This window comes from Planctomicrobium stercoris (assembly GCF_051465655.1).
Classification (GTDB): Bacteria; Planctomycetota; Planctomycetia; order Planctomycetales; family Planctomycetaceae; genus Planctomicrobium.
In genome coordinates, this window is sequence record NZ_CP195791.1 from 4267695 (window position 1) to 4729067 (window position 461373).

A 461373-nucleotide genomic window follows, 5' to 3' on the forward strand; every position below is an offset into this window, starting at 1 on the left:
CGTCGCGGCCCACAACCACCTTCGGAGTGGCTGTCCCGAGCAGTTCCTTCAGACTCTGGGCGAGGTAGCGACCGGTGAACCAGGCGAGTTCTTCGTTGATCTGGTTAGGATAAAGGCCTCGGACGTCCGCCGAACGCAGAAACAAGGACGGGTCGAACACATCAATTCCTTCAGATCAAATTCAGTCGGTTGCTGGTGAACAGGTCAGTTGGGGAGTATGGTGCCAATTTGGAATTCCGTCAAATTCTGAGTCTCATTGCCCCCCGTTTTCACACGCACAAGAACTTCCCATGCTGGCAAAACGAATCATCCCCTGTCTGGACGTCTTCGCGGGACGCGTGGTGAAAGGGGTCAATTTTCTGAATCTGAGGGACGCTGGAGACCCGGTCGACGTCGCTGCCCGGTACGAAGCGGAAGGGGCTGATGAACTGGTTTTTCTGGACATTACTGCCAGTCATGAGCAACGGGACATCATTCTCGACGTCGTTTCCCGCACCAGCGAAGTCTGCTTCATGCCGCTGACCGTCGGGGGGGGCATCCGCACGCTGGAAGACATCCGTAAACTGCTCAATGCCGGATGCGACAAGGTCTCGATCAACAGCGCCGCTGTCAAAGACCCGGAATTCATCCGTGAAGCGGCCTTGCGGTTCGGCAGCCAGTGCATTGTGGTCAACATCGACCCGAAACGAGTGATCGTCGACGAGGCGTCCCGGGCGGAAGCGGCCGCGTTTTCAGTGCGGGAGGACCTGCGAGTGGTCCCTCGCCCGGTTCCGGTCTCAGGGCCGTACGCTAAAAAGTTTGCGAGTCTCGATCCTCGGCCGGAAAGCGTTTACTGGGATGTGCACGTCAACGGAGGCCGCAAGCGCACCGGGCTGGATGCTGTCGCCTGGGCACTGGAGATTGAGAAACTCGGCGCGGGCGAAATCGTGCTGACCAGCATGGACGCCGACGGCACCAAGGACGGCTACGACCTGGAGATCACCGCAGCGATTTCGTCCGCCGTGCAGATTCCGGTCGTGGCCAGCGGCGGAGCCGGGAATCCTCAACATCTGTGTGACGCCGTCACCACTGGCGGCGCCAGCGCCGTACTCGCGGCGAGTATCTTCCACTACGGGGAATACACCATCACGCAGGCCAAAGAATACATGGCGGCCCAGGGAGTGACCGTTCGAAGTCCCGTCGCAGCGAGTTGAGCCGGCTCCGACTTCATTCCTTACTTCCAAGTTCTCCGAGCAGTCTTCGTGAGAGGTCAGAGGTCGGGGAACAGAGGTCAGCAAATCGCTTGTTTTCCAGTGTTTGTCCTGCCCCCCAACCCCTGTCCCCTGACCTCTTGTTTCGATCCGATCAGACTTGGAACGACTGTCATTTGATTTCGAAGCGAACTCTCCCGACAATTGCAGTCAGGCAAAAGCGGAACCCGGCTACATTTTGTGAGGATTCAACGTGCCCACAATTCAACACGCGTCACAGGTCCTGGATCGGCACTATCTGGAGATGCGCTGCGGCATTCTCGATCTGGCAGCAGCGCTTGACCGGATTTCGCGTTCCGATCAGGCGGACGTGGTCAAAGACGATCCGCGACTGGCTCGCATTCAGGAAGCATTGAAGATCGTCGCCAGCTCCGGAACCGATCGAGCCGAACGCATTCAGCTCCTCTTCAGCGACCAGTACGTCGAAGGCTGGAACCGGAAGTAACCACGACCGCCGGTCCCATACCCGTCCTTGTCATTCCGGCTTTTTCGCGCGTGGCTTTTTCGCCTTCTTGATGCGTTTGGGCTTCTTTCTGGACTTCGTCAACTTGAACGTGACGTCCCCCTGCTTTGCCTCATCTTCGTCGGTCCCTTTGCCGCGGAAGTAGACCTTGATGGGGACTTCCTTGAACGGCAACTCGTCTCGCAGGCGGGCGACGAGGTAACGCTTCCAGTTCTTGTCGAAGAGATCCGGATCGTTGCACTTGAGCACGATGACCGGCGGTTCCGTCGAGACCTGGGTGGCGAAGTAGATCTTGCCCCGCTTGTTGCTCTTGAAGCGAGGCGCATTCTGGGCACAGGCTTCCAGCACAATCCGGTTCAACTGGCCTGTCGTGACCCGCTCACGCGACTGCTTGTAGATCGACTGGCACAGGTTGATCAGCTGCTTGATGTTCTTGCTTTCCTTCGCGGTAATGAACGCGACAGGAACGTGTTTCAGGCTGCCGAACGTCTTGAGCAGGTACTCCGACCACTTTTCGCTGGTCATCCCCTTCTCAAGTCCGAGATCCCATTTATTCACGACGAAAATACAGGCCTTGTTCCGCTCGAGAATCTCGTCCACCAGCTTCTTGTCGACCCGGGAGATGCGTTCGGTGGAGTCAAAGAACATCAGCACGACATCGGCGCGGCGAATACTTTTTTGCGCCCGGACCAGACCATAATACTCAATGTCGTTCGCCAGACTTTTGCGTTTGCGAACTCCGGGGGTGTCGATCGCGACGAATGATTTTCCATCGAGAAAAAAGCGGATGTCGACGCTGTCCCGCGTTGTCCCGGCAATCTCGCTGACGATCATTCGCTCGGTTTCGGCCAGTGCGTTGATGAACGTACTCTTGCCGACGTTCCGGCGACCGACAATCGCCAGCTTCAATTCCGGCTCTTCAGACTGGATTCCGCCGCGTTCCGCCTCGTCGGTGGCGGCCTCCGGGAGCATCTCGACCACCAGATCCATCAGCTCCTTGCGGTGACGGCTCCCCTTCACGCTGGTCTGCAGCATGGGACCTTCCGCGATCCCTTCAAACTCATGCATCTCCAGATCGGTCTTCACCGAGTCGCACTTGTTGACGACGACGATCTTGGGAACCTGCACTTTTCGCAGCCGGTCCGAAACAACCCGGTCCAGCGGAGTGAGACCGGCACGACCGTCGACGACAAACAGAATCAGGTCTGCTTCGTCGATTGCGTATTGAATCTGCTTCTCGATGTCTTCGGAAAGATCATCGGAATCGACAATCCCGATCCCTCCGGTGTCAACGAGTTCGAAGTACCGTTCACCGTGGTGCATCAGGTATTCGACCCGGTCACGCGTCACACCCGCTGTGGGATCGACGACCGAGACGAGTTTTCCCGCCTGCCAGTTCATGATCGAGCTTTTGCCGACGTTCGGACGGCCGACGATCGCAACTTTGGGAATGGGCATGACGCACTGCGTTTCAAAGCAATTTGGACAGGTCAGCGGGAGAACAGCCTCCCCCGCCATCGCCCCGAGAAAGATCTCGTTGGATCATCACAGGGTGGAAAAGCCTGCCATCTTATCGTCTGGACCTGAGAATTTGCAGTGCTTGTGCACGGTCCATGGAATTTTGTTCCCGGCTGCGGACTGCAGTTGCCGCTCCGCTCCGATTCTTTCTCAGAATTTGCAGGGCCTGCCGATCCTGATCCGCTGGTGAAAGCCCCCCGAACCGCTCCTCGCCGACTTTCAGGAGTGCGTGATCCATCTCCGCAGCGTCATGAATCCAGACTCGTGCTTCCATCGAAGAAGCACTGGCTCCGGCTCCGAAACGCGTCGCTGTCGGGAAAAATCCGGATCGGGACGCGAATTCGCCAGCACTGCTCACCCCTCCCAGTAGCACTCCTCCCCGGTCGGGAACGGAAACGGCGGTCTGCACTCCGAAGCCGCTGACGACAGGCTGTTGGACCGTGACCGCCCCCGACTGAGCCCATGCACTTTGGGCTCCCAGAACAGCACCAAAAGCCAGAATCTGCAATGCTTTCAGCACGACAGTTCTCCCCCGGGACGCGGCATTTCTTCGCAATGACATAATCCTACCAGCATTTGTGAGTTGATCCAAACTTGAATCTCAGACTGACTCTAACTGCTGACAATCTCGATTCTTAGAAATGCGACATTTTTGACAGAATGAATTGTCGAAAAGATCCCTCTCTCTATACTGGAATCAGACCCGGTGGGAAAAAGCCATGCCCAGAGACAATCCAGACCACGAATTCCTGACGATCCTGCATCGGCACGAGCCGGTCTGCGTCCAGGAATTGTGCGAGAAGACCGGCGTGACGGCAACCGCCGTCCGCCAGCGATTGATGCGGCTGCAATCCGAGGGCCTGATCCGCCGTCAGGTGACTCGCCAGGAACGGGGGCGGCCCCATCACGAGTATGCCCTCACTCCCGAAGGGCTCCGGGTGCTGGGGAACGATCAGGGCGAAATGGCGGTATTGCTCTGGCGGGAAGTGATGAGAATTGAGCAACCGGAAGTCAAATCACAGGTTCTCTCCGGCCTGAAGAGAGCCTTGGTCGAACGGTTCGGAGTACAGGCCAGCGGAAATCTCTCCCAGCGGATGGAGGGGATGTGCCTGAATCTGGCTGGGTTCGGTTTCGATGTCGATTCCATCCAGGACTCTGATTTCCATGAAGAAGAAGGGAAGAGCACCCGCCGGCTGCCGGTCCTGCGGGAGCACAACTGCCCCTATCACGAGATCGCCCAGGAAGACCCTTCTTTCTGCGAATTTGAAAGGTCGGTCTTCTCGGAAATCCTGCAGGCGCCGGTCGAGTTGTCAGCGTGTCGACTGGACGGGAATCGCTGTTGCGAGTTTCAGGTGGGAGGTGCGGTCCAGTAGTGAGTGCGGAGTGAAGTCGGTGGTTTTCGTCGGAATCACCCTTCACAGAAAGAATGATCTTCGGCGTTAAGCAGGCGGTGCGATGGACTTTCGGATCAGGAAGAACCAGAATCGCCTGCAGACGGCAGTGCAAGCTGCTCTCACGAGTTTGTCAGGTTCCTGGCTGTTTCAGATTCCCAGTCCTCAGATCGGCTTCGAGATTCAAGGAGAATCAGACAATGACATGGATTGACGGACGGTTCGAAGAGAATGTCATTACGACAACACTGGAACAGGCAATGAACTGGGCACAGCAATCGAGCGTCTGGCCGATGACGTTCGGTCTGGCTTGCTGTGCGATTGAAATGATGGCCACCGGCGCGAGTCGATACGATGTGGATCGGTTCGGAGCTGGGGCGTTCCGGGCAACGCCTCGTCAGGCAGACCTGATGATCGTGGCGGGAACAGTGACATACAAGATGGCAAGCCGGGTCCGGCGACTCTGGGAACAGATGCCGGATCCGAAATACGTGATCGCCATGGGCGCCTGCACGGTCGGTGGAGGCCCTTATTTCAAATATGGCTATCACGTGGTGAAAGGGGTCGACCTGGTGGTTCCCGTGGACGTGTATGTTCCCGGTTGTCCACCTCGTCCCGAAGCACTCCTCGAAGGAATCATGCGGATCCAGGACAAGATCCGTGCACGCAAGTTAACCAAAGGAAGCAAAGAGATTTTGCCGGTGCCGCACCACTCCGGCTACGTGAAGGAACCAGAAATCGTTCTGGCCTGAAACTCATCCCATGCCAACACAAACCTTCCCCATCACTGCCGAACAGTTTATGGAGATGCACTTCGATGTCCCCGTCGAACTGGTGCGTGGAGAAGTTGTGTATCCCTATGGGGACGACGGCATGACTCGACCAGGATGGCAACATAGTGTCGTTTGTCAGAACGTCGGTGCATTGCTCTGGAACTGGTGCCGTTCCGGACAATACGGGCGGGTCATGAGCAATGACACCGGAATTTTAACAGAACGGAATCCAGACACACTGCGAGGTCCGGACCTGTTCTTCGTATCGACTGCGAAGTTGTCCTCAGGTCCGATCCCTTCCGGTGTTCCCGGGATCATTCCTGACGTGTGCATTGAAGTGTTATCGCCAAATGACCGCTGGCAGCAGGTCAGACATAAAATCACTGAATATCTGGACTGCGGTGTTCCCGAAGTCTGGGTGCTGGAAGTGGAAAGAAAAACGCTGCATGTTTTCCTGGATAACGACTCTCCTCGAGCACTGAACCTCGGGAGCACAGTGACCTCCGATGTCCTCCTAGGATTCTCCTGTCTTGTGGACGACCTGTTCGAATCCACCTGAATCGACCCGTATTTCAAGTTAGAGAATTGATTTCATGAGTCTGCTGAAGATTGAAAATCTGCATGTCAATGTGGGAGAGACGGAGATCCTCAAGGGGGTGAACCTCGAAATCCGCCAGGGGGAAATCCACGCATTGATGGGCCCCAACGGTTCCGGCAAGAGCACGCTCGCCTACACGCTGGTCGGACATCCCAAGTACGAGATCACCGAAGGCTCCATCAGCATCGGCGGGGTCGATATCGGCGAACTGGATCCGAGTGAACGGGCCCGTCTGGGACTGTTTCTGGCCTTCCAGTACCCGGTCACCATCCCGGGAGTGAAGGTTGCCGACTTCCTTCGTCACGCCATCTCGAACATTCGCAACCCGGAGCGAAAAGAAGGGGGCGAACTGATCTCCATGCGGGAGTTCCGCACGGAACTTCGCAAGACAATGCAGGAACTCAACATCGATGCCGAGTTCGCCCGCCGTTACCTCAACGAGGGCTTCTCCGGCGGCGAAAAGAAACGCATGGAAATCCTGCAGCTCGCCATGCTCAAGCCCAAGTTCGCAATTCTGGATGAAACGGATTCGGGACTGGACAGCGATGCCGTTCGCGTCGTCAGCGAGAGTCTGCAGAAACTCTCAGGACCGCACATGGGCGTGCTCATCATCACGCATCACGAGCGGCTGCTGGAGTTCAACGTTCCCCAGCACACACACGTTATGCTGGCCGGTCGAATTGTGGAATCGGGCGATGCCCAGCTGGCCCACGAACTGCACGAACGGGGATATGCCGGAGTGCGCGAGCGTCATCCACAGGCCGCAGCTGAGGAAAAAGAATCCGAAAGCAAGGGAGCTGTCGCCTCCGTATAGTCGAACTTCCGTTCGATGTCGTCCGGATCCGAATGTTGTTTCTGATCACCTGACAAGTTTCAACGCCAAGACATGTCCACCATCACCCTGCTCACAGCCGATGAATTCGACAGCATGTCGTTCGACATGCCTGTGGAGTTGATCCGTGGCGAGGTTGTCGAAATGACGAACCCAGGCGGGCGACACGGTGCAATCTGTTTCCGACTGGCTGGAATTCTTCACGACTGGCTGAAGACGGCTGTCGATTACGTTGCCCTGACAAATGACACGGGCGTCCTTCTCGAGCGGAACCCCGATACCGTTCGAGGCCCGGATCTGATGGTGTTTCATCAATCCCGGCTGCCACAGGGAAGGATTCCGACGGGACATTTCAGGGTCGCGCCCGATGTCGCCATTGAAGTCGTCTCCCCGTCAGATCGTATCCCGGACATTCTGCAAAAGGTTTCACTGTTTCTGCGTGCTGGCGTTGGAGAAGTCTGGGTGATTTATCCGGACCGACAGCACGTCCACATTTACAAGTCCGATGATGAGCCGACGATCCTGGATGTCGATCACCAGCTGACGTCACCACTGCTCCCGGGCTTCACCTGCACTGTTCACGATCTGTTTCGTGGCATTGCCACCTGAACAATTTCCTGATTCCTCGACCTGCCATCCCGACTTTCCATCGGAGAGAGCCATCAACATGTCAACGACTGAAATCCTGAATCCAACCAAAGCGGAAAGCCCGGTTGGCGAATATCAATACGGGTTCCATGACCCGACCGACAAATACTCCTTCATGTCCCGCAAGGGGCTGGACCGGGAGATCGTCGCCCAGATTTCCGAAATGAAAGGCGAACCCGCGTGGATGCGGGACTTCCGCCTGAAGTCGTTCGAGATCTTCGAATCCAAGCCGATGCCCAACTGGGGCGGCGATATGTCCGGAATCGACTTCCAGAACATCTATTACTACGTCAAAGCCAGCGACAAGCAGGAAAAGTCGTGGGAAGAAGTTCCCGAAGACATCCGCAACACCTACGAACGGCTCGGGATTCCCGCTGCGGAACGGCAGTATCTGGCCGGAGTGAAAGCGCAGTACGAGTCGGAAGTGGTCTACGGGTCATTGCAGGAAGACCTCGCCAATCAGGGAGTCCTCTTCACCGACACCGACTCCGCACTCAAGCTGCATCCGGAGATTTTCCGGGAGCACTTCGGCACCATCATTCCGCCCAGCGACAATAAATTTGCCGCTCTGAACTCGGCAGTCTGGTCGGGGGGATCGTTCATTTACGTTCCGCCCGGCGTGCACATCGACTTCCCGCTGCAGGCGTATTTCCGGATCAACACCCAGAACATGGGACAGTTCGAACGGACGCTCATCATCGTCGATGAAGGGGCGAGCGTGCATTACGTTGAAGGCTGTACTGCTCCCACCTACAGCAGCGACTCCCTGCACTCCGCCGTGGTGGAAATCATCGTGAAGCGGAAAGGCCGATGCCGGTACACGACGATCCAGAACTGGTCCAACAACGTCTATAATCTCGTGACCAAGCGCGCTGTCGCTTACGGGGATGCATTGATGGAGTGGATCGATGGCAACCTGGGTTCCAAGCTCACGATGAAGTATCCTGCAATCTATCTGATGGAGCCGGGTGCACGTGGTGAAACCCTTTCGATCGCATTCGCCGGCGAAGGCCAGCATCAGGATGCCGGTGCGAAAATGGTGCACTGTGCTCCCAACACCAGCAGCCGCATCATTTCCAAATCACTGAGCAAATCGGGCGGCCGGGCCAGCTACAGGGGTCTCGTGAAAGTGCAGAACGGCGCGACCGGCTGCAAGAGCAACGTGGTCTGTGACGCACTCATTCTCGATTCCGACAGCCGTTCGGATACGTACCCGTACATCGAAGTCGAAGAAGATGACGTGGCAATGGAGCACGAAGCTTCCGTGTCGAAGATCGCCGAAGAACAGCTGCTGTATCTGATGAGCCGTGGACTGACCGAGGCCGAGTCGAGCGCCATGATCGTCACCGGCTTCATCGAGCCGCTGGTCAAAGAGCTGCCGATGGAGTACGCGGTCGAGATGAATCGGCTGATTGAGCTGCAGATGGAAGGCAGCGTCGGATAAACTCCGTCGATGGAAACCAAAAATAAGCCCCACACTTCATGTGTGGGGCTTATTGTTTCCGCGACAAGCTGCGCCCGTTCTTATTTGCACTTGAGCGTAATATCGCGCACCCAGATGGTGCCGAGCGTGTTTCCGATGATGAAGCCGAGCCGGTTCTTGCGGCGCACGGTGTCGGAGACCCGGAACGTGTATTCGAACGGGATGTATTCTTCGGTCAGATGGATCTCTTCGTGCAGACCGATGCCGTGCCAGTCGTCTTCATCAATCGTCGCGGTCAGCAGCACGCTGCGGGGGACAGAAGCTTTGATCTTTCCCGAAACGACATAGCTTTCGCCGTCATGCAGGTCGAGGTCCCCCTGAAACACCTGCAGGTGGGATGGAACAGCGTCGACGTTCATGACGACGAACTGCACGCTGTCCTGATCCCCCATGATCATCCCTTTGCCCCCTTCGATCTCGTCGATTCGCCAGGCTGCCGGCTGATGGGCCGCATGCAGCAGGTTCCGGGACCGTTGCTTTTCACCGCCGATCAGGAGTGGACAGGCGACGAGGAAGAGCAGTGCCGTCGAAACGAGGGAACGCATGTCTTCGGGACTCCAAAGAACACTGGGCAGGCAAGTGGGGCTGGGGAAATTCGCGAGGAACCGGAAAGTGGGCCTTCGCCGTGGATTTCCGGAACCTAAAGCTATACAGCGCCACGGAACGCGTTGTCAAACGGGGATTTCGCGCGGCGGTTCAGTATTTTGAAATTCGATGTTCAGGTTTCCCGTCCCCGCCCAGCTTCTGTCCCCTGTCCCCTGTCCCCTGTCCCCTGTCCCCTGTCCCCTGTCCCCTGTCCCCTGTCCCCTAGACCCTGTCCCCTAGACCCTAGACCCTAGTAACTTCCCGAGAAGCCGCTGGAGCCGTCGATCGTGATTTTCCGTTTCACCGGGACGAATTCGATCAGCCGGGCTGCCGACGGACTGACGGTCTCTCCGGCGCTCGCCTGATAGTAGAGTCGGGCTTCTTTCCCCAGACCTCGCAGGGTGAATTGTCCGCGGCGTTCGTCGAACGTCAGCTCGTCAGCCACCGCCCGGAAGACCTGTCCTTCCAGCTCCGTTCCCCCGGTGGCGAAGACTTCGTAGGACTTCTCCACCTGACTGGAGAACTGCTTCTGGATGATCCGCATCTGGTCACATTTCATCCAGACCGCGTTTGCAGCTTCAGGAGTCGATTCGGAAAGCTGCTCGCGTTGAAAGCGGGTTTGTGCGCGCTCGACCGGAGCGGTGAGCACTTCCACCCGTTCTTTCAACGTGGCGTCGTTGCGGTTCATATTTCCGTCGATCGTCCCTGCGAACTGAACGTTGGAGTACCGCCAGCGTGCGTCCGCCTGTTTCGCGGGGGCGTTGGCCTGCGGATTTTCACCGGGGGAGAATTTGACGGCATCCCCCAGGCTCCAGGAGTCAATAACCCCAGGTCCGTCTCCTTTGAAGTCGCCGCTGGTCAGGTTGACGTGGAACCCCGCAAGCTTCGACCGTCGTACAGCAGCAAGCCGGTTCTGCTGATATTCGACGCTTTCCACAACCACGTTGTGACGTGCTGCAACTTCAGAGATCGTCACATCCGTCTGGGACTCCGGGGATTCTATGAAAGAGATTCGCTGATTCAGAGTGGCTGTCAGGTCTTCGCAAAGTAACCGGGACACGCTTTGCTGTTCGCCGGGAACCGCAGCGGTCACTTTCCCCCAGAACCGGGCATCCAGGCCATCGAAGGTCATCCCTTCCTGCCAGACGATGTCCAGCTTCGTTGCGGATGCGGCAGTTCCTCCACTTGCGTTGAGATTCTGTGGAATCGGCACGCTCAGGCCGCCAGCGCAAGGCACGTCGACCCGGTTTTCATGACGGGCCATGGTGATCTGATTTCCCCAGAGAGCAGCTTGTCCGATGCCGATGCTTGCGTTCTGAACGCTCTCACCCTGCGGGCCGATCTCTCCGCGCACGGTGAGGATCTGCTGCACTCCACCTTGATTCTGCACGACGAGCGATGATCCCTTGAGAACGAGAGGACCATCGATCGATTGATTTCCAACTGTCGTCGCGCGACCCGGATCATGCTGGATGACGATATTCCCCGCCCCCGTCACCTGTCGCACGTCGATCAGCGCCTTTCCGGAATCGTGAACGACCTCCAGGTTCAGAGCATCAGCAGAGACGATCCAGGGTTGGTCGGCTTCATTGGCGCTGGAATTTCCATTCGATGACGTTGAGTTCTTCAGGGGATTGTCGATCAATCCCGGATGAATCACGACATCGATCAGATTCGAACGTTCCACTTTCAACAGCTGTGAATCGAGCCGGACATGATTCTCCGCGCGAGCACGTTTGAGCGGCAGGGCGCTTGCGAGGAAGTTGCGGTCGGCCGATTGAGGTTGGGAAGCTCCTTGAGATTCCTTCTGAATGCGGTCCAGGTCGACCCACAGGTGAATCACGTCGGCACCCAGACCGAACTGACCGGGCACTCCCAGCAACGCCTGCTCTTCGATTCGCACGTGATGAACACGTGCCTGCGGGTCCGGACGCACCTGCACCTTCGACCCCCAGCGAGCCATCATCGGAGGAGCATCCGGGCGACTCTGTCGGACGTCCATCTGCCCGGCACCGCGACACTCGAGGTACTCGATCTGATTGTCTTCCGAATGCTGCAAACCGATCTGCGGACAGACGAACTTCACTTCGCCCCGGTGAATGACCACTTGCTGCTGATCGATGAAGACGGCTCTTCGTCTTGAGGCGTCGTACGTCAGGTCCTGCATGACAGCGGCGAGCTGCTGTTCATCGGACGTGACTTTCAGCCGGCTCCCGCGTCCGTTATCCGAGCCTTGAGCCCGCATGCTGCGAAAGACCAGACCGTCGAACGCTTTGGCGGGACTGGTTTCGCTGACAGGATCCGCAGGCGACGTGGAATCGAACTGAAGCTGCATCCACGCGCACTCGATTGTATCCTTGCGAGCCGTTCTGGCAGGGTCTGCGATGTGCACAACCCGGACCTGATCATCGAGCGTCGCTTCCCGCTTCAGCACGTCATACAGAAACGACCCTGCGCTGGTGATCTTCGCCTGTCGATCTTCACCCTGTTGTTGAAACGTCATGTCGAGAACAACATTTCGGCGAAGCAGGATCTGAGCAAGCCCGCCCACGCGTGGCATGTCTTTGCCCAGGATCGATTCCTGAGAGGGAGTGAACGCCAGCTGGAGCTGGTCGGCCGTTCCGGAGATTCGACGCTGATCCTGTTCCGTTGGACCGTAGGAAAACGCGATGGCATGGTCGCTGTAGAGCTGTGAAGAATCCTCTTCGAATTTGAAGTTCTGACCGTCAATCGTCAGGCCATCCGGGCCGTCGATATGCACGGGGCCTTCCAGCGAGGCCCAGACGATTCGTCCCGGATTCACGCTCGAGAGGGCGATTGCAGCATCGAAGAAGGAATTCTGAAATTTGATCTGGGCCCGGTCGGCCAGGACACGAAACGGCTTGGATCCCGGTCGCTTGGGGTCTTGCCAGTAGATCGCGACAGGCGAAATCTGAATGGAGTTCCCTGCACCGGGGACCCGTTCGTACTCGTTGAAGTACAGGTAGGCATGTTCCGCCATCTGCCATGTCTGCTGGGCACGGTGAGTCCATGTGAACTCCGGGAACACCTGCGCAGCTTGCTGCTCGAAGGCAGCTGGACCGCGCAGATCAGACTCCATCGGATCGACCAGCGGACGATCAATCTCCTTCATCTCGGTCAGCGGGATCAGAACCGCAGAGTAAACGCGATACGCCGCAGCCAGCGTTGTGACCGTAATGAATGTCACCAGGAATCGACGCATTTGCAAATTCCTGATGGTGAGGGGAAGGGTTGAAGGTTGATCGGTGGATGGTTCAAGGTTGAGCCGTCGAAATGCAGTTCCAAAGCCACATCAACCTTTAAACTTTCAACCATCAACCACGAAAAACAGGGACTCAGCGGTCACAATCACTCACCCGAATCGGTCGGCAGCCAGCCGATCACGTCGGTGATGTCGATCAGTCCCAGAGGCCGACGCTGATCATCCACCACCGGGAGTTCGCTGATTTTCCGTTCGGCCAGTAAGTCGATGACGTCCGCCAGGACCGCTGTCGAGCGGACGGTCAATGGATTTGAGGTCATGACATTGACGATCGGCTCATCCAGCCCTTTGTCGTTACGGGCCTCGAGGAGTCTGGCCAGATCGCTGTCGGTGAAGATCCCTGCCAGAGAATCTTCCTCATCAACCAGCAGAACCGCACCCGATCGACGCCCGGGTCGGGCGGCCATCGTGAAGACTTCGCGCACCGTGGACGTGGCAGGGGCAATTCGCAGTTGATCCCGGGGGCGCATCACTTCCACGACCGGCTTCAATTTCTGTCCGAGACTTCCACCGGGATGAAAGCGAGCGAAGTTTTGAGGCCCGAACCCGCGCGCCTGACTCACCACCAGGGCCAGCGCGTCACCGACCGCCAGCATCGCCGTCGTGCTGGTGCTGGGTGCCAGTCCCCACGGACAGGCCTCGCGCAGCCGACCGATCTCCACCACCACATCGGATTTGCAGGCAAGTGAATTCTGATCCGTCGCTGTAATGGAGATGACTTTCACCCCCATCGATTTCACGGTGGAGAGGATCGAGAGGAGTTCTTCCGTTTCCCCACTGTTCGAGAGTGCCAGCAAGATGTCGTCAGCGTGCAGACAGCCCAGGTCGCCGTGGACCGCTTCGCCGGGATGCAGAAAATGGGCTCGTGTTCCGGTCGAGGAAAGTGTGGCAGCAATCTTCTGGCCGATGAGCCCCGCCTTCCCCATGCCGCAGACAATCACGCTGCCCGAGCAATCGAGGACCGACTGCACCGCCAGACAGAAGCCGCTGTCGAGTCGTTTCACAACTTCCAGCAGCGCTTCAGCTTCCTGACGGACAATCTCGCGTCCGGCGCGGAGTCTTTCAAATTGCGAAAACGGTATCAGACGCTCGGCAGCACTCACTGGATGCATCCTGCAGGAGTTGACGAGGAAATTTTGGGTCGCAGATCCATCCGCGAACGGGGCGGGAGTGTACCTCTGGTTTTGAAAAAACGTCAACGCGAATCAACGTTTCCGGCATGCGGGACGCCCCCTTCCGGCAACGTTCTCCGGAGCAATTCCGTCAGCTCGAAGTAGAAACCTGCCGAATTTGCGGTCAACGCGGGCGATCAACAAACGCGTGGCTGCAAACCACGATGAATTCAACAGTTAAGCCACTACACCAAGTCCCAGCCGCCTCACCGCTGGTGGAACTGCACGTCTCGTACAACGGGTGCTTCCGGGTCCAGGGTCAGCTCGTGGAACTGAAATTCGATATTCCCGAGGATCGCTTCTGGAGAATCGAAATACTGGCTGAGGAATTTTCGGCATTCTTGCGAAAGCGAAATCGACGCCGGACGGGACTGGTAGCGGGAGGCGATCAGCATCCCATATCGACCCGCTGCCGGGACCACCGCAGAGTACTTCCCCTCTGAGTCGGCGACTTCGAATCGCCCTCCCCAGACCGTGGCGGCACTCTCCAGCAGATGCTGGTCCTCTTCCGAGGCTCCGACCCGAAACCCGAGGCCGTCCACCTTCGAAGTCCCCCGGCGTTCCAACGGAAGCACCAGGATGCGGGCCCCGCGATCCGGCTTCTGCTCGTTGGCCACTCCGGCGTAGGTGACCTGCCCCCTCACCTCAGCGATGGCAACATGTGGCCGGGGAGCAGGAGATTCTTCACTGCCCGCTTCGCGGATTCCGTTCACTTCGCTGACCGGATCGGAGACGGCACTTGTTGAAGGATGACTTTTGCTTCGAAGTGCCAGACCGATCAGGATCCCGCACAGCAGCGATAATGCGACAGCACCGAACATCGACGCGGGGCGGAATCGCGGATCGACAGGCTTTGGCTCGACAACCGCGCTCTCCGAGACCGGCTGTTCCACCAGTTCTGCCAGTGCATCCTCCAGCGATCCCGAGATTTCCGGGGAATCTTCCACGTGGGCCACCGGAATCGCGAGGATCGAGTCTCCCGTCTCCGGTCTTGTGACCACTTCCACGGGAAAGACTGAAGTCCCGCGGGCCGGAGCAAAGACAGCAACCGGGACCGGCAACGGCGACTCAGACACCTCCTGAGTGGCCAGGTTCGCCAAAGCTCCCAGCGCGGTCAGCAGTTCCTGATCGTTGTAGTTCAAGCTGGGCGGCGGAAGGGGATTCACAGTCCCGTCCAGCTCCGGCACCCGCAGAGTGTGTCCACAGGTCGGACAGTCAGTGACGCTTCCGGCTTTACTCTCGGAAATCCCCAGAAACTGTTCGCAGTGAGGGCAACGGAACTTGATGGGCATGGAGTGACAGAAAATCGGGGTCAGCTGGAAGGTCGTACTCGGCCCGCGGTGAAAGTCTCTGCTTTCAAGTGTGGCGACCTGTCCGCGATTCGCACAGGGTTCGAGCGAAAGATTCTGGACTTTCGCCGCGACACTCCTCCGCTCTCGACGTCAAAACTCCGAAACAACATCTCCAGCAGCCGGAGTCGAAAGAGCCTTGAGCACATCTGGGGAAATGTCGGAGTTGATCCACCGGGCGGAGCCGTCAACCAGCAGAAAACCGACAAAGCCCTGCCCGGGAATTCCACCGAATGTGTCTGATCGTGAATGAAATCCGAGCCCCGGATCGCGCCAGTTGATCGGATCACCCCACGGGCGATGACCGGTGTTCACCTCTCCGAGTAACAGGGTCGTGCTGACACCGTCTGTAATGTCTGAGAATTTCAACGCGACCGGAATCCCGAGCAAGTGTGAATTCCATGCGTAATGACTGGCAGCCATGCCCTCGACTGAATCCGGCCCCAGCGCCGGATTCAGAAAGACCGGAAGTCTGGTACGGAACGCCTGGTCGTTAACGGGATCGGTCCAGGGTCTGGTGAGGTCGACCTGCGGTCGCACCGTGGATTGTGATCTCCCTTTGTCCAAATCGAGATGTGGCAGCAACAACGTTTCCCAGCTGTGGAGTGCCCGACCGCTTTCGTCGAATAAGGCGCCCTGTGGCAAACGCCCGTCCGCCTCAGAAATTTCATGGACGGCCCGTCCCATGATTTTGAGATTTTGACGGGATATCATGTGATCAAAAAACGGGTTTCTGAGCATGCGTTCCGATCCGCTCATCATCCACCCCAGTTGGTGTACGATCCCCACTGCAGAGATCCCGGCGGCAAACATCAGAATCACCATTCCGAGGATGCTGGCGGTCCATCGCCACGGCCAACGCTTCAGCGTCGTGTTGACAACCAACCGCCGGAGAAATAGCTGTAAGCCGACAAGAAGCAGGGAAACGAGGACGGCTGCTGAGACGACGCTCGAGCCGGAAAACTTCATTCGGGAGAGATTGGAGAACAGGAATGAAACCCATCCAACGGCCAGATGCCACGGGATCTGCAGAATGAAGAAAAAGGCGAACACTCCGAAGAACAGATAGACCGCAATAAAAGTCCACAGCAGGAATTTGCGTCGCCGAGTCATCACACTCCCCCTTCCGGGACGAGAGTGCTGTCTGAATCGTTTGACGCCGTCGTCACCGGTTTGATGATGCCGTCCGTGCTGAGGACCAGCGGAGGGGCACCATCGTAGATCTGGTATTCGAAGACGAGCGGACTCGGAGCATCGCCCATCTTCAGTCCGCCATGATATCCATAGCGGACCTCCGCAGTGCCGGGTTGCTTCCAAAGCTCTGATGCAATTCCGCTGCTCTCAATCGAATCAGGGAAATGACCGTCATGCGACGCGGCGTAGGTCCAGAGCAATGATCGCAACACTTCCAGATGCCACTGCCGTCCCTTCAACAGCGAGTCCGATTCTCTCCGCGAGTGCGGTTCATCCAGAGTGTAAACGATGCCCGTTTTCTTCCAGGCACCGGGCGTCAGGAGTTCACGCGCTCCTGAAATCATTGTGAGCACCAGCAGGAACAGCAGTGACCACAGGAACGTCGCACTCAACGCTGTGAGGTAAGAGATCCTCGGAAGCCGGGTGAAATCGAGCGTCAGTCGATTCCACAGCCAGCGTACGCCAGCCACACACAGCAAGAAGATCAGCAGGAAGAAGGAAATCGAATCCCACCGCAGCTTGGCGATGTCCGACAGCTCGATATTCGGCATGCCAGCGATGAGTTGAGCAGGGAAGTGCATGTGCGGCCCGCCAGGTCACGTCAGAGACAGCGCGAAGTGATCACCAGGAACTGAGATCCATGATCAGGATAGCAACAGCACTCCTGCGGCGGAAAGCCGGTTGTTGGCTCTCTGCAATCACTGGGCTTTCCGACATTCAACGACTGCTGTTCTCCGGCAGGGCGGATTTCCAGCCCCTGTGCAGCTTCGCCGCCATTGTTGTTTGGGCCGCTGCGTGATCGGGATCGTCCGCGAGGTTCTTGGTTTCCCAGGGGTCATTCTTCAAATCGAACAGTGCGGTTCCCGAGAATTCGCCGCTGTATTCGATGTAGCTATACTCCCGGTCCCGGACCATCTCTCCCCGGTCCCGCGATCCTCCTGACATGAAGACAGCCGATTTCCATTCTCGCTCCGGATCAGCCAGCAATGGAACGAAGCTCGTCCCCTCCAGATTCCCAGGCGGGGACAGTTTTGCCAGCTCTGCGATGGTCGGAAACAGATCGACCAGCTCCACAAACTGGTGGCTGACCACTCCGTTCCCAGCAGCTCCGGGAACGCGCACGACCAACGGAACCCGGCGGGTCGGTTCCAGCATGGTGTACTTGGACCAGAAGCCATGATCGCCAAGATGAAAACCGTGATCGGAGAACACGATCACGATTGTATTCTCGCTCAATCCCGTTCGGTCCAGAGCATCGAAGACCAGACCAAGATTTTCGTCGATGAAACTGACGCACGCATAATAGGCAGCAATCGTCGCCCGGGTTTCCGCTGCGGTCGGCTGCCTCTCACGGTGGATATCCGGATTCACCCCTTGCGAACGCGCGACGTAGTGTTGCGGCAGGTTCCGAAAACTCTCCGGAGGAGCGGGTGGCGTGGGAATCTGATCGGGGTCGTAACGACGAACGTACTCTTCCGGAACGACCAGCGGCGTATGCGGCCGTGACTGCGAAAGGGTCATGAAGAAGCGTGTTTTGTCACGGGAATACTGCTTCAGCAACTCCACCGCAGTAGCGGCCATTCGATAGTCAATTTCTTCCTCCCGACTGAGCCCCGATGCCCCGTAGCGATCCGAGTTCTTTCGCTTCCACGTAACGTATTCCGGATCCAGACGGGGTTTATCCGGACGTCCATCGACATTCGGAACGGGAGGAAACGTGAGGACCGGGGCTGGCCCGTTCCACCCTTCCGGCCGTTCGGTATGCTCAATCCGATCAAACGTCCTTATCCGGTCTTCAGCGTAATCAGTCGTGTGAAACAGCTTGCCGATCTGAGCGGTCGTGAAGCCTCCCCCTTTCATGAACTCCGGTAGCGTCGGGATCTCTGCGGGCAGAACCTCATCCATGACATCCTGATTGGTGAACACCTTCGTCGTCCCCGGCCTCAATCCTGTCAAAAACGACGTCCGAGAAGGGTTGCAACTGACCGCCTGGCAATACGCAGAATCGAATCTCACTGCGGACTCCGCGAACCGATCGAGGTTCGGAGTCCGGCAGATCGAATTCCCATAGCATCCCCACGTTCCTGCATTGCAGTCTTCAATGTTGATGAAGAGCACGTTCATCCCGGAAGTGTCCGGGAGGTCGGCGGCTGCCAGGCTGTGCGTGGAAAGAAATCCGGACAGCAATAGCGTGCAGACAATCCATCCCGTGCACGGAACAGCCGATGCCAAGTTCCCTGTAAAAACTGTTGACTGTCTGTCGGTCTGAGTTGTGGGCATGATCGCTCGCTGAGTCGCTGGGGGGATCGGTTCCCGTCGTAGAGCACTCACTCCACGTTGTTTCGCTGATTGGGCGGAACCCAGCGGGGAGGCTGAAGTGTCCTGTTCCACGCTGCATACTGTTCCAGCAGACTGCTAGCGATCTCCTTATGAGAGCTCGCCAGATCTGTTGTTTCACCGGGATCGTTGGCGAGGTTGTAGAGATGGGGCTCATCTTCATCCCGGCCTCGAACGAGCTTCCAGTCCCCACGGCGAATCGCCATCTGCTTGCCGAATCGCCAGTACAGAACGTCATGAGGAGCACCGGGATTCTCACCGCTGAGATACGGAAGCAGATCGACTCCATCCAGGGCGTCGGCGGGCGCGGGAGGATGTCCAGCAGCGCACAGGATCGTGGGGAGCAGATCAAGCTGAATGATCGGCAAGTCATACTTCGTGCCGGGAGAGATGTGTCCCGGCCAGCGGATCACAAACGGGATGCGAATTCCCCCTTCCCATGTCGTTGCTTTCCGGCCTCGAAATGGAGCGTTCGACGAACCTGTCGAAGGAGGAGCCCCGTTGTCGCTCAGGAAGATGACAATCGTCTCGTTTTCCAGATTCAACTCAGACAGTCTGTCCAGTACCCGACCGACGCCCTCATCCATGGCCGTCAGCCGTGTTGCCAGATTTCGCCGCCGCTCATCCTCGATCGACGAGAATTTCGGAAAGTATTTCGGATGAGGATCCTGCGGGGTGTGAACGGCATTGAAAGAGAGGAACAGAAAGAACGGATGCTGCTGATTCCGTTCGATGTATTCGACAGCTTCCCGGGTAAAAGCATCCGTCAGGTATTCATGCTCGTCGACGGGCTCCTCTCCCCGGTAAATGGGGAGGGCGTCGGGGGTTCCCGGGAGATACGGATGCTGACCTTCCAGAAATCCGAAGAACTCCTGAAACCCGCGTCGTTGCGGCAGGAAGTGCGGCGCGGAACCGAGGTGCCACTTCCCGATGATTGACGTCGCGTAACCCAGCTCCTGCAGGCGATCAGCGATCGTCTTCTCTTCCACCGGAAGTCCGAACACATCGGGAATGGGTGGTGGACCGGAATTGAATTCGTGTCCATACCGCTGCTGATAGCGTCCCGTCAGCATCCCCGCTCGAGACGGACTGCAGTAAGGTCCCGAGACGTACCCGTTGGAAAACTGCACCCCCTGATTCGCCAGCCGATCGAGATGCGGAGTGGGAATATCCTGACATCCATGGAATCCGACATCCGCAAAGCCAAGATCATCGGCGAGCAGAATGATGACGTTGGGCCGATTTGGTTGAGTTGCCGTAGCGGTGTTCCGGGTTAAACCGAGAATCAGCAGACTGGCAGCCAGTCGAAGGGTGACTGGGACGTTCATGGCATGGAGGCCTTTCATTCAAAGAGCAGCGGCGAGAAGTGATGAGCGTCACTCCAGCTTTCCCAGTTTCTGTTTCGCCTCGAGCGGAACACCCATGCGGGCCGCCCAGTCGAGCCATCTGGCGGACATGGCGGCAACACGTTCCGGGTGGCTGGCGGACAGATCATTGGTTTCCGTGCGGTCTTCCTGAATTTCGTACAGCTCCCACCTCATTTGATTCCGGTCCCAGCACAGCTTCCACTGGCCTTCACGGATTGCCCGATTTCCAGCGAATCCCCAGAACAGGGTGTCATGAACCTCTGTGTTCTCCCCCGTCAGTAGAGCCCTGAGGCTGACCCCTTCAATCGGCAGCTTGCCCGTTTCCTGCTCGTTCTGATTCACATCAATACCCGCCAGATCGGCGAATGTCGGAAGCAGATCAATCAGATGCCCAACCTGATGACAGAGGGTTCCGGCGGGAACCTGCCCCGGCCAGCGGACGATAAACGGGGTCGAGATCCCCCCTTCGTGCATCCAGGTTTTGAATCTGCGAAACGGGGTATTCTGGGCATACGCCCAGCCAGGCCCGCAACCGGTATAGCTGTCGACCCCGCCGGGAATCGCCTGATTGGCTTCCCCTCCCGGAGAGCCGGCGCAGCCGCCGTTGTCCGCCAGAAAGAGAACAACGGTGTTTTCAGCAAGTCCGTGCTCTTCCAGCTTCGAAAGAATCCGTCCGACTCCCTGATCCATCCGGTCGATCATCGCAGCGTAAACCGCCATGAGATGATCCTGATAATCCTGATTGGAAACGACGTCCCAGGCTGGCGCTTCCGGTTCACGTTCCGGAGATTTCCATCGGGGGTCAATCACCCCCTGCTCGATCTGCCGCGCCAGTCGTGCTTCTCGCACCTGATCCCACCCAGCACGATAGCGCCCCCGATACTTTTCAATCAGTTCCGGCGGGGCATGCAATGGATAATGTGGAGCGGTATAGGCCACGTGGAGAAACAGCGGTTGTTTCCGTTGAACAGCTTCATCAATACTTCTGCAGGCGGCATCGGTGAACGCATCCGTGGTGTAGAAGTCCTTCGGGAACTCCGTAATACGCCGGTCGTTTTCGCCAAACCATCGAACCCTGCCTCCTTTAAAATCGGGATCAGCCCGCGATGGATCATGGTAATTGCAGCAGCCGTCGAGAAGACCGTAGTACGTGTTGAAACCTCGATCGCTGGGCCGGTATGGAGCTTCGCTCCCCAGGTGCCATTTGCCCGCCAGAGCCGAAAAGTATCCTCCTTCAGCCAGCACTTCTGGAATGGTCCGCATCTGCGGCAACAGCAGCTTGTCCCCCTGCCGCGGGTAAACACCGGTCATCAGCGACGCCCGGGAGATCGTACATTTGGCGTTGTTATAGAACTGCGTAAAACGCATCCCCTCCGCAGCCAGCCGGTCGATATTCGGAGTATCAATTTCACTCCCATAGCAGCCGACATCAGAGAAGCCCATGTCGTCACACATGATGACGACGATATTCGGCTGCTCAGCCGCCAGGGCGGGAAGAGTGGCGAACACCCAGAGGAAAACAACCAGTAATCTTGGCATCGGAACATGTCTCCTCTTTGAGGTCGACTGCTGACCTGCGGAAGGTTTTTCCAAGAGCGTGCTTTGAATTTCAACGGAATCCAGATTCGGGAGGGCGACGATCCTGCGGAGCCGCAATCAAGTTTACGCGATCTGACGTCCGTGGCTCTTCAGGAGCCTCGTCCTCCCACTTTTCAAACACGCTCGAGGTGAACCGGATCGATGGAAGTCGGTCCGGCGCACCTTCAGTGACCTGTCTGCCGTCAAGGAGAGACAAGGACGATCGACTCAGGCTGAAGTCGGCCACGTTTTGTGACTTCGACTTCAATCCCGGATGTGTTGGCATCCATGTAACGCTTGGGAACGATGTATTTGAGTCGCACTTTCTTTTCATCCGCCGCCGTGGAGTTTTCGTCCAGCTTGGGACCGCCAATCTGTTCGGCCGCATAGACCCCCACCCGGTATTTCCCGACCGCCAGACCATCCCCTTCGACCATCGTCCAGGGCTTGATCTCCCCGTTCTTATCCGAGAGACACAGACAGACTCTCGCGAAGTCGTCTTTCGAGCTGGTGATCGGCTGGAAGATGACCGTGGCACCTGCTACGGGCTTTCCATCCAGAGTGACCGTGCTTTTGACACGATGCAGCGGCGGCACGCCGTCATCATACGAGCAGCCTGCGGAAACGATCGTGGCCAATACCGTCCACGCCAGAAAACGCCCGCTGATCGAGGGACGTACTTTTCCTGACACTTGATTGCTCCTCGTGGTCATCGGATTTCAGTCATTTCAATTCGTGGCCAATGCGTAGCGATGGCCAATCCCAGTAATTTTGATTCTCATCTTCAAATGAGGCTCACTCACAGAAGCGGGCGGCGTGGGGATGCGTTTAAGACAGACGTTGAACGACGGGTCACCACTCCACCGCCTCGCTTTCCGGAGAGAGAGCCGTGACCAGTCCGGTCTATCATGTGCAGACGATTGAGGACGTTCGCAGGAATGTTCGCAATCATCGCCTGTGAAACTGGTCTGTCTTTTAGGAGACAGCTTTCGAGCATCTTTCAAAATCAGTTCAGTGATCCAATGTATCAGCTGTCAGAGCACGAAGCGTGAGCGAGTACACTCTTGACATGTCGCGACTCGAAGCACTTGCTCACGCGGCGTGCTCTGAAAAATCAAACTGAAGTTCTAGAACTCACCCACTACGAAACCGTCGTCCGCGTATGCCAGGTTGTTCCACGTGTATCCTTCACCCGGATCCAGGGCGGCACTCGTCTGTGGCGGGAGCGGGTTCTTGGCAATGGAGTTACTGACGGATCGCACAGCCCCGTCGGCCAGGAGAATGTGAACGGTCCCCACGTGTGCAGAAGTCGCGGAACCGCGGGTTATTCCCAGCGAAGTGTCCTCGCTCCAGCAGTTATCTCCGCCGATGCCTGTCCCCTGCGGACGGAACGGAAAGTTCGGTGACGTCCGGGTGTTGTAAGACTGCTGAGTTCCGCATGCCGTTCCCATCGACCAGACCGAACCGATGCTCATTCGTTCCCCGCTGTTGACCAGACTTTTCTCGGCAGCCAGCATCGTGACGGAGGTGCCGTCAGTGAAATCGCGGATCCGCTTGCCTGTGGTTCGCAGCGCCCCGCGGGCGAAGACTTCCTGATTGAGAGGGTAGTTCCCCTTGGCTGCGTATTTGAAGAAGGGATTCAGGTTGTCACCGGGATCCGAAGGGCACATCATGACGCTCAGGACGGTTGTCGCGTGCCGGTCCAGTGCATCGGTGTTCTGGCGATAGTCATCGTTGACGGCAGCTGAAAAACGGACGTTCGTCCCGGTGTCCAGTGTCTGATACAGCGGAGCCTGATCGAGGTACGGGAGCAGTCGCACGTAAGCGGAGAATTCGCCGTTGGCACCCGACAGTGGAGAGCCGGGTTGCGTTCCCAGGATCGGAAACTGATTGTGTGCTTCATGGTAATTGTGCATCGCCAGCCCGACCTGCTTCAGATTGTTTTTGCACTGCGATCTTCGGGCGGCTTCTCGAGCCTGCTGCACCGCAGGCAGCAGCAGAGAAATCAAAACTGCGATGATGGCGATGACCACCAGGAGTTCAATGAGAGTAAAGCCATGCTTGACGTGACTTGTCTGCGTTCTGCGCACTGTTCCAACCTTGGTTTGAGGGTCAACTAAGCTGGAAGCCCCGACATTCAGTCATCGCGACGCACTTGCCTGAAGCCCCGACCGTCGATTCGCAAACACTCGTAACACAGGTTCAACACAGGGGCCCGCAGAACTCAACAGCACCATACGGCGGGGAGCTCTGCCTGAGAGAGAATGGTCAAAAGCTTGCGAGACGCCGGAAAGAGGCTGACTCAGCAAATGGCAGCAATGAATGTTTCGCCGGAGGGCCTCCGTGGGTTCTGGAGATCGCCTCTGAGGTCTGCAGTCGGCAAAAAGTTCGAGCGGAGTCGAATAATTACCAACCTAGTAGTGCATGTCAATATAGATCGCACAACTCCTAACATTTTTTTGAAGATGACAATATTCTCAGGCAGATCGCCCTGAAAAAGAGAACAAGCTGCCGACAATCGCTGCCACAAACTCCGAAATCAAAAGAGTTAGCGTACACAGAAGACGTCAGAACGCCGGCGGGAAAATCAACGACCAATTCAATGGAAATCAACCGACGAGCGATTCCCTTGTGACTGAGACGACCACACCTGGACGGTCAGCGTCCATTAACGCCGAAGCCAATTTCAACCGTTAATGTGAAGGTCACCGCGCACGCTCAGCTTGCCGGCTTCGTCCATTCGCAGCGAAATGCTGTTCTCATGACAGCAGACCGGACACGTTTCCAGTACTTCCTGCGTCGTCCCTGCGGAGAGATCGACCGGGAAGGAAAACTCTTCCCGGCACGAATCACAGATGTACCGGGCGTCTTCCACGAGAGCGGTTCGATGCGGAAGTTCCGCATGTCCGTCCGACTCGGGGTTCGAGTGCGAAGGCTTGTCGATCAGACGAATGCGGCGGAGATGGCGGCCCCCTTCAAAGGGCGTTTCCAGCCAGGTTTCTACCATAGCGATCACATCTTCGAAGTCCACCATGCGCTGGCCGATCGAGAGCATGTTGGCGTCATTGTGTTCGCGCCCCAGCCGAGCGGATTCCACATTCCAGCACAGGACACAGCGGATGCCCGGCACCCGGTTCGCGACAATCGCTTCCCCGTTGCCGCTTCCTCCGAAGATGATCCCGCGATCGCACTCTCCCGAGGCGACTGCTTCAGCCGCAGGCCGGATGAACAGCGGGTAGTCGACCGGCGGGGCTTCTGCATTCGGGCCGAAGTCGGTCACAACGTGTCCACTCTCGATCAACAGCAGCTGCACGCGCTGTTTGTAATCGAATCCTGCATGGTCACTGGCAAGTGCGATCTTCATCGACAACCCTCGTAAGCTCCGCCCCCGCAGGACGCGGTCACGTGTTTCAATTGTTCGATTCCTACTTCTCCAGACTATCGAATTCCGGCGAAGAGGAGAGTAAAAAATCCGGGTTCCCGGAAATGTTGTCGGGAAATCAATGATCCTCCCCACGACCTTCCGGTCGCATGACGATATCAGTTCCGTCCGGGCTGGAAAACTCCCGCCGGAAGCGCTGCGATGGACTTCCCTCGAAATTTTTAAACCGTCGTAGAACGCTCTGAAGATTTCTTCATCCAGTGCAGTGCCAGCCTCAGATTGGCCTGTGTCCAGAGCAGCGGCGTGATGTCGTTGGGGATCCATTGCCCATGCTCGAGGAAATACGATTCCGGAGAGCGATACGCGGGAAAGCGGGAGTGCTCATCGGTCAGCTGCTTCAACGAGCGGCGCAGGTGAGCGACCTGTCGTTCGAGGTCACGGGGATCTCCCGACTCCAGATAGTTTCGTCCGTGGATGATCGAGATGATCGGGTCGAAGATGCACCATTGCGCTTCTTCCCCGGGTTTCAGAAGGCTGTCCCGGGCGCTCATGTCATCGCTGAAGTCGGTGGTCCGGACCTCGGGAGAGAGGAGATCCCGGTAATTCGCGCACCAGTAGGAATCCCCGAGATAACGACGGATTCCAATCGGACCCGCCAGATGTTCCACCGTCTGCTCAACAATCTGTGAAGTCAGTTCGTCGTCGATGATCGACAGCGGATATGCCAGGAACAGCAAGGCGGAATCGTATTTGCGGTTCTGTGACGGGTCAGGCTGAATACACTCTGCCGGCAGGATCTCCAGCAGGGCGCGGCGCCCCTGGGCGATCAGGTCATTCAGAAGCACGGGATCGATCGGCACGGAGGGGTGATCTGCCAGATAGGCCCGCAGTTCCGTCAGTCCAGCGACGACGGGACCGATGCTGCTCGCTTCAATCTTCCGTGTTTCTTCCCAGTGACCGCTGTCTTCATCTTGCCAGAATTGAATGGCTGCAAAGTACCGGGCGAAGAGATGAAACAGTTCAAGCTGCTCCGGCGTCGGATGCAGATCACCCGCACGAATCAGTCTGCAGGAGAGCCACAGCACATAGCCCAGCGCATCGTTCTGGGCATGTGCCCAGCGGACATCGATCTCGGACAGAGTCTCGCCGTCGAACCGGATATGCGGGCGGTTCATCGGCTCGGAAGGATCCACCTTGCCGGTGATGATGTCCAGGAATTTCTGCTGATGCTTCAGGTAAAACGCAAGCAGCGCCTGAGTCGCCCGGATCGCCATCTCCTTTTCGCCCGTCACCCACAGTGCATGAGCGATATGGCAGTTGTCCCGGGTCCAGATGTACTGATAGCCGGTCAACCGGAATTCGGGATTCTCCGCTGCTGCTGCCGAAAAGAGCCCCGTGGAAATCGTCGGAAACCGGAATGCTCCACGCTCGGTCAGAAAAGAAACGATGCCATCAATTTCACGCGCACTGGGGCGGTCGCTGAGCCAATGTTCGGGTGACATTCCATGTCGGGGGTGGGTCATCTCGTGAGATCCGTCAGAGACTTGATGAGCTGCTGCGAGCGCGTTAGACCAGTTTGGTCCATCATGTGCAGGCAATTCAGGATTTTCACCGCATGAAAGTCCATATGATCGCCTGCGAACGTAACAGATTATTTGCAAAACCGCTCTAGATGAGGCAGAACTGATTCGTCCAGGCAAAGACTGTTGTTTCGGATTTTGCGTTTACCGATTTTTCTGAATTCTGCGTTCGATCAGTTTCTCCAGCAGACCGACGCCCGCCTTGATGCCAATCTGCTTGCCAAAGTCGGCCAGCCCAGAACCATCGATGCGCGGGTCATCCAGAGTTCCGGTGACTCCCAACGAAATCGGTTGAGAGGCCAGAGCCTGCAGGACCGGACGGTCTCCAGCAACCCATTTTTCGGGCATTGCGAGTTGAAGCTGAAGGGCGAGTGTCTGATCCAGTCCCACGGAACCGGACGTTGCGAGCCGCACCTCACCGACATTCGCGCCGAAGTTGTCGTGATAGACTCGACCTTGATAGAGCTTGAACCGGACATCCTCCTGCTTCATCGCCAGCACAGCCTTTTGAGTCAGGTCAACTCCTCCCCGATTCAACATCTGCTGCAGGACGGACACCTGCTCGATCATCTGCAGGGCCAGCGGCCCAGGCCGGACAGTTGCATCGCGCAGCGCGAGCGTCCCTCCCAGCTCTCCCTGTTCGATATGCCCGACGGGAATCTGCCCCTCACTCAGGATCAGGCTGATTCTTCCATTGGCACTCGTGGCATTCGCCATCGTCGGTGAAATGTACAGCAACCAGTCACGACAGACTTCTTCAGTCAATGAAACGTTTTCCAGCATGACACCTGCGGGGAAGCGCAGCACGGCCGGGTCGCTCCGCAGATCCAGAGTCGGCAGAGTGAGCAGTCTTCCTCCGTTGACCGGCACGTTCAGATTTTCCGCACGGACCTGGCCATCGTGATAGCTCACCTTCATCTGTCCCTTCTGGGAGAGCAGTCCGTAAGCGGCAGCCTTGTCCCATGAAGCGACCAGCGAATAGGTCAGCGGCTGAGAAGTCCCGTCGGCGGCCGGCAGGAGCGACCCGTTAATGGTGATCTGCGAGAACTTCATCCCTTCGATCTGAATCTGCTCTCGAACTTCCGCAGGCAGCAGATCCAGCAAAGCGTTGCCGGGGGTCTGCACTTCCGCCTGAACCTGAAGAATCTGCTGGCTGGAGATTTCCTTCACCGAGCCCTGCAACTGGACTGCGGCCTGATCCGCTGCCAGCTGCAACCGGGGAACGATCAGGCTGTCTTCCGGCAGAGAAAACCGGCTCTGCAACTCGAGGTTCACTGCGGGGAGGCCTCCCGGCGCGAACGCCACTTGGCCGTTCTGCAATTCGGGAGCGTTTTCATTCATGCGTGCGGTCGCTGCGAGTTCCCACCCCGAACGATTGTCTCGTTGAAAGGAGATCTGCCACTGCCCGGAACATTCCGTCAGTCCGTGAGACGGCCCCAGATACTTCTGCAGCCACGGATTGGCAGCCACGAGAGCAACACGGTCGCCGGAGCCTGTCAGTTCGAGAACTTCGGTCTGGTCTTCGTTCCTGTCGCGAGACCATTCCCCCTGCAGGTTCAATTCACCCAACCCGTTCTCACGAGCCGGGACATGGGCACGCACGACCTGGGCCTCTTTGGAATCGGTGGTGTATTTGTAGTCGGCAGAGACGTTCGACCAGGTGTCGACTGTCTCACGTGCGGCATTCTGAAAATCAATCGAGCTGTTCGTGATCGTCAGTTCGATGGGATAGGGCGACCGTGGAACAGAGAACTTCTGCACGGCGTTGGTCAGTTCCGAGAGATCCAGTTGCCCTTCGACCGGCTCCGGTTCGGGAACAACGACGGTTAAGTGCATCCCGTCCAGCTGAAGTTTGAGCGGGGCCGATTTCTGCGTGAGGAAATCCCAGAAGCTGCGTTGAGTGGTCAGCGAGTTGACGTTGGCAATCGGATGCCCGTCCGGCGTTTTCAGGGTCACATTCTTGAGCTGGACGGGTCCCTGCCAGCCAAAGGTTGCTTCTCCGACTGCGACTGTCCCGGCCGGTTGCCCTGAAACCCAGGCCAGCGTTTCGGGATTTTGCAGCATCATCCCGGCGATCTGAGGAAGAAAAAACAGACCGGCCGCGGCCACAATGAACAGTCCGAGGAACAGGCGTCCCAGGCCGGACTTGCGTTTGATCACCTGGGTCTCGGCCACATCCGGCTCTCGCAGGACTTTCGTCATCACTTCCTCCCTGTCTGAAAATCTCTCGCGAATCGAACGTACAACGGGCGTCCCCTTCAAAGCACTCGAAGGAAACCCGCTTCGTCTCGCGAAAGCGATCATCTGCATTCTCCGTAATCAGCAGATGGTATGCCGCCCGCGGCAATTCGACCATGCGAATTTCGCCGGGAGGCTATAACTTGTTGTGATGTGGTGTGTTGAGGGAAGTGGGAGCAGTTCCCTCAACATCAGATGCGTCCGACCGCCATTCAGCCTGCCGTTGGTGATCGAGGCCTTTCACAAGCCGGGTTGAAGCGATTCACAGACCGATCAGCTCTGCAGGAGTTGCTGGAGAATGTTGTCGTGCGGATAGGGGTGGCCTTTGTGCTGCCGGAAGCCCTCTCCGTACTGCGCATCAATGACGGAACCTCGCGCCCGGCTCCAGCGGCGGCAGGAGTCGATGTACTCATCCATGCCATGCTGCCGCTGCAGCCATTCCCGCTGACTCTTGTGAGAGGCGAGCATCTCGAGTTTCAGTTCGATCTTTTCAGTGATGTCGACGACAAAATCACAGGGGGAAGGATTTCCGAACCAGTCGACCCCTTCCACCGGATCCATGTAGTACAGAGCAGGAATCCGCTTGATGAGCGGAGCAGGATCCGGCTGTCCCGTGTAGTAGTTCGGCACTGCTGCGCAGAAGCAGGCGTCCCGGACGAGGCGGCTGGTCATCTCGTGGTCGCTCATGTAATCGACAGGGGGAGCAGTCAGCACGATATCAGGCTGTGCTTTTCGCAGAGCTTCGGTCACACGCTTGCGATTCTCGTCGTTCACGTCGATGCACAGGTCGCGGAACTCCAGGCACATGCATTCCACCCCCAGCAGGCGGGCGGAATCCTGGGCCTCCTGACGTCGGACCTCTGCGATTTCCTCAGGTCCCAGCTCAGCACTCCCCTTGTCACCGGGAGTCATGTTCGCCATCACGACGGTGTGGCCCTTGTCCTTCAGGAGTGCCAGCGTTCCGACGCACTGCAGTTCCAGATCGTCCGGATGCGCGTGAATGGCCAGAATGCGAAGGGGGCCGGAAGCCGAAAAGGAAGACATAAAAAGTTACTTTCCTAAGCGAATGCGTACCTGTGAAGACCTGTCAGATGTCACAGTATTTCGATTCCTGCCACTTACGTCGAGTCATTCCGGCAGACAAACCCGAACAGGTCAATTTTCATACCGAATGAAATTCCGACCGTCGAACAACTTTTGCGTCAACCAGCGATCACTCCCCGCAACTGAATGCCGTAAACCGGGGTGATCTACGGATTCGGGAGTCGACGCCGCGCTCCCTTCGGGTATGATTCCAGCACACAGTTTTCTCATTTTTGCGACCGTCATTCATGTCCGAAGCCTCGCTGCAGCAATTTCACTCCCACCCCCGGAAGTACGAACAGAACAAGTTCGTCTATCCGGTGGTGTCGCGGCGCAGCAAGGGGATCTCCATCGGAGTGAACCTGAATCCGGACAAGATCTGCAACTTCGACTGCATTTACTGCCAGGTCGACCGCCGCAGCGAAGCCGAAACGCGGTTTGTGGAGATGGACCGACTTGTCGCCGAAATTGATCACATGCTCGAGTTTGTCGCATCGGGCGAGATCTATCAGGACCCGAAGTTTGGAAGCCTTCCGCAGCATCTCCGCAGGCTCAATGACATTGCCTTCTCAGGGGACGGTGAACCAACGACGTTCAAGAACTTCGATCAGATCATTCAGACTGTCGCAGACCTGAAGCAGTCGCATCAGCTGCCGGACGTCAAGATGGTGCTGATCACTAACGCGAGCATGTTTCATCGTCCCAATGTTCAGCGGGGCCTTGAAATTCTCGATGCCCATAACGGAGAGATCTGGGCGAAGCTCGATGCCGGAACTGAAGCCTACTATCAACTCATCGAACGGACGAAGATCCCCTTCCAACGGATCCTCGACAACCTGCTCTCCGCCGCCCGAGTGAGACCGCTGGTCATCCAGACCCTGTTCATGCGTGTGGCGGGCGACCCGCCGACCACAGAAGAGATCGATGCATATCTGGCCCGGCTGAACGAGATCCAGCAGGCGGGCGGGAAGCTGAAGCTGGTGCAGATCTACACCGTGGCCCGACCGCCGGCCGAAAGTTTCGTCACCCCGCTGACAAATGCAGAGGTCGATGCCATCGTCCAGCGGGTGATCACGGAAACCGGCATTCCCGCCGAACCATATTACTCCTGACGATCACGCTTGGTGAAGTCGATGAAGTCGGTGCTGGCGGTCAGCGATCCCGCATGGACGTTCAGAAAGCAGGCGGTCGACTTCTCCGGAATGTTCGCGGTCACGGTCGTAACCCCATCTTTCGAAGTCAGAGTGGCCGGGATCGAATGCCATTCTCGCGTTCCCGTGTATCCGGTTTCGGAAGTCAAGAAAAGTTCAGCTGAGTCCAGCGGTTGCTTGCTCCTGAAGACCGTCGAAATACGCCGCCCCTCTTCGACGACAGTCGAAACTTCTTCGCCCCATAAACCTCCAGTTTTGACCACTTCCCGGGCGAAGGCATAACTTTCTTCGGGAATCCAGCCGGCAGTGTGAGAGTGCCCCATGTCCGGCAGGACCGCCACCATACGCTGCCCCGGCGCGGCCTTGTACGTCGCACTCTGACAGGTGAGCGGAAAATGACCGTCCTTCAGCCAGGTCAACCAGAGCACCGGCAGCCGGGCATTCGACATCCGGACCATCGGGTCCCAGACTTCGCGATACAACTGATTCGTCCCCAGGGCTTCGCCCCATTGATTCTCGGCATCAAACAGGTGGCCACAGCCGTAGATGGGAATCGCGAATGCGAACTTAGGGTCGATCCCGATCACAGTGCTGGTGACAACCCCACCCCAGGAAATGCCGCAGACTCCAATCTTCTCAGGGTCGACTCCCGGCTGTGAAGCTAAGAGGAGCCGGGCGAGAATCGTGTCCGCCACAGCGTGATAGATCCACTGATCCTGGAGCGGCTCTGCACCATCAACGAAGATGCCTCCTCGCGCGGGTCCGGACCATTCATTTCGAGGCTGCTGACTGGGTGGCGAGCCTTCGTGGATTTTTCCATCCACTTGTCCTTCGACCGCGATGCTGATGGCAGCGAAGCCATGTTGATTCCATCGCTTCACCCATTCCAGATAGGCCGTTCCCCCACCCCCGTGAATCAGGACGACACCAGGGACTTTCTGACCCGCAGGGACTTCAGGCACTCCCAGCCAGGCAAAAACCCGCGTGGGCTGTCCGCGATAAGGGAGGGCGTCATAGGAAACGGCACGAATTCCTTCACTTCCGGAGATTTCAGTGAGCTCTCGCATGGCGGGGGCGATGCTGAGCTTTCCTAACTCCAGCACTGCAGCACGTGCCTTCTCAAAGTCTTCGGCATCTGAAGACCGTGCCAGGCAAATCAGAACTGCAATTGCAGCCAAACTTCTGATGACCATTCGCCGCACCCCTCGCCCGATCCCATAAACAGTAATTCATGGAATCATTTCAGTGAGTCCCACCGATGGTTGCAAGCCTTTGGAAAGACCCGGGGATCGCGAAACTCTTCCACGTGAATGCGAAGATCTCATGACATCCGAATCACTGGAGGGGCGAAAATTCACCGGATCTTTGCGCAAATTGCACTGGCGTTGACGCAAGCAGAAAAGAATCCACTTCAATACTTGTTGATTGGACGCAAGTTCCAGCAAGGCATCGACATCCGCTTGCCTTCGAGGGATGCAAATTTTGCGCAAGAAGGTTGCAAGGCGTTTTCTTGATGTAACCCAGCCCGATCTTGGCAAGCTCTTTCCCTACCTCTACTTACAGGCACTGCGTCATCTTGAAAAGGGGCACGCGGCATGGACGTTGCTATTCCAGCGGACTTCGAAGCGGCTCGATGAGTTTTGAATCCAGGAATGAGAGTGCAATGAAAAAGGGATTTCTGATCGACATGGACGGCGTGATCTACCGTGGAAGCCAGATCCTTCCCGGTGCCGATCGATTCATCAACATGCTCCGCGATCGCGATCTGCCGTTTTTGTTCCTCACGAACAACAGCCAACGAACCCGACGGGACGTCGCGACCAAGCTGCAGCGAATGGGGATCGACGCCTATGAAGAAGACATCTACACCTGTGCCATGGCAACCGCATCGTTCCTGGCCCGTCAGAAGCCGAACGGCACCGCGTATGTGATCGGCGAAGGGGGACTGCTTCAGGCCCTGCACGAACATGGATATTCCATCGTCGATCACGATCCCGATTATGTGGTCGTCGGCGAAGGCCGCACGCTGACTCTGGAGATGATGGAGACTGCAGTCCGCCTCATCATGAAGGGGGCGAAGCTCGTGGCAACGAACCTCGATCCGAACTGCCCCACGCAGAACGGCGTCCGGCCCGGCTGCGGTGCTTTCATCGCCATGCTGGAATCCGCCACGGGAACCAAAGCCTTCAGCGCCGGGAAGCCCAGCCCGGTCATGATGGCTGCTGCGGTCGAAACCCTGGGAGTCGCCCCCTCCGATGTCGTGATGATCGGAGACACGATGGAGACCGACATCTGCGGCGGAGTTCAGATGGGCTATGAAACCGTCCTGCTGTTGACCGGCAGCACCAGCCTGACCGACCTCGATCAGTACGCGTTTCAGCCTGACTATGTCGTCGACAACATCGGCGACCTGTGCGGTCACCCGATGTTCTACGAAGGAGCCGACACGGTGATCTTCGAACCGTCGCCCGCTTAACGACTCGATGAATGTCCAACTCCAGACTGTTGAGCTGCGGACTTCACGCCTGCAGCTCAACAGTCTTTTCACCAGGCAGTCCAGCCGCCGTCGATCACCAGATTCTGTCCGGTGAGGTAGCTGGAAGCGTCACTTGCCAGAAAGACAACCGCACCTTTGAGCTCTTCCGGTGATCCCATCCGCCGCATGGGGGACTTGGCAGAGAGCCGATCGACAAGATCCCGCGGCGCTTTCTCTGAAGGAAAAGGGCCGGGGCTCAGGCAGTTGACCCGGATTCCATCCCCCGCCCAGTAAACCGCCAGATGACGATTCATCTGCAGCACCCCCCCTTTGAGGGCGTGATACGCTACCGGACTGGCGGCGCAGATCCCCTCATAGGTCTCCGGATAAGACCCCACGAGCCCGTACATTGATCCCAGCAGGATGAGACTCCCGGTCCCTTTCCGCTGCACAACCTGATCCCGAAACAGACGCGAGAGCAGGAAGTACCCAGCCAGATTGTCGAGTTGCCGCCGGAACTGTTCCGCGGAGATGGTGCTCCAGTCGTTGGCGACCGGCTCGTGCCCGTTGTTGATCAGAATATCGATCGCTCCCGCCTGCTGAAGTGCGCTGTCGAAGCCGGCTTGCAGGGAGGCTTCCTCCATGTGGTCGAGCTCCACCGCAAAATGATTCACACCAGGAGCGGCCGGCAGCTGCGCAGCAAGAGCCTCCCCTTTCTCGAGACTTCGGCTGCTCACCACAATACGGGCCCCAGCTTCCGCGAGCGCCATGGCCATCGCTGTTCCGAGATGCCCCGTTGCTCCTGTGACAAATGCCGTTTTGCCTTGAAGACTGAACAGATCCCAGACAGTTTTCTCCGGCATGGTCAACTCGAATTCAGATCGGGTGGGGAAACAAAATTGCCGCTTGAGAGGTGATTCCGCATTCTACTCCGCAGAAAAGCCCAACCGTGACGGTCTCTCCAGTTGTAGGCACCTCATCGTACCACTTGATAAATTGCCGTCAATGGACGTGCCGCTTCCCTCACAACGGGTCACGAGCAGGCAGCCTCACTCGGGAACGTCATCCGACTTTGAGCATGGCACGCACTGCCGTCGCGAGGCGCTGCATCCCTTGATCGATCCCCGCCGACGTCTGCACCCCGAAGCTCAGCCGCATCTGATTGTGTCGGCGTGAAGGGCCTGCTTCCGCATAACAGATCTCGCCCGGGACATACATCACCCCTTCCGCGACAGCGGCCCGGAACAGGTCACTTTCAAAGCCGGTGGCGATCGACTCAGGCAGCGTCATCCAGACATACAGTCCGCCATGCGGATGATGCCACGTGACCCCGGGAAGATCCCCGAAATAGTTCTGGGCCGCTGCGAGCATGGCATCCCGCTTCGTCTGATACCCCAGCCGCACCTGCTGCAGATGCGGCTCGTACATTCCCTGCTGTAAAACAGTCGCGATGAGATGCTGGGCGAAGTTCGATGACCCGAAGTCCTCATTCCCTTTGCGATCGCACAGCGGACCGATCAGCTCGGTTGGAACAATTCCAAAGCCCACCCGGATCCCAGGCGAAAACGTCTTGGAGAACGTCTGCGTATAAATCACCTGCTGACGGGTTTCATCCAGCGACCAGACGCTGGGGAACTCGTCTCCGTCATACCGCAGTTCTCGATAGGCAGCATCTTCCAGAATGAGGATGCGATGATCGTGCGACCAGCGTCTGGCAATGTCGACCAGTTGCTGGCGACGTTCCAGACTCAGGCACGTCCCCCCCGGGTTGTCGTAATAGCTCACGACGTAAATCATCTTCACACGTGGAAGTTCACCCGCAGCGTGCAGCTGCTGCAGAGTTTCCTCGAGCACGTCCGTGCGCATGCCGTCCTGATCGCTTGGAATCGTGATGGCTCGCGCGCCGACACCTTCAAGGTTCCCGGCAAAGACGAAGTAAGTCGGTCCTGCGACCAGGCAGATGTCTCCGGGATCGAACAGAACTTCACAGACGAGCGAAAGAAGCTGCTGCGAACCGGTCGTCAGCAGAAGCTGGTCCGCATCGACTCCCAGTGCCCCGGTATCAACATGCTCGAGCCGTGCAAGATGCTCCAGCAGCATCCGGCGAAGCCGCAGATAACCGGGAGTGGTCCCGTACTGCAATGCCCCTTTGCCAGCGGCCGGTGAAGCGAAGATGGCAGCCGCCGCCTGCAGCACTTCTCCCAGTGGAAGTGTCTCGGGATCGACGAGGCCGGCCGCCAGGGAAATGACCTGCGGATTCTCAACTCCCTGCTGCATCAGGAAGCTGATCGCCAGATCCTTCGTATACGCCCGCCGCTGACTGAAATGAATGTCTGGCATGACGGCACGTTCCTGCTGACGGTGAATTCACTCGAACGACCGGCCCGGCAGCGTTGTTCAGCCTGTCCCGCCGCTCTCAGCCTTTTCTTCGCGGGAGAACAGCGTCGCTTTGAAGTATTCGCGGTTCAGCCGGGCGATGTGACTGACAGAAATCCCGGCGGGGCAGGCTGCTTCACACTCATAGGTGTTCGTGCAGGCTCCGAACCGCTCGGTATCCATCTGGGCCACCATCTTCAACACACGGCTCGCCCGCTCCGGCTTTCCTTGCGGAAGCTGTGCCAGATGAGAAACCTTCGCTGAAGTGAACAGCATAGCCGACGCGTTCTTGCACGCTGCCACGCAGGCGCCGCAGCCGATGCAGGCGGCAGCATCCATCGCGTTTTCCTGATCGTGACGGGGAACCGGCAGGCAGTTGCCGTCCTGGGCCTGCCCGGTATTGACGGAGACGTATCCCCCCGCCTGAACAATGCGGTCGAAAGCGGATCGATCGACCACCAGATCCTTGATGACCGGAAACGCGACCGCCCGCCACGGTTCAATCAGAATGGTATCGCCATCCTGGAAGCGGCGCATGTGCAGCTGGCAGGTGGTGGTCTCGTTATCGGGTCCATGCGCCTGCCCGTTGATCATCACGCCGCAGGCTCCGCAGATCCCTTCGCGACAGTCATGGTCGAAGGCCACGGGCTCCTGACCATCTTCGATCAGCTGCTCGTTGAGAATGTCGAGCATTTCGAGGAAGGACATGTCCGGGGAAATGCCATGCAGCTTGTATTCGCGGAAACCCCCTTTGTCTTGGGGGCCGCTTTGTCGCCAGACCTTCAGGGTCAGACTGAGCTTTTTCTTGGGCGAACTGATCATGGCGGACGAGGGATACGTGTCTAGGGTCTAGGGACGGAAGTTGACGAGTGGCTTCACTCAACGCTCATCGCTCAACTCTCAACGCTATTTGTAGCTGCGGGCACTCATGTGGATGGTTTCGAATGTCAGGGGTTCGGCATGACGAACGGGCGTCGTCGTCGGTCCCTGATATTCCCAGGCTGCGACGTGAGCGAATCGTTCATCATCGCGCCGGGCTTCCCCTTCTTCGGTCTGATGTTCTTCGCGGAAGTGTCCCCCGCAGGACTCTTCCCGCATGAAGGCGTCGCGGGCCAGCAGTTCACCAAACTCGAGGAAGTCGGCCACGCGGCCAGCCTGCTCCACCTGCTGATTGAATTCCGCTCCGCTTCCGGGCACATGCACTTTGGTCCAGAACTCTTCACGCAGAGCACGGATATCGTCAATCGCCTTCTGCAGCCCGGCGGCGTTCCGAGCCATTCCGCACTGATTCCACATGATCTCGCCCAGAGCCCGATGGAAGCTCTGCACGCTGCGATTGCCGTTGATGCTCAGCATCTTGTCGATGCGTCCCTGAGCTTCCGCTTTCACGACATCGAACTGTGGGTGAGCAGTGGTGACCGGCTTGAGCGGCCGCGAGGCCAGGTGATGTCCCAGCGTATACGGAATCACGAAGTAACCGTCGGCGAGCCCCTGCATCAGGGCACTGGCCCCCAGACGGTTGGCACCGTGGTCGGAGAAGTTCGCTTCACCAAGAACAAACAGTCCGGGGACGGTGCTTTCCAGATGGTAGTCGACCCAGAGTCCGCCCATCGTATAGTGCACGGCGGGGTAAATCCGCATCGGCACCTTGTACGGGTTTTCGTCCGTGATCTTTTCATACATGTGGAACAGGTTGCCGTACTTGCTCCGGATCTTGTCCTCACCCTGTTCTTCAATCGCCCGCTTGAAGTCCAGAAACACGGCCTTGCCAGTTTCGTTGACTCCGTATCCGGCATCGCAGCGTTCCTTGGCGGCGCGGCTGGCGACGTCGCGGGGGACCATGTTCCCGAACGCGGGGTAACGGCGTTCGAGGTAATAGTCGCGATCCTCTTCGGGAATCTCGTGAGGAGGACGCGTATCGTGTTCTTTCTTCGGAACCCACACCCGGCCGTCGTTTCGCAGACTCTCGCTCATGAGAGTCAGCTTCGACTGGTAATCCCCCTTCACTGGAATACAGGTGGGGTGAATCTGCGTGAAGCAGGGGTTCGCAAAGAAGGCGCCTCGCTTGTAGCACCGCCAGGCTGCGGTGACGTTGCAGCCTTTCGCGTTCGTCGAAAGGTAGTATGCGTTTCCATAACCGCCGGTGCAGAGAAGGACCGCATGGGCAGCATGCGACTCGATTTCCCCGGTCACGAGGTTCCGGCAGACGATCCCGCGGGCAACGCCGTCGATGGTCACCAGGTCGAGCATTTCCCGGCGGGCGAACATCTTTGCCTTGCCTGTTGAGACCTGTCGCATCAGGCCGCTGTACGCTCCGAGCAGGAGCTGCTGACCGGTCTGGCCACGGCAGTAGAATGTTCGCGAGACCTGTGCTCCGCCGAAGGTTCGATTCGCCAGCAGGCCGCCGTATTCGCGTGCGAACGGCACCCCCTGAGCGACACACTGGTCGATGATGTTCGCACTCACCTGGGCGAGGCGATACACATTCGCTTCGCGGGCACGGAAGTCGCCCCCTTTGATCGTGTCGTAGAACAGACGATAAACGGAGTCGCCGTCGTTGGGATAGTTCTTCGCAGCGTTGATTCCCCCCTGAGCCGCGATACTGTGAGCCCGGCGGGCGGAATCCTGGAAGCAGAACACCTTGACGTTGTAGCCCAGTTCCGCGAGCGACGCAGCGGCCGAAGCCCCCGCCAGCCCGGAGCCGACAACGATAATGTCGTACTTCCGCTTGTTATTGGGAGCGACCAGCTTCAGATCGTTCTTGCAGCGGTCCCACTTTTCGGCCAATGGACCGTCGGGAACACGGGATTGTAAACGCCCCTGATTCACCTGGCTCCGGTCACCGTCACTCATTGCTGCTGTCCTGACTTCTACGAAAACTCTGCAACCGACAGTGTGAAAAAATTGACGTCGAGCGAAATCAGTTCACGCTGATTTTCGCAGTCCTGCTCGGCGGGTCTGCCGCAGGGGAAACTGACTTAAATCCTGCCCCAGCTGCCGATCCAGGCCACCACCGGAAAACTGCCGAATCCGATGGCCACGACCAGCCCGAACAGCCATGACACGCAGCGAACAGTGGGGGTGTACTTGGGGTGATTCCAGCCCAGTGACTGTAATGAACTCTGCAATCCGTGGGACACATGGTACCCCAGGAACAGCGAACCGATCAGGTAAATGCTGCCGCGAACCAGATTCGAAACAATGATTCTGGCCTTCGCAAACGGCTCGTGCCCTTCCAGCGCGGACCGCCAGCCGATCTCGAACTTGAAATCGCTCAGGTGAACCGCGAGGAAGCAGAGAATTACCAGACCGGTGATGAACATCGTCTTGTCCGGCGTCGGAACGGACTCGGCCAGGACGCGATCACGTCGCTTGGACTGCTGCATCGCATACCGGTTCACACGGGCGTCGCGATTCTGGAACTGCAGCCAGATTCCGTACCCAATGTGAAGTGCAAATGCCGTATACAGCAGCACTTCCGCCAGAATCAGAAACTCCGGATTGTCGTGGAGTTTATGAGCGTATTCGTTGTAGGTCTCTTCCCCGACGTACAGGAGAAGATTTCCGACCAGATGAACAACAAGAAAGAAGCACAGAAACAGCCCGGTGGCTCCCATCAGATACTTCTTACCGACTGATGAGAACAGGAAGGCCTTGAGCCAGTTCAATTTCGGCTCCTTCAATTGGCTGAGGATCAGCTGCGGGACATCCCCGGGATAGGCGGTTGCCTGCCAGGATGGACGCGTGTCCGAACGGAATGCTTAAGTTGTCTGGAATTATAGGGAACCGGGATTTCGCTGCAATCGGCCAAAGGACTTCGTTACGGCGGCGTCTCAGCCTTGGAATTCATGCGGTCAAACCGTTCCCAAAATTCGGAAGGGGTTGCCAGAGTCTGTGCCCCGTCAAAAGACGTATCGAGTTGCCGCAAGGATTTCATGTTTCGAATGACATCCATTCCCCGCGTGATTTTCTCCGGTGTGAAGACCAGACGCGTCAACGCCAGCCCCTGCAACGGTGTCAGGTCCGTCACCTCTGTGTCGGCAATATTGAGCCTTTCAAGTGACGTCATTTTCGAGATCGGCGACAAATCCGTCACCGCCGTTTTTTGAACGTCGAGGCTTTTCAGCGGGATTTCGCTGATGACGGTCAGGTCGGCCAGCCCGGTTCCCCGCAGCCACAATGTGCCGATCTTCATCGACGCCAGTGGGGAGAAGTCCTCCACCAGCGTGTCACACAGATTCAATTCTTCGAACGTTTTCCCCGCCAGCGGTGACAGATCACGCACCGGGCAGTGACTGAGCCACAGCTTCTTGATGGACAGATCTTTCAGCGGCGAAATCTCTGAAACCTGGGCTTTCTCCAGATACAGCTCCTGCAGATTCCCCAACGTGGAAACCGGTCCGACATCGGCTACCAGTGACTCAGAGGCATCCAGCAGAACCAGCGGCATGCCCGCAATCGGAGAGAGATCGGATACGGGAGCCTGAATCAGCACCAGTTTCTTCAGCGGCATCCCTTGAATCGGGCCCAGATCACTGATCTTTGTCAGGGAAAGATCCAGTTCCTTAAGAGGTTGGCCCCGCAATCCTTCCAGTGTGGTGGCACCACTCCCGGCGAGCGAGGCTGCTGTATAAGCGGCCCCTGACCGCTGAAACTGCGCGATCTGATTCGCCCCCAGATTCTTCCGCATTTCCTCCGCGGGAATCATGGGAGTTGCAGCGAGAGGAACTTCGTGGCTCCTGACGGCTGGCGAAACCGCGATCGATTCCGCCTCCTCCGACGGCTTCTGGCTGCAGCCGGCACAGAGTGCAACGATGACACACAGTGCCACTCGGTCCGCGATGTTCACTTTCCGGTTTCCCGCTTCAAGACACCTGTCTGGAGTTCCTTGACGACTTCCGCGAGAACCGAGGGGTCCCGCTTCTCCATCACGTGACTCACTCGGCTGGCCGGGATTTTCAACCGTTCCATCGTTTCCCCTGCCGAAGTCCACAGCTTTTCCAACTGTTTGCTGGCCGGCTTTGCGAGATAGATGCTGGTGACCAGTTCGGCGAGCCGCTGATCATCGATCTGATCACGGTTATCGTAATACCGGGAAACAATTTTCTGCTGATGAGGAGTGAGGTCTTTCGCCATAGTCGCATCAAATTCATTAAAGTTTCGAACAACCTGCCACCCGGAGTCAGTGTCGGAACAGCGACCTCGGGCGACCTTCGAATATCGACTTTCGCGATGATTCGCGGAAGCGGAAGTTCGGGTTTTTCACCGATTCAGGCCTGTTTTTCCGCGTAAGTCAAAGGCAGGGCCTGAATCTCCAGCCCCTCGATTTCCTGAAGGGTTCTTCCTGCAATTCCCTGCAGATCTCCATACATTCCAGCGGTCGATTCGATGGCAGCATGAATCTGTTCCTCCCGCTTCGCCCACTGCTTGGTGAGAAACTTCCGCTCTTTGTTGAGATCGTCCTGCATCACTTCGAACTTCTCGACAATCGCCGAGACGCGATGGCGGAACTTGGGGCCGGTCAGGTACTGATAGACGAGTTCCATCTTCGTCTGCTGACCCTCACTCGCCTGTCGGGCTTTGGAAATCTCGATCAATGCGTGTCGCAGGGCGATGGCAACGGGAATCGCACAGCAGGGACTCGTCACCCAGATTCCATCGATGCAGTTAAAGGAATTCGCCTCGACTCCCTTCGGAAGGGCGTGCGTGACGATGAGGGCAATTTCCGCCTTGGCGGAACGCTGATCATCACGCAACTTGGAGAGCCAGCCGTCGCTCCAGTTCTTCGTCCGTTTCGATTCCCACAACAATGCACCGCAACACTGGCCGGTCGAGGTGAAGACCCGCTGCAGCATATCTCCTCCGTGCTCTCCCTTGGCCACGGGCTCAATAGAATCGAGCGGAAACGCTGCGGCCACGCGGGCTTCCAGATCAAGTTCGAGCACTTCCCCCTGAAGCTGCTGAGACCCTTGTTCAGCTTTCCGCTTCAGGTCCTCGATCGTCTTCTGCATCCCCTCAATCTGATGCTGCTTTTCGGCGACTTTCAGCTTCAGTTCTTCTTCAGCTTCACGCTTGGCCTGATCCCGAGTCGACGTCAATGACGCCTGAACACGCTTCTCGATGGTCAGTTCCATTTCCCGCTGTGCGTCTTCCAGCTCGCGTTTCTGACGCATGAGATCAGCTTGGGTTTTCTGAGCTTCTGCCAGCTTCTCATCGCGAGTTCGCAGAATCGCCTGCAGTTCCTTGAGCTCGTTCGCCTTCTGCTCAAGATCAGCCCCCAGCATCGATTTCGCCCGTTTGGCTTCTTCCGCTGCGATCTGAGCACGCTCAGCCTTCAGCTTGGCCGCAACCTGTTCATCGATCGCTTCGCGAGCTTTGGCAATCGCCGCCTGTTGCTCCCGCAACGCATTCTCCCGGCGAAGAACTTCTGCATCCTTCTGAGCCATCTGCTGTTCGAACTGCCGACGAGTTGCCTCTAAAAGCGGTGCTGCCAGGGACTCGGTCAGTTTGACTTCGTGTCGACAATTCGGGCAGGTGATCGTGGGATCGATCATGGAGTCAGCTCCTCAGGCAATAGAAGAAACGGCGTTGAGCAGCACCGGGAGGCTTCCATCCACCCTGCTACTGAACGGATGTATTGTGCCGAAAGTTTGGCGGATCGCAATCGAGTCCCGACAAGATTCCGGAAAGTCTTCCGTTTCATTCGCACAGAAATCCGCACGTCTTGACCGCCAGACGGGCGTTGCCGGAGTCCCCGTCTGGGGGCATCGGGAGCGAGCAGCGATGATGACGCCGGTGGAAATGATCACGCGGCGTCAAGTCCGGACGTGAGAGACAGAACCCGCGGAAGTGCGGTCATGTCGCTTGAATCGTGTCAGCAGCAGCGTCAGAATGCGGTTCTCAAAATCACATCAGCCATCAATCGTCTGTCAGCGCGTCAACTCACGACACATCGAAAGATGAAGCGCCGGTCCGGGGGCTACCTGCTCACAGCGATTGCCAGAGCCATTCAGCTTGGGGAAAGAGTCAATGGAAATTCTACCTGGCCAGACAGTCGGCATTGACCTGGGAACGACCTATTCCTCTATCGCGCAGCTGAATGCGCAGGGGAATCCGGTGTCGCTGCCGAATGCGGACGGCAAGACGATCACCCCGTCGGTGGTGATTCTGGGCGAAGATCGCAAGATGATCGTCGGACCGTCCTTCGAACGGATGTCTCTGGAGAATCCACGAAACATCGTGGAAGCGATCAAACGACAGATGGGAAACAAAGATTTCGCCATCGTCCACAACGGCCAGAAGTTCACGCCGGAACTGATCTCGGCCATGATTCTGAAGAAGCTGAAGAAGGATGCGGAACGGGTGGTGGGCGAAATCACCAACGCGGTGATCACCGTTCCTTACTACTTCAACGACGTCCGCCGCAAAGCAACTCAGGACGCCGGCAAGATCGCCAACCTGAACGTCATCGACATCATTAACGAGCCGACCGCCGCCACACTGGCATACGCCTGGCAGAAAGGGCAGCTCGGCCGCCCGGACGCCTTCAAAGGTGAAAAGACCATCATGGTCTACGACCTTGGAGGGGGAACCTTCGACGTCACCGTTGTCCGTTATAACGCCACGAATTTCCGCGTGCTCGCGACTGACGGAGACGTGATGCTGGGAGGTCTCGACTGGAGCCGCCGGATCGTGGACTTCCTCGCGGAGCAGTTCCACAAGAAGTTCGGCGACGATCCTCGCGAAGACCCCGAAACCCTGATGCAGATTACTCAGGAATGCGAGCAGGCGAAGCGCGACCTGAGTGCACGCTCACAGGTTTCGGTGAACGTCTATTACAAGGGGAAGAACCTGACCACCGCCCTGAGCCGCGGCGACTTCGAACGGCTCACCGGTGACCTGATGCAGCGAACCCGCGACACCACCGAACTGGTGATGGCGCAGGCCGGCGTTGCTCCTGGAGAACTCGATGAACTGGTTCTCGTCGGCGGTTCCACACACATGCCCGTGGTGGAGACCATGCTTCGTGAAGTGACCGGCAAGGTCCCCTCGCGAGAAGTCAATCCGGAAGAAGCAGTCGCACAGGGAGCTGCGATTCATGCAGCCATCCTGGAAGCGCGAGCTTCTGGCGGAGGCGGACGCATGGGGCAGGCTGTGCTCACCCGGCTGCGGGCAGTCACCGCAACCGACGTGAACTCGCATTCGCTGGGTGTGAAGATCACCGATCCGAATAACCGGTCCCGGAAGATCAATCACATCATGATCCCCAAGAACACGACGATCCCGTTCGAAGTGTCGCAGAAGTTCGTCACCAACACGCCCAATCAGCAGCGAATTCACATCTCGGTGCTGGAAGGGGATGCGATGGATCCGGACGCCTGCACAACGATCGGAGATTTCCGGATCATGGGTCTGCCGCCGAATCTCCCCGCAGGTTCCCCGGTCGAAGTGACCTACCAGTACGACAAGAACGGCCGGATCCATGCCCGCGCGCGGGAGCTGACTTCCAAGATCGAAGCCAAAACCGAAATCGTCCGGGACTCCGGTCTCACCGACGACAACGTGCACGCCTTCGAAGTGCTGGCAACCGAATACTCGGTCGAATAAATCTCAAGCACGAAACTCGAAATTCGAAACAAATTCGAAAGTACGAAGTTCGAAGCATCAAACTTGTCCTCATGTCTGACTGTTTCTAATTTCGTGCTTTGAGTTTGTTTCGAGCTTGTTACTTCGGATTTCGGATTTTCTGACACATCAGCAGGCAAATCGCTCATGGATTTCTACAAGGAATGGTTGGGAATTCCGGAAGGGCCGCGGCCGCCTGATCACTATGAACTGTTGCGGGTCGTGCGATTCGAAGACGATACCGACAAGATCCGCGCGCACTACAAAAAGCTCAACGCGCACGTCCGAAAGTATGCAACCGGTCAATACTCCGTGCAGTCTCAGGATCTGCTCAACGAGATGGCCAAGGCCATGCTGTGCCTGACGGACGGTGAGCGGAAGCGTGATTACGATGAGTCGCTCGGGCGTGAACTCCCGCCGGAGAAAGACGATTTCGGCCGCCAGCCGATTCTGGATGTTCTCTGCCGACAGAGTGAAATCAGCCGCGATCAGAAGCGGGAAGTCGAAGACTTTGCCGAGCGCCGGGGGCTCTCGCATCGCGATGCCGTCGTGCAGATGAAACTGGTTCCGCCGGAGAAAGCCGCACGGGCACTCGCTGTCCAGCTGGGATACTCGTACATCGACCTTGAAGACATGCTGCCGGAGGATGACATCCTCGATCAGGTGCCACGGCAACTGGTCAAACAGCATTCGTTCATCCCGCTGTTCGTGGATGATGGCCAGCTGCTCATCGCGAGTGTCGACCAGATTGAACACGAACTCGAAGAGGAACTCCGCCTGCGTTACAACGCTCCGGTCCGAACGGTGATCGCAGCCCCGCGCGCGATCAATCAGGCTGTCGCCAAGTACTACGCCCCCGGTGTCCGGGACGAGGCCAAAGTCTCGACAGCTGTCACCAAGACTGCCGGCAAGGCCGCTCCGAAGTCCTCCGGCAAAGCAGCCGCACCCGCGAAGTCGGGGGCTGGGAAAGCCGCCAAGCAGACGCAGCAGTCCTTTGCGGATCTGTCTCCAGCGGAACAGGAGAAGCGGAAGCAGCTGGGCCTGATCTTCATGTGCTGGGGGGTCATTTTGCCGATGTTCCCTCAGATCCTGAAGTCCTTCAGCCCGGTGCTGGCAGCCCAGGTCCCGATCGGTTTTTATCCCAACGTTGCCATTGCTCTGGTCATTGGCGCCGGAGTCAGCTGGTGGGTGACGCAGAAGTACTGGAAGTGAGTGAAAATTCGAAATCCGCTTTTTGAAATTCAGAACAATTTCAAAGCACCAAATGCAGTCTGATGAAACAGGCCGAGGCGTTTGGTATTTTGAGTTTGCAGAATTTCGATCTGTTTCGGATTTCGAATTTGATACTTCGAATCTTCCAGCGCGAGCCGTCTCGTGACCGATGCAACACTCCTGGTCATCCAAGGACCTGAACAGGGACGCAAATATGATCTGACCCCTGAGCCGATGCATCTGGGGCGCGGCGGTCAGAACGAAATCCGCATTCTGGACACCGAAGTTTCGCGGCGGCATGCGCTCATCTCCCGCAGCCAGGGGACCTGGCAGATCTCGGACCTGAAGAGCTCCAACGGAACCTACGTCAACGGGCAGTCCGTCACGGCGGCCAGCATTCGATCCGGGGACCAGATTCAGATCGGCAGAACCATTCTGCTCTTCACGAATGAGCCGCAGCAGTCCGATCGCACGGTGGTGGAACGGATCAATCTGGTGGCGAGTTCAGCCCTCGACGACCAGTCACGCATTGTCGGTCAGGCACGCCCCCCCGAACAGGCGAACTTCGGGGGATGGACTCAGGCGGGAGCCAATCTTCAGCTGCTGTATCAGATCACCGAAGAAGTGGTCCGCCCGACAACGTCGCTGGATGATCTGCTCAAGCGGATTCTCGATCTGACACTGGAAGCAGTCGGTGCGGATCGCGGGTGCATGCTGGTCGCCAACTCGAAGAACGACCGCATTGAACCCCGGGTGGTCGGGCATCGCAGCGGTGTGAATGTCGATGAGCGGATGCCCATTTCCACCAGCATCGTCGAGTACGTGATTCACAACGGCCAGGGGGTGCGAACCTCGGACGCCCAGCACGACAGCCGCTTCGACACCGGGCAAAGCATCATGCGGGCGGGGATCCGCGAGGCAATGTGTGTGCCGATGCGCGGCCGGTTCGAATTGATGGGAGTCATCTATGTCGACACGACCCGGTCTTCACTTTCCCCCAACACCAATCCCGACGGCAACCGGTTCAGCGATCAACTGCTCAGACTGCTGCTCGCCATCGGCCGACAATCGGCACTCGCGATCGAGAATTCCCGGTATCAGGATGCGTTGGTGACCTCCGAGAGACTGGCTGCGGTCGGGCAGACCATCGCCATCATGAGCCATCACATCAAGAACATTCTGCAGGGAGTGCGTGGCGGCGGATATCTGATCGACACCGGACTGAAGCAGAACAACGAAGAGATGATCCGCAAAGGCTGGGGTGTCGTCGATCGCAATCAGGAGCGAATCTATAACCTCGTCATGGACATGCTGACGTTCAGCAAAGAACGTGAACCGCAGCTGAAGATGTCCAGGCTCAGGGAGGTCCTCAACGATGTGACGGAACTGATGCAGTCCCGCTGCACGGAGCGCGGAATCGAGCTGACACTCAAAGAGGTGACGCCGGTCCCGAAGACGCAGTTCGATCCCGAAGGGCTGCATCGCGCAGTACTGAACATGCTCACCAATGCTGTGGACGCTCTGGATGAGCGCGAGCATCCGCGAATTGAAGTTCGTTACGGAGCAGACCGCGCCCATGAGCAGGTCTGGGTCGAGATTGAAGACAACGGCCGCGGGATTGAAGACGGGGAACTCTCCCGGTTGTTTCAGTTGTTCGAATCGAGCAAGGGCCTGAAAGGGACCGGGCTGGGGCTCGCGGTCAGTCAGAAGATTCTGCAGGAACACGGCGGGACGATCACGGTGAAGACGCGAGCGAACGTAGGGACATGCTTCCGGCTGGAGTGGCCCCTGATCATTGATGAAGGGGAAAGCGCCGACAACATCAATGCTTTGCCGTGACGGCTGCTGCACCGCTGCCACCTTCCTCAGAAAAAATCGTTATATCACGCCCGAATTCCCGGATGTGCTGAAGATTTTCCGGGAGACCTCGCTTGCGGCTTCTGGGTTGCGACAGGTACCGTCAAAGGACCAAATAGAGCGGTGAACGGGCCTGCACAAGCTGTCGGCCCCCCCCTTTAGCACGAATTGACTCTCCTGTCAGGAATGCCGACATGAAACCAGTCGCCTGTCTCGCCATCGCCTGCATGTTGGGAATCACCTCGGGGACCGTCCGTGCTCAGGCTCAAGAAGCGAAGGTCCGGCCCCCCGCTTACCTGACTCCCGAAGAAGCTGGTACCGATTATCTGCTGCAGGGGGAGTATCGAGGCTGGCAACGGAGTCTTGGCTCCGATCGGAGCAGTCGCTCAGTCGGGCTGCAGATCGTCGCGATGGGAGATGAAACCTTCCTGGCCGCGAAGTACTACGGAGGCCTCCCCGGAGCCGGATGGCGAAAGGGACAGCGTTTCGAGTATCAGGGAAACACCGTCGACAACATCGTTCGACTGAACGGACCGGATTACACCATCGAAGCCGACGGGCAGACAGCGGTGATCTTTTCCAAAGACGGCGGACGCGTCGGTGAACTGAAAAAAGTCGATCGAGTCAGCCCCACCCTCGGAGCCCGTCCTCCCGAGGGGGCCGTCATCCTCTTTTCAGGTGAACCGACAGATCAGTTCGTCACCCCCAGGATCACCGAAAATGGCCTGTTGCGGGAAGGGACACAGACCGCACAGTCATTCGGTGATATGCGGTTGCATGCGGAATTCCAGCTTCCCTTCAAGCCGCTGGGACGCGGGCAGGATCGTGGCAACAGCGGGTTCTACCTGCAGGGTCGCTACGAAGTGCAGGTGCTCGATTCCTTCGGTCGTGAGGGAATCGAAAACGATTGCGGTGCCATTTACAAGACCCGTCGGCCGGATGTGAATATGTGCTATCCGCCCCTCGCGTGGCAGACCTACGACATCGACTTCACGATGCCGAAGTTCGACGCCGACGGAAAAAAGATTTCGGACATGCAGATCACCATCTGGCACAACGGTGTTCTGGTGCATGACCACGCGGTCATCCCGAACAAAACCGGAAACGGGATCGAAGAAGGACCGCAGATGCTGCCGACGAAGCTGCAGGCTCACAACAATCCTGTCCACTTTCGAAACATCTGGCTGATTCCGAAGACGGAAAAAACCATCGCCTCGGCCGACTGGGTAAAACTCCCTCTTTCCGGCCCCCCGACGCCGTTGAACGCTTATGCTCCTCCGGGACTGCTTAATGTCAGTCCCGCCGGACTCGTGACGGTTCAGGTTTCTCGCTGACCATCTGGCAAGGTTCGTCTTCGACAGCATTCCAGAATTTCCGGCACGAAATTTGTCCTGATCTGACCGTGATTGCCAAACGGATTCGTCAGCAAGTCAGGTTCAACGATGCTCGGGCAGATCACGAGTCAGACTGGATTCTGGATTCTCGTTCTTGTCGCAGGACTGATCTCCATCGCGATCGGCGCCCGCATTTTCGACCAGCAGCGACGGCATGAATGGGCACGAGCCGCCAGACGGCTTCGCCTGAGGTTCACTCAAGACGAACAGGGGCCGTCTCTTTCCGGGACAATTCGCGGACGGCAGGTGCAGCTGAAGGTGGTTCCTGAGAGCTCAGATGCGGGGGGCGGTGTGGTTGTTGCCCGCGCTGCTGCACCGGTTCAAAGTGCCCCGAAAACAATGTCAGCGGAAGCTGTGCTGGGGGTGGTCGGGAGTGTCGCCCATCATTCAGACGACCGGTTTCTGACCGGCGATGCAGACTTCGACGAGAACGTGGACGTTCAGGGAGAGAACAAGACCCAGCTGCAGCAGTTCTGGTCGGCCTCCCGTCGGAAAGCCTTTCTCGACCTGATCAATCAACAGGAGTTTGACAGACTCGCCCTGGAAGAGGGAGAGCTGCGAATTGAATTGCGGGGAGCAACCAGCGACCGTCGCCAGGTGGAAGCATTGATCCGTCGACTGGTTGATTCCGCCGAGCAGCTCGATCGGCCGAACGATGCGGGAGTCTTGTGAAGTGCGGAATTCGCCTGACGGATGTAAGAGAGTCCGCTGCTGAAGGAGCTTTCGATTGTCGAAACATGTCCCTGTGGCTGTCATCTGGAACCCATCGAAGCATTCGACCGCAATGGCCGAACAGGTCCTGCCGCTGCTGCTCGAAGTGCCGAACGTTTCAGTTCATCGCCCGGAATCTCCGGAAGCGGCGCATGAACTGATTCAGTTTCTGTCTGAGACTCCGGGGATGATTGTCGCTGCCGGTGGGGATGGAACCGTCCGCGCGACGGTCGATTCCATGATGAGCGTGAAATCGCAGCGGACTCTCGGCGTGCTCCCCCTGGGAACAGGGAATGATCTGGCCCGAAGCCTGTCGATTCCCTTTGACGCCGCTGGCGCCGTCGACGTTCTGACTTCAGGCAGAGTCCATTCGCTGGACGTGATGGAATTTCAGACCGATCGTCAGCGAGGCTGGAGCGCCAATATGATCACCGGAGGTAATACGGGGCGTTATCTGGAAGTGATGACGGATGAGGTCAAACAGCGTTGGGGAGTGCTCTGCTACCTGCGCGGGGTTGTTGACGTCATTCAGAATCTGGAAGCCTTCGAAATCTCGCTGACACTGGATGACGGGCCCGCAGAGAAATTGTCGGTCCTGAATGTTTTTCTCGCCAACGGACGAACCTCAGGGGGCGGGCTGATCGTCTCTCCGGATGCAGCCGTCGATGATGGCCTGATCGATGTCATGCTGGTGCTGGATGGTGACCCGGGAGAAATCGCCGGACTGACAGCCAATTATCTGCTCGCGGATTTTCAGCAGCACGATCTCATCGTCATCCGCCGCGCGAGGCAAGTGCTAATCGAATCTGCTCCGCCGTTTCTGCTCTCCGCGGACGGCGATTCCATCGGGGCGACGCCGCTGCAGGTTCAGTTGTACCCTCAATCTCTGAATGTACTGGTGGGCCCGGAATTCAACGCGTTTGCCCGGTCGGTCTCTTGACCGCCACTCTCTGAAGATTTTAGGTGAACATCTATTCACACAAAAACGAATGCAGTGTAATCTCTCGCAGCGGTGTACAAACCATCACATTTCTTGACGCCGCGTGCTGACTTGAGTGAAAGTCGAGGTTTTGCCCGATTTTCGGCATTTTCTTTGCATTTCACTCAAGGTAGCGGGGAGACAACGACCTTTAGTTCACGGATTCGAATCGAGGTGGATAATGCTGGTGCTGACCCGTAAGAAGCAGGAATCAATTCGCATTGGAAACGACATCGAAGTCGTGGTTCTGGAAGTGGCGAAGAACAGGGTGCGACTAGGCTTCAAATGCCCTGCGCATATCTCCATTACCCGCGAAGAGTTAAATCAGATGCAGAAAGAAATCGCCATCGACCTGCCCGTCGCGGAGTCGGTCGATCAGACACTGGTTTGCGCTTAGTCCACGAGTTATTTCCTTCGCCGCCCCGCGATTCAGAACGTGTGCCTGAACGCAGTAGCGGGTGTGCGGTTTCGCACACCGTCCCCCGCGAAATTGACCTGAGCGGTGGATGATTGCAAGGCGATCATTCTACCAGCGTGGCTCAAATCCGAGCAGACTGATCGGTGCGCGACCACACATCGCCGCCGATCAAGCATCCGTCGGTTCTTTGGACAGCGTATAAATCAACCCCGCATAAGGACCGATGGTCACCTCCGCAGCAAAGGGTGCCCCGTCGGGGAGCACGATATCTGTTGCCAGCGTGTCTCCATAGTCGTCGGAGTAGATTTTCGAATCTCCGTTAAATCGAAGCTTCCAGTTGCCGGGAACAGGGAACGTCAGCTGGATGCTGCGTGGTTCGCGGCAGAAGTTAGCGACCACCACGACATCCCCCGGCATGCACTCGCCGTTAAAGGTCCGCAGGTAGGCCATCACCTTCGCCTGGTCGTCCTGATAGAGAACACTGACATGCGAACCGGTCAAGCCGCGTGAACCATCGTTCCAGTTCAATCTGAGTCGAATCAGGTCACGGAACATACGCACTACGCCGTGAAAATCCTCACGTTTGTCCCAGTCGAGCGGGACCGTGTCCTGGAACCAGCCCTCTTCGAGAAACTCCTGTCCCTGGAAGAGCATGGGCACGCCGGGAGCCGTCAGCACCAGCAAAGCTCCCAGCGTCGAACGCTTCTGAGCGAACCAGTGATCCGGGGCGTCCGGCATGATCTCCGACGGAATCCGGGCCTTGCCGTTGGCAACCTCATCATGAGACTCGGTGTACACAACTCGCTGAAACGGATCGCCGTTGTACCCCGCCGACAATGAATGTTTCACCGCCTCAAGGCTGCGCCCCTCATCCGTGGGATTCGTCAGGACGTCTCGAACCGGATGAACGAACTGGGCGTCCCACTGTGTGTGAAAACTGGCTCCCCCCTGTTCCGCGGGCTGTGTCAACGAGGGATCATTCTGGAGATCTTCGGCGATGACGATCTTGCCGGGGAACTCATTGCGAATGGTTTCGTTGATCCACTGGGTCAGGCTCCAGCCGTCTGGGAGCACGCCCCCCTCATCACCGACGCCCCGCACCGTGCGGATGTAAAGCGTCATGTCATACCGCAGACCGTCCGCACGATAGTCCTTCAGCCACATCATGGCATTATCAAACAGATACTGCCGGACTTCTCCCCGGCCGTAGTCCGGGCGGGTGTTTCCCCAGGGGGTCTCGGACTTCCAGTCGTTGTAGAAGTAGATCCCCCCAAGTCCTTGCTCGCTCCAGCCATCGAACTGCCAGACACTCAGATCGCTGGGCCCCAGATGGTTGTAGACCACATCCAGAATGACAGCGATCCCCTTCCGGTGAGCTTCGCGAACGAACCGCTTCAGCCCCTGCGGACCGCCATAGGCAGACTCCACAGCGAACAGATGGGCGGGGTTGTACCCCCAAGAGAAGTCCCCCGCGAATTCCGCAACGGGCATCAGTTCAACACAATTGACGCCAAGTCTTTTGAGGTGCCCCAGACGCTCGATCGCCGCATCGAACGTCGCCGGAATTTCTTCCCCGTCACGTTCGCCAAATGTCCCGATGTGCATTTCGTAAACCACCAGCTCATTGAGCAGCGGCATTTTGAAGTCATCGTCTTCCCAGTCGAAGGAGGGGTCTGTGACGACACCGTTCCCGGCTGAGTTGGTCACTTCACGTGCATGAGGATCGACCCGCGAGAGTTCCTGCTTTCCGTTTCGAATGAAGAAGCGGTACTCGGCCCCCGCCTCAACTCCCGGAATATCAAGGAACCAGTTCCCGTTCTCTTCCTGTTCCATGGGATGTGCCTGCGGGTCCCAGTCGTTGAACGTCCCGATGACAGACACACTTTCCGCATGCGGAGCCCAGACTCGAAAGGCTGTCCCTTGATCATGCAACAGGGCGCCCATTTTCTGTGTTTCCTGACGCGACTGGACATCGATGGCCATCAAAGCACTCCATGGGGGAAATGGGGAGATCCGGTCGGGGTGAATGCAATCGCTGGACCGAACAGGACAGGGAGCCGGTTTTGCCCGAATATCCACGACTTTGCACATCCGGCGGTCAGAGGTGATGGTCGAGGAGCCAGCAGGGCGTCTCCTGTCCGCGCAATGGAGCGAACATGCTTCGCTCCCGATGTTACGGGATTGTGGCCTGTCAGGAACCTCCTCGCTCTTTCTGTTCAATTGTCAGAGCCCATTCTCAACCTTTACAGTGAGGCGATGACAGACGAACTTTCTCCTCGACCTCCCCGAAGACCACGGTACCGGGGAAAGAATCCACGCAGCTTTGCCGAGAAGTACAAGGAACGCTCTCCGGAGCGGTATCCAGACGACGTTGCCAAGGTGCTGGCGTCGGGAAAAACGCCGGCCGGTTCACATCGCCCGATCATGGTGCAGGAGATTCTGGACTGTCTGAATCCGCAGCCGGGCGAACTCGCTGTCGACTGCACACTGGGATATGGCGGTCACTCCCGGGAGTTGCTGAAAGCCATTCAACCGGGCGGCCGACTGATTGGTCTGGATGTCGATGCTGTCGAACTTGCCAGAACTGAAGCTCGACTCCGGCAGAGCGGCTGTCCGGAAGAGTCACTCATCGTCCGCTGCATCAATTTCGCTGGTCTTTCAAAAGTTCTCGGAGAGATCTCTCCTGCCGGCGCGGACATGATTCTCGCTGACTTGGGGATTTCCTCCATGCAGATCGACAATCCCTCACGGGGATTCACCTTCAAAGCGGATGGACCGCTCGACATGCGGATGAACCAGTCGCGGGGAATGCCCGCTTCTGAGCTGCTGGGGAAATGGAGCGCCGCGGACCTGACAGAGATCCTCTCCGAGAATGCGGACGAGCCGTTCGCGGAAGAACTGGCGTCGAAGATTCTCGAGGCGCACGCGCGAACTCCGCTGCAATCGACACATCAGCTGGCGGCGTTGATCCGTTCGCTTTACGCCCCGTTTGCCCGCGGACAGGCCGATGCGATTGACGGGGCCGTTCGCCGCGTGTTTCAGGCATTGCGAATTGCCGTGAACGATGAGTTCGGTGTGCTGGATGCACTGCTCCGGCAGCTTCCGTACTGCCTGCGACCGGGCGGGCGCGTCGCTTTTCTGACGTTTCACTCCGGGGAAGACCGGCGCGTGAAACTTCACTTCAAAGAGGGGCTGCGAAGCGGCATCTATCGCGGGATCAGTGAAGAAGTGATTCAGGCGACCCCGGAAGAGCGTCGGAGCAATCCCCGTTCAACATCGGCCAAACTCCGATACGCTGTGCGCAGCTCCGAGGAATGAAGTCACTCAGTACTTCCAAGTTCTCCGAGCAATCATCGTGAGAGGTCAGAGGTCGGGGAATAGAGGTCAGAAAATCGCTTGTTTTCCAGTGCTTTCTGACCGCCGACCTCTGTCCCCTGACCTCTTATTTCAATTCGATCAGACTTGGAACTACTGTCACTGAAGCTGCGACGTTATTTCAACCATTTCGCTGAATCGATCGCAGTGCCTTTGTGATCCAGCGGTCCAGCTGATTGGCGAAGGCCTGCCGGTCTTTCGCACCATACAGGCTCGGGCCACCCGTGATCTGTCCCCCAGCTCGCAGTTCATCCAGCAGGTGCCGCATGGCAAGGCGTTCGCCGATGGTGCTGGCATCGTAGACACGTCCGCGGGGATCGAGAGCCTCTCCCCCTTTGGCGACGACATCCGCCGCCAGAGGAATATCCGCTGTGATCACGAGATCCCCCGGCTGCATCAACTCCACAATCCGTTGATCCGCGACATTGGCCCCCGCCGGCACAAGCACGGTATCAATGAACGGGGAACGGGGTGGATGCATCGGCTGATTCGCGACCAGCGTCATTTTTACGCTGCGCCGATCTGCCGTCCGAAACAGAAGCTGTTTCACGTCTCCCGGGCAGGCGTCGGCATCAATCCAGATCTGCATGTCGGGCGGGGTCCAAAACTCTTCAGGAGGCTTCGATCAAAGATCGCGCGGTGAGTCGGGATTCGACTCACCGCCCAACGACGGCAATTACTTTCCCTCATCCGCAGGAAGCGGCACCTGTTCACTGCTCATCAGGTAGCCGATCAGGTCACGCACCTGCTCGGGAGAAAGATTCTGAAGCTGGCCTTCGGGCATCAGAGAAACGGCTGTCGTTTTCATTTCGTCGATCTGCTGTCGATCGAGCGTGAGTGTTTCCTGGGCCGACTGCAGCGTCAGCGTCCGTTCGTTCAGTTCACTGATCACGCCGTTGATGACACGTCCATCATCCAGAACGACGACCACAGTCCGGAAGCTGGCCCCCACGCTGGCACTGGGATCAATGATGTTCTCCAGCAGGTAGTCGAGGTTCTTACGATTCGAACCGGTGATGTCCGGGCCGAGTCGACGTCCAGCTCCAAAGAGCACGTGACAATTGGCACAACTCTTCTGGAAGATCGCCCGTCCTGCGGAAAGGTTGGCATGCGCGAGGACATCAGTGGTCAGTTGCGACTTGTAGTTGTCAACCAGCACACGTTTCTCCGCAGCACTCACTCGCACATCACCCCAGAGTTCCGTCAGTTCTTTAGTTAGTTCTTCGTTCTCGAACGAAGCGATCTGCCGGGCGTGAAATGCGGAGAGTTCCGAAGGCTGAACATGTCCCGCGCGAACCGCCGCCAGCAGGGCCTTGGCAGAGGCAGGCCGGGACGTGAGCGTCAGGATCATCTCCGAACGCTCGGCAGGCTTGAACCCGCCAGCCATGCTCAGGATCTTTTCGGGAATCTCTTTCTCATCATACTGCGAGAGTCCACGCAGGGCTTCGACTCTCAGATTCTGATCACCGACCAGTTCCAGAAGAGTGGGAGCATAGTTTGCCGGCTTGCTGAGGAGGAGCGACCGCAGGGCAGCGCGTCTGGTTTCCGGGGGGAGCGATCCATCGGTGACAATCGCCCGCATTTCATCAATGGCACGACCGTCTCCAAAGATGACATTCAGACTCTGCACCTGCTGCCGGGTTTCTTCCGACTCTGACTTCGCAAACTTGTCAGCCAGCTGCGTCCAGCCTTCCGGAGCAGCAGCCTTCTGCCAGCCGTTCAAGGCCTGCGACATGCCGCTGATCACACTTTCGGGGAACTGGCACTTTCCACTGTTCACGAGTTCCACCAGCTGTTCAATGGACTTGGGATTTCTCTCAATCTCCAGCGTGAGTCGGCGGGCAACCAGCTCGCTCAGCTGCGGCATCTGGCTGACCTGAATCAATGCGATCGCCCGGGAGGCATCACGTGGGACAGCGGGTTCAATTCCGTACCAGACCATGAGCGGCAACATCCGGTCATGGGCATACTCACTGCGAGCAGCCAACGCATCCGCCACCTGCCAACGCAGATCGACCGGAAGTTTCTGAAGTGAAGAGGCCAGATGCAGCTGGACCAGTCCTGATGGATCTGTTTTGGCCAGTTCGACCAGCGTTTTGAGCAGCACTGCGGAAGGAGCACGGCCGTCCCAGGTTTCCTGATCGACGAGGAATTTCAGGACAGCGACCCGTTCGTACTCATTCTTCGAAGCCAGATGATCAATCCACCATGAGTCCGAAGTTCCGCCGACGGCCGCAATGGTTTCCAGCAATCGGATGCGAGGAATTTCCGCATCGGTTTTCGACAATGTCTCCTTCAAGTCATCCCGCAGTGCAGCGAGTTCATCGGAAGAGAGTCCCTGTGCGGCACGGTGGGCGAGAATCACTCGCGACTGCCGAGCCCACCAGGTGTTCGGATGGGACTGCAGCGCGATCAATTCTTTCGACGTCAGTTTGGAAAGATCGAACTCCGGCAGATGAGCCGGTTTCTCATGAACGAGTTTGTAAATACGGCCGCTGGTGCGGTGCACGCCGTCGTGATCATGACACTCTCCGGTGTCGCTCCAGTCGGCAATGAACACTCCCCCATCCGGACCGGTCAACAGCTCCATTCCCCGGAACCAGTGGTCTGCAAGGAAGCACATGTCCGGACCATGGGTCGCGGTATATCCGGCTCCCTGACGCTGCAGGATGTCCGAGTTGATTCGCATTCCGTGAAGATTCAGAGTGTACACACGATTGCGGTATTCCGCAGGCCAGTTGTCTCCCTGATAGATCATGAGTCCAATGTGGGCATGTCCACCCCCAGCGGCGCTGGTGCTGTCGGTGACCCCTTTCCGGACGTCGCTCCATGATTCACCCGTATCCCAGTGAACGTGATCCGCCACCTGCGGAAGCAGCTTGTAGGAATGCGGATTGATGTCGAGTCCGAACATGCGTTCGGTGTGTGCTCCGGGAATGACGTGCCAGAGATGCCCGATGACGGTGTTGATCACGAAGATTTCACCATGCTCATCGAAGTCGAATCCCCACGAGTTTGTCATCCCGTGCATGACCGCTTCGGCGACATCACGCGTGGGGTGATACCGCCACACGCCGGTATCGATCTTGAATCGCTGTGAGTCGCTGGCTCCCGGCTTGCCGACGTTGGCGGGAGCGAGAATTCCCGAACGTCCGTAAAGCCATCCATCCGGCCCCCATTTCAAACCGTTGGCCGGGGTATGCCCTATGATCCCCTCTTGAAATCCGTCCAGGATGATCCGCGGTGCGCTGTCCGGAACGTCGTCCCGGTTCTCATCGGGAATGAAGACAAGATGCGGCAGACAGATTGCCCAGACCCCTCCGAAGCCGACTTCGATGCTCGTGAGCAGTCGGGCGTCGTCCCAGAAGACAGTCCGTTTATCGTGCTGACCGTCGCCATCCGTGTCTTCCAGAATGACGATGCGGTCTCGTTGCTGTGGATCGAAGCCTCCAGCTCCGCCGCCGGCCCAGCTGTAGTTCTCCGCAACCCAGAGCCGGCCGCGATCATCGATCGTCATGGCGATCGGGTTCTGGACCTTCGGTTCGGCTGCAACAACCGTCAGCTCGAAACCGGGAGGGAGTTTGACGCTCTTGACCACCTCAGCCGGATCCATCGGCGTAGTCGTCGCCTTCTCCGTATTGACCGGGGTCGGAAAGTCGTCAGCGGGAAGTGTTGTGACAGAGACGAAACTGGCAACGCAGATGGCCACAAAGGACCATTTCTTCAACACCATGATGGACGCCTGGGATGGGAGGAAGTCAAAGGAGGATTCAACCGGCTGGTGCGACCGCCAGGGACGCATCAGCGGATTCTAATCAACTTCTCGACATCCTGTAGAGCGACTGGAGAGGTCAGTTCGACCAGATTTCTGACGTTCCTGAAGTCGCTTGAGCCAGACACTCACCAATCCCAGACGTGTCACGAGCCATCAACGCATTTCGGCATCTTTACAGAGTGGTCCATTCCGGAGCCGGCTGAATCTCGGCAGCGGGCTGCCCACCGCAATCCTTGCGACCGCTTCCTTCCAGGCGGGAAATCGCTTTGACCGACATGTCATGGTCACAGGCGATCTGGCAGCTCAGGCGGACTCCCGACAGGCCTTTCGCCTGCAGCAGGTTCTTCTCAGCCACCGTGATCTGATCGGGTTCGCCGGCGAGAAATTCCACACGGCATGTGGTGCAGCGAGCCTGTCCGCCGCAGGCGTGAAGCTGATCAATGCCGGCATCTTCCGTCAATGCCAGTACAAGCCGCTTCCCGGCTGCCACTTCGAATTCACCCACTCCATCAACTGTCAGTTTCGGCATCGTCGATCCTTAAAATACGAAAGGTGTCCAGTGGGGATTATTTCGCGCGCAACTCCCCTCAACAAGCAGCAGGGACAAATCGAGACGGAATCTCAGAGTCTCTTCCGCCACCGACAGCGTCATGAAATCGGGTCCGCCAACCTCTGGCGGGATTGCCTGCACGCAGGACGTCCGACATGATGCAGGTCCCGAATTCAATATGTAAGGATGAATCCTCTTGGCTGAACCGCTCCACACTTCCGCTCAGGATGTTCACAATCCGCTGCGTCTGCATGCGGAGCAGCAATATGCCGTTGAACTGGCAGCCCTGCAGAAAGCAGACGATCGCCAGAAGCCGCCGGGCTGGCTGCTCTCTCCCTGGGCGGTCAAAACCTATCTCCTCGGCGGGACTCTGGCCGACGGGACGGTGATCACGCCAAAGTATGTCGGCCAGCCGCGACTTATCGAGATCGCGGTCGCCACCCTGGCAACGGACCGGGCCCTGCTGCTTTATGGAGTCCCCGGGACAGCCAAAACCTGGGTCTCTGAGCATCTCGCAGCGGCCATCTCCGGGACGTCCACTTTGTTGATTCAGGGAACCGCCGGGACAGACGAATCTGCGCTGCGATACGGCTGGAACTATGCACGACTGCTGGCGGAAGGCCCCTCGTCAGCTGCCCTTGTCGAAAGCCCGATGCTGAATGGGCTGCGAACGGGACGGATTGTCCGGGTTGAAGAGCTGACCCGCATCCCGACGGAAGTGCAGGACTCCCTCATCACAATTCTGTCCGAAAAGACACTCCCCGTCCCGGAACTGAATACCGAAGTCCAGGCAATCAAGGGGTTCAATGTCATCGCCACCGCGAACAATCGGGATCAGGGGGTCAATGAACTCTCGAGCGCCCTGCTGCGGCGGTTCAACATTGTCGTCCTTCCCCTTCCCGACTCTCTGGAAGACGAAGTCACCATCGTTCACAGCCGCGCCGAACAGCTGGGCCGGGCACTGGAACTTCCTGCGGAAAAGCCGGCTCTCGAGGAAGTCCGGCGTGTCGTCACGATCTTCCGCGAACTGCGCAGCGGGCAGACCGTCGACGGCAAGACCCGATTGAAGTCCCCCAGCGGAACACTCTCGACCGCCGAAGCAATCTCGGTCGTCTCCAATGGAATGGCAATGGCTGCCTACTACGGAGACGGGACCATCAATGCCAGTGACCTCATCTCGGGACTGATGGGAGCTGTGGTGAAAGATCCCGTGCAGGATCGAATCGTCTGGCAGGAATATCTGCAGACGATCGTGAAAGAACGCGATGGTTGGAAAGATCTGTACCGGGCGAGCAAGGATTTGTAGGCGAAGAAATTTTAACCACGGAAGACACGGAACTCACGGAAGAGTGACGTCTTCAGTTTGAAAGCCGATTCAGATTTCAAAGCAGACTTGAGAACAGATCGAATCATGTCGTTCGTGATTTTTTTAGTGTTCGTGAATCCCCACACACATGAAGTGTGTGGCTAAATCCCCTGTCCCCTGTCCCCTCTTCCCTGTCCCCTCCCCCCATGATCCACGTTTTCGGAATCCGGCATCATGGACCCGGCTGTGCCCGCAGCCTGCTGGGGGCGCTGGATGAGTTGCATCCGGACGTGCTGGTAATTGAAGCGCCGGGGGATTTGGAATCGGCTTTGGGGCTGGCGGGGAACGTAGCGATGTCGCCCCCCGTCGCGATGCTCATTTATCCTCGTGATGAACCTGCCAAGTCCGTGATTTATCCGCTGGCGGTTTTTTCACCGGAATGGCAGGCACTCCGCTGGGCGGCGCAGCATCAACGACCAGTCCGGGCGATGGACCTGCCGATGTCGCATCACATGGCACTGGACGCCCAGATGCAGTCGGACGCTGAGAACCTGAATGCTCCTCCGGTTCCGGTGTGGAGGGCAGATCCGCTGGCGATTCTCTCAGAAGCAGCGGGGCATCATGACCCTGAGCTCTGGTGGGAAGAACAGATTGAACGTCGCAGTGACGCCACTGGAGTCTTCGAGGCGATTCTTGAGGCGATGCGGGCAGTGCGTGACGAGTTTCCTGAAGCGAGTGAAAAGGACTTGCTGCGGGAAGCGTATATGCGGAAGACGATTCGCAGCGTCGTCAAAGAAGGCTTTCAGAAGATTGCGGTGATCTGCGGGGCGTGGCACGGTCCGTTTCTCGATCAGCTCGCGATTGACGGCAAACGTGGCGGCTGCCGGGTCAGAGATGACAGTGCGCGTCTCAAAGGACTCCCGAAGGTGAAGACCGTGGCCACGTGGATTCCGTGGACGCATGCCCGGCTTGCCTATCGCAGCGGCTATGGTGCGGGAGTGCATGCTCCCGGCTGGTACGCTCATCTGTGGGAATCGGATACCGAGGCAGCCACCCGCTGGGTGGTCAACGCTGCACGATTGCTGCGGGAGCGGGATCTGGGAGCATCATCCGCCAGCGTGATCGAAGCCCGTCGACTGGCCGATGCACTGGCAGCACTGCGGGAGCTGCGGACTCCCGGATTGCAGGAGTTGAACGACGCCATCCTCACGGTGCTCTGTCATGGGGAAGAGACTCCGCTCTCGCTGATCCGCAAGAAGCTGGAGATGGGGGATCGGCTTGGAAGTGTTCCGCGAGAAATTCCGTCAGTCCCGTTGGCGGAAGATGTCGAGAAGCTGCAGAAGTCATTGCGACTCAAACCGAACGTGCAGCCTCGCCTGCTGGACCTCGACCTCAGAAATGATCACGCCCGCAGACAGAGTCAGTTTCTCTATCGACTCGGAATCCTGGGGATTCGCTGGGGAGAGTTTCAGTCGTCTGGGGGAAGTCTGTCGACGTTCCACGAGGTCTGGAAACTCGAATGGCAACCCGAGTTTGCTATCACACTGATTGAAGCAAACATCTGGGGGAACACGCTCGAAGCCGCAGCGACGGCCAGACTCATTCATCGTGCGGAGCGATCCGGTTCCCTGCAGGAGATGTCCACGGATCTCGATGCCGCGATCCACGCAGAACTCTCTGCCGTGTTCCCCGTGCTCATTCAGAAAATCCAGTCGACAGCCGCGGTCAATACCGACGTTCTGCAGTTAATGGAAGCACTCCCTTCTCTGGCACAGGTCGTCCGTTACGGGAACGTGCGAGGATCCGATACCGCGCAGCTGCAACCGGTGCTCGCTGAGATGGTCGCGCGGGTCTGCGTGGGCCTTCCGAGTGCCTGTGCGGCGGTGGATGATGACCTCGCTGCCAGACTGATCACTGGCATGACCAAGACCGAGCAGGCTCTCGATCTGATGCAGGTTCAGGAGCTGACCGACGAGTTTCGTGGACGGCTGCAGCAACTCGCTCGCGGCGATGATCATGGATTGATCCGGGGCTGGGCGACCCGCAGCCTGCTGGAGGCCCAGTTGCTCGATGGTCAGGAACTGGAAGAACTCACCTCTCACGCCTTGAGTGCCGTGAACGAAACACCGCAGGCGGCTGCCTGGATTCAAGGGTTCCTGCAGGGAAGCGGACTCCTGCTGATTCATCAGGAGACTGTGTGGCGAGTCATGGACCGCTGGCTGGCTGGGCTTCAGGAGACGGTCTTCATCGAGATGCTTCCGGTGTTACGGCGGGCGTTCTCCAGCTTCTCGCACGCGGAACGTCGACAGATGGGAGAAACGGTCAAACAGTTTCAGGGTGAAAGTCAGGCGAAAAGAATTCCGGTCCTCGAAGGTGACAACCGTTTGATCGATCATCCCCGTGCAGCCAAGGTCCTGCCCGTCCTCGCCCGGATCCTGGGGGTCCATCATGAGTGAGTCGAAACCGGATGACCGACTGCGACGCTGGCGACTGGTCCTTGGCAGCGAACCCCGACCGCAGTCCGCCTCGACAGAAGGACTCGACGTCGAGCTGGAAGGAGAGGACCAGCAGATCGATCAGGTGCTGCGCGCGCTGTACGACTCCGATCGAAAGGCGGGGCTGGGAAGTTCTTCCCCGAAGGTGAATCGCTGGCTGGGCGACATTCGTCGCTTCTTTCCCGCATCCGTCGTGCGCATGATGCAGAAGGATGCGTTGGAACGCCTGAAACTGCACGAGATGCTCCTGCAGCCGGAAACGCTGGAGACAGTCGAGGCGGACGTCCAGCTGGTCGGAACGCTTCTGACCCTGAAAAATGTCATTCCGGAAAAGACTCGCGAGACTGCGCGGATGGTCGTGCGAAAAGTGGTACGCGATGTGGAGAAGCGACTGCGTCAACAGCTGACAAGTGCGGTCCGCGGGGCACTTGATCGAGTCACTCGCAGCCAGCGGCCTCGCCCTCAGGAGATCGACTGGAACAGGACGATCCGCAAGAACCTGAAGCACTACCTTCCGGAGTTCAAGACACTCATCCCGGAACGGCTGGTGGGGCATGGCCGCCGTCAGGGGGCACTGCGTGACGTGGTCCTGTGTGTTGACCAGAGTGGATCGATGGCGACATCGGTGGTGTACGCCGGAATCTTCGGCGCGGTTCTTGCCTCACTGAAGTCGCTGCGGACACAGATGATCGTCTTTGATACGGAAGTCGTTGACCTCACCGAGCACCTGCAGGACCCGGTCGACCTGCTGTTCGCAGCCCAGCTGGGAGGAGGGACCGATATCAATCGAGCGATCAGTTACTGCCATCGCAGAATCCAACGCCCCGCCCAGACCACGCTCATTCTCATTTCCGATCTGTTTGAAGGGGGAGAGCAGGATCAGCTGATTCGAAGAATCGCCCAGCTGACCATCTCAGGAGTGACAGTCATCTGTCTGCTCGCGCTGAATGATGAAGGGACTCCCAGCTACAACCAGAATCTGGCGATGGAACTTTCGTCCCTGGCGGTGCCATCGTTCGCGTGTACTCCGGACCTGTTCCCTGAGTTGATGGCAGCCGCCTTGCGGAAACAGGACCTCTCCCAGTGGGCCGCCCGACATGACGTTGTCGTGCGAGGTACAGCAACACATGTCGATATGACGGTGTCTGAAGAATCGTCAAACATGCTTCAAAGCGAAATCTGACTCCCAGAGCAGTTTGCTCTACCGTGTGCCCGAGCAGGGCGGTTTTCGATCGAGGAAACGCGGTTCGCCGCGTGGCGGAACGGGACACCGCAGAAACGGAAATGGTCTCTCTCTCGCAGCTTCCGCAGCATGTGGTCAAGCGAGTCTCGCGGGACCCTGTCACCATCCTGACGGGAGCGAACCTGCATTTCGGAATGGTGTCTTTCTCAACATTGGTGATGACAGTAGAGGGAAAAGTTTTCATCGTTTGACTGTCGATTTCCCGTCGTACACAATTTTGAGTGCAACCTGCCTGAACAGTTCCGGGACGACTCCCTTTACCTTCCCTCCCTGCAGTCCTGACCCGGAATGACGTGACCCGACGCCCGCCGTCGGGGAACGATCAAAGACCTCCCGCCTTGAAAGCCATTCCCATGACTGAATCCGCGCCGCTGCTTGAGACCTGCCAATGTCTCACGCCCTGCCTGTTCGCAGATCTGTGTCACATCGGTCACAAGCTGTTCGACGCTGGTACTGCCAGCGTCCTCATGCGATCACTGCCGGTGCTGCTGTGCGCACTGACCGCGATGGGAGGATGGCTGTACCTGCAGACGGTCAAACTGCTTCCGTGGGTCAACCTGTTTGTGTTGTTGACCGGTCTGGTTCTGCTCGTTCTGGGCCCGGCGAACGCAGTGAGTCTGTCGGATCAGTCGGTGTCACTGCTGCTGGCATCAGGAGCGTTACTGCTGGCACTGGCCGGTGTCGGACGAATGGCAATCCGCCGAAATGAGGCCCGAGAATTCCTCAGGCGGCAGCTGTGGGATCGATTTTCTGAACGACTGGAAGCGGAGTCCGCCCCGGCAACGGGAAGCCTCCGGAGCACTCTGCGTTAAGATCTACGACTGCAACGGAAAGACCTCCACATCGACCCCCGGAGAGTACGCGATATGATCCGGGGGACGACCGGGAACTGCGAATCCATCACATTCGATCATTCGGGTATCGAACGTGTGAACCTCGGCGGATTGAACCGGGTAAGGGGTGTGAAAGACCCGGCCGGTCAGGATCTTTTGATCAGGCCGCTGGGCAAACAGCAGGTAACGTTCAAGGAGAAAGAACTCGAGAGTCCCCGGCACAGCCGTCGCACACGATCCCTGCGGAGTGTATGAAAAGTTGGAAACGCGTTTCTCAGAATCGGAGAAGCGTCGACACTGATAGTCGACTTTTCCGTCTGGCCCGGTGGCTGCTGTCATGCGAGCCCAGACATATGGCAAATGGAATAGCCATCGCGCCCCCTGAACGGCAGGGAGTCGGTTCGCAGAGAGTGACGTGAACCAGACACCCGGTGTTCCCTCTTCGTTCACAGCATATGTCCGGACATTCAGCTCCAGAAAGTTGGAGAGATACGGGACAGACGGAAGCCACGTCGGCCGGACATTCCTCATCAAAAACGGGACAACTGCAACCCAGGCCGAGTTGTCGAAGAGATCGACGTGCAGACCCGGTGGCAGAATGCTTTGCACCACAGCGGGGTCGAATCGCCAGTGCAGGAAGAGCAACTGCTTCCACGATTGATGCATGACGGCACGTCCTTCCGGACGCTGACGCTGTGCCAATCGCTGCGAGAGTTCAACGTCGGGAAAAGACATCGGCATCGCTTTCAGACTGATCACGCTTCGTGACACAAGACAACGTTCACAAAACCGTAACACAAGTCACGGAATTCACAGCTGTCGGTCTACTTCGAACAATCAATCGTTGAGATTCTTCCTTAGTAGAACCTCTTTCGTCCGGACTTCCAGCAGACGGGCTCAACTCCCTCCTTGCCGAACCGAAGTGCGTTGACTATTGTTGAAACAAGTTTGGATGCGAAATCACGAATCGCCTCAGCAGCAGTCGTCTTCCGGCGCCGCTTGTCAGTCCGCTGATGAATTCTCCGGCCCGGGACGTGTATCAGAAACAGCCTGCGTGCAGTTTCTGACATGCTCAGCTGCAAGCGAATTCGCCCGCCGATATTCCCTGATCTCCACCGAAGAGTGACGAATGAAATCGTTTTTCTCGAACCTCTGCTGTGCCGTTGCGGCCGCTGGTCTTCTGGCAACAACCCACAGCAGTCATGCTGGAAGTGACTGGCCCTACTGGGTGGGACCGAATGGGACAGGGGTCTCGAACGAAGTGGACCTGCCCGATCGCTGGGATCCCAAAGGGGGCGAAGGAAGCCAGCTCCTCTGGTCGACGGAAATCGGCAGCCGGTCGACCCCCACGCTGCTGAACGGTCGCCTGTATCTGCTCAGCAACAGCTATCACGACGAGATCAAGAAGACCGGCGAGAAGGTCGTCTGTCTGGATGCCAATACCGGCGAAACGAAATGGGAATACGCCTTCAACGTCTTTCTGTCGGACGTCCCCATCGAGCGGGTCGGCTGGTCCAGCGTCGTCTGTGATCCAGAAACCGGCAACGTCTACGCACAGGGTGTCTGCGGTTACTTCTGCTGCCTGAACGGAGAAACCGGCGAGCTGATCTGGGATCACTCAATGTCGGAAGAATTTGGCTTTCTGACCACCTACGGCGGAAGAACGAACTATCCCACCGTCTTCGAAGGGAACGTCATCATCAGTGCTGTGGTGATTGGCTGGGGTGATCAGGCCAAGCCGAATCATCGTTTCCTCGCCATGGACAAAACCAACGGCATGCCCGTCTGGTACGAAGGGACCCGACCACTTCCCGAAGACACGACATACAGTTCACCAGTCATTGGAGTGATCGACGGTGAGCTACAGATGGTCTGCTCCGCTGGCGACGGCGGAATCCACAGCTTCCAGCCGAGAACCGGCAAACGGCTCTGGAGCTATTACCTTTCCGCACACGGAATCAACACGACCCCGCTGATCTACGGGAACCGGGTCTATTGCGGACATTCCGAAGAGAATCTGGACTCCACAGAGATGGGAGCCATCGTCTGCATCGATCCCACCCAGCGCGGTGATATCACCAAGACCGGCGCGATCTGGAAGAAGACCGAGTATTCCGTCGGACGTTCCTCGCCGCAGATCATTGACGGTCGACTCTACTTCGTCAACGACGCTGCCAAGCTCTACTGCCTGAACCCCGAGAACGGCGATCAGATCGGTGAACCGGTTCGTCTGGGAACGATGATGCGGGCAAACATGCTGTATGCCGACGGCAAGCTGTACGTGAATGAAGTGAACGGCCGCGGATACATTCTGAAGCCGACTCCCGAGGGAGCGGAAATGCTCTTCAAATACCGATTCCCCAGCGGGGAAGAGTGCCATGGCTCACCGATCGCTGCCAATGGAAAAGTCTACCTGCCGACGACGGGCAAGATTTACTGCATTGGCAACGCCGAACATGCCAGCGAGCCGACGGCCCTGCCGGAAGTTGCCAGCGAAACCCACACGGCCCTGGATGAAAAGCCGGCGCTGGTGCAGGTCGTTCCGGTCGAGTCGCTGCTTCGTCCGGGGACCCGTCAGACTTTCCATGCACGGCTCTACAACAGCAAAGGCCAGTACCTGAGAAATGCCCGGCCGGATGAGCTGGAGTTCAAACTGGTCGGCCCCGGCGATATTGATGCAGCGGGTGTCTATTCCATCCCTGCCACCCAGACGAAACATCAGGCCGCTTCACTGTCGGTGAAGTTTGGCGAGCTCGAAGGAAAGGCCCGCTTGCGGATCATTCCGGATCTGAACTGGTCCTTCGACTTCAACGACGGCGTTGTGCCCGTGACGTGGGTCGGATGTGCTTATCGACACATTGTTCTTGACTGGGAACTGCTTGAGAAGCTCCGCGAGGCAGATCCGGTTGCCGGAGACCTGTACATCTACTTCATGACAGAGTTCGTCAACTTCGGACCAAAACGTGACTTTGATGACTCCACCCCGCAGCAGCGCTGGAAGAACTTCCTGCTCTTCTTCAACCTCGCAGAAGGGGAAGAAAAGCCCAAGACGATCGAAGCTGCCAAGGCGAAGTTTGATGCTTCGCTGCAGAAACTGGTGGATGAACATGTGCTCGCCAGTTTCGAGTGGTCCAACTGGGATCGCAAGACCGGCCGCGGCGACGAAACCGTTCCCGAACCGAAGCTGTCGATCGTTCAGGGAGATCGCAAAGTCGACGGCAATGGCGTCCTCTGCAAGTTGACCACCATCCCCAAAGGGACCCGCAGCCAGGGATGGATGGGACAACCAGACCTTCACGACTACACCATTCAGGCTGACGTTCTCAGCTACTCACGACAGGGCAAACTCCCGGATGCAGGCTTGATCGGCCAGCGTTACACACTCGACCTGATGGGAGCTTCACAGCAGCTGCAACTGAGAACATGGACCCCGCAGCTCAACCGTTTCTCTGCCGAAAGTGCACTGGAATGGAAGCCCAACGTCTGGTACACGCTGAAACTGAAAGCCGAGAACAAGGACGGCAAGGCGGTTCTCAGCGGAAAGATCTGGCCGCGCGGCGAGACTGAACCGGAGCAATGGACGATCACCGCAGAGGACCTTGCCCCCAACACCATCGGCAGTCCCGGACTCTTCGGGAACACCAAAGATGGTGAGTTCTTCTACGACAACCTGACCGTGATACGGAACACTCAGGAATAACCCCGGTTCAATCAGAGTCCCGGCAAATCCGGGAATTCTGCTTCAACATGCATCATTGAGATTGAGGATTCGCATGATTCGCCGATGCACATTTGCCGTTGCGATGTTCAGCGCCATGTCAGCCGGATGGAACCTGCCTGCTGCGGATGAAGCAGATGGCCCCACGCAACAGGCTCTCGCCGAAATCGCAAAGATGAACGTGAAGCCGGGAGACTGGCCACAGTGGGGCGGATGGTCCCACAAGAACAACACGCCCGAAGCGAAAAACCTTCCTTCGGAGTGGAACGTCGATGACGGGGAGAACATTCTGTGGTCTTCTCCGCTGGGGTCACAAAGCTACGGGAACCCCGTTGTGGCCAACGGCCATGTTTACGTTGGCTCCAACAATCACCACTCGTACATCTCGCGGTTCCCCAAAGCGGTGGACCTGGGGGTCCTGCTCTGCTTCGACGAAAAGACCGGAAAGTTTCTCTGGCAGCACTCGAATCCCAAGTTGCCCACGGGTCGCGTCCATGACTGGCCGGATCAGGGCATCTGTGCCGCACCGTATGTCGACGGTGATCGTCTGTGGTACGTGACGAGCCGGGGCGAAGTCTGCTGCCTCGACACCGAGGGCTTCCTCGACGGCGAGAATGACGGACCGTTCAAAGCCGAAGACAACGAAAACGAAAACGAAGCAGACATCATCTGGAAGTACGACATGATGGCACTGCTGGGTGTCTCCCAGCACAACATGTGCAGCTGCTCCATCGCCTGCGTGGGTGATGTGCTCTTCGTCAACACGTCAAACGGCGTGGACGAATCGCACATCAATATTCCCGCGCCCAACGCCGCCAGCTTCCTGGCCATGAACCGCGACACAGGCAAAGTGCTGTGGACCGATAAATCCCCGGGGCTCAACGTGCTGCACGGGCAGTGGTCTTCTCCCAGTTACGGAGTCTTCGACGGGCAGCCGCAGGTCCTCTTTGGTGGCGGTGACGGTTGGCTATACAGCTTCGACCCCGAAGGGGACGGTGCCGGCAATTCGAAGCTTCTCTGGAAGTTCGACTGCAATCCCAAGGAATCCAAGTATTCGGTGAGCGGTCGCAGCGAACGCAATCACCTCATCGGAACTCCGGTGATCTACAACGGCCTTGTCTATATCGGCGTCGGTGAGGATCCTGAACACGGAGAAGGGAACGGCCATCTCTGGTGCATCGATCCCACGAAGCGTGGCGACGTCAGCGCATGGCTGGCTGTGGACAAAGATGGTCAACCGGTCGTTGACAAGAAGGATGGAACCCGCCGTCTTCAGGCGATCAACCCAGCCAACGGCGAGAAGTCGATTGAGAATCCCAATTCTGCCGTCGTCTGGCATTACACCGGTGATGACACCAACGGCAACGGGGAAATTGATTTCGAAGAAGAGATGCACCGCACTTGCGGAACAGCCGTGATCAAGGATGACATCCTGTACATCGCGGACTTCTCCGGAATTTTCCACTGCCTGGATGCCAAAACCGGAAAGTCGCACTGGAACTATGACATGTTCTCCGCAGCCTGGGGATCGCCGTTGATCGCTGATGGGAAAGTCTATATCGGCGACGAAGACGGTGACATTGCGGTCTTTGAACACAGCGACAAAATGAAATTGATCGCAGAAAACTCCTGCAATAACTCCGTCTACAGTACGCCGATCGTCGCCAACGGCGTGCTGTACATCGCCAACAAGTCGACCCTGTTCGCCATCGGAACCAAGGCGGAAGGGGATGACGAGGATTCCAAGTAAGGGAGTCCCCTGCGCTCCACAACGAACTGTCATCTGCGACCTGACGAGTCCGGCAGATCACTTCCTATTAACATCAGACGACGACAATGCCTATTTTCGAATATCACTGCCCTGAATGCGGCACAGACTGTGAAGTTTTCATTCGCGGTGGAGAGTCCCCCGCTTGTCCGACCTGTTCGAGCACGCAGCTTGAGAAATTGATGAGCGCTCCTGCCGGTCATGTCGCCGGTGGAAGCCGGTCTCTGCCGATGCTGGGATCATCCTGCCCTCCGTCGAGTGCCCCTCCTTGCCATCCAGGCTGCTGCCGGATTCCGCAGTCGTAACGGCGATTCTCTTCGACATGCAAAACGGGAAAGCGACAGGTTTTAACCTGTCGCTTTCGTTTCTTATGGATGGCCGTCTTCAGACTTAGAAGATCACCGCATTGAAGTTGAATCCGAAGAAGTTCAGTGCAGCGTTGGCGAATCCTTGTCCAGGTTTGAAGTTCAGCATGACAAGGTCGTCGGGTTGCACGAGAATCCGTTCCTTTTCATCGACCATCGCTCTTGCGAGGTCAACGCGAATCGAAATCTGAGATCCGTCCGGAAGTTTGCGAAGAATGACAGCCCGCGTCGGTTTGATGGCCCAACCAGGACCTCCGCTCTGGAGGGCGGATCCACTCTGTCCGAGAGGACCGCCAACCGAATTGACCGAGAGTGCAATCGCTTCGATGATGTCCAGGTCCTCATCACGGGGCATGGTGATCTTCGCACCGCCCAGCAGACCGCCTGTGTAGAAGTAGTCATACCGACGGGGAATGTAGAGAACGTCCCCGGCGTTCAGAATCACATCCTTAGGGCTGAACGGGAGCGGTTCGCCCGGGTATGCATACAGCGGGATGCGAATGACGCTGGGACCGCAATTATCGCCATGTGCGTACCGATCAATCGCGTTGTCGAGCTGAACAGGGTCGATGTTTCCGGACCCGGCGAGAGCACAGTTCCGCATGACCCAGACTTCACGGATACCGTCTGTTCCGGGCATCCCGCCAGTGGCGGCCATCGCATGCAGAACATCGTTTTCAAAGGCAGGCAGGTCCAGGACCTCCCCGGAACCACGATGAATCTGATCCACAACGCCCGGCGGGGTGAGCGCCGCGACTGGATTGGGAGTATCCTGACGAATCACGACCACACGGTGAACGCGGGAAGTGATCAACGACACCTGAACGCGTTCGCGGCCGGCAGCAATCACGGCCAGATTCCGATAGACGTCCTTGATCTTGTCGGAGACCTCTTCGATTGTCATCCCGTTGACGGGGACACGTCCAGCCAGTGGAAGCTCCAGGGATCCATCGGCTTCGATTGTCATCGGCAGTCCGGTGGAAGGATGCACGATGCTGCCGCCGGGCGGATAGTAACGTTGATTCAACGTCTGGTACTGCGACAAAACCGGGGTTTCATCCACAGACGGGGGCAGCACACCGTAAACAAAGATCGCAAGAGTGTCTCCGGGCCCCACCCGATAAGCCTGCGGAATTTCCTGTCCCAGAGCGGACAGCAGGATCGGGACCTGAGCCTCTTTAATGCATCCGAACAGATGCGGATCGATTCGACTTGCCGGGACCGAGTGGCAGGCTCCCGTGATCGAATGGCACCCGGAACCAGCCAGGGCCCCGAAAATGAGGACGCTGCAAAGGTTCGTCCAGCGAATCCAGTTTCGAAAAATTTCGAGAGTCATTATGGAATCCTTTCCCTGGCGATCGATCCGTCGCACCCTGACGATTGGCAGGGGAAGTTGAATGTGAAGCGTTCTTGCCCCGGACCGGCAGGTCCGCAATGGAGGCCTGCTTACTGCACCGGCATAGGTCTTTCGGGGACGGGAGGCAGTTGCTTGCCTTCCGGCAACATGGGAAGCTCCGCACCCGTTCCAGGATTCATCGGAGAGGCGCTGTTCTCCTGCGGCGTCGGCATCAGGCCCGGACTGTCACTGGGCGGAGCCAAAGCCGGCTCAGAAGTGGTTGATCCACTTTCCGCTGGGGAGTAGGGCGGATACTGACAGACCGGAGGAGGTGCCCAGACTTTCAAATAGTGAGTGTCCGGCTGACATGAAGCAATCATCGCCCCATCCTGGAATCCGGTATACCACTCATTTCGCTTCTGGTCGCAATGACAGAGAATCTGTGAAGGGCTCCAGTAACAGTGCGGAGCGAACATCGGGGGCTGGCCGTCTCCTCCCGTGGTCACATCCAGGTAACCCGCTTTCCAGCCGGCCTTGTAATCGTGCCCGCAGGCATCTTCGCTGTGCCACCAGAATTTCAGGTAAGCCAATTCGGTGCGAAGTCGCTGCGTGTGTTCGTAGTGGCTATCCACCAGGCTTGCACATCCTGCCATCGACAGCAGAGCAAGCAGCATGGTTGAATAGCGTTTTAAGACTGCAAATGGCATCACGAAGAACTCCTCTACGTCCTTGGGGGAATCCCGTTTCAGACATCGGATTCGTCCGTCTGTGATCATTAAGCGTGTTGGAAGGACGCCGCCCGACAGATTCGATTTTGGTACACAAACCGTGTACGACCGCTATAACCAGCAAAATCTACGCAAACCTCCCAGAGTCAAATTAAGCAAATCCGAAAACGATGATGCAACGCAAGGCATGAAAACGTATTGATTTACAATCAGCTCCCAACTCCTGGAACGGGCGAATTTGAGTTTGGTCGGCGAATGAAGTTGCGGCAGAAATTGACTGTAGGAGAGTGGCCGAAATTGCCGACGCTTCAGGCTGTTCGGATGAGCAAGGTTGGATCGACTGCCGACACAGGAAGTCGTTACGCTGAAATCCGACTGGCTCTGGGTGTTGGATTCGTCAGCAGATCTGCCACAATTCACCATCTCCTGAAAGACAAACGATGCTGCATTGCGTGATCATGGCGGGCGGGACTGGAACCCGGTTCTGGCCTATCAGTCTGCGAACCAAACCGAAGCAGTTTTTGTCGCTGGCGGGGGATACGTCCCTGATCCAGTCGACCTTCGACCTCGTGCAGCCATGGATCTCTCCAGAACAGACATGGGTCGTCACGAATCGGCAGTTCGTCGATGAGACGCAGCAACATCTCTCACTCATCTCGAAGGAACACATTCTCGCTGAACCATGCGGGCGTAACACAGCCCCCTGCGTGGGCCTGGCCGCCTTGTGCCTGCTGGCAGTCGATCCCGATGCCGTGATGCTGGTGATGTCCTCGGACCACGTCATCAGCCCGGCGGAATCGTTTCGAAAGGATGTGGAACTGGCACAAGAGCTTGTTCAGCAGGATCGCACGCGTCTGGTTCTGTTCGGTGTTCCGCCGACGTACCCTGCTACGGGGTTCGGATATATCGAGCGCGGCAACGTCCTGACTCCCGGAGCGTTCCAGGTTCAGGCGTTCCATGAGAAGCCCGATCGAGTCAGAGCAGAAAGTTACCTGCGTAACGGCAGGTTCCTGTGGAACTGCGGCATCTTTCTGTGGCGTGCTGATGAGTTGCTGAAGCTGCTGGCTCAGTATGAGCCGGAAATGATGGAGCGACTGGAAACACTACGTCCGCATGTCGGTCAGCCGAGCTGGGAAGGCGAACTTGCTGCGGTTTTTCCGCAATTGAAATCGATTTCGATCGACTATGCGGTGCTGGAACGGGAGAAGAATCTCGCGGTGGTGGAAGCCTCATTCGCCTGGGACGACGTCGGCAGCTGGGAAGCGATGACCCTCCTGCTTCCATCAGACGATTCCGGGAACACCGTATTCGGTCAGCACGTGGGAATTGAAACCTCAGGCTGCATTATCCGCTCTTCGGCAGATCATCTCATTGCCACGATCGGTCTGGAAAACTGCGTGGTGGTTCATACGCCTCGGGCAACGCTGGTGGCTCGAAGAGATGATGAGAACGGAATTCGGCGTCTGATCTCAGCGATTACGGAACAGGGTCTGGACTCATATCTGTGATATGATGGCTCTCAACGGATGCCATTCAGCCTCTCCCCGTCTTGCTGATCAGTCTCAAAACAACGATGTTGCGGGGGCTCCAACGAGTCGCATGCGAATCAAGTCTTTCGCCAACTTATTGGTATTGACTTTCTTATTTTGTAATGCCTGTGCTAGACTCCGCGTGATTGTATAGCCTGCGTCGCTCTGAGGGGCTGCCCTCTACGCAGGTGGTGACCAAAAGCAACAAGCAAGTCAGGTTAGAGAGCAATGGAATCGAAACTGTATGTGGGCAACTTGTCCTACAACACCACTGAGGAAGATCTCCGGGATCTGTTCAGTCAGGCTGGAGACGTGAAGTCCATTTCGTTGATCAAGGATCGCGAGACAGGCCGCTCCAAAGGGTTCGCTTTCGTCGAGATGTCCACCTCGGACGACGCTCAGAAAGCAATTGACCAGCTGCACGGGCAGCAGTTCCAGACACGCACGCTGACGGTGAACATCGCTCGTCCCCGTGAAGAACGTCCCCGCGGATTTGGCGGAGGCGGTGGGGGTGGAGGTCGTGGCGGCCGCGATGGCGGTCGTGACGGCGGCGGACGCGGCGGACGCGACTGGTAAGTTTCGTATCACTGCTCTCTGATCAAACTTGCTTCACTTCGAAGACTGTCAGCGCCTTGCGTTGCCTCAGTTGTCTCGAAGTCTCTACAGCGTTCGATACATTTCAGAAAGAGGACGACAGCCAACGGGGCCGTCGTCCTCTTTCTGTATCCATTCATCCAGCCGACGTGCGTGGGAATCTCGCTGATTCTCGTTCACTCTTCAGGGGCCATCGATCCCACTCCCCCGATCCAGAAGCTCGGAAGCCGGGCACGCAGGCTGTTTCAACTCGCGCTTCGCGAAACCAGAATCAGAAGCTGAAGCAAGAGCACAATCCCCAAGGGGGCGAAGACAAGGATCCAGGCCAGTTTCATCGCCGTTTCGAACCACTGACCTTGAAACGCCCTGACCATGGTCTTCTCTGCCGGGGCGCGAACGCCAGAGTCGGAAAGCATGTTGAGAATGCGTTGCTCTCGCTGCTGGTCGAGCCCCGAATCGGTTGGCGTACTCTTTTCAATCAGCAACACCGGCGACGTGGAAGACCAGCGACGGGCAATCGAAGTCACCTTCTCCTGCCCGGATGGCGTCAGCTGATCGTGCCCCAAACGAAAATCATTGGACGAAATCACAAAGTTTGCCGCGGCTGAATGCCGGTACTCTCGATCGCGCGGATCGAGGATCCCCCCCAGCGTCAGAAGCGCCACGATTCCAAACATGGTCCACAGCAGGACACCGCATCCAATCGCGGTCATCTGAGTTTTGAACTGACTCCGTTCGGAGATCTCTTCAAAATGCAGATCGATCGTCCGGCGTCTCAGAAGAGACCGCCTGGCAGTTGCACCCACCTCAGCCAGCTGGATGACTTCCGTCCAGCTCTGAGGGGCACTGTCTCCTTCCATCGCGCTGATCCAGTTGCGGAGCTGCGATGCGGCATCTTCGACTTTCGTGTTCTGAATGGAAAGCGGGCGACTTAAGCCGTCGACTTCCAGTACCGGAAGATGATCTCCCTGGCAGCGGACCTGAATTTGTCCCCGCTGTCCGATCAACTTCAAGGTCCAGCTCTCTTCGTGATTCTCCTTGCGCAGCGACCACCGCACTTCCTTCACGGCTGCTGTTCCCATCAGCACAGTCACCTCGGCCGGATCTTCCGCGGTTCCGGAAATCTGCATGGTGACGTTCTGCGGGAGACCTGCCAGATCACGGATCCATTTCAGATCGCTGAGCAACTTCTGGTCAACAACACGCGAGGTGGAGCTGTGATCAATGCGCCGGCCATCGAGGATTCTCGTAAACTCGATCTTCCACAGCGGACCTTTCTCCGAAGCAGAAAATTCCTGCAGTGCACTCTGCGAGGCAGCCTGAACTCCCGACTGGAACAGGGGCGAGATCCTGTCCGGATGCTCCTGCCAGATCGGCATCAAGTCGAACAGCTTCCGGGGGCCGTCCGCGGACTCAGCGACAATCAGCAGCGGAACACCCTGATTCGCAAGTTGCTTCGCGGCTGCGAGGATCTCGGGCGACATCCCCGCCACGATCACTCCATCGGGGGAGGTGAGAAGTAATTCGTCCCAGTGCTCCGGGAATGAAGCCGCAGGAAACAGCGGTCGCAGGTCGTCGCGAATCTGCCGGTCGGATGACCAGATCGAGACCAGGTCGACTCCGGGCGTGGAACGAAGAGCGTCCAGGACTGGAAGCGGGCTCGATTCACTAATCAGGACGGCCAGTTGCATAGATGTGTGCTTCGAAAAGCGTCGTGCCGGGGGAGATCCTTCAACGAACCAGTCAATCTTCATACATTAGAGCAGCTTGCACGGCAGGTTGCAGGCGAGTGTCGAGGTGTCGCTCGAATGGCGGCCGAAGAGAAACAGGCCCTGTCATTTTCAGTATTGCTTCCACTGCGTATCGGATGCCCATGCCACTGACATTCCGCAACCTCGGTTCGACGACCCTTCCCGTGGATGTGGCCTCTTTGCGGATCGACGAGATCCTCCCCATGGCGGCGAGCGAGATTTCCGGGCGAAGCATCTGGCATGGGAATCAACAGGTTCCCTGCAGCGACCTCTTTCAGGTCAGCGGTTCCGGCGATGACGGCGTTGTGCATTTCGAGGGAGACTGCTCACGGGTCAAATCCATCGGGGCGGGAATGCGAAGCGGAATCGTCCATGTGCATAGCAATGCCGGGGCTCATCTGGGGACCGGGATGCTGGGCGGAGAGATCCGCGTCGACGGCAATTCGGGCGACTGGACGGGCGCCGAGATGCGGAATGGTCGGGTCTTCATCACCGGCAACGCGGGGGATCAACTCGGGGGCGCCTATCGGGGCTCAAAGAGAGGGATGGCGGGGGGCGAGATCTTTGTTCTAGGAAGTGCTGGGAACGAAGTTGGAGCCCGGCAGCGCCGCGGGGTCATCGCGGTCGCAGGAAACGTCGGCGACGGATGCGGCTTCGGCATGATCGCGGGCACCATCATCGTTGGGGGTACGAGCGGGCCTCGCTGTGGAGCTGGAATGAAACGGGGTTCGATCGTTCTGCTCCGGGCAGAAACAGACCCACCGAATTCGACGACGTTCCAGTACGCCACGACCAGTCGACCTACATTTCTGCAGCTGTACTTCCGTCACATCCATGCTGCCGGTTTTCCGGTGGATCCAGAAGCGATCACATCACGGTACCGGATGTATCGGGGTGATTCGCTGGAACTGGGGCTCGGGGAAGTTTTTTGCCGGGACTGCTGACATTCCGATGTTGATCGGCGATCAACGTCGAAGCAGACTTGATACAAAAAAACGCCCCCTGACTCAGGGGGCGTTTTCATTCTTCGTATCGATATCAGTCAGCTGCCGAGGGCAGAGCCTGCTGACAATTATTGGCCGGGACGCTCGGCATCCTGCGTGGGGATTCCCTGCTCAACGGCCATGTTGATCGTGCTTGTCCGATTGCGAGTCAGGTAGTCGGTCATGATGAACGTAAACATGAGCGCCAGCCAGAACACGCTCGCACCGGCGAAGACCCGGATCAACGGGAATTCGTCTTTGAGGTGCATGAAAATGGCGACGATCAGAAATGTCTTGAAGCCTGCCACCGCCATGGCGATCGGGAACGCCAGCGGACCAGTCTTCACATGGGCCACGCCAACTGTCACTCCCACGAGCACCAGCAGCGAAACGTAGATCGTCACATACAAACTGACGTGTGATTTGGCGTGTGAGCCGGCCATCCTTCAGGTCCGATCAATCAGATAAAGCAGTGGGAACAGAAACACCCAGACGATATCGACAAAGTGCCAGTAAAGTCCGGTCATTTCAATAGGGGTGTAATACTCCGACGTGAACTTACCCATTCCCGCCTGAATCCAGAGTGTCGCAAGCAATCCAAAACCAATCACCATGTGCAGGGCGTGAAAGCCTGTCATGACGAAGTAGAACGAGAAGAACAGCTCATACGGTCCGGTGTTGACGAAGCGGGGAACAGCCGGGGTTGCATGATCTGCACCCGCCGGTGCGGCATGGTGTTCATCATGGGATTCCCATTTGAAGTTCGCCCCGGGGACGTGATGGTGGTCGAACTTCTCTTTGTATTCGACCGCTTTAATTCCCAGGAACACGGCTCCCAGGAGGATCGTCAGGGCAATCCAGTTCTGAATCGCCTTGCGGTTCCCTTTGTGGCCTGCATCCACAGCCATGGCCATGGTCAAGCTGCTGGTGAGCAGAACAGCGGTGTTAATTGCACCCAGTCCGAGTCCCAGAGTCCGGCTGGCGGCATCCCATTCGGGATAGTACCAGTGACGGTAGACGGTGTATCCGGCGAACATGCCGCCGAAGAACAGAACTTCCGTCACCAGAAAAGCCCACATTCCGAGAGCTGCGGCGGTCCGCTGCTGTTGCAGGTCGTCGAACTGGTGTTTCAGGAATGGGGAAGCAGATGCGTGGGAAGTCATGCTCAATTGATTCTGAAAATAAAAGTTTCCGACTCCGCTGTCAGTTCATTCATCACAAACAGCCAGCGGGAGTGTCTGGATCTCTCCCAGTTAATGATGGTCGCTATGGGAGCCTACCGGGGTCGTCTCGCCAATACGATTCTGCATTTCCGGAATCAACGGGTCCTGCTCATCCTTCTCCGGGTCGTAGTCATACGCCGGACGGGTGACAACAGGGGTGTGATCGAAGTTGAATGTCGGCGGAGGAGATTCCGATTCCCACTCCAGTCCGTGTGCATGCCACGGGTTCGGGCCAGCTTTCTTGCCGAATTTCAGCGACCAGATCAGGTATCCCAGCGGCAGCAGATAGCCGATTCCCAGAATCGACGCCCCTGCGGTCGACAGGACGTTGAGCACCTGGAACTCTTCCGGGTATGCGTGGTAACGCCGGGGCATTCCCAGGTAACCCAGCACAAACTGCGGGAAGAATGTCAGGTTGAATCCGAAGAAAATCAGGATCGCGGAGATGCGTCCCCAGCCTTCGGGGTACATACGACCGGTCATCTTCGGCCACCAGAAATGGATCCCGCCCAGGTAACCCATCACTGCTCCCCCCACCATGATGTAGTGGAAGTGAGCGACCACGAAGTAGGTGTCGTGCACATGCACGTCGACTGCCAGTGTCGCCAGGAACAAGCCGGTCAGTCCACCGATCGTGAACAGTCCAATGAATCCCAGTGCGTACAGCATGGGAGTGTTCCAGATCACCGACCCCTTGTAGATCGTGGCGGTCCAGTTGAAGACCTTGATCGAGCTGGGCACAGCCACGAGCATACTCAGGAACGAAAACACGAAGCCTGCGTACATCGACTGTCCGCTGACGAACATGTGATGCCCCCAGACCAGGAAGCCCAGCACCGCAATCGCCAGACTCGAGAAGGCGATGAACGAGTATCCGAAAACTCGCTTGCGGGCGAAGCAGGCAACCAGTTCACTGATCACTCCCATCGACGGCAGCAACATGATGTACACGGCCGGATGTGAGTAGAACCAGAACAGATGCTGGAACAGCAGGGGGTCGCCTCCCAGACGCGGATCGAAAATTCCCACGTGGAAGACGCGTTCAATTCCGACCAGACAGACGGTGATCGCCAGCACCGGAGTTCCCAGAATGATGATCAAGCTGGTGGCGTAGTTTGCCCAGACGAACAGTGGAAGCCGGAACCAGGTGAGCCCCGGAGCCCGCATCGTGTGCGTGGTGACAATGAAGTTCAGCGCGGTCAGGATCGAGGAGAATCCGACCACAAACACGCCCAGTGCCGCAGCCAGCACAGCGGTGTTCCCGTACGTACTGGAATATGGGGTGTAAAACGTCCATCCGGTGTCGACCCCTCCGGTCAGGATCGCCCAGACCGAGAAGATCCCGCCGATCATGTAGATGTACCAGCTGGCAAGGTTCAGCTTTGGAAACGCGAGGTCACGGGCTCCAAGCATCATCGGCAGCAGGAAGTTCCCGAGCACCGCCGGCACCGACGGGATCAGGAAAAAGAACACCATGATGATGCCGTGCAGTGTGAACAGCTTGTTGTAAGTTTCCGGAATCACGAGATCCCCCTTGGGGGTCATGAGTTCCAGACGGAACAGAACTGCTGTCGCTCCTCCGAGGAAGAAGAACAGAGTGATGCTGATCAGATAGAGGATCGCCACACGCTTATGGTCGGTGGTGAAGAACCACGACCAGATGTTGTAGTCGGCGTTGAGATAGTTACGTTTCACGGGATCGAACTTCCAATCTCACTCTTCTGATTGACATTCAAATACGAATGGTCTTCGAATTCAGAATGATCTTTATTCGGCTTTGGGTGGAACTGCCTCGGGTTTCTCCCCGGCAGGTTTCAATGTTTTGATGTAGGCGATAATCGCCATGGCGTCTGCTTCAGAAATCTGTCCCTGGAAGTTCGGCATCACTGCCTGGAACCCTGCCAGGATCTGCTTGTGTGGATTCAGGATGGAGTCACGCAGGTACTGCTCGTTGGCAGTGACCGATCCGCCGCCTGCCAGCGGACGCAGTTTCCCGAACACACCTTCCAGAGAAGGACCGTTGCCGGTTCCCTCTTTCTTGTGACAGGTGTCACAGCGGAATCGCTCAAACAGCTTCTGCCCAACCACTGCCGGAGGATCACCGGACTCACCCGCCAGCCAGCGAGCGTAATCAGGTTGTTCCAGCACGGTGACCGTACCGACCATCCCCGAATGTTCTGTTCCGCAATACTCGGCACAGAACAGGTGATAGGTTCCGGCGCGGGTCGGAGTGAACCACAACTGCGAGTAGTAGGCAGGCAGCACGTCCTGCTTCACCCGGAAGGCCGGAATGAAGAAGCTGTGAATCACGTCTTCGCTGATCATGCGCAGACGGACCGGCTGTCCGACGGGAACGTGCAGGGAATTGATTTCTGCCCGGCCACCCGGATGCTGCGTCTTCCACATCCACTGTTTGCCGACCACTTCAATGTCGAGGGTGTCCTCAGGGGGCGTGTGCATGTCGTAGAAAATGGTCGCTCCCCATGCGAAGAAGATCATGGAGAAGACGAGCGGAATACTGCCCCAGACCAGCTCGGTATAACCGTGGGCCGCCTGATTTTCCCGATTCACTTTCGAACCGCGGCGATAGTAAATGCCGAAGCCGATGATCATCACGCAGATCACCAGCGTGGCAATGACTGACACGCCCAGCATGAAGAAGTACAGCGCATCCACGTCCCCCGAAAAATTCGACGCGGAGTACGGGAGCCACTGGAAGGAAGGTTTATTCATGATGGGCTCCTTCCAGGGGAGCAGAGACAGACATCGAGTTGCGATCCCGTTTGAGCATCCAGCCGACACTGCATGCCAGGATAAGGACAGTGATCACTCCGCTGGCACGCAGGAGATTCAACACCGCCACGCCATATTTGCCTTCGCGAGGATCATATTTGAAACAGAACAGCATCACGTGTTCGGCAAAACTTCCCACTTTCCCCTGTGAAGACTCCACCACCGCCAGACGCAGGTCTTTCGGGGCGAACTCCACTCCATACAGATAGCGGGAAACCATGCCGTCTGGCGTGCAGACCACAATTCCGGATGCGTGAGCATATTGACCGGTAATTTCATCATACTTGGTGCGGAACCCGATGGTTCGGCACAGGGCGTCGATCGATTCCTGATCCCCTGTCAGGAAGTGCCAACCATCCTCGGATCCCGGACTGTCGTACTGAGCCAGGTACTGTTTCCGTTTCCGGGAAGCCAGCTCACTGGTTTCCTTTGGATCGATACTGAAAGTGACAATCTCGAAGTCCTTTTCGGCCTTCATGTCGATCGTCATGTCCAGTGCCCGAAGACAACGGACCAGACCATTCAGTTCCAGTCCACACAGCATCGGACACTTGTAGTACACCGGCATCAGGATGACCGGCTTACCGCCGAAGTACGAACTCAGCGGCACTTCGTTGCCGTCTTCGTCCGTAAACTTCAGGTCCTGCGGAACGATCTCGCCCAGATTCTGGTCGAATCCGATTTCCGACGGGGGTCCCTGCGCGAGCGCAGCAGACGAGATCAGTGCGCACACGGCCAGCATCGCGAACATCTGCACGCAGATGCGACGGCGAACTTCAGGGATTAGGAAACGCGAGATCATTCTGCCTTTCCATATTGCTGGACGATCAGAGCCATTGCCCGATCAACTGGAATCCGTGCGATGTTCTGTTTCTGATCAACCCAGCTGTAGTTATTCAACAAAGCGGCTTGCTCAATCTCATACTTCTTCCGCTGTTCCCGCTGATTGGGATCGAGCGGAGCCATGCGGCTGATCAGACTGAGCTGTTCCTGAGCGTCAATCGGGTGGACGGTCGGTGCACCGGTGCTCATCGCGAGCTGAAATGCCCGCATCAAGCCCAGTGAGACGACGACCAGCGTGGCCAGTCCGATGGCACTTGCCCACAGAACGCCGGTCTTCACCAGCATCCGGTCTTCAATCGGTTCACCGGGAACCTGCGGAGGATGTTCACTCATGTCGACTCTCCTGCAGCCAGTTCAACCGCACGATGGGCAGCGGGATCATGGTCATCCGCAATCTGCACATCCGGAAGACGGTCGAAGGCACGCTGAAACAGTACAAGCCAGATTCCGCCAATCGCCAGAACTCCCAGAACCGCTGAAATGACAGCCGGAGCCGTGGCAACTGGAATCGAAGGCAACAATGTCCAGGCGACGTCGAGGAAGCACATCACCAGCAGCAGACCAGCGATCTGCGACTGTCGGCGAGGGGCTCGTTTCACACCACGGGACAACAGCAGCAGGAACGGAAGAACGAAGTGCAGCCCAAAGAGGACGAACGAAATCGGCATCCAGAACGGGGTCCGGCGATCCATGTACCAGACCACTTCACCGGCAATATCTCCGGTCCAGATCAAGATATACTGAGAGAAGGACAGGTAGGTCCACAGCAGGTTGAATGCCTGGAGCAGGTTGCCGATATCGTGCACCCGGTCAAGCTGCTGGACGGTCGGGTTGACCATCCGGCTGTTGTGAGCGATCGCACAGACGGCGAGAGCGGACACACCGCAGTTCAGAATCCGGATCAGTGGATACATGGACGATGCCCACGCTGGCGAAAGAGCCATCATGAAGTCAATCGCCACGATACTGAAGCTCACAAAGAAGACGATGATCCCCAGTGCGGCCCGTCCCTGTGGAACTTCCGCGTTCGGGTCATGTCCTTCACGTTTGTAACGGGCATTCAGCCACAGTCCCATGATGACCCACAACACGCAGGTCACGGCAAAACGGATCCCCACGGCGATGGGGTCCAGCCAGATCTTCTGGTGAGGGTTCAAGCTCTCCCAGCGTGCTCCGGTGGCAGCCCATGGAAAGACCATGGAGGCTCCCAGGGCCAGAACCCAACACGCAATCAATGCGTATGGAAGGGTGCTGATTCCGGCATGCAGTGATCTTCCGATCGCCTGACCCCAGCGTCCGCCGCTGGTGCCGTGAATCAGTCCGATGGCCAGACAGCCTGCGGAAATGCTCATCCAGAAGGTTGCAGCGACCAGGTATCCGGACCAGAAAGCTGGTGGATTGATCACGCCGAGCACGGCACAGGAAATGCCCGCCACAACGGACATCCCCAGCCACATTCCCATGCGGGATCTGGCCGGCCGAGAGTCAATTTGTGGGGTTGAGAGGGTCATGCGTGTGTCGCGTCAAAATGTTATTTGAGGTGCTCAAGATCAGCTGCAGGCAACTGAGTCGTATTGGCGTTCTGGCTCAACTGCAATGCACGGATGTAGGCAACAATTGCCCAGCGATCGTCTGCATCGATGCGATTGCCAAAACGGGGCATGCGTCCCAGGCCATCTTTGATGGTGACAAACAGGTGCCCATCCGGGGCATTTCTTAAACGGTCAATGTGGTAGCTGGGAGGAGCGGGAAATCCACGCTGAACAACCAGTCCATCTCCTTGTCCTGCCGGGCCGTGACAGGCCTTGCAGAAAATGTCGAATCGGCTTTGTCCCCGCTTCAGAAGTTCTTCAGTCACAAGAACTGGAATCTTCGCAACGAGCTGATCGCCATCCCGACCGGAGGTGACAGGGGTCACTTCCCAGCTGGCTCCGCGGGCGATCGTTCCCGGAACGGGTGTCCGGTTACCGGGAGTTTCGAACTCGAACTTGGCCGGCTCCATGACGTCAACGCGAGGCTGGTTGGCCATCTCCTGAGCACACCCCTGTGCGAGGAGCAGCATCACCATCACCGTCAGCCCGGCGGGAGCGAGTGAGAACGAGTTGACGGTTTTGTGTGTGGTCATTTGTCAGTCGTCGATGAAGACATCGCTTCGATTTTCTTCGCAGCTGGACCGTGATGATGGTCCAGCTGATGAGTGTATTCCACCCGGGTGAATCTCAAGACTCTATTCGGACGCCGGGACTTCAATCACTTCCTTGGCGTGCAGTTCATGCAGAAGCTTGGCTGTCTCTTCCAGATCGAACAACGGGTCGTTCGACTGCACTCCGATGAAGTATCCGTCGGTACTGGCTCGGGCGAACTGCGGCACGGCAAACAGCGGATGATGCGGTCTGGGCAGGCCGTTGAGGGCCAGCATTCCGAACACTGCTGTCAGCGATGCCAGGAGAATCGTGCACTCGAAGGTCACCGGGATGAAGGCTGGCCAGCTGTTGTATGGCCGTCCCCCGATGTTCAATGGATAGGCAATCGCTGCGATCCAGTACTGCATGGCATATCCGCCGATGCAACCCAGAATTCCGCCGCACAGCACCAGATAAGGGAGCCGTGTATGCTGGTAGTTGAGTGCTTCCGAAACCCCTTCGACCGGGAAGGCCGAATAGGCTTCCACTCGGCGATAGCCCTTCTGGGTCAGAACCCGGGCAGCTTCAATCAGCGAATCGGTGTCCGCGAACTCCGCGAGCAGGCCGTGTACTTCACGAGGGTCGACTTTCATTCTTCACCCCCTTCATGATGCACGAGTTCCCGCATTTCGAAGATGGAAATCATCGGCAGAACCCGGATGAAAATGAACAACAGGGAGATGAACAGTCCGACTGTTCCCAGGTACGTGGACCAGTCCCAGAACGTCGGGTAGTACATTTCCCACGACGACGGCAGGAAGTCCCGGTGCAGACTTGTGACCACGATCACAAACCGCTCCAGCCACATTCCGATGTTGATGATGATCGCCACCACAAACAGGACGTACGGGTTGAGCCGAGCCCATTTGAACCACAGAACCTGCGGAATCAGAATGTTGCAGAGGATCAGCATCCAGTATGACCAGGCATACGGTCCGAACATGCGGTTCGTCATCATGTATTCTTCGTAGTTATGAGCACTGTAGAACGCGATGAAGTGTTCCACGAGGTAGCCATAACCGACCACCAGACCTGCAGCCAGCATCACCTTCGCCATGTTGTCGAAGTGCCAGTCGGTCAGGAAGCCCTTGAGCGAGTAGGCATATCGCAGCGGAATGGCGATGGTCAGCACCATGGCGAAACCGGAGTAAATCGCCCCGGCCACGAAGTACGGCGGGAAAATCGTCGCGTGCCAGCCGGGGATCTGTGCCACGGCGAAGTCGAAGCTCACGATGGTATGCACTGAGACCACCAGCGGAGTCGCCAGACCTGCCAGCAGCAGATAGGCGATCGTGTAACGCTTCCAGTGACGGGACGATCCGCGCCAACCCATCGCCAGAAAGCCGTAGGTAATCTGTGCGAATCGATTTTGAGTCCGGTCTCGCAGCGTCGCGAGGTCAGGAATCAGTCCGATGTACCAGAACAGCAGTGACACCGTTGCATAGGTACTCACCGCAAAGCAGTCCCAGACCAGCGGGCTGCGGAACTGCGGCCACACACCCATGGTGCTCGGATACGGAAACAGCCAGTAGAAGTACTGTGGTCGTCCCAGGTGAATCAGTGGAAACACACCGGCACAGGCCACGGCGAACAGCGTCATCGCTTCCGCGAAACGGTTGATGGAGGTTCGCCATTCCTGACGGAACAGAAGCAGCACTGCGGAAATCAAAGTTCCAGCGTGGCCGATCCCGATCCACCACACGAAGTTGATGATCGCGAAGCCCCAGGCGACGGGAATATTGATCCCCCAGATCCCCACACCCTTGATGAACAGCCAGGTCACGCTGACCATCAGCAGCATCAGCAGTGCGAAGCCGATTCCAAAGCCGACATACCAGCCCGGAGGAACGCCCCCTTTGAGGACGATCGAGCTGATCTGATCGGTCACCGAGCGAATCTCATGCTGAGTTTTCGCGTGCGGTGTGTCATGTGCCGGATATTGCGGCGAAGGAGTGTCGTTGCTCATGCATGCTCCTTCACGGGAATCAACGCGGGATTCGGATTGGATACCGCCGCATGATAGGTCGTGCGGGGCCGTGTATTGAGTTCAGAAAGCATACCGTAGTTGAGTGGATGCTCTTTGGTCTTGGAGACGACACTGTCCGGATCGGCGATGTTTCCGAAGCTGATGGCCTGAGCCGGGCAGGCCGACTGACAGGCTGTCACAACTTCACCGTCGCGGATTTCGCGATTCTCCATCTTCGAATTGATGCGGACGCTGTTGATCCGCTGCACGCAGTAGGTGCATTTCTCCATCACACCCCGGCTGCGAACCGAGACATTCGGATTTTCATGCAGCTGCAGCACGGGCAACAGCTTTTCTTCCGTGTGATAGTCCAGGAAGTTGAATCGCCGAACCTTGTACGGACAGTTGTTCGAGCAGTAGCGGGTTCCGATGCAGCGATTGTAGGTCATCTCGTTGAGACCCTGATCGCTGTGAGTCGTCGCCCCGACCGGGCAGACCGGTTCGCACGGTGCGTGCTCGCAGTGCATGCACATCACCGGCTGATGGAAGACTTTCGGCTGTTCGTCCGGTTTCCCTTCGAAGTAGCTGTCGATTCGCAACCAGTGCATTTCACGGCCGCGAGCCACCTGATCAGCTCCGACGATCGGAACGTTGTTTTCAGACTGACAGGCCACCACACAGGCATTGCAGCCGGTGCAGGCGCCCAGGTTGATCGTGAGTCCCCATTGAGGACCGATCTCCGGCATGTCCGGATAGAAGGTCGGCTGATCCGAGCCGGGAACCTTCAAATGCGGATGATTCGGTTCGTCAACCTGCCCATCATCATGATCGTGATCATGGTCATGAGCCGGTGCGTGATGATGATTTCCCTGCACGAACGACGGGTGACTTGGGTTCTTCTGGAACTCCTGGAGAGTTCCGTGTCGAAGCAGATCCCGTCCGAGAAGTTCGTGGTGATGCTGAGTCACCGCGAGGTCAGCACGCTTGCCGGACACCGCCCGGACGCTGGCGGAAGTGAGCCACGGCTGCAGTGACGGGCGAATGACGTTGACGTTCACACCCACGGCTGCGACCCCGTGAACGGCTCGTCCCTGTCCGAGCGGCAGAGTAATGACTTTTTCTGGCATTCCCGGCTGAATGTAGACGGGAATCTGAACCGAAGTTCCGCCTCGCGAAATCTCGATGATGTCGCGGGTCTTGATCTTCAGCTCTTCAGCGGTTTTCGGGCTGATCCAGGCTGCACTTCCCCATGTCAATTTGGAAATCGGCTGGGGGAGTTCCTGCAACCAGCCATTCGTGGAGAATCGGCCGTCGAAGACGCACGGGTCAGTGCGGAAGACGATGGAGAATTCCCCAGTCGCTGGAACCAGATCGACCTGAGTGTTGAGGGTCTCGAGTGCAGCTGCGTTGAACGCGACTGCGACCGGAGCAACAGCGGTATCGCGAACCAGACCATCGTGCAGAGCACGGTTCCAGTTCGTGGAGTTGCCGGTGCCGAATCGCTCGAGCCAGTACCCGCGAACGGTGTCGTAGGTTCCGACCGCTGTCTGATTCAGCAGGATGTTGATGATTTCGTGCGGCGAACGTCCCAGGTACATCGGCCGGATGAGCGGCTGGACGATACTGATCGTTCCGTCGTCCGACTGGGTATCGCTCCACTCTTCGAAGAAGTGTGTCGCTGGTAGGTGCCATTCACACAGTTGTGCGGTCGCATCGATATGCAGACCGTAATGAACGGCGACGGGGACCTTCTTGCGAGACAATCGGCTGGCAAATTCCAGGTCGGCGGGTGCCGAGTAGACCGGATCGACACCGAGAATCATCAAGGTTTCGACCTGATCAGCATCGATGTCCCGGACCAGATCCGCAAGCGTGCCCGGAGTCACTCCTTCAATCTGTCCCAGCGGAGGAGAGAAGGTGACCGTCTTACCGAGACTTCCCAGAGCGTTGTTGATCGCGTGTCCCAGCACCTGCAGAGCGACAGGCTGCGTCGCTCCAACCATAACGAGGCCGCGTTCGCCAGCCCCCTTCAGGTCCGCAGTGAGAACATCAACCCACTTCTTGTACTTCTCAGGCAACTTGGAAGAGAGATTGCCCAGCGCCGGGGTATTGACTCCCAGACCTTGAGCGACTCCCGCAAGGATGGCAGCCACTTCTTCCGGAGGAAGCCGCAGCCAATGATCGGCTTTGCTTCCGGTAATCGTGGGGGTCGTTTCCGCCACGTACAACCGGTTCATCTTTGCCTGGCCGTTGGCATCGACCTTACGGCGGGCTGAGAATTCTCGAGCGAGGCGAACTCGCGATGGGCCTTCCCCAAGGAAATCATCACCGAGCGACAGAATGATGTCTGCATCGGCGAGCTGATATCGAGGCTGAAGCTTCGTACCGAAGGCCTGTTCGGCTGCCTGAGCCACTTCCGGGGTGGCAGCGGGCTCGTACTGATACCATTTCGCCTGCGGCATCGATTCGAGCAGGCTTTGAATCTGTGCTCGCAGCGAAGGAGAAAGAATTTCGCCCGTCAGCAGGGAAAGACCAGCACCCTGTTTCTGGCGGTGAATCTCGATGCGTGGCAGGAATTCCGCGAGAAACTCGGGCCAGTCGCTGATACGGTTATTTCGCTGAACGACGCGGGAACGGTGGGGATCGTACAGATCCAGAACGCTCGCCTGAGCGAAGATGTCGGTGGCCCCAAGGCTCGCCGGGTGATCCGGGTTTCCTTCCACCTTGGTCGGGCGACCTTCGTGGCTTTCCACGAGAATCCCGATGGCACCCCCCAGCTGCGGCATGGCTGTCGCGTAGTGCTGAGCTTTGCCGGGGATCATTCCCTCGGGAGTTTCCACGTAGGGAAGGATGGTTTCCTTGGGTTGACGGACGTCACACCCTGTGAGACCTGCCAGGGCAAACGAAGCCCCCATAGTCTTCAGGAAGTTACGACGGGAAGGCTCGTCCAACCACCATTCAGCGCCTTCTGCGTACTCGCGCTGAACTCGCGAGAGGAATTCCGGATCTGCGGAATACTCTTCGAGCGTTCGCCAGACAGGCTGGCGAGCGGTTGTCGATTCGGGCGGCTGTGTGGCCAACGGCTTCACTTTGATCCCTGCTTCGTAGAGTCCGACTGCGGACCACAACTCACGTTAACTCGGTTCGCACCGCGAACTCGACACTGTAATTCAATGCCCGACTATCGATGGCAGACCGAACAGTTCGTCTCGCTGCGGATGTGATGAGCAGCCACCAGCTCGGCTCCCGTGGGAGTTTCATCAGTCGGCTTCCACCCCATCTTGAAGACGTCTTCCGTCGGACGCACATTTCCATCCGGGTGACGATGACATTCCAGACACCATTCCATGTGGAGCGTGTTCTGCCGCCACATCAACGGCATTTCGTCCACTCGTCCGTGGCACCGCTCGCAGGCGATCCCCTTGCTCACGTGAATCCCGTGATGGAAGTACACGTAATCCGGCGAGTCGTGAACCCGGGTCCATTCCAGAGGCTTGTTTTCCCGGAAGCTCTCCCGAACCGGGGCGAGCATCTCGCTCTCAGCCCAGAGCTGAGAATGGCAATTCATGCACACTTCCGTTGAAGGAATCCCAGCAAAGGCTTCCGTTTCAACAGACCGATGACAGTAACGGCAATCCAACCCCACATCACCCACATGGTGCAGGTGACTGAACGGAACCGGCTGTGAACGAATCACGCCAGCCTCGGTCATGTAAGGAGATCGGACCAGCAACCACGCGAGTCCAATGACTCCAGCCGCGAGGAAGGCTGCCCCGAAAATGCTCACGCGAGCAAAGGTATTCATGCTCGGATGAAAGACCTGTGGCATCTGCTCTTCTGGCTGAATTCAAGGGGGTGAAAGTTCTTGCGACATGCGCAGCGATTGAGCGGAGAATACGAAAACTCTCAGCAAGCGGAAGAGTGCATCTGTTTATTTCAAGAATTGGGATCGGAGATCCTCGATCTGAGAATCTCGAACGAATTCGGATTCTGTATAATACTTGCCCCGTCCCGTTTGCACTGGATTTTTTACTGGTTTTTGGAGTCCCCAGAGAGCAGGTGACCTCCAAGCGAGCCGCGACAGGTATTTCGGGCTTTCTTGAGACGGCTCGGAGATTCCCCTTGCGACCGGTGCAGCGTTCCCAGTTTTCCGAAATGGAGTGGCCCCGTCATCCCTGATAAAGATGCGCCCGCGTCGGCGGCAACCCGGAAAGCCCCCGGGATTTGTGCTTCGTTCCGAGTGTCTGGAAGATGCAGGCCGATCCGTCACCCAGGGCCAGGCTGACCCCCGCCAGATAGAAAACCCAGATCCGGTAGCGTTCTTCCCCAATGAGGTCGATCGCGGCCTGCTCCTGCCGACTCAGTCTCTGGGCCCAGTGCTGGCAGGTGAGGGCGTAATGATCCCGCCAACCCTCGACATCGTGCACTTCGAACCCGCTGGACTCCATCATCTCGATCATGTGGCCCAGGTTGTCGAGTTCTCCTCCGGGGAAAATGTACCGGGCCAGCAGCTTCTGCTCGGCATTCATGGTGCGGAACCGTTTACGACTCTTCTTCGCCCTGCGGGTAATTCCATGACACAGAAACATCCCCCGGTCCGGCAGAACCCGGCTGACGGTCTGCATGTACTTCCGCATATTGTTGATCCCGACATGCTCGACCATCCCGACGCTCGCGACCTTGTCCCACGTCCCTTCCAGGTCGGCGTAGTCCCGGATTTCGACAGTCACCCGGTCCTGTAAACCGAGCCGGCGAATCTTCTCCTGAGCATACTCCAGCTGCCGTTCCGACAACGTGATTCCATGGGCCTGCACCCCGTGATGCTTCGCAGCGTGACAGACGAGCGCTCCCCATCCACATCCAATGTCCAGAAACCGCTCGCCGGGCTGAAGCCGCAGTTTCCGGCAGATCATCTCCAGCTTGTCGATCTGGGCCTGCTCCAGCGAGTTGTTCCAGTCCGTAAAATACCCGCAGGAATAGACCATCTCGGGGTCCAGAAAGAGCTCATAGAATTCATTGCTCAGGTCATAATGAAACTGAATGAAGTCCTTGTTTTCCGCCTGCTTCCGCTTCAGGCCACTGGCATCCCCTTCATAACGGTGCTCGACTTCCGTTGACTCCCCCGGGGCGAACAGGAATGGAAGCAGTGACTTGATCACGACCGATTTCTTGATCTGCCGGATCTTCTGCCGGGATTTCTCTGTCCGCATGCGGGTCAGGAACGTGTAGATATCCGTTCCCTGAAAATCGATGTGCTTCAGGGCGTAATGCCTGAGCAGGTTGTCGGCGGTCGGCCGTCGCAGCAGCGAGGCGATCACCCCTGGGCTGCTGATCGCAATGTTCAGGGAGGGATCGACATTCGCTCCCAGCGGAACGGAGGTCCCGTCCCACAAGCGGATTGAGAAAGGGGCGTCCAGATGCTCCGCGAGATGAGCGAGAAGCTTCTGTAACGCGGCTGCCTGCCGCTGCTGTCGTGAATCTGAATCAGACATGAGACCTCTGCCCAACTTGAACCCGTGACGAAACGTCGGCACTAATAGGTGTTTATGGAAAACCGGTCAATTGCAATGCTTTGAGAGGAGAAGTGGGGAGTTGGTGGTGGGGAGTGGATAGCGAATACAATCTTTAATGCGTGCCCCCTGCCCCCTGTCCTCTGTTCGCTGCCCCCATGCCTGAATTACCCGAAGTTGAAACGATGGTCCGCGGAGTCCGGCCTGTGTTCGAAGGAGCACGGCTCAGGGATGTCGCGCTGGCTGATTGCCGATGCCGACCGATTCTGATTCAACCGGAATTCTCCTTCATACAGGCGGCCTGTGCTGGAAGCAGAGTTCAGGCCGTTCGACGGCGGGCCAAACGGATCGTCATCGAGCTCGACAACGACTTCGCCTTTGTCATTGAACCTCGCATGACCGGACTCATGCTGGTGGAATCTCCCCCGAGCGTGGAACACCTGCGGTTCGAATGGAAGCTCCAGCGAGGTCGCACTCATCAGTCGGTCTGGTTCTGGGACCGCAGGGGACTCGGGACATTGCGACTGCTGACTTCAGAACAGCTGAACGAAACCCTGGGAGCTGATCGCCTGGGCATCGATGCTCTCGAGATGACCGTTGCCGACTGGCAGTCGCGTCTGGAGGGGACCGACCGCCCCATCAAGGTGGCGCTGCTTGACCAGAAGCTGGTCGCGGGAATTGGAAATCTCTACGCCAGTGAAATCCTGCACCGCTCGGGGATCCATCCCGAGACGATCGCTTCCCGGATTTCACTCAAACGAATCGAACGGATGCATCTGGCGATGCTGGAGATTCTGCATGAGGCCATTCGGTATGAAGGGTCGACGCTGGGGGACGGAACGTATCGAAACGCCCTCAACAAAGACGGCAGCTACCAGAACAAACACCGCGTGTACGGCAAGCAGGGAGAACTCTGCCTGACCTGCTCACAGGGTTCAATCCGGAGGATCGTTCAGGCCCAGCGGAGTACGTTCTTCTGCCCGAGATGCCAGAAGAAATAGAATTGAGATCACCGTTCGCGATGGCCGCACTCGGAGAGTGCGGCGTACAGCGTCCCTAGCACTCTCCAAGTGCGAGAACTCACAGCGTCCCATCAACAAAGCCGTTACCCCTCTTTGGAAAACTCTACCGGATGTCGCGGCGATACCTCGGCGAGCCTCGAAAGTCCGGCGATTCGCGCCCCGACTCCGTTTGAATTTCCGCCTGCGGGAAATTCAGGGTGTAACGTTTAGCACCAGCGGGCTTCACCGGGAAGCTCCACTTCGCTCAGGAAAGCTCGAATACCTGCGAGTGCTCTGCATTCGCGACTCGATCAACCTTTCTGAGCAGGTTACATCTTCAGAGGCGGATGATGCGTTTTACGGTTTGCACGATTGTTCTTTTCAGTCTGATCGGAACTTTCGGCATGTTGAGCGGCAAAGCGGTTGCTGCTGAGAATGAACCTGTTCCGGATGCTGCAAGTGTTGCGGTCCCGAACCTGAATGGGGAATGGTCCGGTTCGTGGACCAGCTGCGGAACGGGCCACAAGGGTCCGCTGCGAGCGACATTCTGCCAGGTGGATGCCTGTCATTATGAAGTGCGGTTCAAAGGCCGGTTCTGCAAGGTGATCCCGTTCCACTACAAGACCATTCTCACCGTGACAGCGACTGAAGATGGCCGCGTCTGGTTGCGGGGAAGTGAACGTCTGGGGCTCCTGTTGGGAACTTTCAGCATGAACGGCTGGGCGACATCAAATCAGTTTGTCTCGAGTTACACCTCGAAAGATGATCAAGGTCAATTTTCACTGAGACGGTGCCAGCCATGATTACAGCGATTGTCACCTGCTGGATTGCAGCTCTCTGGCGTTCTGTCAGCCGATCGCGAAGCGAGAACTCCGGAAACTCCGAAGGGCAATAGCCCTCGGACAGCACGTCAGCAACAGTGACAATCTCTTAAGCCCGTCCAGCGAGAAACCGAATCGCACTGCAGATTCCCATGGTCACTTCGGCCATACGCGAGTAATCGAGCGTCTCGGGCGTATCCGACGCCTGATGGTAATGAGGATTCCGCAGGAAACTGGTGTCGGTGAGCATCAACGCGGGATATCCCTGATCCCAGAAGTTCGAATGGTCGGAGAGTCGGATCTCTCGGATCTTCTCCGGCAGGACGATTGTGAACAGGGGGAATTTTACCGCACGCTTAAAGCCCAGACGAAACTTCAACAGCAGCCACCACGATCGGGGATTCGCCACCGCTGCCAGGAAATCGCCTCGCTTGGGGAACAGCCAGTGGAGCCTGCGCGGAATGCCCGGCGGCAACTTCTGGCTCCCCGGCTCAGTTGTGTAATAGCCCAGCATTTCCAGACACAGCATCCCGATCAGCTGTTCGTTTCCCATTCGACAACGCCGGGAATGAACCTGACTCCCCATCTGCTCTGAGTGGAAATAAGGTTGCTCTTCGCAGGGGAAGAAGACCAAGCGAACCGTACTCCCGAATTTCTCATGAGCGAGTAGCCGGGCAATCTCCAGCAGTGCGGCGACTGCAGACGCGTTGTCGTCCGCTCCGGGCGTGACCGGAATGGTGTCGTAGTGAGCACCGACAATGAGCACGCGGTCGGGATGACGAGTCCCCTTCAGTTCGACAATCAGATTCGAAACCGATTGCTCACCGACCGGATACGTCTCTTCAGTCAGCTGATAACCAGCACTGGAAAGTTCGGTTGCAATCAACTCGTGCGTGGCCTGCAAGGACGCTGGATCGCCGAGATGTCGAGACCCGATCTGACCTGCAAGTCGATCGACATGCAGCTTCAATCGTCTTTCGACTTCGGCAAGTTCATTCACGAGAGCACTCTGTTCTCGTCAGCACCGTAATCAGAGACGTTTAGCCACACACTTGATGTGTGTGGCCAAACGCTTTCTACATTCGAACACTGCAATCAATTCAACGATTGAATCTGCAGCGACGCATTGAGCACGGTATCAATACGGGATACCGAGTCCTGCAGATGAGCCCGGGAGTAGTCATCCAGCGTCAGTTCTTTGTCGTCCAGCAACGCCTGAGCCTGATCCCGCAAGGTCTTCAGATGCATCCGGGTCAGCGTCCGGGCGTCGCTCGGTGCTGAGGAGAACTGTGCGACGATGCTTCCCAGTCGGCGGATCGCCTGCCGCTGCAGGTTGCGTCGGAAGCTGGAGACCAGTGGCTTGCGGTTGTCGAATTGTGCTTCGGCCGGCTTGGCCTTCCACTCCGAAAACAGACCGTCGTTGATCAGCGACAGGTGCTCGGCCAGCGTGTAGGCATCTTCACCCGGCTCCACTTTGAATTCATTGTCCAGAATCCGGCCCAGGGTGATGGAACTCAGCACCCGGGCGAGGATGTCATCCTGCCGGCTGAGCATCTCATCGTGAATCGGATAGTCCAGGCGGAATGGCTGGCTCATCCCCCAGTGACTCCACCGGGAGACCGCCAGGTAGTTCAATTCTTTGCGATTGACCTCCGGTGCTGCAAATGCGGACTCGACCAGCAGCTTCATCGCCTCCCGCTGTTGTGCAGCAGGGACCGGTGTCAGAGGAGCACGCCCTTCCTTCTCACCGCGATGGTCGCGGCTCAGAGTAATTCCCCCCGGGAATTTGGCGGCGGTTCCGGCAGCCTTCCAGTATTCATCGAAGAGCAGCTGAAACGCCTGACGGGCTCGCTGATACCCTTCGCCCGGCTTCACAGTGCGCTCCATCACGTCCGGCAGCGCCTTGGTCGTCAACTCCATCTGGCGACGTGCGAACGCGAGCGGATCCTGTCCCAGATCGAACAACGCGGAATGTGGATCCGGGTCGATCGATCGTGTGTCTTCATCGGTTGAGAACGCCAGCGCAGGTTCGCTGGAGCGGGCTGCAATTTTCTTCAGCTCATCCTTTTCATTTCCGGTGATCGGCTTGTAGCCGTACTCAATGGCCCAGTAGTCGTATGGGCCGATGGTCTGCGAGTAGTACAGCCCCTGTGTCGCTTTATCCGGGGAAATATTGGGCGGGGCATAGTCCATCACGCTGGCGACGGTCCCTTCCGCCTTCCCGGTTTCGCGATCATTGATCTGATCCAGCGTTTTCCAGGTACTTGCTTTGAAGTTATGACGCAGTCCGAGCGTGTGCCCGACTTCATGCATCACCACTTCCTTCAGGCCTTCGTGAACAAACTCGCGAGGCAGGGTGCCGTCTTCAGAGACACCGGCAGCGGAGAAGTATGCAGCGGCAAAGCCGTTGTAACGCTGCATCTCCTGACAGTACGAACAGGCAGCGGAATGCCGATGTCCGAAGGGGAAAGCTGTCTGTGGTTCATGGGGATGAAACAACGTCGTTTCGGGAGTTGCGGGAACTTCACTGCGGAACGATTCCCAGCGTTCGCTCCAGCTGTCGAGAAACGAAGCGTCGAAGATGATGTCCGCGTCCAGAATCTGCCCGGTGCGGGGGTCGACGCGTGAGGGCCCCATGGCAAAGCGGGCGTTCGCCGTCATCCAGCGAAACGTGTTGTAGTGAATGTTCTCCGGATCGAAATTCGGATCGGCCGGCTGCTGATCCACTTTGATTGCTCCGGCAAACCCGAGCTTTTCAAACGCCTTATTCCATTCCAGAATTCCCGCTTCGACGGTCGGACGCAGGTACACGGGCACCGTGTTCTCGATATAGAACCGGATCGGCTCTTTGGGCGGGGAAATCTCAATGTTCGGATCGAGCTTCTGCAGGTTCCAGCGATTGATGTAACGGACGAAGTGATCCGGGTCTTCCCGGTCCGAGAAATCTTTGATCGCGGTGACGAAGTATCCGACACGATCGTCCGCTGCGCGAGGCTTGTAGCCGTTCGATCCCACGGGAGGGAGCACGCTGACGCTGTAGTGGATGAGGACCTGAACTCCTTTGGAGTTAGGGACGGTCTCAATCGGCATGCTTCCCGAATAGACCGCGTTCAGTTGCAGCTCGAGGTTATCCGGAAAGACTTTGACGTTCGAGAGAGTTGATCGATCCTGGGCAAATCGGAATCCCGGGCCGATTTCGCTCCCCACCTGCAACTCGTCGTTCATGAAGACCTGCGTCATGTCGACCAGACTTCCCCCGCTGGGGGATTTGGTCAGAATCGGCAGCGAATACAGAATGCTGTCGCTGTAGGCGAGTTCGACGGCGCTGGCCTCGGGGCTGTTGGGCTTGGCACGGAAGCGGACGTTCCGTTGCATGATGAAGAGCTTCTCATCGGTCTTTTTAAAGGACCAGATCGCGTCGTCACCGAACCCCCAGGACATTCCTCCCAGCACCATTCCCCGGCTGATGCCGCGGGCGATGGAGGGCAGGATGAAGTATTCTTTCTTCAGAGCCTCATTGGAAAAGTCCACGAGCATCTGCTGATCGTTGTAGTAGACCGTCCACATCCCCTCGATCTTTTTCTTCTTCTCGATCAGCTGATCGAACTTTGATTTCGGGGCGGCTGCGTTATCCGCGGCAGCAGCTTCCTGCGCGAAGGCACGACTGGAAATGGCCAGCATCCCGAATGCAAGGAAAGCCAGAATGAAACGACGACGCATTGAAAACTCCGGGTGGCGAGGGAAAGTTCCCGATCTTACCAAATCTGCCTAATCAGAAAAACTTAACCGATGTTTGGCCCGTGACCGTCGACACTGACGCCAGGTTTCAGAAAAACCGGGTGACAATACAGCGGCTGCAACGTCTGTTCGAAAACGTTGACGAACGGCAACTCCCCGCAAATCGGGCATAACCCGTCTGGCTCGTCGAACACGAACCAGAGTCGCCCCTCCAAGCTGCGAGAGGTTCGCACGCAAAGTGGAATTCGCAGACTCTGGATTGTAGGCCTGACGAAGCTGCGCCAGACAGGGGATTTTGGAAAAGATTCCCGGTCAAATGAAGAACTCGAAACGGCCATTCAGCCGCACTCGGAGAGTGCGGCGTACATTGTCCCTCGCACTCTCCGAGTGCGAGAACCCATAGCGTTCCACTCAAAACCGCGTCCGCCACTCTGGAAAACGTTACCGGCGATACCTCATTGATCCTCGAAAGTCAGGTGATTCCCGGGCCGACTCACTTTGAATTTTCGCTTGCGGGAAACGCCCTGAATAAGGACGGCAGCTACCAGAACAAGCACATCGAGGTGCGACAGCGCTGCAGGTTTGCCGCACTCGGAGAGTGCGGCGTACAGTGATCGAGCGAAATCCCCAATGTATGTCGCACTCTCCGAGTGCGACAACTTTTACCCCCGCGGAGTCGACAGCGTGACGTTCAGGGTCACTTCCTGCCCGGCCCGCAGCACGACCACCTTCACCTGCTCCCCGGGCTTGTAGTTTCGCAGGGCGAGGTCGAAGTCATCCAGCCCCCCGACCCGATTTTCGCCAATCCGGATGATCACATCTCCCCCCTTCAGGCCAGCTTTATCAGCCGGACTGTCGGGCGAGACCCCTTGAATGGCATAGCCGTCCGCTTCTTTGCCGAAATCCGGAATACTCCCGAAGTACGGGCGGCTGCCGGTCCGCTCCAGAGTGGCGGTCCCTTTGACTTTGATGAAATCCGGGCGAGTGTCCGCCACAGCGGTCTCCAGAACGATCGTCTCTAGAAACCCGATGACCCGCTCCATGTCGGCAGCGTTGATTTTCTCCCAGTCGTCGCTGGGACGGTGGTAGTCGCTGTGTGTGCCGGTGAAGAGATGCAGGACCGGAATGTCCTTCCCGTAGAAACTGGAATGGTCACTGGGGCCGAACCCCTCCGGCTTCTTGGAAACATCCAGTCCGCCTGCTGTGGCCAGCGAGTCGACAAGCGGATCCCATCGACCCGACGTCCCCGTCCCGAAGACGACGAGTTTGTTTTCTTCCATGCGACCGATCATGTCCATGTTGAACATCGCAACGGTCTGCTCCAGCGGAAACAACGGAGAGTCGACATAGTTCACCGACCCCAGCAGGCCCCGCTCTTCCCCGGTAAATGCGATGAACACAATGCGTCGGGGAAGAGGCCGATCCCGTTTTGCCAGTCGACGGGCCAGTTCCAGCAAGCCGGCGGTTCCGGAAGCGTTGTCGTCAGCTCCGTTATGAATCTCCTTCACATCGTTTCCGGAAGCGAGCGACCCTTCCGCTCCGCGTCCGAGATGGTCGAAGTGCGCGCCGACCACGATCGTTTCCTGGCTGAGCGGTCCTTCCCCTTCCAGCACTCCAATCACATTCTTGACCGGGACTTTGACGATGTTGACCGTTGCTTCGCCCGAGGCTGTCCATCCTGCCAGCGGACGGCTCATCGGCCGATTGGATTCGTCAATCTGCGTTTCGATTTCAGCCAGATTATTGCCCGTCGCACTCAGCAGCATCTGATTGCAGACCTCCTGAGTGATCTGAAAACAGGGGATCGATTTCCCCGACCGGGATCCGCCGTACCCGAACGCCATCAGCGGATCGGCGACATGCTCGGAGTGAATCGACTGCACCTGCTTGAGATGATCCAGAGCGTGACGTAGTTCGTTGAGAAAATCGTCCGCCTTCGCACCGACCTCTGTCATCTTCTGGGCAACTTCGATCACCTGCTGCCGGGCTTTCTCCACCTGCTCGCTGAGTTCCTGCTTCTTGGTCGTTCCGGTCATGGGGTCGTTGACGATCAGCACCGCCACAGCACCGCGTGTAAACGCCTGACTGACTTTGGTCGTCAGGGCGGCGTGCCTGGAAATTCCATGACCAACGGCGAAGGGGCCGTGAGGATCGTTCTGCAGCGGATTCCTCCGCATGATGATGACGACCTTGTCCTTGATGTCGACACCGGCGAAGTCGCTGTACTCGACATCCGGAGCATCGATGCCATATCCCACGAAAACCACCGGGGCATCGAATTTCCCGGACCCGCCGAAGGCACAGGTCCGGAAGTCCTGATCGTATTTCAGCTCGATGGTCTTGCCGTCCGGCCCGTGCAGCGTGAGCAGGTTCGGCTCACCGAGCCGGGCTCCGTCATTGATCTCAAACTCCTGATACGGATCCCCCTGATCCGCTGTGACAATCAACCCAGCCTTCTCGAACTGCTCGGCGATGTACGCAGCTGCCTTGTTGAGCCCCTCTGTCCCGACTCCGCGTCCTTCGAATTCATCCGACGCCAGAATTTTGACATCTTCCAGCATCTGTCGGGCAGAGGGCGACAGCTCCTCGGCGATGGCATGACCGGCGAAGAGGAACAGCAATGCGGAAAGCAGCAGACTTGTACTGATCAGATTCGAAGATCGCTTCATCGGGGGGAAATGCAGCATGATTGTGATGGCGGTTCTTATGAAGGCACTGGAGCTCGCGGAAGCATTGCGGGAGACGGATCAATTGTAGCCTGAACGGCTGTCAGAATGAACCTCCCCGTCCCCCTAACCGCTTTTGAGCTATCGGGTTCCTCCCCGTTCGAAATCGGTCTGGATCCGAAAATCGAGTTTCCGCTAGATTCCTGCGGACGAAGTGACGGGCGTCATTGAGTTCAGCAGCCGTGCCGCAACGGTTCCGGGTGCTGGGAAAATGGATTTTTTCATGTTTTGGCAAGGATTTAGCCCCTCGGTGCGATGGAGTATCGCGCTCGGCCTGGCTGCACCTGTCCTTTCGTTGACAGGCTGCGCGAATATGAATCACGCCCAGTCGGGAGCGGTCATGGGGACCGCTCTGGGAACTGTGGCCGGTGCTGCGATCGGTGGTGAAAGTGGCCATGCTGCAGGCGGGGCCCTCATTGGAGCACTCACCGGAGCGATGGCCGGGACCGTGATCGGCGACGCGGGTGATGCCCGTGAAGAGCGGGACATGGCCCTTGCTCAGCGGGACGGGGCGATACTTCAGGCCCAGTACGTCACCCAACAACAGCAGCAACAGCAGGCTCTGAACAACTTCGATCTGATCCGTCTCTCGCAAAGCGGCGTCGGCGACGATGTGATCGTGAACATGATCAATACGCGTGGCGGGCAGTTCAACCTCAATACGGAATCGATCATCTCACTGAAGTCGAATGGTGTGAGTGATCGTGTGATCCTGGCAGCACAGACTGCTCCGGCCGTTGGAACTCCAGCCCCTAGCGTCGTTGCTCCGGCACCGCAACCGGGCGTCGTGGTTCTACAGCCTCAACCGACCGTGATTGTGGAGCCCGCTCCGCCGGTCATGTGGGGATGGGGATATCACCACCATCCTTACCGGGGGCCTCGACATCGACACGGTCACGGAAGTCACGTCGACCTGTTCTTCGGGTTCTGACCGTCCAGCAGAGATCCGACAGCAGACGTTATTCGAAGTCGATCGTCCCGCCGATCAACGTGGCGGAGAGGTCCTGTGATGCATCTGCCGCCGGTGCGACGTTTTTCCCGACTCCAAGATAGGCGAGAAACTCATCCACCTCGTGGAACACTTTGACCCCCAGCACTGTCTCAAGCTGCCGCAGTGCATTGCGATGTTCGACGCGGTCAGGAGCGGCCACGAGTTTTGAACAGGTCGCCAGATTGTGGAACCCGGCCCGGGTCTTGAGGTCATACAGCAGGTAATGGATTTTGACGTTCGTCCAGACGCCGATCACACCCACCGGCATCGTCTTCCGGTCAGTCTCTTCCACCAGCGCGCTAAGAGTCTCAGCGAGCGGAGTGTCTTCAAAATCATTGATCCCGGTCGCGTCCACAATGGCGGATCGCCCTCGGTCTCGACTGAAAGCTTCCACAGCATCGACGAACTTCGCTCCCGGAGTTCCCATGATGCAATGCGGGCCGAAGAATTCCAATTCCGGTTGCTGACGCGGATCGTCCGGGTCGTGCCAGTCCCGAATATGCACAACGCGAACATGCTCGGCTGCCGCACAGGCAGAAAGGGCTTTCACCAGCGGTCCCTGCCCCGGGTCGGGACCAACAATCCGCAGTGACTCCTCCCGTCCGATATGCAGTTTGTTCGGCGGAACCTGGCCGGCAGGAATGGGGGCGATGAAATCATTCTGCAGGCATTCGCAGATCAGCAGCGACCGCGAGATATTGCCTGACATGGTCGTGGCGTCGATGAGACTGGAGTGTGTCACGCGACCGGTGGGCCGGGAGGATGTTCCCTCAAGAAGTGTCGTCGGATCGTCACGTTTGAGTCGTCGTTCCGGGCGGGCTGCCGCCAGGGTGGTGGCCCGAAACGGATTGGAGGTCGCGGGGAGCCGGCTGAGCAGTTGCCGACCGGACGAGATACGATCGCCCACCTGTTTCGAGGTCAGGTCGACCAGCAGCCGAATTGTCGACTCGCTGACACCGTGCTGCTGCAGCCGTTCGACTGGCAAAGGGCGTTCGCAGATATTCCGCATCGTGGTGGAAAGAGTCTCACCATCAAATGGACGTTCGCCGGTGAGAAGATGAAAAGCGGTTCCCCCCAGCGAGAAGAAGTCGGACGCCGGGCCCACGCTCATCGGGTCGCGGAACTGCTCAGGGCTCATGAACGAAGGAGTCCCCATTACGCCGACGGGGGATGCTGGGCCCTGCGGAGAACTGACTTTCGCAATCCCCAGATCCGTCAACTTCATGCGGCCGTCTTCGCCCCGCAGCAGCAGGTTGGAAGGCTTGATGTCGCGATGGACGACATCGATTTTATGCAGGGAGATCAACGTGATCGCGAGGTCCCGCAGCAGGCTGAGGACTTCCGATTCGTTCATCGGTCCGGCACTGGCGACGATTTCATCCAGATTGCGGCCCGCCACATACTCCATGATGAGATAGGCGCCCGCAGGGATCTGATCGAAGTCAAAGACCCGCACCAGTCCTGGTTCGTCGATTGCTGCGCAGATGCGGGCTTCCTGCAGGAACCGGGAACTCGCGTCAGCGCCGCCGGCAATGGATGACTTCAGCAACTTCACAGCGACGGGAATGTCCAGTACGGAATGCCATCCGGCGTAGACCACGCCCATTCCGCCGCTTCCCAGCTCCCGGATCAGGCGGACCTTCCCGATCATGGGAGATCCATTTTGGACGGGGAGATTCTGAATCCAGTCGGACATCCGACGGTCCTCGGGGCGCTGGGTGTTATTCCGCGGCTGTCGGCGAGTAGTCAACAAGGTTCATGTAGACGGACGTCGGACGCGATGCGGTCAGGGCCCCATCCTTCTCCGAGGCGGCGAAGGCAGCCTTCCATTCCAGGTCGGCCCGGAACGCGTCCCAGCTGTGATCAGCGGTCTCGCGGTTGGGGGATTCCAGCACGTAAATCAGCGTGTCTGCCGACCGGGGAGCATCGGCGGGTGTCCAGTATCCGTATGCCCGCAATCCATGCTTCTGAAACAGCTTGTCCGTATGCTCCCGGAACCGCTTATGGAGAGCGTTCAGCTTTCCTGGAGGAGCTGTGTAGGTTCTCAGCTCGTAGATTTTCCCGGGATGGGGCAGGCCGACAGCTGGTGAATAGTCGGTCAGGTTGAGATAGATCGACTCGGGTGGCTTTGCCAGAATCTTGCCGTACTTCGCTTCGCTGTCGGCAGCGACCTGCTTCCACTCCGGATCGGCGCGAAAGGCCTCCCAGGAGGCCTTGGCGGCATCTCGACTGGGATATTCCAGCAGATAGATGAGAGTCGTCTCGGCGGTCGGCCCTTCGGCGGGCTTCCAGTACGCCAGATTCTTGATGCCATGCTTCTCGAAGAGGCGCATGGTGTGTTCACGAAAACGCTCTTCCAGCGCCCCGAGTTTTCCGGGTTCGCAGGTGTAGATGCGAAGTTCGTAAACGGGTCCCGCGGGTTCAGCTGCAATCAATGGCATGGCACACCCGATCACGAGGAGCGCAACACAAAGTCGGGGCAGCATGGCAGCACCCTCCTGATCCCAAGGCCGTTTCAACCGGGTTCAAGTCCATTGACGCGGACAGCAACCAACCTCGTCCGCGACGCAAATAACGCTGACTACTCGAGAACGACCAGCGGGCTGACCCGGGCCATCTTCTCTCGCACCAGATTCTTGTCGGCGTCGGTCTTCGCAGCAGCGAACTTCGCTTTCAGCTTCTTGATTTTGACCTTGCGCGTGCGGGAACGAGCGATTTCGCGTGATCTTTCGATGCGACCCATGTCTTTGGCAACCAATCTGTTATGAAAAAATTCCGAATCCGTTCCGGAGTTTGTGAACTTCAAAGAGTATCGGGAAAATTCCAGCAGGTCAACGGAGTGACCGCTTGCTCCCGTTGGAAGGAGACAGGAGTCGAACTCGGGCTTTCAAGCCGCGACAACGTAGATCACACTCTCCGAGTGCGGAAATTTCGACCGCGCGTTGCACTCGCCACACTCCCCTGAGGCAGGGGCTAGCGGGAAGCGGGAATGATCGTCGGCCAGCTGGATTGATCACCCGCTGCGGTGTTCCCGTTCTGAGGTTCCGGCTGCCTGCGTGCGGAAGGTCGATACTCCGCGGGGACGACCACATCTCCTTGCGGTCGCTGCGGATTCGGATTCGGGCGAGACAGCCCGTTTTGGCCGGGCATCTGAGTGCCCGCGCTGTACTGCCTATTGTCGTATCGATTGAAGTCAGACTGCACGGAGTTCAGGTCGCCGTTGGAGCCGTTCATGCTCGCCGAATTCGGTCCCTGGTACATGATGCGGGGTTGGTCGCCCGCCTGTCGGACGTCTCCTGGACCGGTGACAGGAGCGTTCGGCCACTGTTCCGGAACGTGTCCCCGACCGTTGGCAGTCGGAGCATTGGGGGTGTACATCATCCCCTGCTGGGATGGATTGGTGTACTGCGATCCGGCGGAAGGCGAAAGCGGTGTATTGATCGGACCCTGATTCCAGATCTGCTGGACAGCCATGTTCGCTTCACGGCCTGCCACCCACCGCTGGGTCTCATAGTCCTGCAGGGACTGATTCAGGTCGGATGGGATGTTGCTGTTTTCAAGAGTACGAGTGTCGTAACGAGACGCGGTCCCGAACTGATCCACGGAATAGGTGGGGGTGATCTGCGGAGGAGTCTGGCCTTGAGTGGTCGGCGGGGACGGCACCGGATTCGGGTACGGTTGGAAGGCGTTGTTCAGATTCTGAGCGGGACCGCCGTCCGGCATCCACCGCATCGGCCCGGGAGTATTGTACGTCATCGACCCCGGCGGGTTCATCACCGGTGTCTGGGTTGCCTGATTCTGCTGCACGACCGGGAACATCCCTCCCGGCCCGACTCCCATTCCCATGCGGGCCGCTGCGCGGCTGGCTTCCTGATAGTTTCCGCCCTGCGCCATCTGCGGCGGACCCTGCTGGGGCACGCCTGGCTGCAGATGACCGGGAATTGAACCGCTTTGGAATGTGGATGGGTTGTTCGCTGGCATTCCGAACTGGCCGGATGGCCCCTGCGGAGGCATCGCCCCAAACCCGTTCGGCTGGGTTCCGTATTGATTGCCCGGATTCCCTTGGAATCCCTGCATTGTGGGATTCGGATTTGTCTGCCCATTGGCCAGAACAATTTCCGGCGGCTGGCCGGCAGGGACCTGCTGATAAGCGTGATTGACGAGGCGGCTGTCCGCGTCGGCGGGATGTGAGTCGACGGCTTGTGCCGCTGTCTGCTGAATTCCGTTCCAGGGTTCCTGAATCGAATTAGGTACCCGCTGGGGGAACTGCTGACGCGGAGCCTGTTCAACCTGAGGATATTGCGGCTGATTGCCGTATGGAGACGGATTTCCATAGGCAGCGGGGCCTGCGGACTGCTGCTGTGGATCACCGTACTGGGGGGAGTATGCCTGCTGCTGAGGAGGGTATTGCCCCCCTGCCATCTGCATGCCCCGATCCTGTGGCATCTCGTCGAAATACGGACCGTTTTGCGAAACGCCGTTGGCCTGAGGCTGATAGTTCTGCGGCCGATCCGTCCGCTGATTCATCCCGGGAGAAGGATACAGCTCCATCGAAGAAAAGCTGTTGGCGACTGCCGTTTCCTGGCGCCAGCTCTGTTGATTTTCAGCACCCGGCAAGCGAGTCATCTGTCCGGTCTGCTCATCGAGCAGGAGCGGGCCCCCCTGGTGATTCGCAATGGCTTCGTTGTCGATGTCCTGCATCTGCTGCCGTAACATCGCTTCCTGAGCCAGCCGTCTTTGAGCATGATTCGGGGGCAGGTTTCCTCGCGAATTCGCATTCGCCTGTCGCTTCGCCTGCTCTTCGTAGGCCTGATGTCGCTGTTGAATGTCGGCCGCCAGTCGTTCTCCCTTGGACTTGCCGGGGACGATGCGGTCAAACAGGGTGGGATTCGTCTTGACAAGCGGCTCCAGTGGCGGCTTCTGTGTGCTGGGCGAATTCTCCGCCAACGCCGCCTGCACGCCGTCTGGCGAGTAGACCTTGGCATAGGTCTCGGTCGCCAGCTGAGTCTTTCCCTGCCGCGCGTACGCGTCCCCCAGATGCTTCAGGGCATTGGTATTATTGGGATTCGCCTGCACCGCCCGCAACGAATATTGCTCGCTTTCCGACAGACGGTTCTGCAGCAGATAGGAATATCCCATGTCGCCGAGAATGTCTGAGTTGGTCGGATTCTGAATCAGTGCCTGTTGGTAATGTCGTTCTGCTTCCGAGTAGTTCTTTTCCAGGTCGGCGATGATGGCCAGCCCGTGGTGGGCACTGGAACTCTGCGGAGCCATGGATAACGCGGATTCGAAATGCGAACGGGCCGTCATCAGCCGGAGCGTCGCCTTGTCGCGATACCATTCGGAGACTTCGACCTGCCCCAGGCGAATATGTTCCTCAACGCTTTTGGTCGGCTGGTTCTGGGCAACCTGAGCGTTCAATCCCGGGGACGACTTTTCAATGCGGGAAGCGAGCTGTTCCGAAGCAGCTGCGTTGGCAATTTCGTCCTTATGAGACCAGTTCGTGAGCCGATCGGTCGCCTGGCAGCCGGCGCTGAACATCATGCAGCAGGCTGTGAATTTCATGAATCCATTCATGGGCGACCTTTGCGATTCCTTGGCGGGAACGCAGGGAAACGAAACGGGCAACATCCTGTCGTCCTTCGCAAACTGGCGGGATTTCTGGAAGCTGCCAAGGGAGGTGGTTTAGGGAAGCAGCTGAGGATGGGAATTCACCAGTCATCCCGATCGTCGAGACTCTCGGGAGATCGGCGAATTTCTATTGAATGGAAGTAGGTGCGTCGAGGCGAACTCACCTTGCAGCACAGTCCCCAAGAACGGAATTGCAAAATCTGCCGAATCACCGTCCCGTTCAGGGGCAAATGGGGTCGCAGATGTCAAAGCAGGCAATCTGCAGGAGCGAATCTCACGACAGTGTGACGTTCCGGCGGCGATCAACACAGCTTTCGAACGACAAATCTCCCTGAATCGCCGCCAGACTCCCCTGAGACAAGGGCTACGGGTTGAGGCGGACGCACGTCAGCTTGCCGGTCGCGTTCCGGGCGACGATCTTCGAATCCGTGAACGCCGGTGGAGTCCAGCATTTCCCCGTGAGCAGCGGCAGTTTCGCGACGATTTCCAGCTTGTCCGGGTTGGCTTCGACAATATTCAGCTCTCCGGATTCCGACAGGACCAGCAGCTGCTTTCCGACAGCAATCAGCGAGGCGGATCCAAAACCACGCTCCAACCAGCGCAGCTTGCCTGTATTCGCATCCAGACAGACCAGCTTGCAGTCCCGGTCGGCGTCTCCGTCGTTGGCGTAGACAAAGCCGTCAATCAGCACCCCGGGGCTCATCTGGGTTTTCAGGTCCCGGCTGCGCCAGACTTCATTGGGGGTATTGTCCTGAATGTCGATCAGCGACGCCCCTTTGCCGTACCCGGATGTGACCACAATGCGATGCTCATCCAGCACCAGCGGGTCTGCAGCGTTGATGCCGTAGCGGGTGATCCACGGCTGCCGCCAGACGACTTCGCCAGTCTCCGGATTCACAGCATTCAGCGTCTTTTCAGATTCGATCAGCAGGACCGGGCCGGTGGCGGTGGTCATTAACAGTGGGGACGTGTATCCCGAAACTTCTTCGGAATCCGAAGCCCAGATCACTTCTCCCGTGGCTGCGTTCAGACAAAGGCCGTGGCTGCCGGCGTTGAAATAGAGTCGTTCCCCCACGACCAGCGCAGACCCGGAGTATCCCCAGGTCGGCACGTTTTTCCGCAGATCTTCAGGCACCTGAACATGCCAGCGAATCTCGCCCGTGGCAAGATCGAAGCAATGAACCTCACCCAGGCGGCTGATGACGTACACGTTCCCGCCCTCGACTGTCGGAGTCGCTGTGGGGCCTCCTTCAAAGAGATTCGGGTCCAGCGGGGCAGGGTAGGTCTGCTTCCACAACACGCTGCCGTCTTCGAGACTCAGGCACCAGACGGTGTCCTGATTGTCTGCATTCCCGACCGTCAGAACCCGTCCCTGACTGATCGCGATTGAGGAAAAACCGGTCTGAACATCCGCCTGCCAGAGCTCTTCCAGAGTGGTCGAAGCGGTATAGGGAACGGCACTTGGCACCTGACCGTTCCGATGCGGGCCACGCCACTGGGGCCAGTCCTCGGAGCGCGAGAACTGAGCCGACAACGTCACACCAGCGAAGGAGAGCCAGAAGAGAAAGAGAGCACGGTAGCGCATGAACTTCATTTCCGGGCCCGGATCAAATTGCGGACGACTCTGGGGCGATCTGAAATCAACATGAACAGGGGTGTCAGCCACTTCTTTCGGCCTGACAGGGGAAAGATTGGCAGAAATTCGAACAAATGGAAACACATCTTCCCGCTGGCTGAGGCTCTCAATCGGGAGTCGATGCAGGCTGAGGTTTCGGGACTGAATCCGGGACGACCACCGGGGCCTGTGCGGATTCTGGTGCGATAGGGGATGAGGAAGGGGATGCCTCTTTCGCGTCTCCTTTGATTTTGAATTCACGGACGAGAGCGGCCCGTCGCTGGGCCACCTCCTCGTCAAACTGCGACAGTGCATCCACTGCCTTATCCCGGGAGGTGACCAGCCCGATGATCAGGTACTGCGTGATCGCCAGAAAGAAGAAAATCCAGCCGGACGTTCCCGGGAAGATCACCGCGAGAATGGCGAAGACCGGAGAGGAACGGTTCAGGTGCATGCAGATCAGGCCCCGCAGGAGCGGCCACGCCTGACGGTGGATATTCTCGATCAGACCGACGTTGGGAATCCACCGCAGAGCCTTCGGCCCCGGATGGATGACAGAGAACAGTTGCTGGTCCGGCATCGATTCAATCACGCCGATCGCCAGCAGGATCCGGCCCGCTGCGAAATACCAGTTGGAGTTCAGATCGATTTCAATCTGCTTCTGCGAGAACCAGAAGGCGATCTGTTCTTCCACATTCTTCGTCGCCAGAAACAGCACCAGCGAGGCGCGTGTCCACTGCTCCAGATCCTTCTCGAACTCTTCATCCCATTCCTGGTTCGGCCGCAGCTTGGCACGCATGAACCGCAGCAGGGGAATCGCAATCAGTCCCACGATGAAGCGAGCTGTCGGACGCAGGATCGGCGCCAGCAGCTGACTTAACCAGTTCGAGGGATAGGACACGGAAATTTTCCTCAGAAATCAGCAGCCAGCGTTCAGATGGAACAGTTCCGCCTTCCGGGCAAGATGCCAGTTCAACGGTCCGGTTCATCTGCACATCCCAACGTTTGAAATCGCACTTTCAATCAAACTTTGCGAAGGAATTTTCTGTTTTCCGATTCGCTATTCAGGCAGAAACCCGTGCTCCCGCAGTTCCTGGATATTCCCGGGAGCACTCTCCACCATCCGTTCGGTGGTGTATTTCAAAACCGCCAGCCCCCCCAGCTTATGCGGTGCCGTCAGGATCGCCACCCGATCCTCATCCTCTGCGTCGAGCTGCCGATTCAAGCGGCTGACTGCTTCCTCCACACTGTCACTGACCCAGTCGATTTCCTGGGATTCATTTTCCAGACGGAGATTTGAAAACGCAGCTGTGCGGGAGATCAGAAAATCGATCATCCCCCCCATTTCCCCTTCTTCGAAGAAGTTCTGAAACTCCGGGGCCGCGTTATAAGGGGTCATGATCAGCGGACGGGTCACCTTCACCGTCCCGCGACTGATCTGCACTGGGTCAGTCGGTCTGGCCGCTTCCACGACCAGATAATAGTGCAGATCCGAAGAGCCAAACGTGAAGAGCGTATAGGGAACCGGGCGTGCGATCACCACGGACTCCCACAGCTCACGAAAACGCCGTTCCTGTTCGAAATTTGAGAAGTTCATACAGAATAGTTGAGCCGATTCCGGCAGAAGTCACAAGCAAGTTCCGTGCGAAGTCCCGGGCAAAGAATCGGCAGCAAAATGGCGTTCGAACCGAGCTTTCTGCCAGGCCCGGGACTCCAATGAGGGCCCTGCCAGGGGAAATTCGGCGGTCGCGGGGCTTATCGCTGCCGAGGGAGCCGACGCAGCGTGAAATTCCAGCAAGTGGTGTTCACACCAAACGCAGAACGACATACGCTGATCGCCTTGACGATCCCTGATCTCCAACCTTCTCCAGACCTATGCAACTTCTCGCTCAGTTGACACAGACCCCTTCCGTTCCCGGCCGCGAAGACCGCGTTCGCGAAGTCATTCAGAAATACATTACGAACGCCAAACTGTTCGACGACATCCATGTCGATGCCATGGGCTCGCTGCACGCGGTTCGTCGCGCCCGCCCGAAGAAGGGAAAAGCTGCCGAGAAACCGCTGAAAGTCATGCTCGCTGCTCACATGGATCAGATCGGATTCCTGGTCAGTTTCATCAGCGAAGACGGCTACCTGCGCATCACTCCGGTGGGTGGATTCGACAATCGCAACCTGTTCTCGCGCAGGGTCACGGTCTGTACCCGCTCCGGAGACCTGACAGGAATTCTGAACGCGGCCGGTCGTCCCGTGCACATCGCCAGTGAAGACGAGAAACGGAAGATTCCCGAAATCACCGACTTCTATGTCGATCTCGGCCTGCCCGGAAATGAAGTCAAAGAGAAAGTCCGGCTCGGAGATATGGTCGTCATCGACGGACCGTTCGCCGAGCTCGGAAACTCGGTTACGTCGCAGTGCCTGGATAACCGGGTCGGCTGCTGGGCGGTGATCCGTGCCATCGAAAAACTGAAGAATCACGCGTGCGAAATTCATGCTGTCTGGACAGTGCAGGAAGAAGTCGGCCTGCGCGGTGCGGGACCTGCCGCTTTCGCTGTTGAGCCGGATATCGGCATCTCCTGCGACACCACTCTGTGCTGTAAAACACCCGGCGTGCCGGAAGAACAGCGAGTCACCCTGCCGGGCGAAGGAGTCTGTCTGAAGGTCATGGACGGTTCCACCATCCCGGACATGAAGCTGCTGGAAGAGGTTGAAGAACTCGCTGCCCGAAAAGGGATCAAGTGCCAGCGCGGAGTCCTCACGCGCGGCGGACAGGACGGCGCAATGATTCAGCGTTCCCGCAGCGGGGTACGGACGGTCGTCTTCGCCTGCCCGATCAAATACATCCATACCGTCAATGAGATGGCCCACAAGACCGACCTGGAATCGTATCCGGCGCTCCTGGCCGCTTATCTGGAAACGCTTTGAAACGATTTCGAGACCGTCAAAGGTTGAGATTTTCAGCGGACCGCTAGGCAGGAGGTCAGGGTCAGCTATAAAGAAGTGAACTTCTCGGGCGTTCGTCGGTTGAACTGACGAACGCTCTCAAACTGTGAGGACGAGTTCACTTTCACCGCGGGTCCGACATGCACATTTTTGTCACAGGTTCCACTGGACTGATTGGCCGGGAACTGGTTTCAACGCTGGAAGCGAGTGGCCATCAGGTGACTCGGTTAGTCCGCGGGGTGCCGGCCAATGAACGGGAACGGTCCTGGGAAACAGGGGGAAGGCGACTCAGCGCGACTGTCCTCGAAGGTTGCGACGTGCTGGTGCATCTGGCTGGCGAAAGTATCGCCAGCGGGCGATGGACACAGCACAAGAAGGACCGGATCTATCACAGCCGTGTCGATTCCACAGCGATCCTCTCGGATGCGATGACCCGACTGCCGATCATGCCCAAAGCCTTCATTGTCGCTTCGGCCATCGGTTATTACGGAGATCGCGGCGAGTCCGTTCTGACGGAATCGAGCCCGCCGGGTGTCGGATTTCTGGCTGACGTCTGCAAGGCCTGGGAGTCGGCAGCGGACCCGGTTCGCGAGCAGACGCGGGTCGTGCATGTCCGCACCAGTATGGTGCTGAGCGAAAAAGGGGGAGCGATCAAGCCGATGCTGCTTCCATTCAAAATGGGAGTCGGGGGAGTCATCGGCAGCGGCGAGCAGTACTGGAGCTGGATCACCCTTGAGGACATCGTCCGGCTCTTCCAGTTCGCGATTGAGAACGAAAACCTCAGAGGCCCGATCAATGGCGCCACGCCCAATCCGGTCACCAATCGCGAATTCACGACAACACTTGGTGAGCGGCTTCACCGACCGACGGTCCTTCCCATGCCCGGCTTCATAGCTCGCATTGCACTGGGAGAAATGGCCAACGACCTGATTCTCGCCAGCACGCGAGTCGTTCCGGAAGTCCCTGTGCAGCAGGGATTTCAATTCCGCCAGCCAGAACTGAAAGCAGCCCTCGCCTCTCTCCCGCTTTGATTTCAGCGGGTAGCTTTTGACTCCCCCGATCGAACCGCTGCGTTGCGGCAGATGTTGTGAGTCCCAGAAAAGAACAGTGATCGCCGATCCGCCTCTCTTGTTTATGTACACAAAATTTAGTATTCTTTGTACTCATTCTAGCATCAGAGTGCGCTGCACCACCTTTTCCCCCCTCAAGGAGCCCCCCGCCAGATGCGTTCCAGCCTGAAGTTCCCCCCGTTCGTCCCGACAGCTCTTGCAACTGCGTTTGCCCTGCTGCTGACCGCTTTCACCGTTTCTGCCGGCCCGGTGCAACTGCACCCCCGCGGAGTAAAACTCCCCACCGACCAGCAGGGTCCGTTTGTGACCACTGCAGATGGCGGCGTCCTCTGCATCAGCGGGCAGGCAGCCCACCACAGTCTCGATGAAGGAAAAACGTGGAGCTCCGTGCCGCTCTTCAAAGATGCATCGAAGTACGGAGTCTCCGGGGAGAGAGCACTGCTTCGCACTCGTGACGGCGTCATCATCTCCGCCTGGATGAACATGAAGGAACGGAGCACAGCTCCGGGAGGACGCTGGGGAGGACCGCAGGCCGATTACGACCAGTGGATTCTCCCCACCTATGTCGCCCGCAGCCTGGACGATGGCAAAACATGGGAAGAACCCCAATTGCTGCATCGTCCCTGGTGCGGCTGCATTCACTCCCTGATTCAACTGAAGTCCGGCCGGATTGTGCTGGTCGGGCAGACAATCATTCCGGAATGGCGTCACGCCACCATCACCTTCTATTCAGACGACGATGGGAAGACCTGGCAGGCGAGCAACATCCTTGATTATGGAGTTGGCCGACACGACCACGCCGGGTCCTGCGAGGCGACGATTCTCGAACGTCAAGACGGTTCGATTTACATGCTCCTGCGGACTGAGTCCGGCTATTTCTTTGAAGCAACCTCGTCCGATCAGGGAAAAACCTGGGAAAACCTTCAGAAGTCCGGCGTTCGTTCCGTGACCTGCTGCGGCCAGTTGGGACGGTTGTCAGACGGCCGGGCGTTCCTGCTGTGGAATCACCCGATCCGCAGCAATCCCGAAGATGGCCATAGCCGGTATGAATTGTCGATCGCCTTCTCCAGCGACGATGGAAAAACGTGGCATGATCGTACTGTCATTGCCTCGCGCTATCCGGAAGCGGGCGATCCCCCCTACATCAACCGGGCTTCGTACCCCTATCTCTACGAGCGCAAGCCGGGCGAACTCTGGATCACGACGATGCAAGGAGACATCCGCCTGAAGATTTCCTCAGACGAAATCGCCAAAGGAGAGTTCGCACTGCCGGAAACAATCGTGTTTCTGGGAGACTCCACCACCGCTCGGCGTCCCGGAGCGGTGAAAGAAGTGACCGCAGAGCGGATCGCAGCTGAGTTGAAGAAGAGTCACCCGAAACTGCTGGTTTCCGCTTCGGAAGTGGCGTCGGCCCAGTCTTCCAACGCCGTTCGGGCGACTGGCTTTTCCGGGATGATCCTGAACAGCGGAGTTCCCGGCAGTAACACGAATGAAGGGCTGAAACGACTCAAGGACCAGCTTCCTTCAATGAAGCCCCGTCTGGTCGTCGTGCAATTCGGCATCAACGATGCGTGTGTTGACGTCTGGCAGAACCCTCCTGCAACCGCCCCCCGCGTCGACCTCGAGAAGTTCAAATCCAATCTCCGGGAGATGGTCCAGCTTTCCCGTAAGAGCGGGGCCGATGTTATCCTCATGACCGCCAACCCGGTTCGCTGGAGCCCGAAGTTTCTGGAGCTCTACGGAAAGCCTCCCTACGATCCCAAAGCGGAAGACGGCTTCGAGTCGCTGTGGCTGACGAAGTACAACGACGCCGTGAAAGGGGTCGCACAGGAGCTGGATGTCCCCTTGGTCGACATCCACGCCGCTTACCTGAACCATGCCCGTGAGCATCAGGTGAAGGTCGACACCCTATTGCTGGACGGAGTTCACCCCAACGACGATGGACACGCGGTGACGACAGCCGCCCTTTCGCCCGTCGTTCAGCAGGTTCTTTCGAAGTAGACAGCAGCGCTGATTCCAGCGTGCTCATTCCGCTTTGAACCCGGGGTGAGCACGCAATGGAGACCACCGATTTTTGCCTGACTTTTCGTCTCATCGGGAGGAGGTCGGCTCCCTGCGATGGGTCGCCATTCAATCGTTAAAACTCTGCTGTCCCTTAGAACAGTTATGATCGGCGAAAGCTTTGTATCGGCTGTTCTCATTCTTTCGCCCGCTGGCAACGCACTCGCCGTTCCCCAAGTCTTTTCTCTGAATGTTCTTGACGCTGGACTGCCGGAAGACGATTCTAAAGACCGTGTATTCCCGGACCTTTCTGCGCGCATCCGGGACGAATGCACGACGCAAGTGATTCGCAGTCATCGTGGAGCATCTGACATGGTCCTGAAAGTCCCCACCCGCCACTCGGCTCGTTCAAAGCAACGTTCACGGAAATCTTTGTGGCTGGGTCTGCTGGGTGGCGCAGCTCTCTTTTCCAGCTCGAATGCCGTGACAGTTCTGGCTGCCGAAGCGGTCGTGGCTGACGTCGCAAAGGACGTTGAAGGGCTGTTGAACTCCGGTGAATTCGGGGCTGCCGCTGATCTGGCGGGAACCGCTACCGGCATCACACGTGACCAGCTCATGGAACGCGTGATCTTCTCGCAGATCGGTGCCGGTGAATCGGCCGAAACCAAGGCAGTCCTTCAGCAGCTGAGCAACGATCAGGCTCGTGTCAGTGCTGCCGGACAGATTGCCCGCAAGCAGATGACCAGCGGGGGAGCCGACTTTACCGAGTTGATTTATCTGATTCAGAACGAAGTTGAAGGCCCGTGGTTCGACGTCGACGGCGAAGGGGGCACGATGACCCCATTCACCAGCGGGATCAAAGTCGACCCCAATGGCATTCTCACCCGCGAACTGCGTGAAGACCGTACTGGCCGCCTGACCAATGTCGAGCAGCAGGCTCGTGTCGCGGCCCTCAACGAAGACATGGCCAGCCCTTCCACGTTGCGGCTGGTCTCTCTGACTCGACTGGAAAAAGAAGTCGCCCGCCGGCTGGACGAAGGGAAGCCGGTCGTCGAATCGATGAAGTACCTCGCGGGTCTTTCGCAGGTTCAGTACATCTTCGTTTATCCCGAACAGGGTGAAATCGTCATTGGAGGTCCCGCTGCCGGATGGAGCTATGACGGACGCGGAATGCCGGTGTCTCAGTCTTCCGGTCGCCCGAGCCTGCAGCTGGAAGATCTGGTGACGGTGCTGCGAACCTTCAGCCCCGCAGGTCAGGCAGTCTTCGGCTGCTCGATCGACCCGCAGCAGGAAAACCTGAAGAAGGTCATGGAATACGTCAGTGAATCCCAGTCGAAAGGGCCGCTGAGCCCCGCTGGTGTTCGCAGCTGGTCGAACAAAATCGGGAACATCCTCGGTGCTCAGGACATCACCGTGTTCGGAGTTCCTGGCAACAGCCGCATTGCCCGCGTGATGGTCGAAGCGGACTACCGCATGAAGTTGATCGGCATCGGCAAACTCGAAGGAGGATCGCAGATCCCGGATTACTTCGAACTGCTCGCGAAAGATCCTGCTCTGGCTTCCGGCAGCCTGGATGCACTCCGCTGGTGGATGACAATGCAGTACGAATCGGTCCAGCACTCCCCGGATCTGACCGCGTTTGAAATTCGCGGGTCGGGTGTGAAATGCCTGTCGGAGAATCAGTTCCTCACCGCCAATGGTGAGCGGGTCGCAACCGGCAAAGCAGAGCCGGTGAACCAGAAGTTCGCAGCCAACTTTACCAAGCACTATCAGGAACTGGCTGCCAAAGATCCGGTCTTCGCCGATCTGCAGGGAATTTTTGACCTGGCGCTAGTGGCTGCGGTCGTGCAGCAGAATCAGCTCGACCAGCGAGCCAACTGGGATCGCGGAGCGTTTGCTGCCAATGGGGAATATCAGCCGCTGGCTTATGCAACTCCTAAACAGACCGATTCCGTCGTGAACCATCACGTCTACAACGGGAAGGACGTCGTCTTGCAGGTCGCCGGTGGTGTCCGGGCAGATCTGGCTTCAATCGCCAAAGACCCGTCACTCAATCAGGAATCTCCGCAGGTGGGAACGGTTGCCCAGTCCGCTCGTGCTCCGGAACTTCCGATCGGCCGCTGGTGGTGGGACGCCAAGTAGCATTGAGATCACAATCTGAATTTCGTCCGCCGCGTGCCCTCACGCGGCGGATTGCATTTGGTCTATCGAAAAGGACGCTCAGCAGTTATACGAATGAGCAGTCTGCTTCAGGTCGGACGCATTGCAGACGGAATTTGTCCGAGCTTTCCTGAGAAGGACGTTGAACGAAAGGGAACCCCATGGAGGGGAGTGCTCAGCGATTTCGAACTGCGGCGTTGACACTCGCCAGCGTCTTCTGCGTCACCGCTTGCGTGTTCGCACAGGAATACCGCACCGTCGCTGTGCCGGTCAGTTCTCCGACTGCGAACGCCGTTGCTGCTCCGTCGAACTTCAGTGAGATTCTTCGAACCTTGCTGCTGGAAAGCATGCGATCGGAGTACGTGGATGACCGTGACTGGCGTGGGACCGTGGAACGCTTCGACGGCTTCCGGTATCAGGGTCTGCGAATCTCCAAGCGGGAACGTGAAGTTCCGCATGGAATCTGGCGTCGCTACAAGGTGAATCTCATTCAGCCTGAAAAGACCTTTGACGTTCAGGTCGCGCAGCTCGACACCGACGCGGAGGGCAATATTCCGTTTTCGATTCTCATCAACCTGCGGGCCCGCTGCGAAGCGACGTTCGTCTGGTGGACGTACGGAGTGAAGGGGGTCAACGGGACGGCTGAATCGGATGCGACGCTGCAGTTGAAACTCATTCTGAACACGTCACCCAAAATTGGCTTCGGTCTGAACAGTCCGCTCCCCCGTCTGGAACTGCGTCCGAAAGTCATGCAGGTGGAGTTGAAACTGAAAGACCTCGACATGCGGAAGCTGGGGGTCTTTCAGGGAGATCTTGTCAAAGTTCTGGGGGACGGATCGACCAAAGCGGTCGAGGCTCTTGTCCAGCAGCAGGAAGGAAAGATCAAGAAGAAGCTGCAGCAGAGCCTGGACGAAGCAGCGCCGTGAGGCTGGCGCATACAGGATTCGTCACGAATCCGGAGGCTGACACCCTCCGGCTCGCCTTTTCGAATCCTGCATCGTTGAACGATATCACGTCTTACCAGCCCAGAACGCTGGCGAAAATCAAAGGAGCGACAATCGTGGCATCAGACTCCACGATGAAGCGCGGGGTGTCCCCACCGAGTTTGCCCCAGGTGATTTTCTCGTTGGGAACGGCTCCGGAGTAGCTGCCGTAGCTCGTCGTGGAATCGCTGATCTGACAGAAATATCCCCACAGCGGAACGTTCTCCCGCTGCAGGTCCTGATGCAGCATCGGCACGACACAGATGGGGAAGTCTCCCGCGATCCCGCCGCCGATCTGGAACATCCCGAGTGAGTGCTTGCGGGTCCGTTCGGTATAGAAATCGGCCAGCCAGGTCATGTACTCAATCCCCGTCCGGACGGTGTGAACGTTCTTCACGTCACCACGGATCACGGCAGCGGCGTACATGTTCCCCAGCGTTGCATCTTCCCAGCCGGGAACAATGATCGGCAGATTCTTTTCTGCCGCGGCGAGCATCCAGGAATTCTTGGGATCGATCTGGTAGTGCTCTTCGTACTTGCCGCTCAGCAGAACCTGATAAAGGAATTCGTGGGGGAAGAATCGCTGGCCTTCGCGATCGGCTTTCATCCAGACTTCCAGCATGGCCGCTTCGATGCGGCGCATGGCTTCCCCTTCGGGAATGCATGTGTCGGTTACCCGGTTCAGATGACGGTTGAGCAGCTCCACTTCCTGTTCGGTGGAGAGTGTCCGGTAGTCGGGCACCCGGACATAAAAATCGTGGGCAACGAGATTGAAGACGTCTTCTTCGAGATTGGCACCCGTGCAGGAAATCAGGTGGACTTTGTCCTGCCGGATCATCTCTGCCAGCGACAGGCCAAGCTCGGCCGTGCTCATGGCCCCGGCCATGGAAATCATCATGTGCCCGCCGGCGTCGATGTGTGCGGAATACGCATCAGCTGCATCGATCAGGGCAGCAGCGTTGAAATGGCGGTAGTGATGATGGATGAAGGTGGAAACCGGTCCACGGGTCGCGTTTTTCTTGGGCATGATATCGTCAGTCCAAAAGCTGGATTTTGGAAGGGGTCAGCAAGGGTTGCCTGGGAGACACAAGGTCATGGAGAAGATTGGACGGCGATCAAGAATGGTTGCCGATCCCAGGAAGAATTCACGCTGGCACTGCTGCAAAATCGAAGCGACGGAACTTTTGATTTCAATTCGTTTGCCTTTCCTCGTCGTTCGGACGTCTTTGACAGTTGGACCATGGACATTCCGGATCCGCAGTTCCGGAGTTGACCATGGCGATCCGGGAAAAATGTGCGATCACGTCGCGGGGTCAGCGGGCAGTTCAATCGCAACCCCGCGTTTTCTCAGTCCGGCATACCCGGAACTAAAATCTCTCGAGGATCTCACGTACCCTTGGACCCGTCCTGAGGCGGGTCGATAGCTGCATTAGAGATTGCCGGAGCGTTTGCTGCCACCCTGTGGAACAAATCTCTTCGAAACGGTCCGTGATTTCTGCGGGAAGTCGACGTAAAACCACCACTTTTTCAGACTTTTTCCCAAAAAACGCTCTTCATCCCTCAAGATCACAATTCTCGATGATCCCTCATCGGCCGAAAATGGCGCCAGGCGTCACGGAATCGACACCTCCAGCGGCGGATCCGGGAACACTTTGTCGATTTTCACAGACGCGGTCATCTCGAGATAATCGCCTGAGCTCCCGCTGAACATCCCGGAAACGGGCATGACCCCGCGTGGGTGGTTGCTCACCCCGGCTGCGACATGCTTTGTTGACACCGGCTCGCCCAGTGTCGGATCGTACCCGCGCCACCCCAGCGCCGGGAGATAGATCTCGACCCAGGCATGCATGGCGGCCCGCCCCGCCTCGCTCGCTGGACAATCCAGATACCCGCTGACAAAACGAGCAGCGAACCCCAGAACCCGGCTCGCCTCCATCATGAGCGTCGCCAGGTCCCGGCAGGAACCATTCATTTTCTGCAGCGTGACCACGGGGGTCTGAACCCCCTTTTCCATCCGCCGTCGATACTTCATCTGCTGGTGAATCAATTCTCCCAGCCGGAAAACCGTTGCCTCCGCCTCCTCTGAGACCAATGGAGGATCGAGTTGTTCGAGCCAGTCCCGGACGGCATCCAGATCGTCGGGGTAGGTGAGGGACTGATACGCTGCCGCGATTGTCGTCTCCAGGGTGTCGTAGACAACGGGAAACGGGACAGGGGGAGTCTCCCGCGGCTGTGACACCGGAAAGGGCTTGCGACGAAGGACAATCGCTTCGCTGCTGATCTTCAATTCCGTCGTCGGCTCCAGAAAGTCGACAACGAGAATCGAATTGCCGAAGACGTCGCTGGCCCAGGCAGCGTGATGTGCCGGAGTCATTGTCACATCCATACTCTCCACCCGCAGCTCGTGCCCTTCACGAGGACGCAACACCAATCGGTGACGACCGAGTGTGACGGGACGGGCATATCGATACGAAGTTTCGTGGAGAATTCTAAGGCGTGCCATCGGTGTACATCCTTCAAACTGATTCAGTGCAGACCGTGCCCCTTGCCGCCAGCTGTTGCTCCCCTGCGATTGCAGTGCGGCAGGGGATGCTTGCAAGTCGGGGTCCAGTCCCGCGACTCCTCCTCCCCTTATTCCAGGGAGACCCCTTTGCGGTACAGCTGCTTCCAGGTCATCGGTTGAAACTTCTGACCGGGAACGAGTTGGCAGTCGACGTCCATGGCTTTGCAGGAGACACTTCCGAAGACACTGGCGACGGCAGCATCGGCAGCGTCCCGTCCGTTGGCGATCCGAACCAGTCCATTCAGAGCCGCCAGATGAGTGGCATCAAAGATCATCCACCGTCCGCCCAGGTAGGCTTCAAAACAGGCGTGGAAGTCCTGCGGAACCAGTTCATACGCGTAGCCGGTGAAGTATCTGGCGGGAATGTTCAACGCCCGGCAGAGAGCAATTCCCAGGTGGGCGAAGTCCCGGCAGACCCCCGTGCGCTGTGTCACGGTGTCATAGGCTGAGGTCTGCGAGTTCGTCGTTCCTGCCACATATTCCACGTTGTCATGAATCCATTCCGTGATCCGGATGACTTTTTCATAGGGTTCCGGGATCTTTCCGAACAGGTCCCACGCAAGCCGGCCCAGGCGGTCTGACTGGCAGTAGCGGCTCGGGAAGAGGTGAGGAATCGCGTCGTGTTCCAGGTCGGCGATCGGAACGCTGTCGATCTCCCGGGCGGGCAGGAGATCGAACTCGCAGTCCACGGTCGCCTGATAATCGACCTGAAGAGTCTTGGCCTTTCCCGTTTCCAGGCGGAGGAACCGATTGTCATCAACCCGAATCTCCTCGAACTCGAGAGGAGGGTCGAAGACCAGAGATTCCTCGAGAATGACCTGCGATTCGGTGTTCTGCGGCTGGATACTGAAAATGATTGTCGATGGAAATTTTGCTTCGTACTCAAGGTGCGATGAGACTTGAAATTGCATGAATTGAGCCCGTGACTGGGGAAGAAACGAAGAGAGCGCCATTTCGATTCTCGCACCCCCTCACCGGTTGTAAACGAATTTTTGAAAATCACGGGAGGAGTGACGTCCTTTCCCTCGCTCCCAAACTATCGTTGAACGACCGTCAATCTCGAAAGACGTACACGCAGGCCCCCCGGGACTCTTCATTGAATTTCCTGCCGGGTGTGGTTGAATGACGTGACGGGCGGACAGACACAGGCCGTCACCGTCTACAACATGAGCAAGGAGCACTCGCATTTTCACTTCGCGCCGTCACTGGATTGCTGCTCCTCTTGCCCGCAGTCGCCGCGGAAATCTGCGGGTTCTTGTGGGGATGGTCCTCGGAATTGTGACTCTTGGAGTGGGCGCGGTCTTCCTGATCAAATTTCAGCCGACCCGGGAGATCCTGCGTCGGCTGGCTGGAAAGGCCCCGAAGATTCAGGATGTCGCTCCCGCCCAGGACGACTGGCAGCCTGTCCCCAACACTCCTCCGGGTCCCGAAGACTGGCGGGGATGGAGAGGAAATGATTTCACGAATATCGTCGCCGACTGGTCAGGGCCGCTCGAATGGAGTGACACGCAGGGACTGCTGTGGAAGACGAAGCTTCCCGGAAAAGGAAACTCGACTCCCATCGTCGTGAACGGTCAGATCTACCTGACGACTGCGGACGAAGAACGCAGACTCTGGCTGGTGCAGCTGGATTTTCAGACCGGTCAGGAAGTTCGCCGAACCGAAATCTTTCACGGGGATTTTCCTTCCACGCACGAGAGAACTTCGAACGCAGCCTCCACGCCCGCCTGTGACGGGGAACGAATTTTCGTAGTCTGGGCAGACCCGTCCAAGGTCCACCTGACGGCGTTCGATCTGGAAGGAAAACGGCTCTGGTCGAAGGAGATGGGCGAATACGGAGCGGGCTGGGGTTATGCCGCCTCTCCGCTGTGTGCGGATGGTCTTGTTCTGGTCAGTATGGACAACCCTCAACAGGGGTTCTTGACCGCGGTCCGGGCCGACAGCGGCGACGTCTTCTGGCGACGCATTCGACCGGACGCGGATGACAGCAGTTACAGTTCCCCAGCACTGATGACCGACGGAGACAAGAAGCTGGTCGTGATGAACGGTCTGGATCATGTGCAGGCGTTCGATCTTGTCACCGGGAAAACCGTCTGGGAGTGCGAAGGCCCGACGACGACCTGTGCCACAACTCCGGTCTTCAATGACAAACTCTGCGTCGTCAGCGGCGGGTATCCCAACTCAACGCTGCTGGCGATTTCGACCGGCGGTGAAAGTCAGACGCCTCACATCGACTGGAAAGTGACGCGGTCCAGCGAAGTCCCTTACGTTCCTACGCCGCTCCTGTACAACAATCACGTATTCGTGATTCAGGATGACGGTCTCGCGATTTCCCGGGATGCCACGACCGGAAAGATCGAGTGGAAACGTCGGCTGGGGGGCAAGTTCTCTGCCTCACCGTTGCTGCTGAAAGACGCCATCCTGTGCATTGATGAAGTTGGAACCTGTTCTCTCCTCAACAGCACGAGCGGCGAAATCATTCAGCAGAATTCCCTGCCGCACGGGTGCTTCGCCAGTCCTGTCCCGATCGGAAACAAACTGTTGATTCGCACGACAGAGGACCTGTACTGCGTTGGCCAGCCCTGAACTTTCGCAGGTTCTGTTCCAGTTTCCGCGGCACAATGGGTTCTCTGATTGAGCAGCTCGCAAACTGCCCGCGCACCAGCCATGTGTCCAGTTCACCAAGATCGGCAGAAGCTGTGACCTCATCAAGAATTGCGAATTGCCAGCCCCGTCGAATTTTGCTTGGGCGTAAAATTTGCAGACTCATCATCAGCCGAAAAGGAATCCCTGCCATATGAAATGAGGAGAGGAGACGATGGCTTCCTTGCTGAAACGCCTGCTGCTCAAACCTGCCATTCCGTTCGCCGTTGTTGCCAAGGGGAAGGATCGCGAATGGGGTCAGATGATTGGCGAGGCGGAGGCGAGCCGGATCCAGGCAGCTCAGCGAAGTCTGATGGAGCTCCCATTCTTCCTCGTCCACAAACCGTGGTGGATGCCTTTTCGAGTCTACCTCCGTCTGGCAGAGCGGGTTGCTCAGAATCATTTTCACAACCCCATGGTGCGGGTCTTTCCGCGAATCCAGGAACGCCTGAAGGGAATGGCGATAGGCGCAGGGGTCCGTCTGGAAACGTTGTGCCTGTTTCAGATGCTGGAAGCTGCCTGTAATCAGCATACAGACCGATCAGGGATGTCGGCGCCGCCGGCCGGGGGCTGCACAGCCATTGCACTCGGACCGGGCCGGGTCAAAGAGAAAGAACCTGTGATCCTGCACAATCTGGATCAGGTCGAACAGGCAGCCTCGTGCCTGACCATTCGTCGCAGCCGCGCCGAAGGGGAACTCAGCAGCATCTGTCTCACATTGTCTCCGCTGTGCGGGGTGGTCGATGGAATCAATGAGGCGGGACTGAGTATCTCGTACAACTACGCTGCTGCTGTGGAAACGGCTGCCCACGGAACGCCGTTGTCGCTGGCCATCTCCGACGCCCTCGCGAGCTGCCGATCCGTTCCGCAGGCGATTCAGCGAATCGTTCAGCATCCACGCAATCACGGTGCGATGCTTATGCTGGGAGACGCGAGCGGCTGCCTCGCGCGGTTGGAACTCTCCGGTCGTTTCTATCATCTGGAGTGGCTCGCCGATCCCGCAGGGGTGCTCTTTCACACCAATCAGTATCGTTCAGAGAAGATGGAGGAACGTCAGGTCCGCGCGGACGCCGTCTATCGGGACACCTGTCCTGCTCCGCTGCGCGGGGTCCGCATTCGAGAATCCTCGGAAGAGCGCGAACGCGCTTTGAAGGGACAACTGCAGGAAATTGATCGAGTCGGTATCGACGAAGCGCTGGAACTTCTGCATGATCATGGACGAATCAGTTGCGGGGGAGCCAACACGATCTGCATGCATGGGGATTACTGGTCGACGGTCGCCAGCGTGGAGTTGCTGCCACGCTCACGAGTATTCCGCGTTGGCTATGGTCCCGCGTGTCAGGCGGTCTATCGTGACTTCACCTTTTAAAATCAGGACCTGAGCACGCTGGAGAGTTGAATGCGAAATGAGTTCGCGCCGTTCATTCTTCTTTTCGTCGGTTCCACCTTATTCGCAGCGGATCCCACTCCGCAGCCGCTGACCGTCTGCTGTAACGAGCAGCTGGACTACGCTCCTGAGATTCTCAAGGAATTCACCCAGCAGACGGGCATTGAAGTCCGTCTGCTGCAGGAATCTCCCACCGAGAAAAAGATCGGTCTGATCGATCAGTTTCTTGCAGACATGCCGCCAGCGGACTGCGACGTCATCTGGGATCATGACATGCTCGGGATGATGGAGCTGGCTGAGAAGGGGGTGCTTCTCCCCTATCGGAGTCCCAACCTGGACCGCATCAATGACCAGTATCGTGACGCCCATGGAAAATGGATCGGTTTCTCCGGTCGCATGCGGATCTGGCTGGTGAACGAAACCAAAATGCCAGCCCGGCATGATGCCATCCTCAGCCGGTTCCTGGGGAATGACCTGACGAAATTTGCCACCGCCACGCCGCTTCACGGCTCCCCATTAACGCACATGAGCATCCTGTGGCAGCACAACGGCGATGCCGTCGTCAAGGAATGGCACCAGACTCTGAGGAAGAAAGGGATGAAGACCGCTGCTGATGAAAACGCAGTTCGAAATCTGATCACTTCCGGGGAGTGTGATTTTGGATGGACGGACAGCGATCAGTATTTTCGAGCCAAGGCAGACGGTTTTCCTGTCGACATGATTCCCGTTCGGGTCGAAAGCGAAACGATCTGCCTGCCGAACACGGTCGCCATTCTGAAAGGGACAAAGCATCTCGCAGCCGCCCAGAAGCTGGTTGACTATCTCACCTCGGAACAGACCGAAATGAAACTGGCGGCAAGCATCTCTCATCTGATCCCGCTGGGGGATGTTGACGAGCAAAAGCTTCCGGAGGAGGTCCGCAAGCTGAGAGGATGGTCTGCGGAAGCGATGGACATTCGCCGCTGTCACGATGCCCGGGAATTCTGCCTGGACTGGCTCGAACTGCTTCCGCCAGCCCGCTAGACCAGTTTGGATGATCATGTGCAGGCGATTCAGGATTTTCACCGCATGAAATTCCATGTTATCGCCTGCAGAACATAATAGATTATTGGCAAAACCGCTCTAGCAGTTTCAAATTCGGATTTCAGGGTGGTACAGGGATTGCATGGGGTCACCTGCACAGCAGCGGGAGCACGCCTTGAACATCCTGATGATCACGAATGTCTTTACGCCTCAGATCGGAGGGGTGACGCGCAGCGTCCAGCAGTTCTGCGAGGAATATCGCCGACAGGGACATCGCACCCTGATTATTGCTCCCGAATATGAGCAGACGCCGGACGGGGAAACGGATGTGATCCGGATTCCCGCCATCCCCAACTTTTATCAGAAGCAGTATTCCCTGCCGCTTCCTGCGTTCTCCATGCTGCTCCCGGATGTGCGCGACTTCTCTCCGGACATCGTGCACGTTCATCATCCATTTCTACTGGGCAGCACCGGACAACTGCTGGCGGCGGATCGCGGCGTTCCCCTCGTCTACACCCATCACACCCGCTACTCCGTTTACATCGAAACCAAGACCGACTGGCCACGCTCCGTGGAAGAGGGCATCGTCGAGCTGATCGTCGGGTTCTGCGAACTGTGCGACGGTGTTGTCGCGCCGAGTGAAGGAATTCGAGACCTGCTTCAGCAACGGGGGATCACAAACCGGATTCAGGTGATCCCCACCGGCGTGGATGTTCGCCGCTTCAAACGGGCAGACCGATCGGAACTGCGTCGACAGCTGTCGCTGCCGGAGAGCCGGAAGATCGTCGGACACGTCGGCCGTCTTGCTCCGGAGAAGAACACTCCCTTTCTGGCGAAAGCCGTCGCTGCCTTTCTCAAAAAGTCACCGCAGGCAGAGTTTGTCGTTGTGGGAGACGGTCCAGACCGAGTCTCAATGCTGAAAGTCCTAAAGGGGGAAGGGGTCGCTGATCGTTCCCACTTCCTCGGCTTTCTGGAAGGTGAGGATCTGGTCAATGCCTACGCGGGATTCGACGTGTTTGCGTTCAGCTCGCATTCTGAAACTCAGGGAATGGTCCTGGCGGAGGCGATGGCTGCCGGCGTCCCGGTTGTTGCCGTCGATGCGACCGGAGTGAGAGACATGATCATCGACGGAGAGAACGGCCGGATCATTCCGACTGACGACGTTGGCGGTTTTGTCGCTGCACTGCAGGAAGTTTTGGAATCGCCGACCGACCGTTTCCGCGAGGGAGCGATTCGCAGTGCTGAAGAAGCGTCTCAGGAGAACTGCGCTCGCAACATGCTCGACTTCTATGCCGAGCTGATTCGACATCCACGGCAGCGGTCACTTTCCGACTGGGAGCGACTGCAGCAGCGCTGGGAAGCAAGCTGGCAACTCTGGCAAGTTCGCGCCCGTGCGGTCGCAGCGGCAGCACGGGAATCATTGACGTCAGTTTCAGGTGAGTCAGACAAAGCATCTGACTGAAGCCCCAGTGTCCCGTAGGCGATCAAGAAACCTGTCAACAGCGAGCCAACTGAAGATGCACTCGTGCTGGTGAAGCGAGTGTATGTCGAGGACACGTTGGGAGACTCTTTGAGCTGAGTGTGTTGGGACCGACAGTCCGGGGTGGACGGTCACTGTTCTTTGAACTTGCTTGAAGTTGTCATCAGTAAAAAAAGAGACCCTGCCGTGCGACAGGGTCTTTTTTCGAGAAATGAAACTCGGACAGTGACTCACATTAGAGCGGTTTGCCAATAATCTATTACGTTCCGCAGGCGATAACATGGACTTTCATGCGGTGAAAATCCTGAATCGCCTGCACATGATAGACCAAACTGGTCTAGAAGTTGAAGTTCAGCGAGGCTGTCAGCTGTTGAGCCCACCAGGAATTGTACTGCCGTTCGATCTGAGGATAGAGCGGGAAGCCCTGCCATTTGATCGTATCTGCCGGTCGGGAGACAGCTCCCACCCACAGCACCGTATAACCGAGCCGGAAGGAGGAATTGTCGAGGACCGAGATCTCTCGCAGTCCGGGGATCACATCGATGAAGTCGAAGTCCGCAAAGATCGACTGCTGGAACGTGGGAGAGACGTGGGTGCTGTTCGTCGAGCTGCGGAAGCTGGAATCCTGGGCCAGGATTCGCGGGGTCGTGTATCCGCGGAAGCGAACGTCGGCCAGTGGGTCACCGATCTGGTTTCCGGACATGTTGATCTGTTCGTTGTTCACAGCCAGACCCAGGATCGATTCACCCCACATGTTGAACCCGTTCTTGCGTGTGTCTCCCAGGTCGAACCGCAGTCCGATTTCTGGACCCGCAAGGTTGGATTGCACTTTGTTGTTCAAGGTAGCTGTGTACTGATCGTACGCATAGACCAGAGCGGAGGTCGCAGGATGAATTCCACCCGCTGGTGTTGACGTCCCGCCGCCGGTCCCGCCAGTGCCCCCGCCGGTTCCACCACCAGTTCCGCCGCCACCGGTTCCGACATTGGCGTAGGTGTAGTTGAAGCCGCTGTCGACCCCTTTGAAGTAGAAGCCTTCATTGATGTACAGGTATCGGGCTCCCCACAGAGGACGCAGCATGACGCCGTCATTCTTGTAGAGGGGCTGCTGATAGATGCTCATGTTCGCACCGCCGGCCGAGGTCGACATCTTGATGCTGTAGAGCAAGTCGTACTTGGCGGTACTTCCGTCACCAAACTCTGCAGCACCTGGAAGCGGTTCACCGTTATCGAGCGGAATATTTCCGTTCAGGGTGGTGATCAATCCACCTCCCAGCAACTGGACCAGTGTCTGATTCAGGGGAATGCCGTTGATCTGATCCTGGCCACGTCGGAAATCTGAATTCGCAGTCGCGGCACCCCAGCCGGTCAATTTGATCCCGGTTTCATCTTCGTTGTAGTAGGCCAGTTCTCCCTGCAAACCTGGAGCCATCTCAGGCGATCCGATACGGGCCGCAGTGAAGATGGGATAGAGAGTATCCGTTGCATTGTCGACAAGTGAGGTCGTCGTCGTCGCTAACAGTGGATATGGAAAGACCGTGTCATTGAGAATGTAGAAGCCCTGCACGCTGGGGGTGAAGTTCGTGAGAATCGGCATGCCTGCGTAACTGCCGTTTGCTGGAGTGCCCAGCGGGAGTCCAGGGCCACCGTAGTTGCCGCGGCGGGCATATGGCGAACCGATCAAGGCTTCGCCTGCATCACGGAACTGAATGGCCATTCCGCTGACTGTGGCAGAGAAGTCCCGCCGTCGGTACAGCATTTCCTTGAACCAGAGTCCCCCCTGATTGTAGGTCGAAGTCTGACCGACATTGGCAGGATCGAAAGGGCTGATGGCCGGCCAAGGCTGGAAGTTCTCCGGAACACCTGCCGGATACAATGTATTGGGATCGGCAGGTCCACCCATCGCATAGGGCGATGGATAGTACCCTCCAGGAGAGGCTCCGTAATCACCGGGATATCCCTGATAATCCGGACTCGGCATCCCATATATGGATGCACCCTCTGTATATGGAGACTGTCCCGAACAGGGAGTCCGGGTCGCCAGCAGCATTGCTGTACAGGTGACCGCTGTTATCCAGGGCTGAATCCGCATCAGTACGTCCTTGACTGGTTGGCCAAACCGCGACTCACGGTTGGCCTGGCGACGAGACAGGAATCCTAAATTCCTACCGGCCCACTTCCGGCGCATTCACAATGGACGATGTGGACACGCAGGAACGGACCTGAAACTGTTATCGGTCTACGGATTGGAGAAACTGTACCGATTGTGCGACCTATGCCGTTTTTTCCCTGTGTAACGTTTGTGCGGGAATTGCCGGTTATTCACTTGCTCTCATGGGGCCTGCTGCCCCCCTTATTCTGCGCGGAAGTTGTTTTTGAAGAACCACTTATAGACCAACAGACAACATCTCAGCCGGCTCCAGGCATCAAGAACTTCTGGGATTTCCGGGTCTGTGAGGACACTCTGAGGAGCGCACGAATTGCCGGAGGAGGCTCGGTCAGCAGAAGCTGCCGGTGCAAACTGGGGGAGAGTGGCAAGAAATTCCGCCCTGCGATGTTCATTTCTGCAGAAGCGACACGCTGCCTGATGGGCTCGCCTGCCCGTGTCTCCCGTCTCCGTCCGGCGAAGGGGAGTTCGCGAATCCGCACGCTGAATTCGCATCACCGCGCAAACATCGTTAGCATTCAAACACCGCAACCTTTTCGTGTTCGCCAACCCAGAGGAATCCCTTGGCTCCCGAAAAACGTGACTTCGATGAGTTTCTGGAAAAGTTCAAGCGTCATCGCGAACTGATGATTGATGAACTCCATAAGGTCGTGGTGGGTCAGGATGCGGTCATCGAGCAGATCCTGGCCGCCATCTTCACCGGAGGACACTGCCTGCTGGTGGGGGTGCCCGGTCTGGCGAAGACGTTACTGGTCAGTACGATTGCCCGGATCCTGGATGTCGACTTCAAACGAATCCAGTTTACGCCGGACCTGATGCCGTCGGACATCACCGGGACGCACGTTCTGGAAGAAACCGAGTCGGGCCGCCGCGAGTTCCGCTTCGTTCAGGGACCGGTCTTCACCAACATCCTGCTCGCGGACGAAATCAACAGAACCCCGCCGAAAACGCAGGCAGCCCTGCTCCAGGCGATGCAGGAACGCGAAGTCACCGCCGGCCAGGAAACCTTCAACCTTCCTGACCCGTTTTTCGTCATCGCCACGCAGAACCCGATTGAGCAGGAAGGGACCTACCCGTTACCCGAAGCGCAGCTGGACCGCTTCATGTTCAACGTGAAAGTGGACTACCCGAACCTGGATGAAGAGGAACGGATCCTGGCCGCGACCACACGCGGGGAGCGTCCCGAGGTTCGTAAGGTCCTGAGTGCAAAATCAATTCAGTATCTGCAGAAGCAGATCAATCAGATTGAAATCGCTCCGATTATCATTACTTATGTCACCCGTCTGGTGCGGGCGACACGTCCGCACGATTCGGGCTCGCCGAAGTTTGTGCGTGAACTGATCGACTGGGGTGCGGGGCCTCGGGCTGGGCAATACCTGATTCACGGGGCTCGCGCCATGGCTGCCATGGACGGTCGACCGACGATTTCATTCGAGGATGTACGCCGCATCGCGGTCCCTGTTCTCCGCCACCGGATTTCCCCGAACTTCCAAGCTCAGGCGGAAGGATTTGACACAGATTCCATCGTGCGGCGATTGATGGAAGAGGTTCCGGAGCCAGCCATTCCGAAGTATCAGTCCTGACAATTCGGGAAGCGGAATTGCAGGAAAATACTTTTCCCTCTTCCCTATCCTCTGCCCCCTTTGCGGTCCCCCTGAACTCGCATTGACCGATTTTGGAGGATGGATACAATCGGGTCATGTGGAAGTGTCGGTAATATCCGCACATCCGGAAGGATCGATAGTCTTGGCGAACTCTTCAGGATGAATGAAGTGAGCCTGTCGGCTTTCGTTTTCATGCAGGGACGCCTTGAGTGCTCGGCCCGATCAGTGGCTGAAGGGAGAATTGGAGCACGATGAAAACAGTCTTTACCACCGGTGAAGCAGCGAAGATCTGTAAAGTTAGTCAGCAGACCATCATTCGCTGCTTTGACTCCGGACAACTCAAAGGATTTCGAGTTCCGGGATCGCGATTTCGTCGCATCCCCCGCGATGTCCTGTACAAGTTCATGAAGGATAACGGCATCCCGACCGATGCCCTCGAAAGCGGGAAACGCAAAGCGTTGATCGTCGACGACGACCGGGATCTGGTCGAATTGCTGCGGGACTCACTGGAAGCAGACGGACGCTTCGACGTCCGAACCGTGAACAACGGCTTCGACGCCGGGATGATGGTCAAGGAATACCGTCCTGACACCATTATCCTCGACGTGATGCTGCCGGACATCAACGGCAAAGAAGTCTGTCAGCGCGTCCGCAGCGACTCGACGCTCGACGACGTCAAAATCATCTGCATCTCCGGAATGGTCGAAGCAGAGAAGGTTCAGGAACTTCGCGATGCCGGCGCCAACGACTTCATTCAGAAACCGTTCGAAGTCGAGACGCTGATTCAACGCATCTGTCGGCAGCTGGATATGGAAGCCACTGCCTGAAGTGGATCTGATCCCCACGGGTGACCTGGTGCGGGCTCACCCGCTGCAGCGGACTTCATCGAGTGTGTGCATGTTCGAACAGTGCGCGGAGAACGCCGGAATCCAGCCCGATTCCGGCGTTGACCATTTACTGTCCGGTGCCGAGCCCTGGCGCGGGGCAGACGCTGTCGCAGTGCATCTGGCTGCAGCCTGTGCTTCGAAATACTCGTTGAATCTCTGCGCCCTTTGCTGGCAGGATCCGGTCCTTCATCAGACGGCCCTGGTGCTCCATCCGGCGGAGTCTCCTTCTGCAGGCAGGCAGATCCGGCTGAATGGGCTTCGATCTGTCGAAGAGCTTTCCGGTCTGCTGCCTGAAGAATCGGAGAGAATCACCCAGCTGACATGGGTCCCCATGTGCGTTGGCGAGGCGGGAGTTCCGCCACTTCGCCCCATGCTGGGACTGCCGACCGGATGTTCCCTCGAACAACTTGACTCTGACTGGATGAACGCGTCGCTGACACTGCTCCAGTGGGGAGCCCGTTTCGATGCTGAATTGCAAACCCGGAAACTCGCGTCACTCGCGGAATATGCTGCCGGAGCGGGACACGAGATCAATAATCCACTCGGGAGCATCATTGGCCGCGCTTCGCAGCTGCTGAAGAATGAAACGGATGCGGAGAATCGCCGGGCTCTGGAAACGATCGGAGCGCAGGCTTATCGCATCGGGGACATGATTGGCGACACGATGCTGTTTGCGAATCCACCGGCGATGAAGCGACAGACGCTGAACCTGACTGAAGTCATCAGAGAGATCGCAGCAAAGTTTCGAAACGAGATTGAAGAGCATTCGATTCAATTTGAGGAATCCGTCCCGGAATCGCTTCACCTGTCTGCAGATGCTCATCACCTGCGGATCGTTGTTTCGGAGCTGTTTCGCAATTCCATCCGGGCGTTGCAGTGCGTTCCAGATGGATCAAACCATCGACTGCGGGTGAGCGGCGTCGCCCAATCTCGCCACTCGCAACCCGGCGTCTTTCTGGAAATCACGGACAACGGAACCGGTTTGACTGCCGAACAGCTCCGACATTGCTTCGACCCATTTTATTCCGGACGGCAGGCTGGACGAGGTCTTGGATTCGGGCTTTCGAAATGCTGGCGGATTGTCCGTATGCATGGGGGAGAGATCGACCTGAGTTCCGAAGCCGGTGAAACTCACGTTCGGATCTGGTGGCCCGCTGAGACCACTTGATGTAGGGTCCGCTGTGCGGACCGTAGCAGAGCGTGGAATGGTCCGCACAGCGGACCCTACGGAAATGACATCTTCCCGAGGGGGAGTTCACTCACGTTGCAAAGCGTAATGATATCTCGATATACTGATGGGGCGTCGTCACTCCACACCCTCCCCGCCTCAGGAGTTTCCAGTGCCTGCCACGCTCAAAATCAGCCGTCGTGGATTTCTCGCTTCCACTTCTGCGACTCTCGCTCTTCGGCCATGGTCACGAGTCCTCGGGGCCAACTCGGACATCCGCGTTGTCGTCATCGGCTGCAACAACATCGGTAAAACTCATCTGAACGGGTTCCCGCAGATCGCCGGCGTCCGAGTCGTCGGCATCTGTGACGTCGACTCACAGGTTCTCGGGGCCGAGGCGACGAAATTCGAGAAAGAGCACGGTCCGGTCAAAAAGTACGAAGACCTGCGGACAGTCTACGATGACCCGAACGTGGACGCTGTTGTGCTGGCTGTCCCCAATCACTGGCACGCACTGGGAACCATCTGGGCCTGTCAGGCAGGCAAAGACGTTTACGTCGAGAAGCCCTGTTCCCAGAACATCTGGGAAGCAGGCCAGATGATGAAAGCGGCCGAGAAATACAACCGGATTGTTCAAGTCGGAATCCAGCGCCGCAGCATCGAGGACACCCAGAACTGGCTGAGGGAAATTCGCGAAGGGGCATTGGGGAAGATTCAATGCGTGCGGGCACTCTACTATTCCCGTCGTCAGTCCATCGGCAAAGTCAACGAGCCTCAGACTCCGCCCCAGCATGTCAATCATGATCTCTGGTCGGGCCCGGCTCCCACGCCCATCTGGCGGGAAAAGTATCACTACGACTGGCACTGGTTCTGGGAACTCGGGAACGGTGAGTTAGGAAATAACGGCCCGCACGTGCTGGACCTGGCACGTACCGCACTGGGCATCGAGGAATTCCCCGGGAAGGTCTGGAGCGCAGGGGGGCGATATGCCTGGGATGACAATGGAGTCACGCCCAACTCGCACATCGTTCATTACGGGTATGAGCCGACTCCCATCATCATGGAGATCCGCAATCTCCCGGAGAAAGCCAAGACGAACGAAAACACAGCCTACCGCGGCCTGAGTGTCGGAATCATCGTGGAAGGCGAGGACGGTACCTACATCGGTTTCGACGGCGGAAAGCACTTCGATCGCGAGGGGAAACTCGTCCGGCAGATTCCCGCAAACTCCGGTCCCGATGGCGGCAGACAGAAGCACCGCGAGAACTTCATCAAAGCGGTTCGATCACGCAACGAAGGAGAACTCAACTGCAATTTGAAGCAGGGGCATCTCTCCTCGAGCCTGTGCCATCTGGGAAATATCGCCCAGCGACTGGGAGAACCTATTCCGGTTCCACAAGCGATCGAACGTCTGCAGTCAGATCCGCAGTTCGGAGAGACCGGGACACGCCTGCTGACTCACCTGCAGGCGAACGACTTGCCGGTGGAGACGCTCAAGATGGACGTCGGTGGCCCGCTCGCCTTCGACCCGGTCACGGAGACATTTCCTCAGAGCCCGGAAGCGAACGCACAATTGAAGCGAACCTATCGAGCCCCGTACATCATTCATGACGATGTCTGAGGCGACCGGTTGCGACGTTTCAGTACGCTCCGTCACCCATCACAGCGATGTCACACTCTTTCCGTCCCGTCGGCGTCGGGCATCCTGGACCGGCGAGACGAATCGATACTTGGTTTGCCGGAACGATCGTTACCGGTGATAGCCCAGCGAGACCATCACGTCATAGAGTTCTTCAAAGGTGATGAAACGACGGCGGTGGAGCAGCTTGTAAGAGTCCACAGCCCGGGCGAGTTCATCCACTTCCGGACGAGCGGAGTCGCGGGAGTCCGAAAACTGGCGGCGTTCACGAATCGGGGTCCCGCCCGCCTGAGACGACTGCTGCCGACGATCCACGAACGGGGTATTTTCCACAACCGAATTCTGCATTTTAATAGGCCTCCAGAGAAGACAGCACGCTTTTTCAACCTTAGTTCATCTGAGCGAATGCGAGGCCGATCCCGACCCGGGGAACGATTTTTCGCATCAATTGATTCCAAATGTGACGACAAGTCCATTTGTGATGGTTGAAGGAAGCCCCGGCCCTCGCGATGATCACAGGAAAGGGACATGCCGAAGCACCACTTGCTCAATCCTGCTGCAGTGGTGTATTCACATACTCCCTGCGGACTTCCAGTTGCGACCAAGTACAAGATGGAACTTTGATGTCAACCAAGACCACGATTCTCGGCAGCGGCGCCATGGCGACCGCAATTGCCATCCTGCTGGCAGAGCACGTCGGACAGGATGTGGCCATCTGGACTCGCAACGAAGAAACCGCAGAACGCCTGCGCCAGCAGCGGGTGAACGACCGACTGCTCCCGGGGGCCCGGATTCCGGACCAGGTCCAGATCACTCACGACATTCACGCTGCCATCGAAGGGGCCGAATTTCTGGTTGCTGCCATTCCTTCACAATACCTGCGCAGCACATTGGAAACGCTGTCGGACACACTGACCGGCAATCGTCCGGTGATCAGCGTCATCAAAGGACTCGAGAACGAAACGTTCCTGCGACCCAGCCAGATCATCTCCGAAACCATCGGCAGTCGGGCTGTCGTTTCACTGACTGGTCCCAGCCACGCTGAAGAAATTTCCCAGCGTCTCCCTGCCAGTGTGGTTGCTGCCAGCGGCGATGTCGCCCTTGCACGAAGAGTGCAGTCGATGCTGTCGACCGACCGCTTCCGCATCTACACCAATCAGGACCTGATCGGGGCAGAACTGGCAGGAGCGTTGAAGAACATTATCGGGATCGCTGCCGGAATCTCCGATGGCCTGGGCTATGGGGACAACGCCAAGTCCGCACTGATGACCCGCGGGATTGTGGAAATCAGCCGGTTCGGAATCGCTCTGGGGGCGGAGCCGGAGACCTTTGCCGGACTCGCGGGAATTGGCGACCTGATCACCACCTGCACCAGCCGTCACGGCCGCAATCGCATGGTCGGTGAACGCCTTGGTAAAGGAGAAACGCTCGACCAGATTCTCGAGTCGATGGATTCCGTGGCTGAAGGGGTGAGTACGACCCGCGCCGTCTTCCACCTCGCTGAGCAGAAGGGCATCGACATGCCCATCACCGAACAGGTCTACGGCGTTCTCTTCGAAGGGATCTCCCCTCAGGTTGCAACTGACCGGTTGATGAACCGTCCCACGCGGGGGGAATGAGTGGGTATTAAGTAGTGGGTAGTGGGTGGGTGTTAGGAGGAAAAGAGTGAGCCTTTCCTCTTACTCAGCCGGGCGCTTCAAAATTCCTGCTGCGATGGTTCCTCCGAAGCCGAGAGAGACCTTCAACAGGTGTTGCTGCGGTATTGAAGCGGATCTCTGGCCGAATTTCAGGACGCCTGTCATTTCCTCTTCGGGATCCTGATGATTCACGGTCGGAGGAAGCTTCTGCTCTGCGAGACTCAGCACGCAGATCGCAGTTTCGACAGCGCCTGCCGCCCCCATCAGATGGCCGATGGCCCCTTTGATCCCAAATGCGGGGACAGATTCCGTCCTTTGATTGAAGACCTGCTGCAGGGCTCGGCCTTCCGCTTCGTCATTGAGCACGGTGGCAGTGGCATGCAGACTCACGCTGTCGACGTCCGCAGCGGACAGTGAGCAGCGTTTCAGCAGGTCCTGAATCGTTTTTGCGACGACGGTTCCGGCCTGATCGATGCGGGTCAGCCCGGCAGGATCACTTCGCAGGATGCCGTCGACCCATTCCGCGAGGATAGGGGCCTTGCGAGCGGTTGCGTGATCCCAGTCTTCCAGCACCAGCATTCCAGCCCCCTCACCGACGGCAAAACCGCTCCGCTGCCGGTCGAAGGGTCGACATGCTCCGGCGGGATGGGCCCCGGGTTTCGCCAATACCCCCAGGCGGCGGTACGACGCCAGCAGTCCAGGATGCAGAGAAGCATCGGTGCTCCCGGCGATGGCGACCGGGCACAGGCCATCACGAATGAGATTGGCTGCCTGAATCACACTGACCAGTCCCGTGGCACAGGCAGCGACCGGACAGATGATCCCCGCTTCACAGTGCAGGTCTCTGGCGACCGCTGCTGCCGCTGCACTGGGAAAGAGGAAATCGAACGGCGAATCCTCTTGGCCGACGTCGTCGCCCTTTCGCTTCTGATGATCGAAATGTTCGAGATCAATCTTGCTGGTGCCGATCACGCAGGCTGCATTCCGAAGCATCTCGCTGGAGAGGCCGGCATGTGAAACCGCTTCGGAGGCTGCTTTGCGCGCGAAAGACACCATGCGGTCCGGGCCCGGATGTTGCCACGGGACTCTCCCGCCGAAGGCTCTCTGCGCTGAGGGTACCGGAGGGAACGTCGAATCGGAATCGAGCCAAGATACCGCCCGGCGGCCAGCCAGAATCCCTTGCCAGGTTTCCGTTCGCGTGGCTCCCAGGGGAGTCACCAACCCCACGCCGGTAATTGCAACGCGGCGGGAGTGCGTCGCGGGAAAGATGTCCGTCATTGCCGTCAGGTTCGATTACTTTTCCGGCAGACGACGAACAGGACCAGTCCAATCATGGCTGCGGTGATTGCCCACTCGATGTACATCGGATTGGATGGCACCGGCGCAGGCGCGGCCGGGACTTCCTGCGCGAGAACCGTCGTTGTTCCGACCCCGAGCCCGAGTGCAGTCATGCTTCCGATGGCTCGGACTCGCAAAGTTATCGGAAGGAACAATGTTCTCATGGATGTCACGATCGAGGAAATGAGAGGCCCGTGTCGACTGCTTCGCCGATTGTCGTGAATTTCCACGACAATGAGAAGTGAACCGGGCAATTAGAAAAACTCCTCAGCAGACGTCCTCCCGAAACGCTCAGCGGGCGGTCCAGCCGCCATCGACCGCCAGCAGGCTTCCGGTAACAAAACTGCTGGCATCGCTCGCCAGATAAATGGCGGCTCCCTGAATCTCCTCAAGCCGGCCCCAGCGTTCCAGCGCCACTGCTCCAATGATGAATTTCTTCGCCTCTTCCGAATCCGCGATCGGGACGTTCATATCGGTCAGAAACGGTCCCGGACAGATGGCATTGCAGGTGATTCCGAACGGAGCCAGTTCCAGCGCCATGGCCCGGGTCATCTGGACTACCGCCCCCTTGCTCGCGGTGTAAGGGGTGCGGTTCGCAAGTCCCACCATCCCCAGCGTGCTGGCCAGATGGATAATTCGCCCGGACCCCGCCTGCTTCATCCCCTTGACGACCGCCCGGCTGCACAGCCAGGGGCCCTCTACGTTAATCCGCTGGACTTCCTGAAACTGCTCCAGCGTCAGTTCTTCCATCGGTCCCCGAATGTTGATGCCGGCATTATTGATCAGAATGTCGATCTTGCCGAATTCCTGCTCTGCAAGATTCACCATCCCGTCCACCTGCCCCGGATCGGTGACGTCGGCTGCCATTCCCAGAGCGCGATGGCCGAAGTCCCGGGCGATTTCCTCAGCTGCCGCCTGAGCTTCATCCGCGTGTCGGCTTGTCAGGAGGACATCGGCTCCCGCGCTTGCGAGCCCTGCTGCCATGGCCAGCCCGAGTCCTTTTGATCCCCCTGTGATGATGGCAGACTTGCCAGTCAGATCGAACAGCCGAATTCCGGGAAGCATCGCATGTCCTTCATCAATGGTCAGGAGGGGAACACAGAAAATTTCGGCATTCCGTTTCTCAGGGCTCGGCAAACTCCGCGGAGTCATTCGACACATGCCCTTGCAGTGACCAAAATACGATATCCGCTCCTGACATTCGAATGCACCGGCTTTTGTGAAACCACGCGTCCCACTTTCAGCATCTTCTCCCGGTGTGCCCGTCTGGGTGCAGTGGACCGCGTATGCCATTGTCTGCAGCATCGCGTGCCTTGCTGAGGGACTCCGCTGGAGCAACCCGCAATCCCGTCTGGATGCGTTGACGGGCTGGCTGTCAGGACCGAATGCGGACTGGCTGCCCTTCCTCCCGTTGTTGCTGACCGCCCCCATCTGGATGGGCATCCCAGGCGGACGCGGCACGGCGAGAAAGCCGAGTGCGTGGCGAGTCTGGTTGCAGGAGTCGGCCGGGACGTCGAAACATCTGACGGGAACATGGATCGCAGCTATCGGGGTGTTCCTGCTTGCCTTCGCTGTCAGTCGAATGGCAGCGGGAACTTTTCAAGGGGCTCCTCCTGCTTATCACGATGAATACAGCTACCTGTTTCAGGCAGAGACTTATCTGCAAGGTCACTGGACCGTTCCGAGCGATCCTTCGCATCCGGAATGGTTTGACCAGATGCATGTGCTGAACGAAGGCCGATTCGCCAGCCGGTACTTTCCCGGCGTCGGCTTCTGGATGATGCCCTTTGTTGCACTGGGTGATCCCTGGCTGGGGTATCAACTGGCACAGGGGATCGCAGCCCTGCTGGTCTTCTGGATCGGGCGGGAGCTCTCGTCGAATGGGGTCGGCCTGCTCGCAGGAGTTTTGTTCGCCCTCTCCCCCGGGATGATTCTCTTCAGCACGCTGCTGCTGGCACATCATCCCACGCTGGTGGGGTTGCTGCTCTTTGCGTGGTCGTTCCTCCGCTGGCTGCGACGGGGAGGCCGCTGGATGCTGCTGCTGGCAGGCTGCGGCCTGTCTTACGCCATGCTCTGCCGTCCGATGACCGCTGCCGGCTTCGGGCTGCCGTTTGGAATCTGCTTCGCAGCGTGGTGGCTCGGTGTCGGGAGCCGAACTCGACCGCTGACCGAACCGCGGCCAGTCCGAGGACTCGGAGTCCGTTCCGTCGATGCCCTGATCCTGGCTGCTCCACTTCTGCTCGGGTTTCTGGTGCAGTCCATTTCGAATCATGCAATCACCGGTTCGTGGCGCACGACTCCGTATCAGCAATACACGGATATCTACACCCCCCGGCACCGTTACGGGTTCAATAACGTCATTGAAGGAGAGAAGCAGCTGGGCCCCAAGGTGCTCGACAACTACGATCGATGGGCCGAGAACCTGACTCCCGGTCTGGCAGCGAAGAATGTCTGGACTCGACTCGAAGCAAGCCTGCGCTGGTCTCTCGGAATCGTTCCGCTGCTGCTGGGAGGGATCGTCTGCCTGCTGACTCCGCGAATGGGGGACCGCCGCTGGCTGCTGGCGTGGCTTTCGATACTCAGTCTGCATCTCGTTCACATCCCCTACTGGTTTTCCGGGATCATGGGTTGGCACTATGTGCTGGAATCCGCCCCGCTGTGGATTCTGATTTTCGCGGAGGGGACCCACCGACTGATTCAATCCTGGCGTGACGTTCAGCTTCCGGGCTTAATCCTCTGGTGGCGACTCCTGATTGCGACCGCCGTTACCGTCAACACGATCACTTTTGTCCCGGTCTGGCCCGGGCGAGTCGAACAGGGGGTGGCCGAACTCTCATTTCCCAGACGCCGCTATCAGGCATTTCGACAGCAGATCGAAGTACTGCGTGGCGGTCGAAATGCTGTGGTCTTCGTGATCCCGGATGATTCGGATCGACACATGGATTACGTGACCAACTCTCCGGGGCTCGACGGCCCGGTTGTCGTCGTCCGGATGCGAGATCGCAGTCAGCTCCACGCAGCAGCTGCAAACTTCCCGGACCGCGTCCCCCTTGTGTTCGATGCCGCCCAGCGACAACTGACCAGACTCAAGCCTGAAGAGAATTCCTCAAAGCCAACACCGTCATCCCATTGAAGAATGCAGGGCGTATATCGCTCTGCCAGCAGATGAAATCTCACCATGCGAGTCGGCATCTTTTCCGATACACACGACCACCTCGACAACATCCGGCGAGCCGTGGCGTTGTTCAACGATCGGAAGTGTGACTGCGTTCTCTTCGCGGGTGATCTGGTATCGACGTTCGCCATACCGCCGCTGCGACATCTGAAGTGCCCGCTGTATGGTTGCTTCGGGGATAATGAAGGGAATCGCACTGGAATTCTCGGTGGATTCCGGATCATCGGGCAGATCCGGGAGGCGCCGGCCGCTTACGAACTTGCTGACGGCACCCGCATTGTGATCGTCCATATGGAACGACAACTCACCGGTTTTCGCGATGCGTTTGATATTGCCGTCTACGGTCATACGCACCGCCCCTCGGTCTCGCGGGATGATCAAGGCCGACTCTTCATCAATCCCGGTGAGACCTCAGGATGGACCTACGGGAATCCCACAGTCGCGCTGCTGGAGACGAGCGATCAGTCCGTGGAGATCATTCCCATTGATACTTCGGTTCCCCTTCCAGCATGGAACGAAGCCCGTCGCATCCAACTGAGTGAATAATCAAGGGCTGGGACTGATAATTCGCCAGACCGCGCGGGCCAGCTGATCCTGTCCCTGCTGGGTCAAATGAATCGAATCCGAAGTCGTCGCCTCCGAGAGAATGACGTCTGCAAGGACCGATTTCGGGATCAACTTCACGCCGTACTTGCCCGCAAGATTTCTCTGCACCTGACCAAACCGGTTTCCCAGTGGAGGAAGCGGCAGTTCGAAGAGATAGATTTCCCGATCCGCTCCAGCGATGTCCTGAATCAGTCCTTCCAGTTCTGATTGAAATTCTGCAACAGACGTCGTCCCCAGAACATCATTCCCTCCCAGTTCGATCAGCACGATGCCCGGTGGAACCGGCTGCTGCCGGATGCGATCTCTCGCGGAGGACACCGTCGCCCCCATGCGGGAGAAATCGACAACCTCCACACCGTGCTCCTGAGCGAGTAACCCCGGCCATGGCACCGTCTCGTCCCCGACACCGGCTGTGATGGAATCCGCGATGACCACCAGTCTCTGCGGAGCACTGGTCGATGGAGCTGGGAGCTGATGCCAGCTGAGTTCCCATCCGGCCGCGAGAATCCAGCTTCCATAGTAAGTCACGTCGAATAGCGATGGCAGACGACGACGCTTCCCCGGCACTTCGGCTTCAGCCTGCGAGACCTGAGGGATGGACGTCCGGGTCAACGCGAACCACGCCAGAGTGACGATTGCCAGTCCGACGGATGCCGGAACGGGCAACGGAGTGGCTGAGAGGAATATCAGGATCGTCCCGAGCAGAACGAACAAGAACGAAAACCGGGAAGCACCGGAGCGGCCGCACTGCTTCAACAGACCAGCAATCAGGAAGCAGGCTGCCCCGCTGAAGAACGCGTTTCCACTCACGAAATGATGAAGAAGCTGCGTGCGCACGCAAGACCTCGCAGAGGAAGACGGTAGACCTGCTGACATAGTAGCAAACGCCCCAGACCGGATCCTGACTGAAATGTAATCAACACTGCCATTGACAGGAAAAAGTGTGGTCAGGAATACTCCCACTCGAAAAACGAAAACTTTAATAGTTCGCGGCGGGCACTTTCAGACCCAGCAATTTGAAGCGTCAACTTCGCCTCCGGATCGGACTCGATCCACGGGAGTCGGCCCCCATTCCGTCTCTTCAGAAGCACAACCTGGATTTTTCATGGCACTTCGCGAGCACTTCGAATCGAGTGGAAACTGGCTGTTTCAACGACGGAGTTTTCTCCCATTTCTCCTCTTCCTGCTGCTCATTCCTGCCCTGCCTGAAATTCATCGACCATGGGGAAGTGCCCACCTGCAGCGGGTTTGGGAACTGATCGCATTCGCCGTGTCGCTTTCGGGGCTCATGATCCGCTGCCTGGTGGGAGGGCTTGTTCCCGCAAAGACTTCGGGGCGGAATACTGCCGGCCAGGTTGCGGAGACGTTGAACACGACGGGGGTCTATTCGGTCGTCCGCCATCCCCTTTACCTGGGGAATTTTCTGATGTGGCTGGGGATCAGCCTGTTCTGCTTCGTCCCGTGGATGACCGTGACGTTCGTCCTCTGCTTCTGGCTTTACTATGAACGGATCATGTTCGCTGAGGAGGAATATCTCCGAAGCAGGTTCGGCGCAGCGTTTGAGACATGGGCGGAAAAGACACCTGCGTTCATTCCGCGAATTTCGCAGTGGAAGTCGTCAAACCTTCCGTTCTCTTTCAGGACGATGCTGCGGAAGGAGTACACTGGCCTGTTCGGAATCGCTGTCGCGTTCCTGTGCATGGATCAGTTCGAACAGTGGATCATGACCCGGCAGTTTTCAAGTGAACCGCACTGGCCGGTCATTGGCTTGCTCTCGTTGATCCTCTATACGGTCCTCATGTTCCTCAAGAAGAAAACGACCCTCCTCAAGGTCGCCGGCCGGTGAAAGCGGTCAGCAGTCAGCAGTCAGCAGTCAGCAGTCAGCATCAAGCTTTCCTACCTCCTACCTCCTACCTCCTACCTCCTACCTCCTACCTCCTACCTCCTACCTCCTACCTCCTACCTCCTACCTCCTACCTCCTACCCACTCCCCCTCCTCAATAACTCGACCCTAGCCGTGGGAACTTCTTCGAAGCATCGTCCAGAACGAGAACCCAGTCGTTGTTCCGGCCGGAATGAGGGGGGACGAAGAGCTGTTCCCCGGCCTTGGGAAAGACGCCGATCTTCTGCGAGGAATTCTGGCGAGGATTGAACCAGGACGCTGCGATCTCCGTCCCTGAGAGCTTATCGAGCTTGATCGTGATGGGACTTCCCAGCGGAAGGTAGACCATCGCGAAAGACCCGTCGATCGCCATGGCAGCGTGGGCTTTGTGGTCATCGTTGCAATCGTCTTTGGCAATGAGCCCGGGCGCGAATCGCATCTGCCAGTAGGGCCTGGCTGTGAACAGATTCTTCAGGTAATTCATCTGCACCGCGCCGGGATGATTGAGAGCTTCCGTCCACGGGGTTCGGGCAGCGGAAATCGGCATGCGGTCCGGCTGCCAGAACTGCCAGATATTGTGATTCCCGTATGCGTGCCCGCAGGCACCCGCCAGGATCGATTCGTAGGCCGCTTTCCGCACGTCCCATTCGTCGAACCAGACAAGGGTGATGCCCGGCTGGGTCCGCTTGTCCCAGTTTTCCCCTTTCACCGGGTGATCCTCGTAACAGGGCTCGCCGTCGAGCGTCGGTTTCGGCGGAGTCCGGTTTAGGTTTTTCTGGGCGTCAATGGAGTTGGGACGCACCGGCCGGGTATGTCCCGACTGAATCATGTTGAAGTCCAGCCATGGGTCAGCGTGAAACAGCTGAGCCGAGTTGCTGGTCCCCTGCGGGTGGAAAGTCTTCAGATGGGCCCCGCCATCCCCTTTGTCGAGGCCCCGTGCCATCGCCCGGATGATCTCCACTTGAACTTCGTTTTCAGGATCGCGATCGCCTCCGAGAATCCAGATGACCGGCTTCTTGCAGTATCGTCGTCCGAGCCATTCCCCGTAAATTTCCGCATTCGCAGGAGTGAAGATCTCCGGCCCGGTCCCGGACCGCTTGGCCCATTTATCTCCCCACGTCGGGAGCAGGGCGACGAACAGACCGCGTTCGGCGGCTATGTCGATGACGTCGTCGACGTGATCCCAGTAGTCGTTGTGATCACCCGGCTTCAGCTCGGGCCGGGCAGGATCATTGTCGGCCAACGGGCGATGTCCGTACGCATTGGGGGCGTTCAGCCCGTCCAACTCAGCGAGCAGACAGGCCTGAATCACGTTGAAGCCTTTGGCCTTCCGATCATCCAGATACCGAACCGCTTCTTCCCGGTTGAGCCGATGAAACAGCTCCCAGGCAGTATCGGCGAGATAGAAGAACGGCTGCCCGTCCATGTCGGTCAGATACTGGCCGTCGTCGCTGACTTTCAGCCTCTGATCCGGATTGACGGGGGCGGGACTTGCTGGGTCAGCGGCTGAAGCTGGGGCTGCGTCCGGAGTCTGGGCGAACGCCGAAACAACTCCCAGAGTGAGAACTGCCACCAGGCCCAGCAGGCAGTGATACCCAGGCAACGAACGAATCTTCACAGCACACCTCTGCATCAATCTTTTTGGCACCGATTCCGGAAGGACCTGCATTGTGGCAGATTGACACCGGTTCACGAAAGACTGCGCAGCGGCAACTTTTTCAAGGTTTCAAATTGTTTCCGAACTCTCGAGAACGATCCCCGGAACGGATGGTCGATCATCGCCGTCTTCTCCCCAAATGAAGGCCGAGGCCGCTGGAACCGAACGGAAAGGACGATGAGATGCATAGAGCCGCACATCGGCAGCGTGCGGCTCGGTCAAGAGAACGAACTCAATGGCTTCTGACGAATCACGCGGGCCAGTATTGAGCGAGCTTTTTGCGGAGGAAAGCGACACTTCGTTCCAGCTGGTCGAACCCGTCAACGCCGTCTTCAATGCTGATCCAGCTGTCGAAGCCGACCCCCTTGAGGGTGGAGAAGATGGCGTCGTAGTCGTTCATCCCTTTTCCGATCTCACCGTGCCGCAGACGGCTGGCGTAACCGACGCTGTCTTCTTCTTTCCGGAGATCTTCGATCGTTCCGCTGGCGAGGTAGCGGTCGCTGGCGTGCATGGTGACGACGCGATGTTTCACCTTCTCCAGCAGCACCAGCGGATCTTCACCAGCAAGGATGGTGTTGCTGGGGTCGTAGTTCACGCCGAAGTTCGGATCATCCAGGCGGGAGACGAGGTCGCAAAAGACGTCTGTGTACTGGGCAAACTCCGGAAACTTCCAGTAGTTGTCCTTGTAATGGTTCTCCAGGATCAGGGTGACGCCCGCAGCCTTGGCAGCCGGAAGACAGGCTTCAATGCATTCGACCGCGTACCCGATGCCCGCTTCGCGGGACACTTCGGGACGTCTTTGTCCGGAGAGGACGCGACAGTACTGACCCCCCAGTGCTGCCGTCATCTCAATCCAGAACTTCTCGTCTTCGACCTGCTTCTTGCGAAACTCGGGATCGGGATGGGTGAAGTCCGGCGAGGCACACATCATCGGCATCGTTAGGCCGTGATCCTCAGCGATCTTGCGGGCCTCCGGCCAGTACGAGGCATCCTGCAGATCGAGAATGCCGGTGTACATTTCCAGCCCGTCGATTTCGAGCTTGGAAGCGAGTTCAATCCACTCCCGCAACGTCATCTTGCCTGTCAGGACAAGATCATCCATGTACATCTTGGGAAACGCAGCCAGCTTGGGCATCGAGACGCTTTCAGAAAGGAAGTCCGGGGGTGAGAATCAGATTTCAGGTGGGCCAACAGTCAATTTATGTTCGTTTAAGGTTTAAGGTTTAAGGTTGATGGTTTAGTAGCACCACTTCTTCCAACCTTAAACCTTCAACCATAAACCATTCATCACACCGAGAGTGACGGCTTCAGCACCGCTTTGGCGATGCTGCCCGAGTGCATGGTTTCGAACGCTTCGTGCCAGTTCTCCAGCGACCACGTTCCCCCCATCACCGGATCCAGATTCAGAAGTCCCGTGTCGAGCAATCGCAGGACGCGCTCCCAGATCGGCCAGTTGTGACTGAAGCTTCCCTGCAGTCGGACATTCTTCTGGACCAGCGGATCAAGCGAGAAGTTGAGGGGATCCCGTCCCCAGCCCACTTTGCTGATCCAACCGGCAGGACGAACGACATCAATTGCAGTTTTCAGTGTGGCTGAGACCCCGGCGGCATCGATCACTCCGTCGGCTCCCAGACCGTCGGCAGCGTAGGCCCAGTCGCGGCAGTCACCGATGATCGGCTCGCATCCGTAGCGTTTGACCGCTTCAAAACGGGCACGGTCCCGCTCCAGCCCGACAACACCGACGATCGCCCCCTGCAGCTTGGCCATGGCAGCACAGAGCAGGCCGATCGGTCCGGGCCCCAGCACAAGGATGCGGTCCCCCGGCTTGATGTCCCCGTTCGCCACCACAGCACTGTAAGCGACAGCACAGGGCTCGGTCAGGCAGGCAACTTCCAATGCCAGGGTATCAGGCACCTTGTGGAGGCAGCGGGCAGGAACCTTGACGAACTTCGTCATAGCCCCGTCAGTCCCGTATCCGAATCCCTTGCGGGTCGGGTCAAGGTTGTAGAGTCCCTGTCGTGACATCGAATTGAACGGATCGATGATGGCAGCGGTTTCGCTGACGACCCGGTCCCCGGTCTTCCACGGACCAGCACGTTCACCCACTTCGACAATCTGGCCCCCGAATTCGTGTCCCAGAATGACGGGATACGCCACGGGCCAGCTGTGATCGGCGGTCCATTGATGCAGGTCGCTCCCGCAGACACCGACTGCAGCAACCTCGAGCAGCACGTCCTCGGCCCCGATCACGGGAACATCCACTTCACGGAGTTCCACGGCCCCCCGTTGATTGGCGAAATTCACAACTGCAGGCTGCTTGGCGCGAACGACTGACACTGGATTCACTCCTGAGGAACGAAAGGGGGGCGGCAAGGGCAAGAACGGGTGAACATATTTCGCAGGATGCGAAGCTTGCAAGCCAGTTATATACGAATTCCAAAGACTGGATTGAATACCGATTTCACCGGCCAATGAGGTCACAGAACGCGACCTCAGAATCAACTGATGATTACTCGTGCCTCAGCGCTTCGATCGGGTCCAGCTTGGCCGCGGCCTGGGCTGGATAGACCCCGAAGACCAGACCGGTCAAAACGGAAAATCCGAAGGCGACCGGCAGACTCCAGATGGCAATCCGGGGAGTCATCCCCAGAAACATCCGCCCCATGTCGGACAGATTCGAAGTCGACGCCGACTCGAGAATGTAGTTGGTCACCACGTACTTGATGCCGCTGAAGGCGACCGGGGTGCACAGACCCAGCGCCATCCCGATCAGACCTCCGGTTCCCGAAAGCACAATCGTTTCCAGAAGAAACTGCTGGGTAATATCGTGACGACGGGCTCCCAGCGCACGGCGGATCCCGATTTCCCGGGTCCGCTCCGTGACGGTCGCCAGCATGATGTTCATAATGCCGATCCCCCCCACCAGAAGGCTGATCCCGGCGATCGAACCAAGCACAACGTTGAAAATATTCCGCAGCTGATCCGCCTGCTTCTTCAATTCCAACGGCACGACGACCGAATAATCCCGCTTGATTCCATGTGTTCGCTGCAACGTCTCCTGCACCACTTCCGCGGTTGGAATCACGTCTTCAACGTCTGTGACCTTCAGCGTGATCTGGTCAAAGACCACCGATTCCGCCGACATCGACCCCGAGGTCGTCTTCATGATCAGATCGTTGGTGTTGATCCGTGATTGAAACGTCGACAGCGGAATGTAAACGTCTCGGTTGTAGTCCTGCCCGGACATGCTTCCGCCGATGGCAGCAGATGCTGTCCGCTCGCGGGTAATCCCCACCACCTGATATGCCCGGCCCCGGATCTGGATCGACTTGCCGAGTGCCTGTTCTCTTGGAAACAGCAGCCTCGCTGTCTCGTTCGCCAGAACGACATTATTCGCCCGAGTCCATTCGTCCTGTTCAGAAAGGAATCGCCCCGACAGCAGAGTCAGATGATTCATCTCAGCGTAATCCGGAGTGCATCCGACCACACGTGCGTTGATGGTCCACTCCAGGTTTCTGACGTCTATCACCACTTCGCGCACCGGAACCATCCCGGAAATTGTGGGCAGGGTTCGTTTCAGAATGTTGTGGTCTTCCCGGGTCAAACCGTAGCGCAAGACCCGGCTGTTCGCGCTTCCCGTGGCCGCTTCATCGGGCGGCTTGACGCTGCGCACGATGATGTTGGTCGCCCCCAGCCTCAGAATCTGCTCCTGAGCCTGCTGACTGGCCCCTTCTCCGATCGCGAGCATCGCAATCACCGAAAAGACCCCGAACACAATTCCCAGCATCGTCAAGCCGGAGCGCAGCTTGTGCAGCAGCAGGCTCTTCATGGCAAGTCGGACGGTGCGGAGAAATCGGGACATGAGCGGCGGAGGTCAGAGGTCAAGGGGCAGAGGTCAGGAGGACGGGGCGGTTGGTTGGGGGGGATTTATTTGTCATTTGTCATTTGTCATTTGTCATTTGTCATTTGTCATTTGTCATTGGGGATTGGGGATTGGGGATTGGGGATTGGGGATTGGGGATTGGGGATTGGGGATTGGGGATTGGGGATTGGGGATGACGTCCAGTCCACCGAGTTAGCGACTCTGGACTCTGGACTCTCGTCACAATGACAAATGACAATTGACAAATCCCCAATGACAAATCCCCAATGACAAATCCCTTTCACCCCCGAAATACTCCGTGTCCGGCGATGACTCCGTCTTTCATAAAAATCTGGCGTTTGGTCTGCTCCGCGACCTCAGGTTCATGCGTCACCATGATGATCGTACGGCCTTCAGCATTCAGATCCTTCAGCATCCCCATGATCTCCTCACCGGTTTTGGAGTCGAGGTTTCCGGTCGGTTCATCCGCCATGATGATCGCTGGGTCGTTGATCAAAGCACGGGCGATGGCCACGCGTTGCTGCTGTCCTCCTGAGAGCTGATAAGGACGGTGATCCAGACGCTGGCCCAACCCCACCCGTTCCGCGACGGCTGCACACCGCTCTCGATCGACCGCTGTAATGGGAGGGTATCCCGGGCGGTAAAGCAGGGGGACTTCAATATTCTCAAGAACCGTGTACTGAGGAATGAGATTGAACGACTGAAAGATGAAGCCGATCAGCGAATTCCTCGCCGAAGAAAGTTCATCGTCGTTTAACTTCGAAACATCCTGTCCGCTCAGGTAATACTCTCCCTTGGTGGGGCGGTCGAGCGCTCCCAGCAGGTTGAGCAGCGTACTCTTTCCGCTGCCGGACGAGCCCATGATCGAGATGAAATCCCCTTTGGGAATCTCGAGTGAGACGCCGCGCAGAGCTTTGACCGTAACGGCTCCCAGGTCGTAGTACTTGTGCAGATCGACGAGTTTGGCAGCCAGTTCCATATCGAGATTGTTCACTTCACCAGAGAGAAGGCTTGATTCGCAGACTGAACAGAGCACGCTGCGTCAGCAAGTGCATTTCATTATGTCCCAGGACGGCCGGCTGCCAGCTCCGCCGGCGTCACCTTGCCGTCGCCATCCTTGTCCATCCGCGCGAACCGTTCCGCATCCGGCACCTCATCAGCGGTCAGGACTCCGTCGCTGTTCTTATCAAGTCGAGCGAACAGAGCGGCTGGATTCATGGCGGCATTTCCTCCGGGAGGTGCAGCCGGCTTCTCTTCAGCCGCCGCCCCCGGGACAACAGGAATTCCCGGGGCACTGGGGACGCTCGGGGCTTCTTTCTCCTGTGTGGAGTGCAGATCCGCTTCAATTCGGGCGATCTCGTCGGCGAACTGGCTGCGAGGATTCATCACGACCCGATCCCCTTCCTGCAGCCCATCCAGCACCTCCAGATGAGACTGATTGGCCTGCCCGATCTTCACAACCTGCGGTGCTGCCTTTCCGTTACGATAAACAAAGACCAGCTGCTTGTTGGCGACTGTCACGACCGCCTGCATGGGCACCTGCAGGACGCTGGGACGGTTATCCACCAGCAGTTCAACCTGGGATGTCAGTCCCGGTCGCAGTTTGCGAACCTTGTCGACGTCATCCATGAGGACGATTTCCGTCGGATACTCACGCAGGTCGAAATTCGGCCAGCTGCCTGACATGGGAACGGAAGAGACGTGCGAGACTTCTCCGTTGAAGATCTCATCCGGGTACGCATCCACCCGGATTCGGGCCTTCAAGCCTTTTCGAACCGCTCCGATCAGGGATTCGTGCACCCGACAGTCGACCTTCATCTGTGTAACATCAGGCAGATTGATAATCGCCTGACGCTCGCGGACGGTGGCACCTGCCTCAATCAGAATGGGTTCGGAACGTCGGCTGCCATTGGAACCGTTGGTGGCATACACCACTTCGCCCGCCTGTGTGGCTCGCAGAGTGCACGCCTCAATCTGCTTTCGCAGTCGATCCAGTTTCTCCCGTTCGACATCGTAGGTGAGCTGGGCTGCCTCCGCCTGCTTTTCGCACTGGGTGCGTGCGGATTCCGCTTTCAGTTCCACGCGTTTGACTTCGCGCTTGGACTCTTCGGCGTTTGCCTTCATTTCGGCGATGGTTCGTTCCTTGGTGAAATTTTCCAGCACCGCCAGCAGTTCCACGGCCCCCTGCACCTTCAGATTAGCCTGCTTGACCGCGATCCGGGAAGCCTCAAGTTCATTCTGACTGGCGTACCCCTTCTTGACCTGGCTGGCGGTGAACGCCTGGGTCTCTTCAGCGCGGGCCAGTTCTTCCTGAGCGATGGCCACGTTCCCTTCCAGCGCGTGTTGCTGCTGGTCGTAATCGCCTCCTTCGGAGACGTATTTTTTCAGATCCAGTTCAGCGATCAGCGACTTCAATGCCGCGGCGGCGATGTCGCTTTCGTTCTGATTCTTCTGGATCTCCAAAGTTTCCTTGGCTGCCGTCAGTGCAGCGGAAGCCTGCGTCGTCACGATCTCCTGCTGCTTGAAATTTTCGCGCAGCACGGAGGCATCGAGTTCGCAGAGGACATCCCCCACTTCAGCCCATGTCCCTTCCGGAACGATGCTGATAATGGTGGTGGTCCCTTCGACCAGACTGGAGAGCGTGGCATTTCTGCGACTATCGAGAAACCCCTGCATGCTCATGCTGACCAGAAACGGTCCGGATCTGACCGTTTCCAGCATGAGGTGCTTTGGCGCCTCGCGGGCGGCTGTTGAGGTTGTCAGGGATTGCCACCAGCCCGGGCTCAGCAGACCCCCGGCCCAAGCGGCTCCGCCCAGCCCCAGCAGCAGGAGGCACGAGAGGATCCACATCGATACTCGGCCCGAGCGGTTCTTCCGGACTTTCATCAGCTTGTCCATTCTCCTGGTTCAGGTAGAAGGGGTCGACCCACAGGCCGTTCTCCCCAATCTCCATAATACCCATGTCCCGATAAATGTTAAGGCGATTCCGCTCGTAGTTCATATACGTCGAGACCAGATTGTTCTGGGCATTCAGAATATTGTTCAACGCGGAAATCAGGTTATTTCCCGCCAGACCGTTCCCCGACGAGCGGCTGGCCCCCCCGGCAGCTCCGGCCACCGTCCGGCTGTCGGGCGGCGCATTACTCTGTTCGACAGCAGAATCGTACTGCAAAGCCGCAATCCGGACCGCCCGTCGGGACGTCTCCAGATTCTGACGCAGGACGAAGAGCTGACGCCAGGCATTTCTCACCTGCTGTTTCACCACATCTTCCGCCAGCATGTACTCGCGTCGCTGACGTTGATAGTTGATCAGCGAAATCCGGTAGGCATTTCGTTCATCAATCTGATCCAGGGGTGCTGTGAACGAGAAACCCGCCCGCAGCCGGCTCTGGTCTCCGCGGAAGTCAAACGGATTGTTGCTGTTCGACGTCCCGACATCCGCTTCCGCGACGATATTGACGGACGAAAGCAGTGCATTCGCGGCGATTTCCACTTTTCGCCGGGCATCCATCACCCGCGCCCGTTCGTTCATCAGGTCGACCCGATTGTCGATGGCGATCTCGACAGCCCTTTGCAGAGCCAGTTCAAACGGCTGCACTTCGATCAATTCGACCCGCATGCTGATCTGGATGACAGTCAGGTTCTGAGTCAGTCGCACAAGTCGCTCACGGAACTTGTAGAGTTCCCGATAGGCGGCCATGGAGATGAGAGGATCTTCTTCTCTGACCCCTAATCCCCGCGCCGTTTCGAGGATATCTTCTCGCAGATCCTGAAGTTCCTCTCGGGCTCCTCCCAGCAGAATCTCCGCCCGCTCCAGATCGGATCGAAGTACGATGCCGTCTTCCTCACTGATTTCCCGAAGGCGACGCGGCAGTTCCAGTCTGGCCCGACGCATGTCCTCGATGACAACGTCCATCCCGTTTCGCCGCGTCTTGTCCACCAGACTGAGAAGCACGACGTAAGCACGTTTGAGTGCCTCGAAGTCCGGAGATTCATCATCAAGATCGGCCCAGTGGTCGACCAGATCCTTTGCTGCCTCTTCAAGATCAGACAGCCCCGGATCAATGAGTTCGAACTGCTTCAGCAGCGAGTCTTCGATCGAAAACACCATGTCCGTCCGCAGCCCCAGTAAAATCTTGAAACTGTCCAGGTCATCCTGAAGCGTCCGTTCCAGAGTTCTCAGCTGATTGGTATTGGTCGCCAGACTCGACTGCAGGTTGAGGACGTCCAGTGTTGCCACGTCTGTCTGCAGAGTGTCGATGAGCCTGTTCACTGAATGTTGAAACCCCGGATCCGGGCTGAGGTTCCGCAAAGCCTGAACTTCGGCTTCCGTGACTTCCAGCTCGGAGATCCAGCGAATTCGCTTGAGTGCCTGATCAAACCGCAATTTGCCAGCCAGCGGAGGCGGAAGATCGGCGGGCAACGGCGTGTTGGCAGGCCACTCCTGAAGGTCTTCACTGGCAAACCGTTTATTGCGGGCCGATTGAGAAAGCAGCTTCTCGATCTGCTCCTCAAGCCTGCCGATATTTCCTTTCAGGTTCCGGATCTGCTGCACTTCGTACAGCAGCTGCAGGAATCCGGTTCCACCACCGACGACGCTGGTAAAGATCTGCTGGCGGAGTCTCGCAAGGACGCGTGCCTGATACAGCAATCCGCGCTCTGACTGGGTCAGACCTTCCAGTCCCACTTTGCGACCTGCGCCGAACAGCAGCGGCTGCACCAGTGAGAATGACAGATTCGACATCGACTGAGTCTGATTCCCACCCCCGAACAGCCAGATAGTGTTGTTCGCGAATTCGACCGCCCATTGCGTTCCGGCCGGCAGCAACTGACTGACTCCCCCCGCAGCACCCGCTACGACTGTGTCACCAGGACCGTGAGGAACAAAGGTGGCTGTGGAGGCAGCCACCGGTTCAATCCCGGCTGCATTCAGATACCGCACCCCGAACTGGAAACGTTGAAACGTGACAGCCAGCGCGGCCAGATACATGTTCTCGATTTCGAACTGATAATCCCGATTGTTGATCTGCGCCAGTTCCACTGCCTGGGGAAGCGTGACGTTTTTCAATTCCGGGAGAGGGCCCATCAATTCCCCCGTGAGAGGGTCGACGTTATCCGTGCTGATGCCGAAGTTCGCGAGCCATTGCGGGTTTTCGACGGTCATCACATCGCCGAATTTGTGCCAGCCTTTGTACCCCTGCCAGCCGTCCACCCACCGCATGTAAACCGCAGCAGCGCTGTCATCAGGCGGGAGCGGCTCTTCATCAGGATCGTACGGGTCGTAGAACCGGCTTGCTGGATTCGGCGTGACGTCGATCCGCGGCAGAACCCAGCGAGGATCGTTCAGTTTCTCAGTAATCGCCAGATACGAATCACGATCCGCCTGATCTCGCCAGAACGTTCGCGAGCATCCGCAGAACCCGGCCGACAGAAGGAGTGCGAGTGCCAGAAGTCTGTTTTGAAGTGAGGGAAACATCAGGCTGCCCTCCGTATCGGGGGCGAAGTCGCCTCGAGCGACTGAAGACAGCGACTCAGTTCAGTGAACATCGTGGCCGCCGGGCTGTGCCCCCGCGACTGGAGTGCACCATGAATCTCGGCTTCGAGGTTCGCATGCAGGTGTTCGATCACGTTGCATCGTTCTCTCCCCGCTACGGTCAGAGTGAGGACCGACTTTCTCCGGTCCAGCGGAGACCGTTCCCGCTCGAGCAGTCCTTCCGAACGCATCCGTTCGATCAGGCCGCAGAGACTGGATTCCGACAGACCCAACTCATTGGCAAGATCGGTCTGGGTGAACCGCTGTGAAGCACCTGTCAGTGCGAGGAGCACGGCTGCCCGGGACTCGGTCAGATCAATCTGTCCGTACCGCTCGGCCAGCTGCCGTCGCAGTTGCCTCGACAACTGGTTCACCTGAGTGATCCAGCCCGAAGCCAATTCCTGGGAAAGTGAAACTGCATCCATGCAGGCGATCCGAATCTTCCGCATTTCAGGCAGGTTGCCCCATCTGCACACTTGTACAACGGGCAATCTGCATGTCATTCCATACAAAATGATTCGGATTCGAATGATTCAGGGCTGAAATGAATCGAGCGACTTTACCGGTTGCAGTGGATTTTCGGACGAATTCTCACATCGCACCGGCGAAATCTGCCGGTGCGTTGCCACGGTGGTCGATCGGCAGTCAGTCGAGATGCCCGCACAATCGCTTTTATCGATTCAATCCTCCAAACTTTCGCACTCTTCGCCCCTTTCCTGGACTTTTTCGCATCCTCAGCCCGCCTGATCAGAAATCTGAGCGCATTGTTAGGGCGATGGATTGTCAACATTGGTGACCCCCATCCGCGCTCGAGGTCTGGTCATCCCGCTGGAGGCATTTGACTCAGACACCAGGGCCGGAAAGTCGCCAACAAGTCCGTGTTGCTGAAGCGGAGCTTTCTGCATGACGGCATGGTACCCCTCCCAAGACTGAATGGAGAAAGACGGAATGATTGATGATGCGATTTCTACGCCCGAGCTTCGGGCAAGTCGGCGGTTCAAGGATCGCCGGCTCGGATCGCCGCGAGCGGCTGACGACCGAAGCCTGCCCAGCCACCGAAAACCGAATCAGCGAACGGAGAAAGGTCGAGCGTCGTCGCCAGATTGACCCGACTACCTGCGAACGCGACTACAAGCCAGACGAAATTGAATTCATGCGGGCCATGGACGACTACAAACGCCGCAGCGGCCGCCAGTTCCCCACCTGGAGCGAAGTTCTCGAAGTGATTCGCGACCTTGGCTACCGCAAAGTGGCTGCTCCGACGACCACGTTCGACTCCGCAGCGAAGTAAAAAGTTGCTCTTCCCGGGGCAACCAGCCCGCGAACAAGCTTCGCGGGCTTTTTTATTGTCCCGGGTAGGTCCGCGAATCTCCGGAGAATGGAAGGAACCGCGAATTTGGCGAATATTGCGAATCGAATCGCCATAGTCATCCCGATCCTCAATTCGGCTTTCCCAGCCATTTCCGGTGCAGACACATTGAGATGGAGCCGGGAAAGAATTCGCTGGATTCGTGTCATTCGCGGTTCTAAAAAACCTCCGTGTCTCTGCGTCTCCGTGGTGAATCGTATTTCTCCGGCGTTTTGTGCCACGAAAAGTCGGCTTGGCTCCACTCGAGTTGAACTCCCGAAGTGTGCAGCCAAACATTTTCGAAGTCGTTAAGATGTTCCCCGAGTATTCCGCTGCCGGGTCGTGCTGCGGAAGGGACTCAGGGGTTTTCCGACTTTGAGCTTCGACATGCATCAGCCCGCGTATCAGGATTTCTGCGAACTCGCCACTCAGGCACCGCTTGTCCCTGTGTATCGAATGATCTACAGCGACACGCTGACACCGGTTTCCGCGTACTGCAAGGCTGGCTGGACCCGGGACCGGTTCCTGTTTGAAAGCGTCATTGGCGGAGAAAAGGTCGGGCGGTACAGCTTCATGGGCGGCGATCCGTTTCTCCGGATCGAAGCTTACGGAAACGAAGTCGTCATCACCGAAAACAATCAGCAGACCCGGAAGACGGTCGCTGATCCTCTCGACGAACTCGATTCACTTCTGCAGAAGTATCGATCAGTTCACTTGCCGGATGTCCCCCGATTTGTGGGAGGAGCGGTCGGCTACGCCGGGTACGACGTGGTCCGATATACAGAGAAACTCGAGAATGCTCCCGAAGATGATCGCCATCTCCCGGACCTGTCGTTCGCCTTTCATGATGCGATGATCATCTTTGATCACATTCGCAAGACAACGTTAGTGGTCGTGCATGCCCGCACGGACGGCACCGACCCGCAACAGGCGTACGAGCGCGCCTGTGCCCGCGTGGATGTGCTCTGCCAGCAACTGCAGGACCGTGATGCTGGGCTGTCGATGCCCGATGTTGAACTGGGAATCACAGACTTTCCGCAATGGACGTCCGACTTTACAAAGGCGGAATTCGAACAGGCAGTCAGTTCGGCTCAGGAATACATTCGTGCGGGAGATATCTTTCAGGTGGTGCTCAGCCAGCGTCTTGAAGTGCAGACGCCTGCTTCCCCGATGGACGTCTATCGTGCGCTGCGGGTCGTGAATCCCAGTCCGTTCATGTTCCTGCTGCAGACACCGCATGCCACGCTGGTCGGAAGTTCTCCGGAAATCATGGTCCGGGTCGAGGACGGAATCACCACCATTCGCCCACTGGCAGGGACCCGTCAGCGGGGACGCAATGAGCAGGAAGATGCAGCTCTGGCAGCGGAACTCCTGGCCGACCCCAAAGAACGCGCCGAACATGTCATGCTGATCGATCTGGCGAGAAATGACGTCGGCCGCATCGCGGAATACGGCTCGGTGAAATTGAGCGATCTGATGGTGGTCGAGCGATACAGCCACGTGATGCACATCACTTCGAACGTGACCGGACAGCTGCAACCGGGACTGACGGCCCTGGCCGCTCTGCGTGCAGGTCTGCCTGCGGGAACGGTCTCGGGTGCCCCCAAAGTCCGCGCGATGCAGATCATCGATGAATTCGAGAAGCACCGCCGAGGTCCTTACGCAGGAGCGGTCGGATATCTCGACTTCACTGGCAACATGGATACCTGTATCGCGCTGCGGACGCTCGTGATGATGAACGGCAAAGCGTACGTGCAGGTGGGAGCAGGGATCGTCGCGGACAGTGTCCCTGCCAGCGAGTATCAGGAAACCCTGAACAAAGCACGCGGACAGCTGAAGGCCATTGCACTGGCCGAGACGATCTCACGAGCCGAGCGGTAGTGCCTGTCTGCTCGTAGGACTGACACCTGAAAACGGGACAGCCGCACTTGGACAATGTCCATTCGTGCGGCCGTTGAGATTTCTGCAGCAGGCAATGTGCCTGGGTGTGTGGCAATGAACGACGGGGTTGCTCGCTCGAAAGCGACATTGAGCGATCCACCTCACCGGCTCAGTTCGCTTCAGGCTTTGCTATTTTTCTGACCCACAAACCGGCCGCCGCTGATGAACATTCCGTTATCACACGGATTGCACCACTGGAGCATGACCCGGTATTCGAATTCGCGGGTGTCGCTCGCCATGCGAACGGTGACTTCTTCGGGTGTCACATAGCCCTTGTGCAGCAGGCCGATTCCGAAGCGGCTGATTTCTCGCGTCACTGCGGAGACCGTGTTGCCACGGCCGGTGGTGATTTCGGCGGGGACAGCCAGCTCCAGACGTTCGGCACTGCGATTGTGGTTGATCTCGGATCTGCCGATGCTTTCGAGCACTTCACGCAGGTCAGTCGGAGTGGGACGGCTCCAGGGATCGGCCATGAGAACCTCTTGTCAGATGTCAGTTTGTGAGTTGTCAGTAGAAAGACAGGGATCAGTAGAAAACAGTCTGGACTCATGACGGATCGCCGCGCGAATGCCCGCACTTTGGATCGCGATTCGATGTTCCTGTGATAAGACTGTAGGTCATAAAACGTGACAAGCGGGCAGATTTCGGATTTGACGTGACACGCAGATCTCTCACGGCCGCTAGATCCCGCAAATTCGAAACAGTTCGTTTTCAATCAGCAGCAGGCTACGACGCCGAAAGAACCGGGAATTCACAGCGACCAGCCGGCCCCGATCACCCCGAAATCTCAATAAAAAAAGCCCCCGACAGGTCTGTCGGAGGCTTTTGGAAGTGTCATTCCTGACTGTGGATTCTGGACGAATCACAGACCTGTCTAGAGCGAACCTCACGAACGTGCGGCGTTCCGGCGGCGATAAACACAGCTTTCGAACGACAAATCACCCTGAATCGCCGCCACACTCCCCTGTGACAGGGGCTACGCAGCCCGTTTGAACTGCAGCGGCAATGCTGCAGGATCTTCGGGGGCTGGAGAATTCAGCATTTCCAAGGCTGCCGGACTTGCCGGAACCGCGACGGGCGGAAGGTCCTGCATTCCCAGGCTGCGATCCGAGTACCCACGGGATTCAGACCGTGCGAATCGAACTCCGACAAAGGCGGCAATCCCTGCCCCCGCCAGTCCCAGCAGAGACCACATGACTCGCCATTTTGCCGCGGCCTTGGCCTTTTTGCTCTGGCTGGCGGTGGCTGCTTTCCCTTTCGCCTGGGAAAGTTCATCCCAAGTCATGGAACTCTGTTCCGCCAACTGCATCTGGCTGTCGACCGGGGTCGGAGGAGCCATCAGGAGTGGACGCTGACGGTCGAGCGTTGCCGCTGCCAGATCGGTTCCCGACCCTGTCTGATACGAGTTCGCTCTGCCGTGGCCGTCGAACGGATCCAGCAGACTGGGGGCTCCTTCTTCGGAAACAGTATGGGCGATCGCAAACTGAACTCCCGGATCGCTGGAGCTTCCCGAATGCTTGCGAGTCTCGGGAAGCGGGTCCAGTGTCGGTGCGGGATTCAAGGCAGTTGACGGTGCTGACAAAGCAGGACGTGTCTGGTCCGGTTGAGAGAGCTCACGCGGGGCTGTCGTCTGGCTCTTGACCCGGTCGCTGTTCCAGGGCCGGATCTCCGGAAGAGCCTCAGCAGCGAACGTCGGCGTTGACTGCGTGACTGCCGTTGCCGGTTTGGTCACCTGCGGCTGAGGCGACCGTGTTGCGAGCGCAGGTCGCTGATCGATGTTGTCGGGCAGCGGCTCCCAGGTCGCGAAGACGTCATCCGGGAAGGCCGATGTGGATTTGGCCACAACGGGAGCTTCCGGTTTCGGATTCTGTTTCGGCTCTTCGCGGGTTGCAGCGGCGACTTCGGTTGCAGCCAGGTACGCATCGTCGGAAGTGTTCGACGTCCGCCAGATCTTGGCAGCCATCGCCTTTGCGAATTCGTGGGGATTCTCTTCCCCCTCCGCGAAGGTGATCTGATTCTCGCTGGCAATTCTCTCCGCCAGCAGTGCACTCCGGTAGGCAGCGTGGAACTCCCCGCGAAGGCTGCTTGTATGAGCATCCGAGAGCAGTGCTTGAACGCGAAGTTTCTGCTGGCGTGCAACTGGACTTTCGGCCGGCTTCAGCGAATTCGGAGTGTCCGCCGAAGGCTTCTGCTGCAGTTTGAATGCAGTCCCTTCGGTTGCCGGGGCCGGTTTCGCATTCAGGCTGACTTTCCCGGTGGAATCCCCTGCAGCGGGCTGTCGGGTCATCCAGGGTTCTTCCTGAGCGGGCATTTCGCGAGCGACACCCGCTTCTTTGGCAGGAGCAGCGGCCCTGGCAGGCAGGCTGGCCTCTGACTTGTTGGGCAGAGCAGCTTTGGCGGCTGCGGCCGTGGAAGTGGCAGCAGCCTGCTTTTCCCAGTCCGAGGGTTCCGGCTTGCCGGCGAACTCTTTCTCGAACCAGTTGTCCGCAGAGTACGGATCCTTCTCGGCCGGCTTCTCAGTTCCCTTCTCGGAATTCTCCGTCGGGGCATCGGCAGCTGGGGTCGATGAAGATGCGAGTCGTGCTTTGCCGCTCGCAGGAGCAGTTGCTTTCTCCGAAGGCTTGAGCTCCGGTTGATCAGCAAACGGATCCTTCACAGCCGGCTCATCCGATTTCGGACTGAGAAAACTCCAGAAGGATTTCTTCTTTTCCGGGGATTCGCTGCCGGTCTGCAGAATGGGAGAGTCTTCCTGGGGAACCTCTCCGCCGGCTGCGACGACCTTGCTCCCCTCATCCGGACGATCCGGGAGTTTGGCGCTGGCGAGCTCGACCTTCTGCTTGGCAAGGTCCTGCTCCGCCCGCAGAGCAGCCTTACCGGCTTCTCCTGCGAGATCGGGATGAGTTGGATTATTCAGGCAGCCGGCAAATTGCATGCTGGATGCCCAACTGACGGCCATCGCGACACTCATTGCGCGGTGACGCCATCGAAGAGATTTTGGGCGCATCACGAATTTCCCCCTAGGTGATGACGATAGAAGCATCGGTTCTATCGACGTGCTGGATTCTGATGCATGAGTCGATTTGCAGGAAAACGCCATATCTAACGATTGAATCGGCAAAGAACGCCCGTCGTGAACTGTCCAGTGAAATGCCGCCCGAATCCGCAGCCACCGCTCCGGGGTGAGCTACTTTCTTAGAAGTTGTCGTCTTCCTGAGCCTGTGATCCTGGATTGGCAGGGGAGCACAAATCGTCCGAACGTCCTTCTTTGAAACGAGTTCGACACTTCGCATCTCCCCAGATGCAGTCTCGAAGCCAATCGATTTCTCAAGGGGAGTTGACGCGGGAATCCACATGAGACCGACGAACCGCAGCACGAAATGACTGTTCTGGAACCGATTCCGAAATCGACGCCCTCCCCTCCTTGCCCCCCGGAGACAGCTGTCCCCGGTTTTCTGGGGACGGACGGGATGCGGTACAGCGTCGTCGAGAGCCGTCTTCCTGAGGAACTCAGTCAGATCGAAGAACAGTGGCAGACGCTGAGCTCCAGAAGCGCCGACCCGAACCCGTTCTACGAACCCTGGTTCCTGATTCCGGCCCTCCGCCACCTGGGGAACTCGCAACGTTGGCACTTCCTGCAGATTTATCGAACCGAAGCCAAAAAACCGGGCGTGCCTGAACTGTGCGGTTTCTTTCCGTTTGTGGAATCGCGCGGCCCCCTCGGACTGTCTCAGTGGAGTCTCTGGAAGAACCAGTTCTGCTTCCTGACCAGCCCCCTGGTCGACCGGAATTGCACTTCCAATGTTCTCCGGACCACCCTGAATTTCATTCGCGATTCGCAATCCCGGCCGGTCTCCCTCGAATTGCCGCTGGTGACCGGCGAAGGACCGCTCAATCACGGCATCACCGAGGTTCTTCGCGAAAACCTGTGTACAACGTTCCTTCCGGATCAGTATCTGCGGGCCGCTGCGAACTGCCACGGCAACACGGAAGAGTATTTCAAGAACGCACTGGGGGGACACCACGTTCGCGAATACCGTCGCAAACGCCGTAAGCTGGAAGCACTCGGACAACTGGAGTATCGCCAGATTCAAGAACGTCGGGCAGTTGACTGCTGGATTGACTGGTTCCTCGATCTTGAGGCACAGGGCTGGAAAGCCCGCGCAGGCACCGCCATCAAACAGCATCCCGAGGAATCGACCTTCTTCCGCGAAATGATCCAACGAGGTTTCGCTGCCGGAAGAGTCCGGCTGGAAGGCCTGTTTCTCAACGGTGAGCCGATCGCACTCAAGTGCATTCTTCTGTCCCCTCCCGTCGCCTTTGCATTCAAAATTGCGTTCGATGAAACACATCACAGTTGTTCGCCGGGCGTTCAGCTGGAATTCGACAGCCTGCAGCATCTGGCTGCGGATGAAGAGATCACGTGGAGCGATTCCTGTGCGGTTCCCGGACATCAGATGATCGACCGCCTTTGGACAGAGCGTCGTCTCGTCCGAAGGATGATCCTTTCAACCGGCACCAGTACGGGAGATCTTGCAATCGGCGCTCTCCCGTTCCTGCGATCTTTGAACCGGGTTCGGAAACGCTGGGTGGAGAAGTTCTCCAGTACCTTTCTGAAGACCGGAAGCATTGAAAGCGGAGAGCGACCGGCCAGCTGATTCAGTTGATTCAGACAGTTCAAATTTTCAGAGCATGCTGCGAAGTCGAGAGAACTTCTCCGTACAGCATGAAAATGCACTCGCTGACGCGTCGTGCTCCGACAGACAATAAAACCACAATCCAATTTGCGAAGGCATTTCGATGTCAGCACCACCAGTCACCCGCTCATCGACTTCTCAGTCCGCAGCTTCCGCATCGGCTGCGAGCTCCCGACATCTCGAGATTCAGCCGGTCGAGTTCGAGAACTGCTTCAGCAAGAAGCCGTTTCTGATTCAGCACAATTTGTGCACTCATCCGCTGTTCAGCATGGAACGGATTCTGGAACTGTCACGCCGACTCCCCGAATCCTGCATTGAGTACAATGCGGGCAATCTTCCCGTCAGCATCGACCCGGCACTGACGCCGCGGAACGGCCTTTCGGTCGAAGAAACCATTCGCCGCATTGAAGAATGCCGCTCATGGATGGTGCTGAAGTACGTTGAGAACGATCCGGAATACGCCCAGCTGCTCAACGAATGCCTCGAAGAGATTCGTCCTTATTCAGAACCAATCGCACCGGGGATGATGCAGCCGCAGGCGTTCGTGTTCGTCAGTTCGCCGGGATCGGTCACCCCGTTTCATATCGACCCGGAACACAATTTCCTGCTGCAGATTCGCGGAAGCAAGGAAGTGCGTATGCTGGACGGAACCGATTCGAACATCGTTTCGGAAGAAGATCTGGAAGGGTTCTATTCGGACCGCGGCCGCAATCTGAAGCTGAAGAAATCAGCGGAAGAGACCGGCTGGACCTATCAGCTTCAGTCCGGACAGGGACTCCACTTCCCCGTGACCTTTCCACACTGGGTCCGAAACGGCAACTCGGTCTCCATCTCCTTCAGCATCACCTTTCGAACCCCCGATCTCGATCGTAGACGAGCCCTGTATCAGGCGAACGCCAATCTGCGAGCACGCGGGTGGAAACCCTGGCCGGTCGGCAAGAACTCGCTGCGTGACAGCCTCATCTACACCGGATTCCGGCTTCAGCGCAAGCTCGGCCAGATCCTGCACAAGCCGGAGAAACACGCTTGCAGCGACCGCAAGTGCGGGATGTAAACCTGAAGCTGGAAAAGATTTGAAACGCCGAGGGCGCCGAGATCGCAAAGAAGAAAAGACGAGAAAGTTGGTCTTAGAACTTGTTTGCAAGTGAAGGAAGACCGCCTGAATTCTCTTTTTTGATTCTCAGCGGGCTCTGCGATCTCTGCGTTTCAAAATTCTTCTGAACCCAGGCGAAGCAGGCTACTGAGCGCCGGTGATGTCTTTGCGCAGACCTTTTGCATCCCGCAGGTACAGGTGAGTCATCTCAGCCTGCGACCGGTCGGTGTTGACGTGCAGAAGAACACGAATCACGCGTGGCATCCCATGCGGGACGGCAATCTCCGAAGCGCACAAAAGCGGAACCTGACTCATCCCCAGTTCCCGGGCCGCTTCCGCAGGAAATGATGCGTTCAGGTCCGGTGTTGTCGTGAAAATCGCCGAGACAATCTCGGAGAAATCCTGCAGCGAATTGACTGCAATGATCTGCTCCAGAAGTTCCCGCGTGGCAGCGAGAATTTCCTTCGGACAGTTTTCTGTAACGGTGATTGCGCCTCGTACACCGCGAACCGGCATTGCGTTTCCGACCAGATGGAGATGAAAGAAAGACTGAATACGACTCGGTCGGAATTGTAGCGAATGACCCGCCGGGGTTCATCCGAAGAGAGACATCTCCGATCGGATTTGCTGTTGTGTCATCCGAGTCGAGGAAATTCAATTAAATTTTACCACGGAGGCACGGAGACACAGAGGAATTGGATATGAAGAGGGACGAGGAGTGAACGGCTGAAATGGAAACGTTTTGAAGACATGGAAAAACTGCTTGCGTTTCATCTCTCTGCAGTTGCTGCATTCATGAATAGCTCTCCGTGTCACCGTGTCTCCGTGGTTTCTACTCAACCACGCGACCGTCAAGAAAGCGTTTCAGTTGCCAACCGCCTGAGAACTGGGATCAAGGTTCGTCCGCGGTGTATCCGCTCCGGCGAAGGTCTCGACCAGATCTTTCACCGCGACCGGCCGGGGGGCAATGAGCAGTTCGCCCGCTGCGAATCCGGCTGTCAGTCCCAACAGGCGTGCCTGGCTTTCAACCAGCTGATAGGCACGTTGCTTCGACTCCGGAAACTGCGAGGCATACGCACGAATCGCGTTCAGCTTGATGTCGAGTGCATTCGAGATATCGACAATCATCGTTCCCGCTGCATCTGCGGGTGTCGAACTGCTGAACCCCAGCGGGTACCAGAGCAGCTGCCTGATGGTGTGAACCGGAAGCCCGTCAAACTCCCCATCCCACTTGGTGAGCCGCGAGTAAAAGACGGCAGCGTCCGTGATCTGCATCGCCTGCCAGTGATCCGGTGATGCCAGCGGAGTCTTGTCGGCAATTCCCAGCACGATCTTCGGACGGTAAAGACGAAAAATCTTCGCCAGTGCCACACGGGCTTCATACGTGTCGAACAGTTTCCGATTGGGTAAATCCAGCGTTTTGCGGTACTGGACCCCCAGGATCTCGGCGGCCTTGCGGGCCTCTTCCAACCGATGTTCCGGCCCGGGAGACCCGGGAGTCGGTTCCCCATCCGTCAGGTCGACGATCCCGACCCGGTAACCTTGCTGGACCAGCGTCGCCAGCGTCCCCCCCACCGCCACTTCGACATCATCAGGATGTGCGCCGACAGCAATGACATCCAACGGTTCGGGCAAGGCTGTCACAGGGGACATTTCAAAGTGCTTTCTTGAATGGTCAGAAATTGAGATTGGAGAAGTTTTCGCAGAGTTATGTAACGATTGAAATGCCAGTTGACCTTGTTGCCCCTAAGAATCCAAAATGTCGCAGTGTTCGGAACTCGTCAAGTGGAAGGAGTCGACTCATGCACCGAATCCGATTGTCAGCTGCAGCTCTGACTCTCTGTTCAACGCTCTTCACAACTGCTCTGAAGGCGGATCCGCCAGCACCCGCTGCCACAAAACCGGTCACTGCGACCGGGACGCTCGAGCCGGGGATCATGGCCATCGGCGGGGAGACGACCGGCACCCTGTTGAAGCTGCCGAATCGGGTTTACGAACTCGAATTCCGTGAAAATTCAGAGCTTCAGGAACAGGCGGAGAAACTCAACGGGAAAGAGGTCACCGTCACCGGCCCGCTCCGGCTGGTGAGAGGGGTCGAACGAAAGGACCGCTGGGTGATCACCGTCGATCAGCTGGCCCCCCGGGATCAGAAGACGACCGACGCTGCAGCGAGCTTGTTTCCCTATCGAGCTGAGTTTTCCAAGCCGGGCACGCGGGTCAACTTCCACCCACTTTTTGATGAACTCACCATTCCAGTCTGGTCGGAATCAGGAATCGACCATGGGACGATCTTTCGAACTTCAGAGCGTTGGCCGGAGAAGGTCGAACTCCATCTTCATTTGAAAGGGTTGGAGCTCTGTGAAGTCACCGCTGGAAAGTCGGTTCTAGGGTGGTCTGTCGCCAGCACGGGGGATTCCGAACGTCGGACCTGGCAACACAAGGACGGACAGGAAGTGAAGCTCGAGGAGGGGAATCCGCTGTATTCGCCGATAGAAGGACATCCTTCATCTTATGAACGCCCTACCCGAAATGGCCAATTCGTGATTCACCTGCCGCCAGCTCTCCTCCAGGACAACCCGGAATCCTTCGAACTGAAATTCATCGATTTCTACCGCTGAATCTCTTCCGGCCGAGAATTCGCTGCTCCGGTCCAGCGAACGTTGTGGGCGGACGGTTGTCCCCTATAATGCCCGCTTCACTCTCCCGGGAGAGGGTGGTGGCACACGCATTTCTGCCTGTGCGGATGCTCGACCAGCCCCAGAGCACGCAGCTGTAAAGTAAATCGTCTAAAGGATATCCGTTCCGTGTTACGCACTCGAACCTGTGGTGAGCTTCGTTCTGAACTTGTTGGCCAGACGGCGACGTTGTGCGGATGGGTGGACAAGTACCGAGACCACGGCGGGGTCGTCTTCATCGACCTGCGCGACCGTTACGGCATCACCCAGATCGCTTTTCGTATGGACGAATCCAGCGAAGTCCAGCTGCAGGCGAGCGGTCTGCGACACGAAGACGTCATTCAGGTGACGGGGGAAGTGGTCGCCCGGGGTGAAGAAAACAAGAACCCGAAACTGGCCACCGGAGATGTGGAACTCCGCGCTGCCACCCTGACGATTCTCAACAAGAGCAAGACCCCGCCGTTCGAGCCTCGTAGCGAGAACGTCGCCAACGAAGAACTCCGGCTCCAGTACCGGTTCATTGACCTGCGTCGCCCCGCGCTGCAGGAAAAAATGATCCTGCGCCACAAGCTCACCAAGGCGGTCCGGGACTACTTCGATGAAAACGGGTTCCTGGAAATCGAAACCCCCATCATGGGTCGCAGCACACCTGAAGGGGCTCGCGACTACCTCGTTCCCAGCCGCGTTCATGAAGGGGCGTTCTACGCCCTGCCGCAGTCGCCACAGCTGTTCAAGCAGATTCTGATGGTCGCGGGTTACGACCGGTACATGCAGATTGCCCGGTGCTTCCGCGATGAAGACCTGCGGGCCGACCGCCAGCCGGAGTTCACCCAGATCGACCTCGAAATGGCGTTCGTCGAACAGGAAGACATCCTCACGATGGTCGACGGACTCGTCGGTCGCATGGTGCAGGAACTGCAAGGCAAGCAGATCAAGCTTCCGCTCCCGCGCTACACCCATGCGGAAGTGATGCGGGATTACGGCAGCGACAAGCCCGACCTTCGATTCGGAATGAAGATCAAAGAGATCTCCGACCTCGTGGCTGAAAGCGACTTCGGCGTGTTCAAGTCCACCGTTCAGGGGGGCGGACACGTGCGAGGGATCTGCGTCAAAGGCTGTGCGGATAAATACAGCCGCCGGATTCTCGACAACGATTTCAAAAATCTTGTCGCCGATTTCGGCGCCAAGGGGATGGCCTACTTCAAAGTCGCCGGGGGCAAACTGGAATCGTCGATCGCCAAGTTCTTCTCCGAAGACCAGCAGCGTGCGATTGTCGAACGGATGGAAGCTGAAGACGGCGACCTGCTCCTCTACATCGCCGACTCCTACAAAGTCTCGTCCGCATCTCTGGCGGCATTGCGAAACTTCCTGGGTCGCGACCTCAAGCTGTACGATCCGAGCGAAATCAACTGCGCCTGGGTTCTCGACTTCCCGCTGGTGACCTGGAACGAAGAAGAGAACCGCTGGGATGCGGAGCATCACCCGTTCTGCGCCGTTCATCCCGATGACGTGCAATACCTCACAACCGATCCCGGCCGGGTCCGGGCCCAGTCCTACGACCTGGTCTGTAACGGTTACGAATCGGCCAGCGGCAGCGTCCGAATTCATGATCCGAAAATCCAGCAGACCATTTTCGATCTGCTGAAAATCACTCCCGAAGAAGCCGAAAACCGATTCGGATTCCTGCTGCAGGCACTTCGTTATGGAGCTCCTCCGCACGCGGGAATTGCCCTGGGACTCGACCGCTGGGTGATGATGTTCACACAAAGCGACAACATCCGCGACGTGATCGCATTCCCGAAAACGCAGAAGGCAGCCGACCTGATGCTGGGCGCCCCCAGCACCGTGGACGACCGCCAGCTCCGCGATCTGCACATCAAGGTGGATGTGCCGAAGTAGCGTTGAGGCCGTCCGTTGGAGAACTACAAACGTTTAGCTGCACACTTGAAGTGTGCAGCTAAACGTGATTCGACAGACTTCCCTCGGGATTTCAACTGTACTGAAACACCCATGTCTGGAATTGAATTGTCGGTTTTGCGTTTCTTGAGATCGTTCACACGGGTTCGTGGCTGCCGGTAACTTCAGCGATGATCTCAAACGATCGGAATCTCTTCTCCGAATCGAAGATGTCCGAAACGATCATGAGTTCATCCGCTCCGGTGCGTTCGATGAGGGCGTTCATTCCCGCGCGAACGGTGTCCGGGCCCCCGATGATGCTGCAGGCCAGCATTTGACTTGCCTGGAATTTGGCCTGCGGGGACCAGTAGTTCTCAATGTCGTCGATCGGCGGTCGCAGCAGCGATGGCTGGTTTTGGACGAGATCGGCAAACGACATCTGCTGCGAGGTCGCCAGATGCCGAGCCTCCTCATCCGACTCGGCAGCAATGATATTCACGCCGACAATGGCATAAGACGTTTCCTGCTGAAGCGACGGCTTGAATCTCTCCCGATAGATACGGAGTGCCTGATCCAGTGCCTGTGGAGCGAAATGGGAAGCGAAGCCGTATGGCAACCCCAGTTCGGCTGCAAGCTGCGCCCCGAAGAGACTCGATCCAAGAATCCAGAGCGGAACTTTCGTCCCCGACCCGGGAATGGCTTCGATCCGCTGACCCGGCTCAGGCGGGTCGAGAAACGCCTGCAACTCAAGCACATCCTGCGGAAAGTTCTCCGCGTTACGGGGATCTCTGCGCAGCGCCCGCAGCGTCGCCTGATCGGTTCCCGGAGCCCGTCCCAGTCCCAGGTCGATGCGATCCGGAAAGAGCGTTGCCAGCGTGCCGAACTGCTCCGCGATAATGTACGGAGCATGATTGGGAAGCATGATCCCGCCCGCTCCGACCCGAATCGTCTTCGTGCCCGCTGCGACATGAGCGATGACGATCGACGTCGCTGCGGTGGAGACGGAGCGGATGTTATGGTGCTCAGCGACCCAGAAGCGGCGGTATCCAAGACGCTCCGCATGCTGGGCGAGACGGCGGGCTTCATCCAGAGGAGCACGCCGGTCATTCCCTTCGCGGATTCGCCCGAGTTCGAGGACTGAAATAGGGATCATGTTCGACTGCTTTCATGTTTCCACTGCAGATTGATTCATCTTTTCGGAATTGTAGACGGGATTTCAGCAATGCCCACGTCTTTGTCCTGACAACGAACAATAGTGCGATGGCAGTGAAATCTGCAGATCCAGGTGCCTGAATGGAACAGGGAAGGATCACAACGGCTGGTCTTTTCCGACTGGATAGGGATGCTGGCGGTCGCTGAACGCTGCGAAATCCCGCTGATTTTCTTTGACTTCACCCTCAAAAATGCTAGGGATGGGGGGTGCGTTGAGAACGCAAATCTAACGACAAGTCCGCACAGGCCATGCACCGGCTACGCCGCGTGGTGCCCGATGGCAGGTTCGCGCGCGGTACCGAAACAAAACAGGAAAGAGACAATCGTGTCCAATGCAATGATGAAGTTTCCAACGGATCTGGCGCCGTTGAAGAAGGAATGGGGCTGGTTGATGGGGCTGGGTGTCGGACTGGTCGTCCTGGGGACTCTGGCCATCTCCATGCCGCTGATCGCCACGATTGAAGTGATCGAAGTGCTGGGAATCCTGATGGCGATGGCGGGATTCGCCCAGATCATCGGAGCGTTTCACGCCGCCCAGTGGCGCGGATTCGTTGTGCAGATTGCATTGGGAATCCTGTATCTGGTGACCAGTTTTCTGGTCCTCGTGAATCCTGTTGAAGGAGCTGCCGGCCTGACACTGGTGATGGCTGCATTCTTCCTGACAGGGGGACTCTTCCGGATCGTCATTGCGATGAGTGAGCGTTTTCCCGGTTGGGGCTGGGTGCTACTCAACGGCTTCGTCACGATGCTGATGGGACTGATTATCTGGCGTCAATTCCCGGTCTCTGCCTTGTGGGTGATCGGTCTGCTGGTCGGAATTGAACTGCTGTTCTGCGGCTGGGCGTGGATCATGCTGGCCATCGCTGCCAAGACGTACGTTGAGCGTACCGACGTCGCCTGAGAATCGGTAATTGATGAAATGAAGCCGGGGCGTGGCTGCGAAAACAACTGCAGCCACGCCCCTGTTCTTGGTCACCCGCGCACGAACAATCGTATCGCAGGCGACAACATATTCGGTCTATAACGGTTGTATGGACGCGATGGATCAGACGAGGCCCCTCGGTCTCTCACAAAATCCTGCATTCAGGAAAATGTCCGTTTCCGGAGTAATTTCCCGCATCTGCCAGAATTTAACCTAAAGTTTTGAAAGATGTCCAAAGCGGAGATTGGAAAAGTGGATAACCCGAATTTCACTCGAGAAATGCAAATGCGAGCATTGAACTCCAGGTTCGTACTGGTCGGAATCTGCGCCTGGATCAGTTGCTGCCTGCTCGTCGCCGGCTGGATGCCCGAACTGAGCGGAAACCTGCACGCGGTCTGGCTGATCAGCGGACTGCTGGGACTGGTTTCCGCAGTGGGTCTGGCTGAAACGATCAAATCCGATGTACGCGTCCAGGAAGAACTTCTGAATGAGTACATGCACGCTGCCATGACGGATGGATTGACTGGCCTGGCGAATCGTCAGGCCCTCGACCGCACGCTCACATCGCTGTTGCGCGAGCCCCCCCACCGTCGCGGTTCCATCGCCATGATCATGATCGATATCGATCACTTCAAGGCCTTCAATGATCAGTACGGTCATCAGGCAGGTGATGCGGTCCTGCGGGTGGTCTCCCGTAAAATGCAGGACTTCTTCGGCAACAAAGCCATGGTGGCCCGCTACGGCGGTGAAGAGTTCGGAATCGTCCTGCCCAACTGCAGGCTGAGCGATGCCGATCGACTGGCTGAAGCATGCCGACTCACGATCAAAGAGACCGGATGTGAATTCCGGGAACGTCGCTTCAGCGTCACGATCAGCTGCGGAGTGACGGAAGCCAATTCATCCGACACACCGGATTCGCTCACCCAGCGTGCTGACATGGCGCTGTATACCGCCAAGAAGATGGGGCGTGACATGATCTGGATTGCAGACCCGAACTCCTCCGGTTCGAATATTCAGGTGGTTGCTCCCCAGATGGTGGCCCCGGAGTTTCCCAAGATCCAGATCCCGCTGCTTCACCCGGAGCAGGCCTCTTACTGAAACTGCTCCGGCAGACATTCACGGAACGGGACAACGGGAGCGAATTTTCGCCGCCCGTTTCAGGCATTTGCCAGCTCGGGTTCTTCCCGCTCGTGGCCATCCGCATCTCCTTCTCTCGAAAGTGAACTCAGCCACTTGGTAGTTTCTTTTCCCAGGGCGGCTCCCACTTCTTCTTCATCGCCGACGACCACACTGGCGCCTGCGGATTCATATTCAAGTGTGTACCGATGATGCCGCGACCTCACAATGATGTGAGCATGCGGGGCAAGTCGACGGACTTCATTCAGAATCCGGAAAGAACCATCGTGATCGGGAATCGTGATGACCACAGCCTTCGTGGTGGCGACATGGACATGCTCGAGGATTTCTGCCTGAGCAGCGTCCCCCCGGTGAGCTTCAAACCCCATCTCCATGGCCCTCGTCAGACAGCGTTGACTCAGATCGACCACATGCACAATTTCCGGACGCCCCAGAAAGGGCTCGGCAGCCATCTGCCCCGAGGGGCCAAAGCCGATGATCAGCACATCAGGCCGTTCGGCTTCTCCATTCGAATCTCCCTTGTGAGGGTGAATCGGCGAACCGGTCAGGCGCGCCAGGCGAATCCCCAGATTGACCGCCTGAGGAACGAGGTATGGGCTGAGGAACAGTGTCGCAATGGTGGCTGACACCATCAATTCGTATGTCTCTTCCGACAGCACCCCGTTCTGCTGACCGATACTTCCGAGCACGAACGCAAACTCTCCAATCTGCGCCAGGCAGATTCCGGTCGCTGCTGCCACATGGGCTGGCTGGCCGAGATTCCTGAGGATTCCCCAGATGATTCCCATCTTTCCGACCACGATCAGCAGGGTCACCCCGAGCACGAGTGGAAGGTTCTGAGCAAACCAGATCGGGTCCCCCATCATCCCGGCAGCCCCGAAGAACAACGTGAGAAGCACGGTCCGCAAAGAGGAAACGTCAGCGCGAATCTGCGATGCGAACTGGGAGCTTCCCAGGAACATTCCCGCAATGAAGGCTCCCAGCGAAGGGGAGACACCGGCCTTGGCAGCCAGACACGCCGATCCCAGTCCAACCACAATGGCCAGAACCATCGTCAGTTCGCGGTTGCGTTCGAGCGTCAGTGTCCCGAACACCCGCACCGCGATCTGATTCAACCCGATGTACAGGCCCACAATCAGGCCCGCTGCCGTCAACAGAATTCGCCCGACATCCCATGCGACTTCCGTCGTGGTTCCTCCCTGAGAGAGGAGCGTCATGAGAATCGCCAGGGGAACGACCGCAACATCCTGCACCAGCAGGACTGCCAGGGTATTTCGCCCGTGCGGGGTCTCGACTTCCGCCCGCTCCATCATCACACGAAGCACACATGCGGTACTGCTGAGCGAAACCATCGCTCCGATAGCGATCGCTTCTTTCGGCGAGGACGTGAACGGCATGGCGACGGCAGCGGCGAACAGGGTCGTCAAAATGACCTGAAGCGCTCCCGCCAGCAGGGCCCGCGCTCCCAGAGAGCGAAGCCTTTGAAAGGAAAACTCCAGCCCCAGGCTGAAGAGGAGCAATGCGACTCCCAGTTCAGAAATCTGCTCGATCGCGTGCTCAGCGTGGATGATGTGCAGACTGCCCGGACCGCCCATGAGCATCCCGGCCAGCAGGTAACCGACCATCGGACTCTGTCCGAATCGCGCAAACAGTCCTCCGACGACAATACATCCTCCCAGCAAAAGGACGATGTCAAAGAGCAGGCCCCAGGTTTCCATAATGCACTTTCACTTCCAGATTGGGCGGCCTTGAGGATGGATCTTTGTTGCAACCGGATCCGAGCAAATCTCGAGTTGATCTCCATCTGGGCTGTTTCGAATGGGGGTCCGGCCCCAAAAGATAGCGGCCGGACCCCTGAAATAACGAAATCCTGAATTCACCGCCAGAGAAATTCAGGCAATCGTCCCCGGCTGTTCACCGAGATCCAAAGGACTTTCGCCCGACAGACCGGCTTTCCAGAAGATCCAGGCGGGGAATGACAACTGCTTTTCGTACCTCCGAATGGCCTCCAGCAGCTGGGCCGCTTCCGCAGTCGTTGGATTTTCGAGTTCTCTCAGAGTCGACAATGCCCCCGAGAGATTTCCCATCAGCGCCAGTGCTGTTGCGAAGTTCACGCGGTAAATTTCAGGAACGTTTTCGCGGAAGTTCGTGCTTCCTTGAGCGATGAACGCGCTTCGCAACGTGCGGACCGCATCATCCGGCTTTCCGAGTCGCATCTGGCAGACGGCGATGGCATTGCGGATGGCGGGTCCACCGGATCCCCGACCGGAAGCGAGCTGCAGCGCCTCCTGCACACGACCGGCGTTCAGCAATTCCTGAACTTTCGGCAGCGGCTCCGGAAGCGATCGGGTCTCTCGAGTGGGAGGAGTGGTGTCGGCTTGAACTGCGGGTTTCTGGTTCATCAGGAAGTCCTTGAACTGGCGCGCGGCTTCGCCGGGCACCATTGTGAGTGGATGACAGAAGAGACCCTGGCTGCAGTCGGTGGCCGATCCGCGAGCTTTCGTCGCAGAACGCCGGAACAGCGAGGGTCGGGTAGAAATATGCCTGTCGAGGACTTCTAAACGACAAGCGGTGAATTGCGCCAGGAGGGCGCACTGAGAACAACCTGCAACATGGCCAGCACCTGCCGCTGCTTCAGTTCGAGCTGGCATTGAGGCGTTTGATCATGCAGGGCGATTGTCCCGCGAAACAGTTCAAATCGAACCGGATTGCGATTCCCTTCCACAATCGCGGTGACCGCCTCGTGATCGCTCCAGCGGGGAGACGGCGACGGATGGGGCGTGGAATGGTCAGAAGCGTCCCGCGCAGCAGGACTCGCCACAGTGACAGATCGAGGGCTCGGACCCGCACAGCAAGCAAGGATCAGAAGAATCAAGATCAGTCGACGCAGCATCGGCATGAACTGAAAATATCAGAAGGGACGCCGCAGGTCGATCTCGCATTTCTGCGAAACCTCTCTGCGACGTCCCCCCGTCGTGCCTCTTCTCGCTTCAATTATTTGGCAGGCTCAGCAGGCTTCGGGGCGGCAGCCAAGGCAATGACTCCGATGGCCACGCGGTCGCCGGAATCGCCCGAGGGCTGACTCTTCAGGTCGTCTTCACCGGCATGCACCACCAGTGATCGGCCGAGGATGTGGTGCAGACTCAGGCCATGTGCAGTGATCTTCACCTTTGCCACACCCTGATCATTCGCTTCCACATTCCCGAGATCTCCCGCGTGGTGCGCAGCACTCTCGGGCCCCCCGTGCTCATGCCCATCCGGGTTGTAGTGCGGTCCCGCTGCGAGACCTTTCTCGTCACTCAGGTCGCCGAATTCGTGGACGTGAAATCCGTGCTTCCCCGGAGTGAGACCGGTGATTTCTCCCGTGATCTGCACACCGGCGGTCGTCGCAGTCAGTTTCAAAGTTCCTTGAACCTTGCTGCCGCTTTTCGGGACGAGGACTGCCACAGCGTTGTGGAAATGTCCGTGATCGGCAGCATCACCATGATCGTGAGCAGGTTTTGCGAGCTTCGGTTCTACTGCGAGCAGAACCCCCGCGAAGAGCAGAACTCCGGCAGTTGAAACAATGGAAGTGAATTTGGTCCTCATGATCTTTTCCCCTCGAACAGGTTCCTGTCGCCCAGAACGAACCGCCCTCGCCCGCGACACTTCGCCAGGCATTACGACTGACCGACGGCTCGCAGAAAATTCAACGCTGGTGCCGGGAGCCTGAAGCTCCGCGGCTCACTCTCATGAGCGCAGAAGATGTGAATGCTGCAAGGAGCATTTTCAGGAAAAGCGATTATTTTTCGCCGGGGGCAACGACCATGATGCTCGTGGCGAGATGCTGACGAATCTGGTGCTGCAAAGAGCTCTTAGGAAGAGTCTGAATGAATTTTTCAATCTCTTTCCGGCCGCGCGAGACAAGTCCGATCAGACAGACTGGTTCACCGGGAGCGGTGACAGGCAGCGTTGTCATCCCCAGCACAATGCCGGTCTGAGGGGAGTAGATCCGTTCGCCGTCACTCCCCACGAGGCTGTTGACGGTGGCGATTGGAGTTCCTTTGCTGACGAGATCCCCGGGGGCGACGTGGAAATGAAGGAAGCCTGCACTGTCGGAGCGGATCCAGGTGGTGTCTTTGACGATCGCCCGATACGGCGGTTCGCGACGTTCCCCTTTGATCATTCCCAGATGTGTCAGTACGTTGAAGATCCCCCGCAGCGCGTACTCGATGACGCGTGATTCGACCTTCCAGACTTCGCCCGCTTCCAGGATCAGAGTGGGGCAACCGGCATCGCAGGCGGCCCGTCGCAGGCAGCCCGCAGGCCCCTTTTCGTCGACAGTCACTTCGCAGCCAAACACTTCCGCCAGCCGCTTCACCTGAGGATTACTCAGGTCTGCACGCAGGTTCGGGAAGTTGGTTCGTCGCACGGCGGCAGTATGCAGATCGATCCCGTAGTCGGATCGTTCAATGATTTCATCCAGGACCAGACGGGCGAGCCGCCCCGCCAGGCTCCCTTTGGCACTTCCGGGAAAAGAGCGATTCAGATCCCGTCGGTCGGGCAGGTACCGGGAATGCTGCTCGAAGCCGAGCATATTGACGACCGGCACAAGAATGAGACTGCCCGCCAAGAGCTTCAGACGCGGATTGAGAATCAGCTGCCGGATCGTTCCAGTGCCGTTGATTTCATCTCCATGAACCGCGGCGGAAATGAAAACGACAGGCCCATCCTTGAGTCCCCTTCGGACATGAACGGGAATTGTGACGGTCTGTCCGCTGTAGCTGGCCCCAATGGCCAGTTCGATATTTTTCTGCTCGCCGGGGGCGACCTGAATGTCATTCCAGAGGTCGACTGTCCGACGGCGTTCCCGTTTGATTTTCATCCTGAAAGGCGATCTATCCCGAAAACGAAAAGACTCCTTTGCCGCTGTGAGCGAACTAGTTGTACTCCAGCACTGCCACCACGAAAACCCCAAAGCTCCATCTGTTCCACGAGTCTGGAATCCCGGTGAAAATCAGGCGGCTTCACTCATGAAACCGCATGATGTCGGATCAATCACCTGAACGAGTAAATGAACTGTCCGGTCAGTGGCCCCCTGCTGCGCCAGGATGAGTTCCCTGGCCCGTTCCCCCATGGCTGTTGCCGCTGCCGGATCCTGCAGCATCCGGTGCACGAATTCCTGCAGCTCATCTGCGCTATTGACCGTGACGGCGGCCTGACGGGCGTGTAACAGTTCGACAATCTGTTTGAAGTTCCACGTATTCGGGCCGAAGCAGACGGCAGCACCAAAGGCCGCCGGTTCGAGCATGTTCTGCCCGCCCCGACTGGTGAAGCTTCCTCCGACGAACGCCACATCGGCAAGCCCCCAGCACGCCCCCAGTTCCCCAACGGTGTCCAGCAGGCCGACCGGCGGAATTTCACTTGACGGGGTCAGGACTTGTCCCGTGGACCGCTGCAACACGGGAAATCCGTGGCGGGTGATCAGCTCAGCGACTTCACGCCCCCGCTCCGGGTGCCGGGGGACCAGGATCATTCGCAATTCCGGATACGACTTCCGAAGCGACGAGTAGGCTTCAAGGGCGTAAGCTTCTTCAGGAGCCTGAGTGCTCCCCGCCACAAAAACAGGGGCGTCCTCATTGATTCCCATCCACTTCGCCAGTTCGAGAGTTCTGGGGTGATGGGGATTCGTCATCACCCCATCAAATTTGATGGACCCTGTCACCAGCGTGGTCGATTCGCTGGCTCCGAGTTTCACAAACCGCTCGTGATACTCCTCCGTCTGCGTGGCGATGATTCTGAAACAGCGCAGCAGGCGCCGAACGAGCGGGCGAATACGTGAATATCCGCGAAAACTGCGGGCGCTCAGGCGTCCATTGATCAGGACGAGAGGAATCCCGCGGGCCGCAGCAGCAAGGATAAAGTTGGGCCACAGTTCCAGTTCGACCAGGACGATCAGATCCGGTTTGACTCGCTCGAGCGCGTTGCGGACGCTCCAGCTGAAGTCGAGCGGGAAGAAGGCGACATCACATTCCGGGAACTTCTCTTTCGCGACGGCATGACCGGTTTCGGTGGTCGTCGAAATGAAGATCCGGGTTTCCGGTCGGGCCCGCTGCAGTCGTTCCACGATCTGTCGAAGCTGAAGGACTTCACCGACGCTGACAGCATGCAGCCAGACCCGTTTCGCCCCGCCCGCATCGGAGACCGGAAGCCGTCCCAGCAGCTTCTGTCCCCAACCGGATTTGTACTTGCCCGTACGCACGCGTTTCCACGCGACCATCGGCAGCGCGAGGATCACGAGCAGGCAGTAACAGCAATTCAATCCCAGCGAAAGCACGACCGTCCCTGATCGATGTTGTTTGAAATCAATTTCAGTAAGACCAGCGAAGTGAAGATCTTACTTCAAATTGACCCTTTAAGAACAGAGGAAAAACTGTGTGTAAAATCCGTGCACTTGCTCACGCTTCGTGCTCTGGGGATTTCTAAAAATATTCCTGTGTTGTCGGCTTCACGACGATATCCGGGACATGGGCTCGCGGGGGGAGCTGAGCGATCGCGACGACCATGGATGCAATGTCCGCAGGCTGAAGAATCCGGGCCCGATGTTCTGCGGAAACGGGCACGGGACGCAGGTCCAGAATCGGCGTCTCCACTTCACCCGGATAGACATTGGTGACGCGAATTCCGTTCTGACGTTCTTCCAGTCCAACGCACGTTCCCAGTGCTGTCATCGCGAATTTCGAAGCGTTGTAGGCGACGCCCCCCAGCGGGCCGGACCGAAGCCCAGCGACCGATGAAATATTGATGATCAGGCCGTCCTTGCGTTCCCGCATCTGCGGAAGCACAGCGTACATGGTATTGAAGGCCCCGGTCGCGTTGATCTGCAGGAGTTTGTCCCAGTCGGCCGGGTCAATCACGGACATCTGACGTTTGACGATGTTCGAACCGGCACTGTTCAGGAGAATGTCGATCCGCCCGAGTGTCTCTGTCGCCCATTTCACCAGTTCAAATGCCTGCTCCCTGTCCGCGACGTCGGCTGCGAAAACTTCAATCTTCTGTCCGGACGGAGCTTTTTCAGCAACTGCTTTCAGCTTGCCTTCATGACGACCGGCAATTGCAACCCGGCAGCCGGCAGCTGCCAATGCCAATGCACATGCCTCGCCGATTCCTGAGCCTCCGCCAGTCACCAGCACTGTTTTTCCGGTCAAATCCATGTCTCCGCGTCCTTTTGCACTTTTGCACTGAATCTTATCCTACGATAGGAGCGTCACTGTATCAAAGCTCCTTGCCGGCCCATAGAGTTGAGTGGAACGGAACAAAATCCCGACCATTCCTGCACCTGACCTCTCCCCCCACATTCTCGCGTCCGCTCATGTCCATCGAATTCGCCACCCATGTTGTTCAGCAGCTTGTCCATGCGGGATACACCGCTTACTGGGCAGGGGGCTGCGTGCGAGACACGCTGCTAGGGAAGAATCCTCAGGACTACGATGTGGCCACGAGTGCCACTCCGGAACAGGTTCGTCAGGTCTTCGGTCCGCGTCGGTCCCTGCCGGTGGGTGAAAGTTTTGGAGTGATCATCGTCCTGGGGCCGAAGGGTTCCGGGCATTCCGTGGAAGTTGCCACGTTTCGCCGCGAGGGAAACTACCTCGATGGCCGCCGCCCGACGTCTGTGGAATTCTGTTCCGCACGTGAGGACGCCAGCCGCCGCGACTTCACCATCAACGGCATGTTTTTCGATCCCATCTCGAACACCGTGCATGATTACGTCGGGGGCGAAGCCGATCTCCGCGCGAAAGTCATCCGGGCCATCGGCGATGCACGGGCCCGCATGACGGAAGATAAGCTCCGCATGCTTCGGGCGGTTCGTTTTACAGCCGCGCTGGAGTTTTCGCTGGAGGAAGAGACCGCACAGGCGATCCGGGAGATGTCGTCAGAAGTCCGGGTCGTGAGCGCGGAGCGAATTGCACAGGAGCTGCGAAAAATGCTCGCGGGTCGACAACGTTCGCAGGCCATGCAGCTATTCGCCGAGCTGGGCCTGATGGAAGTTCTCCTCCCCGAAGTTCATCAGTCGACATCTTCAAATGCGGAAAGGTGGTCGGAGCGGCTGCAGGTTCTTGACCAGCTGGGCGAGTCGGAATTTTCGCTGGCGTTTGCATGTCTGCTACGCGACGTCCCGGCACCGACGCAGCATTCGGTCCACGACTCCGAGATGTACGGGACCGTCTATCGCGTCTGCCGCCGACTTCGTCTTTCCAACGATGAGACCGACCGAATCTGCTGGCTCAACGAACAACAGGTGCCCCTGGATCAGCTGCCGGAGAGATCATTGGCTCAGATCAAACGGCTGGTGGTTCACCCGGGTTTTCGGGAGTTACTTCAACTCGAACAGACAATCGCGCAGGTGACAGGGAAACCTGATTCCCCGTACCAGTGGATCGATGACTTTCTCGCGCGGACTCCTGTTGAAGAGATCAACCCACCGCAACTGGTGACAGGTAAAGACCTGCTTTCGCTGGGCCTGACGTCGGGACCCAACTTCAAGAACTGGTTGACCGCCATCCGTGACGCTCAACTCAATAACGCCATCTCAACGCGCGAGGAAGCGATCGAGATGGCGAAACAACTGGCGTCGCAAGGATGACGGAAGTCGCCTCGCTGATCGTGCTATTCCGCTGCCAGTGAACCCAGCGGGGGCTTCGGATCCAGTGGTCGACTTACGAGGACGATCCAGATCGCTTCCCAGATCATCATGAGGGCCAGTCCGATCAGCAACGCTGCAATCCACGGGACGGGGTTGGCAGTGATGCCACCCTGAAAGTGCTTGAGAATCATGCTGACCAGAGCCCAGATGCTCATCACCGACATCAGGACCATTGGAATACCGGTTACAAACCAGACCCAGGTGGCCTGTCGCGTTCGCCACAGCCACACCGTCACTCCCAGCAGCGTAATCGCAGCCAGCAGCTGATTGCTCGCCCCGAACAATTCCCAGAAAGTTCGCCAGACCGGAATCCGTCGTCCGGCTGCATCCGTGGAAGTTTGGAAGACGAAAAACATCGGAGCGCCGGTTGTGATCATCGTCCCCAGCCAGCGCCCTGCGCGTCCCTGCAGGCCGGTCAGCTCCTGAATGATGAACCTTCCCAGGCGGGTGCAGACGTCCAGCGTATCGTACACAAACGTTGAAAATGCCATGAGCGCGAACGAGACGCCAATCGCTGACGGAACGTGGATTGTCTCAAGGAAACTTCCGATCCCCAGGGCGTAGATGAAATTCGGTTGGGGATTCTTGACGAGTGCGTGGTCGGAGGAGAGAGCCATCACGCAGCAGAGTGAAACAATCGCCACCATCGCCTCCAGAAGCATGCTTCCGTAACCGATGCTCTTGGCGTCCATTTCAGTCCGGAGCTGTTTGGACGTCGTCCCGGATGCAATCAGCGAATGAAACCCGGAACAGGCCCCGCAGGCGATCGTGATAAACAGCATCGGTGCCAGCGTGTCTCCCTTCAGGCTCGTCCAGCCGGAAAACGCGGGAAGCTCCACTGGCTTTCCCCCCATGATCAGACCGACTGCACCGGCCCCTAACGCGATAAAGAGGAAGTAACCACCCAGTTCACCCCGCGGCTGCAGCAACAGCCACAGCGGAGCGACGGAAGCCACCGCACAATACAAGAGCAGCGCTATATCCCAGATCACATGGGCCGTTCCGTCCGCCTGGGCGTCGGAGATCCCTGGGGAATAGGACTTCACCATGGCAGCCACATCAAAGGGAAGGTGCTGCCCGGCGATGATCGCGACTCCAATCAGCGGGAGGAAGATGAGGGTCGCCCAGCCGTTGGTCAGGCCGGTGTATTTCATGAGCAGGCCCATGATGATGGGGAGTACCAGATACATCAGCGAGGAGGAAGCGATTCCCGAGCCGGTCACGACATCGCCATTCTCCAGCTTCTGCAGCCCGATAAACGACGCAGCGGTGATGTCGGTGAATGCGACGATGATGTAAACGAGCGCGAGCCAGATAAACGTCAGAAACAACAGGAATGCCCGCTGACTCATGTGTTCGCGGACCACCTCAGCGATCGACTTCCCCTGATGACGGACAGAAGCGACCAGGGACGTGAAATCGTGGACACCGCCAATGAAGATCGATCCGAAGAGAATCCACAACAGTGCCGGAACCCACCCGAACGCCGCACCGGCGAGAATCGGCCCCACAATCGGCCCGGCGGCTGCAATGGCCGAGAAATGCTGATTCAACAAAGGGCCGGCATTGAGAGGGGCGTAGTCGACATCATCCCGCAGCGTGTGTGCGGGAGTGGGTCGCTGAGGATCCAGCTGCAGCAGCTTTACCAACAGCGAGCCATAGGTTCGATATGCGGTCAGCAGAATCACCGCTGACACCACAACAACTAATACCATCATACCTGGAGTGCCCTTCAAATCGCGCTGGAGCCTGGCGAGCGGGTGACAGCACATCGCTCAGCCCGGCAATCAGTGTACAGAACTGATCAATGAACACCAATTCCAGCTTTCGCAGGTTAACAGAACCTTGCAGTTCTTACGGAAGTCTTGCGTCGATCTCGATAATTTCTGACAGTCCGGTCACTCATTCCTCAACCGTTCTCCGATCTCCCGGAATTCGTTATGTCCTCACCAGAGATTCCTTCAACACCGGGTGAGGCAATTGATGACGGGCACGGTCGCATCTTCCCCTGCCCTCGCTGTGGTGCAGATCTCGTTTTTCATATCGGCGAACAGGGAATGAAATGCACCTTCTGCGGTTCGACCCAGACCATCAATCTGGATCCGACCAGCTCCGTTCAAGAACAGGATTTTCATGCCACGCTGGAGAAACTGAAGTCCCAGAAGAGTTCAGAAGAGCCGCAGGCAGAGCGTAACGAAGTCCGCTGCGAATCGTGCGGCGCGGACGTGCTGTTTGAAGGGACATTGACGAGCACGAAGTGCCCCTACTGCGGGTCACCGATTCAACGGGAAAAGATTCATCGCGGTGGCTTCCGGATCCCGGTGGAAGGTGTCCTCGCGTTCCGCGTCACGGAAGACCGCGCGAACATGATTTTTTCCAGGTGGGTCCGGACACGCTGGTTCGCCCCCAATGACTTCAAGCATGCCGGCAGAGACAAAAATCTGAATGGAGTCTATCTGCCGTGCTGGACGTTCGATGCCCTCACCTTCACACAGTACGACGGGAAACGGGGAGATCACGACACGGTCACCTCCGGCGTCGGCAAAGATCGAAAGAGTGAAACGCACACCCGCTGGACGCCGGTGTCGGGGAAGTTTCAGAAATTCTTTGACGACGTGTTGATCCACGCCGCGACCGGCTTACCGAAAAAGCACCTCCACCTGTTGTCGCCCTGGCCGCTGGAGAAGTTAGTCCCGTTCAGTCCGGAATACCTGGCCGGCTTTTTCGCCCGAACCTATGACATCGATCTGGATTCGGGGTTCGAGCAGGCGCGCGTCCAGATGGAGGACCGCCTGCGGGTCATCTGTCATCAGAAGATCGGCGGAGATGAACAGAAATTGCTCCGAATGGATTGCCGCTACGACGCGATCACGTTCAAACATCTGTTGCTGCCGGTCTGGATGCTGGCTTTCCGGCATCGCGATCGCAGCTACCGGGTCTTCGTGAACGCGGTCACGGGGATGGTGACTGGGGAACGCCCCTACAGCTGGCCGAAGGTGATCGCTGCAACACTGGCTGGAATCGCCGTTGCCATCGGAACAGTCCTTTTATTTCAGCGATAACAGTGCAAATATCAAAGAAGTCCCACTTGAATAGCACTCGTCCGCTGAAAATATTGTTTCGAGCTGACGCGCGGGCTGAGTCCCCTTTCTTCCCGCTGTCGACCTGAAATTTCCCGGCCGGCCCCCATCATCACTTCAGGGTTCGCCCTGCCTGGACAACGTCGATTTCCGAAAAGATGTCGTGAGTCACGGGGCGCACACTTCCCATTTTCGTGCGCTCTAGAGATGATGCATGAAAGGTCGCCGTGCAGACACACAATGAAGAGTTCCACTTCGCATCCGTTATGCCGCTCTCGACGGGTCGCGATGATGACCGGCGACTGGGCAAGGTTGCACTTTTTGACTGCAGAATTGCTCAGGCATCCTCTCCCTCAACGATTCCTTCCCCACCCTGGTTGAGATTTCAGCGAACCTGCCATGAAGCCCGCATTTGAAAAACTCCTCCCCCCCACGGGGCAATCGTTCCGCTGCTTCAAACGGGAAACCATCACCACAGCAGCCCGATGGCACCGGCACCCGGAAATTGAACTCACGTATGTCGAACATGGGTCAGGCACCCGGATTATCGGCGACAATATTTCCAGCTACGGCAATCATGACCTCGTGCTGATCGGCGCGGATCTTCCCCACACCTGGCACTCGGACGATTTCGAAGGAAGCCAGATCGACCTGCACCCTGCCGTGGTCGTGCAGTTCCGCCGTGACTTCCTCGGAGAGAAGTTCTTTGACGCTCCGGAGTTCGCCGGGGTGCGAGAGATGTTCGAGAAGGCGTCCCGGGGAATTCAGTTCGATGAACAGACCGCCGAACGCATTGGGCGTGGCCTGACGAATCTTGTTCAGGCGGGACCCGCACTCAAACTGGTCGATCTGCTCAAATGCCTCGTGGAGCTCTCTGAGATTTCCACCTGGACTCCACTGGCAAGCGTCGGATTTTCCACCCCTCCCAACGACAACCTGCAGACCCGGACAGAGGAAATCTGCTCGTTCATCGGAGAGAACTATCGGGATCCGAATCTGACACATCAGGCACTGGCAGAACAGGCGGGTATGAACGCCAGCGCCTTCAGCCGGTTCTTCCGCGCAACGACCGGGAAGACGGCCATGAGCTACATCTCCGAAATGCGAGTAAGCCTTGCCTGCCGTCTGCTGGCGGATACCGACATGAGTATTGCTGAGATTCTCGAATATGCGGGCTTCAGCAATACGTCCAACTTCAATCGCCAGTTTCAGCGGCTGCAGAACATGTCTCCCCGGGAGTACCGGAAACGCCATCGAGCGATCGCACGGGTCGCGCGATCGCTCGATGAGGCTTGATCAGTGGGCCGGAATGACCGGGGCCGCTGTCACTTCTTCAGGTCGAAATCCTTGGTATTTTTCCCTGCGACAACATCCACAGTCAGCGTGGATTTCGTGTTGTACTGATCCGGGATGGACTCCACGGTTTCGTCCATCATGGTTCCCGCAGGAGCGGGTGAACCGACGGGAATCTGCTTGCCGGTCTTCTTTTCCGCCCGGATTTCGACCTTATTCTTCCCGACCATCGGGCCCAGCGTCGGGGGAATTTCGTACTTCCCGGCGGTGATCGTTCCCCCGGCCGTAGGTCCGTTTTCGGCCAGGAATCGGATCGTCCCGTTTTCCACCGGGGCTCCGTCCAGCGAGACGTTGCCGGTGATCGAAGCCCGATTGTCCCCACCACCCCCGCAACCGACGGCGAAACAGATGGCAGCAATGCCAAAGAGTCCGATAGACTTGTGCCCTCTCAAACGAGTACGCGACATCTTCGTTCCTTATGAATGTTTGAAAACTCAGTGCGTGCAGATGTAATCACGCTGACGTAAGGATCCACACCTTGCAGAGATCGTGGGTTCGCGCAAGGGCACTGCGTGCACTCCTAGAATTCGCCCAGCGCATTTCCATCCGACAACCAGGCCAGGTTCTGCCACGTGGCGAGATTGATATTGTTGCTGAAGAAGCGGACCGAACCATCTCCCAGCAGTCCGTGGACACCACCCGTGTGACGGCTGCGGGGGCTGGCAAAGTTGTCACCATCCGGAGATGGCTCACACGGGAGATTCTGCATTGGCTGGTTGGCCCCGTTCGACGCAGTGCAGCCGCCGTAGGGATATTCGAGAATTCGGTCCCCTGCGGAACTGTTCGGAGTATTTGTCACGTGCAGATACTGGGACCCGGCGCGAGCCGTGTAAAACCAGCCTCGCCAGTCGTTCGCGACTCCCGCTGGGTTCGTGTCCGCATTTCCCGTGAGATACTCAGACATCACCAGAGTGTTGCTCGAGCCATCCAGCATATCCCGGATTCTTGAGACGCGATTGACGCCGAAGGTGGCTCGTCGGGCTCCAGTGTTGGCACGAGTTTCGTAATCCCTCACGCCGGTGAAAATGCCCATGTAGTTCGTGAGAGGCATCGCGACGGTCAAAGCCGCAACACCTGTGTCCTTCTTGTTTCCACCCATTCCGTCGGACGGGCAAAGGTATGCTGGGATCACGCTACGGTCTTCAGCCGGCCACGCAGCAACTCCCCCGCCACCGTAAGGTGCCGGCCGGGACCAGTTGGCAGCCAATCGGTTGTACAAAGGTGCCTGATCCACGTAAGGGAGGATGAAGTGCAAAAGGTAGGTCCACTCCGGGGGAGTCAGTGAGCCCGGAGGAAAAGAACCAACTGAATCGTGATAGTTATGCAGGGCCAGCCCGAGCTGGTGAAGGTTGTTCTTGCACTGAGAGCGCCGGGCCGCTTCGCGGGCCTGCTGAACAGCCGGTAAAAGTAAGGCGATCAGAACCGCAATAATGGCAATGACCACCAAGAGTTCGATCAGTGTAAACCCGCGAGATTTCTTGGTAGACAGCGGCATGGAGCCTCCCTGGCAGAATTGACGGGATATGGAAGGATTGAAAGTCGGAGAACCCGAGTGAGCTGAATGCCCACGATTCATGTCGAATCATCTGACAATACACGCGTTGTTTCAGGTGTCAACAGGTAACTTATCTCTTATACGAAGATTTTTTCAGAACGCTTCCAATTCATTCCCCGCTGCCGCAGAGGCGGTGGTGACTACTTATTCCGTAAACCTTACCCATATTGTGACAAACGAAAGTCGCAAGGGCGATGAGGGTCATTGTTCACGTCGGATCGGGTGCAAAAAGACGTCGATCCTCGTTCGGACCCTTTTGCGGCAAAACTACACGGATAGCGTGTTTCTACGCAACATTCGAACCCGAAATTCGAGTTACTCGCCTGCGAACGATTTGTCGTCGACAGAACGAAAAGGAGCCCGGGAATTCGACGAATCGGGACGATTCGCTACGCAGCGGTTTTAATTTCCCCGTTATCACGGACGTCATCAAACCGGACGGAAATACGTTTCGAGACCCCCGCCTGCTCCATCGTGACACCGTAAAGAACATCAGCCACGGTCATCGTCCGCTTGCGATGGGTGATCACGACAAACTGCGTCATCTGCACGAACTCTTTAATGACCGTGACATAACGATCGACGTTCGCTTCGTCGAGCGCCGCATCCACTTCGTCCAGGATGCAATAGGGACTCGGCTTGCTGCGGAACATTGCAAAGAGCAGACCGACTGCGGTCATCGTCTTTTCGCCCCCGCTCAGCAGGGACATCGATCGCAGCTCTTTTCCTGGCGGTCTCGCCACGATTTCAATTCCACATTCCAGCACATCTTCCGGATCCTCCAGAAGGATGTCCGCATCTCCCCCGCCGAACAACTTACGGAACAGCTCGCGGAAGTGGCCGCGAATCGTCTCGAATGTCTCGATGAAGATCCGCTGACTTTCCTGATTGATTCTCCGGATGATGTCCTCGAGCGAAGCTTTCGCCTCCTGCAAGTCCTTCAACTGATTCGAAAGAGTGGAGAATCGAGTCTCAAGCGCTTCCAGATTCTCCAGGGCATCGGTGTTGACGTTCCCCATCATCTTCAGCTTGCGACGCAGCCGATCGACTCGGGCCTCCAGTTCTTCCCGCACCTCTTCGAATGTAGGCAACGGCGTATTTCTCGACTGCGAAAGCTCTTCCCCGGAAGGCTCTTCCAACGGCGATGCATCAGATTCAAGATCCCCTTCCGGATGTGCATCCGCTGTTTCCGAGATCACGGCCTGCTCACCTGCGGTGCCGTAACGTTCCTCGAGGAAATTCCGATAGGCCGAAACACCGGATTCGACGAGCGATTCCAATGTCACCTGATATTCTTCCTGAATTCGGTCAGCGAGGGTCTTCAGCTGCATCCGCTGCTTCTCGATTTCGAACTCGAGTGCATGCTGCCTGTCGAGGATTTTGCGTCGTGACTGGTAGCGCTGTTCTTCTTCCTTGGCCATCCGGGATCGTGCGGCCCGCAGACGATCTCGCTCCACGTAGAATTCGCGAGCTTCGGATTTCGTCTGTTCGATCTTCAGCGTGACAGCCGCGATTCCGCTTTCTGCCCGCAGGACTTCAAAGTCGGATTTGCTCCGGATTCGACGCAGTTCCGCCGTGCGCTGAACCATGTCTTCGAGTTGCTGCTGACGTTGCTGCTGGTCTCGCGTCAGACGGGTCTGTGTCTGCCGGAGCCCGCGTTGACGTTCTTCGTGCTGAGCCAGTTCCATCTGCTCGGTCCGAATGTCGAGCTGCGTCTGATCGAGAAGTTGCTGCACTTCGAGGATGCGGGCCTCGTCTGCTTCGATCGCCGCCCGGATTTCGTTGATTGCAATCTCCGCAGCTGCCAGCCGCTCCTGAACCGAGTCCGACTCCTGAGCGATTCCGACGGCCCGCTGATCCAATTTCTCGAGCACACCCTGCTGATCGGCGAACTCCTTTTCGAGACGCTGGACTTCCCGGGCCTGTCCGGACAGTTGCGTGGCATGTTCCGTGACAGCATGAGAGAGACTCTTCAACTCCCCTTCGAGCTGACCGACCTCACCCGTACGGGTCTCATGCTTCTCGCTGAGAATCGACAACCGTTGCGTGGCGGTCTCGATGTTCCGGTGCAGCTGATGGATCTCGTTCTTGAGCTGCTTCAACTCGCTCTTGCGTGAGACGATGGAAGTTTCATGAGGCATCCGTCCGACGTGCAACTGCTGGGCACTGGTCAGCACCTCACCCTGCAGCGTCACGAACCGGACGTTTGAGGGAACGGATGCGATCAGTTCGCGAGCTCGATCCAGCGTTTCCACAATCCAGGTATCGCTGAGGACACGCGCCGCCAGTCCGCCCGCCCGTTCCCGTTCCTGGACCAGTCGATCGGCACGACCATAAACGCCCGGGGTTCCGGTCAGGTCGATGCTGCTTTCGTTCGCATGAAACGCGGAAAACTCGCTGGATCCGGTGTCGGTCGCCGGGTCCTGCAGAGGTGTGATCGAGACGAAGCCGACTCGACCTTCGATCGGAGGGGCACCGCGATTCAGATAGTCCAGCAGCGGTCCCAGATCACTCACCGCGATGTACTGAGCCCGTTCGCCCAGCGCCGCGTCGATGATCGGGGCCAGGTCCATCGGCACTTCAATCAGATCACGGACACTTCCCAGGATCCGGTTCCACGGTGGGTAGTGCGATGTCGCGGCGCGGCGAAGAATTTCCCGCACCCCGATCGCGATCCCTTCCTGCTTCTGCTCGAGCTCTTCGAGCACTGCCAGACGAGCCTCGGCGGCACTTCGCCGTTCCCGCATCGTGCGGAGTTGCTGTTCGGTTTCTTCCCGCTGCTGGACCGTTCGCCACTGGGCTTGTTGGACTTCCGTCAGAAGTGACTGACGCGTCTGCAAAGCTTCTTCCGCTTCTTTCAGCAGCGCAGCTTTGGCCTGATGTGCCAGAAGACTCGTCGCGAGTTCGTTTTGCAGATGCTCCAGTCGCTCGGTCGCCTGGGCCCGATTCTGCGCGACCCCTTCGGCCTGTGACTGCAACGTCACCAACCGTTCTCCAAGCTGATGCCTCTGCTTCTGCAGTGCAGAGAGTTCTCTTCGCTGTTCTTCAGTTCTGTTGCGTTGTTCCTGCGCGGCGGTCCGCAGTGCGGAGAGTTGGCTCTCCCGCTCGGCCACCTGCTGCTGTGAAACCTGCAGCCGTGATTCGAATGCCGCAAGTTGTTCCGAAGTGGCCAAAAGCTCCGCACGGGCGAGCTCGACCTGTCGGGCCAGTGGATGGCGCTGCTGACGCAGCCGCTGCAGATCGGCGTCCAGTTCCTGTCGGCGAGAGGACTGATGCCGGAGCGTCGCTTCGAAAGTCGCAATGGCTTCGCGCGACGTGGAGAGTCCCCGTTCCCGCTGCAGAACTTCCTGATCGAGTTCCGCGATGCGAGCCTCGGCCGCCCGACGTTCTTCTTCAACTTTTTCGATCTCTGCCTGCAGCTCGTGCTGAGAGGCCTTGATCCCTTCAAGTTCGTTGAGCTGATGTTCGAGTCGTGCGGCAAGACGGATGCTGTCGTCGGCGGCCAGTCCGGTCCAGGCGGCTTTCAGTTCGACCGAGACTTCCCGATACTTGGCCGCCTTGCTGGCCTGGGTACGGGTCGAATTGAGCTGTGATTCGACCTGATCCACAAGGTCGGTCAGACGCAGCAGGTTCTGGGCGACCCGTTCCAGCCGGCGTTCGGCTTCGACACGCCGTGCTTTGAATTTGCTGATCCCGGCCGCTTCTTCAAACACGGCTCGGCGGGCTGTCGGGTTGGATTGAAGAATCTGATCGACGCGTCCCTGCTCGATGATGCTGTAGGCGGCAGTGCCAGCTCCGGTCCCCATGAAGACGTCGCGGATATCTTTCAACCGGACAGGGCTGCGGTTGAGCAGATATTCGGAGTCCCCACTCTGATAGAGCCGGCGACCGATCTGCACTTCGGCAGTGTCGATCGGAAAGAGGCCGTTGGAGTTGTCGAAGGTGAGAGTGGCTTCGGCGAATCCGCTGCCGCGACGGCCGGCGGATCCGTTGAAGATCACATCCGACATCTCTTTGCCGCGCAGACTCTTGGCGCTCTGGTCCCCGAGAATCCACTTGATGGAGTCGACAACGTTACTTTTGCCGCTGCCGTTGGGTCCGACAACGCATGTAATCCCCGGCGCGAATTCGAACAGCGTTCGATCCGCGAAGCTCTTGAATCCAAAGAGTTCGAGGGACTTTAACATGCAATCGCAAATGTCACGTCACGATGCATTTGCATCGAACAGGAAAATCATGGAGTCGGGATTCTGGAACTGACCATCACCCGGGGCCGCTGCCGAAACAGGAGCCCCGTGATTGCCGCGATCCAGACATTACTCTCTCAAGGTCGCTTTCTTGGGTTTGGTGGGGACACTGACTTCACTCGGGACATATTCCGCTTCGGGTGGCTTCTCGTCGAACAGGTTCGGGAGCAGTCCCTGGCTGCCGACGGTCACACTCGGAGTGAGGACTTCGGAGCTGGCGGATTCCGGAGTCGGTCCCTGCGAAGCTGGACGCTCATAGACCCGGCCGGGTTCGGGAAGCTGGTCGATGGCGATCCCGCCGGGCAGATTCCGCTGACGTTCCGCCTGAACGAGCATCTGCACAATGTCGGGATAGTTGGCTCCCAGTTCTGTCGCACCGCGAATGACATCCATGACCCGCAGCGAAACTTCCTTCTGCCGAGTCGGTTCCCCGGGAGCAATCCGTTTGATCAACATCCGGTCTCCCTGCGGCGAACTCTGCAGAATGATACGGTTCCCTGCTCGCAGCATGAGTGGAGCGAGAAACTCCTGTTTGTGATCGAAGACCACCACTTCCGCCTTTTTGTAGCGGGTCAGATGGATGAGGGGCTTGGCTGAAGATTCAATTCCGTGCAGCGAGAAGTTTCCTTCCAGCTGTTCCCCTTTCACGAAGGGATCGCTGGGTGCCATCGTCGAGAATGAACGAAACGCACCGTAACGGGTTTCGACGCTCTCCAGGTTGGCGAGGCTGCGGAGTGCATCGGAGGATGCCCCGTCGTTGATTGTCGAAAGTGCCGCCAACGCGAAAATCCGGAAGGCAGGCTCGTTCTCGGCTGCTTCTTTCAGGGCCGGCACACCATCGGCATTTCCCAGGTAGGCCAGTGCACACCCCGCATGGAAGCGAGCTTCAAGATCCGGCGAAAGCAGAGCGTTCTTCAGAACCGGGATTGCGTCCGCGCCAATGGCTTCGAGCTGTAATGCTGCCGACTCTGCTGTCGGTCCAAAATTGATTTCTTCGGCCAGCTGCTGCATGCGCATGTGCCGGTCCACGGGGGTCTCCGTCAGTCGCATGGCACGGATACACTGCAGATAGCGGGGGTAATTGTTCCGGTAGCGTTCATGAACGATCAGCTCCAGCCGCGAATTCGTTTTGGCTTCAGAGAGCGGCCGGCGAATACCGTGTTCATCATAATCATGGAACCGCTTGCCGATCCGCTCGGCAATCTGCCGGGACATACGGACTGTCGCGTACTCGTTGCGAATGGAGATGGTCAGAGAGCGACTGTCTCCCAGGAAGGTGGCGGCCCCGGGTATACGTCCGCGACGATGGGCGGCAGCAGCGCTCGCGGAAGAGTCAATGGCTACCGAAGTGCTGTCGGCCAGTGCATCGATGAGCACCGGTCCCGAGGCGATGGCAATCTGCTTGCCTTCATGCACCTCACCGTTCATCAACGCCATTTCGCGGAGATAGCAGGGCATGAGCCAGCCTCCCGCGAGACTGACGGTTTCACTGCCGTCGGGGACGGTCACTTCCACGTCGATCTTCTCCCCCTTCTTGCAAATAGGGGGAATATATGCAGTGACGACCACCAGGGCCGTGTTCGACGAACTCAGAAACGTCTGAGGATCTTTGACTTCATGTTGACGCAGGTCTTCCAGCAGCATCGTTCGCAAGTGTGAGGCCGGCGGATCTTCTCCGGTGCCGTCGAGTCGATCGACAAGGCCAACCCCCTGCACCTTGATATAACCGTTGTCCCCGATCTTGATGTAGTCCCCGATCATGCGGGAGTGACCGTTTTCTCCCCGCATCGCCTCGCGGACATTGTTCTGACGTTCCTTTTCCTGCAGCTCTTCTTTGCTGATGAAAGGCTTCGACAGGTGCCATTCGCTGCAACCTGAGCTGACCGTGAACATCAGCAGACAAAGCAGTGCGTAGCGTCTTGCCGGCATGACAGAGTCAATCCAGAAGAACGGGACATCGTCCTGATGGACACCGTTCTTCATGCTGGGGGGAAGGGAATTTGAGGGGAAATCTGGGAGGAGATCGGCAGGGATAGCACGAATTCAAAGAGACTCGCAAGAGGAAAACGCCGATGTGCTGCACCCTGCAGCAATTGAATGAACTGCTGCGGCAACTTTCGCCATCCGCCCGGAAATCATCGCTTCGAACGAGTGCTGCCGACCCCGGAACGCCCTGGCCGGCAATTCCTCTTGACCCTTCCTTCCGCGGTGACGTATTGTCCGCATCCCTTCATCAAGCCTCGATCATTCCCCCAAAACTTCCTGAAGAACCGAATCCATCAGCTCTCAGTCGTGACCACCGGGCCTGCCCGTCAGGATCCTGTGAGTGATGAAACTTTCGCGACCTGCTCCTCGACATGACGTCCGGACAGTACTGTGGCTTCGGCTTCCATGATTTCGAATTCAACTCACCGAACAGCAGGATCACAGGGATGTGGTGTGAACAGTGCCAGTCCGATGTCGCCACCGAAATCTCTTCGGATGGACAACAGCTGCTCTGCACAACCTGCAGTCAGCCGGTCCGCAAAGTGGTCGCTCCCAGTCTGCATCCGGAAACCAAATCCGCCCGGGAATTTCTCGAACGCTGGGCCCGGGAACAGCAGGGCCTGAAGCCTGTTGCTGAGAAACCGGCCGAGCCCGTTGAGAAGAAGATCGTCCCTGCTCCGATCGCTCCACCGGAACGCAGTGCCAAACCGGTCGCATTCGAATCCGGCAATGATCTTGAAGAGGATCTGCCGAAGGCCCCCATCAGCAAGAAGAACTTCCGCCTCGACCCTCAACATGATGCCCCGGCAGGACCGCTTCCGAGCCATCGCGAACGTCCGCGCCGACCGCATCATCTGGAGAAGGTTGCAGCCACCAGTGAACCTCCTGCAGAGGTTCCCCCCGCGGCTCCCCCTGCCCCGCCGAAAGAGATGCCCGAAGAGCGTGGCCCACGCTATCGGCTCGATGAAGCACAGTCCAGTGTGCAGGCTCCGCACTTCGACGTTCGGACAGTCGCTCCCCAGCGCACTGTCTATCCGGGCCGCAGCGAAGCAATGTGGGGACAGCTCATGGCCTATGGTGGCGTGGGACTGCTGACGGTCGGAACGGTCTTCGTCCTGTGGGGATATTTCGGCGAAGTCGAACAATACGCTTCCACCGGCTGGTTAATGTCCACTGCCGGACAGATGCTGCTGCTTCTGGGGATTGTGACCCTGGTCGGCGGCGGGATGCAGCAGACAACTCATGAAGTGACACAGCGGATTGAAAACCTGGGCGGCCGGATCATTCGCATCGAAGAATCGACGGACCGCATCCTCAAAGCCCCGCACTTCAACCGCACGCGCCGCAAGACACGCAGGAAGTCAGCTGATGATCAGGAAGCAGCCTGAGGTTCCGTTCAACGCTTGATCTGTCCCCTGCTCCCTGACCCCTTCTCTCGACAACACAATTCCACAGAAGAGAATTTGCGAAAGATGCAGTGGCTCCCGATCCGTGCGTCATGTTATTCTGGTTCACCCAATTCAGGATTTTTTGAAAATTGAGATTGAGTGAGCAGGTCATGACAGGGTACACAGTTCATACAGGATCCAACGACAAGTTTCGCGACGGATGGGACAAGGTTTTCAAGGCAAAGAAGAAGCCCGCGGCCGCTGAAAAGAAAACCGGCAAGGATGCCGGAAAAAAAGGACAGTCCAAATCACGCTGAGCCGGCGCACCCGCCTCGGCCCTGCAGCGATCCAGACCCGGGATAGGTCCTGTTTCGCCGCAGCAGTTTACTCATATCATCGACACGGAGGTCGTATCAAATGTCTTTCAACCACCAACAGCACCCGGAACACACAACCTTGCCGATCGAAAGCCAGGACGACGATTACGAAATCATCACCAGTGAAGAAGTGGACGGCGTGCTCGATGCCCTCGAGCAACTGATTGCTGCCACCACCAGCGAGAACATTCGCACTTACCTGGAAGAAGCTGCCGACAACATTTTCTCTCTCGTGTACTCCGAGGACGATCAGTCCGAGGCCGCCGAGCATGATGAAGCAGCCTGATTGAAACCAGACGCGATTTACGATCACGGCCGGATGTCTCTACAGACATCCGGCCGTTTTTTTGTCATCAGACTTGAATCGCAACTCCCCTTCCGGGCACACTGCTCTGCATGATGCGTGGCCCCCGATGTCTGCCGATTTCTGTTTCCTCGCTGGCCGACCAGATCCGGGCTGCCTGCCTGCTGGAATGCACCGCACGAAAGCCAGGGAACGTTCATCCGAACGCAGCCTTCGCGGATATCTGCTATGCCGACTTTGTGACGTCGGCGGAAGTGAGTGCTCCGATCCTCGCGGAATCCCGTGAACGCGGCATCGGATCGGCCATCCGCGAGGCTGTCATCGCCACCCGCGCTGCTGTCGGGTCGAATACGAACCTGGGGATGCTGTTGCTCCTGGGGCCTCTGGCAGCGATCCCGGTTGGAGTCCGCTGTGAGCAGGGGATTGAAGCGGCTCTCGACTCACTCGACCTGCAGCAGACCGCCGAGATCTACGAAGCCATTCGACTCGCTCAGCCAGGCGGGCTTGGAAAGGCCGCCTCGCAGGATGTCTCGACCGCGCCCACGGTATTGATCCGGGAATCGATGGCACTGGCACCGCATGATCGAATCGCGTGGCAGTACACGCATCGCTTCGAAGATGCCCTCGGATTCGGACGAGAGCGACTATTGGAACTGACTCTCACCGGAACCGACTGGGAGCAGGCTGTCGTTCGCCTGCACATCGAACTCATCGCGCGGCAATCCGATTCGCTCATCCTGCGGAAATGCGGAGCGGAGATCGCCAAAGAAGCCCAGAAACGAGCCCTCACCGTCCTGCAGCAATGGGAACCCGGCCAGTCGGCACCGGAAGCGCTGATGGACTTTGACCGCTGGCTGCGGGCAGACGGACACCGTCGCAATCCCGGAACGACTGCTGACCTGCTTGCGGGGATTCTCTTTGCAGCCATCCGCGACGGAGACTTTCAACCCCCGGAGTATGTGGGTGCCTGAGCCTCACCGACATTCACTTTGAGTTCCGCAGGCGAACGTCACGATTCTGCGACAAGCAGAAACTTGAGTCGCCTGCAGTCAGCAAAGCCGGCTGGGCTCGATCAGTTTCCTTTTGCCCATTCCTGAGCTTCCGCGAGCTTGGAGTGATCAAAGTATTTGATGCTGGCCGAAGTGAACGGCTTGCAGAACGAGGCCATTCCCTGTTCCCACTTCGATTCACCCACGATCGCCAGCCGTTCGATATCCTTGAAGTGTTTGGAATCGAACTTCATGTCCTGCCACAGGGCCCCGGCAGTCCAGCCGTGGAAGTCGTGCATCACGACCAGCAGGCGGAGTTTCCCCTGCTCCTGGATATGCTTCTCCACGATGGGGACAAAGTGCAGATAATCTTCTTTCGTGAGTTTGCCCGTGAGGTGCACTTCCACAAGTTTGGATTCCGGAACTTCTTTCACTTCCACTGCCATCGCACTGCTCCCGTCAAGAGTCTCGGATTCAACACGGTTAGTTTGGCTTGTGCGAACCGAATCGTCAAAGCAGTGCGATGAATCATCCCGGCAACGTCTGCAGCACGAAGTTTGCCACCCGCTTCAGCTCCGCAGCGGTTGCCCCTCCGGCGGCCTGAACCGCCATCCCGTGCTGAACGGTGATGACGTAACGAGCGAGGTCAGCCGCGCTGGTTTTCGGGTCCAGGTCCCCGTCTGCGATGGCCCGGGTGAATCGCTGCTTGAGAAGGTTCTCGAGTTGACTGCGTCGCTGGGCCATTTCATTTCGCAGCGCATCGGCCTCCTCTCCGCAGGCGAGGGCCCCCTGCACAAGAAGACATCCCTTGGGATTCTGCGAACTCGTGATCAGCTGAATACTCCCGAGGAGCAGCTTCCTGACGACGTCACGAGCCGTCGGTTCTTCAAGAGCTTCGTTCAGATGGCTCGCTGTACACTGCGTATAGCGTTCGATGACTTTGCGGAACAGGTCTTCTTTGTTTCCGAACGCGGCATACAGGCTGGGGCGGTTGATTCCCATGGCCGCCGTCAGATCAGGCAGAGTGGTCCCTTCGTAGCCCTTCTCCCAGAAGACATGCAGGGCTGCATCGAGAGCCTGATCGGTGTCGAACGCGCGTGGCCGCCCGGGGGGCATCCGTTTTCTCCGTAAAAATAAAGGTGAAGTGAATTCTTTACCAAATGATACATTTTACAGATTGACATTCCTAGACGAATTTCTATTCTATACCAATCAGTACACAACACCGCGCTCGCCCAACTGACCATTCAGGAGTTTTCACATGTCGCAGAGTCTCGCAGGAAAAGTGGCCCTCGTCACAGGAGCTTCCAAGGGGATCGGGGCGGAAATCGCCCGCAGGCTGGCAGCTGCAGGAGCTTCGGTCATTGTGAATTACTCCAGCAGCCAGGCAGGAGCCGATCGCGTTGTCTCGGAGATTGCCGCAGCCGGCGGGCAGGCCGTTGCCATGGGGGCGAACCTCAGCCAGGAAGGGGAAATTCGAAAGCTGTTCGCCCAGATTCAGGAAAAGTTTGGAAGGCTGGACATCCTCGTCAACAACGCCGGAATCTATGAATTTGCTCCCCTGGAGAGCATCACGGCAGAACACTATCACCGGCAGTTCGACCTCAACGTGCTCGGGCTGATTCTGACGACGCAGGAAGCGGTCAAACTCTTCAGCAATGACGGCGGGTCGATCATCAACATCAGTTCTGTTGTCGCAACGGCGGCCCCTCCCAACTCGTCCGTTTACAGTGCGACGAAAGCGGCCGTCGACGCCATTACCCGCTCGCTCGCGAAAGAGCTGGGCCCGCGCAAGATCCGAGTGAACGCCATCAACCCCGGCATGGTTGAAACCGAAGGAACTCACGCTGGCGGATTCATTGAAGGAGATTTCCGCAATCAGATCGAGGCTCAGACCCCGCTGGGACGAATCGGCCGGCCCAAAGACATCGGCGGAGCAGCTGTCTTTCTCTCCTCGGAAGATGCCAGCTGGATCACCGGAGAAACGCTGCACATTGCCGGTGGATTCAGATAATCAGCTCACACCAACAAACACTCAGGCCGGGGCGAACTCGAGAATCGCCTCGGCCTTTTTTCATGACGTGCAGCGAACTTTTCCAGCGGCGATCTTCAGAATCCGGTCCGCTTTTGCCAGTAAAGTCGGTCGTGCGTTGCCACGCCATCACGGCGGGCACAGCTGAGACAATAGACTTCATCCCCTTTCTGCAGGTAAATCTCCCCATGCAGAATCAGGTGGTAATAATCCTGTCCGGGATTCTTCGAAAAGCAGTACACCTTCTCCCAGCTGGTGAGAATCCGGGCCTGCCAGTTTTCTGCTTCCGGGACATAGAGACGGCAGTCCAGTGCCGGTTCCGCATCTCCACCAGGAGTGCCATTGGGATCTGGCTCGGGATGATCCGTTGAATCCATGTCACATCTCCCCGGAGCCGTCTTGATTCATCTTGCGGGCCCGCTGGGCGACGCGATGAAGTTCGAGTTGACTTCGATGGAGCCGGTTCAGCTCGCGGGCCATGTGAGCGCGGGTCGCTGCCATGTCGCCGACTGCCAGCAGCCCGGTCCACAGAGCCAGTCCGATCACGATCATCCAGTAAACGGCAAAGGTCCCCGGTGCGTTCTTCCAGGGAATCAGCGAGTCCCCGACAGGAATCATGATCCCGATCAGGATGATCATTCCCGCCACCTGATTGCGACGACGCACCCGCAGGCTGAGAAACTTGCGTTCTTCGCCAGTGAGCGCGTTGTCCGCATCGCGACGGCCGCGCCGCTGCGACCGCAACATGGCCGCTCCGACAAGAAGCAGCAGAACCCCAAAGACGAGCGCGGGTATTGGATTGTTCATGCTGTCCTTCTCATCAATCGGCGAAAATCATTTCCCATCCCGTCATTCTCCCAGAGGATCGGCTCCCAGGGAACCGGAAAGTTGCTTGAGATAGTCAGGATTCGAAACATGCTCGAGCATACCGCGAGCATAGTCGGCGCGGCTGTGAAGCTCCTCCTTGAGACTGGCGGCAAGCGTTTCCTGCGACTCCAGCGCCGTCTCGACCGACGCCAGATGTCGCTTCCACAAGGCCACGTCCCGCAACTGCTTCACCTTCAGCCGCTCCTGATACCATTCGCTGTTCATCAACGCTTCGCGGGTGAACATGGCCCGAATTGACGGATCGCGTTCATCTTTGCCTTCAAAATGACCGTGGGCCATGATGTGCAGAAGGATCTGCAGCGGAGGGCATGCCTGCTTGATGGAGCCGTCATCGAAGTATCGCTGGGCGACGCGCTGATAGGCTTCCATGATGTACTGGATGCCATCTGCGTAGGATTCCGGATCCTGCGTTTCGGGCTTCAGAATCGCTTCGTCAAAGACCGTGGCAGGGTTGTCGAAGACGCGTCCGAAATACCGGCGGACGAATCTGCGGGTAATCCGGTACCCCAGACGGCGGGCGGGAATCACCTTGCCGTCAGCCAGCGGGATGTCCGGAACCGGCTCGAGGAGTCCGTTCGCAATCATGAACTCCGGGCTCCGTTCTTCCGCACTCAGCCGGCACCAGATTTCCGGCACCAGCAGCGAGATGTCGTGATCGAACCGCGAATTCGGTCCGATGTGGCCGGCTGCGGTCGAAAATCCCGGCAGTCCGGACAGGATCATACTGACCAGTGCCGTGTTCAGGTCGGCAGTTGTCAGAAGTGCGTTGAAGGGTCCTTTGGTCAGTGCCCCTTCACTCCCGGCTGCTGTCGTTGACGGACTCTTGCCCGTCAGCGAGCAGATGTAGTCCATGAAGAGTTCAGGCAGTTCCTGGTAATGAATGGGATTGTAGACCGCGAGGCTGCGAATCCCTTTCGCCTGCTCAGGGGGGTTGTTGCGACGCCCTGAGAGGATCGCGGTGACCGGCATCGGAACAGGCTTGCCTGCGGGAATCCGTCGGAAGAGCCGCGTTCCCATTTCGGCAGCATACTTGTGAATGGGATTCACCATGTCCGGCCGGTCCTGCAGGTACCGGGGGTTCTTGCTCGGAGCACCGCCCACCCGCCGGGGGTTATCCGAGCAGACGATGTATCCGCGATCCGCCTTCTTGACCGAGCGGAGCAGCTTCTTCATCGGTGCGGTGAAGGCGTCAAAGTCGACAACCTTTTCCAGCATCTCGTCGACCTGCTTCTTCTCGAGCGGTTCAAAGTTGGAAACGAAGTTGACCCCTTCCCGCGCCAGATCGGCTTCCGCCTGCTTGTCGAACCCGCGATGAATGGCGTCGTCCGGTCGCTGAAACAGCCGGAATTCACAGTTCTCCGAAAACTTGACCGCCGTGGCATCGTCCGCTTCCACATCTGCCGAGAGTCCGGACAGCGCCGCCTTCGGAACCAGTGTCGAAGCAGTGATGTCGTCTTCCGTCTGCACCTTGAAGGCAGCGGAGAAGTCCTGACGAACCTTGAACAGCCGCCACTGCTGCTGCTTTCCGTAACCGACCCGCAGGTAGGTTCCCACGAGCTTGCGGTTATCGAGTTTCAGCTCATGCCCCGGGCTCCCGTTGACGAGATCGACGGTGAAGTGCGACTCCCAGTCATCGCCCCATTCAGGCTGCTGGAATCGCTTGATGGCGAAGACCAGTGCATAGACGTTGCTGGGAATCGACCCGAGCCAGTTGTTGTACTCTTCGGTGTAATCATCTGAAGGAGTCAGAAGCTTGATCACGCTTCCCAGCGACCGACGTGGACTGAGAATTGAACGGCTGGGATGTTTTGCGTAGTCCTGATTGCGGGCAGCCTCCTCGGTCCAGCGGTTGCTGTAATCCCGGTTGAAGATCTCATGCACCAGCTGCATGTCCTCTTCATAGTCGGAGACGAAAATGGAACCGTATTCCATGTAGTCCGTCAGCGATTTACTGATTTCGCTTTTGCCACCGCCGGAAACGGTGCAGGGCTTATGACAGACAATTCCCTCGCCTGCGGTTCCGATCAATCGCCAGGAGGGGGCCTTCGGATGTTTCTCCATCCGCAGCCGGTACCCCGACGGACCAATATAGATCTGCCCGGGCAGCAACGGAATCTCTTCCGTTTTGTCACCCACCTGCCAGGTGATATTCTGAGACCGCAGGTCGGCCCGGGCGTTCTCCGGGATGTACAGCAGATCGGGAAAGTTCTTGTCGATCCCGTACCCTGCCTCCTGAAAGTCGATCCACTCCGCATACTCGCGGCGCACGTCCTCGAAGGTCGCTCCGTTGTAGCGGCGGCTGTCGAACTGAAAGCTTTCGCCCAGACTCCAGCTGGGAGCGACGAACGCTCCGCCGGCATGCTCTTCCTCAGCTCCCCCCATCAGATTGGTGGCGTAGCTGATCTGGGTTTTCACTTCCTTCTTGCAGTACCCGTAGTAGTTGTCTGCAATCAGGGTGACGATCACCCCTTCTGCGGTGCGGCAGGTGACTTTGAAGGCGTCCCCGTTGTTATAGGTTTCGTCTTCACTCTCCCAGCACATCTTGTCCCGCTTCTGACGTTCCGTCGCCTGGCTGATATGCGGGAGTCCAAGCTGCTTCTTGGTCATCTGGAGAACATGCGGAGCGAGAATCACACAGCCGGTGTGACCGGTCCAGTGTTCAACGTCCAGCGCGGAATCGTTCTCCGGAATGAACGGATCTCCTGCGTTACCGAAAATGGATTCGACGAAATCCAGGTTGCTCACGAGAGAACCGGGAGCGAAGAACCGGACTTCCATACTCTTTGCGGGACTCCAGCCGGGAACTTCCGGGGAGACCAGCGGGCGGAGCAGCAGCGAAACCCATGTCTTACCGGGCTCCGGCAGTTCCGAGGTGAACGGCAGTGCCAGCAGGCTTTCGGGCGGGTTGAACGCGTGTCGCAGCATCGCGACGAACGTGGCGCGCGGGACAGCACGTTTGTCACCGGGGATCGGCAGTCCCCCTTCCACGACATGAAACGTCCCTTCCGTCGTACGACGGTCGGCTCTCGGGTTGTGCAGAACTCCGTTCCGGATGCGGTAAGAGTTGACGTATTCCGAGACGTACAGATCACCATCCGCTGGCAGAGACAACTCGCGGGCGATGCCGTGCCGATCGAGAATCAGAGAGGGGCCGGGGAGTCGAATCGGCCGGTCGAGGTTCAGATCAAAGAAATGCGAGTTGAGAAACCGTTCGATACGGGTGTCGACCGGGCAGTGCTGTTTGGCTTCCAGCAGCCGCGTCTTCTCCTGAAAGTTCGCGAGTAGCCCCGACGCCAGTTCAACAAGTTCCTTTCCCCCTGCGGAGGGGGCGATGGGGAGCCCGTTGGCGGCCAGTTTGAGATTCACATATCGGAGAAGTTCGGCACGTTGACGTTCGCGTGCATCGGTCGAATCAGATCGGTGAAAACCAAGGGAAAGCTGTGGGTCCATTGTGTGAAGCTCGTTGTTGCCGAATTTGGAGCGCGGCAGAAGATTTCGTTGTCGCCAGATGATAACCGCACAGTGGTCTCGATTCGAGTCGGCCCCGGATTCCCGGCGTAATGCGGAAACGGGACAGACAATTTTGCTTCTGTCGAAGTGCCATCTCCTTTCTCACAGCACCAATTTTGGCCGAGGAATCCCGGGTTTCTATACGGACGACACTCAGATGAGTATGTTTCCAATCAGAATGCGACTGGATTTGTCAGACTCGAAACGATGACCCCCGATGAATTCTTCAATTCATTTCGACCTCCTTCTCCCCGGCCGGATTGTCTTCGGCTGGAACGAACGTCGTCGCATTGGAGCGCTGGCCAAAGGACTCGGGAGCAGGGCTTTCCTGATTGACGGCTCGCGCACGCTGCGCAGGACCCCGATGTGGGGCGAAATGATGGATTCGCTGCAGGCTGCCGGGGTGCAGGTGGAATCGATCGCGACGTCGAATCAGGAACCGACGATTGAAGATGTCGACGAAGCAACCGCCATCGTGCGACAGCTGCATCCGCGCCACGGCGACTTCGTCATCGGGATCGGCGGGGGAGCAGCACTCGACCTGGCCAAGGCTGTGGCGGCGATGGCAACAAACGGGGCCGGTCACAGTATCCGGGATTTCCTCGAAGAGATCGGAACGGGCAAGACCCTCGAACACGATCCGCTCCCGGTCATGGCTGTTCCGACCACCTCCGGAACGGGTAGTGAAGCGACGAAAAACGCGGTCGTCGCATGCACGAATCCCCCCTGCAAGAAAAGTCTGCGATCTGAAAAACTGGTCCCCGCAGCGGTCTTGCTCGACCCCGAGCTGACTGTCCCGCTCCCGCCGGAACAGACTGCGTATTCCGGGATGGATGCCATCACCCAGCTGCTTGAAAGTTATTTCTGCAGGCGGGCACAGCCGGCGACCGATGCCTGGTGCGACATGGGACTGAAGATGGGGCTGGGGAGTCTGCTGAAGGCGTATCATTCCCCGACCGACCGCCATGCCCGTGAGGAGATGGCTGCCGCCGCGATGCTCTCGGGAATGGCCCTGGCGAATTCGGGACTGGGAATGGCTCACGGCGTGGCGGCTGCATTGGGGGCAATCTGTAATGTCCCTCATGGACTGGCCTGCGCGGTGATGCTGCCGATCACCTTGAAAACGAACCGGCAGACCATCACGGACAAAGCCGAGGAACTCAAGATCGTCTGGAGACAGCTCAAGCAGACGGAAAAGATGAATCCTCACATTCCCGCGATCGACATTCTGATCGCCAATGTCGAATCGCTTTGTCGAAAGCTGCAGATTCCCTCCCGGCTGCGGGATCTGGGGGTCGAACGCCAGCAGATTCCTGCGATCGTTTCCGGCTCCCGGGGAAGCAGCATGAGCGCCAATCCCCGCGACCTGACCGATGAAGAACTGACTGCAATTCTGGAGGAAAACTGGTGATTCTCGCAGCTGGTCTTTCCCCTGCCTGGCAACAGATCCTGCGGTTTGATGCACTTCATGTTGGAGAAGTGAATCGAGCGACGGAGGCTCTCTGGTGCGCATCCGGGAAAGTGGTCAATGTCGCTGTCGGAGCAGCCTCGCTGGGGCATGAAACCACGTTGATCTCTGCCATCGGCGGGATCTCCGGGGACGTCATTCAGCGTGAAGTTGAGTATCTTGAGGTGCGGGCCGACTGGATCTTCACTTCAGCCGCCACCCGGGTCTGCACAACCATTCTCGACGCGACCGGAAAGACAACCGAACTCGTCGAGAACATGGCCGACCTCGAGCTTCACGCGATCGCTGATTTCATCGATCGCACAACTGTCTATGCCAATGTGTCGGAAGTGACGGTGCTCACGGGTTCGCTTCCGGCCAATGCCCCCGTGGATGTTTTCGCACGAATTATGCGAAATACCCAGCGGAGATTTCTTCTCGACCTGCGGGGAGAACCGCTGAAGCATTGTTTGAATTTAAACCCTTTTCTCATCAAACCGAATCGGGAAGAATTGCAGGCCACGGTCGGACGGTCGCTGGCAGCGGATGAAGATCTGCTCAAAGCGATGCGGGATTACAATGACTGGGGCGTCCGCTGGGTGGTGGTCAGCGACGGAGCAAAAGGGGTCTGGGTGACATCGGATGACATCGCGGTGAAATTCATTCCTCCGTCCATTGAGGTCGTCAATCCGATCGGATGCGGAGATGCACTCGCCTCGGGAATCGCCTGCAAACTGGAATACAATGATGATGTCCTGGCAGCAGTCCGGTTCGGCATGGGGGCTGCTGCTCATAATGCCGAACAACTCCTGCCCGCGAGACTCGACCCCAGACGCTGCGACGAACTGGCAGGTCTCGTCAAGATGCAGGAACTCCACTGACCGGACTCCGAAACTCAAATTTGAAATCTGACCACTGAACACAGTCCATTGAAATCTCCCTACGCACGGAGCAATATCGAGATGTCGAAGAAAGTGAATGTCGCCCTGGTTCAACGATCCGTCAGCCTGGATCCGGAAGAGAATCTGCGAGAAACCGCTGCGGATATCGAACGGGCTGCACAGCAGGGCGCGAACATCATCTGCACACAGGAACTGTTCCGCTCGCAGTATTTCTGCCAGAGTGAAGACTACGACAATTTCGAACTGGCCGAATCAATTCCCGGTCCCAGCACGGAGTTGCTCGCGCCGATCGCCAAGAAACATGGCGTGGTGATCATCGCGTCACTCTTCGAACGGCGGACACAGGGGCTGTATCACAATACTGCCGTCGTGCTCGATGCAGACGGCTCGCAGCTGGGCATCTATCGCAAGATGCACATCCCGGACGACCCGCTCTACTACGAGAAGTTTTATTTCACCCCGGGCGATCTGGGGTTCAAGGCGTTTCAGACGAAGTTCGGCAAGATCGGTGTGCTGATCTGCTGGGACCAGTGGTATCCGGAAGGGGCCCGCCTCACGGCACTGGCGGGAGCGGAGATTCTCTTCTACCCGACCGCGATCGGCTGGCACCCCGCCGAGAAAGCGGAGCTCGGGACCGCACAGCATTCTTCCTGGGAAACCATGCAGCGCAGCCATGCGATTGCCAACGGTGTTTACGTGGCAGCCCCCAACCGGTGCGGTCACGAAGGGGACAAGGCCAACGGCATCGAGTTCTGGGGACAGAGCTTTATCTGTGACCCGACCGGAACGATTCTCAAAAAAGCCAGCTCCGACAAACCGGAGATCATCATGGCGGAATGCGACCTTGGGAAGATCGACTTCCAGCGAACGCACTGGCCGTTCCTGCGGGATCGCCGGATCGATGCCTATGGCGAAATTGTGAAGCGCTATCGCGACTGACAATCTCGACAGCTACGTCCGCCGCACTCTCCGAGTGCGGCGACAATCGCTTTCGACACCACTTCACCAGCTTCAGTCTTCACTACGGACGTAGACACCGTCGGCACGCACCTGCACTTCGAACACACGAATCTTTTCGGTGGCGGGCATGGCTGTCGGTTTGCCGGTCCGAATGTCGAAGCGGGCACCGTGGCGGGGGCACGTGATTTCTTTTTCGTCAAACGGCCCGTTCGTCAACGGCTGCCCGTCATGCGAGCAGACATCTTCAACGCAGTAATACACGTCATCCACACGCAAAAGCAGTGCGGGAATTTCATCGTCGATGATGATCGACTTCCTTCCCAGCGAGGGAATTTCATCCAGACCGGCAACACGTTCAAAGTCAGACATTCGGCGCTTTCAGCAGAGATTCAAAATGCTGAGGGACAGTATTGAGACGGGAGATGAAAGACGCAACTGTGCGTTGTCGCCCAGCGTCGCCTGCCGGCTGCGGACGTTCCGGGTTTTTCCGGATCGAACAGCTTTGTGCGAAGCGATTCAGAGTTCGGATTTTGTGGCAGGAAATCGGGAGAACTTTGATTTTGACTGAAGGAGATGCCGATCAGATGTTTTGAGAGCTGGAGGGATTCATGTTGAAGCAGGTTGTTTGCTGGGCCGTATGGATTGTGTGTTTTTGCTATCCATTGTGTCTGAGAGCAAGCGATTCCGACATTGGAGTCATTCCGGAACCTCAGATTGATTTTGATAACGGACCGGTCCACACGCTGTTCCCCTTTCTGACACTCACCCCCAGCGGAAGAGCCCTGCCTGAGCCGTCTGGAGCTGAGGACCGACGCTCTCACAACATCACGCCGCTGATTCCCGAACCGATGATCTTCGACCTCGTTCGTCCCCTGGGAGAACATCGCGGTGCAGCTGAAGTGAACATTCTGAGCCTGTTCCCGCTTGGTGGACGACGCACGCTGGAGTATGTCGATCCGCTGGGAATCGTTCACGTCAGCGAAGATCGCGGACACATTGAATGGGCTCCGGAATACGAAGTGGCGATTCGTGATGGACTCGCGATTGAATTCGAATTTCCCTTTGAATCGGGAACGCTGGAGGCTTTGAAAACGGCCGTTCAATGGACGATCGGGACCGCGCTGGAAGAACACTACATCCACGGGGTGCAGGTGATCGTCGAACCGACGGTCGACTTTCAGAACTGGAATCTGGTGGCGCTGTATCTGGGGGGATATCGCTTCAATGAGACATGGTCGACCTTGATGATGATCGGGGGACGGGCGGTGACCGGGCCGAATGTCAGGCACGATGAGAGAGAATTTCTGTTCAACTACTCCGTCTTTGCCAACGTCTCCGACCACATCACAACTGGACTCGAAGGAAATTTCGCCCAGTCGAATGACGGGCACACCGCACTTCTGCTCACCCCCCAGGTCCACGTCGAGATCACCGACCATTTTCTGATTCAGACCGGCGTTCCCGTGGGGTTCGAGTCGAGCGGAGTCTCTCCATTCTGGTCGGTACGTGGGATTTACAGCTTCTGATCGCCATTGCCGCACTCGGAGAGTGCGGCATACGAATAGCGGTTTTTCCTTACGACACCTGCTCTCAAGATCCTCGACTGCGTACAATGACTCTCATCGAGTGGACGCTGGTCCTTGTGTCCAACGATTCCGAGTCAATTTTGCAGGAGTGAATCATGTCTGACGGTCTTCCGGATCTGGAGCTGCTCCAGTCGACCCATCAGTTTCCAGGCCCGTACACCTTCAAGGCGATCGGAACTCCTGATGATCAGTTCGTCGGGCGGGTGCTGGCAGCGGTGAAGGCCGCGCTGGAAGAAGACATCGAGCCGTCATTCTCCTGCCGGACGACTCCCTCGGGGCGTCACGTCTGCGTGACGATCGAACCCGATGTCGAGAGTGCTCCGCACGTGCACGAGATTTATCGCAACCTGCAGGGAGTCGACGGTTTGTTCATGCTGATGTAGCCCCCGTGCACACATGCTCGAAGGTGGCCTGCCGATTCTCCTGATGCTCAATAAAAAACGTCCCGGCGAATTCATTTCGCCGGGACGTTTTGGTTTTGAGAGTCAATTCCATCCTGGAATCAGGTCTTCTCTCCTTACGCCCCTGTCTCAGGGGAGTGTGGCGGCGATTCAGGGAGATTTGTCGTTCGAAAGCTGTGTTTATCGCCGCCGGAACGCCACCCTTTCATAAGAATCGCTCTAGGCCGGGGGGGAATCGACACCGTAGGCGTGCATGCCGTGTTCGCCGATGTCCAGACCTTCGATTTCTTCTTCTGGAGTGACGCGGAGCATGCCCATCGCCTTGAGAGCATAGAAGAGAATTCCCATGGTCACGATCGCCCAGCTGACGATGACGACCGTGGCTTTCAGCTGCACCAGGAAGAAGCCCATACGGGAGTCTCCGAAGGCGAAGCCTTCCGGGATGTCGCCGAAGATTCCAGTGGACAGTCCACCCCAGATCCCGCAGGCTCCGTGGACAGGAAACGCACCGACCGGATCGTCGATCTTCAGCTTCTCAAGAGCCACGATGGCAAAGACCACGATCACCCCGGCGATGGCACCGATGATGAAAGACTCCGGCTGGCTGACACGATCACAGTTGGCGGTGATACCGACCAGTCCAGCGAGCATTCCGTTCATCCCCATGGTGAGGTCCGGCTTGCCGAACATAACCCAGGCGAGAATCATCGAGGCAATGGCACCTGCGGCAGCTGCAATCGTCGTGGTCATGGCGATATAGGCGGTCGCTTCAGCACTGACATAGCCGGTGTACTTCAGCATGGAACCCGGGTTGAAGCCGTACCAGCCGACCAGCAGGATGAAGACCCCCAGGCAGGCCATCGGAATGTTGTGTCCGGGAATCGGGTGAGACTTGCCCTCTTTGGAGAACCGGCCGATACGGGGCCCCAGGGCGATGGCACCCATCAGACCTGCGAATCCACCCACGGAATGCACGACGATGGAACCTGCGAAGTCCTGGAAGCCGTCAGCTGCGAGGAATCCACCGCCCCATTTCCAGAAACCGCTGACCGGGTAGACGAGAGCACAGATGATGGCACTGTAAGCGAGATAAGCCGAAAACTTCAGACGTCCTGCAACGGCACCCGACACGATGGTGGCAGCGGTGGCTGCAAAGGCGACCTGGAACATGAAGTCTGCCGAAGCGGCGAATCCGTAGTCGAGGTTTTCCTGAGTCACCGGGTTATCACGTGCGACGAACAGGTGTCCAGATTCAGCCGGGAATCGTGGAAGTACTTTGCCCTCATAGGCTTCACCCGGGTACATCATGTTGAACCCGAACAGCCAGAAGAACGTCACACCGATACAGAAGTCGATGAGGTTCTTGAACATGATGTTGACCGCGTTTTTCGCCGAGTTCAGGCCGGTTTCCACCAGTGCAAAACCTGCCTGCATGAAGATCACCAGTGCGGCACAGATCAGCATGAACAGCGTATTGATCGTGTAAGCCAGTGCGTTTCCGTCAGCGGGGATGTCGGCCGGGGCCGGGGCAGCTGCTTCACTGCCAGCATTGGTCTCGACGACTTCAGTGACCGACTCTTCAACGACTGCTGCCGGTTCTGCGGTGGTCGCCGCAGCAGGAGGAGCACTTTCCTCTTGAGCCCACGCTGAAGGGGACATCGCCCCGACCAGGAGCGTGACGCCGAACAATGTCGCCAGTGTGAGCGCAATCCTACGCTTCATGTTTTGTCCTCAATCTTGAGATGTTCAAAAGAAGATCCGGCGGCGTGCTTTGTGGAGCATGTCCGGCGCAAGGACAGGTTGTTCCTGGCTCCCACACCGCCAGTGCCATCAGCAGAAACAATGAGATATTGCAGACCCCCACACTTCCGCGCTGAGATGGGCGATGGATCTGAAGGCAATCACTGTGCCGAAGTGCGCAGCAGAATCGCCAATGTTTCTGAACTTTGCAGAAATTCAGGCAAAAACGGCCGCCGAAGACAATTTGCCGATGTGGGTCCGGCAAGAGAAATGCTTATACGAAGCGCACTGATTGCTCGAAACGTGCGCATTCCCTCAGCAGCGAAGCCCCCCATGCGGGCACGAACACATCAAGAAACTGATGGATGTTTCCACAGCTTCAACCGCAACGACCACAGCCACTGGCATGCGCTCCAGATCCAGGCCAGCAGGATCAGCAGCAGACCTGCGGCACTCGGAGACAGCCACAGCCACCAGACGAACCCCAGGACCATGAAGCTCCACGCGGGCCGCTGGGCAATGACGTCCCGAACACTCTTCAAGACAGAGGAAAAGCGAACGACAAGTCCGATCATCAGGATGACGAACAGGGCTCCTGCCATCATTCCCCACGAGTAGGGCTGCGGGGTCGAGTGATGTACTTTCCCGGACCAGTCTCCGGCAGGGACGGAGAGCCATTCCACACGCAACCCCGCCTGACCATGTTCCAGCAGATTCGTAAACGTATTCGAGACCGGTTCATTCGCTGCGGAGTCGACTGTCCCGGAGAACTCCAGTTCGCTCTTCATCGAGTTCCAGATGCCGGAAAGCCGGGAGAACTCTTCCTGCTGAGGGGTCCGGCTTCCGATCGAGGGGACCGAGACCGCCAGTGCCGCCTCTTTCTGACACAGACGGATGTTGCTGAGCAGGAGGCTGTCGACCGGGACCGGGGTCGAGGAGTCTCGCAGGCATTCGAGCAGCCCTGCCCAGCGTGCCAGCCAGACCTGAGCCGGCTCCAGAACCTGGGCCGATCCCGCATCCAGTTTCCAGTTCTCTGGCGAGGTGAAGGCAACAAGACGCTGTGGTGGGGTCTCCGCGTTGTAGTCCAGCAATCGCACCACCCCATCGGCATTCTGACGGGTCCAGCGGATGACAACCCCTGTGATATGGGGCTGTTCGGGAAGCTGCAGGACGGTTCCATCAGCAACGGCCGCAACGGCGATGAAATCATCGTGAGACGTCATCGCCGACTCGATCCGGGTTTCTGCCCCGTGAAGAATTCGGATCTGCGATTTTCCTGTGGAGCGCAGCCACAGGCGTGTCAGCCCCTGCAACTTCCCTTCATCCATCGGCCAGAGCACTGTTTCTTCGAGTCGAACGATCGGACGGGTCGTCTGGTCGGCCGAAGTCCGTTCAACGAAGGTCAGGTCTTTGCGGGTCTGCTGATAACAGGTCAGCGACAGGTCCTGAACTCCGCGACCCCATTCCCGGGGAGCCCAGGCAGGGAAGGCCGCAGCATCAATCCGCAGGCTTGCTGTCGGAGAAGGAAGAATGGCCGATGTTGACTCGACCAGGAGAAACTGCGAGGCCTTCTGGGCGGACAAGACCTCGATCATGGGGAACGGAGTTCTCCCTGGCCCACCTTCCTGCCCGGACAGCAGTCGGTCTCTGGATTCCGGGCCCAGTCTGGCAGCGACAGTGATCGTGGCGGAGCTGGAGTACCGTTCCGGGATCTTCACATTGACGATCGTCCCGCTGGCGTCAGTCTGGCTTGTATACTGGAAGAGTGAAGGACGGATCCGGATGCCGGTCAGTTCAGGGGGAATCCGGAAGACCGCCTTTTTCAGCGTCGATTCCACAGCGGTCAGATGAAACGTGGTCACCACTTCCCAGTCGGAATCTTCGTTGGCCTGCACCAGCATCACGGAGTCCGCGCGAGTCGCATCCGCAGGCATGACGACACGCAGTCGCGCGGGTCTGGGACCGGTCTCACGGCTGAAGTTCCCGACCGTGCGACTTGTCCCGGGAGTCGAAGTGGACTCTGTGCTGCGAACCGGTGAATCCATCGCGACCCCGGCGGCCGATTCGAGCTCGATATTCCAGCCGGTCCTGTCGGTGATGGTCAAATCGGAATCGGTGACCGATGCTCCCAGGGCGTCAATCGTCGGCAACGGCGTCCAAGCATCCACAGCCAGCGGCAGGCGACCTGTCAGCTGAAAGGTCTGTTGTCCGAGCTGTCCGCCGGGGACGAAGATCGAAAGGATGTTGGCGGAGCGGCTGTAGCGGACCCCTCTCTCGATTCCGCCGGTACTCTCCTGAACAGTCACCGATTCAATTCGCACGGAGGGATCAATCCGGAACTGATGTCGGAATGTCGGGATCTGTGAAACGCTCATCTGAACTTTTGCGGACCATTCAATCCCTTCGCGATTCAGAACGAGTTGCTCCGAAACGCTGGCCGTCCGCACCGGATTCAGGCGTGTCCAGTTCAACTGGACCTGCTGCGGACTGTTGAGCATCACCGCGAGGGCGGGGCGTCCGCGACCGGAATCCCCTTCCGCGGGCCATTCTTCCGGGGAGAGCGGCACCACTCCCGGAGTCTTGACCAGGGTCAGCGTCGAAGTCGGCGGACCGGTCAGTCCCAGTGAATGGGGAATGTCCCCCTTCTGCCACAACGGGAATGCCGGGATCATCAGCTCCATGGGATTGAGCGGTTTTCCAGGCAGTTCAAAATTGATCGTGACCGGTGCAGCGGGAGATCCCGTTCGAAGTCGCAATGTCAGGGACGTTGCATCCGGGGCGGGGGCCGCACTGACGGTGTCGATCACGCTCGCTCCGCTGATCGAGGAAATCACACATCCCGCCGGGAAAGTCAGCGGCAGTTGAGACGGCCAGCCGGTCGGACCAGGCAGAATGCGGGTCTGGCCTTTAAACCGCAGCGGAGTGACATCGAGCATCGTAATGGCCGACGCCCCTTTGACGTCCATGACGTCCGCCACCTCCTGATCGGACTGGATTCTCCCAATTCCGCCGAGTTCCAGAAGACCCCCTTCATCACCACGGTCCACCGATTCGCCCCAGCGTCTCATGGGAAGCGACGCGAAGTTCTTTGGCAGTGCCAGGGTCGAATCCAGCACCGGCGGCACACTGGCCCGAAATGCACTGACTCCCAGATCCCCCGCGGACGTGGTCCCCGGAGCGCTCATGGGGTTTGCGGTCACCACGGCAGGACGAATTGCAAAGTCCAGCTGAATTTCCGACCGCGACCAGTCCAACAACTTCGAGTCTTCGGCCGGTATCTGTTCTCCTTCTTCCGGTTTCGCCTCTTCGGGAGGAGCAGGGGGCATCGGACGCACGCTGACCACCATCGCGTCGCCAGTCACTGAGGGAATCAACGTCTGCTTCTGCCCGTTCACCAGACATTCGGTCGCTGAGGAAAAAACGACGTCCTGAAGCGGAAGTCGAACGAAGATTTCGCTTGAGTCCGGTGGAGACAGGACCTTGAACGTCGCGCGAACCTGCGGCGTCGGACTCAGCCGAAGCAGCTCATAGTGGGCCGACTCGATCAGGTACAGCGGACGCAGGCCTGCAAGTCTTGCGGACCCGACCACCCCGGGAGTACCGCTGCTGGGGACAGCAACGGGGGTCGACTCCGCTGGCGGCGCGGTGCCGGGAACTTTCTCCTGCCCCCAGAGCAGTCCCGTAGAAACAAGCAGGCAAGTGGCGGTCACCACTTCGCTGGTCAGTCGACGACTGCGTCTGGAAGCGGAGAGGAAATCGTGATTCTGCATCCAGTGGCGTGGAATCAGAATCGAGAGCAGACTCCCCGAAAACATCCCACCGAGGATGAGCGTCCAGGCGGGCGGTGCCAGTGCTGCAGCGACGAACAGAATGACCAGCCAGATGAGAGCCACCTGTCGGAGCCAGAGAATCTGAAACAGCCGGGCCGCAGCCCCGATCATCAGGCAGCCCAGCAGGGCCACCCAGGCATAACGTCGCGTCAGCTCGGAATTCCAGGTGATGTAACAGGCAGAGTTCTCCACGGTCGGGGCGATAAACTGCAGCGAACGCCGGACCGGCTCGGCCGCGCGACGCTTTCGACGGGTCTCGATCAGATCGTTCCAGTCCGACTCCGAAAGTGGATTGAACATCCGGTCGGACGGCCGACGTGTCAGCGGTCCGAAGTACTGCCGCTCTGCAGTTCCGAGCGACTCATCGCCGCTCATCACTCCGGGAAGATCGATCCGGGAGAGCTGCTGGTCGCCGGGCAGGTCCAGTGTCCATTGGAAGCCGGCAACCGGCAACACCGTTTTCGGAATGGGAACGGTGTTGGTCTGATAGAGCCAGCCGGTTCCGGCAGGGGTCATATACGTCAGCCTGATCTCGCGGATCGATGAGATTTCGGCGGGAAGCGGGATCTCATCCCCCTTGCGAAATACGGTCACGAACTGACCGTCGATTTCGACGGAAGAGACTTTACATTCCGCCGGCAAGGACAACTGCATCGCCTGGGCCTGCACGGGACGATCGAATCGCAGATCCGCCTGATGGACGCAGCCATGTTGATTCGTCGGGCCGGCCATGGTCAGCAGCTGAACTTCCAGAGCAGCATCCGTTGCCGGGGGATCGTCCGGAGGGGACATCTCTGGCTTCGGCGAAGCAGGTTCCGGAGTGCGGGTCGTTTCCGACAGTCCCGGGCCCGTCAGTGATTCCGTTGATGCGGACTTGGGAACGAGATTGACCAGAGTTCGACCTCCTCGCGATTCTCCTGACGATCGCAGGGTGGTACTGAGGTCGTCCCGTGAATCGGAGATACGTTCGGTCACTTCCCGCATCCGCAGCAGTTGCGGTGCAATGGGAGTGTTCTCGCTCAGTCGCCAGCCTTCTCCCTCGATCACCTGCAGTTCCATCCCGGTCGGAAGCAGCATCTGGTACTGGACCGAAACGTTTCCGGGAAGGCGAAACTGCGGGATCTGCAGGCGCGTGGGTGTTTGAGGTTTCCAGGACGACGTCCTCGCAAACAGCCGCAGCTGTCGATGCGAGGTTGAGGTCATCGGGTTCTGCCAGGTGATGTGCAACTGACGTTGATCCAGCGTCCATGAAGCCAGTCGGGACTCGACATCTCCCGCGGCCACGGAAACGAGTTTCCAGTCATCGGGAAGCAGGATCGAGGTGTTGAAGAGCGAACCATTCTCGACATGCATCGAGAGAACGGCTGCCGCCCACCCCGACTGACGACGGGCATCTGCCAGACAGTTGATCTCTGCCACAATATCGGGCTGGGGCAGATCGATGAGCACATTGAGCCGGGAGTCCGGTTCCCGCGCTTCGAATCTCCAGACTTCACCGGCCGATTCTTCACTGGTCAGACTGGTCTGCAGAAACCCCTGTGCATCGACATTCTGCAGCTGCAACGGGGGTTCGACCCGCACCACGACGTTGCGACGTGTCTCGAGCGCGCCGACGACAGAGATGCGAGGCAGAAGATGCGGTTCGCCCCAGTGCACCGGCTGGAATGTGCGCAGTCGCAACGTGAACCGGGGTTCCAGATTCAAACGGTCCATCGCAATGTTGACCAGCTGCGGCGAACCTTCCACGCGGTTGAAGGACAACGCAGCACCCACCTGAATTGATCCGCTGAAGATCACGACCGACTGAATCTCCAGGCGTTCGGGAATGACCAGTTGCAGCGGCGCCCCTTCCGGGAGAGTCCCTTCCATGGTCAGATCCGATCTGACGAAGACTCCGTCGCGTCGCGCGCGGTATTCGGTCTCCATCTCATACCGGGGAGACGTCACCTTTTCGAAATGCGACGGCGATCCGATTTTCAAAACTGTGAAGGTCAGGTTCCCCAGCTCCAGCGTCCATTCGCGGAGCCCGTCTTTCGGCTCAGCGGCACTTTGCAGCACACCCGCTGAGGCTTCCATCGTCAGGTCCGCGGGGAGCTGCAGCACCAAGCGGGTATTCAGCGCAGCGGGGAACGCGAGATCGAAGACGGTCTTCTGATGAATCAATCGGCCATGCGCGCTCCAGTGCCCCTGGAGTTGATCCGAATCCCGGTCCGTAGCCACGACCATTCGCTGTTCGGGTGTCGTCCCGGACCAGATCGGTTGATGTTCCCAGCGAAGTTGATTGATCGCAATTTTGACATCCGACCAGTCGAGCCAGGCAGTGCCGGTTCCCCGTCGAACCACATCCAGCTTCATTTCTCCGGCGGTCAGATCGAGGTCACGCAGCCGAGCGGTATAGACAGCGTTTTCCACGGAGGCAACGGCTGGACTGCTCTCCTGCGCGCGGGCAAGTCCCCCACCTCCAGGCCCCGCCAGCCACACGCCCACAAGCACCATCAATCTCAGGAGTGCAAGTGGTGTGATGTCGCCGGAACCAGACCGTGAAAAGAGTCTTGCGCGCATGTCGCTCAACCCTCGATCCGGTCGGACTTCCCTGCGGGAACAGGTCGGTAGATGCGTGTCGACATCGATCGCAGCGAAGAATCTTCCTTGGCTTCGGGCGGATGGGTCCGGTCCACGCGCAGGTGTGATCGATCCGGATGCTGTCGCTGTGAAGAGGAATCAATCACAGTGGCTGCCAGCGCCAGGAATACCCCGAAGATCGCCGGCTGCAGGAGCAGGAGCATCGGTTCGACGTAATACAGGCTCGCTGCCGCGAACAGGAACGAAATCACCACCAGAGAGAAGACATTGCGGGTCGCGGGAATGTTCCAGAAAATGAACCCGAGAAACAATGCGAACCCTGCCCCGATCAACAGGATCAGCGAGCGGTTCATCGAACGGAAGCTCACCTGCTGGATCGGACCAAATCCTCGGAAGGCATAGTATTTTCGTTGTTCGAATCGGAACTCTGGCGGGACCTGCGACATCGTGTGCAGGCTCCGTTCTTCCTGATACGCGGGAGTCGACTCGCGATACCAGATCAGGAAGTTCCGGGTCCACTGAAACTGCGGGAGCAGATCCGGGTATGTGAACAGGTGAATGCCCGGCGGAAGCTGCATTTCCCAGATCGTTTCATCGACCCAGACATTCTCCTTGAAGCGGGGCAATGGAAGCGTAATCGAATTGGTCAAACCGAACGGAGCGGGAAGCGGCGTGCGATATCGCACAGTGACCAGAGGCCGTGCATTGGCCTGTTGCGGCAATGCAATCGTCACCTCTTCGAAGTCTTTCGTTCGTCGGCGTTCCGGCTGGACGGGAAGCGGACGACCATCGACCAGGAAAGCGTTCTCTTTGAAATCCGTGCCGACCGGGAAATCGAGAACGAGGCGGCTTTGTGGACGTTCCAACTGAAATTCCGCCCACGACTCCGCACTGCCGTCGGCCGAGAAGATGGTCCGCACCTGAACCTGATCCACGACGAACTGCTGAGAGCTATCCGCAAGTTTACGCCCCATGGTGAGCGGGATCTGCGACACGGGTCCATTCTTCAGAACGTTGATCCACCGGGCGTGGCTGGGAGACGTCTGCAGTGCTTCCCAATCGGTGCTGCCGGAGCGGACCTGTACCGAATCGACGGCATCAATCAGGCACTCGATCCGTTTGAACGGTTGATCTTTCACACTCACGATCGGCAGCTCGACATCGCGAGTCGCCTGATCTTCCGGGACCGGGAAGCTGTAAGCGACTTTGATGTCGAATGTCCCGATCCGTTCCGATCCCAGATCGGCCTGCAGAACATCTGGAGTCTTCCCGGGGAGCAGCGGAAGTCGCTGGCCCTGCGAAGTCACTTCGATCCCCTGAGTTAACCCGGAATCCGGAATATGGGCCTTGAGTGCGGGAGGAATCACCAGCTCCAGCATCCGCATGCGGCCGTATTTCACATCGAACTGAATCGTCTGATCGACCCGCAACTTGCTGGAACTGCTCTCTTTGATCTCGACCTGAGCCTGCGTCCGGACTTCGCGATCATGTGTCTGGATGCGAGCCACAATCAGGTCTGAAGGCTTTTCGATCCGGTACGTTCGAGGTACCGGCTCGCCCGGCTTGGGCTGCATGAGTGCCAGTTCAGGCAGTTCGGCAGCGGTCGGCAGACGCGGAAGCAACATCGAATCGCCGGTGAACAATTCCACTGACAGCTGATCCGCCGACTCCAGCTTGACGATTGTTGGCTCGGTCTCCGAGGCCTGCGGCGTCGGCAATGTCAGATCGACCTGGTTATTCGGAGTGCCTGCCCGAGGTCGGCGAAAGACGACTGTGAAACTCGCATCTCCTTCGCGACGCCCCAACGGGTTTGGCCACCAGAGACGAATGATCCCAGGCTGAGAGGTCGCATCATAGGCCAGCGGTCCGGTCCGATTGGTATCTGCATTCAGCGACACCACCCGCCAGTCTTCCTGCTGCCAGTTCGGCCACGCGAGTTTCAATTCCGAAATCGACCCCCGTTCGAAGCGGACGCGGCAATTCACCGTCAGTTCAATCGAATCGTTCAGGAACCGCAGCTGGTCCACCGGCTCGACAGAGAAATACGGAACCGAGGGCTGGACTTCGAAGACCAGTCGGAACGGCTGCCGGAGGAATTCATACGCTGCCAGCGGAATCCCGGTGCCAAGTGTTCGCACCTGATTGACGCCGATGGAATGCACCAGCTGTGATTCCTGCGGATGGGGCACCATCAGCAGATTGTCGAACTCATCGATCCGGATGACCCCTTCTTCACGCACCGCCCCTTCGACATGCAGTCCTTCAATCTGCAGCAACCCGCCATTGGGACTCAGATCCCGTTCGAATCCCCAGTTCAACGTCAGTCGACCGAGGTTGTCGTTGGCGAACTGGACCCGGACACGGTTCGGACGGTCCGCCAGAATTTCATGTGAGCGATAATGCTGACCGGAAAGTTGAATCAGTCGAAACCCGGGGGGCAATGTGACTTCAATGGAATCGGTGGTTGTCTGCTGCAGTTCGATGTTCTGCTCGACCACCAGTGAGAGATGTTCCTGACTCGGCTTCAGGTGTAGCCATGACTGCACGAGTGAAACCGTTTCGCCGCCTGCTGCGGGAGTCTGCCACGAAAAGAGCAGCAGATTGCCGACCACACTGGCCTCGACCTGTGTGTCGTTGGGACCCCGTTTGATATCTAGAACGGTGAGGTTTTTCCCGGAACGGACAATCGCTGTCGGATCGGGAATCCGGGTATGCAGCCTCGCTTCAAACTGAGATGGCAGAGTCGGCAGGGGCAACTGGAATTGTCCCCCGGCGACAGTGTGTTTCAGCGGAATCCAGGCATGCAGTTTGAGCTGATGCTTGCCGAGCCCTTTGAACAGCCAGACCAGTCCTTCATCCATCGGCCGGGGAGTGACGTCCGCGGCCTCTTCACCGGGGCCGCTGTATTCACGACGAAACACATGCAGCCCGGCCAGTCGCAGCGGCACACGATGCCAGCCTTCGCCCCGGTTGATCATGACCTCGATCGTGGCAACGAGGTTCACACGGTCCGCAACGACATCGGCATCCAGTTGAACCTGCGTTAGATGGAAGTCCGGAATCTCAGCGACAATCGCCGTTTCCGAAGCTGCCGGATTCACCATCGGTGAGGCAGGTGTGGCGGCTGCTTGCGGAACAGATTCTGCTTCGTTCTGAGCAAACGCTGTCCCACTCAGGACGACGAGAAGAAGAATTCCCAGAAGCAGACCCAGATGCCGAGTCGGACACAGCGCACACGACCGAAGTCCCGAAGCCTCGCTCCCGAAACCGGGCGAGCCAACGAGTTGTACGGATTTCAGAATTTGTGACGCGAGGACAGGCATCAACAAGTCATTTCAAGTGCGACCGGATGCAAGAAAACCTGAAGACTCTCAGACCGAGACATTGATTGTGGACAAGTGAAAACATCCATTCACATTTGCAAATATCATGAGTGAACAGGATGTCTTCCAGCGGAGACAATCATATGTCTTCAGATCGCCCCCGGCCATTCGTCTCCGTGATTTCCGACCGAGATTTCTGATCTTCGGAAAGCGCGCTTCCGATCGGAAATTTCCTCATCTTCTGAATGTGTCGATCGCCCTCCGGGGAATCAACTCCGTATGTAGCGGTTGTCCGGCTGGTTAGGATCCCGAGGATGGAGTCGATCGAAACACTTCAACCAGCGATTGATGAAGGGCCAGCCCGTTCGTTGCCAGCACATCCGGGACCATCACAGAGAATGGGACTTCATCGCTGGTGGTCGTGATACGGCCGCCCGCTTCCTGAACGATCAACACTCCTGCCGCCATATCCCAAGGCTGCAGACTGGTCGACCAGAACGCTTCAATTCGTCCGCTCGCCACAGCACACAGATTCAGAGCAGCCGAGCCGGTTCGCTGAACAGTTTGAGCCAGCTCCAGAATCCGGAGAAATCTTTTGACCGAAGGGTGATCCTGATTCACCTTGACCGGCAAGCTGGCCATGCACATCGCCTGATTCAACTGGGCGTTTTCCGAGACTTGAATCGGGCTGCCGTTGAGTGTCGCTCCGCCCCCTGCGGTCGCTGCGAACATCTCATCGCGGTTGGGATCGTAAATGACACCCGCGATCATTTCGCCCGCTTTTTCCAGTCCGATGGAGACTGCGTAGTACGGAAATCGATGCACGTAATTCGAAGTGCCGTCCAGCGGATCAATGATCCAGCGGTACGGAGAATCCCCTTCGTTGTGCAACAGTCCTTCTTCACCCAGAAACCGGTGATCCGGGTAGTGACCTCTCAGGAATTCGAAGATGGCTGTCTGGGACGCCAGATCCGCCTCGGTGACGAGGTTTGCAGGGCTCTTTTCACGAGCGGTGAATTTCTCGCCCCACTCTTCGAGCTTCTGTCCTCCAAGACGAGCTGCCTCCATGGCCGCCTGTAGAAAATCCATTCTCATGCCTGCTTTCGAAATTCAGTGATGACGTTGACGATCCATCTTTGAAGCGTCTGCCGATGCAATCTTCCTCGGACCCGGGAATTTTCAGGTTCCTCGATTTCCCGGAATTTTCGGAAACATTCACCAAACACAATGCGTCGACTATGATATTGGCTGGGGATTGACCGCTGCTTCCGCTTCAGGATCATCGGGTAACGGACGAATCCACGAGATTCCCCTCAGCCTCGTTACGGAAGTTCACGATGGCAGTCACGGAAAAACAACGGCCGGAACCCGCATCGACAAACTACGTCGACTTTGACGAGTTTATCGATTTTCAGCTCCGAAAGACACGCTCGGGAATCCATCACACCGATTTGATTTCCGCCGGCGTGGTCCTGCTCTGTCTCCTCACCACCTATCTGCTGCTGTTTGCCCTCTTCGACCAGTGGATCATTTCGGGGGGTTTCAGCCAGAACGCCCGGATTGTCTTGCTGGGTGGAGTGATATTGGCAGCTGGTGGATGGGTTGCCTGGAGAATTCTCTACCCCTGGCTGCAGTCGATCAACGCTCTCTACGCCGCGCGGCAGATTGAACAGGCGCATCCCGAACTCAAGGGAAGCCTGCTCACCTGGGTCAATCTCCGTCAGGCGGGCAAGGAGATTTCCCCTTCGATCCTCGCTGCGCTCGAGAAACGTACTGCCCATCAGATCTCGAACGCCAACGTCGATGAAGCGATCGACCGCCGCATGCTGATGCGTGCCTCTTACGTTCTGCTGGGGCTGGTGATTGCCACCTGCTTATATACGCTGATTTCTCCCAAGAAAATGTCGACCACGCTGTGGCGTGCGCTGATGCCGGCCTCTTCAGTCTCCGCAGCCACACGTACCGAGATCCGGGACGTGAAGCCGGGGAACACCGAAGTGCTGGCCCGCGATCAGGTCGATGTGATCGCCGAACTCGGAGGTCAGATTCCTCCGGAAGTGACCCTGCTCTTTTCAACGGCAGACCGGCGGTTCGTCAATCAGCCGATTCGCATGCAGAAAACCAAGGACGAACTTCCCCGCTTTCTCGGTCGCCTGACGGGAGATGGCGGTAAGGGGCTTCTCAGCGACGTCAGTTATCACATTCAGGCGGGAGATGCCCGCTCTGCGACCTATCAGATCCGGGTGAATCAGCCGCCGGCAGCGGAGGTGTTCGAAGTCTCGTACGAATATCCCAAATACATGGGGTTGAGCCCAGCCACCCAACCGGGCAGCACGATTGAAGCCTGGGAAGGGACCTATGTGACAGTCCGGGCCCGTCCAAATATGCCTGTTAAGAAAGCCCGGGTTTATTGCTCGGATACCGAAACCGCCACCGCCAGTGCGGAAGAGTATCCGATGACGATTCGCGATGATCTTCTGACCGCCCGCTGGCAGTTGAAGTTCCGGGATGACGGAACCTTCGCTCGGTACTACCACGTGCAGGTCTGGAACGATCGGGATCAAAAGAATCCGCAACCGACCATCGCCCGCATTCAGATCCGACCGGACCTCAAACCCGAAATCAAACTCATTCACCCGGATGCGGATTTATCGGTCCCGGCCAACTCGCAGGTCCCCATCGCCTTTGCAGCGCGGGATCCCGATTTCCTGCTCAGAAAGGTTTCCCTGAAGCTGCAGCTGCATGGGGAAATTCTTCCGTTTCCATCTCCGCTCTTTGCTGCTCCTCCGGAAATGGCTGAATTCAAAACCGTTTATCGGCTCGATCTCTCAAAGCTCCCGCTGAAGACGGGCGATCAGATCACCTACTGGGTTGAAGCCGAAGATAATTTCGAACCGTTTGACAAGCGGCAGAAAAATCTTGCGCGGTCTCAGCAACTCACGCTGACCATCACCGACCCGGTCACTCAGGAAGAGGCCAAGGTGGAAGAACGCAAGCAAGAGAACCAGCTGCAGCAGAAGATCCAACAGGCCGATCCCAACGACCAGCCAGAGAATCCTCAAAACCAGAACGAGCCCCGGGATGATCGCGAACAGCCCAGCGAACCCCGCGAGATGAAAGAGGAGCCGGAGCAGGGAGAGCAGGGGATGGGCGATGATGCTCCCATGCCTCAAGAGAATCCCGCCGATCAGGATCCTGCTGGCAACGAGTCTGGCAAGGACGGTCAGAAGATGCAGCCTGATGCCGAAAATCAGGACCAGCAGAATCAACCCGGCCAGAAGCAGAAACAACAGCAGCAAGGTGCCAGCGGAGAGAGCTCTGATCAGGAAGCGTCTGAAGATCAGCAACCCGGTGAGAAGTCTGGAGCCGGAAAACAGTCGAATCAGAAAGGGACCGGCAAGGACGGAAATTCCGGTCCAACCGGCGGGAAGTCGGGTTCGGACGGTCAGAAACAGTCACCGCAGCAAGGCGGCGGCAAGAACACTACTCGTCAGAACAAGGCAGCCGACGATCAGGCCCTCGATCAGCTCCTGAAATGGAATGACGAAGAAGAGCAGAAGAACCCCGGCGAAAACTCCCCTCAGCCGGACAAAGGTGAGAAGCAGTCCGGCTCGTCCTCCGGAGGAAGCGGCGAGAACAACAACCGCACCCCCGGATCATCCAGCGAAAACGCGGGAGAGAACGGCGATTCCGCAAAGCCAGGTTCGTCCGAATCGATGTCGAAGGAGAACTCCAACAGCCAGAAGCCTTCAGGGGAGAAGCAGAACTCCTCCGATCCTTCCAGAAAGGATCAGTCCAAAAACGGAGAGACTCCGCCTGAGAAAATGAACAACCAGTCCTCTGGCGCTGGGGAAGAATCCGAAGACCGCCCGGATCCCGGTCCGGATCCAAGGCAGAAGCAGGATGGAAATGGTCGCGGTTCCTCACCGGAGATGAAAAAAAATGGAAGCGGTGACCAGCCGCAGGGTGAGAAGAATCCGTCTGGCGCTACTGGCGAACAGGGGGGGACACCCGGCGAAAAAGCTGCAGGCGAGAACGCTCAGTCTGGAAATTCCTCCGAAGGGAAATCCGGCGATGCCAATTCGAATTCGCCTCAGATGAAACAGAACGACTCTTCCTCCGACTCAGCGGGCGAAGATTCTCAGGCCGCCCCGGCAAAGGACGGAGAAAACAAGAGCGGCACAGGGCAGTCGCAGCCCGGGAAGCAGGAAAGCGGCACTCCGGAGAAGGGGATGACTCAAAAAGGAAAATCCGGGGGCGAACCACAGCCCCAAGGTGATTCCGGAGAGACCGCACAGCCAGAACCGGGCTCGAACGGTCCGGGTGAGAAATCGGACAAGCCTCAGAAGGGAAACCCCAATCCTGCTGGCAAAGGGAATTCGCAGGACTCCGAATCTTCCGATTCGCCGCAGCCGTCGGGGAACATGAAGTCCAACCCCGGTAAGCAGGGGCAGACCGGCCAGAACGCGGATCAACCGGGAAATGAATCGCAGGATGGGAAACCGACCGGCGATGCGGAGAAGATGTCAAACCAGCCCGGGCAGAAGCCGGCGGGTGAAAAGGAATCCGCACAACCCGGAAAGAATGAGGCTCCTGCTGGCGATCAGAATGGCGAAAAATCGCCCGCTCAAAATGGAAAAGCCGATCCCAACGGGAAGCCTGCGGGCGGTGAGAAGTCAGACGGAAAGCCGGACGGCAAGTCGGACGAAGGGGCCCCGGCTGACGCTCAGAAGGGAATGCAGGGGGACCAGAACAAGACAGCTCCCAGGCAGGGGGATGCTGGAAAGGGTGACCAGAAGAAACAGGCGGGTGGCAAAGAGCCCGGTTCCGGAGAGGAGTCGGGCGAGAACATGAACGGCCAGCAGATGGAAGGGGGCAAGCAACAGGGAGGAAAGGAACAGGGCCAGCCTCAAGAAGGTCCATCGGGCGACGGACAGAAGGAGGGTGGCGAAAAGCAAGGACCATCCGGCCAAGGGAAAGGACAGGAGGGCCAGGGGAAGGAAGGTGAAGGTCAGGGCCAGGGCAAAGGTGAGGGGCAAGGTCAGGCCAAGGGCGAAGGGAAAGGACAGCAGGGAGGGAAAGAAGGAGGCCAGCCCAATGGTCAGCCGAACGGGAAACCGGGAGGCCAGCCTGGAGGAATGCCATCCGGAGGCGGGTCACCTTCGAATGGGGACGCCAGTCCTGATGGCGGCGACGGTTCCGGCGGGGACAACCTCTCTGCCGAGGAAGCCGATCTCCGCCACAAGAAAAAGGCAACGGAACTGGCGCTCAAGCGTCTGCGAGACAAGCTCGAACGGGGTGAGACCCCCGAAGCGTTGATGGATCAACTCGGTTACACTCAGCAGGATCTCGAACGGTTCATGCAGCAGCTGGAACAGCGGCTGGCAGACCCGGGACTGGATCAATCCGCGGAGTCGGCAGCTGCCCGACGGCAGTTCGAGTCTCTGCTGAAGGGGATCGACTACAACTCATCCGGACAGCTGCGGGAAGGGGGCGAGCGGGAGCGCAAGGCGTCGCAGAGTTTCGGATCCGGGAATCGACCGGCCCCGCCGATGTATCGTAAAGACAGCGAAGCCTACAAAGAAAAACTCAACCGGCAGCCATCCCCAAAATAGACTTCCCACTCCATTGGTAAAAGCTGCCCCTGACCTCTGCCCCCTGACCCCTGTAACCCAGTGCAGCCCTATCCACTCCGATTTCTGAAGAACCTGAATCGTGGTCGCGAAGTCGCCACGGTACTGCTGAACTATGGCTTCGGAGATGTGCTCGAACGGCTGGGGCTGCTCCCCTATCTCAAGTGGGGACGGCGGCTGATCACCCGCAAAACTCGCGAGGCCACTGAACAGCTCACCACGCCACGCCGGATCCGACTGGCACTCGAAGACCTGGGGCCGACGTTCGTCAAGTTCGGACAGGTCCTCAGCACTCGCGCCGACCTCCTCCCTCCCGATGTGATTCAGGAACTGTGCAAGCTGCAGGAGCATGTTCCCGCCTTCCCGGTACAGGACGTTCTGGAACAGCTGGAAGAGGAGTATCATCGTCCCATCAAGGAACTGTTCGCGAAGTTTGACGAGCAGCCCCTGGCTGCGGGATCACTGGCTCAGGTCCACACTGCGGTCGCCAAAGACGGCCGTGAACTGGCAGTGAAGGTCCGACGCCCCGATGTCGTGCATGTCGTGGAACGGGACGTCGCGTTGATGCTCGAACTGGCACAGCTGCTGGAACGCCATGTCCCCGAGTCTCGAGTCTTCGACCCGGTCGGGCTGGTGAATCAATTCACCCGGACAATTCGCCGCGAATTGAATTTTCGCCGAGAAGGTCGAGCCATGCAGGAGTTCGCCCGACTCTTTCAGGACGACCCGCGCCTGTACGTTCCACTTGTTGAGTCGGAGAAGCTGTGCGAGTCGGTGCTTGTCATGGAGCGGGTCGACGGACTCAAGGTCAGCGATCGTGAGACGATCCTCAAATACCGTCTGGACCCCGCCCTGATCGCACGCAACGGCGCGGAAATCTTCCTGCGCATGGCGTTTGAGATGGGAGTGTTTCACGGAGACCCGCACCCGGGCAACATCCGCATCCGCCCCGACGGATCGATCTGCCTGTTCGACTACGGCATGATCGGCTTTCTGGATGAGACACGACGCGAAAGTCTGATCGACCTGTTCGTGGCGGTCGCTCGAAACGACGTCGATACCGCTGTGCATGTGGTGATGAGTCTGGGACAGCCGACACAGCGTGTCGAGAAAGTTCTTCTGCAGGCGGACGTGCGGGACTTTATGGACGCTTATTACGGCGTTCCGCTGGAACAACTCCGGATCGGACCGTTGCTGAACGATTTCATTGGGATCCTCGCGAGCCACGGTCTGCAGTGCCCGGGCGACCTGATGGTCCTCGTCCGGGCGATCGTGACGCTTGAGGGGGTGGGTCGCCAACTGGATCCGCATTTCAATCTCGCGGAGGTTCTTGCGCCGTTCGTCGAACGCCTGATCCGGGAACGATATCATCCCCGCAAAGTCGTCGAACGAGCGTTCTCGGACATCCGCACGCTGCTGGGGGCGGCCCACGATCTTCCGCTGCATCTTGGCAGGACGCTGCAGAAGATCAGCCAGGATGAGATGAAGGTCCAGCTCGAACACCGAGGTCTGGATCATTTGATCAACGAGTTCGACCGCTCCAGCAACCGGATTGTGGTCGGCCTGCTTATTTCCTCGCTGGTGCTCTCGACCGCTCTGATCATTCGAACGGCCAGCCCGAATTCCATGTGGATTGCAGTGCCGATTTTCATCCTGTCTGGCCTGCTGGGGGCCTGGCTGATCTGGGGAATCCTGCGAAGCGGCCGACTTTAAATAAGATGGAGAGGCGGATTCCCGATTTCCGTGGCAGATCCCCTTCCCGCAATGCGACTCCGCGAAGCGTTGGAATCAGAAACAGGCCACGATCCGATTGCCCTGAAGTGTGGTGTAACCACCTTGTGCTGAACGGTTTGTACGCGCATCTGCGTGAGGCATCACCCCCTTTGCGCCATACAGATTCCATTCAACAGAAACAGGTGGGCGAACACACAGGAACGGATTGTGACCTCGAACCCCCAATGCAGTGAGAGCTGGGGCCCGCTGAAGCCTCTGATCGGTAAGTGGGCGGGAGCGCGGGAGAAGCAGAACGGTCCCCGGCATCTGGAGCACTTCTACGAAGTCCGCACGTTTCAGCGTCGCTCGACCGTTCCGGGAAGCTCGCATTCTCCCCAGATCTTCCCGCTCCTGTTCTCGATCCGGCTCTTCGATTTCCACCAGCGAGAACGTCAGATCAGCGAAGAAACCGGCTATCTGCTCTGGACCCCGGAATCTCAGCGAGTCTCTCAGCTGACGTTGCAGCCCACCGGCGTATTCCGATTCGAGCGGGCGACCATGGAAGAAGCTGAGCAAAGCTGCTGCCTGATCTTCGATTCGCAGCGTCACGACTCCCATCTCCTGGCGGCGGACCTCGATTCGCAGGGCCCACGGCTGCACGCCGTGGAATCGACCATGGTCTACGACGCCAGCACGTTCCGGTTCGACCAGAGCTTCCGGCTTCAGGCGGATGGGAATTCTGATTTTTCTTATCGAGAAGTTGGCGAATTAATCAGAATTGATCCCTAAAATCGCAAATTCTGGCATAAACTCAACCAGCGGCCGTTTGCGTGTCGATGGGCAGATCGATTGGTCCGGCAAAAAAGGGTGAAGATTGTCCACAAGCGGGAAGGGTCAGTGTTCTGATCTCGCCACCGCAAGAACGGGCAATGTTCACTTTTGGAAACCGCTCCTCATCGTCCTTGCCCCACTCGATGTTCCCTCACCGTTAAGTTGGGTAACTGGACTGGAAAATGGTTGGGGTTATACGTAACAATCTGGCTATAGGCATCCCATCTCACGCTCAGGGAAATTGCCATGGCTGATGAAACCCAAGGCGAACCGCACTTCGAATCTCTGCTGGTCAACGCGCGCGCTGGCTCAGAAGAGGCGATTGCACACCTTGTGAACTCATTTTCCCCCAGCGTGTACCGCAGCATCCGACGTTCACTGGCCCGGTCGCTTCGCCGCACCACAGATTCAGATGATATTGCACAGTCGGTGTGGAAGTCCTTTTTCGCCATGCGTGACAAACATCTTTGTATGGAGTCGCCCGAACAGCTGAGAGGTTTCCTCGCCCAGATGGCGGCACACAAAACCATTGACCGCGGACGACGGTTTTTCGCCCAGCAACGACGTGGAGAGAAAGCGGCCGCAAATGCTGCGGGTGAGAACCTGCCGCATTTCCCGGCTGATCGTAAAACCCCTTCCCCTTCCGAAGAACTGATCGCCCGGGAGGTCCTCGAAAAAATCGCGGGCTCCGTCCCGGAGAAATTTGCCGCGGTCATCAAGAAAAGGGCAGAAGGGGCGACGATTAACGAAATCTCAGAAGAACTCGGTATCCCATTACGCTCACTGCATCGAATTCTTCAAAATGCGAGGGCCAGAAGCAGCGGATGAAGAACCATCTCATCGAATCACAGTTTGTCGGCACGAAGTCGGAGTCTTTGCTCTCCGAACTCCTGCAGCACATTCCCGAAGGCCAGACCTTTGATGCGGCCGCACTGATCAGTTCGCACAGCGAACTGCAGGCGATGCCGTCCGTCATGGTGGATCTGGCATATGAAGATTACTGGCGCCGGATCCAGAACGGCATCCAGGTCAATCTCGATCAATTCGTGGACCGTTTTCCGGAAATCCGCGAACGCCTTCTGCACATGATTGACGTCGGCGACCTGATCAAACAGGCCCCCGATGTCTTCCTCAGCCTGATGAAGCCGCAGTGGCCGACAGTTCCCGGCCCGCTCGGACATTTCGAACTCATCAAGCAAATCGGCGAAGGGGCCTTCTCACGCGTCTATGTGGCCAGAGACCTTTCCCTGGCAGAACGGGCTGTCACTTTGAAGGTGACCCGCTTTGCCGTGCGCGAGGTAGAAGCTCTCGGCCGGCTCCAGCACCCCAGCATCGTCAGCCCGCTGGGACTCTTTGACGACCTGATTCCCGGTCTGGTCGTGCTGTCGATGCCCTTCTGCGGCCGGGCGACTCTCACGGACCTGATCCATGCCCGCCCGCTGGATCGTCAGCAGGCAAAGGCGTTCAACTATTCCGACCTGCTGCAGAAGCTGAATGAAGACATTGAAGAGATCCCCGAAGTCGATTCGGTGGCTCCTTGTCTCCCTTTCAAACAGACAGTGGCGTGGATCGGAGCGAGACTGTCAGAAGGTCTGGCTCATGCACACGCCAACGGCTTCTGCCATTGCGACATCAAACCGTCCAACATCCTGCTGCAGCGGAACGGGGCTCCGCTGATCCTGGATTTCAACCTGTCCGTCTCGCGCCAGCAGCACTCCTACACCGGGGGCACGCTGGCCTATATGGCTCCGGAACAACTGCGATCTCTGGGTGAAACAGCGTCCCTGGACGGAACCGTCGACGTTTATTCCCTGGGAGCCACACTCATCGAGCTGGTCCAGGGGCGTCCTCCATTCAAACTGGCCTCGCAGGGTTCGATCAAGAAAGGGGGAATGCCCCATCCTCTCGAACTCGGGACACCGGCATTCCAGTTCGATCCGTCGATCCGGAAGAGTCTGGGCCGCGAATTTGCATCGTTACTGGAACAGTGCGTCTCGCTGGATCCTGCAGATCGACCGACAGCCCGGGAACTGGCGGCGAAGCTTTCGACTCTCTCCCAGTCCGGACTCCCCAAACCAGTCTCCAGAACTCGACGGATTCTGACGAGGGTCGGCCTGGCGACCACACTGGCAGCAGCGGCGGCCACAACCTGGGTTGCAGTCACTGCTCCGTCCCTTGAGGAGCGGTATCACCTGGGACTGCATGCACTGACCCGCGGGGATTCTCCCCAGACAGCCTTCCGCCATTTTTCACGAATTGTCGAAGCGGCCCCAGCGCGTGTCGACGCCAAGATTCTCCGCGCCTGCTCCTTGATTCAGCTGAAGGACTGGGACGTCGCTTACGGTGAACTCCGAAAGATTCGCTCTTCAGTCGACAATCCTGAATTCAGTGCGATTCTGGGATACGTCCTGTGCCGCTGGGATCGGCAGCACGAGTTGGCCGAGCATGAGTATACAGCCGCCTACCGTGCCGGCATTCGCAGACTCGATGTCTTGAACAATCTCGCCTTCTGCCAGCTTCGCGGTAACAAACTGGAAGAGGCCCGAAAGACTCTCGCGGAAGCATCCGAAGTGGGTCCCCAGTCCCCCGCTGTCCTGTACAACAGGGCGAATGTCGAGTTCAAATTATCGCGTCAACTGCAGAAGCCGCCTCACGCAGAAGTGGCGGACGCCATTCTGGCGAACGATCAGCTCTCGACTGACCGGGAATCGCTCCTGCTGGCTTCCAATATCTACTGGCTGGCCTCGAAAGTTGATCCGCAGTATCGCGAACGGGCGATTGACTGCCTGAAAACCGCAGTCGAGTGCGGGGTGACTCGAGACGAAGTCAGCAATCTTCCAGACATCGCCCTGCGTCAGGTGGACCCGCGCTTCCAACAGGTTCTCGCCGCAGCTCCACTTCGACGTCCTGCTGATGCAGCAGAATCGAAGTTCGACCGCCTGTTGTCCCCGCCGCTGCAGAGTGATGAATACCTGGCCGAACTCTCCAGCGAGTCGCCGGGAATGGCACTCCTGTCAGACGACGTTCCAGGCTCCAATTCAGCAGAACGAAACGGGACTTTCCCGGGACTCCAGATTCGGACCGTCAGTAACAACGAGCTGTAGACCTGACTGTCCAAGCTCCCGGAACCGGGACGATTGAACGCACGACGCAAGTCATCCACCACGCCGCGATGCGACGTGCAGACGGCTTTGATCACTGCAAATTTGCTGTCCCGCAAAAAACTCCTCTATTGTCGCTGCAGGACTTCCCGTAGAATTCCTTGCGATTAACTCGTTCTTTGGATGGCCGGTTACGCTCGCGATGACGTCAAGTCTGCCCGGCCATCGCACTCCAGGCTTTCGCCAGCGTAACCTGCTTCCGACAGGACCCCGTCTGGAGTAATGATGCCGGTTACGACTCATCGGGCATTGCCCCCGGAAATCCGCGACATCCAGCTGCAGATGGAAGAAGTCGCCAGATCTTACGGACTGGACTTCTTCGAAACCATCTTCGAGATGCTCGACTATGAAGAGTTGAGCATGTTCGCCGCCTATGGAGGTTTTCCTCTCCGGTATTCCCACTGGCGTTTTGGTGCCGAATACGACGAGCTGCTCAAAAGCTATTCGTACGGTCTCTCCAAGATCTACGAAATGGTGATCAACACCGATCCCTGTTACGCGTACCTGCTCTCCGCCAACGCGATCACCGACCAGAAACTGGTGATCGCACATGTCTACGGCCATTGCGATTTCTTCAAGAACAACGCCTGGTTCTCGAAAACGAATCGCAAGATGCTCGATCAGATGGCCAATCATGCAGCGCGGGTCAGCCGGTACATCGACCGGGTCGGGTATGAACCGGTCGAACGGTTCATCGATGCCTGCCTGTCGCTGGAAAACCTGATCGATCCGCATTCCCCCTTCATCAAGCGGACAGAACAGGATGACCGGTCTGAAGAGAGCAAACGGGCCGAAGACCGCGCCGAACAACTCGATCCGCGAAGGTCTTCAGGAGCAACCGGGAGATTCTCTTCCAAAGATTACATGGATCCTTACATCAATCCGCCGGACGTTCTCGAGCGGGAAAGGAAGGTCCGTGAAGATCTCGATCACGCCCGCGCGGCCGCCCGTTCCTTTCCCGAAAAACCGCAGCGCGACGTGCTGCTCTTCCTGCTTGAATACGCTCCGCTGCGGGACTGGCAGCATGACATTCTGGCAATCATTCGGGACGAAGCGTATTACTTCGCTCCCCAGGGTCAGACAAAAATCATGAATGAAGGCTGGGCCAGTTACTGGCATTCCACCATCATGACCCGCCACGGACTGACCGACTCCGAAGTCGTCGACTATGCCGACCATCATTCCGGCACCATGGCCATGAGTCCTCAGCGTTTGAACCCGTACAAAGTCGGAATCGAGCTGTTCAGAGACATCGAAGAACGCTGGAACAAGGGCCGCTTCGGTGCCGAATGGGAAGAGTGTGAAAGCGACGACGCGAGGAACGCCTGGGATCTTCAGCTGGGACTGGGACGCGAGAAGATTTTCGAAGTCCGACGAATCCACAACGACCTGACGTTCATCGACGCGTTCCTGACCGAAGATTTCTGTCGGAAGCACCGGATGTTTTCATTCGCATACAACGAGAGCAGCGGGAACTACGAAGTGGCCTCGCGCGAGTTCCGGGCCATCAAGAAACAGCTGCTGACCAGCCTGACGAATCATGGTCGACCGTTCATCTACGTGAAGGATGGAAATTATTCCAACCGGGGCGAGCTCTACCTGCAGCATGATTATCAGGGAGTCGAACTCAAGCGGGACTACGCCAACGCGACGCTGACCAACCTGCAGATGATCTGGGGGCGTCCCGTCCACATCGCGACAGTCATTGACGACAAGCCAACAGTCATCTCTTACGACGGTCATACTCACGACACCCGCTCCGCCTGAAGTGAAGCGTCCGGGGTTTGAATCGACCTTGCCATCGGCACCCTTTTTCATCATCCTCCCCGCATGGGCTATCGGGGATCGAATTTTTCATTCATGTCCTGAACGCATGAGAAAAAGAGATGTCGATTTCAAAGCGGGCAGATGCTTCTCAAATCACAGCGGAAACGACGTTTCAGGACACAGAGGAAGCGCCACTCACTGCGTCCCGGCGCTGGCCGATCGAATGGATTCTGCTGGCCCTGATCCTGGGACTGGCACTGCTTGTCCGGTGGCGGATGCTTCCTCTTCCACTCGAACGGGATGAAGGGGAATACGCGTACGGAGCACAGCTGTTGCAGGGACGCGGCCTGCTGTATCGCGATCTTCACAGCATGAAATGGCCCGGGATCTATGCAGCGTATTCGATCATCATTTCTGTCCTGGGCGAAACCCGTGAGGCGATCAGGCAGGGTCTTCTGGTGATCAATCTCGCCAGCGCGCTGGCAGTCTTCCTGATCGGCCGGGAGCTGATGGAAAGGCGATTCGCAGCCTGGAGCGCCGCGGTCTATCTGGTCCTGACAGTCCTCCCGGTGACCCAGGGAATCATTGCCAATGCGGAACACTTTGCTCTGGTCTTTCCGCTTTATGGGGCCTGGCTGTTAATGGTCAGCCTGAAGCACAGACTCTGGGCAGGCCTGTTTCTCGCCGGTTGCCTGATGGGACTGGGGCCGACCATGAAACAACATTCCGTGATGTTCGTCATCTGGGGCGGACTGCTGCCGTTCTGCCTTCCCCTGCCACGAACTCTCACTGCATTTCTGCGTCATGTCCGCGAAGCTGCGATTTATTCTGCTGGCGTTTTAACCGTCTTCGGGATCATGTTTGCAGCGATCTACCGACTGGGGATCTGGCCGGAGTTCCAGTTGTGGACGATGGAATATACGAAAGGATATACCTCGCAGATTCCGTTGGATCGGGCATGGAAATTCTTCATCTTCAACTTCACCCCCATCATGAAAATCACGTGGCCGGTATTTTTGATGGCGGTCGCAGGACTGTTTTCCATCCTTCGAAGAAAGGAAATCTGGTCGATCGCATGCGGGGCGGGCCTGTTGCTTTCGGGGATTGCAGCGACCCTGCCGGGGTTCTACTTCCGGACACACTATTTTCTTTTCATCATGCCGGGGGTGGCGATTCTTGCCGGCTTTGGGCTTCGCGCCATGCAGGTCTGGAGTGAACGCACCCCAGATTCGAGCCGCAGATGGATCGCCGGCGGAGTGACGGTGATGACGCTTCTGATCCCGATCAGTCTGCAGGCTGGCCTGATGCTCAAGCAGCCGATGAACGTCGTCTCACGAGCGATGTATGGGGGCAACCCCTTCGTGGAGACTCCCATTCTTTCAGCTTACCTGAAAGAGCAGATGACTCCGGAGGACCGCGTTGTCATCTTCGGTTCCGAGCCGCAACTCTGTTTCGAATCGCAGCGACTTCTGGCCGGCGGCTTTGTGTACATGTACCCTTTGATGGAACGACACTCGCTCAGCGGCGCGATGCAGGCACAGATGATCGAGGAAGTAACGGCTGCCCGCCCGGAATTTGCTGTTCAGGTTGCAATTCAGTCATCATGGCTAGGGAGACCGGATTCCGATCCGATGCTGGTCTCGTGGATGAACGAATACCTCGAGACTGAATTCTCGCCCTGCGGCCTAGTTCTTCTTTATCCTGATCAGGAAAGCGACTTCTTCCTGGAGGACGATGGAGAAACACTCGATCTCCGCCAGTTGCCGTTTGATGACGACGCGGCCCGAATCATGATCTACCGGCGACGTGAGCGTGGGGTCCGTGAGCAAGATTGAGTGCTGACGCGATGCAATGTCGCGTCAGCCGCAGTTGCCCAGAGCATGGACGTTTAGCGCGTACAGGCCAACCTCGTCGGGAAGCGAAGCCACACCTTTGAAGTGTGTGGCTCAATTCCGACTGAAAATGGGGATCCTACGCGAAAACAGGAGGAGGCTGGTTTTCGAAGTCTGTCGAGCGTTTGCCCGGACAGTCACTTCAAAATCAGCTCTTGCGATGCCGGATCTTGGCGCGCATACGTCGCTTTTTTCGACCCAGTTTACGACGACCCTTGCCTGTTTTCTTAACTCCCATTTCCCTGCACTTTCAAAAATGTTGTTGTGACCATCGAGAATTCCCCTGTTTTCCCCGGTTTCAGGGAAAAAATGGAAGTCCGCAAAGTAGTTCAGCTGCACCAAAATTGCAAGCTGGCTGGCAGACGGGCGGTGAAATTGTCGCCAGCTGAGGTCGACGGAATCGGCAGCGTCTGGTCAAATCGGTCAATTCATCAACACCGCAGACAGGTTCTGAGGCCGAAAACAGAAGCAAGCATGAGCGCGACTGCGAAACTCGATCCGGACCGTGCGGACGCTCAAATGGCGCCGCCAGTGGACTCGAGCCAGCTGATCGTAGACCAGGACAAGGCGTATCGGACGACGACTTCCTCCAGCGGGAACCAGTTTTTCGACAACCGTCTCATCTTCGGCGACAACCTTCCCGCTTTACAGTCGCTGGAGGTCGAGTTCGCCGGCAAGATCAAATGCGTCTACATCGATCCTCCCTACAACACGGGAAGTTCGTTCGAGTACTACAACGACGATCTTGAACACACCCGCTGGCTGGCCTGGATGAGAGAACGTGTTGAGGTCCTCCACCGGCTCCTCAGGCCCGACGGATTCTTCTGCTGCCACATTGACGACGCGGAAAGCCACTACCTCAAGGTGCTGCTGGACGAAGTGTTTGGTCGGGCTCACTATCTGACCACCCTGTATGTTCAGGTCAGGTTTGCAGAGAAAACCCTGAAGCGGGACATGGCGTTTCACAAACAGATTGAACAGGTCCTTGTCTACCGCAAAGGGGCCTCAGCGACTCCCAATCAGAATGAGAAAGCGGTTTCTTTCGAGAAGTTCAAATACACAGTTCGGGAACTTGGACCGGGGAGGGAAGTCGAGATCGGTGGACGGAAGACAATCCTCTTTCAACCCGGGGAATACGAGATTATCGAAGGGGTCGGAAACGAGTTCGGGCTGAAGGAGATCTGGGCGACAGGCACGATCCTGGACGGCAATTCATCCGGCCGGTTCTTCCGAGATCACCTCGCTGGTCGTGCTGCTCAGGATGGACTGGGAGTTCTCTACAAGGTGGACGGGATTGGAGACGATCGGTTCAAGTACCGCTACTTCACCGGCCCCCGTCGGGCGAACGCGAGCAAAGGAAAATACTATCAGGGAGTTCCCCTGTCGCTGCTCGAGCATCCCAATGAATTCGCCAACGTGCCGATCGAAAACTTCTACGACATGGCAGCAAGTTTCGGAAACTGTCGACATGAAGGGGGAGTTGAATTCCGCAGCGGCAAAAAGCCGGAAGCACTTCTCAGTCTGATCCTCAGGCATTTCTCGGACTCGGGGGACTGGGTACTGGATGCGTTTGCCGGATCGGGTTCCACAGGAGCCGTTGCCCATAAAATGGGGCGACGCTGGATCATGATCGAGAAGGGCGATCAGTGTCAGACCCACATCGTCCCTCGCTTGAAGAGGGTCATTGACGGTGAGGATCCAACCGGCGTGACTCAGTCTTCAGGATGGCATGGAGGCGGCGGATACCGATACTTTCGGGTTGCTGCGCCGGATGAAGTGTTAGGCAGCACGGGCGTCATTGAATAAAAAAAGAGCCCTCTTCGGTGAGGAAGAGGGCTCGATTCAATCGTGATCAGAAATGACGACTACTTGCAGGTGTTGCAGGCAGCGGGTGCACAGGCTGGAGTTACCGGAACCTGCACGGTCTTTTCGACCAGTTTGCAGACCTGAACTTCAATCTGCTTTTCGACCTGAACCGGGACTTTGACGGTATAGGTTTCCGTCTTGTCTTCGGTGACGGTGTCGCACACGGTCACTTCGTAGGATTCTTCACGGGTCTTCGGGACGCAGACGGTGTATTCCACAGTCTTGGTCTTCGGAACCGAGACAACCTTGGAGACGGTGTAAGTCTTCGTCCGGGTTTCCGGAACGCAGACGGTCACGTCGTAGGTGTACTCTTCTTCACGGGAAACCTGCTTGGCCACCTTGTGAGTTGCAGTCCGTTCTTCCGGATGGCAGACGGTGACGTTGTAGGTGTATTCCTCTTCGCGAGAGACCTGCTTGGCCACTTTGTGGGTTGCGGTCCGTTCTTCCGGATGGCAAACCGTGACGTTGTAGGTGAACTCTTCAGTACGAGGAACCTGCTTGCAGACCTTAACCGTGCGGGTGCGGGTCTCTGGCTTGCAGACAGTCACGTTGTAAGAGAACTCTTCCTGACGGGGAACCTGCTTGCAGACCTTGTGAGTTGCAGTGCGGGTTTCCGGCGTGCAGACGGTCACCGAGTAGGTGTACTCTTCATCGTTCCAGACAGTCTTGCAGACGGGAACCTGGCGGGTGCGGGTTTCCGGAACGCAGACGGTCACGTCGTAGCTGAACTGCTCCTGACGGCAGACAGGCTTGCAGACGGTGTAAGGAACTTCTTCCGTCACAACGTTTGGAACCCATTTGCGGACGCAACGAGTGCAGCAGGGATTGCAGGGATCAACAACCTGCTCGGTGGTCCACGCTCCCAGATCCTTGCAGACCGTGCGGGTGTGGGTTTCCTGAGCGGTTTCCCAGACGTTCTTGGTGCCGGTGCGGGTTTCGGTCTTGGGAACCAGGACGGTGTAGGACTCTTCGACCTGCTCCTGAACGGTGCTGGCGACCTTGCGGACCCCTTTGCGTTCTTCCTGGTGCGGAACCTGAACCGTGTACTCCCGGGTCACGTCTTCCCAGACAGTGTCATACACAGTGCGTGTGCCGGTCTTGGTTTCCTGATGAGGAACCAGGACGGTGAAGGTCTGTTCGACGTCTTCCCAGACGTTGTCGACGACCGTGCGAGTTCCCGTTCTGCTTTCCGTTGCCGGAACCATCACGGTGTACTTGCTGGTGACGTCTTCCCAGACGGTGTCACACACCAGGCGCTTGCCGGTCCGGGCTTCCACAGCTGGGACCTGCACGGTGTAGGTGCTGGTCACATCTTCCCAGACGGTGTCGCAGACGGTTCGCTTGCCGGTTTTGGTTTCCGTCTTGGGAACCTGAACGGTGTACTCTTCCGTCTTCTCTTCAGTCACAGTTTCGCACTCGGTGTAGTTCACTTCCTTGGTGCGAGTTTCGTTTTCGTAGTAAGTCACGGTGCGGGTGCGGGTCTCCTGGCGGGGCACCTGCCGGCTCACCTTGTACGTGCGGGTCTTTTCCTGATCCTGCCACTCAGTGGTGGTGATCGTCCTGGGTTCAGTGACCAGCTCACGAGACAGAACCGTCTTTTCAACATACTGAACTTCCGGTGCTGCAGCACAAGCCGCTCCACCTGCAGTTCCACAAGCCGTCCCGCAGGCGTTACAGCTTGGGTTTTCAGTCGCACACGGTGCCGCACAACACTGACGGTTGTGGCGGCGATGCCAACCGCAGTCGCCGGCTTCTGACCAGCTTGCTGCAAGCGTCATGACGACAGCCGGCAGCACCAACAAGAATCGCTTCATAGATGTCCTCCCAAAGGTGTTGAGAATTCTCACAGGGGGCCGCTGCCCTCAAAGTCAGTGAGTTGAGCCCAAGAGTTTTGAAAAATTTTTGCAGAATCGAGGAATGATTAAAGAATTTAGGGACTATGGATAAGATACGAGCTCGAAACACCTTCGCAAGGCGCTGTTTGCGATTTTTCGGAGAAATGGGTCATGTGGAGAAAACTGTCTCAAGTTGCTGCAGGTAGCCCTCACTCAGCTTGGGGGGTTTGCACTGCCTGTACCGTTATGACCCTGCTGAATTTCGCAGTCGTGACGGCAATTCAAGCAGCCGATCAGTCTCTGAGCCCGGCTCAGATTTTCATCGTGACTGCAGAGGCAGCCCCGGTCATGGCGGGGGACAAGCAGATCGGGACCGCCCCGCTGGGCTCCGCCCTGACCATGACCAAACTCAATGGGAACTGGCGATATTCCGCTGCCGAAAAAGGCTGGATTCACGTTCGAGATCTTGTCTCTCTCCCGGAAGCCCACAAGAAGTTCACCGCTGAAATTGCAGAGAAACCGACCCCCCGGTCCTACCAGCTCCGAGGGATTTCATTGATGGCCCAGGAGGAATGGGCGAAAGCCGCTCAAGACTTTGAGAAGGCCTACGATCTCGGCCAGAGTGCCGTGGCGATTCATCTGAACCTCGCCACCTGCTATGAACGCCTGGGCGAACTGCCGGCTGCTTTGGAGGAGTACAACCAGATCCTCAAAACCTACCCGGATGACCTGAGTGCCTCTCTGGCGCGAGGCCAGATTCATCTTCAGCAAGGGCAATTCCCAGCGGCGTTGCGGGACTTTGAAAAAGGTGTCGAAGTCGACCCGCAGTCAGCGGACGCCCAGAATTCCCGGGGTGTCGCCTTGCGGATGCTTGGTCGGTACGAAGAGGCTGTTGACGCTTATACAAAGACTCTCGACATCGATCCGAAACGGGCCGATGCACTGGCAAATCGCGGATATGCCCGCAAAAACCTGGGTCAGCTGCAGGAAGCACTGAAAGACTACGAAGCCGCCGTCGAACTGGCTCCGGACTCCAGTGCCATCGGCAATGACCTGGCCTGGATGCTCGCTACCACCCCGGACAGCGAACTTCGAAATCCGTCTCGCGCCGTCGAGATTGCGGAGAAGGTCTGTCAGAAAACCAAAAACGAAAACGGTGAGTACCTGGATACGCTCGCAGCAGCTTACGCCAGTCAGGAGCGGTTTCCGGCAGCCATCGAAACCGCCCGTCTCGCTTTGACCGTGATGGGAGACAATCCGGGAAAGGCGAAAACACAGGAACGACTGGAGTTGTATCAAAAGCAACAACCCTACATTGAAACTGTCGTCACCAGCGCCCAAGTTGTTCCCGAGGAACAGCAGCCAGCGGAACCCAAGGCTGAGTGACAAGTCGTTTCCAAGAAAAGCGACGCCGAACGTCAACCGGGAGATTTGCTTATCGCCTCGGGAAATCGGCACTCTCTTCGGACTTGCCCTGATTGGCCCATGCATCCGCCTCGGCCATTGCTGCTTCCAGACGCTGGCGAATGACTGAAATGAACTCTTCCTCACGCCCGCGTTGAGACAGCCGACGCACTTCATCTGATCCGATGGGCGAACCGATCACCACGCGGACGTTACGGGCTCGCGGGATCAGACACCCGCGCGGGTACGCGTCACCCGCCCCGGCGATTCCGACAGGAACAATCGGGACCTCCGTCCGTCGAATGATCGCCAGAAAGCCGGGCTTAAGTTCCTGCAGACGGCCGTCGCGACTGCGTGTTCCTTCCGGAAAGATGCCCACGTAGTAGCCCTGCTGCAGTCGTTGAACCGCCAGCCGAATGCTCTCGGTCGCAGCGGCGTCGCGGCGAATCGGCATGACGTAAGTGTTTCTCAGAATCCAGCCAATCACGGGAACGTGAAAGAGATTGTGCCGTGCAAGGTAGCTGACCGGCCGTTTGAAGCTGACTGCGGTCACCAGAGGATCGATGAAACTCTGGTGGTTGATCAGCAGCAGGGCCCCTCCTTCCGGAAGCAGATCTTTCCCCCGGACCCGGTAGCGAAAAACGAATACGAACAGGTTCTGCATCAGCAGTTGGAAGCCGCGCCAGATCCAGTTTCGATGGAGCGGATCGACAGACACAGGCTCCCCGCTCATCGGAGAGTCGATCCATCAGGCAGCACACTCACCCGCGGCGCCTCTCCGGGACTTTCGAAGAGCGAAATGATTCGTGGAGGTGCATCGACGGAGTCCTGCGACGGGACCACGAACTGACAGCAGAGTGTTCCGTCCGTCAGGGAGTGCACGCACGACAGGTTCTCCGAACCAACTGCGATCCGTTCACCCGATTCCGACAGCAGCTTCGATTGAGCCACCTGGGCCAGTCGTTCGGCAGCAGGAGCTCCTCCAACCATGATCACCGCGCGAATGTTTTCCATCCGTCGCTGAGCTGCGTAGAGATCCTGTAGGCCTTCAATGTTCGGAAACCGCGTGCAGAGGAGCCCAACCGCGTGACCATCCACGCGATAAACAGCTTTGGCTGTGCGGACACGAATAATGGTATCCGCAGCACCGCGGATGTCCGAACTCAGGCCGGTCCGGATTGATTCCGCTTTGATTGCGTTTTCCAGTTCTGCGGAATTCAGCTCAGAAAGATGGTCTCGCTTCAGCAGGCAGTTGATCAACGACTCCAGCTGTTCGCGACTCAGGTCTCCCCAGAGTGACCCCTGTCCAACCCGTACTTGAACTCGACCGTTCGCGAAGATGGCGACTTCAGGAGGTCCCAGAAGACCATCCTGCACATACCACAATTCCGCGACAGGCACGCTGGGATCTTCCGGCAGGGCGATGGCATCCGCTCCTTGCACGGAGACGTTGCCCAGCAGGGCGACGGAGAACAGAACTTGGAGGAGGCGACGTAACATAAAGTGTCTTTGCCTCGGCCGGTGCATCAGAAACTCCAAAGAGCTCTGAGGCTGTTGACGAGAGAACAGACCCGACCACGAACTTGTGTTGCTGATATTCAGTCCAGTTTCGCTTTCGGGCCACTCAAAGGTGAGATCGGCACCCAAGCGCTGGGCAGATTACCCCAATTTCGCTGGTCGTCACAATCCGAATTCCCGGCCGACGAAGTCCGTGCCTCAGAAACGAACCGACCGCCGGATCACACAACCATTGCGTACGGTCCAGCGGCCATGATTTTCGACTCAACCTCAACAAAAACAGAGACTTGCGTCGACCTACTTCTCGGCAATCTCTGCTTCTGCGTCATTCCCGGTGGCGACCGCCTCCATGTTCTCACTGATCTGCGAGGTCTCCTCGAACTCCGAACGGGGTTCCGTCGAAGCCTTGTTTTCGATGGTCGACCGGGCTATCCACTTCACGACCCCAAACGGAATCTCGCTGGAGCGGGCAAGTTCGAAGGTGTTTGTGGAGCGCTCGGAGGGAGTTTCCATCGTCGTTTCCCCGGTGTGTTGGGTGACGTCAAATGTGCCAGCGGGGACCTGCTCCGGCTTGGCGTCTTCGGAGTCGGTCACTTCCAATGAATGACGCACCAGCGACACGAGCGGATACAGTTCGAGCACTCCCGATTCGATCGGCTGGACCGGTCCGTCGCCGATCTTGCGAAACCCCTTCACAATGGGGATGAAGGAGACATGCACGGTACGATTGTCCTTGACCGTTTCCAGAACTTTTCCCTGAATCGCCGACTCCGGAACAAGCACCTTGTAGATCCGCACGCCCCCGGGACCTGCCTCGACAACCGCCTCGGCCGCTTTGCCTGTTTCGCATTTGATTTCGAGCCATCGGCACGGCTGCTCTTTGCCTTTGTACTCCGCTTCTTCGGTTCCCACGGATTTGAGCGTGACAATCCGCCTCCACTCCATGGTGAGGTCTTCCTGAGCGGAGTCAGGGCGTTTCACGGTCTGCGTGTAGGTTCCCTCGTATCGCACCCAGTCCCCGTCCTTAGGGAGGGACCAGATCAGACCTTGAGCCTGAACAGTGCTCGTGAAGCAAAGGATCAATCCGCTGCAGATCAAAGACCACTTCATGGGGCCGCTCCGGGAAATGCGCATTTTGCCGACGATCACAAGGAATAGGGGCAGATTCTCAATTGATTGGAAGTGTTGTTTATAGAGTGCAAAAAGTCTCAGGGGAACTACGACATTGCCAGAAGCCCCCGGATTTTGGCGAAGCCGCTCCGTCTGAACCGTTCCTGACGCCGTCAACGTGGCAAAATCAGACTTCAATCGGAATCGAATTTCGTCCGCCCGGAGCCCAATCACCGTGCCAGTCCCGGCCTGAAATTGCTGTTCCGCAGGCAGACCACTAAATTGGAGCCGTCTTTTCCCGGATCTTCAGTTTCAGTTTTCGCTTCAACTCCTCTCTCCGGACTGCCATGCATCCCGCTCTGAATCGCAACCTGTATCTGGTGAAAGAACATGTCGGTTTTTTCAAAGCGGCAAATAACTATGACATCTTCGATCCCGCGACCGGAGAGATGATTCTGGAATGCCGGGAACCGCATCTGGGACCACTCACCAAGATCCTGCGTTTCACGGACTTCAAACGAAACACCCCCTTTGACATTCACGTCACGACCCCTGAAGGAGAACAGGTTGTCCGCATCCAGCGCGGAGTGTGCCTGTTTCTTTCGAAAGTGGACGTCATGGACGAAGATGACGACCGGGTCGGCGGCTTCAAACAGAAGCTCTTCTCGATCGGCGGAGCCTTTCAGGTTCTCGGCGAGAATGACGAACCGATGTGTGATCTCAACGGCAGCTGGACCGGCTGGAACTTCAAATTCACCCACGCCGGCGAAGAACTCGCGGAAGTGACCAAAAAATGGACCGGACTGGGCAAAGAGCTGTTCACCAGTGCTGACAACTACGTCGTCAAGATTTCCGACATCGTCCCCCCGGACAATCCAATCCGGATTTTGATCATGGGAGCAGTTTTCTGTATCGACATGGTCTTGAAAGAACACCGGAAGTAAGCCCTATCCCTACGAACATCATTGATCCCACGCCACAAGAGCTCGCCCCACCATGTTGAACCACACACACAGTCTTCAGGAATTTCGACGCGCCCAGGCAGTCATCCCCGGCGGAGTCAACAGCCCAGCCCGCGCCTTCGGCGGAGTGGGGGGAACTCCCGTCTTCATCGCGCGGGGCGACAAGCAGTATCTGTACGACAACGACGGCAACCGTTACCTCGACTATGTCGGCTCCTGGGGACCGCACATTCTGGGGCATCGTCATCCCGCGGTGATTGCCGCCCTGCAGCAGGCCCTCGAAACCGGCACCAGCTTCGGCGCTCCCACCGAAATTGAATCGGTTCTCGCGGAACTGATCGTCGAAGCGGTTCCTTCGATCGAAAAAGTCCGCATGGTGAACTCCGGAACGGAAGCGACGATGAGTGCCATCCGGCTCGCCCGGGGATACACGAGTCGGGACGTCATCATCAAGTTTGCCGGCTGCTATCACGGTCACGTCGACAGTCTGCTCGTACAGGCCGGCAGCGGAGCGTTGACGCTGGGAACTCCTTCCAGTCCCGGCATTCCCAAAGGCTGCACCCAGGACACACTCGTTCTGGAATACAACGACATTCCTGGTCTCACCGCCGCCTTTGAACAACAGGGGGACCGCATTGCTGCCATCATCCTGGAACCGGTCGTCGGCAACATGGGGACGGTCGCGCCCCTTCCCGGGTTTCTCGAAGCATGTCGCGATCTGTGTACACGGTTTGGCACAGTTCTCATCTTCGATGAAGTGATGACGGGCTTCCGCCTCGCGTATGGGGGAGCACAGGAGCGTTTCGGCATCACTCCCGATCTCACGACACTGGGCAAGATCGTCGGCGGTGGTTTACCCGTCGGGGCCTATGGCGGACGGGCTGAGATCATGGACAAGATTTCCCCTGTCGGCCCTGTCTATCAGGCGGGGACTCTCTCCGGCAACCCGCTCGCGATGGCCAGCGGAATCGCCACACTTAAGACTTTGAAAGAGGTCAATCCCTACGCCCGTCTGGAGTCCTACACACAGCGACTGTGCGACGGTCTCAGCCGGCTGGCGACTGCCGCTGGACTTCCACACACGATCGGCCGGGTTGGCAGCATGTTCACCCTCTTCTTCAATCCCGAACCGGTGACGAGCTACGCGGTCTCGGCGAAGAATGACACCGCACGATTCTCAAAATACTTTCACGGCATGCTCGAACGGGGAATCTACCTCCCCTGCAGCCAGTTCGAAGCCAATTTTGTCAGCGTCGAGCACACCGACCAAGACCTGCAAAACACTCTCGACGCTGCAAAGGCAGTCTTCGAGGAGTGCTGAGCCTGCTTCCGGCCGGATTCAGAGGAACCACGGAAAAGACGGAAGGCACGGAAAGGAACCGCGAATAATGCGAATAGAGCGAATGGGGGAGTAAACAATCGTGACTGGGAATTTCAGACTTCCAGATCGCTTATCGGCTCAACTATCGATTCATCTAGTCGCTGAATTCGCCTGATTCGCGGTTCAGTCTTTTTACTCTTTCCTTCCGTGTCTTCCGTCTTTTCCGTGATTCAAAACTCTTCACATCCCCCCATCATCTTCAGCATCATGTGATCATGAATCCGCAGCCGTATCAGAATCCGCCTCGCTGGTGGCCTTCGCGGTTGAGTCCGTGGTTCGTGCGTGCGTATTCCCGCTCCCGCAATCGGGAGCTTCAGCAACAGGGCATCACCGGAATTGATGTCGAAGGAGCCGAGAAAGTCGGGGCTGCTCTGCAGGCGGGTTGCGGGGTGCTGCTGGTCTCAAATCACTCCTACCATTATGACTCGTATGTGCTGATTGAATCGGGTCGCCGCGCGGGTTGGTTTCCGCAGATCATGACCGCCTGGCAGGTCTTCATGATGTACGGGCCGGCCGGGCGCTGGGTGCTCCAACGGCACGGCTGCTTCAGCATCAATCGGGAGGGGAATGACACGCAGGCGTTTCGTCAGGCAGTCTCCATTCTGGAAGCAGGAGAGAACCCTCTGCTGATCTACCCGGAAGGGGACATCTACCATTCGAATGATCGGGTGATGCCCTTCCGCGAAGGAGCTGCAGCCATTGCCCTGTTGGCCCGCAAAAAGAACGTCCGTCCGCTGGTCATCATCCCGACCGCCACCAAGTGCTTCTACATCACCGATCCCACTGCCCAGCTGCATGCCATGATGGATCAGCTCGAGAAGCAGATCGGCTGGCGACCTGTGACCGGCCGTTCGCTACTCGACCGCATCTACCGGTTTGGAAACGGATTTTTGTCGCTGAAGGAGATTGAACATCTGGGAAGTGCCCGCACCGGCACCGTCCGGGAACGGCTGGCGTACCTGGCGAATGCTGTGCTCACCCAGATCCGTGAACGGCATGGACTCCCCCCGCGCGGCAACGACCTGACCGAACGCATTCGACACCTCCGCATTCATCTCATTCGAGCAATGGACAAGTTGCGAAGTGCAGCGAAGCTCGATGCCGACGGCCAGCGGGAACTCCGGCAGTATGACGCCGATATGCAGGACCTGTTTTTCGTCACCCAGCTTTCCAGCTACCACGGGGATTACTCTTCCGAGAAACCGACGATCGAGCGCATGGCAGAAACGATCGACAAGTTCGAGGAGGACATCTTTGCTCTTCAAGCTCCCACTCCCCGGGGCGAACGACGGGCCTGTGTCCGCTTTGGCGACCCGATCGAATTGGCGGGGAGACAGGAATCCTCCGCGCAGCTCACGCTGCTGCTCGAAGCTGAAGTGCAGAAACTGCTGGACCGGATGAATGAAAGCGGCGGAAACTGCGAGTCGCCTGTTCGAACCTGAGGGAAACGGGTCTCTTCATGCCGTTTCTCCGGCGGAATTCCCGTCACAATCGAAGAGTCCGTCAGATTCCGAAGAATTCGTATTTTTCATCCAGCTTGACTGACCCCACCAGCCGATACAACTCTCAACGACCCTGCGCGCTCGGTCTGTTCAGCATTTCACGGTTGGCTGGCAAGGATGAATTCCACTGCCAGACCGACCTGAACTGAGTGAACGTCTTCGTGCAGGTTCGGGAAAATTGAGTGCCGGGGGGACAATGCTGACAGGCTGAGATGCGCCTGCAGCGGAAGGCCGGAGGGAAGGGAATCTATGAACGTGCGAGTTCGATTCGAATGGCTGTTGGCCTTCAGCGTCCTGCTGGGAGGAGCGGCGTGGGCGCAGGATCAACTCAATCCGGGTTTCTTAGGACAGGTCGGTTCGGTTCCCGTTCAGTATCCTCCCCCGGAAGCGTACTTCGCTTCGCCCGGTGCCTATCCATATGCGCCTCCGCCGGGAACGCCGGACCTGTACGCAGAACTTCTGCCGAGAGACCGCGGTGGCCGGTATGACACCGATTCCCGTCTCGATCTCGATTTCCGGGAGATGCTGCGCGGGTCCTGGATCCGCCTGGAATATCTGCACGGCAGTATTCATCACAACGGCGTGACGTTGGGGAATCCAACGGATATGGCAACACCCAACTCAGACGGCACAACGACGTTAAGAATGGTTACAGATGTTGCTGAACAATTTCTTGTGATTTACACCCCAACTGGAACTGCTTCATATTTGCAGGTTCCCACATCAAAAGGAATGAGCGGCTGGAGCGATGCCCAAGGGGTACGCGCTTCCTTTGGCATCCCGGTCACAAAGAAAGCGTGGTTCGAAGCGAGCTTTCTGGCCTATATGAACCAGACAAACTCATTAAACACGCCAGAAATTCCAGCGATGTTTCCGACGAGTGTACCTACCTACACCGCAGGAGAAATCGTCGGTCAAGGGGAAGGACCTCACGGCACCAATCTAACAACACTTCTTGGAACAACCTACACAATCAACGGGCAGATCAGTTCCTACACGCCCGCATATGACGCCGGCTTCGAAAGCAACTACGAATCAAGATTCAAGCAGTTTAACACTGACATTGTGTTCAACTGGCGCACACCGGAACTCGGATTTCGCGCCCAGCCGATTCTGGGTTATCGACATGAACAATACGATGAAGGGCTTGCATATACCGGTCTATTCGACAACCGGTACGGCACGCAGGGCATCGGGACAACGTACTCAACGCCCTTATACGATTCGTACAATTCACGTGTCACGAATCAGCGAGATCAGGTTGAGCTTGGAATTCGGAACGAACTTGCCTTCCGTTATGTCACATTTGGCGCACAGGAGAAGTTCGGGCTGGGAACAAATACGGCAAAGTCCACTGTCCTTTATGATTCCACAGTCTTCAACATAGACCCCAACGATCCATTTTCCTCGACATCGAAGGATAAACAGGTCGTCTTTGCTCCCACTTTCGACCTTGATGTCTATGCCAAAGTCAAGCTGACAGAGTGGATGAACTTCCGCGTCGGTTACAGCCTGATGCTGCTCGGAAACATCGCTGCTGCCGACAGGAGTATTCGCTACAATGCCATTGACGATGGAACGACGTTGACGCCAGATGTCCATTCGAAGCTCAGCTACGATTACCGTGTCATCTCCGCGCTCACGCTCGGGGGAGAAATCGTTCTGCCGTAAGCGGCGAACAAGCGCGGCTCAACGAGATGTTAATCTGCTCTCAAGTAACCCTAGCAGCTGGTTGTACTCCTCGGGAGTATTCATCCCTCTGAGGCAGTCCAACTCCGGGTCGACGACAGTCAGTTCATCCTGCTTGACCACCCGCAGCTGGTGTCGCTTCAGCAGGGCCTGCAGGCTTCTTTCTTCACTTCGCAGCATCTCTTCGACACTGACGAGGACGCTGGCTCGATAAACCGCCAGCAGCGGCTGCAGTCGCTCTCCATCGTCGACGACAGCCATGTCGACATCATCAGTCAGCCGAACTGCGAGCAGTTCAATGACCTCGGGTCGCAGGAGCGGGACATCGCAGCCTGTCAGAAAGACGGCATCGCCCTCTCCGCTCAGTCTCTTCAGTCCCGTCATGAAACCAGAGAGCGGTCCCTGAAACGGGTCAGCATCCCGAATGAAGATCACGTCTTCAGGGAGCGCCGGCTGCTGCATCTCCGTCGAACCGACGACAACCACCGGCGCGGTGACCTGCCTGACCGTTCGAACAATCCGCTGCAACGCAGTTTCGTTCCCGAACGGAAGCGATGCCTTGGATCGTCCCATGCGACGGCTTCTCCCCCCGCACAGGACGATACCGGCAATCTTCAATCCCGCAGGACGTTCCGCGGTCAGCTTCTGATTCGACTGAGGGTCAACAGCGTCGCTGCTCATGGAGCTGGCGGCGGCGGGGGAGGTGGCGTGGTTCGGAACGCATTGGCCAGCGGTCCTACCTGTGAGGCAGGAGTCCAGTTCACCAATGCCGGACTCCAGACCAGCGTGTCCGGCCCCACTCGCCCGGCTTGAATTCCGGCCAGCAGCTGCTGGGTGTCATACGGTCCCTGACTTTGACCGTTCACCGCGAGATGCCAGACGTTATCCTGAGGAATCGGTGGAGGAGACATCGTTCCGCCACCGGGAGGCTGCGTCGCCTGCGCCATGCGATTCGCCATGGCAAACCCCATCCCCAGTCCCATTCCTTCGGCAGCACCGCCGCCGGGATTTTCGGCCGCAGCGGTCATCGCCTTGCCCATCTGGAACTGCTGGTATTTCCCCATATCTCCGATCACCCCCATGCTGCTGCGGGTATCGAGAGCTTTTTCCACCTCTTCCGGCAGAGACACGTTGACGATGAACAGCTGGGGAATGTCCAGACCGTATTCATCATCCACCCGTTCCAGCACCATCTTTCGCAACTGTTCGGAAAGATCACGGTAGTGAGCGGCCAGATCGAGTGCGCTGATCTGCGAGCTGCCGATCAGGTCCGCGAAGGCCGAAGAGATCACCCCGCGCAGCAGTTCGTTGATTTCGTCCACTTCAAAATGCGAATCGGTTCCGATCAACTCTTTGAGCAGCGCCTTGGGGTCGACGGCCTTCATCGTGTACGTGCCGAAGGCCCGCAGACGGATCGGACCAAAATCCGCATCCCGCAGCATGATCGGATTCGGAGTTCCCCATTTCAGATCGGTGAGCTGCCGGGTACTGACGAAGTAAACTTCCGCTTTGAACGGACTGTTGAAGCCGTATTTCCAACCGGCGATGGTGCTGAGGATCGGCAGGTTGTCAGTCTTGAGCGTATAGTGGCCGGGCTGGAAGGCATCGGCGATCTGCCCGTTCAGAACGAAGACAGCCACCTGTCCGGGCCTGACAATCAGCTGAGCGCCGTTCTTGATTTCATTTTGATACCGCGGGAATCTCCAGGCGATCGTACGCCGTGAATCATCGACCCATTCGATGATATCAATCAACTCATTGCGAAGTTTGTCGAAGATCCCCATGGTGCCCCTCATGTCGCGCGAATGGAAAAGGGATAAGCACGTTGCGAATGCCCGTGCAGGTTCATCCTACTGTTGCGATTAGAAATCGTACAAGGAAAATGTGTGCGGACCGGGAGCGGTTCGTCTCAGGAGGGGGCGGCAGCGCCGGCTCTGGCGCTCGGGAACCTCAATTCGCTCTGGAAACTCGGTGTCGGGCCTGTCATGATATTCGTCACTGATTCTTCCCGCCCCGGAGTGACTGTGTCGATGTTTCGACAGCCCTTGAAATCCGTGTCCGGATGTCGGCAGCTGATCTGCCTGATGTCCTGCTCGCTGATCCTGTTGGCCGCGGCGGTCGACATGGCAGATGCTGCATCTGCGAATCCGATTTCCGGTTTGCTGAAGCAGATGGAAAGCAACGATTTTTCCGTTCGCAGCTCGGCCCAGCGGGATCTGGCGAAACGGGCGTGGAGCCACCCCGAAGAACTCGCGCAGGCCTATCCGGAAGCGACCCCCGAATGTCAGGCCCGCCTGCTGCAGCTGCTGGAGGGAGTCTTTCTGTCCTGTGCTGATGAACGGGGGGACCGCGCTGAACGGGCGCTGGCGCTGCTGGCGGAGTTCGGATCTTCGAGTGCCCGCTCAATCCTGGCGGGGAATGCCCGTCTCCGGGAATCCCGGGCAAAGAAAGCGATTGAACGTCTGGGGGGGCAACTCTCCTACATGCACCCGGCCAACAACGCCTTGGCGACTTCGCCCCGGGTCGGCGTAGGATTCGGCGAGCCTTCCGAACTCAAAACGATCTTGCTTTCGGAAGACTGGAAGGGAACAACGGACGACCTGTGGCTGTTTGAACGGCTGTCTCATCACCAGAACCTGACGCTGTACAATATCCGTGGAAACTCCCTGTCGACGGAAGACCTGCTCCCGCTGACGTCGACGCTCGTAGGACTTCGGGTTGAAGAGCGCGGCGCCTGCCTGGGAATCCAGGCCACCCCCGGCTCCCCGACCGCCGAAGTCTTGGCCGTGGTCGAAAACAGTGCTGCTCAGGAAGCGGGTCTGATTCCAAACGATCAGATCGAAAAACTGGACGATCGACCCGTGCGGAACTTCACCCATCTCGTCGAACTCCTGACGGAGTATCGTCCGGGCGACAAGGTGACGTTGCAGGTTCGACGGAATACCGAAACGCTGCAGGTCCCGGTGAAGCTGGCATCCTGGAAAACTGTTCTCGCCAGCGAAATGCAGTACGTCCCGCCGCCAACGCCCTTTCCGGGTCCGCTGGGACTGGGGACTCCACTTCCTCCGGTGCCTCCCGAGAAGATCCCTCCCGGGGGCTATCACATCGAGAACAACTGAAGCTGCAACTCGGATCAGGCTCCAGACTCGAAGACAAGACTTCAATACGTTGCCGGAGTCTTATTCGCGTCCTCACAAGCCCGTCGGATCAAAGGATCCAGTACAGCGCCGCGGGAGTTGCCAACATCAACAGTGCGGCTGCTCCGCACCCGGTCGAAGCAGCGACATTCTGAAAGGCGTCCGGGTTTTCAGTCCTCAAGGCCGCTTCCAGTTTGTCCACGAATTCCTTGGAACCCTTCAGGTCGATGCCAGTTGCCTGACGATAAAGTTTGATCGCTTCGATCTTGCGCTGGCTGTAAATCGCATCGATGATTTCCTGTCGTTTCGCACTCGTCAGAGCGTCAGTCATCGAATCATTCTCCTTGATCAGCGGAAGGAGTCTTCATCTCACGCACCTGTCGGCAGGAACAGACGACCCGGATATAGTCGTACTCCACCTCCCCATTCAGATGGAGAAAGATCGGCTTGAGTACCTGCATGCCGACTTCATCAATCGAACGTTCGACCCGCTGGACCGTCTCGGCGGGAATCCACACAGTGGCGTCGGTCTTCTTCTGGTCGTGAATGAAGTCGCACAGGTATTCAACCGTCGTCGCGCGGGCCCGGCCGAGCCTCTGCATCACTTGCTCTATCGAATGTCCCAGTTCGAAGAGAGGAAAGGCGGTCAGGGAATTCTTGTGCGGTCGTCGATGCTCAACGATGACACCCTGTGACGGCACAATCTTCAGATCCGTCTTCACACTGCGTTCACGGCAGTACTTCTGAATCGTCTCGAGGACGCGGTCTCCCAGGTCTTCCAGCTTCTTCTGGCCGATCCCCGAAATGAGCAGGAGATTTTCGCGGTTCGTCGGTTTCTGCCGTGCCAGATGTCGCAGCGTCGCATCACCCAGAATGAGATAGGGGGCCACTCCGCGCTCTTGCGCGATCGTTGTCCGTTGTGTCCTCAAGACCTCGAACAGGTCCCTGTCGACACCCTCCCAGTCCGCTTCATCCAGCTCAACTTTGCTGCGGGCCTTCTTCTTGACCTGACTGCTCTGCGGCTCAAGCAAGCGGGGTTCTGCATCGCCGCGGAGGAGTCTGGCCCCCCTTTCCGTAATCCGCAGGACCTGATATTCCCCTTCCCGCTCGAGAAACCCCTGCTGCACCAGCTGACCGATCCACGAAAGAATTGTCTCTCTTTCAAACTCTTTCAGCAGGCCCCATGTCGTCAGCTGCTGGTGTCCGTTTTCAAGGATCCGTTGATCCAGCGACCCCTTCAGCACCAGTGCCGTATAGTCCGCACCGAACCGCTGTTGCTGCCGGTAGACGGAAGAGAGAATTTTTTGCGAAACGATGAGAGCATCGGGAAGCAGCCCGCGTTCATCCTGGCACAGATCGCAGGCATGCCCGCAATCCTGCTCGAGATCCTGACCGAAGTGCTGCACCAGGGCACGATGCCGACACGTCACTCCTTCACAGAAGTCGACGATCGACCGCAGCGAAGACATGGAGATCTTACGCACCGCCGGGGGTTGATCGCTGAAAATGCGTTGCCATTTCCTCAGGTCATCGGCGCCGTAGAACAGATAGCATTCCGCCTCCAGTCCGTCGCGACCGGCGCGGCCGCTCTCCTGCTGATAGTGTTCCAGCGACTGCGGCATTCCGGCATGAATGACGAACCGGACGTTCGATTTATCGATTCCCATTCCGAAGGCAACCGTCGCCACGACAATGTCAACTTCTTCCTGCAGGAACGCCTCCTGATTCTCCTTGCGTTCTTCATCATCCAGCCCGGCGTGGTAGGGACGCACGCGCCGCTTGAGCGATCGCACGACACTGGTCCACTGCTCAACTTCCTTACGGGTGATGCAATAGATGATGCCCGATTCCTTCGGGTGCCGGCGCAGAACCCGTTCAATCTGCGATTGCAGGTCGGACTTCCGCTCCACCCGGAAGCGCAGATTGGGACGGTCGAAGTTCCCCACGAGGACTTTCGGCTTCTTCAGACCAAGCTGCTTGACGATATCGTCCCGCACCCGCTCCGTCGCTGTCGCGGTGAAGGCGTGCAGTCCCACTCCGGGGAATCGCTTCCGCAGCAGACTCAGTTCGCGGTATTGCGGACGAAAATCGTGTCCCCACTGACTGACGCAATGGGCTTCATCGACCGCAATCAGCGAAATCGGCACTTCCGCCAATGTACTGAGAAAATCTTCCTGCGTGACCCGCTCCGGAGAGACATACAACAGCTTGAGTTCCCCGGATCGTATCTCCTTGAAAGTCTGGCTTCGTTCGGCCGGTCGCTGGGCACTGTTCAACGAAGCTGCTGGGATGCCGCACGCGCGTGCTGCATCCACCTGGTCTTTCATCAGGGAAATGAGCGGGGAGACAATGATCCCGATCCCCGGTGAGCACAGGGCCGGGGCCTGATAGCAAAGCGACTTGCCGCCCCCCGTCGGCAGCACCACCAGCGAATCGGTTCCGGACAGAACCGATTCCATTGCCGCCTGCTGCAGCGGCCGGAATGATTCATATCCCCAATACTGCCGGAGCACCTCCAGGAGTTGATCGGAATGGCTTGTGGCGACTTCAACAGGCATGATGATTCAAATTGTGTCCGGATGAACTGCCGATGACAACTCACAGTACTTCCAAGTTCTCCGAGCAATCATCGTCAGAGGTCAGAGGTCGGGGAACAGGGTCAGAAAATTGCTTGTTTTCCAGTGTTTTTTCTGACCTCCGACCTCTGTCCCCTGACCTCTTATTTCAATTCGATCAGACTTGGAACTACTGACTCAGCAGCGTGTCCGTGATTCCAATCGCGTAGTCCTTGCAACCTAAGTGGAATCCCAGCTATTTTCGCTGCCAACAATGAGTGAATCTTCTGTGATTGCGGATCTTGCGCGATGGGGACCCGCGTCCTCATTGGACGGGAATGCCGTCACACTGACAGACGCGGAAAGTTATTGCCGTCAGCTGGCGACTTCGCACTACGAGAACTTTCCGGTCGTCACCTGGCTGCTCCCCCGCCATCTTCATCAACATTTCTACAACGTCTACGCGTACTGCCGCTGGGCGGATGATCTGGGCGACGAAACGGGCGATTCCGCAAAGTCACTCGAACTTCTGAACTGGTGGCAGAGGGAACTGGACCGCTGCTATCACGGAGAAGCGGCCCACCCGGTCTTCATCGCCCTGAAATCAACCATCCAGCAGTTTGGCATTCCTCAGCAACCGTTCAGCGACCTGATCTCGGCCTTTGTGCAGGATCAGCACGTCCGCCACTACGACACTACCGCACAGCTTCTGGACTATTGCCGTCGCAGTGCCGATCCGGTCGGCCGGATTGTCCTGTACCTGTGCGAAAGATTTGACGAGGAGAACGCCGCGTACTCAGATTCCATCTGCTCGGGACTGCAGCTGGCGAATTTCTGGCAGGATGTCTCCCGGGATCTCGACATCGGCCGCGTTTACCTCCCCCGTGAAGTCCGTGAGCAGTACCAGTATTCCGACGAAGACTTGCTCCACCGCCGGACGACGCCTCAATTCATCGAGATGATGAGGTCACAGGTGGAGCAGGCCAGAACGATGCTTCTTGGGGGAAAGCCGCTCATCCGCCGGCTGCCGGGGCGAATCAAGCTGGACATCGAACTGTTTCTGCGAGGCGGGCTGATGATTCTCGATGCAATTGAAAGGATCGATTATCGAGTCTGGGATCAGCGACCGACGATCCGAAAATCGCAATTTGGCGTGGCAGCCGTCAAAACGCTGCTCCGCCGGCCGTTGTGATCGCAGGTTTCGGCGAGCGCCTGAGTTCCGAAAGTTCACACTTTCACTTCAGATTCGCCCTTTTTCTCGCTCCTGAACCCCTTTCTTGACGGGACAGTTGTTCTTTAAGGGCCGTGGATCTACCTTCGGAGTATCCGGCGGTCCGGAAGAATTGATACCAGTCAAGGCGAGTCACCCAAGCGTCTCCGATTCGCTGCAGCAATCTTCTTCCGCAGGAATTCTTCACATTCGGTCAGAGCAGGCAGACAATGGCGATTTCATACAAGGATGCAGGGGTTGATCTTGATTCCTACGAAGAGGCGATGGGGCGACTCCCCGCGCTGATTCAGCGAACTCAGACCCCACGCGTCCTCCCCCTGATGGGGGGCTTTGCCGGACTTTTCCAGCTGCAGGGTGACAACCGCAAATACCGCGATCCGGTGCTGGTCTCCGGAACGGACGGGGTCGGAACCAAGATCAAAGTGGCGATGCTGGCGGAAAAATACGATTCCATCGGCATCGACCTCGTCGGGATGTGCGTCAACGACTGCCTGTGCCTGGGAGCGGAACCTCTCTTCTTCCTCGACTATGTGGCTGTCGGCAAAGACAACCCGGACCTGACGACCGCTCTCGTCAAAGGGGTGTCGGATGGATGCCTGGAAGCAGGCGCAGCCCTCATCGGCGGCGAAACCGCCATCATGCCTGACCTGTACGCCCACGGGGATTTCGACATGGCCGGGTTCTGCGTCGGCGTCGTCGAACGCGACCAGATTCTTGACGGCAAACAGATTCAGTCCGGCGACATTCTGATTGGCATTGAATCATCCGGACTGCATTCCAACGGTTACAGCCTGGTGCGGAAAGCGGTCTTCGGCGTCGGCAAGCTGGGGATTTCGGATCATGTTCCCGAACTGGGAACAACCGTCGGGGAAGCTCTGCTCGTTCCGACCCGCATTTACGCGAAGGTCGTGCAGCGACTGTTGAACGACTCCGCGATCCCGGGAGCTGTGCGCGGAATCGCTCACATCACCGGGGGTGGTCTGGCTGAAAACACAGGCCGGGTTTTCCCCGCTGGCTTGCAGGCGAAAATCGACCGCAGTACCTGGGAAGTTCCGCAACTCTTCCAGTGGCTGCAGAAACTGGGAGACATCGACCGCGAAGAGATGTACCGGGTCTTCAACATGGGAATCGGTCTGGTGCTGGCGGTGCGGCCGGACGCTGTCGATCACGTTCGTCGGATCATCTCCGAATGTGAACTCAACAGCCACCTCATCGGCGAAGTTCACGCTGGAGAAGAGCCTGCTGTGTATGTGAATTGAGATGTCCGCATGACGAGGTAACGCCCACTCCTTCTGTGGAGAATTGAGATGCGATCGAAATTGGGGGTCGTTGCCATCATGGGGATTTCGGTATTCCCGCTCTGGTGTGGGAGTGAAACAATCGCTGAGGATCCCCAGGAAGCGTCCGCGTTAACGCTCGCCGACGTGGCAGCTGGTCGTGCTCGCATCATCGATCTGTCCTACAGCCTGAACCCGGAATCACACTTCTGGCCCGGGCCCGGCTATGCCCCTTTCCAGATTGAAACGATCGCCACGCTGAAAGCGGACGGGGTCTACTCCCGAAAGATCAGCTTTCCCGAACACATTGGAACCCATCTGGACGCTCCGAATCACTTCGAAGCGGATGAACCGGATGTCTCCCGGATCCCGGTCGAACAGTTTTTCGCTCCGGGGGTCATGATCGACATCAGCCTGCAGGTGGAACAGAATCCGGATACGACGCTGTCCGTGGCTGACCTTGAAAACTGGGAGAAGGAACACGGACGCATTCCCGACCAGGCGATTGTGCTGGTCAACACCGGCTGGGGCCAGTTCTGGAATTCCAAAGAGCGATTTCAAAATCGCGACGCCCGGGGGCAGATGCATTTCCCGGGATACTCCGGCGAAGCGACACGCTGGCTGATCGAACAGCGAAAGGTCAAAGGGATCGGGATCGACACGATGAGCATTGATCCGGGAATCTCCAAAAACTTTGAGGTTCATCACCTCATCAACCGGGCTCAAGGGTATGGACTGGAAAACGTCGCTTCACTCGACCAGTTGCCGGCTCGCGACTTCTGGTTGATGGTCGCCCCGATCAAAGTGGAAGGAGGGACCGGCGGCCCCTGCAGGATCTTCGCGATCCTCCAGTGAAACCGGTCACTGCGGGTCGTGCCTCATTCGATTTTCAGAGTTTGAGAGGAACCACGGAAGGCACGGAACTCACGGAAAACTTTGAGTCGAACTTCGGTCGTCGATCGCGCATTCAGTCACGCTTGCAATCCTCAGTTCTCGGGCCACTTTCCCGTTCAATTCGAAAGACCTCCATCATGTTTCTTCCGGGATTCACACATGCGAACCGACCATGGCTGGCGGCAACGCTGACCGGCCTTCTGTTCGCAGGGGTCGTTCACGGCGAATCCCCGAAGCCGGATCAGGTGACTCAGGTCTCCGTGATCAATGCCCTGATGCTCGGACAATACACTGGGACAGTCCCGATCGAAGAAGTGCTCGAGTTCGGTAATTTCGGGCTGGGGACCGTTGACCATCTCGATGGGGAATTGATCATCCTCGACGGAGTCGCCTGGCAGGCCAAGTCAGACGGAACGGTTCACCGATGCGGATCGGAGATGACAACTCCATTTGCCGTCATCACTCCGTTTGAAGCGGAGTCGACGTTCGAAGTTCCTCCCGTCGCCAGTCTAGAGCAGCTGGAAACTCTGCTCGAACCGCATCTCCCGTCACGCGACCTCTTCGTTGCCGTCCGGATCGATGCGGTATTCGATACAGTCTCACTTCGGGCCGTCCCCCGTCAGGAGCCTCCGTATCTTCCATTGGCAGAAGTGGTCAAGAATCAGGCGCAATGGGAACGTGAAGAGATCGCCGGAACCTTAATCGGGATCCGGTGTCCCAAGTGGGTGACCGGCATCAGCGTCCCGGGGTATCACTGGCATTTCCTCAGCGAAGATCACGCATCCGGGGGACACGTCTTCGATGTGAGTTTTCAATCCGGCAAAGTATCGTTCGACGCCTGCCGGACCTGGGTCGTCAAACTCGATCAGGGGTTGGAGTCTCAGGGAGCGGATCTCAGCCAGGACCTGAGCGCGGATCTTGAGAAAGTCGAACGCCAGCGAGGCAAGGGAATGGAATAGAGCACTCGTTCCTGCGATCCACGACAATTCGAACAGAGAGTTTCAGGAGCCGCTGAAAGCGCCCCCGTTTTTCGATCAGGAGAAATTTTGATGAGCTACGCAGATTCCATTCTCCCCGAGTTTGAACTGGAGATGGCGAACACGCGAAAAGTGATCGCTGAGTGTCCGGATGACAAGTTCGACTGGAAGGCACATCCCAAGTCACAGTCGATCGGCTGGAACGTCAGTCATCTGGTGGAGATCGCCAGCTGGGTGAGCGGAGTCCTGGAACAGGATGAATGGGACGTTCAACCGCCGGGGAAAGAACCGTACCGCACCCCCATCCTGACTTCGCGCGAAGAGGCCCTCAGACTCTTTGATGAACACGTGGCACAGGGGAGATCATCCATCCTCAAAGTGACCGACGAAGCTCTGCCGCAGCCGTGGTCGTTAAAAGCTGGCGGTCACACGATTTTCACGATGCCCCGGGAAGCGACCATCCGCCGATTTGTCCTGAGCCATATCATCCACCATCGCGCCTTCCTGTGCTCCTACCTGCGGCTGAACGATCTCCCGGTCCCGGGGATGTATGGCCCCTCGGAAACGATGGAGCTTCCGTCGTAATCAGACCCAGGGAGAATCCTCCGCTGATATCTGATCGATGTTGATCGAACGCGAGACCTGTCATGGCCTCGCGTTCATTCGTTTCGACGAGGTGCTCTTGCCAGAGGTAAAGGGAATTATCTATGATATCACCTGAAATATCGTGCCGCATTGTGCCCTGTTTCATGTGCTGAGCGATGAGCACTGAGTCCTCAGCCGGCCACCCTTTGGTTTTCAAACCGCGCGGGAAATGAATTGTCATTTTCCTCGGCAGTGAATACCGCGTTCAGGTTGCTTTCCTGGCGGACTTCTCAGGTGGGGGGATTTCTCCTCGCGATTCCAATTTCTCCAGGGGGCTGACGAAAGCAGATTCACTCTCCGCCTGCAGGGGATTCGTCACACTCCGTATGATGAATCTTCGCTGACGGAAAGGGACGCAAAGGGAATCTGATCCTGAGAGTTGATACTCATGGGGCTGAATTCACATAATCCTCGAGTGTTTCGGGAAACAACATCTCTTTCATCGCTGGCTTCTTTTTTGGCCTGCGTGATGGCTGGGAACACGAGCTTCGCAGAACCGGTCGATTTCAACCGGGAGATTCGCCCGTTGCTGGCGGATCGATGTTTCTACTGCCATGGTCCCGATGAACATCATCGCGAAGCAGACTTGCGACTGGATGACGAAGCGGCCGCTAAGGCGAGTGTCATCGTCCCGGGAAAACCCGACGCCAGCGAGCTCATCACGCGCATCTTCTCTGCGGATCATGACTCACTCATGCCTCCGCCAGAATCAGGTCGAAAACTCAGTCCAGAGGAACGGGAACTGATCAAACGCTGGGTGGACGAAGGTGCCGCTTATGCTCCCGCCTGGGCGTACGTCGCTCCCAAACGCTCTACAATTCCTCCCTCCGACTCCAGTTGGAGAGCAGGTGAGATTGACGGATTCATCCTGCGTCAGCTTCAGAAACATGGACTGCAGCCGTCCCCGCCTGCAGACCGGGCAACGTTGATCCGCCGTCTGAGCTTCGACCTGACGGGCTTACCTCCCACTCCCGCCGAAGTCGACGCCTTTGAAAACGACAAGACTCCGGAAGCTTATGAGAAGGTCGTGGACCGCCTGCTGGCCTCGGAACATTTCGGGGAACGGATGGCAATGTACTGGCTCGATCTTGTCCGCTACGCAGATACCGTGGGCTATCACGGCGACCAGGAGCATCACATCTCCCCGTACCGCGACTATGTCATCGAAGCCTTCAACCAGAATCTCCCGTTCGATCAGTTCACCCGCGAGCAGCTGGCCGGAGACTTGCTGCCGGAGAGCACCCAGAAGCAGAAAATCGCCACCGGTTACAATCGGATGCTGCAGACGTCCCATGAGGGAGGCGTGCAGGCCAAGGAGTATCTCGCCATCTATGGTGCCGATCGGGTTCGGAATCTGTCTGTCGTCTGGATGGGAGCAACCGTCGGTTGCTGTCAGTGCCACGATCACAAGTTCGATCCCTACACTCTGCGGGACTTCTACTCCCTGCAGGCTTTTTTCGCCGATGTCGATGAAGCACGTCATCTTGGTAATGGTCGGGACATCAGCCCCACCCCTCGCCTTCCGGAAATGGAAATTCTGACTCCGGAACAGCAGACGGAACTGGATCAAATCACAGCCCAGCTGACCCAGTTGAAATCGGAAGTCGCTGCCGCCGATGGAGAGGCTGAGAAAAGAATTACAGAACTCCAGTCGAAGGCCGACGAAATTCACAAGCAGGCCCGACGCTGCATGATTACCGAGGCCATCGAGCCTCGTACGATTCGGGTACTGGCTCGCGGCAACTGGCAGGACGACAGCGGTGAAATCGTTGAACCGGCCATTCCCGCCTTCCTCGGAAAACTCGATGTGGGGGAGCGACGCGCCAATCGTCTGGATCTTGCGAACTGGCTCACCGATCCTGTCAACGGCGTCGGCGGACTGACCGCCCGTGTGATGGCCAACCGCATCTGGTATCTGCTTTTCGGGATGGGGATCTCCCGGTCACTGGAAGATTTTGGCGGGCAGGGAGAGGCTCCTGTTCATCCTGAACTCCTCGACTTCCTCGCCATCTCATTCTACGAACAGGGATGGGACGTCAAGAAGTTGATAAAGCAGATTGTCATGAGTCAGGCGTATCAGCAGACCTCCAGCAATCCTGATCAGGACCTGTCGCTGATTGATCCTGAAAACAGATTCTATTCGCGGCAGAATGCCTTCCGTTTGCCCGCTGAAATGATCCGCGACCAGTCACTGGCTGTGGGGAATCTTCTGGTCGAGCAGACTCTCGGTGAGAGCGCCCGGCCCGCGCAGCCGCCAGGATATTACCGCAATCTCAATTTCCCGGAACGTGAGTATCAGTCTCACCGTGATCAGCAGCAATGGCGACGAGGTGTGTACATGCACTGGCAGCGTCAGTATCTGCATCCGAGCCTGAAAGCCTTCGACGCCCCCAGTCGTGAAGAATGCACTGCCGAGCGCCCCCGTTCGAATACCCCATCGGCAGCGCTGGTCCTTCTGAATGATCCCAATTTCATTGAAGCGTCCCGGGCCTTCGCAGCCAGAATCCTGAAAGATCACGAAATGACCGATGCCCAGAAACTCGATTCCGCATTCCGGATCGCCACATCACGGCAACCGGATGACGTGGAAAAAGTCGTCCTTTTGGAACTGCTGCAGGATTCCCGCAACGACTACTCGCAGAATCAGGACGAGGCATCAAAACTCATTTCCATCGGAGATTCTCCGGCAGGCCGCGAGTTGAATCCCGTCGAGCTGGCTGCGTGGATGCAGGTCACGCGGGCTCTGCTCAACACGAGTGAAACAATCACACGAAACTGAAGATCGCGTCAACATTCCCTGGAGCCGACACCATGTCAAAGAACGTTGAATCGATGATCCAGACCGAACTGAAGCGACGTACCTTTCTCAAGACATCCGGAATGGGACTGGGGGCAGCTGCGCTGGGAGCCTTGCTGAACGGTGAAGCCACCGCAGCGTCCCAGGGCACGCATCACCCGGCAAAAGTGAAGCGGGTCATCTTTCTGTGCATGGCGGGGGGACCATCACACCTGGAAACATTCGACTCCAAGCCGGCTCTGGGGAAGCTGGACGGGCAACCGATGCCGGAGTCCTACACCGCCGGGCAGCCGATCGCGCAGCTGCAGGGACAGGAACTCAAATGCCTGGGCCCGCAGGCCGTCTTTAAGAAGTACGGCGAAAGCGGTCAGGAAATCAGCGACTACCTGCCCTGGCATGGAAAAATGGCGGATGACATCTGCATTATCCGCTCGATGGTGACCGAGCAGATCAACCACGATCCTGCCCATACGTTCATGAACACCGGCACCGCCATCAGCGGACGTCCCTCGATGGGGGCGTGGGTAAACTACGGGCTGGGACGGCTCTCCGACGACCTTCCCGGGTTCGTCGTGCTCGTCAGCACCGGCGGAAGAAGCCCCTGCCAGCCGATTGCATCCCGGCAATGGTCTTCGGGATTCCTCCCCAGCGAATATCAGGGAGTGGAATTCAACGCTTTTGGAGATCCGGTGCATTACGTCCGAACTCCTCAGGGGGTCTCCGCTGCCAGACAGCGCAAGTTGATCGACAGCATCCAGCACCTCAACCGTCATCGTCAGGAAACAATTCACGATCCAGACATCCAGGCGCGGATCACGGCGTACGAAACCGCGTTTCGAATGCAGACATCCGTTCCTGAACTGATGGATCTCTCTGGAGAGACGAAAGAAACGCTGGAGATGTACGGCGCGGTCCCGGGAGATGGATCATTCGCCTCCAACTGTCTGCTCGCGCGGCGACTCGCGGAGCGCGGTGTCCGCTTCATTCACCTGTATCATCGCGGCTGGGACCATCACGGGGATCTGGTCAAATACATGAACATGTGCGGTCCGTTGACCGACAAGCCGACGTTCGCATTGCTGACGGACTTGAAACAGCGTGGCCTGCTGGAAGACACGCTTCTGGTCTGGGGTGGCGAATTCGGCAGAACTCCCATGTTTCAGGGGAAAGGGGGTCCCGGCCGGGATCACCATATCAAGGGCTTCTCCATGTGGGTGGCCGGCGGTGGTGTGCGTGGCGGAATGACCTACGGAGCCACCGATGAACTCGGTTATCATGCCGTGGAGAACGTGGTCCATGTGCGGGACCTGCATGCCACCATGCTGCACCTGCTGGGAATCAATCACGAACGTCTGACCGTCAAGTATCAGGGACTCGACGTGAAGCTCACCGGGGTGGAGAAATCCCGTGTCGTCAAGGACATTCTCACCTGAGCAGCGGTTTGACAAATCAACTCACGTTCGAGGGCTGTGCCACCTGGGTGAGATGGTACAGCATGACCCCGGCGGCGATTCCGACATTCAGCGAATCGATCTTTTCCGCCATCGGGATGATCACTTTCTGGTCGGCGAGGCTCGCAAGCTCAGGTGCCAGCCCGTCGTCTTCATTCCCGAGCAGAAGCAGGGTGCGGTGCGAACGGCGAATTTCAGCCAGCGGCTCCGCCTGCGGATCCAGCAGCGATGCCAGCACGTTGAACCCGAACTCCTGCTGCATCCGCTGCATCTCGTGCTGAAAGTCGACCGCTTCATAGATCGGAAGGTAGAAGGCATTTCCCATCGAGATCCGCAGGGTTCTGCGTGAGAACGGGTCGGCAGCCCCCTTCCCGGTCATGATTCCCTGTGCGCCGAACGCCGCGGCAATGCGAATGATTGTCCCCAGATTGTCCGGATCAGCGGTTTGCGGACAGCCGACAATCAGTGCGGGAGCCGGTCTGGGGGGAAGCCAGTCGTGCAGCGGAACCTGCTGCTTTCGTCGTCCGCACGCCAGCATCCCGGAATGAAACTGAAATCCGATGATGCTCTCTAGCAGCTTCAGCGGTGCGATGAACACCTGTGTCCGTGCAATCGTTTCCGGGGAAAGTCGTCGCAGATGGGCTTCGCTGACCAGAATGGAATCGACTTCGAAATCACTTTCCAGAAGCCTTTCGACCAGCCGCATTCCTTCTGCAATAAACATCCCGGACCAGCGGGTCAGGTTCATGCGTTTCAAATTGCGATACGGGGCGAGTCTGGGATCATCCAGAGACTCGATCAGAATTTCAGGCATCTGTCCGGCAGTTCAAGGGGCTGTTGGAAGTCATCAGTTTTCGGAAGCAGCGTCCGCATCAGGCAGCTGCTTGTCAATCCGTTCGATAACAGCACGTGCGGAAGAGGAATGCTCGCGTCCGTGTGTTGCGACCATCTTCGCGTAGTCCCGTGCACGTGAGAGGTAATCAAGCCGGGTGTCCGGTGCCCAGCGTTCATCCTCGCCGAGCATCTCCAGCGCGCGACAGAGTTCCCAGGTGATCGCCAGACCTGTGTCTGAATCTGCACGATCCCCCGCGGTCTCCAGCCACTCTTCTGCCTCAAGTTCCACCAGCTGGTAGTCCTTTCGAAACTCCGAATTCAGGCAGACAAGCCGAAAATTCAGTGCAAGGTCTCTCAGCCGGATCAGCTGTGGAGAGGTCCCATCATGTTCGAGAATCTCCCCATAGATGCCCAGGGCGAGCCGGACACCTGCCTGGCTCCGCATTTCTTCGTAACATTTTCCCTGCCAGAGCCGGGCATAGAGCCCTCCCACCTGACTGCGAAACCGCTGATGAATCGCCTCGTACTCAGTACCGGAGCGCCGCAAGAGATCCAGTCGCTCCGGGCTGCCGACCGGGAACGTCTGGGCTTCCCAGTAGTCGCACTGGGCCAGATCCAGCGAGGATCGGATGAGCATCTCCTGTGCTCGATTCCTCACCTTGCGCAGCTCCGGTTCCTCCTCCGGAATGAATGCGGGATAGCGTTCCCAGGCCGCCTGCGAACGATCCCGCATCTGGAGAAAAACCTCTCGCAACTGCTGGATCTGCTGTCGAACTTCCTGTCGCAGGACAGCACTCTGATCCGCATCACTCTCTTCTTCCGCATTCCCCAGTTGCTGTCGCGCCAGATCGAGTTGGATCTCCCCCTGCAGGGTTCGAGCCTGTGAAGCAAGTGCATGTTCCGGATCCGCACTCAGGAACCGGGCATACAGTGCAACCGCCTGTTGCTGTCGCTCTTTTCTCTGATCGGCGTTCACAAGTCGCTCGGCGCTCTGCTGCAACGTGACGGCACGTTCGAAGTTGATCACCGACAACGTCGCAGGCGAGAGCTTCTGGGTCTGAGGAATGCGATCGAGATATTCAAAAGCCAGATCGAAACAGCCCTGGCTTCGAAGTCCCTGAACGAATTCCGCCACAGGTTCTTCCGCCGCAGCGATGCCTCCCGTCAAGATCGCTGCACACCACAAGACCAGCAGGATCGTTTGGATCCAGTACATCTCGCACAGTGCACGCGCGGGGAATCGGGATGCCATTTCATTCCTGCCCGTGGCGTTGGTCGGGGGTCGCGGTTGTGCCCTCGGCCAGCAGTCGATTCGCCAGGCGCCGCGCCAGTTGCACCATCGACCTCTGTAACTCCGGCTGTGTCGACGCCGCCGCCTCACGACCGGGAATGAGAATCAAATCGAGCCCCTCAGCGATCTGATGCTGTGCCAGCCGATAAGCTTCCCGAAGCATTCGTCTCAAACGGTGTCGCACGACGGAATTCCCGTGCTTACGCGAAACGCTCAGACCAATCCGCGTCAAACCGAGTGAGTTGCGAGCCGCAAAGATCACCAGTCGACTGTCGGCAGACTTCTGTTTCAGTCCATAGATGCGTTCGAAGTCCAGACCGCTGCGGATCCGCCGAGTCCGGGGAAACGTCAACGACGGGTCGTTCCCCTGCTTGCTGTGAGGGGGGTCACTCTGTGCAGTCACGACTGGCAGCTCCGAGGGTTTGCGACATCTGATTGATTGCGGGAAACGCGGCGATCAGATCTTCATTGATTTGCCGTAGATACTTCTGTTCGAAATGAGCCGCCTGCTGATCCTGCCAGTGCTCCCGCGTGACGTTCCAGGCCAGTCGCAGCTCTTCGAGTGCTTCCTGCATTCGCCCTCCGGCAGCCTGAAGATTTCCTCCCCGCATCACTCTTTCTCCTCATCTCATCCGTATGCGTTATTCCGGTTCATCCGCCTGAGGTCTCGAAATTTCGGCGTAACCTTCAAGGATCGTGGCAGACCGGTCGAGATGGGCCAGCGCCTGCGGGATGTCCGATTCCAGCAAGCGTCGAATGCTCGCCATCCGCCCGCGGAATTCATCGGCATCATGACGAATCTTGATCGACCACTGTCTCACCCGTTCCACCTGCTCCTGACAGTGCTGCAGTCGCCTCTGGGCTTTTTCATGGGCCACCTTTTCTTCGATGCAGGCAGACCGATGTCCAGCAACGGTTCTGAGCCGACACGTGTTGTACGCGGTCCGGGTCGCTGCCACCTGATCAAATGCGTGGCGAACCTGATTGGTCCAGTAATGCGGTCGATCCTGCTCAACCCATTCCGCGGCCCGCTGCAGATCCAGCTGCATCGACAGCAAAGAGGCCTCCAGCTCCTCCGCGAAGTGCAACAGCTTCGCCCGGAACTCCCGGATGACGTCGATATCACGGACGTTGGCGGACATGAGGAAGAGGGGACAGAGGTCAGGGAAAAGTGAAGTGGGACAAACGCCATTCTACTCGATGGAGTGCACTGTTACCAAAGAGTCGTGAGTGCAGCAGCAGACCGATTTTCCGACGAGTAATTGGTCCACATTCGAGACTGTGGTATCTTTGCAACCGGCACAACAACGCTGGGGCCTGAAAAAGCACGCACCATTTGAGACCGTCATGAGAACTCATCTTCTGAGTGGAATCTTTACGCTGGCAATCTTCATTGCCTGTCCGCTTCCAGCTCAGGATGTCAACGACGATCAATTGCGGGAACGGGTGCTGCATTCCATCGAGATGGCGCAGAAAGCACTCTTGCGAATGCAGCGTCGCGACGGCAGCTGGCCCACCATGCACTATTCGTCCAATGAGATTGGACTGACGAGCCTGGTCACGCTCTCCCTGTTGAATTCCGGAGTTCCCCCGGACAATGAACAGATCCGCCGGGCCATTGGATGGATCAAAAGTGCGGACCGCGATCCGACGGCGACCTACGATATTTCACTGGCGATTATGGCACTTGCAGCCAGCGGGGATCCAACCGTGCGAGGAAAAATCTCCCGACTGGCGGAGCGTCTGGAACGTTATCAGCATGGCGGCGCCGAAGGAGGAACGTGGGGTTACCGCGACGAAGCGAACTGGTACGACAACAGCAATACCCAGTTTGCCATTCTCGGGCTGCGCGAGGCCGAATATGCAGGCGTGCCGATCAGTCGGGAAGTCTGGCAGCGGGCTCAGGACCATTTCCTCAGAACACAAAGCGGTCCCGTCGACAGCCCCAACGGCTCTGGCTGGGGATACAATCAGGGACAGGCTCCGACCGGAAGCATGTCGGTCGCAGGGATCGCATCACTCACCATTACGAGTGCCGCACTGGAAAATGACAAGGACGTCAGTCCCGATGGACGCATCAACTGCTGTGGTGAAGACGTTGATCCGGCCCAGCTCGCCATCGACTCCGGCGTCCGCTGGCTGAGCAGACATTTCCGGGTCCGCAGCAACCCCGGATCAGAGAACTGGCCCCTTTATTATCTGTATGGCCTGGAGCGTGCTGGACGGTTCACCGGCCAACGCTTTTTCGGGGAGCACGACTGGTACCGTGAAGGAGCAGAATTTCTGATCGCGGGTCAGAGTGTGAGGGAAGGGGTCTGGATTACCCGGCAGGAAGATGAGATCGCCGGGACCAGCCTGGCGCTGCTGTTCCTCGCGAAAGGGCTTTCGCCGGTCGTGATCAACAAGTTGAAATTCGGTGAACGTGATCCGCAAACTGGTGATGTCGTCGGACGCGACTGGAACCTGCACCCGCGCGACGTTTCCAATCTCGTCGAATACACATCGAGCCTTCCGAACTGGCCCAAGCTGCTCACCTGGCAGTCGGTCGATCTGCGGACGGCTGCCGACGGCGAAGGGGTCTCCGCGCTGCTTCAAAGTCCGATTCAGTTCATGTCCGGCAGTCAGAGTCCAGAATCGATTCAGGGGCGGGAACTCCTTCTCCTACGGGAGTATTTCGCCCAGGGGGGCTTCCTGCTGGCGGTGGAGAACTGTGAAGGAAGCGGATTCGATGCCGGCTTCCGAGACCTGGTGCGACGCATCTTCGACGGGCAGCACGAACTGGAAAAACTCCTGCCGACACATGACGTCTATCGCAGCGAGTACCTGTTTCCTCCCGACGGTCAGGTTCCCGAGCTATGGGGGGTCGATTTCGGGTGCCGTACAGCGATTATCTACGCCCCCTACGATCACGCCTGCCGGTGGAACAAATGGGCGAAGCATGATCCGCCGGACCGGCTCATCAGCGTGAAAACGCAGATCGACAAGTCCATGAAGCTGGGGGTGAACATCATCGCCTATGCGACTGGTCGAGAACTTCTCGACAAGTTGCAACGTCCCAACATCAACGGCAAGGAACGCGAGAAGGGGTTAAACCGCAGCTCGGTGCAGATTGCTCGCCTGCGGCACACCGGAGGCTGGGACACCGCACCCAATGCACTCCGCCGACTGCAGGGCGCGCTGGAGAATGTGAACATCGACATGGCTGCCGAGACTCCCACGCTGGCAGCGACCGACCCGACCCTGTTCGATTACCCGCTGCTATACGTGCACGGGCGGAAGAACTTCCAGCTCTCCCCTGAAGAGATGGCGGACCTGAAGACGTACCTTGAAAACGGCGGGTTCCTCTTTGCGGACGCCTGTTGCGGATCGGATCAGTTCGACCGCAGCTTCCGCACAATCATCGAACAGATGTTCGGCAGAAAGCTGGAGCCGATCCCCATCGAGAATGAGCTCTATCAGCTGGAACTGGGATACGACATCCGCAATGTCAAACGGCGAATCCCCACCAGCGATGCGAATACCCCCAGCCTTGCGGTTCAGGAATCAACGGGAGCTCCGTTGCTGGAGGGAATCCAAATCGACAACAAGTATGTTGTCGTTTACAGCAAGTATGACCTGAGCTGTGCCCTCGAACGGCAATCGACCAGTGCGTGTGCCGGTTATCCGTTCGAAGACGCTGTGAAGATCGGAGTGAATCTGGTGCTGTACGGTCTGCTGCAGTAATTCACCGCTTCGACATCGTTATGTCGTTTCATTGTGTGCGAGGGCCGGCGCCGATTCAGCGGGCGCGTCGTCCTCTTCGCGCGGCTTCTCGGGGAAGCCCCATTCGGTCACTCCCTGAATCACATAGAAGAACAGGGGCGTCATGAAGATGCCGAAGATCGTCACCCCGACCATCCCGGAAAACACAGCTGTTCCAAGCGTTCGCCGCATTTCGGCACCGGCCCCTTCCCCGATCACCAGGGGAATCACGCCGAAGATGAACGCCAGTGACGTCATAATGATGGGACGCAGACGCAGCCGGCACGCTTCCAGAGTCGCTTCTCTCAGCGAAGCTCCGGCAATGCGGCGCGCGCGGGCGAATTCGACGATCAGAATGGCGTTCTTGCAGGCCAGTCCCACCAGCACCACGAAGCCGATCTGGGTGAAGATGTTCACGTCCATCGACGCCATGCGGACCCCCACGATGGAGCAGAGCAGACACATCGGCACCACGAGAATCACCGCGAGCGGCAGGGACCAGCTTTCATACTGTGCCGCCAGCACCAGAAACACCAGTACCACTGCCAGAATGAACGCGATGAAGGCCGTGTTCCCCGCGAGCTGCTGCAGCAGCGCCAGTTCAGTCCACTCCACCTGCATGGATGGGAGCAGTGCATTGTGGGCGATCCGCTCCAGTGTTTCGAGTCCCTGCCCGGAGCTGACCCCCGGAATGACGTCCGCGTTGATGGCGGCGGTCGGATAAAGGTTGTAACGGGTGATGAGCACGGGACCCCGTACCTCTTTCAAGGACGCCACCGACGCCAGCGGAACCATCTGTCCGCTGGCACTGTGGACCCGCAGTCGCTTCAGGTCTTCCTGCCGCATTCGATATTGAGAATCGGCCTGAATATTTACCTGCCAGGTTCGTCCAAAGCGGTTGAAGTCGTTGACGTACAGCGAGCCGAAGTTGACCTGCAGTGCTTCGAAGATCTCGGAAAGCGGCACCCCCAGTTTGCGGGCTGCCTCGCGATCGAGTTCGACAGACAACCACGTCGCGTTCGCCCGGAAGCTGGTGAACAGGCCGCGGAAAATTCCGGTCGCTTCAGCTTCATCGATGATCTGCTGGCTTGTTTCCTGCAGCGCCATCGATCCGTTATCGCCTCGATCCTCCAGCATGATGCGGAAGCCCCCGGCCGTTCCCAGCCCGTCGATCGGAGGAGCACCCACAACGTCAATCAAACCGTCTTCAACCTGCTCGTTCAGGGCTTTGCTCAGCCGCTCTCCAATGACATCACTGCTGAGCCCCAGATGGGTTCGTTCATGAAACGGAGCCAGCATCACATACATCGAGCCGAAGTTGCTGGCGTTTGCCTGCATCAGCAGCGACTGTCCTGTGATGGCCACAGTGTGTTCAACGCCCTCGATCTTGCGGGCGACCGCCTCCATCCGGTTAATGACCTGTTCCGTCCGCTCCAGCGAGCTGGCATCCGGCAACCGCAGATTGACCAGCAGATACCCTTTGTCCTGTGCCGGAATGAACCCGGTGGGGGTTTCGACGAAAACTTTCTGGGTCAGGTACAGCATGCCGCCGTACACCAGGAGTCCGATGACAGAAACCCGCAGAATTCCTCCCACGACCTTCGCATATCCCATCGTGACCCACCAGAACGCCACGTTGAACCCCATGAAGAACCGGGCCAGCAATGCGTTCAGCAGTTTGCTCAAGACTCCAAAGAGGAGCAGACCGGCAATTGCCGTCGCCAGTCGTGTCCACGATTCCAGCCCAGCCAGTGCAGGTTGTTCTGAAACCCAGTGTGCAGCGATTGGTCCCAGATACTGCCAGCAGGCCCATGCACCGATCAGCGCGATCCCCACGCGGGGAAGCGGTTCCGGGGCGCGCTGCGAACGTGGCTGCAGCAACAATACCGCCAGAGCCGGACTGAGAGTGAGCGAGTTGAAGGCGGAAATCACGGTCGAAACTGCAATCGTGACGGCGAACTGCCGAAAGAACTCACCAATGATTCCAGTGACGAACGTACAGGGAACGAACACCGCGGTCAGCACGAGCGCCACTGCGATCACCGGACCGGAGACTTCATCCATGGCTTGAATCGCTGCATCCCGCGGCGTCATTCCATGTTCAATGTGATGTTCAATCGCCTCCACCACCACGATCGCATCGTCCACCACGATCCCGATGGCGAGCACGAGTCCGAAGAGTGTCAGCGTGTTCAGACTGAATCCGAACGCCGCCATGGCTGCGAATGTTCCCACCACCGCCACGGGAACAGCGACCAGCGGAATGATGGCAGCCCGCCATCCCTGCAGGAAGACGAGAACCACCACAGCCACCAGAATCACCGCGTCACGCAGAGCATGAAACACTTCCGCGACCGACTCTTCGATAAAGGGAGTTGTGTCATAGACAACTCCGGCAGCGACTCCCTGCGGAAAACGGTTCTGCATTTCCTGCAGCCGCTTTTTCACCTGAGCAGCGGTATCAAGAGCGTTCGAACCCGGGAGCTGATAGATCGACAGAGCCACGGAAGGCTTGCCGTCGAGAGAACAAATCTGGTCATAGGCAATGGCCCCCAGTTCGGACCGGGCGACATCCTTTAACCGGATCGCCCGCCCCTGAGAGTCGGTCTTGATAATGATGTCATCAAACTGTTCGTCAGTGACCAGCCGGCCCAGAGTGGTCATCGTGAATTGAAAGACCTGTCCGTCCGGCACCGGCGGCTGGCCGATCTGCCCGGCAGCGACCTGCGAGTTCTGCTGTTCGATGGCGTGAATCACATCTTCAGCGGAAACGCCACGTGCGGTGGCACGGTCTGGATCGAGCCAGACACGCATGCTGTAGTCGCGCTGCCCGAGAAAGGAAATGTCGCCCACTCCCGGGAGTCGGGAGAGTTCATCGCGAAGCTGAATCGTGGCATAGTTGCTCAGGTACAGGTTGTCGCGGGAGTCATCAGGCGAATACAGGTTGATGATCATCAACACTGTGGGCGATTTCTTTTTGACCATCACGCCCCGCCGCTGCACGAGCTGCGGCAACACCGGTTGAGCCAGCGCTACACGGTTCTGCACAAGGACCTGCGCCAGATCCAGATCGGTCCCCGGGCGGAAGGCGACCGTGAGAGCGTACATGCCGTCATTGGTGCACTGGGAGGACATGTACAGCATCCCCTCGACACCATTCACCTGCTGTTCAATTGGTGCGGCAACAGTATCGGCGACGACCTGTGCATTCGCTCCGGAGTAGATCGCGGAGACTTCCACCGTCGGCGGGGTGATGTCGGGATACTGCGTCACCGGCAGCGCGAACAGCACGATCATCCCTGCCAGCGTGATCACGATGGAGAGAACAGAAGCGAAGATCGGGCGATCGATAAAAAACCGGCAGAACATGTAATGCAGACTCGTTGCGGGGAAATGTCTGTTGACGAGCAATCTTTGCTGACGCGGACAATCAGGTTTTCTGGTCGGACGTCATTTGAGTTTCTTCCAGCGTTTGGCCTGTGTGGTGATTTACTCTCGGACGGTCTCGGACTGTGGCAGGGTCGGAACTGTCAGAATCCTTCGACGGAATCTTGTTGAAACGGGATGCCTTCGGACTTTCACGGAACAGACTCTGAACCCACCGGACTCCTTGACCTCCCATGCGTCGGGCTGGGCCCAGGCGCAGGAGATCCAGTGCTCCTCCGCCCGCTGCCCGGATCCACCGCTGTGAGAGCACGGAGTGCTGGGAAATGCCGTCAATCACGAAGAAGAAGACGGGCGTCAGAAGCACTCCGAATGCGGTCACTCCCAGCATTCCGCTGAACACCGTAGTTCCGAGTGCGCGTCGCATTTCCGCCCCGGCGCCCGTCGCAATCACGAGCGGCACCACACCCAGGATGAACGCGAACGAGGTCATCATGATCGGCCGCAGACGAAGTTCACAGGCCTTCAGGGTGGCCGTGCGGCGATCAATGCCGGAATCCCGCTGCAGCTTCGCGAACTCCACAATCAGAATGGCGTTCTTACAGGCCAGCCCGATCAACACCACGAATCCGATCTGCGTGAAGACGTTGATGTCCATTTTCGCATACCAGACTCCAGAAATGGAGCAGAGCACGCACATCGGCACCACGAGAATCACCGCCAGCGGCAAGGACCAGTTTTCATACAGCGCGGCAAGCACCAGAAACACGAACACCACGGAAGTTGCAAAGACGATCATCCCGGTGTTGGCGGTCGTCCGTTCGAGGAAGGTGAGCTCCGTCCACTCGTACGCCATATTCGAAGGAAGCACCCGGTCTGAAAGTGCTTCCAGTGCCTGGATCGCCTGTCCGCTGCTGAATCCCTTTCCGACGTTCCCGTTGATCGCTGCAGCGGGATACATGTTGTACCGCGTCAGCACGAGGGGGGCTGCGATCATCCGCACGGTGGCCAGTGAGCCGATCGGAACCATTTCGCCATGAATGTTGCGAACCTTCAGCTGCGGGACGTCTTCAATTTCATTTCTGAAACGGGAGTCCGCCTGCACGATCACCTGCCAGGTTCGTCCGAACAGGTTGAAGTCATTCACATACCGGGAGCCCAGAAATCCCTGCAGCGTGGCGAACAACTCACCGAGATTCACCTGCTGCTTCAGGCATTGTTCCCGATCGATGTCGATGAACAGCTGAGGCGAATTCTCTTTGTAGACGGTTGTCAGGCCAACGAGCCCCGGCACCTTGTTCCCTTCGGCGACCAGATTGTCAGTCTCATCCTGGAGTGCCTTGAGCCCCGCTTCCCCGCGGTCTTCGACCATGAATTTGAATCCGCCGGCCCGCCCTAACCCGTTCACAGCGGGAGCCGGGAAGACGCTGATCAGAGCTTCAGGAATTTCCTTGGCGTATCTGGCCCGCAGATGTGCGGCAATTTCATCGGCATACAGTTCGGGAGACCGACGGTCGTGAAAGTTCTTCAGGATGATGAACATCGATCCGAAGTTGGAACCGTAGGCACTCAGGATGAAGGAGTTCCCGGCCACCGAGTTCACGTTCTTGACCCCCGGCGTCTCCATGGCGATCTTTTCGATCTTCGCCACGACATCACGGGTCCGAACCGCCGCTGATGAGTCCGGAAGCTGAACACTCGCGATCAGGTACCCCTTGTCCTGCGAGGGAATGAAGCCGGTGGGCAACTGCTGATAGCCCCAGCCGGTCAGCCCCAGTAGACCGACATAGACGATCAGCACAATCATCGGAACTCGCAACAGTCCGCCGACTGCGCGCAGATAAGCAGACGTCGTCTGCTTGAACCCGAAGTTGAACAGCCGGAACAGCCACCCCAGAAACGTATCGAACAGCCAGGTGAGGGGGTCCCTGCGGGTCCCCGGTTTTCGCAACAGCATGGCTGCCAGGGCCGGGCTGAGCGTCATCGAGTTGATGGTGGAAAGGACGGTGGAAACGGCAATGGTCAGTGCGAACTGCTTGAAAAATGCACCGACGATCCCTGAAACGAACATACACGGCACAAACACAGCGGTCAGCACAAGTCCCACTGCGATAATCGGACCGGAGACCTCGGACATGGCCTGCAATGCGGCCTTTCGAGGCGACAGACCGTTTTCAATATGATGCTCCACCGCCTCGACCACCACGATGGCATCGTCGACCACGATCCCGATCGCAAGCACGAGTCCGAACAGCGTGAGATTATTCAGACTGAAGCCGACCACATACATGGCGGCAAATGTCCCCACGATCGCAACCGGCACCGCCAGCAGCGGAATCACAGCGGCGCGCCATCCCTGCAGGAAGATCAGCACCACCAGTGCGACAAGCAGCACGGCATCCCGCAGCGCCTTGAACACTTCTTCGATCGATTCCCGGATGAAGGGCGTTGTGTCATAGCCGATCTCATGCACGACACCGTCGGGGAAATCCAGCGACAGTTTATCCATCGTCTCTTTGACAGCATCCGCGGTGGCGAGAGCATTTGCGCCGGGAAGCTGAAAGATCGCGAGCCCCACGGTCGGCTTGGCATCGAAGCGGTTGTTGATGTCCTGTGATCGGGCATTCAGTTCCGCTTTTCCGATATCACCAATGCGGATGATCCGACCATCGGCAGTTGTGCGCAGAATGATGTCTTCAAAATCTTCCGCCGAGACAAGACGCCCCTTCACGGTGAGCGGGATCTGCTTGCGTTGCTCACCCGGTGTCGGCGGTGCACCCAGTTGTCCGAGAGCCGGTTGCAGGTTCTGCTCGCGAATCGCCGCCATCACGTCACTGACCGCCAGACCGCGGGCGGCCAGCCGCTCCGGGTCGACCCAGATGCGCATGCTGTAATCGCGTTGTCCGAAGACGAGAACTTCAGAGATCCCCGGCAATCGCGCCAGTTCATCTTTGATTCTCAAGACGGCATAGTTGCTCAGATAAAGCTGGTCGTATCGACCGTCGGGAGAATTGAGACTGACCGTCAGCAGAATATCCGGTGAACGTTTCTTCGTCATGACTCCGGTCTGACGCACCACCTCGGGGAGCATCGGCAACGCCAGCGCGACACGGTTCTGCACCATCACCTGCGCCAGGTTCAGATCGACCCCCGGCTTGAACGTCACAGTCAGCGTGTATGAACCGTCGCTGGTCGACTGTGAAGACATATACAGCATGTCCTGCACACCGTTGACCTGCTGTTCGATCGTCGCCGCCACGGTCTCCGCGACGACTTTGGAACTTGCCCCGGGATAATTGCAGTCGACCTGAACTGTCGGCGGAGCGACCGGAGGATACTGCGCGATCGGCAGGAAGAAGACCGCGATCCCCCCTGCCAGCGTGATCAGAATGGAGATCACGGTGGCAAAAATGGGCCGGTCGATGAAGAACTTCGAGAGCAAAGGGGATGGACTCGATTCAGGATCTCGGAAGGAACTTGCTGGTCTTCGAGCAGGCGAATCGCGACTGGCGATCGCACAGGAGCGATCTCGCGAAGTTGAAATTATTCAGCGGGACTTGCGGCCGACCATTCACGCGGAGCGACTTTGGTGGAGGGACGCACCCGCTGCAGTCCGGTGACAACCACCCGGTCGTTAGCCGTTAAACCGGAGGTGATGACCCGCTTCCCGCCGGTGAGCCAGCCGACTTCCACGCGGCGATATTCGATTTCATCGTTGTCGTTGATGGTATAAACGTATCGCTGCCCCTGATCCGCCCCGAGTGCCTCTTCCGGAATCAGCAGTGCATCCGCTTCGGGCCCCAGCGGGACTCGCAGCCGCACGAACATCCCGGGAGACAACAGTCCGGTCGGATTGGCCACAGACGCCCGTGCCCGCAGCGTTCCCGTCCCCATATCGATCTGATTGTCGACCCAGTCGAGCGTTCCAGTCAGGTTGTATTCATTTTCCCCTGCGAGCGCAAGGTGCACTGGGAGGTCTCTGTCGGGGGCTGCTTTCAGTTTTCCTTCTTCCACGAGACGACGCATGACAAGCACGCTGCGCTCGTCATAGTCGAAGTAAGCAAACATGGGGTCCAGAGAGACGACGACCGCCAGTGGTGTCTGGTCCGCCTGAACGAGGTTGCCGGGGTCGACCAGTCGCCGACCGATCTTTCCTGAAAGCGGAGCTGTGACCCGTGTGAATGCGACGTCGAGCTTGGCCCGATCACGCACCGCTTCCGCAGCGACACGACCTGCCAGCGCACGCGCGACGTCGTACGTCAGGTTTTCCACTTCCAGTTCGGTGGAGGCCTGTGACGTCAACAATCGCTTCGCCCGGTCCAAGTGCAGCCGCACCCGTTTGAGCTCAGCGTCCCGTTCCAGCACGGTCGCTTCCGCCTGCTCCAGCACGGCGGCGTAAGTGGAATCGTCAATTTCGAACAGGACGTCACCCGCTTTGACATCGGCTCCGTCCTGAAAGTGAACTTTCGTCAGATATCCACTCACCCGGGCCCGCAGTTCAACCGTCGCGGGGGATGAGGTCCGTCCGCCGAATTCCTCGAACGGAGCGACTGGCTCCACGGTTGGTCGAACGAATTGCACGCTCACAGCGGGTGGAGGGCTGGGTGCCTTTGATGCCGCTCCGGATGCGGGACTGGCCTCGGACGACTTGGCGTGACATCCGGACAGAGAGGCCATCACCGCCATCGCACAGACCGGAAGGAGGAGGACCAGTGATGCCCGGAAGCGATTGGGGAACAGACTTTGAGGTTTGGTCATGAAACGCATTCTCCGAGCATCCAGCAGGCTGACATCCGGCCATCCGATTCAGCGTGTGCGACTGATTCGCTGCGTCCCACACCTGAAGTTTGAAGCGAAAAGTTCTTCCACTCCGAAGAGTACGAGCAACCGTACTCTTGAAAATTCGTACAATTCCGGCCATAACTGACTGACCAGTCAGTCAGTTCATTCTACACATCACAGCAGGACATTCAATTCACCGTCTACCGAGGGCCGCTCACTCCCGGTCCCGAGCCAGAGCGGACGGCAAAATTGGTGCAATCATCAACGCTCGATCGAGATCGAGACACCATCCCTGAGTAGCCGTACGGGGCTCCAACCACCGCGGTTCAGGATTTGATACAATACCTTACTTCAGACTTCCGGCGTCAGGCTTTCGAGTGAGTCAATCTTCTTCAGTCGTGGATCTTCGTTCTCAGCGGAAGCACGCGCGCCATCGCGCGATTGTCGAGACCGCGGCACAACTCTTTGCAGAGCTTGGATATATCGATTGCGACATGGAGCGGGTTGCCGCCAGTTCCGGGATCGCAAAGGGGACGATTTACCTTTACTTCCCGGGGAAACAGGAACTGTTTTTCGCCTGTGTGGACTGGGGCATGAGCGAATTGGAGTCCCGGGTTCTCGAAGCAGCTGCCGAAGACGTCCCTCCGCTGTGCCGGATCGCCCGTTCGATGCGGGCCTACCTGCAGTTTTTCGAGGACCATCCGCAGTACGTGGAGCTGACCATCCAGGAACGGGCGATTTTCCGTGACCGGAAGCGGAGCACGTATTTTGAACATCGCGACACCATTCGCACCTTTTTCCGCCGGATCTACGAAGAACTGATCCACAGCGGAGTCTTTCGCAGCGACCTGCCTGTGGAATGCCTGCTCGACACCATCGGCTCTCTGCTGTACGGCACCATGTTCATCACAAACTCTGTCGGACGCACGGTCAGCCTTGAAGAACAATACCGCGCGCTCACTCAAACCGCCTTTGGCGGACTTCTCTCGGATCAGGGGAGACTCGACTGGCACGCACTTCATCTTCCGGACTCCGAATCTGCACCGACACCTGACACTCCTCATCCCGTCGCCCCATGATCTGGGTCGTGTGATTCAGGAGCCGGCAATTTCACTTTGGTTCGCCGAGATGGAGCTGTCCGGTTTTCCCTCACGCTGCCCAATCGCGTACACTGCTGGAGAACGGGGTCACCGGCCACTGTCATTGATGCACACGTAGAGAGACATGTCGAATATCGTTTCATTGCACTGCCCGCACTGCGGGACGAAGTTGAAGATCAAAGATCGATCTCTCTTCGGACAAAATGTGAAGTGTCCAGGTTGCAAAAAGAAATTCGTGCTGCGCGACCCCAACGAACCGGTGACGTCAACCGCCGCCGAGGCAGTACCGACTCCTGCTGCCGCACCCGCGTCTCGACCGACACCCAAGGCCACAGTCCCTCCCAGAAGCGCGAACCCGTTTCCGGACTTCACTCAACTTGAGGATTCGCCTTTCGACGATGATGTCCCCGCCATCTTCGCTGGTCCTCCCGCAGCCAAGGCCCCCTCGGCTTCGCCGCTCCCATTTCCGGTCGGGTCGGAACCCCCTCAATCAAACGCCTCCCCAACTCCTTTCCCAAGCTCCATCCCGGCAGCCGGTCCGATTGTCCCCGTCGACGCTGACGAAGAAATTCTCAGTCCACTGAAAAAGAAGAAGAGCGGAAAAGCATTCCAGATTGGCCTGTTTGCTGTCCTTGGTCTGGCAGGAATCGGGATGGCCGCGTTTTTCCTGACTCAGGAAAAGCCGGCACCGACATCCGCAGCGACGTTGACACAGAGCACGGAGGCGGAATCTCCGGGACGGCCACTCGACCCAAATCAGCCCTATTCGAAGCCCCTTCTGGAGCGTGACAAGGAACTGGTCGCTGAATTCAAACCGACCTCCGGTCAGCCAATCGAAATGCTGATGATGCCCAGCGGGGTCAACCTGCTGATCCATCTGCGCCCGGCCCAGCTCTGGTCAGAGAGCTACAACTACAAAGTTCTTCACGCGAGTCTGACCGACGACCTCATGAGCTGGATGCGGGACCAGATCAAGGGGCTGTGTCGACGCGATCCAGAACAGATTGAAGAACTGACCATCGGCGTGCTGCTGGGAGCCCGCGGGACTCCTCCGCAGTACTGCTGCGTGGTGAGACTCGTCGAGCCCGAGAGACTATCGACGCTGATTGAAAGCTTCCCCGGCAAATACCTGTATGAAATCACGGAGCGTCCGGACCTGAGAATCAAGGTGGACGATCAGCACGGTTACCTGATTCAGAACGAAAAGACCTTCGCAATCTGTCCTGCAGCTATGGCGGGAGACCTGGAATACTCCATCGACACACCGAACACCGACATCGGTGTCGGGATGGCGGAAATGCTCAAGCGAACCGATCGACAGCGACTCTGCACGATGATCGCAGACGTTAACGACCTCGAGATTCATTCGGGAACGCTGGTCCCGGCAGCCGCCCAGCCATTCCTCACCGCCGCCACCGAATGGCTCGGAGAGAACATCGAGACTGTCAGCTGGTCGCTGCAGCCTGAGCCCTACTTCCATTCCGAGATCGCGTTGCGACCGGTCAACACGATGGAAGTCGCAAGGCTGGACAATGAAGTGAAAGGCAAACTGAACAAGCTTCCCGAAACGGTCTGGAAAGATCTGTGTGCAAAGATGCAGCCGCGTGAAATGCGGTTCCGGAAGTTGATCGGTCGCCTCCCCGCGATGCTGGCGGCTGTTACGGAAGCCACTGTCAGCCAGCGGGAAAATCGCTGCGTCCTGCTGACGACGGTGCTGCCCGCGAAAGCGACTCCCAATCTGGCCCTCGCAACGATGTTTGCCATCGATGAAGCGACTCGAACCAACTTTGCACAAGCGACTGTGGCAAGCAGTTCACAGAACAAACCGACCTTGCCCGAAACGGTTGCCGAACGGATGAAGTTGCCTGTCGACGCGGAGTTCAACCGCACCCCACTGGAACAGGCACTCACGTATCTGTGTGGAGAAATCCAGGTCAAGCTGTTTGTCGACGGCGATGCACTCAAGGATGCAGGTTACACCAAGAACATGCCGCAGACGTTTAACCTCGGAAAGGTCCCGATGCAGCGGGCCCTGTTCGAAATCGTGAACGCTTACCAGGAAGATGGGAAGGAGATGGTGATCTCCGTGGATGAGGCCACCAAGTCCATTACCGTCCTGACAAAGAAGTTCGCCGACGCCAAAGGCTTACCGGTCTTCCCGTTGAAAGCGGAATAGCCCCCGAACGCCACAATGCCGTGAGGCTCGCTCTAGACCAGTTTGGTCTATCATGTGCAGGCGATTCAGGGTTTTCACCGCATGAAAGTCCATATGATCGCCTGCGGAACGTAATAGATTATTTGCAAAACCGCTCTAGCAGTCTCCCCACAGCGAACTTGTGTCCTCCATCCACACAGTGCGAACATGATGAACGCCCCATTGCCAATGCTCGAAAGTTGCGAGGGCTGCGGAGCATGCTGCCGCACGATCAGCGCTCCTCCCTTCCGGATCGACCACACGGTGAACGAACCCCGCGAGCGTGGAGTTCCACAGGATCTGATCGATGAATTCCTGCCGACATGGGAAGTCCGCTTTCAGGTGATCACCGATCGCCCCTGCCTGTGGTTCGATGAGGAAACGCTCCGCTGCCGTCATTACGACATTCGCCCCAGCGCCTGCCGGGAATTCGAACTCAACAGCCCCTCATGCATCGGCGTGCGTCACGAATACGGTCCCGGATAATTCACATCGAGAGGAAGAAAACGTTTCCCCACTCACTAGAAGTGTGTGGCTAAACGGACTGCATGATTGCGTCCGCAAACTTCTCTGGAGCATCCTTCGACGCACCGAGAAACAGGAACGGTTCATTGATTTCCAGTTCAATCAACAGGAACCGACCGTCACGGACAACGCCATCCACGCGGGCGTACAGAAGCGCGCCATCCACTTTCGAGACGATCGCTTTTGCCTGTTGAATCAGGTCAGCGGACGGAGTCATTAATTCATATTCCCCTCCGTGCTGATGCTGGACGCGAAAATCCCCTGCTGCCGGACGCTTGATGACGGCATGGCTGAACTCACCTCCAAAGAAGAGGAACGACCATTCGCCCTGCGAAAGGATCTCGTCCAGGAAAGGCTGAACAAGCGTTGCTTCCTGTCGGCACTGATCCTGAAATCGAAGCTCATCCCGCTTCGCCTTTGCGGAAGAGGTACGCCATGTCTGATGGGCTCCCGCCGAGACAACCGGCTTCACGACCACTTCATCCCAGCCACGTTCTTCCAGAATCGACGACAACCGCTTCCGACTCCCTGCAGGGACCAGTTCCAGCGGAGCGATCTCCACCCCCTGCTGCGCCAGATCCAGCAGATACGTTTTGTTGATGTTCGACAGGACCACCCGCGGCGGATTCCACAGCGGAACCCCCGTCTCGTCGCAATGTCGCAACCACGCGGAATATCGGTCTGCGTGAAAGTGATAATTCCAAGGAGAGCGGATGACGACCCGGGAGAACCGCGACCAGTCGACAGCAGGGTCATCCCAGGCAGCAGCGACGACGCCGACCCCACGATTCCGCAAAACGTCCGCAACCAGACGATCATCACTGGCGATGTCGGGTGAGTCCTGATAGGTGACAAAAGCCACGTCAAACACAAACGGCTCCTCAGACCAGACACGAGCGATTTCAACGGTCATCGATGGACCCGACACGATACCCCAAAACCCCCTCAAGTTCAGCATCCAGCAATCAGCTCTGGACACTGGACTCTCGACTCTGGACTCCAAAATCCCGCATCATGGACAATCGCGAACCGGATTGTCATAATCGTTCGATGGAAACGTTAGGTCCAGCGATCTCAGCCCGAAGCACTTCTCGCGATACGTGAGTGGTGCTTCGGGCTGAATGCATTGATAGGAACGATCGTCCCGGCAGGGATGGAGATTCGGTCCCAAGGTTTTGGATGCTGACAGCGTCTCGCTGAAAGCACATCAGTCGAAATGTTTACCGGACTTATTGAAGGCATTGGAAATATCATCGCTGTCGAGCCCAACGGCCCAGCGATCGACTTGACGCTGGAAATTCCGGAATCTCTTCCGGAGCAGGAGACCGCGCGGCTGGGAGACAGCGTTGCCCTGAACGGATGCTGCCTGACGATCGTCAGAATCCAGGGGCGGCAGTGGACGTTTCAGGCCGGACAGGAAACCTGCTCGAAAACCAACCTGAGACTGCTGCAGCCGGGATCTCCCGTCAATCTGGAACGGGCCGTCCGCCCCAGTGATCGGCTGGGAGGACACTTCGTTCAGGGACACGTCGACGACGTCGGGTATGTCGAAATCATCGATCAGGACGGGGAGTGGACCAGCATGTGGTTCCGCGTCCCCGAACGCCTGACCAGGCAGATGGTGTCCAAAGGCTCGATCACTGTCGATGGCGTTTCGCTCACTCTGGTGAATGTCGAGAACGACCGCTTCAGTGTCGCCCTCATTCCGCACACGCTGCAGGTGACCACACTCGGGAAACGTCAACGGGGCGACCTCGTGAACATCGAGACGGATGTGATTGGGAAGTACATGGAGAAGATGCTGGGCAGGTCATGACGGAGCAAAGCGAACGCCAGACCAGAACACACCTCATGCGGCTCTTCGAGCGGCATGGGATCCATCCGCGCCATCAGCTCGGACAGAACTTCCTGATCGACCTGAACATCATCGAGTTCGTCGTCCGGGAAGCGGAACTGACGTTTGATGACGTCGTGCTCGAGGTGGGCCCCGGAACTGGTGGGATGACCACCTTCATGGCCAAGGAGGCGGGCCATGTCATTTCTGTCGAGCTTGACCGCAACATGTTCAAGCTCGCGAGTGAAGCAACCGCCCGCTACAGCAACGTCACCCTGCTGAATCAGGATGCACTGAAGAACAAGAATCATCTGGCGGAAAACGTTCTGGAAGAGATTGAGAAGCAACTGGCGGTCAATCCCGCACGACGCTTGAAACTGGTGGCCAACCTCCCCTACAGCGTCGCCACTCCAATCATTTCCAATCTGATTGCGACCGAGCTCCCCTGGATCCGGATGGTCGTCACGATTCAGTATGAACTCGGCTTGCGGATGCAGGCCCTGCAGGGGAGCGAGGATTACGGAGCACTTTCCGTCTGGCTGCAGTCGCAGTGCCGGATCGAACTGCTCAAAAAACTGGGGCCGACGGTGTTCTGGCCCCGCCCCAAAGTCGATTCAGCGGTGGTCAAACTCACCCCCGATGAACAGGCTGCAGCCCGCATTCATGACCGTGCGTTCTTCCACGATTACATTCGCCGCGTCTTCAACTACCGCCGCAAACTGCTTCGCAGCGTTCTGCACACCATGTACGGCGATCAGTTGTCCAAGCCTGATGTGGATGCTGTCATCGCTCAGGTCGGACTGGGAGAATCCGCCCGCGCCGAGGAACTCGACGTCGAAACACACCTGAAACTTTCCGAAGCAGTCCAAGCAGCCATTCAATCAAAAGCAATCAGTCAACCAAGCGAGTTATTGTGATTTCAGAACATTGAAGAGACTGATAGCACCACGGAGGCACGGAGACACAGAGAGAACATTCACGAGCTGAAATCTTGAAGTCTTGCTCGCTATTGCAAGACCGTCATACAGAGACCTTCAGTCCGTATTTTTTCTCCGTGCCTCGGTGCCTCCGTGGTGAACTTCATTCCTCGATGATCTGACATCCAAAGATTTTTAAAAGGAGTCTTCCATGCACGACCGTATCCTCGAAACCGGACTCACATTCGACGACGTTTTGCTCGTGCCTGATTACAGCGATGTCATGCCCGGGGAAGTGGATGTTACTTCCAAACTGACCCGGAACATTTCGATCAACATTCCGATCGTCTCCAGCCCCATGGACACCGTGACCGAAAGCGACATGGCGATCGGGATGGCCCAGGAAGGGGGAGTGGGGATCATCCACAAGAACATGTCCATCGAGCAGCAGGCGATGGAAGTGGATCGCGTGAAGCGCAGCGAAAACGGCGTGATCGTCGATCCGCTGACGCTCCCTCCCACCGCCACGGTCCGCGAGGCAACCGACATCATGGACACCCGCAACATCGGCGGTGTCCCGATCGTGAACGAAGACGGGAAACTGGTCGGGATCCTGACCCGCCGGGACCTGCGGTTCCTCGATTCCGATCAGACTCAGGTGCAGGACGTCATGACCCGGGAGAAACTTGTCACCGCTCCCGGCGACACCGACCTGAAAACCGCCGAACGCATTCTTCGCGAAAATAAAATCGAAAAGCTGCTGCTTGTCGACGACCGCTTTCAGCTTCGCGGTCTGATCACGATTAAGGACATCGACAAGAATCTCCGTTTCCCCCGGGCGAACAAAGACCTGAAAGGACGACTGCGGGTCGGAGCTGCAATCGGCGTTCACGACTATGAGCGGGCCGAGCGCCTGATCAAGGCCGGCGTCGACTTCCTGACGGTCGACAGTGCTCACGGGCACTCCAAAAACGTCATCGAAACAGTGCAAAAGCTCAAAAGCCAGTGGACCATCGATGTCATCGCTGGAAATATCGCCACAACCCAGGGCGCGAAAGCTCTGATCGATGCCGGTGCTGACGCTGTGAAGGTTGGAATCGGTCCCGGATCAATCTGCACGACCCGAATTATTTCCGGAGTCGGCGTTCCGCAGCTGACGGCCATCTCCAGTGCTGCCAAAGCGGTCGGAAGTTCGGGGGTTCCACTGATCGCGGACGGGGGGATTCGCTACAGCGGAGACATGACAAAAGCCCTTGCAGCTGGAGGACATAGTGTGATGCTGGGCGGACTGCTCGCCGGTCTGGATGAAAGCCCTGGAGAGACCATTCTATATCAGGGTCGACGCTTCAAGAGATATCGCGGAATGGGGTCTCTGGGGGCGATGGTGAAAGGAAGTAGCGAGCGCTATCGGCAAACCCAGACTGAAGATGACGGGCGTGGAACGCCGAAACTAGTTCCAGAGGGAGTGGAAGGTCGTGTCCCGTACAAGGGGCATTTGAACACTTTGCTCTATCAACTCGTGGGGGGGCTGCGTGCCGGGATGGGGTATCTGGGGGTGCGCAAGATCGAAGAGCTACGCACTCGCGCTCAGTTTTTACGAGTGTCCGCGGCAACGGTGAGGGAGAACCATCCGCATGATATTGCCATCACTCAAGAAGCGCCGAACTACACAACCGAGTACGCTCCGGTTGACGGTCACTGAACCTGCGGAATCTGCCGGATTCACACTGCTCTCCGGACTTCGGAGCTGGGGAGCAGTGGCGGCGTGCTCTGCAATGCTGACATCCAGCCTGCTGGCTGCCGATCCCGTTCCAGCGAAAACATCTCCTCTCGACAGATTGAGAGAACGATCCGCGACCCAGCGGTTCCAGGAGAGTCGAGAGCAGTACCTGTCCGAATCTCCCCGGGAGATGCCTTCACGGATCGCTGAAGCGGAGGCAGCCAAGGAAGAAACAACTTCGACGACGTCAACGACTCCGAGTCCGGCGCCATTGGACCTTCCGCTTTCCGAATTCGGTCGAGGGAAGATTTCGCTCCCGGAAACCCGGCCTGCGCGTCCTTCCATCGTCAAATCTGTCCCGACTCCCTACTTCGAAACAGCGGCCGATTCCCAGCCGGAAGGTCAGTCACCGCCGATTTCGCTGCCGGACTTCCTCGATTCCGGTTCTCAGGCCATTGCACAGGTCGAACCGACCCGGCCTTCGAGCCTGATGCCGCCGGAGCCGATTGCCGAAACCGGTCAGGTTCCCGGCTCGGGATTGTCCAACTTTACCATTCCGGGAATGGAAGATACGGTCTTCCGGCCGATCTCCCAGATTGAGCCCTACTACGACTATTCCCCGACCGGGAAGCGTCCTTACGAGTATGTCTGCCCGCAACCGAGCAACATTCCCGATGAGGATCGCACCCGCTGCCCGGAATTCCTGCCCCTTCCCAAGGGTGGATCAACCGACCGGCAGTTCGCCATGATCGATTATCAGTGGGTTCCGACAGACCTGCAGCATAAGCCGCTGTACTTCGAAGACGTCGCCCTGGAACGTTATGGTCAGCAGTATCCGTGCGGAATTCAGCCGTTCGTCTCCGTCGGCAAGTTTGCCGTTCAGGGAATCGGCCTTCCCTACCAGATCGCCATCGATCCGGTCTGGAGAGACATCTATACACTCGGCTACTACCGTCCTGGGGATCCTGCTCCCGAGCTGATTTATCAGGTCCCCATCAACCTGAAAGCGGCAGCCGCCGCCGGTGGGGTCTACACAGGACTCATCTTCCTGTTCCCGTAATCGCGGCCAAGTCCTTTGTGAAGTATCATCATGCAGTCCAACCGGGCTGCATGATTTCATTTCCAGAGGTCACTTGAAGCGGGGGTGCCGAGATGAGCGAAGTGTCAATTCCGAATCAGCTCGATCAGATGATCACCGGTTACTGGGTTTCACAGGCCATTTACGCTGCTTCAAAATTCCAGATTGCCGACCACCTGAAAGCCGGTCCCCGGTCGGTGGCGGAACTGGCAGAGCTCTCTTCCACGCATGCTCCGTCGCTGTACCGGTTGCTGCGGGCACTGGCGAGCTTCGGAATTTTCAGCGAAGGAGAAGACGGCCGCTTTTCGCTGACCCCGCTGGCCGAGCCGCTGCAGAGTGATGTCCCCGGGTCCAAACGGGCTCTCGCGCTCATGTCCGGCGATGAACAGTTCCGAGCCTGGGGAGAGATTGACCACAGCATCCGCACCGGTGAGACTGCCTTCGACAAAGTCTTCGGGAAGCCGATCTTTGACTATCTCGGAGAACATCCCGATAAAGCCCAGATCTTCGACGCGGCCATGGTCGGAATTCACGGTCGTGAAGCAAGCGCGATATTGGACTCATACGATCTCTCCGGATTGTCGGTCGTCGCCGACATCGGGGGCGGAAACGGCTCGCAGCTGACCGCAATCCTCCAGCGCTACCCGCACCTGAAGGGGATCCTCTTCGACCTGCCGCACGTCATCGAACGGGCGCGTGAAAAGATCCACGCCGCCGGACTGCAGGATCGATGCACACTGACCACCGGCAGCTTCTTCGAATCGGTCCCCACGGGGGCGGACGCGTATATTATGCGTCACATCATTCACGACTGGGACGAAGAGAAATGCCTCGCGATCCTGAGAAACTGCCATCGGGCGATGTCCGCGGACAGCAAGCTGCTCGTCGTTGAAAGTGTCATTCCTCCCGGCAACGACCCGTTTCCCGGAAAGTTGCTGGACCTGGTGATGCTGATTATCCCGGGTGGAAAAGAACGGACCGAAGCGGAATACCGAAGCCTGTTCGATCAGGCCGGTTTCGATCTGGTGAAGATTGTCCCGACAGATTCGGGCGTCAGCGTGATCGAAGGCCGGAAGCGCTGAGCTGGCAAAGTAACGTTTTGGGGAATGGTCCGCCGAGATTTCGACTGGTTGGCAGCCGGCGGACCACACTTCACGAGCGGTTTTGTTGACGCTGCAACTTCTTGAGACGCTTGCGTTCCCGACTGCTCATGCCGGAGTCGTTGTCGCCCGAGTCGTAATCGTCGTCGTCCTCTTCCTGCTGCCAGGACGATTGCGACTGAGCGGGTTTCGAAGACGGAACAGGCGCGGGAGCCGGTTTACTTTGCGGCTGGACCGGAGTGGCGGCAGGTTCGATCGTTTTCGTCACCACCGCATTGCGTTCCGGCTTCGGTTTCGCAACCGGAACATGAGGTGGAGCAACGACAGCCTCAGCAGGCTGGGCGGGATCCACACGCCGCTTCCATCGACTCAGGATCGACTGCTGCAGCCGCTGTCCCCAGGAGATCTTCGGAGTGGAATTCGACTCTTCGGCAGGTTTTGCAGTCGATTTTGCGGAAGCACGTTTATCGACGGGCTTGGCGACAGCCTGTGTTTCGACCGGCTTTTCGACATTCTTCTCGACAGCGGCGGGCTTATCGGCCTTCGGCTTTTTCTTGCTGACTTTCTCCACAGCCACCTTTTCCGCACGGACTCGCTTCCAGGAGATTTTCCGAAGCGGCTGGCCCGCCTGCAGGATACGTTCCCCCAGAAGCGTGATTCGCTGGGTCATGCGTCGCGAAACTCGCGATCGCAGGCTTTGCCGTTTGCCGCTCACTTCGTTGGTCACATGCGTGACATACCGGGCATGAATCAGGCAGAAAAATGCCAGCGTGCACTGCCAGAGCATCGTCACTGCGACCGTCACACCGATACGCGCTTCCGAAGGCAGCAGAAGATCTGCCCCAAAATGCAGGCTGCCCACCAGAAGGGAAAGTCCAAAAGCAATGTTCCACGCAATGGTGCTCGGCTTCGACCCACTGATGTCGCGTCCCACCAGCCGATACAGCGACAGCATTCCAATCGACAACGGGAGGAACCAGAACAGGTTGTGACCGCGCCAGCAGTTGATCTGGACGTGCGAATTCAGATAGTCCAGCACGGGAATGTGCAGCTGAGTCGCATTGGCCAGGCAGACGACGCACCAGAACAGCCCCGCCCAACCCCAGATGCGGTAGCGACCCAGGAAATCTTTGCGGCTGCACGAGCGATGCCAGTAGATCAGCAGATTCAACTGCGCGATCAGGAGCAGTGCGACGGTGCTGAAATAGCGGGGAACAGCTCCCTGTCCCAGGTCGACGAGTTCGGCGATCCCCATGTCATGCGACCAGGATGCCAGACTGAGCCAGACAATCGCTGCCCAGGCCAGAAACCCCAGCACCCCCAGGGAAATGATGATCTTCCAGTTTCCCGGAATCATAGTTTCGCGGGGCATGTGGGACCCCGGAACCGCAGCTGTCGCGGCAACAGTACTTCCATCGCCCCCTGCAGCCGGTGAGCTGGCTCGGGACGGTTTGGAATTCAGAGTGACACCTTGGGCTTCCTGCGCCAATCGGCGCCGGCGTCGTTGCCCCAGGTCGTGAGAACCAGCGAATCGAGCGGTCATTTACCGCGCTGACATGACTGAAGGAAGGGTGCGTCCATGCATTGGTGTTTTCATCGACCGAATTCCGGCCGTAATTCTGAGTCCGACCCTCACATTGAAGGAGATTCGATGAAGTGCACTCCTGACCCCCTTCTGGACAGCAACTTGGGAACTTTTCGCCCGAAACACCCAAATTCACACTGCCAAAACAAACACAAAAGAAACCTAACAAGAACTGTCAATTTGACACCTCTTGCAAACACGCGAAAGTCATCAGACTCCAAAATAATTTCTCAACACATTCAAAACCAACAAATTACAACACGACGACACAACATTCAAATTCTGGCACGAGTCGTGCATATCCATCCAGCAGCCAAAGACCTCAACCATCACAACAAAGCCATTTTGGCATTTTTAGCACAAGGAGACGGAAGATGAGAGCTGCCAATCGAGTCCAGGGACTGATGTCCGCTTCACCGTTTTCGCACTTCAATTCTCTGCTGATGCAGGAATTGGGACGTTATTGCATGAGCTCTGACGCTCACGTCATGCGACGGGAAAATCACCGGGTCTGGGCCGGCGAAGACTTTGTGATCTTCGAAGTCGACCTGCCGGGCCATGCTCTGGAAGACCTCGACGTCTCTCTGGAGAAGGACATTGTGAAAGTCGCGGTGAAGCCGGTCGAGTCCACCAGCAAGGAGGGGACTGAAATCCACCTCAATGAACGTCAGGCACTCGCCGGAGAACTGCAAATGAGGCTCCCCTTTCAAGCGGACCCCGAGCAGATCGAGACCACGTATTCCCGCGGTGTCCTGAAGATCGTCGTACAACGTCCCGAACGGGAACTTCCCCGCCAGCTGGAAATCAAACCTGGCGAATAGTCATCCGTTCAACTGGACCTTTCGAACTCTCAATTTCTCACACATTGACATCAAGGCGAATCCCCATGAACACTCCAACCACTCAGACCAATACCGCTGAAAAAACTCCCGCGACTCCCAAAACCGCCATCAGGCTGCAGCCTGCCGTTGACCTCTTTGAGCATGAAGGGGGCTTTGTGATGTCCGTCGAGATGCCGGGGGTCGACCATTCGACCGTCACTGTCTCTCTGGAGCGGAACGAGCTGAAGATTACCGGAACCGCCGATTTCAGCGGTCCTGACTCGGCCCGGTGTCTGGCTGGCCTGGCCGGCCCCAGAATTTATGAACGGGAATTCCGTCTCTCGGAAGACATCGACCGCGATCGAATCGAAGCGGAAGTCAAACAGGGAGTCCTGACGCTGCAACTTCCGAAATCGAATCGTGCTCAAAAAGTCTCGCTCCCCGTGAAAGGAGCGTGACAGCGGACAAGTCTCAGCGCAGACTCAGTTTATTGAATTCTCATGTGAAGGCTCTCCGGGGGAAGATCAGTCCTCTTCTGGAGAGCCTTCCTTGACGAAAGGCGCCCAAAAGGGACTAATTGAGTGGCGATGAACCAGTTCCGAGACTCGCTGACCTTTGAAATGCGGTCGAGATACTCCCGTGAATGATTTTTCCATACGTCCGGACCACGGGGCAGCCCGGCGCCGCAAGATGACGCTGATGCTCCTGCGTGAAGTGGACTCCGACACCGCTGCGAACCAGGCTTCGCCCGTACATTGCAATCCAGCTTGTCAGAACGAGGGGGTCAGCCCGGCCGCTGTCTCATTTGAACCATTCGCCGATGATGTCCTCCGGAAGTCCCGACTGACATGGCTCTTTACGGGGGACTCGCTTTCGAAAGCCGGACAAGATCAGGTGACCGGTGCCGGCCTGGTCTCCTCCTCCGTTCGAGTCCTGCGGGATCGATTCCACCGCACGCGTGACGCCTATATCTCAACTGAATGCTCTCAGTTCGACATTCAGCTCCTCACAAGCGAGTTCGAAGAGCGCGTGGCGAGGTTTCACCCCGACATTGTCATTTTGACATTCGGGCTTCATGAACTGCAGGCGACCGGAGAGTCTTCACTCGCATACGAGCGTCGGCTGATGCAGCTGATGGAGAAGCTCCGTTCACTGAAGGCGCGTGTTCTCGTCAATCTGCCACCCCTCTTTCCCGGGAACAGAGCCCCTGTTTCCGCAGATCAGCTGATCCGGCTGGAAGCGATTCGCGCGTGTACCATCGAATCCTCTCTGTTGCTGGCTGATCACTGGTCGCATTGGGAACAGCATGCAGAGTCGAGCTGGGTCACAGCGGGCGGAGACTCCCTTTCTGAAAAAGGGGCTGCCGAGATGACCAGACTCATGCTGGGGGAACTGGACCTGATAGAATACGACGCAGGTCGGGAGACAAAAGTCCCTGTGGAAACGGTCGACCAGCTGCATTCTTAGCCCCTGCCTCAGGGGAGTGTTGCCGGGTGCTGGAGAATCTTCGCCTGGCGGCAGACTGCAGTCATTGTTGAAGTCCACACGAATCGAAGATCGGGCCAAGTTCACCAGACACGAGAGGACTGTTCACATGGCTCAGGCAATTGCGAATCCGGAAGAGCTGCGGGCGTTCGGCATGAAGCTCAAGCAGTTCAACAGCACACTTTCCGATCAGGCTTCCATGCTGGTGTCGCAACTGGAAACCCTGAGCGCAACATGGCGCGATCAGGAGAATCTCAAGTTCACGGAAGAGTTCAAAGAACATCTGCGACTTTTGGCCCAGTTTGTTGAGGCCAATAACCGCCACATCCCGTACCTGCTGCGAAAAGCTGAGCGGCTGGAAGAATACCTGCAGCAGCGGTAAGGAAGTTTCGTCTTTGCAAGTTGCCTCGCGGGCTGAGGAGCGAAAGGAGGGCGCCTGACCGAAATCGGCAACCACTGGCATTCACTTAACTCTGCAACTTGGCGCGGACCTTCTGCAGCAGCGGTTCGACCACGCATTCCGGGACGAACTTGGCAAGCTGGATGCGGGCTGCATCTGCCCCCATAACGGCGATCTGCTTGATCAGTGTGCTGGAGATGTGGGAGAAGCGTTCCGCTGCCATTAGAAAGACGGTTTCCAGATCCGGAGCCATCATGTGATTGGCCAGAGCCATGGTGAATTCCGATTCGATATCCGAAACGGTCCGAACCCCTCGAATCATCACGCTGGCTCCCTGCGATCGGGCGAAATCGACGGTCAGCTCGGAAAAACTGACCACTTTGATGTTCGGCAGGTCCGACAGGACTTCCCTGAGAATCGCCTCGCGTTCATCGGACGAAAACAGCGGCTGTTTGTCGGGATTGATTCCGATGCCAACCACGAGTTGATCAAAGAGCCGGGCACCGCGACGCACAATGTCCTCATGACCGAGCGTCAACGGGTCGAAACTTCCGGCATAAATGGCAACTCGGGGCTGATGCATCTGTTGACTTCAAGGCAGGGGGAGCGACTGTTTTCACTGGTGTCGAATCTCTATCGACCAGCAGGCCGATAGCCCTGCACAGAATGCAGGACCATCGCAGCATCTCGTCCTGCTCATTGTCCCTTGAGGTTGAATTTCCCGGCAGCAGCGTCTGCCTTTGCTTTCGCTTCCTGAGCTGCGGAAACTTCCGGATTTGGAGTCGCGTCGACACTCACATCGCCACGGATCCACTTCACCGCCTCGGTGATCGAGGACAGGAAAGCCGGGTTGGTCCAGGTTGTTTCGTTATGCCCCAGGTTATTGCAGTAGACCTTTCCTTCCCCATAGTTCTTGATCCAGCAGACAGGGACGTGATAACCGTGGGCAACGTTGACTTCCCCGCCGATTGGACTCCTGGAGTAGTCGAGACTCATCAGGACGTGGACTTTTTCCGGCTGCCAGTTGCGATACATGTAAATCTCTTCCTTGATCGGGAATTCCGCTCCGAAAGATTTCGTCAGTGGATTCCCGGGCTCGTGATTCTGAAGGACGACATCTGTCCCGGAGTTCCAGGGATGGCTGATAAACGATCCGCCGATCATGTCCCAGTACGGCTCGTAATCATGAAAGGTGTCCATGGCTGAGTGGAATCCCAGAACTCCGTGGCCTTTCTGCGGCAGCCATTCTTTGAAGAAGTACTCCAGATTCTCCTGGGAAATCGGCAGTGTTCCCGTCGTGTAAAAGGCGACGATGTCGTAGTTCTGCAGGTTCTCTTTCGTGAAGTCGGCAGCGGCGTCCTGAGTGCAGTGCACTGTGAACAGGCCTGTGGATTCTCCCAGCTGAGTCAGCGCAATTTCCGCAGGAGCGAGCGTCTCCGTCTTCCGGTCGACCGATCCATGCCTGTAAGTCAGGCTTTGGGTCACAAAGAGAATGCGGGCAGGGGTTTCAGCGGCCTGAATGGTCCAGGCAGGAATCAGAACGGCCGCTGCATACGCCAGGAAGAGTCTTCGAGAGCACATCGGAGGATCCTTAGTCGGGGATGGTACGTCAGGTTGACGAAATTCAGTGCAACGAGGAATTCGACATTGTTGGGACAAAATCGAACTCGTACCGAATCGGGGCAAGACGAACTGGATTCACTGAAAAATGATCATAAGTGTTTTGAGAATGGTTGTCAGTGACGCATTGTCGCTGATGATCTGACATTCTCAACTGTTTGCTTGAGCAGCCGAAAAAGTTGCCTGACGGACTGGCATCTCCTGCGGTCAGTGTGGAAGATATTCGGAAGCTGCCCCGCCAGCATGTCCCACCGTCTTTCGCGCCACTGACCCCCGAGGAGATCCGATGACCCAATTTACTCGCCGTAGATTTCTCCAAATATCATCCCTCGCCGGCGGTTCGCTGTTGCTGACAGGGACACGGGCGTCAGGTGCTGTCAACGGAGCGAACGATCGCTTCCGGGTGGCTGTCGTCGGTCTGAACGGACGAGGTCAGGCCCACCTGAGTAATTACCTGGGCAAGAAGGACATCGAAGTTGCCTATGTGGTTGATCCGGACAGCAATGTTCTCAACAACGCATTGAAGGGAATCGCAGCCAAAACCGAGGGACAAAGCCAGCCTAAAGGGGTCAGCGACATCCGGACTGTGCTGGATGATCCGAACGTCGATGCCGTTTCCATTGCCACTCCGAATCACTGGCACTCGCTGATGACCATCTGGGCAGCTCAGGCTGGCAAGCATGTGTATGTCGAAAAGCCGATGAGCCATGACATCGAAGAAGGACGAATTGCTGTCGCAGCTCAGAAGAAGTATGGCGTTGTGGTTCAGCATGGCACGCAAAACCGCAGCGACCCCAAAGTGGCTGGCTTGCAGGAACTGATCCACGCCGGCAAGTTCGGCAAGCTGAAGATTTCGTATGGCTACTGCTGCAAGACCGGAAACCGCGGGAACCTCGGCATGCAGCCAGCCACCGATCCCCCGGCCAATCTCGACTGGAATCTGTGGAAGGGTCCGGCCGTCATCGACCACTACCACAAGAACTTCGTCCATTACAACTGGCACTGGTTCTGGAAGACCGGCAACGGGGATTTGAATAATCAGGGGACGCACCAGCTGGACATCGCCCGCTGGGCCCTTGACCCGGAACTGACTCATCCCGTCCGTGCCATGGCCATTGGCGGTCGCTTCCTGTGGAACGATCAGGGAGAAACACCGAACACCATGATGGGGATCGCGGAATATCCCAACGGACAGAAAGTCTTCTTCAATGTCCGGAACATCAACTACGACGGCTACCAGACTCAGGTCGAGAACGAGTACTACTTCGAAGACGGCGGGAAGATCGTCAAAGGACATTACTATCCTGCCGGAAGCGAGACCGGCGAACCGATTGAGATCCCGAATGGAAAGGTGACCGGCGGTGGAAACTTCGGCAGCTTCATCACAGCCTGCCGGGCGAATGATTCGTCGCTGGTCAACGCAGATGCGCTCACGGCACATCAAAGCTGCGTGCTCGGGCATCTCATGAACAACTCGTACCGGCTGGGAACCAAAGTTCCCTTCAATGCCAAAGCGGGACGGTTCGGCGACGACAAGGATGCTTACGAGCACTTCCTGAAACTGCACGACATCATGAAGAACGGTGTCGGTGTCCCCGAGGATGAAGCTGAGTACGTCGTGGGTCCGTGGCTGACCTTTGATCCCGTCACCGAACGGCATACCGGCGACCATGCCGACGCAGCCAACGCGCTGTTGAAAGATCCGAACAACGCCGGCTTCGAAGTGCCGACCGTCAACGACGTCTGATTCGTTTCAGAACGTTCCTCACGAGAAATGAAGCTTGAGCCCGGCCTGAATGCAGGTCGGGCTCAATTGTTTCTGCATGCCTCCAGTCGGCGAAGTCTTTGACCCATCCCGTCTTTCATGAGGAGGACAAAGTGCTTCACGGCTGCGGGATCTCATAGACCTGAAAGGTGTCGTTCGAGTACACCGGCGTGACAGAGACCGGACCGAATTTTCGACAGACAAGAAACCGGATCCCTGTCAGTTTTTCGAGGTCAGCCAGTTCCGCAGCGGTGACTTCGTTGTCATTCATCGAAGCGATCCGCCAGTTGGCGATCACCCACAGCCGTCGATTCCATTCGCAGATGGAGGCGGAATCCTGCGGCATGTCTTTGTAGCTGACATATTCCGGTCGCTGCGCATACCATTTGATGGCCCATCCGGAATCGGTGCAATGGATCAGATCCTCGGGCTGGGAATGAGATTCCATCCAGGCACAGGCTTCAGACCAGTGCTGGAGCTGTTGCGGCGAGAGACGACTCGGATTCCCATCGGGAAACGGGATCGTCAATGCTCCGATGATCGTGATGACAGCCGCAAGCCCTCCGGCTGCAAGCAGTCTGCGTTTCCGGACCGCATCTGCCATGGATTCCAGATACAGGCACGTCGCGGAGAGGGCCAGTGCGATGGGAACCAGCTGGTCGCCCAGTCGGAAGAAGTAAAACTTCAGGAGTTTCAGACGCCATTCAAACCCGGGCATCTTCGTCACCGGTCGCGCACCCCAGCCGAGGATGATGCCGATCCCGACGATGAACACCGCAGAGAGCACGAAAGCAGTCCACCACCGCTGGCGAGGCGTCTGATACACGCGCCGCTGCACCAGCAGCCACATCACGAGCATCATTCCGAAATAACGGTACGCCTCCTTATGAAACCGCATCGGATCCAGATGATGGGCGAGCCGGCCGGCCACCTGCAGCTGATTGGCGATTCGATCCAGACTGGGATCCGAGGACCGCAATGTCCCCAAAGCAGGGACCAGTCCCGGCAGCGAAGCAACTCCGAAGAGGAGCAACATCATCATTCCCGTACGGAGCCTCGGGAGTGACGGGGAGGCGGACGTGAATCTCATCAATGCTGTCGCCATCCCAGCTGCCACGACTCCCCAGAGGCCGACCAGCGGATGCAGACTGACCGCCATTCCTGCCACCACGGCTGCTGAGAGGAATCTTCCACTCAGAAAACTCCCGATCGCCCAGAACAGACATCCGTATGCCGGGACCTTCGCTTCGATTCCCCCCACCAGCCATTCGCCGGAAAGATTTCCCAGCGACTGCAGCATCAGAAATAATGGAGCTGCGAGAAGTCCGGCCCACTTGAAGCCGGTCACCGCATGCGACAATCGCTGCCATCCACAGGCGAGCACCAGCAGGCCGAGTGTCCGGCCGATCACAGCCGCAACCGGTAACGAGAAAAAGTGAGCGAACCAGCCGAAGGTGCAGTAAAAGACCAGATGCGGGTTGGAGGAGTCGAGAAAGAAATCACCCGGACACCATTCCGGGTTCCACCAGTGCCGGGCCTTTCCCAGATAGTGCGGTTCGTTCACCCCGGGCACCGGCACGCGCAGCAGCGACCATCCTAAGAACGTCAGCCAGATCGGAGCGATCGGGATCCAGGAAAAACGTGCATGGGACGGAGGCGTTTCGACCGATCTGCTCATGGGGCTTGCAGTCATTACGGACAATCCTCGTGGAGTGCCGACAAGGTCGAAACCTCCGGAAAAACCTGCAGATCCGGGAAAATCGTCATCGAATCGCCATCCTGATCCAGGAACTCTGGTTGACGGTGTCCCTGCTCGAGGCGCAGACTCGATTCAACGGAAAGTCTGTCTCCACTAAGTCCTGATTTCAGTTTCTCCAGACCCTGTTCACACATTATCCCATCCAGTCCACTCAGCCAAGGCGAGGTCAGCGTGCCGTCAGTGACTACTAAGGGAATCATCCTTGCCGGGGGAGCCGGGACCCGTCTGCACCCGATGACTGCTGTCGTGAGCAAACAACTCCTGCCGATTTACGACAAACCAATGATCTACTACCCGCTCAGCGTCCTGATGCTGGCGGGGATCCGTGACATCCTTGTCATCAGCACACCGGTGGATCTGCCGTTGTATCAGCGGTTGCTGGGGGACGGACAAGGACTGGGAATCTCGATCCAGTACGCCGAACAGGCGGCACCGCGTGGGCTGGCGGAAGCGTTTCTTATCGGGGAAACATTCCTGGGGACAAGCTCCGTCTGTCTCGTTCTGGGGGACAACATTTTCTATGGGCACGACCTTCAGAGCCTGCTTGTAAATGCCGCAGCACGCGAATCCGGAGCCACGGTCTTCGCTTATCGCGTCCGGGATCCAGAGCGGTACGGGGTCATTTCATTCGATGCCAACGGCCGTCCGGTCGACATCATTGAGAAGCCGGAAAAGCCGAAGTCCCGATACGCCGTCACCGGGCTTTACTTCTACGACAATGATGTGATCGAAATCGCAAAATCGGTTCGCCCATCCGCTCGGGGAGAACTCGAGATCACGTCGATCAACCAGACCTACCTCGACCGGGGAAAGCTGTGCGTGGAACTGATGGGACGGGGATACGCGTGGCTCGACACCGGAACGCCGTCCGCATTGCTGCAGGCATCCGGATTCGTGGAGGCCATTGAAAGTCGACAGGGCCAGAAGATCTGCGTCCCGGAAGAAATCGCCTGGCAACTGGGCTACATCAGCGATGATGACCTGAGAAAACTCGCTGCGCCGCTGGGGAAGAGCGATTACGGCGCCTATCTGCTCGATCTGGTCGCGGACCGGTAATCAACTGGGGGTCGAAAGGATTTTTAACCACGGAAGGCACGGAAAACACGGAAAGAGGCAAAGGGTTACAGAACCGCGAATCAAGCGAATACAGCGAATAAAGACTCAGACTCTTTGAATCTGACCGGCCTCAATGGAGGAGACCTTGTCAATCCTTTTTTCTGAATTCATTCGCTCAATTCGCTTGATTCGCGGTTCAGATTCTTCTTCGTTTCTTCCGTGATTTCCGTGCCTTCCGTGGTTCCTCCCATCGTCCTACTCTTCGACCCCGGTCGTGCCCGTTGAATGTTCCTGAGAGAGTCTTCAGAATCTCCCTGACTTTCTTGATGTTCAACTCTTCCCCGACCTTATGCCGCCGACATTTGAATTCCTTGTTGAATCCGAATTGAGCGGCGTCCGCATCGACTCCTTTCTGATCAAGCATCTGCGAAATTACAATTCCTGGCGGATGCAGCGGATCACCCGTGCAGGGGGCGTGACGATCGAGGGGGCCATCGCGACTCAGACCGACCGTGTTTTCACGGGCCAACTGGTGAAGGTCCGACTGCTCGAGCCTCCTGACAAGCTGCTCGAACCAGTGAGGATAGAGATTCCCATCCTGTACGAAGACCCGTGGATCATGGTGGTGAACAAGCCCGCTGGGCTGATCGTCCATCCGGTCGGTGAGACGCAGGTGCAGACGCTGGCGAACGGACTGCAGCATGTTCTGGATCAGCGCAGCCCCTTTAAAGGAATCCTTCGCCCAGGCATCGTCCATCGACTCGACCGTCAGACGAGCGGGGCGATTGTGATTTCGCAGAATCATCACGCCCATGCGATTCTCTCCGCTGGATTCGAAGCATCACGCGTGGCAAAGACCTATCTGGCACTGGTGGAAGGGCGAGTTGCAGCAGACTCGGGTGCCATCACCTGGCCAATCGGTCGAGCCCGCACCGGTCGGCATGTGCTGATGACCTGCCGTGCCGATGCCATCGACCGCAAACCGGCTCGCACGCACTACGAAGTTGTGCAACGGTTCGCCCATCACACGCTGGTCCGGGCCAAGCCCCGGACGGGCAGGAATCACCAGATTCGGGTACACTTCGCAGCACTGGGGCATCCGCTGGTGGGTGATGAATTTTACGAAACCAACGGTCGCTTCAAACCATTTTATGCAGACATCACCGACGACACCGATCGCGAAATTGAAACCGGACTCCCGATTCGCAGACATGCACTCCACGCTTCGCAGCTGTCGTTTGCCCATCCCATCAGTCAGATGTGGATGGAGTTCACCGCACCGTTGGCTGAAGATTTCCAGAAGACTCTGACAGAACTGGACCGTCACACAAAGTCCGCTGAAGAACACCACAGTTGAGGATGGAACGACGTCGATGGCTGATGCAGGCTCTTCTCCAAAGAAATTTCATGCCGCCTCGCTGAACGAGGATGCCGCACAGCCGAAGCATCAGCAGCTTCGGGATTACCTCGTCGCGCAGGTGGAATCGGGAGAGTTGAATCCGGGTGATTCGCTCCCTTCGGAGCATCGGCTTGCAGAACTGCTGGGAATCGCGCGCAGCACTGTTCGACAGGCACTGGCTGGCCTGGAGCGTGGGGGCCTTGTTCGAAGAGTTCACGGGAAGGGAACCTTCATCCATGAAGAAGCCCGCCAACGGCTGAAGAAAGGTCAGGACCTGCTTGCTCTGATCGTCCCGGAAACGTCGGTCGGATTCTATCCCGGGTTGCAGGTCGGGTTCGAAGCGGCTGCTGCCGCACATCACAATCAGGTCATCGTCTGTCATTCGAATAATGAAATTGACAAGCAGGGAAATTCGATACTCCAGCTGATGGACCTGCAGGTCGCGGGCGTGGCAATCGTTCCGACGACCTCTCCGGAAACCCCTGCGTACCATCTGCGTCAGCTGCATGAACGTGGGATTCCGGTGGTCTGCTGCTCCCGCCCGGTGACAGGGGTTCAGACACCGCTGATCGCACTCCCGTTTGAAGAGATCGGGTTGCAGGCCGGGACGAGACTGCGTGAAGAGGGGCACCGCAGCGCTGCGATTTTCAGCGGCTCCAACACGCCATATGGGAGCAGTTATGTCGACGGCTTTCGTAAGGGGCTGGGGGCACGGGCACATCTGCACACCTATTTCGGAACGACCAACCATCCGAATATTGCCCTGCAGGAAGACGCCATCAACGCTGAGCTCGAAAGGCTTCTGGCGGGCGAGCATCCGCCGACCGCCATCTTTGCGACATTCGACTCGATGGCGGAACTGATCTACCTGACACTCACCCGAATGGGACTTCGAATTCCTGAAGACATTTCTCTGATCGGCTTTGGAGGAGCCCGGCGGCATGGAGCACTGATCAACCGACTGACGTCAATCACGATCGACGAACTGCGGATGGCAACCGACGCCATTGAACTGCTCGAGCAGATGCGGTCTGGAAAACTTCCCCTTGATTCGAGCCTCGTCCAGGTCGTCCCGGTTGGCATCAGCGACGGACAGACCGTCGGCCCTCCTCCCGCGGGCAAAGCCTGAAGAACACACTCCTCCCCCGCGGATCGTCGAGAGACGTTTTCAGGGTTCGATCAGGCCCAGCAGTTTGCGTGCGGCCTGGCGGGACTGAGCGTTCGATCGAGGATTTGATTCCATCGCCTCCAGTTCAGGACGATAGGGAACCAGTTGATCGAGATGCTCCCGTAACGCACGGAACGCGTGCATCCGGGTTTCGCGATCCTCTTCATCCAGCCCATCGAGGAGCATCCGCACGGCAACGTGATCCGGTTGATGCTGGAGAATTGCCGCTGCCGCTTCAATGCGAATCAGCGGGATGTCATCTTTCAGAACGGATCGCAGCGCCTCGACGGCCTGTGCCACCGCCGTCGATCTTCTGAGCCCTCGCACCGCCAGTTCCCGCACGAGTTGCTCATCATCTTTTGACAGCAGTTCGAGGGCACGGACAGCCGGCAGACCGATCGCCCCCAGCGCATCCACAGCGGCTTCTCTGGCATCACTCGACTCGGCGAACAGAACCACATCGAGAAGTGGATCGACGGCAAGTTCCCCACGCGGTCCCAGTGCTCCGAGCGCGCTCGCAGCACTCCGTTGCAAGATCGGCCAGTCACTCTGCAACGCGCGGATCAGTTCTGGGAGTGCCGGGGCTCCTTCGGGCCCGAGGAGCGCGACAGTTTCCGCAGCGACGCGACGTAACTCGTCGACCTGCTCTGGCGGGTTCTCTTCACCATCCGCAGCCAGAATCTCGATGAGGATGCTGAGCGTAGCGGAATTGTCCGGAGCGATTCGAACCAGAGTTTCCATTGCGGTTGAGCGGATGAGAAAGGATTCATTCCGGTTCCGCACAATCGCAAGGACCTCTTCAGCCGAGTTCCGGCCAACAGTCCCCATCAACCCTAGCGATTTCAGAACCCAGAGACGGGTGACATCCGGGTCAGGCTCGGTGTTGTGAAGTAATCGCTGCAGTGCTGGCACCGCAGGAGCTGCAGGGGCTCCGAGCCTCCCTAACGTGAGGGCGAATGATCTCCGGTCGGCCCAGGGAGCTGCCGGGTCTTCAATGATCGTCGTCAAACCAGCGACGACTTCAGGAGTCCCCAGAGAAGTCAGCGGCTCAGACTTAATGAACTCACGCCACTCCGGCAGCGTGCGGCCTGCGTAACGGACCTCTTCCGACTCCGCTGCTGATACCGCGCGAAAACAGAGAAGGATCAGAAACATCTGCAGGCAGATGCAGCAAGCGGTCAGCTGAAGTGTTCGATCTCCACGCAACCGCCTGCTCCTGATCTGTCTTCGAGGGTCGCGACCGTTACGGCATGACGGTCATGCTGCAGCTGGTGCTGCCGGCCGCCGGCACGTATTCCTCCGTGACGTAGTCCATCACCATCCGGTCGGCATTGAACCGCCATCCAAGGGTCCGAATCGCGCGGGTCATCTTCTGAACCCACTTCAGCGGGACGTCGTCCTGATCCCGATCATAATAAAGCGGAATCACTTCGTGATGAAGGACATGCAGCAGCGATTTGGCATCCCGCTCGTCCTGAATTTCTTGATTGGCGTGTATCAGCCCGTCACCAATCGCAAACCCGTTGGTGCCGTCGAACGCCTCTGCCCACCAGCCGTCCAGAACCGACAGGTTCAATCCGCCGTTAAGCACCACTTTCTGGCCGCTCGTGCCGGATGCTTCCAGCGGACGGCGGGGATTGTTCAGCCAGACATCCACCCCCTGCACCAGATAACGGGCCAAGTTGATGTCGTAGTCTTCCAGGAAAACGATCTTCCCTTTGAAGGTCGGTTCCTGGGATAGCCGGTAAATCCGCTGCATGATCTGCTTGCCGAATTCATCCGCCGGATGGGCCTTCCCCCCGAAGACGAACTGCACCGGGCGATCGGCATCGGTGACAATCTGCTCCAGGGCCTCGAGGTCCCGCATCATGAGATCCGCACGCTTGTACGGGGCGAATCGTCGCGCGAAGCCGATCAGCAGATGCTGTGGATCGAGGATGTTGGAGAACGAATCAACCACGTCCTCGCTCAGGCCGTATCGCTTGGCTTGCTTGGCCATGCGGAAGCGGGCGTGAAGGATGAGACGGTTCTTCAGGGACTGATGGGTTTCCCAGAGTTCGGTCGGTCGGACCCGCTCGAACTCGGCCCAGACTTCCGGTTCGCCCGTTTTCAGATTCCATTTCGCAGGGAGCATGCGGTCATACAGATCCCGCATTTGCTGCGCCAGCCAGGTGCTCACATGCACGCCGTTGGTGATGTGACCGATGGGAATCTCTTCCTCGCTCCGCCACGGCCAGAGATTCCGCCACATACGTCGGCTGACAACCCCATGCAGGTTCGAGACGGCATTTGCACGGCGGCTCGCCTTGAATGCCAGCACGGTCATGCAGAAGGTCTCGCCATGGTTATGGGGGTCGACCCGTCCCAGTCCCATGAATCCCTGATGGTCGAGTCCCAGCGCTTCACGGATCGGGCCGAGATGTTCTTCGATCAATCCACCGTCAAAACGGTCGTGTCCGGCTGGGACGGGAGTGTGCGTGGTGAAGCAGCCCATCGCTGCGGTGTCTCGCAGGGCGTCGTCGAACGACAGGCCATCGTCATGCATCCGCATCCGGATCAGTTCCAGCGGGGCGAACGCCGAATGTCCTTCGTTCATGTGCACGACACGGGGCTTGATCCCCAGTGCCGCCAAAGCCTTCACTCCCCCCACGCCCAGCAACAGTTCCTGACGAATGCGGACACGATGATCGCCGCCGTACAGCCGCGCGGTGAGCTTTCGGTCTTCGGGGGAATTTTCGCTGATGTTCGTATCCAGCAGGTACAGGGGAACCCGTCCCACATCCATCTGCCAGACCTTGGCGTGAATGGTTCCCGACCGTGTCTGCAGGGAGATGATGAGTGGATCGCCATCCGCGTTGGTGGTTTCATTAATCGGCAGGTCAGCGGGATCGGCCACCGCATAAACTTCCTGCTGCCAGCCGGACTGGTCCACGTTCTGGGTGAAATAACCTTCGTGATAAAACAACCCGACTCCGACCAGCGGAATCCCGAGATCGGAAGCACTCTTCAAGTGGTCGCCAGCCAGAATCCCCAGACCGCCGGAATAAATGCGGAAGGATTCATGCAGCCCGAACTCGGCGGAGAAGTAGGCGACGGGACGGAATCCGAGAACCCCTGCGTGGGTGTCTCCCCAGGTGTCCGTCGAACTCATGTACTCCTGCCAGTCGCGGTAGGCAGCATTGATGCGCGAGTGCAGCACGACTTCCCGCGCACGCATTTCCAGTTTGTCCGGTGTGTACTCGCGAAGGAGGAGAATGGGATTGTGAGACAGACGGCTCCACAAGCTCGGATCGATCTCGCGAAAGAGCGCGGTCACTTCCGGTTGCCAGCTCCACCATAAGTTGCCAGCCAGTTCGGAGAGTTTTTCATGAATCGTCTTCACGCGCGCCATTGATGCTGTGTCCTCTCTTGCGGAACTTCTGTTGCGTTCGAATCGGGAGTATAGCCAACTCTGCGGAACAGGGTCGAGATCTTCTCGGAGTTGACCCCGAGCGACACAAGCTGCTGGCGTTATTCAGGTTTAATTCATGACAAATGTCTGAACGGCGGACAGGTACAGCCCGGCCGGAGCCCTGCTGCGGGAGTTCTCTGGAAAAACAAGTTGGAACAGATCAGGATGGACTGTTGATTTCGTGCGACAACCACGTAGGTAAAGGTGTTTTCATGCGCCCCTCCATTCCGGTTCTGGCGTTGCTTCTCTGCACAGGCATCGCGTCGGTGCAGGCAGAACCGTCGGCCCCTGCGGTCGAAGAGTCCGTCGATCTGATGAAAACCCTCCCGGATCCGCTGAAGCTGGAAGATGGCACCGCGGTCACCACCGCTGAGCAATGGACTCAGCAGCGGCGTCCCCAGATTCTTCAGGCGTTTACCGAACAGATGTACGGAAAGGCTCCCCCTCCCCCGGCAAATCTGAAGTACCAGATCCTCTCTCGCGATGACAATGCCCTGAACGGAAAAGCGATTCGCAAGGAAATCGAAATCACCCTCGTGGATCAGCCAGCTCCGGTCACGATGACGATGCTCCTCTACATTCCCAAAGGGGTCAAAGAAGCACCGGTGTTCTGGAGTCTGAATTTCCGTGGAAATCAGTCGGTGACTCATGATCCGGCTATCCGCATCAATCCCAACTGGATGAGAGACACCCCCGTGGGAGTTGTCGATCAACGTTCGACCGAGGAATCGCGCGGGGTTCAGTCCAGCCGCTGGCCGATTGAGCTGATCCTCGATCGCGGTTATGCCGTTGCGACCGCCTACTATGGCGATATCGCCCCCGACTTCGACGACGGATTTCAGAACGGAATTCAGCCCGCCTTCTACAAAGCCGGGCAGACAAAACCCGAAGCGGATGAATGGGGAGCGATTGCCGCCTGGGCCTGGGGGATGAGTCGGGGAATGGACTACCTGCAGCAGGACCCGGACATCGACGGCAGTCGGGTCGCTGTCATGGGGCACTCCCGGCTCGGCAAAACTGCACTCTGGGCAGGTGCCAGCGACCCCCGTTATGCCTTGGTCATCTCCAATAACTCCGGCCGCGGCGGAGCATCGCTGAGTCGACACAAGCAGGGAGAAACCATCGCCATGATCAACAAGAACTTTCCGCACTGGTTCTGTGAGAACTTCAAGAAGTTCAATGACCGGGAAGCGGAGCTGCCCATCGACCAGCACGAATTGATCGCCTTGATCGCTCCTCGTCCTGTTTACGTGGCCAGTGCCGTTGAAGACCTGCATGCGGATCCGGAAGGAGAGTTTCTCTCCGCTCAGCTTGCGGATCCCGTTTATCGATTGCTCGGGACCAGCGGACTCGGCGGGGACGCTGCTCCCGCCTCCTCGCCGGCGGTCGATTCCCCCTTGAAGACGGGAACCATCGGGTATCACGTTCGGTCGGGAAAGCACGATGTGACCGAATACGACTGGCTGCAGTACCTGGACTTCGCCGAGCTGCACCTGCCGAAGAAGTAGAGACCATCGATTCAGCTTCGGTTCCGACTCCTCTGCTTCTGTTCGACATCTCCTGTAGTTCACCCATCCCGCAGCACAGAAATTCAAATGAAAACTCTACTTTGTCTGTCAGCCTGCCTGCTGCTGGGATCAACGGTCGTGGAAGCGGCGGATGAATCCAAACCCAGATTTTACGATCTGAAAGCCCGCGCCAGCGAAATCGACAGCCGCGTGCAGGCACACCCCGAGATCAACTTCGTGCTGGAAGAAAACGGCAAGCCTTTAGACGTCGAACGGGGGGCATTTGATTCCCGTGTCCCATCTCAGGGGCGTCTGGTCATCTGGCTGATGGGTCACAGCCCCGAGCTTGCTGAACTCGTCACGGGGTATGGTCTGCATTACATTCAGGTCCATTACGCCAATGGATGGTTTGCACAGTTGAGTCCCAAAGCAGGGGACGACGACCAGTTCCTGGGAAACATTCGCCTGGAAGCCTCAATCGGCAAAGATGTCAGCCCGGCCGTCGACATCCCTCATCCCGACAGCATTGAAGAACGAGCCCGGCAACTGGTGCAGCACTTTGCCCGCACCAACCCCGAAGGAAACTGGCAACAGTTTCTGACACCGGATGGAAGCGAACTTCTCTGGGAAAAGGTCACGCTCGCGGGAGCTTCACACGGAGCGACCACCGCTGCGAGGTTCGCCAAACACAGGCGCGTGGGACGGGTGGTGATGCTCTGCGGTCCGCGCGATCAGCTTGAAACGTGGCAGGCACTCCCTTCCTCGACTCCCGGAAACCGGTACTTCGGCTTCAGTCACATCCTCGATACCGGATGGTCCGGCGATCACTACTGCCGGTCCTGGGAACTGCTCGGCCTGCAGGAATACGGACCGATTGTGGATGTCGATCAGGTTCCGCCACCTTACCAGAACACGCGTCGCCTGATCACCGCGGCAGATGTTCAGGGGAACGCGAGTCGTGCTCACAGCAGCGTCGTTCCGGGCCGATCCGCTGTCAAAGATGCTGGGGGCAAGTTCATCCACGAACCGGTCTGGCGCTACATGTTTCTGCACCCGGTTGACGAAGTGGGAGAGAAATCACCTGAAGATCCGGGTTGTCGGAAGGATCTGAAGCAGAAGTGAAACTTCCAGCGCTCTGAAAACAAAGCAGCCCCGGAGGCCGGCAGCGTCCGGGGCTGCGTGTGAGATTCTGACTCCATCTGCGAATTCGGCTCAGCTCTTGGCAGCAGCGAGGACTGCGTCGTAGTCCGGGTGGGAGGCGATTTCGGAGCAGTATTCGACGTACTTGAGTTTGTCGTCAGCACCGACGACGAAGATCGCCCGGGTCAGGCAGCGATCCAGTCCCCCCCCGCTGATCAGCACACCGTAGGATTTGCCGAATTCGGCGGTCCGGTGATCGCTCAGCGTGCTGACCTTGTCGACATTCTCAGCGCCGCACCATCGCTTCTGGCCAAAAGGGAGATCCGTGCTGACAACCAGTACGTTCACGCCGCTGAGCTTGGCAGCTTCTTCGTTGAATCTTTTGGTCTCCAGAGCACAGACGCTGGTGTCCAGCGAAGGTACAGTGGCGATAATGCGTGTGGTTCCTGCGGACTGAGCAAGGGTGACATCTTCCAGCGCATTGTTCTGGAGTTTGAAGTCAGGAGCTGCCTGACCGACTTTTAATTCGGTCCCGACGAGTGTGACAGGGTTTCCTTTGAGTGTAACCTGTGGCATTTTTTGCATTCCGAAAGAGGTTGGCCTGAGTGATATGCGCCAGTATGCCCGATTCAGGAATGTCTGCAACCGTGACGAGCGTCCAGCAGGATTCTCCCTGAAAAACCGAACTCCACCCCTGCACCTCGAACGAATTTTCCCACACATGCGGGGTTTCCGGACTCCAATTCACGGGATACAGTTCTGATTCGGGGACGATTCGTGCTTTCGGCGTCTTTGAGTACGGAATTGGTAAACGCCATTGATCTTCCCCGACTGTCCTGAACGTGCCTGATAGAAATTGTCCGATGCAGATTGTTCCTTACCCACACCCGGCCCTCTCCTTCAAATCTGTCGATGTCACGCGGATTGACGCTACGCTGCGCGCCACGGTCCGCCAGATGTTCGATCTCATGTACGAGGCCAAGGGGATCGGTCTGGCTGCGAATCAGGTTGGTCTGCCGTTTCGATTTTTCGTCGTCAATCTGCAGGCCCGTCCAGGTTTGCCGGATGAAGAACTGACGTTTCTGAACCCGATTATCAGCCGCAAGCGGGGAACCCAGATCGACGAAGAAGGGTGCCTGAGCCTGCCGGGCCTCTATGGGGATGTCCGCCGGGCAGAGTCTCTCGTCGTGGAAGCCTTTGATCTGGATGGCCAGGGCTTCACGATGGATCTGAGTGACCTTGAAGCCCGTGTCGTTCAGCATGAGAACGATCACCTCGACGGAATCATGTTCACCGACCGCATGCGGGACGACGGCACCAGTGCCGAACTTGATCAGCACATTCCGAAATTCGTCGCCGCCTATCAGCAGGCGCAGCGAGCCGGGCAGTTGCCTCCCGATGACGAAATTCGCCGCCAGCTGCAGGAGATGGCCAAGTCCGGACGGATTCCCGAAGAGTTTCTTCAGCAACCGCGTTTTGAAATTGCGGTCCCGAAGTTCTCGGAGTGATGAACGGGGTCATCCCCCGCGTTTCTTGCCCCGACGGGTTCGCCAGTTGAGATAGGCCCCCAGAACCTTGTCGAATGACTCGGCCGTCGTCGACGTGAGCAAGTCGTATCCGCATCCCAGCGCGATGTTTTTCAGGCTGATCTGAAATTCCTGGAACTGCTTCAGATAGACTTTGCGAAGTCGATGCGGGTCGACCAGCAGGCGATGGGACTCGCGTTCCAGGCTGCGAAACTGAGTCGGCTTTTCAAAGGGAAAATCGGCTTCTTCCGGGGCGATCACCTGAAGCAGAATGACTTCGTGACCGCTTCTGCGGAATCGCTGCAGGGCGAGTTCCAGCTGCCGGGGGTCCTCAAAAAAATCACTGATCAGAAACACCAGCGAACGGCGTTTCAAAGTGGGGATCAGCTTCTGCAGGATTTCCGCCAGACTCGTTTCACCCCCCGGCGTGCATTCTTCCAGAGCGGAAGTGATGAAGCGAAAGTTCTTCGGATTGGTCGAGGGTTCAATCCGGCTGCGGATCTCGGTGTCGAAGGTGACCAGTCCGACAGCATCCCGCTGTGAATGTAGCAGATACCCCAGTGACGCCGCCATCAACCGCGCATAAGCAAACTTCGATAACGTGCTCGCGGCATAGGCCATGCTCCCGGACGTATCAACGACCAGATAGGCCCGCAGGTTGGTCTCTTCTTCAAACTCTTTGATGTAGTACTTGCCGGTCTTGCCCAGTGCCCGCCAGTCGATATGGCGGATTTCATCCCCGGGGGCGTACTGACGATGTTCGACGAATTCGACGCTCGACCCTTTGAAGGGGCTTTTGTGCTGCCCCATGATCGCACCCTCGACGATCATGCGGGAAATGACTTCCAGCTGACCGAATTTCGCCAGGGCGGTGGGATCATGCAGCGGGGGAGAAGTCATCAAAACATCGTTCTGGGTTGTGAATTCACTGCGTGCGAGTTCGACAAGAGCCCGTGCCGTCCAGTTTAATAAATGGGGCAGCAAGTTGCTCTGCTGATGGAAGTTTCGTGGAGAATGCTCCAGAGCGCCATCATCCCGTTTGAACAGATGGACAAGATGAGAGCTCTCACCTTCGCGCAGCGCACATGGATCGCAGTTCTGATTCTCATCGGAACCGCCGTTCTGACGTCACCCCTGCTGTTCTGGCACTGGATCACCGCCCTGGTCGCCCTGATCATCGATCTGGCCGTTGGCTGGGGAGTTTCTGCCTGGCTGTCCCGGTTCGTCACGGAACAGCACGGACACTTTCTCGCCGCGCTCAAGGACCTGCGGGCCTCCGTTCACACCGGCCGCCGCAGCCTGATGCTCAAAAGCGATCGGCCAGCAGATTCATTCGGACTGATGGCCGTGGAGATCAACGGTCTCGTCAAGGAAACTGCGGAGCATGTTTCCCATCAACTCGAACAGAATCGCAGCCTCGAACAGAACAAGACTCTGTTCCAGTCGATTCTGGGAACCATGATCGAGGGGGTGCTGGTGCTGGATGCCGAACGTCGCGTGCTCTACTTCAACGATGCGGCCCGGCAGGTCCTGGGGTGCAGCGATCGACATGTCGAAGGACGCCCGCTGTGGGAAGTGCTGCGTGCCGCCGATCTGAACGAAGCCATCGATGCTGTCTACGAGTCGGGACGGGAATTCCGCAAAGAACTGGAACTCAAGCGGAGTAAAAGTGTCGTTGAAATCACCGCGGTACAGCTTCCGCTCTCCCCCCGGCCCGGAGTCGTCGTGGTGCTGCATGAGGTCACCGAGCTGCGCAGCCTCGAACGGATGCGACGCGAATTCGTCTCGAACGTTTCGCATGAACTGAAGACCCCGCTGACGTCGATTCAGGCATATGCCGACACACTGCTCGAAGGGGGACTGGCGGATGAAGAAAACAATCGCAAGTTCGTCGAGCGGATTCTGGAACAGTCCGACCGGCTGCAGGCGCTCATTCAGGACATGTTGCGGCTGGCCAGAATCGAATCGCAGTCCGAGGCGTTTCAGCTCCGACCAGTCTCGCTGACAAAAATCCTGGAATCCTGTACGGACGCCCGTCTGGCAGTGGCCCGATCCCGGCAGATCGAACTCAAACTGACCAGCACCAGCCCCCCCGTTCAGGTCATGGCCGACCCCAGCGGACTGCAGACGATCTTTGACAACCTGATCAGCAACGCCCTGAACTATTCCCGCGAAGGGGGACACGTCGGCGTCCGCTGGCAGGTTTCAGGCGGGGAAGTGCAGGTGGAAGTGCAGGATGACGGAATCGGCGTCGCCCATGAACATCACGAGCGGATTTTCGAGCGGTTCTATCGCGTAGACAAAGCCCGCTCGCGCGGTGCCGGGGGAACGGGCCTGGGACTGTCGATCGTCAAACACCTGACTACGGTGTTCGGCGGCCGGATTGAAGTCATCAGCGAGCCGGGACAGGGAAGCATTTTTCGCGTCACCTTGCCCGTCGTCTCACAATCCGCACAATCGATTCCACCGGTCGGCAGCCCCTCTGCTGTTCCCACGAAACCACATGATGCTTTTTGACAACACGTCGGCATGACCTAGCGTTGCGGAACGTTCGGTAATTCCCGAACTGGAGCTTCGCGTGACCCTGCCTGTGAATGTTGATTCTGTCCCTCCTGCTGCGTCCCCTTTCTCGTGGATGGTGCGATGTCGCGCCATGCTGCGTTGGCTGCACGAAGTTCGATGGCTTGCTGTCGGGTTAGTCCTCGCCACATTGCTGGTTTACGCACCGACCTTCAACTTCGATTTCCTCAACTGGGACGACGTCTGGTATATCCATCGCAATGAGCTCATCCGGAGCTGGCACCCTGCGAATCTGTACGCGATCATGACTCAGCCGGTGGCCCGCAACTTCGCCCCGCTGACCATTGGAACGTTTCTCGTCGAGCACTCTCTGTGGCAATTGTGGCCGGGCGGCTATCACGTCACGAACGTTCTGATCCACATGGTCAACGCTCTGCTCGTCCTGCAATTGCTGCGACAGCTGACACGGAACGACTGGCTGGCCTGGATGGTCGCGGTCCTGTTTGTGGTCCATCCGGTGCAGGTGGAATCGGTCGCATGGATCTCCTCTCGCAAAACACTGCTTTCCGCGACCTTCCTGCTCGCCAGCTGCATCTGCTGGTTCAAACCCCAGCGGAGCGGTCGCGATGAAGCGTGGGGAATCGGCTGGTTGATCCTGTCGCTGCTCTGCAAGGCAGCGGGCGTCGTCCTGCCTGTGATCGTGGTTGCCTACGATGTGCTGGTGGCGAAGAAAAAGATCTCCGAGAGCATTGCGCGACAGGTTGTTCCGCTGTTCTGCTGTGTCATGCTCATTCTCACCACGATGAATGCCCAGGTCACCGTCATTGGCGGACTGCGTAACCACATCGGCATGAGCAAATGGCGAATTCTGGCGATCGACTTGACGCTGCTCTGGCGTTACGTCGGCATACTGGTTTTTCCGCATGACCTGTGCGTCCTGTACGACCCGCCGGTTGAAGGGATCGCCCTGATGATCGTTCTGGCTGCCGTCGCCTGGGGAGCGGTCGGCTGGATGCTGTGGAGACTCCGCAAGACACATCCGCTCGTCACCTTTGCAGGGATCTGCTGGCTGCTTCTGTTCCTGCCGGTTCTGAATCTCTTTCCGCTCACCACCCTGATGAACGATCGATACCTGTACCTTCCCTGCATTCCTTTTTTCGCACTGGCTTTGGGGGGTGTGCAGACGATCTGGCGATGGACCGTCGAACGGGTCCCGAGGCTAACAACGGGTCAGAACCTGCTGGCTGCCGGAACATCCGCACTCGTCATTGGGCTCTCTACAGCCGGGACACTGAACTATCTGCCGGTCTGGAAAGAACCGCTGGCCCTGTGGAGCTATGCCCGTCAGCAGCTTCCGGACGAACCACTCGTCCAGAAGCAATGGGCACTGACCCTTCGAGATCTCGGCCGCACGGATGAAGCCCGCGAGGTGCTGCTGAAAACGTTGCCACTGGTGGAAACGGATGAACCCCAGAAGAAGTCGATCGAAGCGATCCTGCAGGGGCTGGATGAAAACCGGGACGGGGCCTAGCGAAGACCGCTCATAAGAGAGTCCACGCAGCACGTCTTCGGCAGGTGAACCGCAGTTCGCCGCACCGCAGAAGCCAGCAAAGTCAAAACGAAAACGGTCCTGAGCCGTTCGACAGTTCCGACTTTAATCGAGATCGCACGTGGTTGATCGGTCTGGTTCGGGAAAACGCAACTGCTGCTGGCGAAGCAGCTCTTGTGTGGCCTTGGAATTCGCTCTCAGACGATAGGCCTTCAAGTATCCATCGTGGCGGCTCAGGCTTGCGACTGCTGCATCCGAAAAATCCTTGAGGTCCCCCAGATCTAGATTTCCCCGATGCCGGCTGAGTCCTTCCAGTGCGTTATCTGAGAGCTCCTTGACACACAACAGCATCGAACCTCGATGCTGGCCGAGTGCCCAGGCAACGTCGTCAGGCAAGTTCCGAATCCCCGGGAGATTCAGGTCTCCCCGATTTCTTGCGAGCCCAGCCGCACCGATCGCTGAAATGCTGTTGAGTCGACGAAGCTTCAGCTTGCTTGGCGATTGCCCAAATGCTTTTGCAGCCACATCCGAAAGTGTTTTGAGATTGTCGAGTTCCAGCACCCCCTGATGAAGGCTCAGATTGATAGCGGCCGTGTCAGAAATTTCGTGAAGGGAGTTCAGACAAAGCACCCCATGATGCTGGCCCAGTCCAGCGGCTGCCTGCGCTGAGAGATGTGTAACGCCCCACAGAGAAAGTTCTCCCTGGTGCTGGCCCAAATGTTCCGCCGCTTCATCCGATAACGACTTGATTCCAGGCAGAGAGAGATTCCCTGTCGATTTTGCCAGCTCGATAATCATGTCGTCCGAAAGGTTCGACACCACCAACTCGAGCCCGCCTTCATGTCTTCCTAAACTCCTGGCCGAGGCCAGTGTCAGCTTCTTCAGACCGGGCAGGCTCAGAAAGCCGCGATATCGACTCAGATGGTCCATCGCCGCATCGGAAATCTCGGTCAATCCATCGAGATTCAGGCGTCCCGCTGTCCGACAGAGGCTCGCGGCGGCAATCGGTGACAGAGACTTCAATCCGTTGAGATTCAAATTCCCTTGAAAGCTGCCCAGGTTTACCGCTGCCTGATCAGAAATGGTACGCAAGCTGGCGAGCGACAAATCTCCGCGGAATCTGGAGAGACTCTTGGCAGCTTGAGCTGAAAGGAGTCTCAAACCACCCAGGTCAAGAAGTCCCTGATGACGACTGAGGACTTCAGCTGCCTCATCCTCAATGACTGAATAGCCACGGAAATGATCCGGCCACGGCGCGTAACTGATATCCAGGAGATAGTCGGGCTCCAGGGAATGGCGATAGAGGAAATCTTCCGCTAAGGCGACCGTGATGACTTTCGCTCGCCGGGCTTCATCCAGCTTTGCATCATTGAGAGTCTGCATCGGCTTGGCCCAGGGATCGGCTGGCTGCTCGCTGCAGGAGGTGAGAAAGATGAGTGTGAAAGCCGCCGTGAAGATCCGTAGCGTGCTTCTCATTTTCGGCCCTCAGAACTGGTTGAAGTTTCTCAGCGTCAGCTGGTCGCCTCGCTCATGCTGGGCTCGCTCACATCCTGCTTCAAGGCGTAGAGCAGGTTCTCGCCCATCTTGGAGCTGCACTTCGGGCACTTCGCTTTTGCGATCCCCTTGGGAGATTTGCCCCCCAGATTTTCTTTCTTGCGGGCGGCTTCGCTCACCACAGTCTTGCAGGCTCCGCAGCGATAGGCGACCACTTCCAGCTGTGCGGTCGGATCTGCCTGGAACATTTCCACGTTGTCGATCGACTTCACGAGCATGTCGGAGAAGTGGCACTTGCTGACGGAAGTCTTCGCTTCCATCGGAATTCCCTCGGCCAGCCCCAGCCCGGAGATGCCGTAGGTTTCTTCCATTGCTTTGGCAAACTTCCAGAACTCGGTGATTCCCATGGACAGGTAGGTCGGCTCGGTCAACTTGTCGTTGAGAGGCAGCTGCACGGCGATTCTGCCAGTCCCGAAGACCGGGATTCCGTGGAAGACCGAAGTCCCGCGATTGGCGGTCGGCTGGACCACTCGAATCTGGGCCACTTCGTCAGGTGTGAAGAGATACCGCTCACCCACCGGCAGTTCTCCGACCGGCTTGTCTTCTTTCAGGTGAGCGAGCATGTTTTCGCGGACGGTTTCCTTCTTCTCCCCGCCCCCTTTGGCAAACAGACCGCCGCCACCCGCCTTCTTCGTGAGTATGGCCACAACGAGTTGTTCGGGTGAGAAACCGAGATCTGCCTCGACGAATTCCTTCAGCAGGCTGTCCGCCTTCAGCTTCAGTTTCTCAGGCTCGATGACATGCAGATGCAGATCGACGACCCAGCTCTTGAACTTGTCTGTGTTTGTCGAAGCGGCTGCAGCAGCTGCCGGAGCTTCGGACTTCTTGTACTGAGGAGGATCGACCGGAACGATAAACGGGGCTCCGCAGCGGGGGCATTTCCCGGTCATTCCGCGATGCTGTTCTTTGACTTCGACTTTGCATCCATACGGACAGAAGATGATCAGGCCGCCCCCCGCAGTTTTGACAACTCCGGTGTGCCTGCGTCCCTTCTGTCTCTGTTTGACTTCCCGTTCCTCCTGCATGGCGATGTCCAGCAGCGCATCCCCCCCCGTGGCGACGGAATGGGCGACTGCCCCTTCTTCAGGAGCGAGGGCACTCCGTTTGGACTCCTGTGCAGGCTGAGGATCGGCCGCGCCTTCTTCTGGCTCGTCGAGGAAGGAATTCGCAGCGGCGTCTTCGGTTTCCGCTTTGATGGCTGGTGCCGGAGTGGGCGCAGGAGCTGCTGGCCGGGTCCCCGTCACGGACGCATTCAGGCGAAAATCATCTTCGTCCTCGCCGGTCGCATCCGCATCATCCATCGATGTCATTTCCCCTTCGGGCACTTCGCTGAGAATGATGGGGCTGGGGTTGGCCTGCATCGCCATGTAACGCTGCTCGACAGCAGAGTTCATGAACGCACCGCAGTTCCAGCAGCGCAGTGAGTTCACGCGCACCATTTCGCCGCAATCCGGGCAAGGGGTTTCTTTTGCGGACGGCTGGCTCATTGACGATTCCTGGACGGGATAGAAGACCGTGAGAAAGGAAACTGGACGTAGATCTTCCATGATCCACATCCGGCAGGCTCCTGACAAGCCTGATCGCGTCTCAAATGCACATTGCCGGGGAGGGCCGGAACAGGGGGAAGAATTTGATCGGGGCGTTGAATCGCGGCAACGCCATACAACCCGCGCAGCCCGCGTGATTTGCTCAGTCGGAATCTTCGCTTCTGAGGTCAATGTCCGGAACGCTGAGAGAAGGAGATGCCACGGCTCTGCGAGCCGTGAGAATTCAAGTGGAACGTCTGCCTTCTTTTGGCATTCTCCCGCCGCATGTCGCCATGATGAAGTTTCGCACTGCTCACAGAGCAGTGGCACGCAGTCCAGATTTTCTACCTATCACATAGAGCGAACGTCTGTCCGGCTACCTCGAAATGCCGCAGATCTCGACTTCGAAGACGAGCGTCGCGTCCGGCGGAACGACTTTCGCCACGCCAGCAGTGCCATATCCCAGGTGGGCGGGGACAATCAGCCGACGACGGCCATGGAGTTTCATCCCCTGAATTCCTTCCTGAAGTCCGGGAATCACATCCTGCAGCGACACCGGCACGGGAGAGCCGACATCACGGGTATCGGTGAATCGTTTTCCACTGGCGAGTTGTCCCACGTAATGCAGAGTGACCGATTTCGCATCACCAACGACTTCACCTTCTCCGACAGCCAGGTCCACATACTGCAGCCCAGAGGGGGTCCGGACTGTCAGATCCTGAATTTCAATCTTCCGGAAATCGACCCGGGTGGAATGGCTTTGCAGGGCGAGATGCCCCATCGGGGGGCGCTGTGACAGAAGATGACCGCCGGGGGAAACCTGTTCCGGCGTGCTCGCGTCTTTCCGACGGGCGAGCTGAACCTGATTGACCACCTCGCCGTTGATTTTGATCGTCAGCTCATCACCCAGGCAGCGAATCTCACACTGATTCCATTCTCCCAGCCGCTGGAGCTTGGCTTTGCTGGTGGCAGCCACCTGATAATAGATGCTTCCGGTGTATTGATCGGCCCGCAGATCCGCATATTTGGGTGCGGAATCGTCGAGCAGCTGGACTTCCAGACTGGTGAATGTCGGATTGCCGACAGAGGGTGCCCGGATGCCGATCCCGGTGTTCCCGCCTGCCTGCAGGCGGTATTCGAGTCGAACCACGAAGTCGCTGTACTCTGCTTTGGTCCTGAGCCAGCCGCCAGTTGATGAGAGGCAGCTGATCATTTCCCCTTCCCGCTTCCAGGCGGATTCTTTCCCTTCATGCACCAGCCAGCCGTCAAGTCCCTGTTCGGCGATCAGTGAGACGAACGGGGAATTGTTCTGATCGGTTTGTGTTTCCGGAGCACTCTTGGCCGGGTCGGCGACTTCCGGCGCGGTGATGGTCGTCGTGGCCGAGGTTCGAATGATCTGATCCGCAGCCGTCGCAAAAGCAGGGAACGCAAAAGTCGCAGAACCGGCGAGGCAGAAAATCGTCTTGGAAACTTTCACGGTGATCGAATTCCTGTCACTCTGAAGGGCCGGGCGTACAGCCAAATTGTCTCAAAGACTGATTCGCGAAAATCACGCCTGCCCGGCGCTATTCGTGGGACACACGGAAATCCGTATGAATACAGGGCAATGCCCGGATTCCAACGTTTCCGCGCCGGCGAACCCTACCAAGGTCCCCGGGTTTCCGCATCAGCGAATCCGGCTTTTCGGAACTCGTCCGACAGCCGCGGCGAACATTGCCGATTCCCATTCAGATGATTGCGGGAATGTGACGAACGTTGCCTGGGGGAACTCCCCGTTTCAACTGCTCGTGATGAGACCGTTTTCCATTCTCAGCACCCGATCAGCCGGCGTCAGATACCGTTCATCGTGCGTGACAGTCACCACCGTAACAGCCTGCTCTTCCTGAAGTTGACGGAGCAGGTCGAAGATCAGGCGACCGGTATGGCTGTCGAGTTCCCCTGTCGGCTCGTCAGCAAGGATCAGTTTCGGAGACTTCAGGATCGCCCTGGCGATGGCGACACGCTGCTGTTCCCCTCCCGAAAGCTGACTGGGACGGTGATGCACACGGTCTTTCAGTCCGACCCGGTTCAGAAGTTCCTCCGCCCGGGCCCGCAGCTGTGGAGAACATCCCGTGGCAAAGAAAGGGACGAGCGCGTTCTGCAGAGCATTCAGATTCTTGATGAGATTGAAGCTCTGGAAGATGAACCCCACTTGATCACGGCGGAACCGGTCGCGTTCCCGGAGACTGAGGTTCCCCAGCGACTGCCCGTCGACCTGGATCTCTCCGCTGGTCGGGTCATCCAACGCCCCGAGCAGGTAGAGCAGCGTGCTTTTCCCGCTCCCCGATGGACCGAGGATGAACGAGAATGATCCCGCAGGAAAATCGCATGTCACCCCATTCAGGACGTTCACCTGTGTGGTCCCGCTCTGGAAGCTTTTCGTGACATTGCGAACGTTGATCATGGTGATTCACTTCTGCCGCTACGCGTCGTTTAACCTCGGCGGATCGCATCCATGGGGGAACGGCTGGCAGCCAGCCAGGCGGGGTACAGGCCCCCGGCGATTCCCAGAACCGTGCTCACGACGACCGCGAACAAAAGGAGTGCGGGTGTCGCATGCAGCTGCAATCGATCCGAATAGATCGAATTCACGATCACCGTCGTCACCCATCCCAATAGCGCGCCGACCACTCCTCCGGCAATTCCCAGAAGCCCGCTTTCAAGCGTCATCAACTGCATGATGTTGAACTTCGACCATCCGTTGGCGCGCAGAATTCCAAACTCGATCATCCGCTCGGAGACGCTCATCGTCATTGTGTTCACGATGCTGAGGACCGCGATCAGGACCGCCATTGTCGTAATCAGCATCAGAAAGAGTTCCAGATCGCCAGTGAACTCCGAGAACCGTTCCGACCAGTCTTCCGCGAGTCGCACTTCGACAGCACTGATCCCCGTCGGCACAGCGGAGGGTGCTTCGGATGTCGCAGCCTCGGGAGTTGACCCGCTCTGCATTTGACGGAGCAACCAGCCTGCAGCCTGTCCCCAGCCTGACAATGAGTTCCCCGCTTCGGCGGTGACGGAACGGTTCAGGAAACGTCGTTCGATCTCCGCCTTCAATTCCCGCTGGTCCACTCCCGGGGCGGATTCCGCATAGAAGAACGAAACGGTGCCGGGGTCGACACGCATCATTTGGCGGACGGTGCTCAGGTCCATCAGCACATTGACGTCCAGCAGTGCCGAGCCGGTGTTGTAAATGCCAATGATGTCGGCAGTGAAATCGTTGAGGCGGAGCTTGTCCCCCACTTTTCGCCCGGTCTCGTCGGCAATCTGCTGACTGATCAGGCAATGCGAAGTCGAAGCGTCAGAGGCCTGAAACGCTCGCCCCGATACGATGTTCTCGCGGTAGACATCCCGGTCCAGCAAAGGACGAACCCGCAAGTCGAGTCCGACAATAAAACGGGGAGGTGAAATGAGTGCTTTCCCCTCCATCACGTTCAGTCGCTGTACGACTTCCGCGTCGACCACCGTGACCCCCGGAATGCGGGCGATCTCTTCACCCCAGGCGGCGGGGAGTGTCGAAAAGAGGGGCACGGGGGCTCCTCGCTGTTGAATCGCCAGTCCGGGAATCTGAGCGAACGTCCGGTTCACGACGTAGTCAATTCCCTGGGCGATGCTGAACAAGGCGACCATTCCGCCAATGGCAATCGCTAATCCGGTCAGTGCCAGGATTGACCTCAACGAACGACTGAGCAGATTCCCCAGGGCGAATTTGAGCATCACTCTCTCATGGAAGTGGAACCCCTGTTGTAGCGGAGTTGTGGAGAATTTTCAGTTTCGTGTCCGCAGTTTTTCAAAAGCGGAACTTCCATTCGTCTGCCGAAAAGTTTCCCTGCCCCTCGCCGCCCGTGCAACTGTCGACTACACTTCATTCTCCGTTGATATGGCCCCAGCAGAAACGCTTATGTCTACGTGGATTCTACAGCACTTTCTCAACCCTGGATTGTTCTGGCCGGGGATGGCGCTGCTGGCTGCGCCGATCATCATTCACTTGATCAATCGGATGCGGTATCGCCGGGTGCGGTTTGCAGCGATGGAGTTTCTGCTCGCGAGTCAGAAGCAGAACCGCCGCCGCCTGCTGGTCGAACAACTTCTGCTTCTCCTCCTTCGCGTCGCGATGATCCTGCTGATCGTCGCTTTGGTCGCCCGGCTGATCACGGATCCCAATCAGCTCTCCCTGTTTCAGGGGGCCCGATCCGAACATGTGGTCATCCTGGATGATTCCGCTTCCATGCGAGACCGTGTCGGTGAAGGGTCCGCGTTCGATGTGGCGAAGGATGCCGTGCGGAGGATCGTTGCGGAAGGAGCTCGCAGACCCGGTTCACAGTCGCTGACTCTGGTGTTGATGTCCGCTCCCGATCAGGTTGTCTCCGGACTCAGCGAACGGGTCATTGATGAGCCGCTTTTGGCAGAGATCACCGAACGACTTGAGACGCTCGATTGCACACATCAATACTCAGACCCCTCGAAGGCACTTGAAGGGGCTCAGCGGCGACTGATGGAACAGCGGGCTTCTCTGCGACAGGTGCATGTGCTTTCTGATTTCCGTCAGTCGAACTGGATCGATAACAAGGCCGCCATTGCACTTCTGCAGGCAATGGACAAGGCCAAGATTGGGATCAATCTGGTACGGTGCGTCGACGGCAGCCATGAGAACCTCGGGATCTCCGAGCTGGGGGGATCGGTCGAAGTCGCAGCAGCGCGGGTCCCGGTCTCGTTGTCGGCTACGGTCCGGAACTGGGGCACCCGGGAAGCACAGAACGTCAGCGCTTCGGTCTTCGTGGATGGCAACCGACTTCCGCGCACGGTCGATTTTCAGACGATCCCGGCCGGCCAGAGTTCGACCCGGCGTTTCGATGTCATCTTCGAGACCGCTCAGCCTCATACCGTCCGGCTCTCGCTGGGGGATGATGCTCTGGAAGCGGACAACAACCGCTTTCTGGCAGTCGATGTTCCCGAAGACAATCCCATCCTCATCGTCGACGGATCCCCGTCCGCCGAGCAGGCCAATTACATCGCCGATGCACTGGCAGCTGACAAATCCGTCACAGGGTTCGCTCCGGATATTCGAACTCCCGAAGACCTGCGCCGCGTCGCGCTGGACAAGTATCACCTGATTTACCTGATCAACATTTCCGAGTTGCCGCCGGACGCAGTCGCTTCACTGGAATCCTATGTTCGTCAGGGGGGCGGGTTAATCTGGTATCTGGGAGATGCTGTTCGTCCCTCGTTTTACAATGAAAAACTCTTTGCAGAAGAGGGGGGACTCTTCCCCGTGCGGCTCGGTCCCGCCCCCGTCGAGGTGCTGCAGTCTCCAGACTCGGGCGGTGGAACGGGGATCGCTGTCAGCAAGGATCCGCTCTTCGAACTGTTCAACCAGAGTCAGGTGCCGATCCTCGATCAGGTGCTGATCAACGTTGTTTATCCGCTTGCTTCCGATTCCCCCAATCAGCCTCGGATGGCGGACGATGTCCAGGTGCTGGCTCGACTGAGCGGCGAACCTTTGATGTTCGAACATTCCTATGGAGCAGGAAAGATCTTCACCTGCCTGACGTCGGCCGGACCGCTCATCAATCCCGAGGGAAAAAACTGGTCGAACTGGGCCAACGGACCCGCCGGGTTCAGTTTTGTGGTGCTGCAGCTTGAACTTGCAAAACGACTCATCCGCAAGGATCTGGCGTTCCCTCAACTGCCGACAGGAACTCCGCTAGAGATTACATTCAGCCCGGCCGCCTTTCAGCCGGAAGTCGAAATCCTGACTCCACTGGATCAGGTCACGCGGCTTCAGGCCGCTCCCGTACCGAGTGAAGAAGGAACTGCTGCGACCGCTCCTCAGCTGGAAGCAACCTTCCGTGAGACGGACGCACCGGGCGTCTACGGAGTCACGTTGATGGGACAGGACCAGACAGCCGACCGACGCCTGTACGCATTGAACGTTCCTGCGGTGGAAGGCGCACTGAAAGTTCTGGATGACCCGACGCTGCTGCGTGAACTGGGGTCCGACACAAACGTCCGCATTCAGCCGGCCGGTTCGTTCGACTGGATCCGCAGCGAGTCCCCGGGTTCGGAGATTCGCTGGCTGCTGCTGGTCCTGCTGGCGTTAGTCTGCATGGGCGAACAGTTTTTGTCGGCGAAGTTGAGTTATCAGCCCGGCACCTGAAACAACGTGCCTTTGGCACTGCCCGATGTCTGCCGGATCATTGACCGATTGAGGACGTATTCGTCATGCCCCGCCCGAAGGCTGCCACTGGACCTGCTTCACCGGTGCCCGTCACAGTGGATTCCTCTTCCCCGCTGCTGACCATCGGGAGCGTTCTGGCCCAGTGGATCGTCACAGCCCTGTTCGCACTGTTCGTACTGGAAAACGAAGTTGTCGCCCGGACGTTCGTGAGCCTGCCGACATGGACCACGATCTTCAAAACACTCGGCGGAACACTGGAACAGACCCCGCAGGGTCTGCTGGCGGTCGCATCACTCGGAAGCCTGACGGTCCTCAGCCTGTGCTCTTGCCTGCTGATCAACTTCATCGCCGCCCTGTCGGAGTTTCGACATGCCGGCGGGAAGAAGAAGGAACAGTCTCCCACCAAATCAAAACTCCGCAGCGGCCTGGCTCCGAATCGCGCAGGTCTGTTCACAGCCTTTGCACACAAAAGCTTCATGAACGCGCTCTGGTCGATCCCCATCGGAGTCTGGGCATTCGGATGGCTGATATCGATTCTCATTCCGGGAGCCGGTTTGACCGCACTTCTCGTCCAGACAGTCAAGATCACGCTGGCTGCAACCCTGGCGGGCTGGCTGTGGGAGATCTTGCGGGAATGGGGACCGACCACGTCATCAACTCCGCGTGAGTCGGCTGCACTCTCCTCCCGCTTCGCCTGCGCAGCGGTTCTTGGCGGGATGCTCGTCTATCTCGTCATCTTCGTCGGGATGAACTGGGGATTGTGGTTCAACCTGCAGCTGCCGCATGGCGATTCCTCCATGTACGAAGAACACCTGTGGAATGTTCTGCACGGCAAGGGATTTCGCAGCTACCTCGATCAGGGGCTCTTCTGGGGCGAACACATTCAGTTCGTGCACCTGCTGTTGTTGCCACTGTACTTCTTCTGGCCGTCACACTTGTTCATGGAGCTGAGTGAATCTGCAGTGCTGGCCCTGGGAGCGGTTCCCGTGTACTGGATCGCCCGGCGTCACGGTCGCAGCGAGCGAGCCGCGATGTGGCTGTCACTCGCCTATCTGCTCTATTTCCCGATGCACTACCTCGACATTGCGATCGACCTGAAAACGTTCCGCCCGAGCGCATTTGGTATTCCCGCGCTGCTCTTCATGATCGATGCTGCCGAACGCCGCCGCTGGGGCTGGATGTCTGTCTGCATTCTGGTCGCGCTGTCCTGTCAGGAAGACTTTGGCGTGGCAATTGCTCCCTTCGGACTCTGGCTCTTCGCTGAAGCCTGGTGGAACTGGAAGTCGACAAAAGACGCTGCCTGGAAGCCGCAGCTGGTGGCTGGTCTTCTTCTGACCATTCTCGCCCCGCTGTACGTGATTTTCGCGGTAAAGTTCGCCATCCCCTGGTTCCACGAGGGGAAAACCGTTCACTATGCCAGCTACTTTCAGGCGTTCGGCAAGACCCCGGTGGAGATCGTCGTCAATATCCTCACGAACCCGGCGCTGCTGTGGAAACATCTGGTCACAGCAGCTTCGACGGCATTGTTTCTCGATCTGCTGATGCCTGTGGGCATGCCGCTTCGAGAGTGGCGACGATTGCTGGTCGGACTGCCCCTGTTTGTCCTTCTGTGTCTGAATGAATTGACGAAGGACTTCCCCGGTCCGTTCCATCATTTCCACGCAGCACTGATTCCGATAATCCTCTGGGGAGCCGGGGCGAGTCTGATGTCGAAGTCTTCAGAGGACTCGAAATTCAGATCCATCGCCGATCAACGTGGCCTCTGGATGTTCTGCTGTGCGTTGACGACCGGACTCTTCTTCAGCCTGTCTCCATGGGGAATCCAGTTCTGGGACAGCGGAAGCCCGTTCTACTGGCAGCGACTCTATGTCCCCGGCGAACGGGCCCGGGAATTCGCCAAAGTCCTGCCGCTCATCCCGCCGACTGCGCGCGTCGCATCCACCGACTTTGTGCATCCGAGATTCACCCATTTCGAGCGCTCATACGATTACAGCCATTATCCCCGGCGGGTCGCCGACTATGAGGATAAGGTGCCGGATGACACCGACTACATTGTGATCGACACCGGTCATCGTTACAGCGAAATCCAGCGATTCGACCAGACGCGGGAATACCGGAATCAGCGAGATCAATGGGAAGAAATCCCCGTGGATACCAAGGGCTACTTCATCGTCCTGAAACGGGTGAAATATCCGGATGGGAAATCTCCACCGGGACAGGAGTAGGTGAATTCCTTACTCCGAAGTCAGTTCCAGGCTGACCCACTGGCTGGGATCCATGTCGTACGGAAAGTCTTCCGAGACAGTCAGCGTCTGGCGACCGAGTTCGGTATCCTGAATCGCAATGTAAAAACCGAGTCTCGCTCCGGGACCGGGTTCGAATCCATGCAGTGATTCTTTCGGAAACCACATCGCCAGCCGGTAACCGGTTTTACTTGTATCCGATTCCGCCAGCAGGCTCTCGGGTTCAGCATCAGGAGCCTCTTCACGGGCTCGCGCCACCGGCAGCTGCCGGAACACCGGGGTCATGCCGTCATCCCCTTCCCCCGTCGGCATGGCGATGAAGTGATGGCAGAAACGGGATGCACGATGCTGAGTCTGCGTGTCACGCGTATCGATCCACACAAACACTGTGTCTGAAGTTCCGATCGCTTCCGGATTGCAGTAGGGAAGATTCGATTTCCCTTCCACGCTGATCTCAATCGCCAGCCCCTGTGGGTTCCAGGCCAGAGACATCGCTGCAAACGGTTCTTTTCCGTCCAGTGAGGATGGAAACGGAAGCCGACAACTTGCGGGAAGGCTGAGCATGGGGGCCTTGCCGCGCGGAAGCTTGTCGACGCGGGCCACCGGAAAGGTGAAGCGGAACAGAAACGGAGCCGGAATGAGTGACATGTCGCGTGAAAGAAATCGTTGAAGGTTACGCTTTGTCGACGGTGACCATGGTCGCCATCAGATTGTAGGCATTGAACAGCGCGTGCACAGCCACGACCGCCAGATAACTCCGACGTCGCTGAAAGAGATACCCCAGCACGAGCGCCAGCGGGAGCAGGGCGATCGAATCCGGAACTCCGTGCACGGCAGCGAATGCACCGGAACTGAGCACGACCGCCAGCCACGGACGAAAGCGCTCTTCCAGCCAGGATTGCAGAATCACCCGGAACATCAGCTCTTCCTTGAGCGGCGCGAAAACCACCGCGCTGAGCAGAATCAGAAACAGGCCCAGGCCGTCATTTGTCTCTTTCAGCAGTCTGAGAAAAGGATGTTCCGTCTCCACGCTGCGAAGACTGGCTGTGAGAATGAGAATCAACCCTGTCGGAATCACAGTGGCCAGCAAGCCCATCTCACCATCGTGAATCTGTCCGGGAATGTTGTCTGAGCGAAACCCCAGTCGAACCAGATCAGTACGGGATCGTGCTCCCAGAAACAGGCTTGTCAGCAGAACGAAGAGGACGACCACTCCCTCAACAATGCTCCCCATGACGGCGTAACGAATCGCTTCCAGCGTAGGCTGCGCAGCGTCATTTGCCGTCAGGGCGACCCCCAGTCCGGTGACGAGCAACAGAAAGAGCGTGACCGCCAGCGGAAAACGGGGGACACGCACAGGGCGCCAGCGGAACCGGAGCGGGACCACAGGCTCGCCCCGCCCGAGGCGCCTGACCGCTCCAATCCAGAAGCCCACGCTTCCCGCCACGAGCACAATCGTCAACAGCGAAAACAGAATGTCGATGGATGTCGCGTTCTTCAACGGGGAGCCGATCTTTTGAGATTCGGAGCGAATGATTCTGCGGGCGATGATAGCAGAATGCTTACCCGCTCTTCAGTCTGTCGCTGCGTTCCACCTGTGTGTGAAATTCTGACACAGAAAAAATTTCGCCGAACAACCTCAACCACCCACCCACTTCATCCACAACACCATTGATGAACGACACTTACAATCTCGGTCTCGAGTTGAAACGTATCCGGAATAAGAGTTTCAATTTGAGTCGCTGTCGTTTAAATTGAGAGAGTCTGCTTTCCTTTATCAAACACCAGGAAGCGAATTATGTCAGTGCGGATGTCTCGTAACATCGCTGCTGTGATGACCTGCTGCGGATTGCTCTCTCTTCTGCATTCCGCGTTCCCGGATGACAAACCTTCGACCCCTGCAGCGAACGCCGAAGTTGAAAAGGTGATTCGCGAGTTTCAGGGGAAAGGACAGCTCGGGGACGACACGCCGGAGCTGGCACCGGAAGTTGCTCTGAAACACTTTCAGCCCGCAGACGACATCAAGGTTGAACTGGTTGCTGCCGAGCCGGATGTCATGCAGCCGCTGCATCTGTCATTCGATGAGCAGGGACGGATGTGGGTGACGCAGTATCGTCAATACCCGCTGCCGGCCGGCTTGAAGATCGTCCGATACGATCAGTACCTCCGCGCGGTCTTTGACGACGTCCCTCGTCCTCCTCCCCATCATGTTCCCGGAGCCGACGTCATCACGGTCTTCGAAGATACCAACAACGACGGCGTCTATGATGCACATCGGGACGTCATCAAGGATTTGAACATCGCCACAGCCACGGTCACAGGACGAGGGGGAATCTGGGTCATGAATCCTCCCTACCTGATGTTCTATCCCGATGCAGACAACGACGGCATTCCCGATGGCGACCCCGAAGTCAAACTGCGAGGCTTTGGACTGGAAGACACACATGCTCTTGCCAACAGCCTGACATGGGGACCGGATGGCTGGCTGTATGGTGCCATGGGGTCGACCACCACTGCACAGGTCTCTTCCAAAGTGAATCAGGATGTCCGGTTTGAAGGCCAGTGCATCTGGCGTTTTCATCCCGATACCGACGTTTTTGAAGTCTTCGCTGAAGGGGGCGGAAACACCTTCTCGCTGGAGTTCGACGGCACAGGCCGCCTCTTTTCCGGAACAAACGCCGGCGATACCCGCGGCATGTTTTATCCACAGGGCTCCTATGGAGAGAAGAACTTCGGGAAGCATGGGCCTCTCACAAACCCATATGCGTTCGGTTACTTCCCGCACATGAAACACGAAGGAGACCCGGACCGGTTCGCCCAGACATTCCTCATCTACGAAGGGGGAACACTGCCTGAGAAATATCACGGTCGTATCATCGCTGCGAATGCTCTGCATCATCGGGTCTGGGCCAGCGATTTGATCTCCGAGGGATCCACGTATCGCACCGCCGACATTCCAACACTGCTCAAGACGGATGATACATGGTTCCGGCCGGTCGACATAAAAGCCGGTCCGGATGGAGCGGTCTACATGGCCGACTGGTACGACACCCGTTTGTCGCACGTCGATCCCCGTGACACCTGGCATAAGTCCTCGGGCCGGATCTACCGGATTCAGAATGCAGCGACCCCTTCCGGCCCGATCCCCAATCTCACCAAAGATTCCGACGATGAATTGATTGCCCGGTTTCGTTCCCCCAACAAATGGGAGCGACAGACTGCGGTCCGTCTTCTCGCTGATCGCCTGCGACCATCACAGGATTCACCGACTCAGCAGAAGCTGCTTGCAGCGATTGGAGCTGACCAGCCGGACTCACTGGAATCGCTGTGGACACTCGCCTCCGCCGGGAAACTTGACGACGAGGTTCTGCGCAGCGTGTTGACTCACCCTCAGGAAGAGATGCGACGATGGGCAGTTCGTCTGCTGGGGGATGCACGCCAGGTGTCCCCGGAAACGGCATCCGCGCTGGCCAGTCTCGCGAGCACGGAACCTCAGGTTCAGGTCCGATCCCAGCTGGCCTCATCGTCAGCACGATTCGAAACGGATGTTGCCCTTCCGATCCTGACCGCTTTGATGAAACATGATGCTGATCTGAACGACCCGCACCTTCCGCTGCTCATCTGGTGGGGACTCGAAGCACATTGCGGCGAGTGTGTTCTGAATCACAGTCAACACGTCGGAGTTCTGTTGAATTCCATTTCGAAAAGCTCACCCCGCGAGCAGGTCCTGCAGCTTCTGAAGTCGACCGACGTCTGGCAGTCGCCGCTCTTTCAGCAGGCCATCGCCGCCCGCCTGATGCGACGCTTCGCCTTGGAAGGGATTCAGGAGCAGAAGGCTTCAGCGCCGTCGCCAGCGCTCCTGGCGTGCGAACAGCTTCTGGCGGTTGCGCCCCCGGAATCCGCTCCCATTCTCATGTCAGGTTTTCTGGAAGCGTATCAGGGACGCGAAATCGGCAAGCTGCCTAACGGCTTGAAGCTGGCGATTCAGGACTACCAGAAGTCGCTGGGGGAGTCGAATCTGGTTCTGGGAATTCGACTGGGGGACGCCAAGTCGGTCACCGACGCGGTGGAAGCCATTCGAAATGAACAGGGGGACCTGCCAACCCGCCTCGCGATCATCGAGACCTTTGGGGAAGTCGACTGCCCTCAGTCCGTTCCGGGACTGCTGGCTGTCCTGCAATCCCCTTCCAGCGGCGTCAAGAAGGCTGCACTGCAAGCCTTGATGAGATACCCGGAAGCAAATATCGGTGCACAGATTTGCAGTCTGTTCCAGTCGTCCCTGCCGGATGAGCACGGGCTGCGCGAGTCAGCATTTCGGGTTCTGGCCAGCCGGATCCCCTGGACGGCTCAGCTGCTCAGCGAGATTGAACAGCACCGCCTTCCACGCAATGCTGTCCCGAACGACATCGTCCAGCAACTGCGTCTGCATCCCGATGAAAAGTTGCAGGAACGGGTTAATCAAATCTGGGGACGGACGCGGGAAACATCTGCCGAGAAAGCGGCTGAGATCACTCGCCTGAAAAGCCTCCTTAGCACGTCCGCAGTCACTGCTGAAAACCTCGCAAACGGCAAAAAGCTGTTCACCAAGCACTGCGCCAACTGTCACACCTTGTTTTCGGAAGGGGGACAGATCGGCCCGAACCTGACCGGCTACGAACGATCCAACACCGATTTCATCCTGCTGGCGATCGTGGACCCGTCAGCCGGAATCCGTGAAGAGTTTGTCCAGTTTCAACTGGCGACCGAGGATGGCCGTATCCTCACAGGACTGATCGTCGAACAGAGTCCCACCAGCGTCACGCTGAAGGGGGCCAACAACCAGACGACCACATTACCCCGGGAAGAAATTGAAATCCTGCAGGCGATGACGACTTCGCTCATGCCGGAAGGGCTGCTCAAAGACCTGTCCGATGAAGACCGAATTGCCCTGCTTCAATATCTGATGCAACCGACTCCCTCACAGACACCGAAATCCGAGTAAGACAGCGAATCCCCTGCATCCGAGACCTGCCTCAACCCCAGAGGTCGTCGGACATTGAAAGATTTCCCACTCCGTGTTCGAAACGGCCCATTTCCTGTCGTAACAGGCTGTGGCGTCCCAGTCTGAGGCGACCTGCGAAGCGGATCGAACAAGGTCGGAATAGATCGATTGCGATTGAATTTCGTCCATTGTTGGTGAATAATCGGACTAACTCCGCATGGAGTACCCGCCACAGTTTCCCTCCTGACCGTGCCCTGAAATCCCCGGTGCCACATGCGAATTCCCTCCACTCGCCTGCGCGAAGGATTGTTGCGTCTCCTGGTTGCGGCTTTTGGAATTCTGCCTTTCGCTGCCAGCCCGCAGGTTCTCTCCGCCAGCGAATCTGAATTAACGTTCGAGCGGGACATCCGCCCCATTCTCCGAACTCACTGTCTGGACTGCCATGGGGCCACGGACAGCCACGAGGGGAATCTCGATCTGCGTCTGGTCCGGTTTCAACAAAAAGGGGGAGATTCGGGCCCGGCAATCGTTTCCGGACAACCTGCGGAAAGTCTGCTGGTCGAGCGAATCAAGTCGGGTGAAATGCCTCCCGGCGAAGCAAAGGTCACTCCTGAGGAACTGCAGAAGATTGAAGCCTGGATCGCAGCCGGAGCACCGACGGCGCGACCTGAACCCGAGTCGATCGGCTCCGGGGTTCCCCTGCTGCAGGAAGAACGGGAATGGTGGTCGTTCCGTCCACTGACAACTCCCGCTATCCCCGAAGTCAAGGATTCATCCCGCGTCCGCACTCCGATCGATTCGTTCCTTCTGGCTGCCATGCCGGAAGGACTCTCCTTCTCCGCAGACGCTTCCAGGCTTGCCCTGATGCTGCGGGCCTCGTTCGATCTCACCGGACTTCCCCCGACACCGGAGCGGATGCAGGAATTTCTGAACGATCAACGTGTCGATGCTTACGAACGCCTCGTCGATGAACTGCTCGCCTCTCCGCATTATGGAGAGCGCTGGGGACGCCATTGGCTCGATATCGCCGGTTACTCAGACTCCGAAGGTCGCACGGAACAGGATGTGATCCGGGACTCGGCCTATCGCTACCGCGACTACGTGGTCCGCGCGTTGAATTCGGGCATGCCTTTCGATCAGTTCCTCGAGCAGCAGCTGGCCGGTGACGAACTGGCAGGTCCCATTCAGGGCGACCTGACTCCCGAGCAGATCGAGCTGTTGACCGCGACCGGTTTCCTGCGAATGGCCGCTGACGGCACCGGGAGCGGCGACAATTCTCCCGAAGGTCGGAATCTGGTCATCGCCGACACCATTCAGATCGTCAGTTCCTCATTGCTCGGCCTGACCGTCGCGTGCGCCCAGTGTCACGATCATCGTTACGATCCAATCTCGCACGTCGATTACTTTGCCCTGCGAGCGATCTTCGACCCAGCCCTCGACTGGCAGCAGTGGGCGACCCCCAACAGCCGGAACGTCTCACTGTATACACAGGCGGACCGGGAACTGGCCGCCCAAATTGAAGCCGAAGCGCAGCAGGTTGAAGTGGAGCGTAACGCTCTGGAAGCACGCTACATCGAAGAAGCCATCGCCAAGGAACTGCTGACGTTCGAAGAACCGCTCCGCCAGCAGCTGGACTCCGCAATTCATACTCCAGCAGACAAGCGGACCCCCGAACAGCAGGAACTGATCAATCTGAATCCCCGGATCAATATCACACCCGGATCGCTGTATCAGTACCTGCCGGATGCTCACGAAGAACTGAAAAAGATGAATGGGAAGGCGGCGGAGATTCGCGCACGCAAGCCGCGCGAAGAGTTCGTCCGGGCACTGGTCGAACCGCCAGGTCACCTCCCCAAGACTCATCTGTTTTATCGCGGAGACCATCAGCAGCCCAAACAGGTCGTCGCTCCGGCGGCCCCGGCGGTTCTGGCTCCCGAGGGAGAACTCGTCTCCTTCCAGGAAGACGATCCTGCACTGGCCACGTCAGGCCGTCGGCTGGCTTTTGCCCGTTGGCTCACCAGCCCTTCCAACCCCATCACCAGCCGGGTTCTGGTGAACCGGATCTGGCTGCACCATTTCGGACGTGGACTGGTTCAAACTCCCGCCGACTTCGGCAAGCTGGGAGCTCAGCCGACACACCCTGAGCTGCTCGACTGGCTCGCGACCGAGTTGATTTCGTCCGGTTGGAATCTGAAGAAGCTGCAGCGAACGATTCTGCTTTCGACGGCATATCGGCAGTCATCCGCACGCGACCCCCGCAAGATGGAACTGGATGACACGAACCGTTCTCACTGGCGGAAGGACGTGATCCGACTGGATGCAGAAGTACTCAGAGACCGCGTCCTGTTCACCACCGGCCATCTGAACGCGACGCTGTTCGGCCCCCCGATCCCCGTGAAAGAGGATGCGGAAGGACAAACGATTGTGGACGAGTCCACCAGCAATCGCCGCAGCCTGTACATTCAACAGCGTCGCAGCCAGCCAGTTTCGATCCTGCAGGCGTTCGATGCCCCTGTCATGGCTGTCAATTGCGAAGTCCGGCCGTCATCCACCGTCGCGACCCAGTCGCTGATGATGATGAACAGCCAGTTCACACTCGATCAGTCACTCGCACTGGCAAACCGGATTCTGGATGAACATCGCCCACACGGTTCCGCACAGGACATCCAGGGATTGCCTTCAATTCAAAACCCGCCGCAGCAGTGGCAGTACGGGTACGGCGGAATCGACGAATCCGGACAGACGAAGTTCACACTCTTTCCTCACTACAATGCCCAAAAATGGCAAGGGCTCGGCGATTACCCCGCCCCTGAGACCGGCTGGGCCGCACTCTCAACGGATGGCGGCCATACCGGGAATAACCCCGACTTCGCGGTGATTCGGCGTTGGAACGCCCCGGTTGCCGGGCAGCTTCGAGTCACCTCCGGGCACTTGAACCACCTCAGCGAGCATGGAGACGGTGTGCGTGGACGAATCGTCTCGAATCGCCACGGCCTATTGGGAGAATGGACTTCGCAGAATCAGCGTGTGGAAACTTCGACAGCACCCGTCAGCGTCGAAGCAGGAGATACCATCGATTTCATCACGGATTGCCGTGAGAACACCAACGCAGATTCGTTCCACTGGGAAGTCAACGTCGAACTGGTTTCGAACAGTGGCCCCACCATCACCTCGAATTCAAGAGCAGTTTTCTCAGGCGATCGGCAGGATTCAGCCACGATCACTCCCTCGGACATCGCCCGGGCCTGGGAGCTGACCTACTATCGCCAGCCGTCCCGGGAAGAACTGGAACTGGCGATCAATTTCATCAATCAGCAGCTGGAAGTCATGGCACTTCATCCGCGGCAACTCCCCGCAAATGTTTCCATGTCCCGGCAGGCGTTTACCAATCTCTGCCAGGCGTTACTGACATCAAACGAATTCCTTTACGTTGAATAGAACCGGGGATTCAACCGGACGCAGGCTCCACGGTCACCACCTCGCACAATCTTGAAACTGCCACATTGCGGAAGACTGACCGACGATTCGAACATTGCACCTGAAGCGGCCTGACCGCTCACTGACAGCCTGGAGAAGAATCATGCAACCCATTCTATCGCGACGCCAGATGCTGACTGAAAGTGCCATGGGTATCGGCGGTCTGGCGCTCGCCTGGATGCTTCAACAGGAACAGGCGCGAGCCAACACCGGCAAGCCGAAAGAGAATCTCCCGATTACACTGGCCAGCCGGCCGCCGCAGTTTCCCGCACAGGCCCGTGCGATGATCTCCCTGTTCCAGCACGGGGGACCATCACATATGGACCTGATGGACCCTAAGCCCGAACTGACCCGGCTGAGCGGGACCGAGTATTCCGGTGAAGTCGGCTTCAGCTTTGTGAACCGCGCCAGCAAAAAGCTTTTCGGAAGTCCGTGGAAGTTTCGCCCGCACGGGGAATGCGGAACAGAAATCTCCGAACTCCTCCCCGGGCTGGCGGAGATCGTCGACGACGTCTGTATCGTCAGGTCGATGCACACCGGAGCCAACGGGCACGAGGTCTCCATCCGCTATTTCCACGGCGGCATCCCCGGAGTTCTGGGACGACCGACATTTGGAGCGTGGCTGGTCTACGGACTTGGTTCGGAAAGTCAGAACCTGCCGGCCTACATGGTCCTCACCGACCCCGAGGGACCACCCGTCGACGGCGTCAGCAACTGGACAAACGGGTTTATGCCCCCCCTGATGCAGGGAACCGTGTTACGGGCCAAGGAACCCCGCATCCTGAATCTGGATGCGCCCGCCCACCTGCGGGGCGATCTGCAGGACCTGAATCTGGGACTGCTGCAGGCCCTGAACCAGCGTCACCTCGACCGAAATGCCGGCGAAGCAGATCTCGAAGCACGCATCGCCAGCTACGAACTGGCTGCATCCATGCAGACAGCCGCCCGCGAAGCTCTGGACCTCTCACAGGAAACCAAAGCGACTCAGGAACTCTACGGACTCGACAACCCCAAGACGCGGGAATACGGAAGCCGCTGCCTGATTGCCCGGCGTCTGGTGGAACGCGGTGTTCGATTCGTGCAGCTCTTCCACGGCGGCCAGCCCTGGGACAATCACGGGTCGATTCAGGAGACGCTTCCGGCGATCTGCGAGAAGACCGATCGCCCTTGTGCAGCCTTGGTGAAAGACCTGAAACAACGCGGCCTGCTCGATTCCACCATCGTCCACTGGGGTGGTGAAATCGGTCGCCTGCCGGTTTCGGAACAGGGAGCCAACGGGCAGGATCCCGGACGGGACCACAACGGACAGGGCTTCAGCATCTGGCTGGCAGGCGGCGGCATCAAAGGGGGCATGACCTACGGCAAGACCGACGATTTCGGCCATCACGTCGCGGAAAACCTCGTCACACCCAACGACCTGCACGCCACATTGATGCAGCTATTCGGAATCGATCACCAGCACCTCACCTACCGCTACAACGGCCGGGAACAGCAGGTGACCAACCAGCGAAAAGCAAGGGTCGTCTCGGACATCATCAAGCAGGGTTAAATGCATCCCCTGCATGAGGGGGTGGCATGCTTAAGAGCTGAAAACGGATGCCAGGTGCCCTGGTTGAGGATGTTTAATTCTGGGTGCCACTGCTCTTCTTCGAGCAGTGACGAACGTCGTTGATCGTCCATTTGGTTTGCGCCCAGCTGGTCGTGTGTATCTTTCTCAGTTGGCAGTCCGGTCACCTTCAGGATCGCTTCAGTTCAGTAGGTAATTGAATATCGGTTGCAGACCCGCCAGCATTGTCAGCTGACATTCGTACGCACTGCTCCCAGAGCAGTGGCACCCAAATCGAGAGATTGTCAACCCGGGCACCCGGCCTGTACACCATCATGAAAGGGTTGTGAAACTACCTCATGTCATTGTTAGATCAATAGCTTGTTCACTTTCACTACGTTTTCGCAAGATGTCGAGAAATCCTGGGGATAGGTGGTCCCCAACCTCATTGAGCTCAGCAAGATCGCGAGCTTGTCTATACAACTCAGTTTGGATAACCGGAGTCTTGTTAATATCCGCATCAGCCTCGATTTCAGTCGCGAATGCATTATCTTTATTACCTACAAAGTGGTCTAATGCTTCATAAACTCGCCGGGCCGCCCAAGTTGCATCTTGAGCCAAGCCTGTCTGCAAGCATTCCAGGCAGTATGCGGTAGATGAAAATACATCGTCAGTATACGGGGTCAATGGAGTCCAGCCTGGAGCGTCTTCATCCGGAATTTCCTTGTCAATCTCGTTCAGCATCTGCCCTAAATAGCTCCACATCGTTTCCGGAGCGTCGTTTTCGATTGGTGTAGGAACAAAAACAGGCTTGGTCTACGTTGGGGAGGTGTACCACCACTTCCCTTTCGAGGAGTCAAGCCATGGATGGCAGTATCCAGCTCACAGCTCAGGAACGCAAGATGCTTTTGCAGGCCTATCGCTCTGGAGCCGATCTCTCCACTTCTCGACGGGCTCATATTGTTCTGCTCCGGGCCCAAGGCCTGACCTGGCAGCAGATCAAAACCGTGCTGTTTTGCAGCTTCGACCTGATTTCGACCACGTTGAAATTGTTCACGCAAGGGGGAGTCGCTGCTGTTCTGCAAAAACCGTCTCCGCAGCGTTCCTTTCCAGTCTGGATGACACAGGTCCTGCGGTGGGTCACTCAGTCCACTCCCCGGGATTTTGGATATTTCCGCTCCCGCTGGTCCTGTGAAACGCTCGCTCACCTGCTGGCGTTTGAAACCGGCCTGCGATTGAGCGGAGAAACGATCCGCCGGGGACTGCATCGGCTGGGCTTGGTCTGGCGTCGCCCCCGTCCAGTGGTCGGCCCGGTTGATCCCCAGCACGCTGAGAAATTTCAGGCAATCCAACATCTTCTGAAGAATCTTTCCCACAACGAAGTCGCCGTCTTTCAGGATGAAGTGGACCTGAATTTGAACCCCAAGATTGGCAGCATGTGGATGAAGAAAGGTCAGCAGGCCGAGGTGGTCACGCCGGGGAACAATCAGAAGTGCCATGTGGCAGGCTCGCTGATCTGGGGGACGGGAACACTGCTGGTGAGTCGTCCCTGCTGGCGACGAAACACGGTCCAGTTCCTGGCCCATCTGGACGACCTGCGTTTCCGACTCAGGAGCTTCCGGAAGATCCATGTCATCTGTGACAACGCCAAATTTCATGACTCGAAAGCGGTGAAAGCCTATCTGCAGAAATGGAGTCACCGGATCGAAGTCCATTTTCTTCCCAAGTATGCTCCGCAGTCGAATCCCATTGAACGAGTCTGGTGGCACCTGCACGAGACGATCACGAGAAACCACCGCTGCCAGACCTTGGAAGAACTGATTGACCAGGCGTACGAATGGTTCGAGGTGAATAATAATCACTACCTCGACATGCGACACTCCTTCGCCAAAGCCGCTTAAAACTCACTCCGAGGACGTGGAGGTCCTATTTAGTTTTGCTCTCTCGGGTATTACAAAGACGTGACCCCAAGTATAATCAAGTGCCCTCTCCACCAGTTTTGGTTCTTTTGTTCGTCCATTTTGATTGGCCAAGATCCGATAAGTGTTCGCCAGTCGTTGGACGCAACTTGCCGCAAATGCTACACGCGAACGCGAAGGCAAGTGGTCCAGATTCTTCTTCAGTGCTTCTTCCTGGAATTCTAGCATTTAGCTCACTTTGGAAATATCGCAGTGTTGGGGCGGGGTGGCCGTGTTGAGAAGCCCTGAACTTAGGTGCCACTGCTCTGAGACGAAAACTCAGGTCGATTCAAAGCTGATCTCCCGGTAAGTCAGCTTTGCTTCAACGAGGAGTTCCCGGGCCTGCTCGACCGATGAGGTCCAGTACGATTCCACGTTTTTAAAGGGCTTGGCGACCACTTCTGTAATGCCGGACTGAATGATTTCGACAGTGCATCGCAAGCAGGGGGGACCGCCCCAGACTTGCTCGGTTTCATCAGTCAGTGCGAGATACAGCGTACACCCGCGCGTGCTCACGCCAATCCGGGCGGCATTGAGAATGGCATTCATCTCGGCATGCACGATCAACGAACGCTTCAGTTCCTTGTTGTTCAATCGCTCCGGCGTGTCCAGGATTCCGCGAGGCAGACCGTTATACCCCATCGAGCGCACTTCGCGGTCCGGACCGACGATCACAGCCCCAGCCTGAGTCGCAGGGTCTTTCGACATCCTGGCGTTTTCCAATGCCAGCTTGATGAAATGCCTGTCCCATTTAAGTTGGTCTGCCATGCCCGACACTTCTTCCAGCTGATGTAAGTTCGTTCCGACGATGAATCGAAGATTCTTTCCGACCATGCGTTCGATGCCTGCAGATTAACAGAATTTCCGAAGACTGCCTTCTCTGCGTTTGTTCCTCTCGCGTGTTCTAACGACATGAAGCTGTGACCAACTTCGGTTTGAATTGGCTTGACGGCATTGACAGCAAGTGAGCCGGTTGAGGCGAGGCAAGTTTGCTTCCGACGACGACGTTCGTTAACTTAACAGGCAGTGCCTTGTCGAAAATCTCTCTTCGTCACCCACCCGAACCCCAACCCACCGGGATCGCCCAAATGCCATTGATATCTCGTGCTTTCATTGTCTGTGTGATTGGAGTTGTGATGGCGTCCGCAGACTCACTGCGAGCGGACGATGAACAGCCTGTCATCAAGCTGGGCATTATTGGTGTGGACACCTCTCACGCGATTCACTTCACACGGATGTTCAATGATTCCACTGCAGCCGACCACGTACCGGGCTGCCGCGTCGTCGCGACCTACCCCTATGGAAGCACGGAGATTCCCTCCAGCTCCAGCCGCATTCCGGGAAACACCAAGGAGCTGGAAAAGTACGGCGTGCAGGCGGTCGCTTCCATTGAAGAACTGTTGCCGCTGGTGGACGCGGTGCTCCTCGAGACCAATGATGGGAATCCCCGACTGCAGCAGGCCCGGCTGGTGATTCAGGCGGGCAAGCCGATGTTCATCGACAAACCGGTGGCAGCGTCACTCGCTGATACCGGAATGATTCTTCAGGAGGCCCAGGCTGCCAACGTTCCCGTCTTTTCAACATCCTCCTGCAGATTCATGGAAGGAGCCAAAGCTGCTCGCGAAGGCGCACTGGGGAAAATCTATGGCTGTGACACTTACGGTCCGGAAAGTCGAGAGCCATCCCATCCCACGCTGTTCTGGTACGGAATCCATGGTGTTGAGGCCCTGTTCACAGTGATGGGCCCGGGATGCGAGTCGGTCACGCGGGTGGAGACGGAAACGTCCGATGTGGTCGTCGGCCGGTGGCGGGATGGACGAATCGGCACATTCCGGGGACTCTACTCGCTTCCACAGGACGGTCCGAAAATTGACTTCGGTGGAACCGCTTTTGGAAGCAAAGGGATTGCCGGCGTCGGGCCCTTCAAGGGCTATCAACCCCTGGTGAAGTCGATTCACGAATTCCTGTCGAACGGGACCACTCCAGTCGAGCTGCGGGAGACTCTGGAGATCTATGCATTTATGGTGGCAGCGGATGAAAGTTCGCGACAGGGAGGGAAGTCAATCCGGATTGACGACACGTTAAAGGCCGCCGGCCTCGATCCACAGCTGTTCCTCAAGGACGCTGCCTCACCACCAGCTCCATGAAGGATGTTCAACACTTCTCACGGAGTCGCTGTCGGAATCAGTTCCACGGTCAGTGATCCCTTGTTTCGGCTCTTTCCCGACAGCATGAGGAGGTCGGCCCGGTCGATCATCTGCTCGATCGGTTGAAGCTCGGTGTACACCGCCACGCCGATGCTCCAGGTCGTTGCTTCGCCGAGGGTCGATATCGTACTGGCTAACTCCTTCTGAAGCCTCTCAGCCCTAGCACGCGCCGATTCGAGCGTCACATCAAGCCAGATGAGACAGAACTCGTCGCCTCCCAGTCGGGCTGCCAGTCCGGGAGATGCGGACCGCCGCAGCACATTGGCCGCCTGCATGAGAAGTTCATCTCCGGCGCGGTGTCCGTGCCGGTCGTTGAATTCTTTGAAGCTGTCGCAGTCGAGACAGGCGACCGCCACTCCGCTGTGAAGCGATTGAGCCAATGACAAGCGAGCCATCATCTGCGCCCGGAGTTCAAACCCCTGCCGATTGAAGAGCCCTGTGAGAGCATCGGTTCCGCGGATGGTCTCCTGTCGGATTCGTTCGGAAGTCCTTGTCAGTCCGATGGCTGCCAACAATATGGGTGATGCGATCAGATTCAGGTTCCACGCAGGCCAGCCACGGGCGCCCCAACAGATTCCTGCGAGCGAAGCCAGCGGCACCAGAATCCCTCCGAGGACAAGATTCTGCCATCCGAGTCGACGTGCCGGCCAGACACACAAGAGCAGGGCCAGCACCATGGTCTGCTGGCGCTCGCCCCAGGCAGTTGCAATCGAAATCAGTGCCAGCCAGAGGACAGAAATCAAGCCGCTCCATCGTTTGAGCATCTGCGTTCCGGGAGTCGCCCGCAGCACACGGTCAATATCAGGGGGCAACAGCGGGATATTCGGCAATTCGCATGTGGCGGAAGGCTGCCAGAGTTGTCGGATCATGTCCTTGCAGGCTGATGTGGCCCCCTTCCAGTCGCAGCCCTTTGCGGGGATTCGGGTCGGCAGGACGTTCATCGATCCAGTCCACCACCTGAAACCCGTCGATCCAGACGGCAGCACGAGGACCGTTCGCAACCAGGGTCAGCGTGAACCACTCCTGGTCATTGGCGACGACGCGTCGTGCGTCGACCCGACGGAAAATCGCACCGCTCCCGGCGTTATTCGGCTGATCCCGGTTGGAACCATGAAATCCGTTATGGATCTGGACTTCATAGCCGTTTGACGGAGCTTTTTCCGTTCCCGGTTCGGTCCGGTAGAAGACCCCGGTGTTGACTTCAGGAGCGCCGGTTCTCGCCTGGGTCTGGAAGATGAAATTCTGAAAGGTCTCTTCGGTTTCCAGAAACCCCAGCCCCCCGGTGATCTGCAGAGCATCCGGATCGGGGACGAATTTTGCCTTGGATCCCGGGACTTCGCGCCAACCCGCCAGAGATGAGGAGTTCAAGAGACCCTTCATCGCCAGAGGCTTGAGATTCACCTTACGGAATTCGACCTTCCCCAGACGCTGCTGTAATCCGATATAGCCGACTTTGCGAGCTTCTGGTGACGGGTCCCGGTACTCAGCGGTCAGGACGTCGTTGACTTCGACGGTAATGAGGCTGCGGTTGGCAGTGACCCGCATGGTCTGCCAGTCCTCTGTGGGAGGAGCGACGTCCAGTGGCTTGGCTCTCTCCACCAGACTGCCGGTGGTGTACCCTTCGGGGTGCTCATCGGCGATATTGATCTCGATACAGTCTTGTGTCAGGTTCTGGGGGTGTTCCGCTGCCCGCAGAAAGACACCGCTGTTACCCCCCGGCCCGATTTTGAACTCGCAGGTAAATTCAAAATCCGCGAAGGGAACGCTGGTCCGGAGCATCCCGACCGGTCCGACGTCCGCGGTGATGGCACCATGCTCCACCTTCCAGTTGACGTCCTGATTGTCGGGGATCCAGCCAAACAGAGTCTCGCCGTCAAACAGAGCAATCCAGCCGGTGGCAATCTGGTCGGTCGTCAGCAACCTGCGGGCGAATGCCGGGTTGGCACTGTCGTCCAGCACTTCCAGCGTGAATTCCTGTCCCGGTTCCACCTGTCGAGGCTTTCCGGACGGGACACCTTCTCGCATCGGGTGCCCAAATTCTTCTTCAAGTTCCATCTCGAGCATGGCGTCGACCCCCTCCATCGGTCCCGACACCTGTTTGGTTTTCTTTTCACAGGCGCTGAGGAAGAGCAGGGGAATCACCAACAGAAGACGAAACCGAGGCACGTTCATTTCTCCCATGTCCTGATCCGCCGGGTCGGGGAGGTCAGGTCAACAGACAAGGTTCTGAAGACGTCGATCGTCCAGATCGATGGGCGCCCGCCGCCAGGGACCAGGCTCCCGATGTCACCGCCAGCTTAGCGAAACAATCGTTAAATTCCGACCAGACAACGACTGAAACATCGGCAGTTTTGGTCCCCCGGAGACTCAACGCATGTTTTACTTTCAGAGTCCCTGGCTTCGCCGTTGCGGAGTCGTCGGGCTGGCGAAAACGGGTCGACTGATGCAAAATCGGAATGGACCCCTCACGATCCCCCCGCCAGGCACCATAACTACCGACTTTGAAATCACTTCGAACAAGCAACCTAGAGATTTCCCCTGAAATTCGGTCTCAAAAAACGCCCGAAATGATTTTTTTGGGAAAACTCACACGGCCTCGAGCTTGAGCGGCAACTGGTCTTTTTGACATGACTACCCATCACCCCCCGCCTGTTCAGGATGGAGTGGCCGTCGAGCCATATGACTGGCTCGCCGGGCTTAAAAGGAACGAACCATGGCTGCGACGAGTCCTGTTCAACCGGGTCGGTGATCGGGATGTGGTGGATGACCTGATGCAGGAGATCAGCCTGGCCATCAGTCGCCCTGAATTGCGCCCGCGGGATGCGAGCCGACTCGGGTCGTGGCTGTACCAGGTGGCTGTCCGTCAGGCCTACATGTATCGACGGAAGATGGGGCGGCTGCGCCGACATGTGGATTCCACCCCGGTCGAGGCAAGCGAAGTCCCCACCGACGAAGCAGAGAATCCGCTGCACTGGCTCCTGGGTCGCGAACACCGTCAAGCAGTCAAGAAAGCCCTGCAGGGATTGCGGGAAACCGATCGCGAGATCCTCATGCTGAAATATTCGGAAAACTGGACTTATCAGCAGTTGGCCGAACGCCTGGGGGTCACCGTTCACACCATCGAACACCGGCTCTTGAAAACCAAAAAGAAACTTCGACAGCTGCTGAAACAAGCCCATGTGGAAGAACTCACATGAAACACACCATTGATGAATTGATGCTGCAACGTTGCGTGGACGGCGAGTTGTCGGACCACGAACGTACGGAACTTCTCAAACGTCTGCATGAACAGGGTTCTGCGGAGAACTGGAAAACACTGGCCCTCACCTTTGTGGAGCATCAGGTCTTTTCCAGAGTCTTTGCTGATGATGCTGCCAGCGGCGAAATGCTCTCCTTTCAGTTGGCACGCCCGGTCACGCCCGGTCAGGAGATTGTCCCAGCGACGAATGTTCCCTGGCTGCACCGTCGCGTCCGTCCCTGGTTTTCCGTTGCCGCTTCCCTGCTGGTGGGGATGATGGTGGGGGTGGCTGGGCATTTCTGGATGTCTGCTGACGAGGTCGATGGCAACATCGCCGAAACGGATGTGCCCAGTCAGATGCAGACGCTGCCGGAGATGCTTTCCATCGGCTCGCCCGGGACCGGCGTACGGACGGCTTCACGAACTCCGATCATGAATGTGAGACTGACAGGTCTGGGAAGCCGTGAAGCCGAACCCGTGTCCGTACCGGTTTATTCGCCCGAACAATGGCAGGCGATCCAGCATCTGCATCAGCCGGCCCCCTTGCCGGAAGACATCCGCCAGATGCTGGAAGCTCAGGGCATGACCGTCGATCATGAACGGCAGTGGTATCGCGCCCCGCTCAGCGATGGCCGCGAAATCCTTGTCCCGACGGAAACAATGCGGGTGCGTCACTCGATTCAGTAATACGAACTCAGCGTGATCACAGAAGCGGGCGAGGCCCCCGGGGCGGGAGGACAGTTGCTGTGGAACTTGAACGGACTCCCTGTCCTTTCCTCCCCGTGGGACTCATCCGATTCGAATTGCAGATGTCAGCATCAAGTTGACAACCACTGGAAGGAACTTCTCGATGTGCTGTTCAACCCGTCATTCCCACTGGCCGAAACTCATGCGTCTTGCCCTGGCAGCACTGATCTGCGGAATCCTGGCACCCATGGTGCTGGCAGATGACCCCCAGACTCCAGCCGATCGCGGGAAACCAGCGGGGATTCCGCAGGCGGTCTACGAGCAGGATCCAGACTCCGGTCTCTATCACCTGTACGTGATTCTTCCGAACGGCGAGAAGCAACTGCTGAAAACCTTGCCGCCGTCGGTCCAGAATCAGGCCCGGAACAACCCCGCTCTGCGAGACTACCTGCATGCGGTCAATGCACTGGCTGCCGGGGAACGTTATGTCATCGGCGTTGAACTCAAGACGATCCCCGAGGGACTGCATGCAAGACTTGGAATCGATGAAAACTGCGGGCTGGTCGTCGCTCAGCTTGTTCCGGAAAAGCCGGCCGAGGCTGCGGGAGTGCAACAGCATGACCTGCTTTTGAAGGTCAATGGACAGCCCGTCAGCCTGCCAGGGGATGTGGTCCGGCTTGTCAATGAAGCGAAAGCCAGCCCCATCACTCTGACTCTGATCCGCGATGCGGAACCGTTCGACCTGCAGGTCACCCCCGTCGAGATCGCTCGCTCGGAAGGTCTCGGCGTGCAGGAGACGCCTCCGGGTCCGGGACCAGCAGCGGGAACCAGTGCAGGCAGCCTTCCTCCCGGTGTGCAGATCGTCGGACCCGGCATCATCCGTTCCACAGCCAAAGGGGCCGACCTGGAACTGCTGCACGCGGACATGGCCAGCATGCAGGAGCAGCTCAAACGCCTGACCGAAGAAGTTCAGGAACTGCAGGAGCAACTGCAGAAGAAGTGACTGGCTGTCCAGAGCTAAGAGTTGAGAGTCCAGAGCCGATACCCCACCCACTACCAACTACCCACTACCAACTCTGCCCTAGACTCTTCGCTCGTGACTCTCCACAATCCATCCTCTTCGGAGTGGGCTGAGTGATCGCTCTTGTCTTCGACAAGGGAGGAAAGTCCGGGCTCCACAGGACACGGTGGTGGATAACGTCCACCGTCCGCAAGGACAGGGAAAGTGCCACAGAAAAGATACCGCCGATGGCCGTTTAACCACACACTTCACGTGTGTGGCCTGCGGATCAGGTAAGGTTGAAATGGTGCGGTAAGAGCGCACCGCGGAACTGGTGACAGTTCTGGCAGGGTAAACCCCACCGGGAGCAAGACCAAGCAGGAGGGACCCCGCAAGGGGACGAAGCGGTTCGTTTCGTCTGACCTCCGGGTCGGTCGCGTCGAGGCGGCGGAGCAATCCCCGTCCCAGAGAAATGATCACTCTCGACAGAACCCGGCTTACAGGCCCGCTCCGAAGTTTTTTGAGATGTCCATCCAGACGTTTCTGCACCCCTCCCCACCAATCCGAGTTGACCGCGTGCGAGCACGTCTGTTTGAATCCGATGACGATGCCAGCCACGAACTGCTGCGTGAGGTGCTGGAAGAACTCGGCGCCATCGTCGAACCTCCCCGGACGGTACTGGGGGTCGAAGTTCGAAGCGTCAGACTTCAGGACCAGCCATTGACGCTCTATCTCGACGCATGGAACGTCGAGGTTGAGGGCCCTAAAGCGGCCGTCGAACTGATTCTCGGCACCTTCCGGCAGAGTTCGGAATGAATCCAGCTGACCCCCTTGGCAGGTCCCCCCGCTGACGCGTCTCTCAAAGGAGAGAGAGAGATTGCAACGCCTGCCAGGTCTGTTCCAGCGGCAGGCCGATCACGTTGCTGGGACTTCCGATGATCGATTTCACGAACATATCGGCCGCCCCCTGCAGCCCGTATCCCCCCGCTTTGCCGAGCGGCTCACCGGTGTGAATGTACCAGTCGATCATCTCCGGCGAGATCGTTCCGAACCGAATCTGCGTCAGTACCTGAAACTCCAGCAGCGTTCCTTCAGGAGATCGCAGACAGACTCCCGTCGCCACCTGATGAGCCCGGTTGTCATAGTAATTCAAAAACCAGTCCCGCGTCGTTTCTTTCCAGTGGGGACCGTCCGGCTTTCCCAGCACCGCGAGTCTGTCCGCAGGATCGACCGCAATCACCACCGTATCGGCTGTGAGAATGCCTCCCCAGTCTCGCCCGGAAGATTGTCGATAGACAGCCTCATTCTTCGTCCGTGCGATGGCAGCCAGCTGTGACAGAATTTCTGCCAACGAAGTCTTCCCCTCGAATCCCGCTTCGGACTCATCCTGCGGCGCAGCGACATGGATTCGACGTTGCGGAATCAGCAGTGAGAGAAGATCCAGACGACGGGGCGATCGCGAACCCAGGATCAGCGGAAGGTCAGTCGACGTGCAGCACGACACAGGTGATATTATCCTTGGACCCGCCCGCCTGAGCAGTTTCGACAAGTTTTTCGGCCGCCAGCTGCGGGTCATTCACTGCGGACAGAATTTCCTGGATCTGGTCCCTGTTCGTGCCGTCGGAAATCCCGTCGGAGCAGAGCATGTAACGATCTCCCGACAGGGGAGCAATCTGAACCGGTTCAGTCCCGCTCCCGCCATCTTTGGTGCCGAGATACCGGTACAGGACGTTCTTGTAACGATGCGTCTTGGCATCTTCCGGGGTGATGGTCTTGGCCTTGACCAGCGCCTGCGTGAGTGAATGGTCTTCGGTCAGCTGTTGCAGCGAACTTTTCCGCAGCAGATACGCCCGGCTGTCTCCCACGCCGCCGATGTAGAAATTGGAGTTCGCGTTGACGATGAACGCGATGGTGGTCCCCATGTTCTTGCAGTTGGGTTCGAGTTCCCCCAGAGCCATGATTTCGGCATTGGCATGGCTGACCGCTCGATCGATCCCCTCGATCACGATCTTGGCAGGAGACCGCTGAAAATCGACGAGGGCATTCAGGCGACTGGTGATGAGTTCGATGGCCAGTTCGCTCGCCCGCTCGCCGGCACTCTGCCCTCCCATGCCGTCTGCCACCAGGAAGAATCGGCCGTCGTTATCAACGTAGAACTTGTCTTCGTTGTTCGAACGGAAATTCCCCGTGATGCTCACCGCACCCCAGTGGTAAACTCCTGCTCTCCCCATGGCTGCTTGGTCCAATTTCTAATATCTCAATCAGGACAGGTGTGCATCTCCGCAGCTCCTGGCTGGAACCACAGCTGGATCATCGCGACCGGACATTCATTCCGGAATCGAGTGAACGTCGCCCTGGCTCCCTACAGACATTCACATCTTATCATGGCGAACTGCCGGAGGAGACGCAATTGCTCAATCGGATGAATCAGCTTCAGAACGTGGCGCCGGTGAATCAGCGGGCAGAAAACCGGAATGTTCAGACTCGCTTTTTCTAACCTCACTTCCCTGACCATTCCATTCGATTCGATCCCTGCGCGGGATGCGGGGTCATCACACCTTGCGTTCAACAGGGGCATCGAACAGAATTTCGCGAGTGAATTCCCCACCAGACACGGATGGCAAGATGAATCGTGTGGGCAGCGAAATCTGGATCCTCTGCGCACTGGCGGCTCTCACATTTCTGGCCTATCACGGCGTCATCCAGAACGACTTCGTCAATTTCGATGATGACCGTTACATCACTCAGAACCTGATCATCCGCCACGGGTTGACTCTGGAGTGCATCAGGTACGCGTTCACCACCTTCGACACGGGGAACTGGATCCCGTTGACATGGCTCTCTCTGGGGCTGGATGCTTCGACAGGGTCCGTTTCTCCGCTGCCGTTTCACCTCACCAATCTGCTGCTGCATGGGGTGAATGTCTGTCTGCTGTACCTGCTGCTGCGACGGTTTGATCTGGGTCGTGAGGCGAGTGCCGTCGTGGCTGCCATCTTCGCAGTACACCCGCTGCATGTGGAATCAGTCGCGTGGGCGTCTGAGCGGAAAGATGTGCTCAGCACCAGTCTGCTGCTCATCACCGTGTGGCTCTATCAGAATTATTCCATGCAGCCGACCCGCACTCGATTCCTCTGGGTGGCGGTCGCGTTCACACTGGGTCTGATGGCCAAGCCCATGCTCGTCACGCTGCCACTGCTTTTGATCCTTCTGGACATCTTTCCTCTTCAACGATGGAACGGACGTCTTACTGAAATGTCTTCCACATTGAACGGAGGCCATTCGCAACCCGGCTTGCACGCAATACGTCTCGTGCAGGAGAAGTGGTCGCTGTTTCTCATCGCGTTCGTTTTCGGAGTTGTCACGATCCTGGCCCAGCGGAATGATCGGGCCATCGCGAATGTCGAAGTCGTCCCGGTCCTGTTCAGACTCGCCAACTCCCTTCACGCAACTGCCTGGTACATCGGGAAGACCTTCTGGCCCATCGATCTCTGCATCTTTTATCCGTTGTCCGCAGACTCGCTGAATGGCTGGAGAGTGCTGGCCGCGGGGTTACTTTTGGCGGGCATCACGTTGATCTCGGTTGCCATGCGAAAACGTCAACCCTGGCTGTTCACGGGCTGGCTGTGGTTTTTAATCTCTCTGCTTCCCGTGATCGGACTGCTGCAGGTTGGCAGCCAGTCTCATGCGGACCGGTACAGCTACATCCCTCACATCGGTCTGCTCATCATGCTGGTCTGCGGGTGGGAAGCAACGGCCGTTTCGCTGCGTTTTCCGGCCATTCTGCGGTGGCTGACAGCCGGCATCGCGGTCGCTGCGCTGACGGTTCTCTGCATGGCACAAGTGAAAACATGGCAGAATTCCCGCACGCTCTGGACTCATTCACTCGCCGTTGTTCCAGGGAACTGGATGGCCCACTTTCAACTGGGACGCGAAGATGTCCAGCAACAGGACTGGAAGAGTGCACGCCAACACGCAGAAGCGGCAATCCAGTCGAATCCGCGTATTGACCTTCCCTACTCACTTCTGGGTCGGGTTGAACAGTCGCATGGCCGCTGGAGACAGGCGGAAGAAGCGCATCGATACGCCCTGCAACTGGCCCCGAAAAACCGTGACAGCCTGATCGGTCTGGCCGCTGTGGAGCACGCACGAGGAAACGTGAATTCAGCGGTCGCGTTGCTGCAGGAGCGGCTGAACACATCACCGCGCGACGTCTATGCACGGATGCAGCTGGGACTGATTCACGCAGAAGGCCGACAAACGGAACAAGCCCTGGAACAGTTGGACGCTGTCCTCAGGCTGGATCCGACCAATGCCGAAGCCTGTCGCCAGGCCGGCTGGGTTCTTGCCCGGGAGGGGGAGTTGGAGCGAGCGATCCCCTATTTCGAACGGGCCCTGCAGATCAATCCGCAGGACGCGGAAAGCCGCAATGCCCTCGAACGATTCCGATAATCTCCTGTCCCCTCTTCCCTGTCCCCTCTTCCCTCAAATCGCATATCATGCGGGACGCTCTGAATTTTTGCTTCAACCCGTCCCGGACCATGGCCTCGAAAACAGAACTCCGTCCCCTGATTACCGACCTTTCGCGAGAACAACTCGTCGAGTGGTGTGCTGCGCGGGGAGGCGGGTATCGCGCGGACCAGATCCGTCGCTGGATCTTCGGCAAACGGGTCAACGACTTCGATGCCATGCATGATGTGCCGGCAGCTCTGCGTGCGGACCTGTCGAGCGAGTTCGATTTCTTCGGGACGCAGATTTCGCGCCATCTGAAGTCCAAGGACGGCACGGAAAAACTTCTGCTCGAACTTCGGGACGGCGAAACGCTGGAATGCGTCCTGATGCGGGAAGAAGATCGACGCACGGTCTGTATCAGCACACAGGTCGGATGCGCGATGGGCTGCGTCTTCTGTGCCAGCGGACTACTGGGAGTGAAACGAAACCTGAGTACCGGCGAGATTCTCGATCAGATCCTGCGACTGGATCGTCTCCTCCCGCTGACCGAACGCATCACCAATGTCGTGGTGATGGGAATGGGAGAGCCGCTGGCGAATCTGAAATCACTTCTCCCCGCACTTCTGACTTTGAATGACAAGGGGGGAATGGGCCTGGGCGCCCGGCGGATCACGGTCTCGACGGTCGGTCTGCCTGAAAAGATCCGGGAGCTGGCGGAGTCGGACCTGCAGTTTCATCTGGCGGTTTCGCTGCACGCTCCCAATGACCAGCTGCGAAATGAAATCGTTCCCGTTAACAAGAATATCGGCATCAAGGAGATCCTGGCTGCCGCGGATGACTACTTCGCGAAGACCGGTCGACGAATCACTTACGAATACGTGCTGCTGGCTGGTGTCAACGATCAGGATTCACACGCAGTGGAACTGGGACGGCTGTTGAGAAACCGTCAGGCCCACATCAACCTCATTCCAATGAACTCGGTTTCGACGATCGCCCTGGAAGCCCCGGGCAGTCCGCGCACTCAGCATTTCGTCGAGACACTTCGAAACGCCGGCGTCAATGTGACCGTTCGCAAACGCAAAGGAGCTGACATCGATGCGGCCTGCGGGCAATTGCGACTCAGCGCCCTTCAGGCGGATGCCCCGAACCAACCGCTGACTCAGCTTCCGTAATAGATTGCGAAAAATCTGAACGTCGAACAAATCATTTTCATCCGAGCTGTTTAGCCACACACTTGAAGTGTGTGGCTAAACAGTCTGATCGCAATCGACGCGGCGTTCAAGAATGCAGTCGAGTCTATCGGCTCGAGCTGGAACGCACATACTTCTGAGGCTGCACCGGCTGCGAGAGTGCGGTCGGGCGAAGTTGTCCTGCCGTTGACGTCGCCGAGACCTGCTGAATCCGGGTTTCCCGCGAGACTTCCGGGAGAGCAGCCGGTGCGGTTGATGCTCCCAGAAGGTCCATGTTCAGCTGGCCTTCGGAAAGTTCGCCGGACAGGTAGGTCATGAATTTCGGGCTGGCTTCATGCAGAATGACGACGCGATTCGCTGAAGCGGGGTTCGAACGATCACGAATGATCACGACCACTTCAGCCTCGCCCGCCTGCACGTCGACAGGTCCGCTCTCAGCAGGAGCGATCGGGGCAGCTGGGGGCGTCGCAGCCATCTCACGAGGAGCGGCAGCGGGAACGGAGCGTTCCGGGAACGATTCCGCAGCAGCGAAACTCTCTGCCGGCTGAACCGGTTCAGTCTTCACGGGCGGAGCATACAACGCGGTCATCTGACACTCATCCAGCAGCTTGTGAATCGCGAGCAGTCCGGAGTAAAAACCCCGTTGCTCGTCTTCATCGGCAGCACTGCAGACCCCGACGATCTCTCCGCGATCATTGAACAGTCCACCGCCGGAGCGGCCCTGAACAGGAACTCCGGTGCACAGCAGATTGTGCGGGCCTTCGTATTTGTCGATATCCGTCACGCGGGACTGCTGGCGGGTCGGCTCATCGCCTCCGCTGCATCCGATGGCAGCCACGGCTTCGCCGATTCGCGGAGCCGACTTCGGCCCGCCGACTGCAACTTGCGGAACCACGCTGGTGGTCGGGATGCTGATGATCCCCAGGTCCGAAACATGATCGCACTTCTTCAGGCTGGCCGTGTAGGGGGTGTGCACGCCACGTTCGAACACATCCACTTCGATCCGCGAGTCGTCGGTGAACTCCTTGAAGATGTGAGCACAGGTCAGAATATGGCTGACCCCTGCCTTGCTGGAGATCACGGTGCCCGATCCCAGATCAATCCGCCCGTTGGTGATCACTCGAATGCGGACGCTGGAATTCATGGGGTCGTTGGAGGGAACCGCTCCAGCATCAGCCGCCGGGCTCCGTACCGGGTCGGCAGCCGAGATGCTGGAGTCGTTTCCTCGAACGACGGCTGGGACGCCGCTATTTGACGATCGTCCCAGTGAAATCAGGTCCCGCAGTCCTCGCTTTTCTTCTTTCTCCGCAACGCGTGTCTGTTCCGGTTCCGTCTTCATCGGAGCAGGACGAGTCAGTGGGGCCGACTCTCCCAGTTCCACGGGAATCGACATCGGGCCCATTGGACGCTGAGTCACTGGAGAAGCGACCTGCGGTGAACTTTGGGGAATGCGTGCGACCATGCGGCGCAGGTCAGATTCGGTCATGCGTCCGGTGGTCCGGTCGACTTCTTTGCCTTCAATCACCAGCACAAAGGTCGGGATCTGCTGCACGCTGAACTTGTCAGCCAGGTCGCGTTGTTTATCAATGTCCACCTTGAGGATGGGGAGACCTTCCCGCTGCAGTTTTTCAACGATCGGCGCCACCTGCTGACACGGTCCGCACCACGTTGCCCCAAAGTCATAGACCACGCCCCGAGCTTCCTGGGCATACAGATCGGTAAAACTGGAAAGGCAGACTGCGGCAGTGACAGCAAGGACCAGGCGCATAGAGAGCTCCGTGCGGAGAAAACATCCGCTTACTGCGAATGTGTCGTGATTTCGAATGGGGGTCTGGGAGATTGATGCCGAACCGGAACTCAAGGAATCGAGGTCCGGGGCACGTCAGGGATCACACGGAAGGTGTGAATGGGAAGCGAGAAGAAAAACAGAAGTGCGTGACGCACGAGAGGAATGAAAAAATCTGTTGCAGCATGAGTCGGCTTCCTGCCTTTTTTGAAAAAGTTACATCAGGGAATTGTCAGAATCACAATCCATCGAGGTCTGCACCATCCCCTGTCCTGCTGGAAATCTACGTATTATCCGCGTTTTTCCAGTGTTTTATCGATTCCGAGGTGAAATCGAGCTGTCCATCACCGCTCTTCTTGACCAGCGATTCACAGTCTTCTCAAACAGTTGCAGTTGTCGTACCAAAACTGAGAAGATCAGCCATGATGCTTCGAACATTCCCTCCCGGAATTGGGAGAGGTCGAGGGTCGAGGGACGAGAGTCCAGAGCCGGAACTCTCGTGGTTGCCAGCACCTCAATCAATTTGTTCCACGCCAAAGCACTGACATCATGCCCTCTCGCCCATCGCCTCGTAGTGCTTCAAACTCGAAAAAACGCCCCCAGTCACCGGGGACAGCCCTATCGTCGGCTTCCGGTTCTTCTCTGACGTGGAGATGGCTGGCTGCGATTCTCGTCTCGGTCGGGTTGGCCTGGGTGTTCTGGTGGCCGCTCTGGCAAGGGGGCGGACTCGTCGGCGGGGACCTGTATCCTTATTACTTCCCGCAGAAAGCCGTTCTCGCGGAAAGCCTGAAGTCCTGGACGATTCCCCTCTGGAATCCGCTGGTCGGATTCGGGTATCCCGTTCTGGGAGAAAGCCAGACAGCTGCCCTGTATCCCCCCAATCTGGTCTTCTACTCGCTCTTCGAGATCAACACCGCTTACAACGCCCTTCAGCTGGGACACTATCTGCTGGCATTCTTCGGGACGTTCGCTCTGGCCCGTCGGTGGGGACTTCAGACGGCCGGTGCGTTGCTGGCAGCGACTGCATTTGTCTACGGCTGGTTTCCCGCCCGCATCTGTCTGGAATGGTCGATCATCGGCGGAGCGTGGTTCGTCTGGATTCTGTGGGGAGCAACGGCATATCTGCAAACGAGTGAGCGCAAGTATCTGGCCCTGACGGCAGTCTTCCTCGGGATGGATCTGCTCGCTGGGCACTACAACCTGGCCTTCATCACGTTACTGACGTTGTTGCCTTTTCCGTGGATGGCCGTTCCAGGTGGGGTTGAGCAGAACTCGAATCTGCATGCAGCAAAATGGTCCGCACAGCGGCCCCTGCGGGGAGTCGGTCTCGCGATCGCTCTGGGGGTAGGGTTTCTCATTGCTGCCGTTCAGCTACTCCCCAGCTGGGAATTGAAAACACTCAGCCAGCGCAAGACCGTGAACGAAACGTTCGCTCCCACGTACGGACACCTTCCCTTCGAAGCGATCTCGCAACTCTGGATGCCGTGGCGGTGGTATGCGGGCGAAAGATCGATGGACGAACTCCTCTCCGCCAGTCGATTTCTGGCGATCACAGCCGGAACCAATCAGGCAGAAGCACAGCTGTATGTCGGCCTGGCTCCGCTGATCCTGATGCTGCTGGGACTCTCCTGCCCGCCGCTGCGTCGACTGATGACTCTCAACTGCCGCTGGGGCTGGCTGCTCGTGGCAGGAGTTGCTTTGATCTTCGCATCCGGTTGGCCCATCTACTGGTTCCCGTGGATGCCGGGCCTGAATTTCTTCCGCGGTCCGGGACGGTATTCCATGGTCGCAGCACTCGCGTTCAGCCTGCTCGGCGGATCGGGACTCGACTCGCTGCTGGAGTGGCGCAGATGGAAGTCGCTGCACGGAATTGTGGTTGCCTCATCGATCCTCCTGCTGACCTCAGTCGATCTCTGGACCGCCAGTCGACAATACAGCTATGGCATCCCTCCCTATCTTGGACGCAAAGTCTTTTACGCAGTGATGCTGGACGGACCGCCGATCAAGTTTCGAAGTGAGAGCGCCCTCCGGTCGCACTTCGAGAAGTCTCTCGAGCCTGTCCGGCTGTACGCCCCGGGAGCAAATCTCCCCACGCTGCTGAACGTCTCCGCGCTCCCCGTGTATCTGGGAATCGGCCCGGAGATCTATGAGTCCGATGCCATGAATGTCGATTTTCAGGAGACCGATCCGGCGAAAATCGCGGAGTCCGTCAAACGCCTGCGTCGATTCGGCGTGACACATCTCCTCACGGAAACTCCCATCAATCCGGAGATCTGGGATGTAACGCCTCAGGGGACATGGAGCGACCGTTTGTTGAACGTCGCGCTCGGCAGAACGTCCCCGTACTCTCTCTACGCACTCAACCGTGCCCCCGGACGAGTCTCCATCGAGCCTGTTTCAACTGCGGAAGCAGATAGTGCAAGTGGTGCTGACGTGACCGGCAACCTTATCCGCTCGGTCGAGATCAAACCCAATCGCGTCCGGGTTGAAGTGGAATGCCTGACCGATTGCCGCCTCGTCCTGCGGGATCTCGACTATCCCGGCTGGAAGCTCGTCAACCCACGTCAGCATCAGGAACGATACGATGACCTGTTCCGGGCCGTGACACTGAAAGCCGCCGATTCCACCAACGGTGTACAGGTGGTGGAATGGGTGTATCGGCCCGGCAGCGTCATCTGGGGAGCATTGCTCAGCTGCCTGGGACTCGGCGGATTGATTGTGATGGGACGTGCCCGTCTGCCGAAGTGGTTCAGCACCGCGCCACGTCCTTCCGAAGAGCCTTCACCCCGTTAAGGTCCGCTTAAGCCGTCGGAACGCCAAGGGCCTTGAGTTGCTGCAGGACCTGCCAGGTCAGGTCGGAAAGACCCTGTCCCGTGGCGGACGAGATCCGCATCACAGGACGCCCGATGCTCTCTTCCAGCAACTCCGCGCACGCTTCCGCATCCGGGAGCTCGCATTTGGAAATCACGACGAACTCCGGTCTCTCCAGCAATTCGGGGTCGTACAGCTCCAGCTCCTTACGGATCTGGTGATAGTTCGCCACCGGATCGGACTGGTCCATCGGATCCGGTTCGATCATATGAATGAAGACGCGTGTCCGCTGAACATGCTTGAGGAATTCATGTCCGAGCCCGACACCGGCATGGGCTCCCTCGATCAGCCCCGGAATGTCCGCGAGCAGGAAGAAGTCATCATGCCCCACCTGCACCATCCCGAGATTGGGATATTTGGTGGTGAAGGGGTATGCAGCGATTTCCGGAGTCGCACGGGAGAGCCGGCTCAGGAGTGTGCTCTTGCCAGCGTTCGGTTTTCCAACCAGTCCGACATCAGCGATCAGCTTCAGTTCCAGAATGATCGTGCGAACTTCACCCGGCTCCCCTTCTTCGAAATGTCGCGGAGCACGTTCCGTGGAAGTGGCGAAGCGTTTATTGCCGCGTCCCCCTTTGCCCCCTTTGGCGATGACAATCTCCGCCCGATGCTCCAGCAGTTCGGTGATGACAAAATCGCCGTCGAGATCTCGAATGATGGTTCCCGGGGGAACCAGAATCGTGGTGTCTGCTCCAGACTTCCCGGTGCAGAGGGCTCCTTCGCCCGGACGACCATGATCGGCCTTCCAGTGTCGATGACCGACCAGGCTGTACAGGCTTCCGAGATTTTCGTCCGCGCGAATGATGATGCTTCCGCCGTGACCGCCGTCCCCGCCGTCCGGACCGCCACGCGGAATAAACGCCTCACGACGAAAGCTGCAGCACCCCTTGCCGCCGTCTCCCGCCTGACATTCCAATTCAACTCGATCAATAAACATGACAATTCAATCGCTGAAAATCCGAAACCTGTTCGAACCAGTGTATTCGTTTCCCGGTCGGAGGACGACGTGCGGAGCTGGGAATTTTCACAGGAAGCTCCCAACCGCTCGCAAAACGCCGGATTTTCGTGTTTCGCATCGACGGGCTGTGGTAAGATCAGAGCGCTGCCGACCTTCACCACTCCCCGGAGTGGAGTTCTCCATCGGAGGCCATCATGACACTCGTTGCACCCGAGTTTCTGGTCAGCGTCGCATTGCTGGCCGCTTTTGTGATCATTCTCTCCCACCGCCAGGCCGGGCATTTGTCCCGAAAATAAAAGAGCGGTCGTTCTCTGGAACAACCGCTCTGATGAAACCGGGGTCGTAAAATCGGACGCAGTCTATGCGCGGCCGACTTTGACGTTGCCGTAGCTGTGGACCTTCTCGCAGATCAATCGCAGTGACGATTCCAGGTCTCCATCCGCGGTGCGGAACGCATCCGCATCAACCGTCAGTGGTGCGCCGAGAACGACCAGCGGGGCGCCGTAGCTGGGAGAATTGACCGCCTGTTCGAGTGTGAGTCCACCAACCGCCTGAACGGGAATACTGACTGCCTGCACCACTTCGCGCAGCTGATCCAGCGGGCTGGGCTGCCGTCCCCCTTTGGCGACAATTCCGCGTCGTTCATCATATCCGATGTGATGAACCACGTAGTCGCATCCCAGATCTTCCAGCAGCTTGGCACCCGCGACCATGTCGGGACAGCCGAGGTTATCCCCCATCACCTTCACGCCGTGATCTTTACCCGCTTTGACGACACAGTGAATCGTCTCTTCATGGGCGCGAGCCATGACGACCACGTGGGTCGCCCCTGCTTTGGCCATCATCTCCGCTTCAAGGTAGCCGCCGTCCATCGTCTTCAGGTCGGCAACAATCGGGACATTGGGGAATGCTTTCCTGAGCGCCCGAATCCCGTGCAGTCCCTCTGCCAGAATCAAAGGGGTGCCTGCTTCCAGCCAGTCGACTCCTGCCCGCAACGCCATGGCGGCAGTCGACAGGGCTTCATCAATGTTGGTCAGGTCGAGCGAAATCTGGACAACGGGTTGCATAGATCAAATCCTGGAAAATCAAAGCGGTCAACAGCGGTGAGTGCAAAGCGGCAGCGCGAACCGGAGAGCGGCATGCCACAGAAGGGTGGGAATAATATATAATGAGAATTTCAAATTCCATCGTGTCGTCAACGAATTATTCAATTCACGTCACATGTACCCAAGCGAGGCACTTTCCGTATACTCCCGCACTCAGTCCTCGCCATGAGAGACCGCTTTCCGGGTGCCAGGAGATGCATGCACGATGTCGAAGTCTGAACTGGCGAGAGATGTCGCCCCTGAGCTCAGCAAGTCTCCCACCCTCAGCACATGGGACGTCGTCAGTCTGGTCATCGGGATTGTGGTCGGAGTTTCGATCTTCAAAGTCCCAGGCGATGTCTTTCGGTACACAGGCAGTCCAGCCATGGGACTGGCCGTCTGGGCTCTGGGTGCCGTGCTGGCGCTCTCCGGAGCCCTCTGCTATGCGGAACTGGCAGCGACCTATCCACAGTTTGGTGCGGGATATGTTTTTCTCGGACGGGCATTCGGCCGCCCGCTCGGCTTTCTGTTTGCCTGGATGCAGACCTGCATCATTCTTCCCGGCAGCGTCGGAGCCATGGCATTCGTCTTCGCAGCCTACGCCGGATCGATCTGGCCCTGGATGTCGGCCCATTCCGGATTGACCGGAGCGGGGGCGATTGCCGCACTGACAGTCCTGCAGCTCTTTGGCTTTCAAGTCGGAAGACTCGCGCAGAATGTGCTGACGACCATCAAGATCATCTCGCTGGCCAGTGTTCTGGTCTGCGGACTGATCCTTTCGCCGCAGAACCCCCATGCCATGCAACCGGCCGTGGAGACGACCCCAGCGACATGGGACGGAATCGGCCTGGCCCTTGTCTTCGTACTGTATGCGTACGGTGGATGGAGCGATGTGGCCTCCGTCACTCCCGAAGTTCGGGATTGTCGAAAGAACATGCCGCGCGGCTTGATGATCGGGCTGGGGATTGTCGCTGGTCTGTACCTGCTGTTGAATCTCTCCTTCCTGAAGGGACTGGGTTACGCCGACGTGCGTCAGGTTGAAGCCCCTGTGGCTGAGGTGATCCGCCGGGCACTGGGCTCCACGTTTTCCAACGCCATGAGTCTGATCGTCATGGCGAGCGCGCTGGGAGCGATTCACGGCATGATGTTCTCGGGGTGCCGATTGCTGACAGCGGTCGGCCAGGACTATCCGCTCTTTCAGAAATGGAGTGAATGGAATTCCCGCCACGTCGCTGTCTGGGCGCTGATGACCGTCAGCGGCATGTCACTTTTGCTGACAGCGATCGTCGGAACAGAGGCTGGCCGCAATGGAGTGATCTTCGTCACGTCGGCCCTCAAACTCCCCGATCCGAACTGGGAGAAATATGGCGGCGGCTTTGACCTCCTCGTGAGCGCCTCATCTCCCATCTTCTGGGCGTTTTTCTTCCTGACAGCAGTCTCGCTGTTCGTGTTGCGAATCCGCGATCCTCAGCGGCCTCGCCCCTTTCGCGTTCCCGCTTACCCGCTCACCCCGATCGTCTTCGCGGGGACAGCGTTGTACATGCTCTGGAGCAGTTCCACCTGGGCCGGCCAACTGACGCTGCTGTTCTTCCCCGTTTTTGTCATCGGGGTGGTTCTGGCACTGGCACAGCAGAGTGGAAGCAGACGCTCACAAAATTCCTGAAGCCGATTTGGAACGCCTCCCATGGCGGCATCAGTGCGTTCTGCATGTTAAGAGATATCGTCCAGCTCGTCCGCGGGTTCATCCGGCGGAGCGACCGGCTTTTCGACCGTTCCACGCTGCTGCAGGAAGTGAGCTGTGAGCGAACAAAGGATGGCCCAGACCAGACCCGCCATCCACCCGGCCAGCACATCCGTCGGATAGTGGACCCCGAGATAAACCCGGCTCATTCCGACCAGAACTGTCAGCGCCAGCGCGACACCGATCACATACGCCTTTAATCGTCGACGCGCCACAGCTGCAGCGAGCAGTGAACCGAGTGTGAGATAGATCACTGCCGAATTCATGCTGTGACCGCTGGGAAAGCTGCTGGAGACGACGAAGTCCAGATGGGGAACGACGTCCGGCCGGGGACGATGAAAGAAGAGCTTCAAAAGCGTGCTGACAATGTACCCGCTCACCGCGGAACCGATCAGAAATTCGGACAGGTGGCGTTTGTTGTCCAGCCACAGGTATCCCGCTGTGACGAACGTAAAGAAGATCAGGCAGAAGTATCCCCCCAGCGAAGTGACGTCGCGTGCCAGTTCCTGAACCCAGCGGGGCCCGATCGGAACAGATGGATCGTGCTCGGATCGCAATGCCCGCAGCAGCCACGGATCGAACCGATGCGTCTCTCCATCGACAACCGAATCCGCCAGCTCAATGAAGCACCAGCCCGCCACCGCAAGAATCAGCACGGAGATCAACGTGGCGGGTTCGAGCCCCCCCAGCCATCGCACCCAGCAGTGAGCCCGGACCCGGATTCCTTTCAGAATTCGATGAACCGGACCGCTTCGCGGGGGTCGATTGGATTTCACAGGAGCCATCACATCACTAACCGCGTTATTCCTGCATTTGCCGAAATTGCGAAAACTCCCGCCATGTTAAAGCACGATTTCCAGCCTGTCAGCCAAAAGCTGTCCGGACTCCTCCTGCAAACCCCGAAATCAGTCGATCCGCATGCATCTCGTTGCTTCCGGCAGATCCGCACCGGGGATGGCTGACAGGTCGGAACTTTTTCTGCAACAATATTGACTTGAGAGTCTGACACAAGAACTTCAATCGCTGAGAGGCACGCCGGAGATGCGGTTCACCAAGATGCACGGGGCAGGGAACGATTACGTCTATGTAAATTGTTTCGAGGAGAATCCGGGCGCAGAGATCCCTGAACTCGCCAGAAAGATCAGCGATCGCCACACGGGAGTGGGGGGCGACGGTCTGATTCTGATCTGCCCCAGCGAACAGGCCGACGCCCGCATGCGGATGTACAACGCAGACGGCAGTGAATCGGAAATGTGCGGCAACGGTCTCCGCTGCGTGGCCAAGTACGTTTACGATCACGGAATTGCAAAGAAGGAAGAACTGCGGCTGGAAACCGGTCGCGGAGTGCTGACCGTGCAGGTCTTTCCGGAACAGGGACTCGTCAAGACCGTTCGCGTCAACATGGGGGCTCCCATTCTGGAATCCTCGAAAATTCCGACCACGCTGCCGGGTGATCCTCCCATCGGCGCCCGTCTGGATGTCGGCGGCCGGCAACTGGAAGTCACCTGTGTTTCGATGGGAAATCCTCACTGCATCACGTTCGTCCCGGAGATCAACGACGAATGGGTGCTGGGGATCGGCCCTCAGATCGAAAAGCACCCGGCGTTTCCGCGACGGGTCAACGCTGAGTTCATCAAGATCATCTCTCCCCGCGAAATGCAGATGCGGGTCTGGGAACGGGGAAGCGGCGAAACGCTGGCCTGCGGAACGGGTGCCTGTGCGGCCGCTGTCGCTGCTGTCCTGAACGGTTTGACTGAGCGAACTGTGCTGTGTCACCTCCCCGGGGGTGACCTGACGCTGGAATGGGCCGAAAGCGGCGAAGTCTTCATGACCGGTCCCGCGACGGAAGTCTTCCAGGGCGAGTGGACGCTCTAAGAAGAACCGTTGAAAATCGCATCACCTGCGGTTTTGCTGCACACTTCATGTGTGCGGCTAACCGGGATTCGACGCCGCGACTACGATTCGTCCTGCGTGACCGGGCCGCTGCGTCGTTTCACTGCATCTAGCTTTGGAGTTGCATTCTCGCAGTTCCGAAAAAGTAAATTGAAGCGATTGCAGCGGGAATTCCGATCATTACAGGCATTCAAATGGTCAACACCATTTGTTCCGGGGGCGATACCCGCAGCTGAATCGCTGCAATCCAAACGGCAGCTCACCGTTTTGCCGTGAGGTGTTTCATGTACCGTGCTGCATTTCTGGCCTTCGGGCTCTACATGGTTCTGTCCGGGGGCGGACTCCTCTTTGTAGACGATGTTGCCTTAAACGCGCGAATCTCTTCGAAGGCATCACCGGTACTTCAGTGGATGGGGAGTTCAGACGAATCGGGCCGCTGCCATCTGCAGCCCCCCGAGTGGGTCCCGTTCACGCTGATCGGGGTGGGGATCGTGACGATGCTGTATTCCGTCGCGTTACCCCGGGAATGAACTGTGCCCCGGGGCCAGCCTCACAGCTGTCCGTTGAGAATCACAGCAACCTGATTTAACTTGAATCAGGGAATCCCCGCTCCTGAGCAGGTTTCTTGTGATGTCGACGCGTCGTTTTTGCCGATCCTGATTGAGGATGCGCTGGCGAGTCGAGCAATCTGTTGGTCGCCGCGCGGGCAGACGACAAGGATGGCTCCATGAGCAACTCTCCCAGCAACATCAACGACGCTGCAAATTCCGTCGCTGCGCCTTCGGGCTTTCAGCTGATCATCGAACGCGGAGTTTCGCGATTTCCCCAGCGGCCGATCGGCTCTGGGCGATTCCTGATCGGGGCCGGCAGTAATTGCCAGTTGCAGCTCGGCGGAGAAATCCCGCTGCTGCACAGCATCATTCTCCCGGAGAAAGATCAACTCTGGATTGACGCTGTCGCCCCACACCCGCCGCTAGTGGTGAACGGTCAGGTAATGCGGGACGGCCCGCTGCACCGCGGGGACATCGTGGAAATCGGCGAATTCGTTTTCTGCGTCGACTTCGTTGAAGGAGCGGTCGAACCAGCTGTTCCAGCTCCCGCCGCTGCAATTCCGGCCGAAGAGCGTACTGCTGCCGAGTTGCTCACCCTGCTGGAAGAAGACCTGACGGGTCTGAGCGAATTTGAAACCGGCCAGCAGGAACGTCTGGCCTCATTGCGAAACGCGGCACTGATGCAGAATGCGGTCTCGCAGCTCGACTGGAAGGACGATCCTCGCGCCTCGATTCTCAGAATGCTCGGAGAACTTCACGAACGCGCATTGGCTCTGGATCAACGTGAAGCAGCCCTGAACGAACATGCCCGAAAGCTGACGCAGTCGCAGGAAGAATTGCGGAGACAGCTCGAACAACTCTGCTCACAGGCGCGCTCGGAGTCCGCCTCACAGGCCAATAACGACGTGCGAAAATCCGCATAAGTTCGCCGTTTGAACTCGACAACAGGTCTGCCTTCGGAATTCGGTCAGTCGAATCCTGCTGTCGAGTGAGACCAAGACTGCTCTATTTTTCCACAGCAATCTTGTGTGCCGGACCGGCCATCTCCGTCTCTGATTGACAGAGCTCATCACGCACAATGTTCATTGTGCGGGGGGCTTCAATGCCAATACGAACCGTATTGGGACCGATGCGCACCACGGTCACAGCGATATCGTCGCCAATCAGAATCCGCTCTCCAGGCTTCCGTGAGAGAACAAGCATGATTGATGTCTCCTTCCTTTGGCTTTAAGCGGTGGCGAGCATCCTGCCCCGAGCCACGCGCCATCAATTCGAACATGCCATCAGAAAGATACCAACCGGCAAACTCGGCGCCTACCCCACATTCAGCACTGGACAGAGAAACATACTGAACAGCCCGCTTTGCGAGTGCCTGTTTTTTGAGCAGCCTGTTTTTTCAGCAGAAACCGAGTGCAGTGAGCTCGTCAAATGAGCCAGTGTCGGCAAGCTTCACTGCCGTTATGGCAGAGAATGCCACCATCACTTTGCGGGCTCCGTGGGTGTCGGGGCGCTCCCGTTCGAGCGCAAGAATTCCCGGAGAGACCATGAAGTCCGTGAATCCAATCGGCTCCTGAGAGCTCACAATCAGAATTCCAACGCGGCTCTTATTTTCAGGCCAGCGTTCGAAAAGCGTTTGCCAGGCGGCAGCAGTGTCCATCGATCCCATCTCCATAACCTCGAAGATGATCGACCGAACGTCCTGACAGAAATCGGACTCCCGCTGAAAACGGTCCCTCCGCAAACAAAAAAAGAAGGCACCACCCTTACAGGCGGTGCCTTCTTCCTAACATGACCCCAAGGGGATTCGAACCCCTGTACTTGGACTGAAAATCCAATGTCCTGGGCCTCTAGACGATGGGGCCAGAGAGACCATACGGTAATGGGTCATTCGACAATGTCAAGCTGGTCGATCGAGGGAATTCTGTCCAAAATCTGATCTTCTTTCCGATCACCGAGAGATTCGCATGTCCGACACGGATTCGCTGGTATTTGAAGCCCTCAACCTGCTGACAAATCGACTGCGGGCTGGAGAAGAAATACAACTTGAACAGGTGTTATCAAATTACCCTGAACTCTCCGACGAAATTCGTTCTCTGTGGGGGACGATTCTGGTCGCGGAACAGCTGGGCCTGCCGGCCATCGATTCCTCCGTCGCCTCTTCCGCAGCTCTTCCCAGAGAGACACCGGCAGCCCCCGGAAGGATCGGAAAATTCGAGCTGATTCAGGAAATCGGTCGAGGCGGCATGGGAGTGGTCTACAAAGCCTTCCAGCGGAACCCCAACCGCGTGGTCGCGGTGAAGATGCTGCTACGTGGAGATTTGTCCACTCCCGAGAATCTCGCTCGGTTTCAGGCCGAGGGGGAGGCGGCAGCCCGGCTCGACCATCCGCATATCGTCGCCATTCACGACGTCGGCACGGACCAGGGCCAGCCGTACTTCAGCATGCCGTTCATCGACGGCACGACGCTGGCAAAGCGAATTTCGGAAAGTACGCTCCCCGACCGGGAGGCTGCCGAACTCATGATTCCCGTCTGTCGGGCAATCGCCTACGCCCACCAGCGTGGAATTCTGCACCGAGATCTGAAACCGTCCAACATCCTGATCGACCAGAACGGTCACCAGTTCGTCTCCGACTTCGGTCTGGCCAAGCGGATGGACCCGGAGGACGTCTCCTTAACGGGAGCTGCCCTGACAGAAACAGGAGCCATTCTGGGAACCCCCGGGTACATGGCCCCCGAACAGGCAGCGGGAAATCGGGGAACCGCCGGACCGGCCACCGATGTTTACAGCCTGGGAGCGATCCTTTATGCGTGCGTGACCGGCCGGGCTCCTTTTCAGGCTGCCAATCCGGTCGATGCCATTCTCATGATTCTGGAACAGGATCCCCCGCCCCCCCGGCTCCTGCACCCTCAGATCGACATCGATCTGGAGATGATCATTCTGAAGGCCCTCCAGAAACCGATCGACCTTCGTTATCAGACTGCCGACGCTCTCGCCGATGACCTCGAAGCCTACCTGCGGCACGAACCGATCTCCGCGCGTTCTTCGAAGTTCACTCAGATTCTGAGCCGGGCATTTCGACCAACTCACAATATCGGCGTGCTGGAGAACTGGGGGCTGCTGTGGATGTTGCACGCAGCGGTCATCGTCTCCCTGTGCATCATCACAGACGTGATGAGATTTCAGGGGGTGACATCCCGGCTCCCCTACGTGGGCTTGTGGACGCTGGGGCTGGGGACCTGGGCGATGATCTTCTGGAATCTGCGGCGCCGCGCCGGCCCGGTCACCTTCGTCGAGCGGCAGATCGCCCATGTCTGGGCGGCCAGCATGGGGTGCTCGACCGCGCTGTTCGGAGTTGAGTGGCTGATGGGTCTGCCGGTCCTGGCATTGTCACCGGTCCTCGGACTGTTCGCCGGCGCGGTCTTCATCGCCAAGGCAGGCATCCTCTCCGGGGAATTCTATATCCCCGGGATCCTGCTTTACCTCTCCGCGATTCCGATGGCTCTCTTCCCGGAGTACTCGCTGACCATTTTCGGAATCGTATCCGGAGGAGCCTTCTTCCTCTCGGGTCTGAAGTTCCATCTACTTCAGCGGGCCAATCACGTGCGAAGCCGGATGTGAGATCGCAATAAAAGAAAAGAAAGAATTGAAACGCAGAGGTCGCGGAGTTCGCAGAGAAATGGGCAGAAGGGGAGACAAAGAAGGATTTTCAAAACCGCGAATCATTCGAATCCGGCGAATTTCTTTGTGTGTGTTCAATCAGCGCCAGCAGCTCAACCGAGATTCAAATGGTTCCAAACAACAAAACATGAAATAGCTGTGAAATCAGGACGGATATGGAGGGCCGTCATTTGCAAAATTCGTCTCATTCGCGGTTCAACATCTTCTCCGCGAACTCTGCGTTTCAGAATCTCTTCCCGATTCGAAACTACAGAATCGAACTGTTCACAGAATCCAGCCGCCGCCGAGAATGCGGTTCTCGTTGTAGATGGCGACCGCCTGCCCGGGGGCCACTCCGTACTGCGGATCATCGAACGTCACTTCAATGCGATCATCACCCGTCTTTTCCACGACGCACCAGGCTGGCTTGTGCTGATAGCGGATCTGGGCCGTTGCACGAAGCGGGAATGAAAGCGATTCCGCAAGCCAGTTCAGACGATTGGCGGAGAGGGTCCGCCGTCCGAGTTCTTCGCGGTTGCCCAGAACAACTCGATGCGTCTCGGGTTCGATGCGGACGACGAAACGAGGTTCGCCAAATGTCACCCCCAGGCCGCGTCGCTGTCCGATGGTGAAATGCTGATACCCGGCATGTCGTCCAAGCACATTTCCAGCGGTGTCGACCAGTTCGCCATCGGTTTCCTGTTCACCGCGATAGTCTCGCAGGAAACGCCCGTAGTCGTTATCGGGGATGAAGCAGATTTCCTGGCTGTCCGGCTTGTCGGCAGTCCGGATCCCCGCATGCCGGGCCAGGTCCCGCAAGGCCTCTTTCTGATATCCGCCGACAGGAAACAGGATCTTGCTCAGCAGTTCCCGACGAATTCCGAACAGGACATACGACTGATCCTTCCCAGCATCGAGTCCGCGAAACAGGCCCGGAGTGCTCTCCCCCGGCACAGCGGTCAGCTGGGCGTAATGACCAGTCGCAATGTATTCCGCGCCCACCTGTTCGGCGAAATCCCAGAGTTTGCCAAACTTCAGCCAGACGTTGCACATCACGCACGGATTAGGTGTCCGTCCCGCGAGATACTCATCCGCGAAGTAATCCTTGATCTGCTCGAAGGCGTCGCTGAAGTTCAGGGCATGAAAACTGATATCGAGTGCGTCCGCCACGCGGCGGGCATCGGCAGCATCCGAGGCACTGCAACACCCCTGCTTGTGAGACTTCGGATTCACAATAGGGAGCAGGTTCGGAGCGGTCGCACAGCTTTCCGTCTCCGCTGCTCCGGACCGCATGAACAGACCGATGACCTCGTGCCCCTGCTCCTTGAGCAGCCAGGCGCTGGCGGAACTGTCAATTCCGCCACTCATTGCGAGGACAACACGGGACATGGACGCGTCGGGGGATGAGGGTCGAGGGAAGCCGGACGACTGCGTCGCCGGAATCATCAAATTACGGAAGTCTGAACTCAAACGGCTGAAAACTTTCCGCCAGTCCTGATATCGTAGCGGGAATCACTGAAATTTGCATTTTATCTCACACGGTTCGTAAAGGGATGGCATGCCGGGAGGATCTGTTCGAAACACGATCGGCTTTCTCATGCAGTTTTCGGCGCTCGTGTTTTTGCCCCTGTTGATCATCTGGCAGCTCAATTTCGGGTTCCAGCTGCTCTGGATGCCCGGCCTGACGCTGGTGGGAATGGTTGTTTTCTGGATCGGACATTCATTGCGTGAGAAGCAGTAATGCAATTGCCCGTAGGGTCCGCTGTGCGGACCATCGAAACCGTGCGGATGCGACGCAACTTCAGCCGTTGGCGGTCCGCACAGCGAACCCTACGGAGGTGGGGGCTCATGTCTGCCTTGTCGGTCTTGCCGATCGGATCTGCGGTATTCGCTCAGAGGCTGCCAACCAATATCGCTGTCCAAACTGAATCGCAGCTGCACCTGGTCCGAAAGCTATGGTCTGTAGGGTCCGCTGTGCGGACCAACTCCTCTCACGATCTCGCTCAGGAAAATCGGTCCGCACAGCGGACCCTACTTGGGCCGCAAACCTGGGTTGCGATGGATGGTGAGATCGTTCTCGTTCAGGATTTGAACGGAGTTCGCGCATTGAACTTCGCCACAGGTCGGGCCGCGTGGCCGGTGGATAACAATGACCCTGGATACTTGCTCAGAGCGAATCTGCGTGATTTTCCGCCGCGAACATCACCCCTTCCAAGCGTTCTTCACGGTGTTGTTGCTTCCAACAAATGGTTTGGCTGCATTGAAGGCAAATTCGTAGTCTGCCTGGATCTCGCCGCGGAAGGGCGCTTGGACTGGGCAGTCGCAGCCAATGAACTGCTGAATGATCCCCTTTCAAGAAGTCGACTGGCAAGCGCCCCCCTGGTTGCAGGCAACAGTCTTTATATATCAGTGCGAAGTGCGAATTCGCCATCACCAGCCAAACTCATCTGTTGTGGGCTGGACGGTGAAGTTCGCTGGAAAGCAGCAGTCCCCCTCGACTCAGTTGTCCCGCTTGGTGAAACGGGCGACTCCCTTGCGATTCAGGGTGATTCGATCATTTGGAACCTGGCGGGCAACGAAGTGATCGCGGTCGATGCGGAACAAGGAATCGTTCGTTGGAAGTCGCCACTCGGGGAGAAGACATCTGATCGCTCATCGACTTCAGGCTCATCAGCGTTGATGGTGCAGCAGGGACTTGTGCTGGTGACGGGCGTTGCTGGTTTGGTTGCGCTGGACTCTCAAACAGGGGCATTCCGCTGGCGATGTCCACTGAAAGATCCTGTCTCGCAGATTCTGGGAGTCTCTGAGAACATCCTGGTTGTTTCCGGGATTTCACTCTGCGGTATCGATCTGAAATCCGGTCAGGTTCTGTGGCAGACCGGCGGCAGTGAACCAGCGATCGAGGGGTTTGGTCGCGGTATTTTGCTTGAAGAAACGGTCCTCTGGCCGACCGTCACCGAGCTATGGACGGTCGACGCGAAATCCGGACGCGTGCAGCAGCGTGCTGCGATTGAGCAGATTGCCGGATGCGGAGGGGGGAATCTGACGCTCAGCGGCGGGACGCTGGTCATTGCCGGTGATGAGTCGGTGACAGCGTTTCGAGTGCGCGTGGCAGGAAGCGTCAGTCCATAAAAAAAGCCCAGCCGATGGGAGGCTGGGCTTCGATGTTCTTTTTGCACCTGGAAAGCTGAAGGGGATCAACCTTCAACCACTCGCCTACAGCTGGTGTTCAGGACCAGCGACGCGGATCAGGTGGTCATGGTCGATGTAGACCACTTCCTGAACCTGGTCGACGTGTGTGAACGGGACAGGCCAGCTGGATCGAATCGTCTTCTCAAAGTAGACGGTGCACTTGTAGTGGCAGTGATGCAGCCGGGCCGGACCAACCTGGGGATAGAACCGCGGTTCGTCAATCCGGTCGACAATCTTCTCGACGACCATACGAACGTCGTTCCGGAACGTTTCCGCCAGGAACGGCACGCCACCGGAAACATCGTCCGGCAGTGCCCGCATGACTTCGTCCGGGCGCGGTGGGTCCAGGCAGAACAGCGGTGCGTTCTCCCCTTCAATCGGGTCGAGAATCGGCACGCGTTTGTACCGCTCCTCTTCCCAGTAGGTATCTTCAATCTGCTGGCTGAAGAAGGGCGTGACCGGAATCGGAGCTGTCGTTCCGAAGAACCAGCCTCCAATGAATGCGTCTTTAAGTAAATACAGATAGGTCCCATAGCAACCGCTGCTGGGCAACGTACCCAGGAACAGCATTGCAAATAAGCCCCATCTCTTGGCCTGACTCTTCCAGGTTGTCATCCGATCGCCTCCAGGTGCTGCGATGACGCGAACAAAGCAACGCACGCAAAGTCCTTCTGCGTTGGATCGCTACTTCATCCGACACGTCTTTATCGAACCGTCAGGCGGTGGAACTTGTGAAAATGTGACGGTTTTAGCGAATTCAACGACAGTTCCCGGAACGACTGCACAAACTGGTTAAAACGTAACAGCTGGGCAAGATCCGATTTTCTTCCGACCGGCAGGAATCTCCCCGTGCAGACACTCATGGGAGCGGTCGAAACTACTTCTGCGATTCCTGCCGAACTGCTCGGCGATCGCACCATTGGCCGCATCCGGGAGCCAGCTCGAGTTCCGCTCGCTGGCAGGGATCCGAAATGTGCATGGTCTCTTCAAGCAGCAGGCAGGGCGGGGATTGTGCGTATCATCTACGGCTGTAATTCGCAGGGACAGGGCCACCTCTCCAAGGCGGCGACACTCGTCCCTTTGCTGGAAAGCCGCGGCCATGAAGTTCGCGTCATCAGCTCAGGCCCTCAGCCTCCCGCAATTTACCAGTTCAAATGGCATCGCCATCTCCCCGGCCTTCCCTATGTTCTCATGAGCGGGAAGACGAACTACTGGCAAACTGTCCGGAACTGGGCCTGTACCCTTCCGGGGACCCTCAGTTCCCTGATGCATCTGAAACGGATGGTTCAGGAATTCGAGCCACAGCTGATCATTTCCGATTTCGAACCGATGACCGCCAGCCCGCTCCTCTCCCCCGGCTGCGAAGTCGTTTCGATGTGTCGACAGGTCGCGCTGCTGGATCCAAACGTTCCCCTTCCCCCGGGAGAATCGCTCCAGCGGAGAATTTCCGGGACCGTGATCCGTACATTCACGATGGGTGCGACTCGTTTTCACGGATTCCATTATTCCCCCGATTCGCACCGCTGTCTGCCGCCGGTGATCCGTGAAGAACTGCTCCGATTTCCGGTTGTCCAGGGGAAGCACCTGTTCATCTATAATTATCATCACACCGGTCGCGGTGAGATCGAACGCCTGATGGAATGGTCGAAGAAGCGGGGAGTTCCCGTTCGAGCCTACGGGTTCCCCGGGGAGATCGCGCGTGGACTGCATGGGAATGTCCTGATGCAACCGAGCGACCGCTATCAGATGCTCGCCGACCTCGCGAGCTGCCGGGCCGCCATCGTCACCAGTGGACTGACGACCCCGCTGGAGGCGTTTTTATTGCAGAAGCCTGTCGTGACGGTCCCGCTGGAAGACCAGTGGGAACAGTACACGAATGCCTGGCATCTGGAACTGGCTGGCATGGCCAAAATGAGCACTCACTGGGATTACGACGCTGCGCTGGAGCTCCCCGCTCCGACCCCCGACCACCCAGCATGGTCCTGGCTGACAACCTCGCCACACCGCATTCTGGACGCCGTTCTGATGGAACAGACGCAGTCCGCACCCTCCTTCAGCGGGCAATTCGCCGCGTGACGCGTCAGCGAAGGTGCACTCGCTGACGCTTCGTGCTCTGAGAGCGACATTGTCAGCGAGTCCATTTCAGAATCCTGAAATCAGGGTCGATCCCCGGCAAACGCGTGTCTACAATCAGTGGAGAACCATTTCACTGACGAAAAACCCGGATCAGCGACCGGGTTTTGATTGGGCTGTCGTGTTCGCAGACGCGGAAGACAGCCATCGCGAGGATAGACAGATGCGCGGCCCCGGATTGCGACTGACCAATGACGTTCGACGGACCTGGCGCTGTCCTGCCTGCCTTTCTGAACGAAAATTACCGGCATCTCAGGTTGCGGTCCGCTGCATGTGTGCACCATCAGGGACACAGATGGAATTGATCGAGTCGTTACGGAAAGTGCGCATCGAACACCCCCCTCTTCCTCCTTACATCGACTGCGAGGAACTGCTCGCCACGGAGGAACCCGCACCGGCTGTGGTCGACACCCCTGCAGCCCCGAACGTGTCCACGACAGCCACCTGGACTCCGCCGATCCCCGCGGAATCGACTCTCACCGTCTCGGAGGAACTCACCTCCCTGCCTGCGGAGCCGGCTCCTCTTCCTGAAGAAACTCCCGACAAACCTGCGCGAGACGACGATGCCGTTCTTTGAATTCAGCCAATGGGACGGCTCCGACAGCTTCAGCCCGCAGTCCGCCGATGAACTCTTCGACAAGTTCTCGGAATATCTGATGGAGTACGGCGACGAAGTCATGCCCGCACTCGATCGCTGGGAGGAAGAGAACCCCGATGTGATCGACATGCTGGTCAAACAGGGTCTCATCGAAAAGGATCAGGACGGAAAGTTCCGGGTGACCCCCAAAGGCTTGAAGCGGGTCGAACACCGGGCGATGGAATCGCTTTTCAATATCCAGAACCGGGACAAGCTGGGCCGCCATGAGACCGAATCCCGCGGCGCCGGGCAGACCATGCTCGATGAGTCCAAACCGTATGAATTCGGTGACCCGGTCTCGAACCTGAATCTGCATGAGACCTTGAAAAATGCCCTGCTACGCCAGGGGGGCGGGTCTCCCATCGACGTCACCGAAGATGATCTGGTCGTTCATGACACCGAATTTCAGACCAGCTGTGCCACGGTCGTTCTTCTGGACATGTCCGGCAGCATGACCCGGTATGGAAAATACGCCTCCGCCAAACGTGTTGCGATGGCATTGCAGGCCCTGGTGCGTTCGAAATACCAGTCGGACTTTCTTCAGGTCGTCGGTTTTTACACCTATGCCACCCCACTCACCGAACGGCAGTTGCTGGGCTCGGCCCCCAAGCCGGTGAGCATTTACGATTCCCGGGTGCGGATGCGAATCCCGCTGGACAATCCTCCTGCGTTCGTCCCGGAGCATTTCACCAACATTCACGCCGGGCTCCAGTTTGCACGTCGAATTCTCAAACGGCAGTCCGCCAGAAACCGTCAGATTATTCTGATCACCGATGGTGAACCGACCGCGCATATCGAGAACCGGGACGTCCTGCTGATCTATCCCCCTGCGGAAAAGACCGCACAGATCACGCTGACAGAAGCCCGTCGCTGTGCGAATGAAGGGATCCAGATTTCGAGCTTCGCCCTGATCGAAGACTACTTTTATCTGGGGCTGGTGAACTTCGTCGAGCAGCTGGCGATCGTGACAAAAGGGGTCAGCGCCACCTGCAACGCGCAGGACATGGGAAACATGGTCGTACAGAGTTTCATCAACGGCCGACGGAAGAAGACCAGCATGAACCGATGAATCGCAACTTCTTCACGCCGCCTGCCTGATCTGGTGCAACTGCCTCACGCTTCAAGTGGACGACAAAACGGGCTAACGTCTGTGGTTCAGCAGTTGCAAGTCGGAGTGAAGCAAAGCAAGAGGTCAGGGTGCAGAGGTCAAAGGTCAGGAAAAAATGTAGGAAACTCTCGTTTTCTGCCCCGCCCCCCGCCCTCTGACCCCTGACGATGATTGCCCCAGCGACTTGCCACTCCTGTCATCCCCCAACGAAAATTGAGTCACTCCCTTTCATGCCCGCTATCGTTGCCGACAATCTTTGCAAGAGCTACCGCGTCTATCAGAAGCGTGAAGGAGTGCTCGCATCCATCCGGGGGCTGTTTCATCGGACCTATAAAACAGTCAATGCGGTCCGCAACGTCAGCTTTGCGATTGAACCGGGCGAGATGGTGGCGTTTCTCGGGCCCAACGGAGCGGGAAAAACAACCACGCTCAAACTTCTCTCCGGCTTGATCTATCCCAGTTCCGGAACAGCTTCGGTCCTCGGACACGTTCCATGGAAACGGGAGAATGCATTTCGCAGGCGGTTTTCTCTGGTGATGGGACAGAAGAATCAACTCTGGTGGGACCTGCCTGCCCAGGAGTCGTTCCAGCTACACCGGGAGATTTACCGGATTCCCGATACCGATTTTCAAAGACGCAAGGACGAACTCGTCGACCTGCTGGAAGTCCGCAAACTCGTCAGCCAGCCGGTGCGGGAACTGTCGCTGGGAGAGCGGATGAGAATGGAACTCATCGCCGCGCTTCTGCACAGCCCGGAAGTGCTGCTTCTCGATGAACCGACCATCGGGCTGGATGTGATTTCGCAGCGTCGCGTGCAGGAATTTCTCCGGTACTATCAGGCGCAGCAGAAGATCACTGTCATCCTCACCAGTCACTACATGAAGGATGTGGAAGCCCTGTGTAAACGGGCGATCATCATCAACCATGGTCAGATCAAGCACGACGGCCCGCTGGGAGAAATCGTCGAGCGTTTCAGCCAGAACAAGGTGATCAATCTGCAGTTTGCTGTGGATGAAACGCCGCAGCAACTGGAACGATTCGGCACCGTACTGGAATTCCTCCCCCCTCGCGCGAAGCTGGAAGTCGAACGGACGCGTGTTCCGGAAGTTCTGGGGGCCTTGCTGGCGGAGTACCGAATCGAGGACGTCGGCGTGCAGGATCGCCCGCTGGAAGAGGTCATCGCAGAAATGTTCGCTTCAACAGAAGAGTTCGAAACGAGCTCGACTTCCTGAAAATTCAGTGAAGTTCATCAAGCGATCGCCAGAGCACGAAGCGTCAGCGAGTGCATTTTTCACGCGAAACGACGAATGCACTTGCTGACGCCGCGTGCTCTGAAAAGTTCTCCATCTCATCATCACAGCGTCTTGAGATACTCCAGGACCGCCTGCTTTTCTTCTTCGCTCAGAGCATCCGGGAACGTGTGGCCCGCTGCACTTTTCCCGGTCTGACGCGTATTAAAGTATTCCCGCATTTCCCGTGTGTCCCGAACCGTCCGGGGAATCTTCGGCAGTTCCTCGACCTCGAGTCCGATCCGTTCCTGATCCAATCCGCTTTCGCTGGTCCGGGTCCAGACGACCGGACGTTTGTCGGGATGCAACACATGCCACAGCGTGGGGACGGATCCATTGTGGAAATACGGAGCCGAGGCCCAGATCCCGTCAAGCGGGGGAGCCAGATAACCATCGGTCTCTGAAATCGTGTCGAGTGTCCCGTAGTATCCGAACCAGGTCTGTCCAAAATACTCGCGGTCCGATGGCATGACCGACTTGAATCGAACCGGATCTGTTCCGACTTCATCGACCGAGACGATACGGTTGGGGAATGTCCCATCCTTGCCATAGGTCCCGTGGCATTCAGCACAGTTTTTGTTGAATGCGACTTCACCCCGGCTCGCCAGTTCCTGATTGATGGGGAACGGATATTTCGGCGGTTCAATGGATTCCAGGTAGGCTGCAACCTGTTTGAAGTCGTCTTCCCACTCGCGGAACTTCTCCGGCCCATTGTTCCGCACAAGCATGAACTGCATCAGACTCCGGTGATCCCGTGGAGCGTAAGCATCCGCGTAAATGTGGGATTTCTTTTTGTAGTTCCACCAGGGAGGAGTGTCCATATCGTGGTGAACCAGACGCGGCAGCGACGTCGGAGTGCGCAGATTCAGATCGGGGTCCCGCATCGACATCAGGATGACGCCAAACATCACCGCGTTGGTGGTTCCGCGAGTGTCACCCAGCGGAAAGACCTGCGTCGCTCTCTCCATGCGACCTCGGGGGCGCTCCGGGTAATACTTCTCTTTCATCAACCGCATCTCCTCGCTGAGCAGATGCAGCATGAATCTGTTATTCGGCGCTCCGGGATAGGTTTGGCCCAGAACCTGTCCCCCATGACAGCTGAAGCAGTTCATCGTCCATTCGCTACTTTCATTCACCACATACTGCAGCGGGGGAAAGTGCTCATCCGTGGTGGTCGAAAGATCCGTTCCGGGACGAGGCGTCAGACCATATCGGCTGAAGGCCAATTTACGACGTTCGACAGGAGTCGCCTGTTCCGCCTGGGTGCGGAGCGGTTCAGGCCAGACTTTCCAGATGTTCGAGAAAGAGTCTTCGTCAAAGTCTGGAGGGAGATACGGTTTCTCGATCAGGAAGCGATATCCGGCCGGCACATCTTCGGCGTGTCCTGATGAACAAAATCCGCAAAACGCCGCACTGAACAAGCACAACATCGCAAAGCGCCCGCCAGCGATGCCCATTTTCACTTCCATCAGATTTCGCTCCAGCATTCAGTGCGACCTGCCCCTGCAATCGGCGCGCAGGGTTTACCGACATCTACTCCGCAGCTGCAAAAAATGTTTCACCAAAATTCTCGCGAACGAGTGATTTCCTGAGAAGGCTGAACGTGAGGGGAGGTGGAGTCTTTCTCAGAAGCAGCAAGGAGTTAGGACCATCACTCATTCGCCTGTAGGTGAAATTGAGTCAGTTGACACGGTGGCCCCTGTTTTCTCCCGCACCTCGTTCGATTTCGCCCGCGGAATGGAGTCTACGCTACCCCCCGCTCCACGCTGGCCGCTATCCTCTGAGGTGCGTCGATGCACTTCTGTTGACTGAGATCCGTTTTATGCTGTCCATCGTCATCCCCGTCTACAACGAAGCTGACAGCCTGTCAGAACTTCACCGCCAGATTTGCGAAGTCCGGCGAAGTCGGGGGCTGGATCTGGAAATCATCTTCGTCGATGACGGCTCGACAGACGCCTCATGGAGCACCATCAGCCGACTCTCGCAGGAAGATCCAAAGACTCGGGGGATTCGCTTTCGCCGGAATTTCGGAAAAGCTGCCGCGCTGGCGGCCGGCCTGCAGGAGATCCGCGGAGACCTGGTCTTCATGATGGACGCCGATCTCCAGGATGACCCCGCTGAGATCCCGAATTTCCTCGCAAAGCTGGACGATGGATATGACGTCGTCAACGGCTGGAAAGAACGCCGACTCGACCCCTGGCACAAGGTTTACCCCAGCAAGGTTTTCAACTGGCTGGTCAGCCGGATGACGGGACTCAAGCTGCGGGATCACAATTGTGGGATCAAACTGTTTCGAGCAGAGGTCGCCCGGGAATTACGCTTGTATGGCGAGCTGCATCGTTTCATCCCGGTGCTGGCTCATGCTCGCGGATATCGCGTGACCCAGACCCCGGTGCATCATCGGGCCCGGCAATTCGGCCACTCGAAGTATGGCGTGAAGCGTTTCCTCCGGGGATTTCTCGACTTGCTGACGGTAACCTTCCTCACAGGATACGCACACCGGCCGCTGCATCTCTTTGGCGGGATCGGACTCTTCTTTTTCGTGCTGGGATCGATTGGAATGGCGTACCTGGGCTTCAGCTGGCTGATGATGAACGTCAGCCATGTCTGGCCTCACAGCCCCATCGGCACCCGGCCCATGCTGCTCTATTCGCTCGGCTCACTGCTCCTGGGAGCACAGGCCCTGTCCGTCGGGATCCTGGCGGAACTGATCGTGGCAAACGCCAGTCACGACCGCGACAGCTACAGCATTCGCGAACGGACTCCCGGGACACGGACAAACGGGACGTAGTTCAGAAGGTCACCACGGAGTCACCGAGGCACGGAGAAATACGAAGCGGGAATGAGGCGAATGGTGCACATGGAAGAGCGCCGATCACCCTTAATCTTCCCATGTTCCCAGGTCTGAAAAATCCTCCGTGTCTCCGTGACTCCGTGGTGAAATCCAATTCCTGAAGACTGGGGACGGCCGTATGATTCGGCGGCGAGAGACTCCGCGTTCAGCCGATTCGCAGGTGTTTGAACACTTCTTCCGGGCTCATGATATACCCGATGTAGAACGGGCCGAACTCAGCATATCGGGCACTCGCCTGATCGAATCTCATCGTGTAGACGATTTCCTTGATGTATTCGGGAGACCGTCCCCAGAGAGTGACTCCCCATTCCCAGTCATCAAATCCGGTGGAAGCGGTGATCAGCTGTGACACCTTTCCCGCGAACTTGATACCGGAGGTCGCGTGTTCCGCCATGAGCGCAGAACGCTCGCTGAAGGGAAGCTGATACCAGTTGGCATGTGGATGGCGGATCTTGTTCATTGGATAGAAGCAATGAACCGGCCATTCCGGCATGTCCGGATAAAGCCGCTGCTTGTTCATCATTGGCAGCCGCTGTTCGTACGCCTTGACTTTGGCGATGTAGGCGGGGTCGTCGACTTTGGCCCCCAGATGCAGCAACTTCTCAGCATACTGTTCGACCGTCGGGACGTATTCCGAGATCTCGGTGATCGACACGAACGAGTAGGTTCGCTGAAGTGCCGTCCCCAGCCGGCTGGCGCGGATATCCTGGGCAATGGCATCCAGACGCAGCGGATCCTTGTCGAGCATCATCAGCCCCAGGTCCGCCCGGTGCCCCGAGACGGCAAACGTCTGTAGACGCTCCGGAGCCCCGTGATAACTCGGGCTGAGAATATCACAGAGTTCATCACGCCCGACGAGCCGATCCGCCGCTGTCAGGTTCTTCAGCGCGACCGCATCGACAGCATAGTAGAGATGCAGGCAGTGCCAGCCTTCGCTCAGCTTGATCGTTGGTTCCGGAAGCGGTTCGGGAGCGTGTGCAGGTCGGTTCATGGGATACTTTCTCTGATCAATTCGAAATCGCTTCGAACGGAAATGCTTAGCCCCACACTTCAAGTGTGGGGCTAAGAGACTGATTCTCGATCATTCCATCATGCAGACTGTCGATCAGTTCTTCAACAGCTGCCGCAGCACCGTGTGCAGAATTCCACCGTTGCGGTAGTACTCCACTTCCACAGGCGTATCAATGCGGCAGGTGGTGACGAAGTGAATATCGTCTCCGTTTGCACAATGGGCCGTGACCTCGACCGCCTGACCCGGCTTGAGGTCGTCATTCAAAGCGACGTCGTAGATCTCCGTACCGTCGAGCCCCAATGCCTCACGGCTTTCGCCCGGACGGAACTGCAGCGGCAGGACCCCCATGCCGATCAGGTTCGAACGGTGAATCCGCTCGTAACTTTCGGCGATGACGAACTTGATCCCAAGCTGCTGCGTCCCCTTGGCAGCCCAGTCTCGGGATGATCCCGTGCCGTACTCTTTGCCGGCCAGAACAGCCAGTGGAGTCTTCTCGGACTGGTACTTCATGGAAGCTTCGTAGATGGAGCACTGCTTGTCCTCAGGCAGGTACTTGCTCACTCCCCCTTCTGTTCCAGGAGCAATGAGGTTTCGCAGCCGGATGTTGGCGAACGTTCCGCGTGTCATCACACGGTCGTTTCCGCGACGGCTTCCGTAGCTGTTGAAGTCGACAGGAGCCACGCCGTGCTCCTGCAGGAACTTGCCCGCGGGAGAGTCTTTCTTGATCGCGCCCGCCGGGCTGATGTGGTCGGTGGTGCAGGAATCCCCCACGCTCACCAGCACCCGTGCCCCACTGATCGCCTGAATCGGCTGCGGCGTGGCAGGCATGTCCACGAAGAACGGAGGCTCCTGCACATAGGTGCTCGCCTCATCCCAGGTGAACAGATCGCCGCTTCCACCTTCGATGGCCTGCCACTCCGGCGGTCCCTGGCTGGCATGGGAGTACTGTTCGACAAACATCTCCGGAGACATGGCGGCTGCCACGGTGTCGGCGATTTCTTTCTGGCTCGGCCAGATGTCGGCCAGGAACACATCGTTGCCGTCCGCATCCTGTCCAAGCGGCTCGGTGGTGAGGTCGATATCGACCGTTCCAGCGATGGCGTAGGCCACAACCAGCGGCGGACTGGCCAGGTAGTTTGCTTTCACATGCGGATTGATACGGCCTTCGAAGTTCCGGTTTCCGGACAGCACGGCGCTGGCGACGAGATCGTTCTTCTGAATGGCGTCCGCGATTTCGTCCGGGAGCGGACCACTGTTGCCGATGCAGGTGGTGCAGCCGTAGCCCACCAGCTGGAATCCCAGCTGATCCAGCCACGGCGAAAGTCCAGCCTGATCGAGGTAGCTGGTCACAACCCGGCTTCCGGGGGCGAGTGAGGACTTCACCCAGGGCTTGCGGCTCAATCCCTTCTTCGCGGCGTTCCGGGCGACCAATCCGGCAGCGACCATCACGCTGGGATTACTAGTGTTGGTGCAGCTGGTGATCGCTGCGATCACCACAGCCCCATGCTTCAGCTTGAATGTCTCGCCAGCATAATCGACTTCAACGCCGTCCAGTCCTGGGTCGCTGGCAGTCAGAGTTGCAGTCGCCGGAGCGAGTCCCCCTTCATCAGTCATCGCTGCAGGGGTGGAATCGCCGGTCGAGACCGCCTTGCCGAACGTGGTTCCCAGATCCTGTTCCCACTGACTCTTCATGCCGGTCAGCAGGATGCGGTCCTGGGGACGCTTCGGACCAGCCATCGATGGAGCGACTTCCGACAGGTCCAGCGACAGCGTGGTGGTGAACTGCGGCTCGGGGGAATCGTCCGTGCGGAACATCCCCTGGGCCTTGTAGTATTTCTCGACCAGATCGATCTGGGCTGCACTTCGTCCGGTTCGCTCCAGATATCGCAGCGTTTCGGCGTCGACCGGGAAAAAGCCCATCGTCGCACCATATTCCGGCGCCATGTTGGCGATGGTCGCCCGGTCCGGCAGGGACATATTGGAAAGTCCCGGGCCGTAGAATTCGACGAATTTGCCGACCACGCCGTGACGTCGCAGCATCTGGGTCACTGTCAGCACCAGGTCGGTGGCGGTCGCCCCTTCCGGCAGTTCGCCCGTCAGTTTGAATCCGACAACTTCCGGCAGCAGCATGTAGATCGGCTGGCCGAGCATCACCGCTTCCGCTTCAATCCCGCCGACCCCCCAGCCCACGACTCCAAGGCCGTTGATCATGGTGGTGTGGGAGTCGGTTCCGACGAGCGAATCCGGGAAGGCGACGCCATCGCGGGTCAACACGACCCCGGCGAGGTACTCCAGGTTGACCTGGTGCACAATTCCGGTCGCTGGCGGAACGACGCGGAAGTTCTGAAATGCCTTCTGTCCCCATTTCAGGAACTGATAACGCTCCTGATTCCGCTCGAATTCGAGTTCGACGTTGGTCTGCAGGGCCATTCCCGTGCCGAAGGCATCGACCTGAACGCTGTGGTCAATCACGAGGTCGCAGGGGACCAGGGGGTTGATTTTCTTTGGATCTCCCCCCATCCGGACCATGGCGGCCCGCAGAGCGGCCAGGTCGACGACCGCCGGAACCCCGGTGAAATCCTGGAGAACCACCCGACCGGGCATGAACGGAATTTCCGTCGGTTCCTTCTGGTGCGGAGTCCAGTTGAGGATATTCTGCACATCCTGCTCGCTGACGATGTAGCCGTCACAGCTTCGCAGAGCGGATTCCAGAAGAACCCGGATCGAGAACGGGAGGCGGGAAACGTCCCCTTTCCCCATTTCCGTCAATTTCCCGAGCCGATGAATCGTGACTTCGCCGGCCTGAGTCTGCAGTTTGTGCTCCGCGCCGTAGGGATTGGAACCACTCATAGATCGAAAACTCCGCGGGACCAGCATGTACCGGCCCGATGTTCAAGGGGCATTGGCGATAGCAACCCGGCCCGAGGAGGCTCCCCCCTCAGCGACCGGATCGCAGGCTGAGTCTATTGTGGCTGTTATGGCCCCGGACTTCAAACCTTGCCCATCCGAGTCTGATTTTTTGTCCCGATTGAGAGAATGCTGCAAAAAATTGCAAAAACGGCTGCAGAAGTCGTTCTCCGCACCCACTGCGGGCGGCCCGCACAGGTCTCTGTGCAGGCTGGCGAGGTCTCGATCGTCCATAGTTCACAACTCTGAACGGCGACTGCTCCGGTGGGAGTTTCGCGCCGGCTCGAAAGGTGACCTCGCATCAGCGGCCGCGTGAGGAAGCACACGAGGGCCCGACCACCGCGCCTGCCACAGCGACTGTCCGGGCAGTCACCGCACGCCTCTTTACAGGCAGGACTTTATGCAACTGAGTTCACTGAATTGATAATCTGATATTAAGGTACATCCAGATTGCATACAAAACTTAAAACAATTACGCGTTGTTAACGACAAGTCTGTCCGCCATCGAAATATAAAGAATAGATGAAAACTTAATAATTTTTCTGTTGAGTGAAACACTTGGCCAGCGTTTTGTCGCCACACAAAAGCGAGTGACGAGCACGTCCTGCTCGAGACGCTTCCCTAAATTTCTGGAGACAAACGTGATGGCCAAACGTCGAGGTTTTACACTGATCGAACTGCTTGTGGTGATCGCAATTATTGCTGTGCTCATTGCTCTGCTGCTGCCTGCCGTGCAACAGGCACGGGAGTCCGCACGCCGTTCCCAGTGCAAGAATAACCTGAAGCAGATGGGCCTGGCGCTCCATAATTATCACGAGGTCTATAACACCCTTCCGCCCGGGTATATCACTTATCAGAACAACACACCGGCGATCGGCCCTGATCTCGGAACCCAATCGCCAGCATGGTCCTGGGGAGCTGCCATTCTTCCCCAGACAGACGGCGCAACGATTTTCACGACCGTGCAGCCCGGCACCTTGACCGTGAAGGATGCATTGCTCGACACAGCCACGGCACGGAAAGCCGCCATGACGACACGGATGTCCAATTTCCAGTGCCCATCCGACACCGCCCCGGGGCTGAATTCCGGACGTCCCTTAACGGCGGCCACCGGTTACACGGCCACAGCGATCGCGACGAGCAGCTACGTCGCATCTCATAACGTCGGAGACAACGCGACCACCGCCAGCAGCGTAAGCCCACTCGGAACCTCTCTTTACGATGCTCTCTACACAGCGACCCCCCACGCGACCACCCCAATGTCTGGCTACGTGGGCGCATTTGCGCAGAACAGCCGCACTGGTTTCCAGAACATTACTGACGGCACCAGCAACACCATCTTCATCGGTGAACGCTCCTGGCAAGTGGCCGCCAACCAGAATAATTCCGCATTGGCACTCGCAACGCGAAGCGGTGGAGATGACACGCTGGGGGTCGCTAATGCCAAGATCAATGCCAACACCGCCAGCTCGACCTCCTACAGCAGCTTCCATACTGGCGGAGCACACTTCCTGATGGGAGACGGCGCGGTCCGCTTCATTAGCGAAAACATTGCGTTCGTCATCCCCGCCGGTGCAACAGACGCCACAAACAATACTCATCTCATCCAGGCAGGGAACACGTTCGGGATGCTGATCGGCATCGCCGATGGACAGGTCTTGAACGAGTTCTAAGACAACTCATCCCAGACCACTCCGCACCTGTCGTACGGACACGAAAAACTCCTCGCGAGCCCGGCACAGTTCCTGTACCGGGCTTTGTTCATGCGCTCGCCGCCAATCAGTCTGAGCAGAGTTCACGCAGATCGCAGCAGCTTTTCCACCTGGCTCGAAGCCTGACCGCGAGTGAGAATCACGTCGCAGCCTGCCGACTGGGCATCGCGAAACAATTCTTCTCGCACATGCGGCCCGAAACCGATCAACCGGCAGTGCTCGCCCGCAGCGGACTTCAACTCCGCGATGTTGAGTTCCGGCAACTCCAGGTCAATCACAATGAAGTCGATACCGCCGTTCACCAGTTGCTGAAGGCACCCCGCCTGCGACAAACAGGTACGCCCTTTTCGTCCGGCCCGCTGGACCGCTCCATGCAGCTGACTCCCGAAGAACAAATCTTTGCACAACACAAGAACACTGAACTCGTCCGCCATTTCAACTCCGACAGCAATTTGGTTGCAATTCCGCATTCTTTTCCAGGACCATCGCCAGCCGCAACCGAGTCGCAGACGTTTCCCAAAGAAATTCGTCGACTCGGTCGAGAACTCACAAAAAAGCCGCCCGCCAAAACTGACAGCATCAGGTCTACATCCAGGGCACTTCGACGCCTCAAGCGAATCCACGCGATTGAGAAGCCCGGAATCGCTCTTTTCCAGCTGCGAATATCACCTGGTTAAACAAAACGTAAGGCGCGGCAATTCTGCCCATGCTGATAAATCATCCAGGAGCCAGGAACGCTATAGGCCCAAGCATAGAATGAAATGGAATGCCGATTGTCACACCAAGCGATTACGCAGACGACTCAAGACCTGACGCCGCCCTAAAAACAAAAAAACCCGGAAACAGCGAGTTGGCCGACAGCGTAGCGCACTGCGTTTGTCTCAGTTTGACGATTCTTTACGCTGTATGGGTTTACGCTCTTTCGCCCTGAAACTTTGTTGTGTACACTTGTTCTCAGTTTGACGGAATTTGACGTCAAGTGTAGCGCAGACGTAGCAAAATGAGTTTGTAGCGCAGTGAAGAAGCATCTCACAAATCCTGTCGTTGCCAAGCTTCCGACGCCTGCGAGTCGAGCAGCTTTCGTTCACGATTCCCAGCTGCAGGGATTTTGTATCTCTGTCAGTCCTGCCGGTCGGAAGACGTTCTATTTCTACGGTCGGGTGAATGGCAGGCCGCGTCGAATCCGGATCGGCACGTTTCCGGAGCTGACCGCGAGCCAGGCCCGGGACATCTGCAAGGGGATCATCGGTGATGTTTCCAAGGGGAAAGATGTCCATCACGACCGGAATGCCGGTCGGCGGACGCTGGGAGAACTGTTCGACCTGTATCTCGATACTCACGCCAAGCTGAAAAAACGGACATGGGAACGGGACGTGAAGGAATTCAATGCCTTTCACGGATCATGGAAGCGAAAGCCACTGGCCGAGATCCGCCGGGGGATGATTGCCGACCGGATTGCTGAGATCGTCGCCAGCAACGGCAAGGGGGCAGGACACAAGGCCCGGGCGTTACTGTCCAAGATGTTTTCCATCGCCGTGAAACACGAGTGGGTTGAATACAACCCGGTGACCGGAACCGACCGGCCGACGTTCGAACCACGCGAACGATACCTGAGACCGGATGAAGTGAAACGGTTTTTCGCTGCCGTGGATGACCTGCAGCGTGAAACGACGCGAGATTTCATCTATCTGGCTGTCTACACCGGCGCCCGACGCCAGAACCTTGCGACGATGCGATGGGAGGAACTGGACCTTGACCGTGGTCTCTGGGAAATCCCCCGCGAGAAGTTCAAAGGAAAGCGATCCAAGGTGATTCCACTGATCGATCCGGCTCTGGAGATTCTGCGGAGACGATTCGCTAATCGAGCCACCAGCAACCCATGGGTGTTCCCGGGCGGGGGAAAGGTCGGACACATCGTCGAGCCGAAAGCAGCGATGGAGAAGGTGCGAGAAGCGTCCGGGATTCAGGATCTACGGTTCCACGACCTGCGGCGCTCGCTGGGGGCATGGATGAACAATGCCGGGGTAAACCTGCGTCTCATTCAAACGACGCTGGGACATGCCAATATTGCGACCACAGCGGCACACTACACGCCAGCCGAATCGGAAGTGATCCGGGCAGCGACAGAAGCGGTGATCGGGCAAATCATGGGAAACGGAAAGACGGGTGAGTGATGCACGATTTAGACGATAAATCGGAAAGTATTTGTTGCTCGTCTGATGTTATTTCACTGTTTCGCTATCTGTCTGATTCGATCGATTCGGATAGCGAGGATGCCTTTGAGGATGCAAGAGAGATTTCGATTTTAATATTTCGGAATTTTCGCAAGTACAAGAAATCTCTTTGGTTGATCGGGAACTTGTCAATTCTCGAAGACAAGACGTGTGCTGACATCGTTTCCGTTGAGTTCGACGACGAACGCTTCCCCGTGATTCACGAGTCATCTGGCCATCGTGCTGCGAGTAAGATTCTTTATCACCTCTGCATGTTTGTTGCTGACAGAACCGAAGATTTAGGAAGTAAGGGCAAGATTCCTCTTAAACACGGGCATATCTTGAGGACCTTTCAAGAAGTTTTCACTGTCCCGCAAAACCGACGAGAGTTAAATAAACTCGTGGCGAGGCTCGACCGAGAAAGGTGGGTCGTTTACGCTCGGATTTCGTCAGAATCAAATTTGCCGAATGATTGGGTAACGATCGGTAAATCTAAGCTCAGGCTCCGCCTAACAGCCCGTTGAAAATCGTCCCTTCGCTTGACAGGTCTGGTAGATTGCCGGTGGTTGAGTTTTCAGGCATTCAGGGAGGGTGGTCCATGGCGTTGGGGAAGCGGGAGCAGTCGCAGCAGCAGGAGTTCTGGACTCCGACAGCGAATCTCTCCAGAGGACCGGGGCATGTCTTTTATGACAAGCTCAATCAGGTGCTGGCCAAGGCGGGATTCGACAAGGTTCTCGAGGACCTCTGCTCCCCGTATTATGCCAGCACAGGTCGCATGTCGATCCCTCCGGGCGTCTATTTCCGCATGCTGCTGGTCGGGTACTTTGAAGGGATCGACTCCCAGCGTGGCATCGCCTGGCGCTGCGAAGATTCTCTCTCGCTGCGAAGGTTCCTGGGCATTCCGATGGGGAAAGAGACCCCGGACCACAGCAGCCTGACACGCATTCGTGATCGACTCCCGCTGGAGATTCACCAGCAGGTGTTCCAGCAGGTGCTCAGCATCATCGATGAGCATGGACTTCTCAAGCTGAAATCAACCGGTGTCGACTCCACGTTGCTGGAGGCCAACGCCGCCATGAAAACAATCGTGAGAAAGGACTCGGGAGAAGACTGGAAGGAGTTCCTCAAACGCCTGATGCAGGAGGAAGGGCTGATCGAAGAGGGAGAGACCCCCAGCGACGATGACCTGCGGAAGTTCGATAAAACCCGTCATCAGCAGGGGAAGAAGAAGGTCTCCAATGCCGACTGGGAATCGTCGTCAGACCCCGATTCCCGCATCGTGAAGATGAAAGATGGCCGCACTCATCTGGGCTATAAGGCTGAGCATGTGATCGACCTGGAGAATGAGTTCATCCTCTCCGCCACGGTGTGTCATGGGACGAACAGTGATGCCGGCACGCTCATCGAAAGCGTGGTGAATGCCCAGCAGAACGTGATTCTCGCTGGCAGTCCGGAAGAGATTGAAGAGGTTGCTGCCGACAAGGGGTATCACAAGAACGAGACGATCACGCAGGCCACGCAGCTGGGACTCAGAACGTACATTCCCGAGCCCAATTCACAACACAATCGCACGTGGACGGACAAGCCGGAGGAAGTGCAGCAGGCAGTGCTCAACAACCGCCAGCGCATGAGTCGAGCCAAGGGAAAGGACCTGCAGCGTCAACGCAGCGAGAAGGTCGAACGCAGCTTCGCCCATGTGTGCGAAACCGGCGGAGCGAGACGAACGTGGCTGCGAGGAATTGAGAAGATCAACAAGCGTTACCTGATCGTGGCTGCAGCCAGGAACCTGGGTTTGCTGATGCTCAAGGCGTTCGGCATCGGCAAACCCAGAGGTCTGCAAGGCGGAATCCGGGCCATTCTGGCACTCTGGGGAACCTGCACGCTTCTCTGGGCCGCCCTGAGAAGCTGCCTGCGATCGCTCCAGGCAAGGACAGCTCATCCGATGGCGTTCCGAGACATCAACTGGCAATTGACCCCACAGCGACCACGTACACCCCGGAAACTCCAAATCATGCCAACTTCAACGGGCTGCTAAAGGGCACAACAATGGGCGAAACTGCGTTCAAGCGTTGGGTTAAATCTCAATGCGAGCTTGGTATGGTACGTCAAAAATCGCCAAGATCGAAGTTGGTTAGCGTCCACGCTTCACTTTTGAAGCCGGAAGTCGACAGATAAACGGCGAAAAAACGGCGCAAAAGTCTTTATCCGGCGCTGGCATCAAAGCGTCCAAAAAGCGATTGCCTGTATCTAGATCGTCGCTTTTAATCACTCCATCAGACAGCAATAAGGCTGCTGCAAACGGAGTGAACGCACATGACAACCGCTCAAATTCAAGCCCCTGCCAAGCTGACGCGGGCTGACGCTGCCGAGTATCTGGGACTGCAAAAGTCCACACTGGAAACCTGGGCCAGCTTGGGGCGCGGTCCGAAGTTCTACAAAGCTGGTTCCCGGGTCTGGTATCTGCAGCGCGAGCTTGACCGCTGGATCGATGAGCGATCCACCAACTGCTCATCCGCTTTGGATTCTTAAACGCGGCGACCCCGGGGGCAAACCGGGGCCGGGCGAAATTCTTTCTCTTGTCGTGATGGAGACGACACATTGATTTTATCAGAATCGGACTCTGTGCCAATCCCGGATCCGCACCCTGAACTTGGCGGACCCTTTTTTCCGGAACGGATTCCCCGCTTTTCTGGTGGGAACGGAACGCCACGAACCCCGTCGATCTGGGTCGATGACAGCGAAAACGGCAATTCTCAACCCCGATTGAATTGGTTTGCGCAGTGGCGACTGATTCGAGAGTTGCGGGAAAACGCCGACTTCCGCGCTGATGTGCTAGATGCTCTTGGGCTGACGGGGGTGTCGCGGTGAGAGAGCCAGGCGACGAAAGCGAATATGAAAGCGAGACTGGCGACGGTCTTTCGACCCCGATAGCAGGTAGGCGACGGTCACCGGTGAGGCTTCCGGAGCCGTTCAAGCCACTTCCAGTTGATCGCATTCCGCATCCAGTCAGTGACTATATCCGTGAGTCTTCGGCGGCCATCGGGTGTGACCTGTCAATGGTTGCGCTGCCGATGCTCAGTTCGCTCGCTGCAGCTGTCGGGAATTCTGCTGTCGTCGAAGTGAAATCAACATGGACAGAGCCATTTGTGATCTGGACAGCGACCATTGCAGAGTCCGGAAGCAACAAATCGTCTTCCCTTAATGCGGGGACGTCGTTTGTTGGAGAGCAGCACGATTTGAGCATTAAGCAGAATGCCGATGCTCTCCATATGTTTGAAGAAGAACTTGCCGAATGGGAACGGCAGTGCTCAGGTAAACGCCAGAAACCGCCAAAGCCTAACAGGCCAGTACCACGCCGATTTCAGGTTGGTGATGTCACGACGGAAGCCCTGATCGACATTCTCACCGGAAACCCGCGTGGAGTTCTGGCGAAGTATGACGAACTGGCAGGACTCTTCAAATCGTTCAATCAGTACAAGGGACGCGGTGGATCGGATGTAGCGAATTGGTTGGGAATGTTTCGCGCCGAACCCCTGACCGTTGATCGGAAAGTGAACGGGACCGTTCGTTACATTCCTCGAGCAGCGGTTTCCATTTCTGGAACGATTCAGCCTTCGGTTCTGAAGTCCTGCTTCGAGGGAGAGAACACCGAGAACGGGCTGGCGTCCCGATTCCTGCTTTGCCGTCCACCAGAGTCAGCAAAATGCTGGACTGATGACGTAGTTGATCCCCGCATTGAAAGTGATGTTCGCAATATTTTTCAGGGGCTGTACTCGCTTCCGTGTGGAGAACGTCCCGCGCCAATCCATTTCGATCGAGATGCACTTGCCCTGTTCCGAGAATTCGTGAATGAACACGGTCGTGAAACGGCGGCGGTGGACGGCCATCTGAACCAAGATCAGTACGACGCCGGGGTGGAACGGGCTGCAGCACGTCGTCAGGACGCGGAGAAGGAGGAGTACGAAAACTCACCCGCAGGCATCATGGCGAAGGAAATGGAAGAGTTCGGCGAACGACTCCGGGAATCAACGCAGACGGCAGAAGAGAAATTCGCCGACCAGATGGCCAAGATCGGGCAGGCATTCCACGCCGGGTCCATCACAGCGGATACCGCCAAGCGAGCCTTGGAAGCTGCTCAGCAGGATCTGGACGCGGACCGGAAGCGAATTGAAGACGAACAGAAGCGGAAGGAAAAGGAAATCCGGGATGCTCAGATCGAGAGTATCAACAAAGTTGCCGACCGGAAAAGGAAGCTGGCAGGCGGTGTGACCGGCGATGCTCGCGAGAAAGCGGAAGATGAAGCGTTGCGTTCTCAATACGAATCGCTGAATGCAACAGGGAACAAGTCCGAAGCCTTTGACGTTCTCTCGGAATACGTCAGCCGTCTAAGTGGCCGGGCTGAGAGTCTGTCCGAGGACATGAAAGAAAACAGCGGCGAACGAATTCTGACCAGTTCGGCGCGCGAGGCCATGATGGGGCTGGGGACATCCGGGACCGTCGATCAGGAGATCCTGAAGAAGTCCGAAGACAACAACCGCGAACTGGTGAAGATGAACGAGACAATGACCCAGCTTTACCGCGAGTTGACGGAATAGGGAGTACAGACACATGGCAACGACATACTTGACCTGGAGTGAATCGGTTTCGCCGAATCGACTCGAGGTAGAGGCGATTGTCGAAGGAGCGGAATCGTATCAGGACGCAGTGAACGCCATCGTTGAAGGTCTACCCGCAACGATTGGCTCGATGCAGCTTTCGAATATCTCCAAGATGGATCGGATTCCGGGGAACCCGAATTCTTGGCGAGTGATGACCGTGTACGCCATCAACAAGGCGAAGGAGAACAATGGAGAACTGGCATCCGGGGAATTCGAGTTCGCGTTCTCGTCATCACGACAGACTATCAAGAGAACCGTTGCCTACGAAACCCGGCACATCTTTGTCGATCCCGAAGAAGGCGTGGTCGAAACCAACATCTCCAGCAGCAATCTGATCGGTTACAACAAGAAAACCGGTCAGATCAACGGAGTGGACGAACCGGAGTATCTGAACGCGTTTCGCTGGAAGGTCGCTGTTCCGTTTTCCACGGCGTCAGAGTCATGGAGACGATCGACCGGAAAGCTGCGCGGCTCGCTGAATCAGAATCCATTCTTCGGCTACGAGGCTCGCACTGTCCTTTTTGAAGACATCACCGGCAACGTGAAGGCAGACGGACTGTATGTGCTGGATCTGTCGTTCTCCCAGAAGGACCACGAGGAAGACGTGGTCATCGGCGGAATCGAAGTCGGAACGGTGGAAGCATGGGATCACATCGACGTGCCGAAGCCGGATTTGCAGGTTGAAACTGTTGCGGGAAAATCGAGGCTTTTACCGTTTCTGAATGAAGTCAAGATCCATCGCGTGAAGGTGGCGAAAGACTGGTCATTGATTGCAGGCATTCTGGCCATGGGGGAATGAGGATGGACATCGACACTTTTCACGTCCACCTACCCGTTTACGTAGGGAAAGGTGGCCACGGGAATTTCCTGCTGTTTCGCAACAATGGCGAGATGTACGGGGAAGTCTTCGAATCGGAAGACATCGCGCGTGACGTGATGCACCGGCATACCAAGGGGGGAACCTTCACACTCTTCCCCATTCGTGAACCTGAAGCACTTCAGAACTACCTGCAGGGACTCTACCAGCAGGGGGCTGCCATGCTCCGCTATCACTTCAGCGATCCGGAAACCGGCGAATACAAGGCCGTCCAGATGGAAACAGCCGCGACACTCTCCCAGATGGAAGCATGAAGGCAGTTCAGGCCGGTTGCCACGATGGCAGCCCCAGGATCGCCTGCATCGCGTCGGAAGGGGCCGGGATGACCTGAGGGAGGACCGGGAAACCTTCCGGTAAATTTGCCGGAAGGTTCAAAAGGTAATTTTTACCTTTTGAATTATTGCCACTTTTCTCAATGTTCTGGCGAGTTTTTGGGCCGGACCCCTTCTGGGAGTACCAAAAACTACGAACAGCTTTGGTTCCACTGAAGCGGCTGACCCTACGAAAAATTTTACGTAGGATTGCAACCCGTGTATCAAACTCGCCCGGTCACTTCCGCTTCGGCTTGTCTGCTTGTTCTTCCAACTGGCGGGCAGCTGCATCATCAAGTTGAATCCGGATCCAATCCGTGAGGGTCCGACGATCTGCAGCGGCAGCGCGTTCCCAGACTGTCTTTTGGGAATCCTCGCAGCGAATGTTCACCTGAATGGACTTGCTCATGAAGAATACGGATATCCAGCGGAACCAACACATTCAATACGCTTGACTCCCATATGATAGCAGGTGTATAACACATGCTACACGGCAGCCGTTCCGGTCGAGGGGATGACAGCCGACAATTCGATTCATGGACCTACGTCCGGATACGCCTGCATTTGTGCTGCTCGACCCAGCCGCTTGCAGGCGTTTTTCTTTGGGCTGAGGAGGACAGCCGGAGCCGGGTAAGAAGGGCGCATGAAAAAAGCCGGTCGCATGGTGCAACCGGCTCATCACTGAACAGCTTGCCGGAAACTTTCTCAGGGCTTCGGCAGGCCACCTAAAGGAATTGTCCCATGAATTGGAACGTAACACAACCCCCGGTCACACAATCCGAAATCGATTCTCTGCCAACGGTCCAAACGCCAGAAAAATTGGTGCTTCCGGATGAGTGGCCAGACTTTACGAACACTCCCCCGGACAGCATCAAGCTGGTGGTTTCTTTGGCGGGAGGTCCGGAACCGACATCGGCGAACGCGATTCCCGGTGCAATCACTACGGCCATGCCTCGGGAGCTGGCAACCTATCTCGCGGTAGAACTGAATCGGGAGACGTTGCACGATGACAAGTGCGACATCTGGCATTTGGTTGCCGTTGGGCGTGGGCTGACTGGGAAAGGCTACTGCGTCGTCCGGGTGAGAATGCCGTCTGGCTGGAGACCTGAACATGAGTATTCGACTCCCCCGTCCGAAGAAACCGGGCTGATGAACACTGAAGTTCGAATGAGCGTGAAGCGGTTCAATCAGGTGCAGCTGAATTCCGGGGGCCAGGTGCGATTCTGGCAACTGTTCATCAAGCCGCTGGAGTATCCGAAGCTGGCCAATCATCAGGACCTGAATGTGATGGAGGCACGGGCCGTTGAGCATTTCCAGCAGGCTCTGGCCTGTGCTGTTGCCGTCGAGAAAACCCGGAGCGGTGCATTGAACCTCAAAATCGATCCGGGCGTCACAGACGTGATCTGGAGCCACGAGAGGGAAGGTTATGCGGGACTGGCCAAGCGGCTGCGTCTCATTGCCAGCAAGTTCCTGAACGCGGCTGAGAAGATCCTGCCCGCACGGGTGACCGCGCCGTCATTGTCTGCGGTCGAGCCGAATTCCCGTCTCATCCGAGTGGGTGACCGGCAGGACGTGCATTTGCTGGTCGACGGTGTTCGCAGCGACGAGGAAGCATTCCAGCGAGCCCGGGAAACGCTGTCCATCTCCGGCGTCTGATCTGCATTCTTTCTCTTCTCGCGCATCCATCGCCCCCGTGAACGCTCAGGCCGGATCGGGGGCATTCACCCAAAGGAACATTCTCATGATCGATTTTGCAACTGCTGCCACGGTTCGCCCTGAGATCCCGACAACGTTTCCCAAAGAGGGCGATTTTGACCACATTCGGGTTTCTGCTCCCGATGCGTTTCTGATGTTCGCGGCACTCCCTGCAGGCCGGTTCATCCGTAGTGGTTATTGGAATGAACTGTACGAAGAACAGCAGCAGTTTGTTCGAGATTCGCTCGCCTCACGTGGATTGACGCTGTATGACCGTGGCGACGGCATGCTGGTGACAGAGGCCAAGTACGTCGAGTCAGCAGCTCACATGCACTGCATGTGTCAGGACCGGTTCGAATTCATGATCAGTGATGACGGTCGCATTTTTGGGGAAGACCACATCGTCCTGTCCGTGATCAACGTCGATTCGAAGACCGAGGCGCGGAAGATCCTCAAAAAGTTCGTGAAGTTCGTTCAGGAACACGGGCTGGAAATCTACTGAAGCTCCCAACTTTCTCGCCCCCGGTGGTTCGCTGCCGGGGGGGGTGTTTTCATAAAGGAACATTCCCATGATCGCATTCTCAGAGTCTCCCTGCCCTCCCGCGTTCGCAGGCTGCAGCGTCATGAGCAGGGGGAACGACCGCTTCACGTTCGACAACGTGCCGACGCTGCCAGCGTCAGTGCGAGACAAGTTCACCACGTTCCACGGTGGCAGCATCGACAAGGCCGAATTCGACGCACTCCCGGAGCAGGACCAGCAGCAGATTTACGCTGTGCTGGAGTCAGAGCACCGGGCGTTCTTCCTGCAGCCAGCGAGCAAGAATGCACCGGCTCGCTACGTGACGGCTTCGGCAGACTACCTGGGCAACCCGGAAGTGGCGATTTTCTTTCAGGACCGGAACACGCAGGATTTCGTGATTCCCCACGATGACCACCGAGTCCGCCACTGTGCAGAGATCGGCTTCCGGGTTCACAACGCGAAGAACCGGACGGAAGCCAAACGCATGCTGCGGGACTTCCTGCAGGACATGCTGAGAATCGGTTTCCACGTTTACTGACCATCGGTTGGCGACGATGGTATTTTGTCCCCCGGGTGGCGTTTGGCGACGCTCCCGGGGGCCTTTTTTGTGCGCCACGCCTCATTTTCACGGCAGTTGCTCAGTGTGCAAGTGAACTGACCGGCTTTTTGTTTTGTAGCGCATGCGTAGCGCAATCGCCGATCTGGCTGAATCTCACCGCATAAAAAGGCCCCATAAACAAAAAAACCCGGAAACAGCGAGTCCTAGGGGGGCGGAGGACTACAAGCTATTTCCGGGGGCGATGAGCTCTCTTTTTTGCGAAGGCTGCTCACCCTGCCTTCGATGGGCGGGAAGGTATGGAACTGCTCAAATCTGGTCAAGACGGCTTTTCATGATTCTTTTTGCAGCATCCCCGAAGAAGTAACTTTCGATCCCCGTGGGGTGTTTTCTGAGATGCGCCCGGCGAAGATGAAGCTGTAAGACACTGAGGCAGAACGACTTACACATTGAGCTTCAGGCTAAAACCCCTGTCGGCGGATATTGCCGGTGTGTCGAAAGGTGCGCGGGGCTGCTTACTGAAGCTAGAGCCCGGCTGCGGATATTCGACTCAGACTTGCCGGATTTTTTCAGGTGCCTCGAGCAGGAGGAAATTCAAACCAGAAGAGTGAGTCTCGCGAATATGTGTCTCTCCGGCGACGGTCAACACAACTTTCGAGCGTAGAATCACCCGCAATCGCCGTCACACTCCCCTGAGGCAGGGGCTGGAAGCGGGGCATCGCCGGAAAACCGAGCTAAAGGCAGTCTGAGTCGCACCGGGTCTGAAGTGCGATTGCGGTCCCGTGCAGCGAAGTGAGTTGTCACGGACCTTTGCTGTCAGAATCAGCTCCCGCTTTTTTTCCAGGCAATGATGTCATCCAGGATCTCTCCCAGTGACAGTGAGGGCTTCTTGCCGATCGCGGCTGCCAGTCGCGAAACGTCGGGAACGCGGCGGCGGACATCCTCGAAATCATTTCCGTAGGCGTCCTTGTACTCGACGTGCTTGATCTCCACTTCGGGATTCACGCGTCGAATTACTTCCTGGGCAAGCTGCAGGACCGAAACATCCTGATCGCTGCCGATGTTGAAGATCCGTCCGACGGCGTCGTCGGACTCTGTCAGACTGATGATGCATTCAACGACTTCTTTGACGTGAGCGAAGCAGCGAACCTGCTTACCATCGTCGTAGACCACGACCGGGCCCCCGTTGAGGGCCTGATCGACGAAGCGAGGGATGACCATGCCGTAGTTGCCGACCTGCCGGGGACCGACCACATTGAAAAACCGGCCGATCACCACGGGAAGCTGGTATTTTCCGTGGTAGGCCAGCGACAGGAATTCGTCGATCGCCTTGGAGCATCCGTACGCCCAGCGGGGTCGTGAGGTCGGTCCGAAATGCAGGTCGTCCTCTTCCGTCCAGCGTTCTTTCGGGTTCTTTCCGTAGACTTCACTGGTCGAAGCGAGGAAGAAACGGCAACCGCGGAGGGCCGATTGCCGAAGCAGGCACTCCGTCGGATAGATATTGGTTTCAATGGTCCGCACTGGATCTTTCGCCACCAGTTGAACACCCACAGCGGCTGCCAGGTGATAAACGACATCGACCCCCTGCACAGCTTCAGTCAGGAGGAGCTGGTCGGTGATGGACCCCTTGATGAGGGTCAGGCGGGGATGGTCCTTCACCTTGCTGAGATTGTCCGCTCGACCGGTCGAAAAGTCGTCGACCACGCGGACGTCGTGCCCGAGTTCCAGAAGCCGTTCGGTGAGATGACTGCCAATAAATCCGGCGCCGCCGGTGACGAGACACTGAGCCATGAGACGCCTTGTCGGCAGAATAGGAACTTTAGAGAAGAGCAGTGGATACCTGGAGGCGGGTTCACCCGTTCGCAGCCGATCGGCCACGATGATCGGCGATGCGCCGGACTTTCCCACCGGTTGCATGGTGACAGGTCAGCGAACGGACGTCCACTCTTCAAGCGGCCGCTGTGTCGGAATCGTCATCGGGAGAGGGATAGCCAAATCTCTCGTAGACTTCCCGGCAGCGGAGATACACCTGCTGCCGCCAGTGGAGGTCCGGGCGGAACTTGTTTTTCTTGTATTCCTTGTGGTCCTCGAGCTTTGGTTCCAGACGTCTACGAACCTCGTCAAATCCCCCCAGGTTCAGCTCGGAGTAGAGCCGCTGGAGTTCTGACATCGGATCGGCGGAGAGATCTTCGTATTTGACTTCAGCCAGATTTCCGGCGGGGATCAGGTGCTTGTCCCGTTCGTACGCCTGAAACGCTTCCAGATAAGTCTCGATGATGCTGTTTTCCGGATCCGGGTGATAAGGGCTTCCTAGCGTGTTTTCCCCGATGAGGGTGGATCGCAGGTGCAGCGTCGAATTGAAGACGTCGAACGGATGCCGGTTGATGTAGATGAATTTCGCCCGCGGAAACAGCTCCAGAAGCTGTTTGACACGATAGGTGTGTGACGGGGACTTCATGATCAGCGGCTTGCGGTGACGCACCGTCAGCTTCTTCATGAACAGCTTCATGGTGTCGAACCAGAGCTTGCGATCTTCCGCCGGGAGTTCGTCGATGCGGAAGGACCGGGTCCATTCCTGCAGATCGAACGGTCGCAGGGGCAATGTGTATGGCGAGACCAGACACATGGTGCAGATGGCAAACTCGTCTTCCTGAGGCACCTGCCAGTGTGCCTCCATGTTGTCCATGGGACGGGACTTCGGGACCATCCAACCGGTCAGACGGGTGTTGATGGTTTCTGAAGCCAGAAAGTGCCAGGGAAAGATGGTTTCGTACAGCGTGGGATACGCGTATCGCGGGTCCAGGGAGAGCAGATTGTGGAGAAGGGTCGTCCCGCTGCGCCAATATCCGAGCACAAAAACTGGCTCGGGGTGAATTTCCGCGTCGGCCACCTTCCGGCCAAAGAGGACGTTCTCGACGAGGGACATCGTCGAGTTGTAGGCGCCGAAAAACGGCATCAGACCGATTTGCTTCCAGCGTGACCAACGCAGGCTCGGTTTGAGCTGCATCAGCTTGTACATGGTCGAGAGTTTCATCCCGTGATACAGGATGAGCCCCCCTTGCGAAGTCCTTTTCGGCTTATTTTCGGAACCTGTCATTGCGCCTTCTGTCGTTCACCTGCAAAGTGGGTTTGCTGGTTGCCTGGAGGTCTTCCGTTTCACTTCCATTCGCAATTTACGATGACTTCGCGCAATGGGCAACTGGAAGTGTCGGTTTATTGCAAATGTACCGACAGAGACGGGATTCCGGAAGATGACGGTGAGTCGGAATCTGCCGGCGTGTGGCGGGAATGCATGGTGAATTTTGGCAACGATTCCGGCCTTCCCCAGACCCGCAAACTTCCCCGGTTCCATAGTTAGAAGAATCAGAACGGGAGGAGATTCTGCGCGGTGCGGAATTCCCGTTCGAACTGAAATTCCGGAAGCCAGAGTCGCCGGCGTGCTCGGTTATTACCTTTTTCTGCTCGCGAACGCATTGCTGTTTGTACGGCCGCAGGAGGTCTTCCCCTCCCTGGGGAACCTGCAGCTGTACCTGCCCTGCATTCTTGGAGCATTCCTGTTTTCTCTGCAGGACCTGCACAATCAGGTCCGGTGGAAAACCATGATGCAGCAGCCAGTGAACCTGTGCGTGCTGGGGGTGACTCTCGCCATCCTGATGTCCCGTCTCGCAACGGGTAATTTCTTTCATCTGGACGTCAGCCTGATCGGGATGCTGAAGGTCGTTGTCTATTACCTGGTGCTGGTCTCCGTCCTGACGACCCCCTTACGGCTGCGTTACTTTCTGATGTCGACCGCGATCTGTTCAACCTTGATGATCGCCTACAGCGTGGTTGATTACCGTGCGTTCCGTGATTACTGGACGGACAACCCGGAATTCTACGAGGTGCTCGAGCGGGAGCGGGGCCTGGATCCTTCTGAACGGACCACGCTGCGTCATATTCCCGACAGAAATGGCGTCAACGTCTACGGAGATGAGATCTGGTTCTTCCGCCTGTGCGGGCTGGGGGTGTTTCATGACCCCAATGACATCTCGCTTTTGATCGTGGCGACGTGCATTATTTCGGTCTACTTTCTGACCGACCCAACGCTGTCGATCCTGCGTGTCCTGTGGTTGATCCCGCTGGCGATCATGTCGGTCGCCATGTACTACACCTACTCCCGCGGAGGACTGCTCGCGCTGGGAGTGGGGATGATGGCCTGGCTATGCTGCAAATACGGGACAAAAGTCGCCATCGCCATCGGCATCATGGGGGCGATGACCGTCCCGGTGATGCTGGGGCGGGCTGGTAAAATTGATATCTCCGAAGGCACAGGGCAGCAGCGTGTGCAGCTGTGGGCAGACGGACTGGCAGCCATTCGCAGTACCCGCTTCTTCTTCGGAATCGGAGAAGGGGTCTACCCCGACGTTGCTGGGCACGTCGCCCACAATTCCTTTGTGCATGCCTTTGTTGAACTGGGATTCTTTGGGGGAACGCTGTTCTTCGGTTGCTTCTTCCTCCCCGCATTCACGTTCTTTCTGATGAAGCGGTATCGCTTTCAGATCGAAGATCCGGAACTGCGGCGCATGTTCCCGTACATTGCAGCCATCCTCGCCGAGTGGTGTATGGGGATGTGTTCGCTCTCCCGGTGTTACGTTCCTCCGACGTACATGGTCTGCGGAACCGCAGCTGCGTTTATCAACCTTGTCGGCTTCTATCGCACCAACCCCAGGCCGTTGCTGCGGCTGACCCCTCGTGTGATCAAGCCCTGGGTCACGTGCAGTGCCTGTCTCCTGGCGGGTGCGTACGTTTTTGTCCGCATTTTTGCCCGCTGGAGCTGACCAGCCTGAGCCAGACCGTATCACAGAGAATCCTGAAGCGAATCCAGATCAGAAAGTCACACCATGAGTTCGACTCCGCAGATCAGCGTGGTGATCCCGGCTTATCACGCCGTGAAAACGATCGCAAACACCCTGCAGAGCGTTCTGAACCAGACGGTCCCCCCACAGGAAATCATCGTCATTGACGACGGTTCCAAGGACGAGACCGCTGCATTCGTCAGGTCTCACTTCCCGCAGGTGCGGGTGGTCACCCAGAAGAATGCCGGCCCATCGGCAGCCCGCAATCACGGGATTCGCCTTGCCCAGAATCCCTGGATCGCGCTGCTCGACTCTGACGACTCCTGGTTGCCGAACAAACTGGAGCGGCAGATTCAGGAAATCGCCGATGACGTCGCGTTGATTCACACCCACACGGTCGGCGACAACGGAAAGAACGAACGGAACATCACGTTTGATGAACTCTGGGAACACAACTACATCGGCACTTCGACGGTGCTGATGAACAAAGAGGTCTGCCAGTCTGTCGGAGGCTTTCCGGAGGACCGTGCTCTGGTCGGTGCGGAGGACTATCACCTGTGGCTTCGCATCGCCGCCACTGGAAAACGAATTGTCACCGTGCGAGAAGAACTGACTTTATACACGCCGGCGGAAGGGAACCTGTCAGCGCAGATCTCCCGGGTGGTCAAAGCCGAACTGATCAATACGGAACTGATCGGCAAGTCATGCGGGCTGGCTCCGGAACGGATCGAACGCAAACGGGCAGCGGTGCTGGATGAATATGCCCGCGCCTTGTTCTGGATGCGGGACCTTCCCTTGGCCCGGAAATATTACCGCGAACTCCTGAATTATCGCTGCACTCCCCGGAACGTCGGTTACTGGCTGGCGACCTACCTTCCCCCGGCATTGTTGAACAGAAATCGTGCTCAAGTCGTTCAGGCCAAGAACAAGGCGCTGCTGCAGGCGGCGACCGTGGGGCTCCCACGATGACCGTCCGCAAGAATATTATCGCCGGCTGGCTGGCCCACCTGTTCACGGTGCTGATCGGCTTCTTCATGATGCCCTACATCCTGGGGACCGTCGGAGAAGCACAGTACGGGGCCTGGGTGTTCATCAACGCCATTGCCGGCTACTCCACGATGATCTACTCCGGTTTCGGAGCGACCATCTGCCGCTACGTGGCCGACCTCTATGCGAGAAAAGACTGGAAACGGCTCAACACCGTCGTCAGCACGATTCAGACGGTCTACATCGGGACAGCGACACTGGTCTTCCTGTTCACCACCGCCTGTGCCCTATGGGCTCCCACGTTGCAGAAATGGGGAACACTCCCCATGGGCGAGATCCAGATTTCGATCATGATCGTCGGCTGCACGATCGGCCTGGGAATGATCGCCAGCGTCTATGGCGGGGTGCTGGTCGGAACTCAGCGGCTCGACATCAAACGGGGAATCGAAGTCACGCTCGGGATCGTGCGCTTACTGCTGACGTTGCTCTGCCTTCACGAACACTACGGACTGATCACGCTGGCGTTGATCTTCTTCTTCGTCACCGTGATCGAACATGGAGCGAGTGCCTATTACGCGTATCGTCAGGTTCCCACACTGTCTGTCGGACCCTGGCACACGCGCCGCGATGTGATGAAGGAATGTTTCGGATTCAGCGCCTTCAACGCCATTGCCCTGTTCGCCGAATACCTGATCTTCTTCACCGACACCGTGGTGATCGGCATCATCCTCGGACCGCTGGCGGTTGTGCCGTACCAGATCGGTCTGAGGATCGCGCAGATGATTCAGATCCCGATTGCACAGATTGCGGAAGCGGTTCTGCCCAAGGCCGGCGAACTGCACGCCCGCAGCCAACAGCATGAACTCGGTCGCCTCGTCGCCAAAGGAATGGGGCTCGCCTTCCTTCTCTCCGGAGGATTTCTCATCGGGGCGACCTACTTTAACGATCTGCTGATTCGAACCTGGATCGGAAAAGAATACGCCGACAGCAACACCGTTCTGGTTCTGCTGGTGGCGTCACAGCTCGTCGCATTGCCGATGATGGTGGCTCGCAAAGCACTTCTCGGAACCGGAAAAGTGCGGCTGCAGGCTCTCATTGATCTGTTCGAGGCATTGCTAAACCTGGTGTTCTCGCTGATTCTCATTCGCTTCTGGGGAATCGTCGGGGTCGCCTGGGGAACCGTCATCCCGCTGATTCTCGTCGAACTGTTTGTTCTCCTGCCGTACGCGATGCGGGAGCTGAACGTCACTCGAAAATCGCTGTGGCATGACGTTGTCGCTCCGCAGCTTCCCGCGCAGGTTGCACTGGTGGTGTTCTGCGATCTGGCGGTGCGATTCATTCCCGCATCCGGCTGGGCACCGCTCGTCGGCGTGACGGTGGGAGGAGGAGCTGTGCTCTTCGCGGTACGCGGACTGATTTATTTCCTTGAACGTCGCGAGCACGCTTCCACAGTCGCTGCCAATCAAACTCCATCAGAAGTCTTTGCGGGCTAGCGAAACATGACCTCCCTGACGACATCACTTCCGTTCCCGCAGACGACAGAGACGCTGCATTGCCGCATCGTTTCTTCGGAGAGTGCGGAACAGGCCATGGCGACCTGGCGTGAAATCGAAGCACGCCAGGGAAGTTCGTCGCTCGCCAGCGGAGCGACATGGACGGAGAACTGGATTCAGGTCTACGGAAATGTCGTCCCATACCGATTTCTGATTGCCGAGGCTGGCGGAGTCCCCCGAGGCATCTGCCTGCTGACAACGGGCACCGCCGAGAAAGTCGGTCCGTTTCCGATCCGCACTCTCCATCTGGGAACCGCAGGCGAGCCGCAACCTGGCAGCGTCTGCGTCGAATACAATCGAATCCTCGTCGAACCCCGGTTTCAGGGTGAATTCATCTCGCAGGTGGCTGCTGCGATCAAGCAGGATCGAACCTGGGAACAGCTGCGACTGGATGGTTTCTCGGAAGCGGATCTGGCCCCCTGGCTCCCGCATTTCCCCAATGCGGAAGTCCGTTCCCGCGACAGCAGGTACTTCGATCTGAAAGCAGCCCGTGAACACGCTCAGCCGGTGATCGAGCGACTGGGAAAAAGCACGCGATCGAATCTTCGTCGACGTTTGAAGCAGTATGGCGATCTGCAATGCGAATGGGCTGAAACCATTGAGCAGGCAGAAGACATTCTGACGGAACTGATCACGCTGCATCAGGCGCGCTGGCAGGCTGTCGGGCAACCGGGAGCGTTCGCCAGTGAACGGTTTCTGAAGTTTCAGACGACCACCGCGCTGAAGCTGTTCCTCGAGCAGAAGTCCGTTCTGTTCCGGGTTCGCCATCAGTCTGAAACCGTCGGCTGTCTGTATTTGCTGGTCGATGACAACCGACTCCTCGACTACCTGTCGGGGTTCGCCGACTTCAATGTGAAACCGAGTCCCGGACTGACGACACATTACCTCTGCATGGAAGCGGCACTCCAGCGCGGGTACGACGCCTATGACTTCCTCGTGGGGGACAAGCGTCACAAGGAGAACCTTTCCAGCGACGTCAATCAGCTCTGCTGGCTGACGTGGTCCAGACCCTCATTCAAACTCACAGCGATTGAGCTGCTTCGAAAACTCAAGCAGCGATTCGCGCGTGGACATCAGACAACAAACGATTCTTCTTCTCCCGAGCAGACCTCTGGCGAGACGGCACATTGATTTTTGCATCGCAGGCATTTTATCCGGCGCTGCGAAAAAAGGACCAGATATGGCACAGACACAATCAATCAGTTCCGCGATGAAGGATACGGAAATCGAGATTCCGGTTCCGCCGAGAATTCGGGTCTGTCACCTCAGCATGACGCTGCGGACAGGCGGTCTCGAACGACTGCTCGTGGACTTCGCAAGATTTCATGACCCCGCTCGTTTTGAGTTGAGCTTTGTCGCGCTCGCGGAACTGGGGCCCCCTGCGGATGACCTGCGCGCTGCCGGCTATGACGTGCATTCGATTGGCATGCCACAGAAGAAAAAATCGCGGGCGATTCAGGATCTGCGGAACTATCTGAAAGCCGGGAACTTCGATGTGCTTCACACGCACAACACCTACCCGCACTTTTACGGCGCGATGGCTGCCCGCTGGGCCGGCATCTCGACTATCATCAACACGCAACATGGCCGCGGCTGTGGGACCGGATGGAAAAGCCAGTGGCAGTTCCGTCTTGCCAATCGCCTGGCAGCCAGAATTGTGGGAGTCTCCGAAGACGCGACGAAGCTGTGCCAGTCACAGGACCTGAGAAGTGCAGCCAAGATGCGCTGCATCTGGAACGGGATCGATCTGGACCGCTTCGCCTACACCGGACCGCAGCCTGCCCCGATCGCGATTTCCGTGGCCCGGCTTTCGCCCGAGAAAGACTATCCCACTCTTCTTCGCGCGATCCGTAAAGTGGTTGTCGTTCATCCGGGCTTCCGCCTGAAGCTCGTCGGAGACGGCAGCGAACGTGAGAAGCTGGAGCAGATGACCCGCGATCTGAAGATTGAAAAATACGTGGAGTTCCTCGGGGAACGCAAAGATGTCCCTGAGCTGCTGAGAACGGCGGGCTTCTATGTGTCATCCTCGAAGACAGAAGGAATTTCGCTCACGCTGCTGGAAGCGATGGCGGTCGGCCTCCCCATCGTCACCACGAGTGTCGGCGGGAATCCCGAGATCGTGGTCGACGGTGTGACCGGCAAGCTGGTCCCTCCTCTGAATCCCGATGCTCTGGCGAGCGCCATTCTCGACATGATCGAAGAGCATGCCACCTGGCCGCAGATGGCAGAGCTGGGACGTCTTCGCGTCGAACAGAATTTTAATATCCGCAACATGGTTCAGAACTACGAGAGCCTGTACTGCGAGTGCGTTCAGCGCGACTGAACCGGCCTCTCCGCATCAAGTTTTCTCATAGAACACTCACGAGTTTCTTTCATGTCGTCTTCACCCAAAATTCGAGTCGCCTTGATCGGCTGTGGACAGATTGCCGATGCGCATCTGTCACAGCTGCAGCGGATCAAGTCGGCAGAAGTTGTCGCTGTCTGTGACATGCATGAAGACCTCGCGTGGCAGGCTGCCGCGCGGTTTGCTGTGCCACGACATTTCACGAATCACGAGCGGATGCTCGAACAGACCCGACCCGATGTGGTGCACATCACCACCCCGGCCCACACGCATGCTCCCCTCGCAAAAGAACTGCTGCGAGCCGGCTGCCATGTGTACGTCGAAAAGCCGTTTACTCTGGACGCTGTCGATGCCCGGGAGGTTCTCGCCGTTGCTGAGGAGACGGGACGATTCGTCTGCGTCGGACATGATCAACTGTTCGATCCCGCCTGGCTGCGCTGCAAGGCGTGGATCAATCGCGGAGTGATTGGAGAGGTGCGGCACATCGAATCGGTTCTCGGCTACCCTATCGATGGGAAGTTCGGAAATCTCGTGGCGGGCAACCCGAATCACTGGGTGCGAAAGCTCCCCGGGGGTCTGTTTCAGAACACAATCTCTCATCCGCTCTATCGCATCACCGACCTGATGAAGGATGTTCAGCCGGCCTTGATCGGGGGATGGCGGACACGTCCGGAGTTCGATTTCCCCACGGAAATGAGCATCTCATTTCAAGGGCAACGGCAAAACGGAAGCCTGACATTCTCCACATTCCTGCCTCCCCAGCGGATCACACGGGTGTACGGCTCGAAGGGGACGATCGATGTCGACTTCGACGCTCAGACACTCCGGTTGAACCGACTGACCAGACTCCCCGGGGCGTTTGGAAAGCTGGAAGCGCCGTGGCAGCAGTTCGGCAACAGCGTTTGGAACCTCAAGAACAACCTGCTCCGCTTCGCCTGTTCCGACATTCACTACTTCGCTGGAATGAAGAACCTGTTCGAAGCGTTTTATCAGTCGATCCAGACCGGGTCTCCGCTGCCAATTCCGCCTGAAGAAGTGGAACGCGTCACGTTTCTGATGGACCGCATCTTCGATCACTGCCGCGAAACCACTGCCCGGTCGAACATCCCACAGACATCCGCTTCAGAAGCTTCCAGTCGACCCGAGGTGCAGATATGTCCGTAACCGCCTATGTCACCGGAGGGACCGGATTTCTGGGCCGTCGACTGGTGAAAACCCTGCTGACGGAAAACGTGAAGGTCCGCTGTCTGGTTCGTGAGACCAGTGATCTCGATCCCCTGTTGCGGGAGTTGCCGCCGGGGACGCGGGATCGACTTGAACTCGTGCGTGGGGACATGAACGATCGCCGCGCGCTCGAGAGACATCTGGACGGGGTGAACGTCGTCTACCATCTGGCAGCAGCCCTGGGTGGGAGTTGTTCCACCATGTTTCTCAATACCGTTGTCCCGACCCGGACACTGATGGAAGTGGCTGCCACCGCTCCTGTGGACCGGTTCGTCCTCATCAGTTCCATGGGGGTCTATGGAACTTCCTCAGTCCGAAAATGGGGGACGCTGGATGAATCGACTCCGGTCGATCCCCATCCCGAACTGCGGGATCCCTACACGTTCAGCAAGATCCGGCAGGAGTCGGTCGCGTGGCTTGCGCGGGAACAGCTGGGACTGCCGTTGGTGGTTGTCCGACCGGGAGTCATCTACGGACCGGGGCGAAGTCTGTTGACCAGCCGCGTTGGTCTCTCTCTTGGACCGCTGCTTCTGCGAATGGGTGGCGGCCAGACTCTGCCGTACACGTATGTGGAAAACTGTGCCGCTGCGATCTGCCGCGCCGGACTGACCCCCGATGTGGAAGGGGAGATCTTCAACGTCGTTGACGATGACCTCCCGACTGGAAAGCGGATCGTTCGATTCCTCAGGAGGAACGGCCAGAAAATCCGTTCCATCTGGATTCCCAGGACCGCGATTTCCCCGCTATCTGCACTGTACGCCTGTTACTCAGCATGGTCGGAAGGTCAACTCCCTCCCGTCCTTTCTCGCTACAAGAGCGAGGCGATCTGGAAGCCTCTCCGGTATTCCAATGCCAAAGCCAAGCACAGCCTGCACTGGCAGCCAACTATTTCCACCGAAGAGGGGCTGAGACGGACAATTGCCGGGTAGCAGGGCGAATTTGCGAGCTAGGAAAGAGGAAACGATCAGTGAAGCTGGTCGATCCGATTTCCCGAGACGGCCGCAGTTCCATGCGAATTCTATTTCTCAGCACGACTTTTCCGGATGCCGGGGCGCTGACTCGTGGAACGTACAACTCCGCGCTCTGCCTGGCGCTGCAGAAACGGCATCAGGTTCATGCCATCTCACCCCGGTTCTTCACCGAGGTTTATCGACCGTTTTCCCGTAAAAAGACCTATCAGGCTCCCCCCTGCATGACGCAGGCCGGAATCACCGTCGACTACCCCACGTACTGGTACACCCCCCGTTTTCTGCAGAGCTACTACGGCGAACAGATGTGGTGGTCGGTGCAGAAAACGGTTGCACAGGCGATTCACAAATTTCGCCCGGATGCTGTGCTCAGCTACTGGGCTCATCCGGATGGGGCCGTCGGACTGCGAGCCGCTGAACTGGCAGGTATCCCCTCGGCGGTGATCGTCGGGGGAACGGACGTGCTGATTCTTCCGAAGCTTCCGCGACGGGGAGAGCGGGTCCGCGACGTGCTCACTCACTCCGATGCCGTCATCAGCGTCAGTGAAGGACTGCGACAGGCCGCCTGCCAGCTGCGTGTCCCCGCTGAACGAGTTCACACAATTTATCAGGGGATCGATGAATCGATCTTCAACACCACGCGGAGCCGGGAAACGGCCCGCAAGTCGCTCGATCTGTCAGACGATTTCGTGCATCTGGTCTGGGTTGGACGGCTGGTTGGAATCAAAGCCATTCCCGTTCTGCTGGAAGCAGCGACACACCTTCGAAACCACGGCCTGAAGTTCAAGCTTCATCTTCTCGGTGATGGTCCCCTCAGTTCCTCGCTGCAACAGCAGTCAAGCAGACTGGGACTGGACAGCTACGTTCACTTTCATGGTGCTGTCGGTCACGATCGCATTCCGGACTGGTATCGGGCCGCCGACCTCACAGTTCTCTCCAGCGACTCCGAAGGCCTGCCGAACGTGCTGCGCGAATCACTTGCCTGCGGAACCCCCTTCGTCTCGACAGACGTTGGGAGTCTGAGCGAAATCAGCCGGCCGGAATTCTCCCGACTTGTCCCTCGCCGCGATCCTGCCGCATTCGCGAATGCGGTGATGGCGATGGTGAGCCCAGAAGCCAAAGCCGCCGCTGCGAGCTATCAGGCACGCACATGGAACGACTGTGCATACGACGTGGGTCAGTTGCTGGAGACACTGCGGGAAGAACGCTATGCCCACTCGTCCTCGCTGGTCTCTCCCCGCCGACGGCATCCCGTTTCCCAAGCCGGTGAATCCACGATTTCCGCACTCAGACAGCCTCGATAACACCCACTCATGACCCCGCATCGCCCCCCGCGAGTCCTGTTCGTCTCATACCTGTTTCCTCCCACGGGAGGAGTCGGCGTGCATCGCGTGACGAAGTTCGTCAAGTACCTTCCGCAGGCAGGCTGGGACTCGTCGGTCCTGACGGTGTCCAATCCCTCGGTTCCTCTTCAGGATGAAAGCCTATTGAAGGACATCCCAGCAGGGACGATCATTCGTCGCGTCCGGACGTATGAGCCCGGATACGCCGTCAAGAATGCGGTCTCCGGCGGACAGAAGGGGAAGTCGAATGGAAACGTTCTGCTGCGAAGTCTGAAATCCCTGGCGCGGAACACCGCCAATCTGCTGCTTCAACCCGATGCTCAGATTCTCTGGCATCCCCAGGCGTTTCAGGCGGGACTGAAGCTGCTCGCTGAGGTACCGCATGACGCGATCATTGCGACCGGCCCTCCGTTTTCATCACTGATCCTGGGAGCGCGACTCAGCCGCCGGACCGGACTGCCGCTCATCCTCGACTACCGCGATGAATGGGACATCAGCAACGCCTACTGGGAAAACAAAGGACAAGGCCGGTTCGCCAACTGGATCCAGTCCCGACAACAGCGCTTCGCGGTGAAGCAGGCATCGGTGCTGCTCGCCACCACGCCATCCAGTGCCGCTGCGGTGGAATCGTTCGCCCGCAAGTGCGGCAGCCACGCTGAGGCGACGTTCATCTACAACGGCTTCGACCCGGATGACTACCCCCCGCAGACACCGGCCGTGCCGACTTCCACCCCTCGTCGTTTCCGCCTGTCCTTCATCGGGACACTCTGGAACCTGAACTCGATTCAACCGGTCGTGAACGCCCTGTTGTTGTTGAGTCAGCGCAGTCCGGAACTGGCGAGCGAGATCGAATTACTCGTTGCCGGCCGAAGAACACCGGATCAGGAATCGATTCTGGACGAACTGCAGAACTCTCCGATTCAGGTCACTCGACTTCCGTTTGTTTCCCACGCGGAAGCCATTGAACTGATGCGATCCTCCGACGCCCTGTTGATGATCAACAGCGATCTCCCCAAGACGCAGCGGATCATCAACGCCAAAACGTTTGAATACATGGCCGCCCGTCGCCCGATGCTGGTCGTCGCTCCCCGCGGTGACGTCTGGGATGTGGTCCGGGACCTGCCGGGAACGATGTTGTGCCCCCCTGCAGATATTGAGGGGATCGCGGAAAAGCTCGCTTTGGCGGTCGAACGTTATCGCTGCGGCACCGACGATCGTGATGCGATCTGGGAGATCCGTCAGTTCGAACGCAAGCAACTCGCTGCCCAGCTCGCCTCGCTTCTGAACCGGACAACCCTGCAGCACAACCTGCAGCCGACCTTCACCGCGGAAGACTCCGATCACGGCATTTCGGAAAGGTACAGCCCGGAATGTTGAGCCTGCAAAATCCATGGATGATCCTCGTAATCGCAGCGGCCGTGCTCACGGCACTGGCGGTCGCGGCTGTCGTCTTCTGCATTCGTGCCCGCCAGATGCAGTACTGGATCGGGAGCTATGCGTTTCCGTCTGAACCCCGCCCCCAGTGGCACCCGGATGATGAAGTCGATGTGTTCATCGCTGTCTGCGACCATTGGGAACCCCGTTGCTATGACGCTTCGGATTCTCAGGCGATTGAGCGGGTCCAGCGGTGGCGCGAGGAGTATCCGCAGCTCTTCTCTCAATTCCTCGACGTCAACGGCCGACCGCCGCAGCACACGTTCTTCTTTCCAGAGGACGAGTATCGCCCCGAATATCTCGACGGCATCCGCCCGTTGATTGAAGCGGGCTTTGGTGATGTCGACGTCCATCTGCACCATCACAACGACACCGCGGACCAGCTGCGGGAGAAGCTCGAGCGGTTCCGCGAAACGCTGTATGACCGCCACGGATTGCTCCGGCGCGATCCGCTGACCGGCGAGATTGTCTATGGCTTCATTCACGGCAACTGGGCATTGTGCAATTCACGGCCCGATCGTTGCCTGTGCGGTGTCGATGCCGAGTTGACGGTGCTGCAGGAGACCGGTTGCTATGCCGATTTCACACTCCCGTCCGCTCCCAGTGCGACACAGACCAGCACAATCAATTCGATCTACTACGCGAAGGACATTCCCGGTCAGGCGAAGTCGCATGATCGCGGGATCCGGGCTCGCGTCGGACAGGCTCCCCCTGCAGATCACCTCCTGATGATTCAGGGACCGCTTCTGCCGGACTGGAGCAATCGTCGCTTCGGCGTGATCCCGCGCATTGAAAACGGGGACCTGCATGGGGGCCGTCCCGGGTCACTGCGTCGGCTGAATCTCTGGATGCAGGCGGGTGTGCATGTTGCCGGTCGACTGGACTGGCGCTTCATCAAGCTCCACACGCATGGGTGCAAGGACGACAACATCAACACGCTGCTCGGAGAACCGATGCAGAAGTTTCACCGCGATCTGGGAGCCTTCCACCGGCAGCACCCCAATTTCCGGTTCCACTACGTGACGGCCTGGGAGATGGCCCAGCTGGTGCATCAAGCGGAATCCGGAGCAACGTCCCCGACCCTCTCCCCGCAGTCACTCAGTGTGCGTTAGAGAAGTTCCAGATCCGAAATCCAACACAAAGGTTTTCGATTCCGGAATTTTCCCGGCTATTGCATGATTCTGTACTTAGGCGGCGGCGGGGCGGCCTTCTGCGTCTGCTCGTACGAGACCAGGTAATCGTGGCCGCGATAACGGAGGCGGTCCCCGGGCATCAGCGGCCCTTCTTCCAGCGGCGCGTTATTCACCTCCAGATCCGGGGTCTCATGAGCCCGCAGATACAGCTGTCCGCCGACATCTTCCAGCTTGCAGATTCCCGGACATGTGCAGGATTCGGGCTGAATTCGGCCCTGCTCATTCAGCGCCAGACTGGCGGGAAATTCATCAATGAACACCACGCCGACTGACCTTGCTCCCACTTCGTAAAGTCGAACTCGCATGATTTCGCTTCGTTGGGTAAAAGGCCTTTCCGCGATCGCTGTCCAAAGGCTCTTGCAGACGGAATGCCAGTCCGTGAAAATCGGTCGTTTCACGGATTTTCGAATCCCTGAGCGGGCAGTTCCCCAAAAGCACGCATACTCACGCAGCATTCCTGCTGTGGAATCGGGCATGGCATCCTGGTGAGATTCCTGCTTTTTGTGGGAGTTTCGCTCCCGTTTCACGGCCAGCGGCACGACAAAATGACTGAAATTTTTGCATGGATTTTTATGTGTCTGGTGGGAGCCCTGCTTCCCATTCAGGCGATTGTGAACGCCCGGCTTGGTCAGCTGATGGCGAATCCCTTTCTGGCTGCTCAGACGTCATTTGCCACCGGAACTGTCGCCCTGATCGCCATCACCGCCGTTCATGCGCGTGGAATCCCCAAATTGCCGGACGGGGTGCAGATCCCCTGGTTTCTCCTGACTGGTGGACTGCTGGGGACGGTTTTCGTCACAGCGGTTCTTCACTTCGTCCCCCGGCTGGGAGCGGCGAATGTGCTGACGATCGGCATTTTCGGTCAGCTGATCATGAGCCTAGTGATCGACCATTTCGGACTGCTCAGCATGCCGGTTCACACAGCGTCGTGGACTCGCGTACTGGGAGTGGGCGTGCTGGTGCTGGGAACCTGGATGATCAAAAACGGTTGAGACTCATCGCACTCTCGCCAACTGTTGCCGTCTGGGGTCAGTGCGTAAAATGAATTGGAAATAACCCTGCCGACCCTCCTCGGCAGGCGAAGACTGACTCCGGGGAGAATTATGATTCAGCGCAGCATGACCGCCGAAGAGTTCGTGGAACGACGGATTGAACTGCCCGACGGCGGCCAGTGGTCGGAGCTGATTCGTGGTGTCCCGGTCAGTCTCGATCCGCCGGACATCGATCACGGAACGATCGTGTTGAACCTGTCTAAGGCATTCTCGAGTTACGTCCACGCGACGCTGAACGGTTATCCCTGCTTCGATCTCGGCTTGCAGGTCGAGCGATCCCCCGACACGGTCTATTTTCCATCGGTCAGCTATTTTCTCGAAGGTCCCCGCTTCGCCGAAGCGGACCGGGAGGTGACGAAGACAGTCCCCGCCCTGGTGGTCGAACTCGCCACGACGAAGGATCGTCGCAATCAGGTCAGCGAGCGGATTCACGCGTATCAGCGACACGGAGTGCAGGCGGTCTGGCTGGCGGATCCGATGATGCGAACTGTCCATGTCTGCATGCGTAACCGGAAAGGTCATGACCGGCTGGACGAATCCGACCGGCTGTCGGGAGGTCTCATTCTCCCCGGCTTTGAAATTCAGGTGGCCGACCTGTTCACTCCCCCGGACTGGGCACAGACCTGATTCTTCTCACACTGTTGTGCGTTGAAGTCATTGATTTCGAGTTTTGTACTTCATGTACTCGACGCGGTTCACTTCAACTTCGTCCAGAGCTGTTCGCTGCGGTCTTTGAGTTCCGGTGTTCCCATCTGCGGGTAAAGCGTCCGAGTCACCCCCAGGAGTTTCTTGGCTCCCGCAGCATCCCCTGTGCGTTCCAGTAGTTCGGCAATGCTGATGCGGGCCTCGATCCAGCTCGGTGACCCCTTCTTCTCTACAGCCTCAATCCGCATCCAGAGTTCCTTGGCCCTGGTCCAGTCGGGGGCCCTGCCCTGCTTCATCGACACGTCGATCAACTGACGCATGAGCGGCACATCCTGCGGAGATTTCTGAAGGAGATCCTCGAGTGTCCCGATCGCCTGAGGCCAGTCTTCCAGAGCGAGGCTCGCCTGTACGGAAGCGCGGTCGAGTAATCCTCTTTGTTCGTCCGTCATTTCGTTTCGCTGCACGGAAATTTCTTCGACCGTCATCCGCTGCAGTGCCCCGAGTTCCTTCTGCGGCCCGGAATCGATTCGGGAGGTCAGATCGGTCAGGGTGGCCAGAATTGAAAGCAACGACGCCGGGTCCGACCGCCCCAGTTCCTGCAGCACACGCTGGGCGTCGGCCAGTTTCCCCTGACTGGCCAGCGCGAGGATCTGCAGTTGCCGTGCTGTTCTCTGAACCGTTTCCCATTCCGGACTGCACGGAATCCGACTCTGCAGCGAGGCACGCTTTTCCTGATCGATCCGCTGCAAGACCGTTTTGATCATCTGCTCCGATTCCGCCAATAACGGCGGACGAATCTGTAGGCAGACCCGCACTGCCTGCAACAGCATCTGGCAGTCGGCAGGCTGCTCAAGTTTCCCGGGGGCCAATAACGGCACGACGATTCGACGAATTTCTTCCGCAGCCAAGGTGTCAATTCCCGGCGGATGATCCCCGCGGAGTTCGGCTGGCAGGTTCTGCAGGCGTTCGATCAGCACCAGAATGCGCAGATCTGCTTCGGTTCGATGGGAATTGTCGGCGGGGATCTGACGGTAGGCCTGAATCGCTTCCGGTAATTGCTGACGATGTTCCGCTTCAACCCCCTTCATCCAGAGCGCATCTCCACGTGTGGGGGACTGAGGGAAGCGTGCAAGGTGTTCTTGCAAGGCGTTCTGAAAATCTGTGCCATGCGGATCTCGTTGACCGATGGCGTAACATCGCAACAAATCGGCTTCCGCAGTGCGGGGATGATCCGGAAAGCTCTGCGTGATCTCCGCCAGTGCAGCTTCTGCCTGCTTCCAGCGGCGGGCCTGCAACAACATCGACGCCCGTGTGAATGCGAACTCAACAGCCTTTTCAGGAAGCTGTCTCTGATAGGCGAGCGTGGCGGCAGTTCCGTACTTCTCAATTGCCAGATCGACGTTCTTCGCTTCCCAGGCTGCCAGAGCTTCGCGGATCACCTGAGCCAGTTCTCCGCCAAGTTCCTGTTCCTGCTGCTGTCGTTCGATCAGACTTGCTGTCATGAGCCGCCAGATTCCAAACGTTTTCTCGTTCTGCAGCCTGGCTTCCGTGAGGATCTGATCCCGCGTGGCGGTGTCCCCTTTGTCGTTTGCGACCTTGGCCGCCTGCAGAAGTGTCTGTACGGCGACAGCCCGAAGTTCATCAGTCGGTGGAGCGGGCTGCCTGATTCGATCCACCACCATTTGCAGTGCGACATCTGTTCGCCCCTGCCCGAGTTCCATCAGGATTCGCTCAGCGAGAATGGAATCGAGTTCCTGCAGGGTCGCTGCGCTCAGACCAGCTCCCTTTTCGAGGGCACGCTCCGCCCGTTTAAGATCTCCCTGAAGCCGGGCAGAACGACCCTGCAGGACCGCGACACTGCGATTCCAGGCCACCGGGCGGCGGGCATCGTCCGCCCCTTCGAGCGCACGATCGGCTTCGCGGCAGAACGGAGTGCGGTCGACCCCGGGCGGCTGCAGCTGCGCGAGCCAGATTAAGGATTCCCCTCGCAGCTTCGCAGCCTGCGGCCTCAGTCTTTGTTTCTGCTGCGACGAAAGTCCCTCCTTCACCAGCTTGCTGACAGTGAGAGTCTGATCCAGCTGGTTCAACTCCCGGATGGCCGACTGCAGCTGGCCGATAACCTGCTGACGGAACTGCTCCGCCTCCGGTTGCAGCATCGCCTGAAATGCCAGGATGTTCGCCTTCTCCGCTGCCAGCAGTACCTGCCAGACCGCGAGCTGCTGTTGTTCTTCTGAAGTGACTGAGGACCCCGGACTTCCCTTCAGAACCCGCTCGGACTGATCCCAGAGTTCAGTTCTCTGACCGGGGCTCTGAAGCGTGCCATGATCGACCAGCGTCCGTGCGAGCTCGATCATGATCGCTGTGCGATCCGCGGGACTGAGCTGTTCATCCGCCAGCCGGGCAGTCGCGTACTCTTCGGCAATGACGAAGAGTCCCCGGCTTCGCAGCGAATCGAAGTACCGTTCGAGCAGCTGCGGATCGGCAGCGGAACTTTGCGATCCCAGGCAGATCAGCGAAATGAAGAGACCAAGAACAAATCGAGCCGCGTGCCACGGCTCTGCGAGCCGTGCAAATGGAACTGGAGATGCCTGATTCTCTCGCACGCGTTTCACAGCTCAGCATCGAATTGACGTCCGGAACTGCTCACAGAGTCTCACAGAGCAGTGGCACCCGAGACGAATTCTTAAGTTGGACAAAACTCTCGACTCATTTCCCCGGCAAGATCTCACTTCCGGTTGGTCACTTCCACGGCACGTATTTCATCCCGAATGTTTCCGCAACCGCTTTGTTCATGACCTGTCCGCGGTGCATGTTCACAGCGTCACAGAGTCCCAGATTCTGTTTGCAGGCTGCATCCAGTCCCCGGTTCGCGATCAGAGAGACATACGGGAATGTGACGTTGCACAGGGCATAGGTGCTGGTCCGGCCGACTGCGCCGGGCATGTTCGTCACGCAGTAATGGACAATGCCGTCGACGAGGTAGGTGGGATTCGAATGCGTGGTCGGGCGACTGGTTTCAAAGCAGCCACCCTGGTCGATGCAGACGTCGATGATGACTGCGCCCGGCTTCATGATTTTCAGATCGGCTCTGGTCACCAGATGCGGCGCCCGCGCTCCCGGGATGAGAATCGCACCGATGATGAGATCCGCCTTTTCCAGCTGCTGACGGATATTATGTCGATCCGAGAACAGCGTGGTGACGTTTGGCGGCATGATGTCATCCAGATAGCGGAGCCGATCGACGTTCACATCCATGATGACGACATCCGCCTGAAAGCCGGCTGCGATCTGCGCAGCGTTCTTCCCGACCACGCCACCACCCAGCACAGCGATATGAGCCGGTTGAACTCCCGGGACTCCCCCCAGCAGAATTCCTCGTCCTTCCTGCGGTCGTTCCAGGTATTTGGCCCCTTCCTGGATACTCATCCGCCCTGCGACTTCGCTCATCGGAGTCAGGCAGGGAAGGCTGCCGCTGGGGCCGCGAAGCGTTTCGTAGGCAACGGCTGTGACACCGGTCTTCAGCACCTCGTTCGTCAACACCCGGTCTGCGGCGAAGTGGAAATAGGTGAAGAGAATCTGGCCGGTCCTCAACAGAGGCCATTCGTCCTCCTGAGGCTCCTTGACCTTCACGACCAGCTCTGCCTGAGCAAAGATCTCTTTGGGGGAGTCGACAATGACGGCCCCGTTGGCGGCATATTGTTCGTCCGTGATCCCGCTGCCCAGACCGGCTCCGCGTTCCACTAGAACCTTGTGCCGGGCGCGGGTCAGTTCCTCAACCCCCACCGGAAGCATGGCGACGCGGTATTCATCCTGTTTGATTTCCTTCGGCACGCCGACAATCATCCGAGGCTCCTCTGTCAGACATCAACCTGAAATCGTCATTGAATCAACAATTTCGAAACTGCAAAGACATCCAGGACCCAGTGTCATGACATTGCGATGATTCCGCAAATCGAATTTCTGCTTCGAATCAGGAAAGCTCACCAGGAAACAGGGATTTTCTTTCTGGTTGCGAGCGCCTTGATCTCTTCTGCGATGGACTGATGAACCGGAACCCCGTTCTCCAGAGCATCCGCATGGCAGGCGGCTCCGCGATCCCCGGGAATCCGGACCGGCTCCAGCGGATTGATGGGCGGAAGATCCCGGATTTCATCCAGTGTCGTGGTCAGTTCACCCTGAAACTTGTCGACATCACAGAACTTCGCAGGGTCGAGGGCCAGGAAAAAGTGCTGCGAATCTTCGGCATCGACCCGTCGTTTCTTGTGAATCGGAAGCCAGCCTCCGCACAATGGACCGGCGAGAATCGAACAGAGCATCGAGAGCCCAAACCCTAACGCTCCGCCGTTGGGAAGGATGGCTGCCGCAGTGGCGAGCGTCGAGGTCGAAATCCCCTGCTTGTCGAAGATCAGATTCTCGGGCAAAGGGATTCCATACTTTTCCAGCAACCGCAGCTTGCCCCAGGACTCGTGACCACAGGCACTGTCAAAGACCAGTGGATGAGTGCCCGCGATCGGGACTGCGTACGCCAGTGCACAATTTCCGACCGCTCCGTGAGTGGTCCCCGGGGCTGTCACCGTGGCTCCCCCGGTGCTGGACAGGCAGATTCCAATCACATTCGAGCGAGCCATCAGTCGGACATAAACTTCAGCGGCTCCCAGCGTCTGGCTGTCTCCAATCGCCACCACCCCCACCCCGAGTTCCAGGGCTTTGGCGGCCGCCAGCTCCGCACCTTTGCTTGCGGCGATCGAGCCAATGGACCGGCTTCCATCCAGCACGGCAAAACAGGGGGCCTCTTTCAACGTCAGGACGCGGGCCCGCGGATCGATATCCCCGCAGTCCATGGAGTTCAGAATTCGAGGCAGCAGGGCCACGCCGTGTGAGGGAACCCCATACAGATCCGCTTCCAGCATCCGCTCGGCAGCGACAACAGCATCGAACTGGAACACGGAATTCTTGACGAGCAGCTTCTCGATGACAGGTTGCAGCTCGGAGACGGGAATCCGGACTTCCTGCGCAGGGTCGACGGGAATGGGAAGTGATCCGGACATGGAAACCATCAGTTCGAGGTGAGCCTCCCCGGGCCAGCGGATCGCTCCGTGGACCGGTCAGGCATAATTTTCAGATTCGACAGCTTAGCGTAATTTCGACACAATCGCCCACTCAAACTCGCCGGGTCGGGTACGCCGGTGCCAGCGGCAAACCGGAATCGACCACGTGGCGCAGACGATCCTGAAATCCGGTCAGCGCCCCGACTTCTGCCTCAACCTCTCGCAGAACAACAAAATCACCCGTCTCGAGGGCACTCAAGAGGCGTTGAATCCGGCGAATCGACCGCTCACGGAACTCCGCCAGTTCCGGTTCGTTCAGATCACTTCGGAGCAATTCGGTCTGCTCTGCTGTCCGCTCCCGTTTCATGCGGGCCAGCGTGATCCCCTGAGTTCGATATAATTCTCCCTCGGCGAACGCTCGCAGCAACCGGTTCTCCGCGTTGAAGTGAAAACAGGGGTCACCACCGAAGTAGACCGCCATGCGCCCATCGCTGCGAATCGCGGCGGTGATTGTCATTTCTTCCGCAGGGATTGTCAGTTCCCAGCGGGATTGCCATGCCTGAAGCTCGGCGAAAAGATCTTCCCTGTCTGCTTCGATCCGCGCCATTTGTGCATCCGCTTCGGTCTTCATTGTTTCTCGACATGCAGGAAACTCTGAAAAATGGAGGGTAGTTTCCCGTGGATCTTCATGATATCGTGGAAATCGCCCCCATGGCACGCCACCTCTGTACTACTGGTGGCGGGCATCTGATCACTTCAGAATCAGCCGCTCGGCTGGAGTTGGAATATGTCCGCAACCGCGCTCGCTCCCAATTCTCCGATGTCGTCAGCAGAGATCCCCCAGGTGGATCTGCAGCGGCTGGAAGAAGTCAATAAGCGAAAAGAACTGCTGTGTGAATATCTCAAGATCAAAGGGTTCGACAGCCTGCTGATCCAGGACCCTGCCAACTTTGCATGGCTGACTTGCGGGGGGGACAATACCCGCAAAGGAAATTCTCCCCCTGTCGCAGCTGCCCTAATTACTCAAGAGGCCCGCGTCATTCTCTGTTCGAATGTCGACTCCGGACAGATTTTCGATCGGGACCTGATGGGGCTGGGCTTTCTGTTGAAAGAACGTCCGTGGACAGAAGACCTGACCATTCTTCGTCAGGATGTCTGCCGAGGAAGAAAGACCGCTGCCGATACCTGGTTCCCGGGGACCGAGAACGTCTCCTCCGACCTGACACCATTTCGGGTCCAGTACGGGGAACGGGAGCGAGAACGGTTCAAAGCACTAGGGAAAGATGTGGTCCATGCGGTCGAAGCCACCGCCCGGAACTTTGAAGTGGGATCGACCGAGTCGGAAGTGGCGGGCCATCTCGCTCATCGCCTGATCAAACACAATATTCAGCCGGTCCAGTTGCAGGTGATGGCGGATGCACAAGGCTGGAGATACCGCCGTTGGTCTTATGGAGAGGACCGGATCGAACGCCAGTGCATCATCAGCGCCATTGGCCGTCGGCACGGACTTCATGTGGGAGTCACCCGTTCGGTCTGCCTGGGGGCTCCTTCCGCCGAGCTGCAGCAAGTTCACCGGCTGGCGAGCGTGGTTCAGGCAACAGGTCTATTTTTCACTCAGGACGGCTGGAAGATGGAAGAGACCTGGAAACGGGTCTCCCGGATCTATGAAAAATTTGGCGTCCCGGATGAATGGCGCTGTGCCGAACAGGCGGACGTGATCGGCTACCATGTGTCCGAAACATCGCTGCGTCCAAACTCCCAGCACACCTTCCGGGAAGGGACTGCTGTCTACTGGCACCCGAGCGTACGGTCGTCACTGGTCGGCGATACCATTCTGGTCGGGTCCGGGAACAGCGAAGTGATCACCCCCTGCCAGAACTGGCCGGTCATCTCCGTGCAGGTGAAAGGCCAGACGATCGAACGCCCGAGTATCCTGATTCGAGAAGTCGCTCTGGGCCGCATCGACTAGCATCACGTTCAGAGCAGGCTGGGTGAGCACGTGGATTGATTTATCATCTCGCACTCGGAGAGTGCGAGGTACATTTTCTTGTCTCTCGTACTCGACGAGTGCGAGAGACGTACGCCGCACTCTCCGAGTGCGGCAAATAACTTCAACCTCGACCTCCTCCTCAAGGCCATTGACGTGCCCTCTGCATCGGACGACCTCCGCCCGGAATTTTCCTTCATCAACTGGGTCTCGAAGCAGGCTGCGAATCGCAAAGAGATTCAACTGGGAATCGGGGACGATGCAGCCATTCTCTCTGCGGCCGGACGGGATTGGGTCACCACTGTCGATGTCATTACGTCCGGAGTCCATTTCGAAAGTGATCTCCCCCCTGAATTGATCGGTCGAAAGGCCCTGGCTGTCAACATCAGTGACATGGCTGCCATGGCAGCGGAACCGTGTGCAGCCTTTATCGGAATCGTCTTTCCCAGAACCTTCTCCCGCGAGAACGCGGAGCGTCTCTATCAGGGGATCTTCGAACTGGCCCGGGAGTGGAATGTCAGCATCGCAGGAGGAGACACGAACAGCTGGGACGGCCCGCTGGTCATCAGCGTCACCCTCTCCGGACTGGTGGAACCTGGTCGGGCTGTGCGACGCGACGGTGCTCAAGCTGGAGACTGGATCTTCGTCACCGGAGCACTGGGAGGGTCACTCCCTTCACGCCGTCACCTCACCTTCACGCCCAGAGTGAAAGAAGCAAACGCGCTCCGGCAACGTGTTGACCTGCATGCCATGCTCGACCTGAGCGACGGCGTGGGAAGCGACCTCTTCCATATTCTCGACCGCAGTGGTGTCGGGGCAAAAATTGACGGCGATGCCGTTCCGATCCACGCCGATGTTCCCGCCAGCCTGAAGCCGGAAGAGCGACTGCGACGTGCCCTCGGCGACGGAGAAGACTTTGAACTTCTCTTCTGTGTCAGTCCCGAAGACGGACGACGATTACTGGAGGAGCCCCCCTTCGGGACACCATTGACGAAAATTGGAGAGATCGTCGCTGGGTCGGGAGCAACTCTTCACTTCCAGGGAACGACGTCGCCACTCCTTCGTTCCGGATGGTCGCACGCGTTCGGGTGAACTGTACTTCTTCTCTCTTGGTTCCGTGAGTTCCGTGCCTTCCGTGGTAAAAAATCATCCCAGGTCGTCATTCGTCTGAAATTGATGGTGAACCTTCATAGGCCTGCCTGAGGCCGGCGATGTCGAGCTTCTTCATCTCCATCAGAGCGCCGAGCACCCGTTGAGATTTCTCCGGATTCCCAGCTGCCATCATTTCGGCCAGGCACACCGGGACAATCTGCCAGCTGACTCCGAACTTGTCTTTCAGCCATCCACATTGCTGCGACTGTGGATCTCCGCCTTCCGAAAGCCTGTCCCAGAAATGGTCGATTTCAGCCTGGGTTTCACAGTGAACCTGAAACGAGATCGCTTCGGTGAATTTGAACATCGGGCCGCCGTTGAGCGCCGTGAACTTCTGGCCTGCCAGCGTGAATTCGACGGTCATCGCACTGCCCGGCTCTTTGCCGTGGATCTCCTGGCCAGCTTCGGTGTATCTGGTGATGCCATCGATTCTGGAGTTTTGAAAAATCGGGTTCTTCCCACAATTTAATGGCTTGCTGATTCTGGGAGCAGCTTGAGTTTGCCGCAGAAGAACAGGATTCTTGTTCGGTAGTTGGCGAAGTTCCTGAATCCTCGGGCGGCGGATTTCAGGGACTGAATGATGCTGTTGAACCCTTCCGCTGCGGCGTTGCTGATCTGGTGGCGGAACCAGCTCAGGATGTTGTCGATCCGCTTTTTGATCATCTTCGCCACACGCTTGATCGGCTTGAGTCGGCAACGGATGGCCCAGCTGAACCAGGTCTGGAAGAACTCGTCCGCTTCCTCCGCACTCCGGCAGTCCCAGAACCAGCGGAACTGTTCTCGAATGGCCCACGCCCGAGCCGTCTTCAGCTGAGCACCTTTGATCTGCTCGAACTCCGCTCGCTTCTGCTCACTGAGGTTCTCCAGGTTGTAAAGCCACAACGAGCGTGTCCCCTTGAGCGTCTCGTCCTGCTCTTTCATCAGAGACTTGTGCTCGGCTCGCCGGACCTGATCGACAGCCTCGTTCAGATGCTTGGCGATGTGGAACCGGTCATGCACGACTTCTGCATCAGGAGCATGAGCATCCACGCTGTTCTGATACGCCTGCCACATGTCCATCGCCACCGCTTCGATCTGTTCCTTCTGCTCCCAGGAGAAGGTGTTCCACAGCGTGTCGGCTGCGGTTTCGTCACGTCCGGGGGAGACTTCCAGGACTCGGCTGCCATCGATGTCGGTCATGATAGACACGTAGTCCTGCCCCTTCAGAAAACTCTTCTCATCCAGGCCGACATGCCTGATGTCTGTCAGGTCTCGAGTGATCAATCCCCGTTCGACCGCTCGGTCCATAATCCGTTGCACGCTCATCCAGCTCAGCCGCAGATGAAGCCGGGCCTTCTCGATGCTGCTGGCCACCTGCAGCAGACGAACGGCAAAGGCTTCGAACACCAATGTGAACCGTCCGTGCGGCTCGGCCCAGGGGACTTCAATCGTCTTCACTCCGCAGTCGGGACACTCGGTGCGAGGGATGCGAGCGGTGAGAAGGGTCTCGAACTGCATGGTGTCCAGATGCCGCCAGGACCGCTGCGGAGCATGATCCTTCAGCGGCCGCACCGCCGAACATTCCGGACAACAGACTGCTGCTCCCGGCACATGCTCAATCTGAATCTGAACCCGCTTCTCCTCCAGCGAGAGATCGACATCCACCACCCGCCAGGACCGGTCCAGCCCCAGCAACAACCCGTAATGCTCAGAAAGTGTGTTCATGAACAACAGCTTCCAAAACTGACCACACTCCCGCCAGATTCAAACAACCTCACCCACAAAATTCCGGGAAGACCCAAAAATCGAAACGTACAGCTTCGCCGCTTCCTCCCCCTGATCATCAAACCACAGGCAGGGACTGATCTTCTGGATGCTCAGCATGGGGGATCTCCGCGAATGGTGGACATGAATTGAGATTGTCGTGCTTCTCATTTCATAGTCGATTGTCGGAGAGGGGAATCGACACTGTCCCGGATCTTTTTTTGATTTTCTTTCTTTTTGCAGATCAACAAAAAACCGCAGCTGCTTCCGTAGGGAAACAGCTGCGGCGAATTGAAAAGATCTCACTTTTGCCTGTTAGCCACACACTTCAAGTGTGTGGCTAAACCAAGAACTCTAGAACGAGTATCGTTTCTGGCAGTTCGGACAGCTGCTGTTGGTGTAGTTGGGGAGTGTGATTGTGGAACGGACAGCGGGCTTGCTCACGGTGTGAGTAATCAGTCCGTCTTTGTGCTGGTCCAGCACCTTGGCCATCGCTTCGTTGCTGAGCTGTTCGCTGGACTGGAAGATCTGCTTCTTCTGAGTCTTGTCGATGACGACAACGCGGGGCAGTTCCGGTGCGCCGAACAGTTCATTGACTTTCTGGCCATGTTCGGTGGTGGTGTCGATGACAGCGACCACGTAACGATCCAGCAGCGGCTGAACTTTTTCGTCAGATCGCAGTTCAGCTTCGGTAATCTTCTTTCCGTCCGAATCTGAACCGGGGTTGAGGATGACCAACATCGGTCGTTCCGCTTCGTGAGCGGCATTCCAGGCCTGGGTGTAGCTGGAATAGGCAGCAGCGGCAGGGGCGGTGGTCGCTACGTCCATTGACTGGGAAGGCCCTGACAGGGCCACGAACAGGAGAGCACTCCAATGCATAACGCTTCCTTCTTTCCTACTGGGAAGTGCGGGTCGCCCACGCGGGCAACCATCGCGATTGTGAAGCAGCCGGTGACCCCTCGCCGACTCCTTCTCTCAGCCTGCGGCGTTCAAGCATCCGCAAAACAAGCCTGGTGCTCCTTCAACTTCTGCTCGCCTCGCCACACGCGGGCAAGGTGTTTCGATCCGTCAGGGGCTGAGAACTTCGCGAGCGATCATGGCTTGAGGGAAAGGGATGTCAACCCCAGCTTTCCGCCCCCGAAAGCGGCTTTTCGACTTTAGGGAAAATGCCCCTCGAAAAGACTCCCACATGTGAAAATGCAGGATTCAGAAACCGAAAAGAGACCGTATTTCAAGAATTCGCACCCACTTAAATTGCTGCGAGCGTCAACGGATTTTCCTGACACTGTCGTTCGAAGTCTTTAAACGAAAAACTCCGCAGACGGGACATTCTCATTTTTGGGACAAATTTGAATGACCCCAAATTTCACGCTTTTCCCCTGTTGAAGTGCTCACAGAGCCCGGGGAAGATGCCCTTCAGCCCTGTCGGGAGAGGAATGGCTTCAGGATCTTCACCAGTCGGTGCGGGTGTGTCAGGTAGGGGAAATGGCCGGAATGATACATCTCTTCCCGCTCGACGTGCGGAAGAAGTTGTTCCATCTCTTCCTCGGCAGCAGCCACCTGTCGACCTTCACCTTCGCAATGCAGGATGAGAACCGGTTGCGAGATCGTGTTCAAACGGGGTCGCAGATCGGTCTGATGCGCAGCGAGAAACCGCTTTGCCAGTTCGCACGTCGGGGTTTCACCCGCTTCCTGAAGGAGAAATCCAAACCGCGTTTCATCGAACGGCGGGAACCAGCGACGGTGATTTTCAATCTGCATCGATTGCCAGAGCGGCATGCGATTTAACGGGCGTCGTGTCATCCGGCAGACCTGCAGTACCGAGCGTTCGACAGCGTTCAGGCTTCTGTGAGCCCACGCACCCTGCAGAAACGCACTCCGAATGATCTTCGGTCGGGAGGACATCATCTCCAGGGCCACCTGACTGCTGAACCCGGAAGCATAGACATCCGCCCCGTCCGACACGAGATGCTCCGTGACCATCGCCAGCGTCTCCGCAGTCTGCTTGACGAGCGTTGCTGGCGACGTCTTCCGGTGAAACTGTGGTGACTCGATCAGAATGGACCGGTATTCCTCCTTCAGCAGCCACGCTGTCAGGCAGAACAACCGGGATGAACCACAGATGCTGGGGAAGAAAACGATCGGTCGCCCCGTCCCGAATTCCATCACCTTCACGTCCGCCAACGTGGTCGACATCACCCGGGACTGGGCTGATTCGTGGAACGACTGGGCAATCTCTTGCCAGGCGAGCGGGGCCGGGCAAGGTTCAACTTTCGGTTGCGGTGTCGTCTCATTCATCCGGACGGCTCTCAACGCTCAGCGATCGGGTGATCCTCGAATCTGGGGGACCCGCCAGACTTTAATCACCACAAAACATTATCTACAAATATCTTGCGATCGGGAAAGTCAAGTTCGGTGACTGTTCCCGGCTCTGATTCTGCCGACTGCGTCAGGAATCCCGGTCTTCTGGCTGGAACAGGCGGAGGGAGGTTATTATCATTCCCGATTCGTTTTGCGGCAGTCGAATTTCCGCGCGGAAGTCCAATTTCAGTTTGAACAGAATACTCAGAGATCCATGCCGAATACACCCACAGCCAAAAAAGCCCTTCGTCAGAGCGAAAAGAACCGATTGTTGAACCGTGCCCAGCGTTCGGCACTTCGCACTGCGATCAAGAAGGCTCGCGCGGCTGCCGCTGGAACCGATGCTGCTGCTGCCCAGGAAGCTTTCCGTCTGGTGACGAAGAAGCTGGACCAGGCTGCCGCCAAGCACCTGATTCACAAGAATGCAGCTGCCCGCACCAAGTCACGACTCTCCAAACTGCTCTCCAAGAAGCCTGTTTAAGGCTGGCCGGAAAGCGTTTCGTGACGCTGGATCTGCGTGGGTTTCCCCCGCTGCCTCCAGGCATCATACCCGGCAAATTCGTTTGCTGATGATTGTCGCCGCGGACTTCAGTTCGCGGCGAACTGCATTTCCACGCCGGTTTCGCACAGATTCCACGGGATCTGAGCCGAGTCAGCAGGATTCTCCTTGACTCCCCGTGTGAGATTGCCGACCGTATTCCTTTGGCAAACTGTGCAATGTGTTCATCGCACAGCTCCGCGACAGAGAATCCCGGAATCCATGGCGTCTTTTCTGGCTCACCTCCTGACCATTCTGGCGTTCGCCGCACATGTCTTCGGCGGATGCTGTTCGCATCATCTGCATGCTCAGGCGGATCAGGGTTCTCAGGTCGTTCCGCATTCGAGAAGCTGCTGCAGTCAGAAATCAGCTCACGCTCAAGCTCCTGACACCCGCCCTGCCGAACATTCGGACTCGGAACACCCGCACGAGAACTGCTTTGAAGCGGCGTGTCAGTACATTCTGAATTCCCCGGTGCAGTTCGATCCGATGAGCGTCGCCTGCCCCTTGCCAGTCATGGAACTGGAAATCTCCAGTCCACTTCATCTGGGACCTGCTGCACGGACCGACCTTGATTCGGGACCCCGACTGTTGACGCATGCTTCTCGCTGCGCTTTGCTCCAGACCTGGCTGGTCTAACTTCTCAAGTGACTTGAGTCGACTCCCCTCCCCCTAAAAGTCGGCGAGTCCGATTCGAACTGCATCCGTCCCGGCTGGCGGCATTCATCCCCCGGAATCCACTGCGCGAACAAGCGAAGCTTCAGCTTCTTTGACCGGTTCGCATTGATCCGGATTCCGCCGAGCCGACTGTGAATGTGCACTCGTGCCAGATTCAGACCCGCATCTGAACATTCGTTGGAAGTGACCACTGATATGAATCATTCAGCGACACAGCGTAAAAAGATGTTCCCCCGGATTGCGTTGCTGCTGCTCATCGTTTTGGGAGTTGCCGGCGCGGCGACGTACCGACGCTGGCTGCCGTGGGTCCAGCAGATGACCGCCACCGCAGCCAGACCCTCGCCGACTCCCCCGGGGAATGACGACCACGGCCATGACCATGGACACGACCACGCTCATGACGAAGCGAATTCGCTGGAGCTCTCCCCGCAGGCTCGTCGCAATCTGGGGTTGAATGCCGAGACAGTCAAAGCGGTTCAGCTCAAACCGTTCCGCCGGACAATCACCATTCCCGCAGTCGTTGCCCAGCGTCCCGGCAGAACGCTGATCAAGGTCTCAACGCCACTGACGGGAGTCGTTCAGCATGTCCATGCCGTGACGGGTGAAGCGGTCAGCCCGGACACAACGCTGTTTGAGATTCGACTCACGCACGAAGACCTCGTGCAGACGCAGACGGAATTTCTCCAGATGCTTGGAGAACTGGATGTGGAAACCCGTGAGATCAAGCGACTCGAATCGATTGCCGAGACCGGTGCCATCGCCGGCAAAACGCTGCTGGAACGGCATTATGCCCGCGACAAGCTGGAGGCTCAGCTCAAGGCCAAGCGAGAAGCTCTCAAGCTGCACGGTCTGTCGACGCGGCAGATCCAGGAGATTGAAACAACCCGCCACCTGCTCAGCGAGCTGCAGATCGTCGCTCCTGCTCCCGATCAGCACAGCCAGCGTGAAGAACTCCGGCTGACTGGAGAAGACCAGCATCAAGTCCGCGTTGAAAGCTCTGAAAATGGCCGGGGGATGTTTACCACGGAGGCACGGAGACACGGAGAGAATCTGTTCGGAACAGACTCCGGGCAGTCCTTGGAGGCCTCACCCGAATTCGATTTCGCTCTTCAAAGTTCACAGGACAATACGCTTGGATCGAAGTTCAATACAGAAGTGACCGTCCTGTCGTCAAAGGAGCGAGACGCAAATTTCAATTCAACTCCGTTCCTCCGTGCCTCCGTGGTTCAATTCCCACCGCGACGACCGACAACCTCAGTTGCATTCCAGGATCACACGCATCCCCCCGGCGAAGTTGTTCCTCCGTTGATGATCGAACAGCTCTTTGCTCATAAAGGTCAATCGGTCGCTGCGGGGGAACAGTTGTGTACTCTCGCGGACTATCACCGTCTCTATCTGGAAGGGCATGCCTTCGAACAGGATGCCACCGCGATCAGCCGCACGGCCCAGAACAACTGGCCGATTTCCGCCATCTTTGATGACGGCCAGGAACGCCGCGAGGTGACCGGTCTGAAACTCAGCTACGTCGCCAACTCGGTCGACCCGCAAACACGTTCCCTGTCGTTCTTTGTCGATCTACCAAACGAAGTCATCCGCGATGAAACCAACGCCGAGGGACAGCGGTTCATTACATGGAAATACCGACTCGGACAGCGGCTTCAACTGCTCGTTCCGGTTGAAGAGTGGCCCAGCGAGCTGGTGGTCCCGGTGGATGCCGTTGCCCGGGAAGGGGCGGAATCGTACGTCTTCCAGAAGAATGGGGCTCACTTCGACCGCGTGTCTGTTCATGTCAAGTATCGAGACCAGCAGTCGGTGGTGATTGCCAATGATGGATCGATCAAACCGGGAGCCGTCCTGGCATTGCGGTCGGCCCATCAGATGCAGATGGCCTTGAAGAACAAGTCAGGCGGCGGAGTCGATCCGCACGCGGGGCACAATCACTGATCGATCGAACTCCGGATCATCCCGTCTTTCAGATCTGCAATTTTTCCCGTTGTGTGAATTCAACATGCTCAACGCCATCATTCGGTTTTCGTTGCATCAACGGCTGGTCGTCATTGCCGTCGCCATCTTCGTGATGGGAGCCGGGGCATGGCAGGCTGCGCATATGCCGATCGATGTCTTTCCCGACTTGAACCGGCCGCGCGTGGTGTTGATGACCGAAGCTCCGGGACTGGCTCCGGAAGAAGTGGAATCGTTGATCACGTTTCCGCTGGAGACAGCACTCAACGGCGCAAACGGCGTCGAAGTGGTCCGCAGTTCTTCCGGCGTCGGGATCTCCGTGATCTATGTGGAATTCGCCTGGAACACCGACATCTATCTCGATCGGCAGATCGTGACGGAACGGCTGCAGGCTGTGAAGGACCGTCTGCCGGCCGGTGTTCAGCCACAACTGGCCCCTGTCTCCTCGATCATGGGACAGATCCTCATGCTCGCGATGTACCGGGAGAAAGGGGAACAGAGCACAACGGATCTGGAGCTGAGAACAATTGCCGACTGGGTGGTCCGGCAACGGATTCTGACTGTGCCCGGCGTCTCACAGGTGTACGTCATGGGGGGAGGCCGCAAGCAGTTTCAAGTCCTCGTCGATCCCGACGCCCTGCTCCGATACGGAGTGACACTGGAGCAGGTGAAACAGGCGGTCATCAACAGCAATGACAACGGAACCGGGGGGTACCTGGATCAGCAGGGCCCCAATGAACTGCTCGTTCGCGCACTGGGACGCATTCAGAACATTGAAGACCTGCAGAAGGTCGTGGTCACGATCCGCGAACATCGTCCGGTCGCACTTCAGCAGATTGCACGCGTCGTCGAAGCAGCACAGATCAAACGGGGGGACAGCTCAGCGTTCGTCCGGAACGACAAAGGGGAATTCTCCGGCGGACCCGCTGTGATCCTCACCATCAACAAGCAACCGGGCGCGGACACCCGGCTGGTCACACAGAACATCATGCGGGCCATGGATGATCTCAAGTCGTCTCTGCCCGAAGGGATCGCCATTGTCCCGGTTTATTCACAGGAGTCCTTCATCGACCGGGCCATCGAGAACGTGGTCGACGCTCTGCGGGACGGCGGCATTCTGGTCGTCATCATCCTGTTCCTGTTTCTGATGAACATCCGCACGACCTTCATCACCCTGACAGCGATTCCTCTCTCAATCGCAATGACGGCCCTGATCTTCAAATTTTTTGGAATGTCCATCAACACCATGACGCTTGGCGGGCTGGCGGTGGCGATCGGGGAACTGGTCGATGATGCGATCGTGGACGTCGAGAACATCTTCCGCCGACTCAAGGAGAATCGACACGCCGAACACCCGAAATCGACAGTCCGTGTAGTTTACGAAGCGAGCACCGAAGTTCGTAACTCCATCGTCTTCAGCACGATGATCGTGATTCTCGTCTTCTTTCCGCTGTTTGCGCTTTCGGGTATGGAAGGACGATTGTTCGCGCCGCTGGGACTGGCCTACATCGTCTCGATTCTCTGCTCACTGATTGTCTCGTTGACCGTCACTCCTGTACTCAGCTACTGGCTGCTGGGGTCGGTCGGTGCTGGGAAAGAAGAACATGACGGCCCGTTGCTGCGGGCACTTAAGTTCGTGGCTGAGAAAGTCATTCGTTTCAGCCTGGCGTTCCCCTGGCTCAATCTGCTGGCAACGCTTGCCGGAGTGCTCATTGCCGGCGTGCTGGCGTTCAATCTGGAACGAGACTTTCTCCCTCCTTTCAATGAAGGATCCGTACAGCTGAATGTGCTTCTGCCTCCGGGAACTTCGCTGTCCACTTCAACGGAAATCAATCAGACGGTGGAGAAGAGACTCATTGAGCTGGACGATGTGACTCGCTTCGTCCGACGCACCGGGCGAGCTGAACTCGATGAACATGCGGAAGGTGTCAACACCAGCGAATACGTCCTTGAACTCGATCCACATTCGAAGCGAAGTCGAGAAGCACAGCTCGATGAAATCCGCGAAGCGATGGCAGATATCCCAGGAATCGTCACTGCGGTCGAGCAGCCGATCGCCCACCTGATTTCGCACATGCTCTCGGGAGTCAAAGCCCAGATCGGAATCAAGATCTACGGCGATGATCTCGATGTCCTGCGGCGGAAGGCTCAGGAGATGGAGAACGCGATGAAAGGGGTACCGGGCATCCGCGATCTGCAAGTCGAACCGCAGGTCCTGATCCCGCAGCTGCGCATGGAACTCGATCGTGACAAGTTGCTGCTCTATGGATTGACTCCAGCTGCAGTGAACAACTTTATCGAGACCGCCATGAACGGCGAAGTGGTTTCCGAAGTCCTGCAGGGACAACGGACGTTCGACCTGCTTGTTCGTATGGGGGACGAGTACCGCGAAGACCTGGAAGCACTGCGACGTTTGACGATTGAACTTCCGGAAGGGGGGCGCATTCCCCTGTCCGCGGTCGCCCACATCTATGAATCCGGCGGGCCGAACACAATCAACCGGGAGAACGTCCGACGCCGAATCGTCCTGCAGTGCAACGTGGCTGACCGCGGTGTGGTGGACGTCGTTTCGGACATCAAACGGGTCGTGAAGCCCGTTGTGGAATCACTGCCGGTCGGGTACTTCGTTGAATACGGCGGTCAATTCGAAAGTCAGCAATCCGCCAGCCGGATGATCGGGATTCTGTTTCTGCTCACGCTGGTTGGAGTGTTCCTGGTCCTCTTCACCATGTTCCGTTCCGTGAACCTGTCGCTGCAGGTCATGACGGCGTTGCCGATGGCGTTTATCGGCTCCGTCGCTGCTCTCGTTCTGACCGGACAGACGCTGACGATCGCTGCCATGGTGGGATTCATTTCACTTGGCGGGATCGCGTCACGAAACGGAATTCTGCTGCTCAACCACTATCTGCATCTGGTGCAGCATGAAGGGGAAAGCTTTTCGAAGTCGATGATCATCCGGGCCGGACTCGAACGACTGGCTCCCGTGCTGATGACCGCTCTGACAGCCGGGATCGGACTGGTGCCGCTCGTGCTCTCGGCAGGTGAACCCGGAAAAGAAATCCTTTACCCCGTTGCGACGGTGATCCTCGGAGGTCTGATCAGCTCGACACTGCTGGACTTCTTCGTGCACCCTGCCCTGTTCTGGCTGCTGGGGCTCAAAGCAGCTGAGCAGGTGGTTGAGGAGGCGAGAAGAAGCGAAGACGAGTAGGTGGGGGCGTTGAGAGTTGAGAGTTGAGAGTTGAGAGTTGAGAGTTGAGTGCTGAGTGCTGAGTGCTGGCAAAACGCCTTGGCGTTTTGCAATCCCCAATCCCCAATCCCCAATCCCCAATCCCCAATCCCCAATCCCCAATCCCCAATCCCCAATCCCCAATCCCCAATCCCCAATGACAAATGACAAATGACAAATGACAAATGACAAATGACAAATGACAAGTCCCCCCAACCAGCCTCACGCCGCCTTGCGTTCCCTCCCAACGGCTCTCTCCTCCGTCGGCAGCGTCCTTCCTCCCCGCTGGTCTCTTGCCCCGTTCAGCAACTGGCCGAGCAGCGTCGTTCGGACCAGACCTTCATAGGTCAGCAGGCAGACCGTCAGCGTGACTCCCGTGGCGATCACGAACTTCACCAACGCGGGGGCAGTGATCAAGGTGAGGTCCACCTGGGTGAGGGCCACAATCGGATGGTGAAACAGATAGATCCAGAAAGACGCCTTCGAGAGATAGGCGATGGCCGCCGGGGCTCTCTCAAGCTGGAGTGACAGAGCCCCGCCGAACAAGGCTGTGGACATCAGCACGCTGACCGTCGCGAACAGAAACGGCATGCGGGCCTGTGAAACGGGGATCGATTCCGCAACAAGATGCCCGTGCAGCTCGGGCCAGAGCACCAGGAACGCCAGCCCGGCGAGCACTCCCTGTATCAACCATCGCCTCTGAGACGTACTTGAAGCGGGGCTGTGCTTCTCCCAGAACCAGCCGAGCGCAAACGGAATGGAATAGAAAACCAGATTCTCCCAGAACGGAACCCAGCCATGCCGGAATCCGATCACGATGCGAGGCTGCAGCCAGAGCATGCTTCCACCGATCACAATCCCGGACAGGAGTGGGAGCACGGAGATGAACAGCGAGTGACGTTGTCGCGGGAGTTTCAGTGAGGCTCCCGGCTGAGGTCTGAGTTTCTGAATGACGACATGCAGCAGGCACGCGGCGAGACAGTAGATGAGCACATATTCGAGAAACCACAGGTGAGAAACTCCGTGCAGGGAGTCCCCCAGTTCACCCCGAATCTTCAAGGAACGCATCTTCTGAATCGGAATCAGCCCCGCGTTGACCCAGCCCAGCAGCCACACATACAGATCCAGCGGAAGGATGACTGCCAGTCCGAACAGAAATGGTCCGCCGATTCTTGTCAGTCGGTGTCTGAAGAACGCTTTGGGGCCGCGTTGCTGCAGCAGGCGGGCTGCGAAGTAGCCGTTCATCAGGAAGAAGATCGGCATGATGCAGGTGTTGATTCCCCAACCGATCCGGTTGACGATCTCACTCTGCTCAACAGGTTCAATGGACCACCGCAATCCCGGCAGAGGATTGGTCATGTATGGAATGGCCGCGTGCAGCATCACCACCATCACCGCTGCCAGCGCCCGTAACCAGTCGAGTGCATGAAGCCGGGAAGCCGATCCAGAGAGTTGCGGCGCTGCGAGGGAATTCAGTTGAGAGGATCGGATCGCTGACATCCATGTCTCGCGGTCAAGTGGCTGTGGAATCTTGCGGAGGAGCTATTTACCAGATGTGAACTCACAGGCCGATAGGAATTTCCTGCACTGGCACCGGCGGGGCGGGGCCGCGAACGATTCAGCGGAATCTGGGAAAACGGGAGCCGTCACGGTGGCGTGCTTTCGGGCGAGACCGCAGAATGCACGTTCATGAGAGTTCGGAACATTCCCCGAACCGAAACTCCATCGTGCTACTGCCTGTCCCGGTCAAAGGATTGTCGAATGAAGTCAGCCTCTGTCGGCCTGCTCTGTCTGCTGCCACTGATGTTTTCCGGATGCGAACCTGCTTCAAACCCGACCGGCCAGAAAACGGGCGTGGAAGAAACTCCGATCGGCAAACCAGCCTTGAAGACATCCGTGGACGCCGACGTGGATTTCCAGCGACTCACACTCGACCAGTTCATTCCGTTTCAGGGAGATGACGGGACCTGGACCGAAGAGGGGGACATCATCATCTGCAGCGGCGTCCCCAAGGGATACATATACACAAAAGAGAAATACAAAAACTTCACCTTGCGGGCAGATTACCAGTTTGTCCTGACGACCGAGCAGCTCGCCCATCCCGAGAAAGCGAATACGGGATTCATGATCGCGATTCAGGAACCGCAGAAGGTCTGGCCGGTTTCGCTCGAAGTGCAGGGGCGGTACGACACGATGTGCTCCATCAACGGCAACGGAGGGATTCCCCCTTTGAAGACCGTCGATCATCCTGAAGTTCGCGAGCGTGTCCGCCTGCCGGCCGATCAGTGGAATTCCGTGGAGATCACGTTTCAGGATGGAACGATTTCATCCCGTCTGAACGGAGAACTGATCTGCGTGAACGAAGCCAGCGACCTCAAGGAAGGGATGCTGGGTCTGCAGTCGGAAGGGTACGTCGTCCGCTTCAGAAACCTGCGGGTGCGGCGTGATGCGGACGAGCAGAAATAAGGGGACGGAGGTCAGAGGATCGGGGTCAGGTCAGACGCAGTTTTATTTGCTGTCGAACGGCTTCTTCAGAGACGACACCAGGTAGACCGGTTTACCGAGTTGATCTCGGACGACATTGTCGATCTGCCCCTGAATTTCGACGACGTCCCCATCACGCAGTCTTTCCAGATGGGGGCTGGGAGCCAGCGACAGGTGTCCTGCCCACTGATCTTCTTGATTTGGGGCGTCGTTGTAGACGATGCTCCAGGTTCCCTGTTCCGGTTCTTTGCTGACGACTCCTCGCAGCCACTGGAATTTCGGATCGTGTCCGAACGCGGAAACGTCAGCTGTGACCACCTTCTTCGTTTCGACATCCCAGAGTGAGGTCGCTCCCGCTGGAGTCGCTTCTAACGGGGGAATGGCACTGGAACTGGCGGATCCTGACGCAAATGGATCAGCAGTCTTTCCCGGAGGGGGAGACATGACCGGAGGGGCAAATGCTTCCACCGGGGGCGGCGTGGTCGGACTGAGCGGCATCAGACCGGCAGCTGGCGTGGGAGCTGCCATATCGCTTTTCACCGTCGGAGTCGGGCTCGCCTGTCCCACTTCCGGAACGAAATCGGTCGGCATGGACCGGACTTCACGCAGACCCGCAGCGGGAGGATGCAGAGGGGCTGGCTCTGAGTAACCAGTGGGCTGAATTGAATTCATCCCCGGTTGCGGCATCAGGTTGGTGTTATTGAAGTACGGGTCAGGCGTGGTCGGGCTGGTGTTCGACCCGGGATTCGTGGGGGTTCCGTAGGACGGAGCGCTGTTCGAGTTGTCAGGGATCGGCTGAAGTGTCCCGCTGTTGTAGGTCGGCGTGGTCCCCTGAGGGACAGCCTGATAGGTCGCTCCTGGCGTGTACGGTTGTCCGGGGGTCAGCGTCTGGATGGGGGCGGCCGGGTATTGCATGGTCCCCGGATAAACGGCACCTGCAGGGGCACCGGAGTATCCATAGGGTTGTGAATACATATGGTAACAGCCGGATGACAATGTCAGGCAAAGGCCTGCCATCATTCCAAATCCACAGGCAAGTGGTCGTCGCATGACCAACCTCGGTCTAACGAAGTGGGGAAGGGGCGTGGGGCCGCAGACCCCGGGGAGGGACGTGGGTGTCGATAACATTGGAACTGGCAACCCTGCGAACTCCCTCCGGCATAATCTGCATGCCGATTTCGGAAAACGATCGGGTTCGGCGAAACCTGCCGGTGCCCAAGGCGCGGGGAGTATAAGGATCCCCCCAACTCTGTAAAGACCGATTTCTTTCGCAAATCCTGAAGAATCACCGCCTCAACGCATCAGTCACTGTGCCTGATGGCTCCAAAAGTCGTGGGAATCGTCATTTGACGCATCTTGACCGGGATCGTCCGGTATGAGAGAAGCCCGACCTCATCTCGGATTTTCCCCTTACCATTTCCATGCCACCGTCCCCGCGGGCCATCCCGGGACGGGAACAGTCAACTCCAAAGCAGTTTCGGATCCAACATGAGCCTTCGCTCTCCCTGGCTGATCGCTGTTGCCCTGGGCGTCTCCGCCGCACCCGGTTGCACTGGCCTGTTCACCAAGCGCGCTATCGAACGCTTTGCTGTCAGCATGCAGGAACAGGACCTGGAGAAGCTCAAAAGCAGCACCTCGGAAACCTTCGAAGAGAAGGCCCTGCGGCAGGACGATTCCGCCAAGGGCCTTAAACTTCTGAAGCTGCCGATCGGCAAAGTCGAAATCGTTTCCGTCGAGGATGTCGGTGACGGCAAGCGCCGGGCGAAGGTCAAAGTGGGAGAAAAGGAAAAAGCCCGGGAGATTGAATATCTGCTCACACGCGGCAGCAAAGGACGCGGCTGGGTCGTCGACGACATTATCATGACACAGGATTCAGGGAACGGACAGATCGTCGAACGGTCCGTCTCCGAGCAGATGGACCTGCTGCTCACCTGTCGTGAAATGCTCATCAGCTGGCGAGGCTCGGACACCGAGGACAAACTCTCCTTCTGCGATGAAAAGCTGAAGTCTCATCTGAAGCCGCTCCCGCCGAAGTGGCTCGATCAGATGTTCAAGGAAATTGCCGGCCCGGGGAATCAGAGCACGTTCAAGCCGGACGCGCGCCTCAATGGGAACATGGCCTACATGGTTCTCCCTCATCCCGAAGGGAGCCTGCTGCTCACTCTGGCCAATGAAAACGACAAGTGGCTGCTCAATGACCTTGCCATCGAACCGAAGTCGAAAGAATCCACCAGCATTCGCAGTCTGATGAAGATGGTGGCTGCTCTCGATCAGTCCGCGAAGTTCCTGACCGCCTATCACAGCGAAGACCGTGAAGCCCTTTCGCAGGTCTCCTCGGCACACTTGTACAAGCAGTGCCTGAGCGGTGCAGATTTCGAGGAGGTCCCCATCCCCACACCGCTGCTGCTCGACAGCAACTACGAAGCCCGCCAGTTCACGGACGGCTCTTCCACCATCAAACGGGTGGAACTGCTGCTGAAGGATGAGACCCAGACCTATATGGTCACTCTGCGGGAAGAAGACATCGCACAAGGAGAGAGCGGAGGCAAGAAGGCGGAATTCCGTGTCGACGAAGTGACGATCTTCGAAAAAGGTTCGAAGGACGTGAAGCGGATGTCTTCACTCTTCTTCGCACATGCGATTTCCAACGCCTATGTCTCGGCACTGGTGCAGCGGGACATTCCCCGGCTGAAAGAGATTTCATCCACCAGCTTCAACGACCGGGTCTGGAACCGTCCGGAGTCTTCGCACTTCGCGATCATTCCGGAACCGCAACTCCTCCCGGGGACTCCAGAGATTGTCTCGACCGTGTTCCGGGGAGACGTTTCCGAAGTGACTCTCATTCAGGGAGAAACTCCGATGACGCTCGTGATGCATCTGGCGAACGGCTGGATGGTGGTGGATGATGTGCTCCTGCCAGCCCTGGATCGGCCCACTTCACTGAAAGCCAATCTCGAGGTGTTGCTGACGGTGCATGCCTTTGCCTCGGCGATTCATCGTAAGGATCTCAACGGACTGATGCGTCATTCCGCTGACGGACTGGACCGCATCGTCTGGCGTCAGGTCAGCGACGTCCCGGATCTCGCTCAGCAACTGGTCAAACCAATGCTCAGTGAAGTCGTGACGATTCAACCTGGCGACGCTTATACGATGATCCGCACCAGCGATGGAGAGATTCAGGCGGAAATCAAGCTCGTGCAGGAAGGCGAACAGTTCGTGATTCATGACGTTGCTTTGAGTTCGAAATCGAACCCGGATCAGCAGTTTGCCTTGCTGCCGACCATGCGACAGATGATTGCAGCCGGACAGTTGGGTCCTGCCAGCAAGAAAACCGGCCAGATTCAGCCGGTCGCAGGGATTCCTGCGGTGCTTCCCAAAGTTCAGCATGCCAATTTTGAGCCGATCGACACGTCGATGCATGCCGCACCGCCGGAGCAATCGTTGGAACAAGCCCCGGAATCCGCCGTTCACGCAGCCCCCTGAAGGTCTGGCCTTTGACGCTCATCAACTCGGAACCCTATATTGAGCAGTGTGGGAAAAGGAAGAATTGCTGCTGATTCTACCGGGCCGCCAAAAACACTCTGATCTGCTCACTCCGATTCTGATTGTCCGGCTTGTATGAGTTCCGAGTCCTCATCTTCTGACAAACCTTCAGGCGTTCAGCCCCCTGCGGACCTGAAGCGGATCGGGAAGTACCAGATCTCCCGCCGCCTGGGTGCGGGCGGGATGGGGATCGTGTATCTCGCGACCGATTCGGAATTGAAACGGACTGTCGCGCTGAAAGTCCTTTCCCAGGATCGCGCCAACAATCCGATTCTCGTTCGTCGATTCAAATCCGAGGGACAGGCTGCCGCCCTGCTGCAGCATAAGAACATCGTCAGTGTTTATGAGGCGGGAGAAGCGGACGGCTACCTGTTTCTGGCACTGGAATTCGTCGATGGAATTGACCTGCTCGAATGGGTCAACCGCCGCGGGCCGATCCCTGTGAAGAGGACTGTCGAAATTATCCGGCAGGCGGCCGAAGCACTGCAGCACGCTTTCGAGCGCAATATCGTTCATCGGGACATCAAGCCGTCGAATCTGATGATTGCCCGCGACGGCAGCGTCAAGCTCACCGACATGGGGCTCGCCCGATCCATCGATGAAACCCTGGACACCACCATCACCCGCGACGGCACCACGGTCGGGACCGTCGACTACATGGCTCCCGAACAGGCCAGTAACAGTAAAGCCGCCGATATCCGCAGCGACATCTATTCGCTGGGATGTACCTGGTATCACCTGTTGACCGGACAGCCTCCCTTTCCTGACGGGAGTGTGACGAACAAAATCTCGGCCCACATCTCCAGCCCGATTCCCGATCCCAGCCGGATCAATTCGAACGTCCCGGAGCCGGTTGTCGCGGTGATCCATCGGATGCTGGCGAAGAAAAAAGAACAACGCTACCAGACGCCTGCGGAACTTCTCGAAGACCTGAGCAGTCCCACCCTGCGTCGAACTCAGGATGCTCCGAACCTCCTGGCCATGTTTGGCGACGAATTCGATTCGGACAGCAGCGACGATCTGGTCTCGGTGAAACCGGCACGCGGGAACGCTCAGGCCAATACGACCTCTGCCGTCGGGGATGCAGTCAAAAGCCAGCGGAAACGTACGCCGAAGAACCCTGATTTCAGTTCGATGCAAACACGAGCCGAGATCCCGGCCGCACGGAAGTCAGACCCGCGGGCCAAACTTGTTCGACTCGACGTGCAGGAATATTCCCGCGACCCGGTCAAGAACCTCCCCTGGGGTCTGATGGTGCTGGGAGTGCTGCTGATCAGTGCCGTACTGCTGATTCGTTATCTGATCAGCGCCTATGTGCCGGCCCCCGAGGTGATCGAATCCTCCTCACCCTATACGCTCGCTCCCCCTGCGGAAGCGGCTGATGCGCCGCCTGAGAATGCCGACAGTAGCGCTGATTCCCCGGCGAACGCTGAGACACAGTCGCCTGAATAACCGCTCGTGCATGTGATCGCACGCTTCAACCAGGGTCGCCCAGATCTCAGGTCACCTGCGGCGGAACATCCAAACATTCAACTCCCCCCAACTGCTCGATGGATGAGGGTGGTCGAAATTGAATCAGAATCGTTCTGCTTTCTTGCTTTGCAATCGACCAGCGTAAAGTCGACCTGACCGGAACCCGTTCGCCAGCTTCGCCGACCCCGGAGTCCGTTACGGGACTTGATGGGAATCCAGGACTCTTTCAGGAATTCTGTTGAACGGACAACAAATTGGGGGCATGTTGAAGGGTCATTGCCTCGACGACTCCATCGGTGGACTTGAACTTGGGCGAATGCGGAAAATCGGGTTGTCCTTGCTCCTCGCAGGTAGCATTTCCGTAAACAGCTACCAGAAAATGTGTTGCGAAAAATTTGAATCCACTTTTAGCGTCAGCATGGAGCTGGAACAGGCCCAAGTTTTCAGGATCGAGGTTTTCCAACCGGGAGAATTTCGTTAGAGAGCGATCCGGAAGCCGATTCGCCGGTGACGACGCCGGCGGCCCTGGAAGCTTCCAGGAGTCGAACAGTGACGGACGAGATGAGCGGAACCAAACTTGCTGATGAACTGCAGCGACTTTGAGTTCCGACAGAAAAAATTGCAGCGTTCAAGAGACACAGATACAATCACTCGCGTCTGGCACGGACCCGGTGATCCGAGACCCCCCTGAGGTGATTCCGTCAGTCTGGAAAGTGGACAGCCATGAGAAGTCAAGCTTGTAAACTGGGAGCAATGGCTCTCGCCTTCTGTTTGTCCGCGTCTGCTGCCCACGCGCAGCAGACGGGCGAAAACTGGGCAACGAAAATGTTTTCCGAACTCAAACATGACTTCGGAACCGTTGCCCGCGGCGCTGACACACGCGCCATTTTGATCGTCGAAAACATCTACGAAGAAGATGTCACCATCGACAACGTGGGGACCACCTGCGGCTGCACCGCTGCCAAGCCGAACAAGAATCTGCTGAAGACCGGTGAAAAAGCCGAAATCGAAATCAAGATGAACACCGTCAAGTTCATGCGTCGCAAAGACTCGAACGTCGACGTGACACTGACCTTCCGCGGACCGCAGGGGGCGAGCACAAAAACCGTTCGCGTCCCCATCACAGCCTACATTCGCTCTGACGTCGTCGTCTCCCCTGAACCGGGAAACGCAAATTTCGGCACAGTGGAATTCGGACAGGGTGCTGAGCGCAAGCTGGAAATTGCTTACGCTGGCCGCGATGACTGGGCCATCAATGAAGTCCGTGTTCCCGATGAGCGGATTCAGGCTTCTGTCCGGGAAGTCTTCCGAGCCCCGGGGCAGGTCCGTTACGAACTGACAGTCAACCTGAAAGACAACGCCCCGATGGGTGCCATTCAGGACCAGATCCGGCTGATCACCAATGACGTCAATTCACCGGAAGTCCCGGTCATGGTTCTGGGGAATGTCGAACCGGATATCGTGTTCGCTCCTTCGGGCGTCTTCCCGCTGGGCAACCTGAAGCCGGGTGAAGTCAAGGAATTCCGCGTTGTCCTGAGAGGGAAGCGACCATTCGCCATCCAGCATATTCAATGTGATGCGGCGGACTGCTTCGAAGTGCAGCAGCCGGGCGCGGAACTCAAGACGGTCCATATCGTCCCGTTCAAGATGACCGCACCGGATAAACCGGGACCATTTTCCGAGAACTTCACATTCACCATCTCCGGCCGGGCTGAACCCCTCACCTGCAAAGCGGAAGGTCAGATCGGCTCCGGAACATAGTTGACGTACGCTTTCTGACTGAATGAATCCGAAAGTCCCGGTCACCCCAGTTGTGGCCGGGACTTTTTCGATTTGCAGTCGCACGCAGTGACTCCAAACTGCACGTGTTCCGGCATCCGTCGCCGTGGAATCTGAACTCCACAATCTGGTGAGAACCGTTCACTCACGGTACAACTGATCTCAGTCAGATGCCGCTGCGACGGCATTCTTCCCGGGACAGGAGTTGTTCGAATGCGTACTTGCTGGGCGAATCAGAATTTCGGATGGGGGGTCCTCATGACGGCGGCGTTCATGGCCGGCTGCATCGATCCTTCCATGCTCGAGTCGAAGAAGACCGCCAAGACTGACGAAGCAGCTGCCCCCGGGGCACCCGCAGCCGCACCCGCAGCTCCCAATCCCGGGGGAGGGGCAGCATCGCTCCCCATGGACAACACCAAACTGGTGGACAAGAAGGCGGCCCTGGCAGCGAACCCCGCCCTGATCGAAACCCAGAACCGGATCAACGCGAGTGATCCCGTCAGCGCAGCGGCGCAGGGGTACTTCGCCATCGGTTCGAAGGCACAGATGCTGAACCTGCAGAACCAGATCAACGTGATCAAAGCGGACAACAACAATAAGCCCCCCTCATTCGCCCAGTTTGAGGATCTCCTTCGCCAGAACGGTGTCCAGCTGAAAGGGATCTATCGCTGGCAGGTCTACGCCTATGATGATGAGAAAGGGGACATCGTGATTCTGGAAGATCATGCCATGAAGAAAGCGGAGTACGAAAAAGGGGGCCTGAAGCTCGACTGACACTCGAGCTCGACGCCTGACAGAGCACGAAGCGTGAGCAAGTGCATTCTGTTGCTTCTCATGAACAATGCATTCGCTCACGCATCGTGCTCTGACAGACAATTTGTTGTTCTTATTCCGTTCTGAAGTTGAAGTCGCATGAAAAGTCTGGTTCGACAGGAGGTCATTAACTCGGCCCGTACCGTGGTCATCAAGGTTGGGACGAACGTCCTTTCGCGCGACGATGACCGGCTGGATGTCGATCGGATCGCTGGCCTGGCGGATCAGATTCATCGCATTCGCCAGACCGGAAGAAGAGTGGTCATGGTCTCCAGCGGAGCAGTCGGAGCCGGAATCGGCCTGCTGGGGCTGAGCGGTCGTCCCAAGGATCTCCCGCATCTGCAGGCGGCCGCCGCGACCGGCCAGGCGAATCTGATTCGAACCTACGACGACGCCCTGAAGAAACATGGCTATCACGCGGCCCAGCTGTTGTTGACAGCCAACGATTTCAGACATCGCGACCGGTATCTGAACGTCCGGAATACATTGCACACGCTCTTTGATTACGGCGTCGTCCCGATCATCAACGAGAACGACACTGTCAGCGTCCGTGAGATCAAATTCGGCGACAATGACCGTCTGGCAGCCATGGTGACCAACCTGCTGCAGAACCCTCTGCTGGTGATCCTCTCCGTTGTAGATGGCCTGTACGACGGCGATCCGTCCTCACCGGATGCCAAGAAGATCCCGCTGGTCGATCACTGGGACGATGAACTGATGGGGCTGGCGAAGGATGTGAAGAGCAGCCGCGGTACCGGCGGGATGTTCACGAAACTCGAAGCGGTTCGCATGGCGACAGCAGTGGGGGAATGCGTGATCATCGCCAACGGACGTGATCCGCAGACGTTGGACAAGATTATGGCAGGGGAGGAAGTCGGAACTCTCTTTACCGCCAAAGGGGGGATCGTCCCCGCGTGGAAACGCTGGATCGGATTCACCGTCACCCCGCGGGGCCGCGTGCGGCTGGATGCGGGGGCGGTTAAAGCCCTCGAGCATCAAGGGAAGTCACTCCTGCCGATCGGCGTGGCCTCCGTCGAAGGAAGTTTCGAAAAGGGAGAGCTGGTTTCGCTCATCGATCCCGATGGCCACGAATTCGCTCGCGGGCTGACGAATTACGACTCAGCCACCGTCAGCTCCATCGCCCGGAAGCGGACGGATGAAATTCAATTGACACTCGGGGCCGCTGTCTACGAAGAGTTGATTCACCGGGACAATCTCTGCATCACACGTTGATGCGGTTTCGGAAAGGCTGATCGGGGGCCGCAGGCGATTCTATGGGCTTTCATGTGATGAAAATCGTCACGCTTGCAGGGAGAAACGACGGAACGTGATCAACGTCAATTCTGATCGTCCGTTTCCCCACAAGGTCGCTGTGATGCAGCGGGCGCTGGAACTCGCACGGACCGGGCAGGGGCGAGTCGAACCCAATCCCTGCGTCGGTGCGGTCGTTGTCGATGACCAGTTGCGACTGCTCGGAGAAGGGTGCCATGAGCAGTTTGGCGGTCCGCATGCCGAAGTCATGGCGCTGCGACGTGCCGGGGCAGCCGCCAGGAATGCAACAATCTTCGTGACGCTCGAACCGTGTTGCCACCATGGCAAGACCCCGCCATGTACCGATGCGGTGATCGCGGCCGGGATCCGCAAGGTTGTCATCGCAACGTCCGACCCCGCAGCTCATGGAGCAGGGAGCGGCGTCGAGATTCTGCGGAAGGCCGGACTCGACGTTGAGATCGGTCTGTGCGAGGCAGAGGCCCGTGAGCTGATCGCCCCGTTCCAGATGCTGATGAATAACAAGCGTCCTTTCGTGCATGCGAAATGGGCGATGACGCTCGATGGCAGGATTGCCACCCGTACCGGCAGCTCGAAATGGATTTCTAATGAACAATCGCGAGCTCTCGTGCATCAGCTGAGAGGCCGCGTGGACGGGATCATCACCGGGATCGGAACGGTTCTGGCCGATGATCCCCTGTTAACCGCCCGTCCGGCCGGACCACGTATCGCCACCCGGATCGTTCTCGATTCAGACGCTCGATTGCCCCTGAACTCTCAACTCGTGCGAACCGTCGATCAGGGGCCGGTGCTGGCCGTCGTGACTTCGCGGGCCGATTCACCACGTCTCCAGGCATTACAGGCGTCCGGTGTAGAAGTCTGGGTGGCAGAATCCAACTCGAACGGCCGCTGTGATCTCTCCTCACTTTTGCAGGAGCTGGGGCGGAGAAAATTCACCAATGTGTTGCTGGAGGCGGGGAGCGGGATCCTGGGCGGCTTTCATGATGAGAATTTGATCGATGAAGTGCACTGTTTCATCGCCCCCCGGCTGGTCGGCGGGGAGCAAGCCCCGGGTCCCGTCGGAGGAGAGGGGGTCGATCTCATGGCCCATGCACGACGCCTGATCAACCCGGTCACGCAGATTCTGGATGGCGACGTCTACATCCGGGGACGGATTGGCACAAATCGAGAATAGTCTCTCCCGCAATTGGCAGCGAAAAACGCCCGTTTTCGCGGAAAACCCCGGCCGAGGGAGAACTCCGGACCTTCCCGGCCCTCCGCCGTCTTGACTTGGAGGTTTTCCTTGCTCTATACCGCATCGAATCTGTCCCTGAATCAGAGTATGCCGCATGGCTGGCGTGCAGGTGACAGCCGCCCTCCCATTCTCAGGGCGATCGTAAGCTGACCTTTCCGGCACGCCGGATTCGATATAACGTCCCGGCCAAGAAAACGACGAGAACAACTTTTTTATTGAACGAGGTAACAAGATGGCTGATCTGATCAAACCCCATGGTGGACTGAGCGAACCGGTGTGCTGCACGGTTCCGGAAGCAAATCGCGAGACCTTCCGCGCAGAAGCAGCCACTCTCAAGCAGGTTCCTCTCTCCTCGGCCGACGTCTCCAGCGTCTACCGCTTTGCAGACGGCACCCTGAGCCCGCTGACCGGCCCCATGGACAGCAAGACCTACGACCGCGTCCTCGATGAATCCGTCATCGAGCACAACGGCAAAAAGTACGCCTGGACGATCCCCATTGCGTTTCCCGTCACATCCGCACTCGCCAAGACCCTGGCAGTCGGAGAAAAAGTTGCGTTGACCACTCCTGAAGGGGACATCATCGCAACGCTGGAACTCTCCGACATCTTCGTCTGGAACAAGTGCAAGTACCTGGCCAGCGTCTACGGGACCGGCCGTCTGGATCACGCCGGAGCAGACATGCTGCTCAAAGGCCCGGATGCAGAGAAGGCCTACCTGGTCGGCGGTAAGATTCAGGCACTTCCGCAGCCGAAGAATCCGAAGTTCGGCCAGTACGTCCTCACCCCGCGCGAAGTCCGCAAGCTGCTGGCAGAGACCGGCTGGGACGCGGTCGTTGCGTTCCAGACCCGCAATCCGCTGCACCGTGCTCACGAATACGCACTCGTCTACGCACTCGAAAAGCTGCTCAAAGACGGCAAGAACGCTGGAGCTGTGCTTAACCCGCTGATCGGGGAAACCAAGGGCGACGACGTCAACGCCGCCGTCCGCATGGAAACGTACGAGCGTCTGATCACCGAGCGCCAGATGGGCGACGGCGACAGCGACGTCGAACTCTGGAAGAACCGGGGTGAGTCTGTTCCCGATCGCGTCAAGCTGCTGGGACTGGACATCAAGATGTTCTACGCCGGTCCGAAAGAAGCCATCATGCATGCCATTTACCGGCAGAACATGGGCTACACCAATATCGTCATCGGCCGCAAGCACGCCGACGTCCCGTACGCCGACGGCAGCAACATCTGGGGCGATTTCGACGCTCAGGAACTGTTCGGCAAGCTGAACGGCGAACTGCTGATTCAGCCGGTCAACGTCGGGTTCGCAGCCTACTACGATTCGATGGGACGCGTCGACCTCATGGAACGCCATAAGGACGAAAAGCCCGTCTTCATCTCCGGAAAAGACGTCCGCAACACGCTGCTGCGTGGTGAAATGGTCGACCCCCGCATCATGCGTGAGTCCACCTCCCGCGTGCTTGCTGCTGCGATGAAGCAGTAAGCTCAACGGCCCGTCAGTGACTGTTTAGATTCGTTTCGCCACACACCTTGCGTGTGTGGCGAAACTGTTTATCGAGGTACAAAAATGAAGTCGTCCGGAAAATACGAACACGCGCGTCAGGTGGCGGTCTCCGGGGTCGTGGCCGCGTCAGGAATCTGCCGTAACGTGCAGGCCACGCTGGCGGGGGACGCACTGGAGAAGAAGGACAAATCTCCGGTCACCATCGCTGACTACGCCAGTCAGGCGATCATCTGCCGACTGATTCGAGACGCGTTTCCCGAGGATCCGATTGTCGGGGAAGAAGATGCAGCCGAACTGCGTTCGCCAGAGAATCAGATGTTCCGCGACCGGATCGTTTCTGAACTGGAAAAAATCGGCATCGAGGCCCGTCCGGAACAGATGCTGGACTGGATCGATGCCGGGAACCACGATGCCAGCTCATCACGGTACTGGACGCTGGACCCGATCGATGGCACCAAGGGATTCCTCCGCAAGGAACAATTTGCCGTGTCGCTGGCTCTGTTGATTGATAAGCGGATCGAAGTGGCCGCTCTCGCCTGTCCCAACCTCTCCTGGGATGGGAAAACGGGAGTCGTCTTTTCGGCGATTCGCGGCGAAGGAGCCTGGGCCGTTCCGCTCGATACCCCGGATGCCGAGCCGCAGCGAGTGCACGTCTCCTCCGTCGCTGATCCTGCTCAGGCTCGCATGTGCGAATCTGTCGAGTCCGGACACAGTGCGCACGATCAGTCGGCCCTCATTCTCGAGAAGCTGGGCATCGTGGCCCCTCCAGTGCGGATGGACAGCCAGGCGAAATACGGAGCGGTGGCAAACGGAGACGGCGATATCTATTTGCGGCTCCCGACGCGGCCCGGGTACGAAGAACGCATCTGGGACCATGCCGGCGGCGTGCTGGTCGTGGAAGAGGCGGGTGGACGCGTGACGGATGTCGACGGCCTGCCCCTCGATTTCTCCGTCGGCCCGACGCTTCGTCGGAATCGCGGGGTGGTCGTCACGAACGGGTTGCTGCACGAAACCGTCCTGGCAGCCTTGAAATCACTTTCCCAGCCGCCCGTTTGAAACTGCAGCATTAGAGAAACCAATAAACCGCCGGAATCGAGAAAACTGATTTCCTATCGAACCGGGCCGATTTCGACTTTTCTCACGTGACGAAGAGAAAATGCCGAAGAAATCTGCGAGTGCATTTGCCGACGAGAGCCGGGGTGGGGGGATTACTCCCGCAAACCCTCCAGATTCACCGGTTCCGCCCTGCTTCAGCAGTCCAGGGAAGTTTGCTGGCAAGCAGCCTGTTCGGGCCAGTTTCATAAGCCTCGGACAGTTCTGAAATTCGAGTGCCGGATGCAAAAATTTGCTTGAAGGCCAGTAGCAAGATTGGTAGCGTAGCAGCTGAATCGCCAGCGGTAAAATCGCAAGAACGCGATGGTTCTTTGTTAAATTGGATGTCGTCTCAAGACACAGCGTACCAAGTACGGATCCCGAGAGGGTGAAATTCCACGTTTGAGGAGATTTTGATGGACAGTTCTGTCATGCTGGAATCAACCAAAGATCTCGATTTTGTCGAAGAAATCCGTCTGCGAACGTGGGCACGCCATAACTATGCACCGCAAGGCGAACGGAACCGTTCCTGGCATCCGGTGGTGCTGGACGAAATGCGCCGCAAGGATCACGAGCAGGGTGATTCTCACCACCGCTAAAGCTGCTCTGACGACATCCACGACTCAGTCGATCACTTCCTGCAACGTTCTCGGAATCGTTGCCTTGATCCGTCTGTCGCCAGTGAGTTCCACGTCAGAGCACGAAGCGTGAGCGATTGCGTTAGTCGACGTCTCGAGTTTTCCATTCAAACCGCAGTCGACACATCCGGGATGGCGTGAATTGACGTTGTCGGCGTCTCTGCCGGCCGCCAGTCATGCAGATGCAGTTCGACCGACTCGTAACCGCGGAAGTGGTTGATATTCGCGGAAAAGCAGAATGCGAGCGGACCGGAGACCTTGGCAAGTTCCTCTGCCCAGTCTCCTTTTCCAAACGCCACACAGCGGATGATGCGCTCGCCATCCTTCAGCTTCAACGCCAGATGACGGCCTCCTCCACCCATCGTCGCAGGGGGCTCCGCCAGTGTGACCCGACTCACGCTGAAAATCGGTCGCCTGTGCTCTGCTCCGAACGGTCCAAGCCGTTCCAGTTCGTGAACCGCGCGCGTTGTGAGATCGTGCAGCGAGACCTCGGCGTCGACACGCAATTCAGGTTCGGCTGCTTCTCCCCCCAGCTGTCCAAGGGCTGCCTGCTGCGCGAATGCGAGGCGAAACTCATCAATGCGGTCCGCATGAATTCGCAGTCCCGCTGCAGCCCGATGGCCTCCGAACCCTTCCAGCAGATGGCTGCAGGCATGCAGTCCTGAGTGAAGGTTGAAATCGAGGAACGTCCGCCCGGACCCTTGCCCGGTGCGGGTTTCACTGTTCAAAGCGATGATGATCGTGGGACGCTGATATTTCTCCGCCACGCGACTGGCGACAATCCCCATCACGCCGGGATGAAATTCATCATGCGAGAGAACCAGGGCAGCGTGGTCCGCCCACTCCGGATTGGCTTCGACCAGCTCCTTGGCCTGCTTGTACATCTTCCGTTCGACCGTCTGCCGGTTCTTGTTGAGCTGATCCACGTAGTCGGCAAGCTGCGCCGCCCGCTGACGGTTCTCCGTCGTCAGCAACTCGACTGCCAGCCGCGCCTGCCCCAGACGACCAGCGGCATTGATCCGGGGAGCGAGTGAAAATCCAATGTCTTCGGCGACCAGAGTACGCTGTTTTTCAATCCCCGCGATCTTCATCAGATATTCGATCCCGGGAATCGTGCTCTCCGCGAGCGACTTCAACCCGAAGCGAACCAGGATTCGATTCTCACCGACCAGCGGAACCACGTCGGCGACTGTCCCCATGGCGGCCAGTCCGACTGCCGAAATGAGATAGGCTTTCATACGCGGAGAAGAGCGGGTGCCATCTCCCAGTCGTTGACAGATTGCCCACGCCAGCTTGAACGCAACCCCCGCCCCGCAGAGTTCAGGAAACGGATAGCTTCCCCCCGGCAGTCGCGGATGAACATTCACCACCGATTCCGGGAGAGTCTCCCCCATCGTGTGGTGATCGGTGATGATCAGTTCCAGGCCCAGTTCCCGAGCCAGGGCCGCTTCAGCAACGCTGCAGATTCCGCAGTCGACGGTGACCACGAGTCGCTGCGGGTCTTCCTGATGCAGCGTCCGGATCGCTTCCAGATTGAGCCCGTACCCTTCCTCCATGCGGCTGGGGATATAGTAATCGACCGTGGCCCCCGCCAGTTTCAGACAGTGCCAGAGAATGCTCGTGGCGGTGACGCCGTCGACGTCGTAATCGCCGTAAATCGTGATCCGACGATTCGCCCGAAACGCAGCGACGATTCGATCCGCAGCCTCAGCGACACCCGGCAGCAGGTCCGGCAGGTGCAGGTCGGTCATCTTCGCGGAGAGAAACTGTTCCCCCTGCAGACCGCTTTCAATTCCGCGAGAAGCCAGCACCTGGGCCAGCAACGGCGAGCAGGACATTTCCTTCGCCAAACGGGCGACAACGGCTCGATCGTGAGTCGCAAACCTCCAGTGTCGCGGCATTGAATTCCTCTTCCCTCGCTGATTTCTTTCTGAAATGACATCATAGCAGACCGGAAGCGGTGAGTCTTCCGTTTCGCGCACACTTGAAGTGTGCAGCTGAACAATCCATGTGTTCACGAATCGCAGAATTCCATGCACGATGACCCGAAATATCAGTCTGGCTCTCCTCCCGATGCCAACACCGTCGGGCCGGGGGTGATCATCAGTGCGGACACGCTTCGCGACGTACGGATTCCTCCCGGGCAGGTGCGGACTCGAAAATGGCCTGTCCTGCACGCGGGTGGGGTTCCCGAGATTGATCTGGATCGCTGGCAGTTCCGGCTGCATGGTCTGGTCCAGAATCCCCTGACGTTCACACTGGCCGAGTTTCAAAAACTCCCACGCGTGCAGGTCTTCGCCGACTTTCACTGTGTGACCCACTGGTCACGACTGGGGAACCTTTGGGAAGGGGTCTCCGTGCAGTGGCTCCTCGATCAGGCGGGAGTCGACCCCGCAGCAAGGTATGTCGTCGCGACCGGGTACGATGAAGAGTGGTCTACCAACCTGCCGCTGGCCGACTTCAACGTGCAGGATGCGCTCCTGGCGGACCGTCATGACGGGGTGCCGCTTGACCCGGATCACGGCGGACCGGTGCGGTTGATTATCCCCAGGCTGTACGCGTGGAAAAGTGCCAAGTGGATCAGGAGCATCGAGCTGATTGCGGAAGACCGGGCCGGATTCTGGGAGCAGGAAGGGTACCACATGCACGGTGATCCCTGGGTCGTCAACGACAACAATCAGGATGGAGAGCGATTTCGAGACGATGCCGGCTGGTCCAGAGGCCGCCCCCTCGGAGCTGTCGATTCCTGGGGAGAAGAGTAAGTCCAATGCGACAGCGTCCTCCCATTCCGTTCATTCAAAGTTTTCAGGTCGCCATTCGTGGGATCGGCGAAACCGTTCTCGAACAGAGAAACATGCAGATCCATCTGGTAATGACGCTGATCGTCATCGCCCTGGCTGCGTGGCTGCAGCTGCCGCTCGTGGAATGGGCATTGCTTATTCTCTGTATGGGGGGAGTGATGGCGGTGGAAGTGCTGAACACCGCCATTGAGACGGTGGTCGATCTGGTCTCCCCGGAGCATCACGAGCTGGCGAGAAAGGCGAAAGATATCTCCGCAGGTGCGGTTCTGATCTCCGCCTGCATGGCAGCAGCCATCGGGATGATCCTTCTGGGCCGGCCGATCATTCTTCTGATATTGGAGTCGATGTAGCGGGTGGCTGGCGACGGTCGAGAAAGGATTGCAGCAGGATCTGGGCTGCGATCATGTCGACCCGCTTCTTCCGCTGCTCGCGCGTCAGATTCGCTTCGAGCATGTAGTCGTCGGCAACGGCGGACGTATAGCGTTCATCGTGAAAGTCGACGGGAAGCTTTGAGATCCCGGCCAGCCATTTTCCATACGCCCGGGCCTCTTTGGCCTTCTGACCTTCCGTGCCGTTGACGTGAATTGGAAGGCCTACAACGATTCCCCGCACGTTGTAGTCTTCCAGAATCGTCTTGAAGTGACGGGCATCTACCGCGTCATTGCAGCGGGAATAAATCTCCAGCGGGCTCGCGATCGATTGATCGGCCGTCGAGATGGCAAGTCCCACACGCTTCGTGCCGAAGTCGACTCCCAGCAGCCGACCTGTGGTCGGCAGACACGAGGAATTCGGGGGGGAAGGGGGGACGGAGTGCTCCATGAGTTCGATTGTAGCGGGTGCCCTGTCACCTGAAATGGAAAGAGAGCGAAGCGGATCTCGCTTCGCTCTCGGAACTGTCTGGTCCTGGGCAATCATTCAATCGTGAGCAGCAGATCGCCGGTGGCGACCTGTGTGCCAGCCTTGATCAGCAGCTGTCCGATCGTCCCTTCTCGTTCGGCATTGAGCGTCGTCTGCATCTTCATCGCTTCCACGACAAGCAGCTTCTGCCCCTTGGTGACTTTGTCCCCCTGCTGAACCGCGATGGAGACCACCATGCCGGGCATGCTGGCCGCCACATGCGTTGGATTGGTCGAATCGGCCTTGATGTTCTTCTGGATCGACGATTCGACGGAACGGTCGTCGATCGTGACGTCACGCGGCTGTCCGTTCAGTTCGAAAAAGACCGTGCGTGTACCGTCCGGATGCGGACTGCCGGTCGCCAGGAACTTGATGAACAGCGTCTTGCCCGGTTCGATATCCGAAGCGAATTCTTCTCCCGACTGCATGCCGAAGAAGAACACGGGGGTCGGCAGAACGCTGGTGTCGCCATAGTCTTTTCGATGGGTTGCGTAATCCTTGAAGACGCCGGGATACATCACCGAGCTGAGGACTTCCCGCTTCGTCGGTTTGCGATTGAGAATCGGCTCGAGCTTCGCTGCCACCGCTTCAAAGTCGACCGGCGGCAGAGTGTCTCCCGGTCGTTCAAGGAACTCTTTGCCCCCTTTGAGAATCCGCTGCTTGACCGCCTGCGGGAACCCTCCGGGAGGCTGTCCCATCGCCCCGCTGATGAGGTCGATGACCGATTCCGGAAACGCGAGTTCGCGATCGCTGGCCATGAGATCAGCGGGGGTCAGCTCATTGGCGACCATGAACAGGGCCATGTCCCCGACCGCCTTGGACGTCGGGGTCACTTTGACGATGTCCCCGAACAGCTCGTTCACTTCCGCATACGCCTGACAGATCTCCTGCCAGCGGTCCGCCATTCCCAGCGCGCGAGCCTGTTCGAAGAGATTCGTGTACTGCCCGCCGGGCATTTCGTGGTTGTACAGGTCGGCCGTGCCCGGAAGCACAACACTTTCGAACGGCAGATAAAACTCGCGGACGCCTCGCCAGTACTCGGCAACTGCATCCAGGTCATGCGTGTTCAGATGCGTATCGCGCGTCTGATGGTGCAGCGATTCGCACAGCGTGTTGAGGTTCACCTGCGACGTTCCGCCGGACATGGGGGCCATCGCGGCATCGACGATATCCACTCCGGCGTTTGAAGCCAGCAGCAGTGAAGCCGCCTGAATGCCAGCGGTGTCGTGCGTATGGAAGTGAATGGGAAGTCCCACTTCCTGCTTCAGCGTACTCACCAGAAGCTGAGCCGCTTCCGGCTTGCACAGACCGGCCATGTCTTTGATCGCCAGAATATGAGCCCCCATCTTCTCCAGCTGTTTGGCCAGAGTGACGTAGTACTTCAGGTCGTACTTTGTCCGTTTGGGGTTGAGCAGATCGCCGGTGTAGCAGATCGCCGCTTCACAGATCGCACCCGCTTCGCAGACCGCTTCCATGGCGACCTGCATATTGTCAGCCCAGTTCAGAGCATCGAAAATCCGGAACACGTCGTTCCCGGCGCTGGCGGCTTCCTTGACGAACTCCTTCACCAGATTGTCCGGGAAGTTTGAATAACCGACCGCGCTGGACGCCCGCAGCAGCATCTGGAAGAGGATGTTCGGACATTGCTCCCGCATCGATGTCAGACGATCCCAAGGGCATTCCTTGAGGAAACGCATCGAGGTGTCGAATGTCGCTCCGCCCCACATTTCCAGTGAGAACAGTTCCGGCAGCAGATACGAATACGCTTCCGCCACCCGCACCATGTCATAGGTCCGGAAACGCGTTGCATGCAGCGACTGGTGAGCATCGCGGAAAGTGGTATCAGTGATCAGCAGCGGCTTCTGATCTTTGATCCACTGGCTGAATTTCTCGGCTCCCAGTTCTTTGAACTTATCGCGCGTCCCCTGAGGACGAGGCTGGGTGACGTCGTACTTCGGCACGATCGCCGGATTGCGGCGAATGGCGACAGGACGCCCTTTCACCAGCGGATTGCCGTTCACCACGGTCTCGCCGATGTATCGCAGAATACGTGTCGCGCGGTCGCGACGACGGGGGAAATCGAACAGCTCTGGCGTGTTATCAATGAACGTTGTCGTGCACTTGCCCGCCAGAAAATCGGGGTGTTCCAGCACGTTGAGGAGGAAGGGCACGTTCGTCTTCACGCCGCGCACGCGGAACTCCCGCAGACAGCGGTCCATCCGGCGGGCCGCTTCGGAGAATCGTCGACCGCGCGCGGTCACTTTCACCATCAGGGAATCGTAGTACGGATGGACAAATGCTCCGGAGAACGCTGTTCCCGCATCGAGCCGGATTCCCATTCCGCTTGCGGAACGGTAGTGCGCGATGCGGCCGTAGTCGGGCACAAAGTTGTTGGCCGGGTCTTCCGTCGTCACGCGGCACTGAAGTGCAAAACCGTTCACCCGGACCGAGTCCTGTGACGGGATTCCAATCTCCTGATCTTCAAGCTTGTACCCCTGTGCGACCATGATCTGCGAGCGGACAACGTCAATGCCCGTCACTTCTTCGGTGACCGTGTGTTCCACCTGAATTCGCGGATTCACTTCGATGAAGAAGAATTTCTGAGTATCGGCATCGACCAGGAATTCGACCGTCCCGGCGTTCTGATAATTCACTTCACGACCGATCCGGATGGCAGCTTCGCAGATGGCATCACGGACTTCCGGAGCCAGATTGACGGCCGGTGCGATCTCGACCACCTTCTGATGGCGTCGCTGGACCGAGCAGTCACGCTCGTACAAGTGGACGAGGTTTCCGTGCTGATCTCCCAGGAGCTGCACTTCAATATGTCGGGCCCGGCGAATGTATTTTTCGATGAAGATGTCGGGACTGCCGAATGCTGTCAGCGATTCCTGACGGGCGGATTCATAGGAAGCTGCGAGCTTGTCGGCGGATTCCACGACTCGCATTCCGCGACCGCCCCCGCCGTGTGCCGCTTTCAAAATAACGGGATAGCCCAGTTCCTCAGCGAGCTTCAGACCTTCTTCAGCGTTCTTGAGAGGGTCTTCGGTCCCGGCCAGCACGGGGACTTTTGCCTGTGCAGCAATCCGGCGGGCTGCGGTTTTGTCGCCCAGATTCTCCAGCAGGTCAACACGCGGACCGATGAATGTGATTCCCGCTTCTTCACAGGCCTTCGCGAATTCCGGTTTTTCGGAAAGGAATCCGTAACCGGGGTGAATCGCGTCGACGCCCACTTCCTTGGCGACGGCAATAATCGACGGGATATCGAGATAGGCCCGGATCGGCTCGCCCGGCTTGCCGACCTGATACGCCTCGTCCGCCTTGAAGCGATGCAGGGCGAAGCGGTCCTCGTAGGCGTAAATCGCCACAGTGCGGATTTCGAGTTCCGAAGCTGTTCGAAAGACACGGATGGCAATTTCGCTGCGGTTGGCGACGAGAAGCTTTTTGAACTTTTTCATGGAAACTGCAAATCCGGGGGCAAATCAGGTCAAAGAAAGCGGAACGCATCAGTCGGGATCGACTGACTCGACAACAGCTTACACCAGCGCAGCTTCAAAAATTATCGCGGGGAAGAGTTCGGAACAAGGCGCCCGATGTTCAGCACGCGCTGAGCACACGAATGTCGCTGCTCCCAGCGGTAAGATCAACCGTTTACGCAGGATTTACGGCTGTGAGGAAGGTTGGTTTTACCACGGACTCACAGAGAGATGCAAAACCGCGAATTGTGCGAATGATGCGAATAAATCAGTTCTCAGCTGCCAGTGAACAGAATGAGATCGTGGAAGTGTCTCGTGTTTCAGAGGATTCAAAGCCTGTTGGTCACTCATATGGAATCATCAGCGGGGCAGCAACTCAGAGTTGAATTCGCCTGATTCGCCCCATTCGCGGTTCTAAAATTCCCGTTCGAACGGAAACAGCGGGCGGCGGCGGAACTGGTAGTTGAACTGCGTCATGTCGGCGGAGGTGACGCCGGCGGTGTTCACGCGGATCGCCTGCGTGCAGACTTCCCGGTACGCTGCCAGCGGGGCTTGAACTCCTTTGGCGACAAGGACCTGAAATTCTTCCGGCTTCACCCCGCAGGACGTCAGTTGTTTCAGGCTGAAGGGCGGGGTGCGAAGACTGGTCAACATGATGGTCAGCTGGCCGGGAGTCTGGACGACGACTGTCGGCCCCATATGAAACTCCACGCTTCCTCCATGTCGAATCTGATCTTCCGAAAACGTTCCCGTATGGACGCTGACGACCCGAACATCGGAAACGAAAGGAGGACCGTGCAGCGGATCGACCTTTCCTCCCAGACTCAGGGCACGCAGAGTTGAACCGACCCCCGCTGCGATTGCCGTCTGGGCGGCTTCAGGATCATTCAAACAGACAAAACCACGCAGGTCGCCACGTTCATGCAGGGCGTGCAGCAACCACGTCCCATCCGCTGGAGAACCGCCCCCGACGTTGTCCCCCATCTCCAGCAGACAGACCGGTCCTTGCGACTGACTCGCCTGATCCAGGGCGTCATCAACGCCGATCAGCTGCGCTTCGAAATCTTCTTTCCGCCGCAGGATTTCCGCCCCCAGTTGATCGGAGAGCTGCTGGGCGAGAGCAGGATCGTGATCGGTGACGGCAAGGAAACTGGTCCCCATTTCTTCAACGTCCGCGTAGGGGAATCCGAGTACGATGCTGTTGGAAAGAACTCCTGGCTGTTGCAGCATTTCATCAGCCACGCGATACAGCGAGGCACAAGGCTCGGAGGGGGTGTGCTGCCGTTCGATGTTGATCACCATCGGGACGAAACAGGCAGCCTGCGTCGGCCGAACTTCACCCCGGAGAGTTCTGGCCATCAGTCGGGCTGCTTCTACGCCGCGTGCCCGCTGGTCGATGTGAGGATTCGACCGGTAGGCGATCGTCGCATCACACGCCTGAACCATCCTCGCGGAAAGATTGGCATGGGGGTCGATGGTGCAGATGACCGGAACACGGGGACCAACAATCTCCCGCAGCAGCGAAAGCCAGTACCCGTCGAAGTCTCGATCAAGTTCGCTGACTCCCGCCCCGTGCGGAGCAACCAAGCATCCATCGAGCGGTCCCGCCCCCCGGACCTGCTCCTCCATAATCTGGATCAGTTTCAGAGCGGTGTCGCGGTCGATCATCCCTCCGGGAATTGCCCGGGCAAACAGCAACGGCACTGCCTCGATTCCCGCCTCGGAAAGGCCGGTGAAAAAGCCACCGACCTCGTGAGCGGAGGACTGATACTGCTCCTGGATCGCTCGCCCGGTCAGAAAAGCATCTTCGTGGAATTCCTGCAGCGTGGTCCGCTTGCGGATGAACGTGTTGGATTCATGCTGAATGGCGACGATACCGACACGGAACATGTGTGCTGGCCTGTTTGGAGAGACGTACTAATTCCACAACACGGAACGTACCATACCAGTATACCGAACAGAAAACGACTCGACACAGCCTGGGAAGTACGCTTTCTGCCGACGTCCGAAATCCGGAAAGGTGCGCAGCTCCACTCCGTCAATCATGACAGACGCATGCCCCTCGCAGCCTCACCGGCGCATTTACTGAGTGACTTCCGAACGGTTCGATCTGATTTCGCGGGATCACACAGATGCGTGATGATGAGCTTGAATCGCCTCAAAGAGACCCGCCCAGGTGTATTCCGTCGCGACAGCACTCACGGTCAGCCCAGCGGCTTCGGCAGCTTCCTGCGTCACGGGGCTGATCGCAGCAAATCGGGTCTGAGACTTCTGCGTCTCATCGAGAATTCTTGCGACGTTGCGAGCGATCGTCGGACTACTCAGAGCAATCCACTGCAGGTCACCGGCAGCCAGCTGCCGCGCCACGGGGTCCGGGAATTGTTCAACGTCCACGTGCTGGTAGACCACCAGCGAATCGAATGTCGCACCGGCAGCGGTCAGCTGTTCCGGGAGAACCTCACGTCCGCGACTCGCACGTGCCCAGAGAACCCGTTTCCCTCCCACATGCGGGGCGAGTGCTTCCGCCAAAGCCTCTCCGCGATAGACCGTCGGAACGAGATCCGCCCGCAGATGGTAATTCTCCAGCCGTTCGGCGGTCGCGGGACCGATGGCTGCAAGTTTGATGGCCCCGAGTTGACGGGCATCGCCTCCCCGTTCCCAGATTCGCTGGAGCAGTGACTCCACTCCGTTCACACTGGTGAAGATCAGCCAGTCATAGTTCGACAGCTGGTCGATCGCAGTGTCGACCTCGCTCCAGTCCTCCAGCGATTCAATGCCGATCGTGGGGATCAGGACTGGCTGAGCCCCCAGCGAGAGTGCCAGTTCAATGGCGTTATCCGCGTGGCCTTCCGGACGGGTAATTCCGACTGAGACTCCAGCCAGCGGGAGCTTTTCGAACCAGTTGATCTTCTCCCGCTGGTTCACGCATTCCCCGATGATGATCAGGGATGGGGCATGCAGCTGGGCCTCTTTGACCCGGGCGGCAATCTCTTCGAGCGGAGCGGTGATCGTCCGCTGAAGTGGCGTGCTGCCGCGAGAGATGACTGCAACGGGAGTTGCCTTCGGTTTTCCGTGGCGAAGCAGCGTCGACGTGATCTGCTCGATGCGATGCAGCCCCATGTAGAAGACGAGTGTCCCTCGGAACCTCGCGAGATTTTCATAATCGAGCGCGGTTTCGGGCTTCGTGGGATCTTCATGACCGGTGATGAAGGCGACCGCCGAGGCGATGTCCCGGTGAGTCAGCGAGATCCCCGCGTACTCTCCAGCGGCGATGGCCGCGGTGATTCCGGGAACGACTTCGAAGGGAATGCCTGCATCAGCCAGCGCGGCAGCTTCTTCGCTCCCCCGCCCGAAGATAAATGGATCGCCCCCCTTGAGACGGACGACCACTTTTCCCGCACGGGCTTCATCAATGAGCTGCTGATTGATTTCCGCCTGATCGAGACGACGCTGGGCTCCCTCGCCGACACGGCAGGTTCGCGTCGCCCGGGCGTGCGAATGCCGCAGGATCAGCGGATTGACCAGACCGTCGTACAAGACGACGTCTGCCTCCGCGAGGCATCGTTGCCCCTTGAGCGTCAACAATCCCGGATCGCCGGGACCGGCACCAACAAGGTAGACCTTTCCAACGGAAGGTGTTTCAGTTGTCATCGGTCCATACTCATTGGCATCTGGAAAGTGTGACGAATGACTCCAAAATCACCCGAACACAAAGTCGTTTAGCCGCACACTTCGAGTGTGCGGCTAAACTGAGTTCACTTCAGTGAGAAGCTATCGATTTAGCGGGTCAGCTCGCCTTCCCAGCGGGACTTCATGAAGGCCAGACCGTTCTGGGCCAGGTACTCTTCATTCGGGAACATCTTGCGCCAGATACGCGTGGCAGCGGCCAGTTCCGGCAAAGCGAGTCCGAACGCTTCAATCATGAACCAGCCGTCATAATTGACGCGACGCAGCGCTTCGAAGCTGGCGTCCCAGTCGACCTGGCCTTCGCCCGGAGTCGAACGATCGTTTTCAGAGATGTGGACGTGAACCATCTGATCCTTGCAGGATTCGACGGCTGCAAACACATCCTTCTCTTCGATGTGCGAATGGAACGTGTCGTACATCATCTTCAGGTTCGGATGATTGACTTCACGGCAGAAGCGGCCGTTGTCTTCGGAGCTGTTCAGGAAATAGCACTCGAAGCGGTTGAGATTCTCCACGACCAGCGTGACGTTCTGCTTCTGGGCATAGTCCGCAGCTTTCGCCAGCGTTTCCTGTCCCCATTTCCATTCGTCTTCCGTGCGACCGCGCCCGACGAATGTTCCCAGCGCAGAGTGGATTGGTCCACACAAGTGCGTCGACCCGGCGGCAGCGCACATGTCGACGGCTTTGTTCAATCGCTGAATCGCTGCTTCGCGGATGCTGGCTTCCGGAGAGATTGGATTTTCCGTATCGGTGCAGATCGTGACGGCAGTCGACTCGAGCCCCAGTTCCTCGAGCTTTTTCCCGATCTTCAGGTAGGCCGCTTCGTTAAAATCGAAGATTGGCAGCTCAACGCCGTCGTAGCCCCATCCCTTGATCTTTTCCAGAATGGGAAAAATCGATTCATCGACCCCGGAAGTCCACAGCAGCAGGTTCAAACCATACTTCATCTCGATTCCCCCTCAACGACACGGTCCAGAAACGACTTCCAAATGACGATTTCGCCGGAAGTGCGCACATTGGACCGGATCGGGAAATGAGAGTCCAGCGAGTGCCGGGGGAAGGTGGGGAAAGGGAATCGGGGAAGAGGAAAATGATTGTCAGAAAAGCCACCGTTTCTCAAGCAGCTTTTCTGACAGCTCAATGCTGATCGCTGATCACTTACCGGTTCTGGGCTTCAAGTTCTACGAGGAACCTGATGAACCGCAGGTGGGCCTGTGATCGGGGATCCATTGTCTCATGTTTGGCGTCGACCCGGCGTTTCTGCTTTTCGCCGGTGGACCAGCCGTTACGGATGGCACTTCGCTCTTTGGCAATCTGGGCCGGGCTGGGGAGACTCACTCCGCTGCGTGCGCGTCTTCGTGTGGTTTTCTGCTGTCGCATTGCTTCTCTTCCCCGGAAAGAGGGTTCCGTTGCTGTGCAAACGTCTTTGAAAGGGCATTCCTCAGAGTCAACCTGTTTGGAAGTTCCTTCTTCAGATTCCTATTTCACGTGGACGGAAGAGTCGGAGAATTCTGGTCGTCCGTTTCCAAAAAGAAACATCAGGGGGTTAAGATGTACCGTCCGAGCGGGATCTGACGTTTGGACGGGGTACTTGTGAGTGGGTAGTGGGTAGTGGGCAGGAGGGAGTGATTTGCTGTGAGTCCTTCACTGATTGTGGCGACACGGTATCCTGAGGGAAAACTCGCTTAACAATCGCTTTGGCGCGACGGTCAACAACTGACAGGCTGCTTTTTCATGAATGATTCGATCCCTCAGGTGCTCGGGCAGATCCCCAGTGGTCTTTCCATTCTCTCAGCCCGAAATGCCGAAGGGGCGGAGACCGGTATGCTCGCCAGCTGGGTGCAGCAGGCGGCGTTTTCTCCTCCCGCGATCACTCTGGCGGTCAATAAGTCGCGCTACCTGCACAGCTGGCTGCAAACTGGGATCAGCGTGGCCATCAGTCTGGTCGGCGACACGCAGAAGCAACTGCTCGGCCACTTCGGCAAAGGTTTCGAACCGGGTGCTCCCGCATTCGAGGGACTGAAGATTGAACGGACTCCGGCAGGACTTCCGGTCCTGGCGGAAAGTCTTGGTTGGCTCGAAGGCACGGTGTCCGACTCGATGGACGCCGGAGACCATGCTGTCTTTCTCGTGCAGCTGACGAACTCCGGCGCGGGGCCCCTGCTCGGGAAAGAGCGTCCCTGGGTGCATGTGCGGAAGAACGGGCTGCATTATTGATTTTGCTGACCAGCCAGCGTGCTTCGCAATTCACTTGGAATCGACAGCCCCTCGATTGCATCGAATCCAGCAGAATTTTCTCCAAAAACTCGGGGAATGGAGGCTGCAAGACGGGAGAAACTCCTGCGACGCGGTGGCTGAAAATCTGGCTTTTCCTCTCCAACACGGGGGAGAATCAGCTAGAATGATCGGGATAGTGGAGTCTCCCTTGCAGACTCCGCTCCCTCCGCCTGAATTCATCCTGCCGGATGCCCGCCCATGCCGAATCGTCGCTTCGTACTGGTTGCCTTGTGGGCTGTGATGGCCTGCAGCGTGCAGCCTTCCTCTGCATTCGCCGATGAACGTGAGCAGTTCTTCGAAACTCATATCCGGCCCCTGCTGGCGAAACGTTGTTTCGAGTGTCACGGGGACAAGAAGCAGGAATCGTCTGTTCGCCTGGACCACAAGTCGATGGTGATGGGGAACACTACGGAGACAGCACTGATCCAGCCGGGGAAAGTGGATGAGAGCAGACTCTGGCAGGTCGTGAAGTACGATGACTCCGACATTCAGATGCCTCCAGAAGCTCCCCTGCCGGAAGACGAAAAGGAGATGCTGAAACTCTGGATCGAACAGGGAGCCTACTGGCCCGAAGAAACCTCTCCCGCGCCGGCAGCTCGGGGAGGGATCCCGCGCAATTCCGACGGCAGTATCAACTTCGTTGAAGCAGTCGCTCAGCACTGGGCATATCGACCAATCGAGAATGTCCCGGTCCCGGCCGGCGCCGACGGAATGAGTTCCATCGATCGCTTTCTCTCCGCCTCATTGAGTGAAGCAGGACTGAGCTTCAGTGAACCGGCTCCCCGCGAAACCCTGATTCGCCGGTTGAAGATGGACCTGCACGGAGTCCCGCCGACCTTCGACGAAGTACAGGCGTTCGTTCAGGACACCCGTCCGGATGCTCTTGAACGGCTCGTCGATGAACTTCTGGCGAGTCCACTCTATGGGCAGCGCTGGGGTCGCCATTGGCTGGACCTGGCCCGTTATGCGGACACGAAGGGGTACGTGTTTACAGAGAATCGCTTCTACCCCTTCTCCTACACGTATCGCGATTACGTGGTGAACGCCCTCAACGAAGACAAGCCCTACAACGAATTCGTGAAAGAACAGCTGGCGGCTGACCATCTGGGCTTGCCGGAAGGGGATCCAAGACTCGCGGCTCTGGGCTTCCTGACGGTCGGCCCCCGCTTCCTCAATCGCGAACCGGACATCATCGACGACCGGATCGACGTGGTGACGCGCGGACTGATGGGCATGACCGTCGCCTGTGCCCGTTGTCATGATCACAAGTACGATCCGATCCCCACCAAGGATTACTACTCCCTGTACGGCGTCTTTCAGAGCAGCTACGAGCCCGAACAGGGACCGCTCCTGGGGAAAGTCGACGAGAACGCTCCGCAACTTCGTTCGTTCTACGAAGAACGCAAAAAGCGGGAGCAGGCCATTGCAGACTACATCACCCAGTCGCACGCCGAACTGCTCCAGCAGTCTGTCGACAAGCTCGAAGATCTGATTCCCGCTGCCGCTGTCAGCATGAAACTTGTCGACGCCCAGACGGACCTGCAGCCCAAGCACGGTGCTCCCCGGGAGAAGCTCGTCGCACACTGGAAGAACCTGATTGAAAAGCGAATTCAGCAGAACGATCCCATTTTCATCGCGTGGTCGAGATTGATGGCGGTCCCCGAGGACGCATTGAAATCTCCGGACCACGAAGTTCTGAAATCGCTGCAGGAAGATCCGCAGGTTCCCGAGATCTTCAAGGATGCTCTTCGCACCTCTCCGCCTCAGTCGCATCTGGATGTCGCCAGGCTCTATGCCCGCCTGCTTCACGAGGTGTCTGAAGAATGGAAGCAGCTGCAGACGCAGACTCCTCCGGCCGAATCCCTGCCGGACGCTCAGCGGGAACTTCTGCGAAAGATCCTCGTCGGGACTGATTCGAACATGGACCTGAAGCTCGAGGGCGATTCGCCACTCTTCGAACGCGATCAGCGAGACCGCATCCGTGAGTTGCGGAAACAGGTTGCAGAATGGGACGCCACGTCCCCGGACGCTCCTCCGCGTGCCATGGTCATGTTGGACAAGGATCAGCCTGTTCAGCCGGCGGTCTTTGTGCGCGGAGATCCAAATCGGCGGGGCGACGTCATCGATCGACATGCACCGCGCATCCTTGAACCCGCTGCCGAGAAACCCTTCACACGAGGAAGCGGACGACTCGAACTGGCTGAGAAGATCGTCTCTGACGACAATCCGTTAACCGCTCGAGTTCTTGTGAACCGGGTCTGGATGCGTCACTTCGGAACCGCTCTGGTCGGGACCGCCAGCGATTTCGGGTCGCGGGCGGAAGAACCGACGCACCCCGAACTGCTCGACCATCTGGCCTGGACCTTTATTCACGAAGACCACTGGTCGCTGAAGTCGCTGCATCGCCGGATTCTGCTTTCGCAGGCCTATCTGCAGTCCAGCTCGGATCGTCCTGAAGCACGCAAGATCGACCCTGAGAATCGATTGCTGTGGCGACAGAATCGACAGCGGATGGACTTCGAAGCGATGCGCGATGCGATGCTGCAGGTCGCTGGTCAGTTGAATGACGGCCTGACAGGACGCCCGTTCAATATTGAAGAGCACCCAAACACTCCGCGCCGGACTATCTACGCCCAGATCGACCGCAACAATCTGCCCGGACTCTTCCGCACCTTTGACTTCCCATCGCCCGATTCCTCCAGTCCCGGACGACCACTCACAACCGTCCCGCAGCAGGCACTCTTCGTGATGAATTCACCATTCGCACTGACTGTCGCCGAGCAGCTGGCAGCGGACGTTCGCAGTCGAAGTTCAGAAACGACCGAGCAGGCCCGCCTGTTGATCGAACGCGTTTATGCGCGCCCCGCGAAGCCGGAAGAAGTGAAAGCACTCGGTCAGTACCTGGAGTCTCATCCGCTGGAGCAACTCGGACAGGCGGTCATGATGAGCAATGAATTCCTCTTCGTGGACTGAAGAGATCCCGCAGTGTGTCAGTCATTATCGTTCGGGGAGGCGGCCGGGGCTGGACTGAGCAAAACGAAGGAAGCCCCGGGGTTTCGCCATTGAATTACTCACTGTGCGAAGTCTGCTTCCGCTGGCCATCCTGCAAATAGTGCGACCGGTATGCTGCGGGCGTCTGGCCTGTCGAACGACGAAACAGCTTTGTGAATGAGCTCTGATCATAGAACCCGCACCGCAGTGCGATCTCGGTAATACTGCTCTCAGTGGTGATCAGCAAGTGTCTGGCGGCGTTCAGACGGACTCGCAGGATGTAGCTGCGGGGTGTCATCTGGAACAGGGCTTTGAAGCGGCGATCGAACTGACTAATGGACAGGAACGACTGCTCGGCCAGTTCCGCCACGGAGATGCGATCCATGTAGTGCTCGAGCACGAATCGCAGCACGCCATCCATTTCCGCCATCGGACGGTAGATCGCCCCGAACTTCTGCAGGTCCCGCATCATCCCAGCGACGCCGATCACCGCCCCCTTTCGATCAAAAAGGGGAAGCTTGCTGGAAAGAAACCAGTTCAGATTTCCCGCTTCGGCCGGGATCAGCCAGACCTGATCGGGAAGCGGCTTCCCTGACGCCATCACCTGCTGATCCTCGCTGACATAGCGATCCGCCAGATAACGGGGATGCAGTTCGAAATCGGACCGTCCGACAATCTGTGACTCATGAGTGAGTCCACGGAGTTCGAGGAGTGATCGATTGGCGGTAACCAGCCGGCTGTGGGCATCTTTCACATAGAAGCAGACACCGGGAAGGTACTCAAAAAGCGTGGCCAGCTGCAGCGGAGAACCGAGCCGATCGAGAAACTTCTTCCGGAAAGTCAGTGAATCATCCATGCGCAAAAAATACCAGAGAATGCTGGAATGCTACAATCGCTGGCAGCGGAAAACGCGTATCCTCACCTCAATACTTCCCATTCCTCCAAAGAGTGACAAACGCAATGGATACCACCTTTCTGGCTCCCCCAGCGACCGAAGACCTCGAAAAGCTCGACCGGGATCTGCGTTTTCATCCGGTCACGAACGACCGTCCACAGACATTGACCGCAAGCGAAATTGCCGCCTTCAATCGCGATGGGTATCTCCGGCCGTACCGCATTTTTTCCGAGACCGAAATCGGGCAGATCCGTGCCTACTTCGACGATCTTCTTGCCCGTGTCGTTGCTGCCGGCGGGGACAGCTATTCCATCAGCACCGCACATCTCAAGTACGGTCCGGTCTATGACATTCTGACCCATCCCCGGATTGTCGCACATGTCAAAGACCTGCTGGGGGAGAACGTGGTCGCCTGGGGATCGCATTTCTTCTGCAAGATGCCACACGACGGGAAGAAGGTTGGCTGGCATCAGGACGCCAGCTACTGGCCTCTCAGTCCGTCCAAGGCCGTCACCGTCTGGCTGGCGATCGATGACGCCGATGTCGAAAACGCGTGCATGCGGTTCATCTCCGGGTCGCACCATTTCGGACACATGACCTATCGTCCAGGAAGTCCTGCAGACCACAGCGTCCTGAATCAACTGATCGACAATCCTGAACAGTACGGGACTGCTGTCGATGACGTTCTCAAAGCGGGTGAAGTTTCGTTTCACTCCGATCTTCTACTGCACGGTTCTCAGGCCAATGAGTCCGATCGGCGTCGCTGTGGACTCACGCTGCGGTATGCTGCCGCGGATGTGCGCGCTGGACTCGACTGGAACCGCAAAGGAGTGATCGTCAGTGGCAGCGACCCCAGCGGGCACTGGAGCAATGCATCCCGACCAGCTGCGGAATAACGACTGACACCAGAACCGGAAGGCGATGGGCCACCCTTCCGGTTCACGGATCGCGGCGTTTTCGGATAAGCTGCGAAGATGAACGATGCCCGGCCGACCGCCTCTCCCTGTATTCGCGTGTGTGAACTCGATCACACCAGAACTGTCTGCGTTGGTTGCCTGCGGACGGTGGATGAGATTGCCCGCTGGTCCGTCATGAATGAGGAGACCCGCCAGCAGGTGGTCGCGCGGGTGCGAGCTGCCCGACTGCAGCAGTCCAAACACTCAGAACCGATCGGGTGAATTCTGCTTCCCGGCCCGGGTGAACAGCGGGACGATGAACATCAGAAATCCCATCACCGCTCCGAATGGAATCAGAACTTGAGGGCGGCGAATCAGCAAAATCACCGCAGCGATGACACCTAACGTCATCCAGGGAGAGACATTGGCCCAGGCTGCCGCCCTTCCGCGGGTCGGCATTCCGACCCAGAACGCCCCCAGCAGCAGACCGGCCCGGATAAAACTGCCGCACCAGATATTGTTCCACGAATCCAGTACGCCGATGATCGGCCCGGCACACACGCATGCAATCGCCAGGATCCCCACAAGGAACCGATTGACCTGCTGCCGGGTGAGAGAATTCAACGGAATTGTCCTGATCGTTTCATCTTACGGCGGAAAAGCCTGTTTTTCGGACTTTGACAGGCGGGAAAGACTCGCTCGTGCCGATATTACCTTGCCGGCGATTCGGGGGAAATTGTGCGCCGAGATTTCGCTGGCGGGGGCGAGTGGGGAGTTCTTGTATTTCATCCCACGCGGGATGTCACTGAAAATCTGCCAGATCGGTGCCACGGATGCGCGGCGTTTGGTTCCTTTGTCTGTACACGATGATCAGCTGCGGATGCATCCGCACCGCGGTCGTGAAGTTCTGGGAACCTGCTGCCATCGACGTCTGCAGCATGAACCGCATCGTCGTTCTGGAATTCGCCGGCGATCAAGGGAAGTCGGTAGCGACGTCACTTTCCGGTCAGCTCTGGCAGAATGAATTCTATACAGTCGTCGATCAGAACGAGCTTTCTCAGGAACTGCAGCTGGCAAGTTTCTCACGGGCGTCCGGTGATGAAATCAACCTGCATGAAATTCTCGGCCCCGCTCGGGCTCAGGGAATCGACGGCGTGCTGATGGGCGAAGTAATCGATTACCACTGCGAGGACAAGCACGTCCGCCGAACCGCACTGGCTGCTTCCAGCGGCGGGGGAACGATCGGACAGAATCGTCTGGCCTCGGGAGGCGGAGTGGGAGTCGAGTTCCGCGAGAACCTCGTCCGGGAAGGGACCGTCACGGTGGCCTTCAAACTCGTGGATGCCGAGACCGGTGAAATCCGGGCTGCTCATCAGGTTTCCCATCACTACACCGGGGAAAGCGAACTTGGGCCCGGGAAGCTGCCCACGCGAAGTGAAGTTCTCGACACACTCACCCAGAAGTGCCTGGCCGACATCGTGGGGATGCTCGCTCCTCACGAAGCAACTTCGCAAATTCAACTCGCCTCGTGCGATGTCTGGACGAAAGGCCGCCGCGAAGTGAAGGAAGGGAACCGGCACGCTGAGATCGGCCAATGGGATCTGGCGGAACAACAGTGGAACACCGCCCTGGAGATCGAGCCCAATAACCACGCGGCCATGTTCAATCTCTCGATCGCTGCCGATCATCGACACGATTATGCCCTCGCGGAACAACTGGCGATGCAGGCTCTCCGCCTGCAGCACAAGACCTGCTACACCGCCGGTCTGGATGAGATCCGCAAACACCGCTCTGCTGCCGAGAAAGCAGAAGAACAGCGTGATGCCCGCGTGGCGACAGCGGTGGATGAGATCTGGCGGTGAGGGTCAGTGGGTAGGGGGTAGGGGATAGGGGATAGGGGATAGGGAAGCGGGTGGCCCAGACAACGTCTGTGCGGCGAAGCCGCAAGAGGCCTCCCGGAAACCTTCCAAACGAATCACGCTGCCCCGTTCTCCTGAGCGATTCAGCCATTCATACGCTTCACGTCCATTTGAATGCGTTTCGACATGCCTCTTGTTCCTTCGGAACCCAGACTCTGTCTGGGGCACCCGGGGATCACGCTGTTTCAACAGGCGTGTATTGTCCGGCCAGACGATGAACGGCTTCTGCGGGACTC

The 461373-nt window shown here is 57.7% G+C and carries 357 protein-coding genes, 1 tRNA gene, 1 other RNA gene and 4 pseudogenes (2 of these 363 running past the window's edge); 185 read left to right on the plus strand and 178 right to left on the minus strand.

What is annotated here, in order from left to right:
- Positions 1–160, minus strand: partial view of a hypothetical protein gene (locus tag SH661x_RS17145; RefSeq protein WP_437223963.1) — the 5' portion only. The gene continues 1427 nt to the left of window position 1, outside the view; only the first 160 of its 1587 coding nucleotides appear in the window; the start codon lies at positions 158–160; the stop codon falls past the left edge of the window.
- Positions 161–290: 130 nt separating this feature from the next.
- On the opposite strand from SH661x_RS17145, the gene hisF reads away from it, so the two are divergent.
- Both hisF and SH661x_RS17155 read left to right on the plus strand, forming a co-directional pair.
- Positions 291–1193: an imidazole glycerol phosphate synthase subunit HisF gene (hisF, locus tag SH661x_RS17150; RefSeq protein WP_437223965.1), complete on the plus strand. Its 903-nt coding sequence runs from the start codon at positions 291–293 to the stop codon at positions 1191–1193.
- A gap of 250 nt (positions 1194–1443) precedes the next feature.
- Positions 1444–1695: a hypothetical protein gene (locus tag SH661x_RS17155; RefSeq protein ID WP_437223967.1), complete on the plus strand. Its 252-nt coding sequence runs from the start codon at positions 1444–1446 to the stop codon at positions 1693–1695.
- A 30-nt stretch (positions 1696–1725) separates the two neighbouring features.
- Here SH661x_RS17155 and der read toward each other — a convergent pair whose 3' ends face one another.
- Positions 1726–3171 carry a ribosome biogenesis GTPase Der gene (gene der, locus SH661x_RS17160; protein ID WP_437223969.1) on the minus strand — a complete coding sequence of 482 codons (1446 nt, stop codon included), beginning with the start codon at positions 3169–3171 and terminating at the stop codon, positions 1726–1728.
- A gap of 112 nt (positions 3172–3283) precedes the next feature.
- On the minus strand, positions 3284–3751 hold the full coding sequence (locus SH661x_RS17165; protein WP_437223972.1) for a hypothetical protein: 468 nt from the start codon (positions 3749–3751) through the stop codon (positions 3284–3286).
- 199 nt (positions 3752–3950) lie between these two features.
- Here SH661x_RS17165 and SH661x_RS17170 point away from each other — a divergent pair, with 199 nt between their 5' ends.
- The 6 genes from SH661x_RS17170 to sufB all read left to right on the plus strand — a co-directional run bounded on the left by SH661x_RS17170 (position 3951) and on the right by sufB (position 8917).
- Complete coding sequence (locus SH661x_RS17170) at positions 3951–4604, plus strand: helix-turn-helix transcriptional regulator (protein ID WP_437223974.1); 654 nt, start codon at positions 3951–3953, stop codon at positions 4602–4604.
- Positions 4605–4822: 218 nt separating this feature from the next.
- On the plus strand, positions 4823–5374 hold the full coding sequence (locus SH661x_RS17175) for an NADH-quinone oxidoreductase subunit B (protein ID WP_437223977.1): 552 nt from the start codon (positions 4823–4825) through the stop codon (positions 5372–5374).
- A 10-nt stretch (positions 5375–5384) separates the two neighbouring features.
- Entirely contained in the window at positions 5385–5954 is a 570-nt protein-coding gene (locus SH661x_RS17180; protein ID WP_437223979.1) for a Uma2 family endonuclease, read from the plus strand.
- Between the two features lie 34 nt (positions 5955–5988).
- Positions 5989–6807, plus strand: a complete 819-nt coding sequence (gene sufC, locus SH661x_RS17185; RefSeq protein WP_437223982.1) for a Fe-S cluster assembly ATPase SufC — start codon at positions 5989–5991, stop codon at positions 6805–6807.
- 72 nt (positions 6808–6879) lie between these two features.
- A complete protein-coding gene (locus tag SH661x_RS17190) occupies positions 6880–7434 on the plus strand; it encodes a Uma2 family endonuclease (RefSeq protein WP_437223985.1) in 555 nt (184 codons plus the stop codon).
- A gap of 58 nt (positions 7435–7492) precedes the next feature.
- Positions 7493–8917: a Fe-S cluster assembly protein SufB gene (sufB, locus tag SH661x_RS17195; RefSeq protein ID WP_437223988.1), complete on the plus strand. Its 1425-nt coding sequence runs from the start codon at positions 7493–7495 to the stop codon at positions 8915–8917.
- Positions 8918–8997: 80 nt separating this feature from the next.
- Here sufB and SH661x_RS17200 read toward each other — a convergent pair whose 3' ends face one another.
- The 16 genes and pseudogenes from SH661x_RS17200 to SH661x_RS17275 form a co-directional block, all read right to left on the minus strand.
- Entirely contained in the window at positions 8998–9501 is a 504-nt protein-coding gene (locus tag SH661x_RS17200; protein ID WP_437223991.1) for a hypothetical protein, read from the minus strand.
- Between the two features lie 290 nt (positions 9502–9791).
- On the minus strand, positions 9792–12764 hold the full coding sequence (locus SH661x_RS17205; RefSeq protein WP_437223993.1) for a hypothetical protein: 2973 nt from the start codon (positions 12762–12764) through the stop codon (positions 9792–9794).
- A 146-nt stretch (positions 12765–12910) separates the two neighbouring features.
- Positions 12911–13927 carry a KpsF/GutQ family sugar-phosphate isomerase gene (locus tag SH661x_RS17210; protein ID WP_437223996.1) on the minus strand — a complete coding sequence of 339 codons (1017 nt, stop codon included), beginning with the start codon at positions 13925–13927 and terminating at the stop codon, positions 12911–12913.
- 275 nt (positions 13928–14202) lie between these two features.
- Positions 14203–15288 (minus strand): hypothetical protein, encoded by a 1086-nt coding sequence (locus SH661x_RS17215; RefSeq protein WP_437223998.1) that lies wholly within the window; start codon positions 15286–15288, stop codon positions 14203–14205.
- A 150-nt stretch (positions 15289–15438) separates the two neighbouring features.
- On the minus strand, positions 15439–16458 hold the full coding sequence (locus SH661x_RS17220) for a DUF1559 family PulG-like putative transporter (protein ID WP_437224001.1): 1020 nt from the start codon (positions 16456–16458) through the stop codon (positions 15439–15441).
- Positions 16458–17120, minus strand: coding sequence for a hypothetical protein (locus SH661x_RS17225; RefSeq protein WP_437224003.1), 663 nt, complete (start codon positions 17118–17120; stop codon positions 16458–16460). Before SH661x_RS17225 ends, SH661x_RS17220 begins: the two co-directional genes overlap by 1 nt.
- 136 nt (positions 17121–17256) lie before the next feature.
- Positions 17257–18726 carry a sulfatase gene (locus SH661x_RS17230; RefSeq protein ID WP_437224005.1) on the minus strand — a complete coding sequence of 490 codons (1470 nt, stop codon included), beginning with the start codon at positions 18724–18726 and terminating at the stop codon, positions 17257–17259.
- 140 nt (positions 18727–18866) lie between these two features.
- Entirely contained in the window at positions 18867–20204 is a 1338-nt protein-coding gene (locus tag SH661x_RS17235) for a sulfatase (RefSeq protein ID WP_437224008.1), read from the minus strand.
- A gap of 48 nt (positions 20205–20252) precedes the next feature.
- Positions 20253–21782 carry an arylsulfatase gene (locus SH661x_RS17240; RefSeq protein ID WP_437224010.1) on the minus strand — a complete coding sequence of 510 codons (1530 nt, stop codon included), beginning with the start codon at positions 21780–21782 and terminating at the stop codon, positions 20253–20255.
- 242 nt (positions 21783–22024) lie between these two features.
- Positions 22025–22513 carry a hypothetical protein gene (locus SH661x_RS17245; protein ID WP_437224013.1) on the minus strand — a complete coding sequence of 163 codons (489 nt, stop codon included), beginning with the start codon at positions 22511–22513 and terminating at the stop codon, positions 22025–22027.
- Positions 22514–22948: 435 nt separating this feature from the next.
- Positions 22949–23911 carry a DUF1559 family PulG-like putative transporter gene (locus SH661x_RS17250; protein ID WP_437224015.1) on the minus strand — a complete coding sequence of 321 codons (963 nt, stop codon included), beginning with the start codon at positions 23909–23911 and terminating at the stop codon, positions 22949–22951.
- Positions 23912–24507: 596 nt separating this feature from the next.
- Positions 24508–24696 (minus strand): CPXCG motif-containing cysteine-rich protein, encoded by a 189-nt coding sequence (locus SH661x_RS17255; protein WP_437231217.1) that lies wholly within the window; start codon positions 24694–24696, stop codon positions 24508–24510.
- A gap of 63 nt (positions 24697–24759) precedes the next feature.
- Positions 24760–25185 (minus strand): annotated as a pseudogene (locus SH661x_RS17260) (RpiB/LacA/LacB family sugar-phosphate isomerase); the annotation flags it as partial.
- A 239-nt stretch (positions 25186–25424) separates the two neighbouring features.
- Entirely contained in the window at positions 25425–26726 is a 1302-nt protein-coding gene (locus tag SH661x_RS17265) for a glycoside hydrolase family 15 protein (protein ID WP_437224017.1), read from the minus strand.
- Between the two features lie 201 nt (positions 26727–26927).
- Complete coding sequence (locus SH661x_RS17270; protein WP_437224019.1) at positions 26928–28985, minus strand: hypothetical protein; 2058 nt, start codon at positions 28983–28985, stop codon at positions 26928–26930.
- A 309-nt stretch (positions 28986–29294) separates the two neighbouring features.
- The gene (locus tag SH661x_RS17275; protein ID WP_437224021.1) at positions 29295–30065 is read right to left on the minus strand and encodes a PIG-L deacetylase family protein; all 771 of its coding nucleotides are present in this window, start codon (positions 30063–30065) and stop codon (positions 29295–29297) included.
- Positions 30066–30352: 287 nt separating this feature from the next.
- Here SH661x_RS17275 and SH661x_RS17280 point away from each other — a divergent pair, with 287 nt between their 5' ends.
- Positions 30353–31216: a radical SAM protein gene (locus SH661x_RS17280; protein WP_437224024.1), complete on the plus strand. Its 864-nt coding sequence runs from the start codon at positions 30353–30355 to the stop codon at positions 31214–31216.
- Here SH661x_RS17280 and SH661x_RS17285 read toward each other — a convergent pair.
- Positions 31207–32448 (minus strand): alpha/beta hydrolase family protein, encoded by a 1242-nt coding sequence (locus SH661x_RS17285; RefSeq protein ID WP_437224027.1) that lies wholly within the window; start codon positions 32446–32448, stop codon positions 31207–31209. The genes SH661x_RS17280 and SH661x_RS17285 overlap by 10 nt on opposite strands.
- Positions 32449–32918: 470 nt before the next feature.
- Between SH661x_RS17285 and SH661x_RS17290 the strand changes: the two genes are divergently transcribed.
- A complete protein-coding gene (locus SH661x_RS17290; protein WP_437224028.1) occupies positions 32919–33731 on the plus strand; it encodes a TIGR01457 family HAD-type hydrolase in 813 nt (270 codons plus the stop codon).
- A gap of 68 nt (positions 33732–33799) precedes the next feature.
- On the opposite strand, the gene SH661x_RS17295 is transcribed toward SH661x_RS17290, so the two are convergent.
- The 8 genes from SH661x_RS17295 to SH661x_RS17330 form a co-directional block, all read right to left on the minus strand.
- Positions 33800–34594 (minus strand): SDR family oxidoreductase, encoded by a 795-nt coding sequence (locus SH661x_RS17295; RefSeq protein ID WP_437224031.1) that lies wholly within the window; start codon positions 34592–34594, stop codon positions 33800–33802.
- A gap of 199 nt (positions 34595–34793) precedes the next feature.
- Entirely contained in the window at positions 34794–36071 is a 1278-nt protein-coding gene (locus tag SH661x_RS17300; RefSeq protein WP_437224033.1) for a PLP-dependent aminotransferase family protein, read from the minus strand.
- A 57-nt stretch (positions 36072–36128) separates the two neighbouring features.
- Entirely contained in the window at positions 36129–36929 is an 801-nt protein-coding gene (locus tag SH661x_RS17305; RefSeq protein WP_437224036.1) for a succinate dehydrogenase/fumarate reductase iron-sulfur subunit, read from the minus strand.
- Between the two features lie 84 nt (positions 36930–37013).
- Positions 37014–38960 (minus strand): fumarate reductase/succinate dehydrogenase flavoprotein subunit, encoded by a 1947-nt coding sequence (locus tag SH661x_RS17310; RefSeq protein ID WP_437224039.1) that lies wholly within the window; start codon positions 38958–38960, stop codon positions 37014–37016.
- 125 nt (positions 38961–39085) lie between these two features.
- Positions 39086–39775: a succinate dehydrogenase cytochrome b subunit gene (locus tag SH661x_RS17315; RefSeq protein WP_437224041.1), complete on the minus strand. Its 690-nt coding sequence runs from the start codon at positions 39773–39775 to the stop codon at positions 39086–39088.
- 152 nt (positions 39776–39927) lie between these two features.
- Positions 39928–40956 (minus strand): leucine-rich repeat domain-containing protein, encoded by a 1029-nt coding sequence (locus SH661x_RS17320; protein ID WP_437224044.1) that lies wholly within the window; start codon positions 40954–40956, stop codon positions 39928–39930.
- Positions 40953–41243, minus strand: coding sequence for a hypothetical protein (locus tag SH661x_RS17325; RefSeq protein WP_437224046.1), 291 nt, complete (start codon positions 41241–41243; stop codon positions 40953–40955). The genes SH661x_RS17320 and SH661x_RS17325 overlap by 4 nt, the downstream gene beginning before the upstream one ends.
- A 134-nt stretch (positions 41244–41377) precedes the next feature.
- Positions 41378–42661 carry a DUF2130 domain-containing protein gene (locus SH661x_RS17330; protein ID WP_437224049.1) on the minus strand — a complete coding sequence of 428 codons (1284 nt, stop codon included), beginning with the start codon at positions 42659–42661 and terminating at the stop codon, positions 41378–41380.
- Between the two features lie 475 nt (positions 42662–43136).
- Here SH661x_RS17330 and SH661x_RS17335 point away from each other — a divergent pair, with 475 nt between their 5' ends.
- From SH661x_RS17335 to SH661x_RS17365, 7 genes are all read left to right on the plus strand, one after another.
- Positions 43137–44714, plus strand: a complete 1578-nt coding sequence (locus tag SH661x_RS17335) for an Hsp70 family protein (RefSeq protein WP_437224052.1) — start codon at positions 43137–43139, stop codon at positions 44712–44714.
- A gap of 165 nt (positions 44715–44879) precedes the next feature.
- The gene (locus tag SH661x_RS17340) at positions 44880–45944 is read left to right on the plus strand and encodes a hypothetical protein (protein WP_437224055.1); all 1065 of its coding nucleotides are present in this window, start codon (positions 44880–44882) and stop codon (positions 45942–45944) included.
- A 162-nt stretch (positions 45945–46106) separates the two neighbouring features.
- On the plus strand, positions 46107–47783 hold the full coding sequence (locus SH661x_RS17345; RefSeq protein ID WP_437224058.1) for an ATP-binding protein: 1677 nt from the start codon (positions 46107–46109) through the stop codon (positions 47781–47783).
- Between the two features lie 212 nt (positions 47784–47995).
- The gene (locus tag SH661x_RS17350) at positions 47996–49135 is read left to right on the plus strand and encodes a 3-keto-disaccharide hydrolase (protein WP_437224060.1); all 1140 of its coding nucleotides are present in this window, start codon (positions 47996–47998) and stop codon (positions 49133–49135) included.
- Between the two features lie 108 nt (positions 49136–49243).
- Positions 49244–49867, plus strand: a complete 624-nt coding sequence (locus SH661x_RS17355; protein WP_437224062.1) for a hypothetical protein — start codon at positions 49244–49246, stop codon at positions 49865–49867.
- Positions 49868–49922: 55 nt separating this feature from the next.
- Positions 49923–50846: a diacylglycerol/lipid kinase family protein gene (locus SH661x_RS17360; RefSeq protein WP_437224064.1), complete on the plus strand. Its 924-nt coding sequence runs from the start codon at positions 49923–49925 to the stop codon at positions 50844–50846.
- A gap of 220 nt (positions 50847–51066) precedes the next feature.
- Positions 51067–51282 (plus strand): carbon storage regulator, encoded by a 216-nt coding sequence (locus tag SH661x_RS17365; RefSeq protein WP_437224066.1) that lies wholly within the window; start codon positions 51067–51069, stop codon positions 51280–51282.
- Positions 51283–51471: 189 nt separating this feature from the next.
- Here SH661x_RS17365 and SH661x_RS17370 read toward each other — a convergent pair whose 3' ends face one another.
- Entirely contained in the window at positions 51472–53286 is a 1815-nt protein-coding gene (locus SH661x_RS17370; RefSeq protein ID WP_437224068.1) for an alpha-amylase family glycosyl hydrolase, read from the minus strand.
- A gap of 273 nt (positions 53287–53559) precedes the next feature.
- Between SH661x_RS17370 and rsmH the strand changes: the two genes are divergently transcribed.
- On the plus strand, positions 53560–54621 hold the full coding sequence (gene rsmH / locus SH661x_RS17375; RefSeq protein ID WP_437224070.1) for a 16S rRNA (cytosine(1402)-N(4))-methyltransferase RsmH: 1062 nt from the start codon (positions 53560–53562) through the stop codon (positions 54619–54621).
- Positions 54622–54799: 178 nt separating this feature from the next.
- On the opposite strand, the gene SH661x_RS17380 is transcribed toward rsmH, so the two are convergent.
- The 3 genes from SH661x_RS17380 to SH661x_RS17390 all read right to left on the minus strand — a co-directional run bounded on the left by SH661x_RS17380 (position 54800) and on the right by SH661x_RS17390 (position 58982).
- Complete coding sequence (locus SH661x_RS17380) at positions 54800–55267, minus strand: YaiI/YqxD family protein (protein ID WP_437224072.1); 468 nt, start codon at positions 55265–55267, stop codon at positions 54800–54802.
- Positions 55268–55354: 87 nt separating this feature from the next.
- The gene (locus tag SH661x_RS17385; RefSeq protein ID WP_437224074.1) at positions 55355–58480 is read right to left on the minus strand and encodes a PVC-type heme-binding CxxCH protein; all 3126 of its coding nucleotides are present in this window, start codon (positions 58478–58480) and stop codon (positions 55355–55357) included.
- Between the two features lie 145 nt (positions 58481–58625).
- Positions 58626–58982 carry a 2Fe-2S iron-sulfur cluster-binding protein gene (locus SH661x_RS17390; RefSeq protein ID WP_437224076.1) on the minus strand — a complete coding sequence of 119 codons (357 nt, stop codon included), beginning with the start codon at positions 58980–58982 and terminating at the stop codon, positions 58626–58628.
- A gap of 217 nt (positions 58983–59199) precedes the next feature.
- Here SH661x_RS17390 and SH661x_RS17395 point away from each other — a divergent pair, with 217 nt between their 5' ends.
- From SH661x_RS17395 to SH661x_RS17410, 4 genes are all read left to right on the plus strand, one after another.
- On the plus strand, positions 59200–60309 hold the full coding sequence (locus SH661x_RS17395; RefSeq protein WP_437224078.1) for an ATP-binding protein: 1110 nt from the start codon (positions 59200–59202) through the stop codon (positions 60307–60309).
- 206 nt (positions 60310–60515) lie between these two features.
- Entirely contained in the window at positions 60516–62765 is a 2250-nt protein-coding gene (locus tag SH661x_RS17400) for a DUF5682 family protein (protein ID WP_437224081.1), read from the plus strand.
- Entirely contained in the window at positions 62758–63987 is a 1230-nt protein-coding gene (locus SH661x_RS17405) for a VWA domain-containing protein (protein WP_437224083.1), read from the plus strand. The genes SH661x_RS17400 and SH661x_RS17405 overlap by 8 nt, the downstream gene beginning before the upstream one ends.
- Positions 63988–64400: 413 nt before the next feature.
- Positions 64401–64859: a hypothetical protein gene (locus tag SH661x_RS17410; RefSeq protein ID WP_437224086.1), complete on the plus strand. Its 459-nt coding sequence runs from the start codon at positions 64401–64403 to the stop codon at positions 64857–64859.
- A gap of 3 nt (positions 64860–64862) precedes the next feature.
- Here the strand turns inward: SH661x_RS17410 and SH661x_RS17415 are convergent, their stop codons facing one another.
- Positions 64863–65615, minus strand: a complete 753-nt coding sequence (locus SH661x_RS17415) for a YqjF family protein (protein WP_437224089.1) — start codon at positions 65613–65615, stop codon at positions 64863–64865.
- Positions 65616–66009: 394 nt separating this feature from the next.
- Between SH661x_RS17415 and SH661x_RS17420 the strand changes: the two genes are divergently transcribed.
- The 3 genes from SH661x_RS17420 (at position 66010) to SH661x_RS17430 (ending at position 70671) form a co-directional block, all read left to right on the plus strand.
- Positions 66010–68580, plus strand: a complete 2571-nt coding sequence (locus SH661x_RS17420) for a PQQ-binding-like beta-propeller repeat protein (protein ID WP_437224091.1) — start codon at positions 66010–66012, stop codon at positions 68578–68580.
- A 73-nt stretch (positions 68581–68653) separates the two neighbouring features.
- Entirely contained in the window at positions 68654–70348 is a 1695-nt protein-coding gene (locus SH661x_RS17425; protein WP_437224093.1) for an outer membrane protein assembly factor BamB family protein, read from the plus strand.
- Positions 70349–70434: 86 nt separating this feature from the next.
- The gene (locus SH661x_RS17430) at positions 70435–70671 is read left to right on the plus strand and encodes an FmdB family zinc ribbon protein (protein WP_437224095.1); all 237 of its coding nucleotides are present in this window, start codon (positions 70435–70437) and stop codon (positions 70669–70671) included.
- A gap of 85 nt (positions 70672–70756) precedes the next feature.
- On the opposite strand, the gene SH661x_RS17435 is transcribed toward SH661x_RS17430, so the two are convergent.
- Both SH661x_RS17435 and SH661x_RS17440 read right to left on the minus strand, forming a co-directional pair.
- Positions 70757–72067, minus strand: a complete 1311-nt coding sequence (locus SH661x_RS17435) for a polysaccharide biosynthesis/export family protein (RefSeq protein ID WP_437224098.1) — start codon at positions 72065–72067, stop codon at positions 70757–70759.
- A 110-nt stretch (positions 72068–72177) separates the two neighbouring features.
- The gene (locus SH661x_RS17440; protein WP_437224101.1) at positions 72178–72774 is read right to left on the minus strand and encodes a hypothetical protein; all 597 of its coding nucleotides are present in this window, start codon (positions 72772–72774) and stop codon (positions 72178–72180) included.
- Between the two features lie 461 nt (positions 72775–73235).
- On the opposite strand from SH661x_RS17440, the gene SH661x_RS17445 reads away from it, so the two are divergent.
- Positions 73236–74303: a mannose-1-phosphate guanylyltransferase gene (locus SH661x_RS17445; protein WP_437224104.1), complete on the plus strand. Its 1068-nt coding sequence runs from the start codon at positions 73236–73238 to the stop codon at positions 74301–74303.
- 249 nt (positions 74304–74552) lie between these two features.
- On the plus strand, positions 74553–74900 hold the full coding sequence (locus tag SH661x_RS17450) for an RNA recognition motif domain-containing protein (RefSeq protein WP_437224106.1): 348 nt from the start codon (positions 74553–74555) through the stop codon (positions 74898–74900).
- Positions 74901–75163: 263 nt separating this feature from the next.
- Here the strand turns inward: SH661x_RS17450 and SH661x_RS17455 are convergent, their stop codons facing one another.
- Positions 75164–76609: a hypothetical protein gene (locus tag SH661x_RS17455; protein WP_437224108.1), complete on the minus strand. Its 1446-nt coding sequence runs from the start codon at positions 76607–76609 to the stop codon at positions 75164–75166.
- Positions 76610–76791: 182 nt separating this feature from the next.
- Here SH661x_RS17455 and SH661x_RS17460 point away from each other — a divergent pair, with 182 nt between their 5' ends.
- Positions 76792–77613 (plus strand): formylmethanofuran dehydrogenase subunit C, encoded by an 822-nt coding sequence (locus SH661x_RS17460; protein ID WP_437224111.1) that lies wholly within the window; start codon positions 76792–76794, stop codon positions 77611–77613.
- 128 nt (positions 77614–77741) lie between these two features.
- Here the strand turns inward: SH661x_RS17460 and SH661x_RS17465 are convergent, their stop codons facing one another.
- The 13 genes from SH661x_RS17465 to SH661x_RS17525 all read right to left on the minus strand — a co-directional run bounded on the left by SH661x_RS17465 (position 77742) and on the right by SH661x_RS17525 (position 92152).
- Entirely contained in the window at positions 77742–78095 is a 354-nt protein-coding gene (locus SH661x_RS17465) for a cytochrome C oxidase subunit IV family protein (RefSeq protein ID WP_437224114.1), read from the minus strand.
- Between the two features lie 3 nt (positions 78096–78098).
- A complete protein-coding gene (locus SH661x_RS17470; RefSeq protein ID WP_437224116.1) occupies positions 78099–78815 on the minus strand; it encodes a cytochrome c oxidase subunit 3 family protein in 717 nt (238 codons plus the stop codon).
- A gap of 90 nt (positions 78816–78905) precedes the next feature.
- Positions 78906–80570, minus strand: a complete 1665-nt coding sequence (gene ctaD, locus SH661x_RS17475; RefSeq protein WP_437224119.1) for a cytochrome c oxidase subunit I — start codon at positions 80568–80570, stop codon at positions 78906–78908.
- Between the two features lie 72 nt (positions 80571–80642).
- Entirely contained in the window at positions 80643–81608 is a 966-nt protein-coding gene (coxB, locus tag SH661x_RS17480; protein WP_437224121.1) for a cytochrome c oxidase subunit II, read from the minus strand.
- On the minus strand, positions 81601–82470 hold the full coding sequence (locus SH661x_RS17485) for an SCO family protein (protein WP_437224123.1): 870 nt from the start codon (positions 82468–82470) through the stop codon (positions 81601–81603). The genes coxB and SH661x_RS17485 overlap by 8 nt, the downstream gene beginning before the upstream one ends.
- On the minus strand, positions 82467–82844 hold the full coding sequence (locus tag SH661x_RS17490) for a hypothetical protein (RefSeq protein WP_437224126.1): 378 nt from the start codon (positions 82842–82844) through the stop codon (positions 82467–82469). The genes SH661x_RS17485 and SH661x_RS17490 overlap by 4 nt, the downstream gene beginning before the upstream one ends.
- Positions 82841–83956: a hypothetical protein gene (locus SH661x_RS17495; RefSeq protein ID WP_437224128.1), complete on the minus strand. Its 1116-nt coding sequence runs from the start codon at positions 83954–83956 to the stop codon at positions 82841–82843. Before SH661x_RS17495 ends, SH661x_RS17490 begins: the two co-directional genes overlap by 4 nt.
- Before the next feature lie 86 nt (positions 83957–84042).
- Complete coding sequence (locus SH661x_RS17500; protein WP_437224131.1) at positions 84043–84636, minus strand: c-type cytochrome; 594 nt, start codon at positions 84634–84636, stop codon at positions 84043–84045.
- A gap of 102 nt (positions 84637–84738) precedes the next feature.
- Positions 84739–85287, minus strand: a complete 549-nt coding sequence (locus SH661x_RS17505; protein WP_437224133.1) for a DUF3341 domain-containing protein — start codon at positions 85285–85287, stop codon at positions 84739–84741.
- On the minus strand, positions 85284–86660 hold the full coding sequence (nrfD, locus tag SH661x_RS17510) for an NrfD/PsrC family molybdoenzyme membrane anchor subunit (RefSeq protein ID WP_437224135.1): 1377 nt from the start codon (positions 86658–86660) through the stop codon (positions 85284–85286). The genes SH661x_RS17505 and nrfD overlap by 4 nt, the downstream gene beginning before the upstream one ends.
- On the minus strand, positions 86657–89788 hold the full coding sequence (locus SH661x_RS17515; protein ID WP_437224137.1) for a TAT-variant-translocated molybdopterin oxidoreductase: 3132 nt from the start codon (positions 89786–89788) through the stop codon (positions 86657–86659). Before SH661x_RS17515 ends, nrfD begins: the two co-directional genes overlap by 4 nt.
- 53 nt (positions 89789–89841) lie before the next feature.
- Positions 89842–90489, minus strand: coding sequence for a cytochrome c3 family protein (locus SH661x_RS17520; RefSeq protein WP_437224140.1), 648 nt, complete (start codon positions 90487–90489; stop codon positions 89842–89844).
- 340 nt (positions 90490–90829) lie between these two features.
- Positions 90830–92152, minus strand: a complete 1323-nt coding sequence (locus SH661x_RS17525; protein ID WP_437224142.1) for a class I SAM-dependent methyltransferase — start codon at positions 92150–92152, stop codon at positions 90830–90832.
- Between the two features lie 176 nt (positions 92153–92328).
- Here SH661x_RS17525 and mutM point away from each other — a divergent pair, with 176 nt between their 5' ends.
- Positions 92329–93171 (plus strand): bifunctional DNA-formamidopyrimidine glycosylase/DNA-(apurinic or apyrimidinic site) lyase, encoded by an 843-nt coding sequence (gene mutM, locus SH661x_RS17530; RefSeq protein WP_437224144.1) that lies wholly within the window; start codon positions 92329–92331, stop codon positions 93169–93171.
- 404 nt (positions 93172–93575) lie between these two features.
- Positions 93576–93974 (plus strand): hypothetical protein, encoded by a 399-nt coding sequence (locus SH661x_RS17535; RefSeq protein WP_437224147.1) that lies wholly within the window; start codon positions 93576–93578, stop codon positions 93972–93974.
- A 127-nt stretch (positions 93975–94101) separates the two neighbouring features.
- Here SH661x_RS17535 and SH661x_RS17540 read toward each other — a convergent pair whose 3' ends face one another.
- From SH661x_RS17540 to SH661x_RS17550, 3 genes are all read right to left on the minus strand, one after another.
- Positions 94102–94992: a M28 family peptidase gene (locus tag SH661x_RS17540; protein ID WP_437224150.1), complete on the minus strand. Its 891-nt coding sequence runs from the start codon at positions 94990–94992 to the stop codon at positions 94102–94104.
- A 95-nt stretch (positions 94993–95087) separates the two neighbouring features.
- Complete coding sequence (locus tag SH661x_RS17545) at positions 95088–97712, minus strand: zinc-dependent metalloprotease (RefSeq protein ID WP_437224153.1); 2625 nt, start codon at positions 97710–97712, stop codon at positions 95088–95090.
- A gap of 680 nt (positions 97713–98392) precedes the next feature.
- Positions 98393–100399, minus strand: a complete 2007-nt coding sequence (locus SH661x_RS17550; RefSeq protein WP_437224156.1) for a M28 family peptidase — start codon at positions 100397–100399, stop codon at positions 98393–98395.
- Between the two features lie 280 nt (positions 100400–100679).
- On the opposite strand from SH661x_RS17550, the gene SH661x_RS17555 reads away from it, so the two are divergent.
- The gene (locus SH661x_RS17555) at positions 100680–101387 is read left to right on the plus strand and encodes a glycine zipper family protein (protein WP_437224159.1); all 708 of its coding nucleotides are present in this window, start codon (positions 100680–100682) and stop codon (positions 101385–101387) included.
- 28 nt (positions 101388–101415) lie between these two features.
- Here the strand turns inward: SH661x_RS17555 and SH661x_RS17560 are convergent, their stop codons facing one another.
- The 7 genes from SH661x_RS17560 to SH661x_RS17590 form a co-directional block, all read right to left on the minus strand.
- On the minus strand, positions 101416–103143 hold the full coding sequence (locus SH661x_RS17560) for a serine/threonine protein kinase (RefSeq protein ID WP_437224162.1): 1728 nt from the start codon (positions 103141–103143) through the stop codon (positions 101416–101418).
- 25 nt (positions 103144–103168) lie between these two features.
- On the minus strand, positions 103169–103933 hold the full coding sequence (locus SH661x_RS17565) for an NIPSNAP family protein (protein WP_437224164.1): 765 nt from the start codon (positions 103931–103933) through the stop codon (positions 103169–103171).
- 95 nt (positions 103934–104028) lie between these two features.
- Entirely contained in the window at positions 104029–104190 is a 162-nt protein-coding gene (locus SH661x_RS17570) for a DUF6800 family protein (protein ID WP_437224166.1), read from the minus strand.
- Between the two features lie 230 nt (positions 104191–104420).
- Positions 104421–107012, minus strand: a complete 2592-nt coding sequence (locus tag SH661x_RS17575) for a tetratricopeptide repeat protein (protein WP_437224168.1) — start codon at positions 107010–107012, stop codon at positions 104421–104423.
- Between the two features lie 430 nt (positions 107013–107442).
- Positions 107443–108663: an outer membrane protein assembly factor BamB family protein gene (locus tag SH661x_RS17580; protein WP_437224171.1), complete on the minus strand. Its 1221-nt coding sequence runs from the start codon at positions 108661–108663 to the stop codon at positions 107443–107445.
- Positions 108664–108820: 157 nt separating this feature from the next.
- The gene (locus SH661x_RS17585) at positions 108821–109594 is read right to left on the minus strand and encodes a DNA topoisomerase I (protein WP_437224173.1); all 774 of its coding nucleotides are present in this window, start codon (positions 109592–109594) and stop codon (positions 108821–108823) included.
- 159 nt (positions 109595–109753) lie between these two features.
- Entirely contained in the window at positions 109754–110233 is a 480-nt protein-coding gene (locus SH661x_RS17590; protein WP_437224175.1) for a hypothetical protein, read from the minus strand.
- Positions 110234–110568: 335 nt separating this feature from the next.
- Between SH661x_RS17590 and SH661x_RS17595 the strand changes: the two genes are divergently transcribed.
- From SH661x_RS17595 to SH661x_RS17615, 5 genes are all read left to right on the plus strand, one after another.
- Positions 110569–111615 carry a M42 family metallopeptidase gene (locus SH661x_RS17595; RefSeq protein WP_437224178.1) on the plus strand — a complete coding sequence of 349 codons (1047 nt, stop codon included), beginning with the start codon at positions 110569–110571 and terminating at the stop codon, positions 111613–111615.
- Positions 111616–111773: 158 nt separating this feature from the next.
- The gene (locus SH661x_RS17600) at positions 111774–112664 is read left to right on the plus strand and encodes a TIGR01777 family oxidoreductase (RefSeq protein WP_437224180.1); all 891 of its coding nucleotides are present in this window, start codon (positions 111774–111776) and stop codon (positions 112662–112664) included.
- A gap of 192 nt (positions 112665–112856) precedes the next feature.
- Positions 112857–114704, plus strand: a complete 1848-nt coding sequence (locus SH661x_RS17605; protein ID WP_437224182.1) for an exo-alpha-sialidase — start codon at positions 112857–112859, stop codon at positions 114702–114704.
- A 372-nt stretch (positions 114705–115076) separates the two neighbouring features.
- On the plus strand, positions 115077–116846 hold the full coding sequence (locus SH661x_RS17610; RefSeq protein ID WP_437224184.1) for a DUF1598 domain-containing protein: 1770 nt from the start codon (positions 115077–115079) through the stop codon (positions 116844–116846).
- A 179-nt stretch (positions 116847–117025) separates the two neighbouring features.
- Positions 117026–117790, plus strand: a complete 765-nt coding sequence (locus SH661x_RS17615) for a hypothetical protein (RefSeq protein ID WP_437224187.1) — start codon at positions 117026–117028, stop codon at positions 117788–117790.
- Between the two features lie 91 nt (positions 117791–117881).
- Here SH661x_RS17615 and SH661x_RS17620 read toward each other — a convergent pair whose 3' ends face one another.
- The 3 genes from SH661x_RS17620 to SH661x_RS17630 form a co-directional block, all read right to left on the minus strand.
- A complete protein-coding gene (locus tag SH661x_RS17620; RefSeq protein ID WP_437224189.1) occupies positions 117882–118874 on the minus strand; it encodes a deoxyhypusine synthase family protein in 993 nt (330 codons plus the stop codon).
- A 585-nt stretch (positions 118875–119459) separates the two neighbouring features.
- The gene (locus SH661x_RS17625) at positions 119460–120350 is read right to left on the minus strand and encodes a transglutaminase family protein (protein WP_437224191.1); all 891 of its coding nucleotides are present in this window, start codon (positions 120348–120350) and stop codon (positions 119460–119462) included.
- Positions 120351–120478: 128 nt separating this feature from the next.
- Complete coding sequence (locus SH661x_RS17630; protein WP_437224193.1) at positions 120479–121321, minus strand: transglutaminase-like domain-containing protein; 843 nt, start codon at positions 121319–121321, stop codon at positions 120479–120481.
- Between the two features lie 352 nt (positions 121322–121673).
- Here SH661x_RS17630 and SH661x_RS17635 point away from each other — a divergent pair, with 352 nt between their 5' ends.
- From SH661x_RS17635 to SH661x_RS17650, 4 genes are all read left to right on the plus strand, one after another.
- Positions 121674–122996, plus strand: a complete 1323-nt coding sequence (locus SH661x_RS17635; protein ID WP_437224196.1) for an outer membrane protein assembly factor BamB family protein — start codon at positions 121674–121676, stop codon at positions 122994–122996.
- Between the two features lie 232 nt (positions 122997–123228).
- Entirely contained in the window at positions 123229–124422 is a 1194-nt protein-coding gene (locus SH661x_RS17640; protein ID WP_437224199.1) for a C45 family autoproteolytic acyltransferase/hydolase, read from the plus strand.
- A 30-nt stretch (positions 124423–124452) separates the two neighbouring features.
- Positions 124453–125463 carry an ABC transporter substrate-binding protein gene (locus tag SH661x_RS17645; RefSeq protein WP_437224201.1) on the plus strand — a complete coding sequence of 337 codons (1011 nt, stop codon included), beginning with the start codon at positions 124453–124455 and terminating at the stop codon, positions 125461–125463.
- Between the two features lie 142 nt (positions 125464–125605).
- Positions 125606–126925, plus strand: a complete 1320-nt coding sequence (locus tag SH661x_RS17650; RefSeq protein WP_437224204.1) for a glycosyltransferase — start codon at positions 125606–125608, stop codon at positions 126923–126925.
- 355 nt (positions 126926–127280) lie between these two features.
- On the opposite strand, the gene SH661x_RS17655 is transcribed toward SH661x_RS17650, so the two are convergent.
- Positions 127281–129032: a hypothetical protein gene (locus SH661x_RS17655; protein WP_437224207.1), complete on the minus strand. Its 1752-nt coding sequence runs from the start codon at positions 129030–129032 to the stop codon at positions 127281–127283.
- 638 nt (positions 129033–129670) lie between these two features.
- On the opposite strand from SH661x_RS17655, the gene SH661x_RS17660 reads away from it, so the two are divergent.
- The 4 genes from SH661x_RS17660 to SH661x_RS17675 all read left to right on the plus strand — a co-directional run bounded on the left by SH661x_RS17660 (position 129671) and on the right by SH661x_RS17675 (position 134387).
- On the plus strand, positions 129671–130690 hold the full coding sequence (locus SH661x_RS17660) for an AAA family ATPase (RefSeq protein ID WP_437224209.1): 1020 nt from the start codon (positions 129671–129673) through the stop codon (positions 130688–130690).
- Between the two features lie 272 nt (positions 130691–130962).
- Entirely contained in the window at positions 130963–131538 is a 576-nt protein-coding gene (locus tag SH661x_RS17665) for a response regulator (RefSeq protein WP_437224211.1), read from the plus strand.
- Between the two features lies 1 nt (position 131539).
- Positions 131540–132766 carry a sensor histidine kinase gene (locus tag SH661x_RS17670; RefSeq protein ID WP_437224213.1) on the plus strand — a complete coding sequence of 409 codons (1227 nt, stop codon included), beginning with the start codon at positions 131540–131542 and terminating at the stop codon, positions 132764–132766.
- Positions 132767–132938: 172 nt separating this feature from the next.
- Positions 132939–134387, plus strand: coding sequence for a Gfo/Idh/MocA family protein (locus tag SH661x_RS17675; RefSeq protein WP_437224216.1), 1449 nt, complete (start codon positions 132939–132941; stop codon positions 134385–134387).
- Between the two features lie 129 nt (positions 134388–134516).
- Here SH661x_RS17675 and SH661x_RS17680 read toward each other — a convergent pair whose 3' ends face one another.
- Positions 134517–134753 (minus strand): hypothetical protein, encoded by a 237-nt coding sequence (locus SH661x_RS17680; RefSeq protein ID WP_437224219.1) that lies wholly within the window; start codon positions 134751–134753, stop codon positions 134517–134519.
- 275 nt (positions 134754–135028) lie between these two features.
- On the opposite strand from SH661x_RS17680, the gene SH661x_RS17685 reads away from it, so the two are divergent.
- Positions 135029–136024 carry an NAD(P)H-dependent glycerol-3-phosphate dehydrogenase gene (locus SH661x_RS17685; protein ID WP_437224220.1) on the plus strand — a complete coding sequence of 332 codons (996 nt, stop codon included), beginning with the start codon at positions 135029–135031 and terminating at the stop codon, positions 136022–136024.
- 60 nt (positions 136025–136084) lie between these two features.
- Here SH661x_RS17685 and SH661x_RS17690 read toward each other — a convergent pair whose 3' ends face one another.
- The 3 genes from SH661x_RS17690 to SH661x_RS17700 form a co-directional block, all read right to left on the minus strand.
- Complete coding sequence (locus SH661x_RS17690; protein ID WP_437224222.1) at positions 136085–137320, minus strand: beta-ketoacyl-[acyl-carrier-protein] synthase family protein; 1236 nt, start codon at positions 137318–137320, stop codon at positions 136085–136087.
- A 5-nt stretch (positions 137321–137325) separates the two neighbouring features.
- Positions 137326–137493 carry a hypothetical protein gene (locus SH661x_RS17695; protein ID WP_437224224.1) on the minus strand — a complete coding sequence of 56 codons (168 nt, stop codon included), beginning with the start codon at positions 137491–137493 and terminating at the stop codon, positions 137326–137328.
- A 178-nt stretch (positions 137494–137671) separates the two neighbouring features.
- On the minus strand, positions 137672–138445 hold the full coding sequence (locus tag SH661x_RS17700) for an SDR family NAD(P)-dependent oxidoreductase (RefSeq protein ID WP_437224226.1): 774 nt from the start codon (positions 138443–138445) through the stop codon (positions 137672–137674).
- Positions 138446–138599: 154 nt separating this feature from the next.
- On the opposite strand from SH661x_RS17700, the gene SH661x_RS17705 reads away from it, so the two are divergent.
- A complete protein-coding gene (locus tag SH661x_RS17705; protein ID WP_437224229.1) occupies positions 138600–140513 on the plus strand; it encodes an ArnT family glycosyltransferase in 1914 nt (637 codons plus the stop codon).
- Positions 140514–140558: 45 nt separating this feature from the next.
- Positions 140559–141101 carry a metallophosphoesterase gene (locus SH661x_RS17710; RefSeq protein ID WP_437224231.1) on the plus strand — a complete coding sequence of 181 codons (543 nt, stop codon included), beginning with the start codon at positions 140559–140561 and terminating at the stop codon, positions 141099–141101.
- Here SH661x_RS17710 and SH661x_RS17715 read toward each other — a convergent pair whose 3' ends face one another.
- Positions 141102–141998: an SGNH/GDSL hydrolase family protein gene (locus SH661x_RS17715; protein WP_437224233.1), complete on the minus strand. Its 897-nt coding sequence runs from the start codon at positions 141996–141998 to the stop codon at positions 141102–141104.
- A gap of 268 nt (positions 141999–142266) precedes the next feature.
- Here SH661x_RS17715 and SH661x_RS17720 point away from each other — a divergent pair, with 268 nt between their 5' ends.
- Positions 142267–143007, plus strand: a complete 741-nt coding sequence (locus tag SH661x_RS17720; RefSeq protein WP_437224236.1) for a methyltransferase family protein — start codon at positions 142267–142269, stop codon at positions 143005–143007.
- 151 nt (positions 143008–143158) lie between these two features.
- On the opposite strand, the gene SH661x_RS17725 is transcribed toward SH661x_RS17720, so the two are convergent.
- From SH661x_RS17725 to SH661x_RS17760, 8 genes are all read right to left on the minus strand, one after another.
- Positions 143159–144661: a glycoside hydrolase family 140 protein gene (locus SH661x_RS17725; RefSeq protein WP_437224239.1), complete on the minus strand. Its 1503-nt coding sequence runs from the start codon at positions 144659–144661 to the stop codon at positions 143159–143161.
- Between the two features lie 289 nt (positions 144662–144950).
- A complete protein-coding gene (locus SH661x_RS17730; protein ID WP_437224241.1) occupies positions 144951–145835 on the minus strand; it encodes a sugar phosphate isomerase/epimerase family protein in 885 nt (294 codons plus the stop codon).
- A 152-nt stretch (positions 145836–145987) separates the two neighbouring features.
- Complete coding sequence (locus SH661x_RS17735; protein WP_437224244.1) at positions 145988–147037, minus strand: zinc-binding dehydrogenase; 1050 nt, start codon at positions 147035–147037, stop codon at positions 145988–145990.
- A gap of 172 nt (positions 147038–147209) precedes the next feature.
- Positions 147210–148562 carry an ABC transporter permease gene (locus tag SH661x_RS17740; RefSeq protein WP_437224246.1) on the minus strand — a complete coding sequence of 451 codons (1353 nt, stop codon included), beginning with the start codon at positions 148560–148562 and terminating at the stop codon, positions 147210–147212.
- Positions 148563–148863: 301 nt separating this feature from the next.
- Positions 148864–149562: an ABC transporter ATP-binding protein gene (locus SH661x_RS17745; protein WP_437231218.1), complete on the minus strand. Its 699-nt coding sequence runs from the start codon at positions 149560–149562 to the stop codon at positions 148864–148866.
- An 80-nt stretch (positions 149563–149642) separates the two neighbouring features.
- Entirely contained in the window at positions 149643–151304 is a 1662-nt protein-coding gene (locus SH661x_RS17750; protein WP_437224248.1) for a hypothetical protein, read from the minus strand.
- A complete protein-coding gene (locus tag SH661x_RS17755; RefSeq protein ID WP_437224251.1) occupies positions 151240–154059 on the minus strand; it encodes a TolC family protein in 2820 nt (939 codons plus the stop codon). The genes SH661x_RS17750 and SH661x_RS17755 overlap by 65 nt, the downstream gene beginning before the upstream one ends.
- Entirely contained in the window at positions 154059–154541 is a 483-nt protein-coding gene (locus SH661x_RS17760; RefSeq protein WP_437224253.1) for a MarR family winged helix-turn-helix transcriptional regulator, read from the minus strand. Before SH661x_RS17760 ends, SH661x_RS17755 begins: the two co-directional genes overlap by 1 nt.
- A 530-nt stretch (positions 154542–155071) precedes the next feature.
- On the opposite strand from SH661x_RS17760, the gene SH661x_RS17765 reads away from it, so the two are divergent.
- The gene (locus SH661x_RS17765; RefSeq protein ID WP_437224255.1) at positions 155072–155407 is read left to right on the plus strand and encodes a hypothetical protein; all 336 of its coding nucleotides are present in this window, start codon (positions 155072–155074) and stop codon (positions 155405–155407) included.
- Positions 155408–155851: 444 nt separating this feature from the next.
- Positions 155852–157345: an anthranilate synthase component I gene (gene trpE, locus SH661x_RS17770; RefSeq protein WP_437224257.1), complete on the plus strand. Its 1494-nt coding sequence runs from the start codon at positions 155852–155854 to the stop codon at positions 157343–157345.
- Positions 157346–157524: 179 nt separating this feature from the next.
- Here trpE and SH661x_RS17775 read toward each other — a convergent pair whose 3' ends face one another.
- Positions 157525–157878: a PilZ domain-containing protein gene (locus SH661x_RS17775; protein ID WP_437224258.1), complete on the minus strand. Its 354-nt coding sequence runs from the start codon at positions 157876–157878 to the stop codon at positions 157525–157527.
- A 503-nt stretch (positions 157879–158381) separates the two neighbouring features.
- On the minus strand, positions 158382–160361 hold the full coding sequence (locus tag SH661x_RS17780; protein WP_437224260.1) for a hypothetical protein: 1980 nt from the start codon (positions 160359–160361) through the stop codon (positions 158382–158384).
- Between the two features lie 421 nt (positions 160362–160782).
- Here SH661x_RS17780 and SH661x_RS17785 point away from each other — a divergent pair, with 421 nt between their 5' ends.
- Together SH661x_RS17785 and SH661x_RS17790 are read left to right on the plus strand one after the other, a co-directional pair.
- Positions 160783–162060 (plus strand): GNAT family N-acetyltransferase, encoded by a 1278-nt coding sequence (locus SH661x_RS17785; RefSeq protein WP_437224262.1) that lies wholly within the window; start codon positions 160783–160785, stop codon positions 162058–162060.
- Positions 162061–162202: 142 nt separating this feature from the next.
- Positions 162203–163153 carry a JmjC domain-containing protein gene (locus SH661x_RS17790; protein ID WP_437224264.1) on the plus strand — a complete coding sequence of 317 codons (951 nt, stop codon included), beginning with the start codon at positions 162203–162205 and terminating at the stop codon, positions 163151–163153.
- A gap of 183 nt (positions 163154–163336) precedes the next feature.
- On the opposite strand, the gene aroH is transcribed toward SH661x_RS17790, so the two are convergent.
- Entirely contained in the window at positions 163337–163708 is a 372-nt protein-coding gene (gene aroH / locus SH661x_RS17795; RefSeq protein ID WP_437224266.1) for a chorismate mutase, read from the minus strand.
- A gap of 348 nt (positions 163709–164056) precedes the next feature.
- A complete protein-coding gene (locus SH661x_RS17800; protein ID WP_437224269.1) occupies positions 164057–164845 on the minus strand; it encodes a PIG-L family deacetylase in 789 nt (262 codons plus the stop codon).
- A gap of 149 nt (positions 164846–164994) precedes the next feature.
- Between SH661x_RS17800 and SH661x_RS17805 the strand changes: the two genes are divergently transcribed.
- Both SH661x_RS17805 and aspS read left to right on the plus strand, forming a co-directional pair.
- Positions 164995–165810: a hypothetical protein gene (locus SH661x_RS17805; protein ID WP_437224272.1), complete on the plus strand. Its 816-nt coding sequence runs from the start codon at positions 164995–164997 to the stop codon at positions 165808–165810.
- Positions 165811–165996: 186 nt separating this feature from the next.
- Positions 165997–167766, plus strand: a complete 1770-nt coding sequence (gene aspS / locus SH661x_RS17810; RefSeq protein WP_437224274.1) for an aspartate--tRNA ligase — start codon at positions 165997–165999, stop codon at positions 167764–167766.
- Positions 167767–167920: 154 nt separating this feature from the next.
- Here aspS and SH661x_RS17815 read toward each other — a convergent pair whose 3' ends face one another.
- Positions 167921–168916, minus strand: coding sequence for an LLM class flavin-dependent oxidoreductase (locus tag SH661x_RS17815; RefSeq protein ID WP_437224277.1), 996 nt, complete (start codon positions 168914–168916; stop codon positions 167921–167923).
- 384 nt (positions 168917–169300) lie between these two features.
- On the opposite strand from SH661x_RS17815, the gene SH661x_RS17820 reads away from it, so the two are divergent.
- A complete protein-coding gene (locus SH661x_RS17820) occupies positions 169301–169876 on the plus strand; it encodes an HdeD family acid-resistance protein (RefSeq protein WP_437224280.1) in 576 nt (191 codons plus the stop codon).
- Positions 169877–170182: 306 nt separating this feature from the next.
- On the plus strand, positions 170183–170995 hold the full coding sequence (locus tag SH661x_RS17825) for a GGDEF domain-containing protein (RefSeq protein WP_437224282.1): 813 nt from the start codon (positions 170183–170185) through the stop codon (positions 170993–170995).
- A 59-nt stretch (positions 170996–171054) separates the two neighbouring features.
- On the opposite strand, the gene SH661x_RS17830 is transcribed toward SH661x_RS17825, so the two are convergent.
- The 7 genes from SH661x_RS17830 to SH661x_RS17860 all read right to left on the minus strand — a co-directional run bounded on the left by SH661x_RS17830 (position 171055) and on the right by SH661x_RS17860 (position 178227).
- On the minus strand, positions 171055–172752 hold the full coding sequence (locus SH661x_RS17830; protein ID WP_437224285.1) for a cation:proton antiporter: 1698 nt from the start codon (positions 172750–172752) through the stop codon (positions 171055–171057).
- Positions 172753–172926: 174 nt separating this feature from the next.
- Positions 172927–173436: a hypothetical protein gene (locus tag SH661x_RS17835; protein ID WP_437224287.1), complete on the minus strand. Its 510-nt coding sequence runs from the start codon at positions 173434–173436 to the stop codon at positions 172927–172929.
- A 155-nt stretch (positions 173437–173591) separates the two neighbouring features.
- The gene (locus SH661x_RS17840) at positions 173592–173855 is read right to left on the minus strand and encodes a hypothetical protein (RefSeq protein WP_437224290.1); all 264 of its coding nucleotides are present in this window, start codon (positions 173853–173855) and stop codon (positions 173592–173594) included.
- A 173-nt stretch (positions 173856–174028) separates the two neighbouring features.
- Positions 174029–174622, minus strand: a complete 594-nt coding sequence (locus tag SH661x_RS17845; RefSeq protein WP_437224293.1) for a superoxide dismutase family protein — start codon at positions 174620–174622, stop codon at positions 174029–174031.
- A 193-nt stretch (positions 174623–174815) separates the two neighbouring features.
- The gene (locus tag SH661x_RS17850) at positions 174816–175898 is read right to left on the minus strand and encodes a succinylglutamate desuccinylase/aspartoacylase family protein (RefSeq protein ID WP_437224296.1); all 1083 of its coding nucleotides are present in this window, start codon (positions 175896–175898) and stop codon (positions 174816–174818) included.
- Positions 175899–176030: 132 nt separating this feature from the next.
- Positions 176031–177350, minus strand: a complete 1320-nt coding sequence (locus SH661x_RS17855; protein WP_437224299.1) for a 3-deoxy-D-manno-octulosonic acid transferase — start codon at positions 177348–177350, stop codon at positions 176031–176033.
- A gap of 145 nt (positions 177351–177495) precedes the next feature.
- On the minus strand, positions 177496–178227 hold the full coding sequence (locus SH661x_RS17860; protein WP_437224302.1) for an SDR family oxidoreductase: 732 nt from the start codon (positions 178225–178227) through the stop codon (positions 177496–177498).
- Positions 178228–178385: 158 nt separating this feature from the next.
- On the opposite strand from SH661x_RS17860, the gene SH661x_RS17865 reads away from it, so the two are divergent.
- Positions 178386–179657: a CCA tRNA nucleotidyltransferase gene (locus tag SH661x_RS17865; protein WP_437224305.1), complete on the plus strand. Its 1272-nt coding sequence runs from the start codon at positions 178386–178388 to the stop codon at positions 179655–179657.
- A gap of 23 nt (positions 179658–179680) precedes the next feature.
- On the opposite strand, the gene SH661x_RS17870 is transcribed toward SH661x_RS17865, so the two are convergent.
- Positions 179681–181435, minus strand: coding sequence for a carbon starvation CstA family protein (locus tag SH661x_RS17870; protein WP_437224307.1), 1755 nt, complete (start codon positions 181433–181435; stop codon positions 179681–179683).
- A gap of 222 nt (positions 181436–181657) precedes the next feature.
- Between SH661x_RS17870 and SH661x_RS17875 the strand changes: the two genes are divergently transcribed.
- Both SH661x_RS17875 and SH661x_RS17880 read left to right on the plus strand, forming a co-directional pair.
- The gene (locus SH661x_RS17875; RefSeq protein WP_437224310.1) at positions 181658–182779 is read left to right on the plus strand and encodes a hypothetical protein; all 1122 of its coding nucleotides are present in this window, start codon (positions 181658–181660) and stop codon (positions 182777–182779) included.
- Positions 182780–183196: 417 nt separating this feature from the next.
- Positions 183197–184093 (plus strand): AraC family transcriptional regulator, encoded by an 897-nt coding sequence (locus SH661x_RS17880; protein ID WP_437224313.1) that lies wholly within the window; start codon positions 183197–183199, stop codon positions 184091–184093.
- Between the two features lie 29 nt (positions 184094–184122).
- On the opposite strand, the gene SH661x_RS17885 is transcribed toward SH661x_RS17880, so the two are convergent.
- From SH661x_RS17885 to SH661x_RS17900, 4 genes are all read right to left on the minus strand, one after another.
- Entirely contained in the window at positions 184123–184557 is a 435-nt protein-coding gene (locus SH661x_RS17885; protein WP_437224315.1) for a hypothetical protein, read from the minus strand.
- A 113-nt stretch (positions 184558–184670) separates the two neighbouring features.
- The gene (locus tag SH661x_RS17890; RefSeq protein ID WP_437224318.1) at positions 184671–185645 is read right to left on the minus strand and encodes a DUF1559 family PulG-like putative transporter; all 975 of its coding nucleotides are present in this window, start codon (positions 185643–185645) and stop codon (positions 184671–184673) included.
- 449 nt (positions 185646–186094) lie between these two features.
- A complete protein-coding gene (gene smc / locus SH661x_RS17895; RefSeq protein ID WP_437224320.1) occupies positions 186095–189892 on the minus strand; it encodes a chromosome segregation protein SMC in 3798 nt (1265 codons plus the stop codon).
- Positions 189893–190021: 129 nt separating this feature from the next.
- Complete coding sequence (locus SH661x_RS17900; protein WP_437224322.1) at positions 190022–191881, minus strand: flagellar basal body P-ring protein FlgI; 1860 nt, start codon at positions 191879–191881, stop codon at positions 190022–190024.
- Positions 191882–192384: 503 nt separating this feature from the next.
- Between SH661x_RS17900 and SH661x_RS17905 the strand changes: the two genes are divergently transcribed.
- The 4 genes from SH661x_RS17905 (at position 192385) to SH661x_RS17920 (ending at position 194978) form a co-directional block, all read left to right on the plus strand.
- Positions 192385–193326 (plus strand): hypothetical protein, encoded by a 942-nt coding sequence (locus tag SH661x_RS17905; RefSeq protein WP_437224325.1) that lies wholly within the window; start codon positions 192385–192387, stop codon positions 193324–193326.
- Between the two features lie 170 nt (positions 193327–193496).
- A complete protein-coding gene (locus SH661x_RS17910; protein WP_437224327.1) occupies positions 193497–193643 on the plus strand; it encodes a hypothetical protein in 147 nt (48 codons plus the stop codon).
- A gap of 100 nt (positions 193644–193743) precedes the next feature.
- Positions 193744–193989 carry a hypothetical protein gene (locus SH661x_RS17915; protein ID WP_437224330.1) on the plus strand — a complete coding sequence of 82 codons (246 nt, stop codon included), beginning with the start codon at positions 193744–193746 and terminating at the stop codon, positions 193987–193989.
- Positions 193990–194099: 110 nt separating this feature from the next.
- The gene (locus tag SH661x_RS17920) at positions 194100–194978 is read left to right on the plus strand and encodes a triphosphoribosyl-dephospho-CoA synthase (protein ID WP_437224331.1); all 879 of its coding nucleotides are present in this window, start codon (positions 194100–194102) and stop codon (positions 194976–194978) included.
- Positions 194979–195079: 101 nt separating this feature from the next.
- Here SH661x_RS17920 and SH661x_RS17925 read toward each other — a convergent pair whose 3' ends face one another.
- Positions 195080–195442, minus strand: a complete 363-nt coding sequence (locus SH661x_RS17925) for an STAS/SEC14 domain-containing protein (RefSeq protein WP_437224333.1) — start codon at positions 195440–195442, stop codon at positions 195080–195082.
- 82 nt (positions 195443–195524) lie between these two features.
- Complete coding sequence (locus SH661x_RS17930; protein ID WP_437224335.1) at positions 195525–196112, minus strand: TetR/AcrR family transcriptional regulator; 588 nt, start codon at positions 196110–196112, stop codon at positions 195525–195527.
- A gap of 145 nt (positions 196113–196257) precedes the next feature.
- Between SH661x_RS17930 and SH661x_RS17935 the strand changes: the two genes are divergently transcribed.
- A complete protein-coding gene (locus SH661x_RS17935; RefSeq protein ID WP_437224337.1) occupies positions 196258–197010 on the plus strand; it encodes an SDR family NAD(P)-dependent oxidoreductase in 753 nt (250 codons plus the stop codon).
- A 95-nt stretch (positions 197011–197105) separates the two neighbouring features.
- On the opposite strand, the gene SH661x_RS17940 is transcribed toward SH661x_RS17935, so the two are convergent.
- The 3 genes from SH661x_RS17940 to SH661x_RS17950 are packed head-to-tail and all read right to left on the minus strand — an operon-like array spanning position 197106 to position 201366.
- Positions 197106–197405: a hypothetical protein gene (locus tag SH661x_RS17940; RefSeq protein WP_437224339.1), complete on the minus strand. Its 300-nt coding sequence runs from the start codon at positions 197403–197405 to the stop codon at positions 197106–197108.
- 1 nt (position 197406) lies between these two features.
- Positions 197407–197835: a hypothetical protein gene (locus SH661x_RS17945; protein ID WP_437224342.1), complete on the minus strand. Its 429-nt coding sequence runs from the start codon at positions 197833–197835 to the stop codon at positions 197407–197409.
- Between the two features lie 42 nt (positions 197836–197877).
- A complete protein-coding gene (locus SH661x_RS17950; protein ID WP_437224344.1) occupies positions 197878–201366 on the minus strand; it encodes a hypothetical protein in 3489 nt (1162 codons plus the stop codon).
- 277 nt (positions 201367–201643) lie between these two features.
- Between SH661x_RS17950 and SH661x_RS17955 the strand changes: the two genes are divergently transcribed.
- The 3 genes from SH661x_RS17955 (at position 201644) to SH661x_RS17965 (ending at position 204714) form a co-directional block, all read left to right on the plus strand.
- Positions 201644–202837 carry an iron-containing alcohol dehydrogenase gene (locus SH661x_RS17955; protein WP_437224347.1) on the plus strand — a complete coding sequence of 398 codons (1194 nt, stop codon included), beginning with the start codon at positions 201644–201646 and terminating at the stop codon, positions 202835–202837.
- Positions 202834–203754 carry a 1-phosphofructokinase family hexose kinase gene (locus SH661x_RS17960; RefSeq protein WP_437224349.1) on the plus strand — a complete coding sequence of 307 codons (921 nt, stop codon included), beginning with the start codon at positions 202834–202836 and terminating at the stop codon, positions 203752–203754. The genes SH661x_RS17955 and SH661x_RS17960 overlap by 4 nt, the downstream gene beginning before the upstream one ends.
- Before the next feature lie 81 nt (positions 203755–203835).
- Positions 203836–204714, plus strand: coding sequence for a carbon-nitrogen hydrolase (locus tag SH661x_RS17965; RefSeq protein WP_437224351.1), 879 nt, complete (start codon positions 203836–203838; stop codon positions 204712–204714).
- Between the two features lie 72 nt (positions 204715–204786).
- Here the strand turns inward: SH661x_RS17965 and SH661x_RS17970 are convergent, their stop codons facing one another.
- Positions 204787–205104 (minus strand): Rieske (2Fe-2S) protein, encoded by a 318-nt coding sequence (locus SH661x_RS17970; protein ID WP_437224354.1) that lies wholly within the window; start codon positions 205102–205104, stop codon positions 204787–204789.
- A 239-nt stretch (positions 205105–205343) separates the two neighbouring features.
- Between SH661x_RS17970 and SH661x_RS17975 the strand changes: the two genes are divergently transcribed.
- Positions 205344–206261, plus strand: a complete 918-nt coding sequence (locus SH661x_RS17975) for a hypothetical protein (protein WP_437224356.1) — start codon at positions 205344–205346, stop codon at positions 206259–206261.
- A 155-nt stretch (positions 206262–206416) separates the two neighbouring features.
- Positions 206417–206704, plus strand: coding sequence for a YbeD family protein (locus SH661x_RS17980; protein WP_437224357.1), 288 nt, complete (start codon positions 206417–206419; stop codon positions 206702–206704).
- A gap of 237 nt (positions 206705–206941) precedes the next feature.
- Here the strand turns inward: SH661x_RS17980 and SH661x_RS17985 are convergent, their stop codons facing one another.
- From SH661x_RS17985 to SH661x_RS18000, 4 genes are all read right to left on the minus strand, one after another.
- On the minus strand, positions 206942–208444 hold the full coding sequence (locus SH661x_RS17985) for an ammonium transporter (protein WP_437224359.1): 1503 nt from the start codon (positions 208442–208444) through the stop codon (positions 206942–206944).
- 368 nt (positions 208445–208812) lie between these two features.
- Positions 208813–214854, minus strand: a complete 6042-nt coding sequence (locus tag SH661x_RS17990; RefSeq protein ID WP_437224361.1) for a hypothetical protein — start codon at positions 214852–214854, stop codon at positions 208813–208815.
- A 5-nt stretch (positions 214855–214859) separates the two neighbouring features.
- A complete protein-coding gene (locus tag SH661x_RS17995) occupies positions 214860–218198 on the minus strand; it encodes a hypothetical protein (protein ID WP_437224363.1) in 3339 nt (1112 codons plus the stop codon).
- Positions 218199–218498: 300 nt separating this feature from the next.
- Positions 218499–219287, minus strand: a complete 789-nt coding sequence (locus SH661x_RS18000; protein ID WP_437224366.1) for an inositol monophosphatase family protein — start codon at positions 219285–219287, stop codon at positions 218499–218501.
- 248 nt (positions 219288–219535) lie between these two features.
- Here SH661x_RS18000 and SH661x_RS18005 point away from each other — a divergent pair, with 248 nt between their 5' ends.
- The 8 genes from SH661x_RS18005 (at position 219536) to SH661x_RS18040 (ending at position 235001) form a co-directional block, all read left to right on the plus strand.
- Positions 219536–223813 carry a hypothetical protein gene (locus SH661x_RS18005; protein ID WP_437224369.1) on the plus strand — a complete coding sequence of 1426 codons (4278 nt, stop codon included), beginning with the start codon at positions 219536–219538 and terminating at the stop codon, positions 223811–223813.
- A gap of 60 nt (positions 223814–223873) precedes the next feature.
- Positions 223874–225544 carry an ABC1 kinase family protein gene (locus SH661x_RS18010; protein WP_437224371.1) on the plus strand — a complete coding sequence of 557 codons (1671 nt, stop codon included), beginning with the start codon at positions 223874–223876 and terminating at the stop codon, positions 225542–225544.
- 228 nt (positions 225545–225772) lie between these two features.
- Positions 225773–226333 carry a heme-binding beta-barrel domain-containing protein gene (locus SH661x_RS18015; protein ID WP_437224374.1) on the plus strand — a complete coding sequence of 187 codons (561 nt, stop codon included), beginning with the start codon at positions 225773–225775 and terminating at the stop codon, positions 226331–226333.
- Positions 226334–226621: 288 nt separating this feature from the next.
- Complete coding sequence (locus SH661x_RS18020) at positions 226622–227203, plus strand: RNA polymerase sigma factor (RefSeq protein ID WP_437224376.1); 582 nt, start codon at positions 226622–226624, stop codon at positions 227201–227203.
- Positions 227200–229479 (plus strand): protein kinase domain-containing protein, encoded by a 2280-nt coding sequence (locus tag SH661x_RS18025; RefSeq protein WP_437224378.1) that lies wholly within the window; start codon positions 227200–227202, stop codon positions 229477–229479. The genes SH661x_RS18020 and SH661x_RS18025 overlap by 4 nt, the downstream gene beginning before the upstream one ends.
- 279 nt (positions 229480–229758) lie before the next feature.
- Positions 229759–231303 carry a SpoVR family protein gene (locus SH661x_RS18030; protein WP_437224380.1) on the plus strand — a complete coding sequence of 515 codons (1545 nt, stop codon included), beginning with the start codon at positions 229759–229761 and terminating at the stop codon, positions 231301–231303.
- Positions 231304–231422: 119 nt separating this feature from the next.
- Positions 231423–233138 carry an ArnT family glycosyltransferase gene (locus SH661x_RS18035; RefSeq protein ID WP_437224383.1) on the plus strand — a complete coding sequence of 572 codons (1716 nt, stop codon included), beginning with the start codon at positions 231423–231425 and terminating at the stop codon, positions 233136–233138.
- A gap of 531 nt (positions 233139–233669) precedes the next feature.
- Entirely contained in the window at positions 233670–235001 is a 1332-nt protein-coding gene (locus SH661x_RS18040) for a site-specific DNA-methyltransferase (protein ID WP_437224385.1), read from the plus strand.
- Between the two features lie 59 nt (positions 235002–235060).
- Here SH661x_RS18040 and SH661x_RS18045 read toward each other — a convergent pair whose 3' ends face one another.
- A complete protein-coding gene (locus tag SH661x_RS18045; protein ID WP_437224387.1) occupies positions 235061–236875 on the minus strand; it encodes a hypothetical protein in 1815 nt (604 codons plus the stop codon).
- A 291-nt stretch (positions 236876–237166) separates the two neighbouring features.
- Between SH661x_RS18045 and SH661x_RS18050 the strand changes: the two genes are divergently transcribed.
- On the plus strand, positions 237167–238282 hold the full coding sequence (locus SH661x_RS18050) for a tetratricopeptide repeat protein (RefSeq protein WP_437224389.1): 1116 nt from the start codon (positions 237167–237169) through the stop codon (positions 238280–238282).
- 49 nt (positions 238283–238331) lie between these two features.
- Here SH661x_RS18050 and SH661x_RS18055 read toward each other — a convergent pair whose 3' ends face one another.
- From SH661x_RS18055 to SH661x_RS18065, 3 genes are all read right to left on the minus strand, one after another.
- Positions 238332–239033 carry a lysophospholipid acyltransferase family protein gene (locus SH661x_RS18055; RefSeq protein ID WP_437224391.1) on the minus strand — a complete coding sequence of 234 codons (702 nt, stop codon included), beginning with the start codon at positions 239031–239033 and terminating at the stop codon, positions 238332–238334.
- Positions 239030–239800, minus strand: a complete 771-nt coding sequence (locus SH661x_RS18060) for a hypothetical protein (protein ID WP_437224393.1) — start codon at positions 239798–239800, stop codon at positions 239030–239032. The genes SH661x_RS18055 and SH661x_RS18060 overlap by 4 nt, the downstream gene beginning before the upstream one ends.
- A 315-nt stretch (positions 239801–240115) precedes the next feature.
- Complete coding sequence (locus tag SH661x_RS18065; RefSeq protein WP_437224396.1) at positions 240116–240928, minus strand: hypothetical protein; 813 nt, start codon at positions 240926–240928, stop codon at positions 240116–240118.
- A 347-nt stretch (positions 240929–241275) separates the two neighbouring features.
- On the opposite strand from SH661x_RS18065, the gene SH661x_RS18070 reads away from it, so the two are divergent.
- The 4 genes from SH661x_RS18070 (at position 241276) to SH661x_RS18085 (ending at position 246444) form a co-directional block, all read left to right on the plus strand.
- Positions 241276–241872 carry a phospholipid scramblase-related protein gene (locus SH661x_RS18070; RefSeq protein ID WP_437224398.1) on the plus strand — a complete coding sequence of 199 codons (597 nt, stop codon included), beginning with the start codon at positions 241276–241278 and terminating at the stop codon, positions 241870–241872.
- Between the two features lie 52 nt (positions 241873–241924).
- Positions 241925–243211 (plus strand): glutamate-1-semialdehyde 2,1-aminomutase, encoded by a 1287-nt coding sequence (gene hemL, locus SH661x_RS18075; protein ID WP_437224400.1) that lies wholly within the window; start codon positions 241925–241927, stop codon positions 243209–243211.
- A gap of 275 nt (positions 243212–243486) precedes the next feature.
- The gene (locus SH661x_RS18080; protein WP_437224402.1) at positions 243487–244713 is read left to right on the plus strand and encodes a lysophospholipid acyltransferase family protein; all 1227 of its coding nucleotides are present in this window, start codon (positions 243487–243489) and stop codon (positions 244711–244713) included.
- A gap of 309 nt (positions 244714–245022) precedes the next feature.
- Positions 245023–246444 (plus strand): BBP7 family outer membrane beta-barrel protein, encoded by a 1422-nt coding sequence (locus SH661x_RS18085; protein WP_437224405.1) that lies wholly within the window; start codon positions 245023–245025, stop codon positions 246442–246444.
- 18 nt (positions 246445–246462) lie between these two features.
- Here the strand turns inward: SH661x_RS18085 and SH661x_RS18090 are convergent, their stop codons facing one another.
- The gene (locus SH661x_RS18090) at positions 246463–247143 is read right to left on the minus strand and encodes a molybdenum cofactor guanylyltransferase (RefSeq protein WP_437224408.1); all 681 of its coding nucleotides are present in this window, start codon (positions 247141–247143) and stop codon (positions 246463–246465) included.
- Positions 247140–248246: an SPFH domain-containing protein gene (locus SH661x_RS18095; RefSeq protein WP_437224410.1), complete on the minus strand. Its 1107-nt coding sequence runs from the start codon at positions 248244–248246 to the stop codon at positions 247140–247142. Before SH661x_RS18095 ends, SH661x_RS18090 begins: the two co-directional genes overlap by 4 nt.
- A gap of 246 nt (positions 248247–248492) precedes the next feature.
- On the opposite strand from SH661x_RS18095, the gene SH661x_RS18100 reads away from it, so the two are divergent.
- Positions 248493–249581 carry a PDZ domain-containing protein gene (locus SH661x_RS18100; RefSeq protein ID WP_437224412.1) on the plus strand — a complete coding sequence of 363 codons (1089 nt, stop codon included), beginning with the start codon at positions 248493–248495 and terminating at the stop codon, positions 249579–249581.
- A gap of 88 nt (positions 249582–249669) precedes the next feature.
- Here SH661x_RS18100 and SH661x_RS18105 read toward each other — a convergent pair whose 3' ends face one another.
- Both SH661x_RS18105 and recQ read right to left on the minus strand, forming a co-directional pair.
- Positions 249670–249930 carry a ribosomal protein L7/L12 gene (locus tag SH661x_RS18105; protein ID WP_437224414.1) on the minus strand — a complete coding sequence of 87 codons (261 nt, stop codon included), beginning with the start codon at positions 249928–249930 and terminating at the stop codon, positions 249670–249672.
- A gap of 4 nt (positions 249931–249934) precedes the next feature.
- Positions 249935–252157, minus strand: a complete 2223-nt coding sequence (recQ, locus tag SH661x_RS18110) for a DNA helicase RecQ (protein WP_437224416.1) — start codon at positions 252155–252157, stop codon at positions 249935–249937.
- A 271-nt stretch (positions 252158–252428) separates the two neighbouring features.
- On the opposite strand from recQ, the gene hpnC reads away from it, so the two are divergent.
- The 7 genes from hpnC (at position 252429) to SH661x_RS18145 (ending at position 261408) form a co-directional block, all read left to right on the plus strand.
- On the plus strand, positions 252429–253346 hold the full coding sequence (gene hpnC, locus SH661x_RS18115) for a squalene synthase HpnC (RefSeq protein ID WP_437224419.1): 918 nt from the start codon (positions 252429–252431) through the stop codon (positions 253344–253346).
- Between the two features lie 248 nt (positions 253347–253594).
- The gene (gene purM / locus SH661x_RS18120; protein WP_437224422.1) at positions 253595–254644 is read left to right on the plus strand and encodes a phosphoribosylformylglycinamidine cyclo-ligase; all 1050 of its coding nucleotides are present in this window, start codon (positions 253595–253597) and stop codon (positions 254642–254644) included.
- A 48-nt stretch (positions 254645–254692) separates the two neighbouring features.
- Positions 254693–255517, plus strand: a complete 825-nt coding sequence (locus SH661x_RS18125; protein ID WP_437224425.1) for a cyclase family protein — start codon at positions 254693–254695, stop codon at positions 255515–255517.
- A gap of 176 nt (positions 255518–255693) precedes the next feature.
- On the plus strand, positions 255694–256515 hold the full coding sequence (gene budA / locus SH661x_RS18130) for an acetolactate decarboxylase (RefSeq protein WP_437224427.1): 822 nt from the start codon (positions 255694–255696) through the stop codon (positions 256513–256515).
- A gap of 90 nt (positions 256516–256605) precedes the next feature.
- Positions 256606–257118 carry a DinB family protein gene (locus SH661x_RS18135; protein ID WP_437224429.1) on the plus strand — a complete coding sequence of 171 codons (513 nt, stop codon included), beginning with the start codon at positions 256606–256608 and terminating at the stop codon, positions 257116–257118.
- A 529-nt stretch (positions 257119–257647) separates the two neighbouring features.
- Positions 257648–259957: a PSD1 and planctomycete cytochrome C domain-containing protein gene (locus tag SH661x_RS18140; RefSeq protein ID WP_437224432.1), complete on the plus strand. Its 2310-nt coding sequence runs from the start codon at positions 257648–257650 to the stop codon at positions 259955–259957.
- A 53-nt stretch (positions 259958–260010) separates the two neighbouring features.
- Complete coding sequence (locus tag SH661x_RS18145) at positions 260011–261408, plus strand: DUF1501 domain-containing protein (RefSeq protein WP_437231219.1); 1398 nt, start codon at positions 260011–260013, stop codon at positions 261406–261408.
- Between the two features lie 16 nt (positions 261409–261424).
- On the opposite strand, the gene SH661x_RS18150 is transcribed toward SH661x_RS18145, so the two are convergent.
- From SH661x_RS18150 to SH661x_RS18170, 5 genes are read right to left on the minus strand one after another with little or no spacing between them, the layout of a single operon-like run.
- Positions 261425–262240: a TrmH family RNA methyltransferase gene (locus tag SH661x_RS18150; protein WP_437224434.1), complete on the minus strand. Its 816-nt coding sequence runs from the start codon at positions 262238–262240 to the stop codon at positions 261425–261427.
- 33 nt (positions 262241–262273) lie between these two features.
- Positions 262274–263512, minus strand: coding sequence for a hypothetical protein (locus SH661x_RS18155; RefSeq protein WP_437224437.1), 1239 nt, complete (start codon positions 263510–263512; stop codon positions 262274–262276).
- 1 nt (position 263513) lies between these two features.
- On the minus strand, positions 263514–263954 hold the full coding sequence (gene rnpA, locus SH661x_RS18160; RefSeq protein WP_437224440.1) for a ribonuclease P protein component: 441 nt from the start codon (positions 263952–263954) through the stop codon (positions 263514–263516).
- Positions 263938–264162: a hypothetical protein gene (locus SH661x_RS18165; protein ID WP_437224442.1), complete on the minus strand. Its 225-nt coding sequence runs from the start codon at positions 264160–264162 to the stop codon at positions 263938–263940. Before SH661x_RS18165 ends, rnpA begins: the two co-directional genes overlap by 17 nt.
- Positions 264163–264192: 30 nt before the next feature.
- The gene (locus tag SH661x_RS18170) at positions 264193–264693 is read right to left on the minus strand and encodes a hypothetical protein (RefSeq protein ID WP_437224444.1); all 501 of its coding nucleotides are present in this window, start codon (positions 264691–264693) and stop codon (positions 264193–264195) included.
- Positions 264694–264898: 205 nt separating this feature from the next.
- Between SH661x_RS18170 and SH661x_RS18175 the strand changes: the two genes are divergently transcribed.
- The gene (locus tag SH661x_RS18175) at positions 264899–267274 is read left to right on the plus strand and encodes a DUF4159 domain-containing protein (RefSeq protein WP_437224446.1); all 2376 of its coding nucleotides are present in this window, start codon (positions 264899–264901) and stop codon (positions 267272–267274) included.
- 18 nt (positions 267275–267292) lie between these two features.
- On the opposite strand, the gene SH661x_RS18180 is transcribed toward SH661x_RS18175, so the two are convergent.
- The 3 genes from SH661x_RS18180 to SH661x_RS18190 form a co-directional block, all read right to left on the minus strand.
- Positions 267293–270661, minus strand: coding sequence for an efflux RND transporter permease subunit (locus tag SH661x_RS18180; RefSeq protein WP_437224448.1), 3369 nt, complete (start codon positions 270659–270661; stop codon positions 267293–267295).
- Positions 270662–270722: 61 nt separating this feature from the next.
- The gene (locus SH661x_RS18185) at positions 270723–274118 is read right to left on the minus strand and encodes an efflux RND transporter permease subunit (protein ID WP_437224451.1); all 3396 of its coding nucleotides are present in this window, start codon (positions 274116–274118) and stop codon (positions 270723–270725) included.
- A 101-nt stretch (positions 274119–274219) separates the two neighbouring features.
- Positions 274220–275434: an efflux RND transporter periplasmic adaptor subunit gene (locus tag SH661x_RS18190; RefSeq protein WP_437224454.1), complete on the minus strand. Its 1215-nt coding sequence runs from the start codon at positions 275432–275434 to the stop codon at positions 274220–274222.
- A 422-nt stretch (positions 275435–275856) separates the two neighbouring features.
- Here SH661x_RS18190 and SH661x_RS18195 point away from each other — a divergent pair, with 422 nt between their 5' ends.
- The 3 genes from SH661x_RS18195 (at position 275857) to SH661x_RS18205 (ending at position 279238) form a co-directional block, all read left to right on the plus strand.
- Positions 275857–276537 carry a TetR/AcrR family transcriptional regulator gene (locus SH661x_RS18195; RefSeq protein WP_437224457.1) on the plus strand — a complete coding sequence of 227 codons (681 nt, stop codon included), beginning with the start codon at positions 275857–275859 and terminating at the stop codon, positions 276535–276537.
- A 256-nt stretch (positions 276538–276793) separates the two neighbouring features.
- A complete protein-coding gene (locus SH661x_RS18200) occupies positions 276794–278734 on the plus strand; it encodes a hypothetical protein (RefSeq protein WP_437224459.1) in 1941 nt (646 codons plus the stop codon).
- Between the two features lie 186 nt (positions 278735–278920).
- Complete coding sequence (locus SH661x_RS18205) at positions 278921–279238, plus strand: YkgJ family cysteine cluster protein (protein WP_437224462.1); 318 nt, start codon at positions 278921–278923, stop codon at positions 279236–279238.
- A gap of 49 nt (positions 279239–279287) precedes the next feature.
- Here the strand turns inward: SH661x_RS18205 and SH661x_RS18210 are convergent, their stop codons facing one another.
- Positions 279288–280190, minus strand: a complete 903-nt coding sequence (locus tag SH661x_RS18210; RefSeq protein WP_437224464.1) for an ATP-grasp domain-containing protein — start codon at positions 280188–280190, stop codon at positions 279288–279290.
- 303 nt (positions 280191–280493) lie between these two features.
- On the opposite strand from SH661x_RS18210, the gene SH661x_RS18215 reads away from it, so the two are divergent.
- The 5 genes from SH661x_RS18215 (at position 280494) to SH661x_RS18235 (ending at position 285908) form a co-directional block, all read left to right on the plus strand.
- Complete coding sequence (locus tag SH661x_RS18215) at positions 280494–281093, plus strand: riboflavin synthase (RefSeq protein ID WP_437224467.1); 600 nt, start codon at positions 280494–280496, stop codon at positions 281091–281093.
- The gene (rsmA, locus tag SH661x_RS18220; RefSeq protein ID WP_437224469.1) at positions 281090–282028 is read left to right on the plus strand and encodes a 16S rRNA (adenine(1518)-N(6)/adenine(1519)-N(6))-dimethyltransferase RsmA; all 939 of its coding nucleotides are present in this window, start codon (positions 281090–281092) and stop codon (positions 282026–282028) included. Before SH661x_RS18215 ends, rsmA begins: the two co-directional genes overlap by 4 nt.
- Positions 282029–282239: 211 nt before the next feature.
- Complete coding sequence (gene guaB / locus SH661x_RS18225; protein ID WP_437224471.1) at positions 282240–283730, plus strand: IMP dehydrogenase; 1491 nt, start codon at positions 282240–282242, stop codon at positions 283728–283730.
- A 73-nt stretch (positions 283731–283803) separates the two neighbouring features.
- Positions 283804–284808 carry a hypothetical protein gene (locus SH661x_RS18230; protein WP_437224474.1) on the plus strand — a complete coding sequence of 335 codons (1005 nt, stop codon included), beginning with the start codon at positions 283804–283806 and terminating at the stop codon, positions 284806–284808.
- 92 nt (positions 284809–284900) lie between these two features.
- Positions 284901–285908 carry a methyltransferase gene (locus SH661x_RS18235; RefSeq protein WP_437224476.1) on the plus strand — a complete coding sequence of 336 codons (1008 nt, stop codon included), beginning with the start codon at positions 284901–284903 and terminating at the stop codon, positions 285906–285908.
- A gap of 70 nt (positions 285909–285978) precedes the next feature.
- On the opposite strand, the gene SH661x_RS18240 is transcribed toward SH661x_RS18235, so the two are convergent.
- Complete coding sequence (locus SH661x_RS18240) at positions 285979–287298, minus strand: hypothetical protein (protein WP_437224478.1); 1320 nt, start codon at positions 287296–287298, stop codon at positions 285979–285981.
- Positions 287299–287885: 587 nt separating this feature from the next.
- On the opposite strand from SH661x_RS18240, the gene SH661x_RS18245 reads away from it, so the two are divergent.
- From SH661x_RS18245 to SH661x_RS18260, 4 genes are all read left to right on the plus strand, one after another.
- The gene (locus SH661x_RS18245; RefSeq protein WP_437224480.1) at positions 287886–288332 is read left to right on the plus strand and encodes an Hsp20/alpha crystallin family protein; all 447 of its coding nucleotides are present in this window, start codon (positions 287886–287888) and stop codon (positions 288330–288332) included.
- 65 nt (positions 288333–288397) lie between these two features.
- Positions 288398–288790: an Hsp20/alpha crystallin family protein gene (locus SH661x_RS18250; RefSeq protein ID WP_437224482.1), complete on the plus strand. Its 393-nt coding sequence runs from the start codon at positions 288398–288400 to the stop codon at positions 288788–288790.
- 181 nt (positions 288791–288971) lie between these two features.
- The gene (locus tag SH661x_RS18255) at positions 288972–289799 is read left to right on the plus strand and encodes an SGNH/GDSL hydrolase family protein (protein WP_437224484.1); all 828 of its coding nucleotides are present in this window, start codon (positions 288972–288974) and stop codon (positions 289797–289799) included.
- A 127-nt stretch (positions 289800–289926) separates the two neighbouring features.
- Positions 289927–290199 carry a WXG100 family type VII secretion target gene (locus SH661x_RS18260; protein ID WP_437224486.1) on the plus strand — a complete coding sequence of 91 codons (273 nt, stop codon included), beginning with the start codon at positions 289927–289929 and terminating at the stop codon, positions 290197–290199.
- 85 nt (positions 290200–290284) lie between these two features.
- Here the strand turns inward: SH661x_RS18260 and coaD are convergent, their stop codons facing one another.
- Both coaD and SH661x_RS18270 read right to left on the minus strand, forming a co-directional pair.
- Positions 290285–290800 (minus strand): pantetheine-phosphate adenylyltransferase, encoded by a 516-nt coding sequence (gene coaD, locus SH661x_RS18265; RefSeq protein ID WP_437224488.1) that lies wholly within the window; start codon positions 290798–290800, stop codon positions 290285–290287.
- Between the two features lie 113 nt (positions 290801–290913).
- Positions 290914–291798 carry a ThuA domain-containing protein gene (locus tag SH661x_RS18270; RefSeq protein ID WP_437224491.1) on the minus strand — a complete coding sequence of 295 codons (885 nt, stop codon included), beginning with the start codon at positions 291796–291798 and terminating at the stop codon, positions 290914–290916.
- Positions 291799–292123: 325 nt separating this feature from the next.
- Here SH661x_RS18270 and SH661x_RS18275 point away from each other — a divergent pair, with 325 nt between their 5' ends.
- A complete protein-coding gene (locus SH661x_RS18275) occupies positions 292124–293584 on the plus strand; it encodes a Gfo/Idh/MocA family protein (protein WP_437224493.1) in 1461 nt (486 codons plus the stop codon).
- 136 nt (positions 293585–293720) lie between these two features.
- Here SH661x_RS18275 and SH661x_RS18280 read toward each other — a convergent pair whose 3' ends face one another.
- Positions 293721–295280 carry a DUF6798 domain-containing protein gene (locus SH661x_RS18280; protein WP_437224496.1) on the minus strand — a complete coding sequence of 520 codons (1560 nt, stop codon included), beginning with the start codon at positions 295278–295280 and terminating at the stop codon, positions 293721–293723.
- Between the two features lie 261 nt (positions 295281–295541).
- On the opposite strand from SH661x_RS18280, the gene rfbA reads away from it, so the two are divergent.
- From rfbA to SH661x_RS18295, 3 genes are all read left to right on the plus strand, one after another.
- Positions 295542–296417 (plus strand): glucose-1-phosphate thymidylyltransferase RfbA, encoded by an 876-nt coding sequence (rfbA, locus tag SH661x_RS18285; RefSeq protein WP_437231220.1) that lies wholly within the window; start codon positions 295542–295544, stop codon positions 296415–296417.
- Positions 296418–296802: 385 nt separating this feature from the next.
- Positions 296803–297774, plus strand: a complete 972-nt coding sequence (locus SH661x_RS18290) for an RluA family pseudouridine synthase (protein ID WP_437224498.1) — start codon at positions 296803–296805, stop codon at positions 297772–297774.
- A 16-nt stretch (positions 297775–297790) separates the two neighbouring features.
- Positions 297791–298945, plus strand: coding sequence for a substrate-binding domain-containing protein (locus SH661x_RS18295; protein ID WP_437224500.1), 1155 nt, complete (start codon positions 297791–297793; stop codon positions 298943–298945).
- Between the two features lie 39 nt (positions 298946–298984).
- Here the strand turns inward: SH661x_RS18295 and SH661x_RS18300 are convergent, their stop codons facing one another.
- Complete coding sequence (locus SH661x_RS18300) at positions 298985–300190, minus strand: HEAT repeat domain-containing protein (protein WP_437224503.1); 1206 nt, start codon at positions 300188–300190, stop codon at positions 298985–298987.
- Positions 300191–300227: 37 nt separating this feature from the next.
- Positions 300228–302375, minus strand: coding sequence for an alpha-glucan family phosphorylase (gene glgP, locus SH661x_RS18305; protein ID WP_437224505.1), 2148 nt, complete (start codon positions 302373–302375; stop codon positions 300228–300230).
- Positions 302376–302647: 272 nt separating this feature from the next.
- On the opposite strand from glgP, the gene SH661x_RS18310 reads away from it, so the two are divergent.
- Together SH661x_RS18310 and SH661x_RS18315 are read left to right on the plus strand one after the other, a co-directional pair.
- Entirely contained in the window at positions 302648–303943 is a 1296-nt protein-coding gene (locus SH661x_RS18310; protein WP_437224508.1) for a glucuronyl esterase domain-containing protein, read from the plus strand.
- A gap of 87 nt (positions 303944–304030) precedes the next feature.
- Positions 304031–305065: a BPSS1187 family protein gene (locus SH661x_RS18315; RefSeq protein ID WP_437224511.1), complete on the plus strand. Its 1035-nt coding sequence runs from the start codon at positions 304031–304033 to the stop codon at positions 305063–305065.
- A gap of 90 nt (positions 305066–305155) precedes the next feature.
- On the opposite strand, the gene tpx is transcribed toward SH661x_RS18315, so the two are convergent.
- A complete protein-coding gene (tpx, locus tag SH661x_RS18320) occupies positions 305156–305659 on the minus strand; it encodes a thiol peroxidase (RefSeq protein WP_437224514.1) in 504 nt (167 codons plus the stop codon).
- Between the two features lie 287 nt (positions 305660–305946).
- Between tpx and def the strand changes: the two genes are divergently transcribed.
- Positions 305947–306591 (plus strand): peptide deformylase, encoded by a 645-nt coding sequence (def, locus tag SH661x_RS18325; RefSeq protein WP_437224516.1) that lies wholly within the window; start codon positions 305947–305949, stop codon positions 306589–306591.
- Positions 306592–306600: 9 nt separating this feature from the next.
- On the opposite strand, the gene SH661x_RS18330 is transcribed toward def, so the two are convergent.
- Positions 306601–307509, minus strand: coding sequence for a DUF58 domain-containing protein (locus SH661x_RS18330; protein WP_437224519.1), 909 nt, complete (start codon positions 307507–307509; stop codon positions 306601–306603).
- Between the two features lie 72 nt (positions 307510–307581).
- On the opposite strand from SH661x_RS18330, the gene SH661x_RS18335 reads away from it, so the two are divergent.
- On the plus strand, positions 307582–309126 hold the full coding sequence (locus tag SH661x_RS18335) for a sensor histidine kinase (protein WP_437224522.1): 1545 nt from the start codon (positions 307582–307584) through the stop codon (positions 309124–309126).
- A 136-nt stretch (positions 309127–309262) separates the two neighbouring features.
- Positions 309263–310660: a hypothetical protein gene (locus tag SH661x_RS18340; protein ID WP_437224524.1), complete on the plus strand. Its 1398-nt coding sequence runs from the start codon at positions 309263–309265 to the stop codon at positions 310658–310660.
- Between the two features lie 123 nt (positions 310661–310783).
- Here the strand turns inward: SH661x_RS18340 and SH661x_RS18345 are convergent, their stop codons facing one another.
- The 5 genes from SH661x_RS18345 to SH661x_RS18365 all read right to left on the minus strand — a co-directional run bounded on the left by SH661x_RS18345 (position 310784) and on the right by SH661x_RS18365 (position 317514).
- Positions 310784–312154 (minus strand): hypothetical protein, encoded by a 1371-nt coding sequence (locus SH661x_RS18345; protein ID WP_437224526.1) that lies wholly within the window; start codon positions 312152–312154, stop codon positions 310784–310786.
- A gap of 35 nt (positions 312155–312189) precedes the next feature.
- A complete protein-coding gene (locus tag SH661x_RS18350) occupies positions 312190–313719 on the minus strand; it encodes a hypothetical protein (RefSeq protein WP_437224528.1) in 1530 nt (509 codons plus the stop codon).
- Between the two features lie 415 nt (positions 313720–314134).
- The gene (locus SH661x_RS18355) at positions 314135–315235 is read right to left on the minus strand and encodes a family 16 glycoside hydrolase (RefSeq protein WP_437224530.1); all 1101 of its coding nucleotides are present in this window, start codon (positions 315233–315235) and stop codon (positions 314135–314137) included.
- A 300-nt stretch (positions 315236–315535) separates the two neighbouring features.
- Complete coding sequence (locus tag SH661x_RS18360) at positions 315536–316201, minus strand: ABC transporter ATP-binding protein (protein WP_437224533.1); 666 nt, start codon at positions 316199–316201, stop codon at positions 315536–315538.
- Between the two features lie 29 nt (positions 316202–316230).
- A complete protein-coding gene (locus SH661x_RS18365; RefSeq protein WP_437224535.1) occupies positions 316231–317514 on the minus strand; it encodes an ABC transporter permease in 1284 nt (427 codons plus the stop codon).
- A gap of 184 nt (positions 317515–317698) precedes the next feature.
- On the opposite strand from SH661x_RS18365, the gene SH661x_RS18370 reads away from it, so the two are divergent.
- Entirely contained in the window at positions 317699–319954 is a 2256-nt protein-coding gene (locus tag SH661x_RS18370; RefSeq protein ID WP_437224537.1) for a BatA domain-containing protein, read from the plus strand.
- 65 nt (positions 319955–320019) lie between these two features.
- Entirely contained in the window at positions 320020–322200 is a 2181-nt protein-coding gene (locus SH661x_RS18375) for a DUF2079 domain-containing protein (protein WP_437224539.1), read from the plus strand.
- A gap of 9 nt (positions 322201–322209) precedes the next feature.
- Here the strand turns inward: SH661x_RS18375 and SH661x_RS18380 are convergent, their stop codons facing one another.
- Together SH661x_RS18380 and SH661x_RS18385 are read right to left on the minus strand one after the other, a co-directional pair.
- Complete coding sequence (locus tag SH661x_RS18380; protein WP_437224542.1) at positions 322210–322866, minus strand: hypothetical protein; 657 nt, start codon at positions 322864–322866, stop codon at positions 322210–322212.
- A gap of 25 nt (positions 322867–322891) precedes the next feature.
- Positions 322892–323719, minus strand: a complete 828-nt coding sequence (locus tag SH661x_RS18385; RefSeq protein WP_437224545.1) for a CPBP family intramembrane glutamic endopeptidase — start codon at positions 323717–323719, stop codon at positions 322892–322894.
- Between the two features lie 309 nt (positions 323720–324028).
- Here SH661x_RS18385 and SH661x_RS18390 point away from each other — a divergent pair, with 309 nt between their 5' ends.
- The 3 genes from SH661x_RS18390 (at position 324029) to SH661x_RS18400 (ending at position 332225) form a co-directional block, all read left to right on the plus strand.
- On the plus strand, positions 324029–327199 hold the full coding sequence (locus SH661x_RS18390) for a PVC-type heme-binding CxxCH protein (protein WP_437224548.1): 3171 nt from the start codon (positions 324029–324031) through the stop codon (positions 327197–327199).
- Between the two features lie 273 nt (positions 327200–327472).
- Positions 327473–330637: a DUF1553 domain-containing protein gene (locus tag SH661x_RS18395; RefSeq protein WP_437224550.1), complete on the plus strand. Its 3165-nt coding sequence runs from the start codon at positions 327473–327475 to the stop codon at positions 330635–330637.
- Positions 330638–330779: 142 nt separating this feature from the next.
- Positions 330780–332225, plus strand: coding sequence for a DUF1501 domain-containing protein (locus SH661x_RS18400; RefSeq protein ID WP_437224551.1), 1446 nt, complete (start codon positions 330780–330782; stop codon positions 332223–332225).
- A gap of 354 nt (positions 332226–332579) precedes the next feature.
- Here SH661x_RS18400 and SH661x_RS18405 read toward each other — a convergent pair whose 3' ends face one another.
- Positions 332580–332987 (minus strand): hypothetical protein, encoded by a 408-nt coding sequence (locus tag SH661x_RS18405; RefSeq protein WP_437224554.1) that lies wholly within the window; start codon positions 332985–332987, stop codon positions 332580–332582.
- A 98-nt stretch (positions 332988–333085) separates the two neighbouring features.
- On the opposite strand from SH661x_RS18405, the gene SH661x_RS18410 reads away from it, so the two are divergent.
- Positions 333086–334123, plus strand: coding sequence for an IS630 family transposase (locus SH661x_RS18410; protein ID WP_437221960.1), 1038 nt, complete (start codon positions 333086–333088; stop codon positions 334121–334123).
- Positions 334124–334459: 336 nt separating this feature from the next.
- Here SH661x_RS18410 and SH661x_RS18415 read toward each other — a convergent pair whose 3' ends face one another.
- A complete protein-coding gene (locus SH661x_RS18415) occupies positions 334460–334948 on the minus strand; it encodes a deoxycytidylate deaminase (RefSeq protein ID WP_437224556.1) in 489 nt (162 codons plus the stop codon).
- Between the two features lie 368 nt (positions 334949–335316).
- On the opposite strand from SH661x_RS18415, the gene SH661x_RS18420 reads away from it, so the two are divergent.
- Positions 335317–336327, plus strand: coding sequence for a Gfo/Idh/MocA family protein (locus tag SH661x_RS18420; protein WP_437224559.1), 1011 nt, complete (start codon positions 335317–335319; stop codon positions 336325–336327).
- Positions 336328–336344: 17 nt separating this feature from the next.
- Here SH661x_RS18420 and SH661x_RS18425 read toward each other — a convergent pair whose 3' ends face one another.
- Both SH661x_RS18425 and SH661x_RS18430 read right to left on the minus strand, forming a co-directional pair.
- Positions 336345–337199, minus strand: a complete 855-nt coding sequence (locus SH661x_RS18425; RefSeq protein ID WP_437224561.1) for a GGDEF domain-containing protein — start codon at positions 337197–337199, stop codon at positions 336345–336347.
- The gene (locus tag SH661x_RS18430) at positions 337189–338553 is read right to left on the minus strand and encodes a 3-keto-disaccharide hydrolase (RefSeq protein ID WP_437224564.1); all 1365 of its coding nucleotides are present in this window, start codon (positions 338551–338553) and stop codon (positions 337189–337191) included. The genes SH661x_RS18425 and SH661x_RS18430 overlap by 11 nt, the downstream gene beginning before the upstream one ends.
- 461 nt (positions 338554–339014) lie before the next feature.
- Here SH661x_RS18430 and SH661x_RS18435 point away from each other — a divergent pair, with 461 nt between their 5' ends.
- From SH661x_RS18435 to SH661x_RS18455, 5 genes are all read left to right on the plus strand, one after another.
- Positions 339015–339584, plus strand: coding sequence for an RNA polymerase sigma factor (locus SH661x_RS18435; protein ID WP_437224567.1), 570 nt, complete (start codon positions 339015–339017; stop codon positions 339582–339584).
- Complete coding sequence (locus SH661x_RS18440; RefSeq protein ID WP_437224570.1) at positions 339581–340312, plus strand: hypothetical protein; 732 nt, start codon at positions 339581–339583, stop codon at positions 340310–340312. Before SH661x_RS18435 ends, SH661x_RS18440 begins: the two co-directional genes overlap by 4 nt.
- A gap of 163 nt (positions 340313–340475) precedes the next feature.
- Positions 340476–341315 (plus strand): PDZ domain-containing protein, encoded by an 840-nt coding sequence (locus tag SH661x_RS18445; RefSeq protein WP_437224573.1) that lies wholly within the window; start codon positions 340476–340478, stop codon positions 341313–341315.
- 119 nt (positions 341316–341434) lie between these two features.
- An RNA gene (gene rnpB / locus SH661x_RS18450) (RNase P RNA component class A) lies at positions 341435–341828 on the plus strand.
- Positions 341829–341888: 60 nt separating this feature from the next.
- Positions 341889–342128: a hypothetical protein gene (locus tag SH661x_RS18455; RefSeq protein ID WP_437224575.1), complete on the plus strand. Its 240-nt coding sequence runs from the start codon at positions 341889–341891 to the stop codon at positions 342126–342128.
- A gap of 43 nt (positions 342129–342171) precedes the next feature.
- Here SH661x_RS18455 and SH661x_RS18460 read toward each other — a convergent pair whose 3' ends face one another.
- Positions 342172–342816, minus strand: a complete 645-nt coding sequence (locus tag SH661x_RS18460) for a Maf family protein (RefSeq protein ID WP_437224577.1) — start codon at positions 342814–342816, stop codon at positions 342172–342174.
- Positions 342794–343543 (minus strand): PP2C family protein-serine/threonine phosphatase, encoded by a 750-nt coding sequence (locus SH661x_RS18465; protein ID WP_437224580.1) that lies wholly within the window; start codon positions 343541–343543, stop codon positions 342794–342796. Before SH661x_RS18465 ends, SH661x_RS18460 begins: the two co-directional genes overlap by 23 nt.
- A 394-nt stretch (positions 343544–343937) precedes the next feature.
- On the opposite strand from SH661x_RS18465, the gene SH661x_RS18470 reads away from it, so the two are divergent.
- Both SH661x_RS18470 and rlmN read left to right on the plus strand, forming a co-directional pair.
- Positions 343938–345761 (plus strand): tetratricopeptide repeat protein, encoded by a 1824-nt coding sequence (locus SH661x_RS18470; protein WP_437224583.1) that lies wholly within the window; start codon positions 343938–343940, stop codon positions 345759–345761.
- 89 nt (positions 345762–345850) lie between these two features.
- Positions 345851–346933: a 23S rRNA (adenine(2503)-C(2))-methyltransferase RlmN gene (rlmN, locus tag SH661x_RS18475; RefSeq protein ID WP_437224585.1), complete on the plus strand. Its 1083-nt coding sequence runs from the start codon at positions 345851–345853 to the stop codon at positions 346931–346933.
- Positions 346934–347057: 124 nt separating this feature from the next.
- Here rlmN and SH661x_RS18480 read toward each other — a convergent pair whose 3' ends face one another.
- The gene (locus SH661x_RS18480) at positions 347058–348719 is read right to left on the minus strand and encodes a thioredoxin domain-containing protein (protein WP_437224588.1); all 1662 of its coding nucleotides are present in this window, start codon (positions 348717–348719) and stop codon (positions 347058–347060) included.
- Positions 348720–349286: 567 nt separating this feature from the next.
- Here SH661x_RS18480 and SH661x_RS18485 point away from each other — a divergent pair.
- On the plus strand, positions 349287–351530 hold the full coding sequence (locus tag SH661x_RS18485) for a hypothetical protein (RefSeq protein ID WP_437224590.1): 2244 nt from the start codon (positions 349287–349289) through the stop codon (positions 351528–351530).
- Positions 351531–351537: 7 nt separating this feature from the next.
- On the opposite strand, the gene obgE is transcribed toward SH661x_RS18485, so the two are convergent.
- Both obgE and SH661x_RS18495 read right to left on the minus strand, forming a co-directional pair.
- The gene (gene obgE / locus SH661x_RS18490) at positions 351538–352542 is read right to left on the minus strand and encodes a GTPase ObgE (protein ID WP_437224593.1); all 1005 of its coding nucleotides are present in this window, start codon (positions 352540–352542) and stop codon (positions 351538–351540) included.
- A 380-nt stretch (positions 352543–352922) separates the two neighbouring features.
- Positions 352923–353630, minus strand: a complete 708-nt coding sequence (locus SH661x_RS18495; protein WP_437224595.1) for an orotidine 5'-phosphate decarboxylase / HUMPS family protein — start codon at positions 353628–353630, stop codon at positions 352923–352925.
- Positions 353631–353874: 244 nt separating this feature from the next.
- Between SH661x_RS18495 and SH661x_RS18500 the strand changes: the two genes are divergently transcribed.
- Positions 353875–355311 (plus strand): APC family permease, encoded by a 1437-nt coding sequence (locus SH661x_RS18500; protein ID WP_437224597.1) that lies wholly within the window; start codon positions 353875–353877, stop codon positions 355309–355311.
- Positions 355312–355358: 47 nt separating this feature from the next.
- Here the strand turns inward: SH661x_RS18500 and SH661x_RS18505 are convergent, their stop codons facing one another.
- Positions 355359–356165 (minus strand): phosphatase PAP2 family protein, encoded by an 807-nt coding sequence (locus SH661x_RS18505; protein ID WP_437224599.1) that lies wholly within the window; start codon positions 356163–356165, stop codon positions 355359–355361.
- Positions 356166–356430: 265 nt separating this feature from the next.
- Between SH661x_RS18505 and dapF the strand changes: the two genes are divergently transcribed.
- The 3 genes from dapF (at position 356431) to SH661x_RS18520 (ending at position 358756) form a co-directional block, all read left to right on the plus strand.
- Positions 356431–357264, plus strand: a complete 834-nt coding sequence (gene dapF / locus SH661x_RS18510; RefSeq protein WP_437224601.1) for a diaminopimelate epimerase — start codon at positions 356431–356433, stop codon at positions 357262–357264.
- Positions 357265–357566: 302 nt separating this feature from the next.
- Positions 357567–357812, plus strand: a complete 246-nt coding sequence (locus SH661x_RS18515; protein WP_437224604.1) for a hypothetical protein — start codon at positions 357567–357569, stop codon at positions 357810–357812.
- 197 nt (positions 357813–358009) lie between these two features.
- Entirely contained in the window at positions 358010–358756 is a 747-nt protein-coding gene (locus tag SH661x_RS18520) for an FHA domain-containing protein (protein ID WP_437224607.1), read from the plus strand.
- Between the two features lie 82 nt (positions 358757–358838).
- Here SH661x_RS18520 and SH661x_RS18525 read toward each other — a convergent pair whose 3' ends face one another.
- Positions 358839–359036 (minus strand): carbon storage regulator, encoded by a 198-nt coding sequence (locus SH661x_RS18525; RefSeq protein ID WP_437224609.1) that lies wholly within the window; start codon positions 359034–359036, stop codon positions 358839–358841.
- Between the two features lie 586 nt (positions 359037–359622).
- Positions 359623–359695 (minus strand) — tRNA-Glu (locus SH661x_RS18530).
- 102 nt (positions 359696–359797) lie between these two features.
- Here SH661x_RS18530 and SH661x_RS18535 point away from each other — a divergent pair.
- Positions 359798–361453 (plus strand): serine/threonine-protein kinase, encoded by a 1656-nt coding sequence (locus tag SH661x_RS18535; RefSeq protein WP_437224612.1) that lies wholly within the window; start codon positions 359798–359800, stop codon positions 361451–361453.
- Between the two features lie 324 nt (positions 361454–361777).
- Here SH661x_RS18535 and mnmA read toward each other — a convergent pair whose 3' ends face one another.
- The gene (gene mnmA / locus SH661x_RS18540; protein ID WP_437224615.1) at positions 361778–362881 is read right to left on the minus strand and encodes a tRNA 2-thiouridine(34) synthase MnmA; all 1104 of its coding nucleotides are present in this window, start codon (positions 362879–362881) and stop codon (positions 361778–361780) included.
- A gap of 169 nt (positions 362882–363050) precedes the next feature.
- Between mnmA and SH661x_RS18545 the strand changes: the two genes are divergently transcribed.
- From SH661x_RS18545 to SH661x_RS18555, 3 genes and pseudogenes are all read left to right on the plus strand, one after another.
- A complete protein-coding gene (locus SH661x_RS18545; protein ID WP_437224617.1) occupies positions 363051–363233 on the plus strand; it encodes a hypothetical protein in 183 nt (60 codons plus the stop codon).
- Positions 363234–363550: 317 nt separating this feature from the next.
- Positions 363551–363748 (plus strand): annotated as a pseudogene (locus SH661x_RS18550) (hypothetical protein); the annotation flags it as partial.
- Positions 363749–363799: 51 nt separating this feature from the next.
- A complete protein-coding gene (locus SH661x_RS18555) occupies positions 363800–364624 on the plus strand; it encodes an outer membrane protein assembly factor BamB family protein (protein ID WP_437231221.1) in 825 nt (274 codons plus the stop codon).
- An 84-nt stretch (positions 364625–364708) separates the two neighbouring features.
- Here SH661x_RS18555 and SH661x_RS18560 read toward each other — a convergent pair whose 3' ends face one another.
- Complete coding sequence (locus SH661x_RS18560) at positions 364709–365299, minus strand: hypothetical protein (protein WP_437224619.1); 591 nt, start codon at positions 365297–365299, stop codon at positions 364709–364711.
- 234 nt (positions 365300–365533) lie between these two features.
- Between SH661x_RS18560 and SH661x_RS18565 the strand changes: the two genes are divergently transcribed.
- From SH661x_RS18565 to SH661x_RS18580, 4 genes are all read left to right on the plus strand, one after another.
- Positions 365534–366760, plus strand: a complete 1227-nt coding sequence (locus tag SH661x_RS18565) for a glycosyltransferase family protein (RefSeq protein WP_437224622.1) — start codon at positions 365534–365536, stop codon at positions 366758–366760.
- A gap of 328 nt (positions 366761–367088) precedes the next feature.
- A complete protein-coding gene (locus tag SH661x_RS18570; RefSeq protein WP_437224624.1) occupies positions 367089–367394 on the plus strand; it encodes a hypothetical protein in 306 nt (101 codons plus the stop codon).
- Positions 367381–368523, plus strand: a complete 1143-nt coding sequence (locus tag SH661x_RS18575) for a VWA domain-containing protein (protein WP_437224626.1) — start codon at positions 367381–367383, stop codon at positions 368521–368523. The genes SH661x_RS18570 and SH661x_RS18575 overlap by 14 nt, the downstream gene beginning before the upstream one ends.
- A gap of 269 nt (positions 368524–368792) precedes the next feature.
- Positions 368793–369794, plus strand: a complete 1002-nt coding sequence (locus tag SH661x_RS18580; protein ID WP_437224629.1) for an ABC transporter ATP-binding protein — start codon at positions 368793–368795, stop codon at positions 369792–369794.
- Between the two features lie 122 nt (positions 369795–369916).
- Here SH661x_RS18580 and SH661x_RS18585 read toward each other — a convergent pair whose 3' ends face one another.
- Positions 369917–371338, minus strand: a complete 1422-nt coding sequence (locus tag SH661x_RS18585; protein ID WP_437224632.1) for a cytochrome c — start codon at positions 371336–371338, stop codon at positions 369917–369919.
- Between the two features lie 335 nt (positions 371339–371673).
- Between SH661x_RS18585 and SH661x_RS18590 the strand changes: the two genes are divergently transcribed.
- The gene (locus SH661x_RS18590; RefSeq protein WP_437224635.1) at positions 371674–372642 is read left to right on the plus strand and encodes a glycosyltransferase family 2 protein; all 969 of its coding nucleotides are present in this window, start codon (positions 371674–371676) and stop codon (positions 372640–372642) included.
- Between the two features lie 208 nt (positions 372643–372850).
- Here SH661x_RS18590 and hemQ read toward each other — a convergent pair whose 3' ends face one another.
- Together hemQ and acnA are read right to left on the minus strand one after the other, a co-directional pair.
- Positions 372851–373696 carry a hydrogen peroxide-dependent heme synthase gene (gene hemQ / locus SH661x_RS18595; RefSeq protein ID WP_437224637.1) on the minus strand — a complete coding sequence of 282 codons (846 nt, stop codon included), beginning with the start codon at positions 373694–373696 and terminating at the stop codon, positions 372851–372853.
- A gap of 114 nt (positions 373697–373810) precedes the next feature.
- A complete protein-coding gene (gene acnA / locus SH661x_RS18600; RefSeq protein ID WP_437224640.1) occupies positions 373811–376567 on the minus strand; it encodes an aconitate hydratase AcnA in 2757 nt (918 codons plus the stop codon).
- A gap of 701 nt (positions 376568–377268) precedes the next feature.
- Here acnA and SH661x_RS18605 point away from each other — a divergent pair.
- The gene (locus tag SH661x_RS18605) at positions 377269–378297 is read left to right on the plus strand and encodes a DUF1559 family PulG-like putative transporter (RefSeq protein WP_437224643.1); all 1029 of its coding nucleotides are present in this window, start codon (positions 377269–377271) and stop codon (positions 378295–378297) included.
- Positions 378298–378419: 122 nt separating this feature from the next.
- Here SH661x_RS18605 and SH661x_RS18610 read toward each other — a convergent pair whose 3' ends face one another.
- On the minus strand, positions 378420–378770 hold the full coding sequence (locus SH661x_RS18610; protein WP_437224646.1) for a hypothetical protein: 351 nt from the start codon (positions 378768–378770) through the stop codon (positions 378420–378422).
- 582 nt (positions 378771–379352) lie between these two features.
- Between SH661x_RS18610 and SH661x_RS18615 the strand changes: the two genes are divergently transcribed.
- The 6 genes from SH661x_RS18615 (at position 379353) to SH661x_RS18640 (ending at position 386338) form a co-directional block, all read left to right on the plus strand.
- A complete protein-coding gene (locus SH661x_RS18615; protein WP_437224649.1) occupies positions 379353–380510 on the plus strand; it encodes a tyrosine-type recombinase/integrase in 1158 nt (385 codons plus the stop codon).
- Between the two features lie 637 nt (positions 380511–381147).
- A complete protein-coding gene (locus tag SH661x_RS18620) occupies positions 381148–382584 on the plus strand; it encodes a transposase (RefSeq protein ID WP_437224651.1) in 1437 nt (478 codons plus the stop codon).
- A gap of 278 nt (positions 382585–382862) precedes the next feature.
- On the plus strand, positions 382863–383078 hold the full coding sequence (locus SH661x_RS18625; protein ID WP_437224654.1) for a helix-turn-helix transcriptional regulator: 216 nt from the start codon (positions 382863–382865) through the stop codon (positions 383076–383078).
- A 527-nt stretch (positions 383079–383605) separates the two neighbouring features.
- Positions 383606–385144, plus strand: a complete 1539-nt coding sequence (locus SH661x_RS18630; RefSeq protein WP_437224656.1) for a DUF3987 domain-containing protein — start codon at positions 383606–383608, stop codon at positions 385142–385144.
- A gap of 13 nt (positions 385145–385157) precedes the next feature.
- Positions 385158–386006 (plus strand): hypothetical protein, encoded by an 849-nt coding sequence (locus SH661x_RS18635; protein WP_437224658.1) that lies wholly within the window; start codon positions 385158–385160, stop codon positions 386004–386006.
- A gap of 2 nt (positions 386007–386008) precedes the next feature.
- Positions 386009–386338 carry a hypothetical protein gene (locus SH661x_RS18640; RefSeq protein ID WP_437224660.1) on the plus strand — a complete coding sequence of 110 codons (330 nt, stop codon included), beginning with the start codon at positions 386009–386011 and terminating at the stop codon, positions 386336–386338.
- Positions 386339–386633: 295 nt separating this feature from the next.
- On the opposite strand, the gene SH661x_RS18645 is transcribed toward SH661x_RS18640, so the two are convergent.
- Entirely contained in the window at positions 386634–386804 is a 171-nt protein-coding gene (locus SH661x_RS18645; protein WP_437224663.1) for a type II toxin -antitoxin system TacA 1-like antitoxin, read from the minus strand.
- Between the two features lie 332 nt (positions 386805–387136).
- On the opposite strand from SH661x_RS18645, the gene SH661x_RS18650 reads away from it, so the two are divergent.
- The 3 genes from SH661x_RS18650 (at position 387137) to SH661x_RS18660 (ending at position 389148) form a co-directional block, all read left to right on the plus strand.
- Positions 387137–388051, plus strand: a complete 915-nt coding sequence (locus SH661x_RS18650; protein WP_437224665.1) for a hypothetical protein — start codon at positions 387137–387139, stop codon at positions 388049–388051.
- Positions 388052–388136: 85 nt separating this feature from the next.
- Positions 388137–388592 carry a hypothetical protein gene (locus SH661x_RS18655; RefSeq protein ID WP_437224668.1) on the plus strand — a complete coding sequence of 152 codons (456 nt, stop codon included), beginning with the start codon at positions 388137–388139 and terminating at the stop codon, positions 388590–388592.
- Between the two features lie 67 nt (positions 388593–388659).
- Positions 388660–389148, plus strand: a complete 489-nt coding sequence (locus SH661x_RS18660) for a hypothetical protein (RefSeq protein ID WP_437224671.1) — start codon at positions 388660–388662, stop codon at positions 389146–389148.
- Between the two features lie 840 nt (positions 389149–389988).
- Here the strand turns inward: SH661x_RS18660 and SH661x_RS18665 are convergent.
- Together SH661x_RS18665 and SH661x_RS18670 are read right to left on the minus strand one after the other, a co-directional pair.
- On the minus strand, positions 389989–390957 hold the full coding sequence (locus SH661x_RS18665; RefSeq protein WP_437224673.1) for an NAD-dependent epimerase/dehydratase family protein: 969 nt from the start codon (positions 390955–390957) through the stop codon (positions 389989–389991).
- 157 nt (positions 390958–391114) lie between these two features.
- On the minus strand, positions 391115–392263 hold the full coding sequence (locus SH661x_RS18670) for a sulfotransferase family protein (protein WP_437224676.1): 1149 nt from the start codon (positions 392261–392263) through the stop codon (positions 391115–391117).
- A gap of 340 nt (positions 392264–392603) precedes the next feature.
- Here SH661x_RS18670 and SH661x_RS18675 point away from each other — a divergent pair, with 340 nt between their 5' ends.
- The 10 genes from SH661x_RS18675 (at position 392604) to SH661x_RS18720 (ending at position 404966) form a co-directional block, all read left to right on the plus strand.
- Positions 392604–393983: an O-antigen ligase family protein gene (locus tag SH661x_RS18675; RefSeq protein WP_437224679.1), complete on the plus strand. Its 1380-nt coding sequence runs from the start codon at positions 392604–392606 to the stop codon at positions 393981–393983.
- 63 nt (positions 393984–394046) lie between these two features.
- Positions 394047–394970 (plus strand): glycosyltransferase family 2 protein, encoded by a 924-nt coding sequence (locus SH661x_RS18680; RefSeq protein ID WP_437224680.1) that lies wholly within the window; start codon positions 394047–394049, stop codon positions 394968–394970.
- Entirely contained in the window at positions 394967–396481 is a 1515-nt protein-coding gene (locus tag SH661x_RS18685) for an oligosaccharide flippase family protein (protein ID WP_437224683.1), read from the plus strand. Before SH661x_RS18680 ends, SH661x_RS18685 begins: the two co-directional genes overlap by 4 nt.
- A gap of 6 nt (positions 396482–396487) precedes the next feature.
- Entirely contained in the window at positions 396488–397672 is a 1185-nt protein-coding gene (locus tag SH661x_RS18690) for a GNAT family N-acetyltransferase (RefSeq protein ID WP_437224685.1), read from the plus strand.
- 49 nt (positions 397673–397721) lie between these two features.
- Positions 397722–398864 carry a glycosyltransferase gene (locus SH661x_RS18695; protein ID WP_437224687.1) on the plus strand — a complete coding sequence of 381 codons (1143 nt, stop codon included), beginning with the start codon at positions 397722–397724 and terminating at the stop codon, positions 398862–398864.
- Positions 398865–398915: 51 nt separating this feature from the next.
- Positions 398916–400049 carry a Gfo/Idh/MocA family protein gene (locus tag SH661x_RS18700; protein ID WP_437224690.1) on the plus strand — a complete coding sequence of 378 codons (1134 nt, stop codon included), beginning with the start codon at positions 398916–398918 and terminating at the stop codon, positions 400047–400049.
- Positions 400040–401038 (plus strand): NAD-dependent epimerase/dehydratase family protein, encoded by a 999-nt coding sequence (locus tag SH661x_RS18705; RefSeq protein ID WP_437224693.1) that lies wholly within the window; start codon positions 400040–400042, stop codon positions 401036–401038. Before SH661x_RS18700 ends, SH661x_RS18705 begins: the two co-directional genes overlap by 10 nt.
- 38 nt (positions 401039–401076) lie before the next feature.
- The gene (locus SH661x_RS18710) at positions 401077–402381 is read left to right on the plus strand and encodes a glycosyltransferase (RefSeq protein ID WP_437224695.1); all 1305 of its coding nucleotides are present in this window, start codon (positions 401077–401079) and stop codon (positions 402379–402381) included.
- Positions 402382–402390: 9 nt separating this feature from the next.
- The gene (locus SH661x_RS18715) at positions 402391–403797 is read left to right on the plus strand and encodes a glycosyltransferase family 4 protein (protein WP_437224697.1); all 1407 of its coding nucleotides are present in this window, start codon (positions 402391–402393) and stop codon (positions 403795–403797) included.
- Between the two features lie 17 nt (positions 403798–403814).
- Complete coding sequence (locus SH661x_RS18720; protein ID WP_437224700.1) at positions 403815–404966, plus strand: hypothetical protein; 1152 nt, start codon at positions 403815–403817, stop codon at positions 404964–404966.
- Between the two features lie 56 nt (positions 404967–405022).
- On the opposite strand, the gene SH661x_RS18725 is transcribed toward SH661x_RS18720, so the two are convergent.
- Positions 405023–405352: a hypothetical protein gene (locus SH661x_RS18725; RefSeq protein WP_437224703.1), complete on the minus strand. Its 330-nt coding sequence runs from the start codon at positions 405350–405352 to the stop codon at positions 405023–405025.
- Between the two features lie 240 nt (positions 405353–405592).
- On the opposite strand from SH661x_RS18725, the gene SH661x_RS18730 reads away from it, so the two are divergent.
- Both SH661x_RS18730 and SH661x_RS18735 read left to right on the plus strand, forming a co-directional pair.
- Positions 405593–406039 (plus strand): DMT family transporter, encoded by a 447-nt coding sequence (locus SH661x_RS18730; RefSeq protein ID WP_437224705.1) that lies wholly within the window; start codon positions 405593–405595, stop codon positions 406037–406039.
- A gap of 111 nt (positions 406040–406150) precedes the next feature.
- Positions 406151–406726: a Uma2 family endonuclease gene (locus SH661x_RS18735; RefSeq protein ID WP_437224708.1), complete on the plus strand. Its 576-nt coding sequence runs from the start codon at positions 406151–406153 to the stop codon at positions 406724–406726.
- Positions 406727–406794: 68 nt separating this feature from the next.
- Here the strand turns inward: SH661x_RS18735 and SH661x_RS18740 are convergent, their stop codons facing one another.
- The 4 genes from SH661x_RS18740 to SH661x_RS18755 form a co-directional block, all read right to left on the minus strand.
- Positions 406795–409356: a tetratricopeptide repeat protein gene (locus tag SH661x_RS18740; protein WP_437224710.1), complete on the minus strand. Its 2562-nt coding sequence runs from the start codon at positions 409354–409356 to the stop codon at positions 406795–406797.
- Between the two features lie 127 nt (positions 409357–409483).
- Positions 409484–410587 carry an alanine dehydrogenase gene (gene ald, locus SH661x_RS18745; protein WP_437224713.1) on the minus strand — a complete coding sequence of 368 codons (1104 nt, stop codon included), beginning with the start codon at positions 410585–410587 and terminating at the stop codon, positions 409484–409486.
- 137 nt (positions 410588–410724) lie between these two features.
- Positions 410725–411792 (minus strand): Ldh family oxidoreductase, encoded by a 1068-nt coding sequence (locus tag SH661x_RS18750; RefSeq protein WP_437224716.1) that lies wholly within the window; start codon positions 411790–411792, stop codon positions 410725–410727.
- A 112-nt stretch (positions 411793–411904) separates the two neighbouring features.
- Positions 411905–412423, minus strand: a complete 519-nt coding sequence (locus tag SH661x_RS18755; protein ID WP_437224718.1) for a hypothetical protein — start codon at positions 412421–412423, stop codon at positions 411905–411907.
- Positions 412424–412579: 156 nt separating this feature from the next.
- On the opposite strand from SH661x_RS18755, the gene SH661x_RS18760 reads away from it, so the two are divergent.
- Together SH661x_RS18760 and thiL are read left to right on the plus strand one after the other, a co-directional pair.
- Positions 412580–413761, plus strand: coding sequence for a M24 family metallopeptidase (locus SH661x_RS18760; RefSeq protein ID WP_437224720.1), 1182 nt, complete (start codon positions 412580–412582; stop codon positions 413759–413761).
- A 174-nt stretch (positions 413762–413935) separates the two neighbouring features.
- Complete coding sequence (thiL, locus tag SH661x_RS18765; RefSeq protein WP_437224723.1) at positions 413936–414871, plus strand: thiamine-phosphate kinase; 936 nt, start codon at positions 413936–413938, stop codon at positions 414869–414871.
- A gap of 67 nt (positions 414872–414938) precedes the next feature.
- Here thiL and SH661x_RS18770 read toward each other — a convergent pair.
- From SH661x_RS18770 to SH661x_RS18790, 5 genes and pseudogenes are all read right to left on the minus strand, one after another.
- Positions 414939–415379 (minus strand): annotated as a pseudogene (locus SH661x_RS18770) (VOC family protein); the annotation flags it as partial.
- 17 nt (positions 415380–415396) lie between these two features.
- Positions 415397–416635, minus strand: coding sequence for an ISL3 family transposase (locus tag SH661x_RS18775; RefSeq protein ID WP_437222029.1), 1239 nt, complete (start codon positions 416633–416635; stop codon positions 415397–415399).
- Between the two features lie 63 nt (positions 416636–416698).
- A pseudogene (locus SH661x_RS18780) lies at positions 416699–416794 on the minus strand (VOC family protein); the annotation flags it as partial.
- A 234-nt stretch (positions 416795–417028) separates the two neighbouring features.
- Entirely contained in the window at positions 417029–417553 is a 525-nt protein-coding gene (locus tag SH661x_RS18785) for a hypothetical protein (RefSeq protein WP_437224726.1), read from the minus strand.
- Positions 417554–418090: 537 nt separating this feature from the next.
- Positions 418091–418972, minus strand: a complete 882-nt coding sequence (locus tag SH661x_RS18790; protein WP_437224728.1) for an alpha/beta fold hydrolase — start codon at positions 418970–418972, stop codon at positions 418091–418093.
- A 277-nt stretch (positions 418973–419249) separates the two neighbouring features.
- Between SH661x_RS18790 and rpsT the strand changes: the two genes are divergently transcribed.
- The 4 genes from rpsT to SH661x_RS18810 all read left to right on the plus strand — a co-directional run bounded on the left by rpsT (position 419250) and on the right by SH661x_RS18810 (position 425421).
- A complete protein-coding gene (gene rpsT / locus SH661x_RS18795) occupies positions 419250–419516 on the plus strand; it encodes a 30S ribosomal protein S20 (RefSeq protein WP_437224730.1) in 267 nt (88 codons plus the stop codon).
- Between the two features lie 279 nt (positions 419517–419795).
- A complete protein-coding gene (locus tag SH661x_RS18800) occupies positions 419796–420212 on the plus strand; it encodes a hypothetical protein (RefSeq protein WP_437224732.1) in 417 nt (138 codons plus the stop codon).
- 234 nt (positions 420213–420446) lie between these two features.
- A complete protein-coding gene (locus SH661x_RS18805) occupies positions 420447–422195 on the plus strand; it encodes an efflux RND transporter periplasmic adaptor subunit (protein WP_437224734.1) in 1749 nt (582 codons plus the stop codon).
- A 64-nt stretch (positions 422196–422259) separates the two neighbouring features.
- Positions 422260–425421 carry an efflux RND transporter permease subunit gene (locus tag SH661x_RS18810; protein WP_437224736.1) on the plus strand — a complete coding sequence of 1054 codons (3162 nt, stop codon included), beginning with the start codon at positions 422260–422262 and terminating at the stop codon, positions 425419–425421.
- Positions 425422–425661: 240 nt separating this feature from the next.
- On the opposite strand, the gene SH661x_RS18815 is transcribed toward SH661x_RS18810, so the two are convergent.
- A complete protein-coding gene (locus tag SH661x_RS18815) occupies positions 425662–426939 on the minus strand; it encodes an acyltransferase family protein (RefSeq protein ID WP_437224738.1) in 1278 nt (425 codons plus the stop codon).
- A 261-nt stretch (positions 426940–427200) separates the two neighbouring features.
- Here SH661x_RS18815 and SH661x_RS18820 point away from each other — a divergent pair, with 261 nt between their 5' ends.
- Positions 427201–427905 (plus strand): 3-keto-disaccharide hydrolase, encoded by a 705-nt coding sequence (locus SH661x_RS18820; RefSeq protein WP_437224741.1) that lies wholly within the window; start codon positions 427201–427203, stop codon positions 427903–427905.
- 42 nt (positions 427906–427947) lie between these two features.
- Here SH661x_RS18820 and SH661x_RS18825 read toward each other — a convergent pair whose 3' ends face one another.
- Positions 427948–428973, minus strand: coding sequence for a hypothetical protein (locus SH661x_RS18825; RefSeq protein WP_437224743.1), 1026 nt, complete (start codon positions 428971–428973; stop codon positions 427948–427950).
- A gap of 438 nt (positions 428974–429411) precedes the next feature.
- On the opposite strand from SH661x_RS18825, the gene SH661x_RS18830 reads away from it, so the two are divergent.
- The 9 genes from SH661x_RS18830 (at position 429412) to SH661x_RS18870 (ending at position 441259) form a co-directional block, all read left to right on the plus strand.
- Positions 429412–431406 carry a hypothetical protein gene (locus SH661x_RS18830; RefSeq protein WP_437224746.1) on the plus strand — a complete coding sequence of 665 codons (1995 nt, stop codon included), beginning with the start codon at positions 429412–429414 and terminating at the stop codon, positions 431404–431406.
- 135 nt (positions 431407–431541) lie between these two features.
- The gene (locus SH661x_RS18835; RefSeq protein WP_437224749.1) at positions 431542–432918 is read left to right on the plus strand and encodes a serine/threonine protein kinase; all 1377 of its coding nucleotides are present in this window, start codon (positions 431542–431544) and stop codon (positions 432916–432918) included.
- Positions 432919–433662: 744 nt separating this feature from the next.
- Positions 433663–434700 carry a DUF1573 domain-containing protein gene (locus tag SH661x_RS18840; protein WP_437224751.1) on the plus strand — a complete coding sequence of 346 codons (1038 nt, stop codon included), beginning with the start codon at positions 433663–433665 and terminating at the stop codon, positions 434698–434700.
- A gap of 231 nt (positions 434701–434931) precedes the next feature.
- Positions 434932–435492: a hypothetical protein gene (locus SH661x_RS18845; protein ID WP_437224753.1), complete on the plus strand. Its 561-nt coding sequence runs from the start codon at positions 434932–434934 to the stop codon at positions 435490–435492.
- Positions 435493–435630: 138 nt separating this feature from the next.
- Positions 435631–436764 carry a glutamate 5-kinase gene (gene proB / locus SH661x_RS18850; protein ID WP_437224755.1) on the plus strand — a complete coding sequence of 378 codons (1134 nt, stop codon included), beginning with the start codon at positions 435631–435633 and terminating at the stop codon, positions 436762–436764.
- 94 nt (positions 436765–436858) lie between these two features.
- The gene (ribD, locus tag SH661x_RS18855; protein ID WP_437224757.1) at positions 436859–437995 is read left to right on the plus strand and encodes a bifunctional diaminohydroxyphosphoribosylaminopyrimidine deaminase/5-amino-6-(5-phosphoribosylamino)uracil reductase RibD; all 1137 of its coding nucleotides are present in this window, start codon (positions 436859–436861) and stop codon (positions 437993–437995) included.
- Positions 437996–438287: 292 nt separating this feature from the next.
- On the plus strand, positions 438288–439547 hold the full coding sequence (locus tag SH661x_RS18860; RefSeq protein WP_437224760.1) for a sulfate adenylyltransferase: 1260 nt from the start codon (positions 438288–438290) through the stop codon (positions 439545–439547).
- Positions 439548–439631: 84 nt separating this feature from the next.
- Complete coding sequence (locus SH661x_RS18865) at positions 439632–440624, plus strand: 3'(2'),5'-bisphosphate nucleotidase (protein WP_437224762.1); 993 nt, start codon at positions 439632–439634, stop codon at positions 440622–440624.
- Between the two features lie 452 nt (positions 440625–441076).
- Positions 441077–441259: a hypothetical protein gene (locus tag SH661x_RS18870; protein WP_437224765.1), complete on the plus strand. Its 183-nt coding sequence runs from the start codon at positions 441077–441079 to the stop codon at positions 441257–441259.
- Between the two features lie 146 nt (positions 441260–441405).
- On the opposite strand, the gene recJ is transcribed toward SH661x_RS18870, so the two are convergent.
- Positions 441406–443199, minus strand: a complete 1794-nt coding sequence (recJ, locus tag SH661x_RS18875) for a single-stranded-DNA-specific exonuclease RecJ (RefSeq protein ID WP_437224768.1) — start codon at positions 443197–443199, stop codon at positions 441406–441408.
- A 132-nt stretch (positions 443200–443331) separates the two neighbouring features.
- Between recJ and SH661x_RS18880 the strand changes: the two genes are divergently transcribed.
- Both SH661x_RS18880 and SH661x_RS18885 read left to right on the plus strand, forming a co-directional pair.
- A complete protein-coding gene (locus SH661x_RS18880; RefSeq protein WP_437224770.1) occupies positions 443332–444060 on the plus strand; it encodes a sulfite oxidase-like oxidoreductase in 729 nt (242 codons plus the stop codon).
- 5 nt (positions 444061–444065) lie between these two features.
- Positions 444066–444449, plus strand: coding sequence for a diacylglycerol kinase family protein (locus SH661x_RS18885; RefSeq protein ID WP_437224772.1), 384 nt, complete (start codon positions 444066–444068; stop codon positions 444447–444449).
- On the opposite strand, the gene ruvX is transcribed toward SH661x_RS18885, so the two are convergent.
- The 6 genes from ruvX to SH661x_RS18915 all read right to left on the minus strand — a co-directional run bounded on the left by ruvX (position 444421) and on the right by SH661x_RS18915 (position 453539).
- Entirely contained in the window at positions 444421–444918 is a 498-nt protein-coding gene (gene ruvX / locus SH661x_RS18890) for a Holliday junction resolvase RuvX (protein ID WP_437224774.1), read from the minus strand. The two genes, SH661x_RS18885 and ruvX, sit on opposite strands and share 29 nt — an antisense overlap.
- Positions 444919–445010: 92 nt before the next feature.
- Positions 445011–448454, minus strand: coding sequence for a pyruvate carboxylase (locus SH661x_RS18895; RefSeq protein WP_437224776.1), 3444 nt, complete (start codon positions 448452–448454; stop codon positions 445011–445013).
- Between the two features lie 432 nt (positions 448455–448886).
- Positions 448887–450362: a M81 family metallopeptidase gene (locus SH661x_RS18900; protein ID WP_437224779.1), complete on the minus strand. Its 1476-nt coding sequence runs from the start codon at positions 450360–450362 to the stop codon at positions 448887–448889.
- 234 nt (positions 450363–450596) lie between these two features.
- Positions 450597–452123 (minus strand): uroporphyrinogen-III C-methyltransferase, encoded by a 1527-nt coding sequence (cobA, locus tag SH661x_RS18905; protein ID WP_437224782.1) that lies wholly within the window; start codon positions 452121–452123, stop codon positions 450597–450599.
- Positions 452124–452251: 128 nt separating this feature from the next.
- Positions 452252–453106: a sugar phosphate isomerase/epimerase family protein gene (locus tag SH661x_RS18910; protein WP_437224784.1), complete on the minus strand. Its 855-nt coding sequence runs from the start codon at positions 453104–453106 to the stop codon at positions 452252–452254.
- A gap of 211 nt (positions 453107–453317) precedes the next feature.
- Complete coding sequence (locus SH661x_RS18915; protein ID WP_437224787.1) at positions 453318–453539, minus strand: hypothetical protein; 222 nt, start codon at positions 453537–453539, stop codon at positions 453318–453320.
- Positions 453540–453893: 354 nt separating this feature from the next.
- On the opposite strand from SH661x_RS18915, the gene SH661x_RS18920 reads away from it, so the two are divergent.
- Both SH661x_RS18920 and SH661x_RS18925 read left to right on the plus strand, forming a co-directional pair.
- Positions 453894–454376, plus strand: a complete 483-nt coding sequence (locus SH661x_RS18920) for a flavin reductase family protein (protein WP_437224789.1) — start codon at positions 453894–453896, stop codon at positions 454374–454376.
- A 258-nt stretch (positions 454377–454634) separates the two neighbouring features.
- Positions 454635–457409 carry a PSD1 and planctomycete cytochrome C domain-containing protein gene (locus SH661x_RS18925; protein WP_437224791.1) on the plus strand — a complete coding sequence of 925 codons (2775 nt, stop codon included), beginning with the start codon at positions 454635–454637 and terminating at the stop codon, positions 457407–457409.
- 94 nt (positions 457410–457503) lie between these two features.
- Here the strand turns inward: SH661x_RS18925 and SH661x_RS18930 are convergent, their stop codons facing one another.
- On the minus strand, positions 457504–458283 hold the full coding sequence (locus SH661x_RS18930) for a helix-turn-helix domain-containing protein (protein WP_437224794.1): 780 nt from the start codon (positions 458281–458283) through the stop codon (positions 457504–457506).
- Positions 458284–458387: 104 nt separating this feature from the next.
- Here SH661x_RS18930 and SH661x_RS18935 point away from each other — a divergent pair, with 104 nt between their 5' ends.
- Together SH661x_RS18935 and SH661x_RS18940 are read left to right on the plus strand one after the other, a co-directional pair.
- Positions 458388–459218: a phytanoyl-CoA dioxygenase family protein gene (locus SH661x_RS18935; protein WP_437224796.1), complete on the plus strand. Its 831-nt coding sequence runs from the start codon at positions 458388–458390 to the stop codon at positions 459216–459218.
- Positions 459219–459296: 78 nt separating this feature from the next.
- A complete protein-coding gene (locus SH661x_RS18940; protein WP_437224799.1) occupies positions 459297–459500 on the plus strand; it encodes a DUF1289 domain-containing protein in 204 nt (67 codons plus the stop codon).
- On the opposite strand, the gene SH661x_RS18945 is transcribed toward SH661x_RS18940, so the two are convergent.
- Positions 459483–459842: a hypothetical protein gene (locus SH661x_RS18945; protein ID WP_437224802.1), complete on the minus strand. Its 360-nt coding sequence runs from the start codon at positions 459840–459842 to the stop codon at positions 459483–459485. The two genes, SH661x_RS18940 and SH661x_RS18945, sit on opposite strands and share 18 nt — an antisense overlap.
- Positions 459843–460051: 209 nt before the next feature.
- On the opposite strand from SH661x_RS18945, the gene SH661x_RS18950 reads away from it, so the two are divergent.
- Entirely contained in the window at positions 460052–461080 is a 1029-nt protein-coding gene (locus tag SH661x_RS18950; RefSeq protein ID WP_437224804.1) for a CsgG/HfaB family protein, read from the plus strand.
- A gap of 232 nt (positions 461081–461312) precedes the next feature.
- On the opposite strand, the gene SH661x_RS18955 is transcribed toward SH661x_RS18950, so the two are convergent.
- On the minus strand, positions 461313–461373 hold the 3' end of the coding sequence (locus SH661x_RS18955) for a hypothetical protein (RefSeq protein WP_437224807.1). The gene runs 404 nt beyond the window's last position; only the last 61 of its 465 coding nucleotides appear in the window; its start codon lies beyond the right edge, outside the window — the gene reads right to left on this strand; it ends in the stop codon at positions 461313–461315.

Bases quoted from the DNA above. Each gene is read 5' to 3' on its own strand.
- mutM (WP_437224144.1), top strand. From the start codon at position 92,329: ATGCCTGAATTACCCGAAGTTGAAACGATGGTCCGCGGAGTCCGGCCT.
- SH661x_RS17830 (WP_437224285.1), bottom strand. From the start codon at position 172,752: ATGGAAACCTGGGGCCTGCTCTTTGACATCGTCCTTTTGCTGGGAGGA.
- SH661x_RS17190 (WP_437223985.1), top strand. From the start codon at position 6,880: ATGTCCACCATCACCCTGCTCACAGCCGATGAATTCGACAGCATGTCG.
- SH661x_RS17385 (WP_437224074.1), bottom strand. From the start codon at position 58,480: ATGCGTCCCTGGCGGTCGCACCAGCCGGTTGAATCCTCCTTTGACTTC.
- SH661x_RS18390 (WP_437224548.1), top strand. From the start codon at position 324,029: ATGTCTCGTAACATCGCTGCTGTGATGACCTGCTGCGGATTGCTCTCT.
- trpE (WP_437224257.1), top strand. From the start codon at position 155,852: ATGCATCAGCCCGCGTATCAGGATTTCTGCGAACTCGCCACTCAGGCA.
- SH661x_RS17220 (WP_437224001.1), bottom strand. From the start codon at position 16,458: ATGACTCGGCGACGCAAATTCCTGCTGTGGACTTTTATTGCGGTCTAT.
- SH661x_RS17980 (WP_437224357.1), top strand. From the start codon at position 206,417: ATGTCTGACGGTCTTCCGGATCTGGAGCTGCTCCAGTCGACCCATCAG.
- SH661x_RS17460 (WP_437224111.1), top strand. From the start codon at position 76,792: ATGCCACTGACATTCCGCAACCTCGGTTCGACGACCCTTCCCGTGGAT.
- SH661x_RS17545 (WP_437224153.1), bottom strand. From the start codon at position 97,712: ATGCGTCGTCGTTTCATTCTGGCTTTCCTTGCATTCGGGATGCTGGCC.
- SH661x_RS17595 (WP_437224178.1), top strand. From the start codon at position 110,569: ATGCAACTTCTCGCTCAGTTGACACAGACCCCTTCCGTTCCCGGCCGC.
- SH661x_RS17490 (WP_437224126.1), bottom strand. From the start codon at position 82,844: ATGAGTGAACATCCTCCGCAGGTTCCCGGTGAACCGATTGAAGACCGG.
- SH661x_RS18045 (WP_437224387.1), bottom strand. From the start codon at position 236,875: ATGAAGCGATTCTTGTTGGTGCTGCCGGCTGTCGTCATGACGCTTGCA.
- SH661x_RS17610 (WP_437224184.1), top strand. From the start codon at position 115,077: ATGGTCCTGAAAGTCCCCACCCGCCACTCGGCTCGTTCAAAGCAACGT.
- SH661x_RS17845 (WP_437224293.1), bottom strand. From the start codon at position 174,622: ATGAGGACCAAATTCACTTCCATTGTTTCAACTGCCGGAGTTCTGCTC.
- SH661x_RS17495 (WP_437224128.1), bottom strand. From the start codon at position 83,956: ATGTCCGTTGTGGCGGGCATTTCCTGTGCCGTGCTCGGCGTGATCAAT.
- smc (WP_437224320.1), bottom strand. From the start codon at position 189,892: ATGTTAAAGTCCCTCGAACTCTTTGGATTCAAGAGCTTCGCGGATCGA.
- SH661x_RS17755 (WP_437224251.1), bottom strand. From the start codon at position 154,059: ATGTTTCCCTCACTTCAAAACAGACTTCTGGCACTCGCACTCCTTCTG.
- purM (WP_437224422.1), top strand. From the start codon at position 253,595: ATGGCGATTTCATACAAGGATGCAGGGGTTGATCTTGATTCCTACGAA.
- SH661x_RS18275 (WP_437224493.1), top strand. From the start codon at position 292,124: ATGACCCAATTTACTCGCCGTAGATTTCTCCAAATATCATCCCTCGCC.
- SH661x_RS17290 (WP_437224028.1), top strand. From the start codon at position 32,919: ATGAAAAAGGGATTTCTGATCGACATGGACGGCGTGATCTACCGTGGA.
- SH661x_RS18405 (WP_437224554.1), bottom strand. From the start codon at position 332,987: ATGTGGAGCTATTTAGGGCAGATGCTGAACGAGATTGACAAGGAAATT.
- SH661x_RS17630 (WP_437224193.1), bottom strand. From the start codon at position 121,321: ATGCAATTTCAAGTCTCATCGCACCTTGAGTACGAAGCAAAATTTCCA.
- SH661x_RS17605 (WP_437224182.1), top strand. From the start codon at position 112,857: ATGCGTTCCAGCCTGAAGTTCCCCCCGTTCGTCCCGACAGCTCTTGCA.
- SH661x_RS18165 (WP_437224442.1), bottom strand. From the start codon at position 264,162: ATGCGGGGAGGAAATCTTCAGGCTGCCGGAGGGCGAATGCAGGAAGCA.
- SH661x_RS17415 (WP_437224089.1), bottom strand. From the start codon at position 65,615: ATGTCTTTTCCCGACGTTGAACTCTCGCAGCGATTGGCACAGCGTCAG.
- SH661x_RS17955 (WP_437224347.1), top strand. From the start codon at position 201,644: ATGAATTCTTCAATTCATTTCGACCTCCTTCTCCCCGGCCGGATTGTC.
- SH661x_RS18480 (WP_437224588.1), bottom strand. From the start codon at position 348,719: ATGCGCCTGGTCCTTGCTGTCACTGCCGCAGTCTGCCTTTCCAGTTTT.
- SH661x_RS17325 (WP_437224046.1), bottom strand. From the start codon at position 41,243: ATGGCGAAAGACCTCACTCCTCATCAGCAGAAAATTGTTTCCCGGTAT.
- proB (WP_437224755.1), top strand. From the start codon at position 435,631: ATGAAAAGTCTGGTTCGACAGGAGGTCATTAACTCGGCCCGTACCGTG.
- SH661x_RS17710 (WP_437224231.1), top strand. From the start codon at position 140,559: ATGCGAGTCGGCATCTTTTCCGATACACACGACCACCTCGACAACATC.
- SH661x_RS17445 (WP_437224104.1), top strand. From the start codon at position 73,236: ATGCTGCATTGCGTGATCATGGCGGGCGGGACTGGAACCCGGTTCTGG.
- rsmA (WP_437224469.1), top strand. From the start codon at position 281,090: ATGACGGAGCAAAGCGAACGCCAGACCAGAACACACCTCATGCGGCTC.
- SH661x_RS17410 (WP_437224086.1), top strand. From the start codon at position 64,401: ATGACTGAATCCGCGCCGCTGCTTGAGACCTGCCAATGTCTCACGCCC.
- SH661x_RS17890 (WP_437224318.1), bottom strand. From the start codon at position 185,645: ATGCCGCTGTCTACCAAGAAATCTCGCGGGTTTACACTGATCGAACTC.
- SH661x_RS17420 (WP_437224091.1), top strand. From the start codon at position 66,010: ATGAAATCGTTTTTCTCGAACCTCTGCTGTGCCGTTGCGGCCGCTGGT.
- SH661x_RS18690 (WP_437224685.1), top strand. From the start codon at position 396,488: ATGACCTCCCTGACGACATCACTTCCGTTCCCGCAGACGACAGAGACG.
- sufC (WP_437223982.1), top strand. From the start codon at position 5,989: ATGAGTCTGCTGAAGATTGAAAATCTGCATGTCAATGTGGGAGAGACG.
- acnA (WP_437224640.1), bottom strand. From the start codon at position 376,567: ATGAGTGGTTCCAATCCCTACGGCGCGGAGCACAAACTGCAGACTCAG.
- SH661x_RS17695 (WP_437224224.1), bottom strand. From the start codon at position 137,493: ATGACTGCACTCGGGCTCGGGGTCGGAACAACGACGGTTCTCGCGCAG.
- SH661x_RS18885 (WP_437224772.1), top strand. From the start codon at position 444,066: ATGCGACAGCGTCCTCCCATTCCGTTCATTCAAAGTTTTCAGGTCGCC.
- SH661x_RS17430 (WP_437224095.1), top strand. From the start codon at position 70,435: ATGCCTATTTTCGAATATCACTGCCCTGAATGCGGCACAGACTGTGAA.
- SH661x_RS18440 (WP_437224570.1), top strand. From the start codon at position 339,581: ATGAAACACACCATTGATGAATTGATGCTGCAACGTTGCGTGGACGGC.
- rlmN (WP_437224585.1), top strand. From the start codon at position 345,851: ATGGCCTCGAAAACAGAACTCCGTCCCCTGATTACCGACCTTTCGCGA.
- SH661x_RS18915 (WP_437224787.1), bottom strand. From the start codon at position 453,539: ATGCGACAGCAGAAAACCACACGAAGACGCGCACGCAGCGGAGTGAGT.
- SH661x_RS17940 (WP_437224339.1), bottom strand. From the start codon at position 197,405: ATGGATTCAACGGATCATCCCGAGCCAGATCCCAATGGCACTCCTGGT.
- SH661x_RS17990 (WP_437224361.1), bottom strand. From the start codon at position 214,854: ATGCGCGCAAGACTCTTTTCACGGTCTGGTTCCGGCGACATCACACCA.
- SH661x_RS18895 (WP_437224776.1), bottom strand. From the start codon at position 448,454: ATGAAAAAGTTCAAAAAGCTTCTCGTCGCCAACCGCAGCGAAATTGCC.
- SH661x_RS18310 (WP_437224508.1), top strand. From the start codon at position 302,648: ATGCGCCCCTCCATTCCGGTTCTGGCGTTGCTTCTCTGCACAGGCATC.
- SH661x_RS18585 (WP_437224632.1), bottom strand. From the start codon at position 371,338: ATGCTGGAGCGAAATCTGATGGAAGTGAAAATGGGCATCGCTGGCGGG.
- SH661x_RS17965 (WP_437224351.1), top strand. From the start codon at position 203,836: ATGTCGAAGAAAGTGAATGTCGCCCTGGTTCAACGATCCGTCAGCCTG.
- SH661x_RS18365 (WP_437224535.1), bottom strand. From the start codon at position 317,514: ATGCTCAAATTCGCCCTGGGGAATCTGCTCAGTCGTTCGTTGAGGTCA.
- SH661x_RS18420 (WP_437224559.1), top strand. From the start codon at position 335,317: ATGGCGTCCGCAGACTCACTGCGAGCGGACGATGAACAGCCTGTCATC.
- SH661x_RS17690 (WP_437224222.1), bottom strand. From the start codon at position 137,320: ATGACGGACATCTTTCCCGCGACGCACTCCCGCCGCGTTGCAATTACC.
- SH661x_RS17870 (WP_437224307.1), bottom strand. From the start codon at position 181,435: ATGATGGTATTAGTTGTTGTGGTGTCAGCGGTGATTCTGCTGACCGCA.
- SH661x_RS18090 (WP_437224408.1), bottom strand. From the start codon at position 247,143: ATGAGCAGCGACGCTGTTGACCCTCAGTCGAATCAGAAGCTGACCGCG.
- SH661x_RS18375 (WP_437224539.1), top strand. From the start codon at position 320,020: ATGCCCCGCCCGAAGGCTGCCACTGGACCTGCTTCACCGGTGCCCGTC.
- SH661x_RS18790 (WP_437224728.1), bottom strand. From the start codon at position 418,972: ATGAATGAGACGACACCGCAACCGAAAGTTGAACCTTGCCCGGCCCCG.
- SH661x_RS17640 (WP_437224199.1), top strand. From the start codon at position 123,229: ATGGCTTCCTTGCTGAAACGCCTGCTGCTCAAACCTGCCATTCCGTTC.
- SH661x_RS18750 (WP_437224716.1), bottom strand. From the start codon at position 411,792: ATGTCCGGATCACTTCCCATTCCCGTCGACCCTGCGCAGGAAGTCCGG.
- SH661x_RS18205 (WP_437224462.1), top strand. From the start codon at position 278,921: ATGATGAACGCCCCATTGCCAATGCTCGAAAGTTGCGAGGGCTGCGGA.
- recJ (WP_437224768.1), bottom strand. From the start codon at position 443,199: ATGCCGCGACACTGGAGGTTTGCGACTCACGATCGAGCCGTTGTCGCC.
- SH661x_RS18925 (WP_437224791.1), top strand. From the start codon at position 454,635: ATGCCGAATCGTCGCTTCGTACTGGTTGCCTTGTGGGCTGTGATGGCC.
- SH661x_RS17575 (WP_437224168.1), bottom strand. From the start codon at position 107,012: ATGAAATTCACAGCCTGCTGCATGATGTTCAGCGCCGGCTGCCAGGCG.
- SH661x_RS18155 (WP_437224437.1), bottom strand. From the start codon at position 263,512: ATGGCATCCCGATTCCCCGCGCGTGCACTGTGCGAGATGTACTGGATC.
- SH661x_RS17370 (WP_437224068.1), bottom strand. From the start codon at position 53,286: ATGGCCATCGATGTCCAGTCGCGTCAGGAAACACAGAAAATGGGCGCC.
- SH661x_RS18525 (WP_437224609.1), bottom strand. From the start codon at position 359,036: ATGCTTGTTCTCTCACGGAAGCCTGGAGAGCGGATTCTGATTGGCGAC.
- SH661x_RS18445 (WP_437224573.1), top strand. From the start codon at position 340,476: ATGTGCTGTTCAACCCGTCATTCCCACTGGCCGAAACTCATGCGTCTT.
- SH661x_RS18515 (WP_437224604.1), top strand. From the start codon at position 357,567: ATGTACCGTGCTGCATTTCTGGCCTTCGGGCTCTACATGGTTCTGTCC.
- hemL (WP_437224400.1), top strand. From the start codon at position 241,925: ATGTTGAACCACACACACAGTCTTCAGGAATTTCGACGCGCCCAGGCA.
- SH661x_RS17270 (WP_437224019.1), bottom strand. From the start codon at position 28,985: ATGACGAAAGTCCTGCGAGAGCCGGATGTGGCCGAGACCCAGGTGATC.
- SH661x_RS18495 (WP_437224595.1), bottom strand. From the start codon at position 353,630: ATGCAACCCGTTGTCCAGATTTCGCTCGACCTGACCAACATTGATGAA.
- SH661x_RS18815 (WP_437224738.1), bottom strand. From the start codon at position 426,939: ATGTCAGCGATCCGATCCTCTCAACTGAATTCCCTCGCAGCGCCGCAA.
- nrfD (WP_437224135.1), bottom strand. From the start codon at position 86,660: ATGAGCAACGACACTCCTTCGCCGCAATATCCGGCACATGACACACCG.
- budA (WP_437224427.1), top strand. From the start codon at position 255,694: ATGTTTCTTCCGGGATTCACACATGCGAACCGACCATGGCTGGCGGCA.
- SH661x_RS17900 (WP_437224322.1), bottom strand. From the start codon at position 191,881: ATGCCGGCAAGACGCTACGCACTGCTTTGTCTGCTGATGTTCACGGTC.
- SH661x_RS17785 (WP_437224262.1), top strand. From the start codon at position 160,783: ATGACTGTTCTGGAACCGATTCCGAAATCGACGCCCTCCCCTCCTTGC.
- hpnC (WP_437224419.1), top strand. From the start codon at position 252,429: ATGAGTGAATCTTCTGTGATTGCGGATCTTGCGCGATGGGGACCCGCG.
- SH661x_RS18670 (WP_437224676.1), bottom strand. From the start codon at position 392,263: ATGACAGGTTCCGAAAATAAGCCGAAAAGGACTTCGCAAGGGGGGCTC.
- SH661x_RS17365 (WP_437224066.1), top strand. From the start codon at position 51,067: ATGCTGGTGCTGACCCGTAAGAAGCAGGAATCAATTCGCATTGGAAAC.
- obgE (WP_437224593.1), bottom strand. From the start codon at position 352,542: ATGTTTATTGATCGAGTTGAATTGGAATGTCAGGCGGGAGACGGCGGC.
- SH661x_RS17615 (WP_437224187.1), top strand. From the start codon at position 117,026: ATGGAGGGGAGTGCTCAGCGATTTCGAACTGCGGCGTTGACACTCGCC.
- SH661x_RS17450 (WP_437224106.1), top strand. From the start codon at position 74,553: ATGGAATCGAAACTGTATGTGGGCAACTTGTCCTACAACACCACTGAG.
- SH661x_RS17300 (WP_437224033.1), bottom strand. From the start codon at position 36,071: ATGCCAGACATTCATTTCAGTCAGCGGCGGGCGTATACGAAGGATCTG.
- SH661x_RS17620 (WP_437224189.1), bottom strand. From the start codon at position 118,874: ATGCCCAAGAAAAACGCGACCCGTGGACCGGTTTCCACCTTCATCCAT.
- SH661x_RS18065 (WP_437224396.1), bottom strand. From the start codon at position 240,928: ATGAAGTGGTCTTTGATCTGCAGCGGATTGATCCTTTGCTTCACGAGC.
- SH661x_RS18650 (WP_437224665.1), top strand. From the start codon at position 387,137: ATGAATTGGAACGTAACACAACCCCCGGTCACACAATCCGAAATCGAT.
- SH661x_RS18175 (WP_437224446.1), top strand. From the start codon at position 264,899: ATGAGAACTCATCTTCTGAGTGGAATCTTTACGCTGGCAATCTTCATT.
- SH661x_RS18270 (WP_437224491.1), bottom strand. From the start codon at position 291,798: ATGTGCTCTCGAAGACTCTTCCTGGCGTATGCAGCGGCCGTTCTGATT.
- SH661x_RS18835 (WP_437224749.1), top strand. From the start codon at position 431,542: ATGAGTTCCGAGTCCTCATCTTCTGACAAACCTTCAGGCGTTCAGCCC.
- SH661x_RS17740 (WP_437224246.1), bottom strand. From the start codon at position 148,562: ATGTCCCGATTTCTCCGCACCGTCCGACTTGCCATGAAGAGCCTGCTG.
- SH661x_RS18215 (WP_437224467.1), top strand. From the start codon at position 280,494: ATGTTTACCGGACTTATTGAAGGCATTGGAAATATCATCGCTGTCGAG.
- SH661x_RS17335 (WP_437224052.1), top strand. From the start codon at position 43,137: ATGGAAATTCTACCTGGCCAGACAGTCGGCATTGACCTGGGAACGACC.
- SH661x_RS18410 (WP_437221960.1), top strand. From the start codon at position 333,086: ATGGATGGCAGTATCCAGCTCACAGCTCAGGAACGCAAGATGCTTTTG.
- SH661x_RS17175 (WP_437223977.1), top strand. From the start codon at position 4,823: ATGACATGGATTGACGGACGGTTCGAAGAGAATGTCATTACGACAACA.
- SH661x_RS18395 (WP_437224550.1), top strand. From the start codon at position 327,473: ATGCGAATTCCCTCCACTCGCCTGCGCGAAGGATTGTTGCGTCTCCTG.
- SH661x_RS18630 (WP_437224656.1), top strand. From the start codon at position 383,606: ATGGTTGCGCTGCCGATGCTCAGTTCGCTCGCTGCAGCTGTCGGGAAT.
- SH661x_RS17790 (WP_437224264.1), top strand. From the start codon at position 162,203: ATGTCAGCACCACCAGTCACCCGCTCATCGACTTCTCAGTCCGCAGCT.
- SH661x_RS18930 (WP_437224794.1), bottom strand. From the start codon at position 458,283: ATGGATGATTCACTGACTTTCCGGAAGAAGTTTCTCGATCGGCTCGGT.
- SH661x_RS18950 (WP_437224804.1), top strand. From the start codon at position 460,052: ATGCGCGGCGTTTGGTTCCTTTGTCTGTACACGATGATCAGCTGCGGA.
- SH661x_RS18900 (WP_437224779.1), bottom strand. From the start codon at position 450,362: ATGTTCCGTGTCGGTATCGTCGCCATTCAGCATGAATCCAACACGTTC.
- SH661x_RS18105 (WP_437224414.1), bottom strand. From the start codon at position 249,930: ATGACTGACGCTCTGACGAGTGCGAAACGACAGGAAATCATCGATGCG.
- der (WP_437223969.1), bottom strand. From the start codon at position 3,171: ATGCCCATTCCCAAAGTTGCGATCGTCGGCCGTCCGAACGTCGGCAAA.
- SH661x_RS17215 (WP_437223998.1), bottom strand. From the start codon at position 15,288: ATGCCCATCAAGTTCCGTTGCCCTCACTGCGAACAGTTTCTGGGGATT.
- SH661x_RS18680 (WP_437224680.1), top strand. From the start codon at position 394,047: ATGAGTTCGACTCCGCAGATCAGCGTGGTGATCCCGGCTTATCACGCC.
- SH661x_RS18865 (WP_437224762.1), top strand. From the start codon at position 439,632: ATGAAGTCGTCCGGAAAATACGAACACGCGCGTCAGGTGGCGGTCTCC.
- ruvX (WP_437224774.1), bottom strand. From the start codon at position 444,918: ATGGAGCACTCCGTCCCCCCTTCCCCCCCGAATTCCTCGTGTCTGCCG.
- SH661x_RS17825 (WP_437224282.1), top strand. From the start codon at position 170,183: ATGCGAGCATTGAACTCCAGGTTCGTACTGGTCGGAATCTGCGCCTGG.
- SH661x_RS18880 (WP_437224770.1), top strand. From the start codon at position 443,332: ATGCACGATGACCCGAAATATCAGTCTGGCTCTCCTCCCGATGCCAAC.
- SH661x_RS18125 (WP_437224425.1), top strand. From the start codon at position 254,693: ATGCGATCGAAATTGGGGGTCGTTGCCATCATGGGGATTTCGGTATTC.
- SH661x_RS17500 (WP_437224131.1), bottom strand. From the start codon at position 84,636: ATGACCACACACAAAACCGTCAACTCGTTCTCACTCGCTCCCGCCGGG.
- SH661x_RS17485 (WP_437224123.1), bottom strand. From the start codon at position 82,470: ATGATCTCGCGTTTCCTAATCCCTGAAGTTCGCCGTCGCATCTGCGTG.
- coaD (WP_437224488.1), bottom strand. From the start codon at position 290,800: ATGCATCAGCCCCGAGTTGCCATTTATGCCGGAAGTTTCGACCCGTTG.
- SH661x_RS18370 (WP_437224537.1), top strand. From the start codon at position 317,699: ATGTCTACGTGGATTCTACAGCACTTTCTCAACCCTGGATTGTTCTGG.
- SH661x_RS17625 (WP_437224191.1), bottom strand. From the start codon at position 120,350: ATGGCACGCCTTAGAATTCTCCACGAAACTTCGTATCGATATGCCCGT.
- SH661x_RS18030 (WP_437224380.1), top strand. From the start codon at position 229,759: ATGATGCCGGTTACGACTCATCGGGCATTGCCCCCGGAAATCCGCGAC.
- SH661x_RS18035 (WP_437224383.1), top strand. From the start codon at position 231,423: ATGTCGATTTCAAAGCGGGCAGATGCTTCTCAAATCACAGCGGAAACG.
- SH661x_RS18415 (WP_437224556.1), bottom strand. From the start codon at position 334,948: ATGGCAGACCAACTTAAATGGGACAGGCATTTCATCAAGCTGGCATTG.
- SH661x_RS18520 (WP_437224607.1), top strand. From the start codon at position 358,010: ATGAGCAACTCTCCCAGCAACATCAACGACGCTGCAAATTCCGTCGCT.
- SH661x_RS17310 (WP_437224039.1), bottom strand. From the start codon at position 38,960: ATGAGTGACGGTGACCGGAGCCAGGTGAATCAGGGGCGTTTACAATCC.
- SH661x_RS18470 (WP_437224583.1), top strand. From the start codon at position 343,938: ATGAATCGTGTGGGCAGCGAAATCTGGATCCTCTGCGCACTGGCGGCT.
- SH661x_RS18535 (WP_437224612.1), top strand. From the start codon at position 359,798: ATGTCCGACACGGATTCGCTGGTATTTGAAGCCCTCAACCTGCTGACA.
- SH661x_RS17380 (WP_437224072.1), bottom strand. From the start codon at position 55,267: ATGCAGATCTGGATTGATGCCGACGCCTGCCCGGGAGACGTGAAACAG.
- SH661x_RS18845 (WP_437224753.1), top strand. From the start codon at position 434,932: ATGCGTACTTGCTGGGCGAATCAGAATTTCGGATGGGGGGTCCTCATG.
- SH661x_RS18095 (WP_437224410.1), bottom strand. From the start codon at position 248,246: ATGGGGATCTTCGACAAACTTCGCAATGAGTTGATTGATATCATCGAA.
- SH661x_RS17470 (WP_437224116.1), bottom strand. From the start codon at position 78,815: ATGACTTCCCACGCATCTGCTTCCCCATTCCTGAAACACCAGTTCGAC.
- ald (WP_437224713.1), bottom strand. From the start codon at position 410,587: ATGATTGTCGGCGTGCCGAAGGAAATCAAACAGGATGAATACCGCGTC.
- SH661x_RS18070 (WP_437224398.1), top strand. From the start codon at position 241,276: ATGCATCCCGCTCTGAATCGCAACCTGTATCTGGTGAAAGAACATGTC.
- guaB (WP_437224471.1), top strand. From the start codon at position 282,240: ATGCACGACCGTATCCTCGAAACCGGACTCACATTCGACGACGTTTTG.
- SH661x_RS18140 (WP_437224432.1), top strand. From the start codon at position 257,648: ATGGCTGGGAACACGAGCTTCGCAGAACCGGTCGATTTCAACCGGGAG.
- SH661x_RS18640 (WP_437224660.1), top strand. From the start codon at position 386,009: ATGGACATCGACACTTTTCACGTCCACCTACCCGTTTACGTAGGGAAA.
- SH661x_RS17535 (WP_437224147.1), top strand. From the start codon at position 93,576: ATGTTGAGCGGCAAAGCGGTTGCTGCTGAGAATGAACCTGTTCCGGAT.
- SH661x_RS18465 (WP_437224580.1), bottom strand. From the start codon at position 343,543: ATGGGGAGAGCAGGAGTTTACCACTGGGGTGCGGTGAGCATCACGGGG.
- SH661x_RS17935 (WP_437224337.1), top strand. From the start codon at position 196,258: ATGTCGCAGAGTCTCGCAGGAAAAGTGGCCCTCGTCACAGGAGCTTCC.
- SH661x_RS17440 (WP_437224101.1), bottom strand. From the start codon at position 72,774: ATGCCATTTGCAGTCTTAAAACGCTATTCAACCATGCTGCTTGCTCTG.
- SH661x_RS17400 (WP_437224081.1), top strand. From the start codon at position 60,516: ATGATCCACGTTTTCGGAATCCGGCATCATGGACCCGGCTGTGCCCGC.
- SH661x_RS17285 (WP_437224027.1), bottom strand. From the start codon at position 32,448: ATGGTCATCAGAAGTTTGGCTGCAATTGCAGTTCTGATTTGCCTGGCA.
- SH661x_RS17700 (WP_437224226.1), bottom strand. From the start codon at position 138,445: ATGCTTCCCGGAATTCGGCTGTTCGATCTGACTGGCAAGTCTGCCATC.
- SH661x_RS18135 (WP_437224429.1), top strand. From the start codon at position 256,606: ATGAGCTACGCAGATTCCATTCTCCCCGAGTTTGAACTGGAGATGGCG.
- dapF (WP_437224601.1), top strand. From the start codon at position 356,431: ATGCGGTTCACCAAGATGCACGGGGCAGGGAACGATTACGTCTATGTA.
- SH661x_RS17390 (WP_437224076.1), bottom strand. From the start codon at position 58,982: ATGCCGAAACTGACAGTTGATGGAGTGGGTGAATTCGAAGTGGCAGCC.
- SH661x_RS17635 (WP_437224196.1), top strand. From the start codon at position 121,674: ATGGTCCTCGGAATTGTGACTCTTGGAGTGGGCGCGGTCTTCCTGATC.
- SH661x_RS18560 (WP_437224619.1), bottom strand. From the start codon at position 365,299: ATGACAACCTGGAAGAGTCAGGCCAAGAGATGGGGCTTATTTGCAATG.
- sufB (WP_437223988.1), top strand. From the start codon at position 7,493: ATGTCAACGACTGAAATCCTGAATCCAACCAAAGCGGAAAGCCCGGTT.
- SH661x_RS17685 (WP_437224220.1), top strand. From the start codon at position 135,029: ATGTCAACCAAGACCACGATTCTCGGCAGCGGCGCCATGGCGACCGCA.
- SH661x_RS18345 (WP_437224526.1), bottom strand. From the start codon at position 312,154: ATGAGAAGCACGCTACGGATCTTCACGGCGGCTTTCACACTCATCTTT.
- SH661x_RS17775 (WP_437224258.1), bottom strand. From the start codon at position 157,878: ATGGCCGATCCCTGGAGCCGTCCCACTCCGACTGACCTGCGTGAAGTG.
- SH661x_RS18350 (WP_437224528.1), bottom strand. From the start codon at position 313,719: ATGAGCCAGCCGTCCGCAAAAGAAACCCCTTGCCCGGATTGCGGCGAA.
- SH661x_RS18800 (WP_437224732.1), top strand. From the start codon at position 419,796: ATGGCGTCTTTTCTGGCTCACCTCCTGACCATTCTGGCGTTCGCCGCA.
- SH661x_RS18340 (WP_437224524.1), top strand. From the start codon at position 309,263: ATGCTGCGTTGGCTGCACGAAGTTCGATGGCTTGCTGTCGGGTTAGTC.
- SH661x_RS17355 (WP_437224062.1), top strand. From the start codon at position 49,244: ATGCTCGGGCAGATCACGAGTCAGACTGGATTCTGGATTCTCGTTCTT.
- SH661x_RS18210 (WP_437224464.1), bottom strand. From the start codon at position 280,190: ATGACCGTTGAAATCGCTCGTGTCTGGTCTGAGGAGCCGTTTGTGTTT.
- SH661x_RS18250 (WP_437224482.1), top strand. From the start codon at position 288,398: ATGAACACTCCAACCACTCAGACCAATACCGCTGAAAAAACTCCCGCG.
- SH661x_RS18730 (WP_437224705.1), top strand. From the start codon at position 405,593: ATGACTGAAATTTTTGCATGGATTTTTATGTGTCTGGTGGGAGCCCTG.
- SH661x_RS18500 (WP_437224597.1), top strand. From the start codon at position 353,875: ATGTCGAAGTCTGAACTGGCGAGAGATGTCGCCCCTGAGCTCAGCAAG.
- SH661x_RS18000 (WP_437224366.1), bottom strand. From the start codon at position 219,287: ATGGATTTTCTACAGGCGGCCATGGAGGCAGCTCGTCTTGGAGGACAG.
- SH661x_RS18400 (WP_437224551.1), top strand. From the start codon at position 330,780: ATGCAACCCATTCTATCGCGACGCCAGATGCTGACTGAAAGTGCCATG.
- SH661x_RS17240 (WP_437224010.1), bottom strand. From the start codon at position 21,782: ATGCCAAGATTACTGGTTGTTTTCCTCTGGGTGTTCGCCACTCTTCCC.
- SH661x_RS18870 (WP_437224765.1), top strand. From the start codon at position 441,077: ATGGACAGTTCTGTCATGCTGGAATCAACCAAAGATCTCGATTTTGTC.
- SH661x_RS18025 (WP_437224378.1), top strand. From the start codon at position 227,200: ATGAAGAACCATCTCATCGAATCACAGTTTGTCGGCACGAAGTCGGAG.
- SH661x_RS17745 (WP_437231218.1), bottom strand. From the start codon at position 149,562: ATGGAACTGGCTGCCAAACTCGTCGATCTGCACAAGTACTACGACCTG.
- SH661x_RS18840 (WP_437224751.1), top strand. From the start codon at position 433,663: ATGAGAAGTCAAGCTTGTAAACTGGGAGCAATGGCTCTCGCCTTCTGT.
- SH661x_RS18620 (WP_437224651.1), top strand. From the start codon at position 381,148: ATGGCGTTGGGGAAGCGGGAGCAGTCGCAGCAGCAGGAGTTCTGGACT.
- SH661x_RS18485 (WP_437224590.1), top strand. From the start codon at position 349,287: ATGCCCTCTCGCCCATCGCCTCGTAGTGCTTCAAACTCGAAAAAACGC.
- SH661x_RS17295 (WP_437224031.1), bottom strand. From the start codon at position 34,594: ATGCCGGAGAAAACTGTCTGGGATCTGTTCAGTCTTCAAGGCAAAACG.
- SH661x_RS18645 (WP_437224663.1), bottom strand. From the start codon at position 386,804: ATGAGCAAGTCCATTCAGGTGAACATTCGCTGCGAGGATTCCCAAAAG.
- SH661x_RS17885 (WP_437224315.1), bottom strand. From the start codon at position 184,557: ATGTCGCGTACTCGTTTGAGAGGGCACAAGTCTATCGGACTCTTTGGC.
- rpsT (WP_437224730.1), top strand. From the start codon at position 419,250: ATGCCGAATACACCCACAGCCAAAAAAGCCCTTCGTCAGAGCGAAAAG.
- SH661x_RS17170 (WP_437223974.1), top strand. From the start codon at position 3,951: ATGCCCAGAGACAATCCAGACCACGAATTCCTGACGATCCTGCATCGG.
- SH661x_RS18190 (WP_437224454.1), bottom strand. From the start codon at position 275,434: ATGACCAAACCTCAAAGTCTGTTCCCCAATCGCTTCCGGGCATCACTG.
- SH661x_RS17205 (WP_437223993.1), bottom strand. From the start codon at position 12,764: ATGCGTCGATTCCTGGTGACATTCATTACGGTCACAACGCTGGCTGCG.
- SH661x_RS18580 (WP_437224629.1), top strand. From the start codon at position 368,793: ATGCCCGCTATCGTTGCCGACAATCTTTGCAAGAGCTACCGCGTCTAT.
- SH661x_RS17180 (WP_437223979.1), top strand. From the start codon at position 5,385: ATGCCAACACAAACCTTCCCCATCACTGCCGAACAGTTTATGGAGATG.
- SH661x_RS18935 (WP_437224796.1), top strand. From the start codon at position 458,388: ATGGATACCACCTTTCTGGCTCCCCCAGCGACCGAAGACCTCGAAAAG.
- SH661x_RS17800 (WP_437224269.1), bottom strand. From the start codon at position 164,845: ATGTCCCCTGTGACAGCCTTGCCCGAACCGTTGGATGTCATTGCTGTC.
- SH661x_RS18080 (WP_437224402.1), top strand. From the start codon at position 243,487: ATGAATCCGCAGCCGTATCAGAATCCGCCTCGCTGGTGGCCTTCGCGG.
- SH661x_RS17665 (WP_437224211.1), top strand. From the start codon at position 130,963: ATGAAAACAGTCTTTACCACCGGTGAAGCAGCGAAGATCTGTAAAGTT.
- SH661x_RS18590 (WP_437224635.1), top strand. From the start codon at position 371,674: ATGCTGTCCATCGTCATCCCCGTCTACAACGAAGCTGACAGCCTGTCA.
- SH661x_RS18230 (WP_437224474.1), top strand. From the start codon at position 283,804: ATGCTGACATCCAGCCTGCTGGCTGCCGATCCCGTTCCAGCGAAAACA.
- SH661x_RS17915 (WP_437224330.1), top strand. From the start codon at position 193,744: ATGTCTTTCAACCACCAACAGCACCCGGAACACACAACCTTGCCGATC.
- SH661x_RS18720 (WP_437224700.1), top strand. From the start codon at position 403,815: ATGATCCTCGTAATCGCAGCGGCCGTGCTCACGGCACTGGCGGTCGCG.
- SH661x_RS18145 (WP_437231219.1), top strand. From the start codon at position 260,011: ATGATCCAGACCGAACTGAAGCGACGTACCTTTCTCAAGACATCCGGA.
- SH661x_RS18810 (WP_437224736.1), top strand. From the start codon at position 422,260: ATGCTCAACGCCATCATTCGGTTTTCGTTGCATCAACGGCTGGTCGTC.
- SH661x_RS18660 (WP_437224671.1), top strand. From the start codon at position 388,660: ATGATCGCATTCTCAGAGTCTCCCTGCCCTCCCGCGTTCGCAGGCTGC.
- SH661x_RS18085 (WP_437224405.1), top strand. From the start codon at position 245,023: ATGAACGTGCGAGTTCGATTCGAATGGCTGTTGGCCTTCAGCGTCCTG.
- SH661x_RS18625 (WP_437224654.1), top strand. From the start codon at position 382,863: ATGACAACCGCTCAAATTCAAGCCCCTGCCAAGCTGACGCGGGCTGAC.
- SH661x_RS17650 (WP_437224204.1), top strand. From the start codon at position 125,606: ATGGGGTCACCTGCACAGCAGCGGGAGCACGCCTTGAACATCCTGATG.
- SH661x_RS18545 (WP_437224617.1), top strand. From the start codon at position 363,051: ATGCCGGGAGGATCTGTTCGAAACACGATCGGCTTTCTCATGCAGTTT.
- SH661x_RS18245 (WP_437224480.1), top strand. From the start codon at position 287,886: ATGAGAGCTGCCAATCGAGTCCAGGGACTGATGTCCGCTTCACCGTTT.
- SH661x_RS17350 (WP_437224060.1), top strand. From the start codon at position 47,996: ATGAAACCAGTCGCCTGTCTCGCCATCGCCTGCATGTTGGGAATCACC.
- SH661x_RS17225 (WP_437224003.1), bottom strand. From the start codon at position 17,120: ATGCACTTCCCTGCTCAACTCATCGCTGGCATGCCGAATATCGAGCTG.
- mnmA (WP_437224615.1), bottom strand. From the start codon at position 362,881: ATGTCCCGTGTTGTCCTCGCAATGAGTGGCGGAATTGACAGTTCCGCC.
- SH661x_RS18760 (WP_437224720.1), top strand. From the start codon at position 412,580: ATGTCCGCAACCGCGCTCGCTCCCAATTCTCCGATGTCGTCAGCAGAG.
- SH661x_RS17570 (WP_437224166.1), bottom strand. From the start codon at position 104,190: ATGGGTCGCATCGAAAGATCACGCGAAATCGCTCGTTCCCGCACGCGC.
- SH661x_RS17505 (WP_437224133.1), bottom strand. From the start codon at position 85,287: ATGAAAGTCGACCCTCGTGAAGTACACGGCCTGCTCGCGGAGTTCGCG.
- SH661x_RS17560 (WP_437224162.1), bottom strand. From the start codon at position 103,143: ATGTCCGACTGGATTCAGAATCTCCCCGTCCAAAATGGATCTCCCATG.
- SH661x_RS17765 (WP_437224255.1), top strand. From the start codon at position 155,072: ATGATGCGATTTCTACGCCCGAGCTTCGGGCAAGTCGGCGGTTCAAGG.
- SH661x_RS18020 (WP_437224376.1), top strand. From the start codon at position 226,622: ATGGCTGATGAAACCCAAGGCGAACCGCACTTCGAATCTCTGCTGGTC.
- SH661x_RS17920 (WP_437224331.1), top strand. From the start codon at position 194,100: ATGATGCGTGGCCCCCGATGTCTGCCGATTTCTGTTTCCTCGCTGGCC.
- SH661x_RS18635 (WP_437224658.1), top strand. From the start codon at position 385,158: ATGGCAACGACATACTTGACCTGGAGTGAATCGGTTTCGCCGAATCGA.
- SH661x_RS17280 (WP_437224024.1), top strand. From the start codon at position 30,353: ATGTCCGAAGCCTCGCTGCAGCAATTTCACTCCCACCCCCGGAAGTAC.
- SH661x_RS18055 (WP_437224391.1), bottom strand. From the start codon at position 239,033: ATGAGCGGGGAGCCTGTGTCTGTCGATCCGCTCCATCGAAACTGGATC.
- SH661x_RS17750 (WP_437224248.1), bottom strand. From the start codon at position 151,304: ATGCTGGAAACGGTCAGATCCGGACCGTTTCTGGTCAGCATGAGCATG.
- SH661x_RS18240 (WP_437224478.1), bottom strand. From the start codon at position 287,298: ATGCCCCGCGAAACTATGATTCCGGGAAACTGGAAGATCATCATTTCC.
- SH661x_RS18755 (WP_437224718.1), bottom strand. From the start codon at position 412,423: ATGAAGACCGAAGCGGATGCACAAATGGCGCGGATCGAAGCAGACAGG.
- tpx (WP_437224514.1), bottom strand. From the start codon at position 305,659: ATGCCACAGGTTACACTCAAAGGAAACCCTGTCACACTCGTCGGGACC.
- SH661x_RS17455 (WP_437224108.1), bottom strand. From the start codon at position 76,609: ATGCAACTGGCCGTCCTGATTAGTGAATCGAGCCCGCTTCCAGTCCTG.
- SH661x_RS18695 (WP_437224687.1), top strand. From the start codon at position 397,722: ATGGCACAGACACAATCAATCAGTTCCGCGATGAAGGATACGGAAATC.
- SH661x_RS17835 (WP_437224287.1), bottom strand. From the start codon at position 173,436: ATGAACCAGAAACCCGCAGTTCAAGCCGACACCACTCCTCCCACTCGA.
- SH661x_RS17970 (WP_437224354.1), bottom strand. From the start codon at position 205,104: ATGTCTGACTTTGAACGTGTTGCCGGTCTGGATGAAATTCCCTCGCTG.
- SH661x_RS17985 (WP_437224359.1), bottom strand. From the start codon at position 208,444: ATGAAGCGTAGGATTGCGCTCACACTGGCGACATTGTTCGGCGTCACG.
- coxB (WP_437224121.1), bottom strand. From the start codon at position 81,608: ATGAATAAACCTTCCTTCCAGTGGCTCCCGTACTCCGCGTCGAATTTT.
- SH661x_RS17805 (WP_437224272.1), top strand. From the start codon at position 164,995: ATGCACCGAATCCGATTGTCAGCTGCAGCTCTGACTCTCTGTTCAACG.
- SH661x_RS18180 (WP_437224448.1), bottom strand. From the start codon at position 270,661: ATGTTCTGCCGGTTTTTTATCGATCGCCCGATCTTCGCTTCTGTTCTC.
- SH661x_RS17905 (WP_437224325.1), top strand. From the start codon at position 192,385: ATGTGGTGTGAACAGTGCCAGTCCGATGTCGCCACCGAAATCTCTTCG.
- SH661x_RS18295 (WP_437224500.1), top strand. From the start codon at position 297,791: ATGGCTGATGCAGGCTCTTCTCCAAAGAAATTTCATGCCGCCTCGCTG.
- SH661x_RS18655 (WP_437224668.1), top strand. From the start codon at position 388,137: ATGATCGATTTTGCAACTGCTGCCACGGTTCGCCCTGAGATCCCGACA.
- SH661x_RS17305 (WP_437224036.1), bottom strand. From the start codon at position 36,929: ATGATCAGTTCGCCCAAGAAAAAGCTCAGTCTGACCCTGAAGGTCTGG.
- SH661x_RS18380 (WP_437224542.1), bottom strand. From the start codon at position 322,866: ATGTCACTCATTCCGGCTCCGTTTCTGTTCCGCTTCACCTTTCCGGTG.
- SH661x_RS18315 (WP_437224511.1), top strand. From the start codon at position 304,031: ATGAAAACTCTACTTTGTCTGTCAGCCTGCCTGCTGCTGGGATCAACG.
- SH661x_RS17340 (WP_437224055.1), top strand. From the start codon at position 44,880: ATGGATTTCTACAAGGAATGGTTGGGAATTCCGGAAGGGCCGCGGCCG.
- SH661x_RS17465 (WP_437224114.1), bottom strand. From the start codon at position 78,095: ATGGCCGGCTCACACGCCAAATCACACGTCAGTTTGTATGTGACGATC.
- SH661x_RS18170 (WP_437224444.1), bottom strand. From the start codon at position 264,693: ATGTCCGCCAACGTCCGTGATATCGACGTCATCCGGGAGTTCCGGGCG.
- SH661x_RS18575 (WP_437224626.1), top strand. From the start codon at position 367,381: ATGCCGTTCTTTGAATTCAGCCAATGGGACGGCTCCGACAGCTTCAGC.
- hisF (WP_437223965.1), top strand. From the start codon at position 291: ATGCTGGCAAAACGAATCATCCCCTGTCTGGACGTCTTCGCGGGACGC.
- SH661x_RS17945 (WP_437224342.1), bottom strand. From the start codon at position 197,835: ATGAACAATCCAATACCCGCGCTCGTCTTTGGGGTTCTGCTGCTTCTT.
- SH661x_RS17425 (WP_437224093.1), top strand. From the start codon at position 68,654: ATGATTCGCCGATGCACATTTGCCGTTGCGATGTTCAGCGCCATGTCA.
- SH661x_RS18335 (WP_437224522.1), top strand. From the start codon at position 307,582: ATGGGGCAGCAAGTTGCTCTGCTGATGGAAGTTTCGTGGAGAATGCTC.
- SH661x_RS17405 (WP_437224083.1), top strand. From the start codon at position 62,758: ATGAGTGAGTCGAAACCGGATGACCGACTGCGACGCTGGCGACTGGTC.
- SH661x_RS17850 (WP_437224296.1), bottom strand. From the start codon at position 175,898: ATGAAAATCAAACGGGAACGCCGTCGGACAGTCGACCTCTGGAATGAC.
- cobA (WP_437224782.1), bottom strand. From the start codon at position 452,123: ATGACAACTGAAACACCTTCCGTTGGAAAGGTCTACCTTGTTGGTGCC.
- SH661x_RS17645 (WP_437224201.1), top strand. From the start codon at position 124,453: ATGCGAAATGAGTTCGCGCCGTTCATTCTTCTTTTCGTCGGTTCCACC.
- SH661x_RS18235 (WP_437224476.1), top strand. From the start codon at position 284,901: ATGAGCGAAGTGTCAATTCCGAATCAGCTCGATCAGATGATCACCGGT.
- SH661x_RS18605 (WP_437224643.1), top strand. From the start codon at position 377,269: ATGGCCAAACGTCGAGGTTTTACACTGATCGAACTGCTTGTGGTGATC.
- SH661x_RS17200 (WP_437223991.1), bottom strand. From the start codon at position 9,501: ATGCGTTCCCTCGTTTCGACGGCACTGCTCTTCCTCGTCGCCTGTCCA.
- SH661x_RS17435 (WP_437224098.1), bottom strand. From the start codon at position 72,067: ATGACTCTCGAAATTTTTCGAAACTGGATTCGCTGGACGAACCTTTGC.
- SH661x_RS17580 (WP_437224171.1), bottom strand. From the start codon at position 108,663: ATGCGCTACCGTGCTCTCTTTCTCTTCTGGCTCTCCTTCGCTGGTGTG.
- SH661x_RS17565 (WP_437224164.1), bottom strand. From the start codon at position 103,933: ATGCTGCCCCGACTTTGTGTTGCGCTCCTCGTGATCGGGTGTGCCATG.
- SH661x_RS18280 (WP_437224496.1), bottom strand. From the start codon at position 295,280: ATGAGCAGATCGGTCGAAACGCCTCCGTCCCATGCACGTTTTTCCTGG.
- SH661x_RS17550 (WP_437224156.1), bottom strand. From the start codon at position 100,399: ATGAAGCGATCTTCGAATCTGATCAGTACAAGTCTGCTGCTTTCCGCA.
- SH661x_RS17930 (WP_437224335.1), bottom strand. From the start codon at position 196,112: ATGCCCCCCGGGCGGCCACGCGCGTTCGACACCGATCAGGCTCTCGAT.
- SH661x_RS17995 (WP_437224363.1), bottom strand. From the start codon at position 218,198: ATGCCTGTCCTCGCGTCACAAATTCTGAAATCCGTACAACTCGTTGGC.
- hemQ (WP_437224637.1), bottom strand. From the start codon at position 373,696: ATGAACCGACCTGCACACGCTCCCGAACCGCTTCCGGAACCAACGATC.
- rsmH (WP_437224070.1), top strand. From the start codon at position 53,560: ATGACAGACGAACTTTCTCCTCGACCTCCCCGAAGACCACGGTACCGG.
- SH661x_RS17235 (WP_437224008.1), bottom strand. From the start codon at position 20,204: ATGAACGTCCCAGTCACCCTTCGACTGGCTGCCAGTCTGCTGATTCTC.
- SH661x_RS17865 (WP_437224305.1), top strand. From the start codon at position 178,386: ATGTCCATCGAATTCGCCACCCATGTTGTTCAGCAGCTTGTCCATGCG.
- SH661x_RS17265 (WP_437224017.1), bottom strand. From the start codon at position 26,726: ATGACCCACCCCCGACATGGAATGTCACCCGAACATTGGCTCAGCGAC.
- SH661x_RS18735 (WP_437224708.1), top strand. From the start codon at position 406,151: ATGATTCAGCGCAGCATGACCGCCGAAGAGTTCGTGGAACGACGGATT.
- SH661x_RS18360 (WP_437224533.1), bottom strand. From the start codon at position 316,201: ATGATCAACGTTCGCAATGTCACGAAAAGCTTCCAGAGCGGGACCACA.
- SH661x_RS17730 (WP_437224241.1), bottom strand. From the start codon at position 145,835: ATGCCCAAGCTGGCTGCGTTTCCCAAGATGTACATGGATGATCTTGTC.
- SH661x_RS17680 (WP_437224219.1), bottom strand. From the start codon at position 134,753: ATGCAGAATTCGGTTGTGGAAAATACCCCGTTCGTGGATCGTCGGCAG.
- SH661x_RS17760 (WP_437224253.1), bottom strand. From the start codon at position 154,541: ATGGATGCAGTTTCACTTTCCCAGGAATTGGCTTCGGGCTGGATCACT.
- SH661x_RS18060 (WP_437224393.1), bottom strand. From the start codon at position 239,800: ATGTTACGTCGCCTCCTCCAAGTTCTGTTCTCCGTCGCCCTGCTGGGC.
- SH661x_RS17910 (WP_437224327.1), top strand. From the start codon at position 193,497: ATGACAGGGTACACAGTTCATACAGGATCCAACGACAAGTTTCGCGAC.
- recQ (WP_437224416.1), bottom strand. From the start codon at position 252,157: ATGCCTGTTGAAGTCGCCACAAGCCATTCCGATCAACTCCTGGAGGTG.
- SH661x_RS18830 (WP_437224746.1), top strand. From the start codon at position 429,412: ATGAGCCTTCGCTCTCCCTGGCTGATCGCTGTTGCCCTGGGCGTCTCC.
- SH661x_RS17520 (WP_437224140.1), bottom strand. From the start codon at position 90,489: ATGCCACAGGTCTTTCATCCGAGCATGAATACCTTTGCTCGCGTGAGC.
- SH661x_RS18005 (WP_437224369.1), top strand. From the start codon at position 219,536: ATGGCAGTCACGGAAAAACAACGGCCGGAACCCGCATCGACAAACTAC.
- SH661x_RS17925 (WP_437224333.1), bottom strand. From the start codon at position 195,442: ATGGCAGTGGAAGTGAAAGAAGTTCCGGAATCCAAACTTGTGGAAGTG.
- SH661x_RS17600 (WP_437224180.1), top strand. From the start codon at position 111,774: ATGCACATTTTTGTCACAGGTTCCACTGGACTGATTGGCCGGGAACTG.
- SH661x_RS18920 (WP_437224789.1), top strand. From the start codon at position 453,894: ATGAATGATTCGATCCCTCAGGTGCTCGGGCAGATCCCCAGTGGTCTT.
- SH661x_RS18820 (WP_437224741.1), top strand. From the start codon at position 427,201: ATGAAGTCAGCCTCTGTCGGCCTGCTCTGTCTGCTGCCACTGATGTTT.
- SH661x_RS17720 (WP_437224236.1), top strand. From the start codon at position 142,267: ATGGCACTTCGCGAGCACTTCGAATCGAGTGGAAACTGGCTGTTTCAA.
- SH661x_RS17860 (WP_437224302.1), bottom strand. From the start codon at position 178,227: ATGGATTTGACCGGAAAAACAGTGCTGGTGACTGGCGGAGGCTCAGGA.
- SH661x_RS17275 (WP_437224021.1), bottom strand. From the start codon at position 30,065: ATGTCTTCCTTTTCGGCTTCCGGCCCCCTTCGCATTCTGGCCATTCAC.
- glgP (WP_437224505.1), bottom strand. From the start codon at position 302,375: ATGGCGCGCGTGAAGACGATTCATGAAAAACTCTCCGAACTGGCTGGC.
- def (WP_437224516.1), top strand. From the start codon at position 305,947: ATGCAGATTGTTCCTTACCCACACCCGGCCCTCTCCTTCAAATCTGTC.
- SH661x_RS18330 (WP_437224519.1), bottom strand. From the start codon at position 307,509: ATGACTTCTCCCCCGCTGCATGATCCCACCGCCCTGGCGAAATTCGGT.
- SH661x_RS18685 (WP_437224683.1), top strand. From the start codon at position 394,967: ATGACCGTCCGCAAGAATATTATCGCCGGCTGGCTGGCCCACCTGTTC.
- SH661x_RS18785 (WP_437224726.1), bottom strand. From the start codon at position 417,553: ATGCATTGGAGTGCTCTCCTGTTCGTGGCCCTGTCAGGGCCTTCCCAG.
- SH661x_RS17975 (WP_437224356.1), top strand. From the start codon at position 205,344: ATGTTGAAGCAGGTTGTTTGCTGGGCCGTATGGATTGTGTGTTTTTGC.
- SH661x_RS17875 (WP_437224310.1), top strand. From the start codon at position 181,658: ATGTCCTCACCAGAGATTCCTTCAACACCGGGTGAGGCAATTGATGAC.
- SH661x_RS17780 (WP_437224260.1), bottom strand. From the start codon at position 160,361: ATGGCCGTCAGTTGGGCATCCAGCATGCAATTTGCCGGCTGCCTGAAT.
- SH661x_RS17330 (WP_437224049.1), bottom strand. From the start codon at position 42,661: ATGATCGATCCCACGATCACCTGCCCGAATTGTCGACACGAAGTCAAA.
- SH661x_RS17655 (WP_437224207.1), bottom strand. From the start codon at position 129,032: ATGCGGATTCAGCCCTGGATAACAGCGGTCACCTGTACAGCAATGCTG.
- aroH (WP_437224266.1), bottom strand. From the start codon at position 163,708: ATGCCGGTTCGCGGTGTACGAGGCGCAATCACCGTTACAGAAAACTGT.
- SH661x_RS17555 (WP_437224159.1), top strand. From the start codon at position 100,680: ATGTTTTGGCAAGGATTTAGCCCCTCGGTGCGATGGAGTATCGCGCTC.
- SH661x_RS18725 (WP_437224703.1), bottom strand. From the start codon at position 405,352: ATGCGAGTTCGACTTTACGAAGTGGGAGCAAGGTCAGTCGGCGTGGTG.
- SH661x_RS18610 (WP_437224646.1), bottom strand. From the start codon at position 378,770: ATGGCGGACGAGTTCAGTGTTCTTGTGTTGTGCAAAGATTTGTTCTTC.
- SH661x_RS18665 (WP_437224673.1), bottom strand. From the start codon at position 390,957: ATGGCTCAGTGTCTCGTCACCGGCGGCGCCGGATTTATTGGCAGTCAT.
- SH661x_RS18435 (WP_437224567.1), top strand. From the start codon at position 339,015: ATGACTACCCATCACCCCCCGCCTGTTCAGGATGGAGTGGCCGTCGAG.
- SH661x_RS18570 (WP_437224624.1), top strand. From the start codon at position 367,089: ATGTGTGCACCATCAGGGACACAGATGGAATTGATCGAGTCGTTACGG.
- SH661x_RS18260 (WP_437224486.1), top strand. From the start codon at position 289,927: ATGGCTCAGGCAATTGCGAATCCGGAAGAGCTGCGGGCGTTCGGCATG.
- SH661x_RS18825 (WP_437224743.1), bottom strand. From the start codon at position 428,973: ATGCGACGACCACTTGCCTGTGGATTTGGAATGATGGCAGGCCTTTGC.
- SH661x_RS17880 (WP_437224313.1), top strand. From the start codon at position 183,197: ATGAAGCCCGCATTTGAAAAACTCCTCCCCCCCACGGGGCAATCGTTC.
- SH661x_RS18040 (WP_437224385.1), top strand. From the start codon at position 233,670: ATGAGCGCGACTGCGAAACTCGATCCGGACCGTGCGGACGCTCAAATG.
- SH661x_RS18150 (WP_437224434.1), bottom strand. From the start codon at position 262,240: ATGCCTGAAATTCTGATCGAGTCTCTGGATGATCCCAGACTCGCCCCG.
- SH661x_RS18705 (WP_437224693.1), top strand. From the start codon at position 400,040: ATGTCCGTAACCGCCTATGTCACCGGAGGGACCGGATTTCTGGGCCGT.
- SH661x_RS17950 (WP_437224344.1), bottom strand. From the start codon at position 201,366: ATGGACCCACAGCTTTCCCTTGGTTTTCACCGATCTGATTCGACCGAT.
- SH661x_RS18940 (WP_437224799.1), top strand. From the start codon at position 459,297: ATGAACGATGCCCGGCCGACCGCCTCTCCCTGTATTCGCGTGTGTGAA.
- SH661x_RS18805 (WP_437224734.1), top strand. From the start codon at position 420,447: ATGAATCATTCAGCGACACAGCGTAAAAAGATGTTCCCCCGGATTGCG.
- SH661x_RS18775 (WP_437222029.1), bottom strand. From the start codon at position 416,635: ATGAACACACTTTCTGAGCATTACGGGTTGTTGCTGGGGCTGGACCGG.
- SH661x_RS18860 (WP_437224760.1), top strand. From the start codon at position 438,288: ATGGCTGATCTGATCAAACCCCATGGTGGACTGAGCGAACCGGTGTGC.
- SH661x_RS18100 (WP_437224412.1), top strand. From the start codon at position 248,493: ATGTTTCGACAGCCCTTGAAATCCGTGTCCGGATGTCGGCAGCTGATC.
- SH661x_RS18715 (WP_437224697.1), top strand. From the start codon at position 402,391: ATGACCCCGCATCGCCCCCCGCGAGTCCTGTTCGTCTCATACCTGTTT.
- SH661x_RS18910 (WP_437224784.1), bottom strand. From the start codon at position 453,106: ATGAAGTATGGTTTGAACCTGCTGCTGTGGACTTCCGGGGTCGATGAA.
- SH661x_RS17815 (WP_437224277.1), bottom strand. From the start codon at position 168,916: ATGATCCCTATTTCAGTCCTCGAACTCGGGCGAATCCGCGAAGGGAAT.
- SH661x_RS18700 (WP_437224690.1), top strand. From the start codon at position 398,916: ATGTCGTCTTCACCCAAAATTCGAGTCGCCTTGATCGGCTGTGGACAG.
- SH661x_RS17525 (WP_437224142.1), bottom strand. From the start codon at position 92,152: ATGTCTGATTCAGATTCACGACAGCAGCGGCAGGCAGCCGCGTTACAG.